We start from the raw sequence: 461,373 nt of genomic DNA on the forward strand, positions 1-461,373 counted from the left end.
AGTCCGCCACGCACGCGCTCCGCGTCGAGTTCGAGCACGCCGTCCGGCCCCTCGACGGTCCAGCGCACGTGCGTGTCGTCGACCTGCAGCCGCGTCTCGCGCGAGCGGTTGTAGGTCGTCCATCGGTAGAGGCGCCCGCCGTGGCGGAAGCCGATGATCGAGCCGCGGAACGATCTGCGCAACCACGGGATGATCGCGACGGACGCGATGAGGGATGCCTCGGGGTCCGCGTCCGTGTGGTTGCTCGCCATCCACACGTAGCCCGCGGGGAACGCCTGCCCCCAGTCCTTCTCGATGTAGCCGCGCCCGCCGTCGAACGACACGGGCGCACCTTCGACCTCGAGCGTGCCGGCGAGCGTGTGCCCGAACGAGACGATGCCGTGGAAGCACTCCATGAACGGGACGAGTCCGTACCAGCCCATGATCCCCGGCGCGGTCGCCGTCACCGGCCAGGGCACGAGGGGCGTCGTGTAGTCGAGACGTCCGCGCAGCTGCGGCAGGTCGAGTGTGACACCCGTCGCATCGAACGTGTTCGGCCCGATCCGCACCGAGAAGCGCGAAGCGTCGGCGTGGAAGTCCTGCGCGTCGAAGCGGTGGTACCACGACCGCCCCTCGAGACCGTCGAGCACCTGCACGAACGCCTCGGCCGACGCATCCGGACCCTTGAAGATCCCCGGGATCACGGCCCAGCGCTGCGCGCGGTCGGCCGAGACGAGCTTGTTGTACCACCCCTCGAAGTAGTTCCGATCGACGCCGTCGCCGTGGAAGGCCTCGGGATGACGCACACCGCGCAGCCACGCGGCGGGCGACCTCATGCGGGCTCCGGATCGGCGAGAACCCGCGCGATCCACGCGTCACGGGTGGCGTGAACACGGTCGCTCACTGCGGTCGCCGGTCCGGCGTCGAAGCCGTGGAACACTCCGCTCCACACGTGCAGGTCGGCGGCCACCCCCGCGCGCCACAGCGACTGCGCGAACGCCACCGCTTCGTCGCGGAAGATCTCGGAGGTCCCGACATCGATGTACACCGGCCCGAGGGCCGAGAGATCCGTCGCCCGGCCGGGCGCGGCATCCACCGGCACGACATCGCGCGCGTCTGCAAGGTAGGCCGCCCAGGCGGTGCGATTGGACACCGCGTCCCACAGCCCCGTGTCTTCGTACGCATGGCAGGACTCGGTGTCGCTGCGGTCGTCGAGCATCGGCGCCCACAGCGCGAGAGCGCGCGGCCCCGGTTCACCGGCGTCACGCAGTCTGATCGCGAGGGCCGCCGCAAGGCCGGCGCCGGCGCTGCGCCCGATGAGGACGGGGTCGAAGCCCAGATCGTCGCGCACGAGAGCCCATGCGTTAGCGACGTCGTCGATCGCCGCGGGGTACGGGTGGGCGGGGGCGAGCCGGTAGTCGACCGTGACGACGGGCGCACCGAAGCGTGTGGCGATGGATGCGAGCTCCTCCGCGTTCTGCAGGCGATGACCCATCACGAGCCCACCGCCGTGGACGTAGACGATCGCGGCCGCGCCGGAGGCCCCCGAGCGGGGTCGGATGATCGTGAGCAGCTCACCGCCCGAGCCGGGGATCCCGCGATGCTCGATGTCGACGCCGTGGTCGCGAGCGAGCGCGTCGAGGTCGAGCGCTGCGGCACGGGCGGCGATCCCATCTCGGGTGGAGGCCAGGTCGTCGACCTCGCGCATCGTGCCGTACAGCGGGAGCGCGTACTCGGCGATCGGCACGAGCGCAGGGTCGTACGGCACGCGGGTCATGCGCCCATTGTGCTGGAGTCCGGCCTTTGTGGACAGGTTCCTGCGTGCGCGACACGGCCCGGAGTATCCTTCACCCCGTGCAGGAAGAGCCCGCCCTCCTCGCCCGGATCCGAGCATCCGTCATCGGCGACGACCAGGTCATGTACGGACCGTTCGGTCCGCGCCGCGTGACGTACGCGGATTACACCGCGAGCGGCCGGGCGCTCGGGTTCATCGAGGACTTCGTCCGCGACGAGGTCCTCCCCCGCTACGCGAACACGCACTCCGAGTCCAGCGGCACGGGCCTGCAGACGACGCGGCTGCGCGAAGACGCGCGCGCGATCATCCATCGCGCCGTGAAAGGCACCGACGACACCGTCGTCATCTTCACGGGCAACGGGTCGACAGCCGCGATCAACAAGATCATCGGCATCCTGGGATTGCGCATCCCCGCCGACCTCGACCGTGAGCACGGACTGTCGGCGCAGATCCCCGCCGAGCGTCGTCCGGTCGTCTTCCTCGGTCCGTACGAGCACCACAGCAACGAGCTCCCGTGGCGCGAGTCGCTCGCCGACGTCGTGACGATCCCCGAGAACGCCGAGGGTCACGTCGATCTCCACCGTCTCGAGGCCGAGCTCGAGCGCTACGCCGAGCGGCCGCTCAAGATCGGCTCGTTCAGCGCCGCGAGCAACGTCACCGGCATCCTCACCGACACGGCGGGAATCACCGACCTGCTCCACGCCCACGGCGCTCTCGCCTTCTGGGACTATGCCGCCGCCGCGCCGTACGTCGACATCGACGCCTCGAACGAGGACGCCGTCTTCCTCTCGCCGCACAAGTTCATCGGCGGCCCGGGCACCCCCGGCGTGCTGGTCGTGAACCGCCGCATCCTCACCAACTCCGTGCCCGAGTCCGTCGGCGGGGGCGCGGTCGCCTATGTCAACCCGCTCGAGCACCACTACATCACCGACCCCGCGCATCGCGAAGAGGCCGGCACGCCCGCCATCATCGAGTCGATCCGAGCCGGACTCGTGTTCGCCCTCAAAGACGCCGTGGGCGTCGATACGATCCGCGAGCTCGAGCACGGGTTCCTCACACGTGCCCGCGCGGCGTGGGCGTCGCATCCCTCGATCCAGATCCTCGGCAACGCGACGGCGGACCGCCTCTCGATCATCTCGTTCGTCATCACCCGGCCGGGCGGACGATACCTGCACCACAACGTCGTCGTCGCGATCCTCAACGACCTGTTCGGCATCCAGGCGCGCGGCGGCTGCTCGTGCGCCGGCCCCTACGGGCACCGCCTGCTGGGCATCGATCTCGAGCGCTCGCACGAGTTCGAGCGCGAGATCGCCGGCGGGTGCGAAGGCATCAAGCCCGGGTGGGTGCGCGTGAGCTTCAACTACTTCATCAGCGACGAGGTGTTCCAGTACATCGTGGACGCCGTGTCGCTCATCGCGGACGAGGGCCACAAGCTCGTGCCGCACTACCGGTTCTCGCCCGAGACCGGGCTGTGGCGTCACGAGTCCGGTCTCGTGGAGCCGCCGCTCCGGCTCGACCAGCTGCGCTACGACTCCGACGGTGTGCTCACGTACCCCCGGCGCGACGAGCGCATGCCCGAGTCGGCACTCGCCGAGCATCTCGTCGACGCACGCGCGCTCTTCGCCTCGCTCCCCGACCCGTATGCCGACGGCGAGCCGGAGCACGTCGCCGACGACCGCCTCAGCTCGGACTTCGAACACCTGCGGTGGTTCGACCTGCCCCCGGCATCCCTCCAGCACTAGTCACGCCGGCCCGCAAGGGTGTGCACCCACTCACGCGCACCCCGTACGGTCGAGGCATGGGATTCTTCCGAACCGACGGGCGGCGCACGGTACGACTGGATGACGCCTCCGTCACGCTCAAGGCCGAGCGCGCGCCCTGGAGCCTCTGGGCGGACGGATTCGGGCGGCTCAGCATCCGCGCGCTGCAGCTGATCGTCGTCGTCATCGTCCTCGCGGCCGTGATCCTCGCGATCCAGTCGCTGACGCTCGTCACGATCCCGCTCGTCATCGCGCTGATCCTCGCGTCGGCCTTCCTGCCGGTGATGAACTGGATGCGGCGCGGCGGCATCCCGTCGGTTCTGGCCACGGTGATCACTCTGCTCGCGATCGTCGTGATCCTCGGCCTGCTCGGCTGGCTGATCGTCTGGGCTGTGCGCGACCAGTGGGACGATCTCTACACGCAGGCGGAGGAGGGCTTCCAGCACCTGCTGGCATGGATCCAGACGCTGCCGTTCGACTTCCTGCAGCCCGATCAGCTGCAGGAATGGGTCGACAAGCTGACCGCTTTCGTCACCAGCGCGCAGTTCGGTTCCGGTGCGCTCGCGGGGGTCGGCGCCGTCGCCAACTTCGTGACCGGCCTCGTGCTGATGGTGACGATCCTGTTCTTCTTCCTCAAGGACGGTCCGCAGATGTGGGAGTTCCTCCTGCGCCCGTTCCACGGCTCGCACTACCTGCGGGCACGGCGCATCGGCGACAAGACGACGACGGTGCTCGGGTCGTACGTGCGCGGCACCGCGACGGTGGCGCTGGTCGACGCCATCGGCATCTACATCGGCCTCGTGATCCTCCAGGTCCCTCTCGCGATCCCCCTCGCCGTGCTCGTGTTCCTCCTCGCGTTCATACCCATCGTCGGCGCCACCCTTGCAGGAATCCTCGCGGCACTGGTGGCGCTCGTCGCCAACGGCTGGGTCAACGCCCTCTTCGTCGTCGGCGTCGTCGTGCTCGTGAACCAGCTCGAGGGCAACTTCCTGCAGCCCGTGCTCATGGGTCGATCGATGAAGCTGCATCCCTTCGTGATCCTCGTCGCCCTGACGGTCGGCACGGTGCTGGGCGGCATCGTCGGCGCTGTGCTCGCGGTGCCGATCACCGCTGCGGCCTGGGGCGTCATCCAGGTGTGGAGCGGCCCGAACGAGCCCGCACGATGGGCGCGGCCGAAGAGTCCGATCGAGTCCTAGCGCGCCGCGAAGCGGTCGATCAGGCGCGCGAGCGTCGGAAGGCCGCGCGAAGTCGCAGGAGCACCGATGATCGCCTGCACAGCGGGTGTTCCGTTGCTCTGCCGATCGCGATCGTTGAGCACGACCGCCCATCCCGCGCCGTCGGCGACGACGGAGCATCGGCGCTTCGTGGCCTCGCGGTGGGCGATCGATGCGTCGCCCAGCCGCACCGCTTCATCGAACAGCGTGAGTTCGCGGCGATGGGCATCCGGCGCGCCCGCGTGCTCGGCGACGATCAGCTCGAGGAACGACAGCGGACGCACCTCGATGAGGTCGTCGAACACGCCATCGTCGCCGAGGCGGTGTCGCACCGCGACCGCGGCGGCCGCGGCATCCCGCGCCGTGAACACCACCGTGCCGTTGCTCTGGAAGGTCACCGCGTCCACGGCGCCGGCCGCGCGGAACGCCGCGACGATCTGGTCCGCGGACGGGTGGCCGCGCTGGCCTTGATTGACATTGCGGAAGAGGGCGACATGCTGCACGTAGCCCATTGTGTCGCCGGCCGCCGACCCGTGGCCGGGCATCTCTACACTCGTGATGTGACGCAACCCCCTCCGAGTGATCCGACCGACGCCGCCGTGCATCCGCCGATCGCTGCGACCTATCCGGTCGCGTCGGAGTCCGGGATCGTGCCGATCTCGACGGATCATGAGCAGGTCTCACCACCCGAGCGTCCTGCGGCGCGCTCGCGATCGATCGTCGGCTGGGCGGTCGGCCTGGGAGTCGCCGCCCTCGTCATCGTCGGCGGAGCCTTCGTGCACGTGAGCGCGAACCTCGCGTTCGATGAGGCCCTGCTCGTCGCAGAGGATGCGGCTGTCGATGCCGAGGCGGCGCGTGATGACATGGGAGCCGTCGTGGCCGCGGCGAGCGCCGAGGGAGAGGCATCCGACGCGATCGCCGCCGCAGCGGGCGACGACCTCGTCGACCCCGCCGCTCGGGCGGCGTTCGTCGAAGCGGCTTCTGTCAGTGCGACCGCGCTCCAGGGCGCCGAGACCGCACTCGGCGCACCGATCGCGCAACCCGTGGACGACAAGCCGATCTGGACGTGGGAGCTGTTCGATGCCGTGCCCGCGCTCGAGAGCACGACCGAGTCGCTCGATGACCTGACCCGCGCACTCACCGTGGCGGACGCCGCGATCGACGCCGCGGACGCGGATCTGGATGCCGCGGCGACCGCGCTGTACGCCTCAGTCGCGCCCGCCGCCGATGCTCTCGAGGTCGCGAACGTCTCGGCGCGCAACGCCGTCGTGATCGACTTCCGCACGGCGTCGGACACCGTCACTCGGCAGACGGCGGTCGACACCGCCGCGGCCGACGCGTTCGAAGGCTACGCGGCGCAGGCCGCAGCGCTCAAGACCTCGGCCGCGGAAGTCCTGCAGGCGAAAGCCGGTCCGCTGTACGACACGCGTCTCGCGGTCGAAGCCTACGCGCGTTCGATCGCCGGCGGCGTGCTGCTCGAGTTCGACTGGGCGCCGTACGTCAACGGGGTCGGCGGCCCGTACGGCATCTCGGGCACCGCGACGTGGAACACCGCCGACGGCGGATTCTCGACGATCACCCTCTCGGACTCCGTCGCCGAGACCTGGCCCGGAGCATCGGCCAAGGCGCTCGTGACGCACGAGGTGGGCCACTCCATCACCTCGAAGTGCCACGAGATGTTCGACTCCGCCGACCAGGCGCAGAACGAGGCGTGGGCGACGGCCTGGGCGATCAGCATGGGTCATACCGACGACGGCAACGGCGTTCAGGCCTACGGCTACCCGCCGCAAGAGCTCATCGACAAGGCCGCCACCTGCCGTTAGGCCGGGCTCCCTGCCACTTCCAGGATACGGCGACGGGAGGGGCTTGCCGCAAGGCCCCCTCGCGGGCGCATACTGGTCGGCCGTGCCGCGGCAGTTCGACTGAGCTCCGTCGAAGTTCCATCGCCTGCGCGCACGAGAACGGAGCCGCCACGTGACCACCCCCGTCTTCGCCCTGCCTGCTCGCCTCGCCGCGAAAGCCGACCCCGCGCTCATCGCAGCGGACGAGCAGCGGTTCGCTGAGATCGCCGACAGCCTCACCGACGAGATCGCCGGCATCGAAGAGCGGCAGGCCCGTCTGCGACGCGAGCCGGGACGATCCGGCGAGGCGGCCCTCGAGCGCGACCTCGAGATCCATCGCCTGAGCGCACGCCTGCGGACGCTGCGTCGCTACAGCGTCGACATCTGCCTCGGGCGCTTCGTGACGGAAGACGAGTCGGTCTACGTCGGACGCCTGGGGCTGACGACTGCCGCGGGGCGCCTCCTGCTCGTGGACTGGCGCTCCCCCGCCGCGGAGCCGTTCTTCGCGGCGACGCCCGCGCACCCGCTCGGGGTGTCGAGCCGACGGCGGTACCGCTGGACGCGGGGGCGCATCACGGACTACTGGGACGAGATCCTGACCCCGGCGGCATCCGGCGTGCACGTCTCGCCCGACGACGAGTCGGCGTTCATCGCGAGCCTCGGCGGTTCGCGTTCCGCCCGCATGCGCGATGTGCTGAGCACGATCCAGACGGATCAGGATGCCATCGTCCGAGCCTCCGCGAACGGGGCCCTCGTCGTCGACGGGGGCCCCGGAACCGGTAAGACCGTCGTCGCGCTGCACCGCGCGGCGTACCTGCTCTATGCCGACCCGCGGCTCGGACCGGGCCGGGGGCGACTCCTGTTCGTCGGGCCGCACGAGCCGTACCTCGCCTACGTGTCGGACGTCCTCCCGAGCCTCGGCGAGGAGGGCGTGCTCACCTGCACGATGCGGGACTTCGTCGAAGAGGGTGCCGCCGCGACGATCGAAGCCAACCCCCGCGTGGCGGAGCTCAAGAGCCGCGGTGCGCTGTTCGACGCGATCGAGCCCGCCGTCCGACTGTATGAAGAACCGCCGACCGAGGACCTCGTCGTCTCCACGCCGTGGGCCGATCTGACGATCACGGCCGCGGAGTGGGCGGACGCCTTCCGTGCGGCGGAGCCGGGCGCGACCCACAACGACGCGCGCGATCAGGTCTGGGAGGAAGTCCTCGAGATCCTGATGGATCAGCTCGACGATCCAGAGGTGCCCCGTCCACTCCTGCGCCGGACCCTCGCGCGCCACGAAGAGCTCGGGCGGGTCTTCACCCGCGCGTGGCCGCTGCTCGAGGCGTCCGTCGTCGTCGCCGACCTGTACTCGGTGCCCGCATACCTGCGCCGCTGTGCGCCCTCGCTCTCACCGGACGACGTCGCTGCGCTTCAGCGGGAGGATCCGCGGGCGTGGACGGTGTCGGATCTGCCGATCCTCGACGCCGCTCGCAGGCGCATCGGGGATCCCGCGGAGGTACGGCGCCGCATCCGTGCCGAGGCCACTCGCGCCGCGGAGCGTGAGCGACGCTCCGCTGTCGTCGACCACCTCATCGCGGCGGACGACGGCGATCTGAAGCTCATGTCCATGCTCCGGGGCGACGATGCGCAGAACTCCCTCGACGACGAAGCTGTCCTGCCTTCAGCCGACCCCGACCTGCTCGCGGGGCCGTTCGCGCACATCATCGTGGACGAGGCCCAGGAGCTCACGGATGCGCAGTGGCGGATGCTCATCGACCGCTGCCCGTCGCGGAGCTTCACGATCGTCGGGGACCGCGCGCAGGCCCGCCACGGGTTCCGCGAGTCCTGGCGCGAGCGCCTCGAGCGCGTGGGTCTCACCCGCGTCGATGTCTCGAGCCTCACCGTCAACTACCGAACGCCCGAGGAGGTCATGCGCGAGGCGGAGCCCATCATCCGCGCCGCGCTGCCGGACGCCAACGTGCCCACGTCCGTGCGCCGAAGCGGTCACCCCGTGCGCCACGGCGACGTGTCGGACCTGGACGGCATCCTCGCCGACTGGCTTACCGAGGAGGAGGACGGCGTCGCGTGCATCATCGTCGCGGAGGGTGTCCAGGATGCCCCGCTCCCGCCGTCCGCGCGCGTGCGCGTTCTCACGCCCGAGCTCGCGAAGGGACTCGAGTTCGACCTCGTCGTGCTCATCGCCCCGGAGTCGTACGGCACGGGAATCGAGGGGGCTGTCGACCGCTACGTAGCGATGACCCGAGCGACCCAGCGACTGGTCGTCCTCGACTGACCGGGATGACCTGGGCCCGCGCTCATCACGCCGTCGTCGCCACTTCAGTGAACGCATAGACCCAGTCCTCGATGCCTGCGAGTGCGGCGAATCTGATGGTGTGGACGCGCCGCGTGCCGACACGCGCGGCACTGACCATGCCCGCCGTCCGGAGCACGCCGAGATGCCGCGACGTCGTGAACCTCGACGTGCCCGCTGCCTCAGCGAGCTCGGTGATCGACAAACCTCTGCCCTCGTCACGCTGGGCATCACGCAGGAGTGACATCAACACCAGGCGCTCGTCGAACGCGAGCGCCTGGAACTGTCGAACGAGTCGACTCTCGTCACTCAACTCTTCATTCATCACGATCGCCCGTGGCTCGTCGACCACCGAGCCCGTCGCCCGAGGGGTCACGCTGTCTCAGCCGCCCGCTCACCCTCGGGCGTTGAGCTGGTCACGCAGGAACTCCCTCCTTGCCGCCACGGCGCGTCGGGAGACCGAAGCCTCGATCAGACCGTCGAACCCGTGGAAGGCGCCAGCCCACATGTGCGCCTCCACAGGGACGCCGGCATGACTCAGGCGCGCAGCGAACTCGAGCCCCTCATCGCGGAAGATGTCGACTTGACCGATCTCGATGAAGGTCGGGGGAAAGCCGGAGAGGTCGTGGGCTCGCGCGGGTGCGGCCTCAGCGGGCACGATGTCGGTGCCCGCGAGGTACACCGACCACGAGTACAGGTTGGAGGGCCGATCCCAGAAGTAGGCATGCTCGAGCTCGAAAGTCGACGGGTGGACGTTTCGATCGTCGAGCTGGGGCTGCACGAGCACGAGTGCTCGCGGCAGCTGCCCACCCTTGCCGGTGAGGCGGACGAGAAGTCCCGCCGACAGGCAGCCGCCTGCACTGCCTCCCATCACGACGATGCGATCGACGTCCACACCGCGGCCGGCCCCGCCGGTCCGCAGCCATTCCCAGACGGTCTCCACGTCGTCGAGACCGGCAGGGTACGGATGCTCGGGTGCGAGCCGGTAGTCGGGCAGCACCATGACGCATTCGAGCTCGATGGCGGTGCGGGCGTTCGCCCCGAGAACCGATCGATGGCTCCCTGCGACGAGCCCGCCGCCGTGGACGTTGAGGACGGCCCCGACACGTCCTTCGAGATCGGCCGGAGTGATCACGATCACGGGGACGCCGTCGACGCGAAGTTCAGCGATGTGCGCGCCTGTCTCCGCGGCGACCGCATCCACGGACTCCTCGAACTCGGCCATGGCGGCGCGCAGCTTGCCGACTCCTTCGGGGCCGTCCATGAACGGCCGCTCCGCGGCGATCTCTGGCAGGAACGGCCGCAGTTCCGCGGCGATCGGCGGCCCGAGCGGGGTCACTTGAGGGCTCCCGCGACCATGCCCTGCGTGATCTGGCGGTTGAACAGGATGAAGAGGAAGAACGGCAGCGCTGCTGACATGAGCAGACCTGCCGCGATGATGGCATCCTGCACGAGCGTCGGGTTCTGGACGCTCTGGCGAAGCAGCGTGATCGCCACGGGGAGAGTGCGCTGCTCGGGCGACGACATGATGAGGAGCGCGAAGAGCAGTTCGTTCCAGAGCCCGAGGAAGGTGAAGGTCCCGAGGGTGATGAACGCCGGACGCGCAAGGGGAACCGCGATGCTGAAGAAGATGCGGAATGCGGATGCTCCGTCGATGCGGGCTGACTCGACCAGTTCCTTCGGAACTGCCATGAAGAACGTCGCCATCATGTAGACGCCGGCGGGGATGCTGATCCCCACGTAGAGCAGGATGAGGCCTGCGTACGTGTTCACGAGTCCGATATCGAGGATCACTTTGAAGATGGGCGGAATCAGCACGGTGATCGGCAGCACCATGATGATCATGATGATGCGCAGAAGTGCGCCCCGGAACGGGAAGCGCAGGAATGCGAACGCGAAGCCAGCCATGCACCCCAGCACGACGGTGAGGATCGTTCCCGCGCCGACGGTGATGACACTGTTGATGAACGAGACACCGAGGGTGCCCGAGAGCGCGGTCGCGAAGTTCTCGAACGTCGGGGGGATCGGCAGACCGAGTTTGTTGGCTACATAGTCCTCGGGGGTCTTGAGCGCCGTGAAGGTCATGAAGAGGAACGGGTACACCGTCGAAGCCGCGATCGCTCCGCACACGATGACGACGACGAACGTGGTCGGCGACATCCGTCGCCTCCGACGACGGTTCGCGAGCGGGGGAGGCTGGTCCTCGTCGGCCAGCACCGGTGTGAGAGTCGCGGTCACAGCGGGGTCCCCGAATCGTCGAATTGGGCGTCGCCGCGGCGACGCGTGAGCTGAAGGAACGTCACGAGGAGCACTCCGATCAGGAGGAACAGCGTGATCCCGACCGCTGTCGCGTACCCCGGCGCGCCGTATCGGAACGCCTGGTTGTAGATGAAGAGGTCGACCGTCGTGGACGCATATCCCGGACCGCCTTGAGAGAAGGCGTAACCGAGGACGATGGCCGACGAGAACGCCATGATGACGACCATCACCGTCCAGTACTCGAGGACGCCCCGCACGGACGGCACGGTGACGTACCAGAAGCGCTGCAGCCAGGTCGCGCCGTCGATGCGCGCCGCTTCGTAGAGGCTCTCATCGACGGACGCGAGAGCCGCGGTGAAGAGGAGTACGCCGAGTCCGAAGCTCGACCAGATGACCATGCCCGCGACGATCCACATCACCAGATCCGTGTCCACGGTCCAGTTGTTCGCGAGGAACCCGAGCCCGATGCTCCGCAGTGCGGTGTTGAGCGGACCGTCTGGTCCCAGGATGATGACGAAAAGGACTCCGATCACCGCCGGCGAGACCAGGACAGGCAGGACGTAGGCGATCTTGAATGCAGATGCTCCCGGAATGCGATCCTGGATCGCCGCGGCGAGCAGAAGCGGCACCAGGATCCAGATCGGAGCGAGGATCAGGATCTTCCCGGTGTTCCCCAGCGCCGTGAGCAGGATCGGGTCCGACAGCATGCGGGTGAAGTTGTCGATCCCGTTGAAGACCGGGGGTCTGATGCCGTCCCACCGCGTGAATGCGATTCCTACGCCCTGCATCACCGGCCAGACGCGCAGCAGAGCGATGACGAGCAGCGCCGGCGCCAGGAAAAGAGCCAGGTTTCCCAGCGACGAGTATCTCCTCACCCGGCGCTTGCTCGTCATCGTCTCAGTCATCCGCTACCTCACTCCGTTCCCATGAGCACGGGGAACTGCTCCTGCCGCGACGCTTCAGCCGCATCGAGCGCCTCTTGCGTCGTCGCCTCGCCCAGCATCGCGAGTTCGATCTGAGTCTGGAAGATGTCGTTCGTCTTCGCATCCTGCATGTTGTGTGCGGGGAGGAACGTCTTGATGCCGCCCTGCAGACTGTCGACCAGTGCGGTCGCCCCTTCGTGCGTCGTGAGGAACTCGTCGAAGGTGACGCCCTTGTTGTTCGGGAAGTACCCGGCCGTGTCGAGCCGCTCCTGCTGGAACTTCGTCGTCTCCTGGAAGAGCGCCAGCTCGGCTGCCACCTTCTTGTGCTTGGAGAAGTCGGTCACCGCCCACACGTTCATGGCGCCGGCCGGGAGGAACTCGGGCTCCCGCGTGTTCGCGATGGACGGGATGAACCGGACGTCGGGCCCGATGGTCGGGTCGAGCATGTACCCGAACTGGCTGTAGATCGTGAACTGCATCGCCGCCTGTCCCGTCTGGAACTTCTCGAAGCCATCCGGATACCACGGCGTCGCGGGCATGTTCGGGTCGAAGCACTCTTCATCCACGAGCTCCATGACACCGTCCACGGCAGTCGAGATCGGAGGCTCGTTCATCGGGCTCTCGTAGCTCGCGAGAGCCGCGGCCTCATCGGCCGTCGCGGTGCCGGCGAAGAGGGTCGAGTACGTCCATCCACTCAGGTATCCCTCTTTGTTGCCGCCGCCGATCGGGGTGATCCCGGCGTCGTTCAGCGCCGAACACGCGTCGACGAGCTCGTCGACGGAGGTCGGCGGGGACTCGGGGTCGAGACCGGCCTGCTCGTAGAGCGCCGCGTTGTAGGAGATTCCCAGGCCCTGCAGGCCGATCGGCACTCCGTACGTCGCGTCGTCGAAGGTGACTCCCTCCCATCCGGCCAGGCTGTCGCGCGCTTCATCCGAGATGTACTCGTCGATCGGCGCGAGCGACGGCTTCAGCGTCAGCACATCGCCCCACGCCCAGATCATGATGAGGTCGGGTCCGCTCTTGGACTGCGCGGCGGCCTGCATGAGCTGCTTGATGACCGTCGGATCGGCAGGCTGTGCGACGCGATCGATCTCGATACCGGGGTGATCGGCTTCGAATTCCTCGTCGACCTGGTCCATGACGGCTTTCCAGTTCTCGTCACTGCCGACCAGGAGGTCCCAGACGACGATCGTTCCGGTTTCTTCACCGTCGTCCGATGGCGTGCCGCTGGACCCGGCACAGGAGGTGAGAGTGACGGCGAAGATCGCCGCTGCGGCGATCCCCAGCGACCGCGTGATGCCTCGTTGCATTCGTTTCTCTTTCTGTGTGTGCGCAGGACGCGCGTTTTCCTTCTCAGGGGTTGACTGCGACAGGGGTCGAGTGGAGCGCGGTGCCCTCGCGGCGCTCCCACCCGACGGCGAACAGATTGAAGGTGGCTCCGTTGCTGGGATGCTCGGCGGCCGCCTCGCGATCGAGCCTGACACCGAGTCCCGGTGCCTCGGGGACGCTGAAAGCCCCCGTCGCCTGATCCACGGACGGTGCGCCGTCGACCAGGTCGAGCACCCAGCTGTCGGCGAAGTCGTTGAAGTGCTCCAGCACTTGGAAGTTCGGCGTCGCCACGGCGAAGTGGACATTGGCCATCGTTCCGACCGGTCCGCAGACGTTGTGTGGCGCCAGCGGCACGTTGTACGCCGCAGCCCATCCGGCGAGCTTGCGGAGTCCGGTGAATCCGCCGAAGTGGGTGAGGTCGGTCTGGAGCGTGTCGACCAGCCCCTGCTCCAGAAGCGGCGCTACGTCGTCCAGGGAGTGGATGCGCTCACCCGTCGCGATCGGCAGCGTCGTGGCCGTCCGTACGTTCCGAAGTCCGACCACATTGCCCGGCGGAACCGGCTCCTCGAGCCATCCGGGCTGGAGGTGGTCCAGGGCGCGGGCGACGCGCGCTGCTGTGGCCGAACGGAACCGACCATGCATCTCGACCAGGATGGCGACGTCATCGCCGACGGCGCCGCGCACCGCTTCCACTATGGACACGGATCGTGCAAGCTCCCCGGCGCTGAGGTCAGCAGTGGCCGCACCGAAAGGGTCGAGCTTGAGTGCGCGGTATCCGCGGTCGACCACCGTGCGAGCGAGGTCCGCGATCGCGGCGGGCTCGCGATCGCCCTGGTACCACCCATTGGCATATGCCGGCACGGCGTCTCGGAAGCGTCCGCCGAGCAGACGCCACACCGGCTGACCCGTGGCCTGGCCGATCAGATCCCAACATGCGATGTCGATCGCAGCAAGCGCCGACTGAGCCACCTCGCCGGCACGGCCGTACTCCGTCCACTGAACACCCCAGGCGATGCGCTCGACATCGAACGGATCGGACCCGATGACGTAGCGATCGCCGAGTTCTCGGATCGCCGCGAGCAGGGTCTCGGTCTTGTTGACCATCCGCACTTCTCCGACGCCGACGCGGCCGTCGTCGGTCTCGAGCTCGACGAACGTGAGCTCACGCCAGGGGGTTCCGACGACCGTCGTGACGATCCGGGCAATCTTCATCGATTTCACCTCGTACTCATACCGGCGCGACTCAGCCGGATGTCGAAAGTATCAGATAGGTCAGTGCAAAAGTCAACAATAGGTTGCAGCGAGAGTTCGGCGGCGCTGCAGGAGGGCAGGCCGAACCGCCGCAACACAACGTGCGTGGTTCGCACGTGTCAGCGGAGCGCTGCGCGCAAGTCCTTCTCTGTGCTTCTCAGGTGACCGCGCATGGCCACCGCAGCGCCGGCTTCATCGCGCGCCTCAACGCACTCCAGGATGCGGGCGTGCTGCTCGAGGACTTCGTCGAGCTTGCCCCCGAGCCTCTCATGGCCGAGTTGACTCTGGATGCGAGAGGTGCGCTGCGAGTCCGAGAGCTCCTCGATCAGGATCGACAGCATCTGATTGCCCGTGGCTGCGGCCAGCAACTCGTGGAAATGGATGTCGGCCTCGTTGAACTCGTCGTGGTTATCGATACTCCGACGCATGTCGTCGATCGCGAGTTGCATGGATGTGACGCTGGCGCGACTCGCATTCCGGGCGGCGAGAACGGCGATGTGCACTTCGAGCGCCTGTCGGACCTCGAGCAGATCGAGGAGCGACCGCGGATCTCGGCGGATGGCGCTGCGGAAGAAGTCGCCCACGCCCTTGCCGTTGGGCGACGCCACAACGGGCTTCCGGCCATTGTGGACTTCGATGAGACCACGCGCGCTGAGTTGTCGCATCCCTTCGCGCACGGTGAGGCGACTCACACCGAGGTCCTGTGCGAGAGCTCCCTCGGAGGGGAGCTCGTGGCCGGGCTGGAGCTCGTCGAAGACGAGCGACTCGACCCGCTCGACGACCCGCCGCATCGGGCTGATGTCAGCGTCGCCCTCGGCATCCTTGTCGTAGGTCATCCTGGTCCTCAATCGACTTCTCCAAAGTATGGCGCGTACGTGACGAGTCGTCGTCATGAATTGTGACTTGACGGATTCAACCTATCAGATAGAGTCAGCGAGAAAACGTTGGCGGGCGATGCCGCCTGCCGTCTCTCAAGGAGGAGAACATGACCAACGCAGGGCCCCTTTCAGCGGCCGTCATCGGTGCCGGTGCGGGCGGGACGCTGAGCATCGACGCGTTGCTGGCGTCCGAGGACTTCCGCCTCGTCGCCGTCGCGGACATGAGCGAGGCTGCGCTCGAGCGCGTGCGCGAGAAGGATCCCGATATTCGCACCTTCACATCCGCGGACGAGATGTTCGCCTCGACCCCCACCGACGTCGTCTGCGTCTCGACGTACGCCCCGACTCACCTTCCGCTGACGACGGCTGCGCTCGCGATCCCCGGCATCTCCGGACTGCTCGTCGAGAAGCCGCTCGGCGACACGACGGCCGCAGGCAGGGAGATCCTTCGCCTCATCAAGTCCGCGGGCCTTCCCGTCGTCGTACCCCACGGACTCATGGCGCAGTCGGCGGCGCTGCAGATCGTCCAGCAGGTTCGCGATGGAGCCATCGGCCCGCTCCGCGTCGTGGAGATCGAGTGCACCAACTGGGACATCATCAATGCCGGAATCCACTGGCTGCAGTTCTTCATCTCGCTCACAGGGGCTGACGACGTGGAGTTCGTGCTCGCGGCCGCTGACGCCTCGACGCGTACCTTCCGTGATGGCATGCAGGTCGAGACCGACGCGATCACGCTCGCGCGCACGGCGTCAGGTGTCCGTCTCCTCATGCACACGGGCGATCGCGTGCCGATGTCCCGCAACGATACCGTCGCGTTGTTCCGCATCATCGGCGACAACGGCTTCATCGAGTTCGGCGCCTACGAGGGCCACTACACGCTCGTCACGCCGAGGAACGACCGGGTCCGTGTAGACGTCGAGCCGTTCGAGGTCAGCGGACACCGTCGGCACCTGGAGTTCCTCGCTCGCCAGATCCGCGACGGCTCACGGGACTACAGCGTCCCTGACTCATCTCTCCAGGCTCTCGAGGTGGTGGAGGCGGCCTACGAGTCCGCACGGGTGCACGGCGCGGTGCTGCTGCCCATCGACGGCGATCAGCCGCGACGTCCGGAAGACTGGTTTCCAGGCGCGCCGTACTCGGGTTCGGGTGGCGGGCGCAACGGACGGGAGCTCTGATGCCCTCTCGTATCGGCATCGTCGGCGCGAGCTGGCGTGGCGAGTACTTCCTGCGGGCGGCGTCATTTCTGCCGGAGCACTTCGAGGTCACGCGCGTTCTGACGAGGACGGATGCGTCGGTCGAGCGTGTCGGCGCCGTGTGGGGCGTACCCGCGACCACCTCCTTCGATGAGTTCCGGCGAGGCGAATACGACTACATCGTGGTCGCGACTCCTCCCGACACCGCGCCGGCTCTGACCGTCGCCCTCGCGCGAGACGGCCACGCGGTCCTCACCGAGACTCCCCCCGCACCCACGAAGGAGTCGCTGTTCGCGTTCTACCAGGACGTCGCCGACCTCCGTGTGCAGGTCGCGGAGCAGTACAGATTCCAGCCGCACATCGCCGCTCGCCTCGCCATCACGGAGTCGGAGCGACTCGGCCCCGTCTCACTCGTGCGGGTTTCGCTCGCGCACGGCTACCACGGCGTGAGCCTCATCCGCGCTTTCCTGGGTGCCGGGTTCGATCCTGTCGACGTGAGCGGCTGGGCGGCGACGGTCCCGGCGACGTCGGCGCGGGGTCGCGATGACTGGAACGACGAACTCGCCGAGTACGACGCGGGTCGCGTGTTCGCACGGCTCGACTTCGCCGGCCGGACGGGCCTGTACGAATTCGACTTCGAGCAGTACTTCTCTCCCATCCGTCCCCGGCACATCGAGGTGTACGGACTGCGCGGGCAGATCTCGGACGACCGGGTCTCCTACGTGACGGGTCCTCGTCGAGCGACGACGGGAAGCCTTCAACGGTCGGCCACCGGAATCGACGGCGATCTCGAAGGCTGGTTCGTCGACTCGATCTCCTGGGGGGACGACACGGTCTGGGCGAACCCCTTCCGCGGCGCCCGCCTCAACGACGATGAAGTCGCCGTCGCCGAGGTCATGCGTCGCATGGGACTGTACGCCGCCGGCGGCGAATCCTTCTATGGCGTGGCGGATGGTTGCCACGACCAGCTACTGAGCCTGACGATCAACGAGGCCGTGCAGGGCGGTGCGACGCTACGGGTCGAAGACGTTCCGTGGGGAGACGCGCTCAGCGTCCTCGGGAAGAGTTCGACGTGAGCGAGATCTTCGCGTGGGGCAATACGGCTGTCACACTGCGGATCGCGATCGGGGACGGCCCCGCCGTCATCGTGGGCCTCGACGTCGGCGGTCGTGCGGCTGAGGACATCCCGAAGTTCATCGCGACGCCACCCGCCGAAGTGCTCGTCGCCGGTGGACGACTCCCCCAGGGCCAGCGTCACGTCGGCCTGGGCACGTCCGAGGAGTTGCGCTACGTCGAGCACGTCGTCACCGACGCAGGTGATGTGTCGACTCTCGAGGTTGTGCAGCGGACGGCGGCCGGAGTGGAACTGCGGTCCCGGTTCACCGTGTTCGGCGAGCTTCCGGTCATCCGTGTCGAACAGACCGTTGTCAACGCCGGGGACGCCCCCATCACAGTGGAGCATCTTTCGACGCTCACGCTCAATGGATTCGTGCGATTCCGCGATGAAGCGTGGCGCGAGAAGACCCGCCTACGGATTCCGCACAACACGCTGTTCGCCGAGTTCAACTGGACCGAGCATTCGCTGCCCTCGCTCGGCATCGTCGATGTCGGGTTCACCGAGGAGTCGGTGCACTCTTCGAAGTCGCGCATCTCGGTGTCGAGCGTCGGCACCCAGTCCACGACCGAGTACCTGCCCATGGGTGCTCTCGAAGACCTCGCCGGCGATCGCACCTGGGCGTGGCAGATCGAGGCGAACGGATCCTGGCAGTGGGAGGTCGGCGACCATCGCGCGGCCGTCTACCTCTCCGCCGGCGGTCCGAACGATCAGGAGCACCACTGGCACCGCGTGCTCGCGCCCGGGGAGTCGTTCACGTCGGTTCCACTCGCGATCGCGTGCACTCCCGGCAGGCTCGAGGATGCCCTGCGGCCGCTCACCGAGTATCGGCGACGTATCCGTCGACCAAACGCTGACGACGTCGATCTGCCCATCGTCTTCAACGACTTCATGAACTCGCTCATGGCCGATCCGACGGAGGAGAAGCTCCTGCCGGTCATCGCCGCCGCCGCGTCCGCGGGGAGCGAGTACTTCTGCATCGACGCCGGCTGGTACGCCGACGAGCCCAGCTGGTGGAACACCGTCGGCGAGTGGGTCGAATCGTCGGTGCGCTTCCCGAACGGCTTCGCGCGGATGTTCGACGAGATCCGCGCGGCCGGGATGAAGCCGGGGCTCTGGCTCGAACCCGACGTCGTCGGTGTCGAGAGCCCGATCGCCGCGCTACTGCCCGACTCAGCCTTCTTCCATCGGCACGGCGAGCGCATCGACAGCCAAGGGCGGCACCAGCTCGACTTCCGCTCGCCCGCAGTGATCGAGCGACTCGACGCGGTCGTCGACCGGCTCGTCGCCGACTATGGCGTCGAGTACTTCAAGTTCGACTACAACATCAACGGCGGGATCGGCACCGACCTCGGCGCAGACAGCGCGGGCGACGCGATGCTCGAACATCACCGCGCGTTCCTCGCTTGGATCCGCGGACTCTTCGACCGTCATCCCGACCTCGTCATCGAGAACTGCTCGAGTGGCGGCGCTCGGATCGACTACGCGTCACTCGCCGAGTTCTCGATCCTCTCGACGAGCGATCAAGTGGACCACGTCCGGTACGCGACGATCGCCGCCGGCGCGCCGAGCGGTGTGACGCCGGAGCAGGCCGCCGTGTGGGTCTACCCACAGCCGGAGTTCGGGGTCGAGGAACTGCGATTCTCGATCGTCAACGGACTGCTCGCGCGCCCGCAACTCAGCGGCGGAATGTGGAAGCTGGATGACGGGCAGCTCGGCACCGTCGCGGAGGCGATGCGCGTGTACCGCACCTATCGCGAGCGAATCCCGCGCATGACACCGATCTGGCCGTTCGGGCTGCCTGGCTGGTACGACCGGTGGGTCGTCCAGGGACTCGTCGACGACCGCGGCGTGCTGCTCGCGGTATGGCGCCGCGGCGGGCACGCCGAGTCCATCCGGATCCCGCTCGACCGATGGGTGGGCGAAGCCACCGCCGAGGTCCTCTTTCCGACGGACGTCGCGACGGGACTCGAGTGGGATTCTCAATCCCGTGCGCTCGTCGTCACGCTGACCGAATCGCTGTCGGCGCGCCTGATCCGAATCGGCTGACAGCGTGGGAGCGGAGCTCGGCTGTCACCGTTAAATGGAACGGTGCTCCGATATGCTGAACGCATGTCGGATGCCCAGGACTTCGAAGGACTCGTCGCCGTCGTCACCGGTGGGGCCAGCGGGATCGGCGCCGCCATCGCGAACGAGCTCTCGGCGCGAGGCTCGCGCGTCGCGATCATCGACCGGCAGCTGGGCGAGATCCCACCGGGCATGCTCGCAATCGAAGCGGATGTCACCGACGACGCGACGGTGGTCGCGGCCGTGCAGACGATCGCCACCCAGCTCGGTGGCATCGACGTCCTGATCAACAACGCGGGGATCGGCGCCGCGGGCAACATCACCGCGAACGACGATGACGAGTGGCACCGGGTCTGGGACGTCAACGTCGTCGGCATCGCACGCATGACCCGCGCATGCCTGCCCTGGTTGCGTCGGTCGGATGCGGCATCCATCGTCAATACCGCCTCGGTCGTCGCGCACGTCGGCGTGAAGGACCGCGCCCTCTACGCGTCGACGAAGGGGGCCGTCGCGGCACTCACGCTCGCGATGGCGGCCGACCACCTCGCCGACGGCATCCGGGTCAACGCCGTCTCGCCCGGCACAGCCGACACTCCGTGGGTCGCACGCCTGCTCGAAGCAGCGGAATCGCCGGATGCCGCGGCCGAAGCACTGCGCAAGCGCCAGCCGATGGGTCGGCTCGTGAGCGCCGACGAGGTCGCGTGGGCCGTGGCGTCCCTCGCCTCTCCCCGCGCCGCCTCGACGACCGGCACGATCCTCTCGGTCGACGGCGGCATGCGATCGGTCCGCGTATGAGTTCACCCGAGGTCGCCAAGCTCGTCGGCTCGGACCGCGTGCTCGCGGTGCTGATCGAGCTCGCCGAGCATCCCGCAGGTGCGACCCTCGACGAGCTCACGCAAGCGCTGCAGAGTCCCAAGTCGACGATCCACCGCGCACTGACCTCACTGCGCACCGCCCGCCTCGCGACGCAGCTGAGTCGCGGCGTCTACGTACTGGGCGACGAGTTCATCCGTCTCGCGTTCGAGAACTACGCCGCGCGGCCGGACGCGGCGCTCGTGGAGCCGATTCTGCGCGCCCTCAGCGAGCGGTTCGGCGAGACGGCGCACTACGCCGTTCTCGAGGGGCCGGACGTGGTCTATCGCGCGAAGGTCGACCCTCCCGCCGGCGCGATGCGCCTCACGTCCGTCGTCGGCGGTCGCAATCCCGCGTATCGGACAGCGGTGGGCAAGCTGCTGCTCGCCGACACCGTGCGCTCCGAGTCGGAACTCCGCCGAGTGGTCGGCGAGCAGCCGCTCGAGAAGCGAACTCCGCGCACCGAGACCGATCCGGCCGCACTGTGGGCGGAGCTGCAGCGGATCCGCGAGCTCGGCTATGCCGTCGACGACCAGGAGAACGAACCCGGCGTCAACTGCGTCGCGGTGCCGCTGCGACTCGGCGACGACCTTCCGGCACGCGGCGCGGTGAGCGTGAGCGCAGTGGCGTTCCGCCTCCCGCTCGCAGAGCTCGTCGCGCGGGTGGACGAGGTCCGCGCTATCACCGCGGATCCGCGTACCGCCTGACGCACCGGCTCGTGCGCGTCCGAGTCACTCAGCCGCGGGTCGCCTCTTCGAGGAGCTCGAGGAGGTGGCGGTACTCTTCGCCGGTCGCGCGCGTCATGCCGATCTCGCACGTGCGGTTGCAGGACGCGTGCGCGTCCGCGCCGATCGTCTTCACCTCGGCAGCTTCGGCGGCGGTCGCCGACGCGGTGAGTTCGGGATGCAGCATCCCGCGATCGCCGGCGAAGCCGCAGCATCCCCACGCCTCCGGCACGGTCACGTGCCGTGAGACGGCTTCCCCGACAGCGAGCAGCGCCGGCCCCAGTCCCATCTGCGTCGAGGAGCAGGTCGGATGCAGCAGGAGCGAGTCGACAAGCGGTGAGAAGTCGCCCAACGCGGGGAGCACGGCGCGGGCGACGAAGGCGACCGCGTCCTCGGTCCGATACGCGAGTCCGGCGTCGTCGAAGAGGTGCGCGAAGCCTTCGGTGCAGCTCGCGCCGTCGCTCACGATGACGAGCTCACCGTCGCGGGATGCGTCGCGCACGGCCGTGATCACCCGCGCCGCCATGACCTCGCGTCCGCCGGTGTACCCCTTCGACGTCCACGGCGTCGAGCAGCAGAGGGACTCGATGCCGTCGGGCACGATCACGCTGACGCCGGCGCGTTCGACGAGGCGTCGGAACGCCTCGGTCACGCCGATCCCGCCGGCTGCGGCGCCGAACATGCTGCCCGTGCACGCGGGCAGGTAGACCGCGACGGTCTCGCCTGGGCCGATCGTGCCCGTGAGCTTGCGACGGGGTGCGCCGCCGCCGGGCAGGTCCGCGGTGTACTCCGGCACGGTGTCGGCGCCGAACACGGCGCGGCCGACCGTCGTCGCAGTCCGGACGAGCCCCGCGGGCACCGCATCGGCTGCCGTCAGCGCGAGGGATCCCGCGCGCGTCACGGGCCCCCACGCCCTGGCCGCCGCCTTCCACCCGGTCGCGAGGACAGGGTTCTGGTCTTCGCGGCGGAGGCGCTTGACGAGCGATCCGGTGTTGATGAGCACGGGGCATGCGGTGACGCACATGCCGTCGACGGCGCACGTGTCGACGCCGGCGTAGTCGTAGTCGCGTTCCAGCTCGGCGGCGAGGGCGTGGTCGCCGGATGCCTCGGCCGTGGCGATCCCGCGGCGCACGACGATCCGCTGACGCGGCGTGAGGGTGAGGTCCTTCGACGGGCAGACCGGTTCGCAGTAGCCGCACTCGACGCAGCGGTCGGCCTCGGCCTCGATGGGCTCTGCGAGCTTGATGTTGCGGATGTGGGCGTCGGGGTCATCGCCGATGATGACACCGGGATTCAGGATGCCGGCGGGGTCGCACAGCCGCTTGATCTCGCGCATGACGTCGTACAGCTCAGCGCCGTACTGGCGCTCCACGAACGGCGCCATCGCCCGGCCGGTGCCGTGCTCTGCCTTGAGGTTGCCGCCGTGGTCGAGCACGAGGGCGACCATCTCATCCGTGAAGCCGACGAGTCGTTCGAGGGCCGCGTCGCCCTCGAACCGGTCGGTGAGCATGAAGTGGATGTTGCCGTCCTTCGCATGCCCGAAGATCACACTGTCGCGATACGCGTACCGCTCGAACAGCACCTGCAGAGCCTCGCACGTCGACGCGAGAGCCGGAACCGGCACCACGATGTCCTCGAGAAGCGCCGTGGTGCCCGAGGGGCGCGCGCCGGCGACGGTCGCGTACAGGCCCTTGCGCAGCTTCCACGCGGTCGCGCGGGCCTTCGCGTCGGGCGAGAAGACGGTTGGCGCCCGGAGGGCACTGTCGCCGAGCACGACCGCGCCGCGCTCCGCGAGATCGACGAGGCGCTCGTCCTCCAACGCCTGGTACTCGACGAGCAGCGCGGCCTCGGTTGTCACGTCGAAGCCGAGGATCTGCGCGGGTGCGTCGGCGAAGGACTGACCGACACGGATGCTCGTGGCATCCATCAGCTCCAGTGTCGCGGCCTCCGTCGCCACGAGGTCCGGTAGCGCGCGCGTCGCGTCATCCAGCGTGCGGAACACCGCGAGCGCCGTCGTGACCTTCGGCTTGAGCGGCACCGTGCGATACGTCGCCTCGGCGATGAACGCGAGCGTGCCCTCGCTCCCGATGAGCAGATGCATGAGCACCTCGACAGGCGAATCGAAGTCCAGGAACGCGTTGACCCCGTAACCCATCGTGTTCTTCATCGCGAACTGCCGCTCGATCATCGCGACGGATGCCGGGTCCTCGCGCACCCGCCGCTGCAGACGCAGCAGACCCCCGACGAGCGCCGGTTCGCTCGCATGCAGTCGCGCGTCAGCATCGGGCGCCGCCGTATCGACGATCGTGCCCGACGGCAGGACGAACACCAGCGATTCGAGCGTGCGATACGTGTTCTCGGTGATGCCGCACGCCATGCCACTGGAGTTGTTCGCGACCACTCCGCCGATCGTGCACGCCGCCTCGCTCGCCGGATCGGGGCCCAGGCGATAGCCGTACCGCAGCAGCCGCAGGTTCACCTGGCGCACGGTCGCACCGGGCTGGACCCGCACTCGCGCACCGCCGTCGAGCACATCGATCCGCCGGAAACCCTTCCGCGTGTCGACGAGGAGCTCATCGGTCGACGCCTGCCCCGACAGACTCGTCCCACCCGACCGGAACGTCACGCGAGAGCCGCTCGTGGTCGCCGCCCGCAGGATCGCCGCGACCTCGGCGGCATCCTCCGCCACCAGCACCGCCTTCGGGGTGTAGAGGTAGTGCGACGCGTCGCTCGCATATGCGACACGATCGATCGCACGCGTCTTGATGCGGGACGCTTCGCCCATCGCCTCGGCGATCGCCGACGGCACCGAGCGGTCGATGGTGTCCGTCGTCATGCGCTGACCTCCGTCAGTAGGTGGCGCGTCCGCCGCTGATGTCGTAGACGGCGCCGGTCGAGAACGAGACGCGGTCCGACGCGAGCCACGAGATGAGTTCGGCGACCTCGTCGGCCGTGCCGACGCGCTTCATCGGGATGAGACTCGTGATGTGAGCGAGGACGTCGGGATGCGTGTCGTCGTTCATCGGCGTCGCGATGACGGCCGGGGCGATGGCGTTCACGAGGACGCCCGTCGTCGCCAGCTCCTTGCCTGCGGACTTGGTCAGAGCGATGACGGCCGCCTTCGACGCCGAGTAGATCGAGAGGTTCGGGTTGCCGTCCTTGCCGGCCATACTCGCGATGTTCACGACGCGGCCCCACCCCCGCTCGACCATTCCGGGCACGAACGCCCGCATCGTCGCGACCGTGCCGAGGACGTTCACGTCCAGCACGCGGCGCCACTGCGCGGCGGTGGTCGACACCAGGGGCGTGTTCGGTCCGACGATGCCGGCGGAGTTCACGAGGATGTCGATCGGCCCCACCTCGAGAGCGGCCGCGACGACGGCATCCTCGTCCGTAACATCCAGCACGACGTCGCAGTCGCCGGAGAGGTCGACACGGACGACCTCGATGCCGTCGGACGAGAGGCGGGCGGCCGTGGCGGCACCGAGGCCGCTCGCGCCGCCCGTGACGAGTGCGCGTGTCATGTGGATCTCCTCAGAGGGTGACGTGGAACTTCGGACCGGGTCCGGCGGAGGTGGGGCGCTGACCCGCGAGGATCGCGGGCAGCTCGTCGAGCGCGACGGTGGCGGCGACCAGCGGGCGCGGGTCGACCGCTCCCGCGGCATAGGCATCGATCGTGCCGGCGAGGCCGGGCGATGCACTCAGGATGCCGACCGCGGTGACATCGGCCAACGCGAGTTCTCGTGTGTCGAGCTCGCTGCGAGTGCCCGCCAGACCGACGTACACGACGCGCTTGCCCGGCTCGACGAGCCGCACGGCTCGAGAGGGCATGGCGGGTGCGTTTGACGCGTCGATGACGGCATCCCATTCGAGGGCGGGCAGCTCGGCATCCGCCCACGCGTTCTCGAATCCGATCGACCGCGCGAACGCGAGGGAGCGCTCGCTGCGCCCGAGCAGATGCACCTCGGCCCCCGCGGCCCGCGCGAACATCGCGCAGAGCAGGCCGATCGTGCCCGGTCCGGCGATGAGCACGCGGTCGCCCGGGGCGAGGTGTGCCGCCTCGACCGAGCGGAATGCGTTGCCGCCCGGCTCGACGAGGGCGCCGGCTGTGTCGTCGACGGTGTCGGGGAGCGCCAGGAGCGAGCACACCGGAACCGCGACCTGCTCGGCGAGCGCACCAGGGCGGCCGTCGCGGATTCCCAGTTCGCCGCGGAAGGCGCAGACATGCTGTCGCCCCGTCAGGCAACGGCGGCAGACACCGCAGCCCTGCATGGTGTCGCCGGTGACCCGACGGCCGACCCACGAGGCATCCACTCCCTCGCCCACCGCCGAGACGGTGCCCATCCACTCGTGCCCGATCCGCACCGGAAAGGTGGTGACCCCATCGTGGAGGTACTGCATCTCGCCCGTGAATAGCTCGATGTCCGTGCCGCAGATGCCCGCCCGCTGCACGTCGACGACGACGTCGCCGGGTGCCGCGATCGGCGGATCGACGTCCTGCACCTCCGCGCGATGCGGCGCCGTGATGACGAGAGCTCTCATCGCGGTGGGACCACGGTCTGCCGCTGGACACCGAGGCCCGTGATGCCGAGCTCCATGACGTCGCCCGCCTGCAGCCAGATCTGCGGTGAGAACCCGAGGCCCACGCCTGGTGGCGTACCCGTGTTGATGAGGTCTCCCGGCTCGAGCACCATGAATTGGCTGATGTAGTGCACGATGACATACGGGTCGAAGATCATCGTCGACGTCGACCCGGTCTGACGGCGGACGCCATCGACGTCCAGCCACATGTCGAGGTCGAGCACATCCGGGATCTCGTCCGGCGTCGCGAGCCACGGTCCCGCCGGGTTGAAGGTCTCGGCCGACTTTCCCTTGAGCCACTGCCCGCCGCGCTCCATCTGGAACGCGCGCTCGCTCACGTCGTTGACGAGGACGTACCCCGCGATGCGATCCCGCGCCTCGTCGACGGAGTCGAGGTAGCTCGTGCGCGCCCCCATGACGATCCCGAGCTCGACCTCCCAGTCGGGCTTGGTCGAACCGCGCGGGATGCGCACGTCGTCGTTCGGGCCGACGAGGGTGTTGGGCGACTTGGTGAATAGGATGGGCTCGTCGGGCACTGCCTGGCCGCTTTCGGCCGCGTGATCGGCGTAGTTGAGACCGACGCAGATGATCTGATGAGGTCGCGCTATCGGCGCGCCGATCCGCTCCTCGCCGATCGGCTGCGCTTCGCGACCCTCGGCGAGCGCGGAGAGCCGCGCGAGTCCGCCGCCGCCGAAGAAGGCCTCGTCGAAGTCGGCGACGGCATCCGACACGTCGATCCACTGGTCGTCCCCGACGAGCACGCCGGGCTTCTCTGCTCCCGAGGGTCCGATGCGTACGAGTCTCATGATCGTCCTTCCGATTCTTCGGCGATGGATGCTCCGCCCCAGGGCGTCGCGGGCAGACCGCGCACTCCGGGTTCGAAGGTGAACAGGCGTCCCGAGTCTGGCCAATCGGCGATCTGCTGCTCGCTCAGCTCGGAGCGCGCGGTCGTGATGACCAGTGTGGCGAGGTCAGGTCCGGCGAAGGCAACGCTCGAGGTGTGCGGCGCGGGGACGGAGACGACCCCCACGAGCGCACCGCCCGGATCGAACCTGCGCACCTCGCCGGCGCCCCAGACCGCCACCCACAGGTGGTCGTCGGCGTCGAGGCAGATGCCGTCGGGATATCCGTCATTCAGCTCGATGTGGACCTCGCGCGGTCCGAGCTCGGGATAGCTCCTGCGATAGACCACCCGGCGCGTGGTGTCGACGGAGTACATGACGGAGCCGTCCGCCGTCCAGGCGAGGCCGTTCGAGAGGCCGAGGTCGTCGTCGATCGTCGTCAAGGTTCCGTCCGGCTCGAGTCTCACGAGCACCTCCGGAGTGTCCGATTCCCCCTTGTGCAGAGTGCCCACGACGAACCGGCCAGCGGGGTCCGGCATCCCGTCATTGAGCCTTCGCTGCGCTGCACCGACGACCTCGTCCATGGGCGCGACGACCGCGAGCGTAGTCAGCGCGCCGTCCGCAGCGCGTCGCACGATCGCGCCGCCGAGCGCGAGCGCGACATCGCCGCGGGTGCCGGGCGATGCCGCACCGACCTGGGCATCGAAAGCGAGGCGTTCGTCGATGCGGATCGTGCCCCCGGCACCGAGTCGACCACGGTAGACATGACCCTGAGTGATGTCGACCCAGGACAGTGCTCCGTCGCGGACGTCCCAGAACGGGCCTTCGGCGAGATCGAAGGATTCGGATGTCGCGGCTCGCGCCGTGCCGAGATCCCTCACTCGCGGTCCCTTCGTCGGTCATCCGCACGGGAAACCCGCGTGCTCGACCTATGTTAGTCATATTCCATCTAATAGTTGCATATTCCGAAAGTTGGTAAAGCGATGGTGCCGAACCTCCGCAGTGATGAGTGGTATGCGGGCGATGATCGCAACTCGTACATCCATCGCGCATGGATGCGGCGAGGTCTTCCGCCTTCGGCGTTCGATGGCCGACCGCAGATCGCGATCGCCAATACGGCCTCCGATCTCTCGCCCTGCAACGCGCATCTTCACGAGGTCGCGCAATCAGTCAAGAACGGCATCTACGAGGCAGGCGGCATCCCGCTCATCCTCCCCGTGGTCTCGATCGGCGAGAACCAGGTGCGACCGACCGCGATGCTCATGCGTAACCTCGCCGCGATGGCGACGGAGGAGATGCTCCGCGCCAACCCGATCGACGGGGTCGTGCTGCTCGGCGGCTGCGACAAGACGATTCCAGCGCTGCTCATGGCCGCGGCATCCGTCGACCTTCCCGCCGTCGTCGTCCCCGGCGGACCGATGCTCACGGGCCACTTCCGGGGCGAGCCCCTCGGCTGCGGCACCGACGTGTGGCGACTGAGCGAAGAAGTCCGAGCGGGCACGCTCTCCGAAGAGCAGTTCCTGCGGTCGGAGTCGTCGATGATCCGGTCGAAGGGTCACTGCAACACGATGGGCACCGCATCGACCATGGCGCTCGTCACCGAGGCGCTCGGCACGATCCTGCCTGGACTCGCCGGCACACCGGCACCCGACGCGCGCCTGCTCGAGGCCGCGCATGAGACGGGCCGGTTAGCTGTTGAGCTGGTCGCCGCCGATCGGCGTCCGTCCACCTTCCTCACGAAGGCCAACTTCCACAACGCGATCGTCGCGCTCGCCGCGATCGGGGGCTCGACGAACGCCGTCGTGCACCTGCTGGCGATCGCCGGCCGCCTCGGGATCGACCTCACGATCGACGACTTCGACCGCATCGGCGCGGAGGTTCCGCTGCTCGTCAATCTGCAGCCGGCCGGGCGCTACCTGATGGACGACCTGTTCAGGGCGGGCGGATTCCTCGCCGTCATGCGCGAAGTCCGCGATCTGCTGGATCCCTCGGCACTCACGATCACGGGGCAGCCGTTCGTCGACTACCTCGACGATGCGCAGATCTGGGACGCCGACGTCATCACGCCCCGCGCCGACCCGCTTCTCCCGGCCGCGGGCATCACGGTGCTTCGCGGCTCGCTCGCACCGGGCGGGGCGATCATCAAGCCCGCCGCGGCATCCGCGCACCTTTTGAAGCATCGCGGTCGCGCCGTCGTCTTCGATTCGATCGAGGACTTCCACGCGAGGATCGACGACCCCGACCTCGACATAGACGCGGACTCGGTCATGGTGCTCCGCGGCTGCGGACCGAAGGGCTATCCCGGCATGCCCGAGGTTTCGAACATGCCCCTGCCGCAGAAGCTCCTCGCGCAGGGCGTTCGCGACATGGTGCGCATCTGCGACGGGCGCATGTCGGGAACGGCATACGGCACGGTCGTGCTGCACGTGACGCCCGAGTCAGCCGCCGGAGGACCACTCGCGATCGTGCAGACGGGAGACTGGATCTCACTCGATGTGCGCGCGGGCCGGCTGGATCTCGACGTGGCCGCCGATGAGATCGCGGCACGCACACCGAACTCCGCGACGGTGGATGCCTATGCCGCACCGAGACGCGGGTGGGAGCGCCTCTACGTCGACCATGTACTGCAGGCCGACCGCGGCGCCGATCTCGATTTCCTCGTCGGAAGCTCGGGCTCCACCGTCACCCGCGAGTCGCACTGAGGAGACGGTTCCCTCGGCTGCGCAATTGGGGGGCACGCAATGCCGAGGGAACCTCGCCCGCGCGCGTGGCAGCGACCAAGATCGGTCCGACGCCCCAGCAGTCGGGTTACCTCGATCGTAGAGGTATGAGGGGGCCCGAGGGAACGTCCCGCCGGACCTGTCACCGGGCGGACACACGCGGACGCCGGCACCGCGATCATGTGCGGTGCCGGCGTCCGACTGGGTGGACTCAGGCGGGCTTGTCGCCCGACTTCCTGCGAGCGAGCAACACGATCGTCGTGACGACAGCTGCGAGGACGACGACCCCGATGATGATCCAGAACAGGACCCACGGGAAAGCGTCGGCCGGAGCGGGCGCGGGAGTCGGCGTCGGGGTCGGGGTGGATGCCGCCTCGACGGTGATCGTCGTCTCGCCGAGCGAGGTCTCGCCGTCGCCGGCGGCGATCGTGTAGGTCCCGGCTTCCTCCGCCTTGAACTCCGCAGTGGCCGTGCCGTCGGTCACCGACGCCTGCACCGAGGCCGACCACGAGGCACCGTCGGTCGACAGCGAACCGCCGGCGGGGCCGTTCAGGCCCAGCGAGACTTCGGGGAGTCCCTCGATGCCAGAGACCTCGACCTTCGCGGTGTCGCCGACCTTGATCGTCGCGGGGCTGACGGCCACGGTGACCTGGCCGGAGGGCTGAGTCGCGGTGACGGTCACCGTCGTGGTGCCCATGACGTTCTCTCCGTCGCCGACGGTCACCGTGAAGGTACCCGCGGCCGAGGCCGAGAAGTCGACCGTCGCGCCGCCGTCGGTGACCGCTGCCTGCACCGTGGACGAACCTGCGCCGGAGCCGGTCGAGAGCGAGCCACCCGGTGTCCCGTCCAGACCGAACGTCGCCTCCTCGAGGCCGCCGAGGCCCGTGGCCGTGATCGTGGACGATTCGCCGACCGCGACCTGGTCGGGGCTGGCGGACAGTTCGGTCGTGCCGGCGGCGGCCGCGGCGAGCGGAGCCGCGATCGTGAGGGCGGTGGTGATCGCGGCGAGCGCGACCCCGGTGAAGAAGGTCTTCTTGAGCATGCGAGTGCCTCCAGAGGCGTGGGGTGGTGGTGTGAGAACGATCCGGCAGGTGCCGTGAGCTCAGTGTGGCGACGTCCGCGACCAGGTCGCCTGTGCACAGTGACCAGTACCGGGTTCGCTCCCCCGAGGTCGCAACCTGTGCATTGCGCACAGTCGTGGTCTCCGCGCGAGGGCCGAATCTGGATTCACTGACCCGACCAACCAGGTCGCGGCATCCCGAAAGGAGCCCGTCATGTCCGACGAATACGCAAACCCGCTCACCCGCAAGACGCCGCTCGGCGGACGTACGGGGGTCGTCATCGCCTCCATCGTCCCGCTCGTCGCCCTGGCCCTGTTCCTCGTGTTCGGGCTCGCCGGGGGCTGGGCGTGGAGCTGGATGTTCTTCCTGCTGATCCCCCTCTGCGGGATCGTCGTCTACGGCCTGCGCAGCCCGTCGCGGAACTGATCCACCCACTGAGACACGAACGGAGCACACCATGCCCGGAACCCTCATCCACCACGAGACACACGGTCGCACCGCGATCACGCCGTTCTCCCACGACCCGGACTTCGACTTCGAGATCCGCAGCGCGATCGGTCACAGCACCGAGGGTGCTGCAGAGATCGGCGAAGTGCTCGCGGCCACGAGCGGCATCCGCAAGGGCGATCACGACGCCTGGTTCACGGCATGGCACGACCTCGCACTGCGTACACTCGCGATCGCCGACGACGCCGCTGCCCACGATCATGTCGTGAGTGCGTCGGAGGCGTACCTGCGGGCGTCGGCGTACTTCGGCGTCGCGGTGAACGCCGCGAGCGGCGGTGAGGACGACGCGCTCGTCGCGTCCACCTTCGCGCAGCAGCAGGCGGCGTGGGATGCCTTCGTCGATCACGCTCCCGTCGCGGTGGACCGCGTCGAGATCCCCTACGAGGGCCGGACGCTTCCGGGATGGCTGTTCCTGTCATCCACCCCCGCTCCGCATCGGGCGACGATCGTCGCCGTCAACGGCAGCGATGGATCGCTCGCAGCGATGTGGGCCTCGTGCGTCGCTCCGGCTCTGCGTCGCGGATACAACGTGCTCGTGTTCGACGGTCCGGGCCAGCAGTCGCAGCTCTTCGACAAGGGCACGACCTTCCGTCCGGACTGGGAGAACGTCCTCACGCCCGTCTTCGATGCGGTGAGCAGGATGCCGGGGGTCGACCCCGACCGCATCGCGGTGTACGGCATCAGTCAGGGCGGCTACTGGGTGGCCCGTGCGATCGCCTTCGAGCACCGCTTCGTCGCCGCTATCACCGACCCCGGCATCGTGGACGTATCGACCTCGTGGACGAGCCAGGTGCCCAAGAGTCTCCTGCGGGCACTGGATGCCGGCGATACGGCCAAGTTCGATCAGGAGATGGCCTTCGGCATGCGGTTCTCGCCCGAGACCGCTCGGCGGTGGCGGTTCCGCGCGCGCCCGTACGGGACGAAGGGCTTCGCCGAGACCGTCGAAGCGGTCCGCGCCTACACCGTCGCCGACGTCGCGCATGAGATCGCGACGCCGCTGCTCATCCTCTCGCCCGAGGGCGAGCAGTTCTGGCCGGGACAATCCGCCCGCCTGGCATCCTTGACCCCGGATTTCTCGACGGTCATCGACTTCACCACGACCGAAGGCGCAGACGGCCACTGCGAACCCCTCGCGCGCACGCGCACCGCCCAGCGGATGCTCGACTGGCTCGACGACCGCCTGTCGTCCTGACGGTCAGACGGGGAGACGGGGGGACATCCCCGCCTCCCGGGCGAGGTCCGCGAGTTCGTGCCGTGTGTGCGTGCCGGTCTTCGCATAGCAGTTGGACAAGTGGAACCCCACGGTGCTGCGCGTGATGTACAACTCCTTCGCGATCTGCGCGTAGCTCATCCCACCCGCGACGAGAGCGACGACGGCACGCTCCCGATCCGACAGCGCGGCGAGCACGCCGATGTCGCTCTCCGTCGCGACGGCGGTCTCGGGCTCCCCCGCCGTCGCGTCCTCCGCCACGGCAACGGCGACGACCAGGGCGTCGGCCTCGAGCCGCAGCTGGGCCGCATCGGGGCGACCATGACGACGCGCGGATGCCGCGGCCTCCCGCGCGACGAGCCCTCGCAGGACGGGGATCGACGTGAACTCCTCGCGGGCGAACGCCGCGAGAGCGTCGGTCGCGTCGGTTCCGCCGAGTTCGCTGACGCGCGCAGCGATCCAGGCGACCATCGCATCCCGCCACTCGGTGCCGAACGCCACGGCCTGAAGACGCGCCGACCATTCCTTCGCCGCGACCGCGTCATCGACCCACGTCGCGGCGAGCCCGTGGAGTCCCAGCCACAGGGTCGGAACGAGATTGAGATCCTCGACCAGCGGGTCGCCGAGCTCGATGCGGCGGCGGCGCACCCACTCCCGCCGTTCGGCATCCGAGCCCACGGCCGCGAGCACCAACAGGTCGACGGTGTCGGCGGTGAGCATCGCGCCCTTGTAGCGGTTGCGCAGCAGGCCGGCCCGCACCTCGGCCATGATGGCGCGCGAGGTGCGCGCATCGCCGCCCAGCAGCTCTCGCAGACCCGAGATCGCGAGGCTCACGGGGTGGGTGTACGCGAGACCCGTCGACAGCGAGACCTCGATGCTCGCCCCCGCGCGCGCGACGTCGCCCGCGAGATAGTGCGCGAGCCCGAGCATCGAATGGTAGGTGCCCTCGGTGAAGTCGAGGCCGCCCGTGCCGATCAGCGCCGTCGCGGTCGAGAGGTCGGCGATCGCCTCTTCGGGGGTGCCGTCGAGGGCGTGATTGATGCCGCGCCACGCGAGGAGCGCCGTCCCCTGGCGGGTGGATGCCAGTACCGAGCGCTCCTCTCCGAAGCCGCTCATCTCCCAGAACTCCGCCTCGCCCGCGAACGTCCAGGCCGAGACCTGCAGTTTCGTGAAGAGCAGATGCCGCTGCAGCGCGGGATCTGCGTCGCGCAGTCGCTCGGCGGCATCGAGATCGGCGAAGATCTCGGGCGCCGGGCGCCCGGCGCCCATCGCGTCGAACGCGCGCAGCACCCGTACGCGGAAGGCGATGCGATCCGGCAGGGCGGCGATCGTGTCATCGTCGAGGTCGACGAGGACCGCCCAGCCCCGCTGCCATTCCGCGCGGTCGGTGAACGACAGGGCGACGACGAGACGGTCGCGGGCATCACCCGTGCCGACCTGCTCGCGGTACGCCTCGGGGTCCGCCCCGAGGACGCTCTCGAACTGCGCGTCCTGCAGAAGGGCGTCCGCTGCGTCGCGCTGCGCTGTGACGGTCGCCGCCATGCGCAGGAAGCGCGCGGCCTCGCGGTACTGGGCCGCGGTGTGCTGCGCGTCCGCGTACGCGACGAGTTCGGCGGCCAGCTCGGGATCGGCCGCAGCATCCATCGACGCCAGCCGATGCCTCAGACGCGCGCTGGGATCCATCACCCGCTCGGCGGCCGCACGGTGCAGCCGTCGGGCGCGGGCATCCGGAATCACTTCGTACACGGCGGCACGGATGACGGAGTGGAAGATGCGGATGTCGGTGAGCGTCGCACCGCGTGTGCGCACGAGCCGCTCCTCGGTGAGCACACGCGCGGCGGCACGCGCGTCATCCACTCCCGCGACGGCAGCGGCGGTGTCGAGCGACACCCATCCGTCACCGAGGACCGCCAGCGCGCTCAGGAGCTCACCCGCGTCGGGCGAGAACGACTGGATGCGGGACTCCACGTGCTGGGCGAGCTCGAGGGGAGCCGGCAGCTCGTCTGCGTCCGCCATCTCGGTGAGGCTCGCGACCGTGTGCTCACCGAGCAGCGAGATGACGTGCAGGGGATTGCCCGCGGTGTGCTCGTGCAGTGCCGCGACGAACTCGTCCGTCGCCGACGGGTCTGCCTCGCGCGCGATCTCGCCGACCTCGTCGACGGTCAGACCGCCGAGCTGGATGACGACGGAGTTCGCGTCGCGCAGCATCCGCTGCCATTCGGAGTGGGCGCGGCCGAGAGGGCGTGTGGCGACGGCGACGAGCAGGCGGTCGCCTTCGACGCGCCGCAGGAGTCCGGCGAGCGCGCGGATGGACTCGGCATCGGTCCACTGCAGGTCGTCGATGAGGAATGCGAGCGGCTGCACGCGCTGCCGCTCGTCGACGAGCGCGAGCAGCTCGCTCACGGCTTGGAACGCGTTCACCGGCTCGGCGATGCCGGTGGATGCCGTGAGCTCGCGCAGCGTGCTGAATGCGACATCCGGGGCATCCGGTTCACCGAAGGCGCGGTGCACCTCGAAGCCGTCGAGACCGCGGGACAGACGCTTCATCAGGCGGGACTTGCCGAGTCCTGCTTCGCCCTCGATCACGAGCACCGTCGGACGCCCGCGCGTGACCGACTCGATCGCTTGCTGCACGACCGTCCAGGCACCGGCGTTGTCCACGTGCGTCCCTCCCGCCCGTTACACCGTAGCGCCGGGGGTGCGACGTGGTCTGCAGATCAGGCTTCGTCGATCACGCGGTCGAAGAACTCGTCGCGCGGCGCATCGGGGTCGGGCCCGCTGCGCACGCCGGTGTCGAGGGCGTCGATGCTCGCGATCTCCTCGGCGGTCAGCGTGAAGTCGAAGACGTCGAAGTTCTCGGCGATCCGCGACGGCGTGACCGACTTCGGGATCGCCGAGCGGCCCTCCTGCAGATGCCACCGGAGCATGATCTGCGCAGGCGACTTTCCGTGCGTCTCGGCGATCGCGGCGATCGTCGGGTCGTCCATCACGCTGCGGCGCTGCTCGCCCCACCCCGGGTAGAACGTGATGCCGCCGATCGGCGACCACGCCTGCGTGAGGATGCCGTTCGCCGCGTCCGCTCGCTGCACGGCGGGCTGCGCGAAGTACGGGTGCAGCTCGATCTGGTTCACGGCCGGCACGACATCGGTTTCGGACAGGAGGCGCTCGAGATGCGGCGGCATGAAGTTGCTCACACCGATCGCGCGCACCTTGCCGTCCGCGAGGAGCACCTCGAGCGCCTTGTACGCGGCAATGACCCGGTCGAAGCGGCTCGGTGCCGGTTGATGGAGGATCAGGAGGTCGAGCGTCTCGACGCCGAGCTTGCCGGTCGCCTTCTCGAACGCGTGCAGCGTCTCGTCGTAGCCGTAGTCCGAGACCCACACCTTCGTCTCGATGAAGATCTCGTCGCGGGGGATGCCGGATCGACGGATGCCTTCGCCCACCTCCCGCTCGTTGCGGTACGCCGCCGCGGTGTCGATGTGGCGATATCCGGTCCGCAGCGCCGTGTCGACGGCGGCGGCGGTCTCTTCGGGGGCGCTCTGGAAGACGCCCAGCCCGAGGGCGGGCATCGTGACGCCGTTGTTGAGGGTGAGATCGATCATGCGGTGGCTCCTTCAGCGGGGGTCGATGCGGATGGTGGAGAGGTGGGCGGTCGGACCGACGACGGTGCCGACGATGCGCGCACCGTAGCGGTCGTACTTGGCGTGGTATGCGGCATCCACCGCCTCCTGCAGCGGCGTGTCGTCGGGATCGACGTGGACGAACGCCACCGCCGCTTCGACACCGCCGGCGGCGATCCGGCCCGTGGTCGAGCGCAGAGCCCGGCGATACCAGGGGTTGGCGGTGCCGTACGCGGAGCGCACGTACAGGTCGTCGCCGACGCGTACGGCCCAGATGATGACGAAAGGTCGATACGTGCTGTCGGGGCGGGTCGACGAGATCTTCAGTTCGTCGGCACGGCCGACGCGCTCGAGGTCGGAGGCAGTCCACGAGGTCATGGAATGAGTCAACCGCGGATGCGCTCGCGGCGGCAGTCCCCGCCGTGCCCGGTACCGGCAGACCCTCCCTCGACCGGCGGCGGAGGCGTAGCGTCGGGGCATGGAAGATCACGCAACGGACCACCGCAGCGAAGTGCGCGAGTTCCTCGCGTCGCGCCGGGACCGCTTGCGTCCCGACCAGGCGGGGCTCCCCGCCTATGGCGGCAATCGTCGCGTGCCCGGTCTGCGCCGCGAGGAGGTCGCGCTGCTGGCCGGGGTGAGCGTGGACTACTACACGCGCCTCGAACGCGGCGACCTGTCGGGCGCTTCCGACACCGTGCTCGACGCCCTCGCGCGTGCGCTCCAGCTCGACGATGCCGAAACCGCGCATCTCTTCGATCTCGCGCGCACGGCCAGCGCATCGCCGAGGGCACGCCGGGCGCGCAAGCAGCAGAACACGCTGCGCCCCAGCATCCTGCGTCTGCTCGAGGCCATCACCGAAGCGCCCGCTCTGATCCGCAACAACTACTTCGACTACGTCGCGGCGAACCCGCTCGCCCGTGCGCTCTACGCGCCGATCTTCGCGGGACCGAATCCCAACAGCGCGCGCTTCGCGTTCCTCGATCCGGCGGCGCCGGACTTCTACATCGAGTGGGAGAAGAACACGCAGGAGCTCGTCGCGACGATGCGCGGTGAGGCGGGACGCAACCCCTTCGACAAGCGCCTCACCGACCTCGTCGGAGAGCTGTCGACCAGGTCGGAGCGATTCCGCACGCTGTGGGCCGCGCACAACGTGCGCTACCACCGGTCGGGAGTCAAGCGCATCCATCATCCCGTCGTCGGCGAGCTGGAGCTCACGTACGAGGCGTTCGAGCTCCCGGCGGACCCGGGTCTGACCCTCTCGACCTATACGGCCGAGCCCGGGTCGGCGTCCGCCGACGCGCTGCGCGTGCTCGCGAGCTGGGCCGCGACGACCGAGCTGCCCGCGCCCCGGCAGGAGAGCGCCGCGGCCGAGTCCTAGCCTGATCCGCGCCACGGCGTGCTGCGAGCATCGGTCTTCCGGCGCAGGGGTCCCCGATAGGTTCGCAGTATGAATCCCCTCGCGAGCGTCCTCCTGCTCCTCGGCGCCGGACTGACGCTCGTCAGCCTGGTCGTCGTCCACGTGCTTCCGACGAAACTGAGCCCGCTCCGGGACCCCGTGAGCCAGTACGGCATCACGCCGTTCCGCGGGTGGTATTGGTCGGCGGCCGGCGGCGCCGCCATCGCTGGAGTCGGCGGCGCACTTCTGTTCTCCACGATCCCTGGCGCGATCGCGATCGTGACGACGGTACTCCTCGGCGTCTTCGCCGTCGCACGGGCGCTCATCGGCGTCTTTCCGATGGACGCTCCGGATGCCGCGAAGAGCCGCACCGGCCGCACCCACAATCTGCTCGCGTTCGCCGCCTTCGCCTCGGTGACCGCAGCCGCCTTCACCGGTGCGGGCGCGATCCACGACGCGGGCGCTCCCACGCTGTCGACCTGGTCGACGATCTTCGGCGTGATCATGGCGCTCGGGACCGTCGGCATGATCCTCGCGGCCGCGATTCCTGCGCTGCACGGCGTCTTCGGTCTCGCCGAACGACTGATCTACGCGGGATTCATCGCCTGGTTCCTGACGCTCGGGCTCACTCCGCTGCCGTGATGTCGGGCACCGCTCCGGCGTGTTCCATCCGACACGCATCCGGCTCATGCGCGACAGCCTGCGCTCTGCATGTCCCGCTGTCCACGCAGAGCTAAGACGGCAGTCGCACCGTCGCGTCGAGGCCGCCGCCTGAGCGCGGTGCGAGGGAGAGCTCGCCATCGTGCGCGCGGACGATGCTCTGCGCGATCGCAAGTCCCAGGCCGACACCCGCGTGATCGGACCGGATGCGCTCCGTCCCGCGCTGGAACGGCTCGGTCAGCGTCGCCACGAGCCGCGGGCTCAACACAGGTCCCGTGTTCTCGACGCGCAGCACGACCGAGCGCTCCTGCGACGACGTCGTCACGAGCACGGTGCCATCGGCGGGAAGGTTGTGCACGATCGCGTTGTGCACGAGGTTGGTCGCGAGCTGCTGGAGCAGAGCGGGTGATCCTCCGGTGATCGCGACGACTCCGGATGCCTCGACCGCGACGCCCCGCGCTTCGGCGAGTGGCAGCAGAAGTTCGACCGCCTCCTCTGCCACGAGCGACAGATCGACAGGTTCACGTGCAAAGGCGCGCTGATCGGCCCGGCTCAGCAGCAGGAGAGCCTCGGTCAGTGCGATCGCCCGCGCGTTGACCGCGTACAGCCGCGCGATCAGCTCGGCGCTGTCGGCGGGCGGATCGCTCCGCGCGACGTCGAGCATCGCCTGCGTGATCGCGAGCGGCGTGCGCAGTTCGTGCGACGCGTTCGCCGCGAACCGCTGCTGCTCGGCGACCTGCGCCTCGATGCGCGCGAGCATCGCGTCGAAGCTGTCCGCGAGCTCGCGAAATTCGTCCTGCCGCCCTTCGAGCTCGATGCGGTGCGAGAGATCGCCCCTCGCGGCGGCGCGGGTTGCGCGGGTGATGCGGGTGAGGGGCGCCAGCATCCGTCCCTCCAACAGCCACCCGCCCACGAGCCCGAATGCCAGCAGCGCGACCATCGCCCACGCGGCACGCGGCACGAAGGCTCGCACGAGATCGCTGCGGTTGGGTGTGAAGCCCGTGCCGGGCACGGACTGCTCGGGCACGTACCGCAGCAGGAAGACCCACACGACAGCGAGCAGCAGTGCTCCCGCGAGCATGATGACCGCGGCGTAGCTGAGCGTGAGCTTGAGCCGCGCGCTCGGTCCCGGCTCCCTAGCCCGCATCTGCCGCCTCGATCCGATAGCCCACTCCGGGCACGGTCGCGATGATCCAGGGCTCTCCCAACCGCTTGCGCAGCGCCGAGACCGTGATCCGCACGGCGTTCGTGAAGGGATCGGCGTTCTCATCCCACGCGCGCTCGAGCAGCTCCTCGGCGCTGATGACCCCGCCCTCGGCGGCGACGAGCACCTCGAGCACGGCGAACTGCTTGCGGGTCAGCGCCACGTACCGGCCGTCGCGATACACCTCGCGGCGGAACGGATCGAGTCGGAGTCCGGCGATCTCGCGCACCGGCGGGCGCGTGTGCGCGCGTCGCCGATCGAGAGCGCGCAGACGCAGCACGAGTTCGCGCATGTCGAACGGCTTCGTGAGGTAGTCGTCGGCTCCGAGCTCGAATCCCGACGCCTTGTCGTCGAGGCGTTCTGCGGCCGTCAGCATGAGGATCGCAGTGCCGTCGTGCGCAGCGACGATGCGCTGCGCGACCTCGTCGCCCGAGGGCCCTGGGATGTCGCGATCGAGCACCGCGATGTCGTACGCGTTGACGCTCAGCAGCTCGATCGCCGTGTCACCGTCGCCCGCGATGTCGGATGCGATGGCCTCGAGCCGCAGGCCGTCGCGGATCGCCGCCGCCATAAGGGGCTCGTCCTCCACGATCAGCACACGCACCCTGCGATCGTACGAGCCTCGACATATCGTCGGCGTATCGGGAATCCCATACGCCACGGCAACACGCGCGCGCGTCGAATGGATGCATGCGAAGAACCATCGTCCGCCGCGCCGTCGCTCTGTCGCTCATCGGCGTCGTCGCGGCATCCATCGTCACCGCCGTCGTCCTATCCCAGCCCTCATCGTCGACGTCGCTCGAGCGCATGCCGGGTACGCCGCCGATCTCCGAGCCGGACGGCACCATCGACGAGGCCGACGGCATCCTGCCCTCCGGCGGCGCATCGGTCGATGACGGGCACGCGGGCGTCACCAATCTCGATGGCCCGCTGCTGTCGGCGCTGCGAGAGGCGGCGAGGGATGCCTCGGCCCGCGGCATCCACGTCTCCATCACGAGCGGGTGGCGATCGGCCGAGTACCAGGACCGCCTGCTGAGCGAGGCGGTCGCACAGTACGGTTCACGGGAGGAGGCCGCGCGCTGGGTCGCGACCGCCGCCACATCCCTGCACGTCTCGGGCGACGCCGTCGACGTCGGATCGTACGACGCGATGGACTGGCTCGCGGAGCACGGCGCTGCATACGGTCTGTGCGATGTCTACGAGAACGAGCCGTGGCACTTCGAGCTGCGGCCCGACGCCGCGACGGCCGGCTGTCCGCCGACGTACCGCGATCCGACGCAGGATCCGAGGCTGCAGCCGTGACCGACGCGACGCGCGAGCGCACGAGGCCACTGCTCGTCCTGCTGTTCGTCGGCTACCTCGTCGTGCTCGGGTGGCTCGTGCTCTGGAAGCTGCACACGCCCTTCGTCGGCGCGGGCATGGGCACGATCAAGCTCGTTCCGTTCGTGCGGACGGACGAGTTCGGGGCGAGCTCGCCGATGGAGGTTCTCGGCAACATCGCGGTGTTCGTGCCGTTCGGCGTCTACTTCGGGCTGCTCGGTCGCCGGTGGTGGGCGGCGCTCGCAGTGATCGCGGTGACGAGCGCCGCCCTGGAGGCGACGCAGTTCGTGCTGGGCATCGGGTCGACGGACATCACCGACGTCATCGCCAACACGTTCGGGGGCACCGTCGGTCTGCTGCTCGCCGGTCTTGTCGGCCGGCGAGCGGGAGCCGCCCTGTGTCTCGTCGGCACCGTGATCGCGGTGGTCGCGCTGCTCGCGTATCTCGCGGCACCGATGAGGCCCATGGCGGCGCTCTGACTACCTCACACTCGATGAACGCAACCTGTGCGGCGTCGACGAACATCATCAGGGACGGGCGCCGCGGTCGGCCGCATCGACCTCCTGCCGTCGCTGGTCGTACGGGACAGCACCTGACCTACTGCGGGTCGCCCTCGTGCGGCATCGGCAGCGCGCCGTCCTGCTCGGGCAGCGGCGCATCGGCGTCGGAGCCGTGGGGCATGGTGGTCGCGGGTTCCTGCTCGGGCGTCGGCGCGTCCTCGTCCGATCCGTGCGGCATCGTCACAGCCGGATCCTGATCCGGCGTGGGGGCCGCGTCGCCCGACCCGTGCGGCATCGGCATGGCACCCTGGCCGTCGTTCGTCTCGCTCATGACGCGCTCCCTCCGTGCGTGTGGTTCCAGCCTGCTCGGGAACGGCCGAGGACGCGCGGGGTTGACACCGGACGATCGCCCGTGCCAGCAGCCACTCAGTCGTCGAGCGCGTCGAGCAGATCGGCGGATGGCGCGAAGAACACCGAGCCCGTGAGCGGGGTCGAGAAATCGAGCAGGCGGTCGTGGAGTCCGGGCGGGTCGCCGATGAACATGCGCTGGAGCATCTTCTCCACGACCCATAGCCGCCGCGCGTAGCCGATGAAGTAGGTGCCGAACTCGCCCGAACCGGGACTCCCGAACGGCATGTTGTCGCGCAGGATGTCGTGTTCGCCTTCGTCGTCTTCGATCGTCGACAGGGTCTTGTGCGACTTCTGACCGTCGACGGCATCATCGAGCTCGACGTCGTCCGCCTTCTTGCGGCCGATGATCGCCTCCTGCTGCTCCGTCGTGAGTTCCTGCCAGGCATCGAGGGGATGCACATACTTCTGGATGACGACGTAGGCTCCGCCCGCGGCATCCGGATCCTCGTCTCCGACGACCGTCGCCGCGGGGAGCGCGAGACCCACCGGGTTCGCCGTGCCGTCGACGAATCCGAGCAGATCGCGGTTGTCGAAGTACCGGAATCCGACCGTCTCGTCCACGACCCGCACGGCGTCGCCGAAGACGTCGAGCAGCTGACGCTCGAGCTCGAAGCACAGGTCGCGGCGGTCGGAGCGGATGTGCAGCAGGATGTCGCCCGGAGTGGAGACGGCGGTGTGGTGAGCGCCGATGATGGGCTGGAACGGATGCAGCTCTGCGGGGCGCGGCAGGCCGGTGACGGCATCCCAGACGTCGCTGCCGATCCCCACAGTGCACGACAGGGACGCGCGGAGGTCGCGGAAGGCGACGTTCTTGCTCACGTCCGACACCGAAGCGAGAGCGGACCTCACGACGGCGTGGGCCTCGGGAGCGTCGACGACCTCGAGCACGAGGAAGATCGCGGAATCCGTGAGCGGCGCGTCCACGCTCTGCGGCTCGATCGGGACGCGTCGCGCCGGCGTGCTCGAACTCATGGTCGTCACGCTATCGCGACCCCCGCGGCGTCGAGGATGAGGTCGGCGATCTGGCGCGGATGCGTGACCATCGAGAGGTGTCCGCTGTCGAGCTCGATCGTCGTCGCGTCCATGCGCTGTGCGAGGAAGCGCTCGAGGTCGGGCGTCGTCGTCTGGTCGTCCCGCGAGACCGCGTACCAGCAGGGCTTGTCGTGCCACGCGGCCGCGGTCGTCCGCGAAGCGAACAAGCCCTGCGCGATGGGACCCTGGACCGCGTAGAGCACCCTGGCGCGCGCGGGGTCGACGCCGTTCGCGAAGTGCGCGAGGAACGTCTCCTCGTCGAGTCCGCCGTATCCCTCCCGGAACGATAGTCCTGCGGACGCGGGCGGCGTCGCGAATCTACCGGCGAGCGCGCCGTAGTCCTCGCCGACGTCAGGCGCCCGGGCTGCGACGTACACGAGCGCGGCGACGTTCGCATGAATGCCGGCCTGGGTGATGACGGTGCCTGCCCACGAGTGGCCGGCGAGGACGGCGGTGCCGTCGAGCGCGTCGAGCGCCCGGGTCGTCGCCGCGACGTCGTCGTCGAGGGAGGTGAGCGGATTCTGCACCGCGGTCACGTTCAGCCCCTCCGCCTGCAGGAGCGGGATGACATCGGCCCACGATGACCCGTCGGCGTATGCACCGTGCACCAGGACCACGTTCTTGATCGGTGGATTCATGCTGCGAGCATCCCGCCGAACGTGGTCGAGGGCAACCGTCGTCAGCCGATGAGCGGACGCAGCCATTCCCGCGCGCGAGAGAGCAGCGCCTGCGCGGGCGCGGTATCGCGCGCCCAGTTCTCGAAGCCGTGGGGCGCGCCGGCGACGACATCCGTCGTGACCGGGACCCCGGCATCGCGCAGGCGTTCCGCGTAGACGCGGTCCTCATCCGCGAACAGCTCGATGTCGCCCCACGTGAGGAACGCCGGCGGCAACCCGGCGAGGGATTCGCGACGCGCCGGCACCGCGTACGGTGGCACGGACTCGGCGCCCGGTTCGTGGCCGAGGTACGACGACCAGCCGAAAAGGTTCGCCCGATTGCTCCAGATCCAGTGCTCGGGCTCGTCGAGGTCGCGCCGCGCGGCCGTGCGGTCGTCGAGCATCGGCGTGAAGAGCCACTGTCCCGCGGGCTGAACCCCGCCCTCGTCGTGGATGCGCTGCACGAGCGCCGCCGCCAACCCACCGCCCGCGCTCTCGCCGCCCACGACGATCCGCGCCGGATCTACGCCGGACGACACCGCGGTGTCCAGCGTCCATCGCCATCCGGCACCCAGATGATCGATGGCGGCAGTGAACGGATGCTTCGGCGCGAGCGGGTACCTCATCGAGAACACCCGGACACCGAGCTCGGCGGCCGTGCCGCTGCACAGCGGATCGTCCTGACGGGGGCTGCCCGAGACGAGTCCGCCGCCGTGGATCCACAGGAGCGCGCCGTCGGAGGTGAGGGACTCGGGGGTGTACGTGCGGATGCGGAGCGCGCCGGAGCGGGTCTCGCGCACGCGCACGCCGTCGGCGATCGGGAACCTCACGACGCGCAGAGCCGCCTGCACGACCGCGCGCATGAAGGCGTTGTCGGGCACGCGCGCGTTCGCGCCGAACTTCAGCGTCGCCGCCCGAAGCTCGGGGTCGACCGTCTCGATGGGGAGCTTCGCCATGGAACGCCTTTCGCGGGGATCACCGCCACGATAGCGGTGGCCGCCGCCTACAGAGCGGGGTCGAGCGCGCGGAGCGCGGCATCCATCCGCTTCGCCATCTCGGCGTAGCCGACATCGCTCGGATGCAGGCCGTCGGCGGCCATCCAACTGTCGGCGTCGCGAGCGTAGTGACCGTCCAGCCAACGGCTGGCTCCCGGGATCCAGTCCGCACCGATCGCGTCGGCCTCTTCCTGGACCCAGCCGGTGATCGTGTCGAGCGAGTTCGGCCGCTCGGCGGTGTACCAGAACGGTTCGACGACGACGAAGCGCGCGTCGGGCAACGCCTCGCGCAGACGGGTGAGGTCGTCTCGGATGGCGAGATGGATGCGATCGCCCGCACGATCGAAGCTGAAGTTGTCGTTCAGTCCCATCGTGACGAACACGACCTCAGGATCCTGCGCGATGATCTGTTCGGGGAGGTCGCCCTCCCCCGTCGTGGCGCGGTTGTTCACGAAGCCGAGACCGTTGACGCTCGGGTTGAACTCGCGCCACCCGCGCGCGGCGCTCACGATCGACGACCACCGCAAGGACGGGTCGCTCGCTCCGGTGCCGAGCGTGTACGAGTCACCGTAGAAGGCGACGACCGGCCCGTCGCCCGCGACCGGAGGAGCAGGCGTCGCTGCGCATGCGGACAGTCCCACGCTGACCGCGAGCACACCGAACACCGCACGGACTCGGGCGAAACGACGCATGCTCCATCTTCGTCGCCGAGCCCGGTACGGATCGATGAGGGCCTTGCCCTGCGACGAGAGCGGCACCAGACTTGGGCAACCTCGACTACCGGTACGTCGAACCCTCGTTGGAGGTCGGAATGCCCTCGCTCGGACAGCAGCTGCTCCGCCGCAAGCCCATCATCTTCCAGCGCAAGCATCACCCGGGCGAAGAGCTCAAGCGCAATCTGGGCACCTTCCAGCTGATGATGTTCGGCGTCGGCGCGACGATCGGCACGGGCATCTTCTTCGTGTTGAGCGAGTCGATTCCGCTGGCGGGTCCCGCCGTGATCATCTCGTTCATCCTCGCCGCGATCGCCGCCGGACTCGCGGCGCTCTGCTACGCCGAGCTCTCGTCATCGATCCCGGTGAGCGGCTCGAGCTATTCCTTCACCTACCACTCGCTCGGCGAGGGGGCGGCGATCCTCGTCGGCGGCTGCGTGCTGCTCGAGTACGGCGTCGCCGTCTCGGCGGTCGCGGTCGGGTGGAGCGGCTACTTCAACGAGCTCCTCCATCACCTGTTCGGCTGGCAGCTCCCGCCGGAGCTCTCGGCGTCGTTCGTCCCCGGCAGCGACGGCGTCGCGACGGGAGGCATCGTGAACCTCCCCGCGATCATCCTCGTGGTCCTGTGCATGCTGCTGCTCATCCGCGGCGCCTCGGAGTCGGCGACCGTCAACGCGATCATGGTGATCATCAAGCTCAGCGTGCTCGCGATGTTCATCGTGATCGGGTTCACGGCGTTCAACGCCGACCACTTCTCGAACTTCTTCGCCCAGGCTTCCGGCATCAGCGGCGCGGCGGGGGTCATCTTCTTCTCCTACATCGGCCTCGATGCGATCGCGACGGCCAGCGAGGAGGTGAGGAATCCCCAGAAGGCCATTCCGCGCGCGATCATCGGCGCGCTGCTCATCGTCACCGTCTTCTACGTCCTCGTCGCGATCGCCGGTGTCGCCGCCCAGCCGGTCGAGTGGTTCTCGACCCCCGAGGCCGGCGAAGCCGGTCTCGCGAAGATCATGGAGATCGTCACGGGCACACCGATCTGGGCGACGATCCTGGCGGCCGGCGCCGTCATCTCGGTCTTCTCGGTGACGCTCGTGACCCTGTACGGACAGACGCGCATCCTGTTCTCCATCGCGCGCGACGGCATGGTGTCGAAGAGATTCCTCACCGTCAGCGCCAAGCACGGCACGCCCGTCTTCAACACCGTGATCGTGTCGATCCTCGTCGCGATCGTTGCCGGCTTCGTGCCTTCGGAGTACCTGTGGGACAGCGTGTCGTTCGGCACGCTCGTGGCCTTCAGCGTGGTCGCGATCTCGCTCATCGTGCTGCGACGACGGCAGCCCGATCTAGAGCGCCCGTTCAGGGTTCCGCTGTACCCCGTCGTCCCGATCCTCACCGTCATCGTGTGCGTCTACGTGCTCGTGAGTCTGCGGCCCGTCACCTGGATCGTGTGCGGGAGCTGGCTCGTGCTCGTTTTCGTCTTCTACCTCTTCTACGGCCGCCGGCACGCGACGCTCAACAGCTACACCTCGGACGAGGAGATCGCCGAGCCGATCCACCCCGAGGACGAGAAGTGACCTACGTCGTCGGCTACGGTCCGCACGAGAACGATCGTGGGGCGATCGAGCTCGCGTGTCAGCTCGCGCGTTCGGCGCCGCAGCCCGTGGTGGCGGTGTCGGTCATCCCGCGCGGGTGGGGCACGCCTGCGGCGGCGGGTACCGATCGGGAGTTCGCGCACTGGGCCGAGACCGTCGGCGCCGACAGCGCGGCACTCGCCGCAGCCGATCTGGCGCGGCATCCCGAAATCGACGGCTCCGCCGTCTGGGTTCCGGGCAGGTCGGTGCCGCAGACGCTGCTCGAGCAGGCTGAGGCGAGGGACGCCGAGATCCTCGTGGTCGCATCGAGTGGCGACGCCGAGCCCGGCCGCATCCGCCTCACATCGAAGACCGACCGACTGCTGCATTCGTCGACGGTGCCAGTGGCCATCGCTCCGCGCGACTACCAGACGTCCAGCGGCGTGGCCCGTGTCACGGTGGGTTTCCGCGACGACGACCGGAGCTGGTCGCTCCTGACGCGGGTCGCGGAGATCTGTCGCCGGTCATCGGCGAAGCTGCGCGTCGTGACGTTCCTCGTCAGCCCGGTGCGGCGGCCCGTCACGAGCGATGTCAGTCATGCGGAGACGCAGGTGATCGACCTGTGGGCGACACAAGCGGCATCCGCCCAAGCCGAAGCCGCCGCTCACCTGTCGTCGATGGGCTTCACCCCGGAGAATCTCGAGGTGACGACCGCCGGTGGCCCGGACTGGGGCGCCGCGATCGGCTCGATCGACTGGGCGGACGGCGACCTGCTCGTGCTCGGATCGTCCTCGACGCACCGCCTCGCGCAGGTCTTCCTTGGTTCGAGCGCGTCGAAGATCGTGCGCCACGCGCCCGTACCCGTCGTGATCGTGCCGGGAAGCCCAGGCCACTAACGCTCGAGCACGACCGCCAGCCCCTGACCGACGCCGATGCATAGCGCCGCGACCGCGACTCCCCCACCTCGGCGCTTCAATTCGTGCGCGGCGTGACCGATGACGCGCCCGCCCGAGGCGCCGAGAGGATGCCCGATCGCGATCGCGCCACCGTGAATGTTGACGCGCTCGGGGTCGAGCTCCGGCCAGCCCGCGAGGCACGCGAGCGACTGCGACGCGAAGGCCTCGTTCAGCTCGACGAGGTCGACGTCCGCCCACGTCCGGCCTGCGCGCGCGAGCGCACGGTTCGCCGCCTCGACCGGCGCGACGCCGAAGACGTCGGGATCGTTGCCGAAGACACCGCGGCCCGTGATCCGGGCGAGGGGCTCGGCATCCATCGCCCCCTCCGCCCCCAGAAGGATCGCCGACGCGCCGTCGTTGATCGGCGAGGAGTTGCCCGCCGTGACCGTGCCGTCGGCGGCGAAAAGCGCTTTGAGGGTGCCGAGCTTCTCGAGGGTCGTGTCATCGCGGATGCCCTCGTCGCGCGCGAGCTCGATTCCGGGCACTGGCACGATCTCGGCGTCGTAGGCGCCGGATGCCCACGCCTCGGCGGCGAGGCGGTGGCTGCGCAGGGCGAAGGCGTCCTGCTGCTCGCGCGAGATGTCGTAGATGCCGGCGAGCTTCTCGGCCGACTGACCGTTCGAGATCGTCCACTCTTTCGGGAGGGCGGGGTTCGTCATGCGCCAGCCGATCGCGGTGTTCCACATCGTCGGATTGCCGATCGCAGCAAAAGGCTTCGAGGCCTTTTCGACGACGTACGGAGCGCGGCTCATCGACTCGACCCCGCCCGCGAGCACGATGCGCGCATCGCCCGCCTCGATCGCACGGGAGCCCTGGATCACGGCCTCCATCGACGATCCGCACAGGCGGTTGACCGTCGCGCCAGGGACGCTCGTGGGGAAGCCCGCGAGCAGAGCGCCGAACCGCGCAACGTTGCGGTTGTCCTCCCCGGCCTGGTTCGCGTCGCCGAAGAGGACGTCGTCGATGGATGCCGCGTCGAGGCCGGTCCGCTCGACGAGGGCCTTCATCGCCACGGCCGCGAGATCGTCGGGCCGGATGCCCGAGAGCGCGCCACCGGCGCGGCCGAACGGCGTGCGCACGGCGTCGTAGATCCAGGTGGTCATCGTCGACTCCTATCCGGGTCAACCGTAGTGCGCTCTGCGCGTCGACGACGGAACCCGGCCGTCGCGGCCGCGGCGCGGCTAGCGTGGAGGGATGACTGCACAGACCGATAAGGCCCGCACCCTCGCCCGACTGCATGCCGCACCCGAGATCCTCCGCGTCGTGAACGTGTGGGATGCCGTGTCGGCGAGAGCCGTCGCGGCACTGCCCGAGACGCGGGCCATCGCCACTGCGGGCCACTCGATCGCCGCGACCTTCGGATACGAGGACGGCGAGAAGATCCCGCTCGCCACGATGCTCGACATGGTGGGGCGCATCGTCGAGGCGGCCGGCGATCTGCCGGTCTCGGCCGATCTGGACGCGGGTTACGGCAATCCCGGCGAGACCGTGCGCCGTGCGATCGGCGTGGGTGTCGTCGGTGCCAACGTCGAGGATCGGCTCAAGCCCCTCGACGAGTCGGTGGCCGCGGTCGCGGCGATCATCGCGGCGGGCGAAGCGGAGGGAGTGCCGTTCGCGCTCAACGCGCGCACCGACGCGCTCATCCGTGGCGGTGACCGCCCGCTCGACGCGTCGATCGCCGATGCCATCGAACGCGGCCGCGCGTACCTCGACGCCGGTGCCGACGTGGTCTTCGTGCCGGGAATCGTGGATGCCGACGTCGCGCGCCGCCTCGTGGACGGCATCGGCGAGCGCAAAGTCAGCGTGATCGGGCTTCCGGGTGCCCTGCGCGCCGCCGACTACGAAGCCCTTGGTGTGGCCCGCATCTCGTATGGGCCGATGACGCAGCGCGTCGCGCTGACAGCGCTGCAGGACGTCGCGGCCGACCTGTACGCCGAGGGCGTCATCCCGGATTCGACGCGCGCGCTCAACTGAGCCCATCCGAACGCGACAGACCGCGCGCAGTGTCGAGCTCCGACGCCGTGTGCGCCGCGCACATCGACTTCGCGACGCGCGTGCTCGGATGGTTCGAGAGGTGGATGCCGGCCCGCTGATTGCCGTTCTGGACCGACTGAGCGACCTCGTCGAGGTGGGAGTTGCACGGCGTGAGATCGGAAGCGGTATTGGCGATCGCGATCTGCGGACGACCTTCGAACGCTGTCGACGGCACACCTCGACGCATCCACGCCCGATGGATGTACGCGTTCCGATCGTCGCCCGCGTACCACTCGGTGCTGCGCAATGACGGCATCCCCGTCGCCTCACTCTCCGACGTGCAGTTCGATCCTGTTGCCGCCGGATCCTCTGCGGGGAGTCGATTCGACGAAAGGTCCGGGGCCGCTCCTGGGGACGACACCGAACGGCGACACCTCGACTGCGTCACGGGCGCTCCACTGCGGCATGTGGTGAGTTTCGCACACGCCGCGTCTTCGGAGGACGTGGGTGGTCCGCAGCGCCGGTCAGTCCGCGATCCGGATGGTCGCGGTGAAGTCGGTCGTGATCCCCTGGAGACCCGCGGGGTCGTCGAATGTGCCGATCGGCATTATGCCGGCGAAGCTCCCGACGCTGGCGTAGTAGAGGACGATCGAGTTCGCCGGTGCGTAGTACGCGATCGCGCCGACGGGTGCACTGCTGCTCGCGGGTGCGTCGGACGTGTCAGGAGCGGTCGGGAGGGGAGCGATCTTCTCCTGGCGTCCGTAGTCCTCGAACGACAGGGTCAACGGCAACTGTGCCGCGAAGGACGCGGCGATTCTCGACGTATCGAGCGTGCCGGTGTACTCGGTTCCGTCGATGTCGATCGTGATGGGCGTGATGCTCTGCGGCACGGATTCTCCAGAGGTCTCGGATGACGCGGTTGGGATGGTGGATGCGAGGGGCGACGCGGTCGAGAAGGCCGCTCGGCTCGGGATGACATCCGACTGTTCGGGTGCGCACGCTGTCAGCGCAGCGACAACGAGCGCGGAACAGGCGGCGGCAGAGAGGCGGCGATTCATCGACAGGTCTCCCCTTACGGTGTGAGCATCACTTTGGTGGCGCGACGCTCGTCCATGGCCCTGTAGCCCTCGGCGGCATCTTCGAGGGGCAGGGTGAGGTCGAAGACGGCGCCGGGGTCGATCTGACGTTCGGTGATCAGTCGGATGAACTCGGGAAGGTATTGACGGACGGGCGCTGCACCGCCGTGCAGGTGGATGCCTGCCCCGAAGAGTTCGAGACCGTCGATAGACACGGCGTGCGAGACGCCGACGAATCCGACGTGGCCGCCCGGGCGGGTGGAGCGCATCGCCTGTTGCATCGACTCCTGCGTTCCAACTGCCTCTATGACGCTGTGCGCGCCGAGTCCGCCTGTGAGTTCCTTGATCCGTGCCACACCGGCATCGCCGCGCTCCTCGACGATGTCGGTTGCGCCGAAGTGTCGCGCGAGCGCTTGGCGGTCGGCGTGGCGTGACATGGCGATGATGCGTTCGGCACCGAGTTCCTTCGCGGCGAGGATGCCGAGCAGTCCGACGGCGCCGTCGCCGACGACGGCGACCGTCTTTCCGGGACCCGCCTGTGCGGCGACGGCGGCGAACCAGCCGGTCCCGAGGACGTCGGAGGCGGCGAGCAGGGAGGGGATGAGGTCGGCGTCGGGCTGCCCGGGTGTCGCGACGAGGGTGCCGTCGGCGAGGGGGATGCGGGCGTACTCGGCCTGCGTGCCGATCGTGCCCATGAGGGTGCGGTGGACGCAGTAGGACTGGTATCCGGACTGGCAGATCTCGCAGGTGTTGTCGGATGACCAGAACGATCCGACAACGAAGTCGCCGACGACGAGGGTCTTCACCTCGGCGCCGATCTCGGTGACGACGCCGACGTACTCGTGGCCCATCGGCGCATGATCGACCGGCTCGGCGCCACGGTACGGCCACAGGTCGGATCCGCAGATGCAAGTCGCGGTGATCTTGATGATCGCGTCGGTCGGCTCGACGATTCTCGGGTCGACGCGGTCTTCGACCCGGACGTCGCCGGGCGCGTACAGGATGACTCCACGCATGGTGGTCTCCTCAGCTGATGGGGGTTGGGTGGGGTGCGGGCGTCGCCGTTCGGGCGAGCAGGAAGTAGGCGGCGCCGGCGAGGATCACCGCGATGACGGTCACGAGCCCGAGGGGCAGGATGTTGGTGGCACCGGCGACACCGACGAGAGGTGCCGCGATGCCGCCGAATCCGAAGCGGACCATGCCCAAGAGCGAAGAGGCGGTGCCCGCCATCTGCGGGTAGTCGGCGAGTGCGAGTGTCGTGGCCGGCGGGGACGAGATCGCGACGCCGCTCGCGAGAAGGAACAGCGCCACGATCACGACCCACAACGGCATCGGCGCCAATCCGGCCATGAGAAGACCGGCCGCTCCCGCACCGGTGACGAGGATGCCGATGCTCAGTGTGCCATCGATGCTCCACCTTTCCGCGGCGCGCCCGGCGAGATATCCGAAGGTCATGAATCCGGCGGAGTTGAGTCCGAATGCGAGCGCGTACGCGAGCGGGCTGAGGCCGTAGATGTCCTGAAGGACGTACGTCGCACCGGACAGGTATGCGAAAAGCGCGGCATAGAGGAAGCCCTGATTGAGGACCGCACCCAGGAAGACCTGGTCCGTCAGCAGGGTGCGGAAGTCCCGCATCGTCTGGCCGAAACCGCCCGATGTGCGCTGCTCCACGGGAGCGTCTCACGGAAGACGAGAAGGCTGATGATCAGGATGCCGGCGCCGATCGCGGCGAGGAAGACGAACAGTCCGCGCCAGTCGGTCACGGTGTTCAGGATGCCGCCGAGAAGCGGTCCGACGATGGCCGCCAACCCGCCCACGACCGTGAGGCGGCCGTAGAAGCGGATCAACGCCGAGCCCGTGTAGACGTCCCGACCGGCCGCCTGCGCAATAACGATGCCGACGCCGCCCGCGAGCCCCTGCACCAGTCGGGCAAGGATCAGCAGTTCGACCGTGGGGCTGAACGCGCACAGCGCCGAGGTCACGATGTACGCGATGATCCCGACCAGTAGGACGCCGCGGCGGCCGTAGCGGTCCGACAGCGGCCCGGCGATGAGCTGCCCCGCGGCCAAACCGATCAGGCACGCGGTCACGGTGAGCTGTGCGACGGACGTCACCGCTCCCAGCTCAGCCGTCAAGGCGGGCAGCGCGGGCAGATACAGATCCATCGAGATCGGGCCGAACACCGTCAGCAGGAGCAGCAGCGTCGGCAGCAGTCTGGACGACGCGGGCGTCACGGTGGAGGGCGTCTCGGGCATGGCTCAAGCGTGCAACCTCGCGCGGCGCAGCGGGAGTCTCTGCTGAGGGGTGTACCGGCAGGGAACCCCATCCCGCGATGGACCGCTCTACCGTAGGGGCATGGACAACCGAGAAGAGGTACGCGAGTTCCTCATGACCCGACGCGAAAGGGTCTCCCCCGCTGCGGCCGGCATCTCGGCCGGTACGAACCGCCGCGTCAAGGGGCTCCGCCGCAGCGAGGTCGCGACCCTCGCCGGTGTCAGTGTCGAGTACTACGCCAAGCTCGAGCGCGGCTCGATCGCCGGCGCATCCGGCGCAGTGCTCGACGCCATTTCACGCGCCCTGCAGCTCAACGATGCCGAGCATGCGCATCTCCTCGACCTCGCCCGAAACGCGGACGGCATCCCCTCGTCCGGACGACAGCGCCGTCGCGCAAGCAAGCCCGGGCCGCCGCGCGCGAGCCTCGAATGGGCGCTGGCGTCGATCAAGGACGCCGTCGCCGTCGTCCGTGATCAGCGGCAGAACCTGATCGCGTTCAACGAGCTCGGACGTGCGTTCTACTCACCGCTCATCGGCGACGGCGGTCGAACGCCGAACTTCGCCCGCTTCCAGTTCCTCGACCCCGCCTCGCACGACTTCTACCCCGACTGGGACACGTTCGCCGACATGTGCGTCGCAGTGATCCGCAGCGAGGCCGGCCGAGACCCCCACGACAAAGGCATCCAGGATCTCGTCGGGGAGCTCTCCACGCGCAGCGACTTTTTTCGCACTCTCTGGGCAGCGCACAACGTACGCACCCACGGAGCCGGCACCAAGCGGTTCGTCCACCCCGTCGTCGGCGAGGTCACCCTCGTCTACGAAGAGCTCGCCCTCACCGCCGACCCAGGACAGGTGCTCCTCATCTACACCGCCGAACCCGGCTCACCCTCCGCCGAACGCCTGCAGCTCCTCGCCTCTTGGACGACCGAATCCTCACCGACTGCCCCGCTGTCCGGCTGAGACCGGCACACCCGCGCCAAGGGCGGGCGCGGCAATTGCTCGCCTTCGGCGCGGTCTACGACGAGCGGTCGACGAACGTGGTCCGTGAGCCCGGGCAACGACGGCGAGTCAGCTCTCCTCCGACGCACGGGGGTCGGGTGCGCTCCGCGCCCAGCGACCGCGTTCCTCGTGGGCTCCGCGAGAATGTCGGTATGACGGATGCTCCTCTGGGCGAGCCGCAGCGGCTTGCGGTCTACGGATCCCTCGCGCCGGGCAGGAAGAACGCGCATGAACTCGAGATGATCGATGGCAAGTGGTCGACCGGCACCGTCCGCGGGCACCTCGTCGATCGCGGATGGGCCGCCGGTTCGGGCTTCCCGGGGTTGATCATCGATCCGGCCGGCCCCGTCGTCGCCGTCCTGGTGCTCACCTCGGTCGACCTCGCCGACCACTGGCCACGGCTGGACGAGTTCGAGGGCGACGAATACGAGCGCGTGCTCATCGCGGTCGAGACCGAAGAAGGAACATCGATCGAGGCGCACGTCTACGCGCTCGCCGCGTCAGGCGCGTGATCGCGCGCCGCGACCACCATCGGCGACCTCTTGCCGTGAGCACAGGTATCTCCGCACATGGCCGACGGCGGATGATCGAAGGGTGATCCCGCGGGTGAACTCGCGTGCTTCCTGAGGTCTGGTCGCTGTGTCCCCGCCAAGCTGATCTCGAGAACGAACGGTCCGTTCCGGACGGTCGGGCTCTCATCCACGAGGGGAACACGGCGACATGTGCACACGAGTTGTATGGCCCGATGCGAACGGTTCGGTCATCGTCGGCCGGAACATGGACTTCCACATGGACCTGCTCTCGAATCTCTGGAAGCTCCCGCGCGGAATCGAGCGCTCCGACGGCGTCCACGGCAATCTGACGTGGAAGGCGAAGTACGGCAGCGTCATCGCGACGGCCTTCGACATCATCGCGTGCGACGGGATGAACGAGGAGGGCTTCGCTGGGCACATTCTCTGGCTGGCCGAGTCCGACTACGGCAAGCCTGAAGCGAACGCGATCCAGTTGAGCCAGGCGATCTGGCTGCAGTACTACCTCGACAACTTCGCGACCGTCGCCGAGGCTGTCGCGTGGACGAACGAGTCGCAGGTGCAGATCGCACAGCTGTTCGACCCGACCGGTCACATCGTGCCCACTCTGCACCTGGCGATCAACGACGCGACCGGCGACTCGGCGATCATCGAGTACACCGACGGCAAGCCGAAGGTCTACCACAGCCGTGAGTACCAGGTGATGACGAACTCGCCCACCTTCGACAAGCAGCTCGAACTCGTGAAGGAGGTCGCGGGCCTCGGAGGAGACGAGCCGCTCGGGGGATCCACCCTCGCAAGCGATCGATTCGCCCGCGCGTCGTTCTACGTCGCCCACCAGAACCAGCCGAAGACGCAGATCGAGGCGATGTCGGCGATGTTCAGCATCATCCGCAACGCCGCGCAGCCGTTCCGAACGCCCGAACCGGGCAAGCCGGACGCATCGCAGACCATCTGGCAGGTGGTGCTCGACCTCACCAACAGGCGGTACGCCTTCGAATCGACGACTCGACCGAACATCGTCTGGGTCGACTTCGACGAGCTGAGTTTCAACGAGGGAACGAAGGTGCTCAAGCTCGACCTCGTAGGTCGACTGGCGCTCGAGGACGGCATGGCCGGCAACGCGAGTCATCAGTTCAGGGACGTCGGTCGCCTCGATTCGGAGCTGCTGGCCATCGGGCTGGACGCGCTCGAGTTCGTGGCCCGCAAGCAGGATGAATTCGCGGAGGTCCAGAACGCAGTTCAGAGCCTCGTCGGCACCAAGAAGAAGTCCTGACACCGTCGGCTGCGCGCAAGAGCCATCGCAAGGTCAGGTTGCGGCGCCCTCCACAGATACCCTCTGCTCCGCGCGCGAAAGCAGGAAGACCCCGGCGACCGCGACGGCACCGGCTGCGATGAACGCGAGGACCGACCACACCGGAGCATCGCTCGCTTCGCCGAGGATCGTGATGCCCAGCACGACCGCCACGGTCGGGTCGATCACGGTCAGACCCGCCACGACGACCTCGGGCTTGTTGCCGACGTGCGCGCGCTGGACGAAGTAGATCGACAGGCCGCCTGCGATCCCGATCCCCAGGATGCAGCCGAGGGTGAGCAGGTTCGTCGCGTCGAGGGAGAAGTCATGACCCTTCAGCGCCGTCTGGATGCGCAGGATCACCGTCTTGCCGAGCGTCGCGACGAAAGCCGAGTACACCCCGCCGAGGATCACCCAGAAGAGCGGTGGCGTCGGTGTCGCACGACCCGCGATCATGACGACCGCGGTCACGATCAGGACGCTGCCGAGCACGACGAGAACGGCGATGAGCTGCTCATCGCGGATGGCGTGCTGCGTGCTCACGAGCGCGGCGACCGTGACGAACGCCGCGACACCGATGACGCAGACCGCGATCGCGCGCACGACGCTCTTCGCGGGTCGGCGCTTCGCGACGATCGCGGTCAGCAGCACCGTGAAGACGAGCGCGGCGACGCCGATCGGCTGCACGACGATGAGCGGCGCGAAGGCGAGGCTGCCCATCTGCAGCAGGATCGCCGCACCGAGAAGCACCGTGCCCAGCAGCCAGAAGCGATTGCGCACGAGATGTCCGACGGGCGAGCCGGTGGCACCGGCATCCATCCGCTGCTCCATCCTCTCCATGCCGCGCGACTGCAGCAGATTGCCGACCGAGAGCGCGGCGGCGGAGGCGAGCGCCAGAGCGATGCCCGCGATGGGGAACGATTCGGGTTCCATGGTCATCCTTCGCTTTCGAGGTGGAGCTTGACGCTGATCTCGTACGCGTCGAGTTCGTCGAAGATGTAGCGCACAACGGTGGTGCTGTAGCGACCGGATGCCGCGAGCTGCCGCAGCCGGGCTCGCATGACCTCGATGACCGCGAGCTCGAATTCGAGCGACTCTCGCGTGGACGGCTCCTCTGGCGCATCGAGCACCGTGAGGAATCGTGACGGGGGGTGAGCGTAGATCTCATCGGAGAACGTCCCATGCGCGCGGCGGAGCGAGCGACTCCCGATGGCCTCGTGCGCGGCTTCTCGCAGCCGGCGGTCGACGTCACGGAGGACACGCCGCGGAAGCGCCGTCGTCGTCGCCGTGCCGAGTCCGACCAGACGGGCGACGGCGGGAAGCGTCAGACCCTGGATGAGGAGGCTGCCCGCGGCGACGGCGAACGCGATGAAGATCAGCAGTTCGCGTTCAGGGGTGTCCCGCGGAAGCGTCTGGGCGGCGGCGAGCGTGACGACGCCGCGCATGCCGGCCCACGTGACGACGACGCTGTGACGCCAGGTCAGCGGCGACGACTCGAAGTAGTCGACGTCGGCGCGGATCCTCCCCGCGCGTCTCTCGCTCGGAGCTCGCGCAGGGTCGAGCCGGCGACGGGTGGCTCTTCGTACGCGGGCGCCGTGGAACGACAGCATGGGCACGACGTAGGCGCCGCGCACGAGGATCAGCAGCACGAACGCGGCAGCGGCGATCCCCAGCCCCCGGAGCAGTCCCTCGTCGGCCGCGAGGTTCTTCGAGACGATCCCCCACAGCTCGAGGCCCATGATGAGGAAGACCGCGCCCTCGAGGATGAACTCGACCGTGCGCCACGTCATGCGGTCCGAGATGCGCTGCTCGGGCGTGAGCCACCGCACCGCCCCCTGGCCGCACACGACTCCCGCCACGACCGCCGCGACGAGGCCCGACCCGCCGACGGCATCGGTGGGAAGGTACGCGAGATAGGGCACGACGAGCCCGACCGCCGTGCTCGCCGTCGCATTGCGGGTCCACATCCGCAGGCGAAGGGCGAGGAATCCCGCCGCCGCGCCGATCACGACCGCCGAGAGCACCGCCCACGCGAACGCTCCGAGGGTCGCGACGAACGAGAACCCCGCGGCCGTCGCGGCGATCGCGGTGCGCAGCAGCACGAGGGCGGTGGCGTCGTTGAGCAGACTCTCGCCCTCGAGCAGGGTGACGACGCGTCGCGGCACCCCTTGCTTGCGGACGATGGAGGTCGCGACCGCGTCGGTCGGGCTGAGGATCGCTCCGAGAGCGATGCCGAGCGGCAGGCCGAGACCGGGGATCGCCCACCAGAAGAAGAGGCCCAGGAGCACCGAACTCACGATCACGAGCAGGATCGCGAGGCCGCCGATGGCGCGCAGGTCGCGTCGCAGCTCGATCGCCGGCGCCGAGACGGCGGACGAGTACAGGAGCGGCGGGAGCACTCCGACGAGGATGAGCGCGGGTTCGACGGCGAACGCGGGAACGGCCGGGATGAGGCTGATTCCCACGCCGACCGCGACGAGCACGAGCGGGCCGGCGACGCCGATGCGACTCGCGAAGGTCGACGCGAACACGATCACGATCACCGCGATGACGATGAGCAGCAGGACTTCGATCGACATCCGCCGTCACCCCGCCAGGTCCGCGATGCCCGAGCCGATGAGCTTGAACCCGAGGATCACGAAGAGCACGGTGACGATCACGGCGTGATTGGCGACGAGCCACTCGCGCGGGCGGCTGAGCGTGGCCTCGGCTCTGCCCGGTGCGACGACGCTCACGATCCACGGGATCGCGATCGCGATGATGCCGATCAGCGCGAAGATCAGGATGACGGCGACGATCTGCTCGACGGGCAGCGCGGATTGCGAGATGCGTCCGCCGGCCGCGATGAGCAACGGCAGATCCTTGGGCGAGAGCGGGCCGGCGAGCAGCACGCCCACGAGGAACGCCTGCCAGAGCGACAGACTGTCGAGACGCTCCATCCAGGCGGGCGTGTGCGTCGAGCCTCGCTTGCGCCACTGCATGACCGCCATGGCCAGAAGCACGAGGCCGAGCACGATCTCGATGCCGTCGACGAGCAGCCGCGGGATCGAATGCCCTTCCTCCGCACCCGCCGCGCGACCGATGAGCACGAGCACCCCGACGAACACGATCATGAAGACGTAGCAGCCCAGCACGAAGGCCGTGCCGTTCGAGCGCCCTTTGCCGGCGGTCGCCATCAGGATCACCGCGACGATCGCGAGGGGACTGATCGCGACGGCGACGGCGATCGTGAGCAGGTCTGCCAGGACGATCAGCATGCGTCACTCGCTCTGCTGGACGTTCCGCAGGAACAGGATGACCCACGCGAAGATCATGAGGCCGGCGACGAGCTCGACCGCCGTCAGGTTGTACACCCCCGCGAAGAACAGGATCGTGAGCGCGACGATGCCGGCCACGAACACGTAGCCGAGGACGAGGAAGGTGCGCGGCAGCGACGGCAACAGCCACGGAGCGCCGATCACCAGGAGCCCGTAGGCGACGGCCATGCCGGTCGCGACCGTGTTGTGCAGTAGGAAGAAGCGATCCACGGGGAAGATCCCGACGCATGCGAGCAGCACGCCCAACAGGATGAAGACCGATCGCACGATCCACAGGCGACGCCGATCGGCCACCGTGACGGACGGAAGAGATGCCGTGCCGAAGCGCGCGATGGTCGTGATGATGACACCCGACACGATGAGCGTGAGGTTGAACGTCAGTGACGAGATGTCGTGCGTGATACCGAGCGCCGAGAGGTTCATCTGCCACCAGAGCGGGTCGCTCGAGCTGAGCATGGCGCTCATCACGCCCACGACGAGGAAGACCGCGAGGACGAGTGACAGGTGCTTGGGCGACAGGGCGAGCGCCGAGAGGTACGAGGCGTAGGCGGTGAGCGCCGTGGCGGCACCGGCGAGCACGACGGCGGGGGACGTGTAGAGCGTCGCGCCCAGGAAGGCGTCCTCCATGACGGTCGCGACGCCGATCCAGCCGAGCAGGGCGATCGCCGCGTGCGCGATCGACAGCGCGATGAGATCGAACCACAGGTAGCGGGAGCGTGTGCGCCCCGCGATCCCGCCGATGTGCAAGCGGGATGCCACGAGCCGGCCGACGCCGAAGGAGACCGCTGCACTCGCCGCGGCGGCGATTGCGACGAACGTGCCGATGGAACCGGCGCCGGCGATCGGCAGCGCACGTCCCCAGAAGACGACGACGGCGACGACTGCCGCCGCGACGAACACGACGGCACCGAGGACGATCGCGGCGGATTCGTCGTCGAGCGGCTTGGGTGTGCGCTCGGTCATGTCGATGCGCTCCACGGACTCTGACGTGCTGACCGGCGAGACGGCACGAGCGGAGCCGCTCACTGGATGACCGGCGAGTACTCGCCACCGACCGCGCCACGATGACGGCGCGCTGGACGGCCCCACTGCGGCAGGACGATGAGAGAGGCGACGAGGAAGCACAGGGCGCCGATGAAGGTCCCGTTGTTCGCGAGGCTGCCGTCGAACGAGTCTCCACTGGGCAGGATGTAGGCACCGATCGCCGAGAAGGCGAACGCGACGCAGCCGACGAAGTTGATGAGCACCGACCACCATGCGCGTTTGCCGAGGTCCCAGAGCTTGGCACTGTGCGAATAGGCGACGAAAGCGAGGAGTCCGCTCGCGAGGAACGCGACGGAGCCTCCGGCATCCGGATTCCACACGTAATGCTCCTGCGCCGAGATGCTCTTGGCGGTCAGGGCGGCGGTCGTCGAGATGTTGAACATGATCGTGCCGAACGACTGGGTGGCCGCGGCGAGCCACTCGGCTCGCACCATGCGGCCGGGCGCGTAGTGGACCGGCACCGAGACGGCACCGCTCAGGAAGAGCTGCATGAGCCCCGCCGTCGTGAAGAACCACGCGCCGATGAAGCAGAGGAGGTTCGCGGTGCTCGAGCCCATCGCCTCGCTGAGTCCTGGAGTCGATGCGAGCGCGAAGAAGGCGGAGCCGATCATGAATCCCCAGCACTGCTTCGTGACGGTGGGAATGAAGAAGCGGCGTGGCCGGGCGTGCTCCGCTGTCGTTGTCGTCATGTCGGTCTCCATTCCGGATGCCGGACTCGATGCGCAGGGGAGGGCGCCCGCGGACGCCCTCCCCTTCGCGTCATCGAGTCAGTGGTGGAAGTGCGATCCGCTCGCAGCCGTGTCGGGCAAGGGCACATCGAGCGCGTCGAGGAACGCCACCTCGCCCTTGATGTCGGACAGAAGCGCCGACGCGAGGTCGCGGCTCAGGCCGACCTTCACGACGATGCGCTGCAGCACGACATCCGCCATGTCATCGGCCATGGGGTAGGCCGGTACGAGCCAGCCCTTCATGCGCAGACGGTCGGCGAGGTCGTAGAGGCTCCACTTGTCGGTGTAGCCGTCCTTGAGCACCCATGCGAACACGGGGATCGTGTCGCCCCTGCTCACGAGGTCGAACGGCCCGATCTTCTCGATCTCGCTCGAGAGGTAGGTCGCCACGTCGATCGAGTTCTGCTGCACCTCGCGGTAGCCCTCGAAGCCGAGACGGAGGAACTGGTAGTACTGCAGCAGTACCTGAGAGCCCGGGCGCGAGAAGTTGAGGGCCAGGGTCGGCATGTCGCCGCCCAGGTAGCTCACGTGGAAGATCATGCTCTCGGGCAGCACAGCGGTGTTGCGCCACACGACCCATCCGACACCCGGGTAGACCAGGCCGTACTTGTGGCCCGACGTCGAGATCGAGTTCACGCGCGGCAGCTGGAAGTCCCACACCAGATCGGGCTGGCAGAACGGGGCGACCATGGCACCGGATGCCCCGTCGATGTGGATCTTGACGTCGAGGCCCGTCTTCTCCTGGATCTCGTCGAGCTTCTTCGAGATCGCGATCGCGTCGTCGTACAGGCCTGTGAAGGTCTGGCCCAGGATCGACACGACGCCGATCGTGTTCTCGTCGACGTAGTCCTCGAGGTTGTAGCCGTCGAGGATGATGTGGTCCGGCGTGACCGGCACGTACCGCGGCTCGACGTCCCAGTAGTTGCAGAACTTCTCCCACACGACCTGCACGGCCGCCGACATGATGAGGTTGGGCTTGTCGATCGGCTTGCCCTCGGCCTTCCGCTTCTCCTGCCAGAGGCGCTTGAGCGCGAGACCGCCGAGCATGCACGCCTCCGACGAGCCGATCGTCGAGGTGCCGACCGTGTCGCTCGCGTCGGGCACGTGCCACAGGTTCGCCAGGATGCGCCAGCAGCGATCCTCGATCGCGGCAGTCGCCGGATACTCGTCCTTGTCGATCATGTTCTTGTCGGCGGACTCGAGGTAAAGCTTCTTCGCCTCGTCATCCATCCACGTCGAGACGAACGTCGCGAGATTGAGGCGCGAGTTGCCGTCGAGGATCGACTCGTCGTGCACGATCTGGTAGGCCGTCTCAGGCAGGCTCGGGCCGGCGGGCAGCGTGAACTTGTCGAACTCGGTCGCCTCGCCCGGGCGGACGAAGACGGGGTTGATGCTGAGCGTCGAGTCGACGTTCGTCGACTGGCGGGCCTTGGAGGTGTTTGCAGTGGTCACTTTCGCTCCCTGGATTCGTTTTGCTTCGAGTGGATGACTGGTGTCGAGCGGGCCTGGATGACGCCTCCTAGACCTCGACCGGCGGGTAGAGGCGGTCCATGTTGTACTGGCGGTTCCGTCGGGCGGCCCACGTCGAGATGGCGAGGAAGACGACCGTGAGGAGCGCGATCGTGCCGATCGCGACCCAGAGCCGGTAGTCCGCGCCGCCCAGGATCATGAACCTCAGACCCGTCACCGTCGCCGTCATGGGATCGATCCAGTGGATGTACTGGAACGGCAGCGTCGTGACGGCGACGGGATACACGCCGCCCGCCGAGGTGAGCTGCACCATGAGGAACGCGAGAGTCAGCACACGGCCGACGGCCGGGCCGAGCACGGCGTTGAACATCTGGATCATCGCCATGAACATGGCGACCATGAGCAGCATGAACCCGAACGTGCCTGCGGGATTGGCGTACTCCATCCCGAGCCCGAACCGCACGACGAGGTACAGGATCGTCGCCTGCAGGAACCCGATCGCGAGCGTCGGAGCGTACGAGGCGAGCACGACGCGGAACGAACCGAGGCCCTGAGCGAGCGGTCGCGCCTGCAGCGGGTTGAACAGCATCCACGCGATGATGCCGCCGACGAACAGTGCGAGTCCGAAGAAGAAGGGTGCGAAGCCGTACGCGAAGGTCTTGGCCTCGTTGTGGGTGACCTCCTTCATCACGACGGGGTCGGCGAGCGTCTTGATGAAGCTCGACTGCTGTGCGTTGTCCCAGGTCGGGATGAGCTTCATGCCCGCTTCGACACCGTCCGCCAGTTCGTTCGTGCCGGCGACGAGCAGCGGCGTGTTCGCGGCGAGCTCGGTAGCTCCGTCGCTGAGCTGCACGAGACCGCTCGAGAGCTGGTCCGCGCCGCTGCGCAGCTGGTCCGCTGTCGCGGTGACCGTATTGAGGGTGTTGTTGATCCCACCCGTCTCGATCGAGCGGAGCACGACGTTGATCCGGCTGCCCGGATTGTTGAACTCCGCTGCGAGCGTGTCGACATCCGTCTTGAGTCGATCGAACGCCACGGCGACGTCCTGGCTCACCGCACTCTGCTCGATCGAGCGCTGCACGCCCTCGAGCCGTGCCGCGATCTCTTGCAGGTCGGGTTCTCCCGTCGCGTTGAGATCGTCGATGATCGCCTGCAGTTCGGCGTGGGCCCGTGCGTTCGCCGCGGAGATCTCGTCGAGCGCGTTCGCGAGCGCGTTGGTGCTCGCGTCGATGGATGCCACGATGCCGCGCAGCTCGTCGCTCGTGAGTCCACTGGTGGACGCCGCACGCTCGACCTGCGCGACGGCTCCGTCGACGGCGCCGACGAGCTCGTCGATCGCGGCGTCCAGCGTCGCCGCCCCGTTCTTGGCGGTCACGAGATTCGTGGCGAGCTCAGCGGCACCCGCATCCAGCTCCTCCATGCCGGCGTTGAGCTCTTCCACGCCCGCGGCCGCCTGCTTGAGCTTGGGGAGCTCCGCCTTGATGCCGGTCGCGACGGCCTCGAAGACCTGCTCGCCGACCTGGGCGGTGACCTCGTTGATGATCTCGGCCGCGGCATCCTGTCCGATGACGGTCGACAGGTAGTTGTTGGCGTCGTTGTACGTGAAGATGAGCTGCGCCTGCTGCGGGTCTCCGGCGGCGGCCGACACGATCGACTCGCTGAAGTCCTTCGGGATCGTGACGGTGAAGGCGTAGTGCCCGTGCTCGAGGCCCGAGACGCCCTCCTCTTCGCCGACGACATGGATGTCGAGCTGCTTCGAGTCGACGATGCCCTGGGTCACCTGCGTCCCCGCGTCGAGCTGCTCGCCCTGCGACTCGGCGCCCTCGTCGAGGTTGACGATCGCGACCGGCAGGTCGTCGACGTTGCCGAACGGGTTCCAGAACGCCCAGAGGTACAGCGCCCCGTAGAGCAGGGGCATGAGGATGATGACCGCGACCGCGAGGCGCGGCATCCGTCCCCTGTAGTAGCGCTTGAAGTCACTGCCGGGTGAGAATGCGGCGATCATCGTCCGAATGCCTCTCGTTCGAGGACCGCGAACTCGTGGTCGGTCAGGTTGGGGACGTCGATGACGTCGGTGATCCCGTCGCAGGCCGCGACGCCGTTGACGTCCGCCGTGATGACGGTCTGCTCGCGCCCGAGGGCGATGAGACGCTCGAGCAGCCGGTGCGAGCTCTCGATGCTCGAGAGGGTGTCGACGCCGCCGACGACGAGGAGCGGAGGCTTGCGGATGTTGGCGACGGCGATGCGGAACATGGCCGCCGTGAACTCCGGCAGCTCTTCGACCATCGCGTCCATCGTCGGCAGCGAGTAGTCGCCGAAGACGGGCCGGCAGATGCGCTCGAGATCCTCTTGCGTGGACTGCGGCACCCACTGGTACCACTTGGCCGCCCAGCGCACCTGCTCGGTCACGATGTCGTGCACACGGATCGTCTGCTCGATGCCGTCGACCTCGTCGATCTTCGCGATCGTGGCACGGTCGAACAGATGGTGCGCGTCGTCGACCCGGCCGAACGCCTCGAGCCGCCCGGTCGTCCGCTTCATCCGCCCGGCGAGGGTCAGCAGCAGCGCCTGGCGTCCTCGGCCGCCGGCGCCGACGAGCACTGTCACGCCGCCCGAGCGGACGGTGAGGTCGACGGGGCCGTAGATGTGGCCCCACGACGCGTCGACCCCGATGCCGGAAGCCTTGATCAGCGTCTCGCCGAACGCGGGCGGGCGACCGCCTCGCGTCTCGATGCCACCCTCGGTGGCTGTTCCTTCCGTCGGCAGTGCCACGGCTCTCCCCCTTCACTCGTCCTGCATCGCGGCGATGTCACCGCAGCGATCTTCAGAGCGTGTTCTTGACGATCTGGCCGTTCTTCACGATGAGCTGGAAGTTCGCGTCCGGGTCGGCGATGAGCGAGATGTCCTTGATAGGGTCGCCGTCGACGAGGATCATGTCCGCCCACGCACCCTCGGCGATCACACCGAGCTTGCCGCCGCGGTAGGTGTTGCGCTCGCCCGCGAGCTCGAACAGCGAAGCGTTGCCGGACGTGAGCATCTTGAGCGCTTCGACGTTCGTGTAGAACTCGCCCAGGCGCGCGGCCATGACGCTCTGCCGCGGAGCCGACTGCGGCTCGAGAAGCAGGTCGGTACCCCACGCGGTCTTCACGCCGTACTTCTTCGCCCAGGCGTACACCTGGTCGGTGCCGTGGCAGATCTCGGCGTTCTTGCCGGCACGCACGGGGTCGGGATAGTGATGGTCGTCCTCGGCGAACGGCTGCATCGACAGCCAGATCTGGTTGTCGGCGATGAGGTGGATCGTCGCCTCGTCGGCGAGATGGCCGTGCTCGATGGACTTGACACCCGCGTCGATCGCCCGGGCGATGCCGGCCGGCGTATAGACGTGGGTCGCGACGTACGTCCCGTAGTCCGTGGCGGCCTGCACGGCGGCTTTGATCTCGTCGCTCGTGTACTGGAGGGTGTTGAGGGGGTCGTACATGGATGCCGCTCCCCCGCCGAGCGTCAGCTTGATCTGACTCGCCCCCATCCGCAGCTGCTCACGCACCGCGGCGAGCACGCGTGGCACTCCGTCGGCGATGCGCGTGAAGTGGATGTCCTCGGTGCGGCTGGGCTTGCCGCCGAACTCCTCGGGCACGTCGTAGACGAAGGCGAAGTCCGCGTGACCGGATGTCTGCGAGATCATCGCCTGGCTCGGGAAGATGCGCGGCCCCTCGAAGACTCCGCGGTCGATGAGACCCTTCACGGGCGCCGTGTCGCCGCCCATGTCGCGCACCGTCGTGAAGCCGCGAAGCAGCATGCGCTTGGCCTCGGCGATCGTGTTGCCGTACAGCGACCCGGTCGGCCCCTGGAGGAAGTCGACCATGCTGTTCGCATTGCCCATGAGGTGGACGTGGGCGTCGCTGAGGCCCGGCATGAGGAACTTGCCCTTGCCGTCGATCTCTACGACGCCGTCCGACGCATCGCCGGCGACCGGCGACGTCGAGACCGCGACGACGTGGCTGCCCTCGGTGAGGACGTCGACGTTGTCCTGCGGCTGATCGGCGACGCCGTCGAAGAGTCGGACGTTGCGGATGATCATTCTCTGGGTCGCATTGTTCCCGGTCATGGCCGTGACGCTACGGCCCGCAATGGTGCCCAGGAGCTCGAGTCATCCGGATTTCGCCCGAGCCGTCATCACCCCGTTGATCTGGCCTTTCATCACCGTTTCACCCGCGTCTCACCCACTCGTGACGGCTCCGGAAATGTGGGTACAGTCCCGTTTCGACAGTCCGGGATGCGCGACGCGCACGCCCGTCGAAGCGAAGGAGGACTGCCGTGAGCACGAAGGAACCCGTCTCGTCAGAGCCCGAAACCACCAAGCGCGGAGGACCGAGCGGCAAGGCGATCGCCGCGATCCTGATCTCCATCGCCGCGCTGACATTCGTCTTCTCCAACGTGGGGCCGGCCACTCTGCGGTTCCTGTTCCTGCAATTCACGATGCCCGCGTGGGGGTGGTTCCTCGCGGTGCTCATCGCCGGCGTCGTGATCGGCTCGCTCTTCCCGTGGTTCCGCCCGAAGAAGAAGAACTAAACCATATGCCGTGACGGGCATGGAAGTGCTCCGTCGCCGAAGGGGAGTGGAATCGATGTGTACGAGAGTCGTCTGGACGGATGCCGGTGGTTCGGTCATCGTCGGGCGGAACATGGACTATCACCGCGAGCTCGCGACCAATCTGTGGCTTCTGCCGCGGGGCGTGCGCCGGGACGACGGCGTCCACGGCGAGCTCACGTGGACATCCCGCTTCGGCAGCGTCGTGGCGACGGCGTTCGACATGATCTCCGTCGACGGGCTCAATGAGGCCGGGCTCGCCGGTCACGTGCTGTGGCTCGCGGAGTCGGACTACGGGGAGCTCGATCCGGCGCGACCCGCGCTGAGCCAGGCGGTGTGGCTGCAGTACTTCTTGGACACGTTCGCGACCGTCGCCGACGCGGTCGCCTGGATCGAAGCGAACGACGTCCAGGTCGCCCAGATGGTCGATCCGGCGAGTGGCGAGGTCCCCGCGATCCACCTCGCCCTCGATGACGCGACGGGCGACTCGGCGATCATCGAGTACATCGGAGGCGCGCTCGAAGTGCACCATGGGCGTGACTACCGCGTCATGACGAACTCACCCACCTACCACGAGCAGCTCGCCCTCCTCGCCGAGATCGACGGCTTCGGCGGAGACCGGCCACTCCCCGGCACGACCCTCGCAACCGACCGGTTCGCGCGCGCCGCCTATTACGTGGGGCGTCTTCCGCAGCCGCGCTCGCAGGTCGAGGCGATCGCGTCGATGTTCAGCGTCATCCGCAATGCCGCGCAACCGTTCCGGTTGCCGGACCCGGGCCGGCCCGACGCCTCGCAGACCATCTGGCAGGTCGTAGCCGACCTCACGACGAAGCGCTACGTGTTCGAGTCGACCACGCGACCGAACATCGTCTGGGTCGATCTGGAAGACCTCGACTTCACCGTCGGCGCTCCCCAACTCGTCCTCGACCTCGGCAGCCACCTCGCCGTGCAGGGCGGGGTCGCCGGGAACGTCGGCGACAGATTCGAGCGGCGTGCCGACCTGCGGTTCTTGACGCTCGCCGACCTCGCGCACGCCGAGAGCTGACTGCGCCGCGACCGCGGGCCGAAGGGCGACGATGTGAATCTGACCGATGAGGGGCAGGCGGAGCGCGAGCTGCGGCGCGCCGTGTCGTCCGGTCGGCCGGAGACGATCGCGCGGGCCGCCCTCGCGAACATCTGGCCCCTGTACAGCGCGCACTTCGATCTGCTCACCTCCACGGTGGAAGCGCTGCCCGGCGCTGTGCTCGAGCGGTATCCGGTCCTGAAGATCCTGCATCCGATGACTCCCGTCCTCGCCCGAGCGACGCGACCGTTCAAGCCCCTCGTCTCACCCGACGAGGCCCGCACGATGAGTCCCGACGAGCTCGACATCCTGACCGTCGTGCAGATGGTGGGCTTCCGCTTCAGCGGGGATGTCGCGGCCGCCCTCATCTACGCACGGCGCCTCGAGGACCGCATCGTCCAGGTGCGCGTCGAGTCGCGCGAGCGCACCGATGGACCCCTGTGGTTCTATCACCACCAGATCGGCTCGACGCTGCTCGCCGCAGGCGACTCGTCGCGCGCACTCCTCGCGTTCGCGACGGCACGGCAGCTCGGCCGCTTCTCGCAACAGCCCTACGCGGAACGGCTCGCCCTCGGGCGGGCCGCGCTCGCGCACGCGATGCGCGGGTCGCTCGACGAAGCCGATCTCGCCCTGACGGATGCGCGGACTCAGCCGACGCCCTCGCGCGCCCACGCGGCTGCCAGCCGTATGACCGAGGCGACGGCAGCGGCGATCGTCGCCGTCGAGCGCATGTCCGACGACCTCGACGACCTCCTCGCGGCGCTCGAGCCGTACGACAGCATCGAGCTCACGTGGCCGTTCGCGCTCCTCGCCCGTGCGCGAGCATTCTCTGCCCGGCAGCGACCCGACGAAGCGATCGAGGCGGTGCGGCTCGCGAGCGATGCGCATCCTTTCCAGCACGGCTCGGTCGCGACCGACATCATCAATGCGGCGTCGATCGACGCCCTGTGGGCACTCGGCGACGCGACCGCCGCACGACGCATCGCCGAGTCCACGGCGGCGCCGGGTCGACTCACGCGCTTCGCCGCGGTGCGGCTCGCGCTGCTGGATGCGCGACCGGATGCCGCGGCCCGTGGCATCCTGGAGCTCTCGCGCGACCCCGCACTGGGACCCGGGCACCGCGCCGAGCTGCTGCTGCTTTCGACCTGGCAGGACTTCGTGCGCGGCGACGACGTCGATCCCGAGGCGGCGGCGCACGTCGCGCGCCTCGCGGCGAAGCGCGGCATCCGTCGCCTGCTCGCGACGATGCCCGCACAGCTGATCGACGCTGTCCGCGCGCGTCTGTCGGTCGCCGACTGCGAGGTCTTCGACTCCGCGACCGACCGGCTCGCGCATCTGGATCTGCCCCGCCGACCGTCGCTCACGGGCAGCGAGGCCAGGGTTCTGGGCGCTCTTCCGAAGCACCCGACGACCGCGGAACTCGCTGCCGCGTTCCACGTCTCGCCCAACACGATCAAGACGCAGCTGAAGTCGCTGTATCGCAAGCTCGGCTGCACGAATCGGGACGACGCGATCAAGGTCGCTGCGCGGCTCCACCTCATCGCACTCGATGGTGACTGACCGCACGGCGAGGAGGATTCGAGATGACAGGACTGATCGAACGGGCGCGTGGCGCGCTGCAGGCGCTGCGCAGCGCGCCCGTCGTCGACGAAGAGGCGGCAGCGGGCACGGGCGTGCCCGCGATGATCGGTGAGTTCGGTGCGGCGATGCTGGCCGCGTCGCAGGCGACCAGCGACGTGGAAGAGACGCTCAAACGCCTGGCTGTGCGCTACGACCGGCCGGACCTGCGCGTCTTCGTGCTCCCCACGCTCGTGCTGATCGAGGATCCGCATTCGAGCCCCGCCGAGACATCCATCTTCCCGGCCGATCAGGCGGCGCTCCGCCTCGACCAGTCCGCCGCGGTGGAGCGACTGATCCGGCGCGCGTTCGCCCAGCAGACTCCCGCGTCCGCGATCCTCGACGAGCTCGCGGACATCCGCGTGAGCGGCCCGAGGTTCGGACCCGTGCTCGCGGTCGCGGGCTACACCCTCCTCACCGTGGGGTTCGGGCTGGTGCTGAACCCGACGCTCACGGCGCTGCCGGTCTACGTCGTGCTCGGGATGATCGTCGGGACGATCGTCCACCTCGCGAGCCGCGTCGCGACGCTCTCACTCATCCTGCCGGTGCTCACGGCGTTCACCGTGACTCTGCTCATCTCGCTTCTCGTGCGGCCGCTCGTGCACGACGACGTCCTGCGTCTCGTTGCGCCATCGCTCGTGTCGTTCCTGCCCGGACTCACACTCACGATCGCCGCGGTCGAGTTGAGTTCAGGTCAGGTCATGGCCGGAGCGAGCAGGCTCGTGTACGGCGTGGCGCGCCTCGGCCTGCTCGCCTTCGGAGTCTTCGCCGGCATCTCGGTCGCCGGCGAACCGACGGTGTCGTCGGTGCAGGGGACGCAGCTCGGGGCATGGGCGCCCTGGGTCGGCATCCTCCTGGTGAGCCTCGGTTACTACCTCTTCTCATCCGCGCCTAACGGATCCTGGATCTGGATCCTCTACGCGCTCGTGGTCGCCTACGCGGCGCAGCTGCTGGGCGATCTGCTGGTCGGCGCGGAGCTCTCGGGGCTCGTGGGTGCCCTCATCGTGATCCCGGCTGTGCACCTCGCCGGGCGCCTCCGCGCCGCACCGTCCACAGCCATCATGCTCACGTGCGCCTACTGGCTGCTCGTCCCCGGTGCCATGGGATTCATCGGCCTGACCGAAGCGGCCGCGGGCACGGCGGGCGCCGTCGCCACGATCCTCCGGACGTTCGGCTCGCTGATCGCGATCTCGATCGGGATGCTGCTCGGCGCCGGCCTCACGCGGGACGCCACGGCCGTCGTGCGCGGATGGCGCCGAGGGCGCGTGGCAGAAGGCTCGTCCGCATGAACGAGCGGCGCGCGCTCCTGGATCGACCGTTCGGCACGGGGTTCTTCGTCACGCTCGGCGGCCTCGTCGCGGTCGCCATCGGCGTCGCGGTGTCGAACCTGTCGACCGTCCTGATCGCGATCGCGTTCGCCCTGTTCGCCGCCCTCGGCCTGAACCCCGTCGTGCGCAATCTGCAGCGGCTCGGCGTCACGCGCGGGTGGGCGATCACGATCGTCTACGCCGGCTTGGCGATCGTGCTGGCCGGCGTGCTGGTGGTCGTGCTCCCCACTGCCGTGAGTCAGATCGCCCAGTTCGTGCGGAGCGTGCCGCACCTGGTCGCGGACTTCCAGAAGACGAGCGCGTACACATGGCTCGTCGCCACGTTCGGGGTCGACGTGAACACGCTCGTCAGCGACGTGCAGTCCTACCTCACGCGCGCTGACACGATCACGACGATCGGCAAAGGCGCGCTGCAGATCGGCGGAACGGTCGCGGCATCCGTCTCGGGAACGATCGTCGCGCTCGTGCTGAGCCTCTACTTCCTCGCGGCGCTGCCCGCGATGAAGGCGGCGCTCGCACGTCTGTTCCCGGCTCGTGTGCGGGCGAAGGTCGTCGAGCTCACGGACGACATCGCGGACTCCGTCGGCGGTTACGTCGTCGGAATGGTCGTGCTGGCATTCTGCAACGCCGTCGTCGCCCTCGTCCTCCACCTCGCGCTGCAGTTGAAGTACCCCATGCTCATGGCCGTCGTCGCGTTCCTCCTCACTCTCATCCCGCTCGTGGGATCGGTGCTCTACTGGATCGTCGCATCGTCGCTCGCCCTCTTCTCGGGTTGGGTGCCCGCGCTCCTGTTCGCAGCGATCTATCTCGTCTACATGCAGCTCGAGGCGTACGTCCTGACGCCGAAGGTCATGAACCGCGCGATCTCGGTCCCTGGTGCGCTCGTCGTCATAGGCGCGCTCATCGGCGGCACGATTCTGGGGCTCCTCGGGGCTCTCGTCGCGGTTCCGGTGACGGCGTCGCTGCTGATCATCGCGAAGCAGGTGCTCCTGCCCAGGCAGGATGCGAAGACCTGACGGTCAGTCGCCGTCGGCCCCGATGAGGTGCAGTCGCGAGGCCGTCTTGATGGCTTCGTCGCGCGTCGAGGACCCGAGCTTGCGATACAGCGACTGCAGCTGAGACTTGATGGTGTTCGGCGAGACGTGGAAGGTCTCGGCGATCGCGGCCGTCGTCTGGTGCGAGGGGAGCGCGTTGAGCACGCGGCGCTCTCCCGTCGTCAGGATGGGGCGCGGATGCATCTCGAAGTTCGCCAAGCCCGAGGTGACGGCGTCGAACTCCGCCGCAGGCTCGCTCGGCAGGAGAGCGCGGACATGATCGACGAGCTGCCGCGGCATGATCGCGAGCAGTCGCCGGCTGTCACGCTTGCGCGCGATGCGCGAGATCTGCAGGGCCGTGTCGCGATCGATGTCGTCCGTGCGAGCGAGTTCGAGCCAGCCGCCGAGGAGCACCGACTCGGCACGCTGCGCAGGGCCGAGCGACTGATCGGCGGCGAGCACGCGCAGCGCGTGCCCTGCCACATCGAAGCGACCGTCATGCAGTGCGACACGCACCGTGGCGAGTCGCGTCAGAGTCCCGGCATCCACGTTCTCGTCTGCAATCCTGCGGGCGAGCGTGATGTCTCCTATCGCGAGGAGCGCCTTGATGGAGGTCGCGGCCACGACGTCCGTAGCGAACGAGCCTTGCTGGGCGGGGTGCGAGTCGCTCGCGAGATGAATCGCCTCGAGCGCGTCCTCGGGCTGACGACGGGCGAGGAACGCCCGCGCCCTGGCGAGCAGTGCGAAAGGCCACGTGAGTTCGATGGTGTCGTAGGGATCCAGCGCGGCGAGCGCATCGTCGAGATCGTCCGACATGCGATCGACCGCGATGAGGGCGGCGGCAGTGGCTTCGCTCGTCCGGCACGAGTCCACGTGCGCGACCGTCGGCATCGGCGCCGTCTTCGCAGCGGCCAACGCGCGCTCGGCATCGCCGAGCGAGCCCCGCACGGCGTGCGCGAGGGCCTCTCTGCCGAGCGCCATCCTCTCGGCATCGCGCTGGATCGAGAATCGGCCGAGCTGACGCGATGTCGCGAACTCGAGCAGCGCGCGTGTCGTGTCGCCCGCGGCGAGGAGCGTCGACCCGATCTGGTGGTGGAAGAACCACAGCGGACCGTCGGTGCGCTCGCGGGACTCCACACGTGTCTGCAGGATGCGGTCCTCGAGTCGCCGCGCGTAGGACAGCGCCGCCGTCACATCGCCGCTCGTGCGGAATGCGATCATCTGAACGAGGGTGAGGAAGTCCACCTCCTCAGGGCTCATCGTGCGTGCATCGTCCTGATAGATCAATGGCTTGAACGGGCGCGTCGTGCGCGCGAGCACAGGGGTCATCGGATGCAGCATCTTCAGCATCGGGTGACGCTCGAGCACGGGGCTCGGCAGGCCCACGATCGCGGACCGCAGCGCGCCCGCATGGGCGCTGTAAAGCGGCCAGATGTTGGCGACGGCGGCGCGCGCGATGGCGTCGGCGCTGCCCGAGCTCACCGCTCGGTCCAGTTCGTCCTTCGCCTTCACCGGGTCGTTGAGGTTCACGGCATCCCCTGTTCGTTCTGGTTCGCGATCAGATCCCCCCGATCGCTCGAACCGCTTCATTTCTACTGATCCGGGAGTCCGCTCACAGGGGTTTGGTCACCACTTCACCCTCGACATCACCCAGGGGCACCCTGCGACCACCCGGCGCGAAGCGGATGAAACGGCGGATGACGGAGCGGGTGAACTTCGGCTGCCGGAGCGTCGCGGCATCCGACCGTCTCGGCATGCTGGGATCCCGCCGGAGAAGGACGAACCGCATGACCGCAGACACCTCGAAAACCGCCGTGAACGGCATCCGCACCGCCATCGGCGTCGGCGGCACTCTCGCCGTGGTGGTCGGCGTGCTCATCCTCGTCTGGCCGGGCAAGACGGCCATCGTGGTGACGGCCATCATCGCGATCTACGCGATCGCCGCCGGGCTGGCCTACGCAGGATTCGGCGTCTTCACCAGGGACCGAGGTGGATGGTCGCGCGTCGGACACATCGTGCTCGGCCTGCTCTTCGTGGTCGCCGGCGCCGTCGCCCTCACCAACCTCAGCCGGACCGCGGTCTGGCTCGCGGTCTTCGTCGGCATCCTGGTCGCGGTCATGTGGATCGTCGAGGGGATCGTGGCGCTGTCGACTCTTCGTGACGCGCCGTCGATGGGGTGGTCGATCGCCTACGCGAGCCTCAGCATCGTCGCAGGCGTCGTGCTCCTCTTCGCCCCTGCGTGGGGAGTCGTGCTGCTGTGGTGGATCCTCGGCTTCTCGCTCGTCGTCCTCGGCATCATGAACATCGTCCGTGCGTTCCGGTACGGCTCGGCGCACGACTGATGTCCGCCGGTTGCGCCGTCGCGTCGATCACGCGGTGAAGGGTGGGAGCTCGTGTCCCGCGAGTGACGGGCCGACGTCGCGAACGATCGGCGAGCGCAGCTCGAGTGCTTCGCGGCGTGACGAGACGCCGAGCTTGCGATAGAGCGAGCTCAGATGAGTCTTCACGGTGTTCGGGGAGAGGAAGAGCGCCGATGCGAGATCCGCGACCCGATCGTGATGCGGGAGAGCGGCGAACACCCGTCGTTCGCTCGCGGTGAGGTGGAGGTTCGCGTGGCCCAGGTCCGCGAAGGTCATCCCGGCGGTCGCTTCGTCGAAGGCCTCTCGAACATCCTCGGGCATGTGCCGGCGCGCCGACTCGGCGACCCATCTCGGAACCATGCGCACGACCCTGCGGTAATCGGGGTTGAGTCCGACCAGTGCGAACTTGCGCGCCGCGTCGACGGTCAGCGTCTCTCGTCCCACCATCTCCCACACGCGAAGGCAGGTGATCTCGGCCTCGCTCACCGGCGATGTCCAGCGCGCCGATCCGATCTCGCGCAGACGTGCGGATGCGGCGTCGAAGTCGCCGATCACGAGATCGAGCCGAGTCAACTGGCTCAGGAGCATCGGCCCCGGTTCGCGGATGCGCTTCCCCGTTTCGACGGCTTCCGCCTCCTGTCCGAGCTGGAGGAAGACCTCGATATAGGTCCGAGTAAGGATGTCGGCGGGGATCGTCCCGTCCTGCACACGATGAGTCGACGCGGCGACTCGGGCGATCTCGAACGCATCCGTCGGACGCCCGCCGAGGATCGCGTGACGCACGCGCGCCAGGGTGACGAACGGCCACGTGAAGGCCGTCGATTCGAGACTCGACAGGACCGCCGGGTCGAAGGCGTCGAGCGAGGCTGCACGTTCCAGAGCGATGAGCGCGTCGGCGGATCCCTCCGTTCCGCGTCCCTGCGCCGCGTACGGGCCGGTGAGACTCGGAAGGGAGCGGGCTGCGGTCAGCGATTCGGTCGCGTCCGCGATGCTTCCCCGGAGCGCCTCCGCCAGCGCAAGCCGCGCGAGCGACGCGCGCTCCGCGTTCTGCGAGCCGGACACGCGCCCGACATCCCTCGCCTTCGAGAGCTCCCGCACGGCGCCCACCGTGTCACCCATGAGAAGAAGCGTCGAACCCATCTCGTAGTGGAGGAACCAGAGGATGCTCCCGCGCTGCGCGCGCTCCGGCACGTCCATCGTGTACACGCGATCGGCGAGTTCGCCCGCGTACGCAGCGCTCGAGCGCAGATCGCCGTTCATGCGCGCGGCCAGGATCTCCATCGTGACGATCGCATCGCGACCCGTCGCTCCGTGCACCGGCGCGTCGCGCAGCGACTCCACGTCGAAGGCCGTGCTCGAACCCGCCATCGCCGGCGCGATCGGATGAAGCATGCGCAGCACCGGGTATCGAGCGAGCGTCGGGCCCGAGATGCTGCCGACGGCCTCCTGCAGTGCTTCGATGTGCTGGTCGTACAAAGGCCACAGGTGTCGATGGATGACGGATGCGATCGTCTCGACGTCGCCCGATCGGCGTGCCTCATCCAGCGCATCGCGAGCGATCGACGCCTCGTCCTGCAACATCCCGCACCCCCACACCGTGGCGCCCGAAGCGTCGACGATGATCGACTCGATCAGCTTCGCCGCTCCTTCAACGGCGCATTCTCGACACAGACTGGCACAGAATCGACGCCGCGCGCCTGAAGCGACATGCGACGCAAGTCCCGCCGCGGGCAAGATCATCCCTGGCCTCACCTCCGGCATCCCTCCCCGATCACCCTTCCGTCGTCCGGCCTCCGCGACGGATCAGAGGGTGATAACTTCGCGAGGTGCAGCGCGAGAAGTCCCCCGATGAAGACCCGCTCCTCGGCATCGCCCTGAGCGGCGGAGGGGCGTTCGGTGCCGCCCACGTCGGAGTGCTGCAGGTGCTCGAGGAGCGCGGCATCCGTCCCGGCATCGTCACCGGCACGAGCTCGGGCGCCCTCGTCGGCGCGGCATACGCCGCGGGTCTCGACGGCGCGGCGATCGAGCGGATCGCCCGCGGCTTCCGCTGGAGCCGCATCGCACGGTGGACCCTGCAACCGCGATGGGGTCTGCTCGACACGCACGTCGTGACGACCGCCATCCATCGCCTCCTCGGCGAGGATCCGCGCATCGAGGACCTCCCCCGTCGCTTCGGCGCCGTCGCGACCGACCTTCGCACCCGCAGGGCGGTGACGCTCGACAGCGGGCCGCTCAGCAGCGCGCTGCGCGCGACGATCGCGGTGCCCGGCCTGCTGCCGCCCGTGCGGGTGGGAGGTCGTCTGCTCGCCGACGGCGGCATGGTCGACAATGTGCCGCATGCGGCTGCCCGCTCCCTCGGTGCCGAGCGCGTCATCGTGGTGCACCTGCACGCCAAATGGGAGAACGTCCGGATGATGCGAACCGTCACGGCGACCGCCGACCTCGCTCGCGATCCGTCGGTCACGCTGATCCAGCCCGAGATGGAGCGGATGGCCCAGTGGACGATGCGCGATGTCCCCCGCCTGATCGCCGAGGGGCAGCGTGCCGCGAACGCCGCGCTCGACACAAGGCGGCAGTAACTCAGACGTACCGCCCGGCGACGGGCCGCGGGGTACGCGGAGAGCGGGCGTCGTGACGTTGCCTCGTCGCGGACCCTGATCATGCCGCAAATGGAAAAAGCCCCTGATCGGGGCTTTTTCTGGCGGTGACGGTGGGATTTGAACCCACGGTAGGGGGTTACCCTACACAACTTTTCGAGAGTTGCACCTTCGGCCGCTCGGACACGTCACCGTGGGATAGTTTACGACACGCCGACGGATGCCGCGAATCGGGCCGTCACCAGGCCGAGGCCACCGCCGCGTGGGTCTCGAGGATGCCTTCGGTCGTGCCGTCCGGCGCGCGCCCGATGCCGCACTCCGTCGCGACGCCGAACACGGGGACATGGCGAAGGGCCGTCTCGACCCGTCGCGACGCACCCTCGACACCGTCCTCGCGGTGCACGAGCCCGAGGTAGAGCTCGCCAGGCACGGCGAAGCCGTCGAGCGGCGCGAAGTAGGCGTCGTCGTCGCGCTCGATCGGCACGGGGAGGTGCAGCCAGGTGAGCGGGCGATCCAAACCAGACAGCACCGCTTCGGCGAAGCGCCGCAGGTTCGCCGTATCGGTCGGCTCGATGAAGTGCTTCTCGCCGGCATCGCCATAACAGAGGTGCACACCGACCTCGACACCGCTCGGCACAGCGTTCACGAGCGCCGCGACCCGCGCCGGCAGCTCGGTCCACTCGTCCTCGAACCACCCTGAGTATGCGCCGCCGAACGTCTCTTCGTAGCCGCCGGCCTCGAGCACCGCGAACTCGGTCGCGACGTCCCACTGGATCGCCAGATCGTCATGGGGGATGACGGAGACGATGCGGGCGAGCTCCGCGAGAAGTGCCACCGCGTACACCGGCTCGATCGCGGGCCGGTCGACCCCGCGGAAGAACGCCGCGATCACACCGACCGGCGTCGGCAGCGACACCTGGAACCGCACGCCCGGGGCGATCGCTCCCTCGGATCGCAGTCGCGTGAACACGGCGTACGACTCGATGGCGGCATCCGCGTAGCCGAGCGGAGGAAGGACGATGGATGCCGCATCCACTCCGTCTGCGATGCGGACCGGCCGCGCGTCGAGGCCACGCACGAGGATCGGCTCGTCGCCGATCCGCTCGAGGCCGTCGGCGGCGCCGATCACGTCGGGCTGGAAGAGGATCCAGTGGAAGCGGGCGCCGACCTCTCCGTCGGGGATCCGCTTGAGCGCACCCCCGAGGGTCGAGGCGGCGACCCTCATCGTTTTCTCGGCGTCGTCGTAGTTGACGCTCCCGACGAGCAGGGCACCTTGAGGCTGGGTCATGCCTCCACAGTGCCAGCCTGCCCCCGCGAAGACCAGGCGGAACGACCCGCGACGTCATCGGACGGGTCTACGTTGAAGACGTGACCGAGACGATGACCAGCCAGCAGCGTCTCGTCGTGGCGATCGCGGCGCTCGCCTCCTTCGTCGCGTTCCTCGACGGCACGATCGTCAACGTGGCGCTGCCGGCGATCAGCCGAGAGCTCGGCGGCGGACTGGTGACTCAGCAGTGGGTGGTGGATGCCTACCTCATCACGCTCAGCGCGCTCATCCTCCTCGCGGGCTCGCTGAGCGACGCGTACGGCCGCATCCTCATCATGCGCATCGGACTCATCGGGTTCGGCATCGCATCCATCGGTATCGCCGTCGCCCCCAATCCCGAGATCCTCATCATCGGTCGCGCGCTGCAGGGGGCGGCCGGGGCCTTCCTCGTGCCGAGTTCGCTCGCGCTCATCACCTCGACGATGCGCGGTGCGCTGCAGGCCCGGGCGATCGGCATGTGGACGGCACTCACCACCGGCGCGATGGTCGTCGGCCCGGTCATCGGCGGGCTGTTCGTCGACTACCTCTCGTGGCGTTTCGCGTTCCTCATCAACGTGCTCCCGATCGCGATCACGCTGTGGCTGCTCACGCGGCTGCAGCATCCGGACCGCCGCGACCCCGGCGCCCGGATCGACTGGCTGGGCGCGATCCTGTGCACGCTCGGGCTCGGACTCGCCGTGTTCGCCCTCATCGAGCAGCCGAACCTCGGGTGGGGATCGCCCGCGATCTGGATGCCGCTCGCCGGGGGCATCCTGCTGTTCCTCCTCTTCCTCCTGCGTCAGCGGACGGTGCCGTCGCCGATCCTGCCGCTCGGACTCTTCCGCGTCCGCAACTTCTGGTCGGGCAACATCACGACCCTCTTCGTCTACGCCGCACTGTCGCTCAACGGGTTCGTGGTCGCCGTGTACCTGCAGCAGGGCGCCGGACTCTCGGCCACGCTCGCGGGGCTGGCGAGCCTGCCGATCACGATCATGACGATCGTGCTCAGCTCGCGGATGGGCGCACTCTCGGGGAAGTACGGCCCCCGGTTCTTCATGACGGTGGGTCCGATCGTCATGGCGATCGGCGCGCTGCTTCTGCTCGCGGTCGGCGAGGACTTCGACTACTGGTGGCAGGTGCTGCCCAGCATGCTCGTGTTCGGTCTCGGGCTCGCCGTGACGGTGTCGCCGCTCACCGCGGCGATCCTCGGGTCGATCGAGTCCGAGCGCTCGGGCATCGCGTCGGCGGTGAACAACGCCGTCGCGCGGGTCGCGGGACTGCTCATCATCGCGATGCTCGCCCTCGTGACGGGTGGGGGGCTCGACCTCGCGGGGTTCCACCAGGCGAACATCGTCGCGGCCGCGCTGCTCCTCATCGGCGGAGTCGTCTCGTTCGTGGGCATCCGCAATCCTCGGCGCGAGCGGATCACGACGGATTCGTGACGACCCCGGATCGACCCTGGCCGCGGCATCCGCTCACTGCCAGACTGGCCGCATGGCAGTCATCGAGAACTCGAAAGTCACCATCGTCGGCGCCGGCTCGGTCGGCTCGAGTGCCGCCTACGCCGCTCTGATCCGCGGCTCCGCACGGCACGTCGCCCTCTACGACATCGCGACCGAGAAGGCCGAGGCCGAAGTGCTCGACCTCGCGCACGGCACGCAGTTCACCGGTACGAGCGACATCATCGGCGGCAGCGACATAACGGTCGTCGAGGGCTCGCAGGTCGTCGTGATCACCGCCGGGGCCAAGCAGAACCCCGGCCAGACCCGTATCGAACTCGCGGGGGTCAACGCCCGCATCATGAAGTCGATGATGCCCCAGCTGCTCGAGGTCGCACCCGACGCGATCTACGTGCTCGTGACGAACCCGTGCGATGTGCTCACCGTGCTCGCGCAGGAGGAGACGGGCCTTCCGCGCGAGCGGATCTTCGCCTCGGGCACCGTCCTGGACACGTCCCGCCTGCGCTGGAAGCTCGCCGAGCGCGCCGGGGTCTCGACGTCGAGCGTGCACGCCTACATCGTCGGCGAGCACGGCGACACCGAGTTCCCGCTGTGGTCGAAGGCGACGATCGGCACGGTGCCGATCCTCGATTGGGTCACCCCGGCCGGCGACCGGATGACTCCCGAAGAACTCGATCAGATCGCGATCGATGTGCGGGACGCCGCGTACAAGGTCATCCAGGGCAAAGGTGCGACGAACTACGCGATCGGCCTGTCGAGCGCGCGCATCATCGAGGCGATCCTGCGCGACGAGCACGCGGTCATGCCCGTTTCGCCCGTGCTCGAGGACTTCCAGGGCGTGAGCGGCGTCGCGCTGTCGGTGCCGTCGATCGTGAGCGCCAAGGGCGCGATTCCGATCCGGGAGACGCCCTTCGATCACGGTGAGCTCGAGCTGTTCCACAAGTCCGCCGAGGCGCTCCGAGAGGTCGCCGACTCTCTTCGCGACTGACTCTCCCGCCATCCGCCCCCAAGGCCCTAGTCTCTAGCCATACGGTCCACGACCACTGGGGGTTCTCGTGCACGTCTCTCACCCGCGCCCGCATCGCCGCGCGACCGCCCTCGTCGGCGCCGCCGTCCTCGCACTGGCGATGAGCGCTTGCGCTGCTTCCGATCCGTCCGCCTCCCCGACGCCCGCTGCGCCGTCGGGGATCCCCGAGCAGACCTCGGCGGAGCTCCAGGCGGTGCTCGACGATCTCTACACCGAGGGCGTGTTCCCCGGTGCGATCGCGCGGGTCATCACACCCGAGGGCGAGTGGGTGGGCACCGTCGGAGCCTCGGCCGAGGGAGGCACCACCGCCCCGGCCCCCGGTGATCGCACGCGCGTCGGGAGCATCACCAAGACGATGACGGCGACGATCCTGCTGCAGCTCGTCGACGAGGGCCTCGTGACGCTCGACGACCCGATCTCGAAGTACGTGGCCGACTCACCCAACGGCACGGCCACCCTGCGTCAGCTCGCCGACATGACCAGCGGCATCCCCTCGTACTCCCTCGACGACGGCTGGCAGGCGAAGCTCTTCGGCGACCCGTACAGCATCTTCACGCCGCAGGAGCTCATCGACGATGCGAAGGCGCTGCCGCTCGTCGGGGCGCCCGGCGAGAAATGGCAGTACTCCAACACCAACTACGTGCTGCTCGGCATGGTGATCGAGAGCGTGCTCGACCAGCCGATCGCCGACGTCTTCCAGGAGCGCATCTTCGACCCCGTCGGCATGGCCGACACCGTCTACCCGGGCGACTCGAACGAGATCGCACAGCCGCACCTGTCGGGCATCACGGAGCAGGGACAGGATGCCGGGGTGAGGGTCGACGCGACGGACTGGAGTCCGACGGGCGCGTCGACGGCCGGCGAGGTCATCTCGACCCTCGACGACCTCACGCTCTGGGCGCATGCGCTGTTCACGGGCGACGACGTGCTCTCTCCCGAGATGCAGCAGCTGCGGCGGGACTCGATCCTCACGTCGCCGCCGCCGAACAACGCCGACAACGGGTACGGCATCGGTTGGGGGCACCTCCCGAACGGATGGTGGGGGCACAACGGCGAGATCCCGGGCTTCACGACCTCGGTCTTCCACGACTACGACCAGGAAGCCACGATCGTCGTCGTCGTGAACAGCGACATCCCGATGTCGTCGGAGAAGGGGCCTGCGCCGACGATCTTCGAGGCGCTCGCGGAAGTTCTCGGCTAGGGGTCGATCGTGGCCGGCGGCGGCGATGGGATGCCGCGGCCGCGCACCCATGTCGGCGTGCCCGATTAGCCTGAGTGCATGGCATCCCGACGCCCCACGACGGCCGCACCGTATCGGTGCACGGAATGCGGGTGGACGACGCTGAAGTGGGTCGGCCGCTGCGGCGAGTGCCAGCAGTGGGGCACGGTCGTCGAGGCAGCCGAGCAGACCGGCATCACCCGCTCAGTGACAGCCGTCGCCCCCGGCGCCGGGCGTGCGGCACTGCCGATCACGCACATCGACTCGCGCGATGCGCCGCGGCGCACGACCGGGGTCGGCGAATTCGACCGTGTGCTCGGCGGCGGACTCGTGCCTGGCGCCGCGATCCTGCTCTCGGGCGAGCCGGGCGTCGGCAAGTCGACGCTGCTCCTCGAGGTGGCGGCGAAGTCCGCGAAGGTCGGGCGACGCGTGCTCTACGCGAGCGCCGAGGAGTCGACGGCGCAGGTGCGGCTGCGCGCGGAGCGCACGGGCGCGCTCCACGATGAGCTCTACCTCGCCGCCGAGACCGACCTCGCGACGATCCTCGGGCACGTCGATCAGGTGCAGCCCGAGCTGCTCATCGTCGACTCCGTGCAGACGGTGGCTTCCGGGCTGTCCGAGGGGATGGCCGGGCATCCGTCGCAAGTGCGGGAAGTGGCATCCACCCTCATCCGCGTCGCGAAGGACCGCGGTCTGCCCGTCATCATCGTGGGGCACGTCACGAAGGACGGATCGATCGCCGGCCCCCGGATCCTCGAGCACCTCGTCGACGTCGTCTGCCATTTCGAGGGCGACCGGCAGACGTCGCTGCGCTTCGTGCGCGCTCTCAAGAATCGCTTCGGCCCGACGGATGAGGTGGGCTGCTTCGACATGACCGGCGCCGGCATCGCCGAGGTGCCCGACCCGAGCGCACTGTTCCTCGGGCACGGGTCTCCCGAGCCGGGCACCTGTGTCGCGATCGCACTCGAAGGTCGTCGCGCGATGCCCGTCGAGGTGCAGGCCCTCACGATCGCCTCGACATCGCCGAATCCCCGGCGCATCGTCAACGGGGTGGATGCCGCGCGCGTCGCGATGGTCCTCGCGGTGCTCGAGAAGCGGTGCGGTGTCGAGACCTCGAAGCTCGACGTGTACGTCTCGACCGTGGGCGGGGTGCGCTTCACCGAGCCGGCGGCCGACCTTGCGATCGCGATCGCCGTCGCCGGTTCGGTGCGCAACGACGCCGTACCGCGCACGCTGGCCGCTGTCGGCGAGCTGAGCCTCGCCGGCGAAGTACGCCCGGTCACGCAGGCGGCGCAGCGGCGGTCCGAGGCCGCGCGCCTCGGCTACACCGACGTCATCGACAACCGGTCGGGCACCATCCGGTCGGCGCTGAACGACGTGCGCGCGAGGGTCCGCTCGCGCCCGGGCGACGGCATCCCGGACTTCTGATCCCGCTCTACCGATGGTAGACGGCGAGGGTAGACTTCTACCATGAGCTTGAGCATCAAGAACGAAGACGTGCACGCGGCTGTTCGCGACCTTGCACGGATTCTGGGGGTCAGCCAGACCTCTGCGGTCGAGATGGCGGTCCGCGCAAAGCTCGATGAGCTCGACGCCGAGCGACAGCGGGCTGCGCGGAACCGCAGAATCGACGACGCAATCGCCGCAGCGCAGGAGGCATTCCGCGGGATCGATCTCGGGCAGGCGTCCGACGATCTGTACGATCCGGTGACGGGATTGCCTCGGTGATCGTCGACTCGTCGGCGTTGATCGCCTTGCTGCAGGGCGAACCGACCGCAGAAGCGATCCGATCGGCGCTCAAGGAGTCCGAATCCGCCGCGATTTCCGCCGCGACGCTCGTCGAAGCATCCATCGTCGCAGACGGAACCCGTGACGCCGTCCGATCAAGCAGATTCGATGTCATGATCGACGAGTTGTCACTGCAGGTCGTTGCCCTGACCGCAGAGCAGGCGCGCATCGCGCGGCAGGCCTATCGCGACTATGGGCGAGGGTCGGGTCATGCCGCGAACCTGAACTTCGGTGACTGCTTCAGCTACGCGCTCGCCGCCGAACGGCGAGAGCCTCTTCTGTACGTCGGGGACGACTTCGGTCACACCGACATCCGATCCGCGCTGGCGGATTGAACGTCAGGCGTCGAGGGCCGCGATCAGATCGGTGGGGGTCGCCTGCATCGGATGCGGGCCGGCGATGTCGAAGAACACCGTCGTGATCTCGTCGCCGTGCGCGCCGAGGAAGGCGCGCAGCGCCGGCGGCGACTGGAGGGCGATCGCCGCGGGCAGCGTCGCGGGCTTGAACGCGGCGTCGCTGAAGAGCAGCAGGGCGACCTGGCCCGTGTTCGGGTCGCGGTAGGTCCAGACCTCACCGACATCGAGCGGGTTGTCGCGATCGCCCGGCGACATGAGCGGCACGACGGTCGGACCGTGACGCAGCGCGAACGCGACCGCGGCGATGTCCTGTGTCTGGAGCGCATCGCTCAGCTGCGGATTGCGGAACTCGAGGGGCTCCTTCTTGCTCTTCTTGCCTGCCACGGTTCCACCCTAGGCGCGCGTCAGGCGAGGAACCCGCGCAGCAGCGCTTCGGACCCCGCGAGGTGTTCGAGCACGGCGGCTTCCGCGGCTTCCGCGCGGCCCGCGAGGATCGCCGTGACGATCCGCTCGTGCTGCTCGTTCGAGTGCTCGATGTTGCGCGGCAGCAGCGGGAACGTGTCGAGCCATGCGTTGACGCGCGCGCGGTTCTCGGCGGCGAGAGTGACGAGCGACGGGATGCCGGACATCTCGGCGATCGTCAGGTGCAGGAGCGTGTCGAGCCGGCGGTAGTCGGCCTCGGTCGCCGCCGACGTCGCTTCGAACCGCGCCCACAGCTCTTCGCGCACGGGCTGGTCGAGCGTGCGCTCTGCCGCGGCACGAGCGGCGCCCGCCTCGAGCACGCGGCGCAGGCCGAGGATGTCGTCGAGCTCTGCGGCATCCACCTTTCCCGGATCCGGCGGCTGGGGCAGCGGATCCGCGACGAACGTGCCGCCGTAGCGACCCCGCCGGGGCACGAGGAATCCGGCACCGGCGAGTTCTCGGATCGCCTCGCGCACCGTGTCGCGACTCACGGCGTAGCGCAGCGCGAGCTCGCGCTCGGGTGGAAGCGACTCCCCCGGCGCGACGACGCCGAGCCGGATCGTCTGGACGAGTCGCGCGACGGTGTCCTCGAGCGCGTTGCCCTCGCGCACGGGCCGGTACACGGCCCGCCGCACCTCGCGCAGCGGCTCGTCGGTCATGCTGCTCGTTCCGGCCGCGTGCACAACGTCGGCAGATCCCAGCGTCGAGGAGGCAGAGGCCGGCGTGTCGCCCGCCCGCGACGGGGGATTGCCGACGTTGTGCACATGCGTCTGGCCCTACAGCGGCGTGACGTAGGCGTTCGTGATGCCGCCGTCGACGACGAACGCCGTCGCGGTGATGAAGGATGCGTCGTCCGACGCGAGGAACGCGACCGCCGCCGCCATCTCGGACGGATCGGCGAACCGCCCCATGGGCACGTGCACGAGCCGACGCTGCGCGCGCTCGGGATCCTTCGCGAAGAGCTCCTGCAGCAGGGGCGTGTTGACCGGACCGGGGCAGAGTGCGTTGACCCGGATCCCCTGCCGCGCGAACTGCACGCCGAGCTCGCGAGTCATCGCCAGCACACCGCCCTTCGAGGCCGTGTACGAGATCTGAGACGTCGCCGACCCGAGCAGCGCGACGAACGACGCCGTATTGATGATCGAACCCCGCTCGGCGGGCACCATGTGGCGCAGTGCCGCGCGGGAGCAGAGGTAGACGCTCTTCAGGTTGACGTCCTGCACGCGATCCCACGCCGGCAGCTCGGTCGTCTCGATCGAGTCGTCGTCGGCCGGCGAGATCCCGGCGTTGTTGAAGGCGATGTCGAGTCTGCCGAACTGATCAGCGACGCCGTCGAAGAGCGCGTCGACCGATGCCTCGTCCGCCACGTTCACGTGCCGGTACACGCCCCCGACCTCTGTCGCGGCAGCCTCGCCGGTCGTCGGGTCGAGGTCGGCGATCACGACGACGGCGCCCTCCGCGGCGAACCGCTTGGCCGTCGCGAGGCCGATGCCCGAGGCGCCGCCCGTGATGATCGCGACGCGATCCTTGAGTCGCTGGGTCAGATCCATCGTCCGATCGTTCCTTCCTTGGGAAGCGTGTCCCACTTGAGCTCGGTATGGCCCGCCGGTAGCGGCGTGTCGTGGGACACGATCCGCGCGAAGTGGGACACGCATGCGGTGATCATGAGGCATCCGTCGCGAAGAAGACGTTCTTGGTCTCGGTGAAGTGCTCCGCGGCGTCCGGACCCAGTTCGCGACCGAGACCGGATGCCTTCATCCCGCCGAACGGCGTCCAGTACCGCACCGACGAATGCGAGTTGACCGACAGCACCCCGCTCTTCACGCCGCGCGAGACGCGCACCGCTCGACCGAGGTTCTCGGTCCAGATCGAGCCCGCGAGCCCATAGGCCGTGTCGTTCGCGAGGGCGATGGCATCCGCCTCGTCGTCGAACGGCAGCACGGCGACGACGGGTCCGAAGACCTCCTCGCGGGCGATGCGGTCTTCCCGCCCCGCGAGCACGACGGTCGGGGCGAACCAGAAGCCGTCGCCCTCGGGGGCGCTGCCGCGGAATGCGACGTCCGCGCCCTCGAGGAAGGACGCGACGGTCGATCGGTGCGCCGCCGAGATCAGCGGCCCCATCTCGGTCGATTCGAGCGCCGGATCCCCCACTCGCCACGCCGCGACGGCGGGCTCGAGCAGCTCGAGGAACCGGTCGTAGACCGAGCGCTCGACCAGAATGCGGCTGCGTGCGCAGCAGTCCTGACCGGCGTTGTCGAACACGGCTCCGGGCGCGGCGGCCGCTGCCTTCTCGAGGTCGGCGTCGGCGAAGACGATGTTGGCGCTCTTGCCGCCGAGCTCGAGGGTCACGGGCTTGAGTTCGCGGGCGCAGCCGGCCGCGACATCCGTCCCCACTGCGGTCGACCCCGTGAAGACGACCTTGCGAACGTCGGGATGCGACACGAACCGCTGCCCGACGATCGAGCCGCTCCCGGTGATGACCTGGAAGAGCCCCTCCGGCAGTCCGGCTTCGAGGGCGAGTTCGCCGAGACGCACGGCCGTCAGCGGCGTGAGCTCCGCCGGCTTCAGCACGACGGCGTTGCCCGCCGCGAGCGCGGGGGCGAAGCCCCACGACGCGATCGTCATGGGGAAGTTCCACGGCACGATGATGCCGACGACGCCGTACGGTTCGTGGAACGTGACGTCGAGCCCACCCGCCACGGGGATCTGCTGACCGCTCAGTCGCTCCGGCGCTCCGGCGTAGAAGTTCAGAACCTGCGCGACGTGCGAGGCCTCCCACCGGGCCGAGCCGATCGGGTGACCCGAGTTGAGCACCTCGAGCCGGGCGAGCTCGTCGATGTGCTCCTCCACGGCGCGCGCGAAGGCGCGCAGCGCGTCGGCGCGGGCTACGGGGGCGAGTGCTGCCCACGATCGCTGCGCCACGACCGCACGGGCGACCGCGGCATCCACCTCTTCCACGTCGGCGCGGTGCACCTCGCGGAACGCGGCACCGGTGGACGGGTCGATGAGCGTGAAGGTCATGCCGTCACCGCTTCGCGCCGGCCGGCGGAGTAGGCGGATGCCTGGGCCACGAGCCCTGCGAAGAGGCGGCGATCCTCGGCGTTCTCTTCCGGATGCCACTGGACCCCGACCAGGTAGCCGTCCCCGGCGGATTCGATCGCCTGGACGAGACCGTCATCGGTGCGCGCCGTCACGACGAGTCCGTCACCCAGCCGGTCGATGCCCTGGTGGTGGTAGCTGTGCACATCGAGGTCTCCGGCGCCGACGAGCCCCGCGAGCCGCGAGTCGGCGTCGACGCTCACGGTGTTCGTCGCGAAGACCCCTCCGCCGATGCGGAACCTCTCGGTGCCGAGCGCTTCGGGCAGGTGCTGGTGCAGTGTGCCGCCACGCGCGACGTTGACGAGCTGCAGCCCGCGGCAGATCGCGAGCACGGGCATCCGTCGTTCTTCCGCCCCCCGGTACAGCGCGAGTTCCCACTCGTCGCGATCGGGACGCGCGGCGTCGGTGGACGGATGCCGCTCCGCGCCGTACAGCTCGGGCTGCACGTCCAGGCCCCCGGTGAGGATCAGTCCGTCGAGCCCGTCGAGCACGGGACCCGCCGCGTCGGCCGAGAACGGCTGCGGCGGAAGGAGGACCGCGATGCCTCCCGACGCCGTCACGGCGTCGAAGTACTGCTGTGGCAGGAACGCGGCGCGCACGTCCCACACGCCCTGCTTCGCCTGCTCGAGGTAGGTGGTGAGGCCGATGACGGGCCTGCGGACGTCAGAGCCGCTCAAAACCGCGCACCCTCTCCCAATCGGTGACGGCGGCGTCGTAGGCCTCGACCTCGATGCGCGCCTGGTTCAGGTAGTGCTCCACGACGTCGTCGCCGAAGGCGGCGCGAGCGATCGTCGACTGCTCGAAGAGCGACGCCGCTTCTCGGAGCGTCGTCGGCAGGTGATCGACGTCGGACGAATAGGCGTTCCCTGCGAGCGGATCGGGCATCGGCAGCTCGTTCTCGACGCCGTAGAGCCCACCCGCGATGATCGCAGCCGTCGCGAGGTAGGGGTTCACATCCCCTCCCGGGACCCGGTTCTCCGGGCGCAGGGAGTGACCGCGACCGATCACGCGCAGGGCGCACGTGCGGTTGTCGAGGCCCCAGGCGACCCCCGTCGGCGCGAAGGTGCCCTTCTGGTACCGCTTGTACGAGTTGATCGTCGGCGCGTAGAGCAGCGTGAACTCCCGCAGGGTCGCCAGGACACCCGCGATCCAGTGCTCCATGAAGGGGCTGAATCCGTAGGGCCCGTCGCCCGCCATGACCGGCTCGCCGCCCTCGCCGCGCACCGAGAGGTGGATGTGGCAGCTGTTGCCCTCGCGCTCGTTGAACTTCGCCATGAAGGTGAGGGACTTGCCGTGTTTCTCGGCGATCGCCTTCGCGCCGCTCTTGTAGATCGTGTGCTGATCGGCGGTCTCGAGCACCTCGGCGTACCGGAACGCGATCTCCTGCTGTCCGAGGTTGCACTCGCCCTTCACGCCCTCGGTGTAGAGGCCCGCACCGTCCATCGACAGCCGGATGTCGCGCAGCAGAGGTTCGAGACGCCCCGACGCCAGCAGGTCGTAGTCGACGTTGTAGTCGGTCGACGGCGTGAGGTCGCGGTAGCCCTTGGCCCAGGCATCCCGATACGTGTCGTCGAAGACGATGAACTCGAGCTCGGTGCCCGAGTAGGCGGTGAGGCCGCGCTGCGCGAGTCGCTCGCGCTGACGCTGGAGGATCGCGCGGGGAGACTGTGCGACGGGTTCGCCGTTCTCCCACCCGAGATCGGCGATCACGAGTGCCGAGCCCGGCTGCCACGGCACATGGCGAAGCGTCGAAGGGTCGGAGAGCAGCATCATGTCGCCGTACCCCTTCTCCCAGCTCGACATCGCGTAGCCGTCGACGGTGTTCATGTCGACGTCGACCGACAGCAGGTAGTTGCACGCCTCGGCACCGTGCGAGAGCACTTCTTCCTGGAACAGCCGCGCCGATACGCGCTTGCCGACGAGCCGGCCCTGCGCATCGGCGAAGGCGACGATCACGGTGTCGATCTCGCCCGCCGCGATCGCGGCATCCAATTCGGCGACGCTGAGGTTGCCCGGCATGCGTCCCCCCTTTCGGCGCGGAGGACGACAGGATGCCGGGCTCCGGCATCCACTGTAATCACGAAATCCGCCCCAAAGGTAGACACAGCCGACCAATAGGCTCCACAATCGTCGGCAAGGCGCTTCCCGGGCACCACCCGACCCCCACGGAGGATCGATGTCGCAGTCGAGCAATGAATCGGCGAAGGTCGCGGGCGCGACCTATACACGAGCAGGCCAGGACTACTTCGAGAAGCGCGGCTTGAAGCGCTCGGCGGGGATCTGGGGCCTCTGGGGCCTCGCGGTCGCCGCCGTCATCTCGGGAGACTTCTCGGGCTGGAACTTCGGTATCGACTTCGCCGGCTTCGGCGGCATGCTGATCGCCTTCGTGATCCTCGTGGCGATGTACTACGGCATGATCTTCTCGATCGGCGAGATGGCCGCCGCGATGCCCCACACGGGCGGGGCGTACTCGTTCGCGCGATCGGCCATGGGCCCGTGGGGCGGTCTGATCACGGGCGCGGCCGAGACGATCGAGTACGTCGCGACGACCGCGGTCATCGTCTTCTTCTCGGCCTCGTACGCCAATGCCATCACGGCCGAGCTGCTCGGCTTCGACCTGTCTGCGGCCGGCGCGAACATGATGTGGGTCTGGTACGTCGTCCTCTACCTGGTCTTCGTGCTTCTCAATGCGGCAGGAGCGAACATCTCGTTCACCTTCGCGATCGTCGTCTCGATCATCTCGATCGGGATCATCCTCGTCTTCTCGGCGATGGCGATCTTCTCGGGCGCGTTCCAGTGGGCGAATCTGTGGGACATGGTCCCCGACCCCGGCCAGACCGAGTTCCTGCCGCACGGCGTGCTCCCGATCCTGTTCGCGCTGCCGTTCGCCATGTGGTTCTTCCTCGGCATCGAGGAGCTCCCGCTCGCCGCCGAAGAGTCCCACAACCCCGTGCGCGACATCCCGAAGGCCGGGTTCTGGGCACGCGGAACGCTCATCGTGACGGGTCTTCTCGTGCTGTTCCTCAACACGGGCGTCATCGGGGCCGAGGCCACGGGCGTCGCCGCGGAGCCGCTGCTCGACGGGTTCCGCGCGATCGTCGGGGACGGCTGGGCAGCCGTGCTCGCCCTGTTCGCCCTCGTGGGGCTGCTGGCCTCGCTGCAGGGGATCATGTTCGCCTACGGACGCAACATGTACTCGCTCTCGCGCGCCGGCTACTACCCGCGCTTCCTCTCGCTCACCGGCAAGCGGCAGACGCCGTGGGTCGCACTCCTCGTCGGCGCCGTCATCGGGTTCATCGCCCTCGTCGTGCTGGATCTGCTCGCGAGCCTCGATCCCGAGAACGTGGGCGCCGTCGCCGGCGCGATCGTGCTGAACATCGCGGTGTGGGGTGCCGTCCTGGCGTACTTCCTGCAGATGGTCTCGTTCATCATCCTGCGCCGGAAGTTCCCAAACGCGAGCCGCCCGTATCGCAGCCCGTGGGGCATCGCCGGTGCCGTCATCGCCGCGGCCATCGCACTGCTGATCTTCGTGGGCTTCCTCCTCAACGAGGCGTTCCAGCCCGCGATCATCGCGATCGCGATCGTGTACGTCGTCATCCTGATCGGCTTCGCGCTCTTCTTCCGCCACCGGCTCGTGCTCTCTCCGGAGGAGGAGTACGCGCTCTCGGGTGGTCAGCACGGCGACCCGCAGGCCGAGGGTTACGACGCGATGGAGAAGGAAGTCTTCGGCGACAAGTCCTAGCAGGGGGAGGAGAGGGGTCGAAGCCATCCGGGGGGATGCTTCGACCCCTCTCATCTGCCTGGACGACTGTCCCGGAAAAGATGGTGGCCCTCTCGGTCCGGTCTGGCTGACCGGGCCCGAGAGGGCCGAACGCTCTCCGACTCTGGCAATGCGACGCGGGGTATCTCGCTGGGGAACGAGCCCACTGCTGGGGACAGGGGTGTGAACCGCTTCGCTACGGGAGCTGTATTCAGGCTATGTCAGGCTTTTCTCCGCGTCTGTCCCCTCTTCGGCGGACAATTCCTGTGAATACGCCAGGCGCTGTGGAACCGCTTGCATCCCGGAATCCCGGTGAAAACCGCGGAAGTACGCGGTTTTCGGTCCACCGTAAGGATTCCGGGCGTCAGTACAGCAGGAACTGCTTCGACTGGGTGGAGTCGATTCCGCCGATCGAGACGCTCAAGTGATACGAGGCCCCACCGGCGGGCGCGGCCGGACGATTCGTGTCGGCGCAGCTGCCGACAGCAGAGCGCGTTCGATCCCACGTGACGGGTGCCGAGCTCGACACGCTCTGCCCCGCCGCGAGGAGCACGATCATGTCGCTCGGCTCGCTCTGGCAGTCCGTCGACCGCCACCACGTGTCGGCGCCGCTCGTGATCGCGAAGACCTGCGTCGTCGTGCCGACGTTGAGGGAGCACGCCGGGCCGTTGTTCGTGAGCTTGATCGAGAGGCCGGGGTTCTGCCCGGCGCCGTACGTGTCGGCATCGGTGACCGCGTCGACGACGATGTCTCCCGCTTCGCAGGCTTCGGCGGTGGGGGTGCTGGATGCCGCGGGCTCGGGTGACTCCGCCGGCGGCGTGGCGCCGGTCGTCTCCTCGGCCGCGTCGGTCACGGAGGGAAGTTCGGTCGCAGCGACGTCGGACACCTGCGGTTCGGCGTCGGACGGGGTGGATGCCTCGCCCCTCCACGGGGGTGCGACGACGAGCCACACGATGACAGCGACGATCAGCAGCAGCGCGCTCAACAGCACGATTCGGCGTCGGCGGTAGACCGCCGGCGAGTGACGCCTCCGCGGTGTCGTGCCGGTCATGCGTCCAGGGTACGCACGGGGTGCCGCCGAGCCGGGACGGCGCGCGGCGGTCAGCGCGTGCGGAGCCCGTCGAGGACGACCGTCATGACGTCGGCGGCGAGGTCCGCGCCCGACTCCGAACCCGCTGGCCGGTACCACTCGACGATCGAGTTGACCATGCCGAAGGTGAGCCTCGTCGCGACGGACGCGTCGATGTCGGCGCGCACCGAGCCCTCGGACTGCGCGGCGCGCACGAGTGCCGTCACCTCGTGGTCGAAGGCGCGGCGTCGCTCGAGCGCAGCGCGCTCGACGTCGCTGTTGCCGCGCACCCGCAGCAGAAGGGTGACATAGGGCAGCTTCTCCACCAGCACACGCACTGCTCGCTCGAGCACGTAGCCGAGCCGCTCGCCGGGAGTCCCCTGCGTCGCACCCTCTTCACGGAGTACGCCCTCGAGGCCCCCGAGTGCTTCGTCGAGTGCGACGCTGAGCAGCTCCTCCTTCGAGGCGAAGTGGTGGTACAGCGCCGACTTCGACAGTCCCAGCCGGGCGGCGAGCGCAGCCACCGAGGTCGCGTCGTAGCCCTGCTCGATGAAGACGTCGACGGCGACCTCGAGAATCCGGTCGCGATCGTAACCCGGGCGGCCGCGACGCGGCGCGGGTGCGGGAGCCTCGACGTCTGACACGCGCTCAGTCTGGCACGACGTGACGCGCCCTCCCCGCGGCATCCCTCCCTCGTCGAGGCCGACTCGCGCCCCGCCTGCACCCCCGACTTCCCGCGCTTCTTGCCTCGTCGAGCGAACTCGAACTTCTCGAGACGACCTCTTATTCGCGAGGATTCGATGTCGCGCCGTGAATATCGAGTTGGGTGGGCGCCGTTTGCCGTGCGGCATCCCATCCGTCATACTGAATTCCTGAACGCTCGGTTGGTAATTCAGGAGAACGTCATGGTGGACGCCTCGCCTTCGGCATACGTGCGCGCGGAGGGTGCCGCGTGATCGTCGAACGCGCAGGCGATCGCGTCGTCGCGACCCTCGATCGCCCCGAGCGACGCAACGCGATCGACCAGGCGATGATCGACGAACTCCATGCGCTGTGCGCCGAGCTCGAAGCCGGACCGCGCATCCTGATCCTGGCGGGATCCGGAGGCGTCTTCGCGTCGGGTGCCGACATCGCCGAGCTGCGTGACCGCACGGCGGAGGATGCCCGCCGCGGCATCAACGCGACCGCGTTCATCCGCGTGAACGAACTGCCGATGCCGGTCATCGCGGCGCTCGACGGCTACGCGCTCGGAGGCGGCGCCGAACTCGCGTTGGCGGCAGACCTGCGCGTCGCGACGCCGCGGCTGCGCTTCGGCAATCCCGAGACGGGCCTGGGCATCATGCCCGCCGCGGGCGCGACGTGGCGGCTGCGCGAGATCGTCGGTGAAGCACGGGCGAGCGAGCTGCTGCTGACCGGACGCATCCTCGATGCCGACGAGGCGCTCGCGTGGGGGATCGTCGCGTCCCTCCACGAGCCCGACGGCCTCCTCGACGCGGCGCACACGCTCGCCGACCGGATCGCCGCGAACGACCCCCTCGCGACGATGCACACGAAGCGCGCGCTGCGCGCGCCCCGCGACCGGCATCCGGAGATCGAGCTCGAGCTGCAGGCCGAGCTGTTCGAACGCCCCGAGAAGCACCGCCGCATGACGGCGTTCCTCGAGAAGCGAGCAGCCCGATGACCGCGCCTCAGCGCGTCGGCGTCCTCGGCGGCGGTCGCATGGGCGCCGGCATCGCGCACGCGTTCCTGCTCGCGGGGTCGCGCGTGCACGTCGTCGAGCGCGACGAGACGGCGATGGATGCCGCGGCCGCCCGCATCCGCGACGCCGTGCGTCACTCGATCGAGCGGGGAACGACCACCGCCTCCGCGCCCGACCTTCTCGCGGCGCTGTCGACAGGCGTCGACCTCGCCGCCTTCGCCGAGGCCGACCTCGTGATCGAGGCGGTGCCCGAGGAACGGGCGCTCAAGGCGGAGGCGCTCGCGCGCGCCGAAGCCGCGATGGATGCGGCATCCATCCTCGCCTCCAACACGTCCTCGATCTCGATCGACGACCTCGCCGCAGGCCTTCAGCGGCCCGATCGCTTCATCGGGATGCACTTCTTCAACCCCGTTCCGGCGTCGTCGCTCGTCGAGATCGTGGCGGGTGCAGCCACCGGGGTCGCAGAGATCGCGCGCGAGTGGGTCACCGCCCTCGGCAAGACGCCGATCGTGGTGCGCGACTCGCCCGGCTTCGCGTCGAGCAGGCTCGGTATCGCGCTCGGGCTCGAGGCGATCCGCATGCTGGACGAAGGCGTCGCATCCGCCGAGGACATCGACGCCGCGATGGTGCTCGGCTACCGGCATCCCACAGGGCCGCTCCGCACGACCGACATCGTCGGGCTCGACGTGCGACTCGGGATCGCCGAAGAGCTCCTCGCGCAGCTCGGCCCGCGCTTCGCACCGCCCGATCTGCTGCGACGAATGGTCGCCGACGGACGCCTCGGCCGCAAGAGCGGCTCGGGATTCTACGAATGGGAGAACGACTCGTGAGCGAGATCCTGCCGAGCTATCTCGAGGGCCGTTGGTGGACGCCTGCCGACACAGCCGGTGCGACGGAAGTGCGGGATGCCTCGACCGGCGATCTCGTGACGCTCGTGAGCACCTCGGGCATCGACCTCGCCGGCGCCCTCGCGTACGCCCGTGACGTCGGCCAGCGCAGCCTCGGCGCGCTCACCTTCCATCAGCGGGCCGTGCTCCTCAAGCAGTTCGCCGTCGCACTGACGGAGCGCAAGGACGAGCTCTACGCCCTCTCGGCGCGCACGGGCGCGACGAAGCAGGACTCGTGGGTCGACATCGACGGCGGCATCGGCGTGCTGTTCTCGTACTCGGGCAAGGGCCGGCGCGAACTGCCGAACGCGAAGGTCTACATCGACGGCCCGGTCGAGCCCCTCTCCCAGGACGGGTCGTTCCTCGGCCGGCACATCTACACGCGGCTGCCCGGCGTCGCGATGCAGATCAACGCCTTCAACTTCCCCGTGTGGGGCTCGCTCGAGAAGTTCGCCCCCGCCTTCCTCGCCGGTGTGCCGACGATCGTCAAGCCCGCGACGCCGACGGCGTATCTCGCCGAAGCGTTCGTGCGGATCCTGGTCGAGTCCGGACTCCTTCCCGAGGGGTCGCTCCAGCTCGTGAGCGGCAGTCTCCCGGGAGTCTTCGATCACCTCGCGCTCGGCGACCTCGTCGGCTTCACGGGCAGTGCCGCGACCGCCGAGAAGCTCCGCGCCCGAGCAGCCGACGGCGTGCGCTTCACGAGCGAGACCGACTCGATCAACGCCTCGGTCCTGGGCCCGGATGCGACACCGGGCACGCCGGAGTTCGACGCCTATGTGCGCCAGCTCGTCGCCGAGATGACGACGAAAGCGGGGCAGAAGTGCACCGCGATCCGTCGGGCGCTCGTGCCCGCGGCATCCGTCGACGCCGTCATCGACGCGGTACGAGCGCGCATCGACGAGCGCGTCGTCGTGGGCGATCCGCGCACGGACGGCGTGACGATGGGGCCTCTCGCCTCGACCGCGCAGCGGGACGAGGTGCTGCGGCAGGTCGCCCGGCTCGAAGCGGCGGGCGGCGAGATCGTCGTGGGATCCACCGCCGGGGAGGGAGCGTTCGTCGCCCCGATCCTGCTGCGATTCCGGGATGCCGCGGCCCCCGCCGTCCACGAGGTCGAGGCCTTCGGCCCCGTCGCCTCGGTGCTCCCCTACGACACGGTCGCCGAGGCCGCGGGGCTCGTCGCGCGCGGTGGCGGCTCGCTGGTTACGAGCATCGCGACGCACGACCCCGAGGTCGCCGTCGAGCTCACGACGCGCATCTCGGCGTTCAACGGTCGCGTCCTGCTGCTCGACCGCGACGACGCCCGCTCGTCGACGGGGCACGGCTCGCCGCTGCCCAATCTCGTGCACGGCGGCCCCGGTCGCGCGGGCGGCGGCGAGGAGCTCGGCGGCATCCGCGCCGTGCTCCACCACATGCAGCGCACCGCCGTGCAGGGCTCCCCCGAGATGCTGACGGCCCTCACGGGGATCTGGCACGCGGGAGCCGCCGCGCGCCAGGGGCGGCATCCGTTCCGCAAGTCGCTCGCCGAGCTGCGGGTCGGAGATCAGGTCGCGTCGGCGTCGCGCGAAGTGACGCTCGACGACATCGAGACCTTCGCGCACTTCACGGGCGACACGTTCTACGCGCACATGGACGAGGAGTCCGCCGCCGCGAACCCGTTCTTCCCTGGGCGCGTCGCGCACGGCTACCTCCTCGTCTCGTGGGCGGCCGGCCTGTTCGTGGATCCCGAGCCAGGTCCCGTGCTGGCCAACTACGGCCTCGAGAACCTGCGCTTCCTCACGCCGGTGTCGCCGGGCGACGAGATCCGCGTCGATCTCACGGCGAAGCAGATCACGCCGCGCGAGACCGACGAGTACGGCGAAGTGCGATGGGATGCCGTCATCCGCAATCAGGACGACGAGACGGTCGCGACCTACGACGTGCTCACCCTGGTGTCGAAGTCGTGAGCGTCGATCCCGCCGAGTGGTTCGCCGGTCAGCGGCGGATGCTGCGCGCCGACCGCGCATCGGCGGCGCTCGGCATGGTGGTCGGGCTCGATGAGCCCGATCACTCGATCGTGTCGATGCCCGTGCGCGACGACATGACCAACGGGTTCGGCCTGACCCATGGCGGCATCGTCTTCTCGCTCGCCGACACGGCGTTCGCGATGGCGTGCAACGACGGCGATCAGATCACCGTCGCCGCCGGCGCCGACATCGCGTTCCTCGCGCCGACGCGCGCGGGCCAGACGCTCACGGCCGAGGCCCGCCTGCGGGCGGGACGCGGACGCTCGCGCCTGTACGACGTCACGGTGACCGACGAGGCGGGAACGGTCGTCGCGGAGTTCCGTGGCCGCTCCGTCACGACGAGCGCTACAATTACCTAACGATCGTTCTGTTATTCGACGAAGGAGTCGATGATGACCACCGACGCAGAGGCTCGATTCGACGAGCTCATCGCGGCGGACTCGCGCATCGAGCCGCGGGACTGGATGCCCGACGCCTACCGCAAGACGCTGATCCGGCAGATCTCGCAGCATGCGCACTCCGAGATCATCGGCATGCAGCCCGAGGGCAACTGGATCACGCGCGCGCCGAGCCTCAAGCGCAAGGCCATCCTCATGGCGAAGGTGCAGGACGAAGCCGGGCACGGACTCTATCTCTACTCGGCAGCCCAGACGCTCGGCATCACGCGCGACGAGATGACCGAGCAGCTCATCACCGGCAGGGCCAAGTACTCGTCGATCTTCAACTACCCGGCTCCGACCTGGGCCGACATGGGAGCGATCGGCTGGCTCGTCGACGGCGCGGCGATCTGCAACCAGGTGCCGCTGTGTCGCGCGTCCTATGGTCCGTACGGGCGCGCGATGGTGCGCATCTGCAAAGAGGAGTCGTTCCATCAGCGTCAGGGTTTCGAGATCCTGCTGACGCTCATGCAGGGCACGCCCGCACAGCGCGAGATGGCTCAGGATGCGGTGAACCGCTGGTACTGGCCGAGCCTCATGATGTTCGGGCCGCCCGACGACCAGTCGCCGAACTCGGCGCAGTCCACGGCGTGGAAGATCAAGCGGTTCTCGAACGACGAGCTGCGACAGAGATTCCTCGGGATGCTGGTGCCCCAGGCCGAGATCCTCGGCATCACGCTGCCCGACGAGAACCTGCGCTGGAACGACGAGACCGGGCAGTACGACATGAGCGAGATCGACTGGACCGAGTTCTTCGAGGTGCTCGCCGGACGCGGGCCCATGAACACCGAGCGCGTGCGTGCGCGGCGCGAAGCCCACGAGAACGGCGAGTGGGTGCGCGAGGCCGCCGCGGCGTACGCCCGCAAACAGGCCGCGAAGGCCGTGGCGGCATGACGACGCCCGGCGCCCGGCCCGAAGAGCAGTGGCCCCTCTGGGAGGTCTTCGTACGCGCGAACCGGGGCCTCAGCCACGTCCACGTCGGGTCGCTGCACGCCCCCGATGCCGATCTCGCCGTGCGCAACGCGCGCGACCTCTACACCCGGCGCGGCGAAGGGATCTCGATCTGGGTCGTTCCGGCCGACGCCATCACGACGAGCGACCCGGACGCGAAGGGCGCGTACTTCGAGAGCCCGGCGGGCAAGAACTACCGCCATGCCGTGTACTACACGGCCTCCGAGGGGGTGCCCCACCTGTGACCGACCACGACGTCGTTTCGACAGACACCGATGTCCACGTGTCGGTGGATGCGCTCGAACTCGCCGACGAGTTCGTCGCGGGTGCGGATGCCGCAGCATCCCCCGACGTCGCCGAATACGCCCTCTGGCTCGGCGACGACGCCCTCATCCTGTCGCAGCAGCTGGGGTGGTGGATCGCCCGCGCGCCCGAGCTCGAAGAGGACGTCGCGCTCGGCAACATCGCGCTCGACCTGCTCGGCCATGCGCGCTCGCTCCTGAGGTACGCCGGCACCGCAGACGGCCGCACCGAGGATGACCTCGCCTACTTCCGTGACGAGCGGGACTTCCGCAGCGCGTGGATCGTCGAGCAGCCCAACGGCGACTTCGCGCAGACGATCGCGCGACAGCTCATCGTCTCGACGTACATGTTCGAGCTCTACTCGACCCTGCGTTCGTCAGCCGATCCGACGCTCGCGGCGATCGCCGACAAGTCGCTGAAAGAGGTCGACTACCACCGGGACCACGCCGTGCAGTGGACGCTGCGCCTCGCCGGCGGCACGGACGAATCACGGGACCGGATGCTGCGGGCCGTCGCCGCGATGTGGCCCTACGTCGACGAGCTCTTCCGCGACGAGTCGCTCTCGGACCGTCTCGACGGCATCGCCGCGCGGCCCTCGTCGCTGCGCGACGGCTTCGACGCCGTCATCGCGGCGGTCTCCGCGGAGGCCGAGATCATCGTGCCGGAGGGGTTCATCTCGGCCGGCGGCGGGCGCCGCGGCATCCACTTCTCCACCCTCGGCTACCTGCTCGCCGAGATGCAGGTGCTCGCGCGGCAGCATCCGGGCGCGACATGGTGACCCGGGCCGAGGCGTGGGCGATCGCGGCGACCGTGACCGACCCTGAAGTCCCCGTGCTCACGATCGAGGACCTCGGCGTGCTCCGCGACGTCACGGTCGACGGCGAGCGCGTGACCGTCACGCTCACCCCGACGTACAGCGGCTGCCCCGCGCTCGAGACGATGCGGGACGACGTCGTGCTCGCGCTGACGCACGCGGGCTATGAGCGGGTCGAGGTACGCACGACGCTGTCGCCCGCGTGGACGACGGACTGGATGACGGATGCCGGCAAGCGCAAGCTCACCGCGTACGGCATCGCCCCGCCGACCGGCCGCGCGGCCGCGGGGCCCATCCGCGTGCGCGTGAGCGTGCGGTGCCCGCGGTGCGGCTCGCTCGACACGGTGGAGGTCTCGCGCTTCGGGTCGACCTCGTGCAAGGCCCTCTTCGAGTGCCGCGCCTGCCTCGAGCCTTTCGACCACTTCAAGGTGCTGTGATGGCGACGGCCGTGCGCCGGCGGGCGCGCTTCCACGAGCTCGAGATCTCGGGCATCCGTCCCCTCACCGCCGACAGCATCGAGGTGACCTTCGCGGTGCCGCCCGAGCTGCACGGCGAGTACGACTACCTGCCTGGGCAGTACGTCGCGCTCCGCGCGCACGTCGACGGGCACGAGGTGCGCCGCAGCTACTCGATCTGCAGGCCTCCGTCGCCCGGTGCCATCAGCGTCGGCATCAAGCGCGACCTCGGCGGCCTGTTCTCGGTCTGGGCCCACGAGAACCTCGCCGTCGGCGACCGCATCGACGTCATGAGCCCCGAGGGCACGTTCACGTCGAACCTCCCCGATCTCGACGGAGCCCACCTCGCCGGCATCGCGGCGGGCTCGGGCATCACACCGATGATGTCGCTCGCGGCATCCGTCCTCGCGGCATCGCCCACCGCGCGCTTCACCCTCGTCTACACGAACCGCGCGACGCCCGACGTCATGTTCCTCGAAGACCTCGCCGACCTGAAGGACCGCTACCCCGCGCGGCTCGCGCTGCACCACGTCCTCTCGCGCGAGCAGCGGGCCGCGCCGCTGCTCTCAGGCCGCATCGACGGCGAGAAGCTCGACGCGATCCTCGACCGCCTGCTGCCACCGGCTTCGGTGACCGAGTGGTTCCTGTGCGGACCGTTCGACCTCGTCGCGCTGTGCCGCTCCGCTCTGGAGCGTCACGGCGTCGCGGCGAGCGACATCCGCTTCGAACTCTTCACGACGGATGCCGACGGCCCGCGCGTCGACCGCGGTCGTCCCGTGGAGGTGCGCGCGGGCGACGCGACGCGCACGATCGAGTTCACCCTCGACGGGCTGTCGTCGACGGTCGAGACCCCCGTCGCTGCCGACGAGGCGATCCTCGATGCCGCCCTGCGCGTGCGCGGAGACGTGCCGTTCGCGTGTGCGGGAGGCGTCTGCGGCACGTGCCGTGCCCGCGTGCTCGAAGGCTCCGTGCGCATGACCCAGAACTTCGCGCTCGAGCCCGACGAGCTCGAGCGCGGCTACGTGCTCACGTGCCAGTCCCACCCGACGACCGAGCGCGTCGTCGTCGACTACGACGTCTAGGAGCCCGCATGATCGACCTGACCATCGACGGTGCCGTCGCGCAGGTGTCGCTCAACGCCCCCGAGAAGCTCAACGCCCTCGACGAGACGGCGCTCGACGCGCTGTCAGCGGCGTACGCCGACGCCGAGGCCTCGGGCGCGCGGGCCCTCGTGATCACCGGGGAGGGGCGCGCGTTCTGCGCCGGACGCGACATCTCGGCCGTCGACCCGCGCGATGACGACGTCCTGGGCTACCTCGACGGACTCGTGACGCCGCTGCTGCGGCGGATGGCCGCCTTCCCCGCGCCGACGTTCGCGGCTGCGCAGGGCGCGTGTCTCGGGGTCGGCCTCGGCCTGCTCATCGCGACCGACGTCGTCTACGTCGCCGACTCGGCCAAGATCGGCTCGCCGTTCGCCGCGCTCGGCGCGACCCTCGACTCGGGTGGGCACTCGCTCTTCGCCGACCGACTCGGTATGCATCGCACCCTCGATCTGATCTACACGGGTCAGCTCATGTCGGGCGCCGAGGCCGTGGCATCCGGCCTCTTCTCCCGTGTCATCCCCGCCGACGAGCTGCGGCAGCAGACGATGGATGCCGCCACCCGCGCGGCTTCCGGACCCACCACCGCCTTCGTCGCGAGCAAGCGTCTGCTCGCTCGCCAGCGCGATGAGAAGCTCTCGCTCTGGCAGTCGATCGAGCTCGAGAACGCGGAGCAGACCGCGCTGTGCGACACCGACGACTATCGCGAGGGCTTCGCTGCGTTCCAGGAGAAGCGGAAGCCGACCTTCAGAGGCGCTTGAGCATGCGCGTGTTGCCGAGCGTGTTCGGCTTCACGTGCGCCAAGTCGAGGAACTCGGCGATGCCTTCGTCGGGGCTGCGCACGAGCTGCGAGTAGACGTCGGGGTCGACGACCTGCTCGCCGATGGGTGAGAACCCGCGGCGCTCGAAGAACTCGACCTCGAACGTGAGGCAGAAGAGGCGGCTGAGGCCGAGAGCACGCGCATTCGCCTCGAGACCCTCGACGACCGCGCGGCCGACCCCGTGATGGAGCCACTCGTCGGCGACGATGAGGGTGCGCACTTCGCCGAGGTCCTCCCACATGACGTGGAGGGCGCCGCACGCGATGAGGCGACCGCTCTCATCCTCAGCGACGAGGAACTGCTGCACCGCCTCGTACAGCACGACGAGGTCCTTGCCGAGCAGGATGCGCCGCTGCACGAAGGGCTCGAGGAGTTCCTGGATGCCGCGCACATCGGCGCTGCGCGCCGGCCGCACGATGTATCCGCTCACGGCTTCCAGCCTAGGCCCGCCCTCTCGCCCTCTTGCCGAACCCACACAGAATCACCGAACCCACACGATCTGCGCGCACGGAGTAAGTGGTTTCGCGCGGATCATGTGGGCTCGGCGAGCGCCCGGCTCGCTTGAAAGACGGAAGGGCGGATGCCGAAGCATCCGCCCTTCCGTCAACCAGAACTACGCGATCGCGATGTCGGGCGTCGCGGCGATCTCGCCGGCGACCGCTCCGATGGCGACCTTGTCGCCCCGCGGGCCGTTCTCGAAGACGAACTCGCCGTTCTCGACATCGACCTTGACATGGTCGCCCGCGTTGAGCTCGCCGTGCAGGATCTTCTCCGACAGGCGGTCCTCGACCTCGCGCTGCATCGCACGACGCAGCGGTCGCGCGCCGAGTGCGGGGTCGAACCCGATCTCGATGAGTCGCTCCTTGGCGGACTGCGAGAGCTCGATCGTCATGTCGCGGTCGAGCAGGCGGTCGCCGAGGCGCTTCGTGAACAGATCGACGATCTGCACGAGCTCGGGCTTGGACAGCTGCGGGAAGACGATGATGTCGTCGACGCGGTTGAGGAATTCGGGCTTGAAGTGCCGCTTGAGCTCTTCCTGCACCTTGCCCTTCATGCGGTCGTACGACGTCGCATTGTCACCCTCGACCTGGAACCCGACCGGACCGCCCGCGATGTCGCGCGCGCCGAGGTTGGTCGTCATGATGATGACGGTGTTCTTGAAGTCGACGACCCGGCCCTGACCGTCGGTCAGACGACCCTCTTCGAGGATCTGCAGGAGCGAGTTGAAGATGTCGGGGTGCGCCTTCTCGATCTCGTCGAAGAGCACGACAGAGAACGGCTTGCGGCGCACCTTCTCGGTGAGCTGGCCGCCCTCTTCGAATCCGACGAACCCGGGAGGGGCACCGAACAGACGCGAGACGGTGTGCTTCTCTCCGAACTCCGACATGTCGAGCGAGATGAGGGCTGCCTCGTCGTCGAACAGGAACTCGGCGAGCGCCTTGGCGAGCTCGGTCTTTCCGACACCGGTCGGGCCGGCGAAGATGAACGAGCCCGACGGACGCTTCGGATCCTTGAGGCCCGCACGCTGACGGCGGATCGTCTTGGACAGCGCGGCGATCGCCTCTTCCTGGCCGATGACGCGCTGGTGCAGCGCCTTCTCCATGAAGACGAGGCGGCTCGACTCCTCTTCCGTGAGCTTGAAGACCGGGATGCCGGTCGCCTGCGCGAGCACCTCGGCGATCAGGCCCTCGTCAACGACCGCGTGGGTCGCCACGTCGCCCGACTTCCACTGCTTCTCGAGGCGCAGGCGCTCGGCGAGGAGCGACTTCTCCTCGTCGCGCAGCGCAGCGGCCTTCTCGAAGTCCTGGTCTTCCGACGCCTGCTCCTTCTGACGGCGCACTTCGGCGATCTTCTCGTCGAACTCGCGCAGCTCGGGCGGGCTGGACAGGATCGACAGGCGCAGGCGGGCGCCGGCCTCATCGATCAGGTCGATCGCCTTGTCGGGCAGGAAGCGGTCCGAGATGTAGCGGTCGGCGAGGTTCGCCGCGGCCACGATCGCGCCGTCGGTGATCTGCACCTTGTGGTGCGCCTCGTAGCGGTCGCGCAGCCCCTTCAGGATGTTGATCGCGTGGGGCAGGCTCGGCTCGGCGACCTGGATCGGCTGGAAGCGGCGCTCGAGCGCGGCATCCTTCTCGAAGTGCTTGCGGTACTCGTCGAGCGTCGTGGCGCCGATCGTCTGGAGCTCGCCGCGCGCGAGGAGCGGCTTGAGGATGGATGCCGCGTCGATCGCGCCCTCGGCGGCACCCGCACCCACGAGGGTGTGGATCTCGTCGATGAAGACGATGATGTCGCCGCGCGTGCGGATCTCCTTCGTGACCTTCTTGAGGCGCTCCTCGAAGTCACCGCGGTAGCGGGAGCCGGCGATGAGCGAGCCGAGGTCGAGCGAGTAGACCTGCTTGTCCTTCAGCGTCTCGGGCACATCGTTCTTGACGATCGCCTGCGCGAGACCCTCGACGACGGCGGTCTTGCCGACGCCGGGCTCGCCGATGAGGACGGGGTTGTTCTTGGAGCGACGCGAGAGGATCTGCATGACCCGCTCGATCTCCTTCTCGCGACCGATCACGGGGTCGAGCTTGTTGTCGCGCGCGGCCTGCGTGAGGTTGCGGCCGAACTGGTCGAGCACCGCCGACCCGCCCTGCGCGGCCTGCTGCGACTCGTTCGCGGCACCGCTGACGGCGGCCGGCTCCTTGCCCTGGTAGCCGCTCAGCAATTGGATGACCTGCTGGCGCACCTTGTTGAGGTCGGCACCGAGCTTGACGAGCACCTGGGCGGCAACGCCCTCGCCCTCGCGGATGAGGCCGAGCAGGATGTGCTCCGTGCCGATGTAGTTGTGGCCGAGCTGCAGCGCTTCGCGCAGCGAGAGTTCGAGGACCTTCTTGGCGCGCGGAGTGAACGGGATGTGCCCCGTCGGCTGCTGCTGGCCCTGACCGATGATGTCCTGCACCTGCTCGCGCACGGCGTCGAGCGAGATGCCGAGGGACTCGAGCGCCTTGGCGGCGACTCCCTCGCCTTCGTGGATCAGACCGAGCAGGATGTGCTCCGTGCCGATGTAGTTGTGGTTGAGCATCTTCGCCTCTTCTTGGGCGAGGACGACGACGCGACGGGCACGATCCGTGAATCTCTCGAACATCATTCAAACCTCCGGCACAGGGGCCACGCGGCGCGATCTCACGCCTTGTAAAGAGGGTAACGAGGCGATGGATGCCGCAAGCCCGTGTTCGCCGTCGGCATAGCGACCGCATCCGCCCTTCCGCTCCGCGGTCGGAGAATGTCGCCGAGGTCGGAGAACTCCGGCTGAATGCGCCGAGTTGCGCGTGATTCTCCGACCGAGGCGAAGGGGGTTGACTCGCAGCCCTCATGAACATATCGTTTTTCGATAACAACGACTATCGATATGGAGGAACGATGAGCATCGGATGGCCGGACCTGCCGGGAGCTCTGCTCCTGGTCGTCGCGGGGCTCCTCATCGTGGCGGGGGTCATCGGACTCGTGGTCTGGGACGCACGCCGCCGCGGCGAGCCGCACGTCCTTCTGCGCGTGACGGCGGCGATCGCCCGCATGTGGCTCGCGCTGACCGGGCTCACGCTCGTGATCGGAGCATGGCGGTGGTTCAGCGGCGGCGACACGTGGATCGCCCGCCTTCCGATCGCGATGGAGTGGCCGGCGCCGACCTGCACGGGCGAGACGGGGCCCTTCACCGAGCCGACGGTCGTGTGCGCATCGGTGAACAATGCCGATGCGTCGATCGCGGCACTCAGCTTCGGAACGAGGGCCACCCTCGCTCTCGGCGAGCTCCTCGGCCTCGTGGTCGTCGCGATGCCCGCCGTCGTGGTCGTCATCATCTGCGCGTATGCCGTCAGGGGTGCGCCGTTCGCGAAGCCTGCCGCTCGCTGGCTGTTCATCGCGGCACTCGTCATCCTCATCGCCGGTCTGGGCGCAGCGATCCTGACGGACGTCGGGCAGTCGCTCGCCGCCATGGAGTCACTCCCCGCCTCGGGTGAGGGCCCGGTGACGGCGCAGCCGACCTATCGGATCGACGTCCCACCGTGGCCGATCGGCATCGCGTTCGCCCTCGGTGCGCTCGGCGTGATCTTCCGCCACGGATCCCGACTGCAGCGCGACACGGAAGGACTCGTCTGATGACCGTTCCCCACACACCTGCTCCCGTGACGCGCGGCATGGAGCGCGGCATCCTGATCCTCTTCATGGCGGCCGCCGCCGTCGTCGGCCTCGGCTTCCTGCTGCCATCGCTGCGTGGACTCGGCGCACTGATCGGCGGCGAGGCGACGCTGTCGATGCTCACCGACGCTGAACTGCCGCACTCCGGCACGACCGACGCCGGGGCGGCGATCGCATCGGCGACCTACGAGTCAGCGTGGGTCACCGCGACCGGCCTCAGCGACGGCGCCCGCTGGATGATCGGGCTCGGCATCGGCTTCGGCGCACTCACCGCCGCGGCGACCGTCGGCGCGATCGTCTTCTTCCTCTTCCTGCTCATGTGGAAGCGGCCGTTCCACCGATCGCTCATCGTCGCGACCCAGATCGCCGGCTGCGCTCTGCTGATCGGCAGCATGCTCTCCGGCGGACTCGGCGGGCTCGGTCGCATGATGGCCGCCGACGAGCTCAATCCGATCGCCGACGATGTGTTCGTCATCGGCTTCCAGTTCGACCCGACCGTCCTCCTCGCGGGCGTCGCGATCCTCGCGCTGTCCTACGTCTTCGCGTACGGCACGAAGCTGAAGCGCGACACGGAAGGACTCGTCTGATGGATGCCGTGGCCCGCCGCGATCGCGGCAATGTCTGGTCAGCCCTCGCGGTCGGCATCATCCTCGCGCTCCTCGTCGTGAACGACGCCGTGAACGGACTGCTCATGCTGTTCTCAGCGCCTGATGCGACGACTGTCGTCATCCCCTTCGGCCCACAGGACATCACGCTCGAGAACGGCGTCGACGCCGTCGTCGCCTCGGCGCAGGTGACGGCATCCGGAGTCGATCCTGTCGCCATGGGATGCCTCGTCTTCAGCATCGTGTTCCCCGCGCTCGCGGCACTGGCGGGCATCGCGCTCGGGATCGCGTTCTGCATCCGGGTGCTCCGAGGACAGGTCTTCAGCAAGGAGAACACGCAGGCTCTGCTGCTGATCGCGCTCGCCCTGATCGTCACGCCGATCGTGACGGAGTGGTTCCACTGGATGGGAGTCCGCGGGGTCGTCCACGCGCTGGACGGACCGTTCGCCACCCCGTGGCGCATCTACGACACGGGCATTCCGATCGCCGTCATCGGCGTGGCGCTGCTCGTGCTCGTCGCGGCCTTCCGCCGCGGGGAGCGCCTGCGACGCGACACAGAGGGGCTCGTGTGACCCCCGCCGACGACGAAGACGGGCCGAGCGGAGTCCATTGCCGGCTCGACGAACTGCTCGTCGCGCGCGGGATGACACTCACGCGCCTGTCGGAGCTCGTCGGCGTCTCGGTCGTGAACCTGTCGATCCTCAAGAACGACCGCGCACGCGCCATCCGCTACTCGACGCTCTCGGCCATCTGCCGGGCGCTGGACTGCGAGATCGGCGACCTGCTCGTCCGCGCCGACTGATCAGCCGAGCGGCACCGTCGGGTCGTTCACCCCCAGGATCGGGATCACCACGTCGTCGGCCATCGTGCTCGTGAGGGTGAGCTCGACATCCGGCACACCGCTCAGGCCGTCCGCGTAGGCGAGCACGGCGTTGGGCGCCATGTCGGCGGTGCAGGCCTTGTCGGCGGGGATGCCGGAGAGAGATGCCGTCACTGCCGCGTCGGCGGTGACCTCGGTGCTCGTGATGTACTCGGGGCAGGTGGACGAGCCCCACAGCAGCACGACGAACGTGCCGTTGACGTTCGTCCACCCGGCGCTCGGGGTCATGTCCGAGGGGCCGTCGACGGTGAGGCCCTCGACACCCGCGAGATCGACGCTCCCGTCGTAACCCGCGCCGGTGACCGCGATCGCGAGATCCTTCGACGGGTCGACGCCGTCGGGCAGCTGCACGGGAGTCACCCGCGGCACGTAGTCCATCGTGCAGGGCGTGTCGTCCGACGGTTCCTCGAGCGTGACCGCCAGCACCCCGTCCTTCTCGAGCGTGACGTCGCCCGCCGTCGGCACGCACGTCGACGATCCTTCGGTGACGATCCCGATCATGCGTCCGCCGTCGATCCAGGCGGCTTCGACCATGATCTGCTCGGTGTTCTCGCCGTCGTCGATCTCATCGGGGTTCGACCCCGCGTCTACGAGACTGCCGGTGGCGCACCCGGTCAACGAGGCGGCGACGAGCGCCGTGAAGCCGAGTGTTGCGAGAGCGCGAAGGGCGCGGGATGCCATAGCGTGGCCTTTCGGTCGGAGCGGACTCAGTTGGAGCCGACGATGGGGACGCGGGCGCCTGCGAACTCGCCACCCGTGAGGATCGCGAAGACACCCTCGTCGTCCTCGGGACCGTCGACGAAGACCACCTGCCCGCGTGGGGCCATGTCCATCGTGCAGACCTGGTCGGCGGGCGGAGTCTGGAACGTGAGGGTCACTTCGGCGGCGCCCGTGGCCTCGGCGTTCTCGAGCACGGGCACGCAGGTCGACGACCCCCACGTCAGCAGCAGGAACTCGCCGTCACTGCCGGCCCAACCCGCGCTCGGCAGGTAATCCGTCTCTCCCCCGGCGACGAGCCCCTCCACGCCGTCGAGGTCGGTCTCGCCGTAGTAGCCCTCACCGGTGACCCAGATGTCGAGGTCCTGCGTCGGGTCGACGCCCTCGGGCACCGCGACGAGGGTGACCCGGGAAACCATGTCCCGCGTGCAGGGCGTGTCGGCCGCAGGCTCCTCGAGGGTGACCTCGAGAGACCCGTCGCTGAGCGTGACATCGCTCGCCGTGGGGATGCAGGTGCTGCTGCCCTGAGTGACCAGGCCGATCATCCGCCCGCCGTCGAGCCACGCCGCGTCGACCTCGATCTCGGAGCCCGAGTCCGACTCGATCGGGGTCGCACCGCCGGAACCGCCGGCCGGAGTCGCACAGCCCGAGAGGAGTGCGACGAGAGCGATCGCGCCGAGCGCGACCGGGACGGAACGATTCATGGGACCCCCTGAGTGCATGCCTGAACACCGCGACCCGCGGCATCCACATCCATATGGTGTCGCACGGGGGCCTGATGTCTTAGGAAATCTCGGAAGTCGTCACGAAAACGCGACTATTGCAGGGCCGAGGTGAGCCGAGCGAGGTTGTCGAGCACGGTCGAGCGCAGCGGTTGCTGCTCCCACTCGTCGAGTGTCAGTTCGCGACTCAGGTCGCGATAGTGCTGCTCGGCTCCGCGCATCTCGCGGATGAACTCCTCCCCCCGCACGAGCATCGAGATCTCCATGTTGAGACCGAAGGAGCGCATGTCCATGTTGCTCGACCCGATGATCGCGACCTCGTCGTCGATCGTCATGGACTTCGAATGCAGGATGAACGGCTTCTGGTACATCCAGATCTTCACACCTGCGCGCAGCAGTGCTTCGTAGTAGCTGCGCTGCGCGTGGTAGACGAGCGCCTGATCACCCTCTTCCGAGACGAAGAGCTCGACGTGCAGCCCGCGCTGGCAGGCGGTCGTGATGGCGAGCAGCAGCGCCTCGTCCGGCACGAAGTACGGACTCACGACGATGATCTTGCGCTGCGCCGCGTACAGCAGACCCGCGAACAGCTTGAGGTTGTTCTGGAACTCGAACCCCGGCCCCGACGGGATGATCTGGCAGTCGAGGTCACCCGGGCCGGACGAGACGTCGAAGAGGTCGATCTCGTCGGTGAGGACCTCGTCGGTCTCGCTGTACCAGTCGGACAAGAACACGGCGTTGATGGATGCCACGATCGGCCCCTCGACGCGCACCATGAGGTCGACCCAGTGCAGTCCTCGCTTGATGTTCTTCTTGAGGTTGTAGGTCGAGTCGGTGACGTTCTGCGAACCCATGAACGCGGCCGACCCGTCGACGACGAGCAGCTTGCGGTGGTTGCGCAGATCGGGTCGCTGGTACTTGCCCTTGAGCGGCTGCACGGGGAGCATGAGGTGCCACTGCGCACCCATGGCATCCAGGCGCTTGAGCGTCTTCTTGTAGAACGGCTTGCCGCGGTTGGCCCAGTGGTCCAGCAGCACGCGGACGGTCACGCCGCGCGCCGCGACCTCTTCGAGCGCGCGGAAGAAGTTGTCGGTCGAGGCATCCGTCTGCAGGATGTAGAACTCGACGTGCACGTACCGCTCGGCCTTGCGGATCTCGTCGGCCATCGCATCGAGACTCTGCTGATAGTCCGAGATGAGGTGGGCCGCATTGTCACCGGCCAGCGGCATCGCGCCGAGATTGCGGTTGAGCGTCACGAGTGACGTGAACCACTCGGGCGCGTGAGGCCGCAGCGTCCCGAAGTCGAGATGCTCGCTGGTGTCATGGATGTAGGTGTTGATCTGCTGCTGCATCCGCCGGCGCTTGCGCGGCAGGCGCGGATTGCCGATCAGCAGGAACAGCAGGACGCCGATGAACGGGATGAAGTAGATCGCGAGCAGCCACGCCATCGCCGCCGTGGGCCGACGATTGCGCGGGACGATGATCACGGCCGCGATGCGGATCACCAGATCGGTGATGAAGACGAGGATGACCCACCATGTCCAGTCGAACGTGATGCTGATCACTCGCCGCTGCCTTTCCCCCGCGCTGAAGACGTGAGCCCCAGCGTAGTGGGCGCGTGGATCAGTGACCGGTTGCCGTGCTGGCTGCCTCGTCCTGCACCGGGATGGCGGGCGCCTGTGGAGGAAGCCCCAGCTTCGCGCGCTCCTCCGCTTCGATGCGGGCATACTGCCGGCGTTCGTTGCGGTCGGCGCGGATGACGCTGCGCAGCACCCAGAAGAACAGCGTGCTGATCACGACGGTGGGAAGCAGCGACCACAGCACTGCCGCCCAATAGCTGTCCATGCCTTCAAGGATACGTCGGCCGCGGCATCCATTCCTCCCCACCCCTTCCCGCGCACCTGTTCTCCACAGCCGATGCGACGCCTCCTCCCCACCGGGCCTACTGCGACCTCGATTCCGGCGTGTCGCGATCACCGCCTCCACGAGGGATCGGTCGACGAGCAGGCTCTCGGCATGAACACCATCGTCACGGCGGCGGACCCGGCCGACTTCCTTCGTCTCGTCCCCCGTCTCATCGGATTCCGTCCGGCACGGAGCGTCGTCGCGATCCCCTTCGCGGGCACGCGGAGCCTCGGCGCGGTGCGCTTCGATCTTCCCGACCACGACGTGGAGTCCTTTGCGGCCACGAGCCTCGGCATCCTGTGCAGGATCCCGGATGCCACGGCGGTCGCCTGGGTCGTGTACACAGACGAGCCGTTCGCCGCCCACCTGGACGACGCTCTGCCGCATCGTGATCTCATGACGGCGATCGAGCGATGCGCGAATGCCTGCGGTATCAAGGTCCACGACGCGCTGTGCGTCGCATCCGATGCGTGGGGCTCGTACCTCGACCCCGCGTGCCCTCCTTCGGGATGGCCGCTCTCGGATCTGGTCGATCCGCGCGGCGAGATCGACGACGGCCCGCAGTTCTCTCTGCCCGGCGCCGATCCCGCCGAGGTCTCGGCAGTCGCCGACGCTCTGAAGGCGTTGGATGCGGCGGTGCGCGTGCTGTGCGGTGACGGCCCGGGTTCGTCTTTCGGCCGTGCCGCGTCGTACGCCTCGCTCGAACGGGTCGATCCGAGCGCGCTCGCTGCGGCTACCGCGCTCGATGACCTTCCGACCTTCTTCGAAGACGCTCTCCTCGCGGAAGCCAGGTCGGCCGAGGTCTTCGACACCGCGCTCCTCGCCTGGTGCTTCGCGCGCCCGATGCTCCGAGACGTCGCGCTGTCCCAGTGGTGCCTGGGGCTCGGTGCCGGCGACGAGTTGCTCGAAGCCGAGCTGCGGCATCGTGAGGGCGAGCACTATCCCGCCCGCCTCGCACGCCACATGTGGGGCGAGGGCGAGCGACCCGATCCCGCTCGACTGAATGCGGTTCTGTCGACGACGACGCGCGTCGCCGCGCTCACGACAGGCACTTCCCGCGCCGGGGCCCTCGCTGTCGCCGCGTGGTCGTCGTGGGCGCTGGGACGGTCGTCACAGGCGGCCTTCTACGCGCGCCTCGCCCTCGAAGAGGTTCCGGAGTACGGCCTCGCCGAGATCGTGCTCGCCTTCACGTCAGCCGGACATCTGCCGGACTGGGCCTTCCGACGTGCTGCCGCGTGAGTGTCCTACTTGACAAGCGGGAAGAGGATCGTCTCGCGGATGCCGAGGCCCGTGATCGCCATCAACAGACGATCGATCCCCATGCCCATACCGCCCATGGGTGGCATGCCGTGCTCCATCGCGCGCAGGAACTCCTCGTCGATGGTCATGGCCTCGACGTCACCGCGCGCCGCAAGCTTCGCCTGCTCGACGAATCGCTCGCGCTGGATGACGGGGTCGACGAGCTCGGAGTACCCGGTCGCGAGCTCGAAGCCGCGCACGTACAGATCCCACTTCTCGACGACGCCGGGGATGGACCGGTGCTCGCGCACGAGGGGGCTCGTGTCGACGGGGAAGTCCATGACGAAGGTCGGCTTGGTGAAGGATTCCAGGACGAAGTGCTCCCAGAGCTCCTCGACCCACTTGCCGTGGGTGGCGTGCGGCGGTGCGTCTACACCGGCCTTCGCGCCGAGTGCCGCGAGGTCGGCGACCGATGTCTCGGGCGTGATCGTCTGACCGGAGGCATCCGAGAGCGAGCCGTACATCGACACGCGGTCCCACTCGCCACCCAGGTCGAACTGCGTCCCGTCCGCCCACGTGACCGTCGTCGAACCGGCGACAGCGATCGCCGCGTTCTGGATGAGCTCCTGCGTCAGGTCGGCGATGCCGTTGTAGTCGGAGTACGTCTGGTAGGCCTCGAGCATCGCGAACTCGGGGCTGTGGGTCGAGTCAGCGCCCTCGTTGCGGAAGTCGCGGTTGATCTCGTACACCCGCTCGATGCCGCCCACGACGGCGCGCTTGAGGAAGAGCTCGGTCGCGATGCGCAGGTAGAGCTCGGTGTCGAAGGCGTTGGACTTCGTGACGAACGGCCGAGCGCTGGCGCCGCCGGGCTGCACCTGCAGAATGGGCGTCTCGACCTCGATGAATCCGTGGCCGTCGAGAGTGTTGCGGATGCTCGTGTTGACCTTCGCACGAGCCCGGACCGTGTCGCGCGCCTGATCGCGCACGATGAGGTCGAGGAACCGCGAGCGCACCCGGCTCTCCTCGCTGAGGTCGGTGTACATGTTCGGCAGGGGCAGCAGCGCCTTCGAAGCGATCGTCCACTCCGACACCATGACCGAGAGCTCGCCGCGACGGCTCGAGATGACCTCGCCGGAGACGAAGACGTGGTCGCCGAGATCGACGAGCTCCTTCCACGACTGCAGCGACTCCTCGCCGACGGCGGCGAGCGAGACCATCGCCTGGATGCGGCTGCCGTCACCGGCCTGGAGCGTTGCGAAGCAGAGCTTGCCGGTGTTGCGGCTGAAGACGACGCGGCCGGCGACCGCAGCCGTGACGCCCGTCTCCGCTCCGGCCTCGAGGTCGCCGAAGCGTTCGCGCAGCGCCGGGATCGTGTCCGTGATCGGAAGAGACACGGGGTACGCGCCGCCCGCGGCATCCTTCCGCTCCGCGATGAGCCGCTCGCGCTTGGCGAGACGCACGGCCTTCTGCTCGAAGACGTCCTCTTCGGTGGGCTCGGGCGAATCGGGCTGGTCGGTCATGTCGGGGCTCCTCGCAAAGTCGCCGCCAAGTCTATCGGCGCGCGCCTGGACGGCCGCGGCGCAAGAGCCGCTCTCCTCGACCGCTGGGGTCAGGCAGTGCCGATGTCGAGGTCCCCCTCGATCGGGGTCACGGGATCGACCAGCGCGTCGTCGATCGTCGCGTGCACGAGAGCCGACAGATACGCGCCGGGGTTGTCGACGCCGACCCCCGCGAGCAGCTCTCTCGCTTGCGCGACGATCGAGCGCGAGAAGGTCGTCGCGGTCGCGATGGCCTCGGCGTATGCCGCCCGGTCCGCCTCCGCGACGACGACGGGCTCGCATCCCATCTCGACGGCGAGAGCCTGCGCGATCGGCAAGACGGGGGCCGGTGCCGTGACGGCCGCGAACGCATTCGCGAGCCGGCGCAGATCGATCGATGTGCCGGTGAATGCGATCGCAGGATGGACGGCGAGTGGGATCGCCCCCTTGAGCGCGGCGGGAGACAGGATGCCGGTTCCCTCACCGGGGTCGGTGTGCAGCACGAGCTGCCCCACCTGCCACGCGCCGACCTCGGCGAGGCCCGAGACGAGCGGGCCGAGCTGGTCGTGCGGCACGGCGATGACCACGAGTTCGCTCCGGCGGACGACCTCGAGCGGGTCGAGCAGCGGAACGCCCGGGAGCATCCCCTCGACGCGCTCGTCGTCCGACCCGTGGGTGATGCCGACGATCGCGTGGCCGGCGCCGGCGAGCGCGAGCGCGACGACCGGGCCGACGCGTCCCGCGCCGATCACTCCGACGCCGAGCCGACCGTCACGCGTCACGGTGCTCGTCCTGATCCGATGCGTGCGCTTCATCCCCCGCCCAGCGATGACTGCGATCGCCCGCCGTGGCGGTCATGACGCCCGCCTCGGCCGCTTCGAAGACGCGAAGCGCAGCATCCCGATCCACGATTCCGAGCGATCCCGACACGGGCCCCGTGATCGTGTGCGCGTGGAGGTTCGCCACCCCGAGCGCGCGGTCGACCGGCCCCTGAGCGATCTGGATGCTCTGCAGCCGCGCGAGCGGGAAGATCGCCAGCCGACGCCAGATGAAGCCCTTGCGCAGGAGAAGCGCATCGGGGGTGAGGTCGAAGCCGTTGCGCCGCCACGACAGCGGGCGGAGCAGCCGCGCGCGTCGCGGCGAGTTGGTGTACGGGTCGTCCGCGGTCGGCCCCAGGACGCCGTGCTCGAAGATGAGAGGCCACTCGCTCTCGGGGAGGTGGGGCAGCACGAGTCGCAGCACACGCTCGACGTCGGCGCGCGTGCCGACCGGCAGCACCGTCGTGAACTGGTCGGTCGAGGTGTCGGCCAGCCCTCGCCCCGACAGACGGTTGACGGTGATCGTCCACCATCCGAATCCGCGCCAAAGGATCGACTGCGAGATCTGCACGGCGTGCACGCGTCCCGGAGGCACGATCTCGGTCACGGTCGTGAAGAGCCCGAAGGTGATGCGCACACCGCTCGGGGTGGGGGCGATCGAGTAGCGCAGCGACTTGGTGATGCTGCGGATCCAGTAGGCGCCGAAACCGATGACGGTGGGCACCATGCTGAACAGGATCCACGGCGTGCCGAGCACGGATCCCACGATGATCGCGATGATCGCGACGACGAGCCCGATCGTCGATCCGCTGAGCAGACGCGAAGCGATCAGCCGTCCGATCGGGATGTGCACGACCGACGCGGGCTCGGCGACCGGCTCCTCGGCACCGTCGATGATGCCCGTGATGCCGGCGCTGACGACGGATGCCGCCGCCGAGACCCGGGATCCCGCGCGAGGCGCGGCATCCGTCCCCGCCTCGCCGAGCCGCGCACCCGACGCGAGCCGCAGGATGTCCGCCCGCACCGCCTCCGCGTTCGCGGTCGAGAGGTACTCGAGCTTGACATTGGCGTCGAGGCCCGCGCCGACCACCTCGAGCTTCGCGAGTCCGGCGAGCCGGGCGACCATCGGGCGGGTGAGGTTGACGCCCTGCACGCGATCGAGCGGTGCGCGGCGGTGCGTGCGGAAGAGCACGCCGCTGCGCACCTCGACGTCATCGCCCGTGATCCGGAAGGTGTGGAACCGCCACGACACGTAGAACAGCGCGATGAGCAGCAGCACGATACCCAGCACCGCGAGGAGCGCCACGAGGATGAGGTTGTTGTCGATGACGAAGTCGACCGGATCCTCGGGCATCTCGCCGTCGAGTTCGTCCGGCAGGAAGAGGTAGATGAGTCGGTCGCGGAAGTTCGCGATGATGATGCCGGCCACCACCACGAGGGCGAATCCCCCGCGGAACAGCGGCGTCAGCGGGTGCATCCGGTGCCATTCGCCGTCGCTGAGCGGCGAGCGCACGAGAGCGCGCGGCGGTGACGCGGCCGTCGCGGTGGAAGCCGGATCGATCGAGGCCGGAGCACCACCGGGCATCGATGCCGACGGCGCGTCTTCGGGGTCCGGAGGCACGGGAGGGCCGGCGGTCACAGGCCGGTCCGACGCGTCTCGGCGACCTCGATGAGCGTGTCGCGCAGTCGTTCGGCGGCGTCCTGCGTGAGCCCGGGGATCGTGACCCCGGTGGATGCCGCGGCCGTCACGAGCTTGAGCTGCGCGATGCCGAATCCGCGGTCGAGGGGTCCGTGGGTGATGTCGACGAGCTGCATGCGGCCGTACGGGACGGCGACGACGCGCTGCCACAGGATGCCGCGGCGGAAGACGAGATCGTCGGTGCGCAACTGATAGCCGAAGGAACGGGCCTGTCGCGGCGTGATCAGGATCCCCCACAGCATGACCGCGACGATCGCTCCCCCGACGAACCACGCCCACGTCCATCCGAGGAAGAGGGTCACGAAGAGCGTCGCGGCGAGCACGATCAGCAGGACGATGCCGTTCGCGATGAGCTGCACCCAGACGTACTGCTTCGCGAGCTGGTGCCACGTGCCGTCGCCGAGCGGAAGCCGCGCCGCGCCCCGGGGCTCGCGCACACGCGCGAACGTTCCGGCGTCCAGCACCTCGTCACGGGCGCCGTCAGTGGCTGTGGAACTCGAGTCCGGGGTCGTCGCCTCCGGGCTGCTGGTCATCGTCGTCCTTCCGGATGGTGCACAGATGTTCGGCCACGAGGCCCGCCGCAACGAGCGCGCCGCCGCACACGGCCGTCGCGATGACGGCTCCCAACGAGCCTACCGACGGCTCGGCGGGCCGGCTCAGGAGGAAGACGAGCAGCCCGATCCCGAACCCGCCGAGCGCCGCGCCGACGATGCTCGACGCTTTCGCGAGCATCGCCGTCCGCAGCGCACGGAACGGGTTCACGATCGTGGCGCCCTTCCCTCGCGTCGCGCGCCGGATCGGGATCGCCAGCGCGATCACCAGGGCGCCCAGGAGCACGAGCAGGATCGGCAGCGAGATCGCCGGAGTGAAGGTCGGTCGACCCGAACTCGTGAGCACCTGGTCGAGCACGAAGCCCGCGACGGCACCCAGCACGGCGGCCGCGATCAGAACACCGGGACCCGTGCGGTTCACGAAGCATCCTGAATCCGCGCCAGGAGGTCCTCGACGCGTCCGGCACCGGGGATCTCGGCAGCGGGGTCGATCGCGAGCCACGGGAGGAGGACGAACTCGCGCGAAGCGGCTCGCGGGTGCGGCAGGACGAGTCTGGGGTCGTCGCTGGTGACGTCGCCGTAGGTGATGAGGTCGAGGTCCAGCGTCCGATCGCCCCACCGCTCACGACGCTCGCGCCCGTGCCGAGCCTCGATCGCGTGCATATAGCCGAGCAGCACCGAGGGGGCGAGTCGCGTCGTGACGATCGCGACGGCGTTGAGGTAGGCGGGGGCCGAGGCATCCGGACCCTCCGGCTTCACCGCGACCGACTCGACCGGCGGGGAGGCTGTGACCTCGTCGACCAGCGGGAGCCTGCGGAGCTCTTCGACGGCCTCGGCGAGCGTTGCGGCCCGGTCGCCCAGGTTCGCGCCGAGCGCCACCACGGCGCGGACGGGCGGGGTGGATGCCGCGGGCTTCTCGGGATGGTCTTCGAGCCCCTGCGCGAGACGACGACTCACGGGCTGGTCACCCATGCGGGCGGGTCCTCGACCTTGGCGCGGCGGATCGTCACCGACACGTCCTTGAACGGCACCGTGATCGGCGCCTTGGGCTTGTGCACCGTGACGGCGACCATGCGCACGAGGTCGCGCGCGAGCAGCGCATCGGCGATCCGCGCCGCGAGCGCTTCGAGCAGGTCGACCGACGCACCCTCGACGATCGCGACGATCTGCTCGGCGACCTCGCCGTAGTGCACGGTGTCGACGACGTCGTCGGTCTCGGCGGCGCGCCGGGTGCTGAGGTACAGCGTCGCGTCGACGAAGAAGTACTGACCGTCGCGCTTCTCGTCGTCGTACACGCCGTGCCGCCCGAAGGCGCGCACGCCCTTGAGAGTGATCTCGTCTACGAAGTCCATCGATCTGCCCCTTCCCAGTGCTGCGCGACCGCGAGGGCGTCTCGCGTCGCTCCGACATCGTGCACGCGCAGGGCCCACACACCGGCTCGCGCGGCGAGCGCACTCGTGACGGCCGTTGCGAGGTCGCGTCGCTCCTGTGACACATCCTGGCCGCCCAGCGCCTGCGCGAGGAACCCCTTGCGACTCGTGCCGAGCAGCACGCGCGCGCCCGTGCCCGTGATGCGGCCGAGTTCGCGCAGCACCGCCCAGTTCTGCTCGGGCTGCTTGCCGAAACCGATGCCCGGATCCACGATGATGCGATCGGGTGCGATGCCGGCGGCGGCCGCGGCATCCACCCGCCCGTCGAGCTCGGCGAGCACCTCGCCGACCACGTCGTGGTACGAGGCGCGGGCGTACATGTCGAACGACGGGCCGCGCCAGTGTCCGAGAGCCATCTCGGCGCCGGTCGAGGCGACCCCGGCGAACATGTCGGGGTCGGCGAGACCGCCCGAGACGTCGTTGACGATGCGCGCGCCCGCCTCGATCGCCGCGAGTGCCGTCACGGCGTTCATGGTGTCGATGCTCACCACGGCCCCCGCCTCGGCGAGGGCGGCGACGACGGGCACGACCCGGTCACGCTCGACTTCGGCCGATACGCGCGATGCCCCGGGCCGGGTCGACTCTCCGCCGACGTCGACGAAATCCGCGCCGTCCGCGACCAGCCGCAGACCGTGCGCGATCGCGGCGTCGGTCGCGAGGAACCGTCCGCCGTCGCTGAACGAATCGGGCGTGACGTTGACGATCCCCATGATGAGCGTCGTGCCCCTGCTCGACGAGCGGCTCATGTCCGCGGGCTGCCCAGAAGCGACATCAGCTCGGCGCGCGCGACCGGATCGACGAACTCGCCACGTGCCGCGATGGTGACGGTCGAGGCACCGGTCTGCCGCTCGCCGCGCATCGTGACGCACTCGTGGGATGCGACGAGCACGACGAGCACGCCGCGTGCGTCGAGCGAGCCCGCGATCGTGTCGGCGATCTGCTCGCCGAGTCGCTCCTGCACCTGCGGGCGGGACGCGAGGATGTCGACCACCTTCGGGAGCGCACCGAGTCCGACCACCTGCTCGCCCGGCAGGTATGCGATGTGCGCGTGACCGCGGAACGGGAGGAGGTGATGCTCGCACACCGAACGGAAGCGGATGTCACGGAGCATGACCGCTCCGGAGGGGAGCGTGTCGGGGGCCGGGCCCCGCGTGATCGAGATCGTATGGGCGAGCGGGGCCGCGGCATCCATCCCCACACCCGCGAAGAACTCGTCATAGGCGTCCGCAACGCGCTGCGGGGTCAGCCGGAGGCCCGGACGCTCGGGGTCCTCCCCGATCGCCTCGAGCAGCTCACGCACGAGCGCTGCGACGCGCTCCCGATCGACGGCCACGCGCCGAGCCTACGCGGTCGCGGGTCGTGCCTGACCGCTCGGACGACGCTTGGCCGCCTTCTCTGCGGCGGGGAGCTCCGCTTCGACGGATGCCGCGAGTCCGGCCTCGGTACGACGCTGGGGCACTTCGACCGGCGGAAGCTCGGAAACCGGGCGGCCGTCGCTCGAGAGCCACTGCGGACGCGGCGGGAGCCGCTTGACGTCCTTGAAGATCTCCTCGAGCTCGAGGTGATCCAGCGTCTCCTTCTCGAGCAGCTCGAGTGCGAGCTTGTCGAGCACGTCGCGGTTGTCGTTGATGACCTGGTAGGCCTCGTTGTGCGCCTGCTCGATGAGCGCGCGCACCTCGACATCCACCCGTTCGGCGACCCGCTCGGAGTACTCGCGGCCGTGACCCATGTCTCGGCCCATGAAGACCTCGCCCGAGGACTGGCCGAGCTTGATGGGACCGACCTCGGTCGTCATGCCGTACTCGGTGACCATCTTGCGCGCGATGCCGGTAGCCTTCTCGATGTCGTTCGAGGCACCCGTCGTGGGGTCGTGGAACACGATCTCTTCGGCGACACGGCCACCCATCGCGTAGGTGAGCTGGTCCTGCAGCTCGTTGCGGGTGACCGAGTACTTGTCGTCGAGCGGGAGCACCATCGTGTAACCGAGGGCCTTGCCGCGCGGGAGGATCGTGACCTTCGTGACCGGGTCGGTGAAGTTCATCGCCGCCGCCGCGAGCGCGTGTCCGCCCTCGTGGTAAGCCGTGATGAGCTTCTCCTTGTCCTTCATGACGCGCGTGCGCCGCTGCGGGCCGGCGATCACGCGGTCGATCGCCTCGTCGAGGGCACGGTTGTCGATGAGCTGCGCGTTGCTGCGCGCCGTCAGGAGTGCGGCCTCGTTCAGGACGTTCGCGAGATCGGCGCCCGTGAAGCCGGGCGTCTTGCGCGCGACGACCTCGAGGTCGACGCCGTCGGCGAGAGGCTTGCCACGGCCGTGCACCTCGAGGATCTGCTTGCGACCCTTGAGGTCGGGGGCGTCGACGCCGATCTGGCGGTCGAAGCGACCCGGGCGCAGGAGTGCGGGGTCGAGGATGTCGGGACGGTTCGTCGCGGCGATGACGATGACGTTCGCCTTGGGGTCGAAGCCGTCCATCTCGACGAGCATCTGATTGAGCGTCTGCTCGCGCTCGTCGTGCCCGCCGCCCATGCCTGCGCCGCGGTGGCGGCCGACGGCGTCGATCTCGTCGATGAAGATGATGGCGGGAGCGGACTCCTTCGCCTGGTTGAAGAGGTCGCGGACGCGGGATGCACCGACACCGACGAACATCTCGACGAAGTCCGAACCCGAGATCGAGTAGAAGGGCACGCCCGCCTCACCCGCGACGGCGCGCGCGAGGAGCGTCTTGCCGGTACCGGGAGGGCCGTAAAGCAGCACGCCCTTCGGGATGCGCGCGCCGACCGCCTGGAACCGCGTCGGGTCCTTCAGGAAGTCCTTGATCTCCTGCATCTCCTCGATGGCCTCGTCGGAGCCCGCGACATCGGCGAAGGTCACCTGCGGCATCTCCTTCGTCACAAGCTTCGCGCGCGACTTGCCGAACTGCATGACCTTGCTGCCGCCGCCCTGGGCGCTGGACATCAGGAACCAGAACAGCAGACCGAGCAGCAGGATCGGCAGGAGGAGCGAGAGGAAGCCGTCGAACCACGACGCCTTCGGCACGACGTCGTTGAACCCGTCGGTCGGGTTCGCCGCGTTGATCGCGTCGACGACCTCGGCCGCACGCGCGGTCACGTAGTAGAACTGGACGTCCGTCGCGCCCTCGTACGCCTTCGACAGCGTCATGTCGACGCGGTTGTCGCCGTTCGTGTTCACCACTTCGGTGACGGTGTCGCCCTTGAGCAACTGCAGACCCTCCTGGGTCGAGATCTGCTTCGCGCCCCCGAGGCTCGAGATGAGCATGAAGCCCACGATGAGCAGCAGGCCGATGAGCACGACGTACACCAGCGGGTTGCGCGTGATCTTCTTGAAGTCCATGGTGACGGCGAGCGCCGCGTCCCTTCGTCGAACGAACCGTCCACGCGCTCAGACGCGCGAAACGGTGCGTTCAGGGTATCGCGGGCACCCTATGGCGAGTCTGTGCATTCGCCCACGGCGTACAGCCGCCGATCAGCTGTAGACGTGGGGGGCGAGCACCGCGACGTCGCGCAGATTCCGATAGTTCTCGGCGTAGTCCAGGCCGTAGCCGACGACGAAGTCGTTCGGGATGTCGAAGCCGACGTACTTGCAGTCCACGACCACCTTCGCCGCCTCGGGCTTGCGCAGGAGTGCGAAGACCTCGATGGATGCCGCTCCGCGCGATGCGAAGTTCTCGAGCAGCCAGCTCAAGGTGAGGCCCGAGTCGATGATGTCCTCGACGATCAGCACGTGCTTGTCGTGCAGGTCGGTGTCGAGATCCTTGCGGATCTGGACGACACCGCTCGATTTCGTACCGGCGCCGTACGACGACACCGCCATCCAGTCCATCGGAGCGCTCACCGGAAGCGCACGGGAGAAGTCCGCCATCACCATGACGGCGCCCTTCAGCACGCCGACCAGGAGGAGGTCCTTCCCCTCGTAGTCGACCGCGACCTGCGCCGCGATCTCATCGAGCTTCGCGAGGATCTGCTCCTCGGTGACCAGGACATTCGTGAGTTCGCTCTGGATTTCGGCCGCGCGCATGGTCCGAGTCTAGAGAGATGACGGATGCCGCGGCATCCCGAACGCGTCAGTTCCGCGCCGTGAAGGTGAGCTTTCCACCGGCGCGCGCGGCTCGGCAGCCTGGCAGATCGATCGGGCCCTGACCTGACCAGTCCGTCACGAGCCGCGCGACTTCGAGGGTCTGGTCCCGAGCGAGCGAGACGTGGAACTCGCTCGCGACGACATGACGGATGACGCGATTCCGCAGTGCAGCGGGGTTCGCCGCAAGCGCTCCGACCGAGACCGAGATGCCGGCCTCGACGTGCTCGACGATGTCCTCGATCGTCTCGGCGATCATCTCGTCGAAGGCCTCGGAGTCCTCGCGCAGCTGCTCCGCGGTGCGCGCGAGCGCCTCGGCGATCCCCGGACCGAGCTCGGACTCGAGCACGGGCAGCACCGTTTCGCGTACGCGCACGCGCGCGAAGCGGGTCTCGGCGTTGTGCGGGTCGTCCCACGGCACGAGCCCTTGCGCGACGCACGCGGCCCGCGTGGTCGCACGGCGCACGCCCAGGAGCGGACGCAGGAGGGGGATGCCGTCGAGGTCCGTCGATGCGGCCATGCCCTGCAGGCTGGCAGCTCCCGAGCCGCGACTGAGCCCGAGGAGCACGGTCTCGGCCTGGTCGTCGAGCGTGTGTCCGACGAGGATCGCGGCGGCCGCGGCATCCCGAGCCCCCTCGCGCAGCGCCGCGTAGCGAGCCGTCCGCGCCGCGGCCTCCGGCCCGCCTTCGGCGCCGACCTGGACGCGCACGACACGCGCGTACAGACCGAGAGCTTCGGCCGTCGCCGCGGCCGCCGCCGCGGTTTCGGCCGAGCCGGGCTGCAATCCGTGGTCGACCGTCACGGTGAGGGCGCGCATGCCTGCCTTCGGCGCTTCGAACGCGACAGCCGCGGCGAGCGCGAGGGAGTCGGCACCGCCCGACAGACCCACGACGACCGCGTCCGCGTCTGTTCCCGTGAGCGCACGGCGTACGGCGAGGCGCACTTCCGCGACGGCGGGATCGAGGCCGGGTCGATGCTCGCTCACGACACCCAGACTAGGCTTGTCGGCGGCATCCCACCGTCTTTCGAAGGAGCATCAGCATGGGCGCGTACGACGCCGTCATCGAGATCCCGCGCGGCAGCCGCGTGAAGTACGAGGTCGACCACGGCACGGGCCGCGTGTTCCTCGACCGCATCCTCTACACCGCGTTCGGCTACCCGACGAACTACGGCTTCTTCGAGAACACCCTCGGCGAGGACGGCGACCCGCTCGACGTCCTGCTGCTCCTCGACTACGACCTGCACCCCGGCGTCCTCGCATCGGTGCGCCCCGTCGGCGTGCTGAAGATGAGCGACGAGGCCGGCGGAGACGACAAGGTCGTCGCCGTCCTCGGCAAGGACCCGCGCTGGACGCACATCCAGGACGTCACCGACATCCCCGAGTACACGCGCAAAGAGATCGAGCACTTCTTCGAGCACTACAAGGATCTCGAGCCCAACAAGTGGGTCAAGGTCGACGAGTGGGCGAACGCGGCCGAGGCCGAGCGCCTCGTCGGCGAAGCGTTCGACCGCTTCAAGGAGCACGAGGGTCAGACCAAGACCCAGGGTGAGGGCGTCGCGCCGAACACCCTCTGACGTTCACGTCAGACGGCCGGGGTATCCGATGGATGCCTCGGCCGTCGCCGTTCGCCCGTCGAGTGTCAGAGATAGACGCCGCGCGCGGCCATCCACGGCTGCGGATTCGTCGTCCCGCCACCGGGTGGGTAGACCTCGAAATGCAGGTGGCATCCGTAGGAGTTGCCGGTGTTCCCCTCGGCACCGATCAACTGCCCGGCGTTCACCCACTGACCGCTGCGCACGTAGATGGCGCTCAGGTGCCCGTACCCCGTACCGACGCCGCCGCCGTGATCGATGCGGATGTAGTTGCCGTAGCCGCTGTACGGCCACGCCATCCTGACGGTGCCAGACGCGGCCGCGAAGATGCCCGAGCCGCAGTAGGCGGCGAGGTCCGTGCCCAGGTGCCAGGAACTCGAACAACCCTTGCCGTTTCCGCACTGGGAGGTGCGGGGTCCGTAGCCCGAGGTGATGCGTCCGCCCGACGGGCGCGCCCAGCCGGCCCCGCCCACCGCGCCGCCGCCCCCGGCCGCCGCCTGCTCGCGCGCCTTGCGCTCGCGCTCGGCCGCCTCGGCCGCCTCGCGCGCCTTGCGGATGCGCTCGCCCTCTTCGTACGAAGCGACGGTCTTGGCCGTCGTGTCCTTGAGCGCCGCGAGCTGCGCTTGGAGCTGACCGAGGTAGGTCTGCTGCGCGTCGAGCGCGGCCTGCGCTTCTTCAGCGGCCTTCTGCGCCGCGATCATCGCCTCTTCGGCGATCTTCTGGAGGCGATCGCGCTCGACCCGTTGCACCTCGGCCTGATCGGTCAGGCTCTGCGCGGCATCCCGCGCCGTGATGGCGTCGGTGTAGACGTCGTTGTTGCGCTCGATGAGCTTGTCCATCGTGCCCAGGCGCGCGAGGAGGTTGTCGGCGTCGACCGCGGAGTCGGAGAAGAACAGCTCGAGCGACGTGTCGTCACCGCCGTTGCGGTACACCTGCGCTGCCAGGCGCCCGGCCTTGTCGGCGGCGTCCTTCGCCGTCGCGGCCTGTGCATCGGCGGCCGCCTGCAGCTGGTCGGCGCGGTACGCCGCCTCGAGGTAGGCCTGCTGCGCAACGTAATAGGCATCCGCCGTCTGCTCGGCGACCAGGTTCTTCGCGGCGACGTCGTCGGTGAGGGCCTTGATCAGGCCCTCGATCTTGGTGACCTGCGCGGCCTTGGCCGTTTCGTTCGCCTTGGCCTTCTTCACGTCGTCCCAGGAGGGATAGGTCGCGGCGAACGCCGGCGCGATCGCGGGGCTTGCGAGTCCGCCGACGACGGCGAGTCCGAGCACGCCGAGGCCGATCGCCGAGCGCCGATTCATCGACGGCCACAGCAGACGACGTTCGCGCGCCGTGGGCGCGCAGTCGCACTCGTCTGGAGCTTGCTGGGGGTCCACCGAAACCTCCTGGTCGTGAATCGACATCATTCACATTAGCAACATCGTTCACATGCGCAACGGATAGCGCGTCGCCGCGCACTGTCAGTGTGACCCCCATCCGGGGTCGCGTCGAGGTGGCCACGCCCTCGATTGGCGGATTGGCCGGCTATCTCGTATGCTTGAGCGTCGGTAAGCGTGAGCCCTCGGGTTCACTCGGCCCCATCGTTTAGTGGCCTAGGACGCCGCCCTTTCACGGCGGTAGCACGGGTTCGAATCCCGTTGGGGTCACTTTCTCGACATACAACTCAATACGCATGGCCCTGTAGCGCAGTTGGTTAGCGTGCCGCCCTGTCACGGCGGAGGTCGCGGGTTCAAGTCCCGTCAGGGTCGCTCCGAGCGACAGCCCCTTCTCGGAGGGGCTTTCGTCTAGGACGCGGCAGTTTCGGCAGCCGCACGGCTCTGTAGCTCAGTTGGTAGAGCGCACGACTGAAAATCGTGAGGTCACGGGATCGACGCCCGTCGGAGCCACTGGGACCCTCGTGTGGCTTCTACGCACGGGGGTTTCTTTATGCCCGGTCGGAGGCTATACCCCACCTGGCAGAGAAGCGCGGATGTCTGTTCGCTCGGCTTCTCTGACGCCGATTGGAGCATCAACAGCGGCATTTGTGCCGCGAATGTGCCTGTCGCTTCCCGGCACAAACTAGGCCGGCGTCCCGACTCCGCTGGGCGATCTTGCCCACAGGGTCGGCCTACAAAGGCGAATGAGCGCCAACTGCGACCATCTGCGACCGCGCATGGAGCGGCCGATCGCGCGGACTGCACGATTCCTGTCGCTCACTCAGAACGCAGTTGGAGAGGGTCCTGACGCGTCGAGGAGCGCAACGGCAGTCGGTTCTCGCATTGGACACGCTCACGCGAGAAGTACCTCCCGCAACTACCTCTCGCGAATGACCGCTCCGGGACAGATCGCACCAACTGTCCATTTCGCTCCACCCCGAAAGGTGGGCTGACTCTGCTGGATTCACTTCCGCACCAGGCACTGACCTAGGTCGATTGCAGCCAGAACGCGCGTACGCGTACTTGGGCGAACCCAGGCGAACCGGCAGTTCCCACTCAGTCCTCTCCACACTCCACACAATCGCGGATCAAGGGCCAGCAACCGAACGCCCCGTGTGCCGGGCATTTGTGAGGAGACAGAGGGACTGAACTCGCGCGGATCTACATTTCGCTGATGTGATCAGCGCCATTCGCCTGTGTTCACGCAGGTCTCGAGGCGTCGTGAGTGTGGTGGGGTGTTGCGTGTTGTCGACAGTTCTTCCCGAAATCTTCCCGCGCACTTCGGTGCCAGCCTTGAAGCGGACGCCCGGGCCGACTAGGGGGATGAAGGGACCAACGCACCGGGGATCGAAAACCCTCAGCGCGCGGCACAACGGGTATTACTCTGCGCTCCTGTCAGAGGTGTCGGGAATTGAAGGCTGCTCCGCATTTCACAGCCCGGTTCAGGTCTCGCATAGGTGTCCCTGGCGGCGTTCACGCCAAGACGACGTGCGGCGGCCGTTGCGCGCTCGGACAGTCATCGAGGAGAAGTCGTCAGGTCGGCTGCGCGACGATCCCGACCGGACGCGCTCGCGCCCCAGGTTCTCTCAATCCAAGTATCAGCACCGCACTCCCCCGGCTGGAGACTTCCAAAGTGGTCGCGGGCGACGACGCGGAATGCTCCCCGCTCAGTCGAGCAGTGATCCAGGAACGACGAGGCTTTTGACGGTCCGAGGGTCAGCGGTGGAAGCCAGCGCTTCCTCGACGTGCTCAAGGTCGAATCGCCCCGTCACCATCGAGTCGAGATCGACGACGCCTCTGGCGATCATGTCGATCGCCAGGGGCCACGTGTTGGCGTATCTGAAGACGCCGGTGACGAGGATCTCGTAGTTCTGGATACGCCCGACGGGCAGTTCGACGTCCGGCGCCCCCATTCCCACGAGCACCGCTCGGCCAGCGCGTTTCACGAGCAGAATCCCGTCACGGATAGCGCGGGGATTGCCCGATGCGTCCACGAACACGTCGACGGGTTCGATGCCGAGAGCACCGGACAGCGGGTCGACCACGTCGGTCGCTCCGAACCGCGCCGCGAGCTCGCGGCGCTCGGGCGCCGGGTCGCTCACGACGATCCGCGACGCACCGAAAGCACGCGCGGTTTGGGCGATCACGATTCCGATCGGCCCCGCCCCTGCGATGAGGATGCTCGATCCCGGTCCGACCTCTGCCTTTTGGTTCGTCCAGATTCCGACCGAGAGCGGTTCGCACAGGGCGGCGGACTCGAAAGAGACGTTGTCGGGGATGGTGTGGGCGAAATCTTCCTGGATCGCTGCGTAGCCAGCAAATGACCCATCGATCGGGGGCGTCGCGTAGAACTCGATGGAGGGGCACAGGTTGTAGCGCCCGTGCTTGCACTGCTCGCAGCGTCGACAGCTGCGCTGGGGCTCGATCGACACCCGCTCTCCGATCCGGGAGGGGTCGACGGCGCTGCCGACGCGTGCGATCCGGCCGCTGGCCTCGTGTCCGAGCACCATCGGGGCGTCGACGATGAAGTCGCCGATCCGCCCGTGCTCGAAGTAATGCACATCGGAGCCGCACACGCCCACCGCGGCAATCTCGACCAGAACCTGGTCGGGGTCGAGGGTGGGGATCTCGATCTGCTCGAGACGGACATCGTGGATCGCGTGTAGCACGCTCGCTGTCATCCGGTCGTTCATCGTGAAGGCTCCTCGCTCATCGGGTGGTGTCAGGCTGCAATGTGATCCGCGCGCTCGTGGTCATGTGTCGGTCGAAGCCGACGGTGCGCACGGGACCTTCGATCTGGACGCCGAGCGACGCGCGGATGTCCGTCGACGAGGCACCGAGACGAAGTTCGATCGCGCCGGGCTCGACGATCCGCATGGAATCGCGGCCGGTGAAGGCCGTCATATCGGCGGAGACGTTGAACGAGACCCGCGCCGACTCACCGGCGGCGAGCGGAACGCGCGCATATCCGATCATTCGGACGATGGGTCGCGTCACTGATGCCACAGGGTCATGCAGGTAGAGCTGCACGATTTCGACCCCGTGGCGAGCGCCGGTGTTGCGCACGGACACGCCGACCTCGAGTTCACCATCGGTCGGGATGGATGTGCGCTCAGCGCTCGCATCCGTCCAAGCAAACGTCGTGTACGTGAGTCCATGGCCGAACGGATACGCGGGCGAGGGATCGATGTTCGACACCTCGCTCCGCGCCCCCAAGGGCGGTGTGAGGTATGTCCACGGCTGGCCGCCTGCGTGGACGGGAACGCTCACGGGAAGTCGTCCGCTCGGCTCTGAGGCGCCGCTCAGCACCCGCGCGACGGCCGTACCGCCCTCTTCGCCGGGGAAGAAGACCTGAACGATCGCGGCGGCGCGCTCGGGGGCAGTTCCGAGCGCATAGGGACGACCGGCGACGAGCACGACGATCACCCGCGTGCCCGTGTCGAGCAGTTTCTCGAGGAGCAGGGACTGGACGCCAGGGAGCGCGAGGTCCAAAGCGTCGCAGCCTTCGCCGGAAGTCCCACGCCCGAAGAGTCCTGCTCGGTCGCCTAGGCAGAGGATGACCGTGTCGGCGGCTCGCGCCGCCTCGACGGCCGCGTCGATCCGCCCATCCTCCGGACCATCGATGTCGCATCCTGCGAGGACGTCGATGTGCGCATCCGGGAACTCTGTACGAAGACCATTCGCCACGGTCACGAGACGGACGCCAGGGTCGAGCTCCGGGTGGTGCACGCCGACGTGATTCGGGAACGCGTAGCACCCGACGAGCGTCATCGGATCTGCCGCTGTCGGTCCGATCACAGCGATCCGAGCGGGTGCTGACAATGGGAGCGATCCGTCGTTCGACAGGAGCACGATGGACTGCTCGGCCAGATCTCGAGCAACCGCACGGCTCTCGTCGGGATCAAGCTCCACCAGACCGGTCGGCGACGCGACGTGTTCGTCGTCCCAGCCATCAGGCAGGGGCGACCAGTTCGGGTCGAGGAGCCCGATCTGAGCCTTCTGATCCAGGACGCGACGAAGAGCGCGATCCACGAACGCCTCGTCGACCCGGCCCGCAGCGATCTCTTCCAGCAGCGGTTCGGCGTACGTCTTGACCGCGGGCAACTCGACGTCCACGCCTGCCACGAGCGCTTGCGCCGCTGCCTCGCCGAACGTGCCGGCGACTCCGTGCACGATCTTCAGGAAGCCGATCCCGAAGTAGTCGGCGACGACGGTTCCCTCGAATCTCCACTCGTCACGGAGGAGGCGAGTCAACAGGCGCTCGTCCGCGGCCGCGGGCACGCCGTCGACCTCGGCGTACGAGTGCATGACAGATCGGACGTGGCCATCCTGCATCACCATCTCGAAAGGAAGAAGGATGACGTCGGCGAACTCGCGTGGCCCGATCAGTGCCGGCGCCAGATTGCGTGCACCTCGAGAGCCGGAGTAGCCGGCGAAGTGTTTGAGGGTGGCGATGATGCCCGTCGACTCGAGGCCGCGCACGTAGGCTGCTGCGATAGTCCCCACGAGGTAGGGATCCTCGCCGATCGTCTCTTCCGTGCGCCCCCAGCGCGGATCCCTCGTCACATCGAGCACCGGTGCGAGCCCCTGATGGACGCCGACTGCACGCATGCTTGCGCCGATGCCGATCGCCATCCGCTCGACGATGTCGGGATTGAACGTGGCGCCCCACGCCAACGGCACCGGGTACACCGACGCGCCCCAGGTTGTGAAGCCACTCAGGCACTCCTCGTGGACGAGGGCCGGGATTCCGAAGCGATTCGCGGCCACCACCCTTCGTTGAAGGGCGACGAGCGCGGCCGCGCCGTCACCCGCGTCGACGGGCAGAGTGCCGAAGGCGCGGGTGACTTGTCCGATGCCGTGCTGGAGCAGATCTTCCAGCTCATCGGTCGCGCTGAGCTCATCCTGGTGCGGGGCCACTTGGTCGTCCGGCGTAGCTCCCAGCCACACCGCGCCCAGTTGCCCGATCTTCTCCCGAAGTGTCATCCGAGCGATCAGGTCCTCGATGCCCTCTGTGCTCGGCACGGCCCGAACGGTCGACGCGGGAGAAACGGGATTCGACATTGAAGACATTCCAATCCAAGAAATATTTCGCCCCTAGCTCAGAAATGTCTAGTTGATAGAGTCTATGCATGGGACGCGCAGAGCGTCAACGCGGCAGGAGAGGAAGAAAGATATGGGGCTTCGGGAACGAGTGCTCGGGCGAAGCGGCCTGCGGATCTCTTCGCTCTGCGCGGGGACCAGTCCGCTGGCGAGCATGCCCGAACTGTACGGATATCAAGTGTCGACGGATCGCGCGGTCGATACCGTTCTCGCAGTCCTTGACAGCCCGATCACGATGATCGACACGTCGAACGGGTATGGATTCGACGGAGCCGCCGAGCGAGTCGTCGGCGAGGCGATTCGGCGGGTCGGTGGCGTTCCGGATGGTGTCATCATTCATACCAAGGTCGATCCCGATCCGGCCACCCGAGATTTCTCGGGCGCCCGCGTGCGGCGCTCGCTGGAGGAGAGCCTCGAGCGGCTCGGCCTCGATCGAGTGCCGCTCCTCGCCCTACACGATCCGGAGTTCATGACACAGGATGGGTTCGCCCCCGGTGGGGCGCTCGAGGAACTCGTGCGCATACGAGACGAGGGCATCGCCGGACACCTCGCTGTGGCGGGCGGGTCGGTGCGGGTACTGCAGGAGTATCTCGAGACAGACGAGTTCGACGTCGTGCTCAATCACAGCCGCTACACGCTTCTCGATCGATCCGCGGCGCCGCTCTTCGCGTGGGCACGCGAGCGGAACATCGGCGTTATGAATGCAGCGCCGTACGGAGGCGGGATGCTCTCCAAGGGGCCGGCAGAGCAGCCGAGGTACGGCTATAGCGAGCGTGGGGAGATCGTCGCGCTGCGAGCGCAAAAGATGAAGGATGCCTGCGACAGGCGGGGCGTGCCGCTCGCCGCGGCAGCACTTGACTTCTCGGTCGGGTCCGAGTTGGTCGACACGACGGTGCTGGGAATGTCGAGCCCCGAGAGGGTCGCACAAACGCTCATGCTGCTCGAGACGCCCATTCCCGAGGAGCTCCGCGCGGAACTCGATGCTTTGGCGCTCCCTCCAGAGAATTGGCTAGGCTAGTCGCCTGACGAAGAAGAGGGCCGGGAACGCTCCCCGGCCCTCTTCGTGGAATCGCAAGCGCGGGCGTCAGCCGCCCATCGTCGCCTGGAGCGTAGCTGCCGCCTCCTCGGGAGTGGCATCACCAGAAGCGACTGTCGTCGACGCGACTCCGATCGCCTCCTGCAGCTCGCTCGAGACCAAACTCAGGCGCGGTTCCGAGACGGTCGTAGTCCGCTCGATGAGCTCCTGCAGGTTCGCAGACTGCACGTCCGGGTTCACGAGTTCGATCTCGTCCCATTGCGGCTGAATGCCGCCCAAGGCGGGGATGTCGTTGAGGATGTTCGCGACAAGCTGCTGACCCGCCACGGACGTGGTGAGCCAGGTGGCGAATGTCGTCGCTGCCGCCTGGTTGCGCGACCGGGAACTGACAGCGAGGCCCCAATCGGAGTCTCCGAACATTTGCGCGGGGTTGCCGTTGCCTGCGACATCGGGGAACGGTGCCGCCAACATCGTGAACGGCTCTGCACCGGTCACTCCGGATGCGCCGACTGCCTCTGCTGCGCCGGCTGCCGTGGCGTACTGCATGTACCACGTGCCCATCTGCACCATGGCGTACTGGCCGCCGAGGAACGCGTTGCTCGCATCGGGATACTGCTGCAGGCCGAGGGCACCGTCGGCCATGATGCCGGAGTCGAAGAGGTCCTTCCAGATCGTCAGCGCTTCGACGATCGCCGGGTCATCCCACGAGGCTTCACCGCGCGATGCGGCGGTCCACACGCCGGGCTTCACGCTGTCGGCGATCGACTGGAGCGTGTCCTGGTTGAAAGCGACCTGCCCGGCGCCCTGGATGAAGCACCCCTGCCCTCCGGCGCGGAACGTATCGCACGCATCCTTCCACTCGTCGAGGGTGGTGGGCACCTCGAGATCGAACTCGTCAAAGAGGTCCTGGTTGATCCAGAGGTTCCCCGCGAACGTCGAGCCGATCGAGAGCGCACGCAGCTCGCCGTCGACGGTCAGTGGCTCGACGCCGGTCGCCGACACCTGAGATTCCCAGTCGTCGCCGAGCGACTCGGTGATCGCATCCGTCAGGTCGATCGCGTTGTTGCCGTAGAGCGCGACGGAGGCGATCCCGCCGCCTGGCGCGACAGCGAAGACGTCGGGACCGGCGTTGGATGACAGCGCCGGTCGGAGCGCGGCGTCGTACCCGTCGATCGGGAGCTGACGGAACGTCACCTCGATGTCGGGGTACTCTTCGTTGAAGGCTGCGATGTACTGCTCGGCGGCGATGGGCTGGGGTGTGAAGCCCCACCAGTTCACCGTCCCTGAGGTGGCCGAGCCTTCCTGTGGTGCGGTACCTCCTCCGCAACCGACGAGAGTGGCTGCTATGACGCCGACGGCGGTCACGGCCGCGCCGGCTCGAAGGAGCGTGGGTCGTGAGATGGAATGAAACGTCATTGTGACTCCCAGTGCGATGTGTTTGCGGATCCGGAGAAACCGGGCTTCGCTCGGCGATCGGGTCGCCTGTAGCCCCGAGCCGAGCGTACGACGACGAAATGGGGCTTGTCAAAGATTCGTGATCCGATTGTAAACATTTCTCGCTTCTTTTCGGATGAGAGCACCGCGCGGACTACGAACCGCATAGAGTGAGCGCATGTCGGACTCGCCCCACTCCACTGACGGAGACACGAGTCGCGCGACCCTGGCCCGCGTTGCGGAACAGGCCGCCGTGTCCATGTCGACCGTGTCCAAGGTCTTGAACGGCCGACCCGGTGTAGCCGCAGAGACGAGAGCGCGCGTCGAGACGCTGCTGAGTGAGGTGGGGTATACCCGCCGCGGGGCGGTGGTGCCCGGCGCCCCGCTAATCGAGATCGTGTTCAGCGAGCTTGACAACGAATGGGCGATGGAGCTCATTCGCGGTGCCGGCGCGACGGCGAAGCTGAACGGCATGGGGCTGATCGTGACGCAGAGCGGCACGCGGCACGCGCCCGACCCGGAGTGGATCGACGAAGTGATCAGCCGGCAGCCGTTCGGGATCATCCTCGTGATGTCCGACCTCCCCCCGGCGAATAAGGACAGGCTTCGACGGCTGCAGATCCCCTTCGTCCTCGTTGATCCCTCGGGGAATCCGGCGCCGGACGTCCCGTCGGTGGCCGCGGCGAACTGGGACGGTGGGCTTCAGGCGACGAACCATCTCATCGCGCTCGGTCACCGTCGCATCGGCGTCATCGCCGGGCCGCACGATGTGATGTGCGCTCGAGCACGGGTCTCCGGATACCGCGCGGCGCTTGAGTCAGCGGGGCTGCCCGTCGACGACGACCTCGTCCAGCCGGGCGACTTCCACATCGAGGGTGGGCTTGTCGGCGGAACGGCGCTCTTGGAATCGCGCGATCGCCCCACGGCGGTTTTCGCAACGAACGACCTGCAGGCCATCGGCGTCTATCAGGCTGCGCGCGCGCTGAACCTGCGAGTACCGGAAGACGTGTCGATCGTCGGATTCGACGATCTACAGTTCTCCAACTTCTCCAGCCCTCCGCTTACCACTGTGCACAATCCGCTCTACGAGATGGCGCGCGAAGCTGCCCGCATCCTTCTCGATATCCGGGCGGGATCGCCGGTCGGGACAGGCCGCCGCGAGTTGGGCACCTCACTCGTCGTGCGTGAGAGCTCGGTCGGCCCCGCGTAGCTCTTCGGCGAGTCGTCGACCGGTTCGCCACGCCAACGCCACGTTCGTCAGAGTCGGGTTGCACGCGGTCTCTGTGGGAATGACCCCGTTACCTGCCACCCATACGCTGCGGGTTCCCCACACCCTCCCCCAGCTGTCGCACACCGAAAGCCCGTCGTCCGACTGCCCCATTCGCACCGTGCCTTGATAGTGAATCGACGATCCGGCGGGGAGGATGACCGGCTCACCGCCCGGCGTGAACCCGCCGACTGCGGTCGAGACGGAAGTTGCCACGTCCACCGCGAAGTCCAACCTGGCTCGGTCGATCGCGGTCAGACCGTAGTCGATGTGGATGACCGGGAGTCCGACATCGTCCGTTTCCTCGTCGGTGAACCACACTCGGTCCGACCACTGCAGGTCTTTCGCTGCGAAGACGCCGACTCCCACCACCGGACGCTCATCGGAGGTGCGCTGATCGCCGATCTGGATCGGCGATGCATCCATCTGCATCACTTGGACGTGTACCGGGCGACCCGCCGAATCGTCGAATGGCAGCCATGACACTCCGACTACGGAGTCCTGACCGCCGCCGGGAGTGCCGTGAAACGGATGATCCATCTCGGCATCCATCACCGGTGACGAGCCGGATGCTGCCGCCTCGGCGGCGCTCGGGCGTTCAGCCGCGTCGAAGTAGGCCGCAGCAACGACTTGGGGTTGATCGTTGAGGAAGCGGCCGAGCGCGGGGGGGCGGATCCCCGATGCCCAGAGCAGTTGGGGTGTGCGTAGTGCATCAGCTGCCACGACGACAGAGCGGGCGCCCACGGTTCGGCGATCCCCAGACCGTTCGACGACCTCGACGCGCACCCCACCGTCATCGACCTGTCGAATGGCGGTAACGATGGTCTCCGAGATGAGTCGGATGCCGCGACCGGTGTCGACGGCCGCAGCCAACGGGCCGAGGATCGTACGCACTCCGGCCCACTCCGGCGCTGCACCAGACGGTCGCGCGGCAAGGGGCATGGGCTGGATGCGCGACGTCGTCGAATCGAAACGAGCGCTGAGGTTCTCACGCAGCCTCGTCGCGACCGCGTCGTCGGGGTAAGCATCGGTGCGCACCCCGAGCAGGGCTTCCGCGGCATCGAACGCTTCATCGAGGTCGTCACCATCGATGAACGAAATTCGTTCGCTGCCTCGCGGGCGAGGAGACGCACACGTCCAGAAGACACCCATACCGCCGACGTTTTCTGCGTAGAGCGCGCCGGGCATATCGACCTGGGCGTCGCCGTTCGTGGGCGACAGCCGCACGATCTTCGTGCCGGGGCGAGGGCGGACAAGCGGCTCGCCGTAAGTGGCCACGAAGGTCCCGATCATCGCAGCCTGCTCCTGAGCGAGTTCGACCATCAACGGGCCACGCTCGGCACCCGAAAGGTTTCGCGTACTCACGCCCCATGGATCTGTGAGGTGCGGACCGCGCTCGATGATCACCACCGACAGGTCTGGCGCCGTATCCGCGATCGACCGGGCTGCCGCGCAACCCGCCGGCCCACTTCCCACGATGACGACGTCGACCTCGACGGGGATTCTCTCGCTCACCACTGCTCCGATCTCCCGGTTTGGGGGAATAGTGCTCACATCGAACATAAAACTTTCCAAATCTTGGCGCAATGTTGAAGAATGGTTGTGGCGCAGATGCCGCCTCCGCCTCTACGAAGGACCACCAATGCCACTCATCCAGATCGATCTCGAGCGCGAACTCTTTGACGCGAAGCGCGACGAGATCAGTAGCGAGATCCACGCAGCGCAGACCGAGATCGAGGAACTCCAGATTCCGGAAGACGATAAGTTCCAGATCTTCCGACCGCACGGTCCGGGCGAGATCGTCTTCGATCCGACCTACAACGACCTCGAGCGACGAAGCTTGATGGTCATCACCGTCTTCATGGTCAATCGATATCCGGTCGCGCTGAAGAATCGACTGTTCCAGAACATCGTCCGCCGGCTGGCCACCTTGGGCATCAGACCCGAGGACATCCTGATCTCGAACATCCAGAACGGATATGAGGATTGGCTTCCCGGCGTACGCGGCGATCGACTCACGACCGAAGCCTGAGTCGCCCGGGCAGGGGGCCTCGCGACGTTCGCGAGGCCCCCTGCTCATTTGAGCGCGCCGGCCGACAGGCCACGTTCGAAGAGCCGCTGCAGGCTGAGGTAGGCGACGATCTGTGGGATCACGATGATCACCGCAGATGCCAAGACCTTCGTCTGATCGTTGGAGAACTGCCCGATAAAGTACTGCGGTACTTGGGTCACCGTCTGCACGTCCGGGCTCTGGAGGAATGTCAGCGGCAGCAGGTAAGCGTTCCACGCCCCGATGAGCGTGAACACGACGATTGCCGCGCCGACCGGTCGTGTGAGCGGGAGCACGATGTGCCAGAACACCCCCACCGTATTGGCTCCATCGATGCGCGCGGCGGCGAAGATGTCGTCGGGTATTCCATCGATGAAGTTGCGGGTCAGCAGCACCGCGAACGGGATCTGTAGCGCCGCAAGCGGCAGGATGACTGCCCAGTAGGTGTCGTAGATTCCGAGGGCGATCGTTGTGCTGAACAACGGCGTCAGGAGGACGACCTCCGGCAGTGTCAGCGTGATCAGCAGCATCCAGAAGAACACTTCCCGGGCGCGGATCCTCAGCTTCGAGAACGCGAAGGCGGCGAGAAGGGCACAGATGTAGACGATGACGACCGTGATGACGGCGATCACGATGCTATTGCGGAAGAACAGGAAGAAGTTCGGTACTTCCAGCACCGCCACATAGTTCCCCCAACCCTGACCCTGCAGCGATCCGCTGACCATCACGATCAGCGGCAGGAGGAATGGAAGGGCGAGGACGGTGACGATCAGCTGCAGTAGCAGCCGCATTCGGAGCGTGCGAGCCTCAAACACTCTCGAACTCCTTTCGATCCTTCGCCCGCATTTGGATGACGAGCGCCATCGTCACTGCGAGCACCAGCAGCAGGATCGACAGAGCAGCTCCGTATCCGACATGAGCGAGCGGGATCGACTCCCGATAGATGAGTGTTCCCAGGAACTCGGTCGCATAGTTCGGCCCGCCGTTCGTCACGAGATAGGGAACGTCGAATGTCTTCAATGCACCGATCGCGCTGAGGATCGCAATCGCGATCGTGGTTCCCCGGACTCCCGGCCAGATCATGCTCGCGACGATCCGGACGTTTCCGGCGCCGTCCATTCGCGCGGCCTCGAGGATCTCTGGATCGATCTGGCTCATCGCGGCGTAGTAGAGGATGAAGTTCAGTCCCGTCCACTGCCAGATCGTGACAGCCATGATGATGGGGAGCGCCGTCGACGACTGCGCAAGCCACGGTTGAGCCAGAAATCCCAGTCCGAAGAATTCGAGCATCGCGTTGAACTGGCCGTCCGCGCCGAAGATCTGACGGAACACCGGCGCCATGATCGCCGGCGCCAGGACGACGGGCACGAAGATGATGACCTTGTAGAGCCCCTTGAACCAGATCTGCGAGTGCAGGAGCGTAGCGAAGACGATCCCGAGGAACGTCTGTATCGCGAACGTCACCACGAAGAAGACCACCGTGTGCCAGAGGGCCATCCAGAACACCGGGTCCTGGAACGCCTCCACGAAGTTGGCGCCGCCCACCGATTCGGGATTGGGGCTGATGCCGTCCCAGTCGAGCGTCGAGATGTATGCGGTGAACCCGATGCTGAAGTAGACCACGCCGATCGAAAGAACGAGCGCCGGAATGATCCATGGGTAGCCGTTGGGCCGCAAGCGCGAGGTGCGCTTGCGACCGCCTGTGACAATCAGCTCGGTGGTCATCCGGCGCTCCGCGCCTCCGCGGCGAATGCTTCGCGCGAGGCGTGGTAGCCACGGACGAGGCGCGAGATGATCGCATCGATGGAGGCATCCGGCGTCGTGATGTCGGGATTCTTCTCGCGCCACTGGGCGATCTCGCGAGCACCCGCCCGGAATGACCGGGTGGGGACGAATTCAGGGACGTAGCGCTTGATCTTTGAGTTGTCGAAGATCGCCGAGTGTCCGATATCGCCCCGGTAGAGCTCCGACCAGAACCAGTCGGGCGCACCGACCTGGATCAGTTCTGCAGGGATGTGCACGATGTTCGCCGTGACGCCGAGCTCTCGGGCGACGATGTTCATGATGACGTCCCACGTGTACACGTCATCTGATGTGATGTGGAAGGTCTCGCCCACCGCTCGCAGGTTTCCCAGCAGTCCGACGAATCCGAGCGCGAAGTCGCCCGCGTGTGTGAGCGTCCACAAGGATGTGCCGTCACCAGAGACGATCACCTCGTCCCCGCGCACGAGGCGATCGATCGTCGTCCAGTCCCCGGGTAGCGGCGGGGTTCCCTCGTCGTAGGTGTGCGATGGCCGCACGATCGTTACGGGGAAGCCTCGCTCGTCGCGCGCGCGAAGAAGCTCGAGTTCGGCCTCGACCTTCGCCTGTGCGTATGAGACGAGCTCGTTCTTCGCCCAGTTGGACTCGACGATCGGCACCTGGAGTACGGGCTTGTGGTAGACCGACGCCGAGCTGATGTGCACGTACTGGTCGGTGAGCGGTGCGAACAGCTCGATGGCGGATCGAGCCCCGGCCGCGTCGAATCCGATAAAGTTTGCGACCGCGTCGAACCGACGACCGGCAAGCGCTTCGCGGACGGTATCCGGACGGTCGAGGTCTGCGACAACGGACTCCACCGAGGCCGGAAGCTCCCGCCGCTTGTCATTGTTGCCACGCGTGAGGATCGTCACCTGCTGCCCGACCTCGACGGAACGACGAACGCACGCGGCGCTGATCGTTCCGGTTCCACCGACATAGAGAACGCGAGCAGGGTACGCCATTGTGGCTGCCTTTCATCGGGAGGGCCGCAGTCCGGACAGGATCCGGCATGAATAACGGTAGCCGTCCAAACACCGTCTTGCAATGTTCCCATCGTTTCTTAGAAACATTTCTAGGTGTCACCATTCGGTCCGTTGATTGCTGGAGGCTCGACGGGCGGTCTCGCGCTTCCCGATCTCGAGCCGGAAGCCGTCGCCAGGCGCTTCGTTGCGGTCTGGGACGGACTGCAGGCCTTGTGGCTCGTCGACCCCTCCTTCGACCTGGGGGACGAGATCCTCGCGTCGTTCCGTTAGCTCAGCGGGCAGAACGTCATGGAAGCAAAGCACGCCTTCGAGAGCGCGATCGCCGATGGGTGACGCGGGGACCGCTGGAGTTACGCCGGGAATGGTCAGCACTACTGCCGCTGCGACGGACGATTCCTACCCACTCAGTTCGGGCGGAAGCTCCCAAATTGGTCCGGTTTAATCGTAGGTCGAAGCCATCTGGAGGGACTCTTCTGGCGGTGGCGGTGGCGGTGGGATTCGGACCGACTGTGTACCACGGAGAGGACTCCACCTCTCCACGGTGCAGATGCCGTGCGTACCGAGTTCGCGCTCAATCCACGCCACACACTTGACGCAAAGGACCGATTTCCGCCAGCGCTGACGTGTGGGTAAGAAGGATACCCCTTATGATCAGGGTTATTCTTGCGGAGATGGAGGGACTTGAACCCTCGGTCCCAGTGAGGAGCGTGCCGCGACGGCGGCCACCCTTTCCGGAAGCGGCAACTATCCTGGATCCAGGATGGTCCTCGCGAGCAGCGTCCGATCCACCCACGGGTGGGGCGCAAGTCTGTGCCGGGAAAGTGCCGGGAACTCCACTGAAGCGGCCGCGATCAACGAGCACCAATGAGCACTCCACACGCGGAATCCCGAGGCTAACGAGCATCAACTGGGACGGGCAAACCCCCGGCGCCGAACTGAAAATCGTGAGGTCACGGGATCGACGCCCGTCGGAGCCACTGAGACCCTCGAATGGCTTCTACATTCGGGGGTTTCTTCTTTTCCGCCTCACGGCAATCCCGCCGATACGTCGAACAGGAACAGCAAGCCGGACGCGTAATAGAGGGCGACCGCGGTCCAGGACGTCGCCCCGCGCTCGAGCGGGTAGACGAGCTGCACTGCGGAGATCGTGCCACTGACGAACATGATCGCGGCGGGAGCGAACCCCACCCACCACCAGAACTCCAGGAATCCCGTTCCGGATTCGAGCGTGTGCGGCGCGATGGCGGCAGCGATCGCGATGACGGTGCTCACGAACAGCCCGCCCACGTCGCTCGCCAAGCGCTGCTCCAGTCCGGCGAAGAAGTCTGGGCCGCGCCACCGCTGGCTGGGCGTGAGGTCTGTGGCATCAACCCTGTCGACGAGGCGCATGAGGAGCAGGCAGCCAACGAGACCCACCGCGAATGCCGCCGATATGGAAAGGATGGTGGGCATCACCTTTCGAATGTAGCGACTCTCCCAATACTCAGTTGCGCTGTATATCGCCCAACTGTATAGTCGGGCGATATAGGAGGAGCGATGAACCGGAACCCGCAGCTGCCGCTGACAGAGACGGTGAACTACGTCCTTCTCGCCCTCGTCGAACCGGCGCACGGCTACGCGATCATGGCGCGCGTCGAAGCGATGAGCGACGGGGCCGTGCGCCTCGCGCCCGGCACGCTCTACGGAGCGCTCGACAACCTCGTGAAGCAGCGACTCATCGTCCGGGTCGACAGCACCGATCCGCGTCGCAAGGTGTACCAGATCACCGAACTCGGCTACGAGACGCTGGCTCAGGATGCTGCGCGCATGGCGCACATGGTGCACATCTTCGATCAGACACGAAGGGAAGCAGGATCATGAGGAGCTTCAAGATCTTCGTCGACTTCGACAAGGAGGAGGCGTGGCTGAACCAGAAAGCCGCGCAGGGACAGGGACTCGTGAGCACCGCGTTCGGATACGAGTTCACTCCGATCATCCCCGGTTCGGCCGTCATCAGGATCGACTACCGCGACTCGATGAAACCCGCCGACTACGCCGACTACCTCGCGATGTTCGCCGACGCCGGCTGGCAGCACGTCGGCGGATCCCGATGGAGCGGCGGGCAGTACTTCGCGACGGCGACCCGTGACGCGCGCGCCGACATCTTCTCCGACCCGGCATCCAAGGCGCAGCGGTACCGGCGCGCGATGGCGGTGAGCTTCGCGCTGCTGCTGCCCTTCTTCGTCATCAGCCTCGCGCTGCTGGTGCAGGGCGCGCTCGCGATCACGCCGGATCAGATCTATCTGACGCCTGGCTTGTGGCAGATGCAGGGCGCGCAGTTCTGGCGCGCGTTCCTGTTCGAGACGCCGTTCGCGCTCATGCGGCTGTCCGGTCCGATCATCCTGATCGGCGCGTGCGTTCTGCTCGGGTCCACCCTTCTGTATCAGTGGGCGCTGTACCGGCGGGCGGTCAGGGTCGCAGCATCCTGAACCGCTCCGACCGCGGCGCGAGCCGCTCGGCGATCGCGACGGCCGACAGCACGGCGCTCTCGTGCGAGTCCGCGTCGCCCATGTAGAGCCCGGCCAGCCACACGCCGTCGTGGCCGTGCAGCTCGCCGAGCCTGCGTTGCGCGTCGAAGTAGGCGGGCGTGACCTTGCCGTGCTCGTACGTCGCGACGGCGTAGAGGGGCTCCGGCATCCGCTCCTGGAACGTCACCCAGCTGCGGAAGACCGGCAACCCGTGCCCGCGGGTCCAGATGGAGAGCTGACTGTGGATGCCGTCCCACCGAGCGTTCACGACCGACCAGGCCGCCGTGCGCTCGGGCATGAGGGAGCGGTCGCCGTGCACGGCGATCGTCGTGTCGAAGTACTCGATGCGGACGAGCTTCTCCCGGAGCCGATCGGCGGCCGAGACCCCCTCGAGCATTCCGTGCGCGAGACGGGCGTTCGTCGCGATCACCACCTGGTCGAACCGCTCCCCCTCGACGACGTACCCGCCCTCATCACGGCTGACCCGCTCGACACGCGCGCCGAGCACGACACGCGCCCGCGAGAGCGAGGCCGCGAGCGCGTCGATATAGGTCTTCATCCCGCCGACGATCTGACTCTGGGTGGGCGGGTACCCGTCGGTGAGCGACTCGCCCAGATAGTAGAGGGCGTTGTACGCCGAGAACCCGCGGAACTCCTCGAGCTCGAGACACCACAGCGCGAGCAGCAGCGGGTAGAGGAACCGATCGACGAAGGATGCCGGCATCCGGCGATCCCGGATGTACTCGTCGATCGTGATCGACGTGTCGTGCCGCGCGAGGAACGCGGGGATCCCCGAGAGAAAGCGCCGGAACCGGACGAGGTCGACGATCGCGGCCGGAGTGAGCGACTCCCCCACCGGTCGCCCGTCGCGCCACGGCGGCAGGGCGACGGAACCCCCCTCGGCGGAGCGGTGCAGCGTCATGGTGGCGGGGTAGATCTCGCGTGCGACGCCGAGGTGATCCAGCAGACGATTGAACGTCGCGTACGCGCGCCCCGGGCCGAAGAACTGGAAGCCCGCGTCGATCGCGAGCCGCTGACCGTCCACCTCGATCTCGACCGTGTGCGCGTGCCCGCCCAGCCGATCCGCGGACTCGAACAGGGTCACCTCGTGCTCCTGCTCCAGGAGCCAGGCCGTGACGAGTCCCGCGGCCCCGCCGCCGACGACCGCGATCCGCACCGGTGGTCAGTCGCCGAGCGTGAGATCGACCTGGATCTCTGCGGCGAGCCGCTCGATCTCTGCGATGACCGCCGACGGAGACGTGGATGCCGGAACCCGCGCGACGATCGTCGCCTCGAACAGTCGCCCGCCGGACATCGCGGCATCCCGCGTCGCCGAGGTGAGGCGATCGATGCTCGCCCCCTGCGCGCGCAGCGCGCTCGACAGCTCACGGACGATGCCGGGGTGATCGTTGCCGAGCACGCGCAGCTCGATCGTCTGCGGCGCGCGGCCGGGCGCGGCAGCGGGGCTCTCGTGCACCGTGATCGCGAGCAGACCCGCGAGTACCTCGAGCGCCGCGCGGAGCTCGTCGACGCGCTCCGCCGCGACCGACACCTCGACGACCCCCGCGAACGTCCCGGCCAGCTCGGCGAGCTCGCTGCGCTCCCAGTTGCCGTCGTGGTTCGCGACGATGTCGGCCACCTGGGCGACGAGACCCGCGCGGTCCTCGCCTACGAGTGTCAGCACGAGGGTGGTCATGCGCCACAGCGTAGCGACTGTGGAGGGATGCCGGGTCCTTCACGGCATCCATCCACTATCATTCCCGCGGGATTCCTCGACTCCTCGGCCGGAACTGTTCATTCTGCACAGCCGCCCGATCGGCGGCATCGCAGAGGCTGGGAAGACAGGAAGAACGGGGTAGTCCGATGTCAGAACGCAGGACGTATCGTCGGCAGCGCCGCGGTCGACGCGGCGCCGTGGTCGCGATCGTCGCGACGGCGGTCGTGCTCGTCGGTGGCGCCACGGCAGCCGCGGCCGTCGCGATGGCCGGCGGGTTCGCGTTCGCGGCCGGAGCCGCGGCATCCCCGTCCGCCACGCACTCCCCGGCCCCCGCGCCGAGCCCGACGCCGCACACCGCCGAGCAGCAGCTGCTCATGGAGGCAGAGGACCGCAACGCGTGCGTCGTCTCCTTCGCTGGTGACGACGTGACGTCCGCTCCGATGCTGCAGCCGATCGGCGTCCTTTACGCAGGCCTTCCGATCCCCGCGCGCGAAGGCGCGGTGTTCGCGGGGTGGTACACGACGCCGGAGGATGCCGCGGCTCTCGCGATCCCCGGCAGGGTCAACGGTTCCGAGCTCGTGGCCTGCACGGATCATCAGGTGACGCTCAATGCCGCCTGGGTCACCCCTGAGGCGAACGCGGCCGAGAACGCCCGCATCCCGATCCTCATGTACCACCAGTTCACGACGAACCCCGCGGGCGAAGCGGGCTGGCTCAAGGGCAACTACGCCTACATCGCGGACTTCGATGCGCATATGAACCACATCGCGACGACGGGTTTCTATCTGCCCACGTGGGATGAGCTGAGCGCGTTCATCGACGGGCGCCTCTACCTCCCCAAGCATTCCGTCATCGTCACGGACGACGACGCCGACCAGACCTGGTTCGATCTCGCAGCGCCGGTCGTCGACAAGTACAAGGTGCTGGCGACGTCGTTCATGATCACGGCGTGGCGACAGGATGCTGCGCCGAACCCGTACGTGCTGCGCCGTTCGCACACGCACGACATGCATCGGGCCGGCGACAACGGCAAGGGCCGCATCGTCAACCTCGCCCCGGCCGAGATCGCCGCCGACATGCAGACCTCGGCAGCGATCCTCGGCGTGAAGGAAGTCATGGCCTACCCGTTCGGTCACTTCAACGACACCGCGAAAGAGGGTCTGCGGCAGGCCGGATTCGAGATGGCTCGCACGATCGAGCCGGGCTACGTCACGATCGGCACGGACAAGCTCGCACTGCCCACCGTCCGCATCAACTACGGCATGGGCTTGGATGCGCTCGTGAATCTCATCGGCTGAGGATCGCTCGTCACGTTCCCTTGAGGAAATCCTGAGGACGAATTGTGAGAGACGTCTCACAATTCCTGCAGTGATGCCTATAGAGTGACATTCGTATCACCCGCTGTGCACCTTCCCTCTTGGCGGAGGAAGGTGCTGGGAAGCAGCAGACGGTGATATCTCCGCGGTGTGGGATCGCGGAGAAACTGGGGAAATTTCGCACGCGGTCGGGAAACCGCATGCGTCTTTCGTGCCCGTTGGGGGGGCTACGTAGTGACGACGATCGACGAGGGTCAGCGCCTGGGGGCGGACCTCGCAGCAACAGGAGCACAGCTCCACACACCGGCCGTTCCGGCCACTCCGGCACCGATCCACGCGGCCGCCGTCGCGCCGACAGCGAATGTCGCGCTCGAGAACCGCCTGGGGTGGGAGCGCGCCTACCGTCGGCGGCTCCGCGTCAGCGACACCGTCGTCGTCCTCGCGACGACCGGTCTCGCGGCCTGGATCCAGATCGACACCATCGCGCAGGTGGATCTCGTCGACGCGCCGTGGCAGTACGGCCGTGTCTTCCTCTTCACCGCGGCGATCTGGCTGCTGATGCTCGCGCTGTTCCAGACGCGCTCGCACCGCGTGATCGGTCAGGGCACCGAGTACCGGCGCGTTCTGCACGCGACCGGTCTCGCGTTCGGCATCGCCGCGATCGCCTTCGTCATCATCCAGTCGCAGGGCATCCGCACGCAGCTGCTGATCGCGCTGCCCGCCGGTATCGCGGCGCTCCTCGTGAGCCGCTGGATGTGGCGACGGTGGCTGCAGCGTCAGCGCGTCGCCGGCCACTTCGTCTCCAAGGCGCTCGTCGTGGGCAACCGCTACGACGTCGAATACGTCATCGAGAGCCTGAAGGCCGACGGCCTGCAGGCGTACGACGTCGTCGGCGTGATCCTCGAAGACGGCGGCGACCTCGCCGTGGACGGCACGACGTTCGGCTCGGTGGGCACGATCGACGACGTGGCGGCCCGGGCCGAGGCGCTCGGTGCCGACTCGGTCATCCTGGCGAGCCTGCCCGATGGCGACCGCGGTTACGTCAAGCGCCTCACCTGGCAGCTCGAAGGCACCGCCGCCGAGCTCTCGCTCTCGAGCCCGCTCGTCGACGTCGCCGGACCCCGCATGTCGCTGCGTCCCGTCGAGGGACTGCCGCTCATCCAGGTCGAGATCCCTCGCTTCGAGGGCGGCCGCCACCTCGCCAAGCGCATGCTCGACATCGTCGTGTCGTCGTTCTTCCTGATCTTCGTCGGACTCGCGACCCCGTTCATCGCCCTGGCGATCAAGCTCGACAGCAAGGGTCCGGTCTTCTTCCAGCAGCCGCGGGTCGGCCGCGACGGCAAGACCTTCCCCATGTTCAAGTTCCGGTCCATGATCGTCGACGCCGAAGAGATGCGCCACGCGATCGAGGCGCAGAACGAGGGAGCCGGTCCCCTCTTCAAGATGAAGAGCGACCCGCGGGTCACGCGCGTCGGAGCCATCCTCCGCAAGTTCTCGATCGACGAGTTCCCGCAGTTCTTCAACGTGCTGCTCGGACACATGAGCATCGTGGGTCCGCGCCCCCCGCTCCCGCGCGAGACCCATCACTACGCCAACGAGACCTACCGCCGCCTCTTCATCAAGCCCGGCATCACCGGGCCCTGGCAGGTCAGCGGCCGCTCGCACCTGTCGTGGGAGGAGAGCGTGCGTCTCGACCTGCGTTACGTCGAGAACTGGTCGGTCATGGGCGACCTGCTCATCCTCTGGAAGACCGTGGGCACGGTGCTCAAGCCGCACGGCGCGTACTGACCCGAGACCCCGGTCGATGAGTCAGCCGCCAAGCACGATTCATCGACCCGCGCGCGCCCGCCACTACCGGGCGCGCACCCCCCGGACCCGCTGCACCCGAAGCAGTGAGGCTCCACCGCCGCCCAGGACCCGCTCAGCCGGTCCTGGGCGGCGTCATCATCTCGAGCTCCATCGGCGCACATCGAGAGAGGGCTACCTTGTCAGACGTGAGGGATGACACCACCCGTCCGCACGGCGTCTGGCCCTGGGTCGTCGGGCTGACCGCGGTCGCATTCGCCGTGTCCGTGTGGCAGCTGACCGGCGCGTCCGCGTGGTCGGACGAGGGTTTCACGATCGCCGCGGCGACGATGCCCCTCGACGAACTGTGGGCCATGGTGAGCAGTTCGAAGGACGCCGTCCACGTCGCCTACTACGTCCTGCTCCACGGCTGGTTCGACATCGTCGGGGTCGACGTGTGGACACTGCGGCTGCCCAGCGCGGTCGCTGTCGCCGCGACGACGGCGGCGACCGTCTTGATCGGCGCACGACTGGCGAGCACGGGTTTCGGCGTGATCGCCGGCTTCCTCGTCATCCTCATCCCCCAGGGCATGTGGGCAGCCACCGAGGGGCGCTCGTACGCCCTTGCGATGGCGCTGTCGACGTGGGCGGTCTGGGCGTTCCTCGCAGCGATGACCGGTCGCGTGTGGCACTGGGTCGGATTCGGCGTGCTCATCGCGCTCGCCATGGCCGTCTTCGTCTACTCCGCGCTCGTGCTCGCCTCGCTTCTCGTATCACTCCTGATCGTCCGTTCGTGGCGGACACGGTTCGTCGCCTTCGCGACGGCGTCCGTGCTCGCGGTGATCGCAGCCAGTCCGGTCGTGATCGTGTCGTTCCTGCAGCGATCACAGGTGTCGTGGCTGGCGCCGATCAGCGCGGACACGATCGGAGAGGTGCTCGTCAATCAGTGGTTCACGGGCGCGACAATGCTCGGCGGGCGATGGCGGTTCGTCGTGGCGGGGCTGTTCTATGCCCTGATCGTCGTCGGAGTGATCGTGCTTGCGCGGCGGGGGCGCAGAGAGACCCTGGCTCTCGCCGTGCCCTGGATGGTCCTGCCGACGCTCGCACTCATCGTCGCATCCATCCTCCTGGACCCGCTTTACACGCGTCGCTACGTCACGATGTCGATCCCTGCACTCGCACTCCTTGCGGCGGCAGCGATCTTCGCGCTCCGCCGGATCTGGATGCGGGTCGCGGCCGTGACGCTCGTCGCGGCGACGGTGGCACCGATGTACCTCGCCGTGCGTGCGACGGATGCCAAGTACTCGGACTGGTCGCGGATCGCGGCGGCCATCGCGCAGGAGTCGCGCCCCGGCGATGCTCTGTACGTCGTCGGCCCGGGGAACATGCTCGGGGCGCAGGCGATCACCTGGACCTATCCCGACGAGACCGCGAACGTCTCGCTCGTCGGCGTGGTCCCCGGATCCGACACGGCGTCGGTCGGCTCCGAGCTGGTGCCGATGGACGAGCTCGACCTCGACGGTGTCGAGCGGCTCTGGATCGTCATCGACACGACGAACGGCGATCGCGACGACGTGGATCTGGATGCCGTGTCCGAGCAGGGCCTGGAAGTCACCGAGGTCCTCGTCACGTCGCGATCGACCGTCTTCCTCGCCGAGCGCTGAGCTGCCCCGTCACTCGCCGAGGAGTGGGTCGAGCACCCCCGCGTAATCCTCGACGCGGTCGCTCCAATCGGGGACGTCAGCGCCGAGGACCGTGGGCGGATCGTCCCGCAGCGCGGCCGCGACCGCTTCCGGGAATCCGTCGGCGTCGGCGATCGTGATGGTCGGCCCCGCGAGTGAGCGGAAGCCTGCGACGGGTGTGCTGATGACCGGACGCCCCACAGCGAGGTACTCGTACAGCTTGATGGGGTCCAGGCTGTCGGTGAAGTCGTTGACGTGATGCGGGACGAGGAGGGCGGTCGCGTGCTGCAGGTAGGCCGGCACGTCGGTCCAAGCGCGGCGGCCGAGCGACACCACGCCGTCATGACGGGCGAGACGCGTCCAGTTCTCGACCGACACTGCCGACGGGCCGACGAGCACGACGCGACCGCCCACCTGCAACGCCGCGTCGGCGGTCCGCAGGACGAGATCGATGTCGAGCCGGTCCTCGTGCTGCGTCCCGAGGTACAGCGCACTGCGGGGCGGGAGATCGGCGGGACGCTCCTGCGGGCGCCGGTACCGGTCGACGTCCACGCCATTGGGGATGAGCACGACCTCGCGCTGCGAAGCGCGCGTGGCCTGAAGGCCCTCCGAGCACACGACGACAGCGACACAGTCGTTCATGAGGATGTCCTCGTTGTCCGTGATGCGCTCGATCTCGCGCTCGGAGCGATCGGCGGCGAGCCAGTCGTCCGTCATGTCGTACAGGCTCGGCCACCCGGTGGATCGCACCAGTCCGGCCCAGCTCGGGTCATTCACCCACAGCACGGGCGCCTTCATCCGCTGCCTGCGGATGACGCGGCGGACTTCGGCACGAAGCAAGGCATCCGCCGCGGGGCCGGCGGCCCGCGGAAGCAGCTTCGTCGGCTGGAAGAGCAGGAGCCGTCCGTCGTAGTCGTCCGCGATCCGCAGTCCACGACCTCGGGAGACGTCGCGGCGCGACAGGTAGGAGTGCAGCAGATCGTTGGCCGGCTCGACGAACAGCACCCGGAGCTCGGGGTCGCGGCGCAGCAGACCGTCTATGAGGTACTGGTTGCGCCGCCAGACGTCGTCCCACGATTCGAGAGAGAGGACGACCAGGTCACGACTCACGCGAGCACCCGTTCGTAGACCGCCCGTGTGCCGGCGACCTGACTCTCGATCGTGAAGGCCTTTCGCTGGAGGTCCCGCAGTGCCGCACCGGACGCGCGGCGGAAGTCCTCGTCGTACACCAGCCTGTCGATTGCTCGAGCGGCGGCGCCCGTGTCGCCGGGCGGGTAGAGGAGCTCGGGGGTCGCGACTCCCACGGTCTCGAGGTGGCCGCCGCCGGCGGATGCGACGACGGGCGTCGCCTGCGCCATCGCTTCGAGCACGGAGATGCCCAGTCCCTCGCGGGGTGTCGGCGCGACGACGAGTGCGGCGCGACTGAGCAGGTCGTCGACGTCGGAGCGGTAGCCCAGGAACTCGACCGCGTGAGCGACTCCACGATCGACGGCGAGACGTTCGAGTTCGGCACGCTCGGATCCGTCGCCGGCGATCCGCAGCATCCACCCCTCACTTGCGGCGGTCGACGAGGCGAACGCGTTGATCACGTCGGCCGTGTGCTTCTCGGCCTCGAAGCGCTGGGCGGCGAAGACGTAGCGCTCGCGAGGGTGCTCGGCGTCGACGGTCGCGACACCGGAGTACACCACTTCGGTCGGCGGTTCGACGTGATCGGCGACGAACTGCGAGATCGCGATCTGGGCCGACAGCGAACGGCCGACCGGTCCGAACACCGCGCGCGCGACGGCGCTCGACCCGCGCGCGCCGGCGAAGTGGCGGGTGCTGACCTGTCGCGCGCCGCGACCGCGGCCGCGGCGATGGATCCAGCCGACGAGATCGGCCTGCGACATGTGGGTGTGGAGGATGTCGGCAGCCCGCGCACCGCGCAGCGACGCGAGCGCGCCGCGCATGTCGTCGCCCGGGAGCCACTCGACGTCGGAGCCCGCGAGCGCCGCTGTCATCTTCGCGCGCGAGCCCCCGATGACGGTCACGTCGACGCCGTCCTGCGCGAGGCCCCGCGAGACGTTGACGATGTAGTTCTCGACGCCGGCGAAGCCGTCGGAGCACACGAGATTCACGACCCGCATTCCCACCATTCCCCTCGCCCGACCCAGATGAAGTCTAGAAGCACCCGCGGTGCTCTCGTGCCTGGATAGAGTGACGATGTGCGCGTGGCGATGTCATCCTTCCGGTTCAACAATGAGGGCGGGATCGAGCGCGCGTCGTACGAGGTGGCCAGAAGACTCGCGACATCCGTCGACATGACTCTCGTCGCCACCGATGTTTCGCCGAGGCCCGAGGACCCGCTGACCTGGCTGTCCGTCGAGGCGCAGACGACCCCCGGCTTCCTCATCCCGGTGACGTACTCCGCGGCGGCGTCCCGGGCGCTGGACGGGATGCACTTCGACATCGTCCACAACCAGGGCGGGTGCGCGACCCGCGCTCAGGACGTCATCACCGCCCACTCCTGCCACCGAGCCTGGTGGGAGATGAAGTTCCGCAACGGCGAGGCCCTGCGAGCGCTCGCGAATCCCCTGCACCATGCTGTGCTCTCGATCGAGAAGCGCAATTACGCGCCGGGTGCGTTCGAGCAGATCATCGCCGTCTCGAACGGCGTCGGCCTCGAGGTGATCGAGCATTACGGGGTGCCCGCCGATCGTGTGACCGTCATCCCCAACGCCGTGGACAGCGCCCGATTCCAGCCGACGGATGCCGCGGCCCGACGCCACCTCATCCGCGTCCGGCACGACATCCCCGACGAGGACATCGTGCTCCTGTGGGTCGGCAAGGAGTTCCGACGCAAGGGGCTCGCGCCGCTCATCGAGGCTCTGCCGCATCTGCCGAGCCATGCGCGGGTGCTGGTCGTCGGTGGAGACGACCAGACGCCGTATCGAACGCTCGCCGCGCGGCTCGGCGTGGGCGATCGCGTCACGTTCGCGGGGCACTCGACGGCCGTCGAGGACTACTTCCAGGCCGCGGACATCTTCGTGCTTCCGACCCTGTACGAAGCGTTCGCACTGGTGACGCTCGAAGCGGCGAGCGCGGGCCTGCCGATCGTGGCCACGAAGGTGAACGGCACGGAGGACTTCATCGTCGACGGTGAGAACGGCGCCTTCATCGAGCGCGACAGCGTCTCGATCGCTCGGGTTCTCGCCCCCCTGGTCGCTGACCCCGCGTTGTGCCGCCGAATCGGCGACCAGGCGCGGAAGGATGCGTCGGCCTACACCTGGGATGCCGTCGCGCAGCGCACACTCGAGGTGTACGAGGAGGTCGCGGCACGCAAGCGGTCCCGCAGCCGACGCTGATCAGCTGCGCCGAACGTCCGCGAGGTGGCGTCGCGGGCCGCGCAGGAAGATCCGGAGCCTGCGCGCGGCATCCTTCCTCCGCTCGCCCCGCAGCAGCGGCGTTCGCACTGCCGCGCCGAGGATCATCGCGATCCGGAAGGACTGCCAGCCCAGCACACCGAAATGCTTGCGCTGGTACTCCTCGGTGCTGGCGAAGAAGAGCGCCTGCCGCAACGTGCTGTCACCTCCGGTGCCCGCCCCGATGTGGGTCGCCTGGACGGGCGCGACGGCGATCCTCCATCCGGCGTCCGCGGCGCGCTTCTGCCAGTCGACCTCCTCTGCGTAGAGGAAGAACCGCTCGTCGAAGAGTCCGACGTCGGAGATCGCCTCGGAGCGCAGGAGGAGCACCGAGCCGATCGCGAAGCCCTTGGCGCGATCGAGCCGTCCGAGCCCTGCGGCGTCGAGCCACGCCCGCCAGGGACGCGGAAAAGGCCACCACACACGCACGTCCGCGCCGCTGTCAGGCTCGGTCTGCGTCGCTCCCATCGCGGCGATCCGACCCGATGCGTGCATCGCGCGGTGCATCGCACCCACACCGTCGGCCGAGATCCGGGCATCGGGGTTCAGCAGCAGCACGTCGTCACCGGCGAGCCCGCGCTCGGCGAGAGAGCTCAGCGCGACGTTGACCCCGGCACCGAAGCCGAGGTTGCTGCCGGGGTCGATGTAGTGCGCCCCACGTCGCGCTGCCATCGCCGCCGTATCGGCGGCGGACGAGTTGTCGACGATCGTCACGTCGAAGCCCTCGCCCAGCGCCGCGAGAGCACCGTCGAGCAGTTCCGGGTCGCCGTACGCGATCGCCACGATCTGCGGCGGCCGTGCGAGCCCCGCGTCGGCGGCAGGTGACACCTCTCGATACAGATCGAGCTTCTGCTCGGCCACGCGCGCCCACGTGAAGTCTTCGGCGTGGGCGAGGCCCTCGCGGCGCAGCTCGCCCCACCGGGCGAGTGCGGCATCGATGCCGTCGCGGAGCGCATCGGGATCGCCGGGGTCGACGAGGATGCCCGAATCTCCGACGACGTCGGGGATCGCCCCTGATCTGCTCGCCACGACCGGAACCCCCGAAGCCATCGCCTCGACGGCGACCCGGCAGAACTGCTCGAGCCAGCCCGGCCATGAGATCGACGGCACCGCGACGATGTCGAGGCGGCGGTAGCGCTCTGCGAGCTCGTCGCCCTGCGCGAAGCCGAGGAACGCGACCCGATCGGCGATCCCCAGTTCCGTGGCGAGCGAGATGAGCTCGTCGCGCTGAGGCCCGTCCCCCGTGATCTCGATCCTCCACAGCGGGCGAGATGCCGCAGCCCGCAGGAGCGTCGAGACGCCTTTGTACGGCTCCAGGCGGCCCAGATAGCCGATGATCGGACTGTTGCCCGGCGCTGCGCGCTTCGAGGGTGAGAACTGCGAGGTGTCCACGCCCAGCGGGATGAGTCGTGCGGGGCCGCGCAGACCCTTTCGCCGGAGGATCTCGCCGGCCTCGCGATTGCACACATACGCCCCCGCGGCGCCGCGCAGTGCGGATCGCTCGAACCAGCGGAAGGGGATCGGATACCGCTTCTCGATGTTCTGCGCGGAGTAGAGCACGTACGGTGCGCGGTCGCGGCGAAGTCGCTTCACCAGCAAGAGCTCGGCCGTGGCGAGTGCGAACGGCTCTTCGTGAAGGTCGACCACGTCGGGTCGCCCCTTCAGAGCGCGCCAGAACGGTCGCGGGTCGTACGCGAACACTCCGGGGTGCCTGCCGAGCGTCGACGCGCCGACGACGAACCCGTCGCCGTCCGCGCTGAGGGTCACGTCGCGGCCGCCCTCGTTCCATCGCCGGGACGAGATGAGCGTGAGGTCGACGCCGAGACGTCGCAGCTGCCGCTCGCGCTCGCGCCACGCTGAGACGACGGCATGGTGGGCGACCCGCAGCACTCTCACTCGTGAAGCCTAGCGACGGTGCGCGCGCTATCGCGCCGCGGGGCCCAGGTAATGCTCGGCGATGTACTCCGCGATCGCGATGGACGAGGTCGCCGCAGGCGAGGGCGCGTTGCGCAGAACGGTGACCGGTCCCACCTGGTCGACGGCGAAATCGTCGAGGAGCTCGCCGCCGCGTCCCCACGCCTGCGCGCGCACTCCGGCCGCTCCCTTGTGTGAGAGGTCGGACATCTTCAGCTCCGGAACGAAGCGGCGGGCTTTGCGGTAGTACAGCGGTTTGAGGAGGGATCCGGAGATCTCGTCGACGCCCATCCGCCAATGCTGCTTCGCGAGCGGCCCGGCACCGGGCCAGCGGAGAGACTCCCACGTGTCCTTGGCGGAGATCTGCATCCAGCCGTAGCCCTCCCGCGCGAGGGCGGGCACCGCATTGGGGCCGACATGCACGCTGTCGTAGACCCCGCGTGTGAAATGCACACCCAGGAACGGGAAGCGGGGGTCCGGAACGGGGTAGATCATCCCGTTCACGAGGCGAGAGCTCTCGGGCGTCATCTCCCAGTACTCACCTCGGAAGGGCAGGATCTTCGGAGATGGATCGGCGCCCACGGTCTTCGCGAGCACATCGGACTGCAGCCCGGCGCACGCGATGACGCGGTCGAAGGCCTCGTCGGAGATCCGGGTGACGACCCGGACGCCCCCGCGCTCGACGGCGACCCGCGTCACCTCGTGCCCGAGCAGGATGCGTCCGCCCGCAGCCCGCACGTCCTGGGCCATCGCCTCGGTGATCGAGGTGTAGTCCACCGCCGCCGTATGGGGCGAGTGCACCGCGGCGATCCCTGCGACATGGGGCTCGATCTCCCGCAGCCGTGAGACGTCGTCGATGCGGACGAGGTCGGGCACTCCGTTCGCGATCGAGCGCCGTTCGATCTCGGCGAGGGCTCCGAGCTCCGTCTCGTCGACGGCGACGACGAGCTTGCCGACCTCACGGTAGGGCAGCCCCTTCTCCTCGCAGAGCTCGCGGATCTTCACCCGCCCGGCAGCGCACAGCGTGGCTTTGAGAGAACCGGGCGCGTAGTAGAGACCCGCGTGGACGACGCCCGAGTTCCGGCCGGTCTGGTGCTGCGCGAGGCGCGCCTCCTTCTCGAAGACCGTCACATCGTCTCCGCGGCCGCTCAAGAGCCGCGCGAGCGCGACGCCGACGATACCGCCGCCGATGACCGCCGTCCGCACGGTCATCGATCCCCCGTGATGCGTCGACGAAGCCCGTCGAAGAGCCCGGACGGCGCCGTGCGGAGCGCCCACCACATCGCACCGAAGGCCGCCGCGGGTTTCCTCTCGCCCAGCGACGCCTTGGCCGCGCGACCTGCCGACCACCAGGCGAAGCGATCGTTCTTGCGCAGGCTCTCCTGCAGAGCCGCCGACAGCTCGGCATCGCCGCGGGCACTGGCGCTGAGCTCGTGCACGGTCAGGATCTGGCGGATGAATGCCGTCAGCTCGCGATAGCGGCGCGTGACGTTCTGCGTGGATGCCCGATAGTCCACCAGCGTCTCGGGAACGAAGAGGAAGTCCCCGTATTCGGCCAGGCGCAGGATGAGGTCGAAGTCCTGAGCGAGCCGGAGCCGCGAGTGGAACCCGCCGACGGTGAAGAACGCGTCGCGCCGCATCACGACGTTCGGAAGGATGATGCCGGTACGACGACGGGCGACGTCCAGCCGAGATGCCACCTGCACCTGGTCGGCGGGCACGAGCACCTTCTCGCCCGCGGAGTCGATGGTCTGCATCCCGCAGTACGTCACGACGACGTCGGGAGCGTCGGCCATCGCGGCGAGGTGCCGCTCGATCCGCTCGGGCCGCCACCGATCGTCGTCGTCGAGGAACACGAGGTACTCGCCGGTCGTCGCCGCGACGCCGATGTTCCGCGCAACGGCGACGCCGGAGGCAGGAATGTGCAGCACCCTCGCACCGGCGACGACGCGCGCCGCGGATTCCACCGCATCGGGCTCAGGAGAGCCGTCGTCCACGACGACGACCTCGATGCGCGGCCACGTCTGCGCCGCGACCGACTCGAGTGCTTCTCGGAGGTACGGTCCGACACGATTCGTGGCGACGACCACGCTCACCAGCGGCTGAGCATGGTTTTCCATGCTTGCGATCGTAGCGGCGGCGTGGCCTACCCGTTGACGACCGGTGGTGCGGGCGGAGGCGGAGGCGGGAGGGGCGACGGCGGGTCCACGGTGGCCCGCGACCGATCGATCCGCCCGAAGCGGTGCCCGAGGCGGTAGGCGATCAGCCGACCGACACGCGCGAGATCGGAGGGCCGGCGAAGCGACACGAGCTTTCGCATCGCGCGTCCGACGAGCGACGTGGGCGCATCCCTCGGTACGACGGTATTGCCCGAGGGCGGCGGCTCCGGCGCGGGATACTGCGCGGCATAGGCGGCGATCACACGCGCGAAGGTGTGGCGCAGCTGCCGCTCGCCGCGGCCCGTGTTGTAGGACTGGCGCAGCAACGCGCGCAGGCCGTCGCGACTGCGGACGTTCACGACGGCCTCGGGATGCCCCGTCAACACGTGGCCGGCGAGCTGAAGCCGCCAGCAGAACTCGACGTCCTCGGCGATACGCACAGACTCGTCGAATCCGCCGAACCGACGGAACAGCTCGGTGCGGACCCCCATGTGCCCACCGCCGGTGAACGGCAACTGCGGGAAGTACGGCATCGCGTTGATCGCCCACGTGAAGTATTCGGGGTTCTCGTCGGTCGAGTGGACGTAGCGACGGCGTCCGCCTGCTCCGATGAAGTCGTCGACGGCCAGCGCGGCATCCATGAGCTCGAGCCAATCGTCGGCGACGACGTCGTCGGCGTCGCAGAAGGCGATGGATGCCCCGCGCGCCGCGGTGACGCCGATGTTGCGCGCCGCAGAGGCCCCGCGCCGGAACGAGGCGTCGACCAATCGCAACGGCAGGCGATCCGCCCATTCGTCGACGACCGCGGCGAGGTCGTCAGTCGATCCGTTGTCGCAGACGAGCACCTCCCAGGGGAACGTGACCTGCTGACGTGCGAGGGCGCGGAACTGATCCTCGATCGTCGACGCCGCGTTGTACGCGGGTATGACGACGCTCACTCTGACCTCGCCCGCGACCACCGCGCCCCCTCTGCGAATCGCCCGGCGCCCAGTCTAGGGGCGGGGAGCGGATACGCTTGCCCCGAGCGGAGGGAGTGCGGTGGCAGCCGAGGAAGCTCGCGGCACACCCGCGGTCAGCGTCGTGATCCCTGCGCGCAATGCCGGCTCCACGCTCGCGGATCAGCTCGCGGCGCTCTCGCGTCAGACGTTCACCGACCCGTGGGAGACGCTCGTCTGCGACAACGGGTCGACCGATGACACGGCCGCCATCGTCGCGGAGTGGCAGAAGCTGCTCCCGGGTCTGCGGCGCGTCGACGCCTCGGCCGGCGTCGGCGCGGGAGGCACGCGAAACGTCGGCGTCGAGCACGCAGCCGCGCCGCTCATCGCGTTCTGCGACGCCGACGACGTCGTCGCTGACGAGTGGCTCGCCGAGATCGCACGCGGGCTGGCGTCGCATGATGCGATCGCGTGCCTGTCCGAACTGTCGCTGCTGAACCCCCATCGGCCCGACGGCGAGTCCTCCGGTCCGGTCTACCGCTACGACGCGCTCCCTCAATTCGCATTCGCGTCGTCGCGCGCTTTCGCCGCAACGAAGGCCGCGCTGCAGGCGGTCGGCGGATTCGACCCCGCCGTCCGGATCGGGGAGGACACCGACCTGAGCTGGCGCTTGCAGCTGGCGGGGATCCCGCTCCTGCCATGGCCGAGCGCCGTCGTGCACGTGCGGGAACGTGACGAGTTCTGGGCGACGCTGCGGCAATGGTACGAGTACGGTCGCGCTGAGAAGCTCCTCGCCCGCCGCTTCGCGAGAGTGCCTCGCGAAGCCGCACTACCTTCCGACGACTCGCCGGCTCCCGCGCTGGACCAGCCCGCAGCACCTCACGGCAGTGCGCTCTCGCGACGGCTACGGCGCCTGACGCGCATGCGCGGCTGGCGCGACATCCGTCCCCTCCTCCAGCGGCGCTCACGCTGGCTCGGCCTGCGTTTCGGACGACCGGATGCGTCGATCCCGGTCTACGACGGGCCGGGTGCCACGCCCCCGGCGAACTGAGCGGTCACCGTTCGGTGTGACCTTCGGTGATGGTCGTGTCGTACACCCGCACGTAGTCCACGAGCATCTCGGCGGGGAACACGCTCGGGTCGGTCGGGTCGCCACCCCATCCCCCGACGGCGAGATTCAGGATGATCTGGAACGGACGGTCGAATCTCCAGTTGTCGCCCTCGGCGAGATCCGTCGGCACGACCGTCATGACGCTCTCCCCATCGATGAAGTACTCGATGCCCTCCGGAGACCACTCGACGGCGTAGTCGTGCCATCCGTCCGCCCATCCGCCGTCGCGGTGCCGTGTACTCGAGATGAGCCACCGCGTGCCGTCGGCGTTGTCGGCGATCGCGGACGTATGCACGTCATCGGGATTGACCGAGGGGTACTCCATGATGTCGATCTCGCCGACCGCGGGCCAGCGTTCACCGGGGGTCTCCGACGTGCCGATCAACCAGAATGCCGGCCAGAGGCCCCACCCCCACGGCATGCTGATCCGCGCCTCGACGCGCCCGTACTCGACGGCTACCGTCGACAGAAGACGCCCGGATGTGTACTCGACGGTCTCGCCCGCGACATCGACGTAGGACTCCTGGCGCGCGGTGATGCGCAGTGACCCATCGCCCGTGAGCTGCGCGTTGTCGGCCCGCGGCACGTATGCCTGCAGCTCCTCGTTCGTCTTGCCGGCTTCCCACTCCATCAGATGCCAGTTGTCGGGATCGGGCAACGACCCCGCGGCTCCGTCGAAGTCATCCGACCAGGCCAACCCCTCGATGAGCTCGCCGAACGGGGTCGGAGTGGGAGTCGGGGTGGGAGTCGGAGTCGGCGAAGGAGTCGTCGTCGCGGTTCCGTTCGCACGCGGGCCGTTCGCGGGCGCGCACGCGACCACGGAGACCAGTGCCAGCGTCCCCAGCGTGGCGGTGAGCGCGATTCTGAGTCGACGCATGCCTGGAGTGTAGGCGACCCACGTGTCGCCCGGGTTTCGCGCGGGGCCAGGCACAGGAAGCTCTAGGCTGATCGATATGTCGGATGACGTAGCCGAGCGCGTCGTGGTGAGCGTCGTCATCCCCACGTACAACGCGGCCGACCTCATCCCCGCGCAGCTCGAGGCCCTGTCGGTGCAGACGACATCGGCGCCCTTCGAGGTCATCGTCGCCGACAACGGATCGACGGACGGCCTCGTGGCGGTCGTCGACGAATGGCGGGGCCGCGTCGACTACCCGCTCCGGCGCGTCGACGCGTCAGATCAGCAGGGCGTCAGCCACGCGCGCAACGTCGGCGCGACGGCATCCCGCGGCGAGCTTATCCTCCTCTGCGACGCGGACGACGCTGTGCACCCCCGATGGATCGAGGGGCACGTCCGTGCACTCGAGTCCGCGGACATGACGGCGGGCGGGCGCGACGTCGAGGGGCTCAACAGCGGCCCCGAGCGGGGTTGGCGCGACTTCCCCGACCCCGAGAACCCCGAGCTGCAGTGGGCGCACGGGTTCCTGCCATACGCCGCCGGAGCGAATGTCGGAATGCGGCGAGCCGTCTTCGAGGCCATCGACGGCTGGGACGAGGAGTTCGCCAAGGGCGGCAACGACGACGTCGACTTCAGCTGGCGTGCGCAGTTGCACGGTTTCACGCTCGCGCCCGCGCAGGGTGCGGTGGTCGGCTATCGCCTGCGGGACACGCTGCGGGGCGCCGCCCGCCAGTCGTACAACTACGGACGCTCAGCCGAGGGGCTGTACGAGCGCTACCCCGCGCACGGATTGCGACCGCCACGGATCCTCGGCGAGGTGAAGCGCCTTCTGATGGCGGCCGTGCAGGCTCCCGTGGCTGTCTGGGATCCGGTACGCCGGGGCAGGTTCGTCTTCCAGACGGCGAACGCCTGGGGTGGCGTCGTCGCGATCACCCGCTATCGCGTGCGGCGGCGGCGTCCGAGCCGGTAGCGCACGATCGCGACGAGGGTGCCGCAGCTGAACGCCGCGTGGAGCACCCACCACCCCCGCGGGAGCTCGCCCCGCACGAGGTGATGGACGTGCAGCAGGCTCCCCCACAGCTCTGTGAGCGGCTGGCTGAGCGGCGGAGGCCGGTAGCCGTCGGCGGCGAAGCGTTCCCACAAGTGCTGACACGACGCGGCGTAGCGATACTGCTGTCGGGCCGTCGCCCGCAGACCGCGGCGCAGGCGATAGCTCACGACGGCGCCCGGCGCCGCAGCGAGGGTGAATCCGCGCAGCTGTGCACGCCAGCTGAACTCGAGGTCCTCGCCGCCCTGACCGTCCATGTCCTCGTCCCACCCGCCGAGGGACTCGATGACCGTCCGGTGCGCACCGAAGTTCGCGCCCGTCGCATAGGGGAGGAAGCCGCTGTCGACGGGCAGGGTCCAGTCCTCCGTCAACGGCGTCTGGCCGCGCCACCACCGTTCCGGTCCGGGATTGAGAGGAGCGATGTCGAGATATCCACCGCTGAGATCGGCTGACGCGAGCACCGCGAGATGCCCATCGACCCAGCCCTCGTGCACGGCGTCGTCCGCATCGCACACGAGGACGATCTCCGCGTCGGATGCCGCGACCCCGGTGTTGCGCGCGTGCGCGACGCCCTGACGGCCCGACGCGTCGACCCGGCGAAGAGCGTACGGCGTGCGCGTCCGCCAGTGCTCGACGACGGCGGCGAGGTCGTCGGTCGACCCGTTGTCGGCGACGAGAACCTCGAACGGCTCCGTCGTCGACTGAGCCGCGAGGGCCTCCAACTGCTGAGGGAGAAGGGATGCCGCGTTGTACGTCGGGATGACGACGCTCACGCGCACAGCATCTGAGCGATCCCCCGTCACGGATGCCATGGTAGCGGGCGCGCCGCAGATGGGTTCGATGGTGAACATGAGGTGAACGCAAGTGGAAGGAAAGGTGTAATCTGGCGCGACCGGCACGGCTCGTTCGGACCTCCCTGCGACGGGTGCCCGGACGCTCCGCTTCCGCAGTTCAGGACGAGCTTCACTGGGGGGACATGCTCGGCGATTCCGCCATCTCGGCGAGAGACACCGCGAACGACTCCGACGCGGTCGACTTCCGCATGTCCGCCGTCGCGCTGCTGGTGCCGTGCCCCGAGAGAGGCTCGCGTGCGCTGCTCGCCGAGATCGACAGCGAGGCGCTCAGGGACGCCCTGACGTATCTCGGCGCCCGGGTCGCAGCAGTGAGATTCGACGCCGCCGCCATCAGCTCGGAGAGGGCGTACCTGCCCCCGGGTGATAGTGGCTTCGATACCGTCATCGTCGATACAGGCGCGTGGTCGCGCGCGGCCGTGTCAGAAGCCGATCAGAGCCGGATGCTGGTGGAACTCACTGGCCGCATGAGACCGGGCGCCGTCCTCCTGATGATCACGCTGAATCCGATCGCGCAGGTGTGGGCGGAGGCGAGAGCACGCGGTTCACGTCGACGCGCCGCCATCGACGTCGCCTCGTGGCTGCTCCGCAGGCGTCACCCGCTCAGCCTGCTCGCACGTCCGTGGGGGAATGCGGCGCTCACCCGGGCCGGACTCTTCCCCGGCGCGGTCTTCCTGCCCTCCTCGTCGATGAGCGACCTTCGCTCGATTCGCAGCCGACGAGCTCCCACTCAGACCAGCCTCCGCCAGTCGTGGCGCCCGGCGGACCGGCTCACCCGCTTTCTCCTGAGACACTTCGGCCACTACCTCGCGAGCGAGCACATCGTCCTGTGGTCGACGGCTTCGAGAGGTCGACCTGCGCCTGTGCCGCTGTGCCACGAGATCGGCGGTGACCGCTGCACACTCATCCCGATGCCCGCGGGCCTGCGAGTCGGTATCGACTCCGAGAACGGCTTCGTCAAGTTCCCGCTCGATCAGGGGGAGGCCGATTGGACTCCGGTCGAGGTCGAAGACACCAACCGCGCTGCGGCGGACGTCTGGCACGGCTACGCGACGCCGTGGGCGACCCTCGAGGCCTTCGAGGAGGTGCCTTACGCACGCTTTCCGCACATCGATCACGCGGTCCGCTCGCGTGCGGAGGCGGAAGAGGCGCTGGCGGAGGTGTACCGCCATGTCACCGCGCGGGCAGACGAGGAAAGCCTCCTCGGCGAGACGGACGTGGTGCGTCGAGCCACGTCCGCGTCGGCAGCGCCGAAGAGTGCCGAGCGGCGACGCGCCCTGCGGGCGGTTCGCGATGTGGGCCAGCAGCGCGTCGCAGTGATGCTCTCGCACGGCGACCTCCACGAGGCCAACATCCTCATCTCGGATCGGGAGACCCGCATCATCGACTGGGAGTCGGCGCAGAGCAATCCCGTCTTCCTGGACCCGCTGTTCTCGGCGAACTACTTCCGGCACCAGGGCGTCGGGTGGTTCGACCCGCTCATCGCCTGGGTTCGCGGTGAGGACATCGGCCCGTTGGGCCGTATCGCCGAAGAACACCTCGACGGTCTGCCGAAGACGACGGCCGCGCTTCTCGCGATCCTGCACGGATTCAACAACTATGAGAGCGAGGGAGCGGTTCCGGACGAGATCGTGCGCGACGCGGAACAAGCCATCCGCGTGATCCTGGGCCGCTGACCACAGCCCGGCGTGCAGCCCACACGACTACCGAGCGACCGGCGCCACCCATTCCTCCCACGCGTCGTAACGCCCCCGCAGAAGGGCGTCGAACACCCGTGGAGAGTCGTACCGGGTCACGAACGAACGCGGGACCGTGTCGGCAGGGCGCATCTCCTCGGACTGCGCGTAAACGACGCCGTACCCGAGCTCGCGTGCCGCGTCGTCGGCAGCCGGATTCCAATTGGTCGACTTGCCGAGCGGTATGGCGAAGGTCGACGTGCGGATGCCGGTGCGCCGCTCGATCAGCACCTGCGCGCCGCCGATCTCGTCGAGCGACTGTTGCTTGTCGAGCCGCGCGAAGTCCGGATGCGTGGAGGAGTGGTTGCCGATCTCTCCGCCGAGCTCCGCGACACGGGAGACCTCGTCCCAGTTCAGCACGCTGTCCTTGTGGCCGTGCTCTGACCATTCCGAGACGACGAACAGCGAGAAGGGGATGTCCAACGCGGCGAGAATGGGCGCGGCCTCGGTGAGCACACTCCGGGCTCCATCGTCGAACGTGACGCTGAGGTCGAGCGGGCCACCGCCGGTGCGGACGATCTCCGATGCGGGAACGAATCGGTAGCCGGCGTCCAGCGCCGACTCCAGCTGCTGACGGAACCGATTCGGGGTGAGATCGTTGACGCCCCACACGCGGGGCTGGGCGAGCGAGTGATAGCAGAGGATCCGGCCACCCGAGCGGCGCATGTCGGTGCCCGCACTGGCCAGGGCGTGCCGCTCCACGACCATCCGGCCCGCTGCGATCCGCCCACCGACGGCTCCCGCTGCACGGCGCTGAACCGCCGTCAGCCGCCTCTTGATGTCGAGGCCGAAGCGGATCTGCATGCCGCGATTCTTCCACACCCCAGCGAGCCGCCAATGGGCGCACCCCGGAAGTCCAAGAGGGGAGTATTCTCACCTGGTCGCATGCACGCGAACAGACTCAGGAGCGACACGTGTTCTTCTACCTGCTGCAGGCTCTGTCGCACCTCATCCCCGGCGCCCAACGCCGCAAGCGGTTCACCGAGTGGGCACGGTCGCGCTTCAGCATCCGGGCCATCGTCGACGCGGCCCTCGCCGATCAGCGCAAGGCCCAGGAGGAGGACCGCGCCCTGCTCGCACGGACTCTCCATCGCATGCAGCAGATCGAGCCACCATCGATCATGGGTCTCGACGAGACACTCGACGCCCTTGCCGAAGGCCAGTCCATCGCCAGGCTCGGAGTAGGCGAGCTGATGACGATGGAGGGCCGGTTCGACGAGTTCCAGGTGCCCAGCTCCGATCTGAGCCGGCGACTCCGTGAGGTCCTCACGTCCGACGAGCCGGGAATGCTCGTCGGAATCCCCAGCCTCGCGTATGAGTTGAACCCGCTCCTCACGAAGACGCAGCGGCGCATCTACTTCAGCAACGGCCCGTGGATCCGCACGCTGCTCGGACACAGCCTCCGACCCGGCAAGGTGTACGCGCCGATCGAGATCACGCTGACGCACACCCTCTTCGAGGGGTGGTACGACCGCCGGGACTACTTCGAGAAGATTCGCCGCGTCTGGGCTGGAACGGACATCGTCCTCGTGCACGGCGACGGCATCTTCGATGGGCTCACGCATGACATCTTCGACAATGCGACGTCCGTCGAGCACCTCATCGCCCCGCGGGAGGATGCCTTCGGCGAGTACGACGACATTCTGCGGCGCGTTCTCGAGACGTCCAAGGACAAGCTGATCATCGTCATTCTCGGCCCCACCGCGACGGTGCTCGCCTATGACCTGCACCGTGCCGGCTACCGGGCGCTCGACCTCGGTCACATCGCGAAGGCCTACGACTGGTGGCTCGAGGGCCGGTTCGGCGATGAGGACGACTTCTTCAGCCCCGACTAGCGGCGGTGACGTACCGGCGGCATCCCCTACGATGGAGCAATCCACAGGTTCGCTGGGAGCCGATAAGGGGGCGTCGTGGAGCCACTGAGTGTTGTCGTCGTGGGCGCGGGGTATTGGGGACCGAATCTCGTCCGCAACTTCAATCTCAGCAGGGACTGGCACGTCGCCGCGGTCTGCGATCTCGACCTCGAGCGCGCCGAGCAGCTGGCGTGGACGACCCGCGACGCTGTCGCCGTGACATCCGTCGAAGAAGCCCTTGCCCTCGATGGCGTGGATGCGATCGCCATCGCCACACCGGCTCGCACGCACGAGAAGATCGCCCTCGCGGCCATCGCCGCCGGCAAGCACGTGCTGACCGAGAAGCCTCTCGCACACAACGTCGAGAGCGGCCAGAACATGGTCGCGGCCGCGGCTGCGGCGGACGTGGTCCTGATGGCCGACCACACGTTCTGCTACACGCCGGCCGTCCTCAAGATCGCCGAGTACATCCAGGCGGGCGAGCTCGGCGACATCACCTTCGTCGATTCCGTGCGCATCAACCACGGCATCGTGCAGCCCGACGTCGACGTGTTCTGGGACCTCGCGCCGCACGATCTCTCCATCCTCGACTTCATCCTGCCCGGCGGCCTGCGGCCCGAGAGCGTCTCGGCCCACGGCAGCGATCCACTGCGCCTCGGCAAGGCGTGCGTCGGCTATCTCGTGATGAATCTGCCCGACGATGTCATCGCTCACGTCCACGCCAACTGGCTGAGCCCGACGAAGATCCGTCAGCTCGTCGTCGGAGGCACCCGGCGGACTCTCGTCTGGGATGACCTCAACCCGACCCAGCGCGTCAGCATCTACGACCGTGGCATCGACTTCATCACCGTGAACGAAGACGAGGCGCGGGCAGCCGCCCAGGTCTCGTATCGCTACGGCGACACGCTGATCCCGGCTCTTCCCGAGAAAGAGGCGCTGTCGCTGATGGTCGCCGAGTTCGCAGCATCCATCCGCGAGCACCGTCCGCCGCGCACCGACGGCCTCGCCGCTCTGCGCGTGCTCAACGTGCTCGATGCGACGACGCGCAGCCTCGAAGCAGGCAACGCCCGCGTCGCCGTCCACGACCAGAAGGAGAACGTCGCATGACCGAACTCGTGGGCGCACGCGTCCTCGTCACAGGCGGAGCAGGCACCATCGGATCGACCCTGGTCGACCAGCTGCTCGATGCCGGCGTCGCGCACGTCGACGTGCTCGACAATCTGGTGCGCGGCCGGCGCGCGAACCTCGATGGCGCACTGGCATCCGGAAAGGTGACCCTCATCGAGGGCGACGTCCGCGATCGTGACACCGTGCACGATGTCGTCAAGGGCAAGGACGTCGTCTTCCACCAGGCGGCGATCCGAATCACGCAATGCGCCGAGGAGCCTCGCCTCGCGCTCGAGACGATGGTGGATGCGACGTTCAACGTGCTCGAAGCATCCGCCGAGCACAAGGTCGGCAAGCTCGTGGCCGCATCTTCCGCCTCCGTCTACGGCATGGCTGAGGAGTTCCCCACTACCGAGCGCCACCACCCCTACAACAACGACACCTTCTACGGCGCCGCCAAGACGTTCAACGAGGGCATGGCCAAGAGCTTCCGCGCGATGTACGGGCTCGACTACGTCCTGCTGCGGTACTTCAACGTCTACGGCCCTCGCATGGACGTGCACGGCTTCTACACCGAGGTCCTCGTGCGATGGATGGAGCGCATCGCCGACGGCAAGCCCCCGCTCATCTTCGGCGACGGCCTGCAGACGATGGACTTCGTCGTGAGCACCGACATCGCCCGAGCGAACGTCCTGGTGGCGCAGAGCGATGTGGTCGAGGGCGTGTACAACATCGCGAGCGGCACCGAGACGAGCCTGCTCGAGCTGGCAGAGATGCTGCTGAAGGTGATGGATGCCGACCTCCCGGTCGAGTTCGGGCCCGAGCGGGGCGTCAACAACGTCGTGCGGCGTCTCGCCGACACGTCGGCTGCGCAGCGCGACTTCGGGTTCACGGCGGAGATCCCTCTAGAAGACGGCCTTCGCGACCTCGTCGAATGGTGGCGGCCGCTCCGCGAAGAGATCGCCGCCGGTCGCTCGGACCAGGGGACCCGCGCGTGACACGCATCAACGTCATGAAGCCGTGGCTCGGCACGGAGGAGATCGCGGCCGTCACGGCGGTCATCGAGTCCGGATGGGTCGCGCAGGGTCCGAAGGTGGCCGAGTTCGAGGCCGCGTTCGCTCAGAAGCAGCAGGCCGCGCACGCGGTCGCCGTCTCGAACTGCACGACCGCCCTGCACCTCGCGCTCGTCGTCGCCGGAGTGAGCGCGGGCGATGACGTGGTCGTTCCGTCCTTCTCGTTCATCGCCACGACGAACGCTCCCACCTACGTCGGCGCGAACCCGATCTTCGCCGACGTGGATCCCGTGACGGGGAACCTGACGGCCGAGACCGTCGAGGCATCCCTCACTCCGAACACGAAGGCCGTGATCGCCGTCGACCAGGGCGGCGTCCCTGTCGATCTCGACGGGATCCGCGCGGTGTGCGACCCACGCGGCATCGTCGTGATCGAGGATGCCGCGTGCGGAGCAGGCTCGACCTACAAGGGTCGCCCGGTGGGCGCGGGTGCTGAGATCGCCGCCTGGTCGTTCCACCCGCGCAAGATCCTGACGACGGGCGAGGGCGGCATGATCACCACGTCGCGCGAGGACTGGGCCGCGCGGGCGCGCACGCTCCGCGAGCACGCGATGAGCGTCTCGGCCGCTGCCCGCCACGCGAGCGTCGTGTCGCCGAAAGAGGAGTACGCCGAGATCGGCTTCAACTACCGCATGACCGATCTGCAGGCCGCCGTCGGCATCGTGCAGCTCGCGAAGCTCGACGAGGTCGTCGCACGACGGCGCGAGATCGCCGACACCTACGCACGAGCGATCTCCGAGATCGACGGCCTGCGTGCTGTGGCGGACCCCGACCACGGCACCGCCAACTTCCAGTCCTTCTGGGTCGAGGTCGGCGATGACTTCCCGCTTGATCGCGAGGGGTTGCTGCTCGCGATGGGCGAGGCGGGTGTGTCGGCTCGACGCGGCATCATGTCCGCACATCGCGAACCGGCTTACGCGCCGAACGACGCGCACCTGCCCGTGACCGAGTGGCTCACCGACAACACGCTGATCCTGCCGGTGTTCCATCAGATGACGGGGGAGGAGCAGGATCGCGTCATCGCCGTCCTGCGTGGGGCCGCGAGGTGACGACGGACCGCTCTGCTCGGCGCGTCATCGTTCAGCTGAACGAGCTCGGGCTGGGCGGAACGCAGCTGAATGCGGTGGATCTCGCGGGAGAGCTGCGATCCCTCGGGTGGGAGTCGATCGTCGTGTGCTTCGCGCCCGATCCACCCCCGACACCATCGGTCCTCGACCACGCCCGAGAGCTCGGCATCGACGTGCGCCTGCCCAAGGTGCGCCCGAGTTCGCTCAAGGGCGCGCGCTACCTCGCGCGGCTGGCGCGCAAGCACAGGACGCCGATCGTCCACGTGTACAGCGGCGTCAACAGTCGCTCCGCCTACTTCGGCCCTTCCCTGTTCGGCCGCCGGCCTCTCGTGACGACGATGTACGAGATGTCGATGTCTCCGTACGAGTACGAGAACACCTCGGTGATCGTCGGCACGGGATACACAGCCGAGAATCTGCGTGATCGGCCCGGTCCCGTGCAGTTCATCAGCCCACCGGTCGACGTCCACGCGGATGCTTATGATGCGGTACTCGCAGAGCAGTTCGTTCAGCAGCACGAGCTCGACCCCGATCTGGTCCATGTCGTCATCGTCACGAGACTCTCCTATGTGCTCAAGGAGCTGTCGGTCCGCCTTTCGATCGAGGCGATGAGAGACCCTGCGCTCGCGGGTCTGCAACTCGTGATCGTGGGTGACGGCGAGGCTTTCGAACCCCTCAGCGCACTGGCGGACGAAGTGAACACCGAACTCGGGCGTCGCGCCGTCGTGTTCACGGGTGCTGTATCGGACCCACGGCCCGCGTACTCCGCGACCGACATCTCGATCGGCATGGGCGCGTCGGCCGCTCGTGCCCTGTCGTTCGGCCGCCCGTTGATCGTGTCGGGTGAATTCGGACTGTTCGAGATCTGGGACGAGACGACGGGTCGGCGACTCCAGATGGACGGCTTCTGGAGCCCCGACTCGCAGCCCGACGCGGTCGAGCGTCTGCGTGCACAGCTGCTGGCTCTGGGATCGGATTCCGAACGACGGAAGGAGCTCGGCGACTACGGCCGACGGTTCGCCGAGGAGAACTTCTCGCTCGAGTCCGGTGCGCGAACCCTTGTCGACGTCTACGAGCGGGCGCGACGCACTTACGGATTCCGCGCGTGGGCCGCGGATCTGCCCAAAGAGCGCCACTACATCCGCCACAGCTGGAACTCCGGGCTTCTTTACCGCCTGCGCCCCCACCCCCGGCAATGGATCGCCAACCTGAGAAAGCGTGACACCGTATGAGCCGCACCGTGCCCTTCGTCGACCTGAGCTGGCAGACCGCGCAGATCCGCTCTGAAGCGGACTCCGCGATCAGCCGGATCATCGACACATCGAGCTTCATCCTCGGCGGCGCCGCCGAGGACTTCGAATCCGCCTTCGCGCGCTACAGCGGTGTCGAGCACTGCCTCGGCGTCGCCAACGGCACGGATGCCCTCGAGCTGGTGCTGGAGGGCGCGAAGATCGGCCCCGGGGATGAAGTGATCCTGCCCGCGAACACGTTCGTCGCCACCGCGGAGGCGGTCGCTCGCGCCGGTGCGACGCCGATCCTCGTCGACTGCACCGAGGACTACCTCATCTCGGTCGACGGGGTGGCCGCGGCGATCACTCCCCGCACGCGAGCCGTCGCCGCCGTGCACCTGTACGGACAGACGGCTCCCGTCGACGCGCTCCGCGCCGTGGTGGGGAACGACGTCTTCATCCTCGAGGATGCTGCGCAATCACAAGGCGCCAAACGCCACGGGGCGCCGTCAGGCAGCCTGGGCGACGCGGCCGCGACGAGCTTCTACCCCGGCAAGAATCTCGGCGCCTTCGGCGATGCCGGAGCTGTGCTGACCGATGACGGCGAACTGGCCGACACGATCCGCAAGCTCCGCAATCACGGCGGCGTCGCGAAGTACGAGCACAGCCTGGTCGGCCGCAACTCGCGGCTGGACGGCATCCAGGCGGCAGTCCTGTCGCTCAAGCTCGCCCACCTGGATGAGTGGAATCAGCTTCGCAGGGATGCCGCGGCGACGTACGCCGAGCTCCTCGGCGCGGACGACCGCATCCAGCTCCCGCTCGTCGCCGAAGGCAACGAGCACATCTACCACCTCTACGTCGTCCGGGTTCCGGATCGCGACCGAGTGCTCGCGGGTCTCGGCGCCGCCGGCATCGGCAGCGGCATCCACTACCCGAAGCCCGTCCACCTGCTCTCGGCATTCGCCCACCTCGAGCAGGGCCCTGGTAGCCACCCTGTCGCCGAGGCATTCGGCGACGAGATCCTGAGCCTGCCGATGTATCCCGGGATCACGGCTGACGACCAGCAGTACGTCGCCGACACACTCCTCGCTCTGCTCTGACCGCGAGGCGGACTCACGAGCCGATTCCGCCAGGGATTCAGCCTTGCGTCGCGGCCACGACAGCGACCGCGACGGCGAAGGCGATCCCTCCTGAGTGACTGATCGACACGTCGATGGCTTCGAGCCCGGCGCTGTCGGCCAGCGCCGCGGCTCCAGCGAGGAGGCGCACATGAGGTGCGCCACTGTCGAGTGCCAGTACCTCGATGTCCGTCCACGGCACAGCCGCGGATGCGGACGCCCCGAGCAGCTTGAAGACGGCCTCTTTCGCCGCGAAGCGACCGGCCACGAAGTCGGCGCGCGCTGAATCCGACTCGCGTCGCTCGAAGAGAACGGTCTCCTCCGTCGTGAGGATGCGGTCGAGATACCTGTCGCCTCCGGTGGCGATACTCTCCGCGACCTCGCTCACCGACTGCAGATCGCAGCCGACACGGACGCCCGCGGGCGTCATCGTGTATTCGCCACGGCGCCGTGCTCCTCGTCGGGCTCCCGCGGGTTCGTCGCGCGCGTTCGAATTCCGAACGCGGCATCGATGTACTCGACGAACCTCGTCCAGACACCGACGGTGAACAAGGTGTGATGCAGCAGCGGATCGCGACCGTCGTGGACCGTGATCCTGCGCCCTCGACGCATCAGGCCGCGGACAGCGGCTTCTCCGTACGCCTCCTCGAAGAGGTGCCGCTCCCACTCTGTGAACACCAGCACGATCTCCGTATCGGCCGAGACGGGGCCTAGCACCTGCAGCACCGACTCGCCGACTCCACGTCGAGCGCGTCGCTCGTGCAGGCGAAACTTCAGCGGGGCAACCGCATTGCGTGCTCCTTGGCGTGCACCACGCACGGCCGTGCGCACCCACTCCGGCACAATCCCTCGAACCGCCCTGACGAATCGTCGCGCAACCGCTTTCGCATCCGAGCCGGCGGCGCTCGGCACGGAATCGGACGGACCTTCCGAGGTGCTCCCGGTGCTCGACTCCGGCGCCGTCACCTCCGGCGTCTTCTGCTCGGAGAGCAGCCGTGCCCAGTAGTCGGGATGAATGCCCCAGACACTCAGATTGAGGCCGATCACACGGCTGATCGGAACCCGCGCAGCTGCGCGGAGAGCGAGCCAGGTGCCGAAACACCACGCGATCAGAGTCACGGGTTCACCCCGCTCGCGCGTGAGCCACGCGGCGGCATCAGCGATGTCGACGACTTCCACGTCGGGGTGGCTCGTGCTCGGGTCGAAGTCGAGGTCGCCTGGCTGGCCGTCGCCGGTCAGCCGATCGTCGACGCGGAGTGTGGCGACTCCCTCCGCGGCGAGGTGTCGCGAGAGGGCAGCCCACTGGGAGTTCCCCGCGCGAGGCTCGCCTCCGCTCGCCACGAGGAGCGCGCTTTCGCCGCGCGATGGCACATCGGCGCCGATCGACAGGACTCCAGGCAATCCGGCGTCGCCGAATCGGATGAGCCTGTCGACGACACGTCGTCCGGACGAGGGGTCCGTCACAGTCGTTTCCCGCTCGGGCTCCCACGCGGGGAGATCCACCCACTCACCATCGGGATCGAGCTTCGCGATGACGCTGGTGATGGAATGCTTCTCAACGACCGCATCGTCGAGGGACACGTCGAAGAGCCTCCGAGCGACATCGGGATCGTCCTCTCGGTGGACGATCGCCGTCGGCGCGAGGCTCTTCGCGACCGGCGAAGCGAGTGCGCGAAGGGCTTCGGCCTCCGCCGGCGTGAAGTGGTGACGCGGCGTCTCCACGCCGTCGTCGATGATCGGGAGCCCCGGCGGGATCGAGATCTTCAGCAGCGCTTGCTGCAGCCGCAGGTAGGCGCGGCCACCGACGGGCTCCCACAGGATGCGAGTTCGCAGTCCCACGGGGTCGTACGCCGCAAGCATTGCCCCTCCGATACGGAGACCGATGGCATCGACGTCGACTCGCCCGGAGGCTGACTGGGCGGCCTGAACGGCTGCGGCGAGATCCGCCGCCCACGTGGCCGCGGGATCCGCATCGTCTGCCATTCCCTCGGACTCGCCGGTGCCCGTCCAACTGAACCGCACTGCCACCCACCCCTCAGCCGCCAGCGCGACAGCAAGGCTGCGAATGGCGCGATGTGTGATGAGGTGTTCATAGCCGATCGGCGGTGCAACGACGACCGCTCCGCGGCTTCTGCCGCTCGCCGGGCGGTGAACCCAGGCCGCGACTGCGCCACCACCGAGCAGCCACGTAGGATCGCCCAGCTCAGAAGCACTGAACGCGTGATCAGTCACGGGATCCCCTTCCCCCAGGCTCTCGGGATGTCAGCCTACCGAGTCTCCGCTCACCGAGGTCCGCCCGAGACTTGCCCGCCCGATGCCGCCTGCGTTCGTTCCGCGACCACGATGGACCCACGCGCCACGATGCGTCGTCCGCATAGCCAGGTTGACTACCTCAATTCGTAGTGCCGGCCACTCCAACTGGTCACGTGCGCGTGCCTTCGATTCGAATGGTATTGAGGACTTCTTCGCGTAAGCGCCACATTTCCGCGTGATCGGACGTCACCGCCGTGATCTGGGCGACGTGGGACATGGTCCCGTCACGCCAGGAGAACTCGTCGCCCGCGCCGATCGGACCGGGTTCTACGTGCTCGACACCGATGATCTGTCGTACCTCCTCGAGACCGTCCACTGCCGACACATGCGTCAGGCTGATGTCGGGCGGGACGACCAGAAAGAGCAGCACGTCGCTCGGCAGCGGTAGATCCGTGTAGGCGATGTGCTCGCCGAGCGCGACTCGCATCATCAACGCGATCGTGTCGATTCCGTGTGCGCGTTGAATGAAGTCGCGGATGCGCCCACCACCCGGGCGGCCGTTGATCTCGATCACCACGGGCCCATCGTCGGTGCACTTGATCTCGACATGCAGCACGCCGTCCGTCACACCGATCGCTCGTGTCGCTTTGATGGCGACATCCACGAACTCAGCGCGTTGCTCTTCCGTTATGTCCGCTGGGACGAAGTTGCCCGTTTCGCGGAATGGCGGTGCGAGTGGTGGCTTCCCGGTGACTTCCAAGACACTGATTGTGCCAGCGCTGGCAAGAAGTTCGACCGACACGTAGGGCGCGCTCATTGCCCCCAGACACGGCCGAGTCGGATCTGGGATATACCCTTCAACGAGCATCCGCCCTGGCTCACGATTCGAGATCGCGGCACGCAACTGTTCTTCGGAACCGATCGGCTCAGTGTCTTTGCTGCTGCTTCCGCTCCGCGGCTTGATGACGAGGGGGTACGTCGTCGACCGCGCTACCGCCGAAATGGCGTCCGCGTTCGCCAGGTCGTCAGCGTCCCAGAACGGCGGCGTGCGAAGGTCGGAAGCCGAGAGGGCCATTCGCTGCTTCAACTTGTCGGTGAGGCGCTCAGCGACATCGATGCTGTGAAACTTGAGGCCCAACAGTTCGGCGATCTGCGCGGTCCACACGATCGTCGTGTCGGCCAGACACGTTATGGCCCTGGGCGCGTAACCGCGAAGCACATCAGCAGCATCAAGGGCCGACAATCCGGAGACGTCGAGAATCTCACCGGTTATGTCACCTGCAGCCCTCAGTAGACGAAGTGCGCTGCGCGAGTCGCGTCGGTCGATCGGAAGCACCCACAGGAGTCGACATACGCCCTTCGCCGCGGCGGCGATGCTGTGCAGCGGTGGGTCGTCTTCGACGCTGTGGTAGACGATCGCAAAAACCGGGAGGGACTCATCGACCCCGTCTGCACTCACGCACACCTGCTTTCCTCGAGGACTGTCTGCACCGCGCCAACCCGACTCCCGACGGTGAGGATTCGACGCAATGCCTCAGGCGAGCGAGTCGATTCCTTGATCGTAGAGCAAAACCCTGCCTCATCGAGGCTGGCCGATCCATCGCACGTGCAGGGATCCGGACGCGGGGCTTCTCTCACTAGGTCGTGCCCTCGATCCGTATGGTGGCCAGCACCTCCGCCCTGATCCGCCGGGCAGTCTCGTGGTCCGGAGCAACTCCGCTGACCTCGGCGACACTCGACATTGTTCCGTCGCGCCAGGAGTAAGCATCGCCGACGCTCACGCCGCCTCGCTCGACGACTTCGACTCCCTCGATTTGAAGCAGATCGTCGAACCCGTCGATCGCGGTGATAGCGCGCAAACGAGCGTCGGGTTGCACGGAGAAGAGGAAGAGCACCTCGTTCATCTCAGGAAACGCTTGGTAGACGATCTGCTCGCCGAGCGCAATTCGAAATGCCAGCCGGATCGGATCGATTCCGTGGGCGCGTTCGATGAAGTCGCGAATGCGCCCGCCACCTGGTCGTCCGTTCACTTCGATCACGACCGGGCCGTCGTCTGTGCACTTGATCTCGACATGAAGCACCCCGGCACGGATACCAAGCGCGCTCACTGCGTCAATCGCCGCCGACGTAAACTCCAGCCTGTTATGCGGCGTCGTCTCTGCCGGGAAATAGTCTCCCGTCTCGCGGAACGGCGCGGCGAGCGGTGGCTTCCCCGTCACTCCCAAGACGCTCGTGACCCCGTCACTGACGAGGAGTTCGACCGACACGTAAGGCGCGTTGCCCACCTGCATACACGGGGTTGTCGGGTCGGGGATGAATCCCTCGACCAGCATTCGACCCGGTTCGCATCGCTTCAGAGTGGTCTCAAGCTCCTTACTTGATTCGACTCTCTCGGTGTCTCTGCTGCTGCTACCGCGTCGAGGCTTGACCACGACCGGGAAGGAGATGGCTCGAGTTCCTTCCGTGAATAGCGCTTCATCGGCGAGATCATCGGCGTTCCAGAATGCGGGAGTCGGCATACCCGATGCGGCCAGCGCGGTTCGCTGCTCTAGTTTGTCTGTTAAGCGCGCCGCGACCTCTCGGCTGTGAAAGGGCAGATGGAGGGCACCGGCTACCTCAGCCGTCCACACGATCGTGGAATCGGCAAGGCACGTGATTCCGCTGACGTTTCTAGCGACAATCTGGCGCACGACGTCGTCTAAAGACATTCTTGAGGCGTCGATAACGTCCCAGTCGGCTTCTTCAGATGCCCGGAGCAGGCGGAGTGCAGTTCGGGAGTCCCGGCGATCGAACGGTAGGACCCAGAGGATGTCGCAGAGACCTTTCGATGCCGCGACGATGCTCTGAAGCGGCGGATCCACCCAGGCGCGGTCATACACCACAGCCAGAAGCGGTACAGGTGATTCGGGCGCAGCTGAGCTCACCTTGCCGATTATCGCGCACGCTCACCGCCCGCACCAACGACTCTGCCTCACCGCGGACACCACCTGATGAGATCACACAACAGAACGCCTGCGACGCGATATCCTCAACCGAGATGCAACCCGGCGAAAATGGAGAGCGATGACGGACACGGATGACGCCACGGCACTTGCGAGCGAGCGCCGAGCGTTCAGGGAGCAACTGATCGACAACGGCTGGTTCCTCACGTCGTCCTCAACCGCGCTGCCCGGGCAGGGGCCATCCGCCGTCGCCGCGTACGACGGCGTCGCGCGCGTCCTCGCCCGCCTCGCCCGCGAGGCGTTCCCCGCGGAGATCACCCCCGTGAGGTTCCCCCCGGTCTTTTCGGCCCACATGCTCGAACAGACCGACTATGTCGCGTCGTTTCCTCAGCTCCTCGGAACGATCTCGTCCTTCCTCGGCGATCAGAAGGACTTCCGCAGGCTGATCGAGGTCTACGACGAGGGGGGCGACTGGCAGGGGCAATTGGCCCCTACTGGCCTCGCATTGACATCCGCCGCCTGTCATCCCATCTATGCCTGGCTCGAAGACTCGGTTGTCGACCATGGGAAGATCTACGAGCTCACCGGCGACTGTTTCCGCCATGAGCCTTCCGAGGATCCGATGCGGTTCGTCACCTTCCGCATGCGAGAGTACGTGCGCCTTGGCACCGAGGAGCAGGCGAAAGCGCACCGGGCGCAGTGGTTGGAAATCGCTCAGGCTCTCTTCGAGGAGCTCGACATCCCGGTGGAGGTCGTGCCGGCGAACGATCCCTTCTTCGGTCGCGGCGGGGTTGTCCTCGCCCGCAATCAGCTCGAAGCGCAGGCCAAGTTCGAGCTCGTGACCGAGATCTACTCGGGAACCGAGACCGCTATCGCGTCGGCCAACTACCACGACACCCACTTCGGAGACGAGTTCGCTCTCACGCTGCCAGACGGCGGTGTCGCGCACAGCGCGTGCTCGGCGTATGGCATGGACCGCATCGTCCTTGCGCTCGCGTCACGACACGGCTTCGACCCGGCAGCGTGGCCGAACCGTGTGCGGAAGGCGCTGGGCCTCGAAGAGTGAGCCGTTGACCTCAGCCAGTCACGTCGCCGCTGTCATCCGCGACTCCGACTGAGAGAACGGCGGCTCGCAGCGATGCGATAGTCGCAAACGTGTCCCGTTGGAGGAGCTCATCGGGCAGCTCGATGTCGAATGCATCCTCGACGCCGATGAGGACGTTCACGGTACCGTGCGACGTCAGTCCCACGGCGTACAGGTCGTCGTCTTCGGAGAGGGTAGAGGCGTCCACGTCGAGGCGCGCGACGTCCTTCAGCACATCCCGGATCGTGTCGGCGATCGAAGTCATTGGAGAGATCCTTTCCGCGTCGGTCAGACGATGTCGATGAACGAGCGCTCCATGCGCTGGAAGATCGCGAGGCCGGCGAAGGCGACGCCGATCGACACGATGATGAGGGCGATCACCTGCCACCAGTCCGGAGCCGCCTGTCCCAGCAGCGACCATCGGTAGCCCTCGAGCAGCCAGGTGATCGGGTTGAGGTTGAACAGCCAGAGGAACTGCTGCGGCACCGCCTCGAGCGAGTACGCGACGGGCGAGCCGTACATGAGCACCTGCATGATCCACGGCAGGAAGTAGTTCACGTCGCGATACTTCACGACCCCCGCCGCTGCTGCGAGCCCGATGCCGCCGCCGAGCAGCAGAGTCATGAGGATCCAGAACGGCAGCGCGAACACTCCCCAGCCGGGGTTGATACCCATCACAGCGATGATGACGAAGAAGAGCGCCAGCGCAACGAGGAAGTCCAAGACCACCGACGCCAGCGAGGAGATCGGCGCGAGGATGCGCGGGAACTTCACCTTGGACAGGATCGACTGATTCGCGAGCAGCGACGGTGACGTACGGGAGACGACGTTGTTGAAGAGGTTCCAGCCGAGCAGACCGGCGAAGCTGAACACGAAGTAGGGCACGCCGCCGCTGGGAAGCTGAGCGATGCCGCCGAAGACGATCGCGAAGATGCCTGCGCTGACGAGCGGCTGCACGAAGACCCACGCGACGCCGACGGCGGTCTGCCGGTAGCGGAGCAGGATGTCGCGCTGCCCGAACCGGTAGATGATCTCACGGCCGGCCCAGAGCTCTCGCCACTTCGGGAAGTTCAATCTGTTGGGCGGAGTGACGATTGTGCGGGCCATCATGCCTCCTCGTAGTCGAAGTCGGCGAGAACCACAGCGGTGTCGATCGCGTCATCCATCGCCATCTCCGGGTACGGAAGAGAGGGCAGCACCTCGAACGACTCGGCGTAGTCCCAGCCGTCGAAGACGCCCGCCTGGCAGATCCACATGTCGACCGTGTACCGACCCGGCTTGAGCCACAGGTTTCGGATCCGCACCTTGCCCTCCTGGCGGAGGGTGGGATCGAACCAGTGACCCGTCAGCCGCGAATCGCAGCGGACGATCTCGGCGCCGTTCATGTCCTTGATCCGAGCACGGAGGAAGTACTTGCCGATCACGCTCCTGCTGCTGTGGACCCGGTAATCGATCACGATGTCCTCTGCGGAATGCACCGAGTGCTGGGCCATCTCGACCGACTTGAATCGAAGCTCACCCGTTCCCCACCGCTCGTGGGGTTCTAGTTGCTTGTTGCGCAGATCGGCGAAGGAGTCGCGGTAGCGCTCGAGTGCACCGTCGACGGAGCCCTGGTAGCCGACCGTGCCGTTCTCGAGGTAGATCGCCGATGTGCACAGCGACGTGACCGTGTTCATGAGGTGGCTCACGTAGAGCACCGTGCGCCCGTCGCGCGCGACCTGCTGCATCTTCATGATGGCTTTGCGCTGGAACTCGGCGTCGCCGACGGCGAGGACCTCGTCGATCGCGAGGATCTCGGAGTCGAGGTGGGCGGCGACGGCGAACGCGAGTCGCACGTACATGCCCGAGGAGTACCGCTTGACGGGCACCTCGAGGAACTGCTCGACCTCGGAGAACGCGACGATCTCGTCGAAGCGCGCCTTGATCTCTTTTCGTCCCATGCCGAGGAGGGCCCCGTTGAGGTAGATGTTCTCGCGGCCGGTGAGCTCGGGGTGGAAGCCGGTGCCGACCTCGAGCAGCGAGCCGACGCGGCCACCGATGTCGATCATCCCCTTGGTGGGCGTCGTGACCTGGGTCAGCAGCTTGAGCAGCGTGCTCTTGCCGGCGCCGTTGCGTCCGATGATGCCGACGGCCTCGCCCCACGGGATGTCGAAAGACACGTCGCGGAGCGCTTCGAAGTTCTCGTAGTGCACCGACGTGAGGGGGTGACGGATGCGGTTGATGATCGCCGTGGTGATGCGGTTGGTGTGACCCGCGACCTGGATGCGATACGTCTTGGACAGATCACGCGCGGTGATCGCCGTGTCGAGCATGCACGACCCTTCCCCTGGGATTTCTGGTGGCTTCTGTGCAATGGCGACATCGACGCGCACGCCTCCGAGAGCCTACCACCAGGGATCCACGGCAATCATCTGCCTTCGGCATCCTCAGCTCGGCCGTGCGACCATCCCGCTCGGCGCCGCTCCGCCGGAGCCGGATAGTGCCGCGGCATCCCTTCGATCCGACGCAGTTCGCCGAGCATGGCGATCTTCGCAGCGAGCTGCAGATCGCGGTCGGACGGATGCCGGCGCAGCCACGGAAGACGCAGGGCGAATTCGATGCGAGCGACGATGCTCTTGACGAGAAGGTGAGGCGCGCGCCCATGCGCCCAGTGGTACCAGACGTAGGCCGAGCTGCGACCGCCGGATCTGACGAGTCGATAGAGGGAGACCCGCTCCAGTCTGCGCGGATCGAAGTGATGTATGACGGGATCACCCGCCACGCCGACGATCCGCGCCCCGACTTCACGAGCCTGGACCCCGAAGAACGCGTCTTCTGCGCGCTTGTAGGGTGGCCGACCGAGCCGCTCGTCGAACGGCACGGTCTCGAGCAGGGCTCGCAATGCCCCGGCGTTCGCGGTGACGACATCCGGATCGATGTCCTTCTGCGTCGGATAGTGCGCGAGATTCTGCAGGACCCACGTGCTCACCCACGGCCGGCGCAGTTCGTCGGCCGCCTGGATGCCGCCGACGCAGACCTCGGCTCGGCCCTCGAGCAACGGCGCCGACATGCGCTGCGCCCAATCCAACGGCACCTGCACGTCGTCGTCCGTGAAGACCACGACCTTACCGTCCGCCGCGCGTACGCCCGCGTTGCGCGCTGCCGCGACGCCGGCCTCGGGCGCCGCAACCACCCGCACACTCGGGAACCGACTCGCGAGGAAGTCCGCCGTGCCGTCAGTGGAGCCGTTGTCGACGACGATCACCTCGGTCGGCACGCTGCTGGCCCGCGCCGAGGCGACGACCGTCGAGAAATGGAGAGCGAGATCGTCGACGCGGTTGCGCGTGCACACGATGATGCTCACGTCGGGCGAGCCGGGCTCTTCGGTCACGAGCCCGACGAAGAGCGAGGAGGAGAGAAGCGCACTTGCGCGCGCGGCACGCGTCCCGTCGCAACGAGCCACAACCCGACCGAGAGCCCCCAGAACGCCCCTGCGGCCTTCGTGAGGCCGCTGCCGACCCCCGTGACGATCGAGGACGGGCCGCGCAGCTTGCCGCGGCCGAGCGCGCGTGCCGCGTAGGCGAGCTCGCGGCGGACGTGGTCGAGCGCGACCCTCAGATAGTTCCGGAAGCGGGGGTCGCGCGTGCCGACGACCCGCGCCAGCAGGACGATGTGGTTGCGCTCCCCGTAGTAGGAGTAGCGGGCGTCGAAGCGGCGCCCCTTCGCATACGTTCCGGCGACGTGCTCGACGAAGGCGTCGGGCGTGTAGACGAGCCGGCTGCCCGCCTCGCGCAGGCGCAGCGCGATCTCGCTCTCTTCGCGCAGGCAGGTGCCGGGGTAGTAGTCCTGGATGCCGCCGATGTCACGGAGCGACGACGCCCGCAGCGACATGTTCGCCCCGAGGAAGTGGTCGACGTCGACGTCATGACCCGGATGCGCCGCGAAGTGCCCGGTGAGAGTGCCGTCCGGCCGGAACTTGCCGATGGCGTCGAGACCCTGACTCTCTTCGCCCGGCTGGCCGTTGGAGGCCCGCCCGCCGACTCCGGCGACCTGCGGGTCCTCGTACCGCTGCAGCAGCTGCTCCAACCAGTCCGGCTCGGCGTACGCATCGTCGTCGATGAACGCGACGACGTCGGCATCGCCGATGAGGGCGACCCCCAGCATCCGGGACGTCGCCGTGTGCCCGCGACCGAGGGGATTGCGCACGTAGATCACCTTGTCGACGCCCTGTGCGACCGCCTCGGAGCGGCTGTCGGTGGAGGAGTCCACGACGATGATCCGTTCCGGCTGCACCGTCTGGCGGGAGAGGTGCTCGAGGCACGTGCGCAGGAAGTCGGGTCGGTTGTAGGTCGCGATCAGCACGGCGGCTGCGACGTGCGTCGTGAACACGGCACGAGTCTAGTACGCCGATAGACTGCTGTTCGCTGTCTCGGGCGCGGATCGCATCCCGCCGAAGAGACCGCGGTCGTCTCGGCGGGAACTCGTTCCGCGGATTTCATCACAAGGTTCGGAGCGCGGCGCGATGTCGATCGGCAGGGCAGCGATTGTCACGATCGTGGATGACGCGAACTTCGGCAATCGGCTCCAGAACTTCGCGCTCCAAACAGCGCTCCAATCACTCGGCTACGAGGTCGAGACGATTCGGAACGTGCCTCCGGCGATGGATCGGGGCATGCTCGCGAGCCGTGCGTGGAAGGCCCTGCGCAAGGACGGGCTCGTGGAGTTCGCCCGACGCAACGTACGGAACCTCCAGCGCAGGCGGCGGAGCGACAAGGCCCCGAGCGGCGAGCAATCCCACCCGCAGGCTCCGCAGATGGCGCCGCATCGCCGCGAGGCGGCGATCGCGGAGTTCTCGCGGCGCCACATCGTCACGACGCACGACTCCTACCCGGACCTCGCGCCTGAGGCGTGGGGCGCCAAGTACGACGTCGGCGTCGTCGGTTCCGACCAGGTGTGGAACCACGGCTTCCGCAATGCGCAGGAGATCGACTTCCTCACGTTCCTGCCGCAGGACCGCCGCATCGCCTACGCCGCCAGTTTCGGTGTGCACGACATCCCCGAGTTCCTCCGTGCGCGCTACGCGGCCTGGCTCGACGGCATTCCGCACATCGGCGTCCGCGAGCAGCGCGGGGCTGAGATCGTCCGAGAGCTCACCGGGCGCGAGGTTCCCGTCGTCGTGGACCCGACGCTCCTGTTCGACGGCGAGCAGTGGCGGTCGTTCGCATCGATCCCTCCCGAGCCTCCTCAGGATCGCAAGGGCGTGCAGTTCTTCCTCGGTGGGGGCAGGCCGGATCAGATCGCATGGGTGCAGCGTCACGCTGCCGCGATCGATGTGCCGCTCGTCGATCTGAGCGACACATCGATCGACGAGGTCGCCGGCCTCGACCCGTTCGGCTTCGTGCGCACCCTCAGCGAGGCCGAGTTCGTCGCGACCGACTCGTTCCACACGGCGCTGTTCGCCCTCCAGTTCCAGCGCCCGGTGATCATCCGGTCCAGGGACGAGACCGACTCGCGACTGCGGACCCTGCTGGCACTCCACGGCATCGCGGTGGACGCCACCGAGGTGTCGGGACTCTTCGTCATGTCGAGCGCGGACTGGGAGCAGTCGTCGCAGCTCATCGCGCAGCATCGCGAGAAGTCCTGGGGTTACCTGCGGGCCGCCGTGGCCACCGCCGCCGGTCGGGATTCCGCGCCGTGAGTCGCCTCGCCCTCGTCACGTTCGCGTCCGAAACGGTCATGGGCGCGCAGGTCTACGAGCGCGCGATCGATTCGCGCGCGAAGGACGCACTCGGCACCGTGTCGGATGACTGGGCGGTGCAATCGATCGTCGTCCGGTCTCTCCGATCGCCGCTCGCGGGGACGCACCGCCTCCCCATCGGCTGGCTCGCGCGGGCATCGGCCGGCTCCCGTGCCGCTGCTGCTCGGCTCATCTATCCGCGCGCGGACCTCGTCCACAGGATGAAGGTCTCGCTTCCGCCCGCGCCGGGCCGAGACATCCTCACGCTTCACGACATCGGTCCGTGGAAGTTCCCGGACGAGGCCGTGCCGCCGCGGGCTGCACGCGAAGAGCTTCTGCGGGCGCGCGCGATCGTCACGCCGTCCGCCTTCAGCGCCGCCGAGATCGTCGAGATGTTCGGCGTCGACGATCCCGTCGTCATCCCCAACGGCTTCGACCGTGAGCGCTTCGACGGCGCCGAGCCGCTGAGTGCGGAAGCGCTGCAGGGGCTCGGTGTGCACGGCGACTTCGTCGTCGCCGCGGGCGGCGCCTCCCGTCGCAAGAATCTCGCCGGCCTCGCTGAGGCGTGGCCGATCGTCCGTCGAGCGCGGCCGAACCTGACGCTGGCCCTGGCCGGGCCGCGCAACGCCGAGCGAGACCGACTGTTCGCCGGACTCGATGGTGTCGTCCTGGTGGGTCGGCTGCCGGATGCCGTGGTCCCCGGCTTCCTGGCTGCCGCGAAAGCCATCGTCGTCCCCTCGCTCTATGAGGGGTTCGGTCTGCCGGCGCTGGAGGCCATGGCCGTCGGGGTGCCCGTCGTCGCGATGCGGGCGTCGTCGCTCCCGGAGGTCGTCGGCGACGCCGGCATCCTCGTCGATCCGACACCGCAGGCACTCGCGGAAGGCGTGATCTGGGCGACGAGCAACGAGGCCGACCTGCAGGATCTGATCGCCCGCGGGAAGACGCGTGCCGCCGCCCATTCGTGGGAGCGCAGCGCCGCCGAGCACGCTCGCCTGTGGGCGCGGCTGGTCTGACGTCTTCCCGATCGCCACGGCGCCTGCCCACCCGTAGCATGGTGGGGTGTCGCTCCTCCACTCGATCACGCTGCCTCGGTCGCCTCTGGCGTCCATCGGCGCCGCTGTGGCGATCGCTGTGGCGGGCATCGCGACGGGATTGACGAGCGCGCTGTATCCCGAGTTCGCGCCGCTCGTCGCGGCGGGCGCCCTCCTGCTCACCCTCGCGCTCTTCGACCTGTCACTCGTCCTGGTGTTGGCGATTCCTGCCGTGTTCGTCGTGACCCGCGTCGGTCCGATGAGCGGCGCCGACGTCGCCTTGTTCGCTGCGACCATCATCGCCATGCTCATGCTGCGCGGAGGCGGTGCGGAGAAGCTCCAGCCGATGCTGTGGGCGGGCGCTCTGTACGTAGGCCTCACCGCACCTCAACTGATCCTCAATCCCTACGCCGAGAACGTCGTCGAGTGGGTGCACCAGGCCGTCCTCGTGCTGGGGAGCCTCATCGTCGGCTTCGCTATCGGCCGCGCAGGGCGCGCGCGACTCGCGCTGTCGATCTACGTCATCATCTGCTGCGCCATCGCCGTCGCCGCCATCTTCACGTCCGTCACGAACGGCTTCGGCGCCGTCTACCTGGGCATGTGGCACAAGAACGCGATCGGCTCCTTCCTCATGTTCGGCGCGGTCATCGCGTTCGCCAACCCGCCGTGGCTGCGCTGGTCGCCGACGATCGGATACGCCGCGTTCGCACTGTGCGGCCTCGGCATGCTCGCGGCGCAGTCGCGGCAGTCGCTCGTCGGGGCCCTGGTCGGAGTCCTCATCGTGGGGCTGCGCCCGCGATTCCACAACGGCAAGCGCTCTCGCTGGATCTGGTTCCTTCTCGTTCCCATCGCCTGGTTCGTCTACAGCGAGGTCGTGGAGCAGCTCGCGACGGGAGACAAGTTCAACTCCGCTTCGCAGCGCCTCATCTGGTACGGCGATTCGATCACGGTATGGCTGATGTCGCCGCTCTTCGGCGTCGGCAACCGCTGGTGGATCACCGGCCACACCGGGTACAGCGGATTCCAGCCGCCGAACGCAGAGCTCGAGGTGCTCACGACCGTCGGAGTCCTCGGTCTCATCGGATTCCTCGGCATGTTCGGAGCGGCCATGTGGCTGCTGTGGCGCAAGGACCCGGTGTACGGCACCCTCGGTCTGGCGATCGTGGCCGCGCGATTCGTTCAGGGCCAGTTCGACCTCTACTGGGTCGCGTCCCATGCGTCACTGCTGTGGATCGTCGTGGGCATCTGCTACGGCGTGCAGGAGCACGACCGTCTCAAGGGCGTCGTGTGGACGCCGCATCCCGTACAGACGCTGTTCCGCCGAGAGTCCTTCACGCCGCGCCGGCGCACCGTGGGCGTGTACCGGTGACTCGCGCCGTCGTTCACGCGATCACGCCCGGCGACCACTTCTCCCCTCGAACGGGTTCTGCGATCCCGACGGTCGTGCACGGGCAGGCGATGGCCTCGACACTCGACCCGGCGGGGGCCCGCTACGCGCATCGCGTTCTGCTCGAGCGCGGCACCTTCCACCCGCGGTACGAGAGCGCCGACATCATCGAGTACGACGGAGCGTCGTGGCCGGGGACGGCCGCCCGCGCCCGCGACGCGGTGCTCGCCCGCGTCGGCGTGCCACGTCGCGCGGCACTGCAGACGTTCCGTCCCCTCGCCGAAGCGCTGCGCGATCAGCCCGAGTCGTTCGTGCTCGCCCATAACGCGCCCGCGTTGCCGCAATTGCTCCGCGACCAGCCGCATCCGAGCGTGCTCTATGCCCACAACGACCTCCTGCGCACCTTCGGGCCGCGCGAAGTGACCCGAGCGCTCGACCCGGTGTCGGCCATCGTATGCGTGAGCGCGGATCTGGCCGAACGCACGGCGGATCAACTCCCCGCGCATCTCTCGAGCCGCGTGCACGTCGTCGACAACGGCGTGGATACGGAGCAGTTCACCCCCTCCGTCGCCGCGCGCACCGATGGTCGGATGCGTGTCATGTTCGCGGGACGTCTCGTGCCCGACAAGGGCGCCGACGTGCTCCTTGACGCCGTCAGGATGCTGGGCAGAGACGACATCGATGTCGTGATCGTCGGGAGCCGTGGTTTCGACCGCGAGGCCGCCCTGTCGCCGTACGAACGCTCGCTCCGCGAACTCGCAGCGGGATCGCGTGCCTCCGTGACGTTCGAGCCCTTCGCCGCTCGTCCGCTCCTGCCGGCCCTTCTGCAGACGGCGGACGTCTTCGTCGCGCCGGCTCGGTGGGCCGAGCCGAGCGGCCTCACGATCGGCGAGGCGATGGCCACAGGCCTGCCCGTGATCGCCAGCCGCGTGGGCGGGATTCCGGAAGTGCTCGGCGACGCGGGTATTCTCGTCGGCGCGGACGACCCCCGTTCACTCGCCGACGCACTGTCCCACCTCGCCGACGACACCGGAGCACGCGCTCGCTACGGAGTCGCCGCACGTGCCCGCGCCGAAGAACGCGACTGGCGACACTCCTGGCGTCAGCTGCGTGCGGTTCTCGAAGGCGTGTGAGGCGGACCGGCTCTACGGAGTCTCGAGCCCGTTCACGATCTCGCGCAGTTGGGAGGACAGCTCGTCGGCCATCGACTCCCATGCCGGTGCCGGCAAGACGACGGGGTCTTCGAGGTCGTCGGCCGCGTCGGCACCCAGCATCGCTCTGCGCGAGCGCCCGACTGCCGCGGTATCCAGCCACGATCCCACCGGAGCATCCGTCGACCGAGGGTGGTCATCGATCCAGCGCGAGAACTGCTTCAGGGTGAACAGACGCGGCCAGATGTCCGAGTTGGCCGCGAGCAGATCACGAGCGACGCCGCGGTCCGCTGCGAGGATCAGGTCGAATCCATCGAGGTCATAGACGTCCAGCTCGCGGCTCAGGTGACCCGAGAAGTCGTAACCGAGGCGCTTGCCGACGGCGAGCCCTGGCGCGGGCATCGGATGCCCCCCGCCCAACAGGCCGGCCGAATGGAACCGGATCGGCAGGTCTTGTGCGAGTCGTTCGCCGATCGCAGCCGCGAACGGCGACCTGCACCGATTGGCCCGACACACGATCAGGATGTCGGTGACTCCCGCCTCGGGATCGGGCGACCGTACCGGGAGCGAGAGGTGGGACCGATGCCGCGTCATCGCTTCCCCTTGGTCTTGCTGAGCGCCTCCCGCACCTTGACTGGCGGTTCGGTGTCGAACTCGGGTTCGTCGTCGTCTTCCGGGTAGTCGTCGAACAGTGCTTCGTCGTCGATCGGGGCCTCGTCATCCCCATCGGCGGCATCGACCGCCGGATCATCCAGCGACGCTTCCGGTTCGTCGTAGTCCATCTCGCTGTCGATCGCCGCGTCGTCGTCCAACTCGACGGCCTCGCTGAGTGCCGCCCCGCCCGTGCGCCGAACCGGACCCGCTGCGGCGTCCGTCTCCTCGGGTTTGGTGCCGCGTCCCATGAAACTGGGAATGAGCGGCATGATCGACTTCTTCGCCGCCGACCGCGTGTCACCCGCACCGGGTGCGGTCTGACTCGTGCTGCGCGGCCCTGCGGTGCGCAGGTAGTAGGAGTTGTACGTCTTCGGCAGTCGTCGGCGGCTGCGGTTCGCGACGACGCCGAGCACGACGACGCCATTGGCCTTGAGACCGTCAGTTGCCTGAGCGAGCCGGGCGCGATCGGTGCGGCGGATGGATGCCACCAGAAGGGCGCCGTCGGTGTGGGTCGCCATCAGCGCCGCGTCGGCCATTCCCATCGCCGGCGGCGAGTCGATGACGACGATGTCCGCGAGGGAGCGAAGGGACTCGATGATCGCCGCGAGCGCGGGCCCTGCCAGAAGGTCGGCGGGATCAGCCGGCTCGAAGCCCGACGGGAGGATGCGAAGTCGGCGGTGGCGAGTCGTGTTGAGGCGGGATTCCACGACGTCCGGCGTGATGCCCTCGCCCGACTCGTGCTCCTGCAGGAGCTCGGCAAGCCCCTCGCCGTCGGCGGCGTCGTGGTAGTAGCGGGCGAGGTCGGGGCGCCGGAGGTCGCCACCCACCAGGATGACCCGCTTGCCTCCGCGTGCCCACGCGAGCGCGAGATTCGCCGAGATGAACGACTTGCCATCGCCGGGCTCGACACTCGTGACGACGATCGCCGCGCTGTGCGTGGGCAGCAAGACCTGCAGCGTCGAGCGCAGCGTCCGCAGGCCCTCGCTGAGCCCGGTGCGCGCGCTCTCCGCGACGGGCAGGGGCTGCGCCCGGCGTGAGAGCGAGCGATCCCAGGCGAGATCGCCGAGAGATGCGGCACCCGTGATCGGCTCGATCTCGCGCTCGTCCCGCAGACGATTGTCGAACTGGTCCCTGATGAGCGCGGCGGCGGCGCCGACGACCAGACCGGTGGCCAGCGCGAGCAGCAGGATGATCAGCGCGCTCGGCGAGGTGTCCTCTCCCGGATAGGCGGCCAGGGTCACCGTGGTCGCGGAGCCGGCGACGGAGAGGTCGTTGATCGCGGTCTGCAGGCCGTTCATGGTCGCGATCGCCGTCGTGAGGTTCGCGCTCGCGATCCGATCGTCCGGGTTGAGGGCGACGACGTTCTGCAGGTTCTGCGCGTTCGCGAGGACATCGCTGTAGCGCTGCGCCAACGTCGCCTGCGCGGCGACGAGCTGCTCGTCGACGTAGGTCTGGTACGTGGCGACCACCGCAGAGGCTCGATCTTGGGCTATGGAGGCCGACGGACCCACCGAGCTGACCGTCATCTCGCCCGCGCGTTCGCCCTCGACGAACTCTGCGTAGATGGCGTTCTCGAGCGCCGCCGTGGACTCGCCCAAGCTGGCTGCAGCCGGCTCGAGAATGACCGGCGACATGATGGTGTCGGCGCCCAACTCGACGGCGACACCGCCGATCTCACCCGTGACCACGCCGTTGGTGACGATCGGGTTGAGCCGCACGACGGAACTGCTCTCGTACTCGACATCCCTGATCTGCAGGTATCCCCAGGCTGTGAGGACGGCGATGAGCGTCACCGCGAGCATGGTCCACTTGCGGTGCCACAACACCGCAAGGATCTGTCGCAGCGACATTTGACTCCTGACCATTCACACAAGGACCGCGGAACGGTCATCACAGTATCGCCCTAATGTGGCGATCGGCGCAGATCGAAGGACACTGACAGTCTTTTCACGCCCCCCAGCGCAGGGCAACTATACCGCGCCGGATGCCTCGACCCTTTTCCCAGGAGCGGGAGGAGATCAAGCCCCGTTCGAGACCGCGGCGCTCCAGGTGGCCTCAACCGTCGCCGCTGTCCGCTCGATCGTGAACAGGTCACGCGCAGCTTCGACGGCGGCCGCGGCGCGGCGCGCCCGTGCGACGTCATCCGCCATCGTCATCGCGATCGCTCGCGCGAGCGCGCCGGGGTCGCCGGGACGCACCAGGACACCCAGGCGCGTCTCGCGCACAGCGGACGCCTCGTCATGGCTCTCGCGCGGCTCCGGGTCGAGCAGCTCACGGATCCCTCCCGCGTCGGCTGCGACGACGGGCACGCCCGCCGCCATCGCCTCGGCCACGACCTGCCCGAACGGCTCGGGGACAGGGGACGCGTGCACGAACACGCTGAGTGCGCGCAGCTGCGAACCTGGATCAGCCACCCATCCCGTGAACTCCACGCGGTCGGCGATGCCGAGACTCTCCGGCAGACGGTGCATGTCGGCTTCGTAGTCCTCCTCGCCGAACAGCGAAGCACCGACGACGCGGAATCGGACGTCCTCCCCGCCACGGAGGACGATCGCCGCCGCCTCGAGGAACTCGCGCTGCCCTTTCGTCGGGCTGATGCGCCCGACGATGCCGACGACCGGCGCCTCCGGCGTCGGCGCGGCGGGCTCGAACGCCGTCGCGGCGAGCCCGGGATACGCGACGGACGCTTTCGCGCGGGCACGCGGCGGAAGAGTGTCCATCGTGGCGAGCGAGTTGACGACGAGCGCACGCGGCCCTGCCGCGGCGAGAGCGCGCATGCCGGCGACCAGCGGACGCGGCAGATAGTCGGGGGCGAGCCGGTCGTGCAGGTGCCACACCCAGGGGCGGCGAGCCAGTGGTGCAGCGAGCGCTGTGAAGACCGCCGACTTGAGCGAGTTCGCGACGACGAGCTCGGCACCGGATCCGCGTATCGCCCGCGCCAGGCGGGGTACGAAACGGATCGCCTGCGCGACCGATCTCACCAACGCGACCGGTGAGAGGAGCCGGTCCCGGGAGGTACGGGCGACGGTCTCATCGAGCGCCAGCACGACGGTTCGCGTTCCCGCCGCCCGTAGCCGATCGACGAGCGGACCGTCCTCGAACACCACAGCCCGCACGTCGATCCGAGGGCTGTGGATCTGCTCGACCAGGCGCGCGAGCGCCAGCTCCGCCCCGCCCTCACGGGCGGTGTGATCGACGACCAGCACACGCATCGACAATGTCTCCTCGATCCTCGTCCGATTCGAGACTAGGGTCTCGCGCTCACGCGGACGGTGCGTCGGCGGGCACCGACCCGCTCGCATCGATCGCGGACTGATTGGCGAGCACGACGGCCGTGACGCCTGCGACGGCGACGATGGCGACGACGGCGATCACATCGATGTCAGGTTCCGCCCCGTCACCGGCGAGCAGCATCGCATAGACCACGGCGCAGGCGACGAGTGCCACTCCCCCCGCCACCGACCACGCGAGCCGAGGCCATCTGATCCGTGACGGAGGCAGACCGACGATCGCCGAGATCGCGAAGGCGATCGCTCCCGCGAGCAGGCCTCCCGCGACGACGTCGCTCGCCCGGTGCGCGAAAGAGAGGAGTGAGGCGACCGCCACGAGGACGATCACGGCGCCGAGGACGAACAGGACGATCGGATGCAGCCAACGAGGTGCGAACCACACCATCGCGACGACGGCGGCGAGACTCATCGCGACGTGTCCGCTGGGGAAGGTCTGATACGTGTAGGCGAACTCGCCGAGGTACGGGCGCGGGAGGACCCCGCCCTTGAACGTGTAGCCGGCGAGGGCCGTGAGGCCCACGAGGGCGCTCGAGGCGACGACAGCGACCCACCGGCGGCGGATGATGCCCTCGATGCCGGCGATCGCGCCGAGGCCGAGGAGGGCGAAAGGCAGCCAATCGCGAGCCTCGTAGACGGCGAGCCAGTCCTCGGTGCGGAACTCGCCGAAGGTGCCGAGCGACTGGGCGTCCCAGAACTGACCCTGCGGAGTGAGGACGGCCGCTGTGTACAAAGCCACGAACGCCGCCGCGAACGCCACCGCCAGGAGGGCCGACGCAAGCCGCCGTCGACGCCGATCGGGCTCCTCCACGGGGATCTGCTCGACCGCTCCGGTCGACTCGCTCACGAGGTGAGCTCCGCATCGACGATCGCGCGCATCCGGGCGGCGAAGCTCTTCTCCGAGAAGGTGTCGGCGTGTGATCGGATCATGGCTGAATCCCATTCCTGACGGACGAGCGACTCGACGGCGGAGCTGACGGCATCCCGGCTCGGCTCGTCGAAGAAGACACCGTTGATCGCCTCGTCCACGGTGTCGAGGTAGCCGCCGTCGCGGAGCGCCGCCGTCGCCTTGCCGAAGGATGCGGCCTCGAGTGGAGAGAGGCCGAAGTCCTCGTAGGATGCCGCGACGAGCCCTGTCGTGTTCTCGTACAGCCACCTCAGCTGAGCGTCGCTCACTCGGCCGACGAAATGCGTCCCGCCGACGGCGCGGCCGAGCTCCTCCAGGCGGGTGCGGTCGGGTCCGGCTCCGACGACGACGAGGTCGACGTCCGGGACGGCCGCGACGGCCTCGACGACGAGGTCGACGTTCTTGTAGGGGAGCAGTCTCGCGACGCAGAGGACGAACGGCCGATCGATCCCCGGCACGCGTTCGGACGGCGTCGACGGATCGAACGGGGCAGGGGGCGGAGGCAGGACTTCCGCGTCGATGCCGTACACCTCGCGCACAGCGGTCTGAACCACCCGCGAGTTGACGAGGTACCGATCCGCGGAGGCCGCGGCATCCTGATCCCACTTTCGAAGCCCCGGACCCAGCATCGCCGTCGCCGCCGAGACGGCACGCGATCGCAGGCCGCGCGACTCGACGCTTCCCGCGTAGCGGTCCGCCTGGTAGAGCCAGCGAGCGGGCGCGTGACAATAGACGATCTTGCGCCCTGTCGTAGGGATGCCGTGCGCCCAGCCGCTCGAGGACGCAATGAGGACGTCGGCGTCGACCCGGTGGTTCGACACCGCCCGCGCGAGGAACGGCAGCGCGAGACGATGATGATGGCGCAGGATCGGCCACCGGTTGATCGGCATCGTCCGCACGTCGACGGAGTCGAACTCCGGAAACGTCGCGGGGGGATCGTAAAGGGTCGTGTGCAGGGGGCTGCCGGGAAACGTGCGCGTCAAAGCGAGGGCGACGCGCTCTGCTCCCCCGCGCTGCGTCACGTAGTCGTGCGCCAGCGCGATCACGGGGCCATCCGTCGCCATCGGCCTCGAATCCTCCGAGGTCATCAGCCCTCCGCTTCGCGATCGTCCCCATTCGGACCGCAAGCCTTCAGGATACCCAGCACGCGGGCCTCCTCCGCGCGGCGTCTACAGCTCCCCCGGCGTCTTGGCCTGTTCGTCGATCTCGTCGATGAGCGCGCGGATCCGTGAGGGGGACTCCTTGCGCGGCGCGTAGACGACGAGCGAGTGGAAGACGAAGCGTACGAAGAACGCCACCACCAGAGTGATCCCCGTCGCCAGAACGCTGGAGATGTGCAGGTTCTCGACCATGAGCGCCATGATCGGGATGCGGATGAGCGCCTCGGCGTTGTTGAACGCGAACGATTTGGCGAAGCGCGACCAGACACCCGACGCCTGGTCGCGCATGTCGTGGAAGACGAAGCGCTCGATGAGCAGGAAGTTGCCGATGATCGTCACTTCGGCGGCGACGACGGCCGCGACGAGGTAATCGACATTCAGCGTCGTCAGCCCCCACACGATCAGGAGGTTGGCGACGGCTCCCAGCCCGCCGACGACGGCGAAGATCGACATCTTCCCGAAGCGCAGGGCGGCCAGCTGTGTGATGAAGTGGATGCCCTGCCGGAACGACGCCTTGGACTCCCCGGCATGCCGGTCGGCGAAATCGAAGGGCACCTCGGCGACCCGCAACGACCTGCGCGCCAGGATCTCGAGCAGGATCTTGAATCCGCGCGGGGTGAGCCCGTCGAGGTCCAGCGCGCGACGATCCACCAGATAGAACCCCGTCATGGGGTCGGTGACGTCTTTCAGCCGGACGGGGAACATCGACCTCGTCACCAGGGTCGACGCCTTCGAGACGAAGACCCGCGTGCGGTCGGCGAGGCCCGAAGCCGTGCCGCCACCGACGTAGCGCGAAGCCACCACCGCATCCACGTCGCCCTCCTGAAAGCGCGCATACAGCTCCGGGATCTTCTCCGGAGGGTGCTGGAGGTCGCCGTCCATCACGAGACAGAGGTCGGATGCCGCGGCGGCGTACCCTTCGACGACGGCGCCGCCGAGGCCACCCGTCGGCTGATCGCGATGGATCAGGCGCACCGGCAGCGTCGACTGCGCGGCCACGGCCCGGACCACATCGGGAGTGTCATCCCGACTGTCGTCGACGAAGATGATCTCGCGCACGAGGCCCGCCGTCGCCGCCGTGACGCGTCGAACCAGCTCGGCGATGTTCGGCGCCTCGTTGAACGTCGGAACGATGATCGAGAGATCCATGGGCGGCTCCACTCCGCGCGTGCTCCCCCCAAGCGGAGCGACGCTGACCATGATCGCATGATCGGCCCCCGTGTGACATTCGGGGTCGGCCTCCGCCCAGCATCCATCCGGGAGAATGGACGTATGACTTCCTCTTCCACGATCACGATGTTCGGCGCTGACTGGTGCCGTGACTGCGTCCGCACCAAGTCCCAGCTCGACGGTCTCGGCATCCACTACACCTACGTCGACCTCGTGGCCGACCCGGCCGCCGCCGACGTCGCGCGCGAGATCTCGGGACGCACGAACATCCCCGTCGTCGTGTACCCCGACGCGACGCACCACGTCGAGCCGTCGAACGCCGACGTCGAGGCCAAGCTCCGCGAGCTCGCTCTCATCTGAGCCCCAGGGCTGAGTAGGCTCGACCCCGTGAGCGAGGGCGTCGAGCGCAACACCCGCACGATCGAGGGATCGGTCGTGACGGACTTCCAGGACCGCATGAGCTACGGCGGGTACCTCGATCTCGGCACTCTGCTGTCCGCCCAACGGCCGCTCAGCGAGCCCGAGCATCACGACGAGCTGCTGTTCATCATCCAGCATCAGACGACCGAGCTGTGGCTCAAGCTCGTGCTCCACGAGCTGTCTGCGGCATCCGTCCTCCTGCGCGACGATCAGCTCGCGCGCGCGCTCAAGTGCATCGCGTGGGTCAAGCACATCCAGCGCACGCTCACCGAGCAGTGGTCCGTGCTCGCGACCCTGACACCGGCGGAGTACGCGCAGTTCCGCGGAGTGCTGGGCAATGCGAGCGGGTTCCAGTCCGCGCAGTACCGCGCGGTCGAGTTCACCCTCGGCAACAAGAACGCCGGGATGCTGCGCGTCTTCGAATCCGACCCCGGCGCGCACGCGATGCTGACGGCCGCGCTGCAGGCGCCGAGCGTGTACGACGAGTTCCTGCGGATGCTGGCGAGATCGGGCTACCCGATCCCGACTGAGGTGCTCGATCGCGACGTCATGCAGGCATGGACGTTCACGCCCGAGCTCGTGCCGATCTTCGCCGAGATCTACGCCGACCCGCAGACACACTGGGCCGCGTACGAGACATGCGAAGAGCTCGTCGACCTCGAGGACAATTTCCAGCTCTGGCGCTTCCGTCACATGAAGACCGTCGAGCGGATCATCGGCTTCAAGACGGGCACGGGCGGGTCGAGCGGCGTGCAGTTCCTGCAGCGAGCGCTGGAGCTCACCTTCTTCCCCGAACTGTTCGCCGTGCGCACCGAAATAGGATGACGGATGCTCCGCCCCGACCCGCAGCGTCTGCGTGAACTCCTCGGACCGCAGGCAGCGTTCTGCCGCCGGTCGATCAGCGGCGAGCCGGGCATCATGCTTCCTGCGTTCATCGACCACCACGTGCATCTGCATCTGATCGACGAACGCGCGCTCGCCATCGGCGGCATCGCCGGCGTCCTCGACCTCGGCGGCGACCCGGTGGAGTTGGCTCGCCATTCACGGGACGGCATGCCGCGGATCGCATATGCCGGAGCCTTCCTCACCGCGGAGGGTGGGTATCCGTCCGGTCGCGGGTGGGCGCCGGACTCGATCATGCGCGTCGTGACCGGTCCCTCGACGCACCCCGGCGTCGCCGGCGGCGCCGCGACGGCCGTCGACGAGCAGGCGGAGTTCGGGGCATCCGTCATCAAGATCTCGCTCAACGCCGACGCGGGTCCCACGTTGCCGGGCCCGGTCCTCGCCGCGGTGGTCGCGTGCGCGCACGAGCGCGGGCTGCCTGTCGTCGCCCATGTCGAGGGCGATGGGATGACGAGACTCGCTCTCGATGCGGGGGTCGACGTGCTCGCGCACACGCCCTTCACCGAGCGGCTGTCCGCCGACCTGGTGGAGCGGGCCGCTCCGTCGCAGACCTGGATCTCGACGCTCGCGATCCACGGATCCGCACAACGGCAGATCGCCGAGGAGAATCTCTCGGCGTTCGCCTCCGCCGGCGGACGCGTGCTGTACGGCACCGACCTGGGCAACGGCCAGCGCCGAGTCGGTGTGCTCGTCGACGAGCTCGCAGCCCTCGACCGGGCCGGCGTGCGGGGCGCCGCCGCCGTCGATGCCCTGACCGATCCCGCTCTCGTCGGAGCCCCCGCCGGCGTGGCCACCTTCGTCCCCGGCCCACCGCCAGGATCGCTCGGCGAGGTCGCCGCGTGGCTGGGCGGTGCCACCGTCGTCCCCTCCGAGGAGCTCGTCCACGATGACATCTGATCTCGACGCCGCCGCGACCGCACTCGACGCCACCGACCCGCTGCGCCGCTTCCGCGACGAGTTCGTCGGCAGTGAGTCATCCCTCGTCTACTTCGACGGCAACTCCCTCGGCCGACCGCCGCGGGCGAGCGTCGAGCGCCTGGGGCGTTTCGCGAGGGAGGAATGGGGCGGAAGGCTCATCCGCGGCTGGGACGAGTCGTGGATGCAGCTCCCTTTCGCGATCGGCGACGAGATCGGCCGTGTCGCGATCGGCGCAGCGCCCGGACAGACGGTCATCGGCGACTCCACGACGGTGCTGCTCTACAAGCTCGTGCGCGCAGCGTTCGATGCGCAGCACGCAGCCGACTCTGCCCGGGTCGAGATCGTCGTGGATCGCGACAACTTCCCGACCGACCGGTATCTCGTCGACGGCATCGCGCGCGAGCGCGGGGGCCGCGTCCGGTGGATCGATGTCGACCTGTCAGCCGGCGTGACCGCCGAAGCACTGCGAGACGCCGTCGGGCCCGAGACCGCGGTCGTGCTGCTGTCGCACGTCGCCTACCGGTCCGGCTATCTGGCGGACGCCGCCGAGCTCACGCGCATCGCGCACGATGCGGGCGCGCTGATCGTGTGGGACCTGTGCCACTCGGCGGGCTCCGTGCCGGTCCTCGCGGACGAGTGGGGGTTCGACGTCGCGATCGGATGCACGTACAAGTACCTCAACGGCGGGCCGGGCTCGCCCGCCTTCGCCTACGTCGCGACGAACCTGCAGGATCGTCTCGTGCAGCCCATCCAAGGGTGGATGGGCACGGCCGACGTGTTCGCGATGGGCCCCTCGTACACGCCTGCCGAGGGCATGCGACGCTTCCTATCGGGCACGCCGCCGATCGTCGGAATGCTCGCGATGCAGGACACCCTGGAGATGATCCGGGATGCCGGCATCGCCGCGATCCGCGAGAAGTCGATCGCCCTCACGACGTTCGCGGTGGAGGTATCGGACGAGTTGCTCGGGCCGTTGGGCGTGACCGTGGCGTCGCCTCGGGACGCGGCATTCCGCGGCGGGCATGTGACGCTGTCGCATCCGACGATGCGCGCTGTCACCGCGCGACTGTGGGCGGACGACGTCATCCCCGACTACCGCGACCCCGACGGTCTGCGCATCGGACTCTCACCGCTGTCGACCTCGTTCATCGAGGTGCTCGACGGGCTGCGCGCCGTCGCCGACGCGATCAACGCCGAGTCCGGGCCCCATCCCCGCTGACGTACTCTCCTGAACGCGATGAACTTCCGGCTCACACGGCAGGTGGCGCGTGAGCGGGAAGTTCAACAGCCGCGGCACACCCCCACTGGCCTGTGAGCGGGAAGTTCATCGGCCGCAGCGAGGATCGCCTCCGCGCCGACACCCCGTGTGAGCGGGAAGTTCAACGGCGTCGGAAGAGGACACGCGCTGCCGAGACACGCCGACCGGCGGACCTCGTCGGCGCGTCTACACTGGCGCGATGAGCACCGACGCTCGCGGCCCGGCCGCGCCCCCGGCATCCCCCCGTGCCCTTCCCCGTCGCACCGTCGCGCAGTACGCGATCGGGTCCCTCGGCACGGGCGGCTTCGCGACGCTCCCCGGGCTGGTGCTGACCTACTACCTGACCGACAGCCTCGGTGTCGCGGCGATCCTCGCGGGGGTCATCGTCTCGGCTGCGAAGATCTGGGACGTCATCATCGACCCGGTCATCGGCGCCCTGACCGACCGCGACCTCGCGCGCCACGGCACGCGTCGGCGCCTCATGCTGGTCGGCTCCCTCGCGCTCCCCGTCCTGTTCGCCGTGACCTTCGCCGTGCCGCCGGCGCTCGGGCCGATCGTCGGCGCGATCTGGGTGCTCGTCGCTTTCCTGCTCACCGCGACCGCGTTCAGCCTCTTCCAGGTGCCGTACATCGCGCTCCCCGCCGAGCTCACCGAGAGCTACGACGCACGCACGACGCTTCTCACGTGGCGCGTCGTGGTCCTCACCTTCGCGATCCTGCTCTTCGGTGCGGGCGGCCCCCTGCTGCGCACCGTCACGGGTGATCCGACGACGGGCTACCTCGTGATGGGCATCGTCGCGGGCATCACGATCGGCGTCGGCATGCTCATCGCGACCGGCGCCGCGCGCCACGCGCTCGCGACGCGTCCGGTCATGGAGGTCGCCGGGTCCGCGACAGCCGCGGAAGCCGAATTCGTGGCCGACGAGATCGCCGGCACGAGCGGGACGACGACGGATGCCTCGCCTTCGGCGTTCGGCTCCGGCATCCGTGCCAACTACCGTGCGGCCATCGACGCGCTGCGCCGCAGTCAGCCCTTCCGCGCGCTGCTCGCGACATTCCTGCTGCAGGCGCTCGCGACGGGGCTCATGCTCGCGGGAGCGCAGTACCTCGCGACGTGGGTGCTGAAGTCGGAGGATGCCGTGACCTTCCTCTTCGTCGCACTCATCGCGCCGGCTCTGTTCGCGGCGCCCGGGTGGGGATGGCTCGCACGCCGCAACGGCAAGGAGCGCGTCTTCGCGGTCGCGAGCATCGTCTTCGCGATCGCCGCGCTCGCGACGGTCGGCGCGATCTGGGCGCCGGGAGCCTGGATCTACCTCCCCGTCGCGTTCGCGGGCATCGCGTACGCGGGCATGCAATCGCTGCCGATGGCGATGCTCCCGGACGTCATCGCACACGATGCCCAGCGCAACGGCCCCGGTCGCGCGGGAGCGTTCGGCGGTGTCTGGACCGCGGGTGAGACGACGGGCTTCGCGCTCGGCGCCACCGCGCTGTCGATCGTGCTCGCCGCGACCGGATACATCGCATCGACGGCCGGCGAGTCGGTGACGCAGCCCGCAACAGCCCTCACCGGCATCGTGATCAGCTTCAGCGTCGTGCCCGCCGCGCTCATCGCCGTCAGCCTCGTGACCCTCGCGCGCTACCGCCTCCGCCGGCAGGACATCGAGTCGCAGCAGGACTGAGACTGCGTCCCGCCGTGGCGGTCGTAGACTGGACCATCCCGCCCGAAGGAGAGCGCCGTGCCCGACGCCGCACCCGTCAAGACGCGCCCGACCGCGCCTGAGAAGACGACCCTCGCCGAGGCCCCCGCGCTCGACAGCGCGATCGCCGACCTCGGCACCGGCCTGCGCGCCTGGGTGCACGTGACGCTGGCCCAGCGCGCGAAGCTGCTCGAGCGCCTGCACGCGACGGTCTCGGCCGTCGCCGAGGAGTGGGCCGACACGGCGGCGACCTCGAAGGGTCTCGAGCCCGGGCATCCCCTCCGCGGTGAGGAATGGCTTTCGGGCCCCTACGCGACCCTCGTCGCGATCGACGCGTATCGCGGCTCGCTGGAGAAGCTCGCGAAGGGCGAAAGTCCGCTCGCGGGTATCCCGACCGAGCCGGCACCCGGCGACCGGCGCCGCGCGCACGTGTTCCCGCAGAACCCGATCGACAACATGCTGCTGTCGGGCTACACCGGCGAGATCTGGTTCACTCCGGGGACGACGGATGCCGCCGCCCGCCGCGACGCCGGTCTCGCGCAGCTGCACCCGACGACCCCCGGCGGCGTCGGTCTCGTCCTGGGCGCGGGCAACGTGACATCCATTCCCGTCCTCGACGTGCTCTACGAACTGCTGGCGAACAATCGCGTCGCGATCCTCAAGGTCAACCCGACTCAGGACGTCCTCGTGCCCGTCTACGAGCGCGCGCTCGCCCCCCTCGTCGAGCCGGGCTTCTTGCGCATCGTGCGCGGGGGCGGGGATGTCGGCGCCTACCTCACCACGCACAAGGGCGTCGACCACGTCCACATCACGGGCGCCGCGCCGACGTTCGACGCGATCGTGTGGGGGACGGGCGCGCCGGCCGCTCGGCGCAAGCGCGAGAATCGCCCGCAGCTGAAGAAGCCCATCACCGCCGAGCTCGGCGGCGTCTCCCCCATCATCGTCGTCCCCGGCGTCTGGTCTGACGCCGATCTGCGGTTCCACGCCGAGCACGTCGCGACGATGCGGCTGCAGAACAGCGGGCACAACTGCATCGCGGGGCAGGTCGTGCTCCTGAGCGCGGAGTGGCCGCAGCGGGACGCGTTCCTCGCGGCGCTGCGCACGGCGTATGACGCCGCCCCGGCACGCCCGGTCTGGTATCCGCGCAGCGACGAGAAGCTGGCGGCCGCAGCATCCGGCTATCCCTCTGCCGACTGGTGCGGCGACGGCACGCGCGCGCTCATCGAGATCGAGCCGGGCGAGGACCCTGCGGCACTCGAGACGACGGAGTACTTCGCGCCGGTCCTCGGCGTCGTCTCGCTGCCGGGCAACGGACAGGAGTTCCTCGACAACGCCGTCGCGCACGCCAACGACCACCTGGTCGGAACCCTCGGTGCGAACGTCCTCATCGACCCCGTCACCGAGACCGCTCTCGGGGCGGGTTTCGAGCGTGCGATCGCCGAGCTGCGCTACGGCTCGATCGCGATCAACACGTGGACGGCCTTCGTCTTCCTCACCCCCACGCTCGCGTGGGGCGGATTCCCCGGTGCGACGCTGCAGCACGTCGAAAGCGGCATCGGGATCGTGCACAACGCGCTCCTGCTCGATCACGTCGAGCGCTCGATCGCGCGCGGTCCGTTCCGCCCGCTGCCGCGGTCCCTCTCGGCGCTGACCGGCAAGGGCCGCATGTCGGTGCTCCCCAAACCGCCGTGGTTCGTGACCTCCCGCACGGGCGCGTCGGTCAGCGAGGGCTTCACCCGGTTCCGCATGGACGGTGATTGGGCTCGCCTCGTGGGCACGCTCGTCCAGGCGTTCCGCGCATGACCCGCGACGACCTCACCACCGACTACGTCGTCGTGGGCGCAGGGTCGGCGGGCGCCGCTCTCGCGGCGCGCTTGAGTGAGGATCCGACCGTCACGGTGCTGCTGCTCGAGGCCGGCGCCCCCGACAAGGCGCTCGAACTGCACGTGCCCGCGGCGTTCTCGAAGCTCTTCCGCGGCGCGTACGACTGGGACTACGACACCGTTCCGCAGGAGCGCCTCAAAGGTCGCACGGTCTACTGGCCGCGCGGCAAGACGCTCGGCGGCTCGTCATCGCTCAACGCGATGATGTGGGTCCGCGGGTTCGCCGCCGATTACGACGAATGGGCGGATGCCGCGGGCCCCGCGTGGTCGTGGGACTCGCTCGTCCCCTACTTCCGGCGGGTCGAGAACACGCAGGATCCGACGCATCCCTCTCAGGGCACCAGCGGTCCGCAAGCGGTCGAGCACCAGCGCGATCCGCGGCGGCACACGCGCGCGTTCCTCGACGCGGCGCGCGAGGCGGGCTACCCCGTCACGGCCCCCAACCTCCCTGAGGGGCAGGGGTTCACGCAGACGATGGTGTCCCAGCACCGCGGCGGGCGCGCGTCGACGGCCGACGCCTACCTGCGTCCCGCGAAGGGTCGCGCGAACCTGCGGATCGTGACGAATGCGCACGTGCGACGCGTGACCTTCTCGAAAGGCGAGACTCCGCGCGCGTCCGGCGTCTACGTCGACATCGACGGCATCACACGGCATGCCACGGCAACGCGCGAAGTGATCCTCTCGGGCGGAGCTGTCAACACTCCTCAGCTGCTCATGCTCTCGGGCATCGGCCCCGCGGAGCACCTCGCCGAGCACGGGATCGACGTCCTCGTCGATGCGCCCGACGTCGGCGCGAATCTGCAGGATCACCTCGTCGCGGGCCTCGCGCCCGCCGCTCAGAGCGGTACGCTCTTCGGCGCCGAACGCGTCGCCGAGCTCGCCCGCTACCTCACCGCCCGCAAGGGCATGCTGACCTCGAACGTGGGCGAGGGATGCGGGTTCCTGCGCACCCCCGTCGCCGATCGCTCCGGAATGGCGGCAGACCTTCCGGACATCGAGATCATCTTCGCCCCCGTGCCCTACGTCGGCGAGGGTCTCGTGCCGACGCCGGCCGAGGGCATCACCGTCGGCGCGATCCTGCTCCGGCCGCACAGCCGCGGCACGATCCGTCTCGCGTCGGCCGACCCGTTCGCGAAGCCCGTCATCGACCCGCGCTACCTCACCGACGACGACGGCTTCGATGAGGCGACGATGCTCGCAGGCCTCGCGGCGTGCGAGCGGATCATCGACACCGACGCGCTCCGCGCCGTCACGACGGGGGCCTGGATCCAGCCCGAGGGCGGCGAGTCCATGACCTCAGCCGAGCGCGCGGAGCTCGCACTCCACCGCTACTCGCACACGCTCTACCACCCCGTGGGCACGGCGCGGATGGGGATGGATGCCGCCTCCGTCGTCGATCCGCAGCTCCGCGTCCGGGGGGTCGACGGACTGCGCGTCGCCGATGCATCCATCATGCCCTCACTCATCCGCGGACACACGAACGCCCCCGCGATCGTCATCGGGGAGGTCGCCGCCGACCTCCTGACCCGCGTACCCTGAGCGTCGAAGGGGAACGAACGATGCCACGGACGTCTGCCGCTGCCACGCGCGATCGCATGCTCGACGCAGCGGCCGGCGAGATCCTCGCGGTGGGCTACGCGAGCGCGTCGCTGTCGTCGATCGCCGCTCGGCTCGGTGTGACGAAGGGTGCGCTCGCGTACCACTTCCCCTCGAAGAGCGACATGGCCGATGCTCTCTTCGCCCACGCACTGGGCATGCATGCGCGGCTCGAGGCGTCGATCAGCGAGGCCGGTCTGCGGGGGGTGCGCGCGCTCGTCGCGAACGGCTCGGCGACGGGGCTCTACACGCAGACCGACCTTCGCTTCGCGGCCGCGACGTCGATGCTCCTCACGCCGGGGACGGGCGGGCTCACGCTGCCTCCTCTGCTGTCCGACCTCGCCGATCTCTATGCGGGCTACCTTCGCGAGGCGATCGAGGACGGGGAGGTGCCCGCCGATCTCGACCCCGTCGATGCGGGCGAGTTCATGCTCACGGGGGGACTCGGTCAGATCTCGTTCCTCACCCGTCATCCCGAGCGTCAGGGCTCGCGCGACATGCGCTTCACGCGGTGGCAGCTTCGGGCGATCGGCGTCGCAGACGTCGACCGCCTGATCGACGGCGCCCTCGCCGCCGGGATCATCGTGCCCGCCCGATTCGACCAGCCGGGCTTCACCGCGACGGACTAGATGGTCTGCTGTCGCGCGCGCAGGATCGCATCCCGACGCTGCTGCGGAGTCACACCGTACTGACGGCGGAAATGCGCGCGCATCACGCCCGCGGTCGAGAACCCCGACCGACCGGCGACCTCGGCGAGCGAGAGATCCGGACGTCCCACGAGGAGGTCCTCGGCCGAGGCGAGCCGTCTGCGAGCGATCAGGTTGGCGATCCCGCCCGAGTCGGGGAAGGCCCGGTAGAGCTGACGCCGGCTGATGTACAGCTCACGTGCGATGTGGTCGACGCCGAAGGTCGGGGTGCGGTGCCGTTCCTCGATGTGCTGCAGCGCAGCGCATCGCAACTCGGCCAGGGACTCTCCGAAATCGCCGTCGTCGATCGCCCATGCCGTGTAGTGGGACTCCCACGCGGTGGCATCGGAGACATCGGCTGTCTTGTTCTGCATACTCTGCACGTGCCGCGACCCCCCGGTCCGGCACTGACCCCCCTTGCATACCTAGACGATCGTCTATATACTCGCAAAGTATACCAGGACGGCGCTGCGCGCCCCGGGTAGCATGTCAGTCGACGTCGGCGAAGCGGTCGGTCGCGAGCCTGAGCGCGGCAGCGATTCCCGGCTCGGTCGCCGAGTGCGATGCGTCCGGCACGACGACGAGTTCCGCTTCCGGCCACGCGCGGTGCAGGTCCCACGCCGTCATGATCGGCGTGCACACGTCGTAGCGCCCCTGCACGATGACGGCCGGGATCTCGCGGAGCTTCGTGGCGTCCTCGATGAGCTGGCCCTCGCGGAACCACCCGCCGTGCAGGAAGTAGTGGTTCTCGATGCGTGCGAACGCGGTCGCCGCCGCCGGTTCGGTCATGTCGGCGACGAGCTGCGGATCGGGGCGCAGCGTCAGGGTGGATGCCTCCCACTTCGACCAGGCGACGCCCGCGGGCAGGTGCACGGCCGGGTCGGGGTCGGTGAGCCGCCGGTGGTACGCCTCGATGAGCCGCGAACGCTCGAGCACGGGGATCGGAGCGATGAACTCCTCCCACAGGTCGGGGAAGATCGCCGACGCCCCACCCTCGTAGAACCACTCGAGTTCGTGTCGGCGCAGCGTGAAGATGCCGCGCAGCACGAGCTCGGTCACCGCTTCGGGGTGCGCCTGGGCGTAGGCGAGCGCGAGGGCACTGCCCCAGGAGCCGCCGAACACCTGCCAGCGATCGATCCCCAGGTTGCGCCGCAGCAGCTCCATGTCCGCCACGAGGTGCCAGGTGGTGTTGAAGCGCAGATCCGCATGCGGATCGCTCGCGTGCGGCGTCGACTTGCCGCACCCGCGCTGATCGAACAGCACGATGCGATACCGCTCGGGATCGAAGAACCGGCGCTGCCACGGCGAGGTCCCCGCGCCCGGGCCGCCGTGCAGGAACACGACCGGCTTGCCCTGGGGGTTGCCGGACTGCTCCCAGTGGACGCGGTTGCCGTCGCCCACGATGAGCTCGCCCGACTCGTACGGCTCGAGGGGCGGATAGAGGATGCCGTCGAGTGCGTCGCTCACAGGCTGCCCCCCGAGGGCTCGAACGTGTCGCACGCCTGGTAGCCCCTCTCGTACCCGGTGAGGAACCAGCGCTGACGCTGTTCGCTGGATCCGTGGGTCCAGGTCTCGGGGTTGACGCCCTGCCCGGCCGCCTGCTGGATGTGGTCGTCACCGACGGTCTGCGCGGCATCCAGCGCGTCACGGATCTCGATCTCGGTCGGCGCCTGCAGGAACGGCACGCCGTTCTCGTCGACCTGTTGGGTCATCGACCCGACCCAAGCGCCCGCGAAGCAGTCGGCCTGCAGCTCGGTGCGCACACCGTTGCTGTCGGGACCCGTGCCGTTGTTCGGATAGCGCTGCATGATCCCCGCGATGTTCTGGATGTGGTGCCCGTACTCGTGCGCGAGCACGTAGATCTGCGCGAGCGGACCGGCCGACGCGCCGAACTGCTGACGCAGCAGACCGAAGAACGTCGGGTCGACGTAGACCGTCTCTTCGGGCGGGCAGTAGAACGGCCCGGTCTGATTCGAGGCCGTTCCGCACTGGGTCTGGGTGGAACCATCGACGATGACGAGTTCGGGCGCCCGATAGTCCTGCACGTTGCCGGCCCAGTACTGATCGATGGCGAGGGATGCCGCGGCCAGCCGGCAGTCGTCCCGTTCATTCGCGTCGGCACCCGTCTCGCAGTTCGTGATCTCGCTGCTCTCCCCCGCTCCTCCGGTCTGCGGGATGCCTCCGCCGAGGAGTCCCGAGAGGTCTCCGCCGGTGAACAGGCTGAAGAGCAGGATGACGAGTCCACCGAGCCCGGCGATGCCGCCGCCGGCGATCGCGACGCCGGGACCACGGCGAGTCGCCTTGTTGCCTCCGACGCGGGCGTTGTCGTTGAAGGTCATGCCTCACGGTACCGCGCGGCCGCCGCGCCCGCCGGGATATCGGCCGCTCGCTAGGCTCTCGGCATGGAGCGATCTTCGACCATCACGATCACCGGCGCCGGTGGACAGATCGGCTACGCGTTGCTCTTCCGCATCGCGGCGGGCGACATGCTCGGCCCCGATCGGCCCGTGCGTCTGCGGCTGCTCGAGATCCCGCAGGGCGTGCGGGCTGCCGAGGGCGCCGCGCTCGAGCTGCAGGACTGCGCGTTCCCGCTGCTCGAGAGCGTCGACGTGACCGTGAGCGCCGAGGATGCCTTCGACGGTGCCGAGATCGGGATGCTGGTGGGCGCCCGCCCCCGCGGCCCGGGCATGGAGCGCGCCGACCTGCTCGCCGCCAACGCCGGGATCTTCGGGCCGCAGGGGGCGGCGATCGCGAAGGGTGCGGCATCCGGATTCCGTGCCGTCGTCGTCGGCAATCCGGCCAACACCAACGCGCTCATCGCCGCGAACGCCGCCGAGGGCATGCCCGAAGGTCGCTTCACGGCGCTGACGCGCCTGGACCACAACAGGGCGGTCGGTCAGCTCGCCGAGGCCCTCGAGATCGGTGCGGGCGCGATCGCCGACGTCATCATCTGGGGCAACCATTCGGCGACGCAGTTCCCCGACATCGCGCACGCGCAGCTGGCCGACGGTCGCACCGTCTTCGACGCACTCGCGGATCGAATGGGTGGCCCCATCGCGGCGCTCGCGTGGCTCGACGACGTGTTCATCCCGCGGGTCGCAGGGCGCGGAGCCGAGATCATCGAGGTCCGCGGCTCGTCATCGGTCGCGTCGGCCGCGAACGCTGCGATCGAGCACGTCCGCGATGAGCAGCGGGGTTCGCGGCGCGGCTGGACATCGGCCGCCGTCGTCTCACGAGGCGAGTACGGCGTGCCCGAAGGCCTCGTCTGCTCGTTCCCCGTGATCTCCCGAGGCGACGGCGAGGGCTACCGCGTCGTGGAAGGTCTCGACTTCGACCCGCGCGGACGCGCCCTGTTCGAGGCGTCCGTCGCCGAACTCGTCGCCGAGCGCGATGCCGTGCGCGCACTCGGAGTGCTGTGAGCGAGGTCCTCGACCCGCTCGTCCTGATCATCATCGGGGTGGTCGTCATCGCCATCGCGACCGCCATCGGGCCGAAGCTGAACATCGCGGGGCCGCTCATCCTGGTGCTGCTCGGACTCGGCGTGAGCGTGTTGCCCTTCGTCAACGTGCCCGAGATCGATCCCGACATCATCCTCGTCGGCGTGCTGCCGCCTTTGCTCTACTCGGCCGCGGTGTCGCTTCCGGCGATCGAGTTCCGCCGCGACTTCGGCCCGATCGCAGGGCTTTCGGTGCTGCTCGTGCTGTTGAGCTCCCTGGCGCTCGGGTTCTTCTTCTCGGCCGTGATCGGCATCCCGTTCCTCCTGGCCCTCGCGCTCGGCGCGATCCTCAGTCCGACCGACGCGGTCGCGACGTCGATCGTCAAACGCCTGGGCATCTCGAGGCGTGTCGTGACGCTGCTCGAGGGCGAGAGCCTGCTCAACGACGCGACCGCACTGGTGATCCTGCGCGTCTCGATCGCGGCCCTCGCGATCGGATCGATCTCGCCCGGACAGTTCGTCGGCTCCTTCCTGTGGGGCGTCTTCATCGCGAGCCTGGTCGGAGCCGTCATCGGCTATCTCAACCTCCGTCTTCGAGCGCTCATCCGCCACTCCGCGGCGAACACCGCGATCGGCTTCGTCGTGCCCTTCGCCGCCTACCTTCCGACCGAGCACCTCGGAGGATCCGGCCTCGTCGCGGCGGTCGTGGCCGGCATCGTCACGGGCCAGGGGTCCGTGCGGTGGTTCACCCCCGAGCAGCGACTGTCCGACGAGCTCAACTGGCGCACCGTAGAGCTCGTTCTCGAGGGCGCCGTCTTCCTCGTCATGGGGCTCGAGCTGAAGGCGATCCTCGACCAGAACCTCAATCGAGACGGTGGAGCGGGCTTCGGCGTCGTCCTCGCGATCGCGGCGCTGGGCATCATCCTCGTCGTGCGGGCGGCATGGGTCTCGGTGCTGGTCTGGATCCAGAGCAGACGCGCGCGCGGCAGGCAGCGCGAGCGGCTCGAGCGATTCGGAGACCGCCTGGACCAGCTCGCAGAGGCCCCGCCGACCACCCGTGACGGCCGTGGAATGGGAGGTGACCCCGCGCAGCAGGAGCGTCGCATCGGGTCGGCGCGCAAGCGACTGTCGCGCGCACTCGCCGATCTCGACTACTACCAGGGCCAGCCCTTGGGATGGAAGCACGGCACGATCATCGTGTGGGCCGGCATGCGCGGAGTCGTGACCCTCGCCGCGGCGCAGACCCTTCCGCGCGGTGACGAGACCCCTGAGCGCGCGCTCCTCATCTTCATCGCGTTCCTCGTCGCTGTCGGAAGCCTCATCATCCAGGGCTTCACGTTGCCGTGGCTGGTTCGGATGCTGCGACTCGACGCGGGCGACGAAGAGGGCATCGACCGCGAGGATCAGCAGCGCATCGATGACGAGCTCCGCGCGGCAGCCGGTGCGGCGCTGTCAGCTCCCGGACTCGCGCGTCGCGACGGAACACCCTTCCCCGACGGCTTCGCGGCGAGAGTCGGCGCGCGCTTCACCGAGCCGCCTGACGACGAGACCACGGCGCTCGCCCGCGACATGCTGGAGCTGCGACTCGCGATGATCGAGGCGATGCGCGCCCGCCTGCTCGAGCTGTCGTCGGGTGGTGTGCACTCGACGACGGCGCTGCGCCACGCCCTGGCCGAGCTCGACGCGGATGAGATCAGCCTTCAGCTGCGTCTCGACGACGACGACTGACCTCGGCGGTATCGCGATGTCGCCGCGACGGGTCAGAATAGACGCGACGAAGGGTGCGGTCATGAGCGAGTCGACGAGCACGGATGCCGCGGTCATGCGCGCCCACGACGGCTCTCCTGGAGCCGACACGAGCCCGATCCACCTTCCGCATCCGGCGGCCGAATGCCCCAAATGCTTCACCGAGCTGCAAGCCGATCGCGACTGGTGGCTCGCCCGCCCTGCCGGCTCACGCCTCGTCGGACTCGTGGTCTCGCGCGACGACATGCCGTCCGTCACCGAGCAGCGCAACGACCTCACACGGTTCGGAGTGCCGATCGAGGGGTTCCGGCATCCCGCACCCGAGACTCTCGAGTCGTGGGAGGACCGCCTCGTCCGGCTCCTCGGGCGCCTGGGTCGCGGCGACGTCCTCGTGGTCGCGAACGTGCATGCGCTCGGCCGCGACATCGAGGAGGAGACCCGCACGGTCGCAGAGCTCCACCGTCGCGGGGTCGTCGTGAAGGTCGTCAGCCACGGTGGACGCCACCTGTTCGAACCCGGGCGCTGACAGCAGCGGAACGGGCGTCGGCCGCTACGCCCCGACGTAGGCCTTGAGGTGCTGCGCCGTGAGCGTCTTGTTCTCGGCCACGAGGTCGGCAGGCGTGCCCTCGAACACGACACGGCCGCCGTCGTGGCCCGCCCCGGGGCCGATGTCGATGATCCAGTCCGCGTGGGCCATGACGGCCTGGTGGTGCTCGATGACGATGACCGAGTTGCCGGCCTCGACGAGGCGGTCCAGCATCCCGAGCATGTTGTCGACATCGGCGAGGTGGAGGCCCGTCGTCGGCTCGTCGAGCACGTAGATCGCGCCCTTCTTCGCCATCGAGATCGCGAGCTTCAGCCGCTGCCGCTCGCCGCCCGAGAGCGTGTTGAGCGCCTGACCGAGCGTGATGTAGCCCAGACCGACGTCGATCATGCGCAGGAGCGTCGCGTGCGCGGTGCCCTTCGTGAGGAACTCGGATGCCTCGGCCGCCGACATCGCGAGGACCTCGGCGATGTTCTTGCCGTCGAGCAGGTACTCCAGCACTTCGTCGCTGAATCCCGAGCCGCCGCACAGTTCGCAGAGCGTCTCGACGGTCTGGGTGAATCCGAGCGTCGTGATGATGACACCCAGACCGCGGCACGCGGGGCATGCGCCCTCGGAGTTGGCGCTGAACAGCGCGGGCTTCACGCCGTTGGCCTTGGCGAAGGCCGTGCGGATCGTGTCGAGAATGCCCGTGTACGTCGCCGGGCTGGAGCGGCGGTTGCCCTTGATGGGCGACTGGTCGACCACCACGACATCGTCGAACCCCGGGATGTTGCCGTGGATGAGGGATGACTTGCCCGACCCGGCGACGCCCGTGACCACCGTCAGGATGCCGAGGGGCACATCGACGTCGACGTCCTTGAGGTTGTGCTGCGTCGCGCCGCGGATCTCGAGCGCGCCCTTCTTGTCGCGCGTCGACGGCTTGAGCTTCGCGCGGTCGTCGAGGTGCCGGCCCGTGATGGTCCCCGAGGCGCGCAGGCCCGCGACATCCCCCGTGTACTGGATCTCGCCGCCGGCACGCCCGGCTCCGGGGCCGAGGTCGACGATGTGATCGGCGATCTCGATGACCTCGGGCTTGTGCTCGACGACCAGCACGGTGTTGCCCTTGTCACGCAGGAGCTGCAGCAGCGCGTTCATGCGCTGGATGTCATGGGGGTGCAGGCCCGCCGTGGGCTCGTCGAACACGTACGAGATGTCGGTGAGGGCCGAGCCGAGGTGGCGGATCATCTTCGTGCGCTGCGACTCACCGCCCGAGAGCGTCCCCGAGGCGCGGTCGAGCGAGAGGTAACCGAGGCCGATGTTCACGAACGAGTCGATCGTGTGGCGCAGCCCCGCCATAAGCGGACCCACCGACGGGTCGTCGATCGTGGCGAGCCACGCCGCGAGGTCCGTGATCTGCATCGCCGCGGCATCCGCGATGTTGACGCCCTTGATCTTGGAGGATCGCGCGCCCTCGTTGAGCCGTGAACCGCCGCAATCCGGACACGGCATGAACTTGACGGCGCGGTCGACGAAGGCGCGGATGTGGGGCTGCAGCCCATCGCGATCCTTCGTGAGGAAGGACTTCGTGATCTTCGGCACGAGCCCCTCGTAGGTCATGTTGATGCCCTGGATCTTGACCTTCGTGGGCTCCTTGTAGAGGAAGTCCTGGCGCTGCTGCTCGGTGAAGTCCTTGATCGGCGTGTCGGCGGGCACGAACCCGGACTCGCTGAACTGGCGCACCATCCACCCGTCGACGTTGTAGCCCGGGATCGTGAGCGCCCCCTCGGAGATCGACTTGTCCTTGTCGAACAGCTCGTCCAGATCGACATCGCTCACTTCGCCGAGGCCCTCGCACTTCGGGCACATACCGCCCGTGACCTCGAACGAGCGACGCTCCTTGACCTTCTTGCCACCCTTCTCGAACGTCACCGCTCCAGCGCCCGAGACCGACGGGATGTTGAACGAGAACGCCTGCGGAGACCCGACATGCGGCTGACCGAGACGGCTGAAGAGGATGCGCAGCATCGCCGAGGCGTCGGTCGCCGTGCCGACGGTCGAGCGCGAGTTCGCACCCATGCGCTCCTGATCGACGATGATCGCGGGGCTCACGTTCTCGAGCGCATCCACTTCGGGGCGGCTGAGCTGCCCCATGAACTGCTGCACGAAGGTCGGGTAGGTCTCGTTGATGAGGCGCTGCGACTCGTTCGCGATCGTTCCGAACACGAGGGATGACTTGCCCGAGCCGCTCACTCCCGTGAAGACCGTGAGCCTGCGCTTGGGGATGTCGACGTCGACGTTCTTCAGATTGTTCTCGCGTGCTCCGACGACGCGGATGACTTCGTGCGAATCCGCGATGTGCTTCTCGGTCACAGGGTGCCTCTCGTTCGATGCGACCTCCATTGTGGACCGCAACGCGGACACCGCGCTTCCTCGATCCTGCTCAGTCACGGTGACGGGCGGTGACGGCCAGACAGATCCACCAGATCGGCTGCGCCGTGTAGGCGAGGAAGCCCGGGATGCCGGCGAGATAGGCGACCGCCTCACGCCCACCGGTTTCGGCGGGGATGGCGAAGGAGATGGCGAAGACGAGCGCGGCGAGAGCGAACGCAGCCACGATCACGACGGCGAAGGCCCGCATCCACCGCGGCAGCACTCGCCGCTGCGCACCGACGCTCCCCGCGCACACCACCCACGCCGCGAGGAGCACGATCTGCGGAGCCGAGGCCGCGAACTGGTCGTCGAGCGTCGCCTCGCCATGGATGAAGAGCCACGTCACGACGGCCGAAGCAGCGAATGATGCCGCGACGAGCGCCGACAGGATCCACAGCCACCATCGCGCGGCCGCGACGGCGCAGAAGAGCAGGACGGCGAGGATGACCGGTGGGGCCGCGACCACGCCGAACCAGTCGCTGAGGGGCCCGAAGAGGTCGGTCGTCGGCACCAACCCGATCATCGACGTCTCGAGGGTGAAGAAGAGCACGACGGCGGCACTGCCCGCGAGGGCGATCGCGCCGTAGAGGAGCGCGCACACGCGCAGCGCCGTCAGCATCGGGTGCTCCTACTCCGGGTCGTTGCCCATGTCTCCGCCGTGGTCGAACGGCGTGGTGATCCCGCGGTAGGCGAGATGCGTGACCATGCCGAGCGCGGCGTGCTCGAGGTTGTGGCAGTGGTCCATCCAGATGCCGGGGTTGTCGGCGTACAGCGCGACCTCCCACACTTCTCCCGGGCCAACGTCGAACGTGTCGAGCCACAGCGGCTGCGTCGGGGCGCGGCCGTCGACCGAGAGCACGCGGACGGAGTGCCCGTGAGGATGCATGGGGTGGGTCTCGAAGCTGCGGTTCACGAGGCGGATGCGCACAGTGTCGCCTTCGTCGACCACGGTCGGCTCGATGAAGGGGTAGACCCGACCGTCGACCGTGTACGCGTAGTTCGGAGCGCCGTCGACCAGGCGTGGCTGCCGATCGAGCACGACCGATCGCTCGACGTCGAACCGCTCGGCGGTGATCGCGGCCTCGATCTCACGCGCCGCCTCGGAGTGATCGGGTTTGGTGGGAATGAGATCGCGGAGCGGATCGAACGCGTCATCCGGCACCGCGAGGTCGGGGATCTCGGCGTTGGCCGTCGGCACGAGGGCGAGTCCCGCCGTTCGCGCTGTCGCGACGCCCACGCGCACGACTGTCGAGGGCATCTCGAGCACGAGATCGGCGCGGCCCCCCGCCGCGAGGACGATCGATCTGCGCTCGATCGGGTCGGACGCGACGGCTGTGCCGTCCAGGGCCACGACACGGAAGGGCGCGCCATCGACCATGAAGGTCTGCGGCGCCTGGTCTGTGTTGATGAGACGCACCCGTACGGAGTCACCGGTCGACACCACCCGCGACTCGAGCTCGTCGCTCGTGCCGAGAACCACGTGCCCCGAGAAGCTGTGAACGGGCAGCACGAGATCGACGTCCTCGGTCTGTCCGCCCGCGGGCTGTACGACGAGGGTTCCGTAGAGACCGCGGACGACGCCCTCGGACCCGCGCTGGTGCGTGTGGTACCAGTAGGTGCCGGGCTGCGTCATGAGCACGTCCGCCTCGAACACGGCACCGGGGACGACGGCGTCCTGCGTGACACCCGCGACGCCGTCGAACGCGTTCGCGACGGGGTAGCCGTGCCAGTGCACCGTCGCGCCCGCATCGACATCGACGTTGGTCAGTCGCATGGCGAGCGTGTCGCCCACCCGAGCGACGATGGCGGGGCCGGCGAGTGCGCCGAAGGTCCACGCGTCGACGGATGCCCCGGACCGGAGCGCGATCCGCTGCTCCTGCGCCGCGAGCTCGATGGGGATCGTCTCGCCGACCCGTGGCGGCGCCGTCGGCGCTGCCGTGAGCTCGATGATCGACGTTCCCGGCACTGCTCCCGGAGCCTCACCGGGTGCGTGCGCGACCGTGGGCCCGAATCCACCCGCCTGCAGAGCCCCGGCACCGGTGGAGCCGATGAAGCCGACGACGACCGCGCCGACCACGAGGAGACCGGATGCCGCGCTCGCCGCGATCGCGGGTCGACGCGTCGTACCGCCGCGCGCGAGCGCGGTCACCGCGCCCGCGCCCGCGACGACAACGATGGAGGACACGGCGGCCGCAGGGCCCACGGGCGCCCCGACCGCGACCGTGAGCACGATCTCGGTCAGGGCCGCCGCCGCGGCCGCGGCGAAGGACCCGCCCGTGATCGCGTCCCGCCGCGTCGAGGGCGTGCGCCGCGGCATCCACCACATCGCGGCGGCCAGAGCCGATGCCGCGACGCTCAGCGGCAGACCGACGAAGAGCTTCTCCTGCGCGAATCCGAGGGCGTGCTGCGCGAGCAGCCACGCGAGGGTTCCGCGCACGGCCAACGCGGCGAGTGCGGCCGCGACGAGCCATCCGACGAGTCGCTGCCGACGACGGGACTCCGCGAGCGCGAACGCCCAGCATCCTGCGCCTGCCGCGGCGAGCGCGAGATAGCCGAGACCCATCAGGACGGCGAGCACGGACGCGTCCGGTCAGGTCTGGAGGGCATCCGCCGAGCGACGGACGATCGGCCCCATCGCCTTCACGCGGACGAACACCCACGCCGTCAGGAGAAGCAGCACTGTACCCCCGAGACCGTGCAGGGCCAGAACGTACGACGTCGCACCGGGTGTCGTGGCGTTGGGGGGCGGGCTCGCACCCATCGCTCCAGCGATGATGAAGTAGGCGGTCTGCAGCGCCAGGAGCACGAGACAGACGAACGTCAGGATGATGTTCGTCCGGCCGATCCTCGCGATGAAGCCGAAGACGATCCAGAGGATCAGGAGGATGGGCAGGATGATCCGGCCGTTCATGCCGTGGAAGCGGAAGAGCTCTTCCTCGGGTTCGGAGAAGACGCCGAGCGCCGCGAGATAGAGCTGGGCGATGAGTGAGAGCGTCAGCAGGGCGTTGATGACGAGGAACGCTTTGCGCATGAGGAACCTCCTTGTTCGCGCGTAAGAGCGTGGAGTGCCCGGCGGGCGATGCTGATACCGCGCCGGTTCTGTGGGCGATGCATCACACGGTAGAAGCGCGCTGCTACGGGGGCCACCGTGCTGGCCACACAGTTCGAGTCGGGTTACCACCGATCACGAAGGTGGATGCCCCGACGACACGATGTGAAAGGATCCTGATTATCAGGCAACCTTTGTTATGGTCGGATTGTGCCACCAGCAGACGGCCCCCGCAAGACCCGCGACCACCGGGTGAACACCATCGCGATGATGGGAGCCGCATACAGCCTGTTGGGTTTCGACATCGTGGACGGGGTCGTGGGGGCCGGTTACCCGCAGAAGCCGAAGCATTCCGCCGTCTTCGGCCAGCTCGGGCCGGAGGGGTCGCGACTGACGACCCTCGCCAAGGGTGCGAACATGACGCCTCAGGCGATGGGGGAGCTCGTCGACGAGATGGAAGAGCTCGGCTACGTCGTCCGCGAGCCCGATCCGACGGACCGCCGCGCGAAGATCGTGCGCCTCACACCGCTCGGTCTGCGCTGCGTCGACGCCGCGATCACGACGATCGACGGGATCGAGTCGCGGTTGGATTCCCTGCTGGGGGTCGATGGCCACGCGCAGCTGCGGGCGATGCTCGCCGCCATCCTCGCGCGGGACTGACGGCGCTCAGGCCGCGTCCGCCGCGCGCTCCGGCTCGATCGCGAAGTTGTCCACGAAGACGCCGTCGGGGTCGACCTCGGCCTTGATGTCGCGCAGCCGCGCGAGCGTCGCGGGCGGGAACGTCTCGGCGATGCGCTCGGGGCGCAGCGTGCTGTCGAAGCTCATGTACATGCCGCGGGAGTGCGCCGCGATGGATGCCCAGGCCCGATCGAGGCGGTCGGGGTTCGCACCCAGCGCCGCGACGGAGAAGTTCGCCGACCGGTTCGCGTAGGCCGTGGCATCCTCGTCGACGTCCGCCACCGCGCCGCCGACGGCCCGGAGCTGGAAGAAGTACGCGTCGCCGTCGTCGAGCATTCGCGCGGCCGCGCGGGCGAACTCGGGTGTCACGTGCTCGATCAGGGCCGACCGCGAATGCGGTTCTCCGGAGCCCTGCTGCGCGCCGAGGTCGGCATTCGCCATGACCTGCGCGTACGTCGCGAGCTGGACCGACTGCTGCACGAGGGGTCCGAGCTCGGCGAACGGCTGCAGCCTCGAGATGATCGTGTCGGGGTCGGACGAGTCCACGACGCCGTAAAGCTGCGCGACCTGCGGCTGACCCGGTCGGCGGCCGCCCATCAGCAGGAACAGTGTGACGTCGCGCGGCGACGCTTCGAGCACGCGCCCGTACCCCTGCAGGAACTCCTCGACGTCGTCGACCTGGAACGCGAGCTGCACCCAGCCGACTTCGCCGATCGGGGAAGCCTCGAACTCGAAGGACGTCACCACCCCGACGTTGGCGCCCGCGCCGCGGATGGCCCAGAAGAGATCGGGGCGGGTCGTGGCATCCGTCCGCACGATCTCGCCGTTCGCGAGCACGACCTCGGCAGCACGCAGGCGATCGATCGTCAGGCCGTGCTCACGAGCGAGGAAGCCGATGCCCCCCGCCGTCGCGAGTCCGCCCACGCCCACTCCCCCGTAGTCGCCCGACGAGATCGCCCAGCCGTGCTCGCCGAGCGCGGCCGCCACCTGCATCCATCGGACTCCCGCTCCGATCCGCACGAGACGAGAGTCTTCGTCGAGCACCTCGATCGCGTTCAGCTTGCGCAGATCGATCACGATGCCGCCGTCGTTCGTCGACCGCCCCGAGATGCCGTGTCCGCCGCTGCGGATGGCCAGGGGAAGCGAAGGGTGCCGGCGCGCGTAGGCGATCGCGTCGGCCACCTGCTCGGGCGAATCCGGCTGCAGCACGATGCCGGGCCGCCCGCCGCGCATGTAGGTCGCGCGCACGTCGCCGTAGCCGAAGTCGCCCGGCTCGATCGCCGCGAGTCCCGCGGGCAGGTCGTCGTACGCGATCCCCTCGCGCCGTGCGGCGAGAGAGGACGCCGAGCGGACGGGAGAGGCATCCGTCCCCCGTTCACCGCGCTCGCGTGCGACGATCTCACGCACGGCAGGGGCGATGTCCTCTCCGAACGTGTGCAGCAGACCCGGGTCGTCGCCCGCGAGGATGAACGTGCCGATGCCGTCATCGAGGGCGAGACGCGCGAGACGCTCGACGAACTCGGCCGGGTCGCTCGAGAGCACGCCGATGTTGAGCAGGCGACGGATCTCGCGGGGATCGCGTCCCGCCTCCTCCGCGGCGGAGTCGATCGTCGCATTGCCGCGGCCGAGGTCGCCCGGCTGCATGTAGCCGAGTGACGGCAGCCAGCCGTCGCCCTTGCGACCCGTGAGGGCGAGCATGCGCGGCTTGTACGCGCCGAGGATGATCGGGATGCCGTGGGCCGGCCGCGGACCGCGCTTCGCGCCGTGTACGCGGTGGTATTCGCCGTCGGTGAAGACACCGCGCCTCTCGTCGGTGTTCCACAGCTCGCGGATGACGTCGATCGCCTCTTCCAAGGCCGTGACCGACTGCCCCGCCGTCAGGCGCCCGCCGCCCATCGCCTCGATGGCGTCCCAGAAGCCGCCGGCGCCGAGGCCGAGGTCGAATCGCCCGCCCGACAGCAGGTCGAGGCTCGCAGCGGCCCGGGCGACGACCGCCGGCGGCCGCAGAGGGATGTTCAGCACGTTCGGCGCGATCCGGATGCGGGAGGTCTGCGCAGCGACGTACGACATGAGCGTCCACGTGTCGAGGAACGCGGGCTGATACGGGTGGTCCTGGAACGTGACGAGGTCCAGACCGGATGCCTCGGCCGCCTGGCTCAGCAGCACGGGATTCTGCGGATCGGCCGCGGTCGGCGTGATGAAGGCGCCGAACTCGAGGGAGTGGCCGTAGTCCATGGGAGTCCTTTCAGTGGGCCGCGACGGCGGCCGGGCGGATGCCCGCGAGGAGGATGTCGATGAGCAGTTCGCGGTCGTCGGGCGAACCCAGTCGGACCGCATGCTCGATGCCGCACACCAGCCGGCGCAGCTGTGCAGGGGTGAGGTCGGCGCGCGCGACGTCGGCCCGCTGGGCGCGGCCGAGCACGGCCGCATAGCCGTCGAAGACCTTCGCGCGCGCGGCCGTGCACTCCGTGTGCATGGCCGCGTCCGTCTGCTCGAGGTCGGTGAGCACGGCCTCGAGGCCGCCGTCCTCGAGCTGCAGGGCGACGGCGTCGCAGACGAAGCGACGGAGCGCGCTGGCGGGGTCGGCATCGGCGATGGATGCCTCAGCCGCTGCCTCGAGCCGCGCGAGCGAGTCCACGCTGAGCGCCTCGACGAGCGCGCGCGCCGTCGGGAAGTGTCGATACACAGTGCCGATACCGACCCCGGCCTCACGCGCGATGTCGTTGAGCCGCAGCGCCCGCGGGTCGTGCGTGCGCGCGATCTCGAGGATGCGCTCACGGCTGCGCACGGCATCGGCTCGAGGACTCATGCGTCCAGGTTACACCCTAAACGGATGATCTATCCGTTTAGGGTGTCAACGTCGGCTGCACGCTCGATGCCGTCGAGGGGCAGCTCTAGCGCGAACTCGGCCTGCGCGCGAGCGCGAGTGCGGGGCCCCCACCCCGTCAACGGTGACGGCGCACCGCTGAGGTCAGGGAATCTGGAACACGACCTCGGCGCCCGACGGAACAGCGCTCGTGACGATGCGCGTGTCGAATGTCGCAAGCTGCGCTTCGTTCGACGCAGCGAGATGCAGGAGGTACGTGTCGGTCACTTGTGAGTTCGCCAACAGCCGCTCGGTGTGAACCGAGCTGTCGAGAAGGCTGACGGCGTCCGCGAGGAAGAGATGGTCACCGCGCGCGGTGAGGCTCGCGAGACTCGCGATCACGACGGGCGCGGGCTGCGTGTTCGAGTACTTCGGATTGCTCACCACGCGGATGACGCCATTCTGAACCGTTGGCGACGTATGCCACCGAGATCCACCTCGATCCGCGAACCAGTCGTGCGCACGGTCGTGGTGCACGTGCTGCGGGTCTATCAACGCGATGACGACATTCACGTCGAGGAGGTGGCTTGTCACTCCGCGTCGTCCCGTAGCGCGTTGACTTCATCGAGATTGCCCGCTCCGGTCCCCGTGGCGGGGAGGAGGACAATGCCGTTGCGGGTTCCGAACCGGCGACGCTCAGTCAGCGTTGCACGCGCCAGTTGAGACACCGCCTCGCCGAGGGTGATCCCCCGCGAGTCGGCGAATTGCTTGGCCGCCGCAAGCACATCGTCGTCGATGGAGAGAGTTGTGCGCACGCATCAATCATCACGCATCACGCATCACGCGTCAACGGCCCGCCAGCAGCCCTCGACGTGATCGTCGACCATGCCCGCCGACTGCATGAGCGCATACATCGTCGTCGAGCCGACGAAGCGGAAACCGCGCTTCTTGAGGGCTTTGCTCATGGCGTCGGACTCGGGCGTCGTCGCGGCGACGTCGGCGAAGGATGCCGGACGCGGCCACGTCGGTGGCGCGAACGACCAGAGGAAGGCGTCGAGTTCACCGTCATCCATCTCGAGCACGAGACGCGCGTTCGAGATCGTCGCGAGGATCTTCGCGCGATTGCGGATGATGCCGGCATCCGTCATCAATCTCTCGACGTCGTCGTCACCGAACTCTGCGACGACCGCGGGATCGAAGCCCTCGAACACCTCGCGGAAGCGCGGGCGCTTGCGCAGGATCGTGATCCACGAGAGCCCCGCCTGGAATCCCTCGAGCGACATCTTCTCGAACAGCGCGCGGTCGCCGTGCAGGGGTCTGCCCCACTCTTCGTCGTGATAGCGGCGGTACTCCGCGTCGTCGCCGACCCACGCGCAGCGGGTGATGCCGTCGGGGCCGATGCGCGTGCTCGTCATGGCGCCAACCCTACGGCGGGCAACCGACAGGCGAAGGCTCGGTGAACAAGAGCGGATCGCCTCGGCGTGCCGCGAACAGCGCCCCTACCGTCGAAGACGGGTGCCTCGCGGCATCCATCCGTCATCACCATCGAAACTGGGGAACACATACACATGCGATCTGCACACAAGCTCGGGCTCGCGGCCGCCGCGGCCGGAGCGATGATCCTCGCGCCGCTGCCGGCGCTCGCCGCCGAGGACGACTCCGAGGCGACGGGGACGCTCACCGTCACGCGCTTCGACGACCGCTACGCCGATGGGCTGTTCGACACGTCTCAGGCGTCGCCGAACGGCGACGTCGACCGCCTGAACTCGGACGGCCCCGCTCAGCTGGTCGACGTGGACGGCAAGCGCTGGTACATCAGCGCCGACGCCGACGGCCTCTACCGCTTCGAGAACGTTCCCGTGGGCCCCGCGAAGCTCTACCTCGGCCACCCGAACGACCCGGCTCGCGAGGCGTTCTTCGACGCGACCGGAGCTGTCGCATCGACCGACATCCGCCGCATGCCCACGACGCAGTTCTGGGGCGCGCAGGGCACGCTCGATGTCGTCATCGACGCCGACGGTGAGGAGCGCCTCATCGGCATGACGGCGATCAAGGCCTCCGCGAAGGTCTCACTCGACGAAGCGCCCGTCAGCGGCGCCCAGCTCGAGTTCTGGTCGGGCGGTGAGTGGCTCGCCGCATCGGAGTACGCGGGACTGCCCGGAGGCTACGCGGTGCTCGACGGCTACAACGAGGTGACGCACATGCCCGGCGAGCTCGGCCTGCGTGTGACCGCGCCTGCGGGCTACGCCGTGAAGTCGGTGGAGGCCTTCACGGGCAGCGCGCCCCTGAGCTACCCCGACATCGCGATGACCCTCACCGAGCGTGACGGAGCGTACTGGGTCGACTCGCGCGAGCTTCCGCTGTACTTCTTCGGCGCAGGATTCCACGTGACCCTCGAAGAGACGCCCGACACCGTCAAGCCGGTCGCGACGCTCGTCTCGCCGACGACGGCCGGTCCGTTCCAGACGCTGAACCTGCAGGTGGATGCGACGGATGACCGCGGTCTCGACCGCATCGTCGCGAACATCTACAAGGACGGCAAGCTCGTGAAGTCGACCCAGACCGCCGGTGACGGCGCGACGGCCGCGACCCACACGGCGTCGGTCTCGCTGCCCGACGGCGCGTACACCGTGAAGTACAACGCGAGCGACCTCGCGGGCAACGTCGCGCAGACCGGCACGTTCGCATTCGCGATCGATCGGACCGCCCCGACCGTGACGGTCAAGGACGGCGCGACCTACACCAACGGCGCGAACGGGGTCTACGGCCTGGTGAGCTTCAAGCTCTCCGACGCGGGCAAGATCGACAAGGTCGTGCTCAACGGCAAGGTCAAGGACCTCACGAACAGCCAGTGGTCCGACCTCAACTACGTCAAGCCGGGCGTCTTCGGCGCGGTCGAGGGCGTCAACACCCTCGTCGCGTACGACGTCGCCGGCAACACCACGACCGTGACCTTCACGCTCGACGGCACCGGCCCGACCGTCACGGTCAAGGACGGTTCGAACGGCGCCGCGCAGAGCTTCAAGCTCTACGACGCGAACAAGGTCGACAAGGTGACGCTCAACGGCGTCTCGAAGGATCTCACGAACAACGTGTGGTCCGACGTCAACGGCGTGAAGCCCGGCACGTTCGGCGCGGTGAGCGGCCTCAACACGCTCGTCGCCTACGACGTCTTCGGCAACATGACCACGGTCAGGTTCACGCTCGACTGACCATCGACGCACCCGAGGAGCGCTCCCCGTCACGAGTGGGGAGCGCTCTTCTCGTCGTGGCGTCGCAAACCGTAGGAGTTCTCAGCCGGGCTGAACCGCCACGGGGTCACGCGACCCCATCGTCCTACGGTTTGGCACAGCAGTGGCGAGAGACTCTTCGAGGTCGGGATGCCGGAACCGGAACCCCGCGTCGATGAGACGCTCCGGCAGCACCCAGCGGCTCTTGAGCACGAGCTCGGGCTCGGTGCGCAGCGCCCACATAGCGGGCTCCAGCATCCACCGATACGCCGGGAGTCCGAAGGGCGCCGCCACGACGCGCCGGAGCGTGCGCATGAGCGTGCGGTCGTCGGTTGGATGCGGACTCGCGAGGTTCACGGCGCCGTCGAGGTCGTCGCGCTCGATGAGGAAGCGGATCGCGTCGACGACGTCGTCGATGTGGATCCAGCTGAACCGCTGGCGGCCCCGCGTGCGGTGGCGCGGAGCGCGTCCGTCGCCCGTGGGCTTGTCGCCGATGCCTCGATAGCGGCGATGCTGCGGCCACCAGCCGTCGATGTGGGGCCCGCCGAGTCCGAACTTCGCGAGGCGCGCGAGCGTCGCGGTCGCCGGCCCGTCGCCCAGGACGATCGCCATCCGCAGCGCGACGCGACGCGTGCCCGGCAGGTCGCCCGTGAAGAACTCCCGCTCCCATGCGCGCGCGACGTCGACAGAGAAGCCTTCGCCGAACTCGCCGGTCGACTCCGTGTTCGGGCGGTCCATCGCGTGCCGGTAGATGGTGGCGGTGCTCGCGTTGAGCCAGACCGTCGGTGGCACCGCGGCGGCCTCGACCGCGTGGCGCAGCGCCCGCGTCGTCTCGACCCGTGAGCGCAGGATCTCGTCACGGTTCTCATCGGTGTAGCGGCAGTTCACGGACTTGCCCGCGAGGTTGATCAGCACACCGGCGCCGTCAACCGCGGCGGCCGCATCCGTCCACGTCACGGGACCGTCGCGCCCGACCGTGACGACCTCGTGCCCGTCGTCCGCGAGGGCGTGGACGAGGTGGCGGCCGATGAAGCCGGATGCCCCTGCGATGACGATCTTCATGTCGACAGACCTTTCTGAACATGTTCAGAATACGCTACGCTCGAGCGCATGACCACCTCGGAATCGGTCTACGAGCGCGTGCTCGGTGAGCGATTCGCCGCCATCCATCCGGCGCTGCGCGCCTACTTCGGAGCTCTGCCCCCAGGCACGGTGGGCGTCGGTCACGGCACATTCGCCGAGGCGGGCTCGCGGCTGCGGTTCCTGCGGCCCATGCTCACCTGTCTCGCGCGGCGAGGCATCCTGTTCCCCGAACGCGGCACCGATGTGCCGTTCACCGTCGTCAACACGGCGACCCGTCGCGGAACGCTGACCGCGACGCGAACGTTCCGGTTCCCCGCTCGCGAGAGGGTTCTCGTCGACGAGATGTCGATCGCCGAGGGCCGGCTCATCGATCGTGTCGGCAGGGGCGGGCGTCTCGAGATCGCGCTGGACGTCCTGGTCGTCGACGAAGGGGTGCGGCTGCGATCGCGACGACTCGCGCTCCGTCTCGCCGGCCGGCGCATCCCGCTCCCGCACGCGGTTCGCGTGACGGTCGACGAACGCGCAGTGGACGGCGGCCAGCACGTGGACGTGCGCCTGCGCTCACCACTGCTCGGCGAGGTCTTCCGCTACGTCGGCGCATTCACATACACCCATGCCGAAGGGCTTTCCGCGACCGAGGGCTCGTGACATGCCTTGACTCGCCGAGACAAGGCATGTCGTCGAGACCGGGCGCTGGCCGCCCGATCTCGACGAGGGACCCGGTCTCGACGCCGGGGCAGCGAGCGGGTCTACTTCTTCTTTAGCGACTTCTCCGAGACGGGTGCCTCACCCGATGCCTTGAGGGCCGCGTAGTACTCGCGGGCCTCGGTCTGGCGCTCGAGCTCTGCGCCTGACGCGATGGGCGCGCGCACGTGCTCGGGCTCGAAGCCGTAGGCGTCGACGAGGTCCTGCGCGTGCGGACGCAGCCGCAGCGACAGGCGGTCGATGTAGCGCGAGACGGATGCCGCGCGCTGCGCCGACAGGCGGCCGTTGATGAGGTACCAGGCGAGGTGCTTCTCGATGAGGTGCAGACCGAACAGGTCGCGCAGCCACGTCAGCACCTGCGCCGTGCCTTCGTCGGCCACTCGGGCGAGGCCGTCGGTGAACGCCTCCCACTGCAGAAGCTCGCCGTGCGCACGGGCCGCCTCGATGAGCTCGGACTGGTGGGCGTTGAACAGCGCCGCGGCTTCAGCCGGCGAGAGCTTGGATGCCGGGCGCAGCGCGGTCGCGACATCCGCCACCATCTGCTGCACCCGACCCGCCAGCAGCTCGTGCTGCTGTTCGGCGCGGAGGCCGAGCTCGACGGAGCGCGCGGTCGAGCCGAAATCGGCGACCGACTGACCGAGCTGGCGGAGACCGGCACCGTGGAAGAGCTTGCCGGCGGTCTGACGGGCCGCGAACTTCGCGAGGGCCGCAGCATCCGCGCCCTTGAACTGCTTCGCGAAGTCGGACAGCAGTCGCTTGCCGACGAGCTGCAGAAGGATGTTGTTGTCACCCTCGAAGGTCACGTAGACGTCGAGGTCCTGGTGCAGACCCACCATGCGGTTCTCGGCGAGGAAGCCCGAGCCGCCGCATGCTTCGCGGGTCTCCTGGATGGTCCAGAGGGCGTTCCACGTCGACAGCGGCTTGAGCGCAGCGGCGAGGGTCTCGAGGTCTTCACGGCTCTCGGGGGTGTCCTCGCGACCGCTGAAGACGGCGTCGAACTTCTTGAGAAGCTCGTCGCCCGAGAAGAACTGCGCGTAGTTCTGCGCGAGGAGAGGGAGCAGTCGGCGCTGGTGCTTGCCGTAGTCGAGCAGCACGACTTCGTCGCTGCCGGCACCCGAGTCGAACTGGCGGCGCTGGCCGGCGTAGGTGAGGGCGATGTAGAGCGCGAGCGCCGTGCCGGTCGTCGCAGCGCCGTCGAGCGAGACGCGGCCCTGCACGAGCGCGCCGAGCATCGTGAAGAAGCGGCGGCCGGGGCTCGGGATGTCGCTCGTGTAGGTGCCGTCCTCGGCGACCTGGCCGTAGCGGTCGAGCAGGTTGAACAGGGGCACGCGCACCTGGTCGAAGTGCAGCCGCCCGTTGTCGATGCCGTTGAGGCCGCCCTTGACGCCGTCGTCCTCGCCGCCGATCCCGGGGAGGAAGTTCCCCTCGTCGTCCCGGAGGGGCACGTAGAAGCAGTGCACGCCGTAGTTGACGCCGCCCGTGATGAGCTGCGCGAAGACGGTCGCCGCCTTGCCGTGCAGCGCGGCGTTGCCGAGGTAGTCCTTCCACGCCCCGCGGAAGGGGGTGTGGATGACGAACTCCTTCGCCTCGGGATCGTAGGTCGCCGTCGTGCCGATGGCCGCGACATCCGATCCGTGCCCCGTCTCGGTCATCGCGAACGCTCCGGGGATCGACAGGTCGATGATGCCCTCGAGCCACTCGTCGTGGTGCTTCTTCGTGCCGAGCTGGAACACCGCGGAACCGAAGAGGCCCCACTGCACGCCGGACTTGATCTGCAAGCTGGGGTCGGCGAGCACGAGCTCCATGAAGCCGGCGAGGTTGGCGCCGTTGTCGTTCAGCCCTCCGTACTCCTCCGGCATCGCACGGCGCGAGCCGCCGTGCTGCACGAGCAGGTGGAGCTGGCTCAGCACGCGCTCGCGGTGCTCGTCCATCGGCATGCCCTCGACGCGCCAGAACGCGGGGTCCTTGATCATCTCGCGCGCCTCGCGGCGCGTCTCGCCCCACGTGCCGAGCAGCAGGTCGGTCACGGCCGCGACGTCGATGCGCGGCTCGGATGCCTCGGCCGCGGTGTGCGGCGCGGTGGGCGCTCCGCCGGCGGGCGTGCGTCTGCTCGTGGCGGGCTTCTTGGAACGGACGGCGGCGTCGGCCATTGCTGCACCTCTCGTAGTGGTGGGAAGACTCTTCTACGGTAGAACTTCCACAACCTCGCTCCAACGCGCCTAGAGGTCTCCTACAACGCGACGAGCCGACGTGCCGAGGGCGTCTTGTGCGAGGTCTTACAGCGCGAGTCCGTGACCGAATCGGAAGAGCGGATCCTCCGTATCGAACGGGACGTCGGGGCGGGATGCCTCGACTGCCGCCGTGCTGCGGGGGATGTCGAACGGCAGCCGGCCCTTCGCCTCGGCGGCACCCGACAGCACGTCGAGCAGCGCCTCGGCGCTGACGCCCCAGTTCGCCACGACCGCGGCGGCGGAGTCGACGATCGGGCCGAGGATCGCGGGACGATCGAGGAAGACGTCGACGACCGTCGGCACCTGCGCCGCGACCTCGGCGACGTGCGCGAGGGTCTCCGCCGGGAAGTCGAGCGAGCCCGCGTGGAAGAAGTTCTCGAACATCGTCGCGCGCTGATCGTACGGTGCCTGCAGGCGCAGGATCGCGGCATCCGCCTCGGCCGGCGTCGCGACGACGTCGCCGTAGGCCGCGACGGTCTCGGGTGCGACGCCTTCGACGTAGAGCTTGATCCCCGCAGCCAGCGGAAGCACGCCGTCGTTGCTGAGCACCGTGATCGAGGCGCGCTGCGCCGCGTCGCCCGCAGCGCGGAACTCGGCCGCACCGACGATCGCGTCCGCCGCGTCGGCGTCGACGTACGGGTTCTCGAAGAGTCCGAGTTCGAACTTCTCGCGCAGCAGGCGCCGCGCCGAGACGTCGAGGCGTGCCTCGGGGATCGTGCCGGACTCGACGAGGCCGATGAGCAGCTCGGTGCACTTCTCGCCGCCGAACTGGTCGGCTCCGGCATCCAGGATCTTCACCATCCGCTCTTCGGGGGTGAGGTGCTCGACGCCCCACGCGCGGGCCGGGAACGGCTGGCCCATGATCTCGGAGTCGGTCACGAGACCCCAGTCGGTGCAGACGATGCCGTCGAACCCGAAGCGCTCGCGCAGGAGCCCCGTCAGCACCGACTTGTTGAAGCCGAAGCCGACCTCTTCGTACTCGGTGCCGATCGGCATGCCGTAGTAGGGCATGATCTGCCGGCCACCGGCGGCGAAGACGGCCTCGAAGGGCGTGAGGTGGTGCTCGAAGTTGTCGCCGGGGTAGACCTGCTCGCGGCCGTAGGCGAAGTGCGGGTCCTCGCCGTCCTTCTGCGGACCGCCGCCGGGGAAGTGCTTCGTCATCGTGCTGACCGAGCCCGGGCCGAAGCTCTCGCCCTGGAACCCGCGCACGTACGCCGCGCCGAGCTCGCCGCTGAGATCGGCGTCCTCGCCGAACGTCTGCAGCGCGCGCGACCAGCGCGGCTCGGTCGCGAGGTCGACCTGCGGGTGCAGCGCGACCCGGATGCCGACGGCCGTGTACTCCTGACGCGCGATGTCGCCGAAGCGCTCGACGAGTTCGGCGTCACGAGTGGCGGCGAGACCGAGCGGCTCGGGCCACTGCGAGAAGGGGCCGGCCAGGATCGCCGCGCCGGGGTTGTCGCTGAAGGCGTGGCGCGGATCGGTCGAGATCGTCACCGGGATGCCGAGGCGAGTGGATGCCGCGAGCTCCTGCATCCGGTTGTGCCAGCGCGCCATGGCACCTGCGGTCGGTGCGACGCCGAGCAGATTGAAGTGGTTCATCGAGCGGCCGAGGACGTATTCGGCGTTGGACGGGAGTCCGAAGACGGGGTCGCCGTCCGAGAGCTCGCCGTCCTGCCCCATCGAGATCATCGTCTGGAAGAACAGCCCCGCCTTCTCGGCGAGCGTCATCTGAGACAGCAGGATCTCGATCCGCTCCTCGACCGGCAGGCTCGCATCGCGGTAGCGGTCATCGACGGTCGTGGTGGCGTCATTGCTCATGGAGTCATGCTAAACCGAATGTCACTAGGTTTTCAAGGCAGACTCTGCGGCTCGTCGAGGTGCGCGAACCCACACGATTTGCGCGAACCCACACGATCTTGTCGATAAAAGTGTGTGGTCTCGGCGAAATCGCGTGGTTTCGGCGCACAAGGGAGCGCAGCCGGACGGGTTCCGGATGTCGGTGCCGCGGCGAACAATGGTCGGCATGGATGTCACGCTGCACCGCTGGAGCGAAGGCGACCTCCCCGTGCTCGAGCGAGCGAACACACCCGAAATGACGCGGTACCTCGGGGGACCGGAGTCCGACGAGCAGGTGCTCGAGCGGCATGAGCGGTATCTGCGGCTCGGAAGCACAGGCGAGGCGCACATGTTCCGCGTCGACGTCGACGGGGTACCCGCCGGCGGGATCGGCTATTGGCAGACCGATCACGACGGCGTCGACGCCTTCGAGACGGGGTGGGAGATCGAGCCGCACTGGCAGGGTCGAGGGGTCGCTCGCGAAGCGCTCCGTCAGCTCATCCGCCTCGTCGCCGTCGACGGTTCTCGCTCTCTGCTCGTCGCGTATCCGGGGGTGGACAATCCCGGCTCGAACGCCCTCTGCCGTGGCGCGGGATTCGTGCGGACCGGATCCGGCACGATGCCGTGGCGCGGCGGCGAGCTCGCCTTCCACACGTGGGTGCTCGACATGTCACCGCTCGATCTCGCGGGGCGCGAGCCCGACGTCGACGAGCGGTTCGACTCCCTCGACCCGGGCCGATGGTGGCCGTTCTACAATCCGCACTGGTCGTCGCGGGCCGACGCGGCCGCGCGCTGGTCGATCGGCACGGCGGGGCTCGAACTGCGCATCGACGAGGACACCAGCCCATGGGCTCCCGCGATCGACGGCGACATCCGTGTCGCGCACGTGCAGACGGGGCAGTTCTCCGGCCCGCTCGGCAGCGGCATCGGCCAGCACCGGTTCCGACCCGGACTCGTCGTCGCAGAAGAGCAGCCCGAGCATCGCGGCTGGCTCGTCCACGGCGGAGTGATCGAGGTGCGCCTGGCTGCGATCGCGCACGCCGACGCGATGGTCGCGTTCTGGCCCATCGGGTTCGAAGAGCGGCCGGACGACTGCGGAGAGATCTGCATCGCCGAGATCTTCGGCAGCGAGATCGATGCGGACGGCGGGCTGGTGGGTGTGGGGGTGAAGCCGCAGAACGATCCGCGCCTCACCACAGACTTCGAGAAGATCCGCGTCGACGGTGACCTCACCGTGATGCACGACTACGCGGTCGAGTGGATGCCGGGCCACCTCCGCTTCTTCATCGACGGCCGCTGGGTCAAGACCGTCGCGCAAGCGATCGACTACCCCGTGCAGTTCATGCTCGACGTCTACGAGTTCGCGCGCTCCGACGGCTCACGCGACCTCGCCGCGCTGCCGCATGTGCTGCGGGTCGAGTGGGTCAGGACGTTCGCACCTCTCACGCCGCCGCGATGACCTCGAGAACCGCTTCGCCGTACGCCTCGCGCTTCTTGGCCCCGATACCGGTCACGCCGTCGAGGTCGCCCAGGCTCGCAGGCCGCGCTTCCGCGAGCGCCCGCAGCGTCGCGTCGCCGAAGACGATGTAGGCGGGCACCCCGAGCTCTTTCGCCACCCCCGCACGCCAGGCCCGCAGCACCTCGAAGAGCCCGCGGTCGTCTTCGGCCAGGGTCTCGGGTGCCGACGACTTGCGCAGCCGTGGTGCTCCCGCCCCGCGGCCGAGCACATCGCGGCGGAGCGGCACCGCGGTCTCGCCCTTCAGCACGCCGGCCGCGGGCTCGGCGATGGCAAGCGTGCCGTACTCGCCCTGCGCCTGCAGGATGCCGCGTGCGAGCAGCTGCCGGATGACACTCCGCCAGTCCTGATCGCTCAGATCGGCACCCAGCCCGTACGTCGAGAGCGTGTCGTGCCCCTGCTGGCGGATGCGGTCGGTCGACGCGCCGCGCAGGATGTCGATCAGGTGTCCGGCGCCGAACGCCTGACCGCGCTCGCGCTGAAGCCGCACGATCGTCGAGAGGAGCTTCTGGGCGGGCACGAGGCCGTCCCACGTCTCAGGCGCCTCGAGGCAGGTGTCGCAGTTGCCGCACGCCGTGGACTCTTCGCCGAAATAGGCGAGAAGGTTCTGCCGCCGGCAGCCGATCGTCTCGCACAAGGCGAGCATCGCGTCGAGGTGCTGGCCGAGCCGCGTCTTGAACGCGCGGTCGCCTGGCGACTGGTCGATCATGCGTCGCTGCTGCACGACATCGCCCAGGCCGTAGACCATCCAGGCGATCGACGGCTCGCCGTCGCGACCCGCGCGACCCGTCTCCTGGTAATACCCCTCGACGGACTTGGGCAGATCGATGTGGGCGACGAAGCGGACATCCGGCTTGTCGATGCCCATGCCGAACGCGATCGTCGCCACCATGACGACGCCGTCCTCGCGCAGGAACCGCGACTGGTTCGCGGCGCGCACCGAGGCATCCAACCCCGCGTGATACGGCAGCGCATCGACGCCCTGCGCACTCAGGAACTCGGCCGTCTGCTCGACCGACTTGCGACTGAGGGCGTACACGATCCCCGCCGAGCCCTCGGGCATCGACCGGATGAAACCCACGAGCTGCCGCCGTGGATCGGACTTCGCCTCGATGCGGTACTGGATGTTGGGTCGGTCGAAGCTCGAGACGAAGTGCCGCGCCTTCGGCAGGCGCAGTCGCTCGGTCATCTCACGGTGCGTCGCCGGCGTCGCGGTCGCCGTCAGCGCGAGGCGCGGCACCCCGGGGAAGCGGTCGGCCAGGTCGCCGAGTGCGAGGTAGTCGGGGCGGAAGTCATGCCCCCACTGCGACACGCAGTGGGCCTCGTCGATCGCGATGACGCTGAGCTTTCCGCGCGCGAGGAACCGCAGCGTCGCTTCGGTGTTGAGGCGCTCAGGGGCGACGTAGAGCAGATCGAGCTCACCCGCGAGGTAGGCCTGCTCGACGGCCGCGCGCTCCTGTGGCGACTGCGTCGAGTTGAGATACGCCGCATGCACGCCGTTGGCGATGAGCGCGTCGACCTGATCGTGCATGAGCGCGATGAGCGGGCTCACGACGAGGCCGGTCCCAGGTCGTACGAGCGCGGGCACCTGGTAGCAGACGCTCTTGCCGCCACCGGTCGGCATGAGCACGACGGCGTCGCCGCCCGCGACGACGTGGTCGACGATCGCGGCCTGCTCGCCGCGAAAGGCGTCGTAGCCGTAGACCTCGAGCAGCACTGCTCGGGCCCCGCTGCCGGTGAAGTCGCGGCGCGGACTCGCGCTCAGCGGAGTCGCGGCCGCGGCCCCCGACACCGCGCGGTCATCGGGGTACGGCTCGTCGAACTCGGGAGGCGGCGCGAGCTCGTCGGGGTCCCACACGAGGTCCGCGTAGGGGTCGTCGTAGGAGGGGGAAGTCACCTGGCCAGCGTAATCACCGTGGCCGACGTCGCGGTTCAGACCAGGAACGCTGTGGACCCGGTGCGGCGAGCGCAACCTGTCGAGGAGCCGCGAGCCTACAGACGCACGACCTCGGTGACCCGGACCACCGCTGTCCCCTCTTCGACGGACGCCGCGAGGTCGACGACTCCGCGGATCCGCCAGTCGTGGTCGCCCGCCGGGTCGTCGATCGTCTGCTCGACGAGCCACTCGTCGGGACGTTCGTCGATCGCGACGAGCTTCGGCGAGCGCGCCGGACCGCCCGTGAGGATCTCGTCGTGCTCGTCGAAGTACGCGTCGAGCGCGGCCGGCCAATCCACCGCGGGATCCAGCTCGACCAGCTCGTCATCGCGCTGCAGCGCCGCGAGCTGCACACGGCGGAAGAGCTCGTTGCGCACGAGCACGAGGAACGCGCGACGATTGGTCAGCACCGACGGCGGTGCCGGCGGCACCACGGGGGTCGCGGCATCCACCACCGGATTCACCAGCGCCTCCCACTCGTCCACGAGCGACGAGTCGACCTGGCGCACGAGCTCGCCGAGCCACTCGATGATGTCGAGCAGGTCGTCGGTGCGGGCCTCGGCGGGCACGGTCTGGCGGACGGCGCGGTAGGCGTCCGAGAGGTAGCGCAGCACGAGGCCTTCGCTGCGGGCGAGCTGATAGAACGACACGAACTCGGCGAACGACATCGCACGCTCGAACATGTCGCGCACGACCGACTTGGGTGCCAACTCGAAGTCGCGCACCCACGGCTGCGACGACGCGAAGACCTCGAACGACTGGGCGAGCAGCTCCGAAAGCGGCTTCGGGTACGTGACCTCTTCGAGCAGCGCCATCCGCTCGTCGTACTCGATGCCGTCGCGCTTCATGGCGTTCACCGCCTCGCCACGCGCCTTGTACTCCTGCTGCGAGAGGATCGCCCGCGGGTCGTCGAGCGTCGCCTCGATGACGCTGATGACGTCGAGCGCGTAGTGCCCGCTGCCCGTCTCCGCCGACGCGTCGTCCGGTGAGAGCAGCGCGATCGCGGCGAGCGCGAACGGCGAGAGAGGCTGATTGAGCGCGAAGTTCGGCTGCAGATCGACGGTGACGTGGATGCCCGAGGCGTCGGCCACGACGATCTCAGCCGCGACGAGCGTGCGGAAGATCGCGATCGCACGCCGCGCGAGCTCGTACTTCCGTGCGCGGGGCTCGTGGTTGTCGAACACGAGGGAGCGCACGTTCGCGAAAACGTCGCCGCCCCGCGCGATGACATTGATGAGCATCGCGGCGGTGAGCTGCAGCTGCGGAACGAGGGGCTCCGGCTCTGCCGCGATGAGTCGCTCGTACGAGCCCTCACCCCAGTTCACGACCCCGGTCGGCGCCTTCTTGCGCACGATCTTCTTGCGCTTCGCGGGATCGTCGCCGGCCTTCGCGAGTGCGACGGCGTTCTCGATCTCCCACTCGGGCGCCATCACGATGACGTTGCCGTACGTGTCGAATCCGGCGCGGCCCGCGCGACCCGCGACCTGCTGGAACTCCCGCGCACTGATCTGCCTCATGCGAGTGCCGTCGTACTTCGACAGCGCCGTCAGCACGACCGTGCGGATCGGCACGTTGATGCCGACGCCGAGGGTGTCGGTACCGCAGATGACCTTGAGGAGGCCGCGCTGCGCGAGCGTCTCGACGAGTCGCCGGTAGCGCGGCAGCATGCCCGCGTGGTGCACCCCGATGCCCGAGCGGACGAGTCGCGACAGCGTCTTGCCGAAGCCCGTCGTGAAGCGGAAATCGCCGATCGCCTCGGCGATGGCATCCCGCTGCTCCCGCGACGCCACCCGCACCGACGCGAGCGCCTGCGCGCGCTCGAGCGCCGCGGCCTGCGAGAAGTGCACGATGTAGACGGGAACCTCGTGCTCCTCGAGCAGCCGCTCGACGATGTCGTGCGCAGGCGTGCGCGCGTAGGAGAAGTGCAACGGCACCGGCCGCTCGACGCCGGTGACGAGGGCCGTCGTGCGGCCGGTCCGACGGCTGAGATCGTCGGCGATGGATGCCACGTCGCCGAGCGTCGCCGACATCAGGACGAACTGCGCACGATGGAGCAACAGCAGCGGCACCTGCCATGCCCAGCCGCGGTCGGGATCGCCGTAGAAGTGGAACTCGTCCATGACAACCTGGTCGACTTCGGCATCCACCCCCTGCCGCAGCGAGAGGTTGGCGAGGATCTCGGCCGTGCAGCAGATGATCGGGGCATCGGGGTTGACCGACGAGTCGCCCGTCACCATGCCGACGTTCGAGGCGCCGAAGATGTCGACGAGGGCGAAGAACTTCTCGCTCACGAGCGCCTTGATGGGGGCGGTGTAGTACGAGCGGCCGCCGCGAGCGAGGCAGGCCGCGAGCGCTGCGACCGCGACGAGCGACTTGCCTGTGCCGGTCGGCGTCGAGAGGATGACGTTCGCCCCCGAGACGATCTCGATGACCGCTTCGTCCTGCGCGGGGTAGAGCTCGATGCCCTGCTCGCCGGTCCATGTGACGAACGCGTCGTACACGATGTCGGCGTCATCGGAGTCGCCGATGCGTTCGAGCAGCGAGGTCATCCTCCGAGTCTCCCCTACGCTCGGCATCCACCGTCCCGAATCGTGGCGGAACACCCATGCGGGAGCATACGTTGGAACAAGCGACAAGAGGAGCCCACGTGAGTGATCTGACCGATGACCGCACGGTGACACGCGACGAGGCCGAGAGCCGCTACGAAGTCCGCCTCGGCGATGTGCTCGCAGGCTTCACCGAATACCGCGTCGATTCGCGCGGCCGGTACGTCTTCCACCACACCGAGATCGATCCCGCGTTCGGCGGCCGAGGCCTGGCGACGACGGTCGTGTCGTACGCGATGGCGGACGCAGCGGCCCGTGGCGAGACCGTGCGACCGACGTGCCCCGTGGTCGTGAAGTACCTCCGCTCGCACGACGTGCCCGGCCTCCAGGTCGACTGGCCCGACGGGGTCTGACACGTGACCCGCCTCGATACCGACGCCGCCGTAGCCTCTGAGGAGCCGTCGCCGGGCGACGGCCCTCGCGCGCTGCTGCTCGAGTCGCGCGAGGTGCCGCTCGGCGGGGTGCGTGGCATGGAGGTGCACCGCTCGCTGCCGCAGCGCGATCTGCCCCTCGTCGGCGCCTGGTGCTTCCTCGACCGCTTCGGACCGCAGGACACCCTCATGCGCGTGGAGCCGCATCCGCACATCGGCCTGCAGACGGTGACATGGCCCCTGGTCGGCGAGATCCGCCACCGCGACTCGGTGGGCAGCGACGTCGTCGTGAGCCGAGGGGTCGTCAACCTCATGACGAGCGGCGCCGGCATCGCGCACTCCGAGTACTCGATCGGCGAGGGTCCGATCCCGCTCGACGCGCTGCAGCTGTGGGTCGCACTGCCCGACAGCCGGCGCCACGGCGGGCCCGCGTTCGAGCGGCACGAGGATCTGCCGATCGTGACGCTGCCCGATGCGGGCGGCGGACGCACCGCCGAAGCCGCGGTCGTCATGGGCGAGTTCGCGGGGGCGGTGTCGCCCGCGACGGCCTACACGCCGATCGTCGGTGCGGAGGTCTTCCTGCCGGCGGGGAGTCGCGTCACCTTCCCGTTGCATCCGGACTGGGAGTACGCCGTGGTCGGCGTCGAGGGAGAAGCGACGGTGACGGATGCCGCGGCATCCGTCGACCGCGGCCGTCTTCTCTATCTCGGCACGGGGCGCGAGTCGGTCGAGGTCACGGTGGACAGCGAGGCGACCGTGTTCCTGCTCGGCGGCGAGCCGTTCGAGGACGAGATCGTGATGTGGTGGAACTTCGTCGGACGCTCGCACGAAGAGATCGTCGAGGCGCGCGAAGAATGGGAGTCGGACTCCCCGCGATTCGGTCATGTCGTCGGCCATGGGCCGGAGCGCGTGCCCGCGCCGCCCCTGCCCGGAGTGCGGCTGACGCGTCGACGTCGACGAGTCTGAGTCGCCGCTACGCTTTCACCGTGGCATCCACCCGATCCGTCCTTTCGACGCGCGTCCTGCTGACCTGCGCTGCGATCGGCGTCGCGACGGGCATCCTCGGCGGCATCGCCGGATGGATCACCGTGCCGCTCCTCGCCGGCGCTCCCGTCGTCTACGGTCTCGTCCTCGGCGTGCACGTGCTGCCCGGCATCATCGCGCAGGAGGCGCTGCGGCTACCGTGGGTGGCCCTGCTGGCGCACGTGCTGGCGGCACTCGTGTCGAGCGCGATCGCGCCGATCTACGTCATGCAGTTCCTCGGCACGGCCGTGCTGTTCGGCGGCATCCAGGAGGTCGTGGCGGCCGTCGTGCGCTACCGTTCCTGGGCACCGTGGCGGTTCTTCATCTCGGCGGTCATCATCGGCTTGATCGTGGCGACCGCGGTCTTCTTCGCCGCACATCTCGGCGCGCTGCCGGTGTGGGCTCAGATCCTCTACCTCGCGATCTCGGTGCTCGGTCCTGTCGCGTGGACGGCCGTCGGGCTCGCGGTCGGCGCGGGGCTCCGTCGCGCGGGGGTCGTGCGCTCGACCCGCTGAGTCTGCGATTCACTTAGGGTCGGCTAAGTTAGGAGGGACTAAGCACTCTCCCGGAAGACTCCCGTGGCCGCACTCGAGCGTGACTCAGCCGCCATGCCCGCGGCTGCCTCCGTCGACCCGACGCCTCTCGTCCGGGTGCAGGGCCTCGGCATCACGCACGACGGAGAAGAGACCGCGACTCCGGCATCCGTCACGTTCGACATCGCCCCCGGCGAAGTCGTGCTGCTCCTCGGTCCGAGCGGTTCGGGCAAGTCCACGCTGACGCTCGCGCTCAACGGACTCATCCCCCACGCCGTCCCGGCCGAGCTCTCGGGTTCGGTCGAAGTGGCGGGGCTCGACACACGCACCGCGGCGGTCGCCGAGTTGAGCACACACGTGTCGATGGTGTTCCAAGACCCCGACGCGCAGCTCGTGACGGGCACCCTCCTCGACGAAGTCGCCTTCGGTCCTGAGAACCTCCGTGTGCCCGTCGCCGACGTGCTCGCCCGCGCCGAGGACGCCCTGCGCCGGGTCGGACTGTGGGAGCGGCGGCGTGAGAACCCCGATCGGCTGTCGGGCGGTGGACGCCAGCGCCTCGCGATCGCGTGCGCGCTCGCGATGGGTTCGCCGCTCCTCGTCCTCGACGAGCCCACGGCGAACCTCGACCCCCGCGGGATCGAAGAGGTCTATGCGGCGCTCGCCGAGCTCGTCGCGGCGGGGGACCGCGCGATCCTGCTCGTCGAGCACAACCTCGATGCGGCGGTCGGCTTCGTCGACCGTGTCGTCGTCCTCGATGCATCCGGAACCGTCGTCGCGGACGGCTCGGTGGATGCCGTGCTGCGCGCCCGTGCGGAAGACCTGCACGCGATGGGGGTGTGGCTGCCGATCTCGACTCTCGCGGCACTGCGGCTGCGCGCTGCCGGGGTCGCGCTCGATCCGCTGCCGCTCACTCCCGACGAGCTCCGCGCTGCGCTCATCGACGCCACGCCGTCGTCCTCCGGTCGGAGAATGTCGCGATCGTCGGAGGATCGAGCCGAGATACTCCGACATCCGTCACATTGTCCGACCGGGAAGTGGATGCCCGGGTCGAGCGCGACGGGTGCGACCGCGAGCGATGCGCCGCTCATCGAAGTGCGGGGCCTCACGGTCCGCCGCGGGCGCACGGACGTGCTGCACGGCATCGACCTCGACATTCCCCGCGGCGAGTTCGTCGCCGTCGTCGGTGCGAACGGCGCGGGCAAGACGACCCTCGTCCAGGCGATCGCCGGCGTCATCCCCCCACCGCGCGGCGCGGTGCGCATCGACGGCCTCGACGTGGCGAAGACGGACGCCCGCATGCTCTCGAGGCGGATCGGGTTCGTCTTCCAGAACCCGGAGCATCAGTTCATCGCGCACACCGTGTTCGACGAGATCGCCCACGGTCTGCGCAGACTGCGCCTCCCCGACGACGAGGTGCGCGAGCGCGCGATGGCACTCCTCACGCGCTTCGGGCTCGAAGGCAGGGCCGCATCGCACCCGTTCCTACTGTCGGGTGGCCAGAAGCGCCGGCTCTCGGTCGGAACGGCCCTCGTCGCGGGCGCGCCGATCCTCGCGCTCGACGAGCCCACGTTCGGCCAGGACCGAGCCCGCGCCGACGAGCTCCTCGGACTATTGCAGGAGCTCAACGACGACGGCACGACGATCATCGTCGTCACGCACGACATGCAGCTCGTGACCGAGTACGCCCACCGCACGGTCGTGGTGAGCGGCGGGCGGGTTCTGCGGTCGGCGCCGACCTCCGAGGTCTTCGCCGACGATGCACTGGTCGAGGCGGCCGGACTCCGACTTCCGCCGCTCGCGCGCGCGTTCCGCGATGTGCCCGGCGATCTCGCCGGCATCACGCGCCTGGCAGATCTGCCGGGAGGTGCCTCATGACCGTCGCCGTCGATCCCTACGCCGAGCGGCCGGCCGCGGCATCCCTCCGCTTCCTCTACGGTCTCAATCCGCTCGCGAAGCTCGCAGCTCCCGTCCCCGCGATCGTCGCGCTGATCTTCGTGCGGGATGCCGCGACCCCCGCCGCGTTCGTGCTGCTCGCGTACGCGCTGCTGCTCGTCGGGGCGAACTTCACGCGACGGCTCGCGGGCATCCTGTTCCTCGCACTCCCGATCGCCGTCCTCGCGATCGGCGCCGGCTTCTCGCTCTGGACCGACGCCGCGCGCGTCGACGACACCGCGATCGTGTGGCAGATCGGGTCGTGGACGATGTACGCCGGCGCCCTCGAGACGGGCTTCTCGACGGCACTGCGGATCGCCGCGATCGTCTCGCTGACGCTCATCGCCGGCCTGTCGATGACTGGCCCCGACCTCGTGCGCGCCAGCGTCCAGCAGCTGCGGGTGCCCTATCGGATCGGTTACACAGCCCTGGCTGCGTTCCGCTTCGTGCCGCGCTTCGGGCACGAGCTCGACGTCATCCGCCAGGCGCATCGTGTCCGCGGCGCGCACGGCGGCCGTGGCCCGTTCTCGGCGATCGCCCGCTGGTTCGGCTACATCGTGCCGCTGCTGGCGGGGGCGATCCGGCACGCCGAACGCGTGGCCTTGGCGATGGATGCCCGCGCCTTCGGCGCCTACCCCGACCGCACCGAGCGCCATCTCGTGCCGTGGCGTGCGCGCGACACCGTCTTCGTCGTCCTCTTCTGGATCGCATCCGCCGCGATCTTCGTCCTCCTCCGCCCCTTCGCCTGACCCTGGAGATCCGATGGCCCTGACCAGCAGACTCGTAAAGCCCGAGACGCAGGATCTCCTGCATCTGTCCGTCCTGCGCACCGAGCGCCTCTCGCCGCACTGGATGCGCATCACGCTCGGCGGAGGCGACATCGCGCAGTTCCGACCGATGGGCTACGACCAGTGGTTCCGCATCTTCCTGCCTCTGGGCGGCGACGAGGGACTCGAGCGGCTCCCGGCGAAGGCGCACAAGCTCTTCGGCTACCTGAAGTACCTGCGCATCCCCGACGGCATGCGGCCCGTCATGCGCAATTACTCGGTCCGCGAGTTCCGTGCCGCGACGGCGGATGCCCCGGCCGAGCTCGACGTCGATTTCGTCCTCCACGGCAGTGCGTCAGACGGCACGGCCGGACCCGCGTCGCGCTGGGCCGAGTCCGCCCAGCCCGGTGAGAGTGTCGTGATCATCGACGAGGGTCTCGCATTCAACCCCGAGCGCGGCACCGATCGCGTGCTGCTCGTGACCGATGAGACCGGCCTCCCGGCGGTCTCCTCGATCTGCGCCTCGCTCCCGGCGAACGCGACCGGGCTCGCGATCATCGAGGTTCCGGATGCCGCGGACGCCCTCGAGTTCCCGCATCCGGCGGGGGTCAAGGTCCAGTGGATCGTGCGCGACCACGACACGAAGCCGGGTGTGCCCGCGTACGAGGCACTCGTCGCCTCCGATCTGCTGCCGACGCCGTTCCACGCGTACCTCGCCGGCGAGCAGGCGCTGCCCACCGAAGGCCGCCGGCACCTCGTCGGTCGGGGCATCTCGAAGGACCTCATCAGCTTCTGCGGCTACTGGCGCGTCGGCGCGGCATCCCCCACTCCCAAGTCGCAGCTCGCCGGTGCTTCGGAGAACGCAGCGGAGGCGCACTCGTGAGCCGCGTCTCGACCGTCTACCTGCTGACGTGCGCCGCGATCGGCGTCGCCGGCGGCCTGCTCCTGTGGGGCGCCGGCTGGGCATCGACCGCGCTGTTCGCCGTCGTGCCGTTCTTCTCGGTCGCCCTCGCGGGCCTGTGGCTGCTGCCGGCCACGGTCGCGCTCCGTCTGCTCGAGCGGCCCGGCGCCGGCATCCTCGTGGGTGTCATCTCGGGTCTCGTCGCCTTCCCGTTCCTCGGGGCTGCCGTGTGGTGGGCGTTCTTCGCCGAGCTCGCGTTCCTCGTCGTGCTGTATCGCTTCTGGACGATCTGGCAGTACTACGCAGGAGCGGTGCTCGTCGGCATCCTCTACCCGTTCCTCGCGGCCGAATCGTTCAATCTGTGGTCGATGCCGCCGTGGACGATGGTCGCCTTCTTCGCACTCACGATCGCGGGATGCCTCGTCGGCGTCGGCCTCGGCGTCCTGATCGCCGATCGCCTGCGCGCGGCCGGCGTCGCGAAGCTCGCCCGCCGTCGCGGCAACGCGTCACGCGGCCTCGGTGCGGGAGCAGGCCCGGCCGGCCAGCACTGAGGTCAATCGAGGGGACGCCGGCGCAGCTGCTTGGTCTCGGTGCGGCGCTGCTTCTCCTTCAGGCGCCGCTCCTTGGCGCCCTTGGTCGGCTTCGTGGGCCGCCGAGGCGGTGACGGCGGTCGCAGCGCATCTGCGACGACGGCGACCAGCCGCGTGCGCGCGGCCTCTCGATTGCGCAGCTGTTCGCGGTGTTCGGATGCCGCGATCGTGAGCGCGCCGTCGACCAGCCGCGTGCCCAGGCGATCGAGGATGCGCTCACGCTGGACAGGTGTGAGAGTTCCCGACCCCGCGACATCCCACGTGAGCTCGACGCGCGAGTCCGCGGTGTTGACGCCCTGCCCGCCCGGGCCGGAGGAGCGCGAGAACCTCCACGAGAGCTCCGGCTCGGGGATCGTGAGCCCGGCCGTCACCCGGAGTCCGGGGCGGTGTGTGGCGGGCATCCATCCATCATCCCCGCAACGGTGGTTGGATGGCCGCATGAGTTGGAATGACGATGTCATCGAGCAGTTCCGCAGCAGCAAGGGCACCGAGAACTATTGGGGACCGAAGCTCGTCGTCCTGCACTCGATCGGCGCGAAGACGGGCAAGACGCACCTGAACCCCGTCGTGGGCTTCCGCCGTGGCGAAGGCTGGCAGGTCGTCGCGTCGAAGGGCGGGGCGCCGGAGAACCCCGCGTGGTACCACAATCTGCTCGCGAACCCCGAGATCGACATCGAGGCGCTCGTCGACGGAGACGTCGCCACGGTGCCTGTGACGGCGACGGTGGTGCCGGCGGACGAGTGGACGGCGGCCTACGACGCGATCGTGTCCGAGGAATCGCAGTTCGGTGAGTACCTGACGAAGACCGATCGGCGCATCCCCGTCATCCGTCTCACGCCGCGCGCCGGCTGACGGACGACGGATGCCGCGCCCCGTGCAGGGGCGCGGCATCCATCCTTTCCGGGGGGACTCAGCGCTTGCCGACGATCTGCCGCGAGACCAGGTCGCGCATGATCTCGTTCGTACCGCCGTAGATGCGGTGCACGCGTGCGTCGAGGTAGGCGCGGGCGATCGGGTATTCGGTGATGTAGCCGTAGCCGCCGTGCAGCTGCACCCCGATGTCCAGGACTTCGGCCTCACGATCGGTCGACCAGAACTTCACCTTCGCAGCCTCTTCGGCCGTGAGCTTCTGGTCCTTGTAGAGCATCATCGCGCGGTCGTTGTACGCCCACACGACGTCGACCGTCGTCGCCATGTCGGCGAGCTTGAAGCGCGTGTTCTGGAAGTCGGCGATGCGCTCGCCGAACGCCTCACGGCTGATCACGTAGTCGCGCGTCCACTCGAACGCGGCCTCGCATGCGGCTGCCGCGGCGACGCCGATCGAAAGGCGCTCGAGGGGCAGGTTCATCATGAGCTGGATGAAGCCGAGGCCCTCCTTGCCGCCGATGAGGTTCGCCTCGGGCACGAACACGTCGCTGAACGACATCTCAGCGGTGTCCCACCCGTGGAAGCCCATCTTCTCGAGCTTCTTCGAGTGGTCGAAGCCCTCCATGCCGTCCTCGAGGATCAGCAGGCTGAACGCGTCGGGACGGTTGCCCTCGCCCGTCTTGACGAACGTGACGACGATGTCGGCCGTCTTGCCCGACGAGATGAAGGTCTTCGCGCCGTTGACGATGTACCCGCCGTCGACCTTCTTCGCGGTCGTCTTGATGCCGCGAAGGTCGGAGCCCGCACCCGGCTCGGTCATCGCGAGCGCGCCGAGGATCTCGCCCGTCGCCATGCCGGGGAGCCACTTCTCCTTCTGCTCCTGCGTGCCCATGTGCACGATGTAGGGCACGGCGAGGTCGTCCTGGATGCCGAAGGCCCCGGCGAGCGAACCCTGGCCGACGCCGATGACCTCCTCCATGACGATCGAGCGGAACCGGTAGTCCTGCAGCATTCCCGCGCCGCCGAACTCTTCGGGCACCGAGAGGCCGATGATGCCCGACTCGCCCGCAGCCCGCATGGTCTCGCGGTCGATCTCGCCGTCGCGCTCCCACTGCTTGCGCTTCTCTTCGGTCGCGTAGCGCTTGATGAACTCCTTGACGACGTCGCGGAACGCCTCGTGGTCCTCGTCGTAGATGTCGCGCTCCATGAGCAGGGTCCTTTCGTTCGAATCCCGGCGGAGCCCTTCGGGGCCTCATCGCCGCAGGCGATTCTAACGAGCGCCCATGACGCTCCGCTCGATCGTGTGGCATTGCATCCCATCATTCCCGGTACTCAGTGCCGGGATTTGTGGGATGCCTCCAGCCGCGCCTATCCGGCGTAGTCGGGCGCGGGAGGCAGCCCGAAGAACTCCTCGAGCGTCTGCCACTCACCGCCGGAGTACGCGCGCGCGAGCTCGGTGCCGATGTAGCGCAGATGCCAGGGCTCGGCGAGATAGCCCGTCGCGGGCGTCGCACCGTCTTCGTACCGCACGATCCAGCCGTACTCCCAGGCGTGGGCGAGGATCCACTCCCCCTGCGGCGACGCTGCGAGGTCGTCGATCGAGGCGCAGCCGCCTGTGCACGGCGCGACGTCGACCGCGAGCCCGGACTGGTGCTCGCTGTATCCGGGGCGCGCGCTGACGAGGTCGGCGCCTTCGACCCCCCGACGCGCCACATGTCCGTCGTAGGTGCCGACCTGCGTCTCGTACGAGCGATACCCGCTGACGATGCCGATCTCCCCGGCACCGGCGGCGCGGGATGCCCCGGCCATCGCGGAGAGCGCGGTCGCGGCATCCGTCCGGAGGACATCGCCGGCGGGATTCTGCATGCCCGACGGGGCGACGAGGGATGCCGGACGATAGTCGATCGGTGCGAACGGCCGCTGCTTGTCGACGACGACCCACACGCGGGCCGGGTCGTCGAGCGCGACGCACGAGGCACGACCCGCGGCGACCGCGTCACGGAACGCCACCGCGCCGCCCGCGGCCGCGATGGTCGCGGCGTCGTCTCCCGCCGCGAGGGCGGTCGTGAATTCGGGCTGCGCGCACAGGTCGATCTGCGTCGCGTCGAGTGCCGCGGGTGCGGGCACCGGCTGCAGGGCGTACGCGCCCAGCCCCGCGCTCTCGATGTCGACGGGGAGGTACGCGGGCGGCGCGACCTCGGGCTCGGAGGGTTCGGCGGCGGACTGTTCGACGGGGGTCTCGGACACGGGGGGAAGGTTGGCGGCGGTCACGGCGGATGCCGAGCCGACCACGAGGAGTGCGGCGATCGCGAGCGCCCCCGAGGTGCCGAAGCGGAAGAAGTTGCGCACGCGCGCGTGGTGGGCGGGGGTGGGACGCGGCAGCACTCCCATGTCGAGAAGCTCGCGCGAACGACGTCGCAGTCTCGGCGTCTCATCGACGGCGTTCGCAGCGAAAGAGCGCTCCTCGGGTACGAGCTCTTCGTGGTCGGGCGCCGTCTCGTCCGATGCGTCGGCGGCGGGCAGTGGAGGTGGGTCTCGCTGCACGGGGGCGAGGTGGACGACGTTCGGGCCCGTCGGAGGAGGTGTCTGCGCGCGCAGCTTCGCCTGCGCTCGCGTCTGAGGCTGCGCCTCCGGTGCCTGTACGGCCGTCGCCGCAGTGGGGGTGCGGAGCCTCGTCCGCACGATCCGGATGGGCGCGGTGTCGGCGGTCGCGCGGGCCTCGGCCTCGGCGTCGAGCGCCGCCCCGGTGGCATCGGGGATCTGTCCGTGGGCACGCCGAGCGGCACGCTCCCGCTGCGCTCGGGCGGCGCGGCGGGACGGCGTGGGCTCATGCCGTGGGGGCGCCGTCACCTGGCTATTCTGTCCCGGCCCGCTCCCGGATCACCAGGCGAGGAACATGAGAATATTCTCCTCGTTCGAATCTGGCCGCATTCATCTTGACAGGAATATCGAAGTTATGTTCCCATTTGACCATGAGATGGCAAGGTCAGGAGTTGGGGGTTCCGGATGCCGCCGCCCTTCCCGGGCTCGAGCATCTGAACGGCCTCGTGCAGTCGGTGACGACACCCGAGTTCGCCGAGATGACGTTCCATGAGGTGCTGTGCAAGTCCGCGCTGAATCACGTTCCGGGGGCCTCGGCGATGCCCTTCGATTGGACGGTCAATCCCTACCGTGGATGCAGTCATGCGTGCACCTACTGCCTGAGCCCTGACGCGCTGGTCCTCTGCGCGGACGGCCGACAGCGGCGCATCGACGAGCTGACCATCGGTGCCGAGATCGTGGGCACCGAGAAAGTCGGCGACTATCGCCGCTACGTCCGCGCCGCGGTGCAGGCGAAGTGGACGACGCGCAAGCGTGCGTATCGTGTGACCCTCGCCGACGGCACCGAGATCGTCGCGAGCGGCGATCACCGCTTCCTGACGGAGCGCGGATGGAAGCACGTGACCGGTGCGATGGCCGGCCGAGACCAACGACCGTACCTGACGACGAGCAACAGACTGATGGGCTTCGGTGTCGGAGCGGGTGCGACGTCGTCGCCTGCGATGGATGCCGGGTACCGACGCGGATACCTCACCGGCATGATCCGCGGCGACGCGATGATCTTCCACGGCGAGTACTCCGACGACCGTCGAACGCGCGCCATACACCGGTTCCGACTGGCGCTCGCCGATACAGAGGCGCTCGACCGTACGCGCTCGATGCTCGCGGAGGAGGGGATCGTCACCAACACGCGGCCGTTCGCGGCCGCGACAGCCTCTCGGCACCCGATGACCGCGATCCACACCGCCCGTCGAGATCGGGTCGAGCACATCGAGTCACTGATCATCGTTCCCGACATGAGGCCGCCCTCCTGGCACGCCGGTTTCCTGGCCGGGATCTTCGATGCCGAGGGGTCGTGCTCGCGGGGCATCCTCCGCATCTCGAACAAGGACCCCGAGATCCTCCACCTGACCAGCGAGGCGCTCGAGGTCTTCGACATCCCGCACGTCGTCGAACCCCCACGCACGAACGGAGTGCGGTCGGTGCGCGTGAAGGGCGGCCTGCCGTCACGGCAGCGCATGTTCGACATCACGGGTCCGGCCGTGACGAGGAAGCTTTCGGTCATCGGCACGGCTGTGAAGACAGTGAGCGACTTGAGGGTCGTGAGCGTGGAAGACCTCGGATACGACATGGACATGGTCGACATCACAACATCGACCGGGGACTTCGTCGCGAACGGCGTCATCAGCCACAACTGCTTCGCTCGCGGCACGCACGAGTACCTCGAGCTCGATGCCGGCCGGGATTTCGACTCGCAGATCATCGTCAAGATCAATGTGGCCGATGTCCTGCGACGAGAGCTCGCTCGGCCGTCGTGGGCGCGCGAGCCCGTCATGCTCGGAACGAACACGGATCCCTATCAGCGTGCAGAGGGTCGGTATCGCCTCATGCCGGGCATCGTCTCGGCGCTCACCGACTCCGGCACACCGTTCTCGATCCTCACGAAGGGCACGCTCCTGCGGCGCGACCTGCCGATGCTGACCGAGGCCGCGGCATCCGTCCGCGTTTCCCTTGCGATGTCGATCGCGGTCTTCGACGACTCACTGCAGAAGCTCATCGAGCCGGGCACGCCGAGTGCGGCCGCGCGACTCGAGACGGTGCGCGCGGCGACGGATGCCGGGTTCAGCGTCACGGTCTTCCTCATGCCGATCATCCCCCACCTGACCGACTCGATCGCGATGATCGACGACGCGCTGCGCCGCATCAAGGAAGCGGGGGCGGCACGCGTCGTCTTCGGCGCCCTGCATCTGCGCCCCGGCGCGAAGGGGTGGTTCCTGCAGTGGCTCGAGCGGGAGCATCCCGAACTCCTCTCCTCGTATCGCGGGCTGTACCCGGGGGCATCGACGACAGCGCCCAAGCCCTATCGTGCGTGGCTCTCGAAGCGCGTCCGCCCACTCCTGCGCGTGCACGGACTCGACGGTCACGCCGAGGACGACAGCGCACGTCCGCGGTCTGTCGTGCCCGGGCTCGCGTCGCGATCGGTCGCGAGTCAGATCAGGACGACCTCGCGCGGGCGCGTTGCGGCAGCGGGAGACACCGGGATGCTGTTCTGACCCCCACGAACGCAGAACCGCGTCAACACGGATGCACCACGGCCCAGTCGGGGCCACAATGTGCGCATGGCTCGTTTCCTGCTGTCCGCGATGCCGTTCACCGGTCACGTCAACCCCATGCGCGCCGTCGCGGCGGCGCTCACCGCGCGTGGACACTCGGTGCGCTTCTACACCGGATCGGCGTTCCGCGCCGCGGTCGAGGCATCCGGCGCCGCGTTCATCCCGTGGACGAGCGCACCGGACTTCGACGAGAACGATCTCGCGGCGACGTTCCCCCGGCTCGTGGGCAAGAAGGGCTTCCGTCAGCTCCTGACCAACGTCGTCGACGTCTTCATCGAGACGATTCCCGCACAGGTCGACGACCTGCTGGCCGAGTGGGATCGCGAACCGTGGGATGCCGTCGTGAGCGACGAGCTCTCGCTCGGTGCCTCGTTCACGGCACAGAAGCTCGACACGGCGTGGGGGACGGTGGCCGTCGTTCCGCTCAACCTCGCGAGCTCGCAGGGGGCGCCGAGCACGACGGGGATCTCACGGGGCACGAATCCGATCACCAAGACCCGCGATGCCCTGCTGCGCGCGCTCGTACCGGCCCTGTCCGGACCGATCACCGGGCCCCTCCGACGAGCCCGCGCGGCGATCGGGCTCCCGTACTCGAACCTGACGCTGGATCGTATGGGCTTCTCACCGCAGCTCATCGTCGCGAGCGGTTCGCCGATGCTCGACTACGACCGCACCGACCGGCCCGAGCATCTGCACTTCGTCGGCGAGCTGGCGCTGCAGTCGAAGCCGACGACGCTCCCGCCGTGGTGGGGCGATCTCGATGGGCGCACGGTCGTGCACGTCGCGCAGGGCACGCAGAACATCGATCCGACCGACCTCATCGGGCCGGCGGTCGAGGCACTGGCCGAAGAGGACGTCCTCGTCGTCGTCGCGACGGGCATCGCGGGTCGCGACGAGCTTCCGTTCCCGATCCCGGCGAACGCACGCGTCGGCGGATTCCTGCCCTACGCCGAGCTGCTCCCGCGCACCGACATCATGATCACCAACGGCGGATGGGGTGGCACGCTTGCGGCACTGGGCCACGGCATCCCGCTCGTCATCGGCGGCGGCGACCTCGACAAACCCGAAGTCGCCGCACGCGTCGCGTGGTCGGGAGCGGGAGTCAACCTGCGCACGGGCACCCCGAGTACCGCGCAGGTCGCCCGAGGCTACTCGCGCGTCGCGAGCGATGCGTCGTATCGGGATGCCGCGGCCCGCGTCGGCGAGCAGCTGCGCTCCCTGGGCGGCACGTCGCGAGCGGCCGAGCTGCTGGAGGGCCTGCTCGTCAAGGCCCTGTGACGCGTCGGCGGCCCGCCGTAGCATCCCTCACATGCTGCGTACCTATCCTCACGGAGTCCCCTGCTGGATCCAGCTCGATGTCGCCGACACATCCGTCGCATCGGCGTTCTACGGCGAGCTGTTCGGTTGGACGTTCGCCGACGCCGTGCCCGGCGAACCGGGTGCGTACCTCTTCGCCAGGATCGATGGCGAGGACGCAGGTGCCATCGCGCTCAAGGACGCCGATGGCGGATGGATCAGCTTCATCGCGTGCGACGACATCGATGCGACGTGCGCCGCCGTCGAGCGGGCGGGCGGATTCGTCGCTGACCCGCCTGACGAGGGCAGTCCCTTCGGGCGCAGTGCGACGTGCGTCGATCCGCTCGGGGCCGCCTTCCAGCTCTGGCAGGCCGGGACGCATCCCGGTTCGCAGGTCGTCAACGTTCCGGGCGCGTGGAATTTCAGCGATCTGCACACCCCCGATGCCGAGAGTTCCCTGCGGTTCTACGGGGACATCTTCGGATGGCGCGTCGACGCCGACCTCGGAGCCGGGATGATCCGCCTCCCCGGCTACGGCGATCATCTCGCCGCGACGATCGATCCCGATATCCACGAACGACAGGCGTTCGCACCCGAAGGCTTCGCCGACGTCATCGCGGGTCTGACACCTGATGACTCATCGGAGTGGATCATGCGTTTCACGGTCGGCGATCGCGACGATTCCGCGGAGAGGATCGAGAGCCTCGGCGGCAGCGTGCTCACGCGCGCGGACACGGAGTGGACCAAGGAGGCGATGGCCGAGGATCCCGCCGGCGCGCGATTCGTCATCAGTCAGCTCTCGCCACCCGAGTAACGACCGCGCGCCGAGCGGCTACGCGTCGACGTTCGACAGCTGCCGGCCCGAGAGCTCCTCGAGCAGGTCGTCGCCCGGACGCACCTCTTCGAACGGCGCATCGATCTCGGCGCGGTCGAGCATCTCGGCCATGCGGCGACGGCGCTGCCGTGTGATGAGGGTCACGACGGTACCCGACCGACCCGCGCGGCCCGTGCGGCCCGAGCGGTGCAGGTAGGTCTTGTACTCGTCCGGCGGGTCTGCCTGCACGACGAGGTCGATGTCGTCGACGTGGATGCCGCGGGCGGCGACGTCCGTCGCGACGAGCACGTTGACACGGCCCGACGTGAGCCGCTCGAGGTTGCGCGTGCGCTTGGCCTGGTTGAGATCGCCGTGGAGGGCGACCGCGTTGATGCCGGCATCCTCGAACTGCTCGGACAGCATCTCGGCGTACGCGCGCGTGCGCGCGAAGACCAGGGTCTTCCCCTCGCGCGAGACGAGGGAGTCGAGGATCTCCGCCTTGTCGCGGTGCTCGATGACGAGCACGCGGTGGTCGATCGTCGAGGAATCCTGATCCTCACCGGCGACCTCGTGGACGGCCGGCTCGACGAGGAACTCGTCGACCAGGGCGGCGACCTCGCGGTCGAGGGTCGCCGAGAACAAGAGCTTCTGGCTGCCGGCGGCGGTCGCACGCAGAATCGTCTGCACGCCCTCGAGGAATCCGAGGTCGCACATGTGGTCGGCCTCGTCCAGCACCGCGATCTCGATGCTGGACAAGTCGAGCTTGCCCTGCTTCATGAGGTCTTCCATTCGTCCGGGTGTGCCGATGACGATGTCCACGCCCTTCTTGAGCGCGCCGACCTGACGCCCCTGCGGCACGCCGCCGTAGATCTGGGTCGTGAAGAGCCCGACGCTGCGCGCGATGGGCTGGATGGTCCGATCGATCTGCAGCGCGAGTTCGCGCGTCGGCGCGAGGATGATCGCACGCGGGTTGCGACCGAACTCGCGGCGCTTTCCGCTCTGGCTGCGCAGGATCGACTCGACGAGCGGCGCTCCGAACGCGATGGTCTTGCCCGAGCCGGTGCGTCCGCGGGCGAGGACGTCTCGACCCTCGAGGATCGCGGGGATGGTCGCGGCCTGGATCGGGAAGGGATGCTCCGCCCCGAGGTCGGCGAGCGTGCGGACGATGTTGTCGCCGAGCCCGAGGTCCTTGAACGTCACGTCCGCGACGTCGCCGGCCGCGATCGCCTGCGCCTGCAGGCGCTCGTGCACCACGTCGACGCGCTGGTCGTGCTCGAACGAGCGCGTCGGCTTCGCCGACCAGTCCGAGCGATTCGGGCGATCGGTGGTCTCGCGGTGGGGCGCACGGTCATCACGGCGCGGCGCGCGGTCGTCACGGCGGCCCCTGTCGGAGCGGGGACGGTCATCACGCGCCGGACGCGCCTCGCGGTCGTAGCGCGGGCGGTCGTCGCGGCGGTACGACGGGCGCGCATCGCCGAACGAGCGACGGTCGTCGCGATCGACACGATCCATGCGATCCGTGCGGTTGTCGCGGCCGCCGTACTGGGGCCGACCGGAGGCGCGTTGCGCCGACCCGCGCGATCCCCCCTGGGGACGGTCGCTGCGGTCGTCCCGTGCCGCACGGTCGGAGCGCGGACGGTCATCGCGCGCAGGTCGATCGCCGAACTCGCGACGGGGAGCGCGGTCATCCCGAGCCGGGCGGGCGGAACGGTCGGCGAAACGGTCATCCCGAACCGGACGGGCATCCCGGTCATAGCGCGGACGATCGCCCGCAGCGTGGTTCCGGATGCCACGGGCCTCGTCGCGCCCGGCGCGCTCCTGCGACGTCCAGCGACGCTTGGCCGGAGCCTCCGCCGGTTCGGCACGGTAGCCGCGGTGGCTCGGGCTCTTGCTGCCGGGCTTCTGGGTGCGGGCGGCCGGGGCATCCGTCCGCCGTTTGCGATCCTGGAACGAACCCTTCTTCTCGCCGTACCGCGGCTCGAAGTTCTTCGCGGCGCGGCCGCCGGCGGGCTTCTTGTTCTTGGGCATGGTGGTGTCCTTCTGGGTTTCTCGCATGAGAACAGCACTCTCGTGCGCACCAGCAGAGGGAGCGGAGAGCGACCCGGACGATCGTCGGCCGGGGGGCCATTCACGTGATGGTCGTCGAGGCGGAGTCGCCCCTACCATCGGCCCCTTGGACTCACATGAACCGATCCGCGTGACGCGGTGTCCAGAGCCGACTCGACAAGCTTAGTAGACGCTGACTGCGAACGTGCCGAGTGCCGGTATTCTAGTAGCGCCTGCGCCGCAGGCCGCTGGGGACACGCCTTTTTGTCCTTTGTCGACAACGTCGAGCGAGTTTCCTGGGGAAAGGCTTCACTCGATCGCCGGAGTCGTCGGTGATCAAGGTGGTCAAGATGGCGATTCAAGCCCTCACTCGTGTCGTCGTCGACGACGCTTCTCTCTCTCGCGCGCTCCACGCACGAGCCTCTCCGAGGCCGCGTCCGCGCGCTCTGACCGGACCCCATCGGGTCGGCGCGCTGTCGATGCTCGTCCTCATGATCGGCGTCGCACTGGCCATCTGCACGACGAGCGACCCCGAATGGTGGCACCTGCACTACTCGAAGCTCGGCACCTATGACGACTTCTCGGGTTACGTCTTCAACGGCACCCTCATGATCACCGGATCGCTGCTCGCCGCGTACGGCCTCGTGCTGCCGGTCGGACTGCGCGCAGAGGTCGGGCGGCGCACCCAGCGGGCCGTGCGGTTGTCCGTCGCATCGGTCGGGGCGAGCCTCATCGTCCTGGGCATGATCCCCCTCTCGGTCAGCGAGAGCGCACACGGCATCGCCGCAGCGGGCCTCGCCGTCTCCCTCATCTCCCTCATGTTGAGCGCGATCGGCATCCGCGACCTCGGCGTGCACGCCCGCCGCCGAATGGTGGTGGCGGCCGTCCTGCTCGTCGTCGGCGCAGCATCCATGGTCCTCACGATCATCTCCCCGTTCATGTTCGAGACCTTCGCCTTCGTCGCCATGGGGACGTGGGTGGTCCTGTTCCCGCGGCTGAGCACGGTCCGAGCACCTCGCGAGCAGACGCACGCGCACCCCGCCGCACCGGTGCGAGGCGTCCTACACTTGCGCCATGACCACGCCGTCGCTCCCGTTGCCCGACGTCGTACCACCCGCACCGGTTCGCCGAACCGAAGCGATCGCGGTGTATCTCGCGTTCGGAGCGGGGATCGCGGGCGCGATCTACGGCCTGACCGTGGCCCTGGTCGCGACGAGTCTCGAACTGACCTCCTCCAGCGGCTCGTTCGGCCTGCTGGCGGCCTGCGGCTCGGCGATCGTCGCGGTCGTCGCCTCGGCGGTGGGCTACTGGCGAGCGCGCGACCTGCCCGGCCAGGAGTGGCGTCGCGCCCTGCCGCCATGGAAGTTCACGGTGAACACCGTCTCGGTCGTGATCGTTCACGCGGCGCTCGCGTTCGTCGTGACGTACGCGCTCTACCGACTTCTCGCGCTCGGCTTCATCGGCCTCCCGGTCATCCCCTTCTGGGCGGTCGTGCTGATGGCGGTCACGCTGGGGCTCACCGCCTGGATCGTGTACCTCTCGGTCGCGAGCATGACCACGCAGCGCATGTCGTCGCTGCTCATGGCGTTCATCGCGATCGGCACACTCACCGCGATGGTGACGACCCCCGATCCTGAATGGTGGGCGGTTCATTTCAGCCACCTGGGCTCGTTCGACGACGTGTCGAGCTGGGTCTTCAACGGCACCCTGATCGCCGGCGGACTGCTCGTCACCACCTTCGCGGTCTACATCGCGAATGACCTCGACGCCCTTACCGCCGCGGGAGCGTTGACGGGGAGCAACGGACAGCGCATCGTGCCGGCTCTGTTCGTCGTCATGGGCATCATGCTCGCGTGCGTCGGGCTCTTCCCTGTCGACGTGAACCTGCTCGTGCACAACCTGTCGGCGATGGGCATGGCCGCCATGTTCCTCGTGCTGCTGATCGGCGGACCCCGCCTGCTGCGCGGGATGCCGCGCACCTACTTCGTGTCGGCCTGGGCATTCCTGGCTGCGCTGGTCGCCTCGATCGTGCTGTTCGCGATCGGCTACTTCTCCCTCACCGCCTTCGAGATCATCGTCTTCGCACTGATCTTCGGATGGATCGCCGTCTTCATCCGGTTCCTGGCCGTGAGTGGACAGAAGGCCTGAGTCCGGCACCGCGACACGGGGCGACGAGAATGGATGCATGGCAGAACCCGACACGCATCCGATCACGGTCGCGATCGAGCGACGGATAGACCCGACGCGCACCGTCGAGGCGACGAGCTGGATGCAGTCCGGGACCGACCTCGCGACCGGGTTCGCCGGCTTCCTCGGCTCGGGGTGGGTACGAGCCGGTGAAGGCAGTGACCTCTGGTACATGCTGTACCGCTTCCGCGATATCTCCACCCTCGAGGCGTGGGAGCAGTCGTCGCAGCGCGCGTGGTGGCTCGAATCGGGTCATGCGTTCGCGAGCGAGGTGCGTGTCGAGCGGCGCACCGGCATCGAGGGATGGTTCGACGCTCCCTTCGCGACGCACGTGGAGGCGCGGCATCCCGCCGGTGAACCGACTCCCGCGACCGGCCCCATCCAGCAGCCCATCCCCGCCGCTCCGCCGCGTTGGAAGCAGGCGATCACGATCTGGCTGGGGTTCTTCCCTACGAACATGCTCGCGTCGTGGCTCCTTGGGTTCGTGCCAGGTTTCGCGGAGTGGCCGCTCGTGCTGCGGGTGCTGCTCGCGACGATCGCGCTGACGCCGGTCATGACGTACTTCGTGCTGCCCTGGGTGACGCGGATGCTGCGGCCCTGGCTGCATCGCGGAGCCTGACCGGTCAGCGGTCGGTCGCGGCGATCGTCTCGGCGAGCGCCGACGTGAAGCGTTCGACGTCAGCGGCGTCGAACGGGAGCGGGGGGCGCACCTTGAGCGTGTGGTTGCGCTCGCCCGAGGCGGCGAGGAGCACGCGGCGATCGCGCATCCCGTTGACGATGTCGATCGCGCGCGCCTCGTCGGGTCGGCCGTCGGCGTCGACGATGTCGATGCCGAGGTAGAGCCCTGCGGCGCGGACGTCGCCGATCGCGGGTGACTCGTCCGCCAGCGACCGCAGTCGCTCCTCGAGCAGATCGCCCGTGCGCTGCGCGTTTCCGATGAGGCCTTCGTCCGCGAGCACGTCGAGCACGGCGTTCGCCGCGGCGACCGAGACCGGGGTGCCCCCGAAAGTGTTGAAGTAGCGCTGTCGCGATCCGAAGCCGTCGATGACGGCATCCACCGCCGCGAAACCCGCGATCGGCATGCCGTTGCCCGCGGGCTTGCCGAAAGTCACGGCATCGGGCACGATCCGGTGGCGATCGAAGCCCCACATGCCGTGGCCCAGGCGGCCGAAACCGGCTTGGACCTCGTCCGCGATGAACATTCCGCCCGCGGCATGCACCAGATCGACCGCCGGCGTGAGGAAGTCGCCGGGGATCACGCCATCGCTCGCGAAGATCGTGTCGACGAACAGGGCGGCGACGCCGTAGCCCGCGTCGTCGAGCTCGGCGATCGCCGCGCGCACGCCGTCGATGAAGGCGACGGGATCGGGATGCGGCGGCGGCACGAGTCGCACCCACGGCTCGACGGCTTCCTCGCCCACGAGCGAGGGCGACAGCGCGCCGGCCGCGAGGGTCACGCCGTGATATGCGTAGCGCGTGACGATGGCACCGCTATGGCCCGTGGCATCCCGCGCCACCTTCAACGCGAGATCGTTCGCCTCGGAGCCCGTGCACGTGAGCATGACGTGACCGATGGCCGGCGGAAGCGTCGCGAGCAGCCGCTCGGCGTAGTCGACGACGGCGCCGTGCAGGTAGCGGGTGTGGGTGTTCAGGAGCGCGGCCTGCGTCGCGATCGCCTCGGTGACCCGCGGGTGCGCGTGGCCGACCGATGGGACGTTGTTGTACGCGTCCAGGTACTCGACGCTGTCGGCGGTGTAGAGCTTCGTGCCCCGCCCTCGCACGAACTCGAGGGGCTCGCGGTAAAAGAGGCGGTACGCACCGCCCAGCGCCCGCTCGCGCCGGCCGATGAGTTCACGGGTCGAGGCATCGAGTCCCGCGGCGTGTTCGGGTCGGAAGTACGTCGAGGGTCCCGTCGTCATGATGCACTCCCGTCGTCGGCGGCGATCAGCCTACGCAGATCGAGCGAGGCGCGCGCGATGCGTGCGCCCTCGTCGCGTCGTCCTTCGACGATGGATGCCGGGGCGCCGACGCTCATCAGGATGCGCTGCGCTGCCCGCGCCCGGACGATCACCGGCAGCACGACGAGCTCGTCGGCCGTCAGGTCGATGAGCTCGCGGTAGCCCGCGAGGAACGCCTGCGGCGCGGCCCACGCGTCGAGTTCGGAGGTGTAGCCGAGCGTGTACGACATCGCGATGCCCACGTCGCACACGCGCGGAAGACGGGCTGCGTCGCCGAAGTCGACGACCCCCGTGACGCGGTCGTGGTCGAGGAGGACGTTGCCGCCGTTGAGGTCGTTGTGCACGACCTGCGCGGGCAGCCTCTCGATCGCCGGAAGCACGTCGTCGAGGTCGTCGAGCGCTCGGGCGAGATCCGCCCGCGCTGCGCGATCGTCGATCGCGTCGATGCGGTCGCGCAGCGACGATGCACGGCGCACGTCCCACTCGACCGGGCGCTGGTCGGCGGAATGCCGGAACCCCTCCAGTGCGCGAGTGAGTCGTCCCGCGACCCGACCGATCTCGTGCACGACGGGGAGGTCGACGGTGGATGCCGCGGCATCCCTCCCCGGAAGGCATTCGATGAGCCGGACCCATCTGCCGTCGACGTCGACGCGGGTCACGCCCTGCGGCGTCGGAAGAGTGCGCGCGAGCGGCAGCGTCGGGTCGACGGCGAGCGCGGCCTCGACGAGGTCAGACTCGAAGTCGAGCGTCTCAGCGGCGGTGCCGGCTGCCGCGATCTTGAGGATCGCGGTGGAGCCGTCTTCGAATGACGCGCGATAGGTCTCGTCGACCTCGGACTCCAGGCGATCGAGACGCGCGGTCGTGCGACCCCACCACGCCGTCAGCGACGCCGGTGATGCGGGCATGTTCGTAGGAGGTCGATCCGCTCAGGCGTCGTCGCGGCGCTCGTCGGCGGCATCCGGCTCCTCACCGGAACCGTCGGCGGCACCCGCATCCACCTCGTCAGCCGAACCGTCTCCCGTGGCCGCATCGGCGCCCTCGGACTCGGCCGTTTCCGACGGCTCGGGAGCTCCGACCGGCTCGACCAGCTCGGTGATCGCCGGATCAGCCGAGTGACCGCCGTCAGGATCCGCCCCGGAACCGTCGGCGGCACCCGCATCCACCTCGTCAGCCGAACCGTCTCCCGTGGCCGCATCGGCGCCCTCGGACTCGGCCGTCTCCGACGGCTCGGGAGCCCCGATGGGCTCGGCGACCGCGTCGAGATCCGGCTCGGCGACTGCGTCGAGCTCCGGCTCGGCCGCAACGTCGACGACAGCCGGCGCTTCGGCGACGAGGACCGCACCGGTGGCCAGGGCCGCTTCGCGCTCGCGGCGCTCGCGGCGGGTCTCGAATGCGGGGGTGTCCGTCGCCACGGCGGGTGCGGCATCCGCCTCTTCGACGGCTGACCCCGCCTTCGCTGCGCGACGCGCGGCTCGGCGCTCCTTGGCGCCCTCGACGAGGTTGTAGAGCGTCGGCAGCACGAGCAGCGTCAGCACGGTCGACGACACGAGTCCGCCGATCACGACGATCGCGAGCGGCTGCGAGATGAAGCCGCCGTGGCCCGTGATGCCGAGCGCCATCGGGGTGAGCGCGAAGATCGTCGCGAGCGCCGTCATGAGGATCGGGCGCAGACGCCTCGACCCGCCGGCGATCGTCGCGTCGTGCGCCGACAGGCCCTTGAGTCGGTACTGGTTGACGAGGTCGACGAGCACGATGGCGTTCGTCACGACGATGCCGATGAGCATCAGCACGCCGATGAGGGACGCGACGCCGAGCGGCACGCCCGTCGCGATCTGCAGCAGGATCGCGCCGGTCGCCGCGAACGGCACCGAGACGAGCAGCAGGAGCGGCTGGCGGAGCGACTTGAACGTCGCGACCATGACGATGTAGACGATCAGGATGGCCGCGAGGAGCGCCAGGCCGAGCTGCGAGAACGCGTCCGCCTGCTGCGTCACGACACCGCCGAGGGACGCATCGGCCGACGACGGCAGGTCGGCGTCCTCGAGCGCTGTCGTCACGGAAGCCGTCGTGGCCTGCAGGTTGTCGGTCGAGGGCGTGACCGTGACGGTCGCCGTGCGCTGCCCGCCCTCGGTCGTGATCGAGGTGGGGCCCTCGGACTCCTCGACGGTCGCGACGTCCGACAGCGGAATCGGCCCTGCGGCCGACGGCACGGTGAGCTCGCTCAGCTCGTCGATCGTCGCCGGAGTCTGGGATGCCGCGAGGTAGACCGTGAGGCCGGTGTCGTCGATCTCGACCGTGCCGATGCGCTGCGGCTGCATCGTGTTGGAGACGAGCGCGCCGACCGCGACTTCCGACAGGCCGAGTTCGGCGGCCTTCTCGCGGTCGACCGTCACCGAGATGTACGGGAGGGATGCCGAGAGGTTGCTCGAGACCTGACCCACGCCGTCGACCCCTGTCACGGCGTCGACGACGGCATCCGTCGCCTCCTGGAGGGTGGACGAATCGGGTGCCGTGACGTCGATCGCGATGTCGGTCGACCCGAAGCCTCCGCTGGACGCCGCGATCGTGATGGTCCCGACGTCATCGAGGTCGGCGACGGCGTTCTGGACGTCCTCGCGCACCTGCACCTGGTCGGCGTCGGCGTCGGTCGTGATCGAGTAGGTGATGCCGCTGCCGCCGCCCGTGAAGGCGTCGCGCAGCGCCGAACCGCTGGAGCCGATCGAGACCTGGACGGTCTCGATGCCGGGGACGTCCGGCAGCGCGGCTTCGACGGTCTCGGCCGCGGCCGACTCCGCCTCGAGGCTCGGCGCTGCGCCGATCGTCTGGGTCATCGTGAAGGTGTTCTGCCCCGAGTCGCCGAGGAAGTTCGTCTTCATGAAGGGCGCAGCCGCGATCGTTCCGCCGAGGACGAGCACCGCCAGGATGAGGGTGACGGCCGAGTGCTTGAGCGTCCAGCGCAGAATCGGCAGGTAGGCCTTCTGCAGACGCGACGGCGGCGCCTTCTCGTCTTCGGGGTCGATCGCGCGACCTTCGGCATCCAGCAGCGGCTTTCCGGGACGCAGGAACCAGTAGGCGAGAACGGGCACGATCGTGAGCGCCACGAGGAGCGAGGCGACCATCGCGATCGTGATCGTGAGGGCGAACGGGCGGAAGAGCTCACCCGTGATGTCGCCGACGAAGGCGATCGGCAGGAAGACCGCGACCGTCGTGATCGTCGACGACGTGATCGCGGTCGCCACCTCGCGCACCGCGAGCAGGATCGACGCCTTCTTGTCCGCGTCACCGACGTAGTGCCGCTTGATGTTCTCGATCACGACGATCGAGTCGTCGACGACGCGACCGATCGCGATCGTGAGCGCACCCAGGGTCAGGATGTTGAGGGAGTAGCCGAAGGCCTGGATGCCGATGAACGTGATGAGCACGCTCGTGGGGATCGAGATCGCCGTGACCAGGGTCGACCGCACCGACATGAGGAACAGCAGGATGATGAGCACCGCGAAGACGAGGCCGAGCATGCCCTCGACGGCCAGGGTCTCGATCGAGTCCTGGATGTAGGGCGCCTGGTCGAAGACGATCGTGAAGGTCGCGCCGTCGAGGCTCTTCTCGAGGTCGGGCAGCACCGCGATGACGCCCTTCGAGACGTCCACCGTGTTCGCCGAGGGAAGCTTCGTGACCGCGATCGTGAGCGCCGGCTCGCCGTCGACGCGCGAGATCGACGTCACCGGGTCCTGCGTTTGCTCGACCGTCGCGACATCGGCGATCGTCAGCGCGCCGGCCTGGAACTGGGTGGCATCCGCCGGCACGAGCGGCAGCGCCGCGAGCTCGTCGACCGACGTGATCTTCGTGCCGGTCTGCACCGTGAGGGTCTCGTCGTTCTCGGTGATCTCGCCGCCGGGGAACAGCACGCCGTTCTGATCGAGGGCATCCCGGATCGCCTGCTGCGTGTAGCCGGCGGCGGCGAGGGCCTCCTGGTCGGGCGTGATCGTGATGCGCTGGCCGACGCCGCCGACGATCTGGGCGGCGTTGACGCCTTCGACGTCTTCGAGGTCGGGGATGACGGATGCCTCGAGCTGAGCCTGGATCGTCTCGGCGTCGTCGTAGCCGGTGACCGCGACCTGGATGACCGGGAAGTCGTCGATGCTCGCCGACAGCACTTGGGGATCGACGCCGTCGGGCAGGTCGGACGAGATGCGGTTGATCGCCTGCGTCATCTTCTGCTCGGCGGTCGCGAGATCGGTGCCGTAGGCGAACGAGGCCTGCACGATCGACGCGTTCGTCGTGCTCGTGGCGGTGCTCGTCTCGAGTCCGGGCACGCCCTGGATCGCGGCCTCGATGGGCCCCGAGACATCGTTGTTGACCACTTCGGGCGACGCGCCCGGGTACGTCGAGACGACGATGAGCGCGGGGAACTCGATCGACGGGATGAGCTCCTGTTTGAGATTCGTGAGCGCGAGCCCGCCGAAGATCGCCGCGACGATCGTGATGAGGGCGATGAGCGCGCGGTTGCGCAGGCTCAGGACGGCGAGGTTCGACACGGTTGCCTCTGCAGTGATGAAGGATGCCGCGGCCGGCTCGGTGCTGTGTGACCTTCCGCGCCGATACGAGAATGTATCGACTCTCAGTATTCCACGGTGGTTCCTGAGTCCCCGCCTACAGGGCGCCTCCGAGCACCAGGCCCAGCCCGGCGGCGGCGACGGTCGCGACCAGGGTGCCGATCGCGTTGGCGACGGCGACCCGTGACTGCGGTTCCTCGGCGAGCAGCACCGTCGTCACGGCGACCGAGCTGAACGTCGTGTATCCGCCGAGCAGGCCGACGCCGACGATCCACGCGAGCGGCGTGCCGGGCGCGGACCCCGCGACGACGCCGAGCGCGAACGAGCCCGAGATGTTGACGACGAGGATCCCCCACGGGAACCGTGCACCGACCGCCAGCGTCGTCCAGATATCGACGAGGTAGCGCAACGCTGCGCCGACGCCTCCGGCGAGCGCGACGAACAGGAAGAGCAGCGGGGTCATGTGCGCGGCCTGCCGATCAGGAGCCCAGCCCATGCCGCGAGCGTGCCCGCGACGACCGTCGCGAGTGCGATGAGCAGCGCGAACGGCTCGACGGACTGCACCGCGAAGGTGCTGTAGGTCGTGAAGCCGCCCATGATCCCTGCGCCGAAGAACTGGCGGAGCGCTCGGGAACGCGATGAGTCGGTGCTCCGTGCCGCGAGCCCCGTGACGATCCCGAGTCCGAAGGCGCCGACGATGTTGATGAGCGGGATGCTGAGCCAGGCCCACGACGGATCCTCGAGCACGATGATCCCCGCACGCAACGCAGTGCCCACAGCGCCGCCCGCGGCGATCAGGCCGAGGTGCGACCACGAGAACGCCGGTCGGGACACGCACTCAGGCTAGCGCCGCGTCGACCGTCACCCTCGCTTCTTCGCCTTCCTGCCACGGTCGCCCCGACGTGCCTTCTCTCCACCCAGCAGCGACCGGATCCCCGACTCGGGCGTGACGTCGAGATCGATCACGTGACCGCGCGCATAGCGGGCGAACACACGCGGGTCGATGTAGCTGCTGCGCGCGACGGCCGGCGTGTTGCCGAGCGCGTCGGAGGTCGCCCGCACAGCGAGGGTCTCTGCGTTACGGCGCTCGCGGTCGGTCGAGACGAGGCCGATGCGCGCGAGCGACTGTGCCGCGACGATCGTGCCATGGAGCGTGCGGAAGTCCTTCGCCGTGAAGGCGCCGCCCGTCAGCGAGCGGACATGGTCGTTGACCTCCGAGGGCTTGAGCGCGACGCGCCGCGATCCCTTGCGATAGGCGAGCAGAGAAGAGCGCGGCCTCCCCTGCACGAGCACCGCGATGACGTCGGCGAGGTCTTCGTCGTCCACCTCGATCCACGCGCGCTTTCCGCTCTTCCCGGGGAACGAGAGGGTGACGGTGGATGCCTCGACCGCCGCATCCCGTCTCTCCAACGTCGTGAGCCCGCGGCTGCCGTGCTTCTCGAGGTAGCGGGCCGATCCGATCCGCGGCGCCGCGGTGTCGAGCAGCCGGAACGACACCGCGAGGACGCGCTCGCGATCGAGTTCTGTGCGGTGCATGCTGCGGGTCACCTGGCGGCGCGCACTCGGCAGCGCCGCGGCGAGCGCGAGCGCACGGGCGAACTTGCCCTTGTCGCGACGCTCGCGCCAGAGCGGATGATAGAGGTACTGGCGGCGGCCCGCGTCATCCGTCCCCACGGCCTGGATGTGTCCGAGCGGCTCGACGCTGATCCACACGTCGGTCCACGCGGGAGGAATCACGAGCGCCGCGATGCGGTCGCGCTCGTCCTCGGACGCGGCATCGCCGGTCGGGGCCTCGTAGCGGAAGCCTCTGCCGGATCGGATGCGTCGCAGCCCCGGATCGTCGCCCGGTGCGACGCGGACGAGTCCGGAGCCCTGGCGGCTCAGTGGTTCCGGAGCATCGCGATGAGCTCCGCCTTGCGCGTGCCCGAGTAGCCCGTGACGCCGAGCTCCTTCGCGCGCTTGCGCAGCTCAGGGACCGTCCAGTCCTCGTAGTCGCCGGCCTTGCCACCGCGACGGCCGACGGCCTTCGCTCCGTCGCGGGCGACGGCATTGGAGATGCGTGCGGCCTTCTCTTTCGACGCGCCCTGCTTGCGCAGCTCGTCGTAGAGATCCGGCTCGTTCAGCGTGCGCGATGCGCGACGTCGCGGCATGAGTCCTCCTTCGTCCCGCTTCCGAAGCTAGGGATCCGGGGCACTGCACAGGTAGGGCTTGACAGCGGAGTTCGTAGCACCGCCCAGACGTCAGGCGCAAGCCCTCCCCCGTTTCGGCGGAACGGTGGGAGCGTGTTCAAGTGCCCACGAGGCACACCGGAGCGTTCGCCTCGCACCGGAAAGAGAAGGAGAACGTCATGAACATCCTGCTGATCATCATCATCGTGGTCGCCATCGTGCTCGCCATCGTCGGAGGAATGGGCCAGGCACTCAGCTGGCTGCTCTGGGTCGCGCTGATCGTGGGTGTGATCGCCCTGATCGCCCTGCTCTTCCGCCTCATCAGCGGCAGCCGCCGCACCTGACCACAGCTTCCTCTCCCCGGAAGACGACGGGATGCCGTGACCACTCGGTCACGGCATCCCGTCGTTTCCGCTAGAGGTTCGCCTCCGCGTAGACGCGGAGCGCGTCGCGGACGAACTCGGCGCCGGACTGGCCGCCGTAGTTCTTCCCGAACCGCGGATCGGCGACGTACATCTCGCCGAGCCCGATGACGTAGCCCTTCACGTCGCCGCCGGGTGCCGCGGCGGGAGTGCCGGGCACTCCCGTCAGCCACTCGACGTGCTGCTTCGCGAGCACCTGCGCCTCGGCACCGGCGGGGTCGATCCCCCGCTCGGCGGCGGCGGTCCAGTCGCTCGAGAGCTGCGCTGTGCGCTGATTCCACGCCGCCTTGTCGTCGGCGCTCATGCCGCGCCACCAGGCGTCGCCGGTCGCGTACGCGTCCTTTCCCCAACGCTCTTCGACCTCCTCCCGGTACTGGGTGTGGTCGAAGCCGTCGAACATGTTCTCTGCCATGAGTCGTTCACCTCCTCTCAATGCCGTGATGGTGGATTCGACCGACGCGATCTGGCGCGCCAGTCGGCTCTGCTCCTCGTGCAGCCACGCCAGGTGGCCTTCGAGCGCGGTCTCCTCGCGCTCCTCCCGATCGAGGACGTCGGCGATCTGCGGGAGTCCGAGACCGAGCTCGCGCAGCAGCAGGATCCGCTGCAGGCGCACGAGCGCCGCCGCGTCGTAGTGGCGGTAGCCGTTCGATGCGACGCTCGACGGCGGCAGCAGGCCGATGTCGTCGTAGTGCCGCAGGGTGCGGCTCGTCGTGCCTGCGATCTTCGCGATCTGCTGGATCGACCACTCCATGTCGTTCTCCCTTCGTTCATGGACCACGCTAAAGGTTGACGTTGCGTCAAGGTCAAGTCGGGATGCTGGGAAACTTCCGCGCCTCATTGCAGACTCGCGATATATCGTGTTACGCTGGCCTCAACGCGATATATCGCGATCGAGAACTCACCCAGGAGGAGAACATGACCTTCGAGAAGTGGATCGTCCACCCCGGAGAAACCCGCGTCATCGACATCGAGTCGGCGACATCGCTGAAGGTCGGCCTCGTCGGCGGCCAGATCGACGTCGTCGCCCACGACGAGCCGGGACTGCGCATCGAGGTGCACGGCGTGACCGTGAAGGACCTTCGCATCGAGGTGACCGGCGATGCCGTCGAGATCGACCATCCGCAGCTGCGGTGGGACAACTTCCTCGAGGTGTTCCGCAACTTCGGCGCCGGCGGCCCCAAGGCCGAGATCAGCGTCGCGGTTCCCCGCGACATCGCCCTGACCCTCGGCGTCGTGTCGGCGAGCGCGCTCGTGTCGGCCATCCGCAACGACGCGCGTCTCAACACCGTCTCGGGCGATCTCATCGTCGATGGGATCACGGGCAACCTGACCATCAACGCCGTCTCGGGCGACGTGCAGGTGCGCGAGCTGCGCGGCGCACTGTCGGCGAACAGCGTCTCGGGCGACGTCGCCGCGACGGGCACGCTCACCAAGGCGACGATCGACACCGTGTCGGGCGCGATGGTCGTCGACTCGACGGGCCCGATCCACGCGATCAACCTCAACACCGTGAGCGGCAGCTCGACGGTCCGCCTCGACGAGGGCCTTCCGGCCAACTACGTCGTACGCAGCGTCAGCGGCACCGTGCAGATCGACAGCGTCGTGCGTTCGGGCAACGGCGCGGGCCCGACGACGAATTTCACCGGTTCGATCGGCGAGCTCAGCGGCAGCTTCGTCGACGTCCGCGCGAACTCGGTATCGGGTGATGTGACGGTCCTGCGCCGGGCGATCGCCGCCGCCCCGGCTCCGGAGCAGGTCGCCGGCGTCGATGAGGAGGAGTGGTGATGAGCCCCGTCTTCTCGCACGGCGACCTTCGCCTCTACCTGCTGAACCTGCTCGACGAGGGTCCCCGCCACGGGTACGACATCATGCAGGCGCTCTCGGACCGCACGGGCGGCACGTACACGCCGAGCGCCGGCACAGTGTATCCACGCCTCGCGAAGCTCGAGGAGGAGGGGCTCGTCACGAAGTCGGTCGACGGCCGCAAGACCGTCTACGAGATCACCGAAGCCGGTCGGGCCGAAGTCGCCGCCCGTCAGGGCGACCTCGAAGGCATCGAGGCCGGCCTCACCGACAGCGTGCGCCTCATCGCCGATGAGGTGCGGGGAAGCGTCCGCGAGGCGATGAAGAGTCTGCGCGCCGACCTCGCCGCGGCGAGCCGGACCGAGCGCGCCGAGGCTCGCGTCACGACCGAGTCCGACGACGCGCGGGCGCGCAGTCGAGAGCAGCTGCACCGCGCCGACGCCCTCGTGAGCGAGTTCCGCGCCCGGGTGCGCAGTGATCTGCGCGGCTACGTCGCCCGCGGCGGAGAGCTCGCGGCATCCCTCGTCGACGATCTCGAACGCACGCTCGACGACGCGGCCCGCACTCTCACCCGCACTCTCCAGCGCTGAGCCCTTCTCCGCGAGAACCCATGTCTGTGACGAGAACACCGCCGAGGCGTGTGTTCTCGCAGCGGAATCGGGTTCTCGCGGTGGAGAGGGATGCCGGGGCTACGCGGTCGGCCAGACGTCCTCGTCGTCGGGAACGGGCTCACCCAGCGGCACGACGAGGATGGGCCGATGCTGCCGGTGTGCCAGCCGCGCCGCGACCGAACCCGTGAAGAACTCGCGGATCGACTCACCGAATCCGCGGCGCCGCGTGCCGACGACGATGAGGCGCGCTTCGACCTGGTCGGCGAGATGCTTCATCGCGAGCGCGGGATCCCCGACGAGCTGCTGGACGCTCCATTCGAGCGAGCGCCCCTCGAGTGCGGTGGTCGCCGCCGCCGTCACATCGGCCAGTGCGCCCTCGCCCGACGTGACGTCCAGATCGATGGGCGCCGAATGCACGTAGCCGTCGGGGTCTTCGTAGGTCACGAACCGCGTGACGTCGACGTGCACGACCAGCAGCGGGGCGTGGAAGAGCTCGGCGTACTTCGCGGCTTCTTTCAGCACACGCGAGGACTGCCCGGGGATGGTGCCGACGATGACCGCGCCACGCGCGGCATCCCGTTCTTCCTCGCCGCCGACGGATGCCTCGTCACTCATGCGTCTCGCCTCTCTGCGCCGCGCGCCGACTGCCGGAGCGGCCGGGGGCCGAAGGCTCCGTGTTATCCTGAATGCTACTCTTACCGGCCTCGAAGCCGGACGACATCGAGCGGGCGCCCGCAGCGGCCCGCCACTCAGAAATGAGGGGGTCTCGCATATGGGGCGTGGCCGTCAGAAGGCGAAGAACACGAAGATCGCCCGTGAACTCAAGTCTTACAGCCCGAGCGTGAACTATTCCGCTCTGGAGCGTGAGCTGGGTCACCCGACCGACGACGAATACGTCGACAAGTGGGCGGATCAGTACGCCGACGAGCTCGAAGACGAGAAGGCCTGACGCCTCTCGTCCTCACCAGGTGCCGTGGCGGCGCTCCCACTCGTCCTCGACCGTGTGCGGTCGCGAGATGACGAACCCCGCCGGGATCGCTGCCGCCACGACGACGGCGAGCACGACGAGCGGCGCGGTCCATGATCCGGTGCGGTCGTGCAGGATGCCGATGCCCACGGGGAACAGCGCCACGATCGCGTAGCCCACGCTCTGGACGAACCCGCTCAGCGCGACGGCGCCCTCGTGCGTGCGCGTGCGCAGGCCGAGGAGCACGAGTGTGAGCGGGAAGAGCAGCGGCGCCGTGCCCAGGAGCGCGACCCACAGCCACGGCGCGGCCTGCGGCGCGAACAGGAGCCCGGCGATCCCGGCGAACCCTGCGACGACGCCGACACCGATCACGGCGCGCGTGGCGTCGTAGCGCTGCACGAGCAGCGGGACGAGAAGCGAGGCCGGCAGCCCCATCGCCGCGAACAGTGAGAGCAGCGCACCCGCCGCGACCGGAGTGACACCGGCGATGTCGACGAGGATCTTCGGCAGCCACGCGAATGACGTGTAGGCGATCGAGCCCGACATCGCGAAGCCGACGACGAGCGCCCAGGCGAGCGGCAGGCGCCAGAGCCGCCCGAACACGCGCGGATTGGCGGACTCGATGTCGACGTCTGCACCGCCGCGCTCGCGAACGAGCAGGGTGATCCAGGGGATCATCGCGACGACGGCGAAGACGGCCCACAGCCCGAGCGACACGCGCCACGACGAGGCATCCGCCACGGGCACTGCGACGAGCGGCGGCAGGAACGTGGACACGGCCATCGTCGTCGAGTAGATCGTCGTCATGAGGCCGATGCGATCGGGGAAGTACTTCTTCACGAGCGGCGGCAGGAGGATGTTGCCGACGCCGACGGCGGCGAAGATGAGCGCCGTCGCGCCGAGGAGGGTGAGCGAGTCCACCGCGAGCCCGCGTGCGATCAGGCCGATCGTGGCGACGACCATCGCCGCGATCGCGAGGCGTTCGAGCCCGAAGCGCCGCTCGAGAGCCGGCGTCAGGATGCCGAAGACGGCATAGCAGACGGGTGGGGCGGTGCCGATCAGGCCGACGACGGCGGCCGGCATCGCGAAGTCGGCCGAGATCTCGCCGAGCACCGGCGAGAGGGATGCGACGGCCGACCGCAGCGAGAAGGCGAACAGGACGATGCCGACGACGGCGAGTGCTCGCCCCTGCCAGAACGGACGCGCGGGGGTGGAGCTCACCTCACAACGATAGTCGGGTCAGCTCTCCTGCGAGCCTTCGACCCACGCGAGGTACTCGTCGGTCACGGTGCCCGTGACGTAGCGCCCGTCGAAGCAGCTCATGTCGAGGTCGTCGACGTCGGAGCCCTCGAGGATCGCGGCCTTGAGGTCGTCGACCTCCTGATAGACCATGTAGTCCGCGCCGAGCTCCTCGGCGATCTCGGGGATCGTGCGGCCGTGCGCGACGAGCTCGTGCCGCGAGGGCATGTTGATGCCGTAGACGTGGGGGTACCTCACGGGCGGCGCGGCCGAAGCGAACGTGACACTCTTGGCTCCGGCATCCCGAGCCATCTGGATGATCTGCTTCGAGGTCGTGCCCCGCACGATGGAGTCGTCGATGAGCAGCACGTTCTTGCCCTTGAACTCGCTCGACATCGCGTTGAGCTTCTGGCGCACGCTCTTCTTGCGCACGGCCTGCCCCGGCATGATGAACGTGCGGCCGACGTAGCGGTTCTTGTAGAAGCCCTCGCGGTATTCGATGCCGAGCTTGCGCGCGACCTGCATCGCCGCGGGGCGCGACGAGTCGGGGATGGGCATGACGACGTCGATGGCGCCCTGCGGCGTGTACTTCGCGATCGTGTCGGCGAGCCGCTCGCCCATGCGCAGGCGCGCCTCGTAGACGGAGATGCCGTTCATGACCGAGTCGGGACGCGCGAGGTAGACGTACTCGAACGAGCAGGGGATGAGCTTCGGGTCCGCCGCGCACTGCTTCGTGTGCAGATGACCGTCGAGGTCGATGAAGACGGCCTCGCCCGGCATGACGTCGCGGACGACCTCGAACTCGCCGTTCTCGAGGACGAGGGACTCGGATGCCACGACCCACTCGTACGAGCCGTCCGCGGCCTTGCGGGTGCCGAGGATGAGCGGACGGATGCCGAACGGGTCGCGGAACGCGAGCAGTCCGTACCCGGCGATGAGCGCGATCGCCGCATACGAGCCCTCGACCCGCTCGTGCACGCGCTGCACGGCCTGGAAGATCTCGTCGGGAGCCAGTTCGACGCCCGAGATCGAGGCCTGCAGCTCGTTCGCCAGCACGTTCACGAGCAGCTCGGTGTCGCTCGACGTGTTGAGGTGCCGACGGTCCTTGTGGAAGAGCTCCTGCGTGAGCTCGCGCGTGTTCGTCAGGTTGCCGTTGTGCACCAGAACGATGCCGTACGGGGCGTTGACGTAGAAGGGCTGCGCTTCTTCTTCGTTGGATGCCGTGCCCTGCGTCGCGTAGCGGACGTGCCCGAGGCCGATCTCGCCGATGAGCGAACGCATGTCCCGCGTGCGGAACGCTTCGCGCACCTGGCCCTTGGCCTTCGAGATGTGGAAGACGCCGTTGGCCTCGGCGGTCGCGATGCCGGTCGAGTCCTGCCCGCGGTGCTGCAGGAGTGCGAGCGAGTCGTAGATCTCCTGGTTGACGGGCCCGCGCCCGACCATCCCGATGATTCCGCACATGGGGTGTTACTCGGCTCCGTCACTGCTGTAGGTGCCGACGAGGCGAACCGCCCCGCCGTCGACGCCCTTGGCGCCCTGTTCGTAGTCGCCCTCGGGCCGCGCCGCGCCGCGCACGACCCCGACGGGCCACGTCGCGATGCCGTCCTGCGCGAGAGCGGAGGCCGCGGCATCCGCTTTGTCGGCCGACACCACCGCGAGGAAGCCGATGCCGAGGTTCCAGGTGCCTTCGGTGCTCTCGAGTTCGAGGCCTCCGAGGTCGGCCAGGACACGGAAGACCGGCGGCGGCGACCACGTCGAGCGATCGATGTCGACCCACGTTCCCTGCGGGAGCACGCGGGCGAGGTTGGCGGCGATGCCGCCGCCCGTGACGTGGCTGAGCGAGTGCACGGCTCCGCCGAGCTGCGCGATCAGACGCAGCAGCGGCGAGGTGTAGAGGCGCGTCGGCTCGAGGAGGGCCTCGCCCCACGTGCAGCCGAAGTCGGCGGCGTTGTCGCCGTACGAGATCCCCGCGCGGGCGACGATGTGGCGCACGAGCGAATAGCCGTTGGAGTGGAGGCCGCTGGATGCCAGGGCCAGAACGACATCGCCGTCCTGCACGCGCTCGGCGCCGAGCACCGCACGCGCCTCGACGACGCCCGTGGCTGCGCCGGCGACGTCGTAGTCGTTGACGCCCAGGAGCCCAGGATGCTCCGCCGTCTCGCCGCCGACGAGCGCCGTGCCCGTCTCGGCGCAGCCCTGGGCGATGCCGCGGACGATGTCGGCGATGCGCTCGGGGAAGACCTTGCCGCACGCGATGTAGTCGGTCATGAAGAGAGGCTTCGCGCCCACGACGACGATGTCGTCGACGACCATGCCGACCAGGTCGAGCCCGATCGAGTCGTGCTTGTCGATCGCCTGTGCGATCGCGACCTTCGTGCCGACGCCGTCGGTGCTCGTCGCGAGAAGGGGCTTCGTGTAGCTCTTGAAGAGAGATGCGTCGAAGAGCCCGGCGAAGCCGCCGACGCCTCCGAGCACCTCGGGGCCGTGCGTGCGACGCACGGCCGACTTCATGAGTTCGACTGCGAGGTCACCGGCAGCCGTATCGACGCCGGCTTCGGTATAGGGATTGGTGGGGGAAGCCACGCACCCAGCCTACCGGCGGGACGCCGGGACGGATGCCGCGCGCACGCACGCCTGCCCGGCGTCACCGTGCGGCTCTACAATTCCGGTATGGGCGGCACCGGCACTCCGGAGTGGCTGGTTCGCGAGGACGCGGGTCAGCCCGTTCTGCTCGCCCTCTATCTGCGCCAGGTCCTCGGGCTTCGCGTCGCCGACGAGCTGCCCCATCTGCGCGGCATCCCACCCCGCGTCAATGACCGCACCCCCGCTTCGCAGGAGGTGCTCGAGTCGCAATGGCGCACATACTGGGACATGACGGTCGAGCCGCTCACCCACCCGTCAGCCGTCCCGCTCGACCTCGTCGACGGGTTCGAGACGCTGCTCGCGCTCCCGGTCGAAGGAGCCGACGAACTGCGCGCCGCCGTCATCCCGCACGGCGCCGAGGCCGTCGCGTTCGCGCAGTCCGCGCACGCGCGGTATCGCCGCGACGCCGGCTCGAACACGGGGACCGCCTATCGTGCGTACGCGAGCGCCATCGCCGAGCACGAGCGTCAGGTCGGTCGCCGCGCGCACTCCTTCGAACTCAATGTGCAGATCCTCCCTCTCACCCAGCGCGGGGTGTGGTGGATCGGGGCCCTCACGATCGCCGTCACCGACGGGCTGCGGGGGGACGTCGTCGCGTTCGACGCCGCGATCCACCCGATCATCGCCGAGCTGGCGTAGGGGCTTACTGCTCGTCGTCGGTGTGGATCGACTCGTGGTCCGCACGCACTTCGCGGGTGTGCGCGGAGGAGCGGCGGTCGAGGATCAACGCGACCACGGCTCCGAGCACGACACCCGCCGAGATGCAGATGAGGGCGAGGAATCCGAAGACCTGACCCTGCGTGTAGACGAGACCCGTGTTGGGGCTCTCCTCTGACGTGCCGCCGAAGGCGAAGGTCAGGACGAGGGCGACGAGGATGCCGAGTGCCGCGCCGAGTGCGAGGAAGACCGAGATCTTCGGCGCCCGCCGCACGCGCACGGACTCGATGCGGTCCTCTGCCCGGGTGGCTGGTTCTTCGGGGGTGGATGCCTGGTCGGCCATGCCTCCATTCTCCCACGCGGTGCGAGATGGGGGCGGCCCGGCCCCCGTCGGGCCGCCCCTGACGCCGCTATCGGGCGTCCTGCTCCCCAGCAGTGATCCTTGTGCGACGCGGCACGACGAGCGGTATGCCCGTGACAGGGTGTGCGAAGACGTCGACGGGCTGCCCGTAGACCTCCTCGATCCGATCGGCCGTGAGCACGTCGCGGGGCGCGCCGGTCGCGACGACGCGACCGGCTGAGAGCAGAGTGACCCGGTCGGCCGATGCGAGGGCCGCGTTGAGGTCGTGCAGGACGACGGCGACCGCGACGCCGTCGTGCGCGCGACGTCGTGCGATCGCGAGCACATCCTCCTGGTGCTTGAGATCAAGGGCCGCCGTGGGCTCGTCCAGAAGCAGGATGCTCGTGTCCTGCGCGAGCACGCGGGCGAGCGCGACGCGGGCACGCTCGCCGCCCGAGAGCGAGGGGAGCGTGCGGTGGGCGAGGGCCGCGACATCCGTCTCCTCCATCGCCTTCCGGATGACATCGTCGTCGCGGTCCTCTTCCGGGGTCCGCGCCCACGGCGCACGACCCATCTCGACGACCTGCGCCACGGTGAACGGGAAGCTGACCGCGTTCTGCTGCAGCAGGACACTCCGCCGGCGCGCCAGTTCTCGGGCCGGGTGATCGCCGATCGGGATTCCGTCGAGGAGCGCTTCTCCCGACGTGGCCGCGACATCGCCCGCCAGGACGCCGAAGAGCGTCGACTTGCCGGCGCCGTTCGGCCCCACCAGAGCGTGCAGCTCGCCGGCGAGCACCGTGATCGACGCATCGGACAGGATCGCGCTCTTCGCCGCGTCCGGCACCACGGTCACGGCGCGAGCCTCGAGTCTCGCGGTCATCCCCAGCCCCCCGAGCGTCGGCGGGTGCGCACGAGCAGCCACAGGAAGAAGGGGCCGCCGATGAGGGCCGTGAGCATGCCGATCGGCAGGTCGGCCATCGGCACGGCGGTGCGTGCGACGAGATCGGCGATCGCGATGAGGAGCGCGCCGCCCAGCGTCGAGGCGATCATGAGGGGCAGATGCGCGGGGCCGATCGCCATGCGCATGAGGTGGGGCACGACGAGGCCGACGAAGCCGATGATCCCCGCGAACGCGACGGCCGCGCAGACGAGGAGCGCGACGGTGATGATGACGACGATGCGCAGCGCCTCGACGCGGACGCCGAGGTGCCGGGCGGTGCGCTCGCCGAGGGCGAAGAGATCGAGGCGGCGCGACACGGCGAAGGCGACGATCGTGCCGAGCAGCACGAGCGGAGAGACCACGACGATGTTCTGCCACAGCGCGCCGTTGAGACTCCCAAGCTGCCAGAACACGATCTGTTCGCGCGTCGCCGTCGTGCCGAGGAACGTCATGAACGCGAGACCCGCGCCCGCGATCGCGTTGATCGCGATGCCCGTGAGCAGCAGCGTCACGACCTCGGTCCGCCCGCCCGACCGGCTCACGAAGTAGACCGCGAGCACCGCCGCGAGCCCCCCGACGAAGGCCCAGGCAGGTGTCGCCCACATGCCGGCTGCGGTCACGCCGAGCGTGATGCTCGCCGCGGCACCGAGCGCGGCACCGGACGACACCCCCACGACGGCCGCATCGGCGAGCGGATTGCCGAAGATCGCCTGCATCAGAACACCCGAGACGGCGAGTGCCGCGCCCACGAGCAGCCCGAGGACGATGCGCGGCAGTCGGATCTCCATGACCACGCCCGTCGCGGTCGCCGCCTCGGGAGCGAGGTCGTTCGGCACGCCGACGGCCCGAAGGAGGATGCCGAGCACCTCCGACGGCGCGAGGGCGTACTGGCCGACGCCGAGCGAGACGACGACCGTCACGGCGAGCGCGACGATCAGGACGACCGACAGCACGATGAACCTCGGTGTGCGTGCCTTCGTGGGCGTCGGGACGACGACTTCGACGCTCACAGCGGAGGTCGCTGCCACGGCAGCAGCTGCATGATGTTGAGCACTGCGACGATCGCGATGCCGAGCGATGCGGCCGTCCCGAGGAGCGGCACGACGACCGGGTTCTGCAGTCCGCCCTGGAGCGTCGGGACGAGCCCCTCGCCCGGCGGCACCGCGGTCGAGGCATCCGCGAGAGGATACGTCGGGACGCTCGGCGCGAGCGCCGCCGCACTGTTCGCCGACGGGCGCAGTCGGACGGGATTCTGCGGAGCGGCCGCCCCGCCGGTGTCCGTCGCCGGGAGATCGGGGACGATCGCCGCTCGCGCGTCGTAGCTGACGTACAGAGTCGACGCGGGCTTCGCGCGGTCGCGCACTCCGCCGGTCGTCACCCAGTATCCGGCCTGTCCCGTGAGCTTCTGGTACTCGACGAAGGATGCCGGGAACGACCCCCAGAACGACTCGTTCACCGCGTCGCGGGCCACCTGGCCCACACCCGACACCTGCACGCCGAGGTACTGCGGCACGACGGCGAACCCCTGGCCCAACGCGGTGGACGCACCGCGCACCTCGGCCAGGACGATCTCGCGCTCGGGCAGCGCCTCCCACTTGGTGAGATCCTCCATCGACGCGCCGAACCCGCTCGCGGTCGCCGTCACGCGGCCGTTGCCCGCGGCATCCATCACGAGAACCGGATCACTCGCGCTCCAATAGGTCATGCCGCCGTAGAAGACGACCGAGAACGATCCGGTCCAGCGGATCTCGACACTGCCGTCCGCCCCGCGCACGCCCGCTCCCCCGTCGATCACGACCTGATTGCCGCTCGTCGAGGTGACGGATGCCGAGGTCACGGCGTTGCCGGCGGGGTCGAGGCAGCGTCCGGCCCACGTCGCGATGTCGTACTCGCCCGCCGCAGAAGGCTTCTCGATGCGCACGTTCCCCTGGCTCGCGCGGTAGAGGCCGTGCGATTCGGTCCACACGACACCGCCCCGCCCGGTGTCGCCTGCGCGTCCCGCGCTGAGGAAGTTGCATCCCCCCGCGAACGCGCCCGCGCCCGCCTCGGCATTGAGCCCCCACCGGAACTGCGCATTGCGGATGGGAGTGCCGGTCGTCGGCCCGCCGTCGGGCACGGTGACGATGATCTCGCCCGGATCGGCGTCGTCCTCCGCCGCGAGGGCGACCGCGGGCGCGCACAGCATCGCCGCCGCGAGGATGAGGGCGCCGAGAGCGCCGGTCCGCCGCTTCACGAGCGCGTCCCCGCGGTGACCGGCAGCACGACCGTCTCGGCGTCGGGTCCGGCCGCCGTACCCGCACCGAGTGTGTGCGCCGGGCGCGCGGCGCGAGCGGCCTTGCGCCGTCTCGCAGTCCGGCGGATCGACAGGACCACGCTCACGATGACGAGCGCGAAGGCGAGCACGATGCTCGTGGCGAGGACGACGAAAACCCACATCGGCGTCTCGTCGCCGGTCGTCGTCGAGACGAGAGCCGCGGGGACCTCGATGACGACCTCGGCCTCGGCGACGCCGCCCGACGCAGCACCCGTCAGGATCACGACGTGCGTGCCGTCACGGACGTCCCGCGGCACGGGGAGCACCCCCGCGACCTCGCCCTGCGCGCCGGCGGCGAGCGGACCCACCGAGACGAGTCCGTTGTCGAGGGTCGCGACGACCTGTTCGCCGGGGGTGAATCCCTGCCCCGTGAACGCGATGGAGGTGCCGGCGTCGACCACCGGTGTGGCGAGCCCCACACGCAGGGCGCCGATCGCGGGCGCCGCCGCGTCGGGCTGCGCGGCATCCCCCGTCGCCCCGGGAGCGGCGAACGTGATGGGCGTGAAGGTCTCGTTGTTCGCGTTCTTGACACCGTGCGCGCCGATCGTGATGATGCCGCAGGTCACGCGCCGGCAGTCGACGCTCGAGTTGCTCCCCTCGCGGTCCCGACTCTCGAACGTCGCGCCCGGCACGACCATCGTGACGGTCCACGATCCGTCGTCCGCCATCACGGCGTGCGCCGCGCCCTCGGTCTCGCTTCCCGGGAACGAGACGAAGCGCTGGAAGCCCTGGTTGTCCTGCGATTCCGAATCGGGCACGTAGCGGAAGTCCGCGCCGACGACCCCACCGTTGCTCGGCTTCCAGGATCCGCCGGCCGCGTCATCCACCCACCCGAACAGCACGTAGACGCCGCCGAACCCCTTCGTGATCGACTGGAATCCGCTGCCGCTCACCGTCATCTCGGTCGCGTAGTCGGGGTCGGCCGTCGAGGCGCCGTCTCCGTTCGTCACGACGACCCCTGCGGCCGCGTGCGCGGCGGGGGCCGCGAGCGTCATCGACAGGAGGGCGATGGATGCCGCGGCCGCCGCGACACGGATCCGCGCGCTCATCGCGAGGCCTCCTCGGGTGCGTAGAGGGCGACGGCGAGCGCGTCGAGCACGGATGCCGTATGCGGACCGAAGCTCAGGATCGTCGTATCGGACATGTCGATGATGCGGTGGTTCTGCCCCGCCGTCGTCTGCGCGACGGCCGGGATGTGTTCGACGAGCCCGTCGACTCCACCGACCGACTCGAGCCCCTTCGTCATCATGAGGATCGCGTCGGGATCGGCCGCGACGAGCGCCTCGGCGGTCAGCGGCCGCATCCCGACCCAGCCGTTCTCACCGGCGACGTCGACACCGCCCAGCGCTTCGATGAGGCTGTCGGCGCCCGATTCCTCGCCGAAGAGGTAGTAGACGCCGGACTGCCCGCGGACGTAGAGGAAGATCATCCGCAGCCCGTCGGCGGGAGCGACGTCGGCGATCTGCGCGACCTTCGCGCTGACCTCGTCCTGCGCGCGCTGCGCGAGTTCGGCACCTCGTTCGGGGACGCCGAGCGCGGTCGCGACCTCGGTGATGAGCCCGCCGATGCCCTCGATCGAGCGGTGCGAGTCCACGACGACGACGGGGATGCCGATCTCGCGCATCTGCAGGATCGTGTCCCACGGACCGAGGCTCGTATCGGTCAGGATCAGGGTGGGGTCGAGCTCGAGCATCGCCTCGGCGTTGAGGTCGTGCCCGTTCTGCGTCACGAGGGGGCGGTCCTGGATCTCGGCGAAGCCGCTCGAGATGTCGCGGCCCACGACGTTGTTGCCGAGCCCGAGCTCGAACGTGATGCGCGAGAGCGAGCCGTAGATGTCGAGCGCGAGGATGCGCGACGTGTCGGTCACCGTGACGGTGGTGCCCTGCGCATCCGTCACGGTGACGGGCAGCTCCGCCTCGCCGCTCGTGATCGCTTCCACGGCGGTGCTCGCCGCGATGGCCGAGCTCGGGCCGTCCCACGAGCGCGGGTCGTCGAGGACCGTGACGTCGGCGAGAAGCGGAGTGGTGGATGCCTCGGCTCCGCCGTCTGCGGTGGCGCCGACGCATCCGGACAGCAGCAGGGCCAGAGCGAGCAGGGCGGCGACGGGCGTGCTTCGACGTGGTGCGGGCGGCAACGGGTTCTCCTTGAGCGAGGGCAGGTTAGGTAAGCCTTGCTTAAGTCCTCGACGGCTGAATAAGGTAAGCCTAACCGAAGTCCTTGGGGTGCTTCCAGCGCGCAGCTTCGGCCGAAACCCACATCCGAAAGGAACAATCGACGTGCCATCACGCACCGATACGAACAGAAGTCCGCTCACGCGGCGACTCGCCGCTGTGGGGACGGTGGTGGCTCTCGCCGCCGCCGGACTCGCCTTCGCAGCCCCCGCGCAAGCGGCCGAGACCCAGGTCGACGACGCCAGCTTCACGTGGGGCCTCAACGGCTACGCGCAGAAGGGCATCTTCGGCCCGTGGACGTTCAAGGACCTCACCGGCTCCACGACGTACCTGCCCGGCGCGACCCAGACCGAGTACGTGACGCCGGTCTTCCCCGCGACGTCGTTCCCGGCGAACGCGCCCAGCGGCGCCAACCCGAACGCCGTGAAGTTCACGGACGGAGAAGGCTGGGTCGACCCCGTGACCGGTGCCGCGTACCTGAGCTGGACCGGTTCGTACACGGTCAACGCCTACCCGGCGATCTACAACGCGCCGAACGAGATCTACTCGAACCCCGAGCTCTCGATCGCCGATGACGGGTCGGGCGAGCTCACGTTCGACTTCACGATCGGTGCGGGCACCGACATGTCGGGCAACCCGTTCGAGAGGGCGGAGTTCGGTCGCATCACCCTCGCGACGTTCAGCGCCGGGTCGATCAGCGGCCTCGACGCCGACAGCTTCCGCCTGAGCCCGGACTTCGGCGGCGTCGTGCTCAACCCGACCGTCGTCACGAACCAGACGACGACGTGCACGGCACCGAGCAAGGCCGGCTCGTGGCCCGCGCAGTTCGTCGAGACGCTCGCCGGCAACTCCGCCGGGGCAGCGGTTGCGGCGCACTTCTACTCGACCGGCTGCGGTGGCAACCAGGATCTCAAGCCCGCCCTGCCGATCGACATCGGCTTCACGCTCGCCGAGACCCCGACCGAGCCCGAAGAGCCCGGCACCGGTGCGCCCGGTGACATCGAGGTCGAGGTCCCGACCGTGACCCCGCCGAGCGGCCAGTTCGGCTGGGCGTGGGCGACCGAGTCGGCCGTCGACCTCGGCATCGCGACCGTGAGCGGCGCGAACTTCACGGCATCCGGCGCACTCAACGACGTCGTCGTGACCGACACCCGCACGGGCGGATCGGCGCCGTACAGCTGGAGCATCTCGGGCCAGGTCGGCGCGTTCACCGCCGGCACGAACACCTTCAGCGGAGGCTTCCTCGGCTGGTCGCCGAAGGTCGTCTCGGGCACCGCGACCCAGGGTGCCGACGTGACCTCGACGCAGCTCGGCGGCACGGGTCTCGGTGTCGCGAGCGTGCTCGCGAGCTCGAACGCGGCCACGAGCGCCACGATCGGCGCCGACCTCGCGCTCGTCATCCCGGGCACGACGGCGGCGGGCGACTACAAGACGACGCTGACGCTGACGGCGCTCAACTGATCGACCACACCGCATGACGGGGGTCCGGCGCTTCGCGCGCCGGGCCCCTGACGTGCTCTCCGAAAGCAGACCCGAATGCTCCGCATCCCCCTCATCGCCGCGGTCTTCACCGCCGCGCTCCTCGCGCCCGGCGCGACCACGGCCGCCGAAGCGCCCGCCGTCGCGTGGACCGTCGAGACCGTCGACAGTGCCAACGGCGCGAACCGCGCCAACTTCTCGTACGCCGTGGACCCGGGGACAAACCTCACCGACACGATGCGCGTCACGAACACGGGCACGACCGCCCTCGATCTCGCCGTGTACGCCGCCGACGCGTACACGACCCCGGTCGGCAACATCGATCTGCACACGACCGACCAGCCGTCGATCGACGCCGGCACGTGGGTCACGGCCGAGACCTCGCAGCTGATCCTGCAGCCCGGCGAGCAGAGCGACATCGACTTCACCATCGCCGTGCCCGCCGATGCCGCACCGGGAGATCACTCCGCCGGCCTCATCACGTCGTTCCGCAGCGCGACCGACCAGGCGACGATCGACGTCGATCGACGCCTGGGCACGCGCATCACGGTGCGCGTCTCGGGGGAGCTCGCTCCGCGCGTTTCGGTGACCGAGGTGCAGACCACCTACCGAGGCTCGTGGAACCCCTTCGAACCCGGCGCCGTCGTGGTGTCGTACCGGCTCACGAACGCCGGCAACACCCTCGTGACGGGGACGGATGCCACGACCGCCGCTGGCCTCGGACTCTTCGGCGCATCGGCCGAACCGATCGTGCTGCCCGAGGTCATTCCGGGATCGACCGTCGACGTCGTGCGCGAGATCCCGGTCGCGCCGTGGGGCTGGGTCTCAGGATCCGTCGTCACAGAGCCCGAGGCGATCGGCATCGGCGCCCAGGGGCTCGCGGCCGTGACGCACGAGTACGGCGTGCTGGCTGTGCCGTGGACGCTGCTGATCGTCCTCGCCGTGATCGCGCTGATCGTCGTGGGGATGTGGACGCTGCGCCGTCGCCGCCGCGCCGCGTCAGGGTCGGAGGGGCAAGAGGTCTGACACGTCGGAGCGCACACCGGAGGCGACGATGCGGCCGGCGGCCGCGGCATCCGTCCACTGCTCCTCGCCCGTCGCGACCGCGATCCAGGTAGCGGGCGCCATCTCGACGACGTTGGGGGGCGTCCCGCGCGTGTGCCTGGGCCCCTCGATCACCTGTACGGCACCGAACGGCGGGACGCGCACCTCGACGCTCCCGCCGGGAGCCTTCTCGACGAGCAGCTGCAGCAGATAGCGGACGGCCGTCGCGAGCTGCGGCCGCGAGGCGTCGCCGGCGCGCACCGCCGCGAGGGACGCGCGGCCTTCGGCGGTCAGGATCTTCTTCGGCACGACCCCACGCTACGCCGTGCATCGTTCAGGACGAGCGGACTGCAAAGCCACCGGATCGGCCGAATCCCCCGATCCATCCTGAGCAATGCGCGCGGATAGGCTGGCCGGGTGAGAATCCTGGTCCTCGGCTCCGGCGCGCGCGAGCACGCCATCATCCTCGCGCTGCGTTCGGAGGATGCTCCGCACGAGATCCTCGCCGCGCCCGGCAACGCCGGTATCGCGCGCGATGCGACGATCGTGGACCTCGACGCGAACGATCCGGTCGCCGTCGCGGACTTCGCCGGCACCGAGTCGATCGATCTCGTGGTCATCGGCCCCGAGGCCCCACTCGTGGCCGGCGTCGCCGACGCGTTGCGCACACGCGGCATCCCGGTCTTCGGTCCGGGCAAGGCAGCGGCGCAGCTCGAGGGATCGAAGGCGTTCGCGAAGCGGATCATGGATGCCGCGGGGGTCCCGACCGGCGGCGCCGTGCGCGCGCAGACGCGCGAAGAGGTCGAAGCAGCCCTCGATCGCTTCGGCGCTCCGCACGTCGTCAAGGCCGATGGGCTCGCAGCGGGCAAGGGCGTCATCGTGACGTCCGACCGCGATGCGGCGCTCGCGCACGCCGACACGTACCTCCCGATCGGACCTGTGCTGGTCGAGGAGTTCCTCGACGGACCCGAGGTCTCGATCTTCTTCCTGAGCGACGGCGATCACGTCCTGCCCCTCAGCCCCGCCCAGGACTTCAAGCGTCTGCGTGACGGCGATGAGGGCCCGAACACGGGCGGAATGGGCGCGTACTCGCCGCTCCCCTGGCTCGACGGTCGCTTCGGCAGCGAGCGGGACTTCGTCGACCTCGTCACTTCCGAGATCGCCGAGCCCGTCATCCGGCAGCTGGATGCCGAGGGCACGCCGTTCATCGGGCTCCTCTACGCGGGTCTCATCCTCACCGAGCAGGGCGTCAAGGTCATCGAGTTCAATGCGCGGTTCGGCGACCCCGAGACGCAGGTGGTGCTGCCGCGCCTCGTCGACCCGCTGTCGGAGCTGCTCCTGGCCGCAGCTTCCGGTCACCTCGAGGACCTGCCCCGACCCGCGTTCGCCGACGACGTCGCAGTGACCGTCGTGCTCGCGAGCGACGGGTACCCGGAGTCCCCCGTGACGGGTCGCGTGCTGACGGGGACGGATGCCGCATCCGCCGTCGACCGCGTTCATCTCGCGCACGCGGCGACCGCCGAGAGCGACAGCGGGCTCATCGCCACGGGTGGGCGAGTGCTCAACGTCGTCGCGGTGGCCACGACCTTCCGCGAGGCGCGCTCGCGCGCGTATCGGGCGCTCGGCGAGATCGGGCTCGAGGGAGCGCGGTTCCGCACCGACATCGCCGCGAAGGTCGACGAAGGGCTCTAGCCGTCCGAGGTATCTTCCGGTCGCTTCCGGCCTCCTCCATGGTGTCGACTTCGACCTGGAGCAGCCATGAACGCGACCATCGAGCTGGAGATCGGTCCCGGACCCACCGCGGGAACGTACTCCGTCCACGTCGTGGACTCACTCGCCGGAGGGACTCCGTCCGCCGTCATGACGCTCGACGTCGAGAAGGTGATCGCGACCCTCCCGCAACTCGAAGCCGGGATCCTCGCGTCGTCGGTGTCGGCGCGCCGCGTGATGTCGGCTCGCGAATCGATCGTCCGTGGAATCGGGGAGAGCCTGTTCGACACGACCTTCGCAGGACGCATCGGCGAGAGCTATCGCGCCAGCGTCGCCATCGCCGCTGAGCGCGGACTCGAACCGCAGGTCGCGTTGCGTCTGACCGCCCCAGAGCTCGCAGCGATGCCGTGGGAGGCGATGTACAACTCCGAGTCGGGAGGCTACGTCAGTCGCAAGGAGCCCCTCGTGCGGAGATTCGACTCGAGCGTCTCACCGAAGACGGGCGCGATCGCGGCTCCGCTGCGGATCCTCGGGATGGTCTCGTCTCCGCGGGGTCTCCAGGCCCTCGACGTGGAAGCCGAGAAGGAGCGTATGACCTCGGCACTCGCCGATCACCTCGCCGACGGCCGGATCGAGCTCGTCTGGCTCGACGACATGACGTGGAGTGGACTGCACCGGAAGCTCCTGCGCGAGACGTGGCACGTCCTCCACTACATCGGCCATGGCGGATACGACCCCGAACGCGACGAAGGCCTGCTCGCGCTCGTGGGCCGCGACGGCCGCGCCGACTTCGTGGCGGCAAGCAGTCTCGCGGACCTGCTCAACGAAGCCGGCACGACACCGCGGCTGGTCGTGCTGAACTCGTGTCAGTCCGGTGCGACCGGATCGTCCGACCTCTTCTCCGGCACGGCGGCAGCGCTCGTACGCAGCGGCATCAGTGCCGTCGTCGCTATGCAGTTCTCGGTGACCGACGATGCGGCCCTCGCCTTCACCGCGGGCTTCTACGACGCGATCGCAAGTGGTCGGCGCATCGACGAAGCGGTCCGCAGCGGACGAATCGGCATCCTCGGGATCGCCCGCGAGACCTTCGAATGGATCACGCCCGTCCTCTACCTGGGCAGCGACGCGACGGAACTGCTCGACGCCTCGACGCTGCCGCCGGCCCGCACCTCGACTCCGGCAGCCGACCACAGGGTACCCGCGACCGCAGATGCGGCGACGCCGCGTGCCGCCGAGCCGCCCCCTGAAGGGCCGACTCGGCCAGACCGCACACGGGCGGCCGCCGCGACGACGCCGTCCGGCAATGGACGACGTCGGACGGCACTCATCGCCGGGGGCGTCGGGGCGGCGCTCATCGTGGCGGGCGCGATCACGTGGTGGGCCTCTTCTCGAGGCGGTGACGCCGATCCCGCACCGAGCGCGTCGTCCATCGCCGACGAGACACCGGAGCCCGGCCCCACTGTTCTGCCCGCCGTGTCAGTCCCGGTCGATGCGGCCGCGCCCTGGAGCCAGACCGGCGTCGTCTGCAACACCGGTGATCTCCTCGAGATCACCGCGACCGGAACGGCATTCCACGACCTGGGCCCGACGTCCGCGGTGACTCCCGTCGGACTCGTGCTCCCGGACGGCACTCCCGATCCGGCCTACTTGCCCTACACCGTCGAGGGGCTTCCCGACACGGCGACCGCCAGTCTCATCGGCAGCCTCGACACGCAGCAACCGCTCTTCGCCGTCGGCACATCCGCGTCGTACGTCTGTCCTCGCGCAGGCACCCTGTACCTGGGCATCAACGATCGCGAGCTGAGGGGCAACCACGGCACGTGGCAGGCCGAGATCGTCCGGATCATCGATCCGCAGTAGCGGTCGGACCGGCCGGGTGCTTCAGCCCGCGGGAGCCGGGACGACCGCGAACCACCCGGCTTCGATGCCGTCGGTGCCCTTGAGCACGAGCTGCACCGGACCGCTGTACGGCGATGAGTACGAGCCGGGGGTCGAGTTCTCGCCGCACGTGAACGTGCCTCCCATGAGCATCGTGCCGCTGTCGCCGACCGCGGCTCGGATCACTTCGAACTCGACCGAGTCGCCGATGCACTGACCCTCGATCGTGAACGGCTCGTCGGCCCGGACGAGGTCGACCGCCGTGTAGCTCGTCTGCGGCGAGCCGTCTGCGCCGGCGTCGGGCTCGAAGACGGCGCGCGCGATCTCCCCCTCCAGAGTGCTGGGCACCGCGTACGGAGCCTGCGACGGCGTCGGGGATTCGACGGTCGGCGACGGCACCGCAACCGTCGGATCCTCGGCAGCGCACCCCGCCATGAGGAGGGCAGCGGCGACCGCGACGGAACCCGCGAGTGTGCGGCGTGTCATCCGGCTCCTCAGGTCTGCCTCCGGATGAAGCCGAGCAACCAGGCGATGATGCCGATCACGAGGATCACGATGCCGAGCCAGAGCAGGAACTTCACGGCTTCGACGAAGACGCCGAGCAGCAGGCAGACGATGCCGACGACGATCAGGATGATGATGAGTGCGGGCATGCATCTATCCCACGCCTTCCGTCGCGCAGAGTCGACGCCTTGACAGGCGCCTGCACCACGGTTACGCGGAGTCAGTTCCGGGATGCCTCGGCCGCGGCCGTCCACTCGTGCACCTGCGCCTTGGGCCGACGCAGGAACAGCACCGCGACGACGCCGATGAGCAGCACCCCGGCCGGGAGCAGGATCGCCTGAGCCATCGCCGACGAGAAGCCGTCCACCACGGCGTCGGGCAGGGTGCCGCCCGAACCGAAGTCGCTGCCCGCGTCGGCGGCGCCGGGCAGGTTCGCCTCGAGGCGCGCCTGCATGAACGCCGCGATCGCAGCCGAGCCGATGACCGAGCCGACCGTGCGGGTCGTGTTGTAGATGCCGGCGCCGGCGCCCGCCTGGTGGACCGGCAGGTTGCGGGTCGCGGTCGTCGCGAGCGGACCCCACATGCCGGCGCTGCCGATGCCCATGAGCGCCGACGGGAGCAGGAACATCCAGATCGGCGTGTCGACGTTCATGAGCGACGCGTACCAGAGCAGGGATGCCGCGAACAGGACGAGTCCGGGCACCAGGAGGAAGCGCGGATCCGTGCGGTCGAGCAGGCGTCCTGCGAACGGCGCGAGCACGCCCGACAGCACCGCCATCGGGATGAGGAGCAGCGCCGACTCGGTCGGAGTGAGCCCTCGCGCGAGCTGGATGAAGAACATGAGCGGCAGCGACATGCTCGTCACGGCGAAGCCCACCGTCGCGATCGCGAGATTCGAGACGCCGAAATTCCGGTCGCGGAACAGCGGCAGCGGGACGAGCGGCTCGCTCTTGGTGCGGGCTTGCGTCCAGATGAAGGCGCCCATCACGACGACGCCCGCGGCGATCATCCCCCACACCCATGCAGCCCAGTCGTAGTGCTCGCCCTCCTGCAGGCCGAACACGATCAGGAACAGACCGACGGCGCTCAGCACGACGCCGAGGATGTCGAAGCGGTGCGGGTGCGTCTCGAGGTTCGGGACGAGGATCCAGGCGAGCACGAAGGCGATGACGCCGACGGGCACATTGATGAAGAAGATCCACTCCCACCCCAGGCCGTCGACGAGCAGGCCGCCGGCGAGCGGACCGACGAGCGTCGCGACACCGGCGGTCGCACCCCACAGGCCCATCGCCGCTCCGCGGCGGTTCGGCGGGAAGGTGCGGGTGATGACGGCCATCGTCTGCGGGGTCATGAGCGCGGCACCGAGGCCCTGCACGGCGCGGGCGATGATGAGCATCTCGAGCGTGCCCGAGAAACCGCACCACAGCGATGCGGCCGTGAAGATCACCAGGCCCACGAGGTAGATGCGCTTCGGTCCGAACCTGTCGCCGAGTCGTCCCGTGATGAGGAGCGGCACGGCATAGGCGAGCAGGTACGCGGACGTCACCCACACGACGTTGTCGAGGTTGTTCGTGTTCGGATCCAACGCCGCCTTGATCGCGGGGTTCGCGACCGAGACGATCGTCGTATCGACGAGGATCATGAAGAATCCGATGACGAGCGCCCAGAGGGCGGGCCAGGGACTGCGTGTGGCGCCGACGGATGCCTCGGCTCGCGTGGTCTGTTCTGTCATTGCCGTGCGGCCTTTCGCTGTTCGAGATAGCGCTCGGTGGGCTCGTGGGTCCCCCACGGGAACTCCTCGGATCCGATGCGCGCGATGATGCGGTCGAGCCAGTCGAGATCGGCGCGCAGCAGCACGACCTCCCGATCGAGCTCGATGAGGTACTGGTCGGGAACGCCCTTCGCGACCGCGCCGCGAAGTCCGCTCTCGTGGAGGTCGCCCTGCGCGACGAGCGCGATCCGGCGCTCGGTCAGCAGTTCGACGACCTCGGACCGCTCGAGATTGTGCGCTTCGGCGAGCGCGATGCGGAACTCGGCCGGTCGGTCGACCCGCACGAGCTCGCGCCTGACCCACTCGCCGACGGCGTGGGCACCGGCATCCGTCACCGAATACGTCGTGCGTTCGGGGCGGTTGCCGTCCCGATCGACGCCGACCTCGGTGAGAAGACCCGCCCGTTCGAGCCGCGCGACGGTGTGATACAGCGTGCCGTTCGTGATCGTGACGAGCCGGTCGTCCTTGCGGATGCGCATGAGCCGGATGATCTCGTAAGGATGCATGTCGCCTTCGGCGAGCAGCGCGAGCACCATGAGCCCGAGCGGGGTCAGGCGGTCGACGGCATCCTTCATCATCACTCCAGGTCGATTAGTCCACATGGACTATACACCCATCAGCGATGGGTCGGCGTCTGGGATGATGGGCGGGTGACGGATGCCCCGACCTCGCTGCCCGGCTGGAACCACGTCTACTCGGGCAAGGTGCGCGACCTGTACGAGCCGGTGGACCCGGCGCTGGCCGGCCGGATGCTCGTCGTCGCGAGCGACCGCGTCTCGGCCTTCGATCACGTGCTCTCGCCGGGCATCCCCGACAAGGGCGTGCTGCTCACGACGCTCAGCCTGTGGTGGTTCGATCTGCTGTCGTCCACCGATGGCGGGCGCAGCATCCCGAATCATCTCGCCCCCGATCACACGATCGGCCGTGAGCTCATTCCCGCCGCGGTCGTCGGCCGCGCGATGCTCGTGAAGAACCTCGACATGCAGCTCGTCGAGTGCGTCGTGCGCGGCTACCTGACCGGCTCGGGCTGGGCGGAGTACACCGAGAGCGGCACGGTGTGCGGCATCCGTCTTCCCGCCGGTCTGTCGAACGGCGACCGCCTGCCGGCTCCCATCTTCACCCCCGCCTACAAGGCGCCCATGGGTGAGCACGACGAGAACATCTCGTTCGATCAGACGGTCGAGCTCGTCGGCGCCGAGAAGGCGGAGCTGCTGCGCGACCTCTCGCTCGAGATCTACGAGCGCGCGGCGCGCATCGCCGAGGCGCGGGACGTCATCCTCGCGGACACGAAGTTCGAATTCGGTGTCGACGACGACGGCGTCATGACGCTCGCCGATGAAGTGCTGACGAGCGATTCGTCACGATATTGGGATGCCGCGGCCTGGCGAGCCGGCACGACACCCGCTGAGCGCATGGCGAGCTTCGACAAGCAGATCGTGCGCGACTGGCTCGCGGCGAACTGGGACAAGCAGGGAACGCCGCCCGAGCTCCCGGCCGAGATCGTCGAGCGGACCGCCGACCGCTACCGCGAGCTGCTCGGGCGACTGACCGGCATATAGAGCTGAAGCCGCGCATGCGAGCCCCACGACGGCGGCACCTTCCGGCATCCGCGCCACCTTCCGGCATCCGCGGCACCGATCAGTGGCGCGGGTGCCGCGAACAGTCGCCATCGCGGGAATGATGCGGGGCCTGCGGGGGTTTGCATTCGCATGAATGAAAAGCTCGCGGCCGATACGGCGATGGGTGCGGTCACACTGCTGGTCGGCGACCTCGACGGGATGACGCGCTACTACCGCGACGTCGTCACGCTCGAGGTGCTCGCCGCCGACGGCGACACCGTGACCCTGGGTCGCTCCGGGCGGCCGATCGTGGTCCTGCGCCACGAGCCCGCGCTGCGGCACGCGACTCGCGGCTCGGCCGGGCTCTTCCACACGGCGATCCTCTTCGAGTCGCAGACGGCCCTCGCCGCGGCGCTGTACAGCGTCGCGCGGCACGCGCCGGGGACCTTCACCGGCAGCGCCGACCACCTCGTGAGCCAGGCGTTCTACTTCACCGACCCCGAGGGCAACGGCATCGAGCTCTACTGGGACCGCGCGCGCTCGGACTGGTCGTGGACACACGGCCAGATCGAGATGGACACGCTCTTCCTCGACCCGAACGGGTTCCTCGACGAGCACCTGACCGAGGACGCCGCGAACGGATCGACGGCGGGGGATGCGGCATCCGTCGGCCACGTGCACCTCTCGGTCGGCGACGTCGCCACCGCACGCGCGTTCTACGTCGGCGCCCTCGGCTTCGACGAGACGGCCGGCCTCGGCGATCAGGCCGTCTTCGTCAGCGCGGGCGGCTACCACCACCACATGGCGATGAACGTGTGGAACTCACGCGGCGCCGGGCCGCGGATGCCCGCGCTCGGCCTCGGCCGCGTCGATCTCGCCCTGCCCGATGCCGACGCCCTCGGCGCGCTGGGCGAGCGTCTGCGCGACCACGGCATCGCGGTGCGCGACGACGGCCGCACGCTCGCGTTCGACGATCCGTGGGCGAACCTGCTCAACGCGACGGTCTCCTAGCGACGACATCCCTGCCGGGCGCATCTCCGGCCGCGCGCGGTCGCGCTCGAGTCAACTCGATAGTCGCGAAACGACACCCTGCGGGCGTGCAGGGCGAGTGCTTTCGGGAATATCAGGTTGATTCGGCGGGGGGTGAGAGCGGAGCGCGGGGAGGGGGCGGATCAGACCGATTCGCGGACGACGAGCTCCGTCTCGAGGATCGTGACGTGACGGGGATGCTGGCCCGCGAGCAGATCGAGGAGGATGCTCGCCATGCGCTCCCCCTGGGCGAACGACGGCTGTCGCATCGTCGTGAGCTGCGGCGAGACCGAGGTCGCGACGGGTGAGTCGTCGAAGCCGATGATCGCGACATCCTGGGGCACCCGCACCCCCGCCGCGGCGAGCACCGTCAGCGCACCGCGCGCCATGAGATCGCTCGCGATGAAGATCGCGTCGGGCAGCGGGCCGCGCTCGAGCATGCGCCGCATCGCGTCGGCGCCGCCGTCGGCGGTGAAGTCCCCGTCCTCGATGAGTCCGGGCTCCATGCCCCACGCCGCGAGCGCTTCGCGGTAGCCCTCGAGTCGGTCGACGCCCGCCGGCATCGTGAGCGGACCCGCGATCGTGGCGATGTCCTTGTGCCCGCGCTCGATCAGGTACACCGTCGCGTCGTGCGCTCCGCGCGAGTTGTCGACATCGACGTAGTAGTCGCGCTCGCGCTGGCGCACGGGGCGGCCACCGTAGACGACCGGCACCGTCTGCGCGATCCGGTCGATGAAGAGGTCGCTCGTGTGGTGCGAGACGACGATCGCGCCGTCGACGGCGCCCGACCGCACGTAGGCCGTCGTCTTGTCGCCCGGATCATCGTTCGCGATGAAGAGGTTCAGCACGTAGTCGGAGCGCCCGAGCCGCGCATTGATGCCCGACACGATCGCCGCGAAGAACGGGTCACCGAAGAACCGCGTCGTGTCCTCGGGCACGATCAGCGCGATCGCGTGCGTCTGCCTGCTCGCGAGAGAACGAGCGGCACGGTTGGGCACGTAGTTCAGCTCGGCGATCGCACGCGTGACCGATTCGAGCGCCTCGGGGCTCACGGCGGTCGAGCCGTTGACGACGCGCGACACCGTCGATCGAGAGACGCCGGCTGCGGCGGCGACCTCTTCGATCGTGACGGTGGCACGCGCCGCGTCTATGGTCATCCTCGTCAAACCTCTCGATGCTCGGGTCTCAGCGGCCGATGGCCGCGGCATCCGTCCCCAGAGCACGCTGCTCGATGATCCTCGCGTACTCGAGGCCGCTGTCCTTGACGGTGCGCTCCTGCGTGTCGTAATCCACCCGAACGATACCGAAACGCTTCGCGTAGCCCCATGCCCACTCGAAGTTGTCGAGCATCGACCAGTAGAAGTATCCGCGCACATCGACGCCGGCATCCACGGCATCCAGGATCGCGCCCAGGTGACCGCGCAGGAAGTCCACGCGTTCGACATCGTGAACCCGCCCGTCGACGACGACGTCGTCGTACGCAGCACCGTTCTCGGTCACGTACAGCACCGTGCCGGCCGGAGCCGCGTATTCGTCCGACACGCGCCGCAGCAGGCGGGTGAGCCCCTCGGGCTGGACCTCCCAGTGCATCGACGTGCGGGCGAGTCCGCGGTCGTTGGGGTGACCGCTGCCCGCGGGGAACGGCGACTCGCCGCGCCGGTCCGTCGGCGCGTCACCGCCCGTCGGCGCCACGGCAGGCGCCGCAGCACTCACGAGGTCACCGTGGTAGTAGTTCACGCCCAGTGCATCGATGCGCGCCGAGATCGTCTCGAGGTCGCCCGGCAGCACGGCGGCCTCGAACGCCTCCGTGGCCGCGGGGTTGACGGCACGGAAGTCCTCGACGATGTCGGCGGGGTATTCGCCCCGGAACACCGGATCGAGGAACCAGCGGTTGTGCTGACCGTCGAGGCGGCGCGCCGCATCGACGTCCGCCGGGTTCTGCGGGTCGGCGGGATCGGCGACGGTGAAGTTGAGCGTGATCCCGAGATCGAGCGAGGCATCGCGCCTGCGCAGCTCGGTGACCGCCTGCCCGTGGCCGAGGAGCAGGTGGTGGGATGCGAGCATCCCCTCCTCCATCGAATAGTGCCCCGGAGCGTGGATGCCCGCGGTGTAGCTGAGGAACGAGGAGCACCACGGCTCGTTGAGCGTGGTCCACACCTTCACGCGGTCGCCGAGGGCGTCGTGCATCGTGAGCGCGTACTCGGTGAACTTCTCGGCCGTCGAACGCACCGCCCAGCCGCCCTGATCCTGCAGCGCCTGCGGCAGATCCCAGTGGTAGAGCGTGAGCCACGGCAGGATGCCGGCATCCAGCAGCTCGTCGACGAGACGCTCGTAGAAGTCGAGCCCCTTCGCGTTCACCGCACCGCCGTCGGGTCGCACGCGCGACCACGACGTCGAGAAACGGTACGTCTGGAGCCCCATGCGCTTCATGAGCGCGACGTCGTCGCGATACAGGTGGTAGTGGTCGCACGCGACATCGCCGTTGTCGCCGTTGATGACGGCGCCCGGTACGCGTGAGAAGGCGTCCCAGATGGATGCCCGGCGCCCGTCCTCGAACGCGGCGCCCTCGATCTGGAAGGCGGCCGTGGCCGCGCCGAACAGGAAGTCCGACGGGAACGGGCGTTCGGCGGTCGCCGCGCGCAGGGCGGAGTCCTGGATGTCGATCGTCATCCCTTCACCGCCCCCGCCATGATGCCGCTGACGAGCTGGCGGCCAGCGAAGGCGAACAGGATCAGCAGCGGAATGGTCGCCAGCAGCACGCCGGCGAGCACGATCGAGTAGTCCACGAAGTAGTTCGACTGCAGGAGCGACAGAGCGACCGGCAGGGTGGGGCTCTGCCTGTCGAGCACGATGAAGGGCCAGAAGAACTGGTTCCACGCATTGACGAAGGTGAAGAGGAACAGCATCGCCGCGGCGGGGCGGGCGGCCACGACCCCGACCGTCCAGAAGGTGCGGAACATCGACGCTCCGTCGACTCTGGCTGCCTCGATGAGCTCATCGGGCACTGACTGGCTGAGGTACTGCGTCATCCAGAACACGCCGAACGCGCTCGTGAGGGCCGGGATGATGACGGCGCCGATGTTGCCGGTCCAACCGAGGTCTGCGAACAGGATGTACAGCGGAACGACGCCCAACTGCATCGGGATGGCCATCGTCGCGACGACGAAGGCCAGCAGCCACTTGCCGCCCGGGAAGCGCAGCTTCGCGAACGCCCAGCCGGCCAGTGTCGAGAACACGACGACGGATGCCGCGATCACGGTCGAGCTGAAGATGGAGTTCCACAGCGCCACCCAGAAGTTGACCGCCGGATCGTTCACCACCGACAGCGCGTTGGCGATGAAGTTGCCGCCCGGAATCCAGGACATGTCGGGATCGTTGATGGTGGACGAATCGCCGGACCCGATCAGGAAAGACCAGTAGTACGGGAAGATCGCCGACACGATCACGACCCCGAGGCCGATGTAGACCCACATGCCCGCGCGGACGCCGCGGATCTTCGTGGTCCGCTCGCCGCGGCGCCGCCGCCTGTCGTTCGGGATGTTCTCTTCGACGATCGCGAGGGGCGGGGTGCTGATCGCACTCATCGCTTGGCTCCCTTCCGACGGCCGCGGGATACCTCGCCGCGACGTCCTTCGTCGCGCACGAGGCGACGGGTGATGAGCAGATTGATCAGACCGATGACGAGGATGATCGCGAACAGGATCCACGCGAGCGCCGCGGCCCGACCGAAGTTGAACTCGCCCCAGCCGATGTTGTACAGGTACAGCGTGATCGTCAGCCACTGCTGCGCGGCGCCGCCCTGACCGGTGTTGTCGAACATGCGCGGCTCGTCGAAGATCTGCAGGCCGCCGATGGTCGACGTGATGATCACGAAGATGAGCGTCGGCTTCAGCGACGGGAGCGTGATGCTCCAGAACTGGCGGAACGCATTGGCGCCGTCGACGGTCGCCGCCTCGTAGTACTCGCGCGGCACCGCCTGCATAGCGGCGAGGAGGATCAGCGCGTTATAACCGGTCCAGCGGAAGTTGACCATCGTCGCGATGGCGATGTGGCTCCAGAACGGATCCTTGTGCCACGGGATCGGCTGGAGTCCGATGTTCGTGAGGACGTTGTTCACGAGACCGTGGTTGTCGCCGAACATGTTGCTGAAGATCAGGGCGACCGCGACCGGCATCATGACGAAGGGGAGCAGAACGCTCATGCGCCAGAACGTCTTGGCGCGGATGTTGCGGTCGAGCATGGCGGCGATGAAGATCGCGAGGATCAGCTGCGGCACCGACGACAGCAGGAAGATGCTGAAGGTGTTGCGCAGAGCCGTCCAGAACTTGGGGTCGTTCAGGATCCAGATGTACTGGTCGAGGCCGACGAAGGTTCCGGAGTTGCGGACGAGGTCCCACTCCTGGAACGAGATCACCGCGGTGAACGCGATGGGGAAGAGCCCCACGATCGCGAACAGGATGAAGAAGGGCGAGATGTAGAAGTAGGGCGAGAACCGCAGGTCGAACCGGCTCAGCTTGTTCTTGAACGACAAGGCTGCTCGTGGCGGCGCTTGACGGGGAGCCGACGGCGTCACGCCGGTGTCGGCGCGGGTTTCGGTCGCAGTCACGAGAGTCTCCGAATCTGATGGTGCGGGGGAAGAGACGAGAGTGCGGGCCGCGCCGCAGGGCGCGGCCCGCACTGACTTCAGATCATCAGAAGGCTTCGACCTCGGTGACCCAGGTGTTCCACGACGTGGTCTGGTCCTCGGTGCCGTCGAAGACGCGGTTCACGGCGTTCTGCAGAGCGTCGTGGTACTTGAAGTAGTTCGCGTCCTTGTAGGGCGTGACCGTGATGGCCTCGGACCGCTCGGCGAAGATCTGGCCGGTCGGCGCGTTGTTGAAGAACTCGTTCGTCGAGTCGGTGACCGCGGGGTCGGCCTGAGCCTCGATCGCGCTCGGGAACTGTCCTGCGTTGACGAACGTCTTGGCCTGCTGCTCGGGAGCGGTCAGCCAGTCGGCGAGCGCGAGCGCTGCGTCGACGTTCTTCCCGTTGGCCGGAACCGTCAGGTACGAGCCGCCCCAGTTGGCGCCGCCGTTCGGGAAGACGTCGGCGACCTCCCAGCCGGTGACGTCGGGTGCGTTGCCCGAGATGATGCCGAGCATCCAGCCGGGGCAGAGCATCGTGGCGAACTCGCCGTTGGCCATCGAGGCGTTCCAGTCGTCGCTCCACTGGCCCGAGTAGGCAGCGTTCGGGATGGCGCGCTCGACCACGAGGTTGTAGGCGTCCTCGATCTCGGGGTTGCTCGTGGCGATGACCGTGCCGTCCGGCTCGGTGTACGTGTACTCCATCTGGTTCACGATGCCCTGGAGCACCGAGTTGGCCGCGTCGATCATCGGCTTGCCGGTCGCCGCCTTGTACTGGTCGGCCACGTCGAAGAAGTTGTTCCAGTCGCCGTCGAAGAGCGCGGCGACGTCATCGGGGGTCGACGCGAGGCCTGCCGCCTCGAACAGGTCGGCGCGGTAGCAGATCGCCTGCGGTCCGATGTCGGTGCCGAAGCCCACGAGACGTCCGTCGCCGTCGGTCGCGCCGGCTTCCTTCCAGTCGAGCCAGCGGCCCTTGGCGCTGTCGGGCACCTCGGCGAGGAGGTCGGAGTACTGCATCGCCTCGGCGAACCAGTCGATCTCGACGGCTTCGATGTCGGCGAGGCCTTCCTTGCCGAGCTTCTGGAAGTAGTTGGCGCGGGCGTCGCCGGACTCGGCGGCCTTGTTGTGGACGATCTTCACGTTCGGGTTGGCGTCCATGTACTCCTGGAGGAGCTCATCGGTGTAGCCGAAGTTGTTGAACGTGGCGAGCGTGAGTGTGACTTCGCCGTCCTCGTCGCCCGAACCCTCGTCGGATCCGCCGCCGGCGCAGCCGGCGAGGACGAGGGCGGTGGCCGAGAAAGCGGCGAGAGCCACTGCGCTTCTGCGGAAGGCGCGTGTGTTCACTGTCACTCCTTTGTGTTGTCAGGTCTGTGTTGCAGGTTGGGCCGTGGGAGCGTTCCCACCGGATTGCAGGCTACGTTATGGGATCGCTCCCACGATTGCAAGGGAGCGCTCCCATGGAACGGTCACAGTTGGATCACGGATGCCGTGAACCGTGGCCACCGGCATCCATCGACGCAGGCAATAGACTGGATCCCGACCCCGCCCACCCACTCTGGGAGCCAGACTCATGCCCACCATCGTCGTCGACGTCATGCCCAAGGCCGAGCTGCTGGACCCGCAGGGCAAGGCCGTCTCGGGCGCCCTCGATCGACTCGGCGTGGACGGGTTCTCGGGCGTCCGCATCGGCAAGCGCTTCGAGCTCACGGTCGACGGCGACGTGGATGACGCGGTCCTCGCCGAGGCGAAGCGCATCGCCGACGAGATCCTGTCGAACTCGGTGATCGAGGACGTCGTGGGCATCGAGGTCGTCGAGTGACCACGCGCATCGGCGTCATCACCTTCCCCGGCTCGCTCGATGACCGCGACGCACAGCGCGCGATCCGCGTGGCCGGCGCCGAGCCCGTCGCCCTGTGGCACGGCTCGCACGACCTCGAGGGCGTCGACGCCCTCGTCCTCCCGGGCGGCTTCAGCTACGGCGACTACCTGCGTGCGGGCGCCATCGCCGCGCTCGCGCCGATCATGGCCGAGGTGAAGGATGCCGCGGCCGCCGGCATGCCCGTCCTGGGCATCTGCAACGGCTTCCAGATGCTCGTCGAGGCGCACCTGCTGCCCGGCGGACTCATCCGCAACGCGCACCAGCAGTTCATCCGCCGCGACCAGCGCCTGCGCGTCGAGAACGCCGACACCGCGTGGACGTCGGGCTTCGAATCGGGGCAGGAGATCGTCATCCCGCTCAAGAACGCCGACGGCGGGTACATCGCCTCGGAGTCCGAGCTGGACCGGCTCGAGGGCGAGGGCCTCGTCGCCTTCCGCTACCTCGGCGTGAACCCGAACGGGTCGCTGCGCGACATCGCGGGCATCGCGAACGAGCGCGGCAACGTCGTCGGACTGATGCCGCACCCCGAGCACGCGGTCGAGCCCGGGTTCGGCCCCGACACGGCCGCAGCGATGCGCTCGGGCGTCGACGGCCTGCCGTTCTTCACGTCGGCGATCGCCGCCGTCGTGGCTGCCGCCGCCTGAACCTAGACGGTCCCTGCCGGCGGCCAGACGCCGATGATGACGGCCATCACGAGCACCGTCACGAGTTCGTGCGCGATATTGATCACCGTCAGGCTCGTCGGACGCCCCTCGAAGGCGTCGTGCGTGATGAACCGCGCGGCCGTGAAGCCGGCCCACAGCACGACCGCGGTGACGATCGAATCCCAGAGGTAGCTGCCGCCGTAGAACTCCCACGAGATCGTCGTGGCCCCCGCGAGCACCCAGGCCGTGATGAAGCTCACGATCACCGTCGTGATGATCGGCCAGAGGGCGGTCGCCGCGGGCCGATCCGTGTCGACGTCGGCGAGCTTTGCCCAGCGCGTGCCGAACACCTTGAGCGAGTACCAGATCGAGCCGACCACCATGCTCGACGCCGTCGCGATCAGCACGGCCCAGTAGTTGATCTCGGGAATCATGCGGCGAGCGTATCGCCGCCACCGGCCTGACGACAGACCCCGCGCCGGTAGCGTGGAGCGGGTGAGCAGTCTCGTCGTCAGCGTCCCCACTCAGCAGCTCGCCGATGACCTCGGCAGCCTTCCCGGCGGAGTCGAGGTGATCGTGTGGCCGATGGATGCCGCGGCGCCGCGCGAACAGTTCGACATGGTCGTGCCGCCCTACATGTCGATGGCGAAGGTGCTCGAGCGACTCGACGGCGTCGATGTGGGGCTCGTGCAGGGTCAATCGATCGGGTACGAGGGCGTCGCCGACATCCTGCCCGCGGGCCTGCGCTTCGCGAACGCGTCCTCCGTGCACGAGGCATCGACCGCGGAGCTGGCGGTCGCCCTGACGCTCGCGGCGCAGCGTCGCATCCCGAACTTCGTCCGCGCGCAGGAGCGCGAGGAGTGGGCGCCCGAGTTCGCCGAGAGTCTCGCGGACCGGCGCGTGCTGCTGCTCGGCTACGGCGGCGTCGGCAAGGCGATCGCGGCGCGCCTCGTCGGATTCGAGGTCGAGATCACGGCCGTCGCCTCACGCGCGCGCGACGAGGACGGCGTGCCGGTGCGCGGTGTGGACGAGCTTCCCGCTCTGCTGCCGACCGCCGAGATCGTCATCGTCTCGCTGCCCGGCGGGGATGCGACGCGGCACCTCGTCGACGACGCTTTCCTCGCGGCCCTGCCGGACGGCGCACTCGTCGTGAACGTCGGCCGCGGTCCGATCATCGACACCGACGCCCTCGTCGACCACGTCGGCCGCGGTCGCATCCGTGCGGCGCTCGACGTCACCGACCCCGAGCCGCTGCCCGCAGGCCACCCGCTGTGGTCGCTCCCCGGTGTGCTGATCGCCCCGCACGTCGGCGGTGCGTCGTCCGCGATGCGTCCCCGGGTCGCGCGGCTCGTGAAGGCGCAGATCGAGCGGCTGATGGCCGGGGACGAGCCCCTCAACGTCGTGATCGGCTGACGGGAAGAGTCGCGCGACGCGACGCGTTGGAGTCGGCGTGGATGACGTCAGGCACGCGACCGTCGTGGTGATCGGCGCCGGGCAGGCCGGACTCTCGGCGGCGTATCACCTGAAGCGGCGAGGATTCGCGAGCGCGCTCGAGACGACCGAGGGCCGCACGTTCGTCGTGCTGGATGCCGCGTCCGCACCTGGCGGTGCCTGGCAGCATCGCTGGCGCTCGCTCACGATGTCGACCGTCAACGGTATCTTCGCCCTGCCGGGCGCGGAGCCGCCGGTCGTCGACACGGACGAGCCCAGCCGCGATGCGGTGCCCCGCTACTTCGCCGGGTACGAGGCATCCGAGCACCTGCCGATCCTGCGCCCCGTGCACGTGACCCGGGTCGACAGCGACGGCGACGAGCTCGTCGTCACGACCGATGCCGGCGTGTGGCGGACGGATGCCGTCGTCAACGCGACCGGCACGTGGACGAACCCGCTTCTGCCTGTGTACCCCGGCGCCGAGACCTTCGCCGGTCGGCAGCTGCACACCCGGGACTACGTGTCGGCTGACGAGTTCGCAGGACGGCGGGTCGCCGTCGTCGGCGGCGGGATCTCGGCCGTACAGCAGCTCGAGGAGATCTCGCGGGTCGCCGAGACGTTCTGGTACACGCGTCGGGATCCGCGCTTCATCGAGGGGGAGTTCCAACCCGAGACGACGGGCCGTGCCGTCATCGAGCGCGTGATCGCGGATGTCGAGGCTGGCAGGCCGTCGCAGAGCGTCGTGAGTTACACGGGACTCGCGTGGACGCCGTACGCGGTTGCGGCGCGCGAGCGGGGCGCACTGGAGCGGCGTCCGATGTTCACGCGCATCGAACCTGAGGGCGTCCGCGAGGCGGACGGATCGTTGACCCCCGTCGACGTGATCCTGTGGGCGACGGGGTTCCGTCCCGCGCTCTCGCACCTCGACGCCCTCGCCCTGCGCAACGACCTCGGCGGGATCGCGGTCCGCGAGACGCGGGTCTCGGCGGATCCTCGCATCCATCTCATCGGCTTCGGGCCGTCGCAATCGACCGTCGGCGCGAATCGCGCGGGGCGCGCGGCGGTCGCCGAGATCGTGAAGATGCTCGACGCGCGGGTCGCCGCCTGAGTCGGGTCAGCCCCGCCAGAACGGGTACGGGCCCTCGACGATGCGATGACCGCTCTTGCTGATCGGCTGGACTTCGAAGTCGTCGGTCACGCCGTGAAGACCGCGAAGGTGTCGGGCACGAGTGCGCGGCCGCCGAGCGCGGACAGCTCCATGAGCACGCTGGTCGCGACGACGACGCCGCCGATCGCGGGCACGAGCTCGTGGGCCGCCTGCAGTGTGCCGCCCGTCGCGAGGACGTCGTCGACGAGCAGCACGCGCGTGCCGGGTGCGATGTCGTCGTGCGCTTCGATGGTCGCCGTGCCGTACTCGAGGGCGTAGTCGACGGATGCCGCGGGGCGGGGCAGCTTGCCGGCCTTGCGGATCGGCACCAGCCCGACATCCGCCACCGTCGCGGCGGCTGCGGCCAGCAGGAATCCCCGGGCCTCGATGCCCGCAACGACGTCGAACTGCCCCTCGAAGGGCTCGATCATCGCGTCGATGACGCACCGCAGGCCCGCGGCATCCGCGAGCAGCGGCGTGATGTCGCGGAACAGCACCCCCGGCTCGGGATAGTCGGGGATCGTGCGGATGAGCGCCTCGGCGCGGGCGAGGTCTTCGGTTGTCGGCACGCGCCCACCCTACCCGGGCGTTCGCGGGCGGCTCTGTGCAGATCGGCGGGGATCGTCCGCGACACGCCGGTTGCACTGACGCCCAGGAGGCGTGTCGCGAAGAAGCCCCGCCGATCTGCACGCGCACAGGCGGTTCAGTCCGGGGCGTCGACGTCGTCGCCCGACGAGAGGTCGCCGCACTCGACCTCGACGACGCCGTGGGTGACCAGATACGGTCGGGCGCCGCGGTCGCCCGAGACCGCGGCGGCGAGCGGAGCGAAGTGCGCGCGGGAGATGACGACCGGATGCCCGGGGGTGCCGCGATAGACGGCCTGCACGAGCTCTGCTCCGGATGCCAGAACCCGCGCGACCGCGAGGGGCGAGGCATCCGGAGTGTCGACCGTCGACACGACGACGGCATCGGCATCGGAAGCCGCGGCCAGTCCGGCACGCAGCGACGCGGAGACTCCGAGCGCCCAGTCCTCGGCGACGACGACACGTGCGTCGGTCGGGACGATCCGCGCGATGTCGTCGGCTGCGGCCCCGACGATGACAGCGACGTCGTCGCATCCGCCGTCCTGAAGAGCCCGTACGGCGAGCGCGACCCACGGCGTTCCGTCGGCGCACCGAGCAAGGCCCTTCGGCCCGCCGAATCGGCGGCCAGCGCCCGCGGCGAGGACGATTCCCGTCACGTTCACGCGAGCACCCCCGTTGCATGAGCGTAGTGCGCGCGAAACACAGCGGGGTTAGCGTGACGCCATGCTCGAACTCGCCCGCGATCTCCTCCCGCTGCTGCGGGAGGGTACGCCGGTCGCGGCTGTGACGGTCACTCGCGTCCTGCGCAGCGCGCCGCGCGGCGCCGGTGCGTCGATGGCGGTGACGGCCGACGGACGGATCATCGGGTCGATCTCAGGCGGATGCGTCGAGGGTGACGCCGTCGTGCTGGCGCACACCGCGCGCGTGACGGGCGAGGTTCAGACTGCGCGCCTCGGATTCTCGGACGACGCCGCTCACGCGGCCGGTCTCGCGTGCGGCGGGAGCGTCGATGTCGTCGCGTATCCGGTGCCGACGGATGCCGCGGCGTTCGACGCCCTGGAAGCCGCGGCCGCAGGCCGTGCGGCGTCGCTCGTACTGCCCGGCGTCGTCGAACTCTCGATCGAACCCGCGCCCCGGCTCGTCATCGTGGGCGCGGGAGAGCACGCTGCCGCCCTGTGCCGCGTGGCATCCTCCGCGGGCTTCGCGGTGACGGTCGTCGACGTCTGGGAGTCGCTCGTCACGCGCGAGCGGTTCCCGGATGCCGCGGAGCTCGTCATCGGGATGCCCGACGAGCACCTCGCCGCGACGCACCAGGGCGGGTTCACCGCGGTCTGCGTCCTGAGTCACGATGAGCGGCTCGACGTGCCCGCGCTCGAGATCGCGCTCCGACGGGACGTCGACTTCGTCGGCGCGATGGGTGCGCGCGGAACCGTGACGCACCGCGCTGCTCTCCTCCGCGAGCGCGGTGTGACGGATGCCGAGCTCGCGCGCCTGCACTCCCCCCTCGGTCTGGACCTGGGCGGGCGCACACCCGCCGAGACGGCGATCGCCGTGCTCGCGGAGATCGTGGCATCCCGTCACGACGGCACGGGATCTCCACTGCGCGACCTCACCGGCGCGATCCACGCCACTTCGGAGGTGAGCACCGGAATCGGACCGATCCCGTTCACTCATCCGAATCCGGTGCGCGGATCCGATCTCGGCGCATGCCGTACGACAGGAGTCACTCCATGAGCCGCACGATCATCGAGGGCGGTCACATCGCGACCGTCGACGCGACGGGAACCGAGTACGACGGGGGTCACGTCGTGATCGACGACGGTGTCATCTCGGCGGTCGGCGCAGGGCGTGCGTCGGCAGACGAGCGGGCGGGCGCCGAGATCGTCGACGCGACGGGATGCCTCGTCACCCCCGGCCTGGTCAACACGCACCATCACCTCTACCAGTGGCTCACGCGCGGCTACGCGCAGGATGCGATCCTGTTCGACTGGCTGACGTCGCTGTACCCGCTGTGGTCGCGGATCGACGCGGGGCTCACGGGCGTCGGTGCGGCGGGCGCGATGGCCGTGCTCGCGCGCTCGGGCTGCACGACCGTCGGCGACCACCACTACATCTTCCCGCAGGGCTCGGGCGACATCGTGGGCGCGATCGTCGAGTCGGCGACCCGCGTCGGTGTGCGCCTGCACGCCACGCGGGGTTCGATGGACCTCGGCGCATCGAAGGGCGGACTCCCCCCGGACTTCGCGGTCGAGACGACGGCCGCCGCGCTCGCGGCGTCGCAGGAGGCCGTCGAGCGGTACCACGATGCCTCCTTCGACTCCATGGTCCGCGTCGCGATCGCGCCGTGCTCGCCGTTCTCGGTGACGGCCGACTTGCTGCGCGAGGCCGCGGTGCTCGCTCGCTCGCTCGACGTGCGCCTGCACACGCACGCCTCCGAGACCGTCGAGGAGGACGCCTACTGCGCCGAGCGGTTCGGGATGACTCCCACCGACTACCTCGAGAGCCTCGGGTGGCTCGGAGACGACGTGTGGATGGCGCACTGCGTTCACCTCGACGAGCCGGCGATCGCGCGCTACGCCGCAACCGGGACAGGAGTCGCGCACTGCCCGTCGTCCAACGGTCGGCTCGCGGCGGGCATCGCCCCCGTCCGCGCGATGCTGGACGCCGGTGTGCCGGTCGGCCTGGGCGTCGACGGCGCCGCGTCGAACGAGTCGGGTCAGCTCGGGATCGAAGTGCGGGAGGCCGTGCTCATGAACCGCCTGCGCACGGGCGCGGACTCGTTCAGCGTGCGCGACGGCCTGCGGATCGCGACGATGGGCGGCGCCCGGGTGCTCGGCCGGCAGGACGAGATCGGCTCGCTCGAGGTCGGCAAGCTCGCCGACGTCGCCGTGTGGCAGGTGGACCGCGTCGAGCACGCCGGCATCCTCGATCCGGTCGCCGCGCTCGGGCTCGGCGCGATGCCGCCGCTCAAGCGGCTCTTCGTCGGCGGGAACGTGGTCGTCGAGGACGCGACGCTCGCGACCACGGATGAGGGCGCGATCGCGCGAGAGGTGGCCGCCGCATCCCGCGAACTCGCCGAGAGGCTCTGACGATGGATGTCGTCACGGTCACGGGTTTCCGTGCCGCGCGCACGCGCGACGATCTCGCGCTCACGGGCGGCGAGGTCGTCATCGCGGGGGGCACGTGGCTCATGAGCGAGCCGCAGCCGGAGACGACGGGCTTCGTCGATCTCACGACGATGGGCTGGCCCGCGATCGAGGTGCGCGAAGAGGGCGTGCGGATCGGCGCGACGTGCACGATCGCCGAGCTCGTCGCCTGGTCGCGGAGCGCCGACGTGCCGGCCGACTGGGCCGCGGCATCCGTCATCCCGGACGCGGCGAACGCCCTGCTCGCGTCGTTCAAGATCTGGAACACCGCGACCGTCGGCGGCAACGTCTGCCGGTCGTTCGCCGCAGGGTCGATGATCTCACTCGCCGTCGCACTGGACGGCACCGCCGAGGTGTGGAACGCCGACGGCAGCAGCTCGGTCTGGAGCGTCGCCGACCTCGTGATGGGCAACGGCGAGAACGCGCTCGGCCGCGGCGACGTGCTCCGCGCGATCGAGCTGCCGGCGCACGCCCTGCGCTCGCGCCTCGTGCTGCGCAAGATCGCGCTCGCCGAGCTCGGGCGCTCCGGCGCCGTCGTGACGGGCCGTCTCGATCAGGACGGCACCGCGGTCTTCACGGTGACGGCGGCGGTGTCGCGTCCGTTCGTGGTGCGGTTCGCCGGGATTCCGGATGCCGCGGCCCTCGCGGCATCCATCGACGACGCCCCCGGGTACTACACCGATTCGCTCGGCGCCGCGGACTGGCGACGCGGCGTGAGCATCGTGCTCGCGGAGCGCATCCGGGCGGAGCTCGCGCCATGAGGCTGCTCGTCAACGGCGAGCCGATCGACGCCGAGCCGCGGGCCGGACAGTGCCTGCGCACGCTCCTGCGCGAGAACGGCCACCACGAGGTGAAGAAGGGCTGCGACGCCGGGGACTGCGGCGCGTGCGCCGTGCTCGTGGACGGCACGCCCGTGCACTCGTGCATCATCCCGGCGGTGCGGATGGAGGGCGTCTCGGTCACGACCGCGGCGGGGCTCGCGCCGGGCGACGACCTGCATCCCGTGCAGGAGGCGCTCGTGCAGCACTTCGGGTTCCAGTGCGGGTTCTGCACGGCGGGGATGTCCGTCACAGCGTCGACGCTCACCGCCGACGATCTGCCGGATCTCGATCGGCGCATGAAGGGCAGCCTCTGCCGGTGCACGGGCTATCGTCCGATCCGCGCGGCGATCGAGTCATCCGTCCTCGGACCGGTGCGCGAGACCGGAGCGCCACCCGTCGGCGGGATCGGGACCTCCGCGCGCCCCGAGCCCGGTCGGCGCGTCGTGCAGGGGCTCGAGCCGTTCACGTTCGATGTCGACGTCCCCGAGGCACTCGTGCTGCGCGTGATCGGGTCGCCGCACGCGCACGCGCGCATCGTCACGATCGAGACGACCGCCGCGCGTGCCGTGCCCGGCGTGGTCGCGATCTTCACCCACGAGAACGTCACGGCGCGACGCTTCTCGACGGCGAGGCACGAGCACCGGGAGGACGACCCCGACGACACCCGCATCCTCGACGACGTCATGCGCTTCGTGGGCCAGCGCGTCGCCGCGATCGTCGCCGACACCGCCGAGGCGGCCGAGGCCGCGTCCCGGCTCATCGAGGTCACCTATGACGTCCTTCCGGCCGTCTTCGACCCCGAAGAGGCCCGCGCCGAGGGTGCGCCGGTGCTGCATCCCGGCCTCACCGCCGTCGACCGGGTGGTCGAGGCATCCCGCAATCTCATCGCCGAACTTCACGACGGGATCGGGGGCGACGCCGACGTCGCCCTCGAGGCGAGCGATGTCACCGTGAGCGGCACGTGGCGGACAGGTCGCGTCTCACACGCGCAGCTCGAGACCCACGGCGCGATCGGCTGGCTCGACGACGACGGGCGTCTCGTCATCCGCTCCAGCACGCAGGTGCCGTTCCTCGTGCGCGACGAGCTCGCGCACCTGTTCTCGCTCCCCAAGGAGCGGCTGCGGGTCTTCGCGGCGCGCGTGGGAGGCGGGTTCGGCGGCAAGCAGGAGATGTTCACCGAAGATCTCGTCGCCCTCGCCGTCCTGCGCACGGGCCGCCCGGTCGCCTTCGAGTACGCGCGCACGGAGGAGTTCCGCAGAGCCTCGGTGCGGCATCCGTTCCGCGTCTCGGTCTCGCTCGGCGCGACCGCCGACGGCGTGCTCACGGCGATGAAGCTCGACGTGCTGAGCGACACCGGCGCCTACGGCAACCACGGCATCGGCGTGCTGTTCCACGGCGTCGCGGAGTCGGTCAACGTCTACCGCTGCCCCGTGAAGCGCATCGACGCCGAGGTGGTCTATACGAACAACGTGCCCTCGGGAGCGTTCCGCGGCTACGGGCTCGGCCAGGTCATCCTCGGCGTCGAGTCCGCGATGGACCTCCTCGCCGAACGTCTCGGCATCGACCCGTTCGACCTGCGGCGCATCAACGCCGTGCGCAGCGGCGATGCGCTCCTCACGGTGTTCGACGAGCCCGAGGATGACCTCGTCTGGGGCAGCTACGGACTCGACCAGTGCCTCGATCTCGCGCAGGGCGCGCTGCGGCGCGGGAACGGCGTCGAGGCACCCCCGGGCTGGATGGTCGGCGAAGGCATGGCGCTGTCGTTCATCGCCGCGATGGCACCCGGAGGCCATCACGCCCACGCGTCGGCGACGATCCGGCGCGACGGCACCTACGTCCTCTCCGTCGGCACGGCGGAGTTCGGCAACGGCACGAGCACGGTCCACCGACAGATCGCGCGCACGATCCTCGGCGCGTCCGGCGAGCGCGTCGTGCTGCGCGCCGCCGACACCGACGTCGTCGCGCACGACACGGGCGCGTTCGCCTCGGCTGGTGTCGTCGGCGCGGGCCGCGCACTGCAGGACGCCTGCACCCGTCTGCGCGATCGGCTGCTGGCTGTCGCCCGCGAGATCACCGGTTCCGACGATGCGACGCTCGAGCCCGACGGCGTGCGCGCCGGTCGGCTGGTCACGTTCGCCGAGATCGTGGATGCCTCGCCCGACCGCACCGACGAAGGCGTCGTCGCCCACGGCGAGCAGCACGGCGACGAGCGGAGCCTCTCCTTCAACGTGCACGCCGTGCGCGTGGCCGTCGAGGGCGAGACCGGCACCGTGCGCATCCTGCAGTCCGTGCAGGCGGCGGATGCCGGAGTCCTGCTCAACCCCGCTCAGGTGCGCGGTCAGATCGAGGGCGGCGCCGCGCAGGGCATCGGCAGCGCGCTGTACGAAGAGGTGCTCGTCGACGAGACCGGCGCCGTGTCGAATCCGACCTTCCGGCTCTACCGCGTGCCGCAGTTCGCCGACATCCCCGAGACCGAAGTGCTCTTCGCCGACACCGTCGACACCGTCGGACCCTTCGGCGCGAAGTCGATGAGCGAATCGCCCTACAACCCGGTCGCGGCCGCGGTCGGCAACGCGATCGCTCGTGCCGTCGGCCGGCGCCCGTACCGCCAGCCGTTCACGCGCGAGCGCGTGTGGCGGCTCGCGAACGACCTCGACTGACCGCCGGCACCCCGTCGCATCGCACGTCTTCACACCGCGGAAACACGCGCGCGCCCGCGGTGAAACGTGCAAGCAATAGCGTCGGCTGATCACATGCACCTGAAGGGGGCCAATCCCGATGGCAACACACAGCAACCTGTCCCGTCGCGCGCGCTTGGGCGCCGTCGCGGCCGCGACACTCGCATCCGTCCTCGTCCTCGCCGGCTGCGCCGGCGGCTCGTCGCCCAGCGAGTCGAGCAGCGGCGGCGGCGAGGCGGCGTCGTTCGGCGACGTCAGCATCCAGTACTCCTGGATCAAGAACGAGGAGTTCGCGGGCGAGTTCTACGCGTACGAGAACGGCTACTACGACGAGGCCGGCTTCGGCGAGGTCACGGGCATCGCAGGCCCCGACACCGGCGTCGCGAAGCTCCTGTCGGGTCAGGTGCAGTTCGCCCTGAGCGACGCGGCATCGGTCGGCGCGGCGGTCGCCGAGCAGGACGCACCCCTCAAGATCATCGGCGCGACCTTCCAGAAGAACCCGTTCACGATCCTCTCGCTCGCAGACGGCGGCAACATCGCGACGCCGGACGACCTCAAGGGCAAGAAGATCGGCGTGCAGGACTCGAACGCCTCGGTGTTCGCGGCCCTCCTCGCCGCGAACGACATCGACCCGAGCGAGCTCGAGATCGTGCCGGTCGACTTCGACCCGACCCCGCTCATCAACGGCGAGGTCGACGGCTTCATGGCCTACCTCACCAACGAGGCGATCACGGTCGAGATGGCGGGCTACCCGGTCACGAACCTCGCGTACGCCGAGAACGGCCTGCCCTACGTGGCCGAGACGTTCACGGTCACCGATCAGTACCTCGCCGAGAACAAGGACCTCATCAAGGCGTTCCTGATCGCCGAGATCAAGGGCTGGACCGACACGTTCAAGAACCCCACGGACGACACGGTCGCGCTCGTGACCGACTACTACAACGAGTCGGCCGCCGCGGGCGACCTGACGTTCGGCGAGCTCGACCCGGCGAAGGTCGCGGCGGGCATCCTCGCGCAGGCGCTCCTCATCTCGACCGACGAGACCGAGGCCAACGGCCTGTTCACGATCTCAGACGACCTCAAGGAGCAGACGCTCGCCTCGCTCGCGACGTCGGGCTGGGAGCTCACGGCCGACCAGCTGTTCGACACGACGATCATCGACGAGATCTACGAAGAGAACCCCGACCTGCTGGCATACCTGCCGTAAGGGATCATGACCATTTCGTCACAGATGGATGCCGGTGCCCAGACCACGGGCACCGGCATCCAGATCACGGGAGTCTCCAAGTCCTTCTCGCTGCGCGGGGGCAAGTCCCTCCTCGCCCTGCAGGACACCGACCTCCACACCGAGAAGGGCTCGTTCCTGGCCCTTCTCGGTCCGTCGGGATGCGGCAAGTCCACGATCCTGCGGATCCTCGCCGCCCTGGACCACCCCACGCACGGCACGGCGCTCGTCGACGGCGAATCGCCCGACCAGCTGCGATCGAAGAGCGAGCTCGGAATCGCGTTCCAGGACCACGCCCTGCTCCCCTGGCGCAGCGTCCGCAAGAACATCGAGCTGCCCTTCGAGGTCGCCGGCCGCCCCGTCGACAAGGATTACGTCGACGAGCTGATCGCCCTGGTCGGCCTCAAGGATTTCGCGAACGCGAAGCCCGCGCAGCTCTCGGGCGGCATGCGGCAGCGTGCATCCATCGCCCGCGCCCTCGTGCTCAAGCCCTCCGTCCTGCTCCTCGACGAGCCGTTCGGAGCGCTGGATGACATGACCCGCCAGAACCTCAACCTCGAGCTGCTGCGCATCTGGACCGAGAAGCCCGCGACGACGCTCCTCGTCACGCACGGCATCAGCGAGGCGATCTTCCTCGCCGACCGCGTCGCCGTCATGTCGCCGCGCCCCGGCCGGGTCAAGGAGATCATCGAGATCGACCTGCCGCGACCACGCACGCCCGACATGATGCGCACGCCCGAGTTCCACGCCTACGTCGACCGCGCCTCGGAGCTGCTGTTCGGCTCGGACGGTCGGGCCGAAGCGGAGGCGTGATGCGCACCACCTGGAAGATGCCGACGTGGGCCGCGGGCCTCGTCGGCGCCGCTGCGCTCATCCTCGTGTGGTGGATCTTCTCGCTCACGGCGTTCCAGATCCAAGAGGGCACGACCTTCACGCCCGTGCCCTCGCCGTTCGCCGTCTTCGAGTGGCTCTTCCTGGACGGCAACATCGCCGGCGCGTGGGGGGTCTTCCAGCCCACGATCACCGCTGCCGCGATCGGGTACGTGTGGGGCAACGGCATCGCCCTCGTGCTCGCCGCCTTCGTGCTCGTGTTCCCCAAGACCGAGACGGTCGTGACCCAGATCGCCGTCGTGAGCTACTGCCTGCCGATCGTCGCGGTCGGCGGCATCTCGGTCGTCGTGCTCGGCGGCGCGAAGAACCCCGGCGATCCGTCGGCGACCGCGATCTTCCTCGCGGCGCTCGTGTGCGTCTTCACGACCGTCGTCGGATCGATCCTCGGCTTCAAGTCCGCCGACAAGGCCTCGCTCGACGTCGTCCGCGTCTTCGGCGGCAACTCGTGGACCCAGCTGCGCAAAGTGCGGCTCATCGCGGCACTCCCCGCGATCCTCAACGCCCTGCAGATCGCGGTGCCGACGGCCTTCCTCGGCGCGGTCCTCGGCGAATATCTCGGCGCCATCACGGCGGGCGTCGGACCGACGCTCATCCGCCTGCAGGGCCAGCTCGACGCCGCGGGCGTCTGGTCGGTGTTCCTGCTGTGCGCCGTCTTCGCCCTCGTCGCCTACGGTCTCGTGGGCCTCCTCGTCCGGCTCGTCACCCCCTGGGTCGCGGGGAAGGCATCATGACCGAGAAACTCGTCGACACCGCCAACCCGCCGGCGCTCCAGACCGGCCAGCTCGTGCTGCAGGCGGACCCGGTCGCACAGGCGCGCCTGCGTGCCGATCGACGTCGCGCGCTTCTGCGCACGATCGGCACGTCGCTCGTCAACGCCCTCATCACCTTCGCCGTCGTGCTCATCCTGTGGCAATGCATCGTGAGCTTCAGCGGCATCTCGCCCTTCATCGCGAAGGGTCCGGTGGACGTCTGGAACTACCTGTTCACAGATGAGGATGCCGCGGCCAACCGCGCCGCGATGGCCCCGCTGGTCGCACAGACACTCGTCGACTCGTCGATCGGCTTCGTCTTCGGCATGATCACGGCGATCGTCCTGGCGGTGCTGTTCAGCCTGTCGAAGGCCGTCGAGGCCGGCGTCATGCCCCTCGTGCTGCTCCTGCGCACGATCCCCCTCGTCTCGATCGCGCCCGTGATCATCCTCATCACAGGACGCGGCACCGTGGCATCCGTCGCCGTCATCGGCACGATCGTCGTGCTCTTCCCCGCCCTCGCGAGCATCCTGTTCGGACTCACCCGCGCGAGCCAGCAGAGCATCGACGTCGTGCACGTCTTCGGCGGCGGGAGGTTCACGTCGCTGCGCAAGGTGAACTTCCCCGGCGCTGGTCCGTCGCTGTTCGCGGCCGCGCGCGTCTCGGTGCCCGGTGCCGTGACGGGCGCGCTGCTCGCCGAGTGGCTGTCGACGGGTCAGGGCATCGGCGGGTCGATCCTGAAGTTCAACGCGCAGGCGCAGTTCACCCAGCTGTGGACGTCGATCGCCCTCATCACGCTCATCACACTGCTGCTCTACAACATCGTGCAGATCGTCGAGAACATCGTCCTGGTGCGCATGGGCATGCAGCCCGGCCGGCGCTGACCCGACGCACCCGTCTCCGAGCTCAGAACCCGCGCCGCGAGGGCTCGGGACCGATCGGAGCGTCCGGTCAGCGGTCGGCGGCGAGCTGGAGCACCGTCTCGGCGAGGGACTGGATGCCGCGGGCCACGTCGCCCTCCGACACCGACTCGTCGGGGTGGTGGCTGATGCCGTCCGGATTGCGCAGGAACAGCATCCCGACCCCCGTCACCGCGCCGATCGCCATGCCGTCGTGGCCCGCGCGGCTGAAGATGACCGCGGGGTCCTCGGTCGTGGCGACGGTGGAGCGGATGCCTTCGCGCACGGCGTCCTGCAGGAGCGGCGCGCAGAACACGGCGGGCGCGCTGTGCACTTCGCGGGCGGTCCACCGCAGACCGCGGCGGCCCATGATGGCGTCGAGCTCGGCAGAGATCGCGCTCCAGACGCTGTCGCGCGCGCCGTCGAACTCGCCACGCAGATCGAGCGAGAGGCGCGCCTCGCCCGGCACGACGTTGACGGCACCGGGGTACGCCTCGAGCTGCCCGACCGTGCCGATGATGTGGTGCTCGGCGCGGCAGATCCGCTCGACGGCGAGCGCCGCCTCCGACGCCCCGAGCAGCGCGTCGCGACGCCGGTCGTAGGGCGTGCCGCCCGCGTGGCGGGCCTCGCCCTCGACGATCAGCTGGAAGCGCCGGGCGGAGGCGATGGATGACACGACCGCGAGCGATTCGCCGCGCTCGTCGAGCTCGGGTCCCTGCTCGATGTGCGCCTCGAGATAGCCGACGAGTTCGTCGGGCTGCCGCGCGGCTTCGCCGATGCGTCCGGGATCGAGTCCGAACTCGAGGAACGCCTCGCGCAGCGAGGTGCCTTCGGCATCCGTCAGCGACCACCAGCCGGGGTCCCATGCTCCGGCGACGGCCGACGATCCGAGCAGCGCCTTGCCGAAGCGCGTGCCCTCCTCGTCCGAGAACGCGACGACTTCGATCGCGAAGGGCAGGGTCGCGTCCCGCAGCAGCCGCACGACCTCGAGCGCCATGAGCACTCCGACGATGCCGTCGTAGCGCCCCGCGTCGGGCACCGTGTCGAGGTGGGAGCCGAGCATCAATGCGGCGGATGCGGGATCACCGACGCGTCCGAGCTGGTTGCCCGCGGCATCCTGTCTCGTCGTCATGCCGACCTCTCGCATCCACTCCGCCGCGAGGCGGTTGACCCGCGCGTGCTCGGGCGAGAGGTAGACGCGCTCGATCCCGCTCTGCGCGGCCGAGACCCGGGCGAGCTCGTCGCAGCGCGCCATGACCCGCCGCGCCGCCGCCGCGATCAGATCGCGAGAAGCGTCGAGCAGCGGCATCACGCGCTCCGGTACACGTCACGCGCCGCCTCGACGCCGCCACCGACCGGCACCGCCGCGCCGAAGCGCCGCAGCAGCGCCTCGAGCGCGGCGAGCGTCGTCATGACGGCATCCTCTCGCGCGTTGTAGCCCATCGTCCCGATGCGCCAGACGCGTCCGTGCAGGGGACCGAAAGAGGTGCCGATCTCGATGCCGTCCTCTTCGAGCAGCGCCGCGCGCGCGATGTCGCCCGGCACGCCCTCGGGGATCTCGACCGCGACGACGTTGTTCATCTTGTGCGCGATGTCGCCGAAGACCGTGAGGCCCAGACCCTGCACACCCGCGAGCATCGCAGTGCCGGCGATGCGGTGACGCTCGATGACGGCATCCCGCCCTTCGAGCAGCAGCACCCGGGCGCACTCGCGCGCGGCGTAGAGCATCGAGGTCGCCTCGGTGTGGTGGTTGAGCCGGCGCGGACCCCAATAGTCGAGGATCATGCCGAGGTCGAAGTAGTTCGAGCGCACGAAGTCGCGCGCCGACGGGTCGCCGGGTTCACGGATGCCGGCCTCGATCTTCTTCCGTGCCTGCACGACCTCGACGGCGCGGGGCGACAGCGTGATCGGCGACGAACCCGACGGCCCGCCGAGGCACTTCTGCAGCCCGGCGGTCGCAGCATCCAGTCCCCACGCATCAGCCTCGAAGGCGTTCCCGCCGAGCGAAGCGGTCGCGTCGCTGTAGAAGAGCACGCCGTGCCTCTCGCACAGCGCTCCGATCTCGTCGAGGGGCTGGTTCATCGTCGTCGAGGTGTCGCCCTGGACGAGCGCGAGCAGGGTGGGCTGCACGCGCACGATCGCCTCTTCGATCGCCGAGACCGGGAACACCTGACCCCACGGCACCTCGATCGTGTGCACCTCGGCGAGCGCGCGCTCGGCGATCTCGGCGAGGAGGTGCCCGAAGCGCCCGAAGATCGGCACGAGGACGCGGTCGCCGGGACGCACGAGCGAGACGATCGCCGCCTCGATGCCGGCGCGCGACGTGCCGTCGATGAGGAGCGTCGCGTCGTTCGTGGTGGCCCAGACGCCGCGATACAGCTCCTGCGTCTCGGTCATGGTCGCGGTCATGAACGGGTCGTACTGGCCCACGAGCGGCGCCGACATCGCTTCGAGGACGCTCGGGTAGGCGCCGATCGGGCCCGGCCCCATCAGCAGGCGCGGCGGCGGCGAGATCGGACCGGGAATCGTCATGACAGCTCCAGACGTGAGGCGAGGCGGCGGGCGAGCCGCACGAGTGCGATGTCGGTGCCCTCGCGTGACACGACGCACACGCCGACGGGGGCGGGTCCGAGCGTCGAGGGCACCGTGAGGAGGGGCGCCGAGACGGCGGGCAGCCCGCCGATCGCTGCGGGTGTGGTCATGCGCAGGGTCGCGGTGCGCAGGGCATCGACGCGCTCGCCGGAGCGCGTACGCAGCGGCGCGGGGCCGGGCACCGTGGGCATGATGAGCACGGCGCCCGCGACGAGATCGCGGACGCGGGTGCGCAGCACCTCGAGGGTGCGGCGGGCGGATGCCTCGTCGTCGGCGGTGATGGCGGATGCCACGCGGAACCGCTCGGCGACGGCCGCGCCGAGCGCGCTCGGGTGCGCCGAGACCCAGTCGCCGTTGTTGCGCCACGCCTCGGCGCCCTGCACGGTGCGGAACGGCACGAACCACTCGTCGAGGTCGCCGATGTCGGCCACCTCGACATCCAGCCCCGCGACGAAGGCCTCGAAAGCCACGCGCGTGTCGGGTTCGACGGCATCCATCACCTCCCGCGGCACGACGAAGCGCCACGGGAGCTCATCGGCGGATGCCCCGCGCACGCTCTCGGTCGTCTCGGAGCCGTCGTAGCTCAGGCACCAGTCCGCGACGCGCTCGAGCGTCTCGCCGTCACGCGTGAGCCAGCCGATCGTGTCGAACGACTGCGCGAGCGGCAGCATCCCCTGCCGCGGCACGAGCCCGTGCGTCGTGCGCAGGCCCCACAGCCCCTGGTACGACGCGGGCACGCGGATGGATCCGGCCGTGTCTGTCGCCAGGCCGATGTCGGCCTGCCCCGTCGCGACGGCCGTCGCGGGGCCGCTCGACGACCCGCCGGGCAGGGCACCCGGGAGCGCGCCGTTGGACGGGGTGCCGTAGTGGACGTTGTCGCCTGCGATGCTGTACGCGAACTCGTCGGTGCGGGCGATGCCGCGCAGCGATGCGCCCGCGCGGAGCAGGTCCGCGACGGCCGGCGCGGTCGTCGTCTCGGCGCGTGCTCCGTCGAGGTAGGTCGGGTTGCCCGCACCGATGCGATAGCCCTTGATCGCGAAGAGGTCCTTGACGGCGACCGTGAGACCCGCGAGGGCTCCTTCCCACGCGCCCTGCCACAGCGGCGAGCCGACCGTGCGCCACACCGACGTGTCGAGCGCCTGCGCGCGCGGAGTGACGTGCGCGGCCGTGATGAGCCACGTCCCGTCGATGCGCTGCCAGACCTGCGTCTGCAGGCCGGTGCCGCCGCCGGCGTAGCGCGACACCGACACCACGAGCGCAGCATCCTCACCCAGCGGTCGGTACTCGATCCGCTCGATCTCGCGTGCGGGAACCCCGCCGCGCAGACCGCGGAAGGCGGAGATCGCGTCGAAGCCGATGAGCAGGCCCGCGCCGTCGCCGCGAAGGGTCTCGGAGCCGGGCGCGAACGAGGCGTCCAGCACGTCGACGTCGTTCGCGACGATCGCCGCCTCGTATCGCTCGAAGGCGGCGCGCAGGTCGGCGGGGATCTCAGCCACGACCTGTCCCCTCGAAGTCCGCTTCGCGGATGCGGGCGTGCACGCCGCACACGATGTCGACGACCTGCGAGATGTCGAAGTCCGTCGCAGCGCTGAGGTACGCGTAGGCCAGGTGCTCGTCGAGACCCCAGCGGGCCTGCAGCAGATCGAGCGCCGCGCGCACGCAGTTGCGCATCGCCGCATTCAGGTCGGGATCGAGTCCCGTCGGCACGAGGAAGCCGTGCGCACGGGCGAGGGGCCCGAGCACGTCGCCGAACTCGGCGAGCGCCACCGCGCGCGGCACGACGTCGAAGCGCAACGTCGCGCGGAGGGATGCCTCGAGCGCTGTGAGCGCGACCTCACCGTCGCCCTGGGCGAAGTGCGGGTCGCCGACGTACGCGAGTGCTCCCTCGACCTGGACCGGGAGGTAGAGCACGGCTCCCTCGGTCAGCAGGTTGATGTCGATGTTGCCGCCGTGCGATCCGGGCGGGACGGAGTGGGGACGCTCGTCGGAGTCGACCGCCACGCCCATCGTGCCGAGGAACGGCGCGAGCGGGAAGGCGATGACGCGCTGCCCGCCCTCGACGACGGGGAGGAGCCCGACGAGCCCCTCCGGCCGGGACTCCACGGGAGTGAAGACGCTCACGTTGCCCGGGCCGCGCGGCAGCTCGCCCGGGAGTGCCCCCTTGCCGTGCCGATTCGAGATCACCCCGTAGGGCACGCGCGGCACGAGCGTCTCGACCGTGATCTTGAGCAGGTCTCCGGGGTGCGCGCCCTCGACGAACACGGGGCCGGTCACGACGTGAGGGCCGTCGACGGCCGGGTCGCGGGAAAGAGTCGCGGCGATCTCGACGGCGTCGTCGAGGACGGATGCCGCATCCACACCGTGGCCGGTGAAGTACGCGATCGGGTCCTTGCCCTGGTCTTCGAGCACTCCCTCGTGGCTGACGGTGTCGATCGTGACGCTCTCGCCTGCGGCGATCGTGAGCACGGGCGCGTCGGCGCGACACGGCAGACGCCCCCAGAGGACGGTCTCGGGCGTCGAGCGCAGGTAGTGGTCGCCCGGCACTGCGCCGGCCCCCGGCTGCAGGATCATCATGCTGTCATCCAATCCCATGTCGGTCAGCCTCGCGCCGAGAGAAGTCGTCCGCGCGGCTTGCCGCGGAATCGCGGGGATTCGCCCGCGCCGCCCTCGGTCACGTCGTAGATCCCGCGGCCGTGCAGCCACGTGCGGCGCACGCGTCCCGACAGGAGGCGGTGGTCGTAGGCCGTGATCGGGTTGCGGTGCAGCAGCGCGGCGGCGTCGATGGGGAACGCATCGTCGAGACCGAAGACCGTGAGATGCGCGGGCGCCCCGACCTCGATCACCCCCGCGCTCTCGAGACCCGCGACGCGCGCGGGCCCGGTCGTGAAGAGGGGCAGGATCGCCTCGAACGGGATGCCGCGGCCGCGCGCCTCGGTCCACACCGCCGACAGCCCCACCTGCAGACCCGCGATCCCACCCCAGGCGAGCCCGAAGTCGCCGCCACCCGACCGCTTGAGATCGACCGTCGACGGTGAGTGGTCGCTCACGATCGCGTCGATCGTGCCGTCGACCACGCCCTCCCACAGCAGATCGCGGTTCGCCGCCCCGCGGATCGGCGGGCAGCACTTGAACTCGGCCGCACCGTCGGGGATCTCCTCGGCCGTGATCGTGAGGTAGTGCGGACACGTCTCGACGGTCAGGGCGACGCCGTCGGCCTTCGCGGCGCGGATCGCGGGGAGGGACCTCGCGTCGCTGAGGTGCAGGATGTGGGCGCGCCCCCCCGTGCGCCGTGCCTCGGCGATGACGGCGTCGATCGCCGACGCCTCACTCTCGGGCGGGCGCGAGTCGAGGAACGCGCCGTACTCGCGACCGAGCGCGCCGTGGTCGTGCAGGAGAGCGGGGTCCTCGGCGTGCACGATGAGCCGCGAGCCGAGCGCCGCGATCTCCTCCATCGCCGCCGCGAGCTGCGTGCGATCGAGGTGACCGAACTCGTCGACGCCCGACGGCGAGAGGAAGCACTTGAAGCCGTAGACCCCCGCCTCGTGCACGGGCGCCAGCATCCCGAGATTCTCGGGCACCGCCCCGCCCCAGAACCCGACGTCGATGTACGCGGATGGCGTCGCCGCCGCCCTCTTGACCGCGAGATTCTCGACCGTCGTCGTGGGGGGAATCGAGTTGAGCGGCATGTCGACGATCGTCGTCACGCCGCCGGCCGCGGCGGCCAGCGTCGCCGAGCGGAAGCCCTCCCATTCGGTGCGACCGGGCTCGTTGACGTGCACGTGCGAATCGACGAGCCCGGGCAGCAGGACGGCGTCGTCGGGCACGATGATCGCCTTGCGCGGAGGGCCGGAGGGTGGATCGATTCCGGCGATCACACCGTGCTCGATCGTGACGTCCGCCGAGCGGAACGCGCCGTCGATCCAGGCCCGACCGGCCCGGATGCGGGTCGAGCCGCCCGACCGCAGCGATTTCGTCATGGCGCCAGCATCCCGCACTCGTGTCTCGCCCGAGGTGCCGCGGCATTTCGCCGAGGTAAACCTGCCCGCCGACGCGCAGTTTTTACACCCGGGTAACCGCACGCCGACGCGCCGTCGCTAGGTTGGGGCCGTGGCGGTGACGATCGACGAGTTCAACGGGATGGACGCCGCGGCGGCGCGCGCCCTCGTCTCGGTGTGGGCCGCCGTCCCGGTCTGGGCCGACGCTCTCGTCGCCGCACGTCCGTACTCATCGGCCGACGCGCTCGCGGAGGCGGCGGGCGCTCTCGCGGCGGGCTGGTCGCGAGACGACCTCGACGCCGCTCTCGCACATCACCCCCGGATAGGCGCTCGCGTGACCGGCGAGAACGCAGAGGCCACGGCATCCCGTTCCGAACAGGCCGCCATGAGGGATGCCGCAGCCGATGTGACGGCGAAGATCGCGGCCGGCAACGCCGCCTACGAGGAGCGATTCGGACGGGTGTTCCTCATCCGCGCGGCGGGTCGCTCCCCGGAGGAGATGCTGGTCGCGCTCGAGCGTCGGCTCGGCAACGACGATGAGGTCGAGGCCGCCGAGGCGACAGCCCAGCTGGCTGAGATCGCCCTCCTGCGCCTGCGCACCGACGTCACGGACGAAGGAGTCCCCTCATGAGCCACCTCACGACCCACGTGCTGGATGCCACGGCGGGAGCACCCGCCGTGAATGTCGTCCTCTCGCTCGCCCGCCATCTGCCCGGCGGGGGCACCGAGCCCGTCGCGCAGGGCTTCACCGACTCGGACGGGCGCGCGGCCCTCGGCCCCGACCAGCTCGAGCCGGGCATGTACGCGCTCACGTTCGGCACGGGGGCGTGGTTCGCGGACCGCGGCATCCCGACCTTCCATCCCCTCGTCACCGTGACCTTCACCGTCGAAGCGAACGATCGGCACCTGCACGTGCCGCTCCTGCTCAGCCCGTTCGCGTATTCGACCTACAGAGGGAGCTAGTCATGGTCTCAGTCAGCCTCGGCGCCAACAAGTACGGCAAGGCCGAGAACCGCGTCGTGCGCATCTACCGCGACACCCCCCGCCACGAGATCGTCGACCTCAACGTGACGTCGCAGCTGCGCGGCGCGGCGCTCGTCGACTCGTATCTCACGGGCGACAACGCCCTCGTCGTCGCGACGGACACGCAGAAGAACACCGCCTTCGCGTTCGCGAAGGAGCACGGCATCCCCTCGCCCGAGGAGTACCTGCTCACGCTCGGCGCGCACTTCACGGACGGCTTCGACTGGATCGAAGGCGGGCTGTGGCAGGCCGAGCAGTACGAATGGGAGCGCATCCTCGTCGACGGGCAACCCCACGATCATTCCTTCGTGCGCAAGGGACAGGGCACGAGGCTCGCGACCGTCCAGAAGATCGGAGGGGCGACGCACGTGACGGGCGGCGTGAAGGACCTCACGGTGCTGAAGTCGACCGGGTCGGAGTTCGCCGGGTTCCCGCGCGACGAGTACACGACCCTCGTCGAGACGAACGACCGCATCATGGCGACCTCGGTGACGGGGCGCTGGCGCTTCCTTCCCGAAGCCGTCGAGGCGGGCATCGACTACAACCGCCTGTACACCGACGTGCTCGGCGTCCTGCTCTCGACCTTCGCGACGGTGCATTCGCTCGCTCTGCAGCAGACGCTGTTCGCGATGGGCGCGGCCGCGATCGAGGCCCGCCCCGAGATCGCCGAAGTGCGCTTCGCGATGCCCAACAAGCACCACTTCGTCTACGACCTGTCGCCGTTCGGGCTCGAGAACCCGAACGAGGTCTTCTACGCCGCCGACCGACCCTATGGCCTCATCGAGGGCACGATCACGCGCGACGGCGCGGCACCCGCGCCGGACGCCTGGACCGACGTCCCGACGTTCGTCTGAGTCTCAGCGTGACGGGAGCAGGGATGCCGTGAACTCGAGCTTGTCGAGGACCGGCGCGGGGATCGTGAAGGGGTAGAGGTCGTCCTTGCCCATCGAGCGGTTGACGACGTTGAGCGCCGTGGACAGCGGCATCCACTCATCGACGACCAGCGCACGCATGCCGATGAAGGCATGTTCCTCGATCAGGCCGTACGCGATCGCCGTGTCGACGGTGTCGAAGATGTGCATCATGTGCGCCCACGTCTCGGCGAAGTCCTCGAACGGATGCATGGTCGCGTAGGTCGAGATGTGCGCGGTCGCCCAGTCGGCGGGCGCGCCCTCGACGTAGTGACGGTCGATCGCGTCCTGGTAGTCCTCGCTCTCGTCGCCGAAGAGCTCACGGAATCGCTCCAGCGTCGTGCCGTCCGTCACGAGCTTCCACTGGAAGAAGTGCCCGATCTCGTGGCGGAAATGGCCGAGCAGCGTGCGGTACGGCTCGGCGAGCTGCTCGCGGAGTCCCTCGCGATGCGCGGCGTCGCTCTCGGCCAGGTCGATCGTGATGACACCGTCGACATGCCCCGTCACGACGGGCTGCAGAGTGCTCGACAGCAGGTCGAAGGCGAGGCCGCCGAGCGATCCGCCGAGCCCGAGCCGGTCGAGCTCTACGAGCAGGTGCCGCTTGGCTCGCTCGGCGGGCACGAAGTTCGCGAGTCCTTCGAGGTCGGAATCGGCGGGCCGCACGCGCGTGAGATCGCAGCTGGAGCACTGCCCGCCCTCGAGCCGCGCGAGCCACGTGCAGCCGGATAGATTCAGATTGCGGCATACGTGCCAGATCAATCCCTCGGCGTCGACGTATCGGCCGACGGCATCCACCGGAACGATCTCGCGCTCCTCGCGTGAGAACCCGAGTGCGCTGCCGCACGTCACGCAGACCGAGTTCTCGAAGAACAGGGCTCCGCCGCACACGCGGCACTGGAACGACTTCATGCGGGCTCGGGCTCGGGCTCGAGAACGGGGGCGACGTCGACCGAGACCCGCAGGGTCGACTTCTTCGCCTTCGACCAGATGATGCCGCGCACGGGCGACACGTCGCCGTAGTCACGGCCCCAGGCGACCGTGATGTACCGCTCGTCGGCCCACGTGTCGTTCGTCGGATCGATGTGCAGCCATTCGCCTGACGCCGGCAGCCACACCGCGAGCCACGCGTGCGAGGCATCCGCCCCCACGACACGGGGCTTCCCCGGCGGCGGCTGCGTCGCGAGGTAGCCGCTCACGTAGCGCGCCGCGACGCCGTGACTGCGCAGGCACGCCAGCGCGACGTGCGCGAAGTCCTGACAGACCCCGGCGCGCTTGCGCATCGCATCGGCGACGGTGCTCGTGACGGTCGTCGCCTTGGTGTCGTAGTCGAAGTCGTGATGGATGCGGCGCATGAGGTCGGTCGCGGCCTCGCCGATCGGGCGACCCGGCGTCAGTGACACGGCGCCGTAGGCCGCGGCATCCGGAATCTGCGCCACACGGGGCGACTCGAGCGCGAACTCCGTCGCCGACCAGAGGTCCGGCCACGCGCCGCCTTCGAGGGGGCGGGACTGCTCCCACGGCCTCGCCAGCGCGCTCTCGTCGTACCGCGGTGCATCGACGGTCACATCACTCAGCGCGTCGATGACGAGGTGCTCGTGCGGGCTCGTGACGTGGAAGTAGGTCACGGCGTTGCCGAAATAGTCGACGTCGCGCGCGAGGTCGGCCGGGGCGGGATCCACCGTCACGGCGTGCGACGACAGCGTCTGCCACGGCAGCTCGCGCGGCCGCAGGTGATGGGTCCCGAGGCTGTTGCGCACGGGCTTGTCGTACACGTACTCGGTGCGGTGGCTGAGGCGGTACCTCACGAGCGGGTCATCTCTTCGATGAGCGACAGCGACGACATCTCGAGCGCGGGCGGACCGCCCTCGAAGTGCAGCTGCTCGATCGCGTGGCTGAGTCGCGCGACCGCACCCGACGTGTCGGAGAGGAACGCGGCGAGGGCATCGCGCACGCCGTCGTCGGAGCGCGCGGTGAGAACCATGACGGGGACCGACTCGATCGATCCGATGATCTCGTGCAGCAGCCGCTCCGGACGCGTCGACCCCGTTGAGTCGGGCATCGCCGCCAGGGACGCCTGCACGCGATCGAGCGAGAACGCGATCGAGCGCGGGTTGGCGGCATCCTTGACGAGGAGATCCAGGATGCTGCGCACGCGCCCGTAGCCGCGGTATCGCCGCCGGTGGGTCACGAGGCTCTCAGCCGCGAGCAGCACGCCGTCGAGCACATCGCGATCGGCGGTCTGCGACCGCGGCGACTCGGTCACGGCGGTCAGGAGCGTGCACACCTGCAGCGCTCGCTCGAGGTAGCGGCCCGCTTCGATCATGTGCCAACCGGTGTCGCGGATCATGCTCGCCGTCACGCCGTGCAGCGACAGGACGCCCGTGAGCATCTGCTCGGCGGCGTCCGCGACCGACGACGGGTGGGTGGACTCGCGCAGCGTCGCGATCGCCCGATCGGCGTAGCTGAAGACGCGCCAGGTGTCGCCGGACAGCTGGTCGCGCACACCCTCGAGCGCCGTGCGCATTCCCGAAAGGGCATGTGCCGCCGAGCCGGAGCGGTGCGCGTCGACGAGAGCGGAGCGCAGGTCGGCCTCGGCGCCGACCGATCGCGACCCGGCCAGCCGCCGGAGCACGGTCAAGAGCGCACCGGCCGCCGCGGAGCGGTCGCCACCCGGACGATCGACGAGGGCCTGCGCCGCAATGACGAGCCGGAGGGCGTCCTCGGCCCGCTCGGCGTAGCGTCCTGCCCAGTACATGTCCGCGAGCGCACGTGGTGCGAAGGCCGGGATCGAGGGCTCCATCGCGCGCGGGGAGGCCGTCGGCAGACCCTGATCGCTCTCGGAGGCATCAGCCTTGCGCACCCAGACGTCCTTCGTCAGCGGAGCGCCCGCGTCGTCCCGCGCCGTCGCGAGTCCACCCGCGAGCGTGCGGTACGCCGGGCCATGGCGGAGCGTGAACGCGCGGACGACGAGCGTGCGCGCCCGTGCCTCGCCGCCCGGCCCCCAGACGGGCGCCTGCGAGAGCGGCAGCCGCTCGATGCCGACGAAGCGGTAGGGATGCGCTCGGATCATCGCTTCGAGGTCGTCCCCAGGCACGGCGCGTCCCGCGAGAGTCCGCACGAGGATCGACTCGGGGTCGCGTCGGAGCCGCTCCAGGACCTGATCGAGGCCGCCGTCGCCGCACCACCACGCCGGCGCCGCGGGCAGACGCAGCTGCTCGCCGAGCAGGCGCTCGCACGCCGCGGGCAGGAACGGCAGCAGAGCCGGATTCTCGAGCACTCCGGCGCCCAGGCCGTTGACGACGCGTACGCGCCCGCGCCTGACGGCCTCGACGAGCCCCGCGACGCCGAGCCGCGAATCGCCGCGCAGTTCGAGGGGATCCGACCACTCCGAGTCGACGCGGCGCAGGATGACGTCGACCCGATCGACGGGCTTCGAACGCGGCCAGCGCGGCGGTTTGATCCACACGCTCCCCTCGCTCACGACGAGGTCGCTGCCCTGCACGAGCGGGAAGCCGAGGGAGTTCGCGATGAAGGCCTGGTCGTACGCCGTCTCGGAGTGCGTCCCCGGCGACAGCACCACGACGCGAGGATCGGTGTCGTCCACGGCGGCGCACTGCAGCAGCGCATCGCGGAAGGCCGCGAAGAACGGTTCGAGTCGGTGCACATCGGCCTCGCGGTAGAGCTCGGGCAGCAGGCGCGAGACGACCGAGCGGTTCGTCATGGCGTAGCCCAACCCCGACGGAGCCTGCACCCGGTCGGCGAGCACGCGCCATTCGCCGTCCGCGTCGCGGCCGAGATCGGTCGCCGTCATGAGGAGCGGGTGCGTCGTCCCGACACTCGGCCGTGCGACGGCGCGGATGAACCCGGGGTGGGCGACGATCGCCGCGGCGGGGATCACCCCGTCGGCGAGCAGGCGCTGCTCGCCGTAGACGTCGGCCATGATCGCGTTCAGAAGCTCGGCGCGCTGCGCGAGCCCTGTCTGCAGGCTGTTCCACGTGGATGCCTCGAGCACGAGCGGGAACGGGTCGAGCCGCCACGGCCGCGCCCCGTCTCGGTGCGTGTAGGTGACGCCGTCGTCGGCCAGAGCGCGCGCGATCTCGGCATCCACTCTCGCGATCTCGGAGGACGTGAGATCCAGCGTCGCCGATGCGATCGACTTCCACGCAGGTCGCAGCGTGCCCTCGGGCCCGATCACCTCGTCGAAGCGCGACACGGCCCCCGTCGGATCGTCCGACAGGGGAAGCAGCGGCGCTTGCGTGAGTCCCGCCGCGTAGTCGTGGAGCACACTCACCGGGGCGGGACCCTCCGCAGGTCGAGCGTGTGCGGGTAGTCGCTCGTCGCGGCGCGGCGCCCCGCCTCGCGCATCGCGGCGATGTCGAGGCGACCCGGCGTGTGACCGCGCGTCTCGAAGCGGCTCGCTCGGCGAGCCTCGGCCTCGTTCGCGTTGATGGGCGGGTGGTCGTACGACCGGCCGCCGGGGTGCACGACGTGGTAGGTCGCGCCGCCGAGGCTCGTCTCGGCCGCGATGTCGACGACCTCGAAGGCGAGCGGCGCGTGCACGGGGATCGACGGATGCAGCGCCGACCACGGCTGCCACGCGCGGTAGCGCACACCGGCGTAGTACTCGCCGAGGTGTCCTGTCGGGGTCAGAGGCACAGGTATACCCTGGCACGTCACGAGGTGACGGGCCGGGTCGACGCCCCGCACGCGCACCTGGATGCGCTCGACCGACGAGTCGACGTACCGCGACGTGCCGCCCGCCGTCGCCTCTTCGCCGAGCACGTGCCACGGCTCGATCGCCTGACGCAGCTCGAGTTCGATGCCGTCGATCCGCGTCATCCCGATCCGCGGGAACCGGAACTCCGTGAAGGGGTCGAGCCACGTCTCCTCGAAGGCGATCCCGAAGGCCCGGAGGTCGGCGACGACCGATTCGATGTCGGCCGTTGCGCCCTGGGGCAGCAGGAAGTCCTCGTGCAGGCGCGTGCCCCACCGCACGAGCGGTGCCGTGTAGGGCTGCTCCCAGAACATCGCGACGAGGCTGCGCACGAGCAGCGCCTGCACGAGCGCGAGTTCGGGATGCGGCGGCATCTCGAAGCCGCGCAGCTCGAGCAAGCCGAGGCGCCCCCGCGACGAGTCCGGGCTGTAGAGCTTGTCGATGCAGAACTCGGCGCGGTGCGTGTTGCCGGTGAGGTCGGTGAGCAGGTGACGGAACGCGCGGTCGACGGTCCACAGCGGCGCGCCGTCTTCGCCCGAAAGCCGGATCACCTCGGCGAGGGCGATCTCCATCTCGTAGACCGCCTCGGGGCGACCCTCGTCGAAGCGGGGCGCCTGACTCGTCGGGCCGATGAAGCGTCCCGAGAAGAGATACGAGAGCGAAGGATGCCGCTGCCAGTACGCGATGAGGCTCGCGAGCAGATCGGGGCGGCGCAGGAGCGGTGAATCGGCCGGTGTCGTGCCGCCGAGTGTGATGTGGTTGCCGCCGCCCGTGCCGGTGTGCAGGCCGTCGAGGTCGAACTTCTCGGTCGCGAGGCGGCTCCGCCGAGCCAGGTCGTAGAGCGTGCGAGTGAGGTCGCGCTGGTCTGCCCAGGACGACGTCGGCTGCACGTTCACCTCGATGACGCCGGGGTCGGGCGTCACGACGAGCTGTGTCAGCCGGGCGTCCGGCGGCGGACCGTAGCCCTCGAGTACGACGGGCACAGCGGCGAAGGTCGCCGCGCGTTCGATGACCGCGAGCAGCGACGCATACGCCTCGAGCGTCGTCGTCGGCGGCAGGAAGACGAAGACGTGACCGTCGCGCGCCTCGACGGCGATCGCCGTGCGCGGTGCGCCGTCGGGGCTCACGACCTGGACGTTCGGAATGCCGGCGACGAGTGGTTCGCCGGCTTCGAGGTACGACGGCTCGCCGGGATGCTCGGGGTCCACCCACGAGATGGAGTCCAGCGGCAGGCGGGCGCCGATCGCGCTCGTCCCGGGCGTCAGGACGAGGCGGCCACGGCGGAACCGCCAGGCGGGGCTCGTCCAGGCGTCCTCGGTCGTGATCGGGAGCACCCATCCGGCCGGCTTCTTCTCCTCGGCGTCGAGCGATGCGACCTCGGCGGGCTCCTCGCCGGGCTTCGACCCCTCGGGCTTGCGCACCTCGGCGGCGAGCGCGGCGAGCGGATCCTCGTATGCGGGGATCAGCTGGGATGCCGGCAGCCCGAGCGACGCCGCGATGCCCCGGGCGACCACCTCGGCGTCGTAGCGGGCCGTCGTCGACTCCGACGTCGCCCACGGATCGTCGAGGAGTGCCGGATCGCTCCAGAGCGGCACGCCGTCCGTCCGCCACTGCAGCGCGATGTTCCAACGCGGCAGAGGCTCGCCCGGGTACCACTTGCCGTCGCCGCGGTGCACGACGCCACCCCGCGCGAAGACCTCGCGCAGCTTCTCGGCGAGCTCGGTCGCGAGAGCGCGCTTGTGCTCGCCGTCGGCGGTCGTGTTCCACTCCTTGGCCGTCGCGTCGTCGAGCGCGACGAAGGTCGGCTCGCCGCCCATCGTGAGCCGCACATCGCCCTGGCGCAGCCGCTCGTCCACGGCCTCGCCGAGCGCATCGATGCGCTCCCATTGGTGCTCGGTGTACGGCTTCGTCGTGCGCGGATCCTCGTGCACGCGCCGGACCTCGTTGCGGAAGTCGAACTCGACGTCCACGCGACCGGTGGTCCCCTCGATCGGTGCCGCGGTCGAAGGGTGGGGCGTTGCCGAGAGCGGAATGTGGCCCTCGCCCGCGAAGAGGGCGCTCGTGGCATCCATCCCGATCCACCCGGCGCCCGGGATGAAGACCTCTGCCCACGCGTGCAGGTCGGTGAAGTCGGCCGCGGGTCCGGAAGGACCGTCGAGGGATGCCTGGTCCGCCGCGAGCTGCACGAGATAGCCCGACACGAATCGGGCGGCGAGGCCGTACTTGCGCAGCAGGCTCACGAGCAGCCAGGCCGAGTCACGGCACGAGCCGATTCCGCGCGCGAGCGTCTCATCGGGCGACTGCACCCCGGGCTCCATGCGCACGTCGTAGGCGACCGCGCTGTTGACGGCGCGGTTGAGGTTTGCGAGGAACGTCACCGTCGGCACGCCGTCGTCGGGGAGCGGCGGGAGCCCGTGCATCCACGTCCCCGTCTCGACGCTCTCGTCGACCGGGGCGCGATACGGCGCGAGGTCGTCGGCGAGCTCGGGCGGGTACGCGAACGGGAAGCGCTCGGCGTACTCCTCGATGAAGAAGTCGAACGGGTTGATCACCATGAGGTCGGCGACGAGTCCGACCGTGATCTCGAGGTGGCTGACCTTCTCGGGGAACACGACGCGCGCGACCCAGTTGCCGAAGGGATCCTGCTGCCAGTTGACGAAGTGCTCGGCAGGACTGATCTGCAGCGAGTACGCGTCGATCGGCGTTCGCGTATGCGGCGCAGGACGCAGCCGGATGAGATGCGGATGCACCGTGACGGGATGCGCGAACCGATAGCCCGTGTAGTGCTCGAGCGCGACCTTGACCGACATGGCACAACTGTGCCCTATTCCTGTTGCGGGAGGGTTACGTAGTCTGAGCCCGTGATCATCGCCCTGTTCCGCCGCAGGCTCCGCGAAGGTGCCACGTTCGAGTCGTTCATCACCGCGTGGGAGGCCGACAAGGGGTTCGGTGTTCCGGCCCGCGTGTTCAACGCCGTCTCGCTCGAGGACCCGCGCGAAGTGCTCTCGGTCGGCTTCGTCGACATCGCCGCCACCGATCTCGGTGACGCCGCCGGGAAGGTGAGCGAGCAGGAGGCGGTGCGGCATTCCCGCATCGACGACGTCGTCGAGCAGACGGTGCTCCACTCCTTCTACGACCTGCGCACCGAGCACGATTTCTCCTTCGACCCGCACGCGGTCGAACTGGGATCGGCGGCGAGCCTGCTGTCATCCCTCGTTCCGCCCGCGTCGGACATGGAGCAGATCGCCGAGCGGTTCATCGCGGCGTTCAACGCGGGCGACTTCGCCGGCCTGCGCGCGTTGCTGGATGACGGGCTGACCGCCTTCGTCACGACGGATGACGGGCAGGAGTCGCAGCTCCAGGGCGGAGATGCCTACGTGGATTCGCTGCGCCAGATGCTGACCAGCGCACCGGTCGAGTACGAGATCTCGCTCACGCAGCGTCCTGTCGCGATCGATGACCACCAGGTGCTCATCATGATCGAGGTGCGCGCCGCCCGTCGCGGGCGCACGCTGCACAACTATTCGTCGCAGCTGTTCACGATCGAGCGCGGCGTGATCACGACGATCCGGATGACGGATGCCAAGCCCGCCGAGAGCTCGGAGTTCTGGTCGGCCTAGCGATCCCCTGAGTCAGGAGTCCCACCGCATCGCGATGGGTGAGAGGGTGGTCCACGCAGTGGCCTGGCCGCTATGGTCGGCTCATGACGGAGAGACTGGTCGAGAAACTCGCCGCGTCCGTACCTTCTTGGGGCGCCCGCGTCGCATACGGAGAGAAGTCCACGGTGGGAGGGCAGGACGTCGTCCCCGTCGCGATCGTCGCGTTCGGGTTCGGCGCCGGGGAGGGGTCTGGCGAGACCCCCGTGACCGAGAAGCTGCCCCAGGGCAAGGGCGAGGGCTCGGGCGGTGGCGGCGGCGGGATCGCACTGCCCATTGGCGCATACGTCAACGGCCCGAGTGGGGCAGTCTTCAAACCCAATGCAATTGCCCTCGTGCTCGCGGTCACACCGATCGTGATGTGCGTGACCGCCGCCATCGCGGGTGTGTCCGCGGTGCGAAGCGCCGCCAGGGTCGGGACTCGCTTTGCCGGGGCGGCAGAAAACTTCGCCCCGTTGCGCATCTTTGGCGCGCGGCGTACTCGCTCGAATCCATAGACCGGTCGGATCCTCATACGGGCGATGCACGGCGAGGGGACCGTGCCGTGCATCGCGACCGGCCAGCCCGGTGGCTCAGGCCTCGACGAGAGAGGGTCAGAACTCGGCCGACGTTGACAAGAGTGGTTTCTTGGACTTGCGAGGAGGGTCAGACATACGGCGGCGAATCACCAGCCGAGGAATTGCCCCGCCAAGTGCAGGAGGCCAGCAGCAGCGACATCGCTCGTGATCCCAGTCCCGATCGCCGTGGCACCATTACCGAGAGCGCTTCCGAGCTTCTGGAGCTTCGACTTCTTCGTGGGCGGTGGATCATCCCCAGTGATGATCGCCATTGCCTGGACCGCGGCCTTCGGATCAGCCAGAAGATCGACGAGAGCTCGGGCCAAGCTCTCGATGTCATCCTTCGTGACGGTCGCTGACTGGCTGATACCGGTCCCCTGCGCGACGTTCGCGACGTCACCGTAGATGTGATTGACGTTGACCATCACCGCACGATCGACAGCGGGATCGGCCTTTGTTGGCCCGCCGACTTCCCCGGCGCGAGGGTCCGCGGACTGAAGATCAAGTGCGAGCTCGAGCGCCTTGGTCCGCACACTCTCGACGACAGAACGCAAGGCGGCGGGCGTGACGACACGATGCGCGGAGTAGACCCCCATCATCTCAAAGCGCGGTACCGCATCCTTCTGAACGAGTTTGTTGTAGTGCGCGAGCGCAGTACCATCCCATGCGATCCCAAGTTCGTCCTGCTTCGATGACAGCTCCTCGATCTCCGGTATCCCCTGAAGAAATCGATCCTCGAACAGCGGGTGCATGTAGTCGGGCGTGCCGACTTGCGTCAAGATGCTGGTCGCGCTCGATCCGAAGGGCCCTGCCCAGACAGCTCGCACGGTGGCAGCGAAGGGGCCGCGGTAAGTAGGAAGGGAGGCGCCGGGTTCATACCCATCAAGCTCGGCACGCACCCACGCCGTGAGCTCGTTCGCGCCAACACGGTGCGCCACCGTCTGCACCTTCCGAAGAAGGTTGGTGGTCGTGACGGAATCAGATGATGCGCCGTCAATTATCTCGTCGAGTAGACCCACCCACGGATGCTATCGACTACGGCCGACAGTACCCGCGGGCGCCTGTCCCGCCGGTACCCGCCCGCCCCCCGGAGGTACAGCTACCGCGATCCCTGAACGGGCCTTGCGCGGATCGGGGCCGCTTCGTTCGGTTCGTCCCTGGCGTCAAGGCACAGCCGACCCGGATTGTGAGTATTCGCGGTCTTGAGCGCCACTGCCCAGTCGGGCAGACCGTCGTCGTCGGGTCGACTTCGCGGACGCGTCAGGACTCAATCTCGAGCGCGGCTGTCACAGGACGCTTCGGCGGGAGGAAACCGTATCGACCGACACCGCGCTTCTTTGTAAAAACGACATCCACCGCCGCAGGACCGAGTGGCTCAGTCGGATCGAGGTTCTCCATCACGATTATCTGGCCGTCAAAATTCCGCTGGATGTCGCGATAGAAGTCGCCAACAATCCCTGTCGGCAGCGATTCATCGAGCAACGCCGGCGAGTCCACGTCGGGCGGTCGGTAGGTGACAAGCGGCGAGTCGAGCACGACGAAGCCGGGGTGAGCGATGTCGCGGTCGAAGCAGTACTGCGCGAGACCGACTGTGAACGCGGCGTGGAGAATCGCGCGAACGCCCTTGCCATGCGCGGAACGATACTGGTCGTCCGCGAGGATGTCTTGCACTGCGCGGTCGTAATGGACGGAAGACGCATCTGGGTACCCCCAGGCCTCGAGTCTCTTGGCGATCTCGCTGGAGAATTCGCGTAGAGCAGTGAGGTTCAGCCCGTCGGTTATGACACTGGCATCAGTCTGGGTTGTGTCGATGATCGCGTTTCTCAGTCGGATCAGTTCTGAAGACTGCGCGTACAGCGCCAGCGACTTCTCGATGTCGCTCTTGACCGCGATCAGTTCACGCAGCGCGCCGTTACCAGGACTCAGGTCCTCATCGAGAGCCCGCAAGCTGTCCGCCAGCGCTTCCGACTCGACGGAAGCGTCATGTCGAGTGGATCGGGCCTCGTCACCACGTCTTGTCAGCTCATCGAGTGTGATGGCGAGATCTGCTCTGAGCGCCATGGTCTTGGCGATCTCAGCATCGACCGACTCCTCGAATGCGGTCCCATCGGCGCCGTGTGCATCGTTGTAGTGCTGGTCGGAAAACTCCGCGCCACAGAATTGACACGTCCCCGGTGTGAAGAAGCCGAGAAGTGCGCCGGCCTCTCGAATCGTCGCGAGTCTCTCCAGATCAGAGTCATACAGCCTGCTGAGTAAGGCGAACCGACTCTGAAGTGCCCCGACCTCGGCGAGCTCCGTCCGCGCGCCCCGCGCCTTCTCCTGCAATGCGCGGAGCCGATCCGCGAGGGCGGAGCGCTCCGCGAGGAGCACTCCGACTGTAGAGGTCTGGTCCTCAATCGAGCCATTCAAGCGTGCCAACTGATCGCTCAGCTGACTTTCCTCTGGGATCTCGGCGAGCTTCGCCTCAAGGTCGCCGAGAAGCTGGTCGATCACCTCAACCTTCGCCCCGTTGGTGCGAGCGCTCGCGGATGCGCCCTTTGAGGCCACGATGGAGGAATCATCCTCGGCCTCTAGGAGGAGTTTGAGTGTGGAGATCTCCTTCGTCTTGGTCGTGTACTGGCCGGTGATCGCGGGCGGCACATCGGATTGCATCGTCGTTTCGTCGATGATGCAGAAGTGAGCGAGGTCTCGGAAGCTCAGCGAAACCGTGACGCCCTGAGCGTTCTTGCGAATCAATGCCTGCTCAAGGTCGAGTTGCTTGAGAAGGAACATTGAGAGGTTGGTCTCGTTCTTCGGGTTGTGCTTCGCCGCCAGATCTTCGTTGGAGACCGGGAGCGGGCCACTTCTGATGTCGGAGCGAAAGAGCGAAAAGGCGCCCCCAGCAGCGCCCCGCGACAGCGTCACTACCTCCCCTGATGGAAGCTCGAGGCCGAGCAGAACTGTTGAGTAGCCGGTTCGCTCGGGGATCTCCTTTAGCGACTTCGCACCGAGCATGTAGTCGATCGCCTCGACAATGAAGGACTTGCCGGTGTCTGACGGACCGCGCACGAGTGTAAGCCCCGCGCCGAACTCCACGGTCGAGAGCGGTACGTTTGGGCCCCAGAGCGTGATATGGACTAGCCTCAGCCGACTCATATGTGTTGCTCCTCACCTGCGAAGTTCTCGAACTCCTCCGCCCACCGACCGGACACTTCTCGGATCGCCGAACGAATCTCCTCGTCCGACAGCCCCCTGAATCGACCAACCACCCATCGCGCCCGTTCGGCGAGCGCACGAGCGTATGACGTTTCCAACAGGCTGAGGAACGGGTGCGCGCCCTCCGCCGCAATGAAGTGAATCCCGCCCGCGACTGCGCCCATCTCCACCAGGTCAACCCGTGTGAGCACTTCGAGCCCGTGCGTGAGCTGCTGCCTCTTGACTCCGAGCTCACTGGAACGAATCGGGACCGGCGGGTGGAGGCTCGGCGGCCCTCCGAGATCCTCGCTATGCAGTAGCCCGTGATCCAGCAGGACCAGTTGGTTCAGATCCAGGCTGTCCGGGTATGCCTCGGCGAGAAGGGTCAGGACTCGAACGGCCGTCTCCAAAGGTCCATTGAGGGGGCTGAGCATCACTCGACTCGCATCCAGGTCAGCCGGTCCTCGTTCGCGAGTTGATGGCAGATTCCCTTGCGGTCATCGGTCTGAGAGATCGTGGTGAGAGCGTGCGAGCTCAGATCGATCTGCGTGGAGGCCTGGAGGACCTGCGTGAGTCGGTCCATCGAGGTGGCGTGGTCTGCCTCGGCAACTTCGATGACCCCGGAATGTACGTCGTCCTGCAGGGCCTCGAAGGTTCCGGGCGGGACAGCGTCACGCGCGTGCAGTCGCAGAGACTCGGCCGAGTAGAACGACTCACGCTGACGCTGGAAGTGGACGGCCAGCCTGGAGTGCGTACGGATCGTCTCGAGCGTTAGGTCATCGGATGGTCGGGACTCGCGGTACACCTCCATGAGCTGTGCAACGTAGCGCGTCTCGGATTCGTGAATGGCATCGGGAGCACGCTTGGTTGTCGGGCGGGGCGGAAGCGGCCCGCCAAACCTGGCGACGTAGTATGCGGTTGCCCGATGCGTCTCGATGGCGTCGACCAGCTCAATTGACACAAACATCGCGAAGTCAGTTGCGGCGGCGAGCGTTCGTACTCGCTCCCGCAACTCCTGCTTGAGGCCCGCCGCCGCGCTCTTCGCGTTGTCCAGCTCCTTCAGAAACTTCTCACGCAGCTCGGTAGGCCTGCTGAGAAGACGGTTGAGAGCGGTGCCGCACCCTTTCGGCGCCAGGAACGCGTAGCGGTCGGGGCGCTGATAGTGACCTTCTTCAACCCCGACAAAGACCTTGAGCATCTCCGGGAACGCATCGGACCACGCCAGGGGATTCGCGTAGTGCTTCCCCTGGAAGCAATCCCAGCTTCCTTCAAAGCCCTCGCTCGTCCTGAAGGCGGCGACGTCCGCGCCCTTGTCGTTCGAACCACCGAGCCGCTTGATCTGGACGTAACTTGGGTGCAGTGCTGTCGCCCACTCCCGGATGAAGTGCTCCCACTCCTCTGGGGAGTAGAACGCGATTCGTTGCGCAGGCGTGACGGGAGGACCCGCTACGGAAACGGGCGCGCTTGGCGGTTCGGGGGCGTCAAGGTCACTGAGCAACGGTGGACTGAAAAGTATGGAGGCAGCAAGGGGTTGCTCGTCTACCAAGTCGGCAGCCTCCTGTCTGTCTTACCAATGTCGGTAACCCGAAGCTCCACTCGGCCCCACGCCGAGTTCGGTTCAGCCTACTTGGCGGTGCGCGCTGGCTCAGGTGTTGGGCGGCGCGTTCGGCAGTGCCGTTCAGGCAACTGGCGCGCGTGTACTTCGAGCGTTGAGTCGGATCCGATTCGATGGCTGCGTGGCTCCGACGTCGCCCTCGAGCGGTCGAGTCCGCGCTAGCTCCGCGAGAGTGGAAGCGCTGACTGGCGGAGCTACGGTGGACGTGGACACCTTCTCGAGAGCATGGGGGCTACGGATGGATGAGCGCATTCGACGTGTAGGCGAGTTCGTTGGAGACGCTCTGCAGGAGGGTGCGCGGCAGGCGAAAGCCGAAATCCGCGACAGCGCCCATCGAGAAGGGTTCACCAGTGCCGCGGGCATAACTCTGCGCCGCGTGGAGCATGAGCTCGACGCTTTGAGGAAGCGCATGAAGGGCGAGGGCCCAAAGTTGACTCAGGCGGATCTGGCGGTCTACGCGGAGCTGGAAGAGCTGAGGGCCGACATAGAGGCGGAATTCGACCGGTACTGGCGCGGAAGCGGCATCGACTGGCGGCCGCGGAAGCCCGTCGCACAAGGAGTCGTCAGGCGCGTCCACGAACCCGAGGGCCTAGACGGTCTCAACTGAGCCGCTGTCACTGAGCCGGAATCAGGCAGCGTCGCGGATCAGAAGGCCCGGCGGTGCGGGGGTGCGCCATGCTCGGCGGATGCCGGTCCACACTCGGGCTGTTGGGTGAGGACTATTGACGCCGTGCGGTTGTCGCACATCGCGGGCTCGAAGTGGTGGCAGCTCAGCGTTCGGAGTAGGTGACACGTTCTGACCGAAAGAGCAGGTTGGGATGTTCATGGCGAATCCATCCCGCGCTGTCCCAGAACCCTCTGGACTCGGCATTGTCGTTGAGCGCCGTCAACCTCGGTAGTGGGAACAAGTCGCGAATCGTGCGGAGCACATCCCGACCTACGCCGTGGCCCCGCGCCGATACTGCGACCTCCAGCGCGAGAATGTCGAGCTGCCCGTGCGGCATCTTCCCGAGCAGGGGATGGGACTGGGGCGATACGTCCAGAACGAACTTGCATCGAGCCACTTCGGTGCCTCGTAGTTGACCTGACAGCCAATGCTCGGATTCGCTAACCGATTCTTCTGGCCTCCACCACGGCTTCACGAACTCGCTCGACGGTTCGAACAGGTGCCAGTACCTGCGCTTCTTCCGCGGATGGACCTCCGTAAGGGACAGTTGGTCGGCGCTCATGCTCTTGACGGTATCGGCACCGGGCCCGCGAGCCGGTCGTTGTGCGGGCGGCTCCGCGCCACCTTTCGTGGTCCCGAGGCCGACCGTCATCCGATGCCCGAATACACCGCCCGGCCCGCTGACCGATGGCGACGCCCTGTGCGTGCACGCACAGCGGAGATCGCGGGGTCGTTCGACCCACCTGGCGTGTCGAGGATCGAACGCCATACGATCCGAAAGACGACGCCGAAGAGGGGACTTGCAGATGCCGGAACGCACTCTCGAGCTGCCGGACGTGGATCTCGTCTACGACGTGCACGGGCCGCTCCCCACATCTGACGGTCGGCCGCCGTTGATGCTGATCGGGCAGCCGATGGGTGCGAGCGGGTTCCAGGCGCAGGTGCCGCTCTTCGAAGACCGCACCATCATCACCTACGATCCACGCGGCCTGGGTAGGAGCACGCGCAAGGACGGCAAGGTGACGAACGAGCCCGAGGTCCAGGCGGGCGACGTACACGCGATCATCGAGGCGTTGGATGCCGGTCCCGTCGACATGCTCGCCAGCAGCGGCGGGGCGGTGACCGCGCTCGCGTTGGTCACAGCGCATCCCGAAGACGTCGCGACGCTCGTCGCGCATGAGCCGCCGATAGATTGCGTGCTGCCGGATGCCGCTGCCGTCCAAGAGGCTCGCGAGGCCTACACGCGGCTGTACAACGAGAAGGGATGGGGTGCCGGGATGGCCGGGTTCATCGCTCTCACCTCGTGGGAAGGCGAGATCAACGACGAGTACCTCGCCCAGCCGGCACCGCCTCCGGAGGCATTCGGCATGCCGAGCGGAGACGACGGCAAGCGGGACGATCCCCTCCTGTCGGATCGGTCCTGGGCCGTCACCCACTACCAGCCCGACCTCGACGCCTTGCGCGCGGCACCCACGCGCATCGTTGTCGCCGTCGGTGAGGAGTCCGTGAAGGTCTACACCGGCCGGACGGCCTTAGCGCTGGCCGAGCGTCTCGGCCAGGAGGCGACGATCTTCCCCAGCCATCACGGCGGCTTCATGGGCGGCGAGTTCGGCTACGCCGGCCAGCCGGAGGCGTTCGCGGCCCGACTCCGCGAGGTCTTGGACCAAGACTGATCGGTTGCTCGACCGCGACGAGCGGGCTGTCGGGCTCGGTGATCCCGCCCACAGGTCGTCGGGCGTCGGTCGCGTATACGTTTCGACTCGGTGTCGAAGTCGTCATGATGGCTCCGACACACTGAGAGGGCCGCATCCGGCGGCCGGAATCGGAGAAGCAGATGAAGTACCTCATCCTCGTCCACAACAACCCGGCCGTCATCGAGCTGTTCGCCGGCATGACCGACGCCGAGCGTTCGGCGGCGTACCAGATTTACTGGGACGTCGAGTCCGACCTCGAGGCCACGGGCGAGCTGGTCGACTCGAAGGCGCTCGACACCAGCGCCCAGAAGCTCGTGAGCCGTGGACCGGGCGGTCCGCTGGTGACGGATGCTCCGCTGCCCGAGGTCACCGAAGTCGTGTCGGGGTACTACCTCGTCGATGTCGTCGACGAAGCGCGCGCCGTCGAGATCGCCGCGCGGTTCCCCGAAGCGGCGGTCGCGAGCGGAGTCGGTCTGGCGCGAGTCTGGACGGAAGCGGACTTCGAGGCCAACACGTGAGCCGCTGATGTCGACACCGCCCCCTGCCGCCGCGCTCACGGCCGCCGTGCGCGCGGCGGCACCGCGGGCCCTCGCGATCCTCGTGCGGCGGCTGGGGAGCTTCGACGACGCCGAGGACGCCGTGCAGGAAGCGCTGGTGGATGCGGCGCGACAGTGGCCGATCGACGGCATCCCGGAGCAGCCCGTCGCGTGGCTCGTCACCGTCGCGAGCAGGCGCGCGATCGACGCGATGCGTTCCGCGTCTGCGCGTCGTGAGCGCGAGTGGCGAGCAGCGTCGCTGGAAGTCGAGGTCGCGTCATCCGACGAGGACGACACCCTCGTGCTGTTCGTGCTGTGCTGTCACCCCCTGCTTTCGCACACGTCGCAGGTCGCTCTGACACTGCGGTGCGTGGGCGGTCTGTCCACACGCGAGGTCGCCCGCGGGCTGGTGGCATCCGAGTCGACGGTCGGCACGCGCATCTCCCGCGCGAAGGCGACCCTGCGCGGCATCCGTCTCGACTCGATCTCCGAGATCGGAGCGCGGATGCCGGCGGTGCTCGATGTGCTCGGGCTCATCCACACCGAATCGCACACGGCCGTCGAGGGAGACGCGATCGGTCGCCCCGCGCTGGCGGCGGAGTCGCTGCGCCTCGCGCGCATGCTGCTGACGCAGACGACCGACGAGTGGCGCGGCGAGGTCATGGGTCTCATCGCGCTCATCCTCTTGACGGATGCACGTCAGCCCGCTCGCGTGAGCGCGGACGGTGTGCTCGTCCCGCTCGCCGAGCAGGACCGCTCGCTGTGGCGCAGCAGCATGATCGAGGAAGGCTCCTCGCTCGTGACGGAGGCGCTCTCCCGTCATCCGCTTGGTCCGTTCCAGCTGCGCGCCGCGATCGCCGCCGTCCACGACGAGGCCGCCACCAGCGAGGAGACCGATTGGGCCCAGATCCTCGGTCTCTACGACGTGCTGTGCGCGCTCGATCCGGGGCCGGTAAGCATGCTCGGACGCTGCGTCGCGATCGGAGAGGTCGATGGGGCGGATGCCGGACTCGACGCGCTGACGCGGGTAACGGCCGCACCCGACCGCCAGTCCTTCGCCGTGCGCGCGCACCTCCTCGCGCGCGCGAGTCGGCACGACGCGGCGCGGAAGGCGTACGCCGACGCAGCACGACTCACCCGCAACGCGAGCGAGCGTCGCTGGCTTCTGCAGGCCGCGGCCCGCTGAGCGAGGCCTCCGCGGTATCACCCTTGTCGCCCGCAGCTCCTCATGACAGAGTGCGGTCGATAGCGCCGCGAACCAACTCGGAAGGACGCTCCATGAGAGTGCTGTTCTTGAGCGCGAACCTGGGCGGCAACGTTCCGCCGACGATCGCCGTGGCGCGTGAGCTCGCTCGGCGCGGCGCCGACGTCGAGGTGGCAGGGCTCCTGGTCGACGAGGAGCTGACCGCGGTGGATGCCTCGTGGGCCCAGAAGCGCGGCGGCGACGGCCGGCCCGAGCCGCTCGGGCCGACCCTCGGTCGGATCTTCCTGAGCCGGGGCGTGATGAGGGAGGCGGAGGCGCTCGTGCGCGAGCGCCGGCCCGATGTCGTGGTGGTCGACTGCATGGCGCTCGCGATGGTCAAGGGCGCGAACCTCGGCGGCGTTCCGGTCGTCGTGCTCCTGCACACCTTCGCCGAGTTCTGGCGCCGCTCCTTCCTCCACGGCCCGGTCGCGGGGATCGTCGGTGCCCTCGGATCCTCACCGCGCGCCCTGTGGTCGGCCGCGGCATCCCGTCTCCTTCTCACCGACGCCGTCCTCGACCCTGCCCGCCACGATCCCGAGTTCTCGGACTACACCTGGACCGGCTCGACCGAGCGGGGATCCGCACCCGCACCGACCGGGGATCGTCCCCGCGTGCTCGTGTCGTTCTCGACGACGCCACTCCCCGGCATGCGCCGCGCCTACCGCAACACCATCGCCGCGCTCAGCGAGCTTCCCGTCGACGCGGTCGTCACCACGGGAGGGTTCGACCTCGGAGCCCGCGTCCGGTACGCGCCGAAAGTCCAGATCCGCGGCTTCGTCCCCCATGCCGAGCTCCTGCCCGGCACCGCGCTCGTGATCGGACACGGCGGACATTCGACGACCATGAAGGTGCTCGCCCATGGCGTCCCGCTGCTGGTCCTTCCACTCAACCCGACCGCCGACCAGCACCTCATCGGCGATGTGATCGAGAAGGCGGGCCTCGGTCGCACGATGTCGCGCCGCAGCAGTGCTCAGCAGATCGCCGGCGCGGTCACGGCCCTGCTCGCCGACACCGCCGTCATCGAGCGCGCGCACGCGACCGGCGATCGCCTGCGGGCGGCACCGCCGGGTGCGCGCATCGCCGCCGACAGGATCCTCGAGGTCGCGGTCGCTGCGGATCGATGAGCTGCCGGCCGCCCCTAGGCTGAGCGAATGACCCGGGATCTCTTCGCCGACGCATCCTCGCGACGCCTCGCCGGCACGTCCGCGGCGCTCCTGACGGTCACGCTGCTCGCCGCCGCCTGCACCGCCGAGACCCCCGCGGCCGAGCCCACCCCTTCCGACGTGCCCGATGCCGGGGTCGCGCAGATCGTGACGGCGGCGATGGAGCATCATCAGCTGCGCTCGGTCCTCGTCGAGGTGACGAAAGACGGCGAGACACTCTCGCGACAGGCGTTCGGCGAGTCGATGACGGGTTCGCCGGCGACGACGGACATGCACTTCCGAAACGGCGCTGTCGCCTTCGCATACGTCGGAACACTGCTCATGCTCTACGTCGACGAGGGCGTCGTGACCCTGGACGACACGATCGACCGCTGGGAGCCCGCGCTGCCCGAAGCCGACGTCGTGACGCTGCGGATGCTCGCGAACCAGACATCCGGCTATCCGGACTTCGAGACGGACGCCGCGTGGACGGCGACCTTCAACGCCGATCCCTTCCACGAGTTCACGTACGAGGAGCGCCTCGAGGCGGCGCTCGCGCGTCCTGTGCAGTTCGCCCCCGGCACGAACTGGAGCTACGCCCACACCAACTTCATGATCCTCGGCGAGATCCTCGCCGAGATCGGCGGAGCGCCTCTCGACACCCTGCTGCGCGAGAAGGTCCTCGAGCCGATGGGTCTCGACGACACGACCGCCAGCGAGGGCTCGGCCATCCCGGCCCCGGTGCTGCACACCTTCAGCTCCGAGAGACGCGCGGCTCTCGGGATCCCCGCGGACGTGCCGTTCACCGAAGAGGCGACGTTCTGGAACACGCAGTGGGGCACGCCGATGGGCGCGAACCAGACGACCACGATCGACGACCTCACGACCACCGCGATCCAGGTGGGTTCCGGTGCTCTCCTCTCGTCGTCGAGCTTCGGAGAGATGACCGATCCGCTGCTGATCGGCTTCGGCGAGCGTGAGGAGGCGTGCGCCCCGAGCTGCTTCCCGCAATCGGTCCGGTACAGCTACGGGCTCGGTGTCGTGCGGTCCGGGGAGTGGATCCTTCAGAATCCCTCGCTGAGCGGGCTGAGCGCGACGACGGCGTATCTGCCCTCGGAGCGGATCTCGATCGCGGTGGTGGTCACCTTCGAGCCGGGCGCCTTCGATGCCTCCGGGAACTACCAGCCCTACCAGAGCACCCAGCTCTTCCAGGAGCTCGGCGCCCACTTCGCGCCGGACCACGCTCCGCCGACATGAGGCCGTTCTGCTCGACGGATCGCGGTCCAGCGAGGCATGAACCACCCCCGCGGGCTGCCCGCGCGTTCGACGACGGCGGGAGCTTCCGGAGCGATCCCGCCGTCGTCCATACGCGAGGGGCGCCGAGGCACTGCCCCCGGTTCGTCCCGGCGGTGCGCAGTTCTCGGTGCTCGAGCTTTGCGCGGGCCGGGCAGACCTACTTGTCCTTCTCTTCAGGAGGATCCAGGACCACGGTGTCGATCAGGCCGGTGCCCTGTGCTTCGGGATGCACGAGAGCGGCAGCCGCCGGACCGCGGATCGCGTCGTGCGCACTGAAGGTCGCGAGGTCGTCGGCATCCTTCGTCCTCGAATTCAGGAGGATGTTCAGCAGGATCGCGACGATCGCGCCCGCCGAGATGCCCGAGTCGAAGATGAGCTGGAACCACGACGGGAACTGCTCGTAGATTGTGGGGGTGACCGTCGGGAGCAGTGCGACGCCGACCGAGATCGCGACGATCAGGACGTTGCGGTTGTCGAACTTGACTTTCGCCAGGGTGCGGATGCCGGATGCCGCCACCATGCCGAACAGTGCGATCCCGGCGCCGCCGAGCACGGCGCGCGGCACGCCTTCGACGATCGCCGACACCTTCGGGATGAGTCCCAGGACGACGAGGATGACGCCGGCCGCCGTCGCGACGTACCGCGACTTCACGCCCGTCAGCGACACGAGGCCGACGTTCTGCGCGAACGCCGTGTAGGGGAACGTGTTGAAGATGCCGCCGAGGACGGTGCCGAGTCCGTCGGCGCGCAGTCCGTCGGCGAGCTGCTTGCGGTCGACCGGCTTCTCGACGATCTCGCCGACGGCGATCATGTCGCCCGTCGTCTCGGTCATGATGACGAGGCCCACGATGATCATCGACACGATCGACGCGAACTCGAACGTCGGCAACCCGAAATGGAAGGGTGTCACGATCGCGAACCACGCGGCATCCCCCACGTGCGACCAATCCACCATCCCCGGAACGAACAGCGCCGCGATCGTGCCGACCACGAGCCCCAGCAGCACCGACGTGCGCGCGAGCGCGGCGGGCGCGAAGCGCTCGATCAGCACGATGAACAGCAGCGTGCCGAATGCGAACGCGACGTTGATCGGCAGCGCGCCGGGCTCCTCCTCGGTGGAGCCGGTCATGATCCAGCCGGCCGCGACCCGCATGAGGGAGAGACCGATGATGAGGATGACGGTGCCCGTCACGATCGGCGGGAAGAACCTCAGCAGCTGCGCGAAGAACGGCGCGATGAGGATCATGAACAGGCCGCACGCGATGACCGACCCGAAGATCGTCGTGATGCCGTGCTCGAGCCCGATCGCGATCATGGGGCCGACGGCGGCGAACGTCACGCCCTGCATGAGCGGCAGGCGGACACCGAAGCGCCAGAAGCCGATCGACTGCACGATGGTCGCGATGCCCGCGATGAAGAGGTCAGCGCTGATGAGGAACGCGAGGTCGGCGGCCGAATAGCCGAGCGCGCCACCGACGATGAGCGGCACCGCGACGGCGCCCGCATAGAGCGCGAGCACGTGCTGCAGGCCGAGCGGGAAGAGCCGCGCGAAGGGCGGGATCGAGTCGACGTCGTTCGCGAGGGCCTTCTCGCGTCTGGCGGCCTTCTTGGCCGCCTTCTCATCGAGGTCGGCCGTGTCGTCCGTCTTGGTCATGTCGCTCCCGTCTGCTGCTTCGCGGAGCGTGACCGGGGGTGCACACCCCGTCGTCGTTCTCGGGAGAATATGAGTGCGATGTCGTGCGGGCCAGGGCTCTCGGCCGAACGTCGCGAGGAATTCACGGGCCGAAACAGACTCGCAACGTGATCGGGGCGATCGGACCGGCCACGGGTCGAGCGCCTCGGCGCGTTCATGTAAGCGCTTGCAGTATCCTGGCGTGATGACCGCGACCGTGACCTCCGAGCGCACCGATGCCCAGTCCCTCCCCGTCGGGCCCGAGTGGTGGCGCACTGCCGTCATCTACCAGATCTACCCGCGCTCCTTCGCCGACAGCTCGGGCGACGGCATCGGCGACCTCCCCGGCGTCACGGAGCACCTCGACGATCTCGCCGACCTCGGCGTCGACGCCGTGTGGCTGAGCCCGTTCCAGCGCTCCCCGCAGAAGGACGCCGGCTACGACGTCGCCGACTACTGCGACGTCGACCCGCTCTTCGGCACGCTCGGCGACTTCGACGACATGCTCGCCGCGGCGCACGCCCGTGGCATCCGGATCATCGTCGACCTCGTGCCCAACCACTCGTCCGATCAGCACGTCTGGTTCCAGCAGGCGCTCGCCGCCGCGCCCGGCAGTCGCGAGCGCGCGCGCTACATGTTCCGCGACGGCAAGGGCGAGAACGGCGAGCTGCCCCCCAACAACTGGGAGTCGGTCTTCGGCGGCCCGGCGTGGACGCGGATCGCCGACGGCCAGTGGTACCTCCACCTCTTCGACTCGTCGCAGCCCGACTTCGACTGGTCCAACGAAGAGGTGCGCGAGGAGTTCCGCCGCATCCTGCGCTTCTGGCTCGGCCGTGGCGTGGACGGCTTCCGCGTCGACGTCGCGCACGGCCTCGTCAAGGCCGACGGCCTGCCCGACTACACGCCCGACCCCGAGGCCGGTTCGATGGGCGGCGAAGAGGCGAACGTGCCGTACTGGGGCCAGCCGGGCGTGCACGACGTCTACCGCGACTGGCACGCCGTCGTCGCCGAGTACGCGGGCGACCGTGCGCTGTGCGCCGAGGCCTGGCTGCCGACGCCCGAGAAGACGGCCCTGTGGGTGCGCCCCGACGAGATGCACCAGGCCTTCAACTTCGCGTACCTCGAGACCGAGTGGGATGCCGCGGCCCTCCGCTCCGTCATCACCGAGTCGCTCGACGCCTATGCGGCCGTCGGCGCGCCGAGCACCTGGGTCCTCTCGAACCACGATGTCGTCCGCCACGCGTCGCGGCTCGCGCTCACCGCCGAGAACCCGCAGGGTCATGGCATCGGTCCCGACTCGCCCGGCAAGCCCATCCCCGAGGTCGGCCTGCGCCGTGCGCGCGCCGCGACGACGCTCATGCTCGCCCTGCCAGGGTCTGCCTACCTCTATCAGGGCGAGGAGCTCGGTCTGCCCGAGGTCATCGACATCCCGGGTGACGCCCGCCAGGACCCCACGTGGTTCCGCACGAACGGCGAGCGCTACGGCCGTGATGGATGCCGCGTCCCGCTGCCCTGGACGACGAGCGGTCCCGCCTACGGGTTCAGCGACACCGGTGCATCCTGGCTGCCGCAGCCCGCGGAGTGGGCGACGCTCGCGCGCGACGCGCAGGTCGGCGACCCCGCATCCACCCTCACGCTCTACCGAAGCCTGCTCGCGGCACGCAAGGCGCGTGCGCTCGGCGCCGGGACGCTGGAGTGGATCGACGCGGGCGAGGAGGTCGTCGCATTCCGCAACGGGAATGTCACGGTCGTCGCGAACATCGGCACTGCCCCGATCTCGCTGCCGGACGGTATCGTGATCGCGGCGAGCGGCCCGGTCGAAGGCACGACCCTGCCGGTCGATACCGCCGTCTGGCTCGCCGACGACTGAGCTGAGCCCTTTCGGGCGAGAGGATTGACGACGTGGTCAGCATCGACGAAGTGGCCCGCCACGCGGGCGTGTCGACGGCGACCGTGTCGCGCGCCCTCAGTGGGCGCGGACATGTGTCGGATGCGACGCGCGCCCGAGTCGAGGCATCCGCCAAGAGTCTCGGCTACGTCGTGTCGTCCTCCGCGTCGAGCCTCGCCTCAGGGCGCACGCGCAACATCGGCGTCCTCGTTCCCTTCCTCGACCGCTGGTTCTTCTCGACGGTCCTGAGCGGCATCGCCTCGGCGCTCATGCGGCGCGGCTACGACATCACGCTCTACAACCTGACGGCCGACCACGAGGCCCGGCACGAGATCTTCGAGAACTTCCTGCGCCGCCAGCGCGTCGACGGCGTCATCGCGATCTCGATCGAGCTCGGCGATGCCGAAACCGATCGCCTGGTCGAGCTGGGCCGGCCCGTCATCGCGATCGGCGGACCGAATCCGCGGCTCACGACCCTCACGGTCGACGACGTCGCGGTCGCGCGGCTCGCCACCGAGCACCTCCTCGCGCTCGGGCACCGCGAGATCGCGCACATCGGCGCGAGCCCCGAATTCGACATCGACTTCCACATCCCGACGCACCGTCGCCAGGGCTTCGAGCTGGCGTTGGCGGATGCGGGGATCCCCGTGCGTCCGGCGCTCTTCGAGCCCGCGGACTTCACGATCGAGGGCGGATTCCGCGCCGCGAAGCAGCTGCTCGGCAAGCCCGGCGGCCGGCCGACCGCGATCTTCGCCGCGTCCGACGAGATGGCGATCGGCGCCCTGCTGGCCGCGCGCGAGCTCGGCTATCGCGTGCCCGAGGACCTCTCGGTGGTCGGCATCGACGGCCACGAGCTGGGCGAGTTCTTCCGGCTGACGACGGTCGACCAGTTCCCCCTCGGGCAGGGCGAGCGCGCGGCCGACGCGATCCTCGATCAGCTCGAGGCATCCGCCGCACATCATGCTCCCAACCAGCTCCCCTACGAGCTCATCGTCCGCGGATCGACCGCCCGCCTCTGACTCCCCCCTTCCTCGCACGCTGCGCGCTCGCACGACTCTTCGCCCAGACGCCGACTCGACACGATCTCGCCGAGTCAACACGTTGTTCGCGCGCATTCGATGTCGACTCGTGCGGATCGAGTTGACTCGGTGAAGGAAGAGGACCGGATGCTCCCCGCGAGCGCAGCGGTGGCCCGCGTAGGCTCGGGAGCATGACGATCGACCTCGAAGCGCTCTACACCGACCTGCACCGGCACCCGGAACTCTCGTTCCAGGAGACGCGCACGGCCGGAGTGATCGCGAAGCACCTCACCGAGATGGGCATCCAGTTCGAAGAGGGCATCGGCAAGACCGGCATCGCATCGATCATCCGCAACGGTGAGGGACCCGTCGTCTGGCTCCGCGCCGACATGGACGCCCTGCCCGTTCCCGAGCAGACCGGCCTCGACTACGCCAGCACGGCGCGCGGCACGGACCCCGCCGGGCTCGATGTTCCCGTCATGCACGCGTGCGGGCACGACATGCACGTCACGGCTCTGCTCGGCGCGCTCGAAAGGCTCGTGAACACGAAGGACGAGTGGTCGGGCACGATCGTCGCCGTCTTCCAGCCCGCCGAAGAGTACGGCGCCGGCTCGCAGGCGATGATCGCGGACGGCGTGCTCGACCGATTCCCGAAGCCCGACATCGTGCTCGGTCAGCACGTCACGCCCCTGCCCGCAGGCACGATCGGCGTGCGCAGCGGCACGCAGATGGCGGCCTCCGACGGTCTCACCGTGACCCTGCTCGGCCGTGGCGGTCACGGCTCGCGGCCGCACTCGACGATCGATCCCGTCGTGATGGCGGCGGCGACCGTGATGCGCCTGCAGACGATCGTCTCCCGCGAGGTGAACCCGAAGGACGTCGCGGTCGTCACGGTCGGCTCGATCCACGCGGGGCTCAAGAACAACATCATCCCCGCCGAGGCGAAGCTCGAGCTGAGCCTGCGCTACCCCGACGACGAGGCGCGTGCGCGCGTGATGGAGAAGGTGGAGCGGGTCGTGCGCGCCGAGGCGGATGCCTCGGGTGCCGAGCAGGCCCCCGTCATCACGGTCGACCACTCCCTTCCCCCGACGATCAACGACGTGGATGCCACGGCCCGACTCTCCGCCGCTTTCGATCGCGTGCTCGGGCAAGGGACCGTCATGGATCCCGGCATGTTCACGGGCAGCGAGGACGTCTCGTGGTTCGCGCGGGACTCGGGCGCCCCGCTCGTCTTCTGGTTCTGGGGCGGTATCGACCCTGCGGCGTACAAGGCAGCGGAGGATGCCGGCACGCTCGAGCGCGACATCCCCACCAATCACTCCCCGTTCTTCGCGCCGGTCATCCATCCGACGCTCGAGATCGGCGTCGACGCGCTCGTCACTGCCGCGCGGGAGTTCCTCGCATAGGTTCCTCGCGAGCGTCGCGGAGCGGCATCCCGGAGAGAAGTCCCGGGATGCCGCGCCCGCTCTTCGTCGTGAACACGAGGATCGCCGACACGATCACGAAGAGCGGGGCGGCGAGACTCCATGGGTCTGGCAGCAGGCTCAGCAGCGCCGCGCCGCTGATGCCGCCGATCCAGCGCAGCGGCCGCGCGAGCCACGCAGACAGCGGCCCGCCGTCGTAGCGCAGCTGCACCGCGAGGTCGCCGATCGAACGACCGGTCGCGGCGATCACGACGAGCCAGACCGCTGGTCCCGCGATCGCGCCGATCGTGCTCGCCGGCTCGCCCGACAGCACGGCCGCGCGGTCTCCCGTCAGCTGCAGAGCGAGCTGCACGACCACCCCTGCGGTGATCGTCACGAGACCGAACGCCATGACGTCGCACAGGATCGCCAGCAGGCGTCGGCTCCGGGTGACCGGGCGCGGTTCATCGGCATCCATCGCCCGTTGCATGCCCCGATGACGCTTCGGCACGACCAGGGACAGGAGTGAGCCGATCACAGCGCCCGTCGTGTTCGTGAGCATGTCGTCGACGTCGAAGACACGGTAGGCGCACGGGTACAGGCCCCAGACGCCCGTGAGCTGCGTCGTCTCGATGAACACCGATACCCCGAGGCCCACGAGGAAGGCGACGAGGATGCCGTGCCCGCCGAGGACGCGGATGAAGAACCCGAGGGGGATGAACAGCAGCACGTTGAGAAGGAGCTGCAGGACGGAGGGGTCTGTCAGGGTGCTCCCCGGTCGCGCGACAGCGCCGCGGATGTCGCCCACGAACGCGAAGACGTCGAGGTTCACACCCGCACAGGTGAGGGCCGACGGGTCCGGGAGCGGCAGGAGCGTGTACGTCCAGATCGCGAGGAAGTACACCAGTGCTGCAGCCCACAGCACGAGTCGCCCGAAGCTCAACCCGCCGCGGCGACGGTAGCTCACCGCGACGAACGGCACGAACACGACGAAGCCGACGAGGGCGCCGAGCAGGATCGCGAGCATTCCCAGGCTGATCTGGTCATCCACGCGTCGAGTCTGGCAGGAGTCCCGAGCGTAAGGATTCCGTCAGGATGCCGGTTCTGAGGCATCCTCACGAAATCCATAGGCGTAATATCGCCCGCCGTGACGTATGAAAGTCGTGAGCCCGCCGAGGAACCACCCCTCGCGAAGCGCCTCATCCTCGGCGAGCCCCTCACCTCCGAAGCCCTCGACGATCAGCTGCTGCCCAAGAAGCGCGCGCTGCCGATCTTCGCGTCCGACGCGCTGAGCTCCGTGGCGTATGCGCCGCAGGAGCTCCTGATGATCCTGCTCGTCGGCGGCACGGCGTTCCTCGCCTTCAGCCCGTGGGTGGCGGCAGCGGTCGTCGTGCTGCTCATCGTCGTCGTCGTGAGCTATCGACAGCTCATCAAGGCCTACCCCTCGGGCGGCGGCGACTACGAGGTCGCGAGCAAGAATCTCGGCGAGGTCCCCGGCGTCGTCGTGGCCGCGGCTCTCCTCGTCGACTACGTGCTCACCGTCGCCGTGTCGGTCGCGTCGGGCGTCGACAACATCATCTCCGCGATCCCCGAGCTGAACCCCGGTCGCATCGAACTGGCGGTCGGCTTCGTCATCCTCATCGTCATCGTGAACCTGCGCGGCGTGCGCGAGGCCTCCTTCGCCTTCGCGATCCCGACCTACGTGTTCATCGGCTCCGTCGCGATCATGATCGTCGTCGGCATCACGCGCACGCTCCTCGGCGACCCGCCGATCGCGTCGAGCGCCGAGTTCGCCGTCCAGGGCGAGCAGCTCACACAGGCGGCGGTCATCCTGCTGATCCTGCGTGCGTTCTCGAGCGGATGCTCGGCTCTCACCGGCGTCGAGGCTGTGTCCAATGGAGTGCCCGCGTTCCGCAAGCCGAAGATCCGCAACGCGCAGATGACGCTCGTCCTCATGGGCGGCATCGCGATCCTGCTCTTCTCGGGCCTCACCGCGATCGGTCTGATCTCGGGTGTGCACTACGCCGAGAACCCCTGCCACCTGATCGGGTTCGACTGCGAGGCGGGTCCGCAGCCGAGCCTCATGGCCCAGATCGCCGCCGCGACCTTCGGCATGGGGTCGATCCCGTTCTTCATCATCCAGGCGGCCACCGCGTGCGTCCTGCTGCTCGCGGCGAACACCGCCTTCAACGGTTTTCCGCTTCTCGGCTCGGTGCTCGCTCGAGACGGCTACGCGCCCAAGGCGCTCAACACCCGCGGCGACCGACTCGTCTACTCGAACGGCATGATCATCCTGGGCATCGCCGCGATCGCGGTGCTCATCGTCTACCAGGCGAACCTCACAACGCTCATCCAGCTCTACATCATCGGCGTCTTCGTCTCGTTCTCGCTCGGGCAGATCGGCATGGTGCGCCATTGGAGACGCGCGCTGCGCAATCTCGCGAAGCTGCCACCGGATGCGGCAGCCCAGGCATCCGCCGCGTACGAACGTCGCTCCGCGCGCACGGGTCTCATCATCAACTCGCTCGGCGCGGCCCTCACGGTCTTCGTGCTGCTGATCGTCACGGTCACCAAGTTCACGCACGGCGCCTGGCTCGTCTTCATCGCGATCCCGATCCTCGCGACGCTCATGATCGGCGTGAACCGGTACTACCGCGACGTCGAGCACGAGATCGCCGTCGACGACACGACGCATTTCGGCTCGGAGGGCGATCTCGCGATCGTCCTCGTGAACCGCCTGCAGAAGCCCGTCGTGAAGGCGATCGACTACGCGCTCGCCGCGAAGCACGAGAAGGCCGTCGCCGTGCACGTCGCCGTCAACGAAGCCGAGTCGGCCGAACTGCAGCGGCAGTGGCAGGAGCACCGCATCCCGATGAAGCTCCTCATCATCGAGTCGCCGTACCGCTCGTACGCGTCACCGGTCGCGAGGTTCATCAAGAAGTACCGCGAGCAGAACGGCTCGTCGGTCGTCACCGTCTATCTGCCGCAGTACATCGTCGGGCACTGGTGGGAATCGGTCCTGCACAACCGCCGCTCGAGCCGCATCGCCCAGCAGCTGATGCTCATACACGGCGTCAGCATCACGCTCGTGCCGTGGCTGCTGGACTCGTCCGAGCTCATCTACGGCAGGCGCTCGCGGCCGCTCCCGGGAGACGAGCGCGCCGGAAGGCCCGCGCCCGAGGTGCAGCACACCGGGCGGCGGGTCTCAGGCGCGGCCGGCCCGCCGACTCCCGACACGCGTAGCCTGGAGGGGTGAGTTCCACCCCCACGACGTTCGACGTCCGCGCGGATTTCCCGATCCTGTCGCAGACCGTGCATGGCACACCGCTGGTGTACCTCGACTCCGGGGCGACGAGCCAGAAGCCGCAGGTCGTGCTCGACGCCGAGATCGGCTTCCTGACGCGCGCGAACTCCGCCGTGCACCGCGGAGCCCACACGCTCGCGGGCGAGGCGACCGAGCTCTTCGAAGACGCCCGCACCACGGTCGCGGGATTCCTGGGCGCCGAGCAGCTCGTGTGGACGAGCGGCGCCACGTTCGCGCTCAACCTCGTCGCGTACGCGATCGGCAACGCGACCCTCGGTCGCGGCTCATCGCGCTTCGCGCTGAAGCCCGGCGACGAGATCGTCGTCACCGAGACCGAGCACCACGCGAATCTCATCCCGTGGCAGGAACTCGCCGCCCGCACGGGTGCCGTGCTGCGCGTCATCCCGGTACGCGACGACGGAACGCTGGATCTGGATGCCGCAGCCCAGGTCATCGGCGAGCGCACGCGCGTCGTCGCCTTCACGCACGTCTCGAACGTGCTCGGGATCGTCAATCCGATCGCCGAGCTCACTGCTCTCGCGCGGGCCGCCGGCGCGCTGACGGTGCTCGACGCGTGCCAGTCCGTCCCCCACCTGCCGTTCGACTTCGCCGCGCTCGGCGTCGATCTCGCCGCGTTCTCGGGGCACAAGATGCTCGGCCCGTACGGTGTCGGCGGGCTCCTCGGACGCCCCGACGTCCTCGCGGACCTGCCGCCGTTCCTCACCGGCGGGTCCATGGTCACGACGGTGACCCTCGAAGAGGCGAACTTCCTCCCGGCGCCCCAGAAGTTCGAAGCGGGCACGCAGCCCGTGTCGCAGGCGATCGGCCTCGCGGCCGCGGCGCGCTACCTCGACGGGCTCGGCATGGACGCCGTGCACGCCCACGAGCGCGCACTCGAGCGGCGGATGCTGGCGGGTCTGCGCGAGATCGAGGGCGTGCGCATCCTCGGCGACGCCTCGGGGGTCGAGCGCGTGGGCGTCGCCTCCTTCGACGTCGAGGGCGTCCACGCGCACGACGTCGGGCAGTTCCTCGACGACCGTGGCGTCGCCGTACGCGTCGGTCATCACTGCGCCAAGCCGCTGCACACACGATTCGGCCTGACGGCGTCGGTCCGGGCATCCACGTCGGTCTTCACGACCGACGACGAGATCGACGTGTTCCTCGATGCCCTCGCCGGCGTGCGCCCGTTCTTCGGAGTCGGCGCGTGAGCGGGCTCGAGGGGCTGTACCAGGAGCTCCTGCTCGATCACTCGAAGCGCCCGCGGGGCAAGGAGCTCGCGCCCGAGGAGGGGCGCACGGCGACGTCGCACCAGCACAATCCGATCTGCGGCGATGACGTGACCTTGCGGGTGCGGGTGACCGACGACGGCGGGACGATCCGCGACGTGACCTGGGACGGCTCGGGCTGCTCGATCTCGCAGGCCAGCGCTTCGATGCTGACCGAGATCGTCGAGGGGATGCCGCGGGCCGAGGCCTCCGCCCTCATCGACGGCTTCCGCACGGCGCTGCGCTCGCGCGGCGAGATCGTGCTCGACGAGGACGTGTACCTGGATGCCGCAGCCCTCTCGGGTGTGTCGAAGTACGTCGCGCGAGTCAAGTGCGCGATGCTCGCGTGGGTCGCACTCGAGGACGCCCTCGCCCGCGCCTGACCCTGTGCCGTAGGGGAGTCGTGAGGGCGCCCGCCGCGCCCGTATGGATTGCGTGAGGACGGCGTCTCACGGGTCTGCCCCGGTGTTGCATCGGTGATCGTGCCTTGTACCGGCACGTCCCGATCACCCTGGAGTCCCTGTGCTGGATGTCATCTACCTCGTCGCGACGCTCGCGCTCTTCGCGCTCGTCGGACTGATCGCGAAGGGGGCCGAGAAACTCTGATGATCGTCTTCTCGCTCATCGCGGCAGCCCTCGGCATCGCCGCCATCGTCTACCTCGTCGTCGCGCTCGTGAAGCCGGAGAAGTTCTGATGGATGCCGCCACCATCTGGACCGGCGTCCTTCAGATCGCCACGGTCCTGCTTATCCTCGCGCTCCTGTACCGCCCGCTCGGCGACTGGATCGCGCACCTCTACACCTCGGCGAAGGACTGGCGCGTCGAGCGCGGCACCTATCGCCTCGTCGGCGTCGACCCCGCGTCCGAGCAGACCTGGCAGGCGTACGCCCGAGGAGTCCTCGTCTTCTCGGTCGCCGGCGTCCTGTTCGTCTACGCGCTGCAGCGGTTCCAGGCGGTTCTGCCCTACTCGCTCGGCCTCCCCGCCGTCGAGCCGGGACTCGCGTTCAACACCGCCGTGTCGTTCGTACCAACACGAACTGGCAGTCGTACTCGCCCGAGCTGACGCTCGGCTACACGGTTCAGCTCGCCGGGCTCGCGGTGCAGAACTTCGTCTCGGCCGCCGTCGGCATCGCCGTCGCGATCGCGCTCGTCCGCGGCTTCTCGCGTCGCGGATCGGCGACGATCGGCAACTTCTGGGTCGACCTCGTACGCGGCATCACGCGCCTGCTCCTGCCCCTGTCGATCCTCATGGCGATCGCCCTCCTCATCGCGGGCGTCGTGCAGAACTTCAACGGCTTCGTCGAGGTCGGCACGATCACGGGCGGCCCGCAGGTGCTCCCGGGCGGCCCCGTCGCCTCGCAGGAGGCGATCAAGGAGCTCGGCACGAACGGCGGCGGCTTCTTCAACGCGAACTCGGCTCACCCGTTCGAAAATCCGGCGCCCTGGACGAGCGTGCTGGAGATCCTCATGCTCCTCGCGATACCGTTCGCGATGCCCCGGGCCTTCGGAAAGTTGGTCGGCGACAACCGCCAGGGCTACGCGATCCTCGGCGTCATGGCGACGCTCTTCCTCGTCTCGATCGTCGCGCTCACGTGGCTCGAATCGCTCGGCCTCGGCACAGCGCCGCAGCTCGCGGGTGGCGCGATGGAGGGCAAGGAGGTCCGCTACGGAATCTTCGGCTCGACGCTCTTCGCCGGCGCGACGACCCTGACCTCGACGGGCGCCGTCAACTCGATGCACGACTCGTACACGGCCCTCGGCGGCATGATGCCGATGATCAACATGATGCTCGGCGAAGTCGCGCCCGGCGGTGTCGGAGCGGGCCTCTACGGCATGCTCGTGCTCGCCGTCATCGCGGTGTTCGTCGGCGGTCTGCTCATCGGCCGGACGCCCGAGTACCTCGGCAAGAAGATCGGGCCGCGCGAGATCAAGATCGCGTCGCTCTACATCCTCGTCACGCCGTTCCTGATCCTGACGGGCGTCGCCCTGAGCTTCGCGATCCCCGGCATCCGTGCCGACGTCGAAGCCGTCTCGATCTGGAACCCCGGCGTGCACGGTCTGTCGGAGCTCGTCTACGCGTTCACGTCGGCCGCCAACAACAACGGCTCGGCGTTCGCCGGGCTCACGGCCAACACCCCGTGGCTGAATACGGCGCTCGGCGTCGCGATGCTGCTCGGCCGGTTCATCCCGATCGTGCTCGTGCTCGCCCTCGCCGGTTCGCTCGCCTCGCAGGAGCGCGTGCCCTCGACCGTCGGCACGCTCCCCACCCACCGCCCGCAGTTCGTCGGCCTCCTCGCCGTCGTCGCGGTCGTGATCACCGCACTCACCTATTTCCCGGTCCTGACCCTCGGACCGCTCGCTGAAGGACTTGTCTGATGTCCACGTCCACCGTCCACACCCCCGTCGAGGGGCACGTCGCACCGAAGACGCCGACGCCGTCGCGCGCGTTCAGCGGAGCGCAGCTCGTGCAGGCGCTCCCGGGCGCGCTGCGCAAGCTCAACCCGGCTGCGCTCTGGCGCAACCCCGTCATGTTCCTCGTGTGGGTGGGCGCCGCCCTCACGACCGTCATCGCGATCGCCGAGCCCTTCCTCGGCGGCCCCGAAGCCTCGGGCGGCACGCCCGTGCCGTTCGGGTTCACGTGGGGGATCGCGATCTGGCTGTGGCTCACGGTGCTCTTCGCCAACCTCGCGGAGTCCGTCGCCGAGGGCCGCGGCAAGGCGCAGGCTCAGGCGCTGCGCAAGACCCGCACCTCGACGATGGCGCGCCGCGTCGCCCGGTACGACGGTGGGGACGCGATGGATGCCGAGACCGTCTCGGTATCGTCGGCCGAGCTGACCCTCGGCGATGTCGTCATCGTCGAGACGGGCGAGCTCATCCCCGGCGACGGCGACATCGTCGCGGGGATCGCGACCGTCGACGAGTCGGCGATCACGGGCGAGTCCGCGCCGGTCGTCCGCGAATCGGGCGGCGACCGCTCGGCCGTCACGGGCGGCACCCGCGTGCTGTCGGACCGCATCGTCGTGAAGATCACATCGAAGCCCGGCGAGACGTTCGTCGACCGCATGATCTCCCTCGTCGAAGGCGCGTCGCGCCAGAAGACGCCGAACGAGATCGCGCTCGGCATCCTGCTCGCGAGCCTGTCGATCGTCTTCGTCGTGGTCGTGCTGACGCTCAACCCGATCGCGTCGTACGCGGCATCCCCCGTGTCGATCCCCGTGCTCGTCGCGCTGCTCATCTGCCTCATCCCGACGACCATCGGCGCGCTCCTGAGCGCGATCGGCATCGCCGGCATGGACCGTCTCGTGCAGCGCAACGTGCTCGCGATGTCGGGCCGCGCCGTCGAGGCGGCCGGTGACGTCACGACACTCCTCCTCGACAAGACCGGCACGATCACCTACGGCAACCGCCGCGCCTCGGACTTCGTCGCGATGGCGGGGGTGGATGCCGGCGCCCTCGCCCGCATGGCCGCCCTGTCGTCGCTCGCCGACCCGACTCCCGAGGGCGTCTCGGTCGTCGAACTCGCGGCGGTGCGTGGCATCCACGTCGAGTCACCGTCGGATGCCGTCATCGTGCCGTTCACGGCGCAGACCCGGATGTCGGGGCTCGACCTCGCGGACGGCACGCAGATCCGCAAGGGCGCCTCGTCCGCCGTGCTCGCATGGCTCGAGGCATCCGGAACCCCTGTCGCCGCCGCGACGCGCGCGCAGATCACGAGCGAGACCGACGCGATCGCGCAGTCGGGCGGCACGCCGCTCGTCGTCGCCACCCTGTCGGGTTCGACGGGAGCAGTCCTCGGTGCCGTCCACCTCAAGGACATCGTCAAGGACGGCCTGCGCGAGCGGTTCGCAGAGCTGCGGGAGATGGGCATCCGCACCGTCATGATCACGGGCGACAACCCGCTCACCGCGGCCGCGGTCGCGAAGGAGGCCGGCGTCGACGACTACCTCGCCGAGGCGACCCCCGAAGACAAGCTCGCCCTCATGAAGCGCGAGCAGGAGGGCGGCAACCTCGTCGCGATGACCGGTGACGGCACGAACGACGCGCCGGCCCTGGCGCAGGCGGATGTCGGTGTCGCGATGAACACGGGCACGTCGGCGGCGAAGGAGGCCGGCAACATGGTCGACCTCGACAGCGACCCGACGAAGCTCATCGACATCGTGCGGATCGGAAAGCAGCTGCTCATCACGCGCGGATCCCTCACGACGTTCTCGCTCGCCAACGACATCGCGAAGTACTTCGCGATCATCCCGGCGATGTTCATGGGCGTCTTCCCCGGCCTCGCCGCGCTCAACATCATGGGGCTCTCGTCGCCGGCATCCGCCGTCACGAGCGCGATCATCTTCAACGCGATCGTGATCGTCTTCCTCATCCCGCTGGCCCTGCGCGGCGTGAAGTACCGCGCCGCCTCGGCGTCCAGCATCCTGAGCCGCAATCTGCTCGTCTACGGGCTCGGCGGCATCATCGCCCCCTTCATCGGCATCAAGCTCATCGACCTCGCAGTCAGCCTCATCCCGGGCTTCTAAGGAGAACCCATGCGCACCACTCTTCGCACGACCGGCGTCGCGTTCCGCGCGATGCTCGTGTTCACCCTCGTGCTCGGCATCGGCTACACGCTGCTGATCACGGGCGTCGGTCAGCTGCTCCTGCCCTGGCAGGCGAACGGATCGACCGTCACCGACTCGTCGGGTCAGGTCGTCGGCAGCTCGCTCATCGGGCAGTCCTTCACCGACGCCGACGGAAACCCTCTGCCCGAGTACTTCCAATCGCGGCCGTCCGCTGCCGGCGACGGGTACGACGGAGGAGCATCGAGCGGCTCCAACTGGGGCCCCGAGAACGCCGACCTCATCACCGCGATCGAGGAGCGCAAGGCGGCCATCGCCGCGTTCGAGGGTGTCGACGAGGCGCAGATCCCCGCGGACGCGGTCACCGCCTCGGCCTCGGGCCTCGACCCGCACATCTCGCCCGCCTACGCCCTGCTGCAGGCCGACCGTGTGGCCGAGGCCCGGGGCCTCGGCGAACAGGAGGTGCTCGACCTCGTCGCCGCGCACACCGAGTCGCGCGATCTCGGGTACTTGGGCGAGCCGCGCGTCAACGTGCTCGAGCTCAACCTCGCGCTCGACGCGCTGGGATGACCGCCGTGCACAACTCCTGCAGATCGAGCGCCTGCGACCCGCAGGCCCGCGGCGATCCGTGTTCCGCTGCGGAAGCCCCTGCTGGTCTGCAGGAGTTGTGCGCGCGGGACGTCGCGCACTCCGCCCGTCGTAGGGTGATGCCATGAAGCGCGGCAGGCTGCGGGTGCTCCTGGGAGCGGCCCCGGGCGTCGGCAAGACGTACGAGATGCTCGAGGAGGGCAAGCGGCTCCTCGCCGACGGCACCGACGTCGTCGTCGCGATCGTCGAGACGCACGGCCGTGTCGCCACCGCCGCGATGCTCGAAGGGATTCCCGTCCTCCCCCGCCACACGGTGGCGCACCGCGGGGTCGATCTCACCGAGATGGACCTGGACGCTCTGCTCGACCGTCAGCCGAAGATCGCGCTCGTCGACGAACTCGCCCACACGAACGCGCCGGGCTCGCGCAATGCGAAGCGATGGCAGGACGTCGAGGAGATCCTGGATGCCGGGATCGACGTCATCACGACGGTCAACGTCCAGCACATCGAGTCCCTGGGCGGCGTCGTCGAGCAGATCACCGGCGTCGCCCAGCGCGAGACGGTTCCGGATGCCGTGGTCCGCGGCGCCGATCAGATCGAGGTCGTCGACCTCACGCCCCAGTCGCTGCGCGATCGCCTGGCAGCGGGCTCGGTGTATCCGGCCGAGCGCGTCGACGCGGCACTGTCGAACTACTTCCGACTCGGCAACCTCACCGCGCTGCGCGAGCTCGCCCTGCTGTGGCTCGCCGACGAGGTCGACTCGGCGCTGAAGTCCTACCGCGCCGAGCACGGCATCCAGGGCACCTGGCAGGCCCGCGAGCGCGTCGTCGTCGCCCTCACCGGTGGGCCCGAGGGCGAGACGCTGCTACGGCGAGGGGCACGGATCGCCGCGCGGTCGGCCGGCGGCGAGCTGCTCGCGATACACGTCTCCACTCAAGACGGGCTGCGCACCGGAAGCCCGGCTGCCCTCGCCCAGCAGCGCGCGCTCGTCGAGTCGCTCGGGGGCACCTACCACCAGGTGGTCGGCGACGACGTGCCACGCGCGCTGGTGGACTTCGCCCGCTCGGTCAACGCCTCGCAGCTCGTCATCGGCGTGAGTCGCCGTGGTCGACTCGCCGCCGCGCTCACCGGCCCCGGGATCGGCGCGACCGTCATCCGGGAGTCCGGCGACATCGACGTGCACATCGTGACGCACTCCTCCGCGGGAGGCTTCGCGCTGCCGCGACTCTCGGGTGGCGCGCTCAGCGTCAAGCGGCGCATCCTGGGCTTCGTCCTCGCGCTCACGGGCGGACCGCTGCTGACGTGGCTCCTCGTGGCGATCCGGTCCGAGGACACGATCACGAGCGATGTCCTGGCCTACCAGCTGCTCGTCGTCCTGGTGGCGCTCCTCGGAGGCATCTGGCCGGCGCTCTTCGCCGCCGTCATGTCCGGCCTGACGCTGAACTTCTTCTTCGTCGAGCCGTTCTACACGGTCACCGTCAGCGACCCGCGCAATGCATGGGCACTCGTGCTCTACGTCGTGATCGCCGTCCTGGTGAGCTTCGTCGTCGACCGCGCCGCTCGCGCGGCCCGCGCCGCACGGCGCGCCGCCGCGGAGTCCGAACTGCTCGCGACGGTCGCCGGCAGCGTGCTGCGTGGCGAGAGCGCGATCCCGGCGATGATCGCGCGCACCCGCGAATCTCTCGGACTCGCGGGCGTGCGTCTCATCGGCATCGACGGTGAGGTGCTCGCCGTCGACGGCGAGCCCGTTCGCGACGGCCGCTTCGAGTCGATTCCGGTCGACCGTGTCGGCTCGTCGGCCCGCGCAACCCTCGAGCTGCACGGCAAAGACCTCGATGCCGCCGATCGCCGGCTCGTCGATGCGATCGTGGCCCAGCTCTCGGCCGCCCTCGAACACACCGACCTCGCCCAGACGGCACGCGAAGCCGGGATGCTGGCCGAGACCGATCAGGTGCGCTCCGCGCTGCTCTCGGCGGTGAGCCACGACCTGCGCCGCCCGCTGGCGGCGGCCGTGGCATCCATCGGCGGCCTCCGCGCCGCGACGAACCTCTCGCCCGAAGATCGCGAGGAGCTCCTCGCGACCGCCGACGAAAGCCTCGCGACACTCTCGACGCTCGTCACCGACCTGCTCGACGTGAGCCGCGTGCAGGCGGGCGTGCTCGCGATCTCGCTCGGACCGGTGGATCCATCCGGCGCCGTCCTGAGCGCGCTCGACGAGCTCTCGCTCGGTCCCGATGATGTCGAGCTCGCTCTCGATGCCGACCTGCCCTCCGTGCAGGCCGACGGCGTGCTGCTGCAGCGGGTCCTGGTCAATGTGCTCGCCAACGCGCGGCGCCACAGCCCGTCGGGGACGCCGCTCCTGGTGTCGACGAGCAGGCTCGGCGCGACCGCCGAGATCCGCATCATCGACCGTGGCCCCGGTGTGCCGGCCGATCGCCTCGAGGACATGTTCTCGCCGTTCCAGCGTCTGGGCGATACCGACAACACGACCGGCCTCGGTCTCGGTCTCGCCCTCTCGAAGGGCTTCACCGACGGCATGGGCGGCACTCTCACCCCCGAGGACACCCCCGGCGGCGGCCTCACGATGGTCGTCTCGCTGCCCGTGTGGGGCGCGATACCCGCCACTGATAGCGTCGCGACGCAGGAGGGCCGCGCATGAAGATCCTGGTCGCCGACGACGACCCGCAGCTCGTACGCGCGTTGCGCATCACGCTCGCGGCGCACGGCTACGAGGTCGTCGCCGCACCTGACGGCGCTGCGGCGGTCGCGCTCGCCGCGAAGGAGCGCCCCGACATCGTGATGGTCGATCTCGGGATGCCGCGACTCGACGGCGTTCGCGTGATCGAGGCTCTTCGCGGCTGGACCAACGCGCCGATCATCGTCGTGTCGGGACGCACGGGTTCAGCCGACAAGGTGGAGGCACTCGACGCCGGAGCCGACGACTACGTCACGAAGCCGTTCCAGATCGACGAGCTCCTCGCGCGGCTGCGCGCGCTCGGACGCCGCGCCGTGCCGTCGCCGAACGATCCGTTCGTCACCTTCGCCGACGTCGAGATCGATCTGGCCGCCAAGACGGTGACCCGGTCGGGACAGACCATCCACCTCACCCCCACCGAGTGGCGGATGCTCGAGTTCCTCGCCCGCAACCCGGGCTCGCTCGTCACTCGCCAGACGCTGCTGAAGGAGATCTGGTCGAGCGAACAGGTGAGCGACTCGGGCTACCTGCGGCTGTACATGTCGCAGCTGCGCAAGAAGCTCGAGGCCGACCCTGCGCATCCCGTGCACCTGCTCACCGAGCAGGGCATGGGCTACCGGCTCGTCGTATGAGTCAGCCGAGGCCCTGACGCGTCTCGGTGTCGGGCGCGGAATCCCCCGCCACGGGCTTGCGCGAGAGCCCCACCGAGCCCGAGCCGGCAGCGCCCGACAGCGCGGCATCCACCGCGACGGACTCGTCGACGTCGGGGTACTGCGGACGCAGCTGCACGGCGGTCTGCTTCTTCTGCTCGCGCTTGGCCTTGCGCGCGGCGTAGGTGAGGTTGAGCGCCTCGACGATGATGGCGAACGCCATCGGACCGTAGATGAAGGCCTTGTCGATCTTGATCTCGAAGCCCTCGGCGACGAGGAACACTCCGATGAGCAGCAGGAACGACAGCGCGAGCATCTTCACGGTGGGGTGCTTGTTGACGAACGCGAAGATGAACCGCGACGCGAACAGCATGATGCCGAACGACAGCACGACGACCGTGATGATGACGACGAGGTTCTCGGTCATGCCGACCGCCGTGATGACGGAGTCGAGCGAGAAGACGAGGTCGAGCAGCAGGATCTGGATGAGCACGGACCCGAAGGTGATCGTCGCGCGACCGGATGCCTGAGCCTCTTCTTCATGGCCCTCGAGCTTGTGGTGGATCTCGGTGACGGCCTTGTAGACGAGGAAGAGACCACCCGCGATGAGGATGAGGTCCTTCCACGAGAAGCCCATCTCGCCGATGAAGAACACGTCGTTCTTCAGCGTGATGATCCATCCGGCGAAGAGGACGAGGACGACGCGCATGACCATCGCGAGCGTCAGCCCGAGGTTGCGGGCCCGCGCCTGCTGCTCCTTGGGGAGCTTCGAGGCGAGGATCGAGATGAAGATGACGTTGTCGACGCCCAGGACGATCTCGAGCACGAAGAGCGTGAAGAAGACCGCGATCAGGTCGGGCGTGAAGGCGAAGGAGAAGTCCACGCGTCAATCGTAGGTGGCGCCTGTCAAGGCCCTCCAAGTTTGGTGCGCATACGCCCGGCGCCATATGCACGCGCGTAGTGTGGCGCTTAGCGATCGGCATCCGCCTGTGGCTCCGCGTCGGGCCCTCGGGCCGGCATCCGAACCAGAGGATCGCGATCATCGCCACTCAGACTCTGGAGGCCACTCTCGGCCCCATCCGGCAGACGTACGCCGGAACCGACTCGTTCCCGCCGATCGCCAGGTCGTACACGCAAGTCTCGGAAGTCGTCCGCGAGACGGGCCTCCTGGCCCGCACGCCGATCTTCTATGCGATCGTCGGCGCCGTGCTCCTTCTCGGCCTCGCGGGCTGCGTCGCGGGGTTCGTGCTGCTCGGCCCCAGCTGGTTCCAGCTCCTCATCGCGGGGGCGCTCGGCATCCTTCTCACGCAGGTGTCGTTCCTCGCGCATGAGTCCGCACACAAGCAGATCCTGACGACGGGCCCGGCAAACGACCGGGTGGGCCGATTCCTCGCCGCGGGCATCGTCGGCATCAGCTACTCGTGGTGGAACTCGAAGCACTCCCGTCATCACGCCAACCCGAACCAGGTCGGCCGCGACCCCGACATCGAGGTCGACACCATCCGATTCCTCGAGGCGGACGCCGCGAAGGTCTCTGGCCCGATGGCCTTCATCACCCGCAAGCAGGGCTGGCTGTTCTTCCCGCTCCTGACCCTCGAAGGCCTCAATCTGCACTATCTCGGCCTCAAGCACCTGTTCTCACGTGGTGAGATCAAGGGCCGCTGGGTGGAGCTCTCGATGATCGCCGCGCGCTTCGCCGTCCTGCTCACGCCGATCTTCTTCTTCTTGCCGCTGGGCATGGCGTTCGCGTTCCTCGGCGTGCAGCTCGCCGTCTTCGGCGTCTACATGGGGGCCTCGTTCGCGCCGAACCACAAGGGCATGCCGATCATCGCGCCCGGGGCGAAGCTCGACTTCTTCTCGAAGCAGGTGCGCACGTCCCGCAACATCCGTGGCGGCTGGTGGGCGACGTGGCTCATGGGCGGCCTGAACTACCAGGTCGAGCATCACCTCTTCCCGAGCATGCCTCGCCCTCACCTGTCCAAAGCGCGCGAGATCGTCATGGACCAGTGCCGCGCGCTGGGTGTGCCCTACACCGAGACGAGCCTCATCGAGTCGTACGGCATCGTGATCGCGTATCTCAACCGCGTCGGACTCGCCGCTCGCGACCCGTTCGACTGCCACCTGGTCGCACGCTTCCGCCCGTCCTGAGGCGATCGCCGCGGCATCCATCGCTCCTCGCCGCGCGAACCGTCGCAGGTGGTCGCTCGTCAGCGGCGGAGACGGCCTTTCGCGACGGTTCGCGGCGGAGATGGATGCTACGCGAGCACGTCGCGCAGTCGCGCGGCGAAGCCCTCGGGGTCGCCGGGGAACCCCTCCTGCGACGTGAACCCCGCGTGGTGGCTCGGAAAGTCCGTCACCGGTCGTCCGATCGCCGCGGCCACGGAGCGACCACCGCGAGCGGCCATCTCGTCGCGCGACTCGACCCCGACGGCGATGATCACGCGGTCACCCAGCTCCCGCAGGGCGCCGGCGTCGATCTCGTACTCGATGAGCGCCGGCATGTTGCGCAGCAGAGGATTGGTGCGGCCGCCGTCATCCTGCGCCGACATGCCGAACATCGCCGGGTCCGGCGCCGGGCCGTCGAGGTAATCGTCGGGCAGCGGCCCGTCGAACATGACGAGCTGGATGAACTTCGCCATCGCCGCGCCATCACCGTCGCGTGCGTACGTGTCCTTCATGTCACGGATGACGGCGAGTACCGTGTCGCCGTCGGGCAGGCCGGCCGCGAGCGGAGGCTCGTGAACGACGGCGCGCCGGACGTCCTCGGGGTGTGCCGCGAGCAGCGCGAGCAGGTTGACCGCCCCGCCGCTGCTGCCGAACGTGTCGACCGGCCCGACGCCCAGCGCCGCGATGACGCGGTGCAGGTCATCCGCGTGCTGCTCCGCCGTGATGTCGGCGGTGCCGACCGGGTTGCGACCGGCACCGCGCGGATCGTACGTGATGACCGGGCGGTCGTCGATCTGCGCGGCGAGGAGCGCGAGGCCCGTGGCATCCATCGGCGCCGCGAACACGAAGAGCGCGGGTCTCTCCGGCGTGGCCGTGGCGAGGTCGCCGTGGATGTCGTAGGTGATCGCGTCGTCGCCCTCGCCGACGGTGTGGGTGGTGATGGCCATCAGACGGATGCCAGGACGCCTTCGAGGCGGGCGTAGCTGGCCTCCATGCCGTCGGTCATGCCCGTCGCGAGCACCATGTCGCGGGTCTGCGCGTCGGGGTACTCGATGTACATCGTGATCAGCGTCGCGCCGTCCTCCTCGTCGAGATTCAGGTCGTTGAGAGTCGACGGGTAGTCGGTACCCGTCATGTGCTCGGTGTTGACGAGACGGCGCTGCGGTTCGGCGTAGAGGATCTCGCCGTCGAAGCCGAAGGCCTCGCCCTCGGTATCGCCGACGGGCTCCCACGCGTAGCGGTACGACGTGCCGGCGACGGGCTCCAGCTCGCACTCGCTCATGCGCCAGCCGTCGGGACCGAGCAGCCACTTCTTCATGAGCTCGGGCTCGGTGTGCGCGCGCCAAACCAGGTCGCGCGGGCCGTCGATGAGTCGCGTGATCCGCACGTGCTGGTCGTCGAGGATCTCGGTGCGGGTGCCCTTGCCCTGCGCGTAGGCGCGGAGCCCCTCGAGCACGCGATCGAGCTGGTTCATCGCCATCGTGGCGCCCTCGACCATGCCCATGCCGACGAGCTGCTCGAGCGCCTCGGCCGACGTGAAGTAGGTCGTGCTGACGAGACGGGCGCCCTCGGCGGTCGATGCGATCGCGAACGTCATTCGACTCGCGGGCATCTCGGTCACGGGGTTTCCGTCAGCGTCGGCGAACTGGTCGAGCACGGCGAACGACGAGGTCGGCGCGATCTCGAGGAACTCCCACGATCCGAAGGACTCCTCGCCCTGCGGGCTCGTCATCTTGTACTGCGCCGTGCCGCCGACCGTGAAGTCGAAGGACGTGAAGGTCGCGGGGTAGCCCGGAGGACCCCAGAACCGCTCGAGCTGCCGCGGCTCGGTGAAAGCGTTCCAGACCCGCTCCGCGGGGGCTGCGAAATCGGCGGTGAGGGTGAGGGTCAGTGCTTCTGCGTCGGCGACGACGTCGGTGACGGGCATGTCATTCTCCTTCTGTTCTCTGGGTTTCCGGTTCTTCGGCGAGGAGCGCATCGAGGCGGTCGATACGCGAGCGCCACAGCTCCTCGTACTTCGCGAGGAGCGCGCGGGCCTTGGCGATCATGGCCGGATCCGCTCGGACGAGACGCTCGCGGCCCTCGGCGCGCTTGACGATGAGGCCGGCCTCTTCGAGGACGGCGACGTTCTTCTGGACGGCCGCGAAGGACATGTCGTAGTCCTTCGCGAGCGTCGAGACCGAGAGCTCGCCGTCGATGGTGCGTCGCAGGATGTCGCGGCGCGTCGCCGTGGCGAGCGCGTGGAAGACGCGGTCGATCTGTTCATCGCTGAGCTCCGTTTGTGCAACCATTTGGTTGTACGTTACGCCCATGTCAGGAGGGTGTCAACCTCTCGCACGAACCCGCGTGCTCTTTGTGTCAGGTCCGACCGACTGCATCACCGGCACCGGTTCGATGGCCGTCATTCCGCGTGTTACTCTCGACCGATTTCGACTGGGGGTCGCAGTGACGCGAGGGCGCGGGATTCGCATGATCGGTGCCGCCATCGGCGTCGTGCTACTCGTAGCGACGGTCAGCCCGGCCGCCGCGGACTCGGGCGCCACAGCGACATTGAGCGGGCGGATCGCAGGCGCGGACGGACGCCTGCTGGGAAGCTGCGCGGTTCTGGTGGCCTCCCAGGGCGGTGTGGTCTCGGGCTGGACGCAGCCGGAACTCGACGGAACATACGAGATCGCCGGCCTGGCCCCGGGCGAGTACGACGTGCGCATCTCCTACACCTGCACGGGCAGGTCGCTCATCGGCGAGTGGGGCGACGGCACGCACGGAGCGACGCAGCAGACCCCCACCGTGCTGGCAGCAGGAACGAACCCCCTCGACATCCGACTCGACGACGGCGGCTTCATCACAGGCACCCTCACCGGGTCGGGCGAGCCGCTCAGCGGTGACTTCGCGCTCATTCCGCTGGAACCCGTCTTCCCCGGGCCGCCGCTCAGGGTGTTCGCGCGCTCCGGAGTCATCAGCAGCACTCCTCTGCCGCCGGGACGCTATGGGGTCGTCTTCTCTCCCGGAATCGAGTGGATCGGCGAAGACCACAACGGCATCGTCACCACCACGCCCACAGCACCCCCGCTCACAGTCGGGCTCGGGCAGACGGTCACCGTCGCCGCCGATCTGCAGCCGGCCGGTGTGCTGTCGGGCACCGTGTTCGTCACGAAGAACGGCACGCGGATGCCCGCGGCAGGCGCAAGAGTGCGCATCGAGGGTCTCGACGGCGCGAGGTCGACGTCGGCATCGGCTGACGAGAACGGTCGGTGGATGATCCGGGGAGTGTCGGGGCGCTTCCGGATCTCGTTCAGCTCGGAATCCAGCGATCCCGGCAAAGCGACGCTGCCGGAATACCTCGGCGGCGGCCGCTCGAAAGCGGAGTCGCGCATCGTCGAGGTGCGCGACAACGCAATCGTCGACGGGCTGGACGCCGATCTCGACATCGGCGGCCACTTCTCGACCTGGCCCTATCTCGAGCCGAGTCCCGGCGCCGCGCTGCTGCCCGCCAGCAGCCAGCTCGCGGACATGCTCTTCTTCCGTCTCGACGAGGCTTCCGGCGAATACGTGCGAATCGACCCGCCGGGATGGAGGTTGCCGATCGGCGGACATCCGTACACGGGCGTGCTCGAACCCGGGACCTATGCACTGCGAGTGTGGACCAATCACTGGCTCGGCGGCGACCCCTGGGCGCAGGGTGCGGAGACGATTCGCTTCTACGGGGGGCTCGACGACATCGTGGTGCGCGAAGGCGAGGTGACCCCGTACGAGCCCCTGATCCTCGAAACCCGCCACTACGACGTCACGCGGGCCGCGGGCACCGACAGGTACGCGACTTCGGCAGCCATCTCAGCCGGCGCGTTCGACCCGGGCGTGCCCGTCGCCTACCTGGCGAACGGCACGACCTTTCCCGATGCCCTCGCGGGCGCGGCGGCAGCGGGCAGCCTGGGCGGCCCGGTGCTGCTCACGCCGGCAGGCGGCATCCCGCCGGTGGTCGCGAACGAGCTCGACCGTCTGAACCCGCAACGGATCGTCCTGCTCGGCGGCGCATCCGTCGTCTCTGAAGCCGTCGAGCGCCAGGCCGCGGCCTACAGCTCGGCCCCCGTCACGCGGCAGGCGGGCGGCGACCGGTTTGCGACGTCCGCCGCGATCAGCAAGTCGACCTTCCTGCCCGGGGTTCCGGTCGTCTACCTCGCCAACGGCTACGACTTCCCCGACGCGCTGGCGGGCGCGGCCGCCGCAGGCAGTCTCGGCGGTCCCGTCCTGCTCACTTCCCCGAGCGGTCTGTCTGCCCCGCTCCATGCCGAGCTCGACCGGCTCAAACCGCACAAGATCGTCGTGCTCGGCGGAAAGGCTGCGGTCTCGGACGCAGTAGCGACGCAGGCCGGGGCCTACACCTCAGGCAGCGTGACTCGTCACGCCGGAGCATCCCGGTTCGCCACTGCTGCGCAGATCAGCGCGAAGACCTTCAGCCCCGGGGTGCCCGTGACGTACATCGCCAACGGCTACGGATTCCCCGACGCACTCTCAGGCGCGGCGGTCGCGGGTGCCCGCGGAGGCCCCGTCCTGCTGACCGGGCCTCAGACCATGCCCGACGCGATCCTCGCCGAGCTCGAGCGACTCGATCCGGAGAAGGTCGTGATTCTCGGCGGAGAGGGTGCCGTCTCCCCTGACGTCATGTCGCAGACGCGAGCCGTGCTTCCATACTGACGAGCGCATACCGGACGGGGAGGCCCTCCCCGTCCCCCCGAGCCTCCCCGCCTTGGGGAAACTAGCGATCATGCCGGGGCCGCGTGAAAGTGGAACTTGATCCGGATCAAGTTCCTCGGGGTGAGTCCGGCCGCGAGCGACGCACGATCCGGCTCAGCGCCGACTCGGTCACGTTCAGGTACGACGCGATATCGCGCTGGGTGGCTCGCCCGCGCAACCCGCGCCGACGCATGAGCTGCCGATAGCGCTCCGCGACATCCTTCTCGAGCGCGCGTTCACCCGACAGGTAGAGGCCGTCGATGTACGTCCAGAGGAAGGCAGCGTGCACCTGGCCCCATTCGGTGTGGCGGGCGGCGAGGGTTTCGACGACGCGGTAGTCGATGTGCAAGAGAGAGGTCCGCTCGAGCGCGATCACGGACATCGGTCTCAGCGACCATCTCTCACCGATCCAGCGTCCGAGCGTCATCGGCGGCGCGGACCGCGGTGCCCACGACGGTCGGGTGTTCGGGGCGATCGCGGTACCCGTCGCGAAGAACTCCGCGACGCGACCGGTCTCCTCCTCGACGAGCTTGACGAGCCCCCGAACGACGAAGGCGACGTCGGCGTCGCCCATCTCGATGAGAGATTTCGCCGGATGCACCCGCAGCGTCGCCGAACGTGCGAACTCCTCCCATTCCGGCAGCGGCCCGGACGCGAACTGCGTGGCGACCCGTCGCAGAAGTCCGAGGGCCGCGCCGACGACCGCGCGATCACGCAACGGCGGGCGGAGCTCCATACCGAGAGCGTATGCGCGGGCGCCCACACGGTCGGCAGGCTCGCGAGAGGATGCGGCACCCGCGACTAGACTCGAGAGGTCCGGCATCCCCGATTCTTGGAGTGCAGCCGCGTGACCACCCCCATCGCCGATACCGTCGAGAACGCCATCGCGACTCCCGAGAAGGAGCAGCCGTACGGCGCGCTCGGACTCAAGCCCGACGAGTACGCGCAGATCCGCGAGATCCTCGGCCGCCGCCCCACGTCGGGCGAGCTGGCGATGTACTCCGTCATGTGGTCGGAGCACTGCTCGTACAAGTCGTCGAAGATCTACCTTCGCCAGTTCGGGCAGAAGGTGTCCGACGAGATGAAGACCCGCCTCATGGTGGGCATGGGTCAGAACGCCGGCGTCGTCGACATCGGCGAGGGCTGGGCGGTGACCTTCAAGGTCGAGTCGCACAACCATCCGAGCTACATCGAGCCGTTCCAGGGCGCCGCGACCGGTGTGGGCGGCATCGTGCGCGACATCATCTCGATGGGCGCGCGCCCCGTCGCCGTCATGGACCAGCTGCGCTTCGGCGCGATCGACAACCCCGACACCGCCCGCGTCGTGCACGGCGTCGTGAGCGGCATCTCGTTCTACGGCAACTGCCTCGGCCTGCCGAACATCGGCGGCGAGACCGTGTTCGATGCCGTCTACCAGGGCAACCCGCTCGTCAACGCGCTCGCGGTCGGCGTCATGCGGCACGAGGACATCAAGCTCGCGAACGCGACGGGCGCGGGCAACAAGGTCGTGCTCTTCGGCGCCCGGACGGGCGGCGACGGCATCGGCGGAGCATCCATCCTCGCGTCCGACACGTTCGCTGACGGCGGCCCCACCAAGCGCCCCGCTGTGCAGGTGGGCGACCCGTTCGCCGAGAAGGTGCTCATCGAGTGCTGCCTCGAGCTGTACCGCGACGACCTCGTCGAGGCGATCCAGGACCTCGGTGCCGCGGGCATCTCGTGCGCGACGTCCGAGCTCGCCGCCAACGGCGGGTCCGGCATGCGCGTCGACCTCGAGAACGTGCTGCTGCGCGACTCGACGCTCACGCCCGAAGAGATCCTCATGAGCGAGAGCCAGGAGCGCATGATGGCGATCGTCGCGCCCGAGAAGCTCGACGCCTTCCTCGCGGTCGTGGACAAGTGGGACGTCGAGACGAGCGTGCTCGGCGAGGTCACGGGCGACGGACGCCTGCAGATCTTCTGGCACGGCGAAGAGATCGTGAACGTCGACCCCTCGACCGTCGCCGTCGACGGCCCGGTCTACGAGCGTCCGGTCGCGTACCCGACCTGGATCGACGCGCTGCGGGATGACTCGGCCTCGGCGCTGCCCCGGACGAGCGATCCCGACACCCTGCGCGCGCAGTTCGTGCAGCTGGTCGCGAGCCCCAATCTCGCCGACACGTCCTGGGTCACCAATCAGTACGACTACTACGTCATGGGCAATACCGCCCTGTCGTTCCCCGACGACGCCGGCATGATCCGCGTCGACGAGAACTCCGGCCTCGGCTTCGCGATCGCGACAGACTGCAACGGCCGCTTCTGCCAGCTCGACCCGTACGAGGGCGCCAAGCTCGCCCTCGCCGAGGCGTACCGCAACGTCGCCGTCACGGGCGCGGAGCCGACCGCGGTCACCGACTGCCTCAACTTCGGCAGCCCCGAGAACCCCGAAGTCATGTGGCAGTTCTCGCAGGCCGTGGAAGGGCTGTCGGATGGATGCCTCGAGCTCGGCATCCCCGTCACCGGCGGCAACGTCAGCTTCTACAACCAGACCGGCGACCAGCCGATCTTCCCGACGCCCGTCGTCGGCGTGCTCGGCATCATCGACGACGTGGGCCGCCGCATCCCGTCGGGCTGGCAGGACCCGGGCGAGAACATCTACCTGCTCGGCGTCACGGCGACCGAGCTGAGCGGCTCGCAGTGGGCCGGCACGGTGCACGGCCACCTCGGCGGTCGCCCCCCGGCCGTCGACCTCGGCCAGGAGCGCAAGCTCGCCGAGCTGCTGCACGCCGGCGGCCAGCAGTCGCTCATCTCGTCGGCGCACGACCTCTCGTCGGGCGGTCTCGCGCAGGCGCTCGCCGAAGCGGTCATGCGCTTCGGCGTCGGCGCGCGGGTGTGGCTCACCGAGATCATGGAGCGCGACGGGGTGGATGCCGCGACCGCCCTGTTCTCGGAGTCGACCGGCCGCGTCATCGTCTCGGTCCCACGCGAGGACGACGTGAAGTTCCGCGGCCTGTGCGAGGGTCGGGGCTACCCCGTGCTGCGGATCGGCGTGACGGACCCGACGGATGCCGCGCTCGAGGTGCAGGGGCTCTTCACGGTGCCGCTCGCCGAGCTTCGCGATCTGTCTACCTCGACGCTCCCCGACGCCTTCGGCGCGACGGTGTCGGAGCCCGCGCTCTAGACTGAGTCCATGGCCCAGAACGACGACGAGTACAGCGTCTACAGCGATACGCGACAGAAGCGCATCAAAGTGATCGCGTGGGTCACGATCGTGGCGCTCATCCTCGTCGGCGGCGGCGCGACCGTCTTCGCCCTGCTTTTCGGCTGAGCCTCTTCCGGGGATCGTGTAGCGCGCCCCTCGTTCGGCGAACTCCCGGTCGCAACGCCCCGCTGCGCGGTTAGCATCGAGGGGTGGAGCCCCTCCTCGTCTTCGCCGCCGAGTTCTGGTGGATCGCTCCCGCGACGGTCGCGGCCGGGACGGCGGGATGGCTCGGCCTGCGCTCCAGCCGCACGAAGGGTCCCCGTGCTGTGAAACCCATGCCCCGCGGCGCTGCCCGCCGCCTCGGCGTCGACGCGGCGCTCCACGAACTCGAGTCGGCGAAGTCCGACGTCGCCCGGTCGCGGGCTCAGTTGCGCGTCGCGCAGGCCGACCTGCTGCGGGTCGAGGCCGACCGTGCCGCGTCGCACGCTCCTGACGGCGCGGTTGCGGCCGCACGCCGCCGCGTGCAGTCCGCCCGGTCCGAGCTCAAGGCCGCGGGCATCGCCGTACGCGCGCGGCGTGCCGCCGTCGGGGCCGCGCGCGCGACCGTCCCCGCGGGCCAGGCCGATCGTGCGGAGTACCCGCTCGGTCGCCTGATGGCCGAGCACGATGCCCTGACGGCGCGGTGGATGCAGTACGAGACGGATCCCGCGATGCTCATCGCCTACCCCGCCATGAGCGACTCGCGGTCACCGCTGCTCGCCGCATTCCTGGATGCGGAGCGCAACGCGCGCTGGTTGCGCCCGGCATCCATCGACGCCCGCGTCAAGCCCGCCGACTTCGCGGCGTATCGCGTCGCCGTCCGTCATGCCGAGGACGCCTTCGACGCCGCCGAGCGCGATGCGCTCATCAAGGCGGGGCACCGGCCCCCGCCGCCGCAGTGGACGGCGACGGCGGAGTCGTGGTTCGAACGCGCGCAGGACGTCCTGACCGCGACGCAGCGCACGGTGGAGTGGTCGATCAAGAACTTCCCGCGGCGCGATCAGCGACCGCCGTCGTCCTGAGCGCTCAGCATCTTCCCGGTCCGCGAGAGGCCGACACCTGATTAGCATGAGGGGATGGAGACGTTCGCGCAGCTGTGGGAGGGCTATTGGTGGCTCATCTTCCCCGTCGGCGCCATCACGATCGGCCTCATCAGCAAGATCGGCAACGCGTGGGAGCGCGCGGCCAAGAGGCGTCACAAGCAGCGCATCGAGCTGCTCCATGCCCGGAGTGAGCTGACAGCGGCCAAGCGCGGCACCGCGGTCGCGAAGACGTCCGCCGGTGCGGTGGAGCACGAGACCGAGTCGCAGGCGACCCAGCTCGCGCGCCTGTTCGCGACGCACGACTCGGTGACAGCGCGGTGGCTCGACTACGAGCTCGACGTCGCGAAGCTCATCGCCTTCCCCGCCATGAGCGATGGTCGACAGCCGCTGACCGCCGCGTTCCTGCGCGCACAGCGCATCGCCGACGGTCTGCGTCCGGCGTCCCCGAAGGCGCGCCTCACCCCGGCGCAGCTCGCCGAGTACCGCAACGCGGTCGCCGACTACGAGGTGGCGTTCGACGTCGCCGAGCGGGATGCCCGCCGCATCAAGGACACGTCGTTCACCGACACCGAGCGCAAGCGGCTCGACAAGGCGAAGCAGCTTCTCGCCGTCGCCGTCGATCAGGCCGCGACTCCGGCCGAGCGCCAGATCGCCTACCGTCGCGTACGCGAAGAGCTCGACGGACTGATCGCGCTGTCCGACGACGCGATCGAGGTGCTCGAGACCAAAGTCGCGCTCGAGATCGCGTCCCCGGTAGCGCCGACCACGTCTCTCCCGGCGACGAGCATGCCGGCATCGCCACCTGCGCCGGGAGCACGGGAGCACGCCCCGTGGCCCGTGCCGGCCCGGAGCTCCGAGACAGCGCCGGGGCGCGTCATCCACCCCAAGCCGCAGGGTTGACGCGAGAAGGCGGGACCCGGCCGAAGCCGGATCCCGCCTGCAGAACGACGATCGTCAGTCGGTGACGATCGTGTCGAACGCGTCCGGGTTCTGCTCGAGCCACGCCTCGACGGCCTCGGCTTCGCGACCCTCGCCGTACTCGTTCACGACGAGGTCTTCGAGCGACCCGTACTGGGCGTCATCGAGGTGGATGCCGGCGATCAGCTCCGCGGCGTCGGCGCAGCGCTCCGAGAATCCGTCCGTGCCGAGGAAGTGCAGCGCCTCGGGCTCGCCCATCGCTCCCAGCGGGTCTTCGAGGTCCTTGACGTCGTAGGCGTCGTTCGCCCAGAACGGGCGCCACAGCGTCACGACGATGTCCTCCTGCGCTGCGATCGCGTTGTCGAGCTCGGTGAGCATCGCCGCGGTCGAGGAGGTGACGAGCTCGTACTCGCCGTCGATGCCGTACTCGGGCATCATCGTGTCCTGCGTCTGGGCGGTGAGGCCCGCGCCCGGCTCGATGCCGACGATGCGGCCGCCGAACCGGTCGGCGTTGCCGGCCAGGTCCTCGATCGAGTCGATGTCGACGTAGCTGGGGACCGCGATGGTGAGCTTGGCGTTGTCGTAGTACGCGCCGAGGTCTTCGATGCTGTCGCCGAACTCCTCCATATACTGCGCGTGGGTGAGCTCGGGCCAGGCAGACGGATAGATGTCGACATCACCCTGCGCGAGACCCGTGTAGAGGGGACCCGCCTCGGTGAGCGTCTCCATCTCGACGGTGTAGCCGAGCTTGCCGAGCTGGTTCTCCAGCAGGTAGGCGGTGCTCAGGCCATCGGTCCACGAGGGGAGGAAGCCGAGCGTGATGGTGTCGCACGTGTCGGCGGCGCCCTCGCCTCCCGCCTGCGCGTCGTCGCCGCCGCCGCTCGCACAGCCCGCAAGCACGAGCGTTGCCGCGGCCCCCAGGCCGATCATTCCGGTGAGGTGTCGCTTGTTCATGTGATCTCTTCCTTCACGTATGTGTCGTTCGTTTCGTGTTCTCTCTTGGTTCCGGGCGTGCGCTCACGGATCGCGCGCGCCCGTTCAGCCGTGCAGTGACGGCTCTCGACGCGGTGGAGTGGTCTCCACGCGCGACGTCTCTTCGGCGACCGGGATGTCGCGCGCATTCCTGCGCACGGCGCGTCGGCGAGCCAGCACGCCCCGCAGCGACGACCGGTAGTCGGCGGGGTTGCCCAATGCCGCCGTCACGCGATCGAGGTAGACGGCGATGACGACGACCGCGAGGCCGGCCTCGACGCCGATCGCCAAGCGCGCCGACGAGACCGACTGCACCACGATCTTGCCCAGGCCGTCGGCACCGACGATGCCGGCGAGGACGGCCATCGACAGTGCCAGCATGATGACCTGGTTGACGCCGGCCATGATCGTGGGCATCGCGAGCGGAAGCTGGATGCCGCGGAGGATCTGACCGGGAGTGGCGCCGAAGGCCTTTCCGGCCTCCACCGTCTCGGAGTCGACGCCGCGGATGCCCAGCTCGGTGAGTCGTACGCCGGGGGGCAGAGCGAAGATGACCGTCGCCACGACTCCGGGGACGACGCCGATGCTGAAGAACGTGATCGCGGGGATCAGGTAGACGAAGCCGGGCATCGTCTGCATGAAGTCCAGCACCGGCTTGAGAATCGCGCGCACGGTGTCGTTGCGGGCCGACCAGATCCCGAGCGGAATCGCGATCACGAGCGCCACCAGCGTCGCGATGATCACCAGCGACAGAGTCTGCAACGTCGGCACCCACAGATCCATCGCGACGACGAGCGTGAACGCCAGGGTCGTGCCCAGCGCCATCTGCCACGAGCGCAGCAGCCATCCGATGAGGGCGAAGACCGCGATCAGCACGGGGACGGGCGTCGCGACGAGCACATCGGTCAGACCGTCGACGAGCCAGCGGACCGCGACGGTGATGATGTCGAACAAGGCAGCGAGGTTGTCGCGGAGCCAATCGACCCCGTCCTCGACCCAGGTTCCGAGAGGGATGCGGAAGCCGTCCATCAGCGCACCTCCTGTGCGTTCAGCCCCGGCGCGGACTGGTCGAGGATCGCGTCGATCTCGTTCACCGGCATCGGCTGCAGAGGCAGGCTGATCTCCCCGGTCGCGCCGGGTCCCGGTCCGAGCGCCGCGAGCAGGGTCACACGCGGGATGACGCCGGTGAGACGCCCCGCGGCATCCACCACCGCCAGCGGCAGCGGCGACTCGACAGCCGGAACGAACAGGTTCATCAGGATCTCGTCCTCGTCCACGCTCTGCGGGACGCGCTTGATCACCGAGGTGATCGAGTTCTCACCGGCGCGGACGAGCTTCACCGCGTCACGGTCGCTCACGACCCCGAGCAGCGTCCGGTCGCGGCTCACGACGTACGCCGCCGACATGTAGGCGTCGCGCATCTCGCGCAGCGCTGTGCGGGGTCCGGCTGTATCGGTCACGACAGGACGCGGGCGCTCCATCACATTCGCCGCGGTGAGCACGCGAGCGCGGTCGACGTCCTGCACGAACTGCTCGACGTAGTCGTTCGCCGGGTCGGTCAGGATGTCTTCGGGCGTGCCGACCTGCACGATCCGTCCGTCGCGCATGACGGCGATGCGGTCTCCGAGGAACATCGCCTCGTTCAGGTCGTGCGTGATGAAGACGATCGTCTTCTGGAGCGTCTGCTGGAGCTCGAGGAGCTGCTCCTGCATCTCGCGTCGGATGAGCGGGTCGAGAGCGCTGAACGCCTCGTCCATGAGGAGCACGTCGGGGTCCGCGGCGAGTGCCCGGGCGATCCCGACGCGCTGCTGCATGCCGCCCGAAAGAGCGGAGGGCAGCTTGTCGCCCCAGCCCTCGAGGCCGACGAGCGCCAGGATCTCGGCGGCCTTCGCGAGCCGCTCGGCCCTGGGAACCCCGCGAAGCTCGAGGGGATACGCGACGTTGGCTGCGACGGTGCGGTGCGGGAGCAGCGCGAAGTGCTGGAAGACCATCGAGATGCGGTCGCGTCGCAGTTCTCGCAGCTTCGACGGCACCGTGTCGGTGACGGACTCGCCGTGGACGGCGATGGTTCCGTCCGTTGCGGTGAAGAGCCCATTGAGCATGCGGATGATCGTCGACTTGCCCGAGCCCGAGAGACCCATGATGACGAAGATCTCGCCGGGACGGACGTCGAAGCTCGCGTCGATGACAGCTGCTGTCCCGGCATCCGCGACCTCGGAACGGGTCGCGCCGGCACGGAGCCTTTCGACGACCCCTCGCGGGTTGCGGCCGAAGACCTTGTAGAGGTTCTTCACCTCGATGGCAGGCGAAACGGTCACGTGATTGCACCTCGGCAGCCCGGTGCATGGGCTGCATCGGTCACGCCCGGGTGGCGGCCACGCAGAGCCCCGTCCGTGAGGCGGGGGTAACGGCGGCGGATGCGGATCCGCGGCAAAGACCGCCGACCGTACGCTCGTCGGTCAGGCTCCGGGAGAGACCTCCGACGACCGCGGACTGGTCGGATCAAGGCCCTGCTGTGGGCCACGATCAAACGTTTCATGACCGGGATGCACCTGGCAAATCACTATGCGGTCCCTCCTCGGCTTGCCATGGTGTGCGACGCGCGCCCGTGATACCGGCTGTCGCCGATCCAGCCAAATCCCACACGAGCTGCCCGTTCTGCCGCGGAATCACGCTGTTTCGGTGGCGCCTCGGACGCTCTTTCTGAGAATCGCGTAACGGGGTTGACGGGGGGCTGGTTCGTGTTGCATGGTTAGTTAGTCAAGTAACTAACCAACAGAGCGGAGCGACGTGATCGAAGAAGGCAAGGCGCTCTTCCTGCAGATCGCAGAGAGCGTCGAAGAGTCCATCATCGACGGAAGTCTGGGCGAAGAGACCCAGGCGCCGTCGACGAACGAGCTCGCCGCCTTCTACCGCATCAACCCCGCGACGGCCGCCAAGGGAGTGAACATGCTCGTCGACAAGGGCGTCCTCTACAAGCGACGCGGGATCGGCATGTTCGTCGCCGAGGGCGCGCGCACCGCACTCCTCGCCGAGCGCCGCGCCGCCTTCGCCGATCGCTACGTCGATCCGCTGCTCGCCGAAGCGCGGCACCTCGGCCTCGACGCCGACGACCTCGCCCGGCTCATCCACGAACGATCCACCACGACGGAAGGAAGCGCACGATGACGAACGTGATCGAGGTGAAGAACCTCACCAAGCGCTACCGCGACACGCTCGCGGTGGACGGTGTGAGCTTCTCGATCGAGAAGGACACCATCTACGGTCTCCTCGGCCGCAACGGCGCCGGCAAGACGACCGTCATGTCGATCCTGACGGCGCAGAACTTCGCGACGTCGGGGGATGTGCGCGTCTTCGGCGAGAACCCCTACGAGAACGCGAAGGTGCTCCAGCGCATGTGCTTCGTTCGCGAGAGTCAGAAGTACCCGGATGACTCGACCGCCCGCCACGCCTTCCGTGCGGCGCGGCTCTTCTTCCCGAACTGGAACCAGGAGCTGGCCGACCGCCTCATCGACGAGCTGCAGCTGCCGATGAAGAAGACGATCAAGAAGCTCTCGCGCGGTCAGCTGTCGGCCGTCGGCGTCATCATCGGACTCGCGGCGCGTGCCGAGATCACGTTCTTCGACGAACCGTACCTCGGTCTCGATGCGGTCGCCCGTCAGATCTTCTACGACCGCCTGCTCGAGGACTACGCGGAGCACCCGCGCACCGTCATCCTCTCGAGCCACCTCATCGACGAGGTGTCGAACCTCATAGAGCGCGTGCTCGTGATCGATCGTGGCCGGATCATCATGGACGAGGACACGGATGCCGTGCGCGACCGCGCGGCGAACATCGTCGGCGACACCGCCGCGGTCGAGGCCTTCGTCGCGGGCCGCGAAGTCATCCATCGCGAGAGCCTCGGTCGCGTGTCGTCGGTCACGGTGCTCGGCGCCCTCACTCCCGCCGACCGCGAGGCCCTGCAGGCCGCGGGTCTCGACGTCGCGCCGGTCTCCCTGCAGCAGCTCATCGTGCGCACGACGCAGCACGCGGCGGGGTCCCAGCATCCCTCCCCTCTCGACGAAGGAGCACTCCGATGAGCCGCACGATCAACGTCGTCCGTATGCAGTTCGTCAACAAGCAGACGTTCATCTGGGTACCGCTGATCGTCCTCGTCGGCGCCTTCCTGCTCAGCCTCGCGATCTACGCGATGATCCCGACCGACGCCGTGAAGGTCGGCGGAGGTTCGGGCGCACCGCTGTGGTACTTCATGGTCGTCGGCGTGCAGGCGCTGACGCTCAGCTTCCCCTTCTCGCAGGCGATGAGCGTGACACGGCGCGAGTTCTTCCTGGGAACCCTCGGTGCCGCGCTCGTGACCGCCGTCATGCTGGCGATCATCTTCGTGATCGGCGGTCTCGTCGAGCAGGCGACGCACGGCTGGGGGATGAACGGATACTTCTTCTACTTCGACTGGATCTGGGCCGCGGGACCCCTTGCCGCGTTCTTCATCTACTTCGTGGTCGCGATGCTGTTCTTCGTCGTCGGCTTCTGGGCGGCGACGATCTACAAGCGCTGGGGCGCCCTCTGGCTCACCGTGGTTCTCGTCGGCATCGCGTTCGTGCTGGTCGGGCTCATGTGGGTCACGGGCTTCGCCAACGCCTGGGTCCAGGTCTTCACCTGGTTCGCCGTCACCGGGGCGCTCGGGCTCGCGCTGTGGGGCGTGCTCCTCGGGGCAGTGCTCGCCGCGATCTCGTTCGCCATTCTGCGGCGGGCGATCCCGTAGCCGCCGGCTTCGCGGTTACGGTCGGCCGACGGGTGCTCAGCGCCCGTCGGCCGCTTCCGTGTGGTGGCGGATGACCTCGGCCACCACGAAGTTGAACCACTTCTCGGCGAACTCGGGATCGAGGTCGGCATCGTGCGCCAGCGTGCGCAGGCGAGCGAGCTGGCGCTCTTCACGTGCGGGGTCGGATGCCGGCATCCCGTGCTCGGCCTTCAGCTCACCGACCTGCTTCGTGCACTTGAAGCGCTCGGCGAGCAGGAAGATCAGGGCGGCATCCACGTTGTCGATGCTGCTGCGAAGTCTCAGCAGTGTCTGCGTCGGGTCGGCGTCGCTCATGGCTCCGAGCGTAGCGCGGCCCAGAGATCACCCGCGGCGGGCGAGCGGGTGAGCCGCACGCGGCTCTAGAGTGTGACGCATGACCGACGACTCCGCCCCCCTCGCCGTGGATCCGACTGCAGGGACGGATGCCGCGGCCGACGCATCTGACGCCCCCTCCGCGCCGCCCACCAAGGCCTTCTGGGCGCGACTCGACAGCCCCTTCCCCGTCGGCTTCTTCGTGACCCTCGGTGGCCTGGCGGCCATCCTGCTCGGCATCGCGATCACCAACATCGCGACGGTCCTCATCTACATCGCACTCGCGATGTTCGCCTCGCTGGGCCTCGATCCCGTCCTCAAGTGGCTCGAGCGGCACAAGGTCTCCCGCGTATGGGGCATCGTCATCGTGTTCTTCGTCCTCGTGGTCGTGGGTGCCGGACTGCTCTGGCTCGTGGTCCCGACCCTCGTGACGCAGATCACGCAGTTCTTCTCGACGCTCCCCGCCACGATCAACAACTTCATGGCGTCGGACTTCTACCACTGGCTCGAGGGCATCTTCGGCGAGGGCCTGACCGACCTCGTCGACGACGTCCAGAAATTCCTCACCAACCCGGCCAACATCGCCGCGATCTCGGGCGGAGTGCTCAAGGTCGGCGTTGGCATCGCGACCGCGATCTCGGGTCTGCTGATCGTCGTCGTGCTGACGCTGTACTTCGTCGCTTCGCTGCCCGCGATCAAGGAGTCGCTCGTCCGCTTCGCTCCGGCGCGCAACCGCACGAAGGTGCACGCGATGACCGACGAGATCACCGACTCGATCGGCGCCTACCTCATGGGCATGGTCGTCCTGGCGTTCTTCAACTCGGTGGTGGCCTTCACGCTGCACCTGATCCTCGGGCTGCCCTACCCGCTCCTCATGGGCGTGCTGGCCTTCACGATCACGATCATCCCGCTCGTCGGTCCCGTGCTCTACTGGATCTTCGCCACGGCGCTCGCGCTGTTCACGAGCCCCCTCGCGGCACTCATCTTCGGCATCGCGTACCTCATCTACATCCAGATCGAGGCCTACGTCATCACTCCTCGGGTCATGAGCAAGGCGATCTCGATCCCGGGCTCGCTCGTCGTGATCGGCGCCCTCATCGGCGGCACGCTCCTGGGCCTGCTCGGGGCGCTCATCGCGGTGCCGGTCACGGCATCCATCCTGCTCATCATCAAACAGGTCTTCATACCCAAGCAGGACGCCAAGCTCTAGCGGCGCCGCCCCCACGAAGCGGTGAGGGGGGAGTGCTTCAGACGAGCGGGAGGATGCAGGTCGGGCTCGGAGCCGCCGCGCGGTGACGCACGCGGCCGGGCACGCCCGTCCGCAGATCGAGCGCGAGCGAGGCGACCTCGTCGGAGAGCTGACCGGCGACGAGGAGCGTGTCGCGCACGACGACGTGATGGCGCGGCCAGTCCACGCCCGCCTCGACGAGCGCGACGGGCTCGAGGCTCTCGCCCTGACCGCGCACGCGCAGCGTCGCGATCGTGTTGCTCCCGCGCACCCCCGCATAGAGGAAATCGCCGTCGCGGGATGCCGCGAGCTCCGCCGCCGTGTCACCCGGGAGCGTTCCTGCGCCCAGGGGAGCGCCACCGACCAGGCGCCACGCGCCCGAGGCATCCGGAGCCAGCACGAACGCTTCGCACGACAGCTCGGCGACGACGTACAGGTGCCCACTCGGGTGCCAGACCATATGGCGCGGCCCGCTGCCGTGCGGGAGCACGACCTGGCCCACGCCCGTGAGTCCGCGCGAGCCTGCACGCCAGAACCGCACGAGGTCGAGCCCCATGTCGGTCGTCGCGATGAGCCCGCCGGGCAGGAACACCGCTTCGTGGGCGCGTGAGGGGCGGGAGCCGGAAGCTTCGGCCTCTGGCGCCTCGTCGTGATCCGGTACGAGGTGCGCGAACTCGGCGCCCGCCGCTTCGCGCAGGGCGCGCGCGGCCGCGGCCAGATCGAGGTCGCCGACCTGCGGCTCCGCCGATGGACCGTAGGGATCCACCGCGGCGGCGGCGATGACCGGCGACGACGGGCGGCCCGCGGCATCCAGCGACATCCGCACGACACGGCCATCGCCCCAGCAACTCGCCACGAGCGATCCGCCGTCGGGGGCGACGGCCACGTGGCACGTCGCCTCGCCGGCGGGAACGGGGTCGCCGAAGGCCGCGAAGGACGACTCACCCGTGCGCTGGAACGCCTGTACGGCGCCGCGCTTCTCGAGCGCCGCGTAGAAGACGTCGAGCGATGGATGCCGCGCCACCCACGATGGCGAGTCGGCCGGTGCGACCTCACCCGTGAATCCGAGTGCCCCGCCGGCGAGCGCGTCGTCGGGTGCGCCTGCCAGCAGCATCCCGATCCCGGTGCCGTGACCATCCATGTCGGCGGTGTACCCGCCGAGGAGGAACCGCATCAGTCGACGAGGTCGTGTCGCACGATGACGGCGTCGCGCGCCGCGCCGACGCCGATCACCGAGATGCGCGTGCCGCTCATCGCCTCGAGTGCGAGGACGTAGTCCTGCGCCTCGAGCGGGAGCTCGTCGAACGTGCGGGCAGTGGAGATGTCCTGCTTCCAGCCCGGGAAGTACTCGAGGATCGGCGTCGCGTGGTGGAAGTCGGTCTGGTTGACGGGCACCTCGTCGAACCGCACGCCCTCGACGTCGTAGGCGACGCAGACCGGGATCTCGTCGAGTCCGGTCAGGATGTCGAGCTTCGTCAGCACCAGGTCGGTGATGCCGTTGATGCGCGTCGCGTAGCGCGTGATGGGTGCGTCGTACCAGCCGACGCGGCGCGGGCGGCCGGTCGTCGTGCCGAACTCGAAGCCGCGTGAGCGCAGCCATTCTCCCTGATCGTCGAACAGCTCGGTCGGGAACGGACCCGAGCCGACGCGCGTCGTGTACGCCTTCACGATGCCGACGATCCGGTCGAGGCGATTGGGCCCGACGCCGGCGCCCGTGGCCGCGCCGCCCGCCGTCGCCGACGAGGAGGTCACGAACGGGTACGTGCCGCGGTCGACGTCGAGCATCGTGGCCTGTCCGCCCTCGAAGACGACGACCTCGCCCGCGTCCAAGGCGGTGTTGAGCAGCAGGGACGTGTCGGCGACCATCGGGCGCAGGCGCTCAGCGTAGGACAGCAGCTCCTCGACGATCTCGTCGACAGTGATCGCGCGGCGGTTGAAGATCTTCACCAGGAGGTGGTTCTTCTGATCGAGGGCGCCCTCGACCTTCTGGCGCAGGATGTTCTCGTCGAAGAGGTCCTGCACGCGGATGCCGACGCGGTTGATCTTGTCGGCGTACGCGGGCCCGATGCCGCGGCCCGTCGTGCCGATCTGGCGCTTGCCGAGGAAGCGCTCGGTCACCTTGTCGAGCGTGCGGTGGTACTGCGTGATGATGTGCGCGTTGGCGCTCACCTTGAGGCGCGACGTGTCGACGCCGCGCGCGTGCAGCGCCTCCAGCTCGTAGAACAGCACCTCGAGGTCCACGACGACGCCGTTGCCGATGACCGCGTTGACGCCGGGCGACAGGATGCCCGAGGGCAGCAGGTGCAGCGCGTACTTCTCGTCGCCGATCACGACCGTGTGGCCGGCGTTGTTGCCGCCGTTGAACTTGACGACCCAGTCGGTGCGATCGCCGAGCAGGTCGGTCGCCTTGCCCTTGCCCTCGTCTCCCCATTGGACGCCGATGATCACAATGCCTGGCATGGGCCACTCCCCCGTTGTTCGGACGGTTACACCCCATCCTACCGAGGCACGGCGCGAGACCGACGATAGGGTGTGCCCATGCTGCGTACCCCCGCTTGGGCTCTCACCTGGTCGATCCTCCGCATCGCGATGGCGGGGGTGGTCGTCGCGGCGATCGTCGCCCAGCTCATCGAGTCGATGTCACGTGCCGCTGCGAACGGGCAGGACATCGCGACGGTCGGCTGGAACTTCTTCAGCTACTTCACGATCCTCTCGAACGCGCTGGCGGCCGTGGTGCTCGTGCTCGTCGCTATCTGGGGCCTCACGACCGGGCGGCGCGACGAGTACTCGTCGGAACCTCGCGGACTGGCCGTCGCGCTCGCGTCGGTGACGACGTACATGATCATCACGGGGATCGTCTACAACACCCTGCTGCGCAGCGTGCCGCTCTACGAGGGAACCGAGCCGATCCCGTGGTCGAACGAGGTGCTCCACCTCATCGGGCCGGTCTTCCTCCTCCTGGATCTGCTCCTCGCGCCCAAACGCCGAGGCCTCGCATGGAAGACCGTGGGCATCATCGCGATCTTCCCGATCGTCTGGGTGGTGTACACCCTGATCCGGGCCAACCTGGTCACGAACCCCGCCACCGGCGACCCCTGGTGGTACCCGTATCCGTTCCTCAATCCGAACAACTTCGACAACGGCTACGGAACGGTGGCGCTCTACATCGTCGGGATCGCCGTCGCGATCATCGCTATCGGACTCCTCGTCGTCTGGATCGGCCGTGCGCGCGAAGACGGACGCGCCGACGCCGAGGTCGGCGACCCGCGATTCACGCCCGGCGCCGACGCCTGACGACGACCAGTCCGAGCCCGAGCGCCAGCAGCCCGACGCCCACAGTCGCGACCGCTCCCGCACGCGCCGCGTCGAAGCCCGTCGGTGGCAGGGGCGGGTCGAAGGTGTTCTCGAGCACGAAGCTGAGCTCGGCGCCCGCCTGGACCCGGAAGAAGCCCACCCGGCTGCCGCTCTCCAGCGTGATCAGCCCGACTTCTTCGCCTTCGGCATTCAGCAGGCGCTTTGAGTCCGCCCCGCCGTCATCCGTCTCGGCGATCCCGCAGATCGCGCCCGCGGGCAGCGCCTGATAGGTCGTCGTGTAGCCGTTCTCGGCCGTGAGAGGACGCGAGGCTCCTCCGGGAATGACCACCTGGGTCAGCCCGCCGGCGGGGTCGATGCAGCGGATGGTGACCTCGAAGGGACCTTGGCCGAGCTCATCCGCACCCTCGCCCGTCACGACCTTGTCGACGGTGAGCGAACCGATCAGGAAGGTGTTCGTCGCCGTGACCTCGACCGGTGCGTCCTGCGCTGCGCCGATCGTCACCTGAGACGGCTCGACCACGCTCTCGTCAGCGACACCGTCGTCGGTCTCTTCGACCGCGCACACCGAGCCCGTGGGGATGCCGGTGATCGTCGCGTCCAGAGGCTCATCGCCGCCCAGAACGACGTCCTCGTCGTAGACCGTCCTCGTTCCACCGCCCGACGTCTCGAGCGTGCAGGTCACGTGCATCACGAACGGTCCCGTGCCGAAGAACTCCGCGCCGTCGCCCTCGAGCACCTTGTGCAGCACGAGATCACCCGAATCGAAGAAGTTGTCGACGATCAGTTCCGCTTCGTCGTTCGCTCCCACCGTCACGCTGCCGTCCGCAGGCGTGATGGTCGTGGAGGTCGCCCCGCCATCGTCGATCTCGCTCAGTACGCACGCGGCACCGTCGGGAAGGGAATCGTACGTCGTCTGGAAGCCGTTCAGCAGGCGCAGCACGCGCACGGCACCACCGGGGATGTCGATCGCGCCGCTGTTGCCGCTGATGAACGACTCGCAGGAGAGCTCGACGGTGAAGGTGGTCTGCCGGCCGAGCGCTTCACCCGGTCCGCTGAACACCTTCTGGACATGGATGGATCCGGCGTCGAAGCGATTGTCGACGGTGAGGGTGACGGTTGCACCTGGTGTGACGACGATCGCTGACGGCGAGATCGTCACCGCCGAGGCATCCGCATCGTCCGTCTCTTCGACCGAGCAGATCGCTCCGTCGGGAAGGTCCGTGTAGGTCGTCGACATTCCCGTCGCCCGCGAGAGGGTGCGCACCGCACCACCCGGGACGACGATCTCCTCGGCGGCGCCGGAGCCGTCCCACGTGCACGTGAGCTCGACCACGAACTCACCGTTCGCCCACTGCTCGCCGTCCCCGGAGATGACCTTCTGCACCACGAGCTCGCCGACATCGAAACTGTTGTCGACGATGAGCTCGACGGGCGCACCCGCGTCGACCACCGCGACGCCGGTGGCGGTATCGGTGCCGTCGTTGGGGGTGATCTCGACGCTCGACGCGCCCCCGTCGTCCGTCTCGGCGACGGTGCACTCGGCACCGGGGGGGAGCTGGTCGTAGAGGACGGTCTCGCCATCGCTGAACGATCGGACGGCGCTGCCGGGAATGTCGATCTCGACCGGGCCGTCGCCGATGTCGGCGACGCACGACAGCTCGATCTCGAACTCGTTCGTGCCCCACAGGTCGGCGCCGTCGCCGGACGTCTGCTTCGTGACCTCGAGCTGACCTGTCTCGAAGGTGTTGACCACCGTGAAGTCGAGCTCGACGTCCTCGTCGATGAAGAAGAGGCCGACAGGATCGCCGTTCTCGTCCTGGATGACGGTGGATGACGCGTTGCCGGTGTCACTCTCGACCAGCACGCAGATCGCGCCCGCGGGCAGCGGGTCGTAGGCCGCCGTGTAGCCCGTCGCCTCGGTGAGGTCACGAGTCGGCCCGCCGGGGATGTCGAGGAAGAGCGCCCCCGAGGTCGGGTCGAGGCACGTGAGCCGGACCGTGTACGACGTCGGCGCCCAGGTCGTGTCGCCCGCCAGCTGCTTGGTGACGGTGAGAGTGCCTTCGGGGAAGAAGTTCGTGATCGTGACCGATACGGCCGTGCCGTCGCCGATCGTGACACTCGACGGGCTGACCGTCGAGCTGTCGGCGAAGGCGTCGTCGGTCTCCTCGACGCTGCAGGAGGACCCCGTGGCGATGTCGTCGATCGTCGCAGCGAAGTCGGTGTCATCGTCGGGGGTGGCGGGGTCATCCGCCGGGGCGTCGAAGACGACGTCGCCGTCCCACGTCGTGTCGCCGTCGAGCGTGCAGGTGACGTGGACGACGTACGGCCCGTTGGCGAAGACGGAGTCGGCCGGATCGATGACCTTGAGCAGATCGAGGGAGCCGACGGTGAAGGTGTTCTCGATGTCGACCGAGTTCGTCGACGATTCACCGTCATCGGGCGTGAGGATGACGGTGATGCCGGACTCGTCGCCCGGCCCGACCGGGCCATCGCCGGTCTCTCCCTCCACGACGACGCTGCTGGCGCCGTCGGTGTCGGACTCGGACACCAGGCATTCCGCTCCCGCGGGCAGGCCCGTGATCGTGACCGGCTCGCCCTCGGTGATCTCGACGATCATGGGGGACTCTGTGAATCCGTCACCCCAGACGGGCGCACCCACGAAAGTGCACTCGACGGTTGCCTCGAACGGCCCATACTCGATCGGGTCGCCGTTCTGATCCACAGCTCCGCCGTCATCGACGACTTTCGTGAGCGTGAGAGATGCGAGGTCGTACACGTTGTCGAGCGTTGCGGTGCCGAAAGGCTCCTGGCTGACCACGACACCGCCCGTGCCACCGGCATCCACCTGTCCGTTGTCGCCTTCGACGAGTTCGCACTCCGCACCCCAGGGAAGATCGTCGACGACCTGCGCCTCGTCGGCGGTCAGCGTGAGGTCGATGGGCGGCAGGACCTCTTCGACGGGTGTGCCGACCGCGGACGTGCACTGGAGCTGCACGTGGAAGCTGTCCGGCGCGAACCGCTCACCGTCTCCGCTGGTCGTCTTCACCACCCGCAGGGAGCCCGTCGCGAGCGCGACGCCCGTCTTCGTGCCCTCGATGGGGCTCATGTCCGAGCTGCCGTTGGTCTGGACCTCGGTCAGGTGCGCACCCGTCGCGACGGTGTTCCAGGCGATCGTGTCGGCCCCCGCGGCCGGCGAGACCGCGGGCGTGATGGTGTCGAAGTCCACCAGGACGATGCCTCCGGGGGCGAGCTCGGATCCTGCGGCGAACTCCACGATGACCTTGATCCCGGTGACGGTCGACAGATCGGCGACCGTCGAAGGGTCGACCCACGATCCGGGCGGGCACGACGGGTCGAGCGTGGCGTCGAGGTCGTCCGCGCACACTTCTCCCGTGGTCACGAGGTAGTTCATGGTCGCGCCCGCGGCCGGCGCCACCAGCTCGACGCCGCCGGCGAACACTGGCCGCCACTGCGATTCTCGCTGCAGGCCGCTGAGCACCCCCGTGTCGCCCGGAGCCGGAAGCCGATCGATCATGACGAGAGTGTCCATCGGGATGTTCCCCGTGTTGAGGATCGCGAGACGCCACACCACTTCGCCCCCGGGCTTCGAACGGGGGACGCACGCCACCTGGTAGAAGCCCTCTTCGGCGGGGTCGGCGATCGGCAGGGCGTTCGGAGTGCACTCGTCACCGGTCACGGCATTCGTCGCGCCGAGCGAGTCGTCGATCGGGCGCACGCCCTTGCCCGAGCGCGTGGCTCCGGCCGAGATGACGGTCACGGCGGTGTCGACTGCGCACTCGTCGACCGGCCCAGGCGTGCCGTTGCACTCGTCGAAGGGGCGGTCACCGGTGACGGTGGCCTCGTTGGTCACGACGGTGCCGCCGGGAAGACCCACAGCGAACACGAGATCGATCGAGATCGTGTAGCTCTGGCCGACCTCGAGCACCGTGCCCTCGGGGAACGTGAAGACGAACTGGCCGCCGCTGTCTTCGATGTCGACCTCTGCCGGATCGACCGGCATCGGCGCTCCGTTCGGCGGGACCGGTGCGGTGCCCGCGAGAGCGAAGCGGTACGGCCCGGCGGGGTTCGTGCCGTACGGGTCGACGAGGAGCTGGCCGTCCTGCAGCGGATCGTCGACGATGACGGGATCCTCGATGGGCCAGTCGCCGCTGTTCGTGACCGTGAGCTGATACGGGATGACGGAGTCGGGCGCGTACGCCGAGCCATCCACAGGGGACTTGGTGACCTCGACCGCGGTGGTCGCGTGGACGAAGTGCATGACGTCATCCGCCACGGCGGTCGCCGTCTCGCCCTCCCCGCCTTGCTCTGGTCCGCACTGGCCGAGGAAGGAGCAGATCGTCGTCGTCTGATCGTTGCTGAACTGGCCGGGCGCGGATTCGCCCGGCGCGGCTTCGAGATCCGAACGGTCACTCGGAACGGCGCCGCCCGTGCGCAGATCGACCCGCCGCTCCACGAGCACCGGAACGACCTGCAGGGGCGTCGTCGGGTTCTCCCACTGCTGCGGGTCGACGGCATCACCGTCGTCATCGCGCAGGAACTCGAAGCGAACGCCTTGGACCGCTCCCGCGGCGATGCCCGGCGGAAGCGGATCGGCCTCGAATGCCGCCTCCGTGAGCCACGGGCCCACAGTCCATGCACCACCGGTGACCGCGACGTCGGTGCCGGTGTCGCTGAAAGCGCCGCCCGTGAAGACACTCATCCGAACGAGATTGATCGGCGTCGTGAGCGTGAAGGCGGGGTCGATACCGGCGTAGTCGAAGGCGTTCCAGAATGTCGGCGCGTCATCCTCGATCCGCATCCCATAGGTGCGAGCCGACCCGGTCGGCTGGCCGCTCAGGCTCATCACGACGGGGCTGTCGTCGGGCTCCGTCTGGGTGTCGGGCTCGAAGGTCTTGTCCGCCACGACGGTGAGCTCGAGATCCGTGATCTCGACCGACGCCGAGTCCTCGTCCGAGGTGATGTTCCCTGCCGTGCCGCCGCCCGCATCGGCGATGTCGACGACGGCGACGTTGTCGACTGGGCTGGCGTCCTGGTCGACGCGTTCGGTGGGCTGCCCACGCACGAACTCGCGCAGACGGAGGTCCATCGCCACCGTCGCGGTGGCCCCCGCGTCGATTCGCCCGTCGTACTCGACCCGGACACCGACCACGTTCGCCAGCTCGAATTCCGTCAGCGCGAGCGCGCCGCTGATCGTGAACGCTTGACTCCCGTCCGCGACGCCATCGCCGTCGGCATCCCTGCTGAGGGTCACCAGGGTCTGTGCGGGGTCTGCTCCGGGCGGAACGCCGATCGAGGTGAAGCCGATCAGGGTGAAGTAGGTGAAGGGGTTCTCCGGCGACCCGGGCGCGGGATCCTCGAGAACGAGCGAGTCGACCTTGCTGGCCGTCTGGTTCGTCGCGACGAGCGTCACGCGGCCCGTCGGGTAGTCGGACTGCGGAATACCGTCGGGCGGCACGCCGAAGGGGCTGTTGGACCACGTCTTGTCGAGCGTGACATTGAGCGGGACGTCGAGGATGAGGACGGTCGCTGAATCCTCCGAGTCGAGCACCGTCTGCCCGCCGTCCACGCCCGTCGCCGCCGAGGTGTTGAGCACCTCGCCGGTGTCGTCGCTGTTGTAGTCCAGGTCGCCCATCGCCGGCGCGCCGTCGGAACGGCGCGTGTCGCGAAGTTCTACGACGATCTCCACGGCCCGGTCGTTTCCTGTCGAGCGTGCGACGCCGCTGCCCACGGGCGGCGCCGTGGGGTCGCCGACGATCGTCCCGGCACGCGTCGGGCTCTCTGCGAAGACGAGGCGGATGCCGAGGGCTGCTGCCCGGTCGGCGGCTGTCAGCGTGACGCCGCCGAAGCCTCCGTCGCAGGCGGCCGGGCAGGGGTCGTTCGCCAGGTCGCGCCATGTCGTGCCGTCCCACAGCTGGACGGCACTGATCTCATCGAACTCCAGGTGCGGGTCCATCGTCGTCGTGATCTGCGGAACCGCGATGATGTCGAACGCATCGTAGAACGATCCGGCGAGAGACGTCGGCGTGCTGGTCGGCGGAGCCGCTTCGTCCTGGATCGTCATGGAGTCGATGTTCGAGAAGCCGCCCGTCGACCAGTTCAACGTCATCGTCGCCTGCTGCTGCGCGCGCGATGTGAGCGTCGACGGGGCGATCGACTTGTCCATCACGTCGGGCCCGTCCCCATCGCCGTCGTCGACCGGGAGGAGTGGAAGATCGTCGCACGCCACGGAATCCGCGCTCGGGGTCGAGTCCACGCCGGGGGCGGTGGCGGAGCTCGATCCGCAGTTAGCGACCGAATCCGGTGCTTCGGTCACCGTCGTGTCGTCGCGCTCATCCGTGCGCTTGTCCGCGGTGAAGTGCGGCTCGAACGACGTGCCGGGAGGGAAGGACTCACCCGGCTGCGCCGTGTAGACGAACTGCAGACCGAGGATGTCGTCCTGCAAGCCCACCGGGATGTCCATCGAGAAGGCGGGTGGCGTCGTGGGGCCCTGGATGTCCTGAGCCCCGGGAAGGGGTTCCCACGAATCACCGTCCCAGTAATTGATCGACAAGCTCGCGTCGGCCGGCACCGCCGTCTGCGTGATCTCGGTCGCGTCGAACTCGTCCCAGAAGGTCCCGTCGACGTCGTAGGGGACGGTCTCGGGATCCTGGATCACGACCTCCGTCGCATCAGTGGTCGTCCTGGGGAACGGCGCCACCTGCCCCGACAGCGTGACGAGCACCCACTCCCCGGGACGATCGAGGAGCGCGTCGGGGTAGATCGACTTGCCGGTGATCGTCTCGATGTGTCGCTCGAAGACCTGGAGGATGTCGGACGCCGTCGCAGAACCCGTGCCGCCGATGGGCCCCGTGCCCTCGACTGTGACCTCGTTCGGCAGGTCCGCGGGGTACCCGGTCTGCTCGGGATCGGTCATCACGTCGAAGGGGATCGAGGTCTGAGCGGTGGGTGGGATGTCACCGGTGAACGTGATCTGGAATCGCACGACCGTGCCGCTCGGAGGCGGTGGGGTCGCCCCGTCTGCGAAGGCGAGCGTCTCGCTCGTGTCGTCGTCGTAGTAGTAGGTGACCGTGCCCGCGGTCGCACCCGCGGGGTAGGCGACGCCTCCGGAGAAGCCGGTGAACACGAGTGAGGCGTCGAAGCCGTCGGCGAACGGATCACCGCCGACCAGGCTGGGCTCGGTGATCGTCATGTCGGTCAGCGCGAAGTCACTCTGGTTGCCGGCGGTGAGGGTCACGGTCGAGTCGTCACCGGCGGCGACCTGTGTCGGACTGAATGACTTGCCGGCGCTCACCTCGACGTCCTCGGCGATGATCTGATGCGTCGCCGAATCTTCCGCGGTCGCGGTGCTGCCGTCGAGGTCGACCTCGCTCTGGGCGGTGTTGGTCACCGTGACGTTGTCGGGGCTGCTCTGGGCGTCCGGGCCGTGCTCCATCCCGATCGCCACACCGCCGGTCGCGCCGGCTTCGATGCCGGGGTCGACGGTGCTCGTGAAGACGACCTGCACACCGAGCACGTCGTCGTTCGGCACGGATGCCGGAGGCTGCGGTGTCGCCGGGGCCGTTGCGACCGGGCCGGGCTCCCACGAGTCGCCGTCCCAGACCAGCACCTGCGCCGTCTCGGCGCCGGTCGGATAGGTGACGGAGTCGATGCCGGTGAAGGGCAGGGACTCGAACGGGTTGCCGGGCGCCTCCGGGTCGACGGGATCGGTGATGGTCACCGTATCGACGGCGGCGTTGGAGGTGTTGCCGGCGGTGATGCTCGCCGTGACGGGTGTGCCGGGCGCCGCGACGGCGCTGGGCGGATCCATCGTCTTGTCGATCGTGGTGGCCAACTCGAGCGGGACGACCGGGGTGACGTCGACGGTGCTCGAGAGCGGGCCAGATGTCTGCGTGTCGGCGTCGGTCGTCGCGGTGTTGGGCACCGGAATGCCGTTCGCCTCGTAGGGCAGATCATCTCGCGCGCGCACTTGGATCGTCACGATGCCGGTCGTGCCGGCGGGCAGTCCCACGGTCCCGCCCGCCATCGGCATCGTGAAATCGACGTCGACTGTCTGTCCGTCGACGTTGACGTCGCCCTGCAGTCCCGTGCCGACGGTCGCCCCGAGCACTTCGAACTCGTCGGGCACCGTGTCGGTCAAGGTGGCGTTCGTGCACCCCGCGAGGATCGACGTGCAGTTCACCACGATCGTGTAGCTGAACGTCTGACCGGGCTGGACCGTCGTCACGCTCGCGGTCTTGGTGACCAGCACGTCGCCGTCGGCGGCGAAAGCCGGCTGCGTGACGCCGATCGCGGATGCGGCGACGAGAGCGATGACGGCGAGTGCCGAGATCAGCGGACGTCGAGTGCGTTTCACGATCACCATCCCCCTTGTCGGCGGGCCCGGATCTCAGCATATTCATCACCACGGCAAGCGGAAAGTGTGGCGGCTGTTTACTGGAGTGCTCCATGTGAAACCGCGGTCCGTCCTCCCGCCCGGGATCGACGAGTCACCCTCGCACGGGAGCCCCGCCGCCACGTCTCACCCTGGACGAATGCGCGCATCTCGCCTCGCCCCGCTCGTCGGCGTCCTCGTTCTCGCCTTGGCAGGTTGCGCGTCAGCGTCGTCGACGGCACGGAGACACCCGCGACGCCCGTCACGATCACCGGCATCACCCTGAGCTGAGTCCTCCGCTCTGGGGAAGGACTCACCGGCGACGCCCGTGCGCCCCGGTCGGAAGATGTCACTGAAGTCGGAGAATCTCGCCCGGAATCATCCGACGCAGGCGACATTCTCCGACCGAGCTACCGGCCTAGCGGCTCCGCGCGGCCAAAGTCCGGCATTCCACGCTCGATAGACTCGAGTGCATGTCGAAGGTCCTCCAGTCCCTGCCCATCGGCGAGCGCGTCGGCATCGCCTTCTCGGGAGGGCTCGACACCTCGGTCGCGGTTGCCTGGATGCGCGACAAGGGCGCCGTCCCCTGCACCTACACGGGCGACTTGGGTCAGCCCGACGAGGACGACATCGAGGCGATCCCCGACCGCGCGCTCGAGTACGGCGCCGAGGTCGCGCGGCTCGTCGACTGCAAGACCGCGCTCGTCGAAGAGGGCTTCGTCGCCCTCGCGTGCGGCGCGTTCCACATCCGCTCCGGGGGCAAGACGTACTTCAACACGACCCCGCTCGGCCGCGCCGTGACCGGCACGCTCCTCGTCCGCGCCATGAAAGAGGATGGCGTCGACATCTGGGGCGACGGATCCACATACAAGGGCAACGACATCGAGCGGTTCTACCGCTATGGTCTGCTCGCGAACCCCGCGCTGCGCATCTACAAGCCGTGGCTCGATGCCGACTTCGTCACGGAGCTCGGCGGCAGGCAGGAGATGAGCGAGTGGCTCGTCGCGCACGGGTTCCCGTATCGCGACTCGGCCGAGAAAGCGTACTCGACCGACGCCAACATCTGGGGCGCGACGCACGAGGCGAAGACGCTCGAGCATCTCGACGTGTCGCTCGAGACGGTCGACCCGATCATGGGCGTCCGCTTCTGGGACCCCGCGGTCGAGATCGCTGCCGAAGATGTGACCGTGACGTTCGAGGGCGGTCGCCCGGTCGCACTCAACGGGGTCACGTACGATCCCGTCGCACTCGTCTTCGAGGCGAACCGCATCGGCGGTCGCCACGGCCTCGGCATGAGCGACCAGATCGAGAACCGCATCATCGAGGCGAAGTCGCGCGGCATCTACGAGGCCCCCGGCATGGCGCTGCTGTTCATCGCCTACGAGCGCTTGGTCAACGGCATCCTGAACGAGGACACGCTCGCGACCTATCACGAGCAGGGTCGCCGCCTCGGTCGGCTCATGTACGAGGGCCGGTGGCTCGAACCGCAGTCGCTCATGCTCCGCGAGTCGATCCAGAAGTGGGTGGGCTCGACCGTCAACGGCACCGTGACGCTGCGCCTGCGTCGCGGCGACGACTGGACGATCCTCGACACGACGTCGCCCAACCTCTCGTACGGCCCCGAGAAGCTCTCGATGGAGCGCGTCGGCGACGCCGCGTTCGGGCCGACCGACCGCATCGGGCAGCTCACGATGCGCAATCTCGACATCGCCGATTCGCGGTCGCGCCTCGAGCAGTACGCCGCGCTCGGTCTCATCGGCGGCGCGACCGGCGCGCTGGTCGGGCGCGTCGAGGCGGGCGAAGCAAGCGAGATCACGGAGCACGCGTCGGATTACGACGCCGAGCGCGAAGAGCTCGCCGGCGCGACGGATGCCGCGAACGAGGCATCCGCGTTCGATCTCGGTACGGACTGAAAATATTTGCATGATGGCGTAATTGCGCTAGCATGCAAATATGACGGATGAGCTGAGCGCGGTCTTCTCAGCCCTCGCCGACCCCACGCGCCGTGCGATCCTCGCCCGGCTCACCGAGGGTCCGGCGACGGTCGGCGATCTCGCCGAGCCTTTCGCCCTGAGCCTGCCGACCGTGTCGCGGCACATCGCCGCGCTCGAGAAGGCCGGTCTCGTCCGCAAATCCCGGCGCGGTCAGGAGCGCGTCGTCGAACTCGAGAGTGCGCGCCTGCGCGACGCCGAAGAGTGGATCGCCGAGTACCGGCGCTTCTTCGAGAGCCGCTTCGACGCCCTCGCCCAGCAGCTCGGCCGCAGCCGTCCGGGCGATCCGAAGGAGAACACCGATGTCTGAGAACGACCGGCGGCAGATCGTCGTCACCCGCACCTTCCCCGTCCCTCGCGCCGAGGTCTTCCGCGCCTGGACGGTGCCGTCCGAGCTGGAATGGTTCCTGAATCCCGAGCAGCCCCGACCCGATCAGCAGATCGAGGTCGACCTGCGGGTGGGCGGGGCGTGGACGCTTCCGATGGTGATCGACGCGGAGACGAGTTACACGACCGGCGGCATATACCTCGAAATCGTCCCCGACGAGCGGCTGGTCTTCGCGTGGGGCGCCGAGGAGGGCTGGCCGAAGCTCGATCGCTCCGATCTGCGCGCCGGTCCGGTCGCGACGATCGTCTTCGAAGATGTGGATGCCACATCCAGCCGCGCGACGATGACGCTCGCCCTGCCCGACGCCATGCCCGATGACGAAGTGGAGCAATGGCTCGCCAAGGGCATCGGCAACGGGTGGCGGATGACTGTGGAAAGGCTGACACTTCCGGCCTAAATTGCACAGCGATGTGCATGTTAGGCGTACGCTCGTCGTGTGAGCACCTCCACCGACACCACCGCGCGCCGCCCACGAAGCGATGCGCAAGCGAACCGCCGCGGGATCCTGGATGCCGCAGCCGCCGCGCTGGCGAGCGACCCGCACGCATCCATCGACACCATCGCCCGTCGAGCCCATCTCACGCGGCGTACGCTCTACGGGCACTTCGCCGACCGCGAGTCGCTCGTCCGTGAGCTCGTCGACCTCGGCGCCGGCCGCTTCAACGAGATCGCGGGGTCGGTGCACGACGACGACGCCCGCGTCGCGCTCGCGACGCTCGCCTCGCGTCTGTGGGACGAAGCATCGCGGGTCCAGGTGGCCGCCGCGATCGCGCTCGACGAGACGCACGTGCACGACACCGCCGACGCCCTCGCACCGCTGCGCACCACCGTGCTGCGGCTCGTCCGGCGTGGCCAGGCGGACGGAACGCTGCGCGACGACATCCCGGCCGGCACGCTCGCACGCCTCATCGAGGAGTCTGCGCGCATGGCGATCACGCGCCTCGACGTCGCGTCCCCCGAAGCCCGCGGTCTCGCCGTACGCACCGTGCTGAGCATCTCGGGTCTGTCGTGGCGCGAGTGCGTCGAACTGCTCGAGACGCATCCCACGATCCTCGACGGCGCGGAATGAGGGTCGAGCTCCGGGCGGCGGCGAAAGGGCGGGCGCTCTCCGCGACGGACGCCGCCTACGAATCCGGCCGCGCCGTCCTCGTGTGCGAAGAGACCGAGCAGCGCCCGACGGTGCTCGGCCTGCTCGCATCCGGCCGCCTCCGTCCGAGCGCGGGCGAGGTCGCGATCGACGGACGTGTGGATGCCGCATCCCTTCGCCGCCGCGTCGCGCTCGTCGACGCGCCCGATGTGTCCGACCCCGACCCGAACGTCCTCGTCGCGGGTGTCGTCGCGGAAGAGCTCATGTTCGCGGGCCGGCGCTCCGACCCGATCGCAGCGCGCCGCTGGCTCGCGGGCCGGGGATTCGACGAGCTCGCATCGGTGCCCATCAGCTCCGTCGACCCCGCTGCGCGACTGCGCATCCTGTGCGAGCTCGCGGCGCTCCGCGAGGGCGTCGAGGGCATCGTGCTCGTCTCGCCCGATCGACACGGCGGCGAACCCGCCGTGTGGTGGGGCCTCGCCGAGGAACTCGCCGAGCGTGGTCTCGCTGTGCTCGTGATCGCCGGGCGGGCATCGCAGACGGCCCTCGCCGCTACGACGCGCGGACGTGTCGGACGCCCCCTGAAGCCGTCGCGGGCCGGTCGCCTCCGCCGTACGGGGGTCGCGCGGTGAAGATTCCGCAGATGGTCCTCGCCGAACTGCGGCGCCTGTTCTCGTCACGCATGTCGATCATCGCCCTCGTGGCGCTGCTCGCCGTGCCGATCCTCTACGGCGGCCTGTATCTGTGGGCCAACCAGGACCCGTATGGGCGTCTCGCGCAGGTGCCCGTCGCGCTCGTCGTCGAAGACACCGGCGCGACGATCGACGGCGTACCGCGCAACCTCGGCGACGAAGTCGCCGGCGATCTGCTCGACGGCGGCACCTTCGACTGGCACCGGGTGAGCGCCGCTGCGGCCGACGCGGGGCTCACGGACGGCACATACGACTTCTCGATCGAGCTGCCGGCCGACTTCACGGCATCCATCTCCTCCATCACGTCCGGCGACCCCCGCCAGGCGACCCTGCAGCTGCGGACGAACGACGCCAACAACTACCTCGCCACGACGATCGGCACACAGGCCGTCGAGAAGATCCGCGCCACGGTTGCCGAAAAGGTCGTGAGCGAAGCGGGGCTGACCCTGCTCGACGCGCTCGCGACGATCCGCGTGCAGTTGTTGGATGCCGCATCCGGCGCGGCACGTCTCGTCGACGGTCTCGCCTCCGCCGGCACCGGTGCGAGCGCCCTGACCGACGGGGCGACGCAACTCGCCACCGGCACCGCCGAGCTGCGCGACGGCTCGGCCCGACTCGCGGACGGAGCGCAGCAGGTGGCCGCCGGAACGCGGCAGCTCGCCGAGGTCGCAGGGCGCGTCGGCGACGCCGCGGCCGAGATCACGGCATCCCTCCCCCAGGTCCGCTCGGACGTCGCCGACATCCTCGCCGCGCGCGGTCTGACCCCGGCCGAGATCGATGAGGTCCTCGCGGCGCTCGATCCTCTGGGCGCGAAGGTCGACGCGGTCGACCAGCGCGTGCAGTCCGCGGTCGGAGAGATCGACCGTTTGGATGCCGGAGCTCAACAGGTCGCGAGCGGCAGCGCGCAGCTGGCTCAGGGCGCGGCGGCCGCCGCCGACGGCGCCGCCCGCCTGCACGCCGGCGGTGCCGCGCTCGGCACGGGTCTCGCCCAGCTCTCCGATGGAGCGACCCAGCTTCGGGACGGCCTGCAGTCGGGCGCCGGACAGCTTCCCGATGCGGATGCCGCGACCCGCCAGAAGCAGGCGGCGACGATCGCCGATCCTGTCGACATCGATACCGCGACCGACGCCCAGGCGCAGAACTACGGGGCAGGGCTCGCGCCCTTCTTCGCGGCGCTCGCCGCGTGGATCGGGATCTACGCGCTCTTCCTCATCGTCAAGCCGATCTCGCGTCGCGCGGTGACGGCGCTGCACTCCCCGATCCGCGTGACGCTCGCCGGATGGGCGACTCCGGCGCTCCTCGGCGGAGTGCAGATGGTCGGGCTCTTCGCGGTGCTCTCACTCGCGCTCGGGTTCCAGTTCGCGAATCCGCTCGCGACCCTCGGCATCCTGCTGCTCGCCTCGGCGACGTATGCCGCGATCATCCTCGCCCTGAACGTCTGGTTCGGCTCCGTCGGCCAGTTCCTCGGCCTCGTCCTCATGGTGCTGCAGCTCGTGACGGCCGGCGGCACGTTCCCCTGGCAGACCCTGCCCGCGCCGCTGGCCGCCCTGCATCACGTGCTGCCGATGAGCTCCGTCGTCGACGCCATGCGGCAGGTGATGTACGGCGGCGATCTCAGCCGCGTGTGGCTCGACCTGGGGGTTCTGCTCGTGTGGCTGGGCGCCGCCGTCGCCGTCGCGGCGATCGGCGTCACCCGCATGACCCATTTCCGCACGCTGCGCGATCTGCAGCCCAGTCTGATCGGCTGACCTCTCGACGGACCGAACATTATTCGGGATCGAGCGGCCAGCCGGGTTACGATGCCAGACGGTGCCGCTCGACCCGAACGGGAGGCACTGAGTTCCGTCGTGCACGGCACGGCGTATCTGGGGACCGCTCTGGAAGAGATGCATCGATGACGACGTCCACGCCCGAACAGACCGAGGCCGAGACCGACCCCGCGCCGCGCAAGCGTTCCGTCGGCCGCACGATCGGCATCTGGGCGTTCGGCGTCGTCGCCGGCATCACCGTCATCGCGCTCGTCGCGGCGGGGTTCCTCGTCTTCACGATCCAGCGCTCGTTCCCGCAGCTCGACGGCACGGTCGCGGTGGAAGGCCTGGGCGACGACGTCACCGTGCAGCGCGATGCCCTCGGCATCCCGACGATCACCGCCGACGACACCCACGACCTGTTCTTCGCGCAGGGGTACGTGCACGCGCAGGACCGTTTCTGGGAGATGGACTTCCGTCGGCACGTCACGAGCGGCCGCCTCTCGGAGCTGTTCGGCGAGTCGCAGTTGGCGACCGACCGATTCCTGCGGACGCTCGGCTGGCGCGAGGTCGCCGAGCAGGAGGTCGCGGCGCTGAGCCCCGAGAGCCGCGCGTACTACGACGCGTACGCCGAGGGCGTCAACGCCTACCTCGCCGACCACAACGGGGCGGATGCCTCGTTCGAGTACGCGGTCCTGGGTCTGCAGAACAGCGACTACGAGATCGAGCCGTGGACCCCGGCGGACTCCGTCGCGTGGCTCAAGGCCATGGCGTGGGACCTCCGCTCCAACCTCGAGGAGGAGGCGCAGCGCGCGATCCTCGCCCAGACGTACGACGCCGAAGCCCTCGACGCGCTGTACCCCGACTACCCGTTCGACACGAACCCCGTGATCGTCCCCGAGATCTCGACCGTGCCCGCCGTGGGAACCGCCGGCGAAGAAGAGGCGTCCGGAGAGGGCGAGCTCTCGGTCGCGACGGCATCGATCGAGTGGTCCGAGGTCGACGGCGTCGTCGAGGCTGTCAGCGCCCTCGTCGGCGGCGCGGGAGAGGGCATCGGCTCGAACTCCTGGGTCGTGTCGGGCAGCCTGACCGACACCGGCATGCCGCTCCTCGCGAACGACCCGCACCTCGGCGCCGCACTGCCGAGCGTCTGGCACCAGATCGGTCTGAAGTGCCGCACGGTCAGCGAGGCGTGCGCCTTCGACGTCTCGGGCTTCGGCTTCTCGGGCGTGCCCGGCGTCATCATCGGCCACAACGCGCAGATCGCGTGGGGCTTCACGAACCTCACGACCGACGTCACCGACCTGTACATCGAGAAGGTGGACGGCGACGAGTACTGGCGCGATGACGAGCTGGTCCCCCTCGACGAGCGCACCGAGACGATCAAGGTCGCCGGCGGCGAAGACGAGGAGCTCGTCATCCGCTCCACGATCAACGGTCCGATCGTCTCGGGACTCACCGAGGACTACGACGCGATCGCCGCCGATCCGTACATCGGCGGCGACGACGGCGCGCAGGAGCCCGAAGACGCCCCCGACGGCGAGTACGCCGTGAGCCTCAAGTGGACGGCGCTGACCCCGGGCTCGACCGCCGAGGCGGTCTTCGCGCTCAACGTCGCGCAGGACTTCGACGGCTTCCGGCACGCGGCATCGCTCTTCGACGTCCCCGCGCAGAACCTCATCTACGCCGACGTCGACGGCAACATCGGCTACCAGACGCCGGGAAGGCTCCCGATCCGCGGAGCGGGTGACGGTTGGATGCCGCAGCCCGGTTGGGACTCGGCCTACGACTGGACCGGGTTCATCCCGTTCGAGGAGCTCCCCGTCGTCTACAACCCCGCCGAGGGCTACATCGTCACCGCCAACAACGCGGTGGTGGACGCCGACTACCCCTATTTCCTCACGCGGGACTGGGACTACGGCTGGCGCGCGGCGCGCATCGAGGACCTCATCCAGCGCAAGGCCGCCGAGGGCCCCATCACGGCGGACGTCATGCGCGACATCCAGGCCGACAACGAGTTCCACATGGGCAAGCGCCTGACAGCGGCGTTCATGGATGTCTCGACGGGCCGCCAGGGACCCGACGCCGCCCTGGACCTGCTGCGCACGTGGAACGCGCAGAACGACGCGGATTCGGATGCGGCGGCCTACGCGAACGTGCTGTGGGACGAGCTCGTGCAGAACCTGTTCGTCCGTGGCCGCGAGAATCCTGCGCCGACGACCGACCAGGCGCGCCTGTTCCTCGTCGTGGACGCGATCCTCGCCGACCCGGGCTCGGACTGGTGGCAGAACGAAGAGCTCGACATCCCCGGCCGCGAAGCCATGCTCGCGCGCAGTGCGGAAGGTGCCTACGACCGACTCGCGTCGCTGCAGGGCGACAACCTCTCGAAGTGGAACTGGGGCTCGCTCCACGCTCTGCCGCTGCGCAGCGACACCTTCGGCTCCTCCGGCATCGCGCCGATCGAGATGCTCTTCAACCGCGGTCCGTACGCGGTCGGTGGCGGATCATCCATCGTCAACGCGACGGGGTGGGACATCGGCGGCGACTTCGCGACCGTGACCGTGCCGTCGATGCGCATGGTGGTCGACCTGTCGGATTTCGACGCGTCGCGCTGGAACCACCTGACCGGCACGAGCGGTCACACGTTCCACCCGAACTACGTCGACCAGACCGAGAACTGGCAGAAGGCGATCCTCACGCCGTGGGCGTTCTCAGCGGATGCCGTGGCCGCCGCGACCACGAACACTCTCACGCTCACGCCGGCGGGCTGAGCCTCAGCGGGCCGGTGCGAACACCGCGGCGGCCGCCGCGATCTCGAGCTCGGTCGTCACCCGAACCCGGTAGTCGCACGCTCGCACGTGGGCGAGGAAGTCGGCGTCCGGCGCGACGCCGTACTTCTTCACGTAGTAGGTGACCGGCCCGGTCCAGACGAACTCACCGTCGGTGCGGATCGTGAGCGGCACGACTTTCGCATCGCCGTCCAGTACGTCGGTCCCGAGCGTGTTGGTGTGCATCACCACCGCGCCCGCCTCGAGGTATGCCCCGATCCGGCACGCCTCCTCGTCGGTCAGCCGCTCCTCGGCGATGAGCGGCGGTTCGCTCCCCGCGCGGAAGACCGAAACCTGTTTCATCGCCCTACCCGCCCGCCGCGGGGGGCGTGCGGCGCGACTCGGCGAGCTCGTCGACGAACAGCGAGTTCTCGTCGATCGTGCCGTTGCGGTATGCCTGACGCCCGACCATGTGTGCCGAGAGCGGCGCCGTCGCGAGTTGGATCAGGACGACGGGGACGAGGAAGGCGACGACGGGCCACGAGCGCAGCGACAGCGCGATCGCGAGACAGATGAGGATCAGCCCGAGCACCTGCGGCTTGGTCGCCGCGTGGAGGCGGGTCGGGACGTCGCGGAAGCGCAGCAGGCCGATCGCCGCGGTGAGGCACAGCAGCGCGCCGATGAGGATGAGGATCAGCGCGGCGAGGTCCAGCAGAGCATCCGTCGTCATGACTGCTGCCCATCCCTTCTCGCGACGAAGCGCGCGATGGAGATCGAGCCGAACACCCCGACCGCGGCGATGATGAGCAGCACCGGCAGGGTACGCGTGTGGTGGTTGATGGCCATCTCGGCACCGAGCACGCACATGATCAGGGTCAGCAGGACATCCGAGGCCACAGCACGGTCGAGGATCGACGGTCCGACGATGATGCGCCACAGCGTGAGCAGCGCGGCGATGCCGAAGACGGCGTAGATCACGATCAAGAGCGCACTCACGCAGCGACCTCCCGTTCTTCGCGCAGCTGTCGGACCTGGGCCCGCGAGCCCACCGCCATGACGATGCGCCGCTCCCACCGCAGGACGCTCTCGCGCTGCTTCACGACGTCCCGCTCGCTGCGCACGCCGATGACGTGCAGGTAGATGATGCGGCGATCGCGGTCGATGTCGACGACGAGGGATCCGGGGATGAGGGATGCCGTGACCGCGGTGTGGGTCATGATCAGGTCGTCGTCGACGATGAGCGGCACGGCGATGATCGCCGTGCCCGGCTGTCGCCGGAGGTCCAGGACCTGCCAGGCGACGGTGAGAGACCCCATCACGAGGGCGCCGAGGAACTCCAGGACGAACAGCGCCCCGTAGGCGATGTTCACGCGCCCCGAGAGCTCGACCGGCGGCAGCCGGAATACGCGGGTGACCACGATGGCCGCCACGACTCCGGTCAGGAACGCGAGCCACGTGAACTGGCCCCACAGCAGCATCCAGATCGCGATGAGCCAGACGAAGAACGGAAGCTGGCGCCAGAGCTGCGCGAGGAAGGCGGGCTTGGTGTCGGGACTCACTGGCCGGCCTCCTCTTCGAGTTGCGAGATGCTGACCGGCTCGAGGAGGGATGCCCCGATCCGGGCGCACACGTCGTACAGAGGCCCTGCGAACACCGTGAGCGCGACGGTGACGGCGACCATGCCCGCGGTCGCCGCCGTCATGATCTTCGGGATCACGCGGCGCTCGGTCTGCACACCGCCGGGCGCGGCGCCGAGGTACGAGATGCGCGCCTCGGTCTCGGCCGAGTCGTCCTCCTCGCGCCAGAACGAGAGGTTCCAGGCACGCATGAGCGCGTAGAGCGTCAGCAGGCTCGTGATGACTCCCGCGACGATGAGGACCATCATGAGCGGTGTGCCGACTTCGGCCGCGGCATCGAAAAGGGCGAACTTGCCGATGAATCCCGAGAAGGGGGGCAGGCCGCCCAGGTTGACGGCCGGGATGAAGTACAGCACCGCGATGATGGGGGCTGCGCGCATGAGGCCCTTGACGCGCAGGATCGAGGTGCTGCCGGCGCGCCGCTCGATCAGGCCTACGGCGAGGAACAGGGTCGTCTGCACCACGATGTGGTGGACCATGTAATAGATCGTCGCGCCGATCGCGGCGGGCGTCGCTATCGCGAGGCCGAAGATCATGTAGCCGACGTGGCTCACGAGCGTGAACGACAGGATGCGTTTGAGCTCGGCCTGCGCGACGGCACCGAGCACGCCGACGATCATCGTGGCGAGCGCGACGATGAGCAGCAGGACGTTGACGTCGTTGTCGCGGAAGAGCTCGGTCTCGGTGCGGATGATGGCGTACACGCCGACCTTCGTCAGCAGTCCGGCGAAGACGGCCGTGACCGGCGCGGGCGCCGTGGGATAGGAGTCGGGAAGCCAGAACGACAGGGGGAAGACAGCGGCCTTGATGGCGAACGCGAGCAGCAGCATGAGGTGCAGCGCGAGCTGCGTCTCCTGCGGGATCTCGGTCATCCGCTCCGAGATCTGCACCATGTTGACGGTGCCGAGGGCACCGTAGATCATCGCGATCGCGGCGAGGAACAGGATCGACGACACGAGCGACACGACGATGTAGACGACGCCTGTGCGGATGCGGGACTCGGTCGAGCCGAGCGTGATGAGCACGTACGAGGCCACGAGCAGGATCTCGAACCCGACGTACAGGTTGAACAGATCGCCCGCGATGAACGCGTTGAAGATGCCCGCCGCCAGGATGAGGTACGACGGGTGGAAGATCGAGATCGGCGTGTCGTCGTCGCCGTCCGCGGCACCCTGACCCACCGAGAAGAGCAGGACCGCGAGCAGCACGATGCTCGAGACCACGACCAGCAGCGCCGCGAGCCGGTCGACATAGAGCACGATGCCGAAGGGAATCGGCCAGCCGCCGACCGAGACGGCGATGGGCACGCCGGTCTGGTCGACGGCGAAGAGCAGGACGGCCGCGATGACGCAGACCACGCTGAGCGTCACGATCGACACGACGACCTGCGTCCGGCGATGGCGTCCGGCGATGAGGGCGATCGCCGCGCCGAGCAGCGGCAGCGTCACGAGAAGGGGGACGAGGGCGCTCACGCGTCGTCGCCTCCCTCGCGTCGGGGCCGGTCGACGGGGGCGTCGTCGCGGAGGGATGCGACATCCCGGCTTCCGAGGACCGTGATCGGCGCGGTGTCGGTGCCGACGAAGTCGGTCGTCACGCCGTCGTCCTCGTCTTCGATCTCGGTCTCGTCATCCATCGCCTCTTCGGCCTCGACGTTGCGGGCGCGCAGGGCGACGTCGGCCTCGTCGTCTTCGACGATGTCGGCCTGGCCGAGCTGCCACGACCGGTAGATGAGGGCGAGGAGGAACGCCGAGACGGCGAAGGTGATGACGATGGCGGTCAGGGTCAGCGCCTGCGGCAGCGGGTCGGACATCTCGTCGGTCGCGGCCGCGCCGAAGAACGGCGCCGCACCGGGCCGGCCCATGACGATCAGCAGAAGGAGGTTGGCCGCATTGCCGAGCAGCAGGAATCCGATGAGCACACGCGTGAGGCTGCGCTCGAGCATCGCGTAGACGCCGCAGGCGAACAGCACGGCCATGATGATGATGAGCACGAGCGACACGGTCACGGCACCATCACCCCCCGCGAGCGCAGTTCCTGCGCCTGTCGGTCGACCTCGGCGCCGAGGCTTCGCAGCACGTCGAGCACGAGACCGATGACGACGAGGTAGACGCCGATGTCGAACAGGGTGGAGGTGACGAACTCGACCTCACCCAGCACCGGAAGGTCCCACTCCCAGTAGGTGCTCGTGAGCGGAGCCTCGCCGAAGAACAGCGGCACGATGGCGCACGCGACGGCGATCGTCATCCCGGCGCCGAGGAGTCGCCCGGCATCTGTCGGAGCGGCCGCTCCGAGCTCGTAGCGACCGCCGGCGACGTAGCGCATCACAAGCGCCATGCCCGCGACGAGTCCGCCCGCGAAACCTCCGCCGGGCAGATTGTGACCGGCGAACAGCAGGTAGAGCGACACGATGATGATCGTGTGGAAGAGGATCCGCACGATCACCTCGAGCATGAGGGAGCGGTTCTCCGGCCGCACGCGCTGACCGCCGACGAGCCAGGCCTGCCGATTGCCGGTCGTTCCCGCGGTGCGCGGTCGCACGCCCTCCGAGGTCTCGACGAGCGGGCGACGGGTGCGTGTCGCGCCCGTCGGAAGCGCGCTGGCTTTCGAGAGCGTGTCGGAACGGTGAGTGACGAAGACGAGGGATGCCACGCCCGTCGCCGCGAGGATGAGGACCGACAGCTCGCCCATGGTGTCCCAGCCGCGGAGGTCCACGAGCGCCACGTTGACGACGTTCTTGCCGTGGCCGAGCTCGTAGGCGAGTTCGGGGAAGCGCTCCGAGATCGGCTTCTCGACACGTGCGCCGGTCGCGACGAGGGCGACGCACGCCATCGTCAGACCTACTCCGGCGGCGAGGATCGCGCGAGCGACGGGGGCGACCGAGGCGTTGTGCTCGCCCATGCGGGCGGGGATGCGACGCAGCACGAGCGCGAAGGTCACGAGCGTCACGGTCTCGACGAGGATCTGCGTCAATGCGAGGTCGGGCGCGCCGCTCGTCGCGAAGAGGAGCACCATGCCGAGACCCGTCACCGAGACCAGCACGACACCCGTGTACCGCTTCTGCGCGCGGACGGCGATGAGCCCGGCGATGATCATGATCGGCGCGACGACGAGCTGCATCGGCGTCTGCCAGCCATCGATCTGCACCTCCCACATCCCCATCCCCGCGACGAGGGCCGTGCCCTCGGCGGCGAGGAGGACGACGAAGATCGTGCCGACGTAGACGGGCAGCGATCCGCGCTGGGTGGCGGTCGTGGTGATCACCGACAGGCGGGCGATGCCGCGCAGGCTCGCGTTGTACACCTCGGCCGCGCTGAACGGCGTCATGCGCTTGGGCATCTTCGCGCGCGTGATCCAGAAGAGCCCCGCGCCGATCGCGATCGAGGCGAGAGAGATCCACAGGGCCGGTTCGAGACCGTGCCACAGAGCGAGGTGCGCGGGATGCTCGGGGGCGGGCACTCCCGGGCTCGCGGCCGGTGCGAGGTCGGCGTAGCCCGCGAACGCCGTATCGATCCACGGTGCGGCCAACCCCGCGACGACGGTGAGACCCGCGAGGATGACGGGTGCCGCGAGGAACCCGATCGGCGGATCGGGCCACTCCGTCTTCGGCAGTGCCGCGCCGGATGCGTCCTTCTTCGTCCAGAACGCGCCCCACAGGAACCGGATGCCGTAGGCAGCGGTCAGCACGGAGCCCAGCGCCACGCCGACGACGGCGACGATGCCCCACGGCGCCCCGCCCTCTGCTTCGTGGAGGAGCGCGGTGATCGCCCCCTCTTTCGCGACGAACCCGATCGTCGGGATGATCCCCACCATCGATGCGACCGCGATCGCCGAGAACACCGCGATCGTCGGTGCTTGGCGGCCGACCCCGCTCAACTCGCCGATATCGCGCGTCGACAGCTGCCGATCGATGATGCCGACGACGAGGAACAGCGCCGACTTGAAGAGGGCGTGGCTCACGAGCAGCGCGAGCCCCGCGAGCGCGGCGTCGCGCGTGCCGTACCCGAGCACGACGGTGAGCAGGCCGAGCTGGCTCACCGTGCCGAAGGCGAGGATGCGCTTGAGATCGGTCTCGCGGAGGGATTGGATGCCGCCGAGCAGCATCGTGAAGACGCCGAGTCCGATGACGATCGGCCGCCACGTGGGGGCGATCGCGAAGATCGGCGCGAGCCGGGCGATGAGGTAGATGCCCGCCTTCACCATGGCGGCGGCGTGCAGGTACGCGCTCACGGGCGTCGGTGCGGCCATGGCACCGGGCAACCAGAAGTGGAAGGGGAAGATGGCCGACTTGCTGAGCGCGCCGACGAGGATCAGGACGAGCGCGGCATCCACCACCGCTCCCGTGGGCGCCTCGGCGAGGATCGTCGAGATGCTCGAGGTGCCGGCATCCACCACCAGCAGCACGACGCCGATCAGCATGACGAGCCCGCCGAGCGTCGTGACCAGCAGAGCCTGCAGCGCCGCGCGACGGCTTGCGGCACGGCGGTGGTAGTAGCCGATCAGCAGATAGGACAGGACGCTCGTGATCTCCCAGAACATCACGAGTACGACGAGATCGTCCGTGAGCACGAGACCGTACATCGCTCCTGCGAACGCGAGCAGCACGGCCGAGAACTGCCCGAGACCCTCGCTCTTGCCGTCGAAGTACCAGCGGCAATAGATCATGACGAGAGCGCCGACGCCCGTGACGATGAGCGTCATGACCCACGACAGAGTGTCCATGCGCATGGAGAGCTGGATGCCGAGGGCGGGGATCCAGTCGTATGTCTCGAACGGAATGTCCCCTGCGAGCACGGCCGGTGTCTGCGCGACGGCGAGCGCGAAGGCGACGATCGGCAGCACCGCGGCGACATAGAACGCACGTGCACCGATGCGGTGCGTCAGCCACGGGAGCAGCAGTGGGACGATTGCGAACGCGCCGAGGAGAGCCAACATGAGCGGCCTCCTCTTGGTCGTCGGCCGGGGTGTCATCCGCACGGCTCGGGCGATCAGGGTGTCCGGTCCAGTCTAACGGCGCGTCGGGGTCCCCCTCCCCGCGGACGGAACATGCGAGAGTGATGCGGTGCAGGCTCGACCGCTCGGGATGCCGCGCTGGGTGCGCGAGATCGTCGGTGTCGGCGTCGCGACCGCCCTCGCGATCATCGTCGTGGCGTCGGTGGCGGGTTCGGACCGTTCGGAACTGCTCCTGCGCGACGGCGATTCGCTCCTGACGACGCTGTTCGCGCGATCCCTCGAGGTCGGGCAGCCGCAGGACTGGGCGATGTCGACCGTGCTGTTCCTCCCCGAGCTCGCGGTGTTCTGCCTGCTGTGGGCTCTCGGTCTCGGCGTGAACGCGACTCTCGTCGTGAGCGGAGTCGTCAACCTCGTCGCGCTCTACGCCGCCTTCCGCGTCGCCGCTGGATCCCACGCACGCGCACGCGCGCCGATCGCCGGAGCGGTGCTCGGATCCGCCGCCTTCGCGCTCCTCGCCGTGCTCGACACGTCCGCGAGTCGCGACGCGCTCGAGCTCGCGTCGCTCCAGGCGACGACGACCTACTACGCCGCCACGGTCGTGGGCAGCGTCCTGGCCGTCGGCCTCGCGCGCCGCGCCTTCGAGTCGTCGGGCTGGGGCGCGGTCATCGGCGTCGCCGTCGTGAGCGCGGCATCCGTCCTGTCGAACCCGCTGTTCGCAGCGTGGACGACGGTGCCGCTGATCGCGATCGTGCTCCTGATCTCGCGCGACCGACGCTCCCGAATCGTCGTCGCGGCCCTCGTCGTCGGTGCGGGGCTCGGGATGCTGGCTCGTCTGCCCTTCGCAGGCGTCATCGCGAACACGGGTGCCGGCTACGCCGATCCGGCGCATTGGCTCGAATCGCTCGGCTACTACGTCGTCCTCGTCGACGAGCGCGCGAGGACGCTCACCGGAGTGGGAGCACTCGTGCTGTCGGCGCTCCTGTTCATCGCGGGCGTCGCCCTGACCGGAAAGCTGCGCGAACGCGGCCCGCGGATCGTCGCGCTGTATTCATGGACGGCCCCGCTTCTCGTCCTCGTCGACGCGATCGCGCTCGGAACCCACGCCGCGCGGTACCTGCAGCCGCTCGCCTTCGCCGCGGCGCTGACTCTCGTCGTCGCGCCCGACGCCGTGAAGATCGCGTATGGTCGCCTGGCCGCCGCCGTCGCGGCGGGTGTCGTGCTGGTCGCCGCGATCGCAAGCCTCCCGCGGATCACCCATGCCGTCTCGACACCCGACGCCGACCTCGACTGCGTCACGGAATGGGTCGATGCGTCGCATCGCACGGGCGCCGGGCAGTTCTGGACGATCCGCCTGCCGAAGGCGCACGTCGCCGATCCGCGCGCGCTCGTCCAGGTGGATCATCGGCTGAACGGCTACGCATGGCTCGTCGACCGCGACGACTTCACCGTGGGCGAGGTGACCTATCTCGTCGTGGACGCACAGTCGTCCGCCTTCGAGCTGCCGGGCGACGTGTCGATGGATGACGCGCGCGTCGTCTCGTGCGGGCGTTACTCGATCCTCGACTTCGGCGACACCGCCCTGCCGCTCGGTCCGCAGAGATCGTGAACTACACGCGCTCCTGAGCGGGGCCGGTCGTATTGCCGAGGCGGAACACGCACGTGAAGCGGACGGATGCGGCATCCGCCCCGTCGAGCATCGCCGCGACCGCCTGGCCCGCCGCACGACCCTTGTCGGCCGCCGGCTGCACGAGCGTCGTGAGGTCGTACGGCGCGAGACCGTCGACCACGATGCCGTCGAAGCCCGTGACGCTGACGTCCTCGGGAACGCGCAGCCCCGCCTCCTCAGCCGCGCGGATGACCCCCGCGGCGAGCAGGTCGCTCTGCGCGATCACCGCTGTCGGGAGCTGCTCGGGATCCGCGAAGATCTCGCGTCCGGCGGCGAGTCCCTCGTCGATGAAGCTGCCGGCGGCGGCGAAGGCCACGGCATCCGGATACACGTCCCGTGCCCCGTCGAGGCGCGCACGCGTCACGTCGATCGTGATGTCGGCATCGCCGATCCAACCGCGTCGCCACCCGGTGCGCACGGGCAGCGTGACGATCGCGACGCGCTCGTGCCCGAGCGAGCGCAGGTGGCTCGCCGCCTGCCGCTGGGCCTCGCGATTGTCCAGCCCGATGCGCGGCACGCCCTCACCGGCATCGCCCTCGATGACGACGACCGGGATGCCGCGGCTGCGCACGACGTCGAGCGACTCGCGCAGCAGCCCGCTGCAGCCGACGAGCACCGCCGCGTCGATCGGGGCGGAGGTGAGCGAGGGCCCGCCGGCGACCGGCTCCTGGTCGCGCAGGAGCAGGAGCCCTGCGCCCAGGGGAGCCACCGCTTCGGTGAGGCCGTCCATCATGAGGGTCTTGACCGGATCGAGGAACGCCGCGCCGAGGTGCTCCTCGAAGACCACGCCGACGATCCCCGACCGCCCCGTGCGCAACGAGGCGGCGCGTGGATCCGGGCCGGTGTACCCGAGGGATGCCGCGGCGTCGAGCACCCGCTTGCGCGTGGCATCCGACACCGGCGTCTTGCCGCTGAAGACCACCGACGCCGTCGACGGCGAGACTCCGGCCTCGCGCGCGACGTCGGAGATGGTGGCCCGGCGCGTGCTCATTGCGCTCGATCGTACCCTGCCGTCGATGCGGTCGTCGAATCGATTCGACCCGCGCCGTCGCCGCAGGTACAGTATCCGGATGGACACCGTGCTGACGCACCCGCAGCTCGTGCGCTGGCGCACCGCGATCTTCGCCATCTTCTTCGCAACCGGCCTCGGCTTCGCGTCGTGGGCGTCGCGTCTGCCCGCCGTCAAGGTCGACCTCGGCATCAACGACTTCGAGGTCGGCATCCTGCTGTTCGTCTCGGGCGCCGCCGCGATCGTGGGCCTGTCGCTCGCCAACGTGATCGTGGTCCGCTGGGGCGCACGTCGCGGCATGTTCGGCACGATCATCGCCTTCTCGGTCGGAGTCATGATCACGGGCCTGGGTGTCGAGTTCCTCGAGTCCTACGTCGTGACGGCGATCGGGCTCGCGATCATGGGCGCGGGGATGAGCGCGACCGACGTCATGATGAACGTCGAGGCGGCTGCCGTCGAGCAGGCGTTCGAGAAGACGCTCATGCCGCTCTTCCACGCCTTCTTCAGCATCGGCACCGTCGTGGGCGCGGGCATCGGCGTCGCGATGACGCTGTGGGGCGTCGGAGTGGCGTGGCACCTGTGGGGCGTCGGCATCCTCGTCCTCATCACGGGCCTCGCTTCCCTGGGCTCCGTGCCGGTCCGCGAGATCGTGCACGACGACCCCGCGACCAAGACCTCGCGACGCGATCGCGTCGCCGAGGCCCTCGCGGTCTGGCGCGACCCGCGCACGTACGCGATAGGCGCGATCATGCTCGGCATGGCCTTCGCCGAGGGCAGCGCGAACGACTGGCTGACGATCGCGATGGTCGACGGTCACGACACGACGCAGGCGACCGGCGCGATCGCGCTGACCGTCTTCTCCGTCGCCATGACGGTCTTCCGGATCCTCGGGGGGCCGCTCGTCGACCGCCTCGGCCGCGTGTGGACGCTGCGCATCCTCTCGATCGCGGCCGGTGTCGGCCTCATCATGTTCATCCTCGCGCCCAACCTGCCGATCGCCTTCATCGGCGTCGCGCTGTGGGGCGCGGGTGCGTCGCTCGGCTTCCCGCTCGGCATGTCGGCCGCCGCCGACGATCCGGCCAAGGCCGCGGCATCCGTCTCCGCCGCCGCCACCATCGGCTACCTCGCGTTCCTCTGCGGCCCTCCCGTTCTCGGGTGGATCAGCCACGAGATCGGCATCCTGCCGACCCTGTGGATCATCGTCGGACTCATCGCGATGTCGGGCCTCGCCTCGGGGGCAGCCAAGCCCATCGCGGGTTCGAAGGTCGGCGCCGGCCACCACTGACCCGGGCTAGGCTCTTCGGGTGCGTCTCGTCATCGCCCGCTGCTCCGTCGATTACACCGGTCGACTCAACGCGCACCTCCCCCTGGCCACGAGGCTCCTCGTGCACAAGGGCGACGGCTCTCTGCTCGTGCACTCCGACGGCGGCTCCTACAAGCCGCTCAACTGGATGTCGCCGCCGTGCACCCTGGCGGTCGAGGCATCCGACGAAGAGGACGTCGTCGAGCAGTGGCGCGTCACGCACACCAAGACGGGCGATGCGCTCGTCGTGAAGCTCTACGAGGTCATCCACGACTCCTCGCACGAACTGGGCGTCGACCCCGGCCTGCAGAAGGACGGTGTCGAGGCCGACCTGCAGCGCCTGCTCGCGGAGCAGGTGGGGGTGGTCGGAGAGGGCCTCACGCTCGTGCGCCGGGAGTTCCCGACCGCGATCGGCCCGGTCGATCTCATGCTGCGCGACGATGCGGTCGCCGAGGTCCCCGGCTCTGGGCGTGGCCATGTCGCCGTCGAAGTGAAGCGCAAGGCCGGCATCGACGCCGTCGAGCAGCTCACCCGCTACCTCGAGCTGCTGAACCGCGATCCGCATCTCCGGCCCGTGCGCGGCATCCTCGCGGCACAGTCCTTCGCCCTGCAGGCACGCACGCTTGCGAGCGATCGGGGTATCGATTGCGTCGTGCTCGACTACGACGCGATGAAGGGCACCGACAGCGGGCGACCGACGCTGTTCTGAGGGATGCCGGGGCGCTGGCGTCATCGCGGTATCCGGTTCCGTAGGGTGGAGGCATGCCCCGCCGCTCTGCATGGACCTGCATCCTGTGGGATGTCGACGGCACGATCGTCGACGCGTCGGACGGCATCCTGCGTCGCCTGACGATCACGCTCGAGCACTTCGGCCGTACGCCGCCGCAGCGCAGCGAGCTCGCGCACTGGATCGGGCCGCCGATGTACGACTCCTTCCAGGTGAACGTCGGCATGACGCCGGAGGAGTCGTCGAACGCGGTCGCTTTCTATCGCGCCCTCGGCAAGCAGGACGGCTACACGACCGGCGCCAAGCTCTTCCCCGGCGTCGCCGGGATCATCGCCGAGGTGGCGGAGTGCGGCATCCCTCAGGCCACGGCGAGTTCGAAGCCCGAGATCCAGGTCGTCGCGCTCATGGAGCACTTCGGTCTCGCGCCGGCGTTCCGTGCCATCGTCGGCGCGACGCCCGACGAGCGGACGCTCGCCACCAAGGCCGACATCGTGGCCGAAGCGCTGCGACAGCTGCAGGCCCAGGGGGTCGATACGTCCCGGCCCGTCCTCGTCGGCGACCGTCACCATGATGTCGAGGGCGGAGCAGTCCACGGCGTCCCGACGATCTTCGTGCGCTGGGGATTCAGCTGGCCGCACGAAGCCGACGGCGCGGCGGCGGCGGTCGACACGCCCGAGGAGCTCCGAGCGCTTCTGCTCGTCGAGGCCGAGGATGACTGAAGCCCTCGGCGCGCTCCTCGGCTGGCTGATCCCGGCCGTCGTCGTGTTCGGAGTCGCCGCGCTCGCGGTGGCCGCGATCGTCTGGGCGGTCCGCCGATCCCGCCGATCGCCCCGCGCGCGCTCCCGTGCCGCGGCGGCGCGCGACCGGGCCGGAGCGGCCCTCGTCCGCCTCGACGATGCCGTGGGCGATCTCGAGATCGAGGTCGGGCTCTCGGGGGCGCTCTACGGGGGAGGTGCCCCGTCCTCTCTCCGCCGCGCGCGCCTGTCGGCGCAGCACGTTCGTGACGAGTCGTTCGACCAGTACCGCGCCATCTCGGTGCCGGACGCCTCATCACCCGACATCGAACGGACCTCCGCACGCATCGAGCAGCGTGCGACCGAGGCGATCGCGGCGATCGCGGGCGCCAAGGTCGAGCACGCGCGCTGGGTCGACGCGAACGTCTCCGCCCCGACGCAGGTCGCGGCGGCACGGGAGCGCCTCGTCGCACTGCGCAGCGCGATGGGCGACCCGGCGGCACTCGTGACGGATCTGTCGTCGCGCTTCGCCGAAGACGAATGGGCCGCGGCCTCACGCTCCGCGCACTCCGCACTCGCCGAGGCCGACGAGGCCGAGCGCCTGCTGCGGGTCGCGGCGGCCGAGTCGACCGATCCGTCCAGATCGGCGCTCTCGTCGCTCGCACAGGCCGAGCGTGCACTCCGGCAGGCCGAGGTCGACGCTCGTCTGCTCGAAGAGCACCACCGCCTCGTGATGCAGGCCGAGGCCGCCGTTCCGGGCGAGTTCACCGCGGCGCGCGCCGCGGTGCGGCAGGCCATGGTCATCCGCGAACAGCTCGACCCCGCGGACGCCGAGCGACTCGGCGCCGATCTGCGCGTCATCGAGTCCGAGCTGTCGGCGGCCGAGACGGATGCCGCGCGTCACCCGACACGCACGGTCGAGGTCATCGTCCGCCTGCGCGACCGCCTCGACATCGCCGTCGGCGACGCGCGCACGGCGCAGCAGCGTCTGCGGGGCGCACGGACGGCACTCCCCGGCACCCTCGCGACCGCACGCTCCGCACTGGCTGCGGCCGAAGCATCCATCGCCCATTCGGGCGCGGGCGCCGACGCGCGCTCACGCATGCTGTCCGCCCAGGAGGAACTCGCGCGCGCACGGCAGGCCGGGGATCCCGTCGAGGCGCTGGACGCCGCACGCCGCGCGATGCGAGACGCCGAGGACGCGAAGGCGCTCGCCGACTTCGATCGGCATTCCCGCGGTCGGTAGTGCGCGCTCGCTATCGTGAAGCCATGAGCGAGCGCGAGACGACATCAACGAAGCCCGTCCTCGCCGTCGTCACGCGCATCCCCGCAACACTGATCTTCATCGCGGTCCTCCTCGTCGTGGGCATCGTGTGGCAGGGTCTGTGGCGTCCGTTCGAAGACAGCTCGACGTTCGATGTCGTCGCCTATGGCCTGCCGGCGCTCAGCGAGGGCCGCTGGTGGACGCCGTTCACGGGCACGTTCTTCGTCAATGAGCCGTGGGTGTACCTGTTCACGATCTCGGGGTTCTGGGGCATGGCGTACCTCGAGTTCCGCCGGGGCTGGCGAATCGCGCTGCTCTACTTCTGGATCGGGCAGCTGTTCGCGATCTTCGCCTCGGCACTGCTGCTCTCGGTGCTCTCCCTCGCGCAGTGGGAGTGGGCACAGGCCGAAGCGCTCGCGCTCGATGTCGGCGCGTCCGGTGGCACGATGGCGTGCATCGCCGCCGCCGTGGGCCTCTTCGTGCCGCCCTGGCGCGTGCGAGGGTGGCTCATCCTGCTCGGCTTCGTGTTCATCGCGATGCTCTTCTGGGGTCAGCTCGCCGACCTCGAGCACCTGCTCGCGGTGCTGCTCATCCTCTTCGTCGATCGATCCCTCCGAATCCAGCGCCAGACGGTCCGCGAGCAGCGGCTCGTCGCACTCATCGCGATCCTCGTGCTCGGCGCGACCCAGATCATCACGATCCTCGTGCCGACCGACGGCCCGTTCGGGCCGACGGAACCCGTCTCGGGCGGCTTCATCGACTTCGCGATCGACACGATCGTGATCCTCCTCATCGCCAACGGGCTGCGCCGCGGGCGCCGGTGGTCGTGGGTCCTCGGCATCATCGTGGCGTCGTTCAACGTGCTCACGGGTGTACTCGTGCTCGTGGCGATCACACTCACGACGGAGCTCCAGGTCGAAGGAGCCATCGACGGCGAGACGGAGCTCGCTCTCGCGAGCGGTTCCCTTTGGCTGCTCATGCTGATCTACCTGATCTGGGTGCGCCGTGCCTTCCGATCGAAGCGCAAGTCGGTGCTCGGCGCCCCGCCGGCGCCGACCGTCGAAGACGTGAAGCAGATGCTGCACGCCGACGGGGGTGGCACCCTCTCGTGGATGACGACGTGGGACGGCAACAGCTATGCGCGTACGACGTCGGGCATCGTCGCGTACCAGAAGCGCGCCCAGGTCGCGCTCGCGCTCGCGGATCCGCTCGGTCCCGCCGACTCGCGCGCCGAGAGCGTCGCGGAGTTCATCCGCATGTCCGAAGCCGCCGGGCTCATCCCGTGCTTCTTCAGCGCGGGAGACGCCACGAAGGATGCCGTGCCCGCCGGCTGGCGGAGCCTCGTCGTCGCCGATGACACGATCGTCGATCTCCCCGGGCTCGAGTTCACCGGCAAAGCATGGTCGGCCGTGCGCACCTCGCTCAATCGCGCGGGGCGCGAAGAGATGACGTTCCGGATGACGCGTCTGGCCGATGAGTCGTGGGGCGTCCAGCAGCAGCTGCGGGCGATCTCGGAGATGTGGGTGGGCGACAAGGGCCTTCCCGAGATGGGGTTCACGCTCGGAACCCTCACCGAGGCCGAGGATTCGGAAGTGCGACTCGCGCTCGCGATCTCGCCGACGGGCGACGTCGACGGATTCCTGTCATGGCTGCCGGTCTACGGCCCCGACGGCGTCGCGCACGGGTGGACGCTCGACCTCATGCGCAGGCGCGAGGGGGGCTTCGGGCCCGTCATGGAATTCCTCATCGGCTCGTCGGCGAAGTTCTTCTCCGAGGAGGGCGCGAAGATCATGTCGCTGTCGGGGGCACCGCTCGCGCACGACTATCCGCCGGATGCCGGGGCCATCGCCGCGCTGTCCGACAAGCTCGCTGAGGTGCTCGAGCCGGTATACGGCTTCGGGTCACTCCATCGCTTCAAGGAGAAGTTCCACCCGAGGTACGAGACGATGTACCTGCTCTTCCGCGACGAGGCCGACCTCACGCGGATCGGCGCGGCGCTCACGCGGGCGTTCCTGCCCGACGCGACGCTGCGTCAGTTCGCCGGCGCGGGGCTGGAACTGGTGCGCGGCGAGCGCGACTGAGCCGCGGCATCCACTCCGCATCGATGCGGGGGGCCGCGGTCAGCGACGCTCGATCAGATCGGGCGGATGTTCTCTGCCTGAAGGCCCTTGGGCCCCTGCGCGATCTCGAACTCGACGCGCTGGTTCTCTTCGAGCGAGCGGTAACCGCTCGCCTCGATGGCGGTGTAGTGCGCGAAGACGTCTGCGCCACCCTCATCGGGAGCGATGAAGCCGAAGCCCTTCTCCGAGTTGAACCACTTGACGGTGCCCTGCGTAGCCATGAATTGCCGTTCCCTGCCTGCCCGCGCCACGTGCGCGAGTCGGGATCCACGCTAACCAAGAACGGGGGAGGGGAGGAAACGTCGCCGACGGATGGTGACCGAAACGTTGCACAGCGCGCACTTCCCATCGGACGCCCGGGCTGAGCCGGAGCTCGAAGCCCGGGCGTCGACGGATCCCCCCGGATAGGCCACGACAAGCGTGACAGGCACACTCTACCGATATATCAGTGCCGCGGCGAGCATATGGCGCCCGAAAACCCCCGATACAGGCGTGTATCCGTGCCGCATTCATCGGCATACAATTACCTCACTCATGGCCACTCCGCTCGTCCCCCTGAATCCGCACGGCACCGTGCTCGGTGACGAGGTCTACCGCGCGCTCGGCGAGGCGATCCTCGACGGAACCCTGCCGCCTGGCGAGCGTCTGCGCGACCAGGAGATGGCCGAGCGACTCGGGGTCTCGCGCACCCCTGTGCGCGAGGCGCTGCAGCGTCTCGAACGCATCGGTCTGGTCGAAGTGTCCCCGCACCGCTACACGCGGGTGTCGGTCGTCAACGACAAGCTCGCGCGCGACACGACGGAGTTCGTGGCACTCACGGTCGGCAACTGCATGCGCATCGCCGTCGACCGCGGCGAAGACGCCGCCCTCGATCTCGCCGTCGACCACCTCTCCGCCGTCATCGACGCATCACGCGCGGACGACAACCTCGCGCTGCTCGAGGCCAGCGCCCTGTTCTTCCAGTACGTCGTCTACGCGACCGACAACGTGGCCTTCCACACGGTGCTCGCCGAAGCCGAGATGGCGATCCGCCGCAACCTTTCGCGGTGGCATCCGTACATCGAGTGCTCCATCACCCGAACGGGTCAGTACGAGCGGATGCGGGATGCGATCGTCGCGCGCGACGGACGGCTGGCGGAGTCGCTCATGCGCGAGATCCACGGCTTCGCCTGACCCGGATTTCGCTACCGTGGTGGCCATGGGTCACATCGAGCTGCGCGACATCGACGACGACGACCTCGACGCCGTCTTCGAGATGATGCGGGATGCCGAGGCCATCGCCCTCGCGTCCTTCACGGCCGACGACCCGAACGACCGCGCCGCATTCGACGCGTGGGCAGCGCGGAATCGTGCCGCCGGCGACGTGCTGTACCTCATCGTCACGGACAACGGGGGTTTCGCCGGCAGCATCGCGGCCTTCACGCTCGACGGCGACCGCGAGGTGTCGTATTGGCTCGCTCGCCACGCGTGGGGCCGCGGGATCGCGACCGAGGCATTGCGGCTGCTCATCTCGCGAGAGCCCGAGCGGCCGCTGTTCGCGCGCGTCGCAGCGCACAACACCGGCTCGATCGCCGTGCTCGAGAAGAACGGATTCACCGAGGTCTCGCGCGACGTCGCGTTCGCCCCGGGTCTGGGTCGCGACACGGAGGAGATCGTCTACGCGCTGCTCCCCGCGCTCGACGGCGCTTAGGCGCGATCCGCAGACCGTCCGCTACAGGGACACACCCCGTGCGGCCATCCATGGGACGGGGTTCGTCGTTCCGCCCCCGGGTGGGTATACCTCGAAGTGCAGGTGGCAGCCGTACGAGTTGCCCGTGTTGCCTTCGGCACCGATGAGCTGGCCCGCGCCGACCCATTGACCTGCCGACACGAAGATGCGGCTGAGATGGCCGTAGCCCGTGCCGACCCCACCACCGTGGCTGATGCGGATGTAGTTGCCGTAGCCGCTGTACGGCCACGCCATCGTGACCGTGCCTGCCGAGGCCGCGTAGATCGCCGATCCGCAGCCTGCCGCCAAATCGGTCCCGAGGTGCCACGAGCTGGAGCAGCCGATGCCGTTCCCGCACTGCGAGTTCCGCGGGCCGTACCCCGAGGTGATCCATCCGCTCGAGGGTCGGGCCCAGCCCGACCCCCCGACCGCGCCTCCGCTGCCGCCACCCCCGTTCCCGCCTCCAGCCGCCGCCTCGGCTTGCTCACGGGCCTTTCGTTCGGCCTCTTCGCGGGCGAGTCGCTCCGCCTCCTTGCGCATGCGTTCGCCCTCTTCGTACGAGGCGACGGTCTTGGCCGTCGTGTCGGTGAGTGCGGCGAGCTGCGCTTGGAGCTGACCGAGGTAGGTCTGCTGCGCCTCGAGCGCGGCCTGAGCTTCTTCGGCGGCCTTCTGCGCGGCGATCATCGCCTGTTCGGCGACCTTCTGCAGGCGGTCGCGCTCGACCCGCTGCGCCTCTGCCTGGTCGGTGAGGCCCTGCGCGGCGTCCCGGGCCGTGATGGCGTCGGTGTAGACGTCGTTGTTGCGCGAGATGAGCCGGTCCATCGTCCCCAGGCGTGCGAGGAGATCGTCGGCGTCGACCGAGGAGTCGGTGAAGAACAGCTTGAGGGAGGTGTCGTCGCCGCCGTCTCGGTACACCTGCGCAGCGAGGCGACCCGCCTTGTCCGCGGCGTCCTTCGCGGTCTCGGCCTGCGCATCGGCGGCCGCCTGCAGCTGCTCGGCGCGGAAGGCCGCTTCGAAATAGGCCTGCTGTGCGACGTAGAAGGCGTCGGCGGTCTGCTCGGCGATGAGGTTCTTCGCGGCGACGTCGTCCGTCAGCGCGGAGATGAGCCCCCGGATCCGGGTGACCTGGGCGGCCTTGGCGGCTTGGTTCGCCTTGGCCCTCTTCACTTCCTCCCAGGAGGGATAGGTCGCCGCGAACGCCGGCGCGATCGCGGGGCCCGCAAGGCCTCCGACGACGGCGAGTCCGAGCACACCGAGGCCGATCGCCGAGCGCCGGTTCACGGCGGGCCAGAGTATGCGGCGCTCGCGCGCCGTCGGCGCACAGCCGCAGTCGTCTGTCGTCGGCTGGTGGTCCATCGAGAACTCCTGATGGTGAATCCGGATCGGGCGCCGAACTCGGCCAGCCGTACTATCGCGACCTCGGCGCCACGTGGTAACCCAGCCCGCCCGGACTCGTTCGCGGCGACACCTCCCGGGATGAACGAAGAAGGCCCCCTTTCGGGAGCCTTCTTCGTTCAGTGCGCGAGGGGGGACTTGAACCCCCACGCCCTTGCGGGCACTGGCACCTGAAGCCAGCGCGTCTACCTATTCCGCCACTCGCGCATGAGCCCGGGCACGCCGAACTCAACCTCCCGAGGATATCACGGGAGAATCGGTCGCCCGATCGCGGCGGATTCCGTCGACTGCCAGGCTGTGCAACTAGCATGTACCCACCTGGCCCCCCTGCATGAGGAGCTCCGTGGGACTACTTGACAGCTTCGAGAAGGGTCTCGAGCGCGCCGTCAACAGCGCGTTCGCGAAGACCTTCCGCAGCGGCATCCAGCCCGTCGAAGTCGCGTCCGCCCTGCGGAGCGAGCTCGACAAGAAGGCCGCGGTCGTCACGCGCGACCGCATCCTCGCGCCGAACGCCTTCACGGTGCACCTCGCACCGACCGACGCCGAGAAGATGACTGCGCTCGGGGCGCCGCTCGACGAGGAGCTGCACACCCTCGTGCAGAAGCACGCGAAGAAGCAGGGCTACTCGTTCGCGGGACCGGTCTCCATCGCCCTCGAGAGCGATGACCAGCAGGCCACCGGCACGATCCGGGTCGACTCGACGACCGCCGAAGGCCGGGTGTCCTGGCGCGGGGTCGTCGACGTCGAGGGGCGCCGGCATCCACTCGTCAAATCACGCACCGTGATCGGTCGCGGCAGCGATGCCGACATCACGATCTCGGACGCCGGCACGAGCCGCAAGCACGTCGAGATCCTGTGGGACGGCGAGCGCGCGATGGTCCGCGACATGAACTCCACGAACGGCACGCAGCTGAACGGCCGCAAGGTCACCGAGGCGGCACTCCCCCCTGATTCGACCGTCACGATCGGGCGCACCGACATCGTCTTCCGCGTCGTGGCGCAATCGGCGCCTCCGAAGCCCACGCGACCCGCCGCAGACGTCACGCGCGCGTTCGATCTTCGAGACCAGGGGCCGCTGGCGTGAGCGAACTGACCCTGCTGCTGCTGCGCATCGGCTTCCTGCTGCTGCTGTGGTTCTTCGTCTTCGCCGTCGTGTACTCGCTGCGCGCCGACCTGTTCGGCGTGAAGGTGCGCAAGATGCCGGATGCCGCGCCCGCCGCCGCGCCGCCCGCCCCGGTGTCCGCTCCGGCGAGTCCGACCCGCGGCGCCACGGCGCCCGTCGCCCCCGCGGCGACGCCGCCCAAGGGCTCATCGGGACCGGCGACGACGGACGCCGTCTCGCGGATCGTGATCACGAGCGGACCAAAGGCGGGTCTCGAGCTGCCGCTCGGCACCGAACCGCTCACGATCGGACGCTCGAGCGAGTCGGGACTCGTGATCCGCGACGACTACACCTCGAGCCACCACGCCCGGCTCGTGCTGTGGGGCGATCAGTGGATGCTGCAGGACCTCGACTCGACGAACGGCACCTGGCATGACGGCGTGCGCGTCGCGGCTCCCGTGCCCGTGGGCGTCGGAACCCCCATCAAGGTCGGCGCCACGACGTTCGAGCTGCGGAAGTAGCCCCCGCGCGCATGGTCTTCCAAGGGTCGAGCACCGCGATCTCGCACACGGGCAAGGTGCGGTCGAACAATCAGGACTCCGGGTTCGCCGGTTCGAATCTGTTCGTCGTCGCGGACGGCATGGGCGGACACGCGGGCGGGGACGTGGCATCCAGCCTCGCCGTCGCACGTCTCGAATCGCTCGATCACCCGTACTCGTCGCCGCCCGAGGCGGAACGCGCGCTGCGCGACGCGATCACCGACGCCGCCGGCGAGCTGAGCGACACGGTGCGCGTGCGCCCCGAGCTCGCGGGCATGGGCACGACGGTCTCGGCCCTCGTGATGGTCGACGACTACGCCGTGATCGCGCATATCGGCGACTCGCGGATCTACCTCTTCCGCGACGACGCCCTCACGCAGATCACGACCGATCACACGTTCGTGCAGCGACTCGTCGACTCGGGCCGGATCACGCCTGAAGAGGCGCGGTTCCATCCGCGTCGCTCCGTGCTGATGCGCGTGCTCGGCGACATGGACACCGATCCCGAAGTCGACACTTTCATCATGCCGACGCAGGCCGGCGACCGCTGGCTGCTGTGCTCCGACGGACTGTCGGGCGTCGTCGACGATCCGCACACTGCGAAGACCCTCGCGGCCGGCCTCGCTCCGGGACGCACGGCCGACAGCCTCCTGAAGCAGGCGCTGGATGCCGGAGCCCCCGACAACGTCACGATCGTCCTGGTCGATGTGGGCGGTCAGCATCCGATCTTCTCGGGCACCCCGACGATCGTCGGCTCGGCGTCCAACCCGCTGGGCATCGAGGTTCCCGCGGCTCGGCCCGGACGTACGAGCTGGCTGCACCCGAACCGCCAGGCGGCGAACGAGCCGACCCACTTCGAACCGGCCGCCGAGTTCCTCGAGGAGCTCATCGAGGAGGACCGCCGTCGTGCGCGCCGGCGTCGCGCCGGCTGGATCGTCGGTCTCGTCTTGGTGCTGGGCCTGCTGGCCGCCGGCTTCTTCACGGCCTATTCCTGGACGCAGGGTCGCTACTTCGTCGGAGCGGATGAGGACTCCGTCGTGATCTACCGGGGCATCGCGCAGGACCTCGGGCCGATCTCGATGTCGACCGTGTACGAGGACACCGGCATCCGTCTCGACGATCTGTCCGAGTTCACACGGGACCGCGTCGTCCAGACGATCCCCGCCGGTGACCTCGACGGCGCGCGTCGGATCATCGAGTCCATCTCGCTCGCGGGGGGTGCACCGTGACCTCTTCGGCGACCGAATCGATCTCGACCGACACCGCGGTCATCCGCGCACTCCGTCGCATCCGCGTCCCGCAGACGCAGCGCAACCGTGAGCTCGCACTCCTCGTCTTCGCGTTCGTCATCAACGGCGGCGCGATCGCGCTCGTGCAGCTGGGCGCGACGGGCGCCCTGGATGCGACCTTCCTGTACTACTGCGGAGGCCTCACCGCTCTCGTGGTCGCGATCCACATCGTGCTGCGCATCTCGGCGCGCGACGCCGATCCGTTCGTGCTGCCGATCGCGACTCTGCTGACCGGGCTCGGTCTCGCGATGATCTATCGCCTCGATCTGCACTGGGACCGCCACGGGTGGGACGCCTTCTCGACGAGACAGCTCGCGTGGTCCGCGATCGCACTCGTCCTGGCGATCGCCGTCATCGTGCTGCTCAAGAACTATCGCGTGCTGTTCCGGTACACGTACATCTTCGGGCTCGTCGGCATCGTGCTGCTCCTGCTGCCGATCGTCCCGGGCCTGAGCGGCGGCGGAAACGCCGACGTGTGGGTGGACCTGGGCATCTTCACCTTCCAGCCGGGCGAGCTCGCCAAGCTGGCCCTGGCGATCTTCTTCGCGGGCTACCTCGTGCGCACGCGTGAGAGCCTGACGGCGGTCGGCACGCGGTTCCTCGGGCTCACGTGGCCGCGCGCCCGCGAACTCGGACCGCTCCTGGTCGTCTGGCTCGTCTCGCTCGGCATCATCGTCCTGCAGCGCGACCTCGGCACGGGCCTGCTGATCTTCGGCATGTTCGTCGCGATGCTCTACGTCGCGACCGGCAAGACCAGCTGGGTGCTCATCGGCGTCGTGCTGGCCGCGGGTGGGGCGTTCCTCGCGTCGCGGGTGCTTCCGTACGTCGGAGCGCGGTTCACGAACTGGCTGGATGCCTTCAATCCCGACCTCATCGACGGCAGCAGCTACCAGCTCGTCAACGGCATCTTCGGCCTCGCGCAGGGCGGCCTCATCGGGACGGGTCTCGGTCAGGGGCGTCCTTGGCTCACGCCCGTCGCCGAAAGCGACTACATCTTCCCGAGCCTCGGCGAAGAGCTCGGACTCGTGGGCGTCTTCGCCATCCTGTGCCTGTACATGGTGTTCACGAGCCGCGGCATCCGCATCGGACTCGCGGGGCAGGACGACTTCGGCAAGCTGCTCGCCGTCGGTCTGTCGTTCACGATCGCGCTCCAGGTCTTCATCATGGTCGGCGGTGTCACGCGCCTCATCCCGCTCACGGGACTCACGACGCCGTTCCTCGCGGCGGGCGGTTCGTCGCTCGTCGCGAACTGGATCATCGTCGCGCTCCTGCTGCGCATCTCGGACGCCGTCCGCTCCCGACCGAGGGTGGTGATCGGGTGACGAAAGAACTCCGCCGCCTCAGCATCCTGATGCTGGTGATGTTCCTCGCGCTGTTCGGCGCGACGAGCTGGATCCAGGCGGTCCAGGCCGAGGCCCTCTCGGTCAACTCCGCCAACAAGCGCGCCCTGTACGACTCGTACGAAGTGCAGCGCGGCTCGATCATCGCGAGCGGCTCGGCGATCGCGACGTCGGTCCCCACGACGGATCTCTACAGCTGGCAGCGCGTCTACACGGACCCCGACATGTGGGCGCCCGTGACGGGCTACTTCAATCCCGTCCTCGGGTCGCGGACGGGGATCGAGCAGGCCATGAACCCCGTGCTCAGCGGAACGGGCGGTTCGCAGTTCTTCTCGCGCATCGAACGGATCGTCTCGGGTCAGCCGCCGCGCGGGTCCAACGTCGTGCTGTCGCTGGATGCCGCGGCCCAGCGCGCAGCCTACGAAGCGCTCGGCGACCTGCAGGGCGGTGTCATCGCGATCGAGCCCTCGACGGGTCGCATCCTCGCGATGGTCACGAGCCCGAGCTTCGACACCAACCTGCTCGCTTCGCACAACCCGAACGACGTCAACGCGGTCTACGACCAGCTCGAGGCCGACCCCGGCAAGCCGCTGTCGAACCGCGCCATCGCCGGCGACCTCAATCCGCCCGGGTCGACATTCAAGCTCGTCGTGGCATCCGCCGCCCTCGCCTCCGGCGACTACACCCCGCAGTCGACGCTCCCGAATCCCGCCGTGTACCAGCTCCCGCAGTCGAGCAACCGGGTGTTCAACGCCTCGGGCGGAACGTGCGGTCCCGGCGAGACCGTCACGATCGCCGACGCGCTGCGCCTGAGCTGCAACATCCCGTTCGCCGAGCTCGCGGTCGAACTCGGCGACGAGGCGATCCGCGAAGAGGCGGACAAGTACGGATTCAATCAGTCGTTCACGATGCCGCTCACCTCCACCGCCTCGGGCTACCCGCGCACGATCCTCGACGACGCGCAGACGGCTCTCTCGGGCTTCGGGCAAGGACAGGTCACCGCGACGCCCCTGCAGATGGCGATGGTGTCGGCCGGTATCGCCAACGAAGGGATCGTGATGAATCCGATGATGGTGGACCAAGTGATCGGCCCGGATCTCCTGGTGCAGCAGACGTTCGACCCGACCGAGTTCGGCCGTGCGATCGACGACGACATCGCGGCTGAGCTCGTCGCGATGATGGTCGCCAATGTCAGTGACGGCGCGGCGTCGGGTGCAAGAATAGACGGGGTCGACGTGGCCGGTAAGACGGGCACCGCAGAGAACGGTGACGACCAGCCGTACTCACTGTGGTTCACGGGGTTCGCGCCGGCTGACGACCCACAGGTGGCCGTGGCCGTGGTCGTCGAAGACGGCGGCGGCAGGGGTCAATCGGGCAGCGGCAATGCGATCGCCGCGCCCATCGCGAAGAAGGTCATGGAGGCGGTGCTGGGACGATGAGACCGACACAGGGTGTGACCTTCGGGGGTCGTTACGAACTCGACTCGCGCATCGCCATCGGCGGTATGGGCGAAGTCTGGGAGGCGACCGACCACGTCATCGGACGAACCGTCGCCATCAAGATCCTCAAAGACGAGTACATGGGCGACCCCGGCTTCCTCGAGCGCTTCCGCGCCGAGGCGCGCCACGCCGCACTCGTCAACCACGAGGGCATCGCGAGCGTCTTCGACTACGGCGAAGAGGCCGGCAGTGCGTTCCTCGTGATGGAACTCGTCCCCGGCGAGGCGCTGTCGACGATCCTCGAACGCGACGGCGCACTCTCGACCGACAAGACGCTCGACATCGTGGCCCAGACGTCGGCCGCGCTGCAGGCTGCGCACGCCGCGGGCCTCGTCCACCGCGACATCAAGCCCGGAAACCTCCTGATCACGCCCGACGGGCGCGTCAAGATCACCGACTTCGGCATCGCGCGGATCGCGGACCAGGTGCCGCTCACGGCGACCGGCCAGGTCATGGGCACGGTGCAGTACCTGTCGCCCGAGCAGGCGTCCGGGCACCCGGCATCCCCCGCGACCGACACGTACTCGCTCGGCATCGTCGCCTACGAGTGCCTCGCGGGAAAGCGGCCCTTCACGGGCGAGTCGCAGGTCGCGATCGCGATGGCGCAGATCAACGAACAGCCCCCGCCGCTCCCGCCGACCGTCGCCGTGCCGGTGCAGAACCTCGTGATGGCGATGATCGCCAAGAAGCCCGAGGATCGCCCCGCATCGGCGGCAGCCGTCGCGCGCGCCGCGACGGCTCTGCGCCGTGGCGATCTCGCGGCGGCAGCGGCGGCCGTCCCCGCGATCGCCACAGGCGTCGCCGTCGGTGACGACATGACGCAGCTCCTCGGAGCCGGATCCGATACGTCCGCCGCGACGCGACTGCTTCCGGCACCCGACGCCGAAGAGCCCGTCGAGCCCGAGAAGAAGAAGCGCAGCCCGTGGACGTGGCCGCTCATCGCGCTCATCGCCCTGCTGCTCATCGTCCTCGGCGGCACGATCTGGGCGCTCGTCGCGAACCAGGGCGGCGAGCCCGAGCCCACGGGCTCCGGGTCGTCATCGACCTCCGCGCCGCCGTCTCCGTCTCCGACCGAGTCGACACCGGAGCCGACACCCACCACCGTCGACGTCAACGCGCTGGGCCTCATGGGCATGGTGTGCGACGACGCCCGCAACGTGGCTCTGGGAGCAGGCATGCAGACCGTGACGTGCGTCGCTGGTCAGTCCGCCAACACGGCAGACGAAGAGAACAAGGTCTACTCGGTCGAGCCGGGTGGGAACGTTCCGAAGGATCGCGAACTCGTCCTGACGTACTACACCGCTCAGACCCCGATGCCCACGCCCGGTGCCTTGACGACGACGACGACGACCTTCACGGTGGGAACGCCCTTCACGGTCAACTGGACGGCGTATCCGTGCCCTGCGGGGACCGGATCGCCGAGTGTCTACGCACTGACGGCCAGCAACGGCGCCACGATCACCGGTGGACCGAACTTCGGGCAGGATGTGCGCAATGCCGAGATCACGCCGACCGCCGAGGGAACCGTGATCGTGAAGTACACGGTGACGTGCACCGGTGGTTCGTCGGGGGAGCGCGTGTCGGGCGAGTCGCCCGAGCTCATTGCGAACGTCGGTCCTGCAGCCCCCTGATCGGCCCCGGGCCGAGTCTCGACTAGTCTGGGCTACGAGTTCAGGGGAGTGATGTGTCAGTTCAGCCGCGCGTGCTTTCGGGGCGCTATCGCGTCGATGAGATCATCGGCCGCGGCGGCATGGCGACCGTCTATCGCGGCTACGACCTGACTCTCGGCCGCGACGTCGCGGTCAAGATCCTCGACAAAGACCTCGCGACCGACAACGCCTTCCGCACCCGGTTCCGTCTCGAGGCGCAGGCCGCGTCGCGCATGGCGCATCCGACGATCGTGCGCGTGTACGACGCGGGTGAGGATGCCGAAACCCAGTCCGACGGGTCGGTCCGCCCCGTGCCCTATATCGTCATGGAGCTCGTGACGGGCCGGACGCTGAAGGACATCATCTCGGATGGCCCGGTTTCGGCCGAGAACGCCGTGCGCTATGTCGACGGCATCCTCGAAGCTCTCGAGTACTCGCACCGCGCCGGCGTCGTGCACCGCGACATCAAGCCCGGAAACGTGATGGTCACCGCCGCGGGTCAGACCAAGGTCATGGACTTCGGCATCGCGCGCGCGGTGTCCGACAGCTCGTCGACGGTCGCCGAGACGACCGCGATCCTGGGTACGGCGGCCTACTTCTCGCCCGAGCAGGCGAAGGGCGAGCCGGTCGACGCGCGCGCCGATCTGTACTCGGCGGGTGTCGTGCTGTACGAGTTGCTCGCGGGCCGCACGCCCTTCCGAGGCGAAACCCCCGTCGCGGTCGCGTACCAGCACGTCAGCGAGGCACCGCTGCCTCCGTCCGAGGTCAACGAATCCGTTCCGCGTGCGCTCGATGCGGTCGCGCTGCGCGCGCTCGCGAAGGACCCGTTCCAGCGGTTCCAGGATGCCGCGTCCTTCCGTGAGGCGCTCGACGCGACGGTCGACGGCAAGGCCCCGTCGAAGCGCGCGGTCGGTGCCCTCACGAGCGAGCTGTACGGTCCGAACCCCCGCCAGGCGGCCGAGACGGCGCGATCGCTGCGGCAGCTGAGCACCGACACGACCATGAAGCGCACGCAGGCCGGCCCGCCGGTGGCGTGGATCTGGTCCGGTGTCGCGCTGATCGCCGTCCTGCTGATCGCCGTCGTGTTCTGGGTCGTGTCGATCCAGCCGCGCGACGAGGTGCCCTCGGTGTCGCGCATCATCCCGGACCTTAGCGGAATGACGTACGAGCGCGCCGCACAGGAGCTCGGGGAGCTGGATCTCGCGGCGATCCGCGAGGACGAAGCCAACGGAGATGTCGCGCCGGGCAACGTCATCCGCACGAATCCCGAAGCCGGTGAAGCCGTGGACATCGGCTATGAAGTCCGCGTCTACGTGTCGACAGGGCAGGAGCTGGCGACGGTCCCGACGCTCGAGGGACTGGGTCAGGATGCCGCCTCCCAAGCGCTCACCGATGCAGGTCTCGTGCTCGGGACGACTCGGCAGGTCAACGACCCCGACCTCCAGCCGGGCGTCGTGGTCTCGGCCGATCAGACCGCCGGGGCGGAGATCCCGGCCGGCACCGCGGTCAACCTCGTCGTGGCATCGGGCCGGGTGACGATCAACGACGTCGCCGGGTACACCGTCGAAGCCGCCCAGCGCCAACTCGAGGATCTGGGTCTCGTCGTCACGACGCAGGAAGACACGACGTGCGTCGGTGACTCACCGCCCACGGTGCAGTCGCAATCGCTCCCGCCGGGCGACGTGCCCATCCATTCCGCGATCACGCTGTCCTACTGCTCCGGCACGTGATCTTCAGCGGCGCGGACTCAGCAGCGCACCGCGGCCGGCGGCATCCCGGAATCCCACGCTCTCCAGCCAGTTGCCCAGCAGACGGTGGCCGCCCTCGGTGAGGACGCTCTCGGGGTGGAACTGGACACCCGCGATCGGCGCCGCACGGTGTGCGACGCCCATGATCACGCCGGAGTCGGTGCGGCTCGTGACGATCAGTTCGTCAGGCAGGCTCTCCGGGACGATCGCGAGGGAGTGGTAGCGCGTCGCGACGAACGGGTCCGGGAGCCCCGCGTAGAGCGGGCTCGCATCGTGGTGCACGAGCGACGTCATCCCGTGCATGAGCTCCGGCGCGTGAGCGACGGTCGCGCCGAATGCCTCGGCGATCGCCTGGTGTCCGAGGCAGACGCCGAGGAGCGGGATGCCGCGGACCGCCGCCGCGCACACGACCTCGATCGATGCACCCGCGTCCGAGGGGGCCCCGGGACCGGGTGAGACGAGGATTCCGCGGCGACCGTCGAGCGCAGTGTCGACGTCGGTCAGAGCGTCCGCCTCGACGAGATCGGTATCGGCGCCGAGTTCGTGGAGGTATCCGACGAGGGTGTGGACGAAGCTGTCGTGGTTGTCGACGACGAGGATGGGCGCGGTCACTCGACCGTGACCTCTTGCGGGTTGATGAACTGGCTCGCCCAAGGGAATGCGTAGAAGATCAGCCCGTAGAGCACTGCGGCGACGAGGACGATGAGGATCAGGATGCGCAGCCATACCGGCCCGGGAAGAATCCGCCACAGCGCTGCGTACATCAGGCGGCTCCGCTCAGGGACGAGGGCGGACCGTCGCTGCGGGGTGTGAAGGAATCGAACACGCCGTACGCCACGATCCGCTCGGTCATCGAATACATCGGACTGCAGCTCGTCAGCGTGATGTACTGCATACCGGCCGGCACGTCGGGCGCCTGGGGGACGGGCAGCAGGACGTCGACCTGATCGGGCCGTACGTACTCGAGCGTGCGGAATCGGTACGTGTACCAGCCGTCGGGGGTCTCGACGACGAGGGGGTCGCCGACCTGCAACTCGGCGATGCGGTTGAAGGGCTTTCCCCACGTCGTGCGATGCGCGGCGAGCGCGAAGTTGCCGACCTCGCCCGGCATCGCTGCGCCCGGGTAATGTCCGATGCCGATCGAGTCGAGCGTGCGCTCCCGCGAGACGCCCCCGGCGATCTCGACGGCGTAGTCCTCGCCGAACCGCGGAATCCTCATGATCCCGAACCGCTCCGCGTCAGCGGGCTGAGGCAGGATGACGGGCGCGACCTCGACCGACTCCTCCGGCGGCGTAGCGGTCTGCGACGGATCGGGTACGGGCGCCTCGTACTCCTGCGCCCACGTCTCGGACAGCTGCTGCCCCGTCGCATTGCGCTCGGCGGCATAGATCCAGTCGCCGACCCACAGCTGCCAGACCACGTAGAGCAACGCGATGACACCCGCCGTGATCAGGACCTCGCCGATGACGCCGACGACCGACGTCCGTCGGCGCGGACGCGCGACAGCGCTCAGCGGCGCGGGCTCCGCACCGACCCCCATCGATGGCTCCACGGATGAAGCCTAGCGATCACTGCTGGGACACGCCTGGCAGTTAGAATGCTCTACATGGCACGACCCGGCAAAGACGACGACTCGCTGATCGAACGCGCAGAAGGCGAGGCCGCTCCCAACCCGGTGTGGTTCAAGCCCATCATGATCGGGCTCATGCTCGTCGGCCTGGTGTGGGTGCTCGTCTTCTACTTGAGCGGGAGTCTGCAGCTCCCGATCCCCGGCATCGGTGCGTGGAACCTCGCGATCGGCTTCGGCATCGCTTTCATCGGTTTCCTCATGACCACCCGCTGGCGCTAGCCGCGGCATCCATCCCCGCGAGGAATTACACGGGTGTCATTCATCCCCAGCTGTGGATGAACCTGTGGATAACTCCTAGGCGTATACGAACGCCGGGATGATCAGCAGGGCGACCAGCCCGACCCCGATCGCGACGAGAAGACCGATCTGCGCCGTTCTCTGTCGCGGCGAGCGCGTCCGCACGTAGACGAACCCCACGATCAGACCCACCACGAGACCGCCCACGTGCGCCTGCCATGAGACGCCCATTCCGGGGATGAAGCCGATCGCGAGGTTGATCGCGAGGATGATCGCGATCCCGGCGATATTGGCACCGATGTGCCGCCCGATCACGATGAGTGCACCGAACAGGCCGAAGATGGCTCCGGATGCCCCGACCACCCATTGCGACGGGGCGAGCAGCGCGACCCCGACCGACCCGCCGGCAGCGCTCAGTAGGTAGAGCGCGATGAATCTCCCCCGGCCGAGGAGTGGTTCGAGGCTCCGGCCGATCATCCACAGCGCGAGCATGTTCAGGCCCAGGTGCCAGAAGCTCCCGTGCGTGAGCGCGACGGTGAGGATGCGCCAGGGCTCGAACACCCCCGTCAGATGCGGGAAGACGACATAGGTCGCGTTGAACGCGAGCGCCTGGCCGACCTGGTCACCGAATCCCGGGATGAACGTCACGATGTACGCGAGGACCGTCGCCGCGATGATGACGTAGGTCGCGAGCGGCCTCGTGTCGACGGCGGTCACCGACCTCGTCGCCCACCGCCGTTCGGCCTTGCGCTGCACGGGAGTCTGCGCGGCGCGCTGCTCCTTCATGCACTCCGGGCAGATGACGCCCACCGCGGCCTGCGTCTGACACTCGGGACACACCGTGCGTCCGCACCGCTGGCAGAGCACGAAGCTCTGGCGATCAGGATGCCGGTAGCAGAAGTTGTCGCGGTTGCGCAGGAACGCGTCGGACGTCACGAGTAGTGCTGGCGATCAGACGGTGACGATGTCGACCGACTGCAGCACGACGGGCTCGATCGGGCGATCACCCGCGGCCGTCGGAACCGCGCCGAGCGCGTCGACGACGGCCTTCGACGCGTCGTCGGCCACTTCGCCGAAGATCGTGTGCTTGCCCTGAAGCCAGGGGGTCGGGTCGGTCGTGATGAAGAACTGCGAACCGTTGGTGCCCTCGGGCTGACCCGTGATCGCATTGCGACGCAGACCGGCGTTCGCCATCGCGAGCTTGTACGGGTCGTTGAAGTTCAGCTCGCCGTTGATCTCGTCGTTGAACGTGTACCCGGGACCACCGGTGCCCTGACCGAGCGGGTCGCCGCCCTGGATCATGAAGTTCGGGATGATGCGGTGGAAGATGACGTCCTTGTAGAGCGGACCTTCGCCCGGCTTGCCGGTCGCCGGGTCGGTCCAGGCTCCGGTGCCGTCGGCGAGGCCGATGAAGTTCTGCACGGTGCGCGGGGCGTGGTCCCCGAACAGGTTGACGACGATGTCGCCGTGGTTGGTGTGGAAAGTTGCGACGGCGGTGTGCTGGGGCATGTGTACATTCTCGCAGAGTTCTGTGCAAGCCCTCCCGCGTCGGGTGTGTTCTGGCAAGATGGAATCTCCACCGACCCCGTCGAGAGGGAGGGCCCCCGTGAGCCTCAGCCGCAAGCGCAAGAAGGAACTCAAGAAGCTCCAGTCGCAGGCGAACAACCTGTGGGAGTCGCAGCAGGTCCTGGTGAGCGAGGCCGCCGACGTCGCGCGCGAGGCAAGCCGTCAGCTCGGTCACTTCGGTCGCGAGCAGGTCGCACCGCGTGTGCGCGACGGCTACGCCCAGTACGCGGCCCCGTACGTCGACAAGGGTGTGCAGGCCTCGAAGCAGGTCTTCGAGAAGAACCTGATCCCGACCGCCGGCGCCGTCGTCGGTTCAGCGCTGTCGGCATGGGATGCCGCCAACGAGACACGGGCGCGGCTCGCCGCGGGCCGAGGATTCGCACTGCCCGACGCAGGCGCGTATGCGAAGAACGCCGACAAGTACGCCAAGAGCGTGTCGAAGAAGCTGTCGGGCTACGTGCCTGCCCCGCAGAAGCAGGGCATCGGCCCAGGTGGCGTGATCGCGATCATCCTCGGTGTCGCGGCCGCGGTCGGCGTGCTGTACGCGGCGTGGCAGACCCTTCGGGCGGACGACGAGCTCTGGGTCGCCGACGACCCGCTGCGCGCACCGGATGCCTGATCCCCTCGATCGGGTTCGGGATGCGGCATCCGCTCTCGGACTCGACATCGAGTTGCGAGAGCGCCCTCGCGCGAACAGTCTCGCCGAGGCGGCGGCGCTGCTCGGGCTCCATCCGGCCGACATCGTGAAGACCCTCGTGGTCAAGCGGAGCGACGACACCTTCCTGTTCGCGCTCGTGCCCGGCGATCGCTCGATCTCGTGGCCCAAGCTGCGCGAGGTCGTCGGCGTCAACAAGCTGCAGTTGCCGGACCCCGAACGCGCTCGCGCCGCGACCGGTTACGAGCGCGGCACGATCGTCCCGATCGGCGCCGACGGCGACTGGCCCGTGTTCGCCGATGAGCGCATCGTGGGTACCCGCATCGCCATGGGAGCGGGCGCGCACGGCTACAGTCTGTTCGTCGACGCGGATGCCCTCATCGCGGCATACGGCGCCACCGTCGCCGACATCTCACAGGACGCCGACTGACGCCTCGCGCTCCTGCGCCATCTTGAGCCCGATGTCGACGAGCTTCACACGCTGCAACGTGCGCACGGACGACACGGCGAACCACTCCGCCCGATCGGTGGAGCCGTCCTTCTCGTTCCGCAGCCTGCCGCCGATGATGTGGGCGCGATAGACGATCCGCAGCGCCTGCAGGGGCTGTTCGGCCGGCGTGATGCGACGAGCCGCCGGAATGACACGCGAATGGATGCCGAGCAGCTCATCCACGACGACCCGATACCCGGTCTCCTCGCGCACTTCGCGGCGGACGGCCTTCTCGGGATCCTCCCCGGGTTCGAGTCCACCCCCGGGCAGTGTCCAGGCGGCGCGGCGCCCCTCGATCCAGTGCGCGAGCAGAATCCGCTCTTCACTGTCGACGATGATCCCGTACGCGGCGACCCGCATGTCCATGCTTCACCCTACTGATCGCCTGACGGCATGGGGCCCGCTTCGTCGATTCGGGCACGGATCGACGAACGTCAGCCGGCGGCGCCGACCGGACTCGTCCGCGCTGCCGCCCGTCGGCTGCGCAGTCGGCCGACCGCGACGATTCCTGCGCCGATCGCGACGAGCACGACGAGCATGACCGCGACGTAGATCAGGACGGAGGGCCACCCGCCGCCCCCGTGCGGATCGAGGAAGGGATACGGGTACCACCAGTCGTGCGCTCCGCTCGGGTCGGGCGTCAGCCCTCCGCGGATGAGCGTGTAGGTCAGCCACAGCAGCGGGTACGCGACGATCACCGCGAGCGACCACCACGACAGCGCCCGACGACGCGATGCGAAGAAGAGGTCGACGAGCAGGTACAGCGGGATGATCACGTGAAGCGACTCGGTCGCCCACACGTCGAGAGAGTGGATGCCGGAAGGATCGGTCAGGGCGATCTCCGAAGGAAGTCCCCGGAGCAGGGCGTTGTAGACGATTCCGAGGAGAAGGATCGGGCCTGTGATGCCGGCGATCGCCAGGGCGATGCCGCGCGGCTCGGGTGAACGACCCGGATTGCGCAACGACCAGAGCCCCGCGATGACGAAAGTCACGATGAGGATGATCGTCGAGACGATCGTGAAGAGGCTGAAATAGTTCGCCAGAACGAGACCCAGATCCTGCCCCTCCCGCCGCGCTCGATCGACGTTCACGATGAACCCGGCGACGACTCCCGAGAACCCGACGACCGCGACCGCGATCCGAAGCCATGCCCAGACCATTTCCACCCCTTCCGTCGAACGACGCTGCTCGACTTCTGAGAGGAAGAACTACCGCCTCAGGTACACGCGTACGCGAAAGTTGTACTCAACCGATAACGCAGGTGCCCTCGGCGTCGATGAGGTAGTGCGTGTTCGCACGGCGTGGCCGTCGCGATGTTCCCTGCGCGGGCTCAGTGCGCGACGAGGTCCTCCAACTGGTTGAGCACATTCGCGCTCACCGCCCCGGACCCGCCCAGGACGACGATCTTCCCAGGCTGGAGTCGAGTGAGTTCGGTGACCACCGCGCCCGGGAGCGAGTCCGCCGGCGTGAGCAGCACGGGGCCACCCGTGACTCCTGCCGCAGGCGCCCCCGCGAGCGCATCGGGGAAGTTCATCCCGTTCGCGATGTAGGCGACGGGAACCCCCGGGTCTTCGAAGGTTGCCTTGCTGATGGCGACGGCGGTGTCGTACCTGCCCGTGCCCGAGAGTCGGGTGACCCCACCATCGGTGAGCCCCTGCAGCTGCGTCATGACAGAGGCGCTGACAGCACCGCTGCCTCCCAGGACAACGATCCGAGCGGGATCCAGACGGGTGATCTCGTCGATGACGGATGCCGGTACCGACGACGGGGGAGTCAGGAGCACGGGTCCGCTGTTGATGCCGGCCGCCGGAGCCCCGGCGAGAGCGTCCGGGAAGTTCACTCCGCTCGCGATGTAGAGGACGGGTACTCCGGACGTCGGGAAGGTCTCTTTCGATATCTCGACCGCGGTGTCGTAACGGCCCGCACCGGAGACGCGATCCACGCTTCCGTCGGTGTGCGATTCCAGCTCCTGCAGGACGCTTTCGCTGATCGCGCCCTTTCCGCCCAGCACGATGATGCGCTGCGGCTGCAGTCGATCGAGTTCAGCCGCCACCGCCGCCGGGAGCTCGTTCGCAGGGCTGAGCAGAACGGGCCCGCCGTTCATCCCGGCAGCGGGCGCGCCGGCGAGCGCATCGGGGAAGTTCATTCCGTTCGCGATGTAGGCGACGGGCACCCCGGGGGTCGGGAACGTCGCGGCACTGATCGCGACGGCGGTGTCGTACCGTCCGGTCCCGGACAGTCGGGAAGTGAGGTCGGCCGGAGCGGTTGTCGGAATCGAGATCACGTCGGTCTTCAGGAGGTAGCCGACCGTCTTCTCTCCTGCCCAGACCGTGAAGGCACCGCTCACTCCCGCCGGAACGTTCAGACTCGCGGCGGCGGCCCCGGTTGAGTCCGTCGTCACGGTTCCGAGGACGACCGGGGCGGCGGTGGAGTGCAGGGCGACGACGACGGATGCCCGGGGGTCGTAACCGGTGAGGTTCACTCGAACGGCTTTGCCGGAAGGACTCGTGGTCTCACCGATCACGCGCGTTCCGAGGGTCGCGTCGAAGGACAGGTCCTCCGGTGCGAGCCACGCCTGCAGCGTGTAGCGGCTGCCGACCCCGGTCGCGACGACAGCGAGTTCCTCGTTCCCCGTCCAGACGTCGGAGGGAAGGTCGAAGTCTCCGCTGATGCCGCCCGCACCGTCAGCCGTGACGACCTGCCGAACGATGACGTCGTCCCACTCTCCCGCGCCGACCCCGACGACGGAAACATAGACCTGTTCGCCCGCACCGAATCCCACGGCGGCGAAGTCGCGGTCGCCCGCGGGCTCGAGGCCGACCGTCCACTGATGGGGCGTGTGGTAGAGCGAGGAAGGCGTTCCCTGGATCGTCAGGTTCGCGTAGCGATAGGTCGTCTCGCCGCCGATCGGCGTGCAGGTGAAGCGAAGTCGTCCGACGAGGTCGGATGACAGCGAGGCGGGCGCCTTGATCAGAAGGTTCGCGTACACCGCACCCAGCCCGCCGCCGCCGGCGCCCCACGGCTGGACCGCAGCCAGACTGTGGTCCTCGTCGTCGACGAAGCTCGCGTCCCCCCATGAGCAGGAGACGGTGTCGTCCGCGTCGAAGGGCAACGTCAGGTTGGCCCGGTAGCCGAGGAATGTCGCGCCGTTGAACTCGCGGTCCGAAGGTCCGAGCGTGGATGCCATGACGAACGGCCCGGTGTCGGGCCAGATCTCCAGCGGCGCAGCATGAGCCGCGTTCGCGGTGAGAAGGGATGCGGCGATAGCGATGCCGGCGGCGATGGCGGTCGCGCGGCGCGCGCGACGACGTGACGGACGACGGGACATCGCCGACTCCTTCGGGGGACGCAGAACACGAATGTATTCCGAAGCATAGAGCAAACAGTGCCCGTGCGTGCGGCGCGCAGACGTCGCGTAGAAGGAGTGATGACTGTGGAGCCTAGGAGAATCGAACTCCTGACATCCTGCTTGCAAAGCAGGCACTCTACCAACTGAGTTAAGGCCCCGGGCTATGGAATTGTGGGGCTACCAGGACTTGAACCTGGGACCTCTTCATTATCAGTGAAGCGCTCTAACCGCCTGAGCTATAGCCCCGATCGTGCGGCGCTCGCGCGCCGTCAACCTCCAAGACTTTACCCGACGAGCGGGCAAAGCGAAAATCGCGTCAGTTCGACGTGAAGCCGACGAGGAGGCCACCCGTCACCTTGACGGCGAGGTTGTAGATGCCCGCCATCACGGCGCCGAGGACAGTGACGACCACGAGGTTCAGAATCGCCACGATCGCTGCGAAGGCGAGGACGGACGGGAAGCTCACGAAGTTGGAGAGCAGGAAGCTGCCATCCGAGAAGCCGCCGAGGAACTCATCGGCCTGTTCGATGATCTGCGTGGCCTGCAGGACGAGGTAGACCAGGATGAAAGAGACGACGGTGACGATCGCGACGGCGATCGCCGCGAGGAAGGACAGCTTCACGGCCGACCAGAAGTCGACGTAGACGAGGCGCAGGCGCACCTGCTTGGCGCTGGTCTTGTGGGTCGACTTCTTGGCGAGCTTGTCGGCTACGGTGCTCATGCGTCAGTACTCTCTTCGGGGATCGGGGGCCCATCGACGGACTCTATGGCCGAGTCGTCCTCGGCAATGGCTTCGGTCAATCCGCGCTCACCGTTCCGCGCGATCGCGAGGATGCGATCTTCGTCGTCGGGGCGGGCGAACACGACACCCATGGTGTCGCGACCCTTGGCAGGGACCTCGGCCACGGCAGAGCGTACCACCTTGCCGCTGGCAAGAACCACCAAGACCTCGTCGTCGTCCGACACGATCAGACCGCCTGCGAGATCGCCGCGATCCTCGTTCAGCTTGGCCACCTTGATGCCGAGTCCGCCACGACTCTGGGTGCGATACTGACCGACAGCGGTGCGCTTGGCGTAGCCGCCTTCCGTCACGACGAAGACGAACTCGTCGTCCTGTGCGACCGATGCCGAGAGCAGGCTGTCGTCCGCGCGGAACGACATGCCCTTGACGCCCTCGGTGGAGCGCCCCATCGGACGCAGCGCCCCATCGGTCGCCTCGAAGCGGAGCGACATTCCGTGGCGGCTGATGAGCAGGATGTCCTGCCCCTCATCCACGAGGAGCGCCGAGACGAGCTCGTCGCCGTCTTCCTCGTCCTGTCCGCGGAGCTTGATCGCGATGATCCCGCCCTGGCGGTTCGTGTCGTACTCCTCGAGCCGTGTCTTCTTCACCAGGCCGCCACGGGTGGCGAGCACCAGGTAATCCGCGACCTTGTAATCGCGGATGTCGAGGATCTGCGCGATCTCCTCACCCGGCTGCAGGGCGAGCAGATTCGCGACGTGCTGGCCCTTGGCATCCCGACCGGCCTCCGCGACCTCGTACGCCTTCGCGCGGTAGACCCGGCCCTTGGTCGAGAAGAACAGCAGCCAGTGATGCGTCGTCGTGACGAAGAAGTGCTCGACGACGTCGTCGGCACGCAGCTGCGCGCCCTTGACGCCCTTGCCACCGCGATGCTGTGAGCGGTAGTTGTCGCTGCGCGTGCGCTTGATGTAGCCGTCGCGCGTGACGGTGACGACCATCTCCTCTTCGGGGATGAGGTCTTCGACCGACATATCTCCGTCGAAACCCTGGAGGATCTTCGTGCGGCGGTCATCGCCGAACCGCTCGACGATCCCCGTGAGCTCCTCGGTGATGATCGTGCGCTGGCGCGCCGGCGTCGCGAGGATGTCGAGGAAGTCGGCGATCTTGAGTTCGAGCTCGGCCGCCTCGTCGATGAGCTTCTGACGCTCGAGCGCCGCGAGACGTCGCAGCTGCATGTCGAGGATCGCTCCGGCCTGGAGCTCGTCGATGTCGAGGAGCTTCTGCAGACCCTCGTTCGCCTCGTTCGGGGTCGGCGACCGGCGGATGAGCGCGATGACCTCGTCGAGCGCATCGAGCGCCTTGAGGTAGCCGCGCAGGATGTGCATGCGCTCTTCGGCCCTGCGCAGGCGGTACTGCGTGCGCCGGACGATGACCTCGATCTGGTGGTCGATCCAGTGCGTGATGAATCCGTCGAGCGGCAGCGTGCGCGGCACGCCGTCGACGATCGCGAGCATGTTCGCGCCGAAGTTGTCCTGCAGCTGCGTGTGCTTGTAGAGGTTGTTGAGAACGACCTTGGCGACGGCATCCCGCTTCAGGACGATGACCAGGCGCTGGCCCGTGCGTCCCGAGGACTCGTCACGGATGTCGGCGATGCCCGTGATCTTGCCCTCGCGGGCGAGGTCGCTGATCTTGACCGCGACGTTGTCGGGGTTGACCTGGTAGGGCAGTTCGGTGATCACGAGGCAGGTACGGCCTTGGATCTCTTCGACGTTGACGACGGCGCGCATCGTGATCGAGCCGCGACCCGTGCGATAGGCGTCCTTGATCCCCTTGGTGCCGAGGATCTGCGCGTGCGTCGGGAAGTCGGGGCCGGGGATGCGCTCCATGAGCGCCTCGAGAAGCTCCTCCTTCGAGGCGTCGGGGTTCTCGAGCGCCCACAGTGCGCCGGCCGCGACCTCGCGCAGGTTGTGCGGAGGGATGTTGGTGGCCATGCCGACGGCGATGCCGACCGAGCCGTTGACCAGGAGGTTCGGGAACCGCGCGGGGAGCACGGTCGGCTCCTGCGTCTGCCCGTCGTAGTTGTCCTGGAAGTCGACGGTGTCTTCTTCGATGTCGCGCACCATCTCGAGCGCGAGCTGGGCCATCTTGGTCTCGGTGTAGCGCGGCGCGGCCGCGCCCTGGTTGCCCGGCGAGCCGAAGTTGCCCTGACCCTGCGCGAGGGGATACCGAAGCGCCCAGGGCTGGACGAGTCGCACGAGGGCGTCGTAGATCGGGGCGTCACCGTGCGGGTGGTAGTGGCCCATCACTTCGCCGACGACGCGCGCGCACTTCGAGAACGACTTGTCGGGACGGAAGCCGCCGTCGTACATGCCGTAGATCACGCGGCGGTGCACGGGCTTGAGGCCGTCGCGCACGTCGGGCAGGGCGCGCCCGACGATGACGCTCATCGCGTAGTCGAGGTAGCTCCGCTGCATCTCGGACTGCAGATCGACCTGGTCGATCTGTCCGTGGTTGTGTGCGGGTGCGTCGGGACGGACTTCGTCAGTCATATGGTTCTTCTCTGTCAGCCTGTCGAAGGATCAGATGTCGAGGAAGCGGACGTCTTTCGCGTTCCGCTGGATGAAGCCGCGGCGCGACTCGACGTCCTCGCCCATGAGGATCGTGAAGATCTCGTCGGCGGCGGCCGCGTCGTCGATCGTCACCTGCTTGAGCGTGCGGGTCTCCGGATCCATGGTCGTCTCCCACAGTTCCTTGTCGTTCATCTCGCCGAGACCCTTGTAGCGCTGGATGCCGTTGTCCTTCGGGATCCGTTTTCCCTCCGCGATGCCGGCGGCGAGCAGCGCATCGCGCTCGCGGTCGCTGTAGACGTACTCGTGGGGGGAGTTCGACCACTTGAGCCGGTACAGCGGCGGCTGCGCGAGGTAGACGAAACCGGCCTCGATGAGTCCGCGCATGTACCGGAACAGCAGCGTGAGCAGCAGCGTCGTGATGTGCTGGCCGTCGACGTCGGCATCGGCCATCAGCACGATCTTGTGATAGCGGGCCTTGTCGATGTCGAAGTCCTCGCCGATACCCGTGCCGAAGGCCTGGATCATCGCCTGGACCTCCTTGTTGCCGAGAGCGCGGTCCAGCCGCGCACGCTCGACGTTGAGGATCTTGCCGCGCAGCGCGAGGATCGCCTGCGTGTGCGGGTCGCGACCCTGCACCGCCGAGCCGCCGGCCGAGTCACCCTCGACGAGGAAGATCTCGCTGATCGACGGATCCTTGCTGGTGCAGTCCTTGAGCTTGTCGGGCATCGCCGCGGACTCGAAGACGCTCTTGCGCCGCGCGGTCTCGCGAGCCTTGCGGGCTGCGAGGCGTGCGGTCGCGGCATCGATCGCCTTGCGGATGATGTTCTTCGCCTGCACCGGGTTGCGGTCGAACCAGTCACCGAGCTGGTCTCCGACCACCTTCTGCACGAACGCCTTGGCCTCGGTGTTCCCGAGCTTCGTCTTCGTCTGGCCCTCGAACTGCGGTTCGGAGAGCTTGACCGAGATGACGGCGGTCAGACCTTCGCGCACGTCGTCGCCCGACAGGTTCTCGTCCTTCTCCTTGAGAAGGTTGTTCGCGCGGGCGTACTTGTTGACGAGCGTCGTCAGCGCCGCGCGGAATCCCTCTTCGTGCGTGCCGCCCTCGTGCGTGTTGATGACGTTCGCGTAGGTGAAGACGTTCTCGGTGTAGCTCGTCGTCCACTGCATCGCGACCTCGACCGAGATCTTGCGTACGGTGTCCTCCGAGTCGAAGTCGATGACCTCGTCGTTGACGTGCTCGGCCTTGCGGACCTTGTTGAGGTATTCGACGTAATCGACGAGACCACGCTCGTAGAGGAAGCTGTCGTTCGGCTGCTGCAGCACGACCTCTCCGGCTTCGACCTCTTCTTCGTATGCCGACGAAGGACGTTCGTCGCGCACGTCGATGCGCAGGCCCTTGTTGAGGAACGCCATCTGCTGGAACCGCGTGCGAAGGGTGTCGTATTCGAAGTCGATGGATTCGAAGATGGATGCATCGGGCCAGAACGTGATGGTCGTGCCGGTCGTCTCGCTCTTCTCCGCGCGCTCGAGGGGTGCCTGCGGCACACCGCCGTCGCGGTACTCCTGTCGCCAGACATAGCCTTCGCGGTGGACCTCGACCTCGAGGCGCGTGGACAGCGCGTTCACGACGGAGGAGCCGACACCGTGCAGACCACCTGAGACGGCGTAGCCGCCGCCGCCGAACTTTCCACCGGCGTGGAGCACCGTGAGCACGACCTCGACCGTGGACTTGCCCTCGGTCTTGTGCATGTCGACCGGGATGCCCCGGCCGTTGTCGACGACGCGCACGCCGCCGTCGGGCAGGATCGTCACGAGGATCGTGTCGCAGTAACCGGCCATGGCCTCGTCGACGGAGTTGTCGACGATCTCCTGCACCAGGTGGTGCAGCCCACGCGGGCCGGTCGACCCGATGTACATGCCGGGGCGCTTGCGAACGGCCTCGAGGCCCTCGAGCACCTGGATCTGGTCTGCCCCGTACTCCGCGCCGTTGGGTTCGATGCTGTTTCGGGGTGCTTCAGGAACGCTGTCGGGATTCACGGACGTCATAGGTTTCGAGCGCTCCTGATCGATCGTAGGGTGCCCTGACAGTCTACCGTGTCGCGGCTGTTCTCGTCGGTTCTACGGCCCTCTCGCGCCACCAAATCGGCCGGGAGACCCGAGGACGTGGTTCAGCCGTAAGTATCGCGAGGACCGCGCCCTGGAATGGCTCTGGGGCCCCATTTCCAGGAGGGGACGTCGGGGCCGAGAAAGCGGATGCCGGTGACTCCCGCTTCGGGGAACCTCCGCACGATCTCCGACAGGATGTGAGAGCGCATGAGCTGCAGCTGCTTGGCCCACGCCGTCGAGTCCGCCTGAACAGTGAGCGTTCCCTCCTGGAAGGCGACCGGCTGTGTGTGACCGGCGGTGTCTTCGCCGGCGACTTCGGCCCACGCCAGCACCACGTCCTCGCGGGCGAGCTGGGGGTTCCATCCGGCCTCGCGCGTCATGACGGCGAGCACGTCACCCACTCCGCGCGGGTCTCGACCCGCGCTGAACGGCACGTTCTCCTCGTCGAGTTCGCGACGGCGCTTCTTGCGGAATGTGCGGGATTGGGGCTCGAGCCCGCGCAGTCGCAGATAAGTGGACACGGTCTCGGGCACAGGGGCGTCGGCGTCAGGCATCCGCGGCCTCCAGGATGCGCCCGGCTTCGACCCGCACGACGCGGGCGCGCAGCTCGACCGGGATGTCGGCATCGACCGCGGCTGTGACGACCACCTGCTCGTAGCCGCTCGCGAGGCCTGCGAGGCGGGTGCGCCGGTCGGCGTCGAGTTCGGCGAAGACGTCGTCGAGGATCAGCACGGGATCACCGAGCCGCGACTCGGCGCGCAGGAGCTCGGCGGATGCGAGCCGCAGCGCGAGAGCGACCGACCAGGATTCGCCGTGCGATGCGTAGCCCTTGACCGGCAGGCCGCGCACCCGCAGAACGAGGTCGTCGCGATGGGGACCGACGAGGGTGACGCCGCGATCGAGCTCAGCGGAGCGCCGTGAGACGAGCGACTCGCGGAAGACGTCTTCGATGGCGCGCTCGACTCCCGATTGCTCCGCGGCCGTGCCCTCTTCGGGGTCGCCGCCGCGCGCGGACAGCGCCCATTCCAGCTGCGGCTGGTGGTCGGCGCCGGCGATCGCGGTGTACGCGTCGGACACCGGACCCTGCAGATCCTCGGCGAGAGCGAGCCGCGCACCGATGACCTCGGCCCCGAGTGCGATGAGCTTGTCGTCCCACACATCGAGAGTCGACAGCCCCTCGCCGCGGATTCCGCGGGCCCGCGCGGATTTGAGAAGGGCATTGCGTTGCTTCAGGACACGGTCGTAGTCGCTGAGCACCCCCGCGAGACGCGGGGAGCGCTGCACGAGCAGCTGATCGGCGAAGCGGCGCCGGGCGGACGGATCGCCGCGCACGATCTGGAGGTCTTCCGGAGCGAACAGCACGACCTGCGCGTAGCGCGGCAGTTCGGACGGCTTGACAGGTGCCCCGTTCACGCGCGCCTTGTTCGAGCCCTGCCGGTTCACCTGCACTTCGAGGAGCACGTGGCGCTCACCGTGTGCGAGGCGGGCGCGGATGATCGCGGCATCCGCTCCGTCTCGCACCATCGGCGCGTCCGTCGACACGCGATGGGAGCCGAGCGTCGCGAAGAACGCGATGGCCTCGGCGAGATTCGTCTTTCCCTGACCGTTGCGGCCGACGAAGACGTTGGGGCCGGGGCCGAGGGTGACATCGGCTGCCGCATAGTTGCGGAAGTCGACGAGACTCAGCTGCTCCACGATCACGCGATCCACCTTATGTGGAGCCGGCGACGCACCTACCGGAGCAGGAGGTTCGGCTGGAGGAGGTACTTGAACGACTCGGTCGCGGCCTTGTCGACCGAGGTCTGCGGCGTCACGAGCACGGGGCTCAGCTTGTTCGCGTTCTCGCTCGAGGTGAAGGTGATCCGCGCGAACTCGCTCTTGACCGCGCCGAGCGACTCGAGCAGATACTGCGGGTTGAGTCCGAGCGTGACGTCCTCGCCGACGAGGTGCGCGTCGACCGACTCGGAGGCCCGTGCCTGCTCGGTGCCCGAGGCATCCATCGACACACTGTCCGTCGTGAACGTGAAACGCAACGGCGCCGAGCGGTCCAGCACGAGCGACACGCGACGCACGGCTTCGGCGAGCTCAGCCGTGTTGACCACGGCGTGGTGCTCCGTCGCCTCGGGGAACAGCCGGCGCACGGGCGGGAAGTTGCCCTTGATGAGCAGCGACGTGACGGTCTTGTTGCCCGACGAGAACGCGATGATCTCGCGGTCGCCCGAGCCCGAGAACGCGATCGAGATGTCGCCGCCGTGGGCGAACGTCTTGCCGACCTCGGTCAGGGTGCGCGCCGGCACGAGGGCGGTGGCGGATTCATCGGATGCCGCGCCGCCGCCGTCCCAGGGGATCTCGCGCAGCGCGACACGATAGCGATCGGTCGCGACGAGGCTCAGCGACGTGCCCGAGACCTCGAGCTGGACACCCGTCAGCACGGGGGTCACATCGTCGCGCGAAGCGGCGAACGCCACCTGAGCGATCGCGGTGGCGAAGTCCTCGGCCGGGACGAGGCCCGATTCGCCGGTCACCTCGGGGATCGCGGGGTACTCCTGCACCGGCATCGACGCAAGGGTGAACCGGGCGGAGCCGCAGCTGAGGAGGATTCCGCCGTCTTCGTCGACCTCGATCTGGATCGGCGCATTGGGCAGGCGGCTGGCGATCTCGGAGAGCAGACGGCCGTGGACGAGGATCGTGCCCGGGTCGTCGACGGTCGCTTCGATCGTCGTGCGCGCCGAGGCCTCGTAGTCGAAGGCCGAGAGCGACAGCCCCGCATCGGATGCCTCGATCAGCACGCCGGCGAGGATCGGCTGCGGATTGCGCTGCGGCAGGAGCTTGACGACGAACGACACGGCTTCGCTGAACACATCGCGATTGACGTGGAACTTCACGAATGCTCCCTTACATCTTCTGTGGGCTTACTCATGCTAGTGCCCTCGCCCTCGGTGCCACACAGTGCGACCCGGATGCGACGTCTCCCCCGTCAAGGTGATCGGACGGGGCTTCTTCATCTTCGTTAACGTCATGGTGTTAACGCCTGTGGAAACTGTGGACAACTCGAGGGATCCCGCACGGGACACTGGAACCACATCTTTGTAAGTTGTGAGCGGGCTGCGGACGAGGCGAGGACGAGCATCCATCGTCCGAGGCGTCTTTCACTGTTTGCTCACAGCCTCGTGGCAGCTGTCCCGAGTTATCCACAGGTTTTCCACACTGTGGGAAACGTGATGATGGCGCTGCGGAGCCGGCATGTCAAGGGCGACTTGCGGCATATGTCGCCCGGTGGCGGGAACCGCCGAGTATGCGTATCAGCGTGGGCTGCGGCCGAGCTGCGTCGTGATGTCGGAGACCTGGTTGTAGATCGAACGACGTTCCTTCATGAGCTCGCTGATCTTCTTGTAGGCGTACATCACGGTCGTGTGATCGCGGTTTCCGAACAGCTGGCCGATCTTGGGGAGCGACAGACTGGTGCGTTCGCGGCACAGGTACATCGCGATCTGTCGAGCAGTCGCGATCGACTGCGAACGGCTCGAGCCGTAGAGGTCGTCGACCGTGAGCTTGAAGTACTGCGCGGTGGCGGTGATGATGTCGGTCGGCGAGATCACGTTCGCGTCGTCTTGGTCGATGATGTCGCGCAGCACCGTCTGGGCGAGCGACATGTCGAGATTCGAGCGGTTGAGGCTCGCGAACGCCGAGACGCGGATGAGCGCGCCCTCGAGTTCGCGGATATTGGATGACACCACGGTCGCGATGTACTCGAGCACGTCGTCGGGGATGTGCAGACGCTCCGACTGAGCCTTCTTGCGCAGGATCGCGATGCGCGTCTCGAGGTCGGGCGCCTGCACGTCGGTGATGAGGCCCCATTCGAACCGGCTGCGCATGCGGTCCTCGAAGCCCGTGAGGTGCTTCGGCGGCACGTCGCTCGTGATGACGACCTGCTTGTCGTGGTCGTGCAGCGTATTGAAGGTGTGGAAGAAGGCTTCCTGCGTCTCGGCGCGGCCCTGGAGGAACTGGATGTCGTCGATCAGCAGGATGTCGACGTCGCGATAGCGCGCCTGGAACGCCGACCCGCGGTTGTTCGCGATCGAGTTGATGAAGTCGTTCGTGAACTCCTCGCTCGAGACGTATCGCACCTTGATCCCGGCGTACAGGCTGATCGCGTAGTCGCCGATCGCGTGGAGCAGGTGCGTCTTGCCCAGACCCGAGTCGCCGTAGATGAACAGCGGGTTGTACGCCTTGGCCGGTGCTTCGGCGACGGCGACCGCGGCCGCGTGCGCGAAGCGGTTGGACTGACCGATGACGAAGTTGTCGAACGTGTACTTCGGGTTGAGACGGGTGTCGCTGCGGGTGATGGATGCCACGGCATCCGGGATCTCCTCCATCGGAGTCCGCATCGGCGAGACCGGCGCGGACGTCGCCTGCGGCTGCACGGGGATGGGGACGGTCAGATGTGCATCGGCGAGCTCGGGATTGACGACGACACGGAACGTCGAGACTTCGCCGTCGGGGGATGCCGTGGCGAGGGCCTCGAGGATCGGGGCCCTCATGCGCTTGTTGATCTGCGCGGCCGTCAGGTCGTTGGGGACGTCGAGATAGAGGGTGCCGCCCATGACGCCCTGCGCGACGGCGAGGCTGAGGAAGCCCTCGAGCTGCGGAGTGATCCGCTCGTCGGTGCGCAGGATCTCCAGCACGTGTGTCCAGACGGGTACATCCGGATTCTCGTGCACTGACATGGCCCCCCCGGGTTGTTGATGGATCCGAGGGCCGCCGCGGTTTCTTCACGCTCAGCCTGTGGATAACTGCCGGAGCAACGCTAGTCAGCACCGGTGCTCCGAGCAAACTCCACTGTACGGGCGACCCGCGTGTCACTGCCAGGGCGGTGGCCGGTCCTCGGCCATAATGCCCGCCCGTCTGCTCAGTTTGAGTTATCGGACCCGACGACGTAGCCTTAATCGGTTGACGTATGCCTTCTCGGCATCCTCGTCCCCTTCATCGTCGTCTCCGGTCGCACATCCGGTGACACTCCTTCATCCGGAAGTGATCTCATGAGCAAGCGCACGTTCCAGCCCAACAACCGCCGCCGCGCCAAGAAGCACGGCTTCCGCGCCCGTATGCGCACGCGCGCCGGCCGCGCCATCCTCTCGGCTCGCCGCGGCAAGGGCCGCACCGAGCTCTCGGCCTGACACAGGCCGGTGCTGGCGCGGCCGAACCGACTCACCCGCGGAGCGGATTACAAGGCCGTCGTCCGTCGGGGTCGTCGCTGCGCCGCCGTGCACACCGTGACCTACGTCACCACCACCGACGATCAGCGTCCCACCCGCTTCGGCTTCATCGTGAGTCGGCAGGTGGGATCTGCTGTTGTACGCAACACCGTTCGTCGCCGCCTCAAGTCGGTGTGCCTGACGGCGTTGCCCGCCGTCAGGCCGGGGTCCGACATCGTGATCCGAGCCCTCCCCTCCGCGGCGTCGGCGCCGTACGCCGATCTGCGCGACGAGGTCGTCCGCTGCCTCGAACGGAGGGCCGCCGCGTGAGCGTCCTTCCCGCGTACGCCCTCGGCACCGCGCACTTCGAGGCCTCGTCCGCGCTGCGCAGCATCCCGCTCCTCCCCCGCAATCTCGTGCTCGGTCTGCTCCACGGCTACCGCGCCACGATCTCGCACACCTACGGCGACGTCTGCAAGTACTACCCGTCGTGCTCGGCCTACGCGGTCGGCGCGGTTCAGCAGCACGGGGCGCTCAAGGGTGCGGTGCTCACCGCCGCGCGTCTCGGGCGCTGTCATCCCTGGGCCGTCGGCGGCGTCGATGACGTTCCGGCCCACGCACACTTCCGCCACGGACTGACGCCCCACGGGTTCGTCGTCCCGGCACCCTCAGGAAAGGACTGATCCGCCGCATGGATCTCTTGTTCGCCGCGACGTCGTCGCCGTCCCCCGCGCCGGCCGCCGGCGATTTCGACCTGATCGGCACGATCCTCTGGCCACTCAAGTGGCTCGTTGAGATGGTGCTCGTCTTCTGGCACTGGCTGTTCACCTCGATCGGGCTTCCGCCCGCGGACGGCATCACCTGGGTGCTCTCGATCGTCGGTCTGGTCATCGTGGTCCGCTCGGCGCTGATCCCGCTCTTCGTCAAGCAGATCAAGAGCCAGCGGAAGATGATGGAAATCGCCCCTGAACTGCGAAAAGTTCAGGAGAAGTACCGCGGCAAGAAGGATCAGCTCTCTCGTGAGGCGATGAGCCGCGAGACGATGGCGCTCTACAAGAAGCACGGCACGACTCCGGTGTCGAGCTGCCTTCCGCTGCTCGTCCAGATGCCGATCTTCTTCGCGCTGTTCAGCGTGCTCAACGACGTCACGAAGCACGTCCAAGCCGGCATCGGCGGAGTCGGCCTGCTGAACGCCGATCTCACTCAGCAGTTCTACGACGCGAAGCTGTTCGGCGTCGCATCCCTCCACGAGACGCTCATCAACGCGTTCGAGACCCAGAACGTCACGGCGATCGTCATCCTGCTCACGCTCGTCGTGCTCATGATCGCGTCGCAGTTCTTCACGCAGCTGCAGATCATCTCGAAGAACCTGTCCCCCGAGGCCAAGACCGGCCAGGCGTACCAGATGCAGAAGATCATGCTCTACGTCCTGCCGTTCGCCTTCGTCTTCTCGGGCGTCTTCTTCCCGCTCGGCGTCGTCATCTACTGGTTCGTGTCGAACCTGTGGACGATGGGTCAGCAGTTCCTCGTCATCCGTGAGATGCCGACCCCCGGCTCCGACGCGGCGAAGGCCCGTGAAGAGCGCCTGGCTCGCAAAGGCAAGGCGATCGACGGATCCGGCAAGGTCGTGCCGATGGAGAAGTACCAGGCCGAGCAGCAGCGACTCTTCGAAGAGGCGGAGGCAGCGAAGGCTGCCGCACCCAAGCGCCAGCAGCCGGTGAGCAAGCAGCGCGCGAAGAAGGCCCAGGGCAACAAGCCCGCCGGCGGAGGACAGCAGGGCAAGAAGCCCGACGCATCCACCGGCAAAGCCTGACCCTCTCCCACGATCCCACTCCGACGAGGACACGATGACTCAGACCCCCGACCACGCCGTCGATACCCGATCCGACCGTGCATCCGACACCGTGGAGCAGCTAGAGCAGGAGGGCGACTTCGCAGCCGACTTCCTCGAGGGCCTTCTCGACATCGCAGACATCGACGGCGATCTCGCCCTCGATGTGCGTGCCGGGCGTGCGTACGTCTCGGTGGAGGCGCCGGACGGCGGATCTGTCGGCGTCCTCGCCGACACCGACACGGTCCAGGCGCTGCAAGAGCTCACCCGCATCGCGGTGCAGGCGAAGACCGGTCGGTTCTCGCGACTGATCCTCGACATCGGTGGGTCCCGCGACACGCGCAAGCAGGAGCTCACGACCCTCGTCGAGCGGGCGATCGCCCGCCTCGAGGACGGCGCATCGCAGGCATCCCTCCCTGCGATGTCGAGCTACGAGCGCAAGCTCGTCCACGACATCGTCTCGGAGCGCGGCTTCGTCTCGGAGTCCTACGGCGAGGGTGCTGACCGCCACACCGTCATCAGCCGCGGCTGACCGACGTTTCACGTGAAACATCGATGAGTGACATCGAGGTCGAGCCCGCGATCGCCGCACAGATCTTCGGCGGTCGGATCGATCTGGCTCGCGCATTCACACAGGCTCTGGGTGAACACGGCGAAGAACGCGGTCTGATCGGACCGCTCGAGCCGCCACGCCTGTGGACGCGACACATCCTCAACAGTGCGGTGGCCGCTCCCCTCTTCTCCGGAACGGTCGGCGACGTCGGTTCCGGCGCCGGCCTCCCGGGCCTCGTGCTCGCCATCGCGCGACCGGACGTTCAGTGGGTGCTGATCGAGCCCATGGAGAGGCGCGTCGCGTGGCTCGATGAGCAGGTCGCTTCGATGGGACTCGACAACGTCGAGGTGCTCCGCACGCGTGCCGAGGACTGGAAGCGCGGGCCCGTCCTGGATGCTGTCACCGCTCGCGCCGTGAGCGCGCTGCGCACGCTCGTGCCGCTCACCGCTCCCCTCGTTCGCGACGGCGGAGAGCTGATCCTCCTCAAGGGAGCCGCGGCGACGAACGAGATCGAGGCGGCCGAGAAGGTGCTGCGCAAGTTCCGCGTGGCGGATGCCCGGGTCGAGTTCGTCGGTGAGGACATGCTCGACGAGCCCACCCGCGTCGTGCGAGCGACCGTCCGAGCCTGACGGGGAGCGGCCGGGCGAACCTGCGCCCCGTGATCGAGGAGCGGGTGCAGTGCTTCTGGAGATCGAGCTGTCGACGGGGCCCGCTTGTCGAGGTCGCGATGTTTCACGTGAAACGTCTGTCGGTCTGGGCTCTGCGACTTCCTCGCCTCCCCGACCGTCGTCGCTGTGTTGAGCCGATGTTTCACGTGAAACATGGTCTCGATACGGCGCCTCTTGTCGTCTCCCCGACCGCCGGAGCGCTGCGCTGACCACTCAACCGCGGCGTGATTGCCGGGCGCCGCCTCGAGAACGACCCACGGCGGCGGGGGACGACGAGCTCGCGGGTTAGAGTGGATGCCGACGTCCGACGAACTGCAGGAGCGCGTTTCACGTGGAACATCCCGACGACTCGGAGGCGACAGCATCCTTCGCATTCGACGACACTCCTCTCGCGCGTGAGCTGGCCGACCTCTCCGCCCGCCGCCGCGCGCTCGAGAGCGCCGAGGTGCAGTTGTCGGGTACGACGCGGGTCATCACCGTCTCGAATCAGAAGGGTGGCGTCGGCAAGACGACGACGACCGTCAACGTCGCCGCGGCGCTCGCATCTCTGGGCGCACGCGTCCTGGTGATCGATCTCGATCCGCAGGGGAACGCCTCCACGGCGCTCGGGGTGCCGCACACCGCTGACACTCCGAGCGTGTACGACGTGCTGATCGACGAGTTCCCGATCGCCGACGTCGTCCAGACGAGCCCGGAATCCCCGAATCTGCTGTGCGCGCCGAGCACGATCCACCTCGCCGGCGCCGAGATCGAGCTCGTCTCACAGGTCGCGCGAGAACACCGCCTCAAGACCGCGTTGGACGAGTACCTGGCGATTCCCGACCACCGCCTGGACTTCGTGCTCATCGACTGTCCTCCGTCGCTCGGACTGCTGACGATCAACGCCTTCACGGCCGCTGATGAGCTGCTCATCCCGATCCAGTGCGAGTACTACGCCCTCGAGGGCCTCAGCCAGCTCCTCGGCACGGTCCGCATGATCCAGAAGCACCTGAATCCGAGCCTGCATCTGTCCAGCATCCTTCTCACGATGTACGACGGGCGCACGCGTCTCGCGCAGCAAGTCGCCGAAGAGGTCCGCGAGCACTTCCCCGACGACGTCCTCCACACGGTCATCCCGCGCTCCGTGCGCGTGTCCGAGGCTCCGAGCTTCGGTCAGACCGTGATCGCCTACGACGGTCAGAGTGCGGGCGCGGTCGCGTATCGCGAAGCAGCCGTCGAGATCGTCCAGCGCAAGAGCGCGACAGAGACAGAACAGGAGTCCTGATGGCGAAGCGCACAGGCCTCGGCCGCGGTATCGGTGCCCTGATCCCCACGACGGAGGCCACCGAAGAGCGGCCCGCCGACGTCTTCTTCCCGAAGGCCCCGGAGCCCGTCGAACCCGAGCCCGAGCTCGTCGTCGTACCCGGGGCGCGACTCATCCAGGTCGATCCGCACGCGATCGTCCCCAACCCGCGACAGCCGCGCACGCACTTCGACAGCGACGACCTCGCGGAGCTCGTGCACAGCGTTCGGGAGTTCGGCGTCCTCCAGCCGGTCGTGGTGCGCGTGACGGACGAGGGCACCTACGAACTGATCATGGGGGAGCGCCGCACGCGCGCCGCCCGCGAAGCGGGCCTCGCATCCATTCCTGCGATCGTCCGCGAGACGGCCGACGAGAACCTGCTGCGCGATGCGCTGCTCGAGAACCTCCACCGGTCAGAGCTCAACCCCCTCGAAGAGGCATCGGCCTACCAGCAGCTGCTCGAGGACTTCGGCATCACGCAGGAGGAGCTGGCGGGTCGCATCGGCCGGTCGCGTCCTCAGATCAGCAACACCATCCGTCTGCTCAAGCTTCCGGTCCCGGTGCAGCAGCGCGTAGCCGCCGGTGTGCTCACAGCGGGTCACGCCCGCGCGATCCTGTCACTCGCCGACACCGAGGCCATGCAGCGGCTAGCCGACAAGATCGTGAACGAAGACCTCTCGGTGCGAGCTGCCGAGGCGGCGGCCAAGATGCCGGATGCCGGCACGAGTCGCCCCCCGAAGCCTCAGGCGGGTGCGCGCCGCGCACACCTCGACGACGTCGCCGAGCGACTCGGTGACCGCCTCAACACGCGTGTGAAGATCGCTCTCACCGCCAGAAAAGGCCAGATCAGCATCGACTTCGCGAGCATTCAGGATCTCAATCGGATTCTCGAGGAGATCGGCGAGACGGGCTACGGCTCCCTCTGAGCACGACGCAGGAGCAGGTCACGCTCCGCGTCGTTTCCCGGAAGCGAAGCCGCCCGCCGGAACGCCGCGCTCGCGGCATCCGGCTCCCCGAGACGCTCCAGCAGCTCTCCGCGCACGGCGTGCCAGGGTCGGAACTCCGACAGGTCGTCCGCCAGCCCGTCGACGAGCGGCAGCGCCGCGGACGGACCGTCGGCCATCGAGACCGCGACCGCGCGGTTGAGCGCGACGACGGGCGAGGGCGCGAGCTGCAGGAGGGCGTCGTACAGCGACACGATCCGCATCCAGTCCGTGGCTGCGAATGACGGTGCCGTGGCATGGCATTCCGCGACCGACGCCTGGACGCCGTAGTAGCCGAGGCCCTGCGGGGCCGCCGCGGCGATCGCGAGTGCGGCCCGACCTCGGGAGATGGCCGAGCGATCCCAGCGGCCGCGATCCTGCTCCTCGAGCGTGAGCGGGAGGCCCGCGGCATCCGTCCGCGCGGCGAAGCGAGAGGACTGGAACTCCATGAGCGCGATGAGCGCTTGCACTTCGGACTCACGCGGAGCGAGAGCGGAGAGCTGCCGCGCGAGACGCACGGCCTCGCGTGCGACGTCCGGGCGCACGGGATGCACACCGTCGCCGGGCGAGTAGCCCTCGGTGAAGAGCAGGTAGATCACCTGCAGCACGCTCGTCATGCGGGCGGGTCGCTCGGCGCGGTCGGGCACCTCGAACGGCACGTTCTCGGCGGCGAGTGTGCGCTTCGCGCGGACGATGCGCTGCTGCACGGTCGGCACCGAGATCAGCAGCATGCGGGCGATCTGCTCCGTCGTGAGTCCGGCCACCGTGCGCAGCGTCAGCGCGAGGCGTGCTTGCGCCGGCAGAACGGGATGGCACGCGACGAACACCAGCCTCAGCACGTCGTCTTCGATGTCATCGGGGTCGGCGGCGTCCTCGACGGGATGCCCGCGCTCGGCCATGAGCGCGTCGTGTCCGAACAGCGGCTCGCGCTCCTGCCAGCGCTCGCGTCGTCGCCACCCGTCGATCGCACGACGCTTCGCCACGGTCATGAGCCAGGCACCGGGCTTGTCGGGAATGCCGGCGTCCGGCCACTGCGCGAGGGCTTCGACGAGCGCCTCCTGCGCGAGGTCCTCAGCCCACGCGAAGTCACCCGTATGGCGCGTGAGCGCGGCGACGATGCGCGGTGCCTCGGACCGCCACGCGGCCTCGACAGCGCGACGCGTGCGATCGGCATCCGTCATGCGTGCGCCCCCGCGTCGCCCTGTCGACGTACGCTGGATGAGTGACGAACGACGAGCGGATGCCACGGCGCAGAGCGAGCCTCGAGCTCCTGCGTGCCGAGGCGGCTGACGAACTCGCGGTCGTCATCGCGGAGCGCCTTCGCGGCGGCGAGGACCCGTGGGCGTTCATGGAGGACCTCCCCACCGTCGACGAGCTCGTCGTCTTCACCCTGCGCGCCGAGAACATCGAGGCGAACGGCGGCGTTCGGCCCAACGCGGCTCGGAACTACCGCGTGCTGCGCCAGATCGCCCTCGACTACCCGCAGCTCACCGAGGCCGTGTGGCGACTGCTGGGCGACGCCGACACGCACCGCCGCTGGGATGCGACGGTGCGTGCGGACGCGCCCTGACTCGATCACGCGTTGGCTGCGCGCCACTCCTGCGCCTTCGAGAGCCACTCGTTGTCCTCGGGAAGATCGATGTCCGAGAACTCGTTGACGCGGCGCACCTCGAGGGCGACGCCGGGGCCGAGGGGGCACGCGAGCGCCCAGCGCTCGGCTTCCTCGCGCGACGCGACTTCGATGATCCAGAATCCCGTGAAGACCTCCCGGGCTTCGGCGAAGGGACCGTCGGTGACGGCCGGCGGGACGGCGTCGAAGTCGATGCGGAATCCCTCCGAAGCATCCGACAGACCCTCGGCCGTCAGGAACACCCCCGCCTTCTGCAGGGACTCGTTGTACGCGCCCATCTCGGCGACGACCTTCTCCATGTCGAGGTCGACCGCAGCCGTCGCCGCCGCGGCGGGTGAGACCTGCATGATCATCATGTAGCGCATTGCCTTCTCCTTGCTCGGTGGGTGAGCGGCCGGTTCGACCTTCTCACTCCGTTCGTCGAACGAGAAGCCGCGAGATCGACATCCACGGCGGAGAAGAATGGATGCCGAAACCGGCATGAACGCAGAAATCCCCGCTGACCTGGGAAAGGTCAACGGGGATCTCCGGAAAGTCGATCAGCCGAGGTAGGCGGCGAGGTCCTGCTCGAGAGCGAACTTCGGCTTCGCGCCGATGATCGTCGTCTCGACCTGGCCCTTGTTGAACACCTTCATCGCGGGGATCGAGGTGATCTGGTACTTCATCGCGAGGTCGGGGTTCTCGTCGACGTTGAGCTTCAGAACCGTGATCTTGTCGGGGTTCTCGGCCTGGATCTCGTCGAGGACCGGGGCGACCATGCGACACGGACCGCACCACGCGGCCCAGAAGTCGACGAGGACAGGACCCTCGGCCTGCAGGACATCCTGCTCGAACGTGGCGGACGTCGTCGCCTTGGCGGTCATGGGAGTGCTCCTTCTGTCGGAAAGTCTCTTCTTGATCGAACGCGCGAGGCGCTCGGATTGTTCCTAGGCTGCGTCCTCGGCGACGAGGCCGTCGATCTCGGACGCGTTGACGTCCGGGAGCCCCGCCTCTCCGAGGGCGGCGAGGTAGTGCTCGACGTCGAGTGCGGCGACCGTCCCGCTGCCTGCGGCGGTGACGGCCTGACGGTAGGTCGGGTCGATGACGTCACCGGCTGCGAAGACGCCCGGCACCGACGTGCGCGACGACCGGCCGTCGACCCACACCGTGCCCTCGGGCGTGAGGTCGAGCTTGCCGTGGACGAGGTGCGTGCGGGGGTCGTTGCCGATCGCGACGAAGAGTCCGTCGAGCGCGAGTTCGCTGCGCGAGCCGTCGACCGTGTTCTCGAGCACGAGACCGGTCACGGCATCCGCCCCCAAGACGTCTACCACTTCGCTGTTCCAGACGAACTCGATCTTCTCGTTCGCGAACGCGCGATCCTGCATGATCTTGGACGCGCGCAGCTCGTCGCGGCGGTGGATGACGTAGACCTTCGAGGCGAACTTCGTGAGGAACGTCGCCTCCTCCATCGCCGAGTCGCCGCCGCCGACGACCGCGATGACGCGCTCGCGGAAGAAGAACCCGTCGCACGTCGCGCAGTACGAGACACCGCGTCCCGAGAGGCGATCCTCGCCCTCGATGCCGATCTTGCGGTGCGCCGAGCCGGTCGCGAAGACGAGCGAGTCGCCCTCGAAGGTCTTGCCGGAGCCGAGCGTGACCTTCTTGACGGGACCGTCGATGTCGAGCTCGACCACGTCGTCGTAGAGCACTTCGGCGCCGAAGCGCTCGGCCTGCTCCTGCATCTTGGTCATGAGGTCGGGGCCCATGATGCCTTCGGGGAAGCCCGGGAAGTTCTCGACATCCGTCGTGTTCATCAGCTCGCCGCCGGCCTCGACCGAGCTCGCCACGACGAGCGGCTTCAGGTTCGCGCGCGCCGCATAGATGGCGGCGGTGTAGCCCGCAGGGCCCGAACCGATGATGATGACCTGACGCACGAGAGGACTCCTTCTGATCGCGTGGGATGCCTCGGCCCCCACCGATTCCTTCAACACATGGTAACCGCGGGGCATTCCAGCCCGCGGAGTCAGCGCCGCCCCGGCAGGAACCGCTGCGCGAGAGCGAGCGCGGGCTTGAGCTCGGGTGCGCGCAGCACCGCCAGCACGCCGACGTAGACGATCACCGATGCGATGCCGATGATCGCCGCGCCGAGCGCGCCCAGGAACTTGTCCGATGCGGTCCAGCCGTCCGCACCGCCGAGGAGCAGGAAGACTGCCCAGCCCGCGAGACCCGCGGGGATCGCAGCGATGACGTAGCGTCCGAACGACGGCCACCAGCTCGCGACGCCGATTCCGCCCAGCTTGCGGTCGAGCAGGATGACGGCGAGCACCATCTGCACGATCCCGGCGAAGGACTGGCCGAGCGCGATGCCGGCCGCGAGGTACTCGGTGGGCAGGAGCCACGACGCAAGGAGCGCCGTCACGACGACGAGCGCGCATTGCACGAGGGTGAAGAAGAAGGGAACCCGCGTCTCGTTGTAGATGTAGAACGTGCGCTGAACGATGAAGAGCATCGAGAGCGGCAGCAGACCGGCGAGGAAGCACACGAGCACGAGCGCGGCATCCACCGCCTCCTGCGTCGTGTTCGTGAAGATGCGGGATGCCGGGATCGCCGCAGCCGCGAGTGCTGCCGTCGCGACGACGATGAAGAGTCCCACGGTGCGCACGCTGCGCCCGATGTCGGCTTTCACCTCGTCATGGCGGCCGGCGGCCGCGTGCTCGCTCAGCTGCGTGAAGTAGGGCGTCCCGATCGAGACCGCGATGATCGAGTAGGGGAGCATGAACAGCAGCCACGCGTTCTGCGACACGAAGACGCCGGGGAACTCCTTGCTGACTTCGGACAGGATCTGGGACTGCACGAGACCCGCGAGCTGACCCGCGATGACCATGAGGAACGTCCAGCCCGCGAGACGCCCGATGTGGCGGAGCCCGACGCCTCGCCACCGGAAGTCGGGCCGGATGTGCAGACCGGTGCGTCGCCAGAAGAAGAACAGGATGGCTGCCTGCACGACGATGCCGAGCGTAGCGGTGCCGGCCAGGACAGCGACCTTCTGCGGCGTCCACGCCTCGAGCGAGCCGGTCAGCCCGAACAGCCAGATGAACACGCCGAAACCGGTGATCGAGACGACGTTGTTGACGATCGGCGCCCAGGTGAAGGGCCCGAACACGCGGCGTGCGTTGAGGGTCTCTCCGAAGAGGGCGTACAGACCGTAGAAGAGGATCTGGGGGAGGCACCAGTAGGCGAAGGCCGTCGCGAGCGCCTGCTGATCGGGCGGGAATCGCGGTGCGTACAGCTGCACCAGCAGCGGGGCGATCACGACGGCGACCGCCGTGACGGCAAGCAGCACCACCGTGCCGAGGGTCAGGAGCTTGGAGACGAACGCGCTGCCGCCGTCCTCGTGCCGCGCGGCCTTCACGATCTGAGGCACCACGACGGCGGTCAGCAGGCCGGCCTGGATGATCGCGTAGATGTTGTTCGGCAGCTGATTGGCGATCGCGAACGCGTTGCCCGCCTCGGTGGTCGCGCCGATCGCAGAGACGAGCACGACGGTGCGGAGGAACCCGGTCAGCCGCGAGACGATCGTGCCCGCCCCGAGCAGGACGCTCGCGCGCCCGACTCCGCTCACGAGTCGGACCCCTGGTCGGGCCGTGACTCCGCGGATGCCGGGGCTCCGGCATCCATCCCCTTCCGGCGCCGCGCCCGTGCCCGCCGAACCGTCCGCACGACGCCGAGGACGAGCAGGCCTCCGACGACGACCGAGAGGGCGACGATGCCGAAGGTCTCCCACTCGGCGCGCACGTTCACGTCGACGGTTTCGACCGGTCCGATCGCGACGCTCGCGCGACTGCGCAGCTGGAGCGTCAGCGTTACCTCGCCGTTGCCCAGACGGGCCCCGACGGGGACTTCGACGCGGGTGTTGCTCGCCGCCGTCGCGACGACGGGGTTCGCCCGCTGCACATCCAGCCGTAGGTCGTCGGGCGTCGCATAGAGCACGAGGTTGACGGGGTATGGGAGATCGTTCCGAACCGTGAACTTGAGCGCAGCCGCCGAGCCGACCAGATTGATCGTGGTCGTCGGAAGCAGCCGCACCGAGCCGAGCGTCGTCCGGGTCGCTTGGTGGTGCTCGGCGACGGCGGCGGCCCAGGCTTCGGGCTCGGCATCCCAGCCGACTCCGAGGAGCTGCAGGATCTCGGCTCGCTCGGGGCCGGTCAGCAGGGCGGGATCGTCGAGGATCGTCGCGAAGCGGGCGATCTCGGCCTCCTCGGAGAAGAGGGAGGATGCCTCGCTCACGCGCTCTGCGGGGGGTTCGGCATCCGCGATCCGCAGCGCCTGGGGCGCTCCGTCGATGATCGTCGCGAACGACGTGGCCGTGACATCCGGGTAGTCCGATGCCGCTTCGATCGCTGCGCGCAGACTCACCTGCGATGCGCTCGTGGAGCGATCGAGGGCTGCGAGGACGACACCGTCGCCCGCTTCGGCCGACGCGAAGGAAAGATAGGCGGATGCCGCGGCGAGCGATGCGCCGCGGATCGGGCCCTCGGCCCGCGCGGCGGCCTCCGAGAGTTCGCGACTCATGTCCGCGTCGTACACGAGCAGCCCGGCGTCGCCGGCGGAGGCGTGCGCCGAGACGGCGGAGCCGCCGGCACCCGCGTCGGTCGCCGTCGAGGGAACGAGCGTCAGCGATCCGTCCTCGTCGGTGCCGAGTGCGCCGAGGGACTCGACCGCGCCGGGGGTCACGGAATCGGCGCTCGGCCAGTACACGGCGCCGCGTGTCGCGGAGACATCGAGCAGCGCGTCGAGCGCGGGGAACGACGGTGCGAGCGGATCGACGCTCGGCGACGGGGAAGGAGTCGGCGTGGCCGCCGGCTCGTCGTCGGGTGTCACTGGCGGGAAATCCGCCGCGTTCAGAAAGGCGGCGAGCGATGTCGGTGTGTGCGGACTGCCGCCGGCCTCGACCTGGACGGCAGGGTCGGCATCGCCGAACTGCAGAGCGAAGCGGGCGTTGGGAAGGCCCGCCAGGCGCTCGAGCCACGCGACCGCGCTCTCGGGAGCCGAAACCCCGAGCACGCGGATCGCGGCGAGAATCGCCGGGTCGATCCCGAGAATCGCCGTCGTCCCCTGCACGGCGTCGAGCGCGTCTTCCAGCGCGCCCCCGTCGGCGGTCAGCTCGGTCAGTTCCTGAGCCGTGAGCAGCGCTTCCGAACGGGGGGCTGCGGTGATCGGCACGACGATGCCGATCCCGGCGCGCGGGTCGTCGCGAGGGACGACGACGACGCTCGTCGAGCTCATCGGCCCTTCGGCGCTGTCGTACGAGGCGACGATCGGATACACCCCGGGTGCGAGACCCGCGAGGGCCGGGGCATCGGCGGGGACGAGGATGCCCGTGAAGTCCTGCTCACCGGGTGCGACCGGCTCGAGCGTGGCCGTGCCGATCGCCTCGACGGCCGGCCCGTCGGTCGTGCCGTCGAGCCACGAGGCGAGTTCCGCCCGCGATGCGAGGGCGCCGCGCCCGAGCGAGAGGGTGACGGTCGTCGGCGGGGTCGCGGCATCCGTCCCGTTCTCGATGCCGACCGAGACCGTGAGACCGTCGCCGGCGCGCAGGATGCCGTCGCGAATGGGCGAGAGCGTGACGTCGACGACCCCCGGGGAAGACGTCGGGGTGGGCGTCGGAGTCGTCGCAGCGGATGCCGGCGCCCCGACGCCGATGCCGATCGCGAGCGCCGCGGCCGTCGCGAAAGCGGCGAGAACGCGGAGGCGCGTGTGGCGCGGAGGGGGCACGATCATGGATGTGGGGGTTTCGCTCCTGTGCGATGTCCGGACCGCACGATCAGGTGCGATTCTAGGCCGCGAGCCTCCGAGGCTCCCGACACCTCGCGGCACGACCCGCTTGAATAGGGCGATGCGCCCTCCCCTGCCCGAACCCGATCCTCTCCTGTGCCGGGATCTCGCGACCGACCTCGGTGCCGCGGAGTTCACTTCCGCGGCACTCCGCGAGGCGTGGGGCGAGTCCGCCGACACCGCGATCGCACGGGGACTGCGCTCACCGGCCCTGCGCGCCCTCAGCGAGCGGGACGACGCGCTCGCCGTGCTGGGGCGGCTGCTCGTGCTCGGGAGGCCGCAGCCGCTCGCGCTCGTCGACCATGCCCTTCCCGCGACCCGCGCCGACGGTCTCTCGCGACTCGGTCTCGCGGCGATCGAAGATGACGACGTCGTCCCGTCGGCGATCGTCAGGCCGCAGTCGTTCGTCGACGAGCACGGCGAGGGCGAATGGTGGATCGCGAGCGACCTCGACGAGGCGGCGCTCGGCGGTCCGCTCCCCGAGGACCATGTCCTGGGGGTGGGCGGCGCCTCGCTCACGCTCGCGTCGCTGCAGCTTCCGACCCCCGCCGAGCGCGGGCTCGACATCGGGGCCGGCTGCGGCATCCAGGCGCTCCGCGCTCGCCGCAACGTCGCGCACGTCGTCGCAACCGACATCTCGGAGCGCGCGCTCGCCTTCACCCGGCTGAACGCTCTTCTGAACGGCGTCGAGGGGATCGAGACGCGAGCGGGCAGTCTGTTCGCCCCCGTCGCGGGCGAGCAGTACGACCGGGTCGTGTCGAATCCGCCGTTCGTCATCACTCCGCGCGTCGAAGGGGTGCCAGCGTACGAGTACCGCGACGGCGGGCTCGTCGGCGACGACCTCGTGGCGGCGTTCGTCACGCAGGTCGGTCCGCACCTCGCGCCGGGGGGCGTCGCACAACTGCTCGGCAACTGGGAGACCCGCGGCGGCGTCGACGGTCTCGACCGCGTGCGGGAGTGGGTCGCGGCATCCTCCGTCCCGCTCGAGGCCTGGATCGTCGAGCGCGAGAGCCTCGACCCGCTCGCCTACGCCGAGCTGTGGGTGCGCGACGGGGGCACGCTGCCCGGGACGCCCGGGTTCGCGCAGCTCATCGACGCGTGGACGATCGACTTCGCCGAGCGCGAGGTCAGGGCGATCGGGTTCGGCTACATCCTGCTCCGGCGACCCGCGACGGGCGAGCCCACGCTCGCGAGATACGAGCGGATGCCGCAGCCCCTGCCCGACGGCGGGCTCGGCCGGCACCTGGCCGACGCGCTCGCCGCCCACGACGCGCTCGCGAGGCTGAACGACGGCGAGCTCGCGGCATCCCTCGTCGTCGTCGCACCCGACGTCACCGAGGCGCGACACCAGCTGCCCGGAGCCGAGGCGCCGACGCTCATCGAGCTGAGGCAGGGCGCAGGATTCGGGCGTTCGCTGATCGTCGACCCCGGACTCGCGGCGCTCGTGGGCGCCTGCGACGGAGACCTGCCGCTCGGCGTGCTCATCGACGCGATCGCCGAGCTCCTGGAGGTGGATGCCGGTGACCTGCGCGCCGATCTGCTTCCGCGCGTCCGGGAGCTGGTGTTCACGGGTTTCCTCCGGTTCGGGTGAGGCCGCGCCTGCGTGTCGCATTCAGGTTGAACCGGGCGGAGGAGGTGCTGCGAGGGGTGGATGGCACGATTGATCCTGAGCGCGAGACACCCGGACGCCGAGAGAGTGCTCGGTAGGCTCGTGGGCATGCTCAACATGGCCGAGGGCGTCGCGCGCCTCGGCGCGCTCGCCGAGTCCCCCGTCATCGCGACCCTCGCGCTGGCCTTCGCGGACGCCGGATTCGACCTCGCTCTCGTCGGCGGTCCCGTGCGCGACGCGCTGCTCGGCCGACCCGTGAACGACCTCGACTTCACGACGGACGCGCGGCCCGACGACATCCTGCGCATCGTGAAGCCCGTCAGCACGGCGCAGTGGGACATCGGCCGCGCCTTCGGCACGATCGGTGCCCGCGTCCGGGGCGAGCAGGTCGAGATCACGACATATCGCGCCGACAGCTACGACGGCGTGACCCGCAAGCCGACCGTCGAGTTCGGCGACATGATCGAGGGCGATCTCGTGCGGCGTGACTTCACGGTCAACGCGATGGCCCTCCGGGTTCCCGGTCGCACGCTCGTGGACCCGACGGGCGGGGTCGAAGATCTCGTCCGCGGCGTGCTGCGCACACCGGTCGACCCTGCGATCAGCTTCGGCGACGACCCGCTCCGGATGCTGCGGGCCGCCCGCTTCTCGTCGCAGCTCGAGTTCGCCGTCGATCCCGCGACGGTCGCGGCGATCACGGAGCTCCGGGCGTCGCTCGGGATCGTGAGCCCTGAGCGCATCCAGAGCGAGCTCGTACGGCTGCTGCAGACGCGCGACCCGGTGCGCGGCATCCGTCTTCTCGTCGACACCGGACTCATGCAGGAGTTCCTGCCCGAAGTGCCGGCGCTCAAGCTCGAGGTCGACGAGCACCACCACCACAAGGACGTCTACGAGCATTCGCTCACGGTGCTCAGCCAGGCGATCGAGCTCGAGCGGTCACGGCATCCCGAGTCCGCGCCCGACGTCCCCCTGCGCATCGCCGCCCTCCTGCACGACATCGGCAAGCCCGCGACCCGTCGCCTCGAGCCGGGCGGCGGCGTGACGTTCCACCATCACGACGTCAAGGGGGCACGGCTCGCGCGCAAGCGCCTGCAGGCGCTGCGGTTCGACACCGACACCACGAACTCGGTCGCACAGCTCATCGAGCAGCACCTGCGCTTCTTCGGCTACGCCGAGGGCGCGTGGACCGACTCGGCGGTGCGTCGGTATGTGCGGGATGCCGGGCCCGAGCTCGAACGCCTGCACATCCTGACGCGGGCCGACGTGACGACGCGCAACAAGCGCAAGGCCGCTCGGCTCGCGGGTGCGTACGACGACATCGAGCGGCGCATCGCCGAGCTCTCGGCGCAGGAGGAGCTCGACTCGATCCGCCCCGAGATCGACGGCAACCGGATCCAGGAGATCCTCGGCATCGCGCCCGGCCGCGAAGTGGGCGAGGCGTACCGCTGGCTGCTGGACCTGCGGCTCGACGAGGGCGTGATCGGCGCCGACGAGGCCGAACGGCGTTTGCGCGAGTGGTGGCGCACCCGCTGATCCTCGTCGAGACCGAGTGATCGCGTCGAAACCGACGTTCAGGGGGTCGGTTTCGACGAGAAACCTCGGGTTCGCGACCCGGGCGCTGACTACACTGGTCGCACGCTCCCCGACGTCGATCGGAGCCCCATGCCTTCGCCGTGGTCACCGCGCCGCGATGTCTCGCCCGAGACCTCGCGTCTGCTGATCGAGCGCGCGCACGAAGAGCTGCTCGCGGGGCACGATGAGGATCAGCGACTGCTGGATGTCCGCCCGCTTGTGCGCGAGTCGTGGCGGCGCTCGCGCGACGGACTCGTCGGTGCCGAAGCCCTGCCCCCGCTCGATCTCGGCGGCGATGCGATCGACGAGTATCTGCGCACGCATCCGCTGTCGGGTGTCATCGACATGGTGCGCGGGCTGCTCCTGCCGGGTGGGCCGGACGAGTCCGGCGTCGTCGTCGCGGTCGGTGATGCCGCGGGCCGGCTGCTGTGGGTCGACGGCGATCGGAGCGTGCGCGCACTCACGGGCGAGATGGGATTCGTCCCGGGGGCGAACTGGTCCGAGGCCGCGGTCGGCACGTCGGCGCCGGGCACCGCCCTGCAGCTCGACCGCGGCGTGCAGATCCGCGGGGCGGAGCACTTCAACCGCCTCGTGCAGCCGTGGTCGTGCACGGCGGCGCCCGTCCACGATCCCGAGACCCGTCGCATCCTGGGCGTCATCGATGTGACGGGCGGTGTCGAAGCCGTCTCGCCTCAGGCGCAGCTGCTGGTGGATGCCGCGGCTCGCGCGATCGAGGGCGAACTCATGGTCGCCCGGCTCAAGGCGCGCGCCGCGCCGTCGCGCGCACGACGGACGAAGCCGGTGCGCAGCACGGCCGTGCGCTCGACCCTGCGGGTGCTCGCCCGCGATCGGGCGCTGCTCGAGGTCGCGGGCGACGGCGCGGAGACCGTGACGGAGCTCGGCGCACGTCATGCCGAGATCCTGCTCATGCTCGCGGTGCACCGCCAAGGTCTTTCGGCCGAGCGTCTGGGCGAGCTCGTGTACGGCGAGGCTGACGCGAAGGACACCCTGCGCCCCGAGCTCGTGCGTCTGCGCAAGCATCTCGAGCGCGTCGCGCCGCACCTCGTGCCCGCATCCCGTCCGTACCGGCTCACCGCCGACCTCGAGACCGACGCGCATCAGCTCCTCTCGCTCCTGGATCGCGGCGCGCACCGGGTCGCGCTCGCCGCGTTCCACGGCGACGTGCTGCCGACCTCGCACGCACCCGGCGTGGAGGAGTTCCGCGACGTCGTGCGCGTCGCCCTGCGCGAAGCGCTCGTGGCCGAGGCATCCGTCGACGTCCTCCTCTCGTTCGCCGACACCGCGGCCGGCGCCGACGACGTCGAGCTCCTGCGGCTCTGCCTGTCGATGCTGCCGCCGCGCTCGCCGAAGCGCGCGCCGCTCGTCGCCCGGATCGAGCGCCTCGAGGCCTGACCCGCTGCTGTGACGGGTTTGGGGTGCCCATTCACCTTGGGGCAGAGCATGCCGCGCCCCGAACGGAATGGGGCGCCCCAAACCCCGACACTGCGGAGCGGATCGCGAGCGGCGACGATGCAACGGGATGCAACGTTGCGCGGCCTACCTTCGACGCAACGTCAATCCGCGCGACAAGGACCGTCGCGCACACGTCGAAGGAGACACCATGACCATCGTGGAAGAGGGCGTCTCGAGCGTCTACGCCGCTCCCGGGCAGCGCGGCTCGGTCGCCGACTACCGCCCCCGCTACGGCCACTACATCGGCGGCGAGTTCGTCGAACCCGTGAAGGGCCAGTACTTCGAGAACATCTCGCCGGTCAACGGCAAGCCGTTCACCGAGGTCGGCCGCGGCACCGTCGAGGACATCGACCGGGCGGTGGATGTCGCGTGGCAGGCATTCCAGTCCTGGAAGAAGACGACACCGGCCGAGCGCAGCGTGATCCTCAACAAGATCGCCGATCGCATCGAGTCCAACCTCGAGAAGATCGCGGTCGCCGAGACGTGGGAGAACGGCAAGCCCGTCCGTGAGACGCTCGCGGCCGACATCCCGCTCGCGATCGACCACTTCCGCTACTTCGCGGGCGTGCTGCGGGCGCAGGAGGGCACACTCAGCCAGCTCGACGAGAACACCGTCGCGTACCACTTCCACGAGCCGCTCGGCGTGGTGGGCCAGATCATCCCGTGGAACTTCCCGATCCTGATGGCCGTGTGGAAGCTCGCACCGGCGCTCGCGGCGGGCAACTGCGTCGTGCTCAAGCCGGCGGAGCAGACTCCGGCATCCATCCTCTTCCTCTTCGAGATCATCGGAGACCTGCTGCCCGCCGGCGTCGTCAACATCGTCAACGGCTTCGGCATCGAGGCGGGGGCGCCGCTCGCGTCGCACAAGAAGATCCGCAAGATCGCGTTCACGGGCGAGACCACCACGGGCCGCCTCATCATGCAGTACGCCTCGCAGAACCTCATCCCGGTGACGCTCGAGCTCGGTGGCAAGAGCCCGAACCTGTTCTTCGAGGACGTCGCGTTCCGCACCGACGATGCCTACTACGACAAGGCGCTCGAGGGCTTCACGCTCTTCGCTCTCAATCAGGGCGAGGTCTGCACGTGCCCGTCGCGCGCGCTCATCCAGCGCTCGATCTACGACCGGTTCCTCGGCGACGGGCTCGACCGTGTCGGCAAGATCATCCAGGGCAACCCGCTCGATCCGAACACGATGATCGGGGCGCAGGCGTCCAACGACCAGCTCGAGAAGATCCTGTCCTACATCGACATCGGCAAGCAGGGCGGTGCGAAGCTGCTCGCGGGCGGCGAGCGCGTCGACCTCGGCGGTGACCTGAGCGAGGGCTACTACGTCGCGCCGACGGTCTTCGAGGGCACGAACGACATGCGGATCTTCCAGGAGGAGATCTTCGGTCCGGTCGTCTCGGTCACGTCGTTCGACACGTTCGACGACGCGATCTCGATCGCGAACGACTCGCTCTACGGCCTCGGCGCGGGCGTCTGGAGTCGCTCGGGCGACACCGCCTACAAGGCGGGCCGGGCGATCGAGGCGGGCCGCGTCTGGACGAACACGTACCACCAGTACCCCGCGCACGCGGCGTTCGGCGGATACAAGCAGTCCGGCATCGGTCGCGAGAACCACCTCAAGATGCTCGACCACTACCAGCAGACGAAGAACCTGCTCGTGTCGTACGCGGAAGGCGCCATGGGCTTCTTCTGATCCGAGAACTCACCCGCTCGACGGCCGGCTCTGGCACCGGCTGTCGGGCGGGTGAACCACTCCTCCAGGAGGGAAGGCCATGATCGACACGTACAGTCGCGTCGCGGTGACGGATGCCGCGGCCGGATTGCTTCGCGATCTCACGAAGCAGCACGGCGCGCTGATGTTCCATCAGTCGGGAGGATGCTGCGACGGGAGCGCCCCCATGTGCTACCCCGTGGGCATGTTCCTCACAGGGTCGTCGGACGTCCACCTGGGCGCGCTCGAGGTCGGCCTCGACGATCCGATCCAGGTCTACATCTCCGAGGCGCAGTTCGAGTACTGGAAGTACACGCACATCACGATCGACGCCGTGCCCGGGCGGGGTGCGGGCTTCTCGGTCGAGTCGCCGACGGGGATGCGGTTCATCGTGCGGTCGCGGATGCTCGACGACCCCGAACTCGTGCATTTCGGGCTGAAGCCGTAGGCGCGGCGCTAGCATCGCTCCCGTGAGCGACCCCGAGCAGGAGATGACCCCGAACGAGGGGTTCTTCACGGCCGAGCGCGCGAAGGCGTTCGCCGACGCGGTCGTCGCGATCGCGATGACGCTGCTCATCCTCCCGCTCATGGAGAGCGTCGCCGACGTCGCGGGCGCCGACAAGTCCGCCGCGCACTGGTTCGACGAGCATCAGCAGCAGGTCATCAGCTTCGTGATCAGCTTCGTGCTGATCGCGATGTTCTGGATGAGCCATCATCGCGTCTTCGCGACGGTCGACACCGTGACCACTCCGTTGCTGTGGATCATCATGGCGTGGCTCCTGACGATCGTCTGGCTGCCCGTCGCGACGGCGATGTCGGGGCAGATGAGCGGCGACGACCCGGTCGTGAAGATCGTCTACATCGGGAGCATGGTCGTGACCTCGCTCGTCATGCTCGGCCAGCGGCTGTATCTGCGCGCGCATCCTCAGCTGCACCGCATCACCGAGCCGCACCTCGTCGCGGGAGCGAGCGCCGACATCGCGATGGCCGTGCTCTTCATCGTCGCGCTCGCGGTCGCCGTGCTCGTGCCGGCGATCGGCTACTGGGCTCTGCTCGTGATGTTCCTCGTGACGCCCGTGCAGCACGTCATCGCCCGGATGCTCACCCGAGCCCGCTGATCACCGGCCGAGGAACGCCGCGAAGAAGCCGAACTGGCTGAGCAGCCAGAACAGCAGTACGCCTCCCGCGATGATGAACGTGATCCACGGCACGCGCCGCTTGAGTCGCAGACCGCCCGCGGCGACGCCGGGCGGCGGCCGCAGCATCCCGTCCGCCGCAGTGAAGGGGATGGATGCCGCGCCCCCCGCCGCGGGCGGTCCGGCGATCACCGGCACCGATTCCTGCAGACGCTCATCGCGCCAGCGGGACCACTGCGCGAACTTGTCGAGGAGGGCGGCGACGACCGAGAAGAGCCAGTTCCACATCGCAGGATCGAGCGTCGAGAAGTCGCGCTGACCATAGAGGAACAGCCAGTCGTCGACGATCTCGACGTCGAGTGCGGCGGCGTTGTCGATGAACCGCGCCATGATGTCGGGCGTGAACAGGTAGAGCGCATCGCGCTCGTAGCCCGCGGGGCAGTAGAGCGAGAAGAACTGATCGAAGTCGCCTTCGAGGCTCAGACGCTGATCCTTGTCGAAGGAGGCCGGCAGGTTCGAGCCGAACAGGCTGTTGTTGCCGGTGGCGTCGAGCACGATGTGCGGAAGCGGCACGTCGAGCTTGACGGCGACGTACCCCCATCGGTGGGTCGTGGAGTTCTTACCCGACTTGGTCGTGTACCGGTAGTTCGCGAACTCGACGAAGCGGGGCTTCTCGCCCCGCACGAGGTCGCTCGACATGCGCGACGAGCCGAGGCTGAAGATCATGCCGGGGAGTCCGGGATTCGCGAACTGCGGCAGATAGCTCATGCCATTCGCGCGCGCGAAGCGGTCGAGGCGGTACCGACGATCCCCCTGACCGCGGAAGAAGCGCACGGCGACGATCACGATTCCGGCGATGACGATCGCGACGATGACGATCGGCAGCAGCCCCGTCAGGGCCCCCAGCACACCGAAGCCGGGCTGACGGGTGGCGACGGCGGCGAACGACGTCGCGATCGTCGCGAAGACGACGACGAAGAACACGGCGAAGATTCCGACGACGATGCCGACGATCGCGAACGTGGCTCCCGCGACCGAGAGCGTTCCCGCCGCTCGGAGCTCCTTCGTGTGAGCGCGTACCGCGGCCGGATCGACCGGTTCGACGAGCGGCCGCGCGTCGAACGGCAGCGAAGGCCCCGGCATCCCACTCATCGGTCCTCCCCGAGATCGACTGCTGTCCACGCTACCCGCGGTGCGGCGTGCACAACGTCGGCAATCCGCGCGCGATCGGGCTCGGGAAGCGCCTTCGAGACGCATTCGCGGCAAGATTGCAGGAGTTGTGCACGGCGAGGAGGCAGCACCATGACCGCTCACGATCCCGACGACCTCGAGGCGCTGCGCGCGAAGTCGGATGTGCTCGGCCTCGACGCCCTCCTGAGCGCGGAGGAGAGAGCGGTGCGCGATCGCGTGCGCGCCTTCGTCGACACCGAGATCCGCCCGTACATCGCGGGCTGGTTCGATCGCGGGCATTTCCCTGCCGAGCTCGCCCCCGCGTTCGGCGAGCTGGGCGTGCTCGGAATGAACCTGGAGGGGTATGGATGCCCCGGCCGCACCGCCGTGGAGTACGGGCTCGCAGCCCTCGAGCTCGAAGCGGGCGATTCGGGGCTGCGCACCTTCGTGTCGGTGCAGGGGTCGCTCGCGATGGGGTCGATCCACCGCTGGGGCAGCGAGGAGCAGAAGCAGGAGTGGCTGCCGCGCATGGCGCGCGGTGAGGTCATCGGCAGCTTCGGGCTGACCGAGCCGACGGCGGGGTCGGATCCCTCGAGTATGAAGACGTACGCCGAGCGCGACGGCGACGACTGGATCCTCACGGGTGAGAAGCGCTGGATCGGGCTCGCCTCGATCGCCCAGGTCACGGTCGTGTGGGCGCAGACGCGCGAGGGCGTGCGCGGTTTCGTCGTGCCGACCGACTCACCCGGCTACGAAGCCGTCGTGCTCGAACCCAAGGGTTCGATGCGCGCGTCGGTGCAGTGCGAACTGCGGTTCGACGGCATCCGTCTTCCGTCCTCAGCGGTCCTGCCCGGCGCGGTCGGCCTGCGAGGCCCGTTCTCGGCGCTGAACGAAGCGCGATACGGGATCGTCTGGGGTGCGTTGGGAGCCGCTCGCGACAGCTACGAAGCGGCGCTGCGCTACGCCCTGGCCCGCGACCAGTTCGACCGGCCGATCGCCGGCTTCCAGCTCACGCAGCAGAAGCTCGTCGACATGCTGCTCGAGCTGCAGAAGGGCGCGCTCCTCGCGCTCCACCTCGGACGGATGAAGGATGCCGGAACCCTCCGCCCCGAGCAGATCTCGCTCGGCAAGCTCAACAACGTGCGCGAGGCGATCGCGATCGCCCGCGAGGCGCGCACAATTCTCGGTGGTAACGGCGTGCTGCTGGAGCACTCCCCGATCCGGCACGCCGCGAACCTCGAATCGGTCCGCACATACGAGGGCACCGACGAGGTGCACACGCTGATCCTCGGGCAGCACATCACCGGGATGGGCGCCTTCCGGTGACCGGTCCGCTCGAGGGGCTTCTCGTCGCGGACTTCAGTCGTGTGCTCGCGGGGCCGTACTGCACGATGCTGCTCGCCGATCTCGGCGCGACCGTCGTCAAGGTCGAGGGCCCCGACGGCGACGAGACACGGCGATGGATGCCGCCCTCCGCCGGCGACGATGCGACGTACTTCCTGTCGGTCAATCGCGGCAAACGCGGCATCGTGCTCGACCTCGCCGACCCGGCGGATGCCGAGGTCGCACGGGCACTCGCCGCCAGGGCCGACGTCGTCGTGCAGAACTTCCTGCCTGGCACAGCCGCCAAGTGGGACCTCGACTACGACAGCGTTCGGACCTCTAATCCCGGCGCCGTCTACGCATCGATCTCGGGCTTCGGAGCGGACTCGCCACAACCGGGCTACGACGTGCTCGCGCAGGCGCTGTCGGGGTTCATGAGTGTGACCGGCGAGCCGGGCGGCCCGCCGACGAAGGCGGGTGTGGCGATCGTCGACGTCGTCACCGGGCTCCACGCCGCCGTCGGAATCCTCGCGGCGCTCCACCACCGCGACCGCACCGGCGAGGGCCAGCACGTCGAGGTGAACCTCCTGAGCTCAGCCCTCT

At 68.7% G+C, this 461,373-nt stretch carries 418 protein-coding genes, 7 tRNA genes and 3 pseudogenes (2 of these 428 only partly in view); 207 read left to right on the plus strand and 221 right to left on the minus strand.

The features are described from left to right. Together MA876_RS02515 and MA876_RS02520 are read right to left on the minus strand one after the other, a co-directional pair. Positions 1–815, minus strand: the 5' portion of a protein-coding gene (locus MA876_RS02515; protein ID WP_248145785.1) for a tocopherol cyclase family protein. 175 nt of this gene lie to the left of the window's left edge; the window shows 815 of its 990 coding nt (coding positions 1–815); it begins with the start codon at positions 813–815; the stop codon falls past the left edge of the window. Further along, positions 812–1,756: an alpha/beta hydrolase fold domain-containing protein gene (locus tag MA876_RS02520; RefSeq protein ID WP_248145786.1), complete on the minus strand. Its 945-nt coding sequence runs from the start codon at positions 1,754–1,756 to the stop codon at positions 812–814. The genes MA876_RS02515 and MA876_RS02520 overlap by 4 nt, the downstream gene beginning before the upstream one ends. Positions 1,757–1,833: 77 nt before the next feature. Here MA876_RS02520 and MA876_RS02525 point away from each other — a divergent pair, with 77 nt between their 5' ends. Then, entirely contained in the window at positions 1,834–3,516 is a 1,683-nt protein-coding gene (locus MA876_RS02525; RefSeq protein WP_248145787.1) for an aminotransferase class V-fold PLP-dependent enzyme, read from the plus strand. A gap of 56 nt (positions 3,517–3,572) precedes the next feature. Beyond that, positions 3,573–4,730: an AI-2E family transporter gene (locus tag MA876_RS02530; RefSeq protein ID WP_248145788.1), complete on the plus strand. Its 1,158-nt coding sequence runs from the start codon at positions 3,573–3,575 to the stop codon at positions 4,728–4,730. Here MA876_RS02530 and MA876_RS02535 read toward each other — a convergent pair. Next, the gene (locus tag MA876_RS02535; RefSeq protein ID WP_248145789.1) at positions 4,727–5,293 is read right to left on the minus strand and encodes a DUF1697 domain-containing protein; all 567 of its coding nucleotides are present in this window, start codon (positions 5,291–5,293) and stop codon (positions 4,727–4,729) included. The two genes, MA876_RS02530 and MA876_RS02535, sit on opposite strands and share 4 nt — an antisense overlap. A gap of 15 nt (positions 5,294–5,308) precedes the next feature. Here MA876_RS02535 and MA876_RS02540 point away from each other — a divergent pair, with 15 nt between their 5' ends. Together MA876_RS02540 and helR are read left to right on the plus strand one after the other, a co-directional pair. Continuing rightward, the gene (locus tag MA876_RS02540; protein ID WP_248145790.1) at positions 5,309–6,571 is read left to right on the plus strand and encodes a hypothetical protein; all 1,263 of its coding nucleotides are present in this window, start codon (positions 5,309–5,311) and stop codon (positions 6,569–6,571) included. A 151-nt stretch (positions 6,572–6,722) separates the two neighbouring features. Beyond that, positions 6,723–8,867, plus strand: a complete 2,145-nt coding sequence (gene helR, locus MA876_RS02545; RefSeq protein WP_248145791.1) for an RNA polymerase recycling motor ATPase HelR — start codon at positions 6,723–6,725, stop codon at positions 8,865–8,867. A gap of 25 nt (positions 8,868–8,892) precedes the next feature. Here the strand turns inward: helR and MA876_RS02550 are convergent, their stop codons facing one another. From MA876_RS02550 to MA876_RS02580, 7 genes are all read right to left on the minus strand, one after another. Further along, positions 8,893–9,198, minus strand: a complete 306-nt coding sequence (locus tag MA876_RS02550) for an ArsR/SmtB family transcription factor (RefSeq protein ID WP_248145793.1) — start codon at positions 9,196–9,198, stop codon at positions 8,893–8,895. 81 nt (positions 9,199–9,279) lie between these two features. Then, positions 9,280–10,224, minus strand: coding sequence for an alpha/beta hydrolase (locus MA876_RS02555; protein ID WP_248145794.1), 945 nt, complete (start codon positions 10,222–10,224; stop codon positions 9,280–9,282). Next, positions 10,221–11,123, minus strand: coding sequence for a carbohydrate ABC transporter permease (locus MA876_RS19210; protein ID WP_248145796.1), 903 nt, complete (start codon positions 11,121–11,123; stop codon positions 10,221–10,223). Before MA876_RS19210 ends, MA876_RS02555 begins: the two co-directional genes overlap by 4 nt. Continuing rightward, positions 11,120–12,049, minus strand: coding sequence for a carbohydrate ABC transporter permease (locus tag MA876_RS02565; RefSeq protein ID WP_248145797.1), 930 nt, complete (start codon positions 12,047–12,049; stop codon positions 11,120–11,122). Before MA876_RS02565 ends, MA876_RS19210 begins: the two co-directional genes overlap by 4 nt. Before the next feature lie 8 nt (positions 12,050–12,057). Next, positions 12,058–13,377, minus strand: a complete 1,320-nt coding sequence (locus MA876_RS02570; RefSeq protein WP_248145798.1) for an ABC transporter substrate-binding protein — start codon at positions 13,375–13,377, stop codon at positions 12,058–12,060. A gap of 43 nt (positions 13,378–13,420) precedes the next feature. After that, complete coding sequence (locus MA876_RS02575; RefSeq protein WP_248145799.1) at positions 13,421–14,608, minus strand: mandelate racemase/muconate lactonizing enzyme family protein; 1,188 nt, start codon at positions 14,606–14,608, stop codon at positions 13,421–13,423. A 158-nt stretch (positions 14,609–14,766) separates the two neighbouring features. Next, a complete protein-coding gene (locus MA876_RS02580) occupies positions 14,767–15,483 on the minus strand; it encodes a FadR/GntR family transcriptional regulator (RefSeq protein WP_248145800.1) in 717 nt (238 codons plus the stop codon). A gap of 149 nt (positions 15,484–15,632) precedes the next feature. Here MA876_RS02580 and MA876_RS02585 point away from each other — a divergent pair, with 149 nt between their 5' ends. The 5 genes from MA876_RS02585 to MA876_RS02605 all read left to right on the plus strand — a co-directional run bounded on the left by MA876_RS02585 (position 15,633) and on the right by MA876_RS02605 (position 21,458). Beyond that, positions 15,633–16,700, plus strand: a complete 1,068-nt coding sequence (locus tag MA876_RS02585; protein ID WP_248145801.1) for a Gfo/Idh/MocA family protein — start codon at positions 15,633–15,635, stop codon at positions 16,698–16,700. Beyond that, complete coding sequence (locus tag MA876_RS02590; protein WP_248145802.1) at positions 16,700–17,794, plus strand: Gfo/Idh/MocA family protein; 1,095 nt, start codon at positions 16,700–16,702, stop codon at positions 17,792–17,794. The genes MA876_RS02585 and MA876_RS02590 overlap by 1 nt, the downstream gene beginning before the upstream one ends. Beyond that, the gene (locus tag MA876_RS02595; protein ID WP_248145803.1) at positions 17,791–19,881 is read left to right on the plus strand and encodes an alpha-galactosidase; all 2,091 of its coding nucleotides are present in this window, start codon (positions 17,791–17,793) and stop codon (positions 19,879–19,881) included. The genes MA876_RS02590 and MA876_RS02595 overlap by 4 nt, the downstream gene beginning before the upstream one ends. Before the next feature lie 63 nt (positions 19,882–19,944). Next, positions 19,945–20,694 carry an SDR family NAD(P)-dependent oxidoreductase gene (locus MA876_RS02600; protein WP_248145804.1) on the plus strand — a complete coding sequence of 250 codons (750 nt, stop codon included), beginning with the start codon at positions 19,945–19,947 and terminating at the stop codon, positions 20,692–20,694. Next, positions 20,691–21,458: an IclR family transcriptional regulator gene (locus MA876_RS02605; RefSeq protein WP_248145805.1), complete on the plus strand. Its 768-nt coding sequence runs from the start codon at positions 20,691–20,693 to the stop codon at positions 21,456–21,458. The genes MA876_RS02600 and MA876_RS02605 overlap by 4 nt, the downstream gene beginning before the upstream one ends. Before the next feature lie 28 nt (positions 21,459–21,486). Here MA876_RS02605 and MA876_RS02610 read toward each other — a convergent pair whose 3' ends face one another. The 5 genes from MA876_RS02610 to MA876_RS02630 are packed head-to-tail and all read right to left on the minus strand — an operon-like array spanning position 21,487 to position 27,780. Next, positions 21,487–24,312, minus strand: coding sequence for an FAD-binding and (Fe-S)-binding domain-containing protein (locus MA876_RS02610; protein ID WP_248145807.1), 2,826 nt, complete (start codon positions 24,310–24,312; stop codon positions 21,487–21,489). 13 nt (positions 24,313–24,325) lie between these two features. Beyond that, positions 24,326–25,000, minus strand: a complete 675-nt coding sequence (locus MA876_RS02615; RefSeq protein WP_248145809.1) for an SDR family NAD(P)-dependent oxidoreductase — start codon at positions 24,998–25,000, stop codon at positions 24,326–24,328. Between the two features lie 10 nt (positions 25,001–25,010). Continuing rightward, positions 25,011–26,018 carry a zinc-dependent alcohol dehydrogenase gene (locus MA876_RS02620; RefSeq protein WP_248145811.1) on the minus strand — a complete coding sequence of 336 codons (1,008 nt, stop codon included), beginning with the start codon at positions 26,016–26,018 and terminating at the stop codon, positions 25,011–25,013. Continuing rightward, positions 26,015–26,863 (minus strand): fumarylacetoacetate hydrolase family protein, encoded by an 849-nt coding sequence (locus MA876_RS02625; protein ID WP_248145813.1) that lies wholly within the window; start codon positions 26,861–26,863, stop codon positions 26,015–26,017. The genes MA876_RS02620 and MA876_RS02625 overlap by 4 nt, the downstream gene beginning before the upstream one ends. After that, complete coding sequence (locus MA876_RS02630; RefSeq protein WP_248145815.1) at positions 26,860–27,780, minus strand: SMP-30/gluconolactonase/LRE family protein; 921 nt, start codon at positions 27,778–27,780, stop codon at positions 26,860–26,862. Before MA876_RS02630 ends, MA876_RS02625 begins: the two co-directional genes overlap by 4 nt. A gap of 102 nt (positions 27,781–27,882) precedes the next feature. On the opposite strand from MA876_RS02630, the gene MA876_RS02635 reads away from it, so the two are divergent. Further along, positions 27,883–29,601, plus strand: a complete 1,719-nt coding sequence (locus tag MA876_RS02635) for an IlvD/Edd family dehydratase (protein ID WP_248145817.1) — start codon at positions 27,883–27,885, stop codon at positions 29,599–29,601. 229 nt (positions 29,602–29,830) lie between these two features. On the opposite strand, the gene MA876_RS02640 is transcribed toward MA876_RS02635, so the two are convergent. After that, the gene (locus MA876_RS02640; protein WP_248145819.1) at positions 29,831–30,661 is read right to left on the minus strand and encodes a hypothetical protein; all 831 of its coding nucleotides are present in this window, start codon (positions 30,659–30,661) and stop codon (positions 29,831–29,833) included. 232 nt (positions 30,662–30,893) lie between these two features. On the opposite strand from MA876_RS02640, the gene MA876_RS02645 reads away from it, so the two are divergent. Together MA876_RS02645 and MA876_RS02650 are read left to right on the plus strand one after the other, a co-directional pair. Continuing rightward, positions 30,894–31,106, plus strand: coding sequence for a hypothetical protein (locus tag MA876_RS02645; RefSeq protein WP_248145821.1), 213 nt, complete (start codon positions 30,894–30,896; stop codon positions 31,104–31,106). A gap of 31 nt (positions 31,107–31,137) precedes the next feature. Further along, on the plus strand, positions 31,138–32,379 hold the full coding sequence (locus MA876_RS02650) for an alpha/beta hydrolase family protein (RefSeq protein WP_248145824.1): 1,242 nt from the start codon (positions 31,138–31,140) through the stop codon (positions 32,377–32,379). Positions 32,380–32,382: 3 nt separating this feature from the next. On the opposite strand, the gene MA876_RS19215 is transcribed toward MA876_RS02650, so the two are convergent. The 3 genes from MA876_RS19215 to MA876_RS02665 are packed head-to-tail and all read right to left on the minus strand — an operon-like array spanning position 32,383 to position 36,395. Continuing rightward, positions 32,383–35,058 (minus strand): helix-turn-helix transcriptional regulator, encoded by a 2,676-nt coding sequence (locus MA876_RS19215; protein WP_248145826.1) that lies wholly within the window; start codon positions 35,056–35,058, stop codon positions 32,383–32,385. A 56-nt stretch (positions 35,059–35,114) separates the two neighbouring features. After that, entirely contained in the window at positions 35,115–35,999 is an 885-nt protein-coding gene (locus MA876_RS02660; protein WP_248145828.1) for an aldo/keto reductase, read from the minus strand. Between the two features lie 12 nt (positions 36,000–36,011). Further along, complete coding sequence (locus MA876_RS02665; RefSeq protein ID WP_248145830.1) at positions 36,012–36,395, minus strand: DUF2255 family protein; 384 nt, start codon at positions 36,393–36,395, stop codon at positions 36,012–36,014. Between the two features lie 100 nt (positions 36,396–36,495). Between MA876_RS02665 and MA876_RS02670 the strand changes: the two genes are divergently transcribed. Beyond that, the gene (locus tag MA876_RS02670) at positions 36,496–37,395 is read left to right on the plus strand and encodes a helix-turn-helix domain-containing protein (RefSeq protein WP_248145832.1); all 900 of its coding nucleotides are present in this window, start codon (positions 36,496–36,498) and stop codon (positions 37,393–37,395) included. A gap of 69 nt (positions 37,396–37,464) precedes the next feature. Further along, positions 37,465–38,055 carry a DUF998 domain-containing protein gene (locus tag MA876_RS02675; protein WP_248145833.1) on the plus strand — a complete coding sequence of 197 codons (591 nt, stop codon included), beginning with the start codon at positions 37,465–37,467 and terminating at the stop codon, positions 38,053–38,055. A gap of 91 nt (positions 38,056–38,146) precedes the next feature. Here MA876_RS02675 and MA876_RS02680 read toward each other — a convergent pair whose 3' ends face one another. Both MA876_RS02680 and MA876_RS02685 read right to left on the minus strand, forming a co-directional pair. Then, positions 38,147–39,220: a sensor histidine kinase gene (locus MA876_RS02680; RefSeq protein WP_248145835.1), complete on the minus strand. Its 1,074-nt coding sequence runs from the start codon at positions 39,218–39,220 to the stop codon at positions 38,147–38,149. Further along, a complete protein-coding gene (locus MA876_RS02685; protein ID WP_248145837.1) occupies positions 39,210–39,881 on the minus strand; it encodes a response regulator transcription factor in 672 nt (223 codons plus the stop codon). Before MA876_RS02685 ends, MA876_RS02680 begins: the two co-directional genes overlap by 11 nt. Before the next feature lie 86 nt (positions 39,882–39,967). Here MA876_RS02685 and MA876_RS02690 point away from each other — a divergent pair, with 86 nt between their 5' ends. Next, complete coding sequence (locus tag MA876_RS02690; RefSeq protein WP_248145839.1) at positions 39,968–40,579, plus strand: M15 family metallopeptidase; 612 nt, start codon at positions 39,968–39,970, stop codon at positions 40,577–40,579. Continuing rightward, on the plus strand, positions 40,576–41,076 hold the full coding sequence (locus MA876_RS02695; RefSeq protein WP_248145841.1) for a VanZ family protein: 501 nt from the start codon (positions 40,576–40,578) through the stop codon (positions 41,074–41,076). The genes MA876_RS02690 and MA876_RS02695 overlap by 4 nt, the downstream gene beginning before the upstream one ends. A gap of 118 nt (positions 41,077–41,194) precedes the next feature. Here MA876_RS02695 and MA876_RS02700 read toward each other — a convergent pair whose 3' ends face one another. The 5 genes from MA876_RS02700 to MA876_RS02720 all read right to left on the minus strand — a co-directional run bounded on the left by MA876_RS02700 (position 41,195) and on the right by MA876_RS02720 (position 44,883). Continuing rightward, positions 41,195–41,428, minus strand: coding sequence for a hypothetical protein (locus tag MA876_RS02700; protein WP_248145843.1), 234 nt, complete (start codon positions 41,426–41,428; stop codon positions 41,195–41,197). 95 nt (positions 41,429–41,523) lie between these two features. Next, positions 41,524–42,480 carry a Dyp-type peroxidase gene (locus MA876_RS02705; RefSeq protein WP_248145845.1) on the minus strand — a complete coding sequence of 319 codons (957 nt, stop codon included), beginning with the start codon at positions 42,478–42,480 and terminating at the stop codon, positions 41,524–41,526. A gap of 5 nt (positions 42,481–42,485) precedes the next feature. Next, a complete protein-coding gene (locus MA876_RS02710) occupies positions 42,486–43,178 on the minus strand; it encodes an alpha/beta fold hydrolase (RefSeq protein WP_248145847.1) in 693 nt (230 codons plus the stop codon). 41 nt (positions 43,179–43,219) lie between these two features. Next, the gene (locus MA876_RS02715) at positions 43,220–44,152 is read right to left on the minus strand and encodes an alpha/beta hydrolase (protein WP_248145848.1); all 933 of its coding nucleotides are present in this window, start codon (positions 44,150–44,152) and stop codon (positions 43,220–43,222) included. Positions 44,153–44,199: 47 nt separating this feature from the next. Continuing rightward, positions 44,200–44,883, minus strand: coding sequence for an SGNH/GDSL hydrolase family protein (locus MA876_RS02720; RefSeq protein WP_248145850.1), 684 nt, complete (start codon positions 44,881–44,883; stop codon positions 44,200–44,202). Between the two features lie 119 nt (positions 44,884–45,002). Here MA876_RS02720 and MA876_RS02725 point away from each other — a divergent pair, with 119 nt between their 5' ends. Further along, positions 45,003–46,478, plus strand: a complete 1,476-nt coding sequence (locus tag MA876_RS02725; RefSeq protein WP_248145852.1) for an APC family permease — start codon at positions 45,003–45,005, stop codon at positions 46,476–46,478. After that, on the plus strand, positions 46,475–47,371 hold the full coding sequence (locus MA876_RS02730; protein WP_248145854.1) for a universal stress protein: 897 nt from the start codon (positions 46,475–46,477) through the stop codon (positions 47,369–47,371). The genes MA876_RS02725 and MA876_RS02730 overlap by 4 nt, the downstream gene beginning before the upstream one ends. Here the strand turns inward: MA876_RS02730 and MA876_RS02735 are convergent. After that, on the minus strand, positions 47,368–48,534 hold the full coding sequence (locus MA876_RS02735; RefSeq protein ID WP_248145856.1) for a thiolase family protein: 1,167 nt from the start codon (positions 48,532–48,534) through the stop codon (positions 47,368–47,370). The genes MA876_RS02730 and MA876_RS02735 overlap by 4 nt on opposite strands. Before the next feature lie 91 nt (positions 48,535–48,625). On the opposite strand from MA876_RS02735, the gene MA876_RS02740 reads away from it, so the two are divergent. After that, complete coding sequence (locus tag MA876_RS02740; RefSeq protein WP_248145858.1) at positions 48,626–49,405, plus strand: isocitrate lyase/PEP mutase family protein; 780 nt, start codon at positions 48,626–48,628, stop codon at positions 49,403–49,405. Here the strand turns inward: MA876_RS02740 and MA876_RS02745 are convergent. The 4 genes and pseudogenes from MA876_RS02745 to MA876_RS02760 form a co-directional block, all read right to left on the minus strand. Further along, positions 49,398–49,721, minus strand: coding sequence for a dihydroxy-acid dehydratase domain-containing protein (locus MA876_RS02745; protein ID WP_248145860.1), 324 nt, complete (start codon positions 49,719–49,721; stop codon positions 49,398–49,400). The genes MA876_RS02740 and MA876_RS02745 overlap by 8 nt on opposite strands. Before the next feature lie 208 nt (positions 49,722–49,929). Continuing rightward, complete coding sequence (locus MA876_RS02750; RefSeq protein ID WP_248145862.1) at positions 49,930–50,295, minus strand: cyclophilin-like fold protein; 366 nt, start codon at positions 50,293–50,295, stop codon at positions 49,930–49,932. 182 nt (positions 50,296–50,477) lie between these two features. Next, entirely contained in the window at positions 50,478–51,497 is a 1,020-nt protein-coding gene (locus MA876_RS02755; protein ID WP_248145864.1) for a zinc-dependent alcohol dehydrogenase family protein, read from the minus strand. 10 nt (positions 51,498–51,507) lie between these two features. Then, positions 51,508–52,646: pseudogene (locus tag MA876_RS02760) on the minus strand (multidrug effflux MFS transporter). 190 nt (positions 52,647–52,836) lie between these two features. Here MA876_RS02760 and MA876_RS02765 point away from each other — a divergent pair. From MA876_RS02765 to MA876_RS02775, 3 genes are all read left to right on the plus strand, one after another. Next, complete coding sequence (locus MA876_RS02765) at positions 52,837–53,715, plus strand: helix-turn-helix domain-containing protein (RefSeq protein ID WP_248145866.1); 879 nt, start codon at positions 52,837–52,839, stop codon at positions 53,713–53,715. Between the two features lie 191 nt (positions 53,716–53,906). Then, positions 53,907–54,266 (plus strand): gamma-glutamylcyclotransferase family protein, encoded by a 360-nt coding sequence (locus MA876_RS02770; protein ID WP_248145868.1) that lies wholly within the window; start codon positions 53,907–53,909, stop codon positions 54,264–54,266. 208 nt (positions 54,267–54,474) lie between these two features. Beyond that, complete coding sequence (locus MA876_RS02775; RefSeq protein ID WP_275561673.1) at positions 54,475–55,560, plus strand: linear amide C-N hydrolase; 1,086 nt, start codon at positions 54,475–54,477, stop codon at positions 55,558–55,560. 33 nt (positions 55,561–55,593) lie between these two features. Here the strand turns inward: MA876_RS02775 and MA876_RS02780 are convergent, their stop codons facing one another. From MA876_RS02780 to MA876_RS02820, 9 genes are all read right to left on the minus strand, one after another. Then, positions 55,594–56,511: a DMT family transporter gene (locus MA876_RS02780; protein ID WP_248145871.1), complete on the minus strand. Its 918-nt coding sequence runs from the start codon at positions 56,509–56,511 to the stop codon at positions 55,594–55,596. A gap of 2 nt (positions 56,512–56,513) precedes the next feature. After that, positions 56,514–58,157, minus strand: a complete 1,644-nt coding sequence (locus MA876_RS02785; RefSeq protein WP_248145873.1) for a cation:proton antiporter — start codon at positions 58,155–58,157, stop codon at positions 56,514–56,516. Between the two features lie 6 nt (positions 58,158–58,163). Then, the gene (locus MA876_RS02790) at positions 58,164–58,835 is read right to left on the minus strand and encodes a GAP family protein (RefSeq protein WP_248145875.1); all 672 of its coding nucleotides are present in this window, start codon (positions 58,833–58,835) and stop codon (positions 58,164–58,166) included. Between the two features lie 3 nt (positions 58,836–58,838). Further along, positions 58,839–59,858, minus strand: coding sequence for a hypothetical protein (locus tag MA876_RS02795; RefSeq protein WP_248145877.1), 1,020 nt, complete (start codon positions 59,856–59,858; stop codon positions 58,839–58,841). Between the two features lie 59 nt (positions 59,859–59,917). Further along, a complete protein-coding gene (locus MA876_RS02800) occupies positions 59,918–60,628 on the minus strand; it encodes a hypothetical protein (RefSeq protein ID WP_248145879.1) in 711 nt (236 codons plus the stop codon). Between the two features lie 78 nt (positions 60,629–60,706). Beyond that, the gene (gene gad, locus MA876_RS02805) at positions 60,707–62,119 is read right to left on the minus strand and encodes a glutamate decarboxylase (protein ID WP_248145881.1); all 1,413 of its coding nucleotides are present in this window, start codon (positions 62,117–62,119) and stop codon (positions 60,707–60,709) included. 67 nt (positions 62,120–62,186) lie between these two features. Further along, entirely contained in the window at positions 62,187–64,142 is a 1,956-nt protein-coding gene (locus tag MA876_RS02810) for a YhgE/Pip domain-containing protein (protein WP_248145883.1), read from the minus strand. Further along, positions 64,139–64,909: a hypothetical protein gene (locus tag MA876_RS02815; protein ID WP_248145885.1), complete on the minus strand. Its 771-nt coding sequence runs from the start codon at positions 64,907–64,909 to the stop codon at positions 64,139–64,141. Before MA876_RS02815 ends, MA876_RS02810 begins: the two co-directional genes overlap by 4 nt. A 52-nt stretch (positions 64,910–64,961) precedes the next feature. Next, positions 64,962–66,242 carry a metal-dependent hydrolase family protein gene (locus MA876_RS02820; RefSeq protein WP_248145887.1) on the minus strand — a complete coding sequence of 427 codons (1,281 nt, stop codon included), beginning with the start codon at positions 66,240–66,242 and terminating at the stop codon, positions 64,962–64,964. Positions 66,243–66,451: 209 nt separating this feature from the next. Here MA876_RS02820 and MA876_RS02825 point away from each other — a divergent pair, with 209 nt between their 5' ends. Genes MA876_RS02825 through MA876_RS02845 form a run of 5 tightly spaced genes read left to right on the plus strand, consistent with a single transcriptional unit; the run spans position 66,452 to position 71,748 of the window. Next, positions 66,452–66,706 carry a LapA family protein gene (locus MA876_RS02825; RefSeq protein ID WP_248145889.1) on the plus strand — a complete coding sequence of 85 codons (255 nt, stop codon included), beginning with the start codon at positions 66,452–66,454 and terminating at the stop codon, positions 66,704–66,706. 55 nt (positions 66,707–66,761) lie between these two features. Next, positions 66,762–67,769: a linear amide C-N hydrolase gene (locus MA876_RS02830; protein WP_248145898.1), complete on the plus strand. Its 1,008-nt coding sequence runs from the start codon at positions 66,762–66,764 to the stop codon at positions 67,767–67,769. Positions 67,770–67,802: 33 nt separating this feature from the next. After that, positions 67,803–69,347: a helix-turn-helix transcriptional regulator gene (locus MA876_RS02835; protein WP_248145900.1), complete on the plus strand. Its 1,545-nt coding sequence runs from the start codon at positions 67,803–67,805 to the stop codon at positions 69,345–69,347. A gap of 23 nt (positions 69,348–69,370) precedes the next feature. Next, complete coding sequence (locus tag MA876_RS02840; protein WP_248145902.1) at positions 69,371–70,693, plus strand: threonine/serine exporter family protein; 1,323 nt, start codon at positions 69,371–69,373, stop codon at positions 70,691–70,693. Further along, positions 70,690–71,748 carry an AI-2E family transporter gene (locus MA876_RS02845; protein ID WP_248145904.1) on the plus strand — a complete coding sequence of 353 codons (1,059 nt, stop codon included), beginning with the start codon at positions 70,690–70,692 and terminating at the stop codon, positions 71,746–71,748. Before MA876_RS02840 ends, MA876_RS02845 begins: the two co-directional genes overlap by 4 nt. Before the next feature lie 3 nt (positions 71,749–71,751). Here the strand turns inward: MA876_RS02845 and MA876_RS19220 are convergent, their stop codons facing one another. Next, positions 71,752–73,296, minus strand: a complete 1,545-nt coding sequence (locus tag MA876_RS19220) for a helix-turn-helix transcriptional regulator (protein WP_248145910.1) — start codon at positions 73,294–73,296, stop codon at positions 71,752–71,754. 82 nt (positions 73,297–73,378) lie between these two features. Continuing rightward, a complete protein-coding gene (locus MA876_RS02855; protein ID WP_248145912.1) occupies positions 73,379–73,522 on the minus strand; it encodes a hypothetical protein in 144 nt (47 codons plus the stop codon). 31 nt (positions 73,523–73,553) lie between these two features. On the opposite strand from MA876_RS02855, the gene MA876_RS02860 reads away from it, so the two are divergent. Then, positions 73,554–74,108 carry an HdeD family acid-resistance protein gene (locus MA876_RS02860; protein ID WP_248145914.1) on the plus strand — a complete coding sequence of 185 codons (555 nt, stop codon included), beginning with the start codon at positions 73,554–73,556 and terminating at the stop codon, positions 74,106–74,108. Between the two features lie 27 nt (positions 74,109–74,135). Here MA876_RS02860 and MA876_RS02865 read toward each other — a convergent pair whose 3' ends face one another. Continuing rightward, the gene (locus MA876_RS02865; protein WP_248145916.1) at positions 74,136–75,707 is read right to left on the minus strand and encodes a helix-turn-helix transcriptional regulator; all 1,572 of its coding nucleotides are present in this window, start codon (positions 75,705–75,707) and stop codon (positions 74,136–74,138) included. A gap of 245 nt (positions 75,708–75,952) precedes the next feature. On the opposite strand from MA876_RS02865, the gene MA876_RS02870 reads away from it, so the two are divergent. Then, complete coding sequence (locus MA876_RS02870; RefSeq protein WP_248145917.1) at positions 75,953–76,705, plus strand: patatin-like phospholipase family protein; 753 nt, start codon at positions 75,953–75,955, stop codon at positions 76,703–76,705. A gap of 120 nt (positions 76,706–76,825) precedes the next feature. On the opposite strand, the gene MA876_RS02875 is transcribed toward MA876_RS02870, so the two are convergent. Further along, a tRNA-Ser gene (locus MA876_RS02875) sits at positions 76,826–76,916 on the minus strand. Positions 76,917–76,961: 45 nt separating this feature from the next. Then, positions 76,962–78,011 (minus strand): hypothetical protein, encoded by a 1,050-nt coding sequence (locus tag MA876_RS02880; RefSeq protein ID WP_248145918.1) that lies wholly within the window; start codon positions 78,009–78,011, stop codon positions 76,962–76,964. 92 nt (positions 78,012–78,103) lie between these two features. Here MA876_RS02880 and MA876_RS02885 point away from each other — a divergent pair, with 92 nt between their 5' ends. From MA876_RS02885 to MA876_RS02910, 6 genes are all read left to right on the plus strand, one after another. Then, entirely contained in the window at positions 78,104–79,471 is a 1,368-nt protein-coding gene (locus tag MA876_RS02885) for an MFS transporter (protein ID WP_248147154.1), read from the plus strand. Between the two features lie 52 nt (positions 79,472–79,523). Then, positions 79,524–80,477 carry an L-lactate dehydrogenase gene (locus tag MA876_RS02890; protein ID WP_248145919.1) on the plus strand — a complete coding sequence of 318 codons (954 nt, stop codon included), beginning with the start codon at positions 79,524–79,526 and terminating at the stop codon, positions 80,475–80,477. Between the two features lie 67 nt (positions 80,478–80,544). After that, complete coding sequence (locus MA876_RS02895) at positions 80,545–81,717, plus strand: serine hydrolase domain-containing protein (RefSeq protein ID WP_248145920.1); 1,173 nt, start codon at positions 80,545–80,547, stop codon at positions 81,715–81,717. Positions 81,718–81,795: 78 nt separating this feature from the next. Next, the gene (radA, locus tag MA876_RS02900; RefSeq protein WP_248145921.1) at positions 81,796–83,163 is read left to right on the plus strand and encodes a DNA repair protein RadA; all 1,368 of its coding nucleotides are present in this window, start codon (positions 81,796–81,798) and stop codon (positions 83,161–83,163) included. 42 nt (positions 83,164–83,205) lie between these two features. Continuing rightward, positions 83,206–83,463: a type II toxin-antitoxin system VapB family antitoxin gene (locus MA876_RS02905; RefSeq protein ID WP_248145923.1), complete on the plus strand. Its 258-nt coding sequence runs from the start codon at positions 83,206–83,208 to the stop codon at positions 83,461–83,463. Next, a complete protein-coding gene (locus MA876_RS02910; RefSeq protein ID WP_248145925.1) occupies positions 83,460–83,858 on the plus strand; it encodes a type II toxin-antitoxin system VapC family toxin in 399 nt (132 codons plus the stop codon). The genes MA876_RS02905 and MA876_RS02910 overlap by 4 nt, the downstream gene beginning before the upstream one ends. A 3-nt stretch (positions 83,859–83,861) precedes the next feature. On the opposite strand, the gene MA876_RS02915 is transcribed toward MA876_RS02910, so the two are convergent. The 6 genes from MA876_RS02915 to MA876_RS02940 all read right to left on the minus strand — a co-directional run bounded on the left by MA876_RS02915 (position 83,862) and on the right by MA876_RS02940 (position 89,459). Then, positions 83,862–84,263 carry a dehydrogenase gene (locus MA876_RS02915; protein ID WP_248145927.1) on the minus strand — a complete coding sequence of 134 codons (402 nt, stop codon included), beginning with the start codon at positions 84,261–84,263 and terminating at the stop codon, positions 83,862–83,864. Positions 84,264–84,283: 20 nt separating this feature from the next. After that, a complete protein-coding gene (locus tag MA876_RS02920) occupies positions 84,284–85,000 on the minus strand; it encodes a FadR/GntR family transcriptional regulator (RefSeq protein WP_248145929.1) in 717 nt (238 codons plus the stop codon). A gap of 117 nt (positions 85,001–85,117) precedes the next feature. Then, positions 85,118–85,891 (minus strand): 3-oxoacyl-ACP reductase, encoded by a 774-nt coding sequence (locus MA876_RS02925; RefSeq protein WP_248145931.1) that lies wholly within the window; start codon positions 85,889–85,891, stop codon positions 85,118–85,120. A 112-nt stretch (positions 85,892–86,003) separates the two neighbouring features. Next, entirely contained in the window at positions 86,004–87,362 is a 1,359-nt protein-coding gene (locus MA876_RS02930; RefSeq protein ID WP_248145933.1) for an aldehyde dehydrogenase family protein, read from the minus strand. Continuing rightward, the gene (locus tag MA876_RS02935) at positions 87,359–88,117 is read right to left on the minus strand and encodes a gamma-glutamyl-gamma-aminobutyrate hydrolase family protein (protein ID WP_248145935.1); all 759 of its coding nucleotides are present in this window, start codon (positions 88,115–88,117) and stop codon (positions 87,359–87,361) included. Before MA876_RS02935 ends, MA876_RS02930 begins: the two co-directional genes overlap by 4 nt. Further along, positions 88,104–89,459 carry a glutamine synthetase family protein gene (locus MA876_RS02940; RefSeq protein WP_248145937.1) on the minus strand — a complete coding sequence of 452 codons (1,356 nt, stop codon included), beginning with the start codon at positions 89,457–89,459 and terminating at the stop codon, positions 88,104–88,106. The genes MA876_RS02935 and MA876_RS02940 overlap by 14 nt, the downstream gene beginning before the upstream one ends. A gap of 157 nt (positions 89,460–89,616) precedes the next feature. On the opposite strand from MA876_RS02940, the gene MA876_RS02945 reads away from it, so the two are divergent. After that, on the plus strand, positions 89,617–91,182 hold the full coding sequence (locus MA876_RS02945) for an amino acid permease (RefSeq protein WP_248145938.1): 1,566 nt from the start codon (positions 89,617–89,619) through the stop codon (positions 91,180–91,182). Between the two features lie 382 nt (positions 91,183–91,564). Here the strand turns inward: MA876_RS02945 and MA876_RS02950 are convergent, their stop codons facing one another. Both MA876_RS02950 and MA876_RS02955 read right to left on the minus strand, forming a co-directional pair. Continuing rightward, positions 91,565–92,251: a type II secretion system protein M gene (locus tag MA876_RS02950; RefSeq protein WP_248145939.1), complete on the minus strand. Its 687-nt coding sequence runs from the start codon at positions 92,249–92,251 to the stop codon at positions 91,565–91,567. A gap of 50 nt (positions 92,252–92,301) precedes the next feature. Continuing rightward, positions 92,302–92,955 (minus strand): TetR/AcrR family transcriptional regulator, encoded by a 654-nt coding sequence (locus tag MA876_RS02955; protein ID WP_372491475.1) that lies wholly within the window; start codon positions 92,953–92,955, stop codon positions 92,302–92,304. Between the two features lie 266 nt (positions 92,956–93,221). Between MA876_RS02955 and MA876_RS02960 the strand changes: the two genes are divergently transcribed. Genes MA876_RS02960 through MA876_RS03005 form a run of 10 tightly spaced genes read left to right on the plus strand, consistent with a single transcriptional unit; the run spans position 93,222 to position 101,679 of the window. Continuing rightward, on the plus strand, positions 93,222–93,950 hold the full coding sequence (locus MA876_RS02960) for an enoyl-CoA hydratase/isomerase family protein (RefSeq protein ID WP_248145941.1): 729 nt from the start codon (positions 93,222–93,224) through the stop codon (positions 93,948–93,950). Next, a complete protein-coding gene (locus MA876_RS02965; RefSeq protein WP_248145942.1) occupies positions 93,947–94,798 on the plus strand; it encodes a 3-hydroxyacyl-CoA dehydrogenase family protein in 852 nt (283 codons plus the stop codon). The genes MA876_RS02960 and MA876_RS02965 overlap by 4 nt, the downstream gene beginning before the upstream one ends. Further along, on the plus strand, positions 94,795–96,798 hold the full coding sequence (gene paaZ / locus MA876_RS02970) for a phenylacetic acid degradation bifunctional protein PaaZ (protein ID WP_248145943.1): 2,004 nt from the start codon (positions 94,795–94,797) through the stop codon (positions 96,796–96,798). Before MA876_RS02965 ends, paaZ begins: the two co-directional genes overlap by 4 nt. Continuing rightward, positions 96,795–97,217, plus strand: a complete 423-nt coding sequence (gene paaI / locus MA876_RS02975; RefSeq protein WP_372491476.1) for a hydroxyphenylacetyl-CoA thioesterase PaaI — start codon at positions 96,795–96,797, stop codon at positions 97,215–97,217. Before paaZ ends, paaI begins: the two co-directional genes overlap by 4 nt. 33 nt (positions 97,218–97,250) lie before the next feature. After that, positions 97,251–98,189, plus strand: coding sequence for a 1,2-phenylacetyl-CoA epoxidase subunit PaaA (gene paaA, locus MA876_RS02980; RefSeq protein WP_248145944.1), 939 nt, complete (start codon positions 97,251–97,253; stop codon positions 98,187–98,189). Then, entirely contained in the window at positions 98,186–98,491 is a 306-nt protein-coding gene (gene paaB, locus MA876_RS02985) for a 1,2-phenylacetyl-CoA epoxidase subunit PaaB (protein ID WP_248145946.1), read from the plus strand. The genes paaA and paaB overlap by 4 nt, the downstream gene beginning before the upstream one ends. After that, the gene (gene paaC, locus MA876_RS02990) at positions 98,488–99,327 is read left to right on the plus strand and encodes a 1,2-phenylacetyl-CoA epoxidase subunit PaaC (RefSeq protein WP_248145948.1); all 840 of its coding nucleotides are present in this window, start codon (positions 98,488–98,490) and stop codon (positions 99,325–99,327) included. The genes paaB and paaC overlap by 4 nt, the downstream gene beginning before the upstream one ends. Next, positions 99,321–99,800, plus strand: a complete 480-nt coding sequence (gene paaD / locus MA876_RS02995) for a 1,2-phenylacetyl-CoA epoxidase subunit PaaD (RefSeq protein ID WP_248145950.1) — start codon at positions 99,321–99,323, stop codon at positions 99,798–99,800. The genes paaC and paaD overlap by 7 nt, the downstream gene beginning before the upstream one ends. After that, the gene (gene paaE / locus MA876_RS03000; protein ID WP_248145952.1) at positions 99,800–100,900 is read left to right on the plus strand and encodes a 1,2-phenylacetyl-CoA epoxidase subunit PaaE; all 1,101 of its coding nucleotides are present in this window, start codon (positions 99,800–99,802) and stop codon (positions 100,898–100,900) included. The genes paaD and paaE overlap by 1 nt, the downstream gene beginning before the upstream one ends. 8 nt (positions 100,901–100,908) lie before the next feature. Further along, complete coding sequence (locus MA876_RS03005) at positions 100,909–101,679, plus strand: enoyl-CoA hydratase/isomerase family protein (RefSeq protein ID WP_248145954.1); 771 nt, start codon at positions 100,909–100,911, stop codon at positions 101,677–101,679. Here the strand turns inward: MA876_RS03005 and MA876_RS03010 are convergent. Continuing rightward, positions 101,666–102,169 (minus strand): amino-acid N-acetyltransferase, encoded by a 504-nt coding sequence (locus MA876_RS03010; protein WP_248145957.1) that lies wholly within the window; start codon positions 102,167–102,169, stop codon positions 101,666–101,668. The genes MA876_RS03005 and MA876_RS03010 overlap by 14 nt on opposite strands. Before the next feature lie 183 nt (positions 102,170–102,352). After that, positions 102,353–104,869, minus strand: coding sequence for an ATP-dependent Clp protease ATP-binding subunit (locus MA876_RS03015; RefSeq protein ID WP_248145959.1), 2,517 nt, complete (start codon positions 104,867–104,869; stop codon positions 102,353–102,355). A 275-nt stretch (positions 104,870–105,144) separates the two neighbouring features. On the opposite strand from MA876_RS03015, the gene MA876_RS03020 reads away from it, so the two are divergent. The 4 genes from MA876_RS03020 to MA876_RS03035 are packed head-to-tail and all read left to right on the plus strand — an operon-like array spanning position 105,145 to position 107,325. Next, a complete protein-coding gene (locus MA876_RS03020; protein ID WP_248145960.1) occupies positions 105,145–105,879 on the plus strand; it encodes a hypothetical protein in 735 nt (244 codons plus the stop codon). Beyond that, positions 105,879–106,505, plus strand: coding sequence for a hypothetical protein (locus tag MA876_RS03025; protein WP_248145962.1), 627 nt, complete (start codon positions 105,879–105,881; stop codon positions 106,503–106,505). Before MA876_RS03020 ends, MA876_RS03025 begins: the two co-directional genes overlap by 1 nt. Further along, positions 106,505–107,095 (plus strand): hypothetical protein, encoded by a 591-nt coding sequence (locus tag MA876_RS03030; RefSeq protein ID WP_248145965.1) that lies wholly within the window; start codon positions 106,505–106,507, stop codon positions 107,093–107,095. Before MA876_RS03025 ends, MA876_RS03030 begins: the two co-directional genes overlap by 1 nt. Next, complete coding sequence (locus MA876_RS03035; protein ID WP_248145967.1) at positions 107,092–107,325, plus strand: helix-turn-helix domain-containing protein; 234 nt, start codon at positions 107,092–107,094, stop codon at positions 107,323–107,325. Before MA876_RS03030 ends, MA876_RS03035 begins: the two co-directional genes overlap by 4 nt. Here the strand turns inward: MA876_RS03035 and MA876_RS03040 are convergent, their stop codons facing one another. From MA876_RS03040 to MA876_RS03055, 4 genes are all read right to left on the minus strand, one after another. After that, on the minus strand, positions 107,326–108,084 hold the full coding sequence (locus MA876_RS03040) for a hypothetical protein (protein WP_248145969.1): 759 nt from the start codon (positions 108,082–108,084) through the stop codon (positions 107,326–107,328). A gap of 26 nt (positions 108,085–108,110) precedes the next feature. Further along, positions 108,111–108,824 carry a hypothetical protein gene (locus MA876_RS03045; protein WP_248145971.1) on the minus strand — a complete coding sequence of 238 codons (714 nt, stop codon included), beginning with the start codon at positions 108,822–108,824 and terminating at the stop codon, positions 108,111–108,113. A gap of 113 nt (positions 108,825–108,937) precedes the next feature. Next, positions 108,938–110,404 (minus strand): cardiolipin synthase, encoded by a 1,467-nt coding sequence (gene cls, locus MA876_RS03050; RefSeq protein ID WP_248145975.1) that lies wholly within the window; start codon positions 110,402–110,404, stop codon positions 108,938–108,940. A 58-nt stretch (positions 110,405–110,462) separates the two neighbouring features. After that, on the minus strand, positions 110,463–110,684 hold the full coding sequence (locus MA876_RS03055) for a hypothetical protein (protein ID WP_248145977.1): 222 nt from the start codon (positions 110,682–110,684) through the stop codon (positions 110,463–110,465). A 171-nt stretch (positions 110,685–110,855) separates the two neighbouring features. On the opposite strand from MA876_RS03055, the gene MA876_RS03060 reads away from it, so the two are divergent. Then, entirely contained in the window at positions 110,856–111,983 is a 1,128-nt protein-coding gene (locus MA876_RS03060; protein WP_248145979.1) for a DUF4192 family protein, read from the plus strand. Between the two features lie 5 nt (positions 111,984–111,988). Here the strand turns inward: MA876_RS03060 and lysS are convergent, their stop codons facing one another. The 12 genes from lysS to tilS form a co-directional block, all read right to left on the minus strand. Further along, positions 111,989–113,503 carry a lysine--tRNA ligase gene (gene lysS, locus MA876_RS03065; protein ID WP_248145982.1) on the minus strand — a complete coding sequence of 505 codons (1,515 nt, stop codon included), beginning with the start codon at positions 113,501–113,503 and terminating at the stop codon, positions 111,989–111,991. Between the two features lie 89 nt (positions 113,504–113,592). After that, on the minus strand, positions 113,593–114,336 hold the full coding sequence (locus MA876_RS03070) for a DUF2520 domain-containing protein (protein ID WP_275561688.1): 744 nt from the start codon (positions 114,334–114,336) through the stop codon (positions 113,593–113,595). Further along, positions 114,293–115,978, minus strand: a complete 1,686-nt coding sequence (locus MA876_RS03075; protein WP_308221631.1) for a PH domain-containing protein — start codon at positions 115,976–115,978, stop codon at positions 114,293–114,295. Before MA876_RS03075 ends, MA876_RS03070 begins: the two co-directional genes overlap by 44 nt. Next, the gene (locus MA876_RS03080) at positions 115,975–116,571 is read right to left on the minus strand and encodes a PH domain-containing protein (RefSeq protein WP_248145986.1); all 597 of its coding nucleotides are present in this window, start codon (positions 116,569–116,571) and stop codon (positions 115,975–115,977) included. The genes MA876_RS03075 and MA876_RS03080 overlap by 4 nt, the downstream gene beginning before the upstream one ends. Beyond that, positions 116,519–117,010 carry a DUF3180 domain-containing protein gene (locus MA876_RS03085; protein ID WP_248145988.1) on the minus strand — a complete coding sequence of 164 codons (492 nt, stop codon included), beginning with the start codon at positions 117,008–117,010 and terminating at the stop codon, positions 116,519–116,521. The genes MA876_RS03080 and MA876_RS03085 overlap by 53 nt, the downstream gene beginning before the upstream one ends. Then, positions 117,007–117,561: a 2-amino-4-hydroxy-6-hydroxymethyldihydropteridine diphosphokinase gene (gene folK / locus MA876_RS03090; protein WP_275561690.1), complete on the minus strand. Its 555-nt coding sequence runs from the start codon at positions 117,559–117,561 to the stop codon at positions 117,007–117,009. The genes MA876_RS03085 and folK overlap by 4 nt, the downstream gene beginning before the upstream one ends. Further along, the gene (folB, locus tag MA876_RS03095) at positions 117,543–117,941 is read right to left on the minus strand and encodes a dihydroneopterin aldolase (RefSeq protein WP_248145990.1); all 399 of its coding nucleotides are present in this window, start codon (positions 117,939–117,941) and stop codon (positions 117,543–117,545) included. The genes folK and folB overlap by 19 nt, the downstream gene beginning before the upstream one ends. Then, complete coding sequence (folP, locus tag MA876_RS03100; protein ID WP_248145992.1) at positions 117,929–118,765, minus strand: dihydropteroate synthase; 837 nt, start codon at positions 118,763–118,765, stop codon at positions 117,929–117,931. Before folP ends, folB begins: the two co-directional genes overlap by 13 nt. Continuing rightward, positions 118,762–119,352 carry a GTP cyclohydrolase I gene (folE, locus tag MA876_RS03105; protein ID WP_248145994.1) on the minus strand — a complete coding sequence of 197 codons (591 nt, stop codon included), beginning with the start codon at positions 119,350–119,352 and terminating at the stop codon, positions 118,762–118,764. The genes folP and folE overlap by 4 nt, the downstream gene beginning before the upstream one ends. A gap of 9 nt (positions 119,353–119,361) precedes the next feature. Beyond that, positions 119,362–121,368, minus strand: a complete 2,007-nt coding sequence (gene ftsH, locus MA876_RS03110; protein WP_248145996.1) for an ATP-dependent zinc metalloprotease FtsH — start codon at positions 121,366–121,368, stop codon at positions 119,362–119,364. A 132-nt stretch (positions 121,369–121,500) separates the two neighbouring features. Further along, positions 121,501–122,052: a hypoxanthine phosphoribosyltransferase gene (hpt, locus tag MA876_RS03115; protein WP_248145998.1), complete on the minus strand. Its 552-nt coding sequence runs from the start codon at positions 122,050–122,052 to the stop codon at positions 121,501–121,503. Positions 122,053–122,098: 46 nt separating this feature from the next. After that, positions 122,099–123,094, minus strand: a complete 996-nt coding sequence (gene tilS / locus MA876_RS03120; RefSeq protein WP_248146000.1) for a tRNA lysidine(34) synthetase TilS — start codon at positions 123,092–123,094, stop codon at positions 122,099–122,101. A gap of 56 nt (positions 123,095–123,150) precedes the next feature. On the opposite strand from tilS, the gene MA876_RS03125 reads away from it, so the two are divergent. Then, a complete protein-coding gene (locus MA876_RS03125; protein ID WP_248146002.1) occupies positions 123,151–123,684 on the plus strand; it encodes an inorganic diphosphatase in 534 nt (177 codons plus the stop codon). 65 nt (positions 123,685–123,749) lie between these two features. Here the strand turns inward: MA876_RS03125 and MA876_RS03130 are convergent, their stop codons facing one another. After that, positions 123,750–125,102: a peptidoglycan DD-metalloendopeptidase family protein gene (locus tag MA876_RS03130; RefSeq protein WP_248146004.1), complete on the minus strand. Its 1,353-nt coding sequence runs from the start codon at positions 125,100–125,102 to the stop codon at positions 123,750–123,752. A 170-nt stretch (positions 125,103–125,272) separates the two neighbouring features. Between MA876_RS03130 and MA876_RS03135 the strand changes: the two genes are divergently transcribed. From MA876_RS03135 to MA876_RS03145, 3 genes are all read left to right on the plus strand, one after another. Continuing rightward, positions 125,273–125,345: transfer RNA gene (locus MA876_RS03135), tRNA-Glu, on the plus strand. 28 nt (positions 125,346–125,373) lie between these two features. Next, positions 125,374–125,447, plus strand: a tRNA-Asp gene (locus MA876_RS03140). Positions 125,448–125,512: 65 nt separating this feature from the next. Continuing rightward, positions 125,513–125,585 (plus strand) — tRNA-Phe (locus MA876_RS03145). 1,196 nt (positions 125,586–126,781) lie between these two features. Here the strand turns inward: MA876_RS03145 and MA876_RS03150 are convergent. After that, on the minus strand, positions 126,782–127,807 hold the full coding sequence (locus tag MA876_RS03150; protein ID WP_248146006.1) for an NAD(P)-dependent alcohol dehydrogenase: 1,026 nt from the start codon (positions 127,805–127,807) through the stop codon (positions 126,782–126,784). Between the two features lie 16 nt (positions 127,808–127,823). Continuing rightward, on the minus strand, positions 127,824–130,139 hold the full coding sequence (locus MA876_RS03155) for a beta-xylosidase/alpha-l-arabinosidase (RefSeq protein WP_248146008.1): 2,316 nt from the start codon (positions 130,137–130,139) through the stop codon (positions 127,824–127,826). A 151-nt stretch (positions 130,140–130,290) separates the two neighbouring features. Between MA876_RS03155 and MA876_RS03160 the strand changes: the two genes are divergently transcribed. Beyond that, positions 130,291–131,235 (plus strand): aldo/keto reductase, encoded by a 945-nt coding sequence (locus tag MA876_RS03160; protein WP_275562031.1) that lies wholly within the window; start codon positions 130,291–130,293, stop codon positions 131,233–131,235. 66 nt (positions 131,236–131,301) lie between these two features. Here MA876_RS03160 and MA876_RS03165 read toward each other — a convergent pair whose 3' ends face one another. After that, positions 131,302–132,531: an ABC transporter substrate-binding protein gene (locus MA876_RS03165; RefSeq protein WP_248146012.1), complete on the minus strand. Its 1,230-nt coding sequence runs from the start codon at positions 132,529–132,531 to the stop codon at positions 131,302–131,304. Positions 132,532–132,865: 334 nt separating this feature from the next. Here MA876_RS03165 and MA876_RS03170 point away from each other — a divergent pair, with 334 nt between their 5' ends. Further along, a complete protein-coding gene (locus MA876_RS03170) occupies positions 132,866–133,897 on the plus strand; it encodes a LacI family DNA-binding transcriptional regulator (protein ID WP_248146013.1) in 1,032 nt (343 codons plus the stop codon). Here MA876_RS03170 and MA876_RS03175 read toward each other — a convergent pair. After that, a complete protein-coding gene (locus MA876_RS03175) occupies positions 133,859–135,472 on the minus strand; it encodes an FAD-dependent oxidoreductase (RefSeq protein ID WP_248146015.1) in 1,614 nt (537 codons plus the stop codon). The two genes, MA876_RS03170 and MA876_RS03175, sit on opposite strands and share 39 nt — an antisense overlap. Here MA876_RS03175 and MA876_RS19225 point away from each other — a divergent pair. Further along, on the plus strand, positions 135,354–135,986 hold the full coding sequence (locus MA876_RS19225; RefSeq protein WP_248146017.1) for a tautomerase family protein: 633 nt from the start codon (positions 135,354–135,356) through the stop codon (positions 135,984–135,986). The genes MA876_RS03175 and MA876_RS19225 overlap by 119 nt on opposite strands. Before the next feature lie 44 nt (positions 135,987–136,030). Here MA876_RS19225 and MA876_RS03185 read toward each other — a convergent pair whose 3' ends face one another. The 3 genes from MA876_RS03185 to MA876_RS03195 are packed head-to-tail and all read right to left on the minus strand — an operon-like array spanning position 136,031 to position 138,766. Next, positions 136,031–136,819 (minus strand): carbohydrate ABC transporter permease, encoded by a 789-nt coding sequence (locus tag MA876_RS03185; protein WP_248146019.1) that lies wholly within the window; start codon positions 136,817–136,819, stop codon positions 136,031–136,033. Then, positions 136,812–137,729: a carbohydrate ABC transporter permease gene (locus MA876_RS03190; protein WP_248146021.1), complete on the minus strand. Its 918-nt coding sequence runs from the start codon at positions 137,727–137,729 to the stop codon at positions 136,812–136,814. The genes MA876_RS03185 and MA876_RS03190 overlap by 8 nt, the downstream gene beginning before the upstream one ends. After that, positions 137,726–138,766: an NAD-dependent epimerase/dehydratase family protein gene (locus tag MA876_RS03195; protein WP_248146023.1), complete on the minus strand. Its 1,041-nt coding sequence runs from the start codon at positions 138,764–138,766 to the stop codon at positions 137,726–137,728. Before MA876_RS03195 ends, MA876_RS03190 begins: the two co-directional genes overlap by 4 nt. Before the next feature lie 114 nt (positions 138,767–138,880). Between MA876_RS03195 and MA876_RS03200 the strand changes: the two genes are divergently transcribed. After that, a complete protein-coding gene (locus MA876_RS03200) occupies positions 138,881–139,057 on the plus strand; it encodes a hypothetical protein (protein WP_248146025.1) in 177 nt (58 codons plus the stop codon). Between the two features lie 756 nt (positions 139,058–139,813). On the opposite strand, the gene MA876_RS03205 is transcribed toward MA876_RS03200, so the two are convergent. Then, positions 139,814–140,242 carry a hypothetical protein gene (locus tag MA876_RS03205; protein WP_248146027.1) on the minus strand — a complete coding sequence of 143 codons (429 nt, stop codon included), beginning with the start codon at positions 140,240–140,242 and terminating at the stop codon, positions 139,814–139,816. 81 nt (positions 140,243–140,323) lie between these two features. Here MA876_RS03205 and MA876_RS03210 point away from each other — a divergent pair, with 81 nt between their 5' ends. Further along, complete coding sequence (locus tag MA876_RS03210) at positions 140,324–140,647, plus strand: PadR family transcriptional regulator (RefSeq protein WP_248146030.1); 324 nt, start codon at positions 140,324–140,326, stop codon at positions 140,645–140,647. After that, complete coding sequence (locus MA876_RS03215) at positions 140,644–141,255, plus strand: DUF2812 domain-containing protein (protein WP_248146032.1); 612 nt, start codon at positions 140,644–140,646, stop codon at positions 141,253–141,255. Before MA876_RS03210 ends, MA876_RS03215 begins: the two co-directional genes overlap by 4 nt. On the opposite strand, the gene MA876_RS03220 is transcribed toward MA876_RS03215, so the two are convergent. Continuing rightward, on the minus strand, positions 141,236–142,471 hold the full coding sequence (locus MA876_RS03220; RefSeq protein ID WP_248146034.1) for an FAD-dependent oxidoreductase: 1,236 nt from the start codon (positions 142,469–142,471) through the stop codon (positions 141,236–141,238). The two genes, MA876_RS03215 and MA876_RS03220, sit on opposite strands and share 20 nt — an antisense overlap. 6 nt (positions 142,472–142,477) lie before the next feature. Further along, positions 142,478–142,990: a glycine cleavage system transcriptional repressor gene (locus MA876_RS03225; RefSeq protein WP_248146036.1), complete on the minus strand. Its 513-nt coding sequence runs from the start codon at positions 142,988–142,990 to the stop codon at positions 142,478–142,480. Between the two features lie 167 nt (positions 142,991–143,157). Between MA876_RS03225 and MA876_RS03230 the strand changes: the two genes are divergently transcribed. The 3 genes from MA876_RS03230 (at position 143,158) to MA876_RS03240 (ending at position 147,776) form a co-directional block, all read left to right on the plus strand. Next, positions 143,158–144,309 (plus strand): polysaccharide deacetylase family protein, encoded by a 1,152-nt coding sequence (locus MA876_RS03230; protein ID WP_248146037.1) that lies wholly within the window; start codon positions 143,158–143,160, stop codon positions 144,307–144,309. Between the two features lie 252 nt (positions 144,310–144,561). After that, a complete protein-coding gene (locus tag MA876_RS03235; RefSeq protein WP_248146039.1) occupies positions 144,562–146,115 on the plus strand; it encodes a sugar transferase in 1,554 nt (517 codons plus the stop codon). A 206-nt stretch (positions 146,116–146,321) separates the two neighbouring features. Then, positions 146,322–147,776: a glycosyltransferase family 39 protein gene (locus MA876_RS03240; protein WP_248146042.1), complete on the plus strand. Its 1,455-nt coding sequence runs from the start codon at positions 146,322–146,324 to the stop codon at positions 147,774–147,776. A gap of 9 nt (positions 147,777–147,785) precedes the next feature. Here the strand turns inward: MA876_RS03240 and MA876_RS03245 are convergent, their stop codons facing one another. Further along, positions 147,786–148,904: a glycosyltransferase gene (locus MA876_RS03245; RefSeq protein WP_248146044.1), complete on the minus strand. Its 1,119-nt coding sequence runs from the start codon at positions 148,902–148,904 to the stop codon at positions 147,786–147,788. Further along, a complete protein-coding gene (locus MA876_RS03250; protein WP_248146046.1) occupies positions 148,901–149,920 on the minus strand; it encodes a glycosyltransferase family 4 protein in 1,020 nt (339 codons plus the stop codon). The genes MA876_RS03245 and MA876_RS03250 overlap by 4 nt, the downstream gene beginning before the upstream one ends. 90 nt (positions 149,921–150,010) lie before the next feature. Here MA876_RS03250 and MA876_RS03255 point away from each other — a divergent pair, with 90 nt between their 5' ends. Beyond that, positions 150,011–151,138 carry a glycosyltransferase family 4 protein gene (locus MA876_RS03255; RefSeq protein ID WP_248147158.1) on the plus strand — a complete coding sequence of 376 codons (1,128 nt, stop codon included), beginning with the start codon at positions 150,011–150,013 and terminating at the stop codon, positions 151,136–151,138. Here the strand turns inward: MA876_RS03255 and MA876_RS03260 are convergent, their stop codons facing one another. From MA876_RS03260 to MA876_RS03275, 4 genes are read right to left on the minus strand one after another with little or no spacing between them, the layout of a single operon-like run. Beyond that, entirely contained in the window at positions 151,139–153,091 is a 1,953-nt protein-coding gene (locus MA876_RS03260) for a glycosyltransferase (RefSeq protein ID WP_248146048.1), read from the minus strand. It abuts the gene before it with no gap. A 27-nt stretch (positions 153,092–153,118) separates the two neighbouring features. Continuing rightward, positions 153,119–154,321, minus strand: coding sequence for an L-2-hydroxyglutarate dehydrogenase (gene lhgD, locus MA876_RS03265; protein ID WP_248146050.1), 1,203 nt, complete (start codon positions 154,319–154,321; stop codon positions 153,119–153,121). After that, complete coding sequence (locus MA876_RS03270) at positions 154,318–155,229, minus strand: glycosyltransferase family 2 protein (RefSeq protein WP_248146052.1); 912 nt, start codon at positions 155,227–155,229, stop codon at positions 154,318–154,320. Before MA876_RS03270 ends, lhgD begins: the two co-directional genes overlap by 4 nt. Positions 155,230–155,255: 26 nt before the next feature. Beyond that, entirely contained in the window at positions 155,256–156,206 is a 951-nt protein-coding gene (locus MA876_RS03275) for a glycosyltransferase (RefSeq protein ID WP_248146054.1), read from the minus strand. A 100-nt stretch (positions 156,207–156,306) separates the two neighbouring features. Here MA876_RS03275 and MA876_RS03280 point away from each other — a divergent pair, with 100 nt between their 5' ends. After that, complete coding sequence (locus tag MA876_RS03280; protein WP_248146055.1) at positions 156,307–157,254, plus strand: glycosyltransferase family 2 protein; 948 nt, start codon at positions 156,307–156,309, stop codon at positions 157,252–157,254. Positions 157,255–157,258: 4 nt separating this feature from the next. Here MA876_RS03280 and MA876_RS03285 read toward each other — a convergent pair whose 3' ends face one another. Further along, positions 157,259–158,191 (minus strand): glycoside hydrolase family 16 protein, encoded by a 933-nt coding sequence (locus MA876_RS03285; RefSeq protein WP_248146056.1) that lies wholly within the window; start codon positions 158,189–158,191, stop codon positions 157,259–157,261. 76 nt (positions 158,192–158,267) lie between these two features. Here MA876_RS03285 and MA876_RS03290 point away from each other — a divergent pair, with 76 nt between their 5' ends. After that, positions 158,268–159,179 carry a glycosyltransferase family 2 protein gene (locus MA876_RS03290; protein WP_248146057.1) on the plus strand — a complete coding sequence of 304 codons (912 nt, stop codon included), beginning with the start codon at positions 158,268–158,270 and terminating at the stop codon, positions 159,177–159,179. On the opposite strand, the gene MA876_RS03295 is transcribed toward MA876_RS03290, so the two are convergent. Then, positions 159,146–160,030 carry a glycosyltransferase family 2 protein gene (locus MA876_RS03295; protein WP_248146058.1) on the minus strand — a complete coding sequence of 295 codons (885 nt, stop codon included), beginning with the start codon at positions 160,028–160,030 and terminating at the stop codon, positions 159,146–159,148. The genes MA876_RS03290 and MA876_RS03295 overlap by 34 nt on opposite strands. Positions 160,031–160,233: 203 nt before the next feature. Here MA876_RS03295 and MA876_RS03300 point away from each other — a divergent pair, with 203 nt between their 5' ends. After that, the gene (locus tag MA876_RS03300; RefSeq protein ID WP_248146059.1) at positions 160,234–161,784 is read left to right on the plus strand and encodes a phosphotransferase; all 1,551 of its coding nucleotides are present in this window, start codon (positions 160,234–160,236) and stop codon (positions 161,782–161,784) included. A gap of 27 nt (positions 161,785–161,811) precedes the next feature. On the opposite strand, the gene MA876_RS03305 is transcribed toward MA876_RS03300, so the two are convergent. After that, positions 161,812–162,648: a polysaccharide deacetylase family protein gene (locus MA876_RS03305; protein ID WP_248146060.1), complete on the minus strand. Its 837-nt coding sequence runs from the start codon at positions 162,646–162,648 to the stop codon at positions 161,812–161,814. A 110-nt stretch (positions 162,649–162,758) separates the two neighbouring features. Here MA876_RS03305 and MA876_RS03310 point away from each other — a divergent pair, with 110 nt between their 5' ends. From MA876_RS03310 to MA876_RS03335, 6 genes are all read left to right on the plus strand, one after another. Then, positions 162,759–163,679, plus strand: a complete 921-nt coding sequence (locus MA876_RS03310) for a GT-D fold domain-containing glycosyltransferase (RefSeq protein ID WP_248146061.1) — start codon at positions 162,759–162,761, stop codon at positions 163,677–163,679. 75 nt (positions 163,680–163,754) lie between these two features. Next, positions 163,755–164,804, plus strand: coding sequence for a Gfo/Idh/MocA family protein (locus tag MA876_RS03315; RefSeq protein ID WP_248146062.1), 1,050 nt, complete (start codon positions 163,755–163,757; stop codon positions 164,802–164,804). Beyond that, entirely contained in the window at positions 164,801–165,802 is a 1,002-nt protein-coding gene (locus MA876_RS03320) for an NAD-dependent epimerase/dehydratase family protein (protein ID WP_248146063.1), read from the plus strand. The genes MA876_RS03315 and MA876_RS03320 overlap by 4 nt, the downstream gene beginning before the upstream one ends. A gap of 14 nt (positions 165,803–165,816) precedes the next feature. Beyond that, positions 165,817–166,926 (plus strand): DegT/DnrJ/EryC1/StrS family aminotransferase, encoded by a 1,110-nt coding sequence (locus tag MA876_RS03325; RefSeq protein ID WP_248147159.1) that lies wholly within the window; start codon positions 165,817–165,819, stop codon positions 166,924–166,926. Beyond that, positions 166,923–168,176, plus strand: a complete 1,254-nt coding sequence (locus MA876_RS03330) for a glycosyltransferase family 4 protein (RefSeq protein ID WP_248146064.1) — start codon at positions 166,923–166,925, stop codon at positions 168,174–168,176. Before MA876_RS03325 ends, MA876_RS03330 begins: the two co-directional genes overlap by 4 nt. Next, a complete protein-coding gene (locus MA876_RS03335; RefSeq protein ID WP_248146065.1) occupies positions 168,173–169,273 on the plus strand; it encodes a DegT/DnrJ/EryC1/StrS family aminotransferase in 1,101 nt (366 codons plus the stop codon). Before MA876_RS03330 ends, MA876_RS03335 begins: the two co-directional genes overlap by 4 nt. A 37-nt stretch (positions 169,274–169,310) precedes the next feature. Here MA876_RS03335 and acpS read toward each other — a convergent pair whose 3' ends face one another. The 4 genes from acpS to MA876_RS03355 form a co-directional block, all read right to left on the minus strand. Beyond that, positions 169,311–169,721 carry a holo-ACP synthase gene (acpS, locus tag MA876_RS03340; RefSeq protein WP_248146066.1) on the minus strand — a complete coding sequence of 137 codons (411 nt, stop codon included), beginning with the start codon at positions 169,719–169,721 and terminating at the stop codon, positions 169,311–169,313. Further along, positions 169,718–171,274 carry an alpha/beta hydrolase family protein gene (locus MA876_RS03345; protein ID WP_248146067.1) on the minus strand — a complete coding sequence of 519 codons (1,557 nt, stop codon included), beginning with the start codon at positions 171,272–171,274 and terminating at the stop codon, positions 169,718–169,720. The genes acpS and MA876_RS03345 overlap by 4 nt, the downstream gene beginning before the upstream one ends. A gap of 439 nt (positions 171,275–171,713) precedes the next feature. After that, positions 171,714–173,003, minus strand: coding sequence for an ATP-grasp domain-containing protein (locus MA876_RS03350; protein WP_248146068.1), 1,290 nt, complete (start codon positions 173,001–173,003; stop codon positions 171,714–171,716). A 178-nt stretch (positions 173,004–173,181) separates the two neighbouring features. Beyond that, on the minus strand, positions 173,182–174,468 hold the full coding sequence (locus MA876_RS03355) for an ATP-grasp domain-containing protein (RefSeq protein ID WP_248146069.1): 1,287 nt from the start codon (positions 174,466–174,468) through the stop codon (positions 173,182–173,184). 139 nt (positions 174,469–174,607) lie between these two features. On the opposite strand from MA876_RS03355, the gene MA876_RS03360 reads away from it, so the two are divergent. Then, positions 174,608–175,552 carry a class-II aminoacyl-tRNA synthetase family protein gene (locus tag MA876_RS03360; protein ID WP_248146071.1) on the plus strand — a complete coding sequence of 315 codons (945 nt, stop codon included), beginning with the start codon at positions 174,608–174,610 and terminating at the stop codon, positions 175,550–175,552. 10 nt (positions 175,553–175,562) lie between these two features. Here the strand turns inward: MA876_RS03360 and MA876_RS03365 are convergent, their stop codons facing one another. The 5 genes from MA876_RS03365 to MA876_RS03385 all read right to left on the minus strand — a co-directional run bounded on the left by MA876_RS03365 (position 175,563) and on the right by MA876_RS03385 (position 179,938). Continuing rightward, positions 175,563–175,835 (minus strand): acyl carrier protein, encoded by a 273-nt coding sequence (locus MA876_RS03365; protein ID WP_248146073.1) that lies wholly within the window; start codon positions 175,833–175,835, stop codon positions 175,563–175,565. 23 nt (positions 175,836–175,858) lie between these two features. Beyond that, positions 175,859–176,677, minus strand: a complete 819-nt coding sequence (locus MA876_RS03370; RefSeq protein ID WP_248146075.1) for an ABC transporter permease — start codon at positions 176,675–176,677, stop codon at positions 175,859–175,861. Further along, positions 176,677–177,882, minus strand: coding sequence for an ABC transporter ATP-binding protein (locus tag MA876_RS03375; protein WP_248146077.1), 1,206 nt, complete (start codon positions 177,880–177,882; stop codon positions 176,677–176,679). Before MA876_RS03375 ends, MA876_RS03370 begins: the two co-directional genes overlap by 1 nt. A 95-nt stretch (positions 177,883–177,977) precedes the next feature. Further along, complete coding sequence (locus MA876_RS03380; RefSeq protein ID WP_248146079.1) at positions 177,978–178,940, minus strand: glycosyltransferase family 2 protein; 963 nt, start codon at positions 178,938–178,940, stop codon at positions 177,978–177,980. Then, positions 178,937–179,938, minus strand: a complete 1,002-nt coding sequence (locus MA876_RS03385; protein ID WP_248146081.1) for a glycosyltransferase family 2 protein — start codon at positions 179,936–179,938, stop codon at positions 178,937–178,939. The genes MA876_RS03380 and MA876_RS03385 overlap by 4 nt, the downstream gene beginning before the upstream one ends. Positions 179,939–180,104: 166 nt before the next feature. Here MA876_RS03385 and MA876_RS03390 point away from each other — a divergent pair, with 166 nt between their 5' ends. From MA876_RS03390 to MA876_RS19235, 4 genes are read left to right on the plus strand one after another with little or no spacing between them, the layout of a single operon-like run. Then, positions 180,105–181,247 (plus strand): polysaccharide pyruvyl transferase family protein, encoded by a 1,143-nt coding sequence (locus tag MA876_RS03390; RefSeq protein ID WP_248146083.1) that lies wholly within the window; start codon positions 180,105–180,107, stop codon positions 181,245–181,247. After that, the gene (locus tag MA876_RS03395) at positions 181,244–182,299 is read left to right on the plus strand and encodes a glycosyltransferase family 4 protein (protein ID WP_248146085.1); all 1,056 of its coding nucleotides are present in this window, start codon (positions 181,244–181,246) and stop codon (positions 182,297–182,299) included. The genes MA876_RS03390 and MA876_RS03395 overlap by 4 nt, the downstream gene beginning before the upstream one ends. 46 nt (positions 182,300–182,345) lie before the next feature. Beyond that, on the plus strand, positions 182,346–183,686 hold the full coding sequence (locus MA876_RS19230) for an O-antigen ligase family protein (RefSeq protein ID WP_248146087.1): 1,341 nt from the start codon (positions 182,346–182,348) through the stop codon (positions 183,684–183,686). Further along, complete coding sequence (locus tag MA876_RS19235) at positions 183,683–184,837, plus strand: glycosyltransferase family 4 protein (protein ID WP_248146089.1); 1,155 nt, start codon at positions 183,683–183,685, stop codon at positions 184,835–184,837. The genes MA876_RS19230 and MA876_RS19235 overlap by 4 nt, the downstream gene beginning before the upstream one ends. Positions 184,838–184,849: 12 nt before the next feature. On the opposite strand, the gene MA876_RS03410 is transcribed toward MA876_RS19235, so the two are convergent. The 6 genes from MA876_RS03410 to MA876_RS03435 all read right to left on the minus strand — a co-directional run bounded on the left by MA876_RS03410 (position 184,850) and on the right by MA876_RS03435 (position 192,012). Continuing rightward, positions 184,850–185,449 carry an arsenate-mycothiol transferase ArsC gene (locus MA876_RS03410; RefSeq protein WP_248146091.1) on the minus strand — a complete coding sequence of 200 codons (600 nt, stop codon included), beginning with the start codon at positions 185,447–185,449 and terminating at the stop codon, positions 184,850–184,852. Then, on the minus strand, positions 185,446–187,359 hold the full coding sequence (locus MA876_RS03415; RefSeq protein WP_248146093.1) for a polysaccharide biosynthesis tyrosine autokinase: 1,914 nt from the start codon (positions 187,357–187,359) through the stop codon (positions 185,446–185,448). Before MA876_RS03415 ends, MA876_RS03410 begins: the two co-directional genes overlap by 4 nt. Before the next feature lie 168 nt (positions 187,360–187,527). Next, positions 187,528–188,721: a glycosyltransferase gene (locus MA876_RS03420; RefSeq protein ID WP_248146095.1), complete on the minus strand. Its 1,194-nt coding sequence runs from the start codon at positions 188,719–188,721 to the stop codon at positions 187,528–187,530. Between the two features lie 49 nt (positions 188,722–188,770). Continuing rightward, positions 188,771–189,643, minus strand: coding sequence for a phosphatase PAP2 family protein (locus tag MA876_RS03425; protein WP_248146097.1), 873 nt, complete (start codon positions 189,641–189,643; stop codon positions 188,771–188,773). Continuing rightward, entirely contained in the window at positions 189,640–190,767 is a 1,128-nt protein-coding gene (locus MA876_RS03430) for a glycosyltransferase (protein ID WP_248146099.1), read from the minus strand. Before MA876_RS03430 ends, MA876_RS03425 begins: the two co-directional genes overlap by 4 nt. A gap of 105 nt (positions 190,768–190,872) precedes the next feature. Continuing rightward, positions 190,873–192,012: a glycosyltransferase gene (locus MA876_RS03435; RefSeq protein WP_248146101.1), complete on the minus strand. Its 1,140-nt coding sequence runs from the start codon at positions 192,010–192,012 to the stop codon at positions 190,873–190,875. A gap of 123 nt (positions 192,013–192,135) precedes the next feature. Between MA876_RS03435 and MA876_RS03440 the strand changes: the two genes are divergently transcribed. The 8 genes from MA876_RS03440 to MA876_RS03475 all read left to right on the plus strand — a co-directional run bounded on the left by MA876_RS03440 (position 192,136) and on the right by MA876_RS03475 (position 201,336). After that, a complete protein-coding gene (locus tag MA876_RS03440; protein WP_248146103.1) occupies positions 192,136–192,393 on the plus strand; it encodes a glutaredoxin family protein in 258 nt (85 codons plus the stop codon). Between the two features lie 27 nt (positions 192,394–192,420). Further along, positions 192,421–193,278 carry a tryptophan 2,3-dioxygenase gene (gene kynA, locus MA876_RS03445; RefSeq protein WP_248146105.1) on the plus strand — a complete coding sequence of 286 codons (858 nt, stop codon included), beginning with the start codon at positions 192,421–192,423 and terminating at the stop codon, positions 193,276–193,278. A gap of 3 nt (positions 193,279–193,281) precedes the next feature. Then, on the plus strand, positions 193,282–194,253 hold the full coding sequence (locus tag MA876_RS03450; RefSeq protein WP_248146107.1) for an amidohydrolase family protein: 972 nt from the start codon (positions 193,282–193,284) through the stop codon (positions 194,251–194,253). Beyond that, the gene (locus MA876_RS03455; RefSeq protein ID WP_248146109.1) at positions 194,243–195,493 is read left to right on the plus strand and encodes a kynureninase; all 1,251 of its coding nucleotides are present in this window, start codon (positions 194,243–194,245) and stop codon (positions 195,491–195,493) included. The genes MA876_RS03450 and MA876_RS03455 overlap by 11 nt, the downstream gene beginning before the upstream one ends. Positions 195,494–195,731: 238 nt before the next feature. Further along, positions 195,732–197,210 (plus strand): MFS transporter, encoded by a 1,479-nt coding sequence (locus MA876_RS03460; protein ID WP_248146111.1) that lies wholly within the window; start codon positions 195,732–195,734, stop codon positions 197,208–197,210. Between the two features lie 57 nt (positions 197,211–197,267). Beyond that, the gene (locus tag MA876_RS03465) at positions 197,268–199,031 is read left to right on the plus strand and encodes an aldehyde dehydrogenase family protein (RefSeq protein WP_248146113.1); all 1,764 of its coding nucleotides are present in this window, start codon (positions 197,268–197,270) and stop codon (positions 199,029–199,031) included. Beyond that, positions 199,028–200,650 carry a GMC family oxidoreductase gene (locus MA876_RS03470; RefSeq protein ID WP_248146115.1) on the plus strand — a complete coding sequence of 541 codons (1,623 nt, stop codon included), beginning with the start codon at positions 199,028–199,030 and terminating at the stop codon, positions 200,648–200,650. Before MA876_RS03465 ends, MA876_RS03470 begins: the two co-directional genes overlap by 4 nt. A 20-nt stretch (positions 200,651–200,670) precedes the next feature. Beyond that, complete coding sequence (locus MA876_RS03475) at positions 200,671–201,336, plus strand: TetR family transcriptional regulator (RefSeq protein WP_248146117.1); 666 nt, start codon at positions 200,671–200,673, stop codon at positions 201,334–201,336. Here MA876_RS03475 and MA876_RS03480 read toward each other — a convergent pair. The 3 genes from MA876_RS03480 to ypfJ all read right to left on the minus strand — a co-directional run bounded on the left by MA876_RS03480 (position 201,333) and on the right by ypfJ (position 203,732). Continuing rightward, complete coding sequence (locus MA876_RS03480) at positions 201,333–201,767, minus strand: helix-turn-helix domain-containing protein (protein ID WP_248146119.1); 435 nt, start codon at positions 201,765–201,767, stop codon at positions 201,333–201,335. The two genes, MA876_RS03475 and MA876_RS03480, sit on opposite strands and share 4 nt — an antisense overlap. Positions 201,768–201,882: 115 nt before the next feature. Next, positions 201,883–202,860, minus strand: a complete 978-nt coding sequence (gene pip, locus MA876_RS03485) for a prolyl aminopeptidase (protein ID WP_248146121.1) — start codon at positions 202,858–202,860, stop codon at positions 201,883–201,885. Next, positions 202,857–203,732 (minus strand): KPN_02809 family neutral zinc metallopeptidase, encoded by an 876-nt coding sequence (ypfJ, locus tag MA876_RS03490; RefSeq protein WP_248146123.1) that lies wholly within the window; start codon positions 203,730–203,732, stop codon positions 202,857–202,859. The genes pip and ypfJ overlap by 4 nt, the downstream gene beginning before the upstream one ends. Positions 203,733–203,795: 63 nt before the next feature. On the opposite strand from ypfJ, the gene MA876_RS03495 reads away from it, so the two are divergent. The 3 genes from MA876_RS03495 to MA876_RS03505 all read left to right on the plus strand — a co-directional run bounded on the left by MA876_RS03495 (position 203,796) and on the right by MA876_RS03505 (position 207,101). Continuing rightward, complete coding sequence (locus MA876_RS03495; RefSeq protein ID WP_248146125.1) at positions 203,796–204,812, plus strand: malate dehydrogenase; 1,017 nt, start codon at positions 203,796–203,798, stop codon at positions 204,810–204,812. Further along, positions 204,809–206,557, plus strand: coding sequence for a cation:proton antiporter (locus tag MA876_RS03500; protein WP_248146127.1), 1,749 nt, complete (start codon positions 204,809–204,811; stop codon positions 206,555–206,557). Before MA876_RS03495 ends, MA876_RS03500 begins: the two co-directional genes overlap by 4 nt. Before the next feature lie 94 nt (positions 206,558–206,651). After that, on the plus strand, positions 206,652–207,101 hold the full coding sequence (locus tag MA876_RS03505; protein WP_248147160.1) for a recombinase family protein: 450 nt from the start codon (positions 206,652–206,654) through the stop codon (positions 207,099–207,101). Between the two features lie 24 nt (positions 207,102–207,125). Here MA876_RS03505 and MA876_RS03510 read toward each other — a convergent pair whose 3' ends face one another. Genes MA876_RS03510 through MA876_RS03525 form a run of 4 tightly spaced genes read right to left on the minus strand, consistent with a single transcriptional unit; the run spans position 207,126 to position 212,562 of the window. Then, on the minus strand, positions 207,126–209,501 hold the full coding sequence (locus tag MA876_RS03510; RefSeq protein WP_372491479.1) for an ATP-binding cassette domain-containing protein: 2,376 nt from the start codon (positions 209,499–209,501) through the stop codon (positions 207,126–207,128). Positions 209,502–209,541: 40 nt separating this feature from the next. After that, positions 209,542–210,150: a hypothetical protein gene (locus MA876_RS03515; protein ID WP_248146131.1), complete on the minus strand. Its 609-nt coding sequence runs from the start codon at positions 210,148–210,150 to the stop codon at positions 209,542–209,544. Positions 210,151–210,159: 9 nt separating this feature from the next. Continuing rightward, a complete protein-coding gene (locus tag MA876_RS03520; RefSeq protein WP_248146133.1) occupies positions 210,160–212,109 on the minus strand; it encodes a multicopper oxidase family protein in 1,950 nt (649 codons plus the stop codon). Between the two features lie 12 nt (positions 212,110–212,121). Continuing rightward, positions 212,122–212,562, minus strand: coding sequence for a DUF6220 domain-containing protein (locus MA876_RS03525; protein WP_248146135.1), 441 nt, complete (start codon positions 212,560–212,562; stop codon positions 212,122–212,124). Between the two features lie 228 nt (positions 212,563–212,790). Here MA876_RS03525 and MA876_RS03530 point away from each other — a divergent pair, with 228 nt between their 5' ends. Continuing rightward, entirely contained in the window at positions 212,791–213,240 is a 450-nt protein-coding gene (locus tag MA876_RS03530; RefSeq protein WP_248146137.1) for a MarR family winged helix-turn-helix transcriptional regulator, read from the plus strand. Positions 213,241–213,246: 6 nt separating this feature from the next. On the opposite strand, the gene MA876_RS03535 is transcribed toward MA876_RS03530, so the two are convergent. The 5 genes from MA876_RS03535 to MA876_RS03555 all read right to left on the minus strand — a co-directional run bounded on the left by MA876_RS03535 (position 213,247) and on the right by MA876_RS03555 (position 217,479). Further along, positions 213,247–215,493: an LLM class flavin-dependent oxidoreductase gene (locus MA876_RS03535; RefSeq protein ID WP_248146139.1), complete on the minus strand. Its 2,247-nt coding sequence runs from the start codon at positions 215,491–215,493 to the stop codon at positions 213,247–213,249. A gap of 10 nt (positions 215,494–215,503) precedes the next feature. Further along, positions 215,504–216,067: a TetR/AcrR family transcriptional regulator gene (locus tag MA876_RS03540; protein ID WP_248146141.1), complete on the minus strand. Its 564-nt coding sequence runs from the start codon at positions 216,065–216,067 to the stop codon at positions 215,504–215,506. Positions 216,068–216,229: 162 nt separating this feature from the next. Beyond that, positions 216,230–216,658 carry a TA system VapC family ribonuclease toxin gene (locus MA876_RS03545; protein ID WP_308221633.1) on the minus strand — a complete coding sequence of 143 codons (429 nt, stop codon included), beginning with the start codon at positions 216,656–216,658 and terminating at the stop codon, positions 216,230–216,232. Continuing rightward, entirely contained in the window at positions 216,655–216,879 is a 225-nt protein-coding gene (locus tag MA876_RS03550) for a hypothetical protein (protein ID WP_248146143.1), read from the minus strand. Before MA876_RS03550 ends, MA876_RS03545 begins: the two co-directional genes overlap by 4 nt. A gap of 24 nt (positions 216,880–216,903) precedes the next feature. After that, the gene (locus MA876_RS03555) at positions 216,904–217,479 is read right to left on the minus strand and encodes a DNA-3-methyladenine glycosylase I (protein ID WP_248146145.1); all 576 of its coding nucleotides are present in this window, start codon (positions 217,477–217,479) and stop codon (positions 216,904–216,906) included. A gap of 153 nt (positions 217,480–217,632) precedes the next feature. Here MA876_RS03555 and MA876_RS03560 point away from each other — a divergent pair, with 153 nt between their 5' ends. Continuing rightward, entirely contained in the window at positions 217,633–219,276 is a 1,644-nt protein-coding gene (locus MA876_RS03560; protein WP_248146147.1) for an Ig-like domain-containing protein, read from the plus strand. A gap of 81 nt (positions 219,277–219,357) precedes the next feature. Here MA876_RS03560 and MA876_RS03565 read toward each other — a convergent pair whose 3' ends face one another. Further along, positions 219,358–220,356: an epimerase gene (locus MA876_RS03565; RefSeq protein ID WP_248146149.1), complete on the minus strand. Its 999-nt coding sequence runs from the start codon at positions 220,354–220,356 to the stop codon at positions 219,358–219,360. 48 nt (positions 220,357–220,404) lie between these two features. Here MA876_RS03565 and MA876_RS03570 point away from each other — a divergent pair, with 48 nt between their 5' ends. After that, a complete protein-coding gene (locus MA876_RS03570; RefSeq protein ID WP_248146151.1) occupies positions 220,405–221,025 on the plus strand; it encodes a DUF4166 domain-containing protein in 621 nt (206 codons plus the stop codon). A 101-nt stretch (positions 221,026–221,126) separates the two neighbouring features. Here the strand turns inward: MA876_RS03570 and MA876_RS03575 are convergent, their stop codons facing one another. Both MA876_RS03575 and MA876_RS03580 read right to left on the minus strand, forming a co-directional pair. Then, the gene (locus tag MA876_RS03575) at positions 221,127–223,232 is read right to left on the minus strand and encodes an acyl-CoA dehydrogenase family protein (RefSeq protein ID WP_248146153.1); all 2,106 of its coding nucleotides are present in this window, start codon (positions 223,230–223,232) and stop codon (positions 221,127–221,129) included. A 126-nt stretch (positions 223,233–223,358) separates the two neighbouring features. Next, the gene (locus MA876_RS03580) at positions 223,359–225,131 is read right to left on the minus strand and encodes a glycoside hydrolase family 3 protein (protein WP_248146155.1); all 1,773 of its coding nucleotides are present in this window, start codon (positions 225,129–225,131) and stop codon (positions 223,359–223,361) included. Between the two features lie 205 nt (positions 225,132–225,336). Here MA876_RS03580 and MA876_RS03585 point away from each other — a divergent pair, with 205 nt between their 5' ends. Further along, positions 225,337–226,608: a GNAT family N-acetyltransferase gene (locus MA876_RS03585; RefSeq protein ID WP_248146157.1), complete on the plus strand. Its 1,272-nt coding sequence runs from the start codon at positions 225,337–225,339 to the stop codon at positions 226,606–226,608. Here the strand turns inward: MA876_RS03585 and recQ are convergent. Further along, positions 226,592–228,562, minus strand: a complete 1,971-nt coding sequence (gene recQ / locus MA876_RS03590) for a DNA helicase RecQ (protein WP_248146159.1) — start codon at positions 228,560–228,562, stop codon at positions 226,592–226,594. The two genes, MA876_RS03585 and recQ, sit on opposite strands and share 17 nt — an antisense overlap. Before the next feature lie 95 nt (positions 228,563–228,657). Continuing rightward, entirely contained in the window at positions 228,658–231,150 is a 2,493-nt protein-coding gene (locus MA876_RS03595; protein WP_248146161.1) for a DEAD/DEAH box helicase, read from the minus strand. A gap of 98 nt (positions 231,151–231,248) precedes the next feature. Here MA876_RS03595 and MA876_RS03600 point away from each other — a divergent pair, with 98 nt between their 5' ends. From MA876_RS03600 to MA876_RS03630, 7 genes are all read left to right on the plus strand, one after another. Next, a complete protein-coding gene (locus MA876_RS03600) occupies positions 231,249–231,560 on the plus strand; it encodes a GNAT family N-acetyltransferase (protein WP_248146163.1) in 312 nt (103 codons plus the stop codon). A gap of 3 nt (positions 231,561–231,563) precedes the next feature. Further along, positions 231,564–232,544, plus strand: a complete 981-nt coding sequence (locus MA876_RS03605; RefSeq protein ID WP_248146165.1) for a pirin family protein — start codon at positions 231,564–231,566, stop codon at positions 232,542–232,544. Positions 232,545–232,564: 20 nt separating this feature from the next. Beyond that, on the plus strand, positions 232,565–233,116 hold the full coding sequence (locus tag MA876_RS03610) for an ECF transporter S component (protein WP_248146167.1): 552 nt from the start codon (positions 232,565–232,567) through the stop codon (positions 233,114–233,116). A 93-nt stretch (positions 233,117–233,209) separates the two neighbouring features. Next, complete coding sequence (locus MA876_RS03615; protein WP_248146168.1) at positions 233,210–235,009, plus strand: ABC transporter ATP-binding protein; 1,800 nt, start codon at positions 233,210–233,212, stop codon at positions 235,007–235,009. Further along, the gene (locus tag MA876_RS03620; protein ID WP_248146169.1) at positions 235,006–235,815 is read left to right on the plus strand and encodes an energy-coupling factor transporter transmembrane component T; all 810 of its coding nucleotides are present in this window, start codon (positions 235,006–235,008) and stop codon (positions 235,813–235,815) included. Before MA876_RS03615 ends, MA876_RS03620 begins: the two co-directional genes overlap by 4 nt. A gap of 13 nt (positions 235,816–235,828) precedes the next feature. Further along, entirely contained in the window at positions 235,829–236,716 is an 888-nt protein-coding gene (locus MA876_RS03625) for a siderophore-interacting protein (RefSeq protein WP_248146171.1), read from the plus strand. After that, positions 236,713–237,285 carry an ECF transporter S component gene (locus MA876_RS03630; protein ID WP_248146173.1) on the plus strand — a complete coding sequence of 191 codons (573 nt, stop codon included), beginning with the start codon at positions 236,713–236,715 and terminating at the stop codon, positions 237,283–237,285. The genes MA876_RS03625 and MA876_RS03630 overlap by 4 nt, the downstream gene beginning before the upstream one ends. A gap of 2 nt (positions 237,286–237,287) precedes the next feature. On the opposite strand, the gene arfB is transcribed toward MA876_RS03630, so the two are convergent. Then, positions 237,288–237,725, minus strand: coding sequence for an alternative ribosome rescue aminoacyl-tRNA hydrolase ArfB (gene arfB / locus MA876_RS03635; RefSeq protein WP_248146175.1), 438 nt, complete (start codon positions 237,723–237,725; stop codon positions 237,288–237,290). A gap of 37 nt (positions 237,726–237,762) precedes the next feature. Here arfB and MA876_RS03640 point away from each other — a divergent pair, with 37 nt between their 5' ends. Continuing rightward, positions 237,763–238,176 (plus strand): nitroreductase/quinone reductase family protein, encoded by a 414-nt coding sequence (locus MA876_RS03640; protein WP_248146177.1) that lies wholly within the window; start codon positions 237,763–237,765, stop codon positions 238,174–238,176. A gap of 58 nt (positions 238,177–238,234) precedes the next feature. On the opposite strand, the gene MA876_RS03645 is transcribed toward MA876_RS03640, so the two are convergent. Continuing rightward, complete coding sequence (locus MA876_RS03645) at positions 238,235–239,398, minus strand: acyl-CoA dehydrogenase family protein (RefSeq protein ID WP_248146179.1); 1,164 nt, start codon at positions 239,396–239,398, stop codon at positions 238,235–238,237. A gap of 161 nt (positions 239,399–239,559) precedes the next feature. Continuing rightward, complete coding sequence (locus MA876_RS19240; RefSeq protein ID WP_248146181.1) at positions 239,560–241,041, minus strand: D-alanyl-D-alanine carboxypeptidase family protein; 1,482 nt, start codon at positions 241,039–241,041, stop codon at positions 239,560–239,562. 122 nt (positions 241,042–241,163) lie between these two features. On the opposite strand from MA876_RS19240, the gene MA876_RS03655 reads away from it, so the two are divergent. The 3 genes from MA876_RS03655 to MA876_RS03665 all read left to right on the plus strand — a co-directional run bounded on the left by MA876_RS03655 (position 241,164) and on the right by MA876_RS03665 (position 245,454). Continuing rightward, positions 241,164–243,284, plus strand: coding sequence for an intein-containing Rv2578c family radical SAM protein (locus MA876_RS03655; RefSeq protein ID WP_248146183.1), 2,121 nt, complete (start codon positions 241,164–241,166; stop codon positions 243,282–243,284). Between the two features lie 66 nt (positions 243,285–243,350). Beyond that, a complete protein-coding gene (locus MA876_RS03660; RefSeq protein ID WP_248146184.1) occupies positions 243,351–244,622 on the plus strand; it encodes a glycosyltransferase in 1,272 nt (423 codons plus the stop codon). A 31-nt stretch (positions 244,623–244,653) separates the two neighbouring features. Beyond that, a complete protein-coding gene (locus MA876_RS03665) occupies positions 244,654–245,454 on the plus strand; it encodes a VOC family protein (RefSeq protein WP_248146186.1) in 801 nt (266 codons plus the stop codon). 18 nt (positions 245,455–245,472) lie between these two features. Here MA876_RS03665 and MA876_RS03670 read toward each other — a convergent pair whose 3' ends face one another. Further along, positions 245,473–247,482, minus strand: coding sequence for a DEAD/DEAH box helicase (locus MA876_RS03670; protein ID WP_248146188.1), 2,010 nt, complete (start codon positions 247,480–247,482; stop codon positions 245,473–245,475). Between the two features lie 509 nt (positions 247,483–247,991). Here MA876_RS03670 and MA876_RS19390 point away from each other — a divergent pair. The 3 genes and pseudogenes from MA876_RS19390 to MA876_RS03685 all read left to right on the plus strand — a co-directional run. Continuing rightward, a pseudogene (locus MA876_RS19390) lies at positions 247,992–248,426 on the plus strand (DUF998 domain-containing protein); the annotation flags it as partial. A gap of 148 nt (positions 248,427–248,574) precedes the next feature. Then, a complete protein-coding gene (locus MA876_RS03680; protein WP_248146192.1) occupies positions 248,575–249,648 on the plus strand; it encodes a DUF998 domain-containing protein in 1,074 nt (357 codons plus the stop codon). Positions 249,649–249,685: 37 nt separating this feature from the next. Then, a complete protein-coding gene (locus tag MA876_RS03685) occupies positions 249,686–250,306 on the plus strand; it encodes a putative antibiotic biosynthesis monooxygenase (RefSeq protein ID WP_248146194.1) in 621 nt (206 codons plus the stop codon). A 4-nt stretch (positions 250,307–250,310) separates the two neighbouring features. Here MA876_RS03685 and MA876_RS03690 read toward each other — a convergent pair whose 3' ends face one another. The 7 genes from MA876_RS03690 to MA876_RS03720 form a co-directional block, all read right to left on the minus strand. After that, the gene (locus MA876_RS03690; RefSeq protein ID WP_248146196.1) at positions 250,311–251,606 is read right to left on the minus strand and encodes an aspartate aminotransferase family protein; all 1,296 of its coding nucleotides are present in this window, start codon (positions 251,604–251,606) and stop codon (positions 250,311–250,313) included. Beyond that, positions 251,603–252,550 carry a phosphotransferase gene (locus MA876_RS03695; protein ID WP_248146197.1) on the minus strand — a complete coding sequence of 316 codons (948 nt, stop codon included), beginning with the start codon at positions 252,548–252,550 and terminating at the stop codon, positions 251,603–251,605. Before MA876_RS03695 ends, MA876_RS03690 begins: the two co-directional genes overlap by 4 nt. Positions 252,551–252,571: 21 nt before the next feature. Continuing rightward, on the minus strand, positions 252,572–256,180 hold the full coding sequence (locus tag MA876_RS03700) for an efflux RND transporter permease subunit (protein ID WP_248146199.1): 3,609 nt from the start codon (positions 256,178–256,180) through the stop codon (positions 252,572–252,574). 115 nt (positions 256,181–256,295) lie between these two features. Next, a complete protein-coding gene (locus MA876_RS03705) occupies positions 256,296–256,661 on the minus strand; it encodes a fluoride efflux transporter FluC (RefSeq protein WP_248146201.1) in 366 nt (121 codons plus the stop codon). Continuing rightward, positions 256,658–257,032 (minus strand): fluoride efflux transporter FluC, encoded by a 375-nt coding sequence (locus tag MA876_RS03710; protein WP_248146203.1) that lies wholly within the window; start codon positions 257,030–257,032, stop codon positions 256,658–256,660. The genes MA876_RS03705 and MA876_RS03710 overlap by 4 nt, the downstream gene beginning before the upstream one ends. Positions 257,033–257,059: 27 nt before the next feature. After that, entirely contained in the window at positions 257,060–258,082 is a 1,023-nt protein-coding gene (locus MA876_RS03715) for a DNA topoisomerase IB-related protein (protein WP_275562079.1), read from the minus strand. Further along, positions 258,079–258,348, minus strand: a complete 270-nt coding sequence (locus MA876_RS03720; protein ID WP_248146205.1) for a DUF7218 family protein — start codon at positions 258,346–258,348, stop codon at positions 258,079–258,081. Before MA876_RS03720 ends, MA876_RS03715 begins: the two co-directional genes overlap by 4 nt. Before the next feature lie 197 nt (positions 258,349–258,545). Here MA876_RS03720 and MA876_RS03725 point away from each other — a divergent pair, with 197 nt between their 5' ends. Continuing rightward, entirely contained in the window at positions 258,546–258,710 is a 165-nt protein-coding gene (locus MA876_RS03725) for a hypothetical protein (protein WP_248146207.1), read from the plus strand. Positions 258,711–258,780: 70 nt separating this feature from the next. Here the strand turns inward: MA876_RS03725 and MA876_RS03730 are convergent, their stop codons facing one another. Further along, positions 258,781–259,539 (minus strand): MerR family transcriptional regulator, encoded by a 759-nt coding sequence (locus MA876_RS03730; RefSeq protein WP_248146209.1) that lies wholly within the window; start codon positions 259,537–259,539, stop codon positions 258,781–258,783. Positions 259,540–259,703: 164 nt separating this feature from the next. On the opposite strand from MA876_RS03730, the gene MA876_RS03735 reads away from it, so the two are divergent. Together MA876_RS03735 and MA876_RS03740 are read left to right on the plus strand one after the other, a co-directional pair. Further along, entirely contained in the window at positions 259,704–260,573 is an 870-nt protein-coding gene (locus tag MA876_RS03735; protein WP_248146211.1) for a DUF4097 family beta strand repeat-containing protein, read from the plus strand. Then, entirely contained in the window at positions 260,573–261,181 is a 609-nt protein-coding gene (locus MA876_RS03740) for a helix-turn-helix transcriptional regulator (RefSeq protein ID WP_248146213.1), read from the plus strand. The genes MA876_RS03735 and MA876_RS03740 overlap by 1 nt, the downstream gene beginning before the upstream one ends. A 99-nt stretch (positions 261,182–261,280) precedes the next feature. On the opposite strand, the gene MA876_RS03745 is transcribed toward MA876_RS03740, so the two are convergent. After that, positions 261,281–261,817 (minus strand): universal stress protein, encoded by a 537-nt coding sequence (locus tag MA876_RS03745; protein ID WP_248146215.1) that lies wholly within the window; start codon positions 261,815–261,817, stop codon positions 261,281–261,283. Between the two features lie 157 nt (positions 261,818–261,974). On the opposite strand from MA876_RS03745, the gene MA876_RS03750 reads away from it, so the two are divergent. Further along, a complete protein-coding gene (locus MA876_RS03750; protein ID WP_248146216.1) occupies positions 261,975–262,151 on the plus strand; it encodes a DUF3073 domain-containing protein in 177 nt (58 codons plus the stop codon). Positions 262,152–262,163: 12 nt separating this feature from the next. On the opposite strand, the gene MA876_RS03755 is transcribed toward MA876_RS03750, so the two are convergent. From MA876_RS03755 to purM, 3 genes are read right to left on the minus strand one after another with little or no spacing between them, the layout of a single operon-like run. Beyond that, entirely contained in the window at positions 262,164–263,390 is a 1,227-nt protein-coding gene (locus MA876_RS03755) for an MFS transporter (RefSeq protein WP_248146217.1), read from the minus strand. Positions 263,391–263,408: 18 nt separating this feature from the next. Then, the gene (gene purF / locus MA876_RS03760; protein WP_248146218.1) at positions 263,409–264,869 is read right to left on the minus strand and encodes an amidophosphoribosyltransferase; all 1,461 of its coding nucleotides are present in this window, start codon (positions 264,867–264,869) and stop codon (positions 263,409–263,411) included. A gap of 6 nt (positions 264,870–264,875) precedes the next feature. Next, complete coding sequence (purM, locus tag MA876_RS03765; protein WP_308221634.1) at positions 264,876–265,991, minus strand: phosphoribosylformylglycinamidine cyclo-ligase; 1,116 nt, start codon at positions 265,989–265,991, stop codon at positions 264,876–264,878. A gap of 87 nt (positions 265,992–266,078) precedes the next feature. On the opposite strand from purM, the gene MA876_RS03770 reads away from it, so the two are divergent. Beyond that, positions 266,079–266,690, plus strand: a complete 612-nt coding sequence (locus MA876_RS03770; RefSeq protein ID WP_248146219.1) for a zinc-binding alcohol dehydrogenase — start codon at positions 266,079–266,081, stop codon at positions 266,688–266,690. Between the two features lie 4 nt (positions 266,691–266,694). On the opposite strand, the gene MA876_RS03775 is transcribed toward MA876_RS03770, so the two are convergent. The 6 genes from MA876_RS03775 to MA876_RS03800 form a co-directional block, all read right to left on the minus strand. Next, positions 266,695–267,051 carry a potassium transporter Trk gene (locus MA876_RS03775; RefSeq protein WP_248146220.1) on the minus strand — a complete coding sequence of 119 codons (357 nt, stop codon included), beginning with the start codon at positions 267,049–267,051 and terminating at the stop codon, positions 266,695–266,697. Between the two features lie 67 nt (positions 267,052–267,118). Further along, positions 267,119–267,901, minus strand: a complete 783-nt coding sequence (locus tag MA876_RS03780) for a heme ABC transporter ATP-binding protein (RefSeq protein WP_372491481.1) — start codon at positions 267,899–267,901, stop codon at positions 267,119–267,121. A gap of 23 nt (positions 267,902–267,924) precedes the next feature. Continuing rightward, positions 267,925–268,998, minus strand: coding sequence for a FecCD family ABC transporter permease (locus MA876_RS03785; protein WP_248147168.1), 1,074 nt, complete (start codon positions 268,996–268,998; stop codon positions 267,925–267,927). Further along, the gene (locus MA876_RS03790) at positions 268,995–270,221 is read right to left on the minus strand and encodes a hypothetical protein (protein ID WP_248146222.1); all 1,227 of its coding nucleotides are present in this window, start codon (positions 270,219–270,221) and stop codon (positions 268,995–268,997) included. The genes MA876_RS03785 and MA876_RS03790 overlap by 4 nt, the downstream gene beginning before the upstream one ends. Then, positions 270,218–271,351: a hypothetical protein gene (locus MA876_RS03795; protein WP_248146223.1), complete on the minus strand. Its 1,134-nt coding sequence runs from the start codon at positions 271,349–271,351 to the stop codon at positions 270,218–270,220. Before MA876_RS03795 ends, MA876_RS03790 begins: the two co-directional genes overlap by 4 nt. After that, positions 271,348–272,436, minus strand: a complete 1,089-nt coding sequence (locus tag MA876_RS03800; protein ID WP_248146224.1) for a heme/hemin ABC transporter substrate-binding protein — start codon at positions 272,434–272,436, stop codon at positions 271,348–271,350. The genes MA876_RS03795 and MA876_RS03800 overlap by 4 nt, the downstream gene beginning before the upstream one ends. Before the next feature lie 142 nt (positions 272,437–272,578). On the opposite strand from MA876_RS03800, the gene MA876_RS03805 reads away from it, so the two are divergent. Beyond that, a complete protein-coding gene (locus MA876_RS03805; RefSeq protein ID WP_248146226.1) occupies positions 272,579–273,934 on the plus strand; it encodes a hypothetical protein in 1,356 nt (451 codons plus the stop codon). 75 nt (positions 273,935–274,009) lie between these two features. Next, entirely contained in the window at positions 274,010–274,978 is a 969-nt protein-coding gene (locus MA876_RS03810; RefSeq protein WP_248146227.1) for a WxL protein peptidoglycan domain-containing protein, read from the plus strand. Here MA876_RS03810 and MA876_RS03815 read toward each other — a convergent pair. After that, positions 274,952–275,305 (minus strand): sterol carrier family protein, encoded by a 354-nt coding sequence (locus MA876_RS03815; RefSeq protein WP_248146229.1) that lies wholly within the window; start codon positions 275,303–275,305, stop codon positions 274,952–274,954. The two genes, MA876_RS03810 and MA876_RS03815, sit on opposite strands and share 27 nt — an antisense overlap. 108 nt (positions 275,306–275,413) lie before the next feature. Between MA876_RS03815 and purD the strand changes: the two genes are divergently transcribed. Next, on the plus strand, positions 275,414–276,688 hold the full coding sequence (gene purD / locus MA876_RS03820; RefSeq protein ID WP_248146231.1) for a phosphoribosylamine--glycine ligase: 1,275 nt from the start codon (positions 275,414–275,416) through the stop codon (positions 276,686–276,688). Positions 276,689–276,754: 66 nt separating this feature from the next. Further along, positions 276,755–278,566 carry a CHAT domain-containing protein gene (locus MA876_RS03825; protein ID WP_248146233.1) on the plus strand — a complete coding sequence of 604 codons (1,812 nt, stop codon included), beginning with the start codon at positions 276,755–276,757 and terminating at the stop codon, positions 278,564–278,566. Between the two features lie 21 nt (positions 278,567–278,587). Here the strand turns inward: MA876_RS03825 and MA876_RS03830 are convergent, their stop codons facing one another. From MA876_RS03830 to MA876_RS03845, 4 genes are all read right to left on the minus strand, one after another. Further along, a complete protein-coding gene (locus MA876_RS03830) occupies positions 278,588–279,070 on the minus strand; it encodes a hypothetical protein (RefSeq protein ID WP_248146235.1) in 483 nt (160 codons plus the stop codon). An 8-nt stretch (positions 279,071–279,078) separates the two neighbouring features. Beyond that, entirely contained in the window at positions 279,079–279,237 is a 159-nt protein-coding gene (locus tag MA876_RS03835) for a hypothetical protein (RefSeq protein ID WP_248146237.1), read from the minus strand. A gap of 71 nt (positions 279,238–279,308) precedes the next feature. Further along, a complete protein-coding gene (locus tag MA876_RS03840) occupies positions 279,309–280,820 on the minus strand; it encodes a DHA2 family efflux MFS transporter permease subunit (protein WP_248146239.1) in 1,512 nt (503 codons plus the stop codon). Continuing rightward, positions 280,817–281,434, minus strand: coding sequence for a PadR family transcriptional regulator (locus MA876_RS03845; RefSeq protein WP_248146241.1), 618 nt, complete (start codon positions 281,432–281,434; stop codon positions 280,817–280,819). Before MA876_RS03845 ends, MA876_RS03840 begins: the two co-directional genes overlap by 4 nt. Before the next feature lie 75 nt (positions 281,435–281,509). Between MA876_RS03845 and MA876_RS03850 the strand changes: the two genes are divergently transcribed. Beyond that, positions 281,510–282,418, plus strand: a complete 909-nt coding sequence (locus MA876_RS03850) for a phosphoribosylaminoimidazolesuccinocarboxamide synthase (RefSeq protein WP_248146243.1) — start codon at positions 281,510–281,512, stop codon at positions 282,416–282,418. A 150-nt stretch (positions 282,419–282,568) separates the two neighbouring features. Continuing rightward, positions 282,569–283,429, plus strand: a complete 861-nt coding sequence (locus MA876_RS03855; RefSeq protein WP_248146244.1) for a VOC family protein — start codon at positions 282,569–282,571, stop codon at positions 283,427–283,429. A gap of 161 nt (positions 283,430–283,590) precedes the next feature. Here the strand turns inward: MA876_RS03855 and MA876_RS03860 are convergent, their stop codons facing one another. The 5 genes from MA876_RS03860 to MA876_RS03880 form a co-directional block, all read right to left on the minus strand. Then, entirely contained in the window at positions 283,591–284,604 is a 1,014-nt protein-coding gene (locus tag MA876_RS03860) for a LacI family DNA-binding transcriptional regulator (RefSeq protein ID WP_248146246.1), read from the minus strand. A 28-nt stretch (positions 284,605–284,632) separates the two neighbouring features. After that, positions 284,633–286,117, minus strand: coding sequence for a GH1 family beta-glucosidase (locus MA876_RS03865; RefSeq protein WP_248146247.1), 1,485 nt, complete (start codon positions 286,115–286,117; stop codon positions 284,633–284,635). Next, positions 286,114–287,031: a carbohydrate ABC transporter permease gene (locus MA876_RS03870; protein ID WP_248146248.1), complete on the minus strand. Its 918-nt coding sequence runs from the start codon at positions 287,029–287,031 to the stop codon at positions 286,114–286,116. The genes MA876_RS03865 and MA876_RS03870 overlap by 4 nt, the downstream gene beginning before the upstream one ends. After that, positions 287,028–288,053, minus strand: a complete 1,026-nt coding sequence (locus MA876_RS03875; protein WP_372491482.1) for a carbohydrate ABC transporter permease — start codon at positions 288,051–288,053, stop codon at positions 287,028–287,030. The genes MA876_RS03870 and MA876_RS03875 overlap by 4 nt, the downstream gene beginning before the upstream one ends. Before the next feature lie 85 nt (positions 288,054–288,138). After that, complete coding sequence (locus tag MA876_RS03880) at positions 288,139–289,413, minus strand: ABC transporter substrate-binding protein (protein WP_248146249.1); 1,275 nt, start codon at positions 289,411–289,413, stop codon at positions 288,139–288,141. Between the two features lie 226 nt (positions 289,414–289,639). Here MA876_RS03880 and purS point away from each other — a divergent pair, with 226 nt between their 5' ends. Both purS and purQ read left to right on the plus strand, forming a co-directional pair. After that, the gene (purS, locus tag MA876_RS03885) at positions 289,640–289,888 is read left to right on the plus strand and encodes a phosphoribosylformylglycinamidine synthase subunit PurS (protein WP_248146250.1); all 249 of its coding nucleotides are present in this window, start codon (positions 289,640–289,642) and stop codon (positions 289,886–289,888) included. Next, positions 289,885–290,592 carry a phosphoribosylformylglycinamidine synthase subunit PurQ gene (purQ, locus tag MA876_RS03890; RefSeq protein WP_248146251.1) on the plus strand — a complete coding sequence of 236 codons (708 nt, stop codon included), beginning with the start codon at positions 289,885–289,887 and terminating at the stop codon, positions 290,590–290,592. The genes purS and purQ overlap by 4 nt, the downstream gene beginning before the upstream one ends. 2 nt (positions 290,593–290,594) lie before the next feature. On the opposite strand, the gene MA876_RS03895 is transcribed toward purQ, so the two are convergent. After that, entirely contained in the window at positions 290,595–291,026 is a 432-nt protein-coding gene (locus MA876_RS03895; RefSeq protein ID WP_248146252.1) for a DUF1761 domain-containing protein, read from the minus strand. 61 nt (positions 291,027–291,087) lie between these two features. On the opposite strand from MA876_RS03895, the gene MA876_RS03900 reads away from it, so the two are divergent. After that, positions 291,088–292,005: a 2-hydroxyacid dehydrogenase gene (locus MA876_RS03900; RefSeq protein WP_248146253.1), complete on the plus strand. Its 918-nt coding sequence runs from the start codon at positions 291,088–291,090 to the stop codon at positions 292,003–292,005. A gap of 37 nt (positions 292,006–292,042) precedes the next feature. Beyond that, entirely contained in the window at positions 292,043–293,131 is a 1,089-nt protein-coding gene (locus tag MA876_RS03905) for an NAD(P)-binding domain-containing protein (protein WP_248146254.1), read from the plus strand. Between the two features lie 86 nt (positions 293,132–293,217). Here MA876_RS03905 and MA876_RS03910 read toward each other — a convergent pair whose 3' ends face one another. After that, complete coding sequence (locus MA876_RS03910; RefSeq protein ID WP_248146256.1) at positions 293,218–293,739, minus strand: adenine phosphoribosyltransferase; 522 nt, start codon at positions 293,737–293,739, stop codon at positions 293,218–293,220. Positions 293,740–293,873: 134 nt separating this feature from the next. Beyond that, positions 293,874–294,416 carry a nucleotidyltransferase family protein gene (locus tag MA876_RS03915; protein WP_248146258.1) on the minus strand — a complete coding sequence of 181 codons (543 nt, stop codon included), beginning with the start codon at positions 294,414–294,416 and terminating at the stop codon, positions 293,874–293,876. Positions 294,417–294,477: 61 nt separating this feature from the next. Here MA876_RS03915 and MA876_RS03920 point away from each other — a divergent pair, with 61 nt between their 5' ends. The 8 genes from MA876_RS03920 (at position 294,478) to MA876_RS03955 (ending at position 304,148) form a co-directional block, all read left to right on the plus strand. Then, positions 294,478–295,488, plus strand: a complete 1,011-nt coding sequence (locus MA876_RS03920; protein ID WP_248146260.1) for an XdhC family protein — start codon at positions 294,478–294,480, stop codon at positions 295,486–295,488. Then, positions 295,485–296,843 carry an 8-oxoguanine deaminase gene (locus MA876_RS03925; RefSeq protein ID WP_248146262.1) on the plus strand — a complete coding sequence of 453 codons (1,359 nt, stop codon included), beginning with the start codon at positions 295,485–295,487 and terminating at the stop codon, positions 296,841–296,843. The genes MA876_RS03920 and MA876_RS03925 overlap by 4 nt, the downstream gene beginning before the upstream one ends. 2 nt (positions 296,844–296,845) lie before the next feature. Beyond that, positions 296,846–297,661, plus strand: a complete 816-nt coding sequence (locus MA876_RS03930; RefSeq protein ID WP_248146264.1) for an FAD binding domain-containing protein — start codon at positions 296,846–296,848, stop codon at positions 297,659–297,661. Continuing rightward, positions 297,658–300,381: a molybdopterin-dependent oxidoreductase gene (locus MA876_RS03935; protein WP_248146266.1), complete on the plus strand. Its 2,724-nt coding sequence runs from the start codon at positions 297,658–297,660 to the stop codon at positions 300,379–300,381. The genes MA876_RS03930 and MA876_RS03935 overlap by 4 nt, the downstream gene beginning before the upstream one ends. A 118-nt stretch (positions 300,382–300,499) precedes the next feature. Continuing rightward, a complete protein-coding gene (locus MA876_RS03940) occupies positions 300,500–301,606 on the plus strand; it encodes an ABC transporter substrate-binding protein (RefSeq protein ID WP_248146268.1) in 1,107 nt (368 codons plus the stop codon). 6 nt (positions 301,607–301,612) lie between these two features. Beyond that, positions 301,613–302,437 (plus strand): ABC transporter ATP-binding protein, encoded by an 825-nt coding sequence (locus MA876_RS03945; protein ID WP_248146269.1) that lies wholly within the window; start codon positions 301,613–301,615, stop codon positions 302,435–302,437. Next, positions 302,437–303,246 carry an ABC transporter permease gene (locus MA876_RS03950; protein WP_248146270.1) on the plus strand — a complete coding sequence of 270 codons (810 nt, stop codon included), beginning with the start codon at positions 302,437–302,439 and terminating at the stop codon, positions 303,244–303,246. Before MA876_RS03945 ends, MA876_RS03950 begins: the two co-directional genes overlap by 1 nt. Further along, positions 303,243–304,148 (plus strand): ABC transporter permease, encoded by a 906-nt coding sequence (locus tag MA876_RS03955; protein ID WP_248146271.1) that lies wholly within the window; start codon positions 303,243–303,245, stop codon positions 304,146–304,148. Before MA876_RS03950 ends, MA876_RS03955 begins: the two co-directional genes overlap by 4 nt. Positions 304,149–304,215: 67 nt before the next feature. On the opposite strand, the gene MA876_RS03960 is transcribed toward MA876_RS03955, so the two are convergent. Genes MA876_RS03960 through allB form a run of 5 tightly spaced genes read right to left on the minus strand, consistent with a single transcriptional unit; the run spans position 304,216 to position 310,732 of the window. After that, the gene (locus MA876_RS03960) at positions 304,216–305,472 is read right to left on the minus strand and encodes an allantoate amidohydrolase (RefSeq protein ID WP_248146272.1); all 1,257 of its coding nucleotides are present in this window, start codon (positions 305,470–305,472) and stop codon (positions 304,216–304,218) included. After that, a complete protein-coding gene (locus tag MA876_RS03965; protein ID WP_248146273.1) occupies positions 305,472–306,695 on the minus strand; it encodes a pyridoxal-phosphate-dependent aminotransferase family protein in 1,224 nt (407 codons plus the stop codon). Before MA876_RS03965 ends, MA876_RS03960 begins: the two co-directional genes overlap by 1 nt. Further along, positions 306,692–308,251 (minus strand): AtzH-like domain-containing protein, encoded by a 1,560-nt coding sequence (locus MA876_RS03970; RefSeq protein ID WP_248146274.1) that lies wholly within the window; start codon positions 308,249–308,251, stop codon positions 306,692–306,694. The genes MA876_RS03965 and MA876_RS03970 overlap by 4 nt, the downstream gene beginning before the upstream one ends. Further along, positions 308,244–309,347: an acetamidase/formamidase family protein gene (locus MA876_RS03975; RefSeq protein WP_372491484.1), complete on the minus strand. Its 1,104-nt coding sequence runs from the start codon at positions 309,345–309,347 to the stop codon at positions 308,244–308,246. Before MA876_RS03975 ends, MA876_RS03970 begins: the two co-directional genes overlap by 8 nt. Before the next feature lie 5 nt (positions 309,348–309,352). Beyond that, complete coding sequence (gene allB, locus MA876_RS03980) at positions 309,353–310,732, minus strand: allantoinase AllB (protein ID WP_248146276.1); 1,380 nt, start codon at positions 310,730–310,732, stop codon at positions 309,353–309,355. A gap of 130 nt (positions 310,733–310,862) precedes the next feature. Here allB and uraD point away from each other — a divergent pair, with 130 nt between their 5' ends. From uraD to pucL, 3 genes are read left to right on the plus strand one after another with little or no spacing between them, the layout of a single operon-like run. Next, positions 310,863–311,381 (plus strand): 2-oxo-4-hydroxy-4-carboxy-5-ureidoimidazoline decarboxylase, encoded by a 519-nt coding sequence (gene uraD / locus MA876_RS03985; RefSeq protein WP_248146277.1) that lies wholly within the window; start codon positions 310,863–310,865, stop codon positions 311,379–311,381. Beyond that, positions 311,378–311,713 carry a hydroxyisourate hydrolase gene (gene uraH, locus MA876_RS03990; protein WP_248146278.1) on the plus strand — a complete coding sequence of 112 codons (336 nt, stop codon included), beginning with the start codon at positions 311,378–311,380 and terminating at the stop codon, positions 311,711–311,713. Before uraD ends, uraH begins: the two co-directional genes overlap by 4 nt. A 2-nt stretch (positions 311,714–311,715) precedes the next feature. Beyond that, on the plus strand, positions 311,716–312,627 hold the full coding sequence (gene pucL, locus MA876_RS03995; protein WP_248146279.1) for a factor-independent urate hydroxylase: 912 nt from the start codon (positions 311,716–311,718) through the stop codon (positions 312,625–312,627). A gap of 3 nt (positions 312,628–312,630) precedes the next feature. On the opposite strand, the gene MA876_RS04000 is transcribed toward pucL, so the two are convergent. Genes MA876_RS04000 through MA876_RS04015 form a run of 4 tightly spaced genes read right to left on the minus strand, consistent with a single transcriptional unit; the run spans position 312,631 to position 320,208 of the window. Continuing rightward, the gene (locus tag MA876_RS04000; protein ID WP_248146280.1) at positions 312,631–313,593 is read right to left on the minus strand and encodes a zinc-binding metallopeptidase family protein; all 963 of its coding nucleotides are present in this window, start codon (positions 313,591–313,593) and stop codon (positions 312,631–312,633) included. After that, positions 313,590–314,489, minus strand: a complete 900-nt coding sequence (locus MA876_RS19245) for a transglutaminase family protein (protein ID WP_248146281.1) — start codon at positions 314,487–314,489, stop codon at positions 313,590–313,592. The genes MA876_RS04000 and MA876_RS19245 overlap by 4 nt, the downstream gene beginning before the upstream one ends. Next, the gene (locus MA876_RS04010; RefSeq protein ID WP_248146282.1) at positions 314,486–316,975 is read right to left on the minus strand and encodes a circularly permuted type 2 ATP-grasp protein; all 2,490 of its coding nucleotides are present in this window, start codon (positions 316,973–316,975) and stop codon (positions 314,486–314,488) included. Before MA876_RS04010 ends, MA876_RS19245 begins: the two co-directional genes overlap by 4 nt. Beyond that, entirely contained in the window at positions 316,972–320,208 is a 3,237-nt protein-coding gene (locus tag MA876_RS04015; protein ID WP_248146284.1) for a transglutaminase family protein, read from the minus strand. Before MA876_RS04015 ends, MA876_RS04010 begins: the two co-directional genes overlap by 4 nt. A 51-nt stretch (positions 320,209–320,259) precedes the next feature. Between MA876_RS04015 and MA876_RS19250 the strand changes: the two genes are divergently transcribed. Continuing rightward, a complete protein-coding gene (locus MA876_RS19250; protein ID WP_248146285.1) occupies positions 320,260–321,018 on the plus strand; it encodes a nuclear transport factor 2 family protein in 759 nt (252 codons plus the stop codon). 83 nt (positions 321,019–321,101) lie between these two features. Beyond that, complete coding sequence (locus tag MA876_RS04025) at positions 321,102–321,551, plus strand: hypothetical protein (RefSeq protein WP_248146287.1); 450 nt, start codon at positions 321,102–321,104, stop codon at positions 321,549–321,551. Positions 321,552–321,718: 167 nt separating this feature from the next. Here the strand turns inward: MA876_RS04025 and MA876_RS04030 are convergent, their stop codons facing one another. From MA876_RS04030 to MA876_RS04045, 4 genes are all read right to left on the minus strand, one after another. Further along, the gene (locus MA876_RS04030) at positions 321,719–322,630 is read right to left on the minus strand and encodes an AbiTii domain-containing protein (RefSeq protein WP_248146289.1); all 912 of its coding nucleotides are present in this window, start codon (positions 322,628–322,630) and stop codon (positions 321,719–321,721) included. Between the two features lie 241 nt (positions 322,631–322,871). Further along, positions 322,872–324,746, minus strand: coding sequence for an ATP-binding protein (locus MA876_RS04035; RefSeq protein WP_248146291.1), 1,875 nt, complete (start codon positions 324,744–324,746; stop codon positions 322,872–322,874). Next, complete coding sequence (locus MA876_RS04040; RefSeq protein ID WP_248146293.1) at positions 324,743–325,219, minus strand: ABC-three component system middle component 2; 477 nt, start codon at positions 325,217–325,219, stop codon at positions 324,743–324,745. Before MA876_RS04040 ends, MA876_RS04035 begins: the two co-directional genes overlap by 4 nt. Beyond that, positions 325,219–326,283, minus strand: a complete 1,065-nt coding sequence (locus MA876_RS04045; RefSeq protein ID WP_248146295.1) for an ABC-three component system protein — start codon at positions 326,281–326,283, stop codon at positions 325,219–325,221. Before MA876_RS04045 ends, MA876_RS04040 begins: the two co-directional genes overlap by 1 nt. A 355-nt stretch (positions 326,284–326,638) precedes the next feature. On the opposite strand from MA876_RS04045, the gene MA876_RS04050 reads away from it, so the two are divergent. Further along, positions 326,639–327,007, plus strand: a complete 369-nt coding sequence (locus MA876_RS04050) for a hypothetical protein (protein WP_248146297.1) — start codon at positions 326,639–326,641, stop codon at positions 327,005–327,007. A gap of 163 nt (positions 327,008–327,170) precedes the next feature. On the opposite strand, the gene MA876_RS04055 is transcribed toward MA876_RS04050, so the two are convergent. Further along, positions 327,171–327,629 carry a hypothetical protein gene (locus MA876_RS04055; protein ID WP_248146299.1) on the minus strand — a complete coding sequence of 153 codons (459 nt, stop codon included), beginning with the start codon at positions 327,627–327,629 and terminating at the stop codon, positions 327,171–327,173. Between the two features lie 244 nt (positions 327,630–327,873). Here MA876_RS04055 and MA876_RS04060 point away from each other — a divergent pair, with 244 nt between their 5' ends. The 5 genes from MA876_RS04060 to MA876_RS04080 all read left to right on the plus strand — a co-directional run bounded on the left by MA876_RS04060 (position 327,874) and on the right by MA876_RS04080 (position 332,939). After that, positions 327,874–328,740 carry an alpha/beta fold hydrolase gene (locus MA876_RS04060; RefSeq protein ID WP_248146301.1) on the plus strand — a complete coding sequence of 289 codons (867 nt, stop codon included), beginning with the start codon at positions 327,874–327,876 and terminating at the stop codon, positions 328,738–328,740. A gap of 161 nt (positions 328,741–328,901) precedes the next feature. Beyond that, on the plus strand, positions 328,902–329,279 hold the full coding sequence (locus MA876_RS04065; protein WP_248146303.1) for a YciI family protein: 378 nt from the start codon (positions 328,902–328,904) through the stop codon (positions 329,277–329,279). Between the two features lie 7 nt (positions 329,280–329,286). Continuing rightward, positions 329,287–330,483, plus strand: coding sequence for an RNA polymerase sigma factor (locus tag MA876_RS04070; protein ID WP_248146305.1), 1,197 nt, complete (start codon positions 329,287–329,289; stop codon positions 330,481–330,483). 92 nt (positions 330,484–330,575) lie between these two features. Continuing rightward, the gene (locus tag MA876_RS04075) at positions 330,576–331,664 is read left to right on the plus strand and encodes a glycosyltransferase (protein ID WP_248146307.1); all 1,089 of its coding nucleotides are present in this window, start codon (positions 330,576–330,578) and stop codon (positions 331,662–331,664) included. A 27-nt stretch (positions 331,665–331,691) separates the two neighbouring features. Next, positions 331,692–332,939: a serine hydrolase domain-containing protein gene (locus tag MA876_RS04080; protein ID WP_248146309.1), complete on the plus strand. Its 1,248-nt coding sequence runs from the start codon at positions 331,692–331,694 to the stop codon at positions 332,937–332,939. Between the two features lie 196 nt (positions 332,940–333,135). Here MA876_RS04080 and MA876_RS04085 read toward each other — a convergent pair whose 3' ends face one another. Next, the gene (locus MA876_RS04085) at positions 333,136–334,632 is read right to left on the minus strand and encodes a nucleobase:cation symporter-2 family protein (RefSeq protein WP_248146311.1); all 1,497 of its coding nucleotides are present in this window, start codon (positions 334,630–334,632) and stop codon (positions 333,136–333,138) included. Positions 334,633–334,855: 223 nt separating this feature from the next. On the opposite strand from MA876_RS04085, the gene MA876_RS04090 reads away from it, so the two are divergent. From MA876_RS04090 to MA876_RS04100, 3 genes are all read left to right on the plus strand, one after another. Continuing rightward, a complete protein-coding gene (locus MA876_RS04090) occupies positions 334,856–336,520 on the plus strand; it encodes a glycoside hydrolase family 13 protein (protein WP_248146313.1) in 1,665 nt (554 codons plus the stop codon). A gap of 32 nt (positions 336,521–336,552) precedes the next feature. Next, positions 336,553–337,557, plus strand: coding sequence for a LacI family DNA-binding transcriptional regulator (locus tag MA876_RS04095; protein WP_248146315.1), 1,005 nt, complete (start codon positions 336,553–336,555; stop codon positions 337,555–337,557). Positions 337,558–337,748: 191 nt separating this feature from the next. Then, the gene (locus MA876_RS04100; RefSeq protein WP_248146317.1) at positions 337,749–338,963 is read left to right on the plus strand and encodes an amidohydrolase; all 1,215 of its coding nucleotides are present in this window, start codon (positions 337,749–337,751) and stop codon (positions 338,961–338,963) included. Here MA876_RS04100 and MA876_RS04105 read toward each other — a convergent pair. Then, positions 338,935–340,011 carry a VanZ family protein gene (locus MA876_RS04105; RefSeq protein WP_248146319.1) on the minus strand — a complete coding sequence of 359 codons (1,077 nt, stop codon included), beginning with the start codon at positions 340,009–340,011 and terminating at the stop codon, positions 338,935–338,937. The two genes, MA876_RS04100 and MA876_RS04105, sit on opposite strands and share 29 nt — an antisense overlap. 96 nt (positions 340,012–340,107) lie before the next feature. Here MA876_RS04105 and MA876_RS04110 point away from each other — a divergent pair, with 96 nt between their 5' ends. The 9 genes and pseudogenes from MA876_RS04110 (at position 340,108) to MA876_RS04150 (ending at position 352,006) form a co-directional block, all read left to right on the plus strand. Then, positions 340,108–342,216, plus strand: coding sequence for an APC family permease (locus tag MA876_RS04110; protein WP_248146321.1), 2,109 nt, complete (start codon positions 340,108–340,110; stop codon positions 342,214–342,216). After that, positions 342,213–343,472: an aminotransferase class V-fold PLP-dependent enzyme gene (locus MA876_RS04115; RefSeq protein ID WP_248146323.1), complete on the plus strand. Its 1,260-nt coding sequence runs from the start codon at positions 342,213–342,215 to the stop codon at positions 343,470–343,472. The genes MA876_RS04110 and MA876_RS04115 overlap by 4 nt, the downstream gene beginning before the upstream one ends. After that, positions 343,469–343,912 (plus strand): Fe-S cluster assembly sulfur transfer protein SufU, encoded by a 444-nt coding sequence (gene sufU / locus MA876_RS04120; RefSeq protein WP_248146325.1) that lies wholly within the window; start codon positions 343,469–343,471, stop codon positions 343,910–343,912. The genes MA876_RS04115 and sufU overlap by 4 nt, the downstream gene beginning before the upstream one ends. Positions 343,913–344,134: 222 nt before the next feature. Further along, positions 344,135–344,224: a potassium-transporting ATPase subunit F gene (locus MA876_RS04125; protein ID WP_248146327.1), complete on the plus strand. Its 90-nt coding sequence runs from the start codon at positions 344,135–344,137 to the stop codon at positions 344,222–344,224. Next, a pseudogene (gene kdpA / locus MA876_RS04130) lies at positions 344,224–345,905 on the plus strand (potassium-transporting ATPase subunit KdpA). The gene MA876_RS04125 and the pseudogene kdpA overlap by 1 nt, the downstream one beginning before the upstream one ends. Next, a complete protein-coding gene (gene kdpB, locus MA876_RS04135) occupies positions 345,905–348,052 on the plus strand; it encodes a potassium-transporting ATPase subunit KdpB (protein ID WP_248146329.1) in 2,148 nt (715 codons plus the stop codon). Before kdpA ends, kdpB begins: the two are co-directional and overlap by 1 nt. 9 nt (positions 348,053–348,061) lie before the next feature. Then, the gene (kdpC, locus tag MA876_RS04140; protein WP_248146331.1) at positions 348,062–348,661 is read left to right on the plus strand and encodes a K(+)-transporting ATPase subunit C; all 600 of its coding nucleotides are present in this window, start codon (positions 348,062–348,064) and stop codon (positions 348,659–348,661) included. A gap of 142 nt (positions 348,662–348,803) precedes the next feature. Next, entirely contained in the window at positions 348,804–351,338 is a 2,535-nt protein-coding gene (locus tag MA876_RS04145; protein ID WP_248146333.1) for a DUF4118 domain-containing protein, read from the plus strand. After that, positions 351,335–352,006: a response regulator gene (locus tag MA876_RS04150; protein ID WP_248146335.1), complete on the plus strand. Its 672-nt coding sequence runs from the start codon at positions 351,335–351,337 to the stop codon at positions 352,004–352,006. The genes MA876_RS04145 and MA876_RS04150 overlap by 4 nt, the downstream gene beginning before the upstream one ends. A 1-nt stretch (position 352,007) precedes the next feature. On the opposite strand, the gene MA876_RS04155 is transcribed toward MA876_RS04150, so the two are convergent. Next, positions 352,008–352,907 (minus strand): TerC family protein, encoded by a 900-nt coding sequence (locus MA876_RS04155; RefSeq protein WP_248146337.1) that lies wholly within the window; start codon positions 352,905–352,907, stop codon positions 352,008–352,010. A 158-nt stretch (positions 352,908–353,065) separates the two neighbouring features. On the opposite strand from MA876_RS04155, the gene MA876_RS04160 reads away from it, so the two are divergent. Further along, positions 353,066–354,172, plus strand: a complete 1,107-nt coding sequence (locus MA876_RS04160; RefSeq protein ID WP_248147174.1) for a fatty acid desaturase family protein — start codon at positions 353,066–353,068, stop codon at positions 354,170–354,172. A gap of 107 nt (positions 354,173–354,279) precedes the next feature. Here MA876_RS04160 and MA876_RS04165 read toward each other — a convergent pair whose 3' ends face one another. The 3 genes from MA876_RS04165 to MA876_RS04175 are packed head-to-tail and all read right to left on the minus strand — an operon-like array spanning position 354,280 to position 356,481. Next, positions 354,280–355,137, minus strand: a complete 858-nt coding sequence (locus tag MA876_RS04165) for an alpha/beta fold hydrolase (protein WP_248146339.1) — start codon at positions 355,135–355,137, stop codon at positions 354,280–354,282. Continuing rightward, entirely contained in the window at positions 355,137–356,117 is a 981-nt protein-coding gene (locus tag MA876_RS04170; RefSeq protein ID WP_248146340.1) for an SRPBCC family protein, read from the minus strand. Before MA876_RS04170 ends, MA876_RS04165 begins: the two co-directional genes overlap by 1 nt. A 1-nt stretch (position 356,118) precedes the next feature. Next, a complete protein-coding gene (locus tag MA876_RS04175) occupies positions 356,119–356,481 on the minus strand; it encodes an ArsR/SmtB family transcription factor (protein ID WP_248146342.1) in 363 nt (120 codons plus the stop codon). Between the two features lie 178 nt (positions 356,482–356,659). Here MA876_RS04175 and MA876_RS04180 point away from each other — a divergent pair, with 178 nt between their 5' ends. Next, positions 356,660–358,882, plus strand: coding sequence for a cell wall-binding repeat-containing protein (locus MA876_RS04180; RefSeq protein WP_248146344.1), 2,223 nt, complete (start codon positions 356,660–356,662; stop codon positions 358,880–358,882). A gap of 106 nt (positions 358,883–358,988) precedes the next feature. On the opposite strand, the gene MA876_RS04185 is transcribed toward MA876_RS04180, so the two are convergent. Further along, positions 358,989–359,657 (minus strand): Crp/Fnr family transcriptional regulator, encoded by a 669-nt coding sequence (locus tag MA876_RS04185; protein WP_248146346.1) that lies wholly within the window; start codon positions 359,655–359,657, stop codon positions 358,989–358,991. Between the two features lie 111 nt (positions 359,658–359,768). Between MA876_RS04185 and purL the strand changes: the two genes are divergently transcribed. From purL to MA876_RS04205, 4 genes are all read left to right on the plus strand, one after another. Next, positions 359,769–362,078, plus strand: a complete 2,310-nt coding sequence (purL, locus tag MA876_RS04190; protein WP_248146348.1) for a phosphoribosylformylglycinamidine synthase subunit PurL — start codon at positions 359,769–359,771, stop codon at positions 362,076–362,078. 9 nt (positions 362,079–362,087) lie between these two features. Continuing rightward, positions 362,088–362,225, plus strand: coding sequence for a hypothetical protein (locus MA876_RS04195; RefSeq protein WP_248146350.1), 138 nt, complete (start codon positions 362,088–362,090; stop codon positions 362,223–362,225). Between the two features lie 83 nt (positions 362,226–362,308). Continuing rightward, the gene (locus MA876_RS04200) at positions 362,309–363,160 is read left to right on the plus strand and encodes a hypothetical protein (RefSeq protein ID WP_248146352.1); all 852 of its coding nucleotides are present in this window, start codon (positions 362,309–362,311) and stop codon (positions 363,158–363,160) included. Positions 363,161–363,214: 54 nt separating this feature from the next. Beyond that, positions 363,215–364,081 (plus strand): hypothetical protein, encoded by an 867-nt coding sequence (locus MA876_RS04205; RefSeq protein WP_248146354.1) that lies wholly within the window; start codon positions 363,215–363,217, stop codon positions 364,079–364,081. Positions 364,082–364,135: 54 nt separating this feature from the next. Here the strand turns inward: MA876_RS04205 and MA876_RS04210 are convergent, their stop codons facing one another. The 3 genes from MA876_RS04210 to MA876_RS04220 form a co-directional block, all read right to left on the minus strand. Next, on the minus strand, positions 364,136–365,053 hold the full coding sequence (locus tag MA876_RS04210) for a glycine betaine ABC transporter substrate-binding protein (RefSeq protein WP_248146357.1): 918 nt from the start codon (positions 365,051–365,053) through the stop codon (positions 364,136–364,138). A gap of 84 nt (positions 365,054–365,137) precedes the next feature. Next, positions 365,138–366,100 (minus strand): ABC transporter permease, encoded by a 963-nt coding sequence (locus MA876_RS04215; RefSeq protein ID WP_248146359.1) that lies wholly within the window; start codon positions 366,098–366,100, stop codon positions 365,138–365,140. Continuing rightward, positions 366,100–367,389 carry a quaternary amine ABC transporter ATP-binding protein gene (locus tag MA876_RS04220; protein ID WP_248146361.1) on the minus strand — a complete coding sequence of 430 codons (1,290 nt, stop codon included), beginning with the start codon at positions 367,387–367,389 and terminating at the stop codon, positions 366,100–366,102. The genes MA876_RS04215 and MA876_RS04220 overlap by 1 nt, the downstream gene beginning before the upstream one ends. A 472-nt stretch (positions 367,390–367,861) precedes the next feature. Between MA876_RS04220 and MA876_RS04225 the strand changes: the two genes are divergently transcribed. Genes MA876_RS04225 through MA876_RS04235 form a run of 3 tightly spaced genes read left to right on the plus strand, consistent with a single transcriptional unit; the run spans position 367,862 to position 369,833 of the window. Continuing rightward, positions 367,862–368,239 (plus strand): GntR family transcriptional regulator, encoded by a 378-nt coding sequence (locus MA876_RS04225; RefSeq protein ID WP_248146363.1) that lies wholly within the window; start codon positions 367,862–367,864, stop codon positions 368,237–368,239. After that, positions 368,236–369,150 (plus strand): ABC transporter ATP-binding protein, encoded by a 915-nt coding sequence (locus MA876_RS04230; RefSeq protein ID WP_248146365.1) that lies wholly within the window; start codon positions 368,236–368,238, stop codon positions 369,148–369,150. Before MA876_RS04225 ends, MA876_RS04230 begins: the two co-directional genes overlap by 4 nt. After that, positions 369,147–369,833, plus strand: a complete 687-nt coding sequence (locus MA876_RS04235) for a hypothetical protein (protein WP_248146367.1) — start codon at positions 369,147–369,149, stop codon at positions 369,831–369,833. Before MA876_RS04230 ends, MA876_RS04235 begins: the two co-directional genes overlap by 4 nt. Positions 369,834–369,869: 36 nt before the next feature. On the opposite strand, the gene MA876_RS04240 is transcribed toward MA876_RS04235, so the two are convergent. Further along, positions 369,870–370,166 carry a chorismate mutase gene (locus tag MA876_RS04240; RefSeq protein WP_248146368.1) on the minus strand — a complete coding sequence of 99 codons (297 nt, stop codon included), beginning with the start codon at positions 370,164–370,166 and terminating at the stop codon, positions 369,870–369,872. A gap of 79 nt (positions 370,167–370,245) precedes the next feature. Between MA876_RS04240 and MA876_RS04245 the strand changes: the two genes are divergently transcribed. Further along, positions 370,246–371,394, plus strand: a complete 1,149-nt coding sequence (locus MA876_RS04245; protein ID WP_248146369.1) for an AI-2E family transporter — start codon at positions 370,246–370,248, stop codon at positions 371,392–371,394. A 37-nt stretch (positions 371,395–371,431) separates the two neighbouring features. On the opposite strand, the gene MA876_RS04250 is transcribed toward MA876_RS04245, so the two are convergent. Then, positions 371,432–372,586, minus strand: a complete 1,155-nt coding sequence (locus MA876_RS04250) for a lactonase family protein (protein WP_248146370.1) — start codon at positions 372,584–372,586, stop codon at positions 371,432–371,434. Next, a complete protein-coding gene (locus tag MA876_RS04255; protein WP_248146371.1) occupies positions 372,586–373,872 on the minus strand; it encodes an adenylosuccinate synthase in 1,287 nt (428 codons plus the stop codon). Before MA876_RS04255 ends, MA876_RS04250 begins: the two co-directional genes overlap by 1 nt. 78 nt (positions 373,873–373,950) lie before the next feature. On the opposite strand from MA876_RS04255, the gene MA876_RS04260 reads away from it, so the two are divergent. Continuing rightward, positions 373,951–374,706 carry a Pr6Pr family membrane protein gene (locus MA876_RS04260; RefSeq protein ID WP_248146372.1) on the plus strand — a complete coding sequence of 252 codons (756 nt, stop codon included), beginning with the start codon at positions 373,951–373,953 and terminating at the stop codon, positions 374,704–374,706. Here the strand turns inward: MA876_RS04260 and MA876_RS04265 are convergent. Beyond that, on the minus strand, positions 374,684–383,101 hold the full coding sequence (locus tag MA876_RS04265; RefSeq protein WP_248146373.1) for a DUF5979 domain-containing protein: 8,418 nt from the start codon (positions 383,099–383,101) through the stop codon (positions 374,684–374,686). The two genes, MA876_RS04260 and MA876_RS04265, sit on opposite strands and share 23 nt — an antisense overlap. A 491-nt stretch (positions 383,102–383,592) precedes the next feature. Here MA876_RS04265 and argG point away from each other — a divergent pair, with 491 nt between their 5' ends. From argG to MA876_RS04300, 7 genes are all read left to right on the plus strand, one after another. Continuing rightward, positions 383,593–385,032, plus strand: coding sequence for an argininosuccinate synthase (gene argG, locus MA876_RS04270; RefSeq protein ID WP_248146374.1), 1,440 nt, complete (start codon positions 383,593–383,595; stop codon positions 385,030–385,032). Positions 385,033–385,072: 40 nt separating this feature from the next. Next, the gene (locus MA876_RS04275) at positions 385,073–385,420 is read left to right on the plus strand and encodes an ArsR/SmtB family transcription factor (RefSeq protein WP_248146376.1); all 348 of its coding nucleotides are present in this window, start codon (positions 385,073–385,075) and stop codon (positions 385,418–385,420) included. Continuing rightward, positions 385,413–385,895: an SRPBCC family protein gene (locus tag MA876_RS04280; protein ID WP_248146377.1), complete on the plus strand. Its 483-nt coding sequence runs from the start codon at positions 385,413–385,415 to the stop codon at positions 385,893–385,895. Before MA876_RS04275 ends, MA876_RS04280 begins: the two co-directional genes overlap by 8 nt. A 39-nt stretch (positions 385,896–385,934) precedes the next feature. Further along, positions 385,935–386,567, plus strand: a complete 633-nt coding sequence (locus tag MA876_RS04285) for a TetR/AcrR family transcriptional regulator (RefSeq protein ID WP_248146378.1) — start codon at positions 385,935–385,937, stop codon at positions 386,565–386,567. After that, positions 386,564–387,217: a hypothetical protein gene (locus tag MA876_RS04290; RefSeq protein WP_248146379.1), complete on the plus strand. Its 654-nt coding sequence runs from the start codon at positions 386,564–386,566 to the stop codon at positions 387,215–387,217. The genes MA876_RS04285 and MA876_RS04290 overlap by 4 nt, the downstream gene beginning before the upstream one ends. Beyond that, positions 387,214–389,025, plus strand: a complete 1,812-nt coding sequence (locus MA876_RS04295) for a YhgE/Pip domain-containing protein (protein ID WP_248146380.1) — start codon at positions 387,214–387,216, stop codon at positions 389,023–389,025. The genes MA876_RS04290 and MA876_RS04295 overlap by 4 nt, the downstream gene beginning before the upstream one ends. Positions 389,026–389,171: 146 nt before the next feature. After that, positions 389,172–391,796, plus strand: coding sequence for a penicillin acylase family protein (locus MA876_RS04300; protein ID WP_248146381.1), 2,625 nt, complete (start codon positions 389,172–389,174; stop codon positions 391,794–391,796). A 3-nt stretch (positions 391,797–391,799) separates the two neighbouring features. Here the strand turns inward: MA876_RS04300 and MA876_RS04305 are convergent, their stop codons facing one another. From MA876_RS04305 to MA876_RS04335, 7 genes are read right to left on the minus strand one after another with little or no spacing between them, the layout of a single operon-like run. Next, positions 391,800–392,156 carry a hypothetical protein gene (locus MA876_RS04305; protein ID WP_248146383.1) on the minus strand — a complete coding sequence of 119 codons (357 nt, stop codon included), beginning with the start codon at positions 392,154–392,156 and terminating at the stop codon, positions 391,800–391,802. A 4-nt stretch (positions 392,157–392,160) separates the two neighbouring features. Next, positions 392,161–392,523 carry a monovalent cation/H(+) antiporter subunit G gene (gene mnhG, locus MA876_RS04310; RefSeq protein WP_248146385.1) on the minus strand — a complete coding sequence of 121 codons (363 nt, stop codon included), beginning with the start codon at positions 392,521–392,523 and terminating at the stop codon, positions 392,161–392,163. Beyond that, the gene (locus MA876_RS04315) at positions 392,520–392,789 is read right to left on the minus strand and encodes an MrpF/PhaF family protein (protein WP_248146387.1); all 270 of its coding nucleotides are present in this window, start codon (positions 392,787–392,789) and stop codon (positions 392,520–392,522) included. The genes mnhG and MA876_RS04315 overlap by 4 nt, the downstream gene beginning before the upstream one ends. After that, a complete protein-coding gene (locus MA876_RS04320) occupies positions 392,786–393,352 on the minus strand; it encodes a Na+/H+ antiporter subunit E (RefSeq protein WP_248146388.1) in 567 nt (188 codons plus the stop codon). Before MA876_RS04320 ends, MA876_RS04315 begins: the two co-directional genes overlap by 4 nt. After that, positions 393,349–394,902, minus strand: a complete 1,554-nt coding sequence (locus tag MA876_RS04325) for a Na+/H+ antiporter subunit D (RefSeq protein ID WP_248146390.1) — start codon at positions 394,900–394,902, stop codon at positions 393,349–393,351. The genes MA876_RS04320 and MA876_RS04325 overlap by 4 nt, the downstream gene beginning before the upstream one ends. Beyond that, positions 394,899–395,435: a Na(+)/H(+) antiporter subunit C gene (locus MA876_RS04330; RefSeq protein WP_248146392.1), complete on the minus strand. Its 537-nt coding sequence runs from the start codon at positions 395,433–395,435 to the stop codon at positions 394,899–394,901. Before MA876_RS04330 ends, MA876_RS04325 begins: the two co-directional genes overlap by 4 nt. Further along, on the minus strand, positions 395,432–398,362 hold the full coding sequence (locus MA876_RS04335; protein ID WP_248146394.1) for a Na+/H+ antiporter subunit A: 2,931 nt from the start codon (positions 398,360–398,362) through the stop codon (positions 395,432–395,434). The genes MA876_RS04330 and MA876_RS04335 overlap by 4 nt, the downstream gene beginning before the upstream one ends. A 127-nt stretch (positions 398,363–398,489) precedes the next feature. On the opposite strand from MA876_RS04335, the gene MA876_RS04340 reads away from it, so the two are divergent. Beyond that, complete coding sequence (locus MA876_RS04340; RefSeq protein WP_248146395.1) at positions 398,490–399,986, plus strand: hypothetical protein; 1,497 nt, start codon at positions 398,490–398,492, stop codon at positions 399,984–399,986. A 1-nt stretch (position 399,987) separates the two neighbouring features. Here MA876_RS04340 and MA876_RS04345 read toward each other — a convergent pair whose 3' ends face one another. Further along, a complete protein-coding gene (locus tag MA876_RS04345) occupies positions 399,988–401,037 on the minus strand; it encodes a LacI family DNA-binding transcriptional regulator (protein WP_248146397.1) in 1,050 nt (349 codons plus the stop codon). Positions 401,038–401,116: 79 nt separating this feature from the next. Between MA876_RS04345 and MA876_RS04350 the strand changes: the two genes are divergently transcribed. The 5 genes from MA876_RS04350 to MA876_RS04370 are packed head-to-tail and all read left to right on the plus strand — an operon-like array spanning position 401,117 to position 407,164. Next, positions 401,117–402,340, plus strand: coding sequence for an MFS transporter (locus MA876_RS04350; RefSeq protein WP_248146398.1), 1,224 nt, complete (start codon positions 401,117–401,119; stop codon positions 402,338–402,340). A gap of 19 nt (positions 402,341–402,359) precedes the next feature. Continuing rightward, positions 402,360–403,067, plus strand: a complete 708-nt coding sequence (gene nucS, locus MA876_RS04355) for an endonuclease NucS (RefSeq protein WP_248146399.1) — start codon at positions 402,360–402,362, stop codon at positions 403,065–403,067. Positions 403,068–403,120: 53 nt separating this feature from the next. Next, positions 403,121–403,804 carry an HAD hydrolase-like protein gene (locus MA876_RS04360; protein ID WP_248146400.1) on the plus strand — a complete coding sequence of 228 codons (684 nt, stop codon included), beginning with the start codon at positions 403,121–403,123 and terminating at the stop codon, positions 403,802–403,804. Beyond that, complete coding sequence (locus MA876_RS04365; RefSeq protein ID WP_248146402.1) at positions 403,797–405,065, plus strand: hypothetical protein; 1,269 nt, start codon at positions 403,797–403,799, stop codon at positions 405,063–405,065. The genes MA876_RS04360 and MA876_RS04365 overlap by 8 nt, the downstream gene beginning before the upstream one ends. Before the next feature lie 23 nt (positions 405,066–405,088). Next, positions 405,089–407,164, plus strand: coding sequence for a bifunctional lysylphosphatidylglycerol flippase/synthetase MprF (locus MA876_RS04370; protein WP_248146404.1), 2,076 nt, complete (start codon positions 405,089–405,091; stop codon positions 407,162–407,164). 53 nt (positions 407,165–407,217) lie between these two features. Here MA876_RS04370 and MA876_RS04375 read toward each other — a convergent pair whose 3' ends face one another. Next, entirely contained in the window at positions 407,218–407,424 is a 207-nt protein-coding gene (locus tag MA876_RS04375) for a cold-shock protein (RefSeq protein WP_248146406.1), read from the minus strand. Positions 407,425–407,737: 313 nt separating this feature from the next. On the opposite strand from MA876_RS04375, the gene MA876_RS18950 reads away from it, so the two are divergent. Together MA876_RS18950 and MA876_RS04390 are read left to right on the plus strand one after the other, a co-directional pair. After that, a complete protein-coding gene (locus MA876_RS18950) occupies positions 407,738–408,376 on the plus strand; it encodes a GntR family transcriptional regulator (RefSeq protein WP_275561759.1) in 639 nt (212 codons plus the stop codon). Positions 408,377–408,401: 25 nt separating this feature from the next. Beyond that, positions 408,402–408,893 carry a GNAT family N-acetyltransferase gene (locus tag MA876_RS04390; RefSeq protein ID WP_248146408.1) on the plus strand — a complete coding sequence of 164 codons (492 nt, stop codon included), beginning with the start codon at positions 408,402–408,404 and terminating at the stop codon, positions 408,891–408,893. A 21-nt stretch (positions 408,894–408,914) separates the two neighbouring features. Here the strand turns inward: MA876_RS04390 and MA876_RS04395 are convergent, their stop codons facing one another. Next, positions 408,915–410,267, minus strand: a complete 1,353-nt coding sequence (locus MA876_RS04395) for a M23 family metallopeptidase (protein WP_248146410.1) — start codon at positions 410,265–410,267, stop codon at positions 408,915–408,917. 162 nt (positions 410,268–410,429) lie between these two features. After that, positions 410,430–410,513 (minus strand) — tRNA-Leu (locus tag MA876_RS04400). Between the two features lie 136 nt (positions 410,514–410,649). Between MA876_RS04400 and MA876_RS04405 the strand changes: the two genes are divergently transcribed. From MA876_RS04405 to pknB, 7 genes are read left to right on the plus strand one after another with little or no spacing between them, the layout of a single operon-like run. After that, positions 410,650–411,390: an FHA domain-containing protein gene (locus MA876_RS04405; protein WP_248146412.1), complete on the plus strand. Its 741-nt coding sequence runs from the start codon at positions 410,650–410,652 to the stop codon at positions 411,388–411,390. After that, complete coding sequence (locus MA876_RS04410) at positions 411,387–411,929, plus strand: FHA domain-containing protein FhaB/FipA (protein WP_248146414.1); 543 nt, start codon at positions 411,387–411,389, stop codon at positions 411,927–411,929. The genes MA876_RS04405 and MA876_RS04410 overlap by 4 nt, the downstream gene beginning before the upstream one ends. An 11-nt stretch (positions 411,930–411,940) precedes the next feature. After that, positions 411,941–413,176 carry a PP2C family protein-serine/threonine phosphatase gene (locus MA876_RS04415; RefSeq protein ID WP_248146416.1) on the plus strand — a complete coding sequence of 412 codons (1,236 nt, stop codon included), beginning with the start codon at positions 411,941–411,943 and terminating at the stop codon, positions 413,174–413,176. Further along, on the plus strand, positions 413,173–414,558 hold the full coding sequence (locus MA876_RS04420) for an FtsW/RodA/SpoVE family cell cycle protein (protein WP_248146418.1): 1,386 nt from the start codon (positions 413,173–413,175) through the stop codon (positions 414,556–414,558). The genes MA876_RS04415 and MA876_RS04420 overlap by 4 nt, the downstream gene beginning before the upstream one ends. Then, on the plus strand, positions 414,555–416,015 hold the full coding sequence (locus MA876_RS04425) for a peptidoglycan D,D-transpeptidase FtsI family protein (RefSeq protein ID WP_248146421.1): 1,461 nt from the start codon (positions 414,555–414,557) through the stop codon (positions 416,013–416,015). Before MA876_RS04420 ends, MA876_RS04425 begins: the two co-directional genes overlap by 4 nt. Then, the gene (locus tag MA876_RS04430) at positions 416,012–417,706 is read left to right on the plus strand and encodes a serine/threonine-protein kinase (RefSeq protein ID WP_248146423.1); all 1,695 of its coding nucleotides are present in this window, start codon (positions 416,012–416,014) and stop codon (positions 417,704–417,706) included. The genes MA876_RS04425 and MA876_RS04430 overlap by 4 nt, the downstream gene beginning before the upstream one ends. Before the next feature lie 53 nt (positions 417,707–417,759). Continuing rightward, positions 417,760–419,454 (plus strand): Stk1 family PASTA domain-containing Ser/Thr kinase, encoded by a 1,695-nt coding sequence (gene pknB, locus MA876_RS04435; RefSeq protein WP_308221635.1) that lies wholly within the window; start codon positions 417,760–417,762, stop codon positions 419,452–419,454. A 3-nt stretch (positions 419,455–419,457) separates the two neighbouring features. Here the strand turns inward: pknB and MA876_RS04440 are convergent, their stop codons facing one another. The 3 genes from MA876_RS04440 to MA876_RS04450 are packed head-to-tail and all read right to left on the minus strand — an operon-like array spanning position 419,458 to position 421,012. Next, a complete protein-coding gene (locus MA876_RS04440) occupies positions 419,458–420,084 on the minus strand; it encodes an anthranilate synthase component II (RefSeq protein ID WP_248146425.1) in 627 nt (208 codons plus the stop codon). Further along, positions 420,081–420,236, minus strand: coding sequence for a hypothetical protein (locus MA876_RS04445; protein ID WP_248146428.1), 156 nt, complete (start codon positions 420,234–420,236; stop codon positions 420,081–420,083). Before MA876_RS04445 ends, MA876_RS04440 begins: the two co-directional genes overlap by 4 nt. Then, entirely contained in the window at positions 420,236–421,012 is a 777-nt protein-coding gene (locus MA876_RS04450) for a class E sortase (RefSeq protein WP_248147177.1), read from the minus strand. The genes MA876_RS04445 and MA876_RS04450 overlap by 1 nt, the downstream gene beginning before the upstream one ends. Before the next feature lie 66 nt (positions 421,013–421,078). Here MA876_RS04450 and MA876_RS04455 point away from each other — a divergent pair, with 66 nt between their 5' ends. Further along, positions 421,079–421,321: a cell division protein CrgA gene (locus tag MA876_RS04455; RefSeq protein ID WP_248146429.1), complete on the plus strand. Its 243-nt coding sequence runs from the start codon at positions 421,079–421,081 to the stop codon at positions 421,319–421,321. A gap of 75 nt (positions 421,322–421,396) precedes the next feature. Here MA876_RS04455 and MA876_RS04460 read toward each other — a convergent pair whose 3' ends face one another. Then, positions 421,397–422,275, minus strand: coding sequence for a rhomboid family intramembrane serine protease (locus tag MA876_RS04460; protein ID WP_248146431.1), 879 nt, complete (start codon positions 422,273–422,275; stop codon positions 421,397–421,399). Between the two features lie 15 nt (positions 422,276–422,290). Continuing rightward, a complete protein-coding gene (locus MA876_RS04465; RefSeq protein WP_248146433.1) occupies positions 422,291–422,848 on the minus strand; it encodes a peptidylprolyl isomerase in 558 nt (185 codons plus the stop codon). A gap of 97 nt (positions 422,849–422,945) precedes the next feature. On the opposite strand from MA876_RS04465, the gene MA876_RS04470 reads away from it, so the two are divergent. Together MA876_RS04470 and MA876_RS04475 are read left to right on the plus strand one after the other, a co-directional pair. Beyond that, entirely contained in the window at positions 422,946–423,524 is a 579-nt protein-coding gene (locus MA876_RS04470; RefSeq protein ID WP_248146435.1) for a DNA helicase, read from the plus strand. Next, entirely contained in the window at positions 423,517–423,990 is a 474-nt protein-coding gene (locus tag MA876_RS04475; protein WP_248146437.1) for an aminoacyl-tRNA deacylase, read from the plus strand. The genes MA876_RS04470 and MA876_RS04475 overlap by 8 nt, the downstream gene beginning before the upstream one ends. Here the strand turns inward: MA876_RS04475 and MA876_RS04480 are convergent. From MA876_RS04480 to dnaA, 12 genes are all read right to left on the minus strand, one after another. Next, positions 423,973–424,416 (minus strand): NUDIX hydrolase, encoded by a 444-nt coding sequence (locus tag MA876_RS04480; protein WP_248146439.1) that lies wholly within the window; start codon positions 424,414–424,416, stop codon positions 423,973–423,975. The two genes, MA876_RS04475 and MA876_RS04480, sit on opposite strands and share 18 nt — an antisense overlap. Before the next feature lie 68 nt (positions 424,417–424,484). Continuing rightward, positions 424,485–425,210, minus strand: a complete 726-nt coding sequence (locus MA876_RS04485; protein ID WP_248146441.1) for a Pr6Pr family membrane protein — start codon at positions 425,208–425,210, stop codon at positions 424,485–424,487. A gap of 170 nt (positions 425,211–425,380) precedes the next feature. Beyond that, complete coding sequence (locus MA876_RS04490; RefSeq protein WP_248146443.1) at positions 425,381–427,378, minus strand: cell wall-binding repeat-containing protein; 1,998 nt, start codon at positions 427,376–427,378, stop codon at positions 425,381–425,383. Between the two features lie 106 nt (positions 427,379–427,484). Next, a tRNA-Ala gene (locus tag MA876_RS04495) sits at positions 427,485–427,557 on the minus strand. 14 nt (positions 427,558–427,571) lie between these two features. Continuing rightward, positions 427,572–427,645: transfer RNA gene (locus MA876_RS04500), tRNA-Ile, on the minus strand. A gap of 70 nt (positions 427,646–427,715) precedes the next feature. Then, positions 427,716–428,120, minus strand: coding sequence for a DUF3566 domain-containing protein (locus MA876_RS04505; protein ID WP_248146445.1), 405 nt, complete (start codon positions 428,118–428,120; stop codon positions 427,716–427,718). Next, positions 428,117–430,687, minus strand: coding sequence for a DNA gyrase subunit A (gene gyrA / locus MA876_RS04510; protein ID WP_248146446.1), 2,571 nt, complete (start codon positions 430,685–430,687; stop codon positions 428,117–428,119). The genes MA876_RS04505 and gyrA overlap by 4 nt, the downstream gene beginning before the upstream one ends. 30 nt (positions 430,688–430,717) lie before the next feature. Then, positions 430,718–432,754: a DNA topoisomerase (ATP-hydrolyzing) subunit B gene (gene gyrB, locus MA876_RS04515; RefSeq protein WP_248146447.1), complete on the minus strand. Its 2,037-nt coding sequence runs from the start codon at positions 432,752–432,754 to the stop codon at positions 430,718–430,720. Between the two features lie 122 nt (positions 432,755–432,876). Then, positions 432,877–433,368, minus strand: a complete 492-nt coding sequence (locus MA876_RS04520; protein ID WP_248146448.1) for a DciA family protein — start codon at positions 433,366–433,368, stop codon at positions 432,877–432,879. Beyond that, entirely contained in the window at positions 433,361–434,515 is a 1,155-nt protein-coding gene (gene recF, locus MA876_RS04525; RefSeq protein WP_248146449.1) for a DNA replication/repair protein RecF, read from the minus strand. Before recF ends, MA876_RS04520 begins: the two co-directional genes overlap by 8 nt. Before the next feature lie 32 nt (positions 434,516–434,547). Further along, on the minus strand, positions 434,548–435,699 hold the full coding sequence (gene dnaN / locus MA876_RS04530) for a DNA polymerase III subunit beta (RefSeq protein ID WP_248146450.1): 1,152 nt from the start codon (positions 435,697–435,699) through the stop codon (positions 434,548–434,550). A gap of 417 nt (positions 435,700–436,116) precedes the next feature. Continuing rightward, positions 436,117–437,541 (minus strand): chromosomal replication initiator protein DnaA, encoded by a 1,425-nt coding sequence (gene dnaA / locus MA876_RS04535; RefSeq protein WP_248146451.1) that lies wholly within the window; start codon positions 437,539–437,541, stop codon positions 436,117–436,119. A 312-nt stretch (positions 437,542–437,853) separates the two neighbouring features. Between dnaA and rpmH the strand changes: the two genes are divergently transcribed. From rpmH to MA876_RS04575, 8 genes are all read left to right on the plus strand, one after another. After that, positions 437,854–437,991 carry a 50S ribosomal protein L34 gene (gene rpmH / locus MA876_RS04540; protein WP_036304730.1) on the plus strand — a complete coding sequence of 46 codons (138 nt, stop codon included), beginning with the start codon at positions 437,854–437,856 and terminating at the stop codon, positions 437,989–437,991. Positions 437,992–438,000: 9 nt separating this feature from the next. Beyond that, a complete protein-coding gene (gene rnpA / locus MA876_RS04545) occupies positions 438,001–438,339 on the plus strand; it encodes a ribonuclease P protein component (protein ID WP_248146453.1) in 339 nt (112 codons plus the stop codon). Further along, positions 438,336–438,692: a membrane protein insertion efficiency factor YidD gene (gene yidD / locus MA876_RS04550; RefSeq protein WP_248146455.1), complete on the plus strand. Its 357-nt coding sequence runs from the start codon at positions 438,336–438,338 to the stop codon at positions 438,690–438,692. Before rnpA ends, yidD begins: the two co-directional genes overlap by 4 nt. A gap of 8 nt (positions 438,693–438,700) precedes the next feature. Next, on the plus strand, positions 438,701–439,822 hold the full coding sequence (yidC, locus tag MA876_RS04555) for a membrane protein insertase YidC (protein WP_248146456.1): 1,122 nt from the start codon (positions 438,701–438,703) through the stop codon (positions 439,820–439,822). 34 nt (positions 439,823–439,856) lie between these two features. Then, positions 439,857–440,372 (plus strand): Jag family protein, encoded by a 516-nt coding sequence (locus MA876_RS04560; protein ID WP_248146458.1) that lies wholly within the window; start codon positions 439,857–439,859, stop codon positions 440,370–440,372. A gap of 23 nt (positions 440,373–440,395) precedes the next feature. Next, entirely contained in the window at positions 440,396–441,022 is a 627-nt protein-coding gene (rsmG, locus tag MA876_RS04565) for a 16S rRNA (guanine(527)-N(7))-methyltransferase RsmG (protein ID WP_248146460.1), read from the plus strand. A gap of 370 nt (positions 441,023–441,392) precedes the next feature. Then, on the plus strand, positions 441,393–442,325 hold the full coding sequence (locus MA876_RS04570) for a ParA family protein (RefSeq protein WP_248146462.1): 933 nt from the start codon (positions 441,393–441,395) through the stop codon (positions 442,323–442,325). Further along, positions 442,325–443,269 (plus strand): ParB/RepB/Spo0J family partition protein, encoded by a 945-nt coding sequence (locus tag MA876_RS04575; RefSeq protein WP_248146464.1) that lies wholly within the window; start codon positions 442,325–442,327, stop codon positions 443,267–443,269. The genes MA876_RS04570 and MA876_RS04575 overlap by 1 nt, the downstream gene beginning before the upstream one ends. Here the strand turns inward: MA876_RS04575 and MA876_RS04580 are convergent. Next, positions 443,254–444,507 (minus strand): RNA polymerase sigma factor, encoded by a 1,254-nt coding sequence (locus MA876_RS04580; protein WP_248146466.1) that lies wholly within the window; start codon positions 444,505–444,507, stop codon positions 443,254–443,256. The two genes, MA876_RS04575 and MA876_RS04580, sit on opposite strands and share 16 nt — an antisense overlap. A 59-nt stretch (positions 444,508–444,566) precedes the next feature. Here MA876_RS04580 and MA876_RS04585 point away from each other — a divergent pair, with 59 nt between their 5' ends. Further along, positions 444,567–444,896, plus strand: coding sequence for a tryptophan synthase subunit alpha (locus MA876_RS04585; RefSeq protein ID WP_275562127.1), 330 nt, complete (start codon positions 444,567–444,569; stop codon positions 444,894–444,896). A gap of 5 nt (positions 444,897–444,901) precedes the next feature. On the opposite strand, the gene MA876_RS04590 is transcribed toward MA876_RS04585, so the two are convergent. The 5 genes from MA876_RS04590 to MA876_RS04610 form a co-directional block, all read right to left on the minus strand. Continuing rightward, positions 444,902–445,321, minus strand: coding sequence for a YciI family protein (locus MA876_RS04590; protein WP_248146470.1), 420 nt, complete (start codon positions 445,319–445,321; stop codon positions 444,902–444,904). A 174-nt stretch (positions 445,322–445,495) separates the two neighbouring features. Then, a complete protein-coding gene (gene trxA, locus MA876_RS04595; protein ID WP_248146472.1) occupies positions 445,496–445,819 on the minus strand; it encodes a thioredoxin in 324 nt (107 codons plus the stop codon). 63 nt (positions 445,820–445,882) lie between these two features. Next, a complete protein-coding gene (trxB, locus tag MA876_RS04600) occupies positions 445,883–446,869 on the minus strand; it encodes a thioredoxin-disulfide reductase (protein WP_248146474.1) in 987 nt (328 codons plus the stop codon). An 89-nt stretch (positions 446,870–446,958) separates the two neighbouring features. Then, a complete protein-coding gene (gene murJ / locus MA876_RS04605) occupies positions 446,959–448,557 on the minus strand; it encodes a murein biosynthesis integral membrane protein MurJ (RefSeq protein WP_248146476.1) in 1,599 nt (532 codons plus the stop codon). After that, complete coding sequence (locus MA876_RS04610; protein ID WP_248146478.1) at positions 448,554–450,716, minus strand: DUF6049 family protein; 2,163 nt, start codon at positions 450,714–450,716, stop codon at positions 448,554–448,556. Before MA876_RS04610 ends, murJ begins: the two co-directional genes overlap by 4 nt. A 115-nt stretch (positions 450,717–450,831) precedes the next feature. Here MA876_RS04610 and MA876_RS04615 point away from each other — a divergent pair, with 115 nt between their 5' ends. The 6 genes from MA876_RS04615 to MA876_RS04640 all read left to right on the plus strand — a co-directional run bounded on the left by MA876_RS04615 (position 450,832) and on the right by MA876_RS04640 (position 458,259). After that, on the plus strand, positions 450,832–452,361 hold the full coding sequence (locus tag MA876_RS04615; protein WP_248146480.1) for a DUF7059 domain-containing protein: 1,530 nt from the start codon (positions 450,832–450,834) through the stop codon (positions 452,359–452,361). A 126-nt stretch (positions 452,362–452,487) separates the two neighbouring features. Beyond that, entirely contained in the window at positions 452,488–453,912 is a 1,425-nt protein-coding gene (locus tag MA876_RS04620) for a CCA tRNA nucleotidyltransferase (RefSeq protein WP_248146482.1), read from the plus strand. A gap of 129 nt (positions 453,913–454,041) precedes the next feature. Further along, a complete protein-coding gene (locus tag MA876_RS04625; RefSeq protein WP_248146484.1) occupies positions 454,042–455,364 on the plus strand; it encodes a sigma-54-dependent transcriptional regulator family protein in 1,323 nt (440 codons plus the stop codon). A gap of 208 nt (positions 455,365–455,572) precedes the next feature. After that, positions 455,573–457,123 (plus strand): acetaldehyde dehydrogenase ExaC, encoded by a 1,551-nt coding sequence (exaC, locus tag MA876_RS04630; protein ID WP_248146486.1) that lies wholly within the window; start codon positions 455,573–455,575, stop codon positions 457,121–457,123. 79 nt (positions 457,124–457,202) lie between these two features. Then, the gene (locus MA876_RS04635) at positions 457,203–457,589 is read left to right on the plus strand and encodes a DUF779 domain-containing protein (protein ID WP_248146488.1); all 387 of its coding nucleotides are present in this window, start codon (positions 457,203–457,205) and stop codon (positions 457,587–457,589) included. A gap of 22 nt (positions 457,590–457,611) precedes the next feature. Then, on the plus strand, positions 457,612–458,259 hold the full coding sequence (locus MA876_RS04640; protein ID WP_248146490.1) for a TMEM175 family protein: 648 nt from the start codon (positions 457,612–457,614) through the stop codon (positions 458,257–458,259). On the opposite strand, the gene MA876_RS04645 is transcribed toward MA876_RS04640, so the two are convergent. Next, complete coding sequence (locus MA876_RS04645; RefSeq protein WP_248146492.1) at positions 458,260–459,420, minus strand: hypothetical protein; 1,161 nt, start codon at positions 459,418–459,420, stop codon at positions 458,260–458,262. Positions 459,421–459,579: 159 nt separating this feature from the next. On the opposite strand from MA876_RS04645, the gene MA876_RS04650 reads away from it, so the two are divergent. Next, complete coding sequence (locus MA876_RS04650) at positions 459,580–460,773, plus strand: acyl-CoA dehydrogenase family protein (RefSeq protein WP_248146494.1); 1,194 nt, start codon at positions 459,580–459,582, stop codon at positions 460,771–460,773. Continuing rightward, on the plus strand, positions 460,770–461,373 hold the 5' portion of the coding sequence (locus tag MA876_RS04655) for a CaiB/BaiF CoA transferase family protein (protein ID WP_248146496.1). Its footprint extends 542 nt past the window's final position; 604 of the gene's 1,146 nt are visible here — the first part of the coding sequence; it begins with the start codon at positions 460,770–460,772; its stop codon lies off the right edge, out of view. The genes MA876_RS04650 and MA876_RS04655 overlap by 4 nt, the downstream gene beginning before the upstream one ends.

The organism is Microbacterium aoyamense, assembly GCF_023155855.1.
Lineage (GTDB): Bacteria > Actinomycetota > Actinomycetes > Actinomycetales > Microbacteriaceae > Microbacterium > Microbacterium aoyamense.

Bases quoted from the DNA above. Each gene is read 5' to 3' on its own strand.
- MA876_RS02520 (WP_248145786.1), bottom strand. From the start codon at position 1,756: ATGACCCGCGTGCCGTACGACCCTGCGCTCGTGCCGATCGCCGAGTAC.
- MA876_RS02530 (WP_248145788.1), top strand. From the start codon at position 3,573: ATGGGATTCTTCCGAACCGACGGGCGGCGCACGGTACGACTGGATGAC.
- MA876_RS02535 (WP_248145789.1), bottom strand. From the start codon at position 5,293: ATGCCCGGCCACGGGTCGGCGGCCGGCGACACAATGGGCTACGTGCAG.
- MA876_RS02565 (WP_248145797.1), bottom strand. From the start codon at position 12,049: ATGACTGAGACGATGACGAGCAAGCGCCGGGTGAGGAGATACTCGTCG.
- MA876_RS02570 (WP_248145798.1), bottom strand. From the start codon at position 13,377: ATGCAACGAGGCATCACGCGGTCGCTGGGGATCGCCGCAGCGGCGATC.
- MA876_RS02575 (WP_248145799.1), bottom strand. From the start codon at position 14,608: ATGAAGATTGCCCGGATCGTCACGACGGTCGTCGGAACCCCCTGGCGT.
- MA876_RS02580 (WP_248145800.1), bottom strand. From the start codon at position 15,483: ATGACCTACGACAAGGATGCCGAGGGCGACGCTGACATCAGCCCGATG.
- MA876_RS02585 (WP_248145801.1), top strand. From the start codon at position 15,633: ATGACCAACGCAGGGCCCCTTTCAGCGGCCGTCATCGGTGCCGGTGCG.
- MA876_RS02590 (WP_248145802.1), top strand. From the start codon at position 16,700: ATGCCCTCTCGTATCGGCATCGTCGGCGCGAGCTGGCGTGGCGAGTAC.
- MA876_RS02600 (WP_248145804.1), top strand. From the start codon at position 19,945: ATGTCGGATGCCCAGGACTTCGAAGGACTCGTCGCCGTCGTCACCGGT.
- MA876_RS02605 (WP_248145805.1), top strand. From the start codon at position 20,691: ATGAGTTCACCCGAGGTCGCCAAGCTCGTCGGCTCGGACCGCGTGCTC.
- MA876_RS02610 (WP_248145807.1), bottom strand. From the start codon at position 24,312: ATGACGACGGACACCATCGACCGCTCGGTGCCGTCGGCGATCGCCGAG.
- MA876_RS02615 (WP_248145809.1), bottom strand. From the start codon at position 25,000: ATGACACGCGCACTCGTCACGGGCGGCGCGAGCGGCCTCGGTGCCGCC.
- MA876_RS02620 (WP_248145811.1), bottom strand. From the start codon at position 26,018: ATGAGAGCTCTCGTCATCACGGCGCCGCATCGCGCGGAGGTGCAGGAC.
- MA876_RS02625 (WP_248145813.1), bottom strand. From the start codon at position 26,863: ATGAGACTCGTACGCATCGGACCCTCGGGAGCAGAGAAGCCCGGCGTG.
- MA876_RS02635 (WP_248145817.1), top strand. From the start codon at position 27,883: ATGGTGCCGAACCTCCGCAGTGATGAGTGGTATGCGGGCGATGATCGC.
- MA876_RS02640 (WP_248145819.1), bottom strand. From the start codon at position 30,661: ATGCTCAAGAAGACCTTCTTCACCGGGGTCGCGCTCGCCGCGATCACC.
- MA876_RS02645 (WP_248145821.1), top strand. From the start codon at position 30,894: ATGTCCGACGAATACGCAAACCCGCTCACCCGCAAGACGCCGCTCGGC.
- MA876_RS02650 (WP_248145824.1), top strand. From the start codon at position 31,138: ATGCCCGGAACCCTCATCCACCACGAGACACACGGTCGCACCGCGATC.
- MA876_RS02660 (WP_248145828.1), bottom strand. From the start codon at position 35,999: ATGATCGATCTCACCCTCAACAACGGCGTCACGATGCCCGCCCTCGGG.
- MA876_RS02665 (WP_248145830.1), bottom strand. From the start codon at position 36,395: ATGACCTCGTGGACTGCCTCCGACCTCGAGCGCGTCGGCCGTGCCGAC.
- MA876_RS02670 (WP_248145832.1), top strand. From the start codon at position 36,496: ATGGAAGATCACGCAACGGACCACCGCAGCGAAGTGCGCGAGTTCCTC.
- MA876_RS02675 (WP_248145833.1), top strand. From the start codon at position 37,465: ATGAATCCCCTCGCGAGCGTCCTCCTGCTCCTCGGCGCCGGACTGACG.
- MA876_RS02680 (WP_248145835.1), bottom strand. From the start codon at position 39,220: ATGCGGGCTAGGGAGCCGGGACCGAGCGCGCGGCTCAAGCTCACGCTC.
- MA876_RS02690 (WP_248145839.1), top strand. From the start codon at position 39,968: ATGCGAAGAACCATCGTCCGCCGCGCCGTCGCTCTGTCGCTCATCGGC.
- MA876_RS02700 (WP_248145843.1), bottom strand. From the start codon at position 41,428: ATGAGCGAGACGAACGACGGCCAGGGTGCCATGCCGATGCCGCACGGG.
- MA876_RS02705 (WP_248145845.1), bottom strand. From the start codon at position 42,480: ATGAGTTCGAGCACGCCGGCGCGACGCGTCCCGATCGAGCCGCAGAGC.
- MA876_RS02710 (WP_248145847.1), bottom strand. From the start codon at position 43,178: ATGAATCCACCGATCAAGAACGTGGTCCTGGTGCACGGTGCATACGCC.
- MA876_RS02715 (WP_248145848.1), bottom strand. From the start codon at position 44,152: ATGGCGAAGCTCCCCATCGAGACGGTCGACCCCGAGCTTCGGGCGGCG.
- MA876_RS02720 (WP_248145850.1), bottom strand. From the start codon at position 44,883: ATGCGTCGTTTCGCCCGAGTCCGTGCGGTGTTCGGTGTGCTCGCGGTC.
- MA876_RS02725 (WP_248145852.1), top strand. From the start codon at position 45,003: ATGCCCTCGCTCGGACAGCAGCTGCTCCGCCGCAAGCCCATCATCTTC.
- MA876_RS02735 (WP_248145856.1), bottom strand. From the start codon at position 48,534: ATGACCACCTGGATCTACGACGCCGTGCGCACGCCGTTCGGCCGCGCC.
- MA876_RS02740 (WP_248145858.1), top strand. From the start codon at position 48,626: ATGACTGCACAGACCGATAAGGCCCGCACCCTCGCCCGACTGCATGCC.
- MA876_RS02745 (WP_248145860.1), bottom strand. From the start codon at position 49,721: ATGCCGTCATTGCGCAGCACCGAGTGGTACGCGGGCGACGATCGGAAC.
- MA876_RS02755 (WP_248145864.1), bottom strand. From the start codon at position 51,497: ATGCGTGGAGTCATCCTGTACGCGCCCGGCGACGTCCGGGTCGAAGAC.
- MA876_RS02765 (WP_248145866.1), top strand. From the start codon at position 52,837: ATGGACAACCGAGAAGAGGTACGCGAGTTCCTCATGACCCGACGCGAA.
- MA876_RS02770 (WP_248145868.1), top strand. From the start codon at position 53,907: ATGACGGATGCTCCTCTGGGCGAGCCGCAGCGGCTTGCGGTCTACGGA.
- MA876_RS02775 (WP_275561673.1), top strand. From the start codon at position 54,475: ATGTGCACACGAGTTGTATGGCCCGATGCGAACGGTTCGGTCATCGTC.
- MA876_RS02780 (WP_248145871.1), bottom strand. From the start codon at position 56,511: ATGGAACCCGAATCGTTCCCCATCGCGGGCATCGCTCTGGCGCTCGCC.
- MA876_RS02785 (WP_248145873.1), bottom strand. From the start codon at position 58,157: ATGTCGATCGAAGTCCTGCTGCTCATCGTCATCGCGGTGATCGTGATC.
- MA876_RS02790 (WP_248145875.1), bottom strand. From the start codon at position 58,835: ATGCTGATCGTCCTGGCAGACCTGCTCACGATCGCCGTCGCCGTCGCG.
- MA876_RS02795 (WP_248145877.1), bottom strand. From the start codon at position 59,858: ATGACCGAGCGCACACCCAAGCCGCTCGACGACGAATCCGCCGCGATC.
- MA876_RS02800 (WP_248145879.1), bottom strand. From the start codon at position 60,628: ATGACGACAACGACAGCGGAGCACGCCCGGCCACGCCGCTTCTTCATT.
- MA876_RS02810 (WP_248145883.1), bottom strand. From the start codon at position 64,142: ATGATCGCCGCATTCTCACCCGGCAGTGACTTCAAGCGCTACTACAGG.
- MA876_RS02820 (WP_248145887.1), bottom strand. From the start codon at position 66,242: ATGACCGGGAACAATGCGACCCAGAGAATGATCATCCGCAACGTCCGA.
- MA876_RS02830 (WP_248145898.1), top strand. From the start codon at position 66,762: ATGTGTACGAGAGTCGTCTGGACGGATGCCGGTGGTTCGGTCATCGTC.
- MA876_RS02840 (WP_248145902.1), top strand. From the start codon at position 69,371: ATGACAGGACTGATCGAACGGGCGCGTGGCGCGCTGCAGGCGCTGCGC.
- MA876_RS02845 (WP_248145904.1), top strand. From the start codon at position 70,690: ATGAACGAGCGGCGCGCGCTCCTGGATCGACCGTTCGGCACGGGGTTC.
- MA876_RS02855 (WP_248145912.1), bottom strand. From the start codon at position 73,522: ATGCCGAGACGGTCGGATGCCGCGACGCTCCGGCAGCCGAAGTTCACC.
- MA876_RS02860 (WP_248145914.1), top strand. From the start codon at position 73,554: ATGACCGCAGACACCTCGAAAACCGCCGTGAACGGCATCCGCACCGCC.
- MA876_RS02865 (WP_248145916.1), bottom strand. From the start codon at position 75,707: ATGTTGCAGGACGAGGCGTCGATCGCTCGCGATGCGCTGGATGAGGCA.
- MA876_RS02880 (WP_248145918.1), bottom strand. From the start codon at position 78,011: ATGACCCAGCCTCAAGGTGCCCTGCTCGTCGGGAGCGTCAACTACGAC.
- MA876_RS02885 (WP_248147154.1), top strand. From the start codon at position 78,104: ATGACCAGCCAGCAGCGTCTCGTCGTGGCGATCGCGGCGCTCGCCTCC.
- MA876_RS02890 (WP_248145919.1), top strand. From the start codon at position 79,524: ATGGCAGTCATCGAGAACTCGAAAGTCACCATCGTCGGCGCCGGCTCG.
- radA (WP_248145921.1), top strand. From the start codon at position 81,796: ATGGCATCCCGACGCCCCACGACGGCCGCACCGTATCGGTGCACGGAA.
- MA876_RS02905 (WP_248145923.1), top strand. From the start codon at position 83,206: ATGAGCTTGAGCATCAAGAACGAAGACGTGCACGCGGCTGTTCGCGAC.
- MA876_RS02920 (WP_248145929.1), bottom strand. From the start codon at position 85,000: ATGACCGACGAGCCGCTGCGCGAGGTGCGGCGGGCCGTGTACCGGCCC.
- MA876_RS02925 (WP_248145931.1), bottom strand. From the start codon at position 85,891: ATGGATCTGACCCAGCGACTCAAGGATCGCGTCGCGATCATCACGGGC.
- MA876_RS02930 (WP_248145933.1), bottom strand. From the start codon at position 87,362: ATGACCTTCACGCTCATCGACCCGTCCACCGGTGCCGCGTTCCGCGAG.
- MA876_RS02940 (WP_248145937.1), bottom strand. From the start codon at position 89,459: ATGCCGGGCAACCTCAGCGTCGCCGAATTGGATGCCGCGATCGCGGCG.
- MA876_RS02945 (WP_248145938.1), top strand. From the start codon at position 89,617: ATGTCGCAGTCGAGCAATGAATCGGCGAAGGTCGCGGGCGCGACCTAT.
- MA876_RS02950 (WP_248145939.1), bottom strand. From the start codon at position 92,251: ATGACCGGCACGACACCGCGGAGGCGTCACTCGCCGGCGGTCTACCGC.
- MA876_RS02955 (WP_372491475.1), bottom strand. From the start codon at position 92,955: ATGCCGCGGGGAGGGCGCGTCACGTCGTGCCAGACTGAGCGCGTGTCA.
- MA876_RS02965 (WP_248145942.1), top strand. From the start codon at position 93,947: ATGACCGCGCCTCAGCGCGTCGGCGTCCTCGGCGGCGGTCGCATGGGC.
- paaA (WP_248145944.1), top strand. From the start codon at position 97,251: ATGACCACCGACGCAGAGGCTCGATTCGACGAGCTCATCGCGGCGGAC.
- paaB (WP_248145946.1), top strand. From the start codon at position 98,186: ATGACGACGCCCGGCGCCCGGCCCGAAGAGCAGTGGCCCCTCTGGGAG.
- paaD (WP_248145950.1), top strand. From the start codon at position 99,321: ATGGTGACCCGGGCCGAGGCGTGGGCGATCGCGGCGACCGTGACCGAC.
- paaE (WP_248145952.1), top strand. From the start codon at position 99,800: ATGGCGACGGCCGTGCGCCGGCGGGCGCGCTTCCACGAGCTCGAGATC.
- MA876_RS03005 (WP_248145954.1), top strand. From the start codon at position 100,909: ATGATCGACCTGACCATCGACGGTGCCGTCGCGCAGGTGTCGCTCAAC.
- MA876_RS03015 (WP_248145959.1), bottom strand. From the start codon at position 104,869: ATGTTCGAGAGATTCACGGATCGTGCCCGTCGCGTCGTCGTCCTCGCC.
- MA876_RS03020 (WP_248145960.1), top strand. From the start codon at position 105,145: ATGAGCATCGGATGGCCGGACCTGCCGGGAGCTCTGCTCCTGGTCGTC.
- MA876_RS03025 (WP_248145962.1), top strand. From the start codon at position 105,879: ATGACCGTTCCCCACACACCTGCTCCCGTGACGCGCGGCATGGAGCGC.
- MA876_RS03030 (WP_248145965.1), top strand. From the start codon at position 106,505: ATGGATGCCGTGGCCCGCCGCGATCGCGGCAATGTCTGGTCAGCCCTC.
- MA876_RS03040 (WP_248145969.1), bottom strand. From the start codon at position 108,084: ATGGCATCCCGCGCCCTTCGCGCTCTCGCAACACTCGGCTTCACGGCG.
- MA876_RS03045 (WP_248145971.1), bottom strand. From the start codon at position 108,824: ATGAATCGTTCCGTCCCGGTCGCGCTCGGCGCGATCGCTCTCGTCGCA.
- MA876_RS03055 (WP_248145977.1), bottom strand. From the start codon at position 110,684: ATGGACAGCTATTGGGCGGCAGTGCTGTGGTCGCTGCTTCCCACCGTC.
- MA876_RS03060 (WP_248145979.1), top strand. From the start codon at position 110,856: ATGAACACCATCGTCACGGCGGCGGACCCGGCCGACTTCCTTCGTCTC.
- lysS (WP_248145982.1), bottom strand. From the start codon at position 113,503: ATGACCGACCAGCCCGATTCGCCCGAGCCCACCGAAGAGGACGTCTTC.
- MA876_RS03070 (WP_275561688.1), bottom strand. From the start codon at position 114,336: ATGAAGCGCACGCATCGGATCAGGACGAGCACCGTGACGCGTGACGGT.
- MA876_RS03080 (WP_248145986.1), bottom strand. From the start codon at position 116,571: ATGACCAGCAGCCCGGAGGCGACGACCCCGGACTCGAGTTCCACAGCC.
- folK (WP_275561690.1), bottom strand. From the start codon at position 117,561: ATGGGTGACCAGCCCGTGAGTCGTCGTCTCGCGCAGGGGCTCGAAGAC.
- folB (WP_248145990.1), bottom strand. From the start codon at position 117,941: ATGGACTTCGTAGACGAGATCACTCTCAAGGGCGTGCGCGCCTTCGGG.
- folP (WP_248145992.1), bottom strand. From the start codon at position 118,765: ATGAGCCGCTCGTCGAGCAGGGGCACGACGCTCATCATGGGGATCGTC.
- ftsH (WP_248145996.1), bottom strand. From the start codon at position 121,368: ATGGACTTCAAGAAGATCACGCGCAACCCGCTGGTGTACGTCGTGCTC.
- hpt (WP_248145998.1), bottom strand. From the start codon at position 122,052: ATGCGCGCGGCCGAAATCCAGAGCGAACTCACGAATGTCCTGGTCACC.
- MA876_RS03125 (WP_248146002.1), top strand. From the start codon at position 123,151: ATGGGCGCGTACGACGCCGTCATCGAGATCCCGCGCGGCAGCCGCGTG.
- MA876_RS03130 (WP_248146004.1), bottom strand. From the start codon at position 125,102: ATGTCGATTCACGACCAGGAGGTTTCGGTGGACCCCCAGCAAGCTCCA.
- MA876_RS03150 (WP_248146006.1), bottom strand. From the start codon at position 127,807: ATGAACGACCGGATGACAGCGAGCGTGCTACACGCGATCCACGATGTC.
- MA876_RS03160 (WP_275562031.1), top strand. From the start codon at position 130,291: ATGGGGCTTCGGGAACGAGTGCTCGGGCGAAGCGGCCTGCGGATCTCT.
- MA876_RS03170 (WP_248146013.1), top strand. From the start codon at position 132,866: ATGTCGGACTCGCCCCACTCCACTGACGGAGACACGAGTCGCGCGACC.
- MA876_RS19225 (WP_248146017.1), top strand. From the start codon at position 135,354: ATGATCACCACCGACAGGTCTGGCGCCGTATCCGCGATCGACCGGGCT.
- MA876_RS03190 (WP_248146021.1), bottom strand. From the start codon at position 137,729: ATGACCACCGAGCTGATTGTCACAGGCGGTCGCAAGCGCACCTCGCGC.
- MA876_RS03195 (WP_248146023.1), bottom strand. From the start codon at position 138,766: ATGGCGTACCCTGCTCGCGTTCTCTATGTCGGTGGAACCGGAACGATC.
- MA876_RS03210 (WP_248146030.1), top strand. From the start codon at position 140,324: ATGAACCGGAACCCGCAGCTGCCGCTGACAGAGACGGTGAACTACGTC.
- MA876_RS03215 (WP_248146032.1), top strand. From the start codon at position 140,644: ATGAGGAGCTTCAAGATCTTCGTCGACTTCGACAAGGAGGAGGCGTGG.
- MA876_RS03225 (WP_248146036.1), bottom strand. From the start codon at position 142,990: ATGACCACCCTCGTGCTGACACTCGTAGGCGAGGACCGCGCGGGTCTC.
- MA876_RS03230 (WP_248146037.1), top strand. From the start codon at position 143,158: ATGTCAGAACGCAGGACGTATCGTCGGCAGCGCCGCGGTCGACGCGGC.
- MA876_RS03250 (WP_248146046.1), bottom strand. From the start codon at position 149,920: ATGCGGGTCGTGAATCTCGTGTGCTCCGACGGCTTCGCCGGCGTCGAG.
- MA876_RS03255 (WP_248147158.1), top strand. From the start codon at position 150,011: ATGTCATCCTTCCGGTTCAACAATGAGGGCGGGATCGAGCGCGCGTCG.
- lhgD (WP_248146050.1), bottom strand. From the start codon at position 154,321: ATGACCGTGCGGACGGCGGTCATCGGCGGCGGTATCGTCGGCGTCGCG.
- MA876_RS03270 (WP_248146052.1), bottom strand. From the start codon at position 155,229: ATGGAAAACCATGCTCAGCCGCTGGTGAGCGTGGTCGTCGCCACGAAT.
- MA876_RS03285 (WP_248146056.1), bottom strand. From the start codon at position 158,191: ATGCGTCGACTCAGAATCGCGCTCACCGCCACGCTGGGGACGCTGGCA.
- MA876_RS03290 (WP_248146057.1), top strand. From the start codon at position 158,268: ATGTCGGATGACGTAGCCGAGCGCGTCGTGGTGAGCGTCGTCATCCCC.
- MA876_RS03300 (WP_248146059.1), top strand. From the start codon at position 160,234: ATGCTCGGCGATTCCGCCATCTCGGCGAGAGACACCGCGAACGACTCC.
- MA876_RS03305 (WP_248146060.1), bottom strand. From the start codon at position 162,648: ATGCAGATCCGCTTCGGCCTCGACATCAAGAGGCGGCTGACGGCGGTT.
- MA876_RS03320 (WP_248146063.1), top strand. From the start codon at position 164,801: ATGACCGAACTCGTGGGCGCACGCGTCCTCGTCACAGGCGGAGCAGGC.
- MA876_RS03325 (WP_248147159.1), top strand. From the start codon at position 165,817: ATGAAGCCGTGGCTCGGCACGGAGGAGATCGCGGCCGTCACGGCGGTC.
- MA876_RS03335 (WP_248146065.1), top strand. From the start codon at position 168,173: ATGAGCCGCACCGTGCCCTTCGTCGACCTGAGCTGGCAGACCGCGCAG.
- acpS (WP_248146066.1), bottom strand. From the start codon at position 169,721: ATGACGCCCGCGGGCGTCCGTGTCGGCTGCGATCTGCAGTCGGTGAGC.
- MA876_RS03345 (WP_248146067.1), bottom strand. From the start codon at position 171,274: ATGGCAGACGATGCGGATCCCGCGGCCACGTGGGCGGCGGATCTCGCC.
- MA876_RS03360 (WP_248146071.1), top strand. From the start codon at position 174,608: ATGACGGACACGGATGACGCCACGGCACTTGCGAGCGAGCGCCGAGCG.
- MA876_RS03365 (WP_248146073.1), bottom strand. From the start codon at position 175,835: ATGACTTCGATCGCCGACACGATCCGGGATGTGCTGAAGGACGTCGCG.
- MA876_RS03370 (WP_248146075.1), bottom strand. From the start codon at position 176,677: ATGGCCCGCACAATCGTCACTCCGCCCAACAGATTGAACTTCCCGAAG.
- MA876_RS03375 (WP_248146077.1), bottom strand. From the start codon at position 177,882: ATGCTCGACACGGCGATCACCGCGCGTGATCTGTCCAAGACGTATCGC.
- MA876_RS03410 (WP_248146091.1), bottom strand. From the start codon at position 185,449: ATGACGCGGCATCGGTCCCACCTCTCGCTCCCGGTACGGTCGCCCGAT.
- MA876_RS03415 (WP_248146093.1), bottom strand. From the start codon at position 187,359: ATGTCGCTGCGACAGATCCTTGCGGTGTTGTGGCACCGCAAGTGGACC.
- MA876_RS03420 (WP_248146095.1), bottom strand. From the start codon at position 188,721: ATGCGTGTGCTGGTCGTCGATCACACCGCCCGTGAGGGCGGGGCGGAG.
- MA876_RS03430 (WP_248146099.1), bottom strand. From the start codon at position 190,767: ATGGCGACGGATGGCCCCGTGATCGCGCTGGCGCACGACTACGTGACG.
- MA876_RS03435 (WP_248146101.1), bottom strand. From the start codon at position 192,012: ATGGATCTCTCGATCATCGTTCCGACGTTCAACGAGGCGCCGAACATC.
- MA876_RS03440 (WP_248146103.1), top strand. From the start codon at position 192,136: ATGACTTCCTCTTCCACGATCACGATGTTCGGCGCTGACTGGTGCCGT.
- MA876_RS03450 (WP_248146107.1), top strand. From the start codon at position 193,282: ATGCTCCGCCCCGACCCGCAGCGTCTGCGTGAACTCCTCGGACCGCAG.
- MA876_RS03455 (WP_248146109.1), top strand. From the start codon at position 194,243: ATGACATCTGATCTCGACGCCGCCGCGACCGCACTCGACGCCACCGAC.
- MA876_RS03460 (WP_248146111.1), top strand. From the start codon at position 195,732: ATGAGCACCGACGCTCGCGGCCCGGCCGCGCCCCCGGCATCCCCCCGT.
- MA876_RS03470 (WP_248146115.1), top strand. From the start codon at position 199,028: ATGACCCGCGACGACCTCACCACCGACTACGTCGTCGTGGGCGCAGGG.
- MA876_RS03475 (WP_248146117.1), top strand. From the start codon at position 200,671: ATGCCACGGACGTCTGCCGCTGCCACGCGCGATCGCATGCTCGACGCA.
- MA876_RS03480 (WP_248146119.1), bottom strand. From the start codon at position 201,767: ATGCAGAACAAGACAGCCGATGTCTCCGATGCCACCGCGTGGGAGTCC.
- ypfJ (WP_248146123.1), bottom strand. From the start codon at position 203,732: ATGACCTTCAACGACAACGCCCGCGTCGGAGGCAACAAGGCGACTCGC.
- MA876_RS03495 (WP_248146125.1), top strand. From the start codon at position 203,796: ATGGAGCGATCTTCGACCATCACGATCACCGGCGCCGGTGGACAGATC.
- MA876_RS03505 (WP_248147160.1), top strand. From the start codon at position 206,652: ATGCGCGCCCACGACGGCTCTCCTGGAGCCGACACGAGCCCGATCCAC.
- MA876_RS03510 (WP_372491479.1), bottom strand. From the start codon at position 209,501: ATGGAGGTCGCATCGAACGAGAGGCACCCTGTGACCGAGAAGCACATC.
- MA876_RS03515 (WP_248146131.1), bottom strand. From the start codon at position 210,150: ATGCTGACGGCGCTGCGCGTGTGCGCGCTCCTCTACGGCGCGATCGCC.
- MA876_RS03525 (WP_248146135.1), bottom strand. From the start codon at position 212,562: ATGCGCAAAGCGTTCCTCGTCATCAACGCCCTGCTGACGCTCTCACTC.
- MA876_RS03535 (WP_248146139.1), bottom strand. From the start codon at position 215,493: ATGGACTACGGCCACTCCCTCGAGTTCGGCGCCTTCATCACGCCGACC.
- MA876_RS03540 (WP_248146141.1), bottom strand. From the start codon at position 216,067: ATGAGTCCTCGAGCCGATGCCGTGCGCAGCCGTGAGCGCATCCTCGAG.
- MA876_RS03555 (WP_248146145.1), bottom strand. From the start codon at position 217,479: ATGACGAGCACGCGCATCGGCCCCGACGGCATCACCCGCTGCGCGTGG.
- MA876_RS03560 (WP_248146147.1), top strand. From the start codon at position 217,633: ATGCGATCTGCACACAAGCTCGGGCTCGCGGCCGCCGCGGCCGGAGCG.
- MA876_RS03565 (WP_248146149.1), bottom strand. From the start codon at position 220,356: ATGAAGATCGTCATCGCAGGGGCATCCGGCTTCATCGGCCGCCACCTC.
- MA876_RS03570 (WP_248146151.1), top strand. From the start codon at position 220,405: ATGACCACCTCGGAATCGGTCTACGAGCGCGTGCTCGGTGAGCGATTC.
- MA876_RS03575 (WP_248146153.1), bottom strand. From the start codon at position 223,232: ATGGCCGACGCCGCCGTCCGTTCCAAGAAGCCCGCCACGAGCAGACGC.
- MA876_RS03580 (WP_248146155.1), bottom strand. From the start codon at position 225,131: ATGAGCAATGACGCCACCACGACCGTCGATGACCGCTACCGCGATGCG.
- MA876_RS03585 (WP_248146157.1), top strand. From the start codon at position 225,337: ATGGATGTCACGCTGCACCGCTGGAGCGAAGGCGACCTCCCCGTGCTC.
- MA876_RS03595 (WP_248146161.1), bottom strand. From the start codon at position 231,150: ATGACCTCGCTGCTCGAACGCATCGGCGACTCCGATGACGCCGACATC.
- MA876_RS03615 (WP_248146168.1), top strand. From the start codon at position 233,210: ATGCCCGCGGCTGCCTCCGTCGACCCGACGCCTCTCGTCCGGGTGCAG.
- MA876_RS03620 (WP_248146169.1), top strand. From the start codon at position 235,006: ATGACCGTCGCCGTCGATCCCTACGCCGAGCGGCCGGCCGCGGCATCC.
- MA876_RS03625 (WP_248146171.1), top strand. From the start codon at position 235,829: ATGGCCCTGACCAGCAGACTCGTAAAGCCCGAGACGCAGGATCTCCTG.
- arfB (WP_248146175.1), bottom strand. From the start codon at position 237,725: ATGCCCGCCACACACCGCCCCGGACTCCGGGTGACGGCCGGGCTCACG.
- MA876_RS03640 (WP_248146177.1), top strand. From the start codon at position 237,763: ATGAGTTGGAATGACGATGTCATCGAGCAGTTCCGCAGCAGCAAGGGC.
- MA876_RS03645 (WP_248146179.1), bottom strand. From the start codon at position 239,398: ATGGAGCGCGACATCTACGACGAGGACCACGAGGCGTTCCGCGACGTC.
- MA876_RS03655 (WP_248146183.1), top strand. From the start codon at position 241,164: ATGAGATGGCAAGGTCAGGAGTTGGGGGTTCCGGATGCCGCCGCCCTT.
- MA876_RS03660 (WP_248146184.1), top strand. From the start codon at position 243,351: ATGGCTCGTTTCCTGCTGTCCGCGATGCCGTTCACCGGTCACGTCAAC.
- MA876_RS03665 (WP_248146186.1), top strand. From the start codon at position 244,654: ATGCTGCGTACCTATCCTCACGGAGTCCCCTGCTGGATCCAGCTCGAT.
- MA876_RS03670 (WP_248146188.1), bottom strand. From the start codon at position 247,482: ATGCCCAAGAACAAGAAGCCCGCCGGCGGCCGCGCCGCGAAGAACTTC.
- MA876_RS03680 (WP_248146192.1), top strand. From the start codon at position 248,575: ATGACCACGCCGTCGCTCCCGTTGCCCGACGTCGTACCACCCGCACCG.
- MA876_RS03685 (WP_248146194.1), top strand. From the start codon at position 249,686: ATGGCAGAACCCGACACGCATCCGATCACGGTCGCGATCGAGCGACGG.
- MA876_RS03690 (WP_248146196.1), bottom strand. From the start codon at position 251,606: ATGACGACGGGACCCTCGACGTACTTCCGACCCGAACACGCCGCGGGA.
- MA876_RS03695 (WP_248146197.1), bottom strand. From the start codon at position 252,550: ATGCCCGCATCACCGGCGTCGCTGACGGCGTGGTGGGGTCGCACGACC.
- MA876_RS03705 (WP_248146201.1), bottom strand. From the start codon at position 256,661: ATGACCCCGCTGCTCTTCCTGTTCGTCGCGCTCGCCGGAGGCGTCGGC.
- MA876_RS03720 (WP_248146205.1), bottom strand. From the start codon at position 258,348: ATGCCGCGACGTCGCGCATCGCGCACGCTGAACGAGCCGGATCTCTAC.
- MA876_RS03725 (WP_248146207.1), top strand. From the start codon at position 258,546: ATGAACATCCTGCTGATCATCATCATCGTGGTCGCCATCGTGCTCGCC.
- MA876_RS03730 (WP_248146209.1), bottom strand. From the start codon at position 259,539: ATGGAGTGGTCGATCCAGCAGATCGCGAAGATCGCAGGCACGACGAGC.
- MA876_RS03735 (WP_248146211.1), top strand. From the start codon at position 259,704: ATGACCTTCGAGAAGTGGATCGTCCACCCCGGAGAAACCCGCGTCATC.
- MA876_RS03740 (WP_248146213.1), top strand. From the start codon at position 260,573: ATGAGCCCCGTCTTCTCGCACGGCGACCTTCGCCTCTACCTGCTGAAC.
- MA876_RS03745 (WP_248146215.1), bottom strand. From the start codon at position 261,817: ATGAGTGACGAGGCATCCGTCGGCGGCGAGGAAGAACGGGATGCCGCG.
- MA876_RS03750 (WP_248146216.1), top strand. From the start codon at position 261,975: ATGGGGCGTGGCCGTCAGAAGGCGAAGAACACGAAGATCGCCCGTGAA.
- purF (WP_248146218.1), bottom strand. From the start codon at position 264,869: ATGTGCGGAATCATCGGGATGGTCGGGCGCGGGCCCGTCAACCAGGAG.
- MA876_RS03770 (WP_248146219.1), top strand. From the start codon at position 266,079: ATGGGCGGCACCGGCACTCCGGAGTGGCTGGTTCGCGAGGACGCGGGT.
- MA876_RS03775 (WP_248146220.1), bottom strand. From the start codon at position 267,051: ATGGCCGACCAGGCATCCACCCCCGAAGAACCAGCCACCCGGGCAGAG.
- MA876_RS03795 (WP_248146223.1), bottom strand. From the start codon at position 271,351: ATGAGCGCGCGGATCCGTGTCGCGGCGGCCGCGGCATCCATCGCCCTC.
- MA876_RS03810 (WP_248146227.1), top strand. From the start codon at position 274,010: ATGCTCCGCATCCCCCTCATCGCCGCGGTCTTCACCGCCGCGCTCCTC.
- MA876_RS03825 (WP_248146233.1), top strand. From the start codon at position 276,755: ATGAACGCGACCATCGAGCTGGAGATCGGTCCCGGACCCACCGCGGGA.
- MA876_RS03830 (WP_248146235.1), bottom strand. From the start codon at position 279,070: ATGACACGCCGCACACTCGCGGGTTCCGTCGCGGTCGCCGCTGCCCTC.
- MA876_RS03835 (WP_248146237.1), bottom strand. From the start codon at position 279,237: ATGCCCGCACTCATCATCATCCTGATCGTCGTCGGCATCGTCTGCCTG.
- MA876_RS03840 (WP_248146239.1), bottom strand. From the start codon at position 280,820: ATGACAGAACAGACCACGCGAGCCGAGGCATCCGTCGGCGCCACACGC.
- MA876_RS03845 (WP_248146241.1), bottom strand. From the start codon at position 281,434: ATGAAGGATGCCGTCGACCGCCTGACCCCGCTCGGGCTCATGGTGCTC.
- MA876_RS03855 (WP_248146244.1), top strand. From the start codon at position 282,569: ATGAATGAAAAGCTCGCGGCCGATACGGCGATGGGTGCGGTCACACTG.
- MA876_RS03860 (WP_248146246.1), bottom strand. From the start codon at position 284,604: ATGACCATAGACGCGGCGCGTGCCACCGTCACGATCGAAGAGGTCGCC.
- MA876_RS03865 (WP_248146247.1), bottom strand. From the start codon at position 286,117: ATGACGATCGACATCCAGGACTCCGCCCTGCGCGCGGCGACCGCCGAA.
- MA876_RS03870 (WP_248146248.1), bottom strand. From the start codon at position 287,031: ATGAGTGCGATCAGCACCCCGCCCCTCGCGATCGTCGAAGAGAACATC.
- purS (WP_248146250.1), top strand. From the start codon at position 289,640: ATGCCCACCATCGTCGTCGACGTCATGCCCAAGGCCGAGCTGCTGGAC.
- MA876_RS03895 (WP_248146252.1), bottom strand. From the start codon at position 291,026: ATGATTCCCGAGATCAACTACTGGGCCGTGCTGATCGCGACGGCGTCG.
- MA876_RS03920 (WP_248146260.1), top strand. From the start codon at position 294,478: ATGCTCGAACTCGCCCGCGATCTCCTCCCGCTGCTGCGGGAGGGTACG.
- MA876_RS03925 (WP_248146262.1), top strand. From the start codon at position 295,485: ATGAGCCGCACGATCATCGAGGGCGGTCACATCGCGACCGTCGACGCG.
- MA876_RS03930 (WP_248146264.1), top strand. From the start codon at position 296,846: ATGGATGTCGTCACGGTCACGGGTTTCCGTGCCGCGCGCACGCGCGAC.
- MA876_RS03935 (WP_248146266.1), top strand. From the start codon at position 297,658: ATGAGGCTGCTCGTCAACGGCGAGCCGATCGACGCCGAGCCGCGGGCC.
- MA876_RS03940 (WP_248146268.1), top strand. From the start codon at position 300,500: ATGGCAACACACAGCAACCTGTCCCGTCGCGCGCGCTTGGGCGCCGTC.
- MA876_RS03945 (WP_248146269.1), top strand. From the start codon at position 301,613: ATGACCATTTCGTCACAGATGGATGCCGGTGCCCAGACCACGGGCACC.
- MA876_RS03950 (WP_248146270.1), top strand. From the start codon at position 302,437: ATGCGCACCACCTGGAAGATGCCGACGTGGGCCGCGGGCCTCGTCGGC.
- MA876_RS03955 (WP_248146271.1), top strand. From the start codon at position 303,243: ATGACCGAGAAACTCGTCGACACCGCCAACCCGCCGGCGCTCCAGACC.
- MA876_RS03960 (WP_248146272.1), bottom strand. From the start codon at position 305,472: ATGCCGCTGCTCGACGCTTCTCGCGATCTGATCGCGGCGGCGGCGCGG.
- MA876_RS03965 (WP_248146273.1), bottom strand. From the start codon at position 306,695: ATGACGATTCCCGGTCCGATCTCGCCGCCGCCGCGCCTGCTGATGGGG.
- MA876_RS03975 (WP_372491484.1), bottom strand. From the start codon at position 309,347: ATGGGATTGGATGACAGCATGATGATCCTGCAGCCGGGGGCCGGCGCA.
- allB (WP_248146276.1), bottom strand. From the start codon at position 310,732: ATGACGAAATCGCTGCGGTCGGGCGGCTCGACCCGCATCCGGGCCGGT.
- uraH (WP_248146278.1), top strand. From the start codon at position 311,378: ATGAGCCACCTCACGACCCACGTGCTGGATGCCACGGCGGGAGCACCC.
- pucL (WP_248146279.1), top strand. From the start codon at position 311,716: ATGGTCTCAGTCAGCCTCGGCGCCAACAAGTACGGCAAGGCCGAGAAC.
- MA876_RS04000 (WP_248146280.1), bottom strand. From the start codon at position 313,593: ATGAAGTCGTTCCAGTGCCGCGTGTGCGGCGGAGCCCTGTTCTTCGAG.
- MA876_RS04015 (WP_248146284.1), bottom strand. From the start codon at position 320,208: ATGTCGGTCAAGGTCGCGCTCGAGCACTACACGGGCTATCGGTTCGCG.
- MA876_RS04025 (WP_248146287.1), top strand. From the start codon at position 321,102: ATGACGGAGAGACTGGTCGAGAAACTCGCCGCGTCCGTACCTTCTTGG.
- MA876_RS04035 (WP_248146291.1), bottom strand. From the start codon at position 324,746: ATGAGTCGGCTGAGGCTAGTCCATATCACGCTCTGGGGCCCAAACGTA.
- MA876_RS04040 (WP_248146293.1), bottom strand. From the start codon at position 325,219: ATGCTCAGCCCCCTCAATGGACCTTTGGAGACGGCCGTTCGAGTCCTG.
- MA876_RS04050 (WP_248146297.1), top strand. From the start codon at position 326,639: ATGGATGAGCGCATTCGACGTGTAGGCGAGTTCGTTGGAGACGCTCTG.
- MA876_RS04055 (WP_248146299.1), bottom strand. From the start codon at position 327,629: ATGAGCGCCGACCAACTGTCCCTTACGGAGGTCCATCCGCGGAAGAAG.
- MA876_RS04060 (WP_248146301.1), top strand. From the start codon at position 327,874: ATGCCGGAACGCACTCTCGAGCTGCCGGACGTGGATCTCGTCTACGAC.
- MA876_RS04065 (WP_248146303.1), top strand. From the start codon at position 328,902: ATGAAGTACCTCATCCTCGTCCACAACAACCCGGCCGTCATCGAGCTG.
- MA876_RS04070 (WP_248146305.1), top strand. From the start codon at position 329,287: ATGTCGACACCGCCCCCTGCCGCCGCGCTCACGGCCGCCGTGCGCGCG.
- MA876_RS04075 (WP_248146307.1), top strand. From the start codon at position 330,576: ATGAGAGTGCTGTTCTTGAGCGCGAACCTGGGCGGCAACGTTCCGCCG.
- MA876_RS04080 (WP_248146309.1), top strand. From the start codon at position 331,692: ATGACCCGGGATCTCTTCGCCGACGCATCCTCGCGACGCCTCGCCGGC.
- MA876_RS04085 (WP_248146311.1), bottom strand. From the start codon at position 334,632: ATGACCAAGACGGACGACACGGCCGACCTCGATGAGAAGGCGGCCAAG.
- MA876_RS04090 (WP_248146313.1), top strand. From the start codon at position 334,856: ATGACCGCGACCGTGACCTCCGAGCGCACCGATGCCCAGTCCCTCCCC.
- MA876_RS04100 (WP_248146317.1), top strand. From the start codon at position 337,749: ATGACGATCGACCTCGAAGCGCTCTACACCGACCTGCACCGGCACCCG.
- MA876_RS04125 (WP_248146327.1), top strand. From the start codon at position 344,135: ATGATCGTCTTCTCGCTCATCGCGGCAGCCCTCGGCATCGCCGCCATC.
- kdpB (WP_248146329.1), top strand. From the start codon at position 345,905: ATGTCCACGTCCACCGTCCACACCCCCGTCGAGGGGCACGTCGCACCG.
- kdpC (WP_248146331.1), top strand. From the start codon at position 348,062: ATGCGCACCACTCTTCGCACGACCGGCGTCGCGTTCCGCGCGATGCTC.
- MA876_RS04145 (WP_248146333.1), top strand. From the start codon at position 348,804: ATGAAGCGCGGCAGGCTGCGGGTGCTCCTGGGAGCGGCCCCGGGCGTC.
- MA876_RS04150 (WP_248146335.1), top strand. From the start codon at position 351,335: ATGAAGATCCTGGTCGCCGACGACGACCCGCAGCTCGTACGCGCGTTG.
- MA876_RS04165 (WP_248146339.1), bottom strand. From the start codon at position 355,137: ATGGCCATCACCACCCACACCGTCGGCGAGGGCGACGACGCGATCACC.
- MA876_RS04170 (WP_248146340.1), bottom strand. From the start codon at position 356,117: ATGCCCGTCACCGACGTCGTCGCCGACGCAGAAGCACTGACCCTCACC.
- MA876_RS04175 (WP_248146342.1), bottom strand. From the start codon at position 356,481: ATGGTTGCACAAACGGAGCTCAGCGATGAACAGATCGACCGCGTCTTC.
- MA876_RS04180 (WP_248146344.1), top strand. From the start codon at position 356,660: ATGATCGGTGCCGCCATCGGCGTCGTGCTACTCGTAGCGACGGTCAGC.
- MA876_RS04185 (WP_248146346.1), bottom strand. From the start codon at position 359,657: ATGGAGCTCCGCCCGCCGTTGCGTGATCGCGCGGTCGTCGGCGCGGCC.
- MA876_RS04195 (WP_248146350.1), top strand. From the start codon at position 362,088: ATGGCCCAGAACGACGACGAGTACAGCGTCTACAGCGATACGCGACAG.
- MA876_RS04205 (WP_248146354.1), top strand. From the start codon at position 363,215: ATGGAGACGTTCGCGCAGCTGTGGGAGGGCTATTGGTGGCTCATCTTC.
- MA876_RS04210 (WP_248146357.1), bottom strand. From the start codon at position 365,053: ATGAACAAGCGACACCTCACCGGAATGATCGGCCTGGGGGCCGCGGCA.
- MA876_RS04215 (WP_248146359.1), bottom strand. From the start codon at position 366,100: ATGGACGGCTTCCGCATCCCTCTCGGAACCTGGGTCGAGGACGGGGTC.
- MA876_RS04230 (WP_248146365.1), top strand. From the start codon at position 368,236: ATGACGAACGTGATCGAGGTGAAGAACCTCACCAAGCGCTACCGCGAC.
- MA876_RS04235 (WP_248146367.1), top strand. From the start codon at position 369,147: ATGAGCCGCACGATCAACGTCGTCCGTATGCAGTTCGTCAACAAGCAG.
- MA876_RS04240 (WP_248146368.1), bottom strand. From the start codon at position 370,166: ATGAGCGACGCCGACCCGACGCAGACACTGCTGAGACTTCGCAGCAGC.
- MA876_RS04245 (WP_248146369.1), top strand. From the start codon at position 370,246: ATGACCGACGACTCCGCCCCCCTCGCCGTGGATCCGACTGCAGGGACG.
- MA876_RS04250 (WP_248146370.1), bottom strand. From the start codon at position 372,586: ATGCGGTTCCTCCTCGGCGGGTACACCGCCGACATGGATGGTCACGGC.
- MA876_RS04255 (WP_248146371.1), bottom strand. From the start codon at position 373,872: ATGCCAGGCATTGTGATCATCGGCGTCCAATGGGGAGACGAGGGCAAG.
- MA876_RS04260 (WP_248146372.1), top strand. From the start codon at position 373,951: ATGCTGCGTACCCCCGCTTGGGCTCTCACCTGGTCGATCCTCCGCATC.
- argG (WP_248146374.1), top strand. From the start codon at position 383,593: ATGTCGAAGGTCCTCCAGTCCCTGCCCATCGGCGAGCGCGTCGGCATC.
- MA876_RS04275 (WP_248146376.1), top strand. From the start codon at position 385,073: ATGACGGATGAGCTGAGCGCGGTCTTCTCAGCCCTCGCCGACCCCACG.
- MA876_RS04280 (WP_248146377.1), top strand. From the start codon at position 385,413: ATGTCTGAGAACGACCGGCGGCAGATCGTCGTCACCCGCACCTTCCCC.
- MA876_RS04290 (WP_248146379.1), top strand. From the start codon at position 386,564: ATGAGGGTCGAGCTCCGGGCGGCGGCGAAAGGGCGGGCGCTCTCCGCG.
- MA876_RS04300 (WP_248146381.1), top strand. From the start codon at position 389,172: ATGACGACGTCCACGCCCGAACAGACCGAGGCCGAGACCGACCCCGCG.
- MA876_RS04305 (WP_248146383.1), bottom strand. From the start codon at position 392,156: ATGAAACAGGTTTCGGTCTTCCGCGCGGGGAGCGAACCGCCGCTCATC.
- mnhG (WP_248146385.1), bottom strand. From the start codon at position 392,523: ATGACGACGGATGCTCTGCTGGACCTCGCCGCGCTGATCCTCATCCTC.
- MA876_RS04335 (WP_248146394.1), bottom strand. From the start codon at position 398,362: ATGTTGGCTCTCCTCGGCGCGTTCGCAATCGTCCCACTGCTGCTCCCG.
- MA876_RS04345 (WP_248146397.1), bottom strand. From the start codon at position 401,037: ATGAGCACGCGCCGGGCCACCATCTCCGACGTCGCGCGCGAGGCCGGA.
- MA876_RS04350 (WP_248146398.1), top strand. From the start codon at position 401,117: ATGGACACCGTGCTGACGCACCCGCAGCTCGTGCGCTGGCGCACCGCG.
- MA876_RS04360 (WP_248146400.1), top strand. From the start codon at position 403,121: ATGCCCCGCCGCTCTGCATGGACCTGCATCCTGTGGGATGTCGACGGC.
- MA876_RS04365 (WP_248146402.1), top strand. From the start codon at position 403,797: ATGACTGAAGCCCTCGGCGCGCTCCTCGGCTGGCTGATCCCGGCCGTC.
- MA876_RS04370 (WP_248146404.1), top strand. From the start codon at position 405,089: ATGAGCGAGCGCGAGACGACATCAACGAAGCCCGTCCTCGCCGTCGTC.
- MA876_RS04375 (WP_248146406.1), bottom strand. From the start codon at position 407,424: ATGGCTACGCAGGGCACCGTCAAGTGGTTCAACTCGGAGAAGGGCTTC.
- MA876_RS18950 (WP_275561759.1), top strand. From the start codon at position 407,738: ATGGCCACTCCGCTCGTCCCCCTGAATCCGCACGGCACCGTGCTCGGT.
- MA876_RS04390 (WP_248146408.1), top strand. From the start codon at position 408,402: ATGGGTCACATCGAGCTGCGCGACATCGACGACGACGACCTCGACGCC.
- MA876_RS04395 (WP_248146410.1), bottom strand. From the start codon at position 410,267: ATGGACCACCAGCCGACGACAGACGACTGCGGCTGTGCGCCGACGGCG.
- MA876_RS04415 (WP_248146416.1), top strand. From the start codon at position 411,941: ATGGTCTTCCAAGGGTCGAGCACCGCGATCTCGCACACGGGCAAGGTG.
- MA876_RS04430 (WP_248146423.1), top strand. From the start codon at position 416,012: ATGAGACCGACACAGGGTGTGACCTTCGGGGGTCGTTACGAACTCGAC.
- MA876_RS04445 (WP_248146428.1), bottom strand. From the start codon at position 420,236: ATGTACGCAGCGCTGTGGCGGATTCTTCCCGGGCCGGTATGGCTGCGC.
- MA876_RS04450 (WP_248147177.1), bottom strand. From the start codon at position 421,012: ATGGGGGTCGGTGCGGAGCCCGCGCCGCTGAGCGCTGTCGCGCGTCCG.
- MA876_RS04455 (WP_248146429.1), top strand. From the start codon at position 421,079: ATGGCACGACCCGGCAAAGACGACGACTCGCTGATCGAACGCGCAGAA.
- MA876_RS04465 (WP_248146433.1), bottom strand. From the start codon at position 422,848: ATGCCCCAGCACACCGCCGTCGCAACTTTCCACACCAACCACGGCGAC.
- MA876_RS04475 (WP_248146437.1), top strand. From the start codon at position 423,517: ATGCCTGATCCCCTCGATCGGGTTCGGGATGCGGCATCCGCTCTCGGA.
- MA876_RS04480 (WP_248146439.1), bottom strand. From the start codon at position 424,416: ATGGACATGCGGGTCGCCGCGTACGGGATCATCGTCGACAGTGAAGAG.
- MA876_RS04485 (WP_248146441.1), bottom strand. From the start codon at position 425,210: ATGGTCTGGGCATGGCTTCGGATCGCGGTCGCGGTCGTCGGGTTCTCG.
- MA876_RS04490 (WP_248146443.1), bottom strand. From the start codon at position 427,378: ATGTCCCGTCGTCCGTCACGTCGTCGCGCGCGCCGCGCGACCGCCATC.
- MA876_RS04505 (WP_248146445.1), bottom strand. From the start codon at position 428,120: ATGAGCACCGTAGCCGACAAGCTCGCCAAGAAGTCGACCCACAAGACC.
- gyrA (WP_248146446.1), bottom strand. From the start codon at position 430,687: ATGACTGACGAAGTCCGTCCCGACGCACCCGCACACAACCACGGACAG.
- gyrB (WP_248146447.1), bottom strand. From the start codon at position 432,754: ATGACGTCCGTGAATCCCGACAGCGTTCCTGAAGCACCCCGAAACAGC.
- MA876_RS04520 (WP_248146448.1), bottom strand. From the start codon at position 433,368: ATGCCTGACGCCGACGCCCCTGTGCCCGAGACCGTGTCCACTTATCTG.
- dnaA (WP_248146451.1), bottom strand. From the start codon at position 437,541: ATGTCAGTGCACGAGAATCCGGATGTACCCGTCTGGACACACGTGCTG.
- rpmH (WP_036304730.1), top strand. From the start codon at position 437,854: ATGAGCAAGCGCACGTTCCAGCCCAACAACCGCCGCCGCGCCAAGAAG.
- yidC (WP_248146456.1), top strand. From the start codon at position 438,701: ATGGATCTCTTGTTCGCCGCGACGTCGTCGCCGTCCCCCGCGCCGGCC.
- MA876_RS04560 (WP_248146458.1), top strand. From the start codon at position 439,857: ATGACTCAGACCCCCGACCACGCCGTCGATACCCGATCCGACCGTGCA.
- rsmG (WP_248146460.1), top strand. From the start codon at position 440,396: ATGAGTGACATCGAGGTCGAGCCCGCGATCGCCGCACAGATCTTCGGC.
- MA876_RS04575 (WP_248146464.1), top strand. From the start codon at position 442,325: ATGGCGAAGCGCACAGGCCTCGGCCGCGGTATCGGTGCCCTGATCCCC.
- MA876_RS04580 (WP_248146466.1), bottom strand. From the start codon at position 444,507: ATGACGGATGCCGATCGCACGCGTCGCGCTGTCGAGGCCGCGTGGCGG.
- MA876_RS04585 (WP_275562127.1), top strand. From the start codon at position 444,567: ATGCCACGGCGCAGAGCGAGCCTCGAGCTCCTGCGTGCCGAGGCGGCT.
- MA876_RS04590 (WP_248146470.1), bottom strand. From the start codon at position 445,321: ATGCGCTACATGATGATCATGCAGGTCTCACCCGCCGCGGCGGCGACG.
- trxA (WP_248146472.1), bottom strand. From the start codon at position 445,819: ATGACCGCCAAGGCGACGACGTCCGCCACGTTCGAGCAGGATGTCCTG.
- MA876_RS04610 (WP_248146478.1), bottom strand. From the start codon at position 450,716: ATGATCGTGCCCCCTCCGCGCCACACGCGCCTCCGCGTTCTCGCCGCT.
- MA876_RS04615 (WP_248146480.1), top strand. From the start codon at position 450,832: ATGCGCCCTCCCCTGCCCGAACCCGATCCTCTCCTGTGCCGGGATCTC.
- MA876_RS04620 (WP_248146482.1), top strand. From the start codon at position 452,488: ATGCTCAACATGGCCGAGGGCGTCGCGCGCCTCGGCGCGCTCGCCGAG.
- MA876_RS04625 (WP_248146484.1), top strand. From the start codon at position 454,042: ATGCCTTCGCCGTGGTCACCGCGCCGCGATGTCTCGCCCGAGACCTCG.
- exaC (WP_248146486.1), top strand. From the start codon at position 455,573: ATGACCATCGTGGAAGAGGGCGTCTCGAGCGTCTACGCCGCTCCCGGG.
- MA876_RS04635 (WP_248146488.1), top strand. From the start codon at position 457,203: ATGATCGACACGTACAGTCGCGTCGCGGTGACGGATGCCGCGGCCGGA.
- MA876_RS04645 (WP_248146492.1), bottom strand. From the start codon at position 459,420: ATGCCGGGGCCTTCGCTGCCGTTCGACGCGCGGCCGCTCGTCGAACCG.
- MA876_RS04650 (WP_248146494.1), top strand. From the start codon at position 459,580: ATGACCGCTCACGATCCCGACGACCTCGAGGCGCTGCGCGCGAAGTCG.